Consider the following 455,875-nt stretch of genomic DNA (forward strand, 5'->3'; position numbering starts at 1 on the left):
GCCGCACAATAAGGCGACGGCCAGCCAGTAACGGGTGGCCCGGCACCATCGCTGAACCAGGTGCCGGGTCCGCCCATGTCGGAGGAGCAGACGATGACAACGCAGCGCACCCGGTCGCTCGGGCGCCCGACCCTCGACGCGGTCGCCGCCCGCGCCGGAGTCGGCCGCGGCACGGTCTCCCGCGTGGTCAACGGCTCCCCGCAGGTGAGTCCCGAAGCCCGCGCCGCCGTGCAGCAGGCAATCGCCGAGCTGGGGTACGTGCCGAACCGCGCGGCCCGGGCCCTGGTGACCCAACGCACCGACTCGGTGGCCCTGGTGGTCAGCGAGTCCGGTGAGCGCATCTTCGCCGAGCCGTTCTTCGCCGGCATCGTGCGCGGGATCAGCTCGGTCCTGCTGGAGACGCCGTTGCAGCTCTGGCTGGCGATGGCCCAGTCGCCGCTGGAGCGGGAACGGGTCGAGCACCACCTCACCAACCAGCACGTCGACGGGGTCCTGCTGCTGTCGCTGCACGACTCCGACCCGCTGCCCACCCTGCTGGAGGAGCGGGGGCTGCCCACCGTGCTGGGCGGACGCCCGGCCCGGATGCTGCACCCCGAGGCCCAACCCGCCTCCTTCGTCGACGTGGACAACGCCGGCGGCGCGCGGCAGGCCGTGGAGTACCTCGCCGCCCGGGGGCGACGCCGGATCGCCACCATCGCCGGCCCCCAGGACATGGGCGCCGGCCTGGCCCGGCTCGCCGGCTACCGGGACGCGGTCCGCACCGCCGGCTTCGGCGTCAACCCCGACCTGATCGGGTACGGCGACTTCAGCGAGGAGAGCGGGGCGACCGCGATGCGGCAGCTGCTGGACCGCTGCCCCGACCTGGACGCCGTCTTCGTCGCCGCCGACCTGATGGCCTTCGGCGCGATGCGGACGCTGCGCGAGACCGGCCGCCGCGTACCGGAGGACGTGGCCGTGATCGGCTTCGACGACGCGCCCATCGCCCGTCAGGCCAACCCGCCGCTCACCTCGGTGTTCCAGCCGGTCGACGAGATGGGCCGGCAGATGGCCCGCCTGCTGGTGGCCCGGATCCGCGGCGACCAGATCCCCGATCCGCACATCGTCCTGGACACCCAACTCGTCGAGCGCGCCACCGCCTGACCCTGACTATCGCTATTGCAGATCAGTCGGCCGCTGCGGCCGGTCGACAGCCTCTCCTACTCTGACAGGCCCGGACAGAGTGTGCGCTGGAGGCTTCCAACGTGGCGACGCTTCATTCGATGCCGACCGACACCCCGTCTCCTGCAGCGGTAGCCGATGCCTTGACGGAGGCATTCACACACCAAAACGTACGCCCTATCCAGGACTTGCTGTCGCGGACGGGGCACGCGCATGCCCTGGCTGATCTCGATGCTCTGTTCACTGGCCGGGCCCCCGATTCGGAGATCGTGCGGGCCGTCCTCCGCGCTCAGGTCGGACACGTTGCCGGTCGACCTGATCTCCTTTTGTTGCTCGTCTCGTACCTCTACGCCCGAATCAACGAGATGTGGGATCTCTATGCCGATCAGGGTGGAGTGCTGCGGACGATCACCGAGGTGTTGCGCACGGGTTTTCCGGAATCTCCGGAACAGGTTCGAGGTGCCGGGTCCGGTCCACCTTCCACAGCGATCACCGAACATACCTCGATCATGCTGGAGAACATCTGGCTCGTGTCGCAGGGGATGGCAGTCAGCAGGGCTGTCAATTCCTCCTGCATGGACGAGGTGGAGAAGCAGGCGGGTCGCATTGTGGCAGCGATGGACGATCAGATCTGCCGGATCCGGTCGATTCTGGACGGCGGTGAATTGACCGACTGGTTGTCCGAGCACGCCAACGAGACGCGGGACTACTATCAAGCCCTCGTCTTTTGTGCCCAGGCAACGCGTCAATTCCTTCTGGCCGGGAGGAGAGCCGGCGATCAGGGCGTCCACGAGCGCCGGGAGGTTCTGGCCGAGGAGTTGGCCGGCTTCCTCGAAAAGGTAGAGCAGACCAGGCGTCGGCACCCGGCGAAGGCCTGGCTCTCCGGCGACCTTGCCGCACTCGCGGCCAACCTGCGGATCATGCGCGAGTGGGTGAACCGTGACTTCCTCTTCGTCGAGGATGCCACGGTCGTCTACATCTATCCGTTTGCGATTCCCAGCGCTGTGCTGGACCGGATGCGGCTGACGCCTGGTCGGGACGGATCGAGCGCGTCGACCGGGTACGGTGCCGATCCGATCAGCGCGATCAGGAGTCGTTGTGAAGAGCGAGCGGTGCGTGTGCACGGGCGACCGATCAGTGCGGTCGTGGATCACACGGTCGGCGACGACTGGGGGGCGGAGTCCGACTATCGGGTGCTGGACGTGTCGCTGCCTCCGGTGTTGATCACGATGACGGACGCCGCGAAGACACAGACGACCCTCACCGCCACGCTGAGGATCAGCAGCCTCGGGAATCACAGCCTCCGCCTTGAGGGCGCTCTGGTCGATGCGGACGTGCACCTCGTCAACCAGGCGCTTCGTCGTCCATCGGTCGTGATGGGAGCCAGCGAGAAGGTGCGCTTGGCGACCTCGGACCACACGGAGGCGTGGAGCAGACTCTCCGAGTATGCCCAAGAGGTGATCACGGAATTCCTCAACGGGCTGAATGACGACCCATCGGTGGAGCAGTCCTTCGACGATGTCGTCCAGCGCACTGTAGGCACGGCGGTGGCACTGAGTCACTCGTTGTTGGTGGTTCATTCTCTCCAGGTCATTCAGGCCGACGGAACAGCCCGACATGCCTGCGGATCCGAGATCAGTGATGCCGCTGTCGTGGGCAGCAGCCTATTCGTCAGCCCCGTTGGCCGGGATGCCGTGACACTGGAGGAGTGGGTGCGTTATCGCCCATCGCCGGATGCCACCGACATCCTCGGCGACTACGGATACGACGGTGACATCGTCCTGCGTACGGCGAACACCACAGTGGTTTCCGCGCCAGAGACGCCGGACTGGATGGCTCTGAGCTACAGCGCTCAGGCCGAGTTCATCGCCACGCTTCCTGGCGTATTGCTCGGCTGGACTGCGGAGATCACCGAATACATCCGGCAGGCGCGGGACCAGCTCGACACGGCCCGACGGCTTCTTCAGGAGGCGCCGATGTCGACGGTCCAGGAGAGAAACGCACTGCAGCACACCATCTTGTCACTCGAACAACGGTATGCCGACCTCAGACTGGTCACGAGTGACGTCCGGGCCAAGCTTAACGGAATCAATTCCCCCACCCTCTTGCGTGACCTGATCAGGCGTTCCTATTTCGACCGCCTGTACGGGGCGGCTGGTCTTGCCGCGTACGAACGTTCCTTGTTGAGTCGGATTCAGGAGGCTGAGGATCTGTACCAGGCCGCCTCGGGGCTGTTCCGCGCCTTCGACGACCGGCTGGCCGCTGCCGAATTTCACCGGCGTCGGCGCCTGAACACCATCCTGACCACGTCAGCGACTCTTCTCGCCATCGCCTCCACCGCCGAACTCTATGGACTGCTCAACGACCTCATCGAACCTCGGCCATGGGTGCTGGCGGTCGAGGTCACCTCGATCGGCGTATTTACCCTGGTCATGGTGGGAGTTCTCGTTCTGGTCGGACGGCAGCCCCGAGGCAGGGACGCACGCCGTTCGTGGCGGGTGCCGTCAGGCGGGGCGGGTCCAGCGGCGTAGTTCGCGTTTGGCGAGGCTGGCGCGGTGCACCTCGTCGGGGCCGTCGGCGAGGCGGAGCGTACGGGCGTGGGTCCAGAGTGCGGCCAGGGGAGTGTCCTGGCTGACGCCGGCTGCGCCGTACGTCTGGATCGCCTTGTCGATCACCCACTCGGCCATCGCCGGCGTGGCGATCTTGATCGCCTGGATCTCGGTGTGTGCGCCCTTGTTGCCGACGGTGTCCATCAGCCAGGCGGTCTTGAGTACCAGCAGGCGGGCCTGCTCGATGCGGACCCGGGACTCGGCGATCCACTCCCGCACCACGCCCTGCTCGGCGAGGGGGCGGCCGAACGCGACCCGGTCGGCGGCTCGGCGGCAGAGCAGTTCCAGGGCCCGTTCGGCCATGCCGATCAGGCGCATGCAGTGGTGGATGCGGCCGGGGCCGAGCCGCGCCTGGGCGATGGCGAACCCGGTGCCCTCGGCGCCGACGAGGTTCTCCGCCGGCACCCGTACGCCGTCGAAGTGGATCTCGGCGTGACCACCGTGCGGGGCGTCGCTGAAGCCGAAGACGGTCATCCCCCGGCGGACCGTGACCCCGGGAGTGTCCCGGGGGACCAGGATCATGCTCTGCTGTCGGTGCCGGTCGGCGCCCGGGTCGGTCTTGCCCATCACGATGAAGATCTCGCAGGCCGGGTCCATCGCCCCGGACGACCACCATTTTCGGCCGTCGATCACGTACTGGTCGCCGTCGCGGCGGATAGCGGTGGCGATGTTCGTCGCGTCGGAGGAGGCGACGTCCGGTTCGGTCATGCAGAACGCCGAGCGGATCTCACCGGCCAGCAGCGGGCCGAGCCACCGCTCCTGCTGGGCGGGGGAGCCGAACTCGGCGAGCAGTTCCATGTTGCCGGTGTCCGGCGCGGCGCAGTTGAGCGACTCCGGGGCCAGGTGCGGGCTGCGGCCGGTCAGCTCGGCCAACGGCGCGTACTGGAGGTTGGTCAGCCCGGCGCCGTGGCGCGGATCGGGGAGGAAGAGGTTCCACAGGCCACGTCGGCGCGCCTCGTCCTTCAGCCCCGCCAGCACCGGCGGTCGGGCCCAGGGGTCACCGGCAGCGGCCACCTCGGCGGCGTACACGGCCTCGGCCGGGTAGACGTGGTCGGTCAGGAACTCGGTCAGCTCCCCGCGCAACTGCTCGGTGCGGTCGTCGTACCCGAAGTGCATCATGCCTCCCTCAGCGTGGCCAGCCCGTGGGCGACCAGCGGGGCGACCATGCCGCCGATGGTGTCGAAACCCTCGCCGAGGGTCTGCCCGAGGGTGTGCCGGTAGTGGATGCCCTCGCAGATCACCGCGAGTTTGAAGCAGCCCAGTGCCACGTGCCAGTCGAGCGGGCCGACGTCGACGTCACTGCGGGCGGCGTACCGGTCGATCAGCTCCGCGCCGGTCGGGAACCCGGTACGCGGGCCGGGTCCGTCGGCGACCGGGTTGTCGACGGAGACGACGCCGCCGCCCAGGACGTCCCAGTACGTCAGCAGCAGCCCGAGATCGGCAAGCGGGTCGCCGAGCGTAGCCATCTCCCAGTCCAGCACCCCGGTCACGGTCATCGACCCCGTCGCCGGGTCGACGGCGGCGAGCAGGTTGTCCAGCCGGTAGTCGCCGTGCACGAGACGGCCCGTACCGGTGCTGTCGGGAACCGTGGCGGCGAGCCGGTCGCGCAGCTCGTCGATGCCGGGAAGCGGTCGGCTGCGGGACCGGTCGAGCTGCCCGGCCCAGCGGCGTACCTGCCGGGCCAGGTAGCCGTCGGGGCGGCCGAAGTCGCCCAGGCCGACCGCCGCCGGGTCGACGGTGTGCAGCGTGGCGAGGGTGTCCATCATCGCCATGGCCAGGTCGTGCCGCTGCCCGGCACTGAGCCGGTCGGTCTGCCGGCGCGCCCGGTACACCTCGCCGGGCACGCGTTCCATCAGATAGAACGGCGCGCCCAGCACCTCCGGGTCGGCGCAGAGCAGCAGCGCGCGGGGGACCGGCACGTCGGTGGCGGCCAGCGCCGAGATCACCCGGAACTCTCGGGCCATGTCGTGCGCGGTGGCCAGCACGTGCCCGAGCGGTGGTCGCCGCAGCACCAGGTCACGGTCGCCGGCGTGGACCAGGTAGGTGAGGTTCGACCGCCCACCGGCGATCAGGTCGGCCCGCAGCGGCTCCCCGGCCGACTCCGGTCGATGCGTCGCGAGGTACGCGCCGAGACGGCCGAGGTCCAGACCGGCGGGGAAACGGGCAGCCGGATCGGTCATTCGGACAGTTGATGGCAGCCCCGTCGGGTTGTCAAGGTCAGGTTTTGCCCAGGGGACATGCCGCAGCAACAGGGACGAAATGGTCAACTGCCACGCTCGGGTTCAGCCTGCCGGGATTGTGCCGGCCCGCCGAGCGGAGGGTTCAGATGTTGCTGCGTGTACGGGTCACCCTGCCGGACCGTCCAGGCACGCTCGGCCAGGTGGCGCGCACCCTCGGGGTATCGGGCGCGGACATCGTCCAGGTGGTCGTCCTGGAACGGCTCGGCGGCCGGGCGGTCGACGACTTCACCGTGGTCTGGCCGGGCGCCGCCCGGGTGGAACGGTTGCTGGCCGGTCTGGCCGCGATCCCGGGCGTACGCGTCGACGGGGTGTGGCGGGCGATCGGCGCGCCCACCACCACCGGGCAGGACGCGGAACTGCTGGCCCAGGTCGCCGCCAACCCGGCCGACGGGCTGGCCACCCTCGTCGACGCGGTACCCGGACTGCTCGCCGCCGAGTGGTCCGTGGCCGCGGTCGTACCGGTCGACTGGGCCTCCCGCACCGGCGGCGGCGGAGCGACGGTCGGGCACGCGAGCTGGCGTACGCCGATGCCGCCACGGCTGCCGGAGGTGACCCCGCTGCGCGCCCGGTCGATGACCATGCCCGACGGCAGCCACTTCGCCATCGCGCCGTTCGGTCGCGCCGGACTGGTCCTCGTGGTCTCCCGCGAGCACAACGAGACGTTGACCCCGGCCGCCTTCCACAGCACCGAGGTCGACCGGCTCGCCCAGCTGGTCCGGGCCAGCGCGGTGATCCTCGGCGACCGGCTCGACCTGGTCGGCTCCCCGACCGTCGCCACCCCCTGACCGGCCGCGACCTGGTGTGACGCAGACCGCAGGGCCCGTGGCCGCTGGACACGACGGGGCAACCGGCCGGCAACAGCGGCAGGCCAGGGTGACAGGTGAAAGGAGGCGACCATGACGCTGTGGCGGATCCGGGCCACCGTGGACGACCGACCGGGCTACCTGTCGGTGCTCACGGCGAGCCTCGCGCTACGTGGGGTCAACATCCTCACCGTGCAGGTGCACACCACCGAACGTGGCGCCGTCGACGACTTCCTCGTGGACGCGCCGGACACCCTCGACGAAGCGGGTCTGATCGCCGCCGTGGAACGGGGCCGGGGCCGGGACTGCTGGGTGGCGCGCAGCGAGGCGCGCGGCCTGGCGGACCAGCCGACCCGCGTACTCGGGCTGGCCACCCGGCTGGTCCACGACCCGGACGCCACCGGCGAGGTGCTGCGTGCCCTCCTCGGCGCGGACGAGGTGACCTGGCGTCCGGCACTCGCCGAGATGCGTATCGGAGTCGACGAGGCGACGATGCTGCTGGCCGACCCCAACGGCGGCTCCTACCTGCTGCGCCGGGTCGCGCCGAGCTTCACGCCCGCCGAGTACGCCCGCGCGCAGGCCCTGCTGGAGCTGGGCGCCACCGCCGCCCGCCGCACCACCGAGCAGGTCACCGTGGTCCTGCCCGACGGCGCCGAGCTGACCGTACGCCCCGCCGTCGCCGACGACCTGGCGGCCGTGACCGAACTGCACGAGGCGTGCTCGGCGGACACCCGCCAACGCCGCTACCTTGGCGGTGCCTGCCTGCCCACCCCGGCCCGGATGCGTCAGCTCCTGGAACCGGCGCGGGGGCAGACCCTGATCGCCGCGACGACCGGCTCCGACGGGGCGGCGGAGTCGGTCGTCGCGATGGCGAACCTGCTCGCCGAGGGCGACGAGGCCGAGGTGGCCCTGCTGGTCCGCGACGACTGGCAGCGGCGCGGCCTCGGCTCGACCCTGCTGCGCCGGTTGACCCGGCAGGCCGAGTCAGCCGGGTACGCGGCCATGGTGCTGCACATCCAGGCGGACAACACGGCCATGCTGCGTACCCTGCGTCGGCTGACCCGACCCACCACCGCCGACCGCGACGGCTCCCTGCTCACCATGACGGTCCCCCTCGGGGCCGAGGTGTCGGCGGCGACGGAACGCGCCGGCTGACAGCACAGACGACCGACCTCCGGTGCGGAGGACGGTGAGGTGGGCGGGACACCCGATGCGGGAGCCCCGCCCACCGCCCTTTCCCGTCCCGCACGCGCGTGGTGCGGCGTCGTGTGCCGTGTCGCGCGTGGTGCCGCGTCGCGCGCTCTGCCGTGTCGCGCGCTCTGCTGCGTCGATCATGGAGTTGTGGTGCCCGTTGTCTGATGAAACGCCCCTGTTTGTCGATGCCACAACTCCATGATCGGCGGGGGTGGTGGCTGGCGGGGAGGTGTTGGGGCGGCTGGGGACGGGGAGAGCGCCCGGCCTCGGCGGGGCGAGCGCTCTCGGATGTCCGCAGTGGTCAGGCTCGTTTGGCGAGTTGGGCGACGAACGCCTGCCATGCGGTGGGATCGAAGGCCAGGGCGGGACCACTCGGGTCCTTGGAGTCCCGGACGCCGACGATGTCCGGCAGATTGTCGGTGACTTCCACGCAGTTCCCGCCGTTGGAGCTGCTCCGAGTGCTTGTGCGCCAGTGGGCGCCGGTCAGGTCAGCCATTCCCGCGCTCTCAGAAACTCGATGGACTGGTCACGCGGAAGCGCCACCGACCTCACGGTATCCCAGACGGCCCAGAGTGGAGCCACCTCATTGGTGATCCGTCCCTGGGCCTGATCGTCCAGGTAGCCGACGTCGTCCCCGTCCGCAGTCGTGGCGATAACGAACGGCCCGGCCTGGCCCGGGTGTAGACCGGCCGTCAGTGGAACGATATGCACCATGACGTTCGGCCGCTGCGCCATGGTGATCAGGCGGTCGAGTTGAGGTCCCACGACCTTCTGTGTGCCCCGGCGTAACGCGGCTTCGTCGATCACGAAGACCGCGAGCGGTGGTCGAGGCCGCTCGAACACCGCTGACTGCCGCTCCATCCTGAGTGCGACGAGGCTTTCGGTGTCGGCCATCAGGGGCCCGGAGGCGAGCACGGCCTGCGCGTATTCCTCGGTTTGTAGAAGCCCCGGAATCACCGACGACTCGTAACAGCGGAGTCCGGTCGCTTCCCGTTCGAGCTGCGTCCACGGCAGGAACCACGCGGGCTCCTTACGTCGCAGTGCGTCCGGCCAAAGGTCCTCTATGTCCCGCCGCAGGATTTCTGCCACGAGGGCACGATGACGCATCTGCGGAACGCGTCCCTGGCTGACCCACCGCGCAGCGGTTTTCGGATCTACTCCGATCTGGGCTGCGAGGCTGTCGGCGGTCTCCCCGGCCGCTGCCATTGCGAGCTGAACAGCCCGATTCATCCCCTGCTCCAAACACATCGTCCGGAATGTCTTCGGTACACACTCCTACGCGGTGTAACTGCCCCGCAACCCTTGGCAAGGTCTTGTTCAGATGGCGCGTTCGGTGGAGGTCAATCCCCCTGGCCCGGCGGGCGCGTTCGTCCCGGGGGTCGCCGCCGGGCGAGCATCCGCGGCGGCCCCCGGTCCACCGAGGCGGCGAGGGAGGCTCCCGTGTCCACACCGAGACCGACGAACGATGTCCCGCCGTCGCGCTGGTCGGCGCACGCCGATGGATGTTCATCCGTGCCGTCGCTCGCCGTAGTGCTCGGTGGGGAGGCACTCGGCACCGTGGCGGTGGGGGACGTGATCCGGGTGCCGGAGGGGGCGTACCTGCCCGGGGCGGGAGAGCTGCTGCTCTATGTGGCCGAGGTGATCGGCCGGGCGCAGCAGCAGGACGGCCATGTGTGGGCCGAGGTGAGCGGGCATGCGGTGCAGGGGGACGGGACGCTCCAGGTTCGTCGCCGGTACGCCCGGGTGCGGGTGGACCAGGCTGTGGTCGTACCGCGTCGTGCCTGGTGAGAGGCGGAGGCCGGACGGGACGCCGGTGGTCGAGCCCGGTGTGTACCTGTTGACCCGCGAGGCGAGCCCGCAGTTTCGCACGCCGATCGCGGTGCGGGTCGTCCGCGAGCAGGCCGACTGGCATTCGCCGTACGGCTGGACCTGGATCCGGTGTTACCAGCTCGACCGGTACGGGGATGCGGTCGAGACGCGGCATCTGTTCGTGATGCCCGCCGGATTGCGGCGACTCGTGCTCGCCCCATCCCCACACACCCGACCACACGGCCACGATCGCGTGGTGCAGATGTCTATCTTGGACAGTTTCCGTTAGCTCCTAACGGAAACTGTCCAAGATTGCCGTCGCCGCAGTACGGCCGTCGCCGGCTGCCGACGACGACGGACCCGCCGCACTCGCCGCCGCAGATGGAACCAGCCGCGAGGTCAGCGGGGTACGTCGGCGGTGGCGCGGGTGGCGGCGAAGCGGGTGGCCTGGGGGTGGAATCCCTGGTAGTTGACGTGTGCGGCGAAGCTGAATCCGCCCTGGCAGAAGCGGTCGTTGGCGTTGCAGTACGACTGGATGCGGTCGGCGAAGCCGTTCAGTCGCCCTGCGCCCCGGGGGAAGATGCCGGAGCGTCGGCCGTCGGTGACGTTGAAGGGTTCACCGGCGGTGAAGGAGGGGTCGCCGAAGAGGAGTACGGAGGAGACTCGCGCGGCGAGGTCGGCGGAGAGACCGGCACGACTACCGGTGCCGGCCAGCGCGTCGCCCATCACGTCGGCGCCCTGGGAGTAGCCCATCAGGACGAAGCGGGTGCCGGGGCACTGCGCGGCGGTCGCGGTCATCACCCGCTGCACCTCGGTGACGCCCTGGCGGACGCTGGCAATGTAGTTGCCGGAGGCGGGGTAGTCGAGCGGGGTGGTGCGGACGGTCTGCGGCAGGTCCCGGGTGATCTGCCGGGCCAGCGGCGTCAGCACGATGCCGAGGCCGGGGCGTTCGGTGGTGCCGCGTGCGCCGATGACCTCCAGGTCGGGGCAGGTGTTGCGGGGCGCCTCGGCGGCGAAGGTCATCGGGGCGATCGCGAGCCCGGCGAGGGCCACCACCCCGACCGCCACCAGGGCCAGCAGGCGTGTCCGACGTGTCCGACGGTGTCGTCCGCGCATTGTTCAGCTCCTTTTCCCAGGTCGACAGGGGTGCCGTGGGGTACGGGAGCGGTCGGCGTACGGGTGGATCTTATGGATGTTCACACAATCTGCACTGATGGTGAACCGATTGGTATGTCGGCGCGTGCTGGAGGGGCGGTGTGGCCGAGCACGTCGGCCGGCCACACCGCCCCCGGGATCAGGCGACGGTGCAGGTCGCCCCGTTGACCGTGAAGCCTGTCGGTCGGGGGTTGCTGCCGGTGTGCGTACCGTTGAAACCGATGCTTGTCGATGTGCCCGGCGCGAGAGTGCCGTTGTAGGACAGGCTGGTCGCGGTCACCGACGCGCCGGTCTGCTGGAAGGTCGCCCCCCAGCCCTGGCCGACCCGCTGGCCGCTGTTCGGGAAGGTGAACGCCAGCGTCCAGCCGTTGATGGTCGAGGTGCCGGTGTTCGCGATGGTGATGTTCGCGGTGAACCCGGTGCCCCAGTCGTTGGTGCCGTAGGTGACCCGGCAGGGCGTCGTCGGCAGCGGCGCCGAGGTGGTCACCGAGACCTTCGCGGTGGGCGGCGAGACGTTGCCGCCCGCGTCGACGGCCACCACGTGGAAGCGGTACGTGGTCTGCGCGGTCAACCCGGTCGCCGCGTACGTGGTGCCGGTGACGGTCGCGACCAGCACGTCGTCCCGGTAGACCCGGTACCCGGTGACGCCCACGTTGTCGGTGGCGGCACCCCACGTCAGGGTGGCTCCGGTCGCGGTGATCCCGGAGACGGTCACCGCGCCGGGAGCGGTCGGCGCGACCGTGTCGTCCGGGTCCGGCGGCGGCGGGTCGGTGTCACCGGTGGGCTCCACGCCCCACACCCGGACCCCGCCCGCGTACAACGGCACGGTGCGGTTCGGCCCGGCGGTGGCCTGGAACGACGGGTCGTTGCCGGTGTTCCAGGTGCCGCCCTCGGGTACACCGACCTTGAACTGCACCTCCATCCGGTGCTGCGACTGACCGGCCGGCGCGATGGTCTGGCCGGTGCAGTCGACCTCCACGTACCAGAGGTCACCACTGGCCTGCTTGGCGGTGCTCGGCGCCGGGCAGCCCTGGGTGTAGCCGGGGGTGACCTGCACCGGACCGGTGCCGTCCGGGCGGAAGTAGTAGCGGAACTTCGCGTCGGTCAACGCCCGCGCCGGGAACGCCGACTTGTTGTAGATCATCACCTTGAGGCCGGTGGCCCGGGTCTCGTTCTGCATCACCGTGGTCTCCACGGTCAACTCGTCGATGTCGGGCCGCTCGACACCCGGGAAACCGGCGAGCGGCGTACCCCCGTACTCCTGGGAGAGCCGGGCCAGCGCGGACGTGAAACCGGCGTTGTAGTCGGTGGCGACCTCGTTCATCACGTAGTCCGACCGGTTGTCGGTGTACGCGTCGTTCGGCGACGACGGCCCGCCGACCAGGGCGCCGAAGAGGGTGTGCCGGGTCTCCGTGGGTACGGTCATGCTGTCCCACCAGGAGCCGTGCGCGGTGCGGTGGTGCGGGTTCTTCGGCGGGTTGGTGCCGAAGCCGACCACGTAGCTGGAGTTGCGCGGGTTGTCACCGAGTGCGTAGTTGATCTGCCGGACGGCGAAGTCGTGGTAGCGGGTCTTGCGGGTCGCGTCGGTGGTCTTGTCGCTGTAGACCAGCGCGGCGAACGCGGTGTTGGCCGCGTACCGCAACGCGCCCCAGGAGTCGAGCACCGCCATCCCGCCGGGGGAGTAGCGGATCCGTTCCCCGTTCACGCCCACGGTCCAGAAGTCCAGCCACCGGTTGGCGTCGTCGACGTACTTCTGCTTCCCGGTCAGGTTGGCCAGCAGCACGTACGCGCCGAACTGCTTGTTGTCCCAGGCCACCGTCCACTTGTAGGAGCGGGTGGTGGTCTGCGGCTCGGTGCCGAGCTTGTCGTACTCGCTCTCCGCCTTGGCCAGGTACGTGGCGTCGCCGGTCGCCCGGTACAGCCAGATGGCACCCCACACCAGCTCGTCCTGGTAGCCGCTCCACGACCGGTAGAAGCTGGTCGCGTCCGTGATGCACTCGTGGTAGCTCTTACGCACCGTGTCGGCGAACGTGTAGAGCTGCCGCGCGTGGGTGAGCAGCTTGTCGGCGTACGCGGCGTCGGTCGGCCGGAACACCATGGACGACGCGGCCATCGCCGCCGCCGTCTCACCCGCCAGGTCCGCGCCGCCACAGCTCGCATCGATCTTGTACGCGGGCCGCGCCATCGGCATCACCTCGGCCGGCCCCCACCACTTGTGGTCGTCGTCGCCCTTGCCGACCTGCCCGTACAGCACGTTCGGCGAGGGGTGCGCCTTGACGAAGTAGTCGTTGACGAACCGCAGATTGTTCAACAAATGGGTGAGCTGGCCCGACGCCACGTACCCGGCCCGGTACTCGACCGCGCCCCACGCCAGCATCGTCGTGCTGAACGCCATCGGGAAGCCGAACTTCACGTGGTCACCGGCGTCGTACCAGCCGCCGGTGAGGTCGAGCCCCACGTCCGCGCCGTCCCGCAGTGCCGAGTCGTCGCGCCAGGAGACCCGGTTCCAGTCCGGCAGCTTGCCGGACTGCTGCGCCTCGTAGAACAGCAGCGACTTCTGCAACGCCTCGGCGTAGTTGAACGCCGGAGCGGCGGCGTTGCTCGACGCGGCGTTGCTGGCGGCGGCGTTGCTGGTGGTGGTGTTCGGTGCGGTGGAGTTGGTGGTGTTCGGTGCGGTGGTGTTCGGCGCGGCGACGCCTGCCGCCGGTACGCCGACCGCCAGCGCCAGGCCGGCGGCGATGACCGTGCCGGTGCTGCGGAGACGACGCGACCAGTGGCCGCGTCGGCCGGGATCGTCACCGCGCGCGCGGCCCGGCCGTCTGATGTGGTGCATGCGGCTGCTCCTGTCGTACGGGGCAGGCAGCGTCGACGCGCACGCGTCGGGGTGGACGGCTGCCGGCGGTGGTGGCAGAGTGGCTCCAGCAGGACCGGGAGCGCTCCCATGGATGAGTAGCAATGTAATCTGGCGTTCACCGGTTTGGGAAGGCCGAGCGGCACCATAGGAGCGAGCGTTCCGGGAAGGCCGATCCGGAACGGCGCGAGCGTCTCGTCGGGATGCAAGCCGGGGCGCGGGCGATTCTGGGCCGGCGGGGGTAGCGTCGGCGGGCCGAATCGCGTTACACCGACACGCCGCTGGCGGCCCCTGATTCCACCCCGACGTCCCGACACGGGACCCGCCCGTCTGCCCAGGTCGGACCGTTCGCCTGAGATCGGTGGGCCCCATCCGCAGGCAAGCTTGTGCCATCTCCTCCGGCTGATCGGCGGGAGACCCGATGACCAACCACCCGAGAACGGCCGCCGGTGTCCCTCCGGCGGCCGTTCTCGCCGTCACCACCCGATCCACCCGGCCCGTACCCGCCAACCGGGTCTGCTCCGTCCGGGTCTGCTCCGTCCGGGTCCGCTCCGGCCCGTCCCTGCTTACCGCGTCCGCTCCGTCCGTTCGCAGGACGCGGTACCTCGCGCTTACGGTGCAGCGTGTCCGGCGATCGTGGACAATTTCCGTTCGACAGTGACGGCAACCGTCCAAGATTCACGAGTCCGGACGCCAACCGGCGGCGACGAGGGCGCGGCGGACCGTGTCGGCGACCTGGTCGGGGTGGGCGCGTACCAGCCAGGCGGGAAAGCGCAGGATGCGGTCACCCGTCGTCCAGACGTCGTTCTGCCGCTGCATGTCCGCCGCCCACTGGCGTACGTCCATGTGGTGCGCCCCGTCGATCTCCACATGGATCCGCCACTCGCGCCAGTACGCGTCGAGCCAGCGCGTACGACCGGTGGTGTCGGTTCGTCGCTCCTGTAGGTCCGGTGCCGGCAGCCCGGCGCGGCGGCAGAGCCGGACGAAGTCGATCTCGCTGAGCGCCTGCGCGCCACCGGCGATGTCGTCGACGGTCTGCCGGATCAGTCGTCGCCGTGGTGCCCGGGGCAGGACGTCGAGCACGGCGGTGATCTCCTCGGGCAGTACCCGCCTCTGCTGGCACCCGGCAGCCAGCACCTCCTGCGCCGCGCGGGTCGAAGGTGCCCAACTCGCCGCGTCCACCAGGGCACGTGCCGTGCTGGTCCGGGGCGGCCGGCCGACCTGAAGGTGGTCGGCGGGCAGCAGCGACGTCCGGTGCACCACCACGGCGGCCATGTCGAGCGGCAGCCGGCGCAGGGTGGTACGCCCGGACCGGCGGGTCGACGGCACGAGGACGTGCAGCGGCTCAGGCCGCAGGCCGCGTACTCCGGCCTCGGTAGCTGCGGTGGGACCGGCGAGGACCGCGCCGCGTCCGCAGGCCAGGACGGCCACCCAGAGTTGTTGGGTCCGGGTGAGTCGGCCGTTGCCGGAGAGCAGCAGGCCACGGCCGACGGAGCGCCATCGGCGGGAACGGACGAGACCCCGTAGCGTGCCCTCGGTCAGCACGGTCAGCGCCTGGGCGGTGGTGAGGACTCCGGCCTGCGCGAAGGCCAGCCACTCCAGCGGGTCGGCACGATCATCGGGTACGAGGGGCGGCATCGTCCGACTCTGGACATTCCAGCGGCGGGGCGCCAGCGGATTTCCGGCGCTGCGACGGCGGGGATGTTAGGAAGGGTCCCCTGCTATACACGAGGCGTTAGCAGGGGGCCCTTCCTTACATCACACCCAGCGCACCCATCAGAAGCGCGCGAGGGTCGCGGCTCGGGTGGGGTCAGCGGAGGTCGTCGGCGAGCAGGTCCATCAGGAGGCCGTCGTGCCAGCGGCCGTCGGCGCCGCGCTCGTAGCGACGGAGGACGCCGACGGTGCGGAAGCCGGCCTTCGCGTACGCGCGGATCGCGGCGGTGTTGGCCGCCGCCGGGTCGATGGTGAAGCGGTGGTGGCCGTGGGCGTCGACCAGGTGCCGGACCAGGGTGCGGATGGCGTCTCCGGCGAGGCCCCGGCCGCGTACCGACGGGTCGAGGAAGATGTCCAGTCCGGCGTGGCGGTAGTCGGGGTCGTTCTCGGCGTACCACTGGATCGCCCCGACCACCCGGTCGTCGTGCTCGACGACGTACACCTCGAGGTCGTCGTCGGCGAGGTCGGCCTCGACGGCGGCGGTCAGGTCGTCGTCGCCGCGCCACCAGCGACGGACCTCGGGCTCGGCACGGATGGCGGCGAGCGTGGGCACGTCGTCGGCCGTCGCCCGCCGCAGGGTCACCGTCTCTCCGCGCAACGTCACGCCTCAGCCTCGCTGTTCGCCGTGTTCGACGCAGGTGGCGGACCAGCCGACCGGCAGCACCTGCACCTTCATCCGGCGTCGGCATCCGGCGCAGTACCGGGGCGGTTCCAGGGTGCGGGCCGCCGCGCAGCCTTCGTGGTCGCCGACCGCCACGGCCTCACCGCAGCGGTCGCACCACGTCCCGACCAGCTCGCCCATCGGCATCAGAGCGTCGCCGACAGCGCCTTGACCGGCATCTTGAGGTCGTCGAGCAGCTTGAGGTCGTCGGTGGCCGGTCGACCGAGGGTGGTCAGGTAGTTGCCGACGATCACCGCGTTGATGCCGCCGAGCAGGCCGTCGCGGGTGCCCAGGTCGCCGAGGGTGATCTCCCGGCCGCCCGCGTACCGCAGGATGGTGCGCGGCATGGCGAGCCGGAACGCGGCGATGGCGCGCAGCGCGTCCTTGCCCTCGACCACCGGACGGTCGCCGAGCGGGGTGCCCGGCCGGGGGTTGAGGAAGTTCAGCGGCACCTCGTGCGGGTCCAGTTCGGCGAGCTGGGCGGCGAACTCGGCCCGCTGCTCGACCGTCTCGCCGAGCCCGAGGATGCCGCCGCAGCAGACCTCCATGCCGGATTCGCGGACCATCCGCAGCGTCTCCCAGCGCTCCTCCCACGAGTGCGTGGTGACCACGTTCGGGAAGTACGACCGGCAGGTCTCCAGGTTGTGGTTGTACCGGTGCACACCCATGGCGACCAGCTCGTCGACCTGCTCCTGGCTGAGCATGCCGAGCGAGGCGGCGACCTGGATGTCGACCTCGGCCTTGATCGCGGCGACGCCCTCGCGCATCTGCGTCATCAGTCGCGCGTCCGGGCCGCGGACGGCGGCCACGATGCAGAACTCGGTCGCCCCGGTCGCGGCGGTCTGCTTGGCGGCCTCGACCAGCGACGGGATGTCCAGCCAGACCGACCGCACCGGCGAGGTGAACAGCCCGGACTGCGAGCAGAAGTGGCAGTCCTCCGGGCAGCCGCCGGTCTTCAGCGAGACGATGCCCTCGACCTCGACCTCCGGGCCGCACCAGCGCATCCGCACGTCGTGGGCGAGCTGGAGCGTGGCGGTCAGGTGCTCGTCGGGCAGGTTGAGCACCGCGAGGACACCGGCCTGGTCCAGGCCGACGCCACCCTCCAGCACCTGGGCACGGGCCTGGTCGAGGATCTCTGGCATGGCACGTACCCTACAAGGCCGTCCGACGGGCGGAAACGTGCGCGGCCCCGCCCCGGTGCCCTCCGGCGAGCCGTACGGCGCCACGCCGGGGCGGCCCGGACGGGTGGTAACTTCGCCCGGCGGAAGCGCCCGGGGCGACGACGTGCGACCGGGCGACGACGCCTGACGGTGGAAACCGGCGGGGAAGGGGCGTGGTGGTGGCGGACTGGCTGGCGGCCCTGGCACGCCGCGCGGACCTGCGGGCCAAGGCGGGACTGACCCGTCGGCTGCGTCCGCGTACCGCCGACGACGCCGTGGTGGACCTGGCCGGCAACGACTACCTGGGCCTCTCCGCGCATCCCGAGGTGGTCGCGGCGGCGGCCAAGGCGCTCTCCGAGTACGGGCTGGGCGCGACCGGCTCACGACTGGTGCGCGGCTCCACCGACGCCCACCACGCGTTGGAGGACGCGCTCGCCGACTGGCTCGGCACCGACCGGTCGCTGGTCTTCTCCTCCGGCTACCTCGCCAACCTCGGCGCGGTCCGGGCGCTGGTGCGGCCCCGCACGCTGCTGGTCTCCGACGCGCACAACCATGCCAGCCTGATCGACGGGTGTCGCATCTCCGGCGCGGAGACCGTGGTGACCCCGCACGCCGACGTCGACGCGGTGGCGGCGGCCCTGGCCGGGGCACCCGGCCGTCCGGCGGTGGTGGTCACCGAGTCGGTCTTCTCCGTCGACGGTGACCTGGCGCCCCTGGCCGAGCTGCACGCGACCGCCCGCGCGCACGGGGCGCTGCTGCTGGTCGACGACGCGCACGCGCTCGGTGTCGTCGGTCCGGCCGGGGCCGGTGCGGTGGCCGCCGCCGGGCTGACCGGCGCGCCGGACGTGGTGGTCACCGCCACCCTCTCCAAGGCGCTCGGTGGTGCCGGCGGGGTGGTGGCCGGTCCGGCCGAGTTCGTCCGGCACCTGGTGGAGACCGCCCGGACCTTCATCTACGACACCGCGCTGCCGCCGGCCGTGGCCGCCGGGGTGCACGCCGCCGTCGGGCTGGCCCGTGACGGCGACGCCCTCCGCGCCGAACTGGCCGCCCGCGCCACGCTCGCGGTGGCCCGCCTGCGCGCCGCCGGCCTGGAGGTCTCCGTCCCGGACGCCGCCGTCGTCTCGGTCACCGCCGCCGGCCCGGAGGCGGCGACCGCCTGGGCCGCCGCCTGCCGGGACCGGGGCGTGGCGGTCGGCTGTTTCCGGCCGCCCTCGACCCCGGACAGCCGGTCCCGGCTGCGGCTCACCATCGGTGCCGGGCCGTCCCGGGCGGACTTCGAGCGGGCCCTGGAGGTCATCGTGGAATGTGCGCCGTGACGGATCAGTGGCGCGGACCGGTGCTGGTCACCGGGACCGACACCGAGGTCGGCAAGACGGTGGTGACCGCCGCGATCACGGCCGCCGCGCAGGCGGCCGGGCTGCGGGTGGCGGTGGTCAAACCCGGCCAGACGGGTACGGCCACCGGTGAGCCCGGCGACGTCGAGGCGGTCACCCGGCTCTCCGCCCCGATGACCGCCCGCACGCTGGCCGCCTACCCCGATCCGCTCGCCCCGTTGGCCGCAGCCCGGGTGGCGGACCTGCCGCCGCTGGAGTTGTACAACGCCGTCGACGCGATCCGCGAGGAGGCGGAGAAGCACGACCTGGTGCTGATCGAGGGCGCCGGTGGGCTGCTCGTCCCGATGGGGCTGCGACCCTCGGGCGAGGCGTGGACGGTGGCCGACCTGGCGGTGTCGTTGGGTGCCCCGGCGGTGGTGGTGGCCCGCGCGGGTCTCGGCACCCTCAACCACACCGCGCTCACCCTGGAGGCGCTGGACCGGCGAGCGGTGCCGGCGGGTGTGGTGATCGGCGCCTGGCCGGCCGACCCGGAGCTGGTGCACTGGGCCAACGTCAGCGACCTGCTGCCGAACCTGCTCGGTGCGTTGCCGTCCGGGGCCGGGGCGATGGACCCGGGGGTGTTCCGGCGGTCCGCGCCGGGCTGGCTGACCCCGGCGTTGTACGGCGTGCTCGACGACTGGCGGGCCTGGGCCGACGAGATCAACTGAGGCCGACGAGATCAACCGAGCGGGGCGCGCGTCACGACCAGGGCGTCCGGCATCCGGAAGGTGAGGTTGTCCGGGTAGCGGGGTGCGCGGAGCACACGGACCCGGGCCAGCAGCGGCGCCACCTCGGTCACCACGGTCGCCGCCTCCATCCGGGCGAGTTGGTCGCCCACGCAGCGGTGTACGCCCGCGCCGAAGGCCAGGTGCCGGCGTGACCCGCGTTGCCCCGGCCGGAACCCGTCCGGTGACTCGACGACCGCCGGGTCGCGTCCGGCACCAGCCAGCCAGAGCACGATGCTGGTGCCCGCCGCCACCGCCGTCCCGCCCAGCGTGGTGTCCACGGCGGCGACCCGCCGCCAGGTGACGATCGGCGGTTCCCGTCGCAGCCCCTCCTCGACGACGTCGGTGACCGCCACCGTGCCGTCGCGCAGCCCGGCGAGCACGGTCGGTTCCCCGATCAGCCGGTGCATCAGCAGAGTGAGGAACTGCGAGGTGGTCTCCTGGCCGGCGACCAGCAGGAAGAACAGTGCGCCGACCACCACGTCGGGCGGGTGCCCGGCGTCCCGCAACGACGCGGCGAGCCCGCCGCCGGTGACCGCGAACTCGCGCAGCACCCGGTGGAAGCGACCCACCTCGGTGGCGAGGGCCTGCTGCCGGTCGGCGTCCAGGGGTGCCCAGAACAGTTCCAGCGCGGCGCGGGCGAACTCCTTCACCGCCGCCACCGGCGCGTCGGGCAACTCGACCAGCCGGGCCAGGACCAGCAGCGGCAGGTCGGCGGCGAGCGCGGCGTGCAGGTCGACGGGCACGCCCTCGTCGAGCGTCGCGTCCAGACCGGCCACCCGTCGGCGGACCAGCGCGGCGAGCCAGTCCCGCTGCTCGGCCACCCGCCTCGGGTGCAGCGCGTCGGCGACCAGCGCGCGGATCCCCGGGTGGTCGGCCCCGCCGTTGTTGGCCAGCGTGGGCGGCAACCGGAACCGGTGCGCGGCGAGGACGCGCAGCGCGGCCACCGGGATCGGGGTCACCGCGTCCAGGGCGTTGTCCGGGCGGTACGTCACCGGGTCGGTCAGCACCTGCCGCACCAGCGCGTGCCGGGTCACCAGCAGATGGGCGACACCCACGTGGTCGACGACCCGGACCGGGTCGACACCCGCCCCCGCACCGGCTCCGGCGGACCCGGCTCCCCGGGCATCGGCCATGGCGGCACCGGCCCCGGCGCTCGCGGTCGCCTCCGGGGCCTGCTCCCAGGCGCGGAACAGCACCGCGTCACGCTAGCGGGCCGCCGACGGCCGTCCCGCGCGTAGCCGCCACACCGTGGTGCGCTTCACCCGTACGCTCTCCAGCGCCTCGCTGACCGGCACGTCGTAGGCGGCCAGCTCGTCGAAGCGGTCCCGGGGCAGGAAGGCGCGTCCGGGATCGCCGACCAGCACGGTGGCCCCGGACCGGGCGGCGCGCAGCAGGAACCGCAGGACCCGGTTGGCCATCGCCTCGCTGTAGAACACGTCGCCGGCGAGCACCACCTCGGCGTCCCCGGCGTCCCGATCGAGGACGTCGCCGAGTTCGGCGTCGACGCGTACCCCGTTGGCCTCGGCGTTGAGCGCGACCGCCGCGACGGCCAGCTCGTCGACCTCCACCGCGCGCACGGCGGCGGCACCGGCCCTGGCGGCGGCGATCGCCACCAGGCCGGAGCCGGAGGCGAAGTCGAGGATCCGCCGGCCGGCGACGAGGTCCGGGTGGTCGGTGACGTACCGGGCGAGGCCCTGGCCGCCCGCCCAGGCGAAGGCCCAGAACGGCGGCGGCCGGTCGCTGCGGAACTCACCCTCGGTCAGCTCCCAGAGGCCGATCGGCTCGTCCGCCTGGTGCAGCCGTACCTCGGGGACGAAGGCGACGGGACCGAGCCGGGCGTGCAACTGGACGAAGGCGGCGGAGAGAGCGGACACCCGGTGATTGTCCATCGTGACCCTGTTCGGCGTGTCGCGGGTGTCGCGTGACCGGTTCAATACCGTACGTGAAAAGGGGCATCTTGCTTCACACCACGTGCGAACACGCCCGTCTACCGGCTGGCGCCCGGCCCTCATAGCGTGGCCGATGGAGGCGACCAACAGGAGGACAGATCGTGAGAAGGCTGTGGCGGAACACGCTACGGATCGGGGTGGTACTGGCCTGCGTCACCGGTGTGCACCTGGCCATGTCCGCGCCGGCACAGGCGGCGTTCGCCACCGAACTCAGCGGCCTGCCGGACCGGTTCACCGCCGGAGGGCGGGTGGAGACGGTCTCCGCCGTGGTGTCCCGCTCCGACCAGGGCGGCTGCATCAAGGTGCGTTGGTCGATGGTGGTCGGTGTGCAGGGCGTACGGCTGGACCAGGTGCGGATCGACCGGATCGAGGAGAACGGTTCGTTCCCGGTGCAGGTGCGGACCGAGGGCAACGCGGCCCGGTTGACCGACCGGCAACTCGACCCGGGCACGCTCTGCCCGGGGCGTACGGTGACCGCCCAGTACCGGATCGCGTTCGCCCGGAACGCCGACCAGGGGCAGGTCCAGCTCGCCGTCGAGGCGTACGACCAGAACCTGCAGTTGCTGTCCCGTCAGACCGCGACCCGCGACGTGGTCGGTGGCCAGGGGGCGGCCCGGCCGACGGCGGCGCCGAACCCGACCGGGGCGACGCCGTCGGAGTCGCCTCGGGAACTGGAGCCGCAGCCGACGGAGGACCCGCCGGAGGAGGGACCGGGGGAGAGGGTCGATGCCGGTGCCGCCGGTGGCGGAGCCGCCGCGCCGGACGCCGGAGCCGCCGGCAACGTCTCGCAGACCGGGGCGGGGCTCGGCCTGACCGAGGTCGCCTTCCTGCTCGGTGGGCTGCTGCTGTTCCTCGGCGTCGGCCTGCTGATGCGGCTGCGGCAGTTGACCAAGGATCCGGAACCGGTACCCGCCGACGGCGTCTCGGTGAGCGCCGCGGACCGCTGGGAGCGGCAACCCGGGCCGCGCCAGCGCTGGCGGACGGTACCCCGTGACGGTGGTCGGCTGGGCTGACCGCTCGCGTACTTCACACACCGGGGGTGCGGCCGGCGCGGGATCTCCCGCGCCGGCCGCCGTACTCGTCACGCCGTGCGGCGGGCGGTTACGGTGCCCAGCCGGGATCGCGGCCGAACGCGCCGATCAGCCGGTCCTGCTCGTCGGCCTGCGGTGAGACGTCGACCTGGTCGTGCACCAGCCCGTTGCTCCGGTAGTCACCGACGGCGCGGCGGAACCACCGGGCGCACTCGGCGACCGCGTCGGCGTCCATCCTCGGGTCGACGCCGATCGCCACGGCCAGGTCCCACCCGTGGACGAGATGCTCGGCGAGCAGTTGGTGCAGGTACTCCTCGGCGGGCGTGTCGCCGGCCGAGAGGTGTACGGTGCGGTGCAGCGCGCCGGGGGAGGCGGCGGCCAACTCGGCCTGTGCCGCCGCGTCACGCGCCGCCACGACCGGATCGTCACCGAGCTGGTCGCCGTCGTACCGGTCGCCGACCTGCGCGATGGTCCGGCCGGCGAGCAGCGCGACACTCCAGCGCTGTTCACCGACGACGTGGTTGACCAGGGTGCGGACGTCCCACCCCGGGCACGGGGTCACCGCCGACCACTGCCCACCGCCGACCTGTTCCACCCGGTCGGTGAACTCCACCAGACTGCGTCGGTACACCTCGAGCAGATCCATGGCGTCATTGTCGTCGTCGCCGACCGCCTCCGACGGCGGTTCGCCAGGGTGCCGGAGACGGCCTGGTGGTCGGTGCGGTGCGGGCTCAGTCGAGCTGCGCCGGATCGAGGCCCAGTTCCCGGGCGGTCACCAGGCGTACCCACTCGGCGAACTGCCGTCGGGAGATCACCCGGTCGTGCACCGCGAGCTGGACCGCCAGGCCGTCCATGACCGCGCTGATCCGCCAGGCCGCGCCCGCCGGGTCGGTGCACTCGAAGACACCCTCGCGGACCCCGTCGGAGATCACCGTCGCGAGGTCCTGCCGCCACCGCAGGTCCAACTTGCGGGAGACCTTCTCCAACTCCGGGGTACGCAGCGACTCCGACCAGCCGTCGATCCACATGGACCAGGAGGTGGGTCGACCGGCAGGAGTGTAGAGCCGGAGGATGCGGCGGAGCTTGGTCAGCGGCGGGGCACTGGACCGGGTCACCGTGTCCAGCCGGGCCAGATCCTGTTCGACCGCGTACGCGAAGGCCTGCGCGAGCAGGCGTTCCTTGGTGGCGAAATGGTAGAAGACCAGGGCCTGGCTCACCCCGGCGGCCTGCGCCACGTCCGCCGTGCGGGTGTTCGCCAGCCCCCGCTGCACGATCACGTCACAAGCGGTGCGCAGCAGGGCATCCAGGCGGATCTCGGCCGCACGTCTCGTCACGTCCGTCACCGTAGCCCATCAAGACGGACACGGCGTGTCACCAAACCCCTGGTGATCCGGCTTGCGACAGTCGGAACCCGGACACTCGCGACGTCCGTCCCGGGCCGTCTACCGAGCTGCGGTCCTGCTCTTGCGCGGCCCTCCACCGTTGGCCGCGATCAGGAGCAACCGGTGCAGGCTCCTAGGAAGCTCGCGGGGCGCGGTCTGTCGCACGGCGGAACCGGGCGCGCCGGGTGGGGCCCGATTTGGCAACCGTTCCACCGCTCGGCTAAAGTTCTCATCCGTCACCGGAAAACCGGAGACGTGCGGACGTAGCGCAGCTGGTAGCGCATCACCTTGCCAAGGTGAGGGTCGCGGGTTCGAATCCCGTCGTCCGCTCGGAGCTGCCGCCACGCGTGACGGGGGCAACCTCGGTGGGGTGGCCGAGAGGCGAGGCAACGGCCTGCAAAGCCGTGTACGCGGGTTCAAATCCCGTCCCCACCTCGGTGTAACAACAGCACGGGCGATTGGCGCAGTGGGAGCGCGCTTCCTTGACACGGAAGAGGTCACTGGTTCAAACCCAGTATCGCCCACCATCGATCGCAGTTCGAGCGGCCCGCTATCAGATCCTGATAGCGGGCCGATTCGTCTTCGGGTGACCGGCTGGCCCCGTCATCCCCCCGTGGTCGTGTCGCGTCCCCGCCCGCCGGGAGGCATCCGGGCGCGGGGGCGGTGCGGCGCGGGGGACGGTGCGGTGGGGGCGTGCCCGCCGGGGGTGGTACGCAGCACGGATGCGGTCGCGGTGGGAAAAGCGAGCCCAGGAAATGCGAGCCACATTCTCGGTGTTCAATTCGTGGTCAGGTTCGGGCGTGACGGTCGGCTAATATGCACCGATGCGCGTCGCTTCGCGGTCCATTCCGTTCGGGTGCATTCGCCATGTTTCCAGTTGATCTGCCAACTGTCTGGGCCGGACGGGAAAAGGAACTGGCCGTGTTGCACGCCGCCGCCGAGGCCGCCGGCCAGGGCCGTGGGTCGGTGCTGTGGGTGGAGGGCGAGGCGGGCATCGGTAAGTCTGCCCTGGTCGCAGCCGGTCTGACTGCCCGGGAGGGCGGCAGCCGTGAGGTGCTGTGGGGGACTGCCGACCAGTTGTCCCACCGCTTTCCGTTGCGGGTGATGCTGGACTGTCTCCAGGTCCGGCCGCGTTCGCCGGATCCGCGCCGGGCACGCATCGCCGTGTTCCTGCGGGACCGTCGGCCAGGGCTTTTCGCTGCCGACGACATCGCCGGTACGGCGACGGAAATGCTCGTGTCGCTGGTCGACGAGTTGTGTGCGGACGGCCCGACGGTGCTCGTCCTCGACGACCTGCAATGGGCCGACGAGGCGTCGTTGATGCTGTGGCACCGGCTCGCCCTCGCGGTCGAGGAGCTTCCGCTGCTGTTGGTCAGCGCCACCCGTCCGGTGCCGACCCGGCAGGACGTCCAGACGTTGCGGGCCGCCACCCTGCGCCGGGGCGGCACGCTGCTGGCGCTCGGCGCGCTCAGCCCGGACGACGTCCGCACGATGACCACCGGGGTCCTCGGCGCGCCACCCGGACCGGGCCTGGACCGTCTGCTCGGGCGGGCCATGGGCAATCCGCTCTATCTGCGTGAACTGCTCGACGCCCTGGCGCGGGAGCAGACCGCCGGTGCGGTGCCGAGCGGCGGTGAACTCTCCGACGACGCCCTCGACCGGGTGCCCGCCTCCTTCGCGGCAGCGCTGACCGACCGGCTCAGCGTGGTGTCGGCGGCCACCGCCCAGATGTTGCGGACCGCATCGCTGCTCGGTGGCGAGTTCGCCGTCACCGACCTTGCCGCAGTGCTGCGCCGGACCGCGTCGGACCTGGCCGAAGGGCTGCAGAACGCGGTCACCGCCGGGATCGTCGTCGGCGTCGGCGACCAACTCGCCTTCCGGCATCCGCTGATCCGGCAGGCGCTCTACGACAGCATGCCGGCGGCGCTGCGTGCGGCGCTGCACTGCGAGGCGGCGCGGACGTTGGCGGGTGCCGGCGCCGAGCCGCTGCGGGTGGCCCAGCAACTGTTGGCGGCCGGGCACACCGGTGACGAGTGGACCCGTACGTGGGTGGTCGAGGCGGCACCGGCGTTGGCGGCCCGTGCCCCGGACATCGCGGTGGAGTTGCTGCACCGCGAGTTGTCGGTGAGCCCGCTCGACCGGGCCGACCAGGCGGTGCTCTCGGTGGAACTGGCCCGGGTGCTGCTCGACGCCGGGCGTCACTCCGAGGCCGCCGCCCGGGCGCGGGCGGCGTTGACGCTGCCGACCGCGCCGGGACAACAGGCCGAGATGTCCTCGATCCTGGCCCGCACGCTGTTCGGCCAGGGGCGCAACGAGGAGGCGCTGGACGTGCTGGGTGCGGCGCTGCGGCGGCCGGCCGTACCGGCGGTGTGGCAGGCCCGCCTGCTGGCCTCGCTGTCGATGGTCAACCGGGCGAGCAACGGCGACCTGGGTACGGCGGACAGCACCGCCCGGGAGGCGTTGCGGGTGGGGGAGGAGGCCGGGGACGCCTTCGCCGTCGCGTACGCGTTGACCGACCTGTGGCTGACCCACTCGGTCCGCCGCGACCACGTCGCCGCCCTCGACTACGCGGACCGGGCGCTGGCCGTGCTGGGCGACGCACCCGAGTACGCCGACCTGCGGACGTTCGCCTTCGACGGCCGGATCTTCAGTCTGCAGAACCTCGACCGGTGGCCGGCGGCGCAGGAGACCCTGTGCCGGGCACGCGACCTGGGTCAGCGCGACGGCGGGCCCGGTCGGGGCGTCTCGACGCTCACTGCCGCCGTGCTGCTGTACTGGCTCGGTCGCTGGGACGACGCGCTCGCCGAACTCGACGGCCTCGAACGGGACAGCACGGCGATCACGTACTCCGGGCTGCGGGAGCGCGGGCCGGCGTTGCTCTGGCACGGCGTCGCCGCGGTGATCGCCGGGCGTCGCGGGAACACCGCCGTCGCGACCGCGCACCTACGCGCCGGTCTGGAGCTTCCCGTGCGTACCGTCGCCGACCGGGAGAATCGCGACTTCCTGCTGGCCGCGCGGTCGCTCGCCGCCGAGCAGGCCGGGGATCCGGCGCGGGCGCTGGCGGAGCTGTCGGTGGTCCTGGACCGTGGGCCCGGTGAGATGACCCTGCTCCACCAGTGGACGCCCGAGCTGGTGCGGCTCGCGGTGGCGGCCGACGACGCGGCGGCGGCCCGGGCGGCGGTGGAGGCGTGCCGGGCCGAGACCGCGGCGGAGTCCCGGCCGGGTCGGGCCGCGGCGGCGTTGCGCCGGTGTCAGGGGCTGCACGAGGACGATCCGGCACCGCTGCGCGAGGCGGTCGCGTACTACCGGTCGGTCGGGTCCCCGGTCGAGTTGACCGGCACGCTGGAGGACCTGGCGGCGGTACTCGCCCGGCGCGGCTCGGCGGCCGAGGCGAGGACGCTGCTGGGCGAGGCGGTCGACGGGTACGACGGCCTCGGCGCGGTCTGGGACGTGCGCCGGGCCGAGCGGCGGCTGCGGCGTCTCGGTGTCCGTCGGGGTGTCCGGGGTCCCCGGCCGGCCCGCGCGCAGGTCGGCTGGGAGGCGCTCACCCCGACCGAGGCGCGGGTGACCGCGCTGGTGGCGGAGGGGCGGTCCACACCGGACATCGCCCGGGAGATGTACCTGTCACGGCGTACCGTGCAGACCCACATCTCGCATGTCCTCGGCAAACTCGGCGTGCGGAGCCGGGTCGAGATCGCCCGCGAGGCGCTGCGCCGGGAGGCGGTCTCCGGCGCCGAGTCCTGACCCTGTGACGCCGCCGAGATCGGTATGCGTCAACTGACTGATGTCTACGCGCGGTGATCGGCGCAGCATCTGTGGTGGGCACGGCGACCGATGGGGGACGGAGGAGTTCCGGAAGATGAGGTATTCGAGCCATCAGCCGCTCCGGGGACGGGCGGTCGAGGAACCGGGGTCGACCGCTGCGCAGCCGTCGGACGCCGCACCGCTCGTGGTCCGCTGTTTCGGCGGGTTCCATCTGGAGATCCCGGGGCGGCGGCTGGAGTGGACGACGGTACGGCCGAGGGTCCGCGCACTGCTGCGTTTCCTGGCCGCCCACGGTGGTCGGCCGGTACACCGGGAGACCATCCTGACGGCGCTCTGGCCGGAGCTGCCGGTCGGGTCCGGCATCCGCAACCTGCACGTCGGCGTCTCCACGTTGCGGGCGTTCCTCGAACCGGGCGTACGGCGCGGCGAGTCCCGGTTCGTGCGTCGGGACGGCGAGTCGTACCTGTTGGACCTGCCGCGCACCGCCCGCTGCGACGTGCGGTCGTTCGAGCACGCGGTGGCGGTGTGGCGTCGCGACGTGGGCGCGGGGCAGCGGGGCGTCGCGACGGCGGCCCTGCGGGAGGCCCTCGCCCAGTACACCGGTGACCTGCTGCCGGAGGACGGGCCGGCGGAGTGGGTGGTGGCCGACCGGGACCGCTACCGCACGTTGGCGGCGGAGGCGGCGGCGACACTCGCCGCGCGCGAACTGGAGGCGGGCGACCTCGCCGGGGCGGCTGCGGCGGCCCGACGCGGGCTGGAGATCGACGGGTTCCGGGACGACGCGTGGCGGGTGCTGGCCGAGGCGCACCAGCGCTCCGGGGACACGGCTGCGGCGGCGCGGACGCGCTGCGCGTACGACCGGGTGCTGCGCACGCTCGGGGTGCCCGAGTCGGCCCGCGCGGCCTGAGCCCCCGCGCGGCCTGAGCGCCGCACGGGCATCGGGTGCCGTGCGGGGCGACGCGGCACGCTCAGGGGCGGCGGAAGAACTCCACCTCGGCGATGGCGGTCCGACGGCCGGCGGCGCTGCCGTAGCTCTCCCGGACGGTGAGGCGTACCCGCACCACGTCGTCGACGACCTGGTGGAAGGTCTGCGGGCCGGCCTGGTCGCCGAGCTGGAGCGTCCGGGTCTCCGAGGTGCCGCCGCCGGTCCAGAGCGTCAGTTCCAGCACCGCCGGGCGGGCCTGCCGCAGGAACACGTCCCGTTGCGCCGAGACGCCGGAGTGCACGATCAGGTCGAGCAGCCGGAACGGGGAGGCGAAGGTGAGTTCCACGTACTCTCCGGCACCGGTGCCCTCGGCGGTGGGGGACCAGTAGCTGTTGCTGAGTCCGTCGACGACCGCCTCCGCCGGGTGACCGCCCGCCTGACTCGACGCCTGGACCGACACCGGGCTCACCGGCTGCGGGTCGGCGAGCCGGTCCCGTACGGCGTCGCCGGCCTGGGGACCGAAGCGTGTCACGCCGTACGCGAGCCCGGCGAGCAGGGCGACGACGAGCAGCAGGGCGGCGAGGCGGCGTACCAGACCCGCGACGCCGGAGCGGGGCCGGAACATCCAGTTCGCGGCCCGGATCACGGCTCGGCGCAGGCGGCGCCACCACGACTCCCGTCCGGACGGGCCGGTCCGGGCGTCGAGGGCGCTCCCGCACCGTCGGCAGAACCTGCGGCCCGGCGGGTTGCCGGTCCCGCAGACCGGGCAGACGACGTCGCCGGCATCGTCCTCGGTCGACGGTGGGCGTTCCCGGACGACGGGCCGGCGGGTCGACGGGCGGGCCGGCTGGACCGCCTCCACCACCTCCGCCGGGGCCTGCTCGGCCGCCGGGGCGGTCGCTGCCCACGCGTCCACCGTGGTCGCCGGGGCCGGCGCGCCGGCCGGGGTCCCCGGGGTCGTTCCGGCCGCCGGGGCGTCGTCGGCGCCGCTTCTGGGGGAACGGGTGTCGTCGGCGGTGGTCCCGGGGGAACGGGTGTGCGCGGTGGCGGTGTCGGCGGCCGGGGACTGCGCAGTGTCGGGGTCCGGTGCGTCGAACCACGGCGTCGGGTCGCCGGGGCCGTCACCGGTGCCCGGGTCGGGCGCGGTCGGGCCGGAACGGGGCGTGCTCGACGGCCGGACGGGCGGGGGCGCGTCCGCGGACTGTTCCCAGTCGAGGAACGATCCGCAGACCCCGCAGAAGGCGCTGCCGGGTTCGGCCGGTACGCACCGCTCACAGCGCTCCATCGTCGTCGCCTTCCGCCGGCTGCCCGTCGGCGACGACCCGGACCGTGCAGGGTACGTGCGCCGGCCGGTTCGCCTCCACCAGGGCGCGTAGCGCGTCCAGCGGCACCCGGTCCGGCTCGGCGACCCGCACCGTCACGGCCAGGGCGGGCGTCGCCGTACCCGGCAGCGGCCCACCGGATGTCGACGACCAGGCCGTGCCACCGTTCTCGGTGATCTCCGGCCGGACTCCGAAGACCATCTGCACCTGCTCCGCCAGGCCCTGCGCGGTGCCGCGTACCCGGTGTCGCGCCACCGCACCGGCGACCGCCTCACGGCGCTGCGTCAGCGTCCAGCCCGGTGCCGTCTCGGCCGCCACCCAACCGGCGAGCCAGTCGACGAAGTCGGCCGGAGCCAGCCGGGGGTCCAGATATGCGGCGAGGTTGTCCAGCGTCGCGTGCACCGGCGCCAGCACCTCGTCGAAGGCGGCGAGCAACCGACCGGCCACCTCGTCGGTGGCGTAGATCGCCGGCAGCCGTCGGCCGAACGGATGCGGTGTGCCGAGACCCGCCACCGTGCCGCGCATGGGACACCCCTCTCCGGTCCGGGCGGACCTAGCGTTCCTCGATCCGGACCTGGTGTTCGTAGGAGAAGGCCAACGCGTGCGGGTCGAGGTCGACCCGGGACGTGGCCGTGCCCCGTCGGCCGGTGAGCGGGTCGGCGGGGAAGAGCAGGACCTCCTCCAGCAACGCGACGCCGGGCAGCGGCTGGAGCACCCCGAAGAGTTCGCCGGCCTGCACCGGCCGCCCGAACGGCCAGCCCGTCCCGTCCGGCCCGCCGCGCAGCGGGTTGAGGTAGCCGTAGAGCGCGTCGAGCACCGCCGTCCGGATGCGCCCGGCCGTCGCACCGGGCCGGGCGGTCAACCGGACCGCCACGGTGACGCCCTGGTAGAAGGGCGGTTCCACGCTGAGCCGTACGCCGATGGGCCGCCGCGCGTCCAGGTGTGCGGCGATGGTGGCGAGCATGTCGTCGGGCGGGATCAGCTGCTCGAAGCGAAGCTGCTCACCGGCGTCCGCGACCGCCTCCGGCACCACCAGCAGGCGTACGCCGCCGGAGTCGGCGCCGTCCCCGGCGGGCAGGCAGCGGATCCGGGCGGCGGCCGGCACGGCCTGCCCGGCGATCAGCTCGTAGTCCCGGGCGGTGACGGCCCGGTCCTGTGCCCGCAACTGCACCGGGCCCCGCTGCCGGGCACTCTGCACCGACTCGCCGTCCACCCCGCCGAGAGCGGCCTCCCGGTTCTCCACCCGGCTGACGTACGGCACCGAGCTGCGCAGCATCGAGATCGCGCCCCGGGCCACGTTCCCGCGCCGCCCACCGCCGGTGCGGTAGCGCCGGACCCGCAGCCGGGCGCCGTTGGGCGGCACCGCGCCGTAGCGGCGCAGCGTTCCGTCGGGTTCCCGGACCGCCGGCCCGAACGCCACCTCGCCGGTGGTCCGGTCCACGGTCACGCAGCGGTCGTCCGGACCGGTGGCGCCGAACGCGTCCACCTCGGTCCACTCCTGCCAGCCGGTGCCGTCGGAGACCTCGACCACGAACGGCTCGTCGTCGGGGAGCACCGGCGGGCGGGCCACCCGCAGGTGCAGCCCCGGCACCCCCTCGGACTCGCCGAGGAACTCACCCACCACCGTCTCGGCGTGCACCGCCTCGACGGTGCCGCCGATGGTGAAGGCCGTCGCGGCCCGGATCGTCGGGGACGCCGAGTAGAACGGCTGGCCGGGTTCGGCGGCGACCAGCCGGCACCGCAGCCAGCCGGCCCGCTGGCCGCCGACGGTGGAGGCGGTGTGTCCGGCGGGTACGTGCAGCACCACGTCTCCGGGCCGGTTGAGTCCACCGGTGGAGTCGCTGTCCACCTCGCACTCCGTCCAGCGCGCGCCGTCCCAGGCCTCCCAGCGCACGGGCGGCTGCCGGGGGTCGACGCCGATCCCCTCGACCCGGCTCTCCAGCCGCAGCACCACCGTGCAGGACGGGACCGCCGCGTCCAGGCCGAACAGCACCGCGTCGCCGGCCGTGGGCGGGGTGCCGAAGCAGGCCACGTCCCGGCCGTCGCGTACCTGCTCGGTGCGGTCGGCGGCCTTGCCGTCGGCGGGGTGGACGCGCAGGTGGGCCAGCTCGCACGGCACGATCGCCAGGTCGGTGACGGTGGCGAAGACGATGGCCTCCTCCGTCTCGGTGCGGATCGTGCCGGCCTCGGTCCCGGCCCGCAGCAGCACCGTCTCGGCCTGCGGGGCGGCGAGCCAGAAGGAGAGCGCGGCCCGGGCCGCGGTCGGCGGGAAGAGGCGTACGCCGATCAGGTCGAGGAAGGCCAGGTAGTTCTTCTCCGGCACCCGGTTCAACCGGTACAGCAGCTCGTCGGTCATCTGCGCGAACGCCTCGACCAGCGTGACCCCCGGATCGGAGACGTTGTGGTCGGTCCACTCCGGGCAGCGCTGCTGGATGAAGCGTTTGGCGTCGTCCACGAGGTGCTGGAAACGCCGGTCGTCGAGGTGGGGTGCGGGCAGGACCATCAGTACGTCGCCTCCACCTCGGCCCCGTCGTGCGACGGGATCACGTAGAACGGGAAGACCAGGTTGCGGGGATCGTTGGTCCCGCGCAGCACGTACCGCAGGTCGATGTAGAGGGTGCCGGCGGTCACCTCGTCGAAGCCCACGAGGACGTCGGTGACCTCGATCCGGGGCTCCCAGCGGTCGAGTGCGGCGCGTACCTCGAAGGCGACCTGCCCGGCGGTGTTCTCGTCGGCCGGCGCGAAGACGTAGTCGTGGATGGCGCAGCCGAACTCGGGGCGCATGGGTCGCTCGCCGGGGGCGGTGCCGAGGATGAGCCGGATCGCCTCGACGATCTCCCGCTCCCGGTTGACCAGTGCGATCCCGCCACCGGCGTCGAACCGGAGCGGGAACGCCCACCCGGCGCCGATGAACTGCTCCGCCACCTCGCTCAGCCCCCGATCGTGACGTTCGGGGCACCGGTCAGGATCGTCGCCGAGCAGGTGGTGCGGTCGCCGACCCGGGCGGCGGGGAAGCCACCGATCAGCACCAGCCCGCCCGCCCGTGGCGGGCTGGGCATCACCACGTTGCCCGGGCCGAGGACCAGGTGCGGTGGCGGGACCGGGCAGGTGCACACGGTGCCGACCACCGCCGCCGGTCGGCCACCGATGAGCACGCTGGCCACGCCGAGCAGGGGACCGGGCGTCGGCGGTGGCACCCCGGGCAGACCTGCGGCGGGCGGGCCGACGCTTCCGGTGGGTACGCCGTGGCCGATCCTGTCCCCGACGCGGGCTGCTGCTGGCATCGCGTTTCCCTCCTCAGTTGATCCGGACGATCTGGCCGGAGATCGACACGCTGCCACCGGTGAGTTTCAGCTCGCCGCCGCCGGCGTCCACCGACACGCCCCGACCGGTGACCGAGACCGGCCCGCTCGACTCGACCGAGACACCCCCGGTGCCCCGGACGGTGAGGTCGGTCTTGGCCTCGATCACCACGCTGCCGTCGCTGCGGACGATCACCGAGGTGCCGGCCCGGTCCAGGTGCACCAGCAGGTTGTCGGTGCCGCTCTGGGTCCGTAGCCGGACCCCCTGGGCCGCTGCGGCGACGGTCGGCCCGTCGAGCAGTTCCACCCAGTTGCCGGTGGTCCGCCCGCCGGCCGCCCGGCCCTGACGGGAGGCGAACGAGAGCCGGTTCACCGCCCCGCTCGTCGGGTCGACGAGTGGCCCGTCGTGCGGCGACGGCTGGTCGACGCCGTTGTAGAGCCCACCGATGACGTACGGCCGGTCGAGTAGTCCCTGCTCGAACCCGACGAGCACCTCGTCGCCGACCTCGGGGCAGCAGACCCCGCCGCCGCCGGTCCCGCCCAGTTGCACCGTGCGGACCCAGTCGGTCTCGTACTCGTCGTCGAGCCAGGGGAAGCGCAGCTTGACCCAGCCCCGGTCCCGGCGTTCCGGGTGGTTGCGGTCACGGGTGGCGTTGGCGTCGGTGACCACGCCGATGGCCAGCCCCGGCATCCGTGACCGCAGCGCCGCCGGGGTGCCCCCGGTCAGGCCGCCGAGCGACCGGTCCTGGGCGCCGCTGACCGTCAGCCAGGTCTCGTAGAACCGCGCCGGTCCGAAGACGTGCCGGCTGGCGGTCACGGTGTACTTGCCGACGAAGGGCTTCCCGACGCCGCTGAGCGTGAACGGCACGCCGGTGCGCAGCAGCGGGTTGCCCCGGACCGCCACCTCGAGTTCGGCGAAGCCGGTCGCCACCTGGGCGGCCAGTGAGCGGGACACGGTGTCGACCTCGGCCGCCGTCTCGTACGGCACGTCGGCGACCAGCATCTCGGCGGTGCCGAACCCCTCCGCCACCTCGCCTGCGGTCACCGGCAGCCGCACCTCGTCGCTGTCGCGTACCCGGGTGCGGCCGATCACCGGCTGGCGGGTACGGCGGTCCCAGCCGCGTACCTCCACGTCGGTGAACTGGCCGACCGAGGTGACGGTGGCGTGCATGGTGAGCACGTTGCCGTTCACCTCCGCCACGAAGTCGCTGCGTTCGGCGGGTGTCTGCGGGCCGGGGGCGGAGGCGGCGCGGACCGGCCGGCGGAACTCGAACTCGCCGTCGACCATCGCCACCTCGGCGTCGTTGTCGGCGGCCAGCATCCGGAGGAACTCCCAGTCGCTGACGTTGGGCTGCGCCACCACCTCGTAGACCACGGTGGTGGGATCGATCCGGCCGATCGGCAGGCCGGCGAACCGGGCCAGCTCCCGGGCGATGTCGGACGCCTTCCGGTTGAGGTAGCGGGCCACCCGCCGGCCGCGCCGCAGCCGGTGTGACAGGTCCAGGGCCCGGATCGTGGTGTACGTGCCGGTGCCGTCGAACTCCGTCTCGACGGTGACCACCTCGCCGGTGAACAGCGCGGTCTCGCCGTTGCGGTCACCGGGCCGGACCGCCACGGTCACCTGCTGGCCGATCGTGATGCCGACCTTCTGCACCAGCAGCGAACCGGGGTCGCGGTAGCGCAGGGTGGCCACCGCCGGCATGTTGACGCCGTCCTCGACGCAGCCGTACGCCAACTCGTCCGGCCAGGGGTCGGGGAGTTCCGCCGAGGGCAGGCCGATTTTGAGGATGTTGGTGAGGGTTCCGGTGGGCACGGGCTACCTGCCTTCCGTCGCGGCGCCGGACCCGACGGGTGCCCGGGACAGCGCGGCGGGGACCTCGTCGGGGGCGGGCAACAGCAGCTCGGTGCCGGGCGGCAGCCGGCTCGGGTCGTCGATCTCGTTCGCCTCGGCGATCACCCGCCACACCGTCGGGTCCCCGTACTCGCGATGGGCCAGCAGCGGCAACGAGTCGCCGTCCACCACCCGGTGCACCCGGCGCGCCGACCGGGTGCCGGAGGTCGGGTTCTGGGCCGGCTTGCTGCCGCTGATCTCGGTCAGGTTCACCGCGCAGGTCGCCCGCAACGGGGTCCCGGAGCTGTCGAACAGCGTGTACGTGGCGGTGACCTGGCTGACGTACGAGTAGAACGAGACGGTCTGGAACTGACCCCAGGTGAACTTCACCCACGGTGGCGAGGGCGCCTTCGCCGCGATGCTGGCGGTCGTCGGCGTACAGCAGGAGAGCAGGCTCTCGACCCGCTGCTGCACCGTACGGCTGTGCGTGTCGGTCACGTCGAGGAAGACGGTCAGTGCGAGGCTGCGCGGCTCCGAGCCGGTGAACTCCGGGATGCCGACCTGCTCGGCGCCCCGGACCACGTGTGGGATCCAGGAGGCCGACTTGGTCAACGTCAGCTCGTTCGGGTTGAACATGAAGGTGATCGGGCCGCCGAGCGACCCGCCGGGGCGGTTACCGCCGCCCAGCGGTGGGTGGTAGCGCTGGAGGAACGCGGAGACCTTGCCGGTCGGCACGTCAGCCCACCTCCAGGAAGCCGTGGTAGGCGAGTTCGATGCTCTCCGTCGCCGTCTCCGACCGGGACGGGTCGAAGGACGGGCCGGTCCAGCGCACCAGGACGACATCGGCCAGTCCCCACTGGACCAGCAGGGCCCGGTCCGGCCGCAGCGCCGCGATCTGGGCGGTGCCCCGGGTGACGCCCTGCGGCTGTTTGGCGAGCATCCGGGCCACCTTGGCGGTGTCCGGGATCAGCGGTCGGGTGAGGGTGACGTTGGTGTAGCGCACCCGCGACGGCAGTTGCCAGACGAAGCCGTTGTTGCCGCCCTCCTGGTGCTGCTCCACCTCGACCTCGCAGCCGAGCCCGTCGCACGAGTTCCAGTCGCCGAGGTCGATGCCGTCGATGCGGAGCCGGAAGTGGACGCTGGTGCCGGGATCGATGTCGCTCACCGCCCACCGTCCAGCCACCGGCCGGAGCGTTCGCGTCCCCGTCGGAGTTCGGTCCGCAGCAGCCGGGAGATCGGTTCGACGAGGCGGTGGGCGAGTTCGTCCAGGGCCCGCCGGTCGAGGTGGTGGAACCGTTCGGCGCTGTCGCGGTCCTCGCGTCCCCCGTCGCGCCCCGTCTGGGTGCTGGCGTCCCGGGTCGTACCGGTCGAGCCGGCGGCGGCCGTCGCGGTACGGGTGGCGGTCGAGGAGCCGGCCGTCACCGGTCCGGTCCGTTGGACCGTCCGGGCGGGATGCGGCGCCGTCGACGTGCTGCCGCGCGGGGTGCGCTGGACCGGTGCCGCGGTGCCGGTGGACGTGCCGGTACTCGCCGCGCGGGTCACGACCGGGCGCGGAACCGGGCCGGCGGGCACCGACGCGGCGACCGTGAAGGGTGCCGGGCTCGGTCCGGCGACCTGTCGGGCCGGTGGCCGGGCCGGGTGCGGCGCGGTGGCCGCAGTGGTCCGGGTGCCGTGGCCGGCGACTGGTGCGACTGGTGCCGCCATCGTGGGCGCCTCCCTGGTGCTCGCCGGAGTCCGGCTGGTCGTGGTCGCCGGTCCGCCGCCGGGTGACCGCGTCCAGCGGACCGGCACCGCCGGTCCGGCCGAGGTGCGGGCTCCGGTCGGCGTTCGGTCCGGGCCGCGTCGGGGTGCCGCGCCGAGCCCGGACCGTTGCAGGACCGGTGTCAGGGGCCGCTCGCCGAGAAGCGGGACGTGACGCGCCCGCCGGTGCGCCACGCCGGGTGCTCCAGCCGTCGCACCAGCCCGCGTCGGCTCCGGACCGGCACCCGGAGCCGTCGGACCCCCCGCCGTCGTCGAGGCGGCGACCGGGGCGTGCGGTCGGACGACCGGCGTCCCCGGCACGACGGTCGGCGATCCGGGGCGCGGTCGCCCGGCCGCCGCCGGAGCGGACGGCTCGGCGGGGTACGACACCGCGCGCGTGGCCTGCTGTGCGCCGCCGGGACGGTCCGGGTGTGCCGGGGACATGTCCGTGGACGTACGGGCCGCCGGTGACGTGCCGTGTGGGCGGACCTGGGCCGTGCCCGCCGACGGCGTGATCGCGGCCGACGCGGAGACCGCCGGCGGTGCCGGACGGTGGGCGGTGCCGCCGGAGCGGGGCGAGGGATCGGCGGTGGCCTGCCGGGGCGGGGCCGACGTGGCGGCTACCGGCCGGGCCACGATCCGTGGTGGCGGCGCGTCCGGGGCGAGCGGCGTCCCGAGGCCCACCGGCGGGTGGGGGGGAGGTACCGGCGGACCGCTCCGACCCGCCGGTACCTCCCGGAGCGGTGACCGACCCGGGCCGGACGGCCCCGCTCCGGCTTCCGACCTCGACGCTCCGGCACCGGGTGGCCGTGCCGCCGGATCGGTTTCCGGTCGGCCGGTCACGGTCCGGTCGGCCGGTGCGGCGGTCGGGGACTGCGGACCGGCCCCGGCGCGTACGGCGGGGCCGCCGTGCCGGTGCGCCGGTGGTGTCGCGCCGCCTCGGGGCGCGGCCGGAACGGTGCCGGCCGCCGAACCTCCATGGTGGCCGGACGTGGACCGCTGTACGGCGGGTGCCGGGGTGCCGCCGGTCGTGCCGGACGGCGCGGCACCGGAGCCTCGACCGACTGCCCGGGGCCGTGGCTGGTCCGGGGCGGGACGACGCGCGGACAGCACCGCCGGTGGCGCGTCCGGATCGGGCGCCGGCATCACGACGGGCTCGCCGAGGCCGATTCGCGGGGGAGCACCACCGACCCGGGGTGCCCGCGACACCGGTACCGACCCGATCGACGGGGCAGACCCGGCCGACGGGGCAGACGGCGGGCCGTGGCGGGTCGGTGTGGCCGGCGGCGGGTCGCGGCGGACCGGTGCGGCGGGTGCCGGCGCGTTACCGGACGGCGCGGTGGGTGCCGAGGCGGCACCGGCCGGCGCGGGGTACGTCGAGGCGCTGCCCGTCGACGCGGGCGGGTTCGAGGCGCTGCCGGTCGACGCGGGCGAGACGAAGACGCTGCCGGTGGGCGTGAGCGAGCCGCTGCCGGTCGGTGCGGGCACGGTCGAGGCGCTGCCGGTGGGCGCGCCGCTGGCGGTCGACGTGGCAGTCGGCAGGTCCCGACGGGCCGGAGCGGTCTGCACCGGGACGCCGCCGGTCCGCGCGGCGGCGGGCAGCGGGTCGTGGCGGCTCGGCGCGGTCTCTGCCGGGGCGCGGTCGCTCGACGCGCGGGGCACCGGAGCGAGACGGGCCGACGCGGCACTGCTCGACGCGGCACTGGTCGACGCGGCACTGCTCGACGCGGCGGCGGTCGGCGCGACGCTGGTCGTTGCGGTGCTGGTCGTTGCGGTGCCGGTCGGCGCGGCAGTCCTCGGCGCGGCGGAGGCCGGTGTGGCGGAGGCCGGTGTGGCCGAGCGGGGCACGGCGGGGGCGGGGCGCGCGGCGGTGCCGGGAGCCGGTGCGGCGGAGCCGGTGGAGTCCGGGCCGGACCGGGAGGCGGTGACGGGCGTTCGGGCGAGGTCGGTGGGGCCGGACTGCCGGGCGGGCACTCGACGCGGTGGCGTGGTGGCCGGGGCGAGCGTCAACGGCGTACCGGCGCGGCGGGCCGGGGCGGGGCGGACCGGCCGGGGCGCCACGGCGGTGGCCGGCGTCCGGGCCGGGCCGTCGGGCGACGGACCGTCCGCTCCGGGCGGCGAACCGGTGGCGGAGGCCGACGGTGTGCGCAGGTCCGCCGGGAGCGCCGGACCCGGAGCGGCCGGGGAACCGGCGGCGGCGCGGCGTTGCACCGGCAGGGCGGGACCGGCGGTGGCCGGGTGCTGCCCGGACCGGGGGGAGGCGGTGGCACGGACCGGCGTCGCCGCCGTCGCGGGCACCGGGCGGAGCAGGTCGTGTGCCAGCCCACTGGGCGCGTCGGGACTGACCAGGTGGAGCAGCGGACGTCGGGCGGTGGGGTCCTGCCAGGTGGCCAGCCGGTGCCGGAACCCGACCGGGTCGCTGATCGGCATCTCGACGCCGGTGAGCAGGCCGTCCATCGGCGGTACGCTCCGCCAGCCCCGGCCGTCGACGACCGGGGCGGGGGTCGGGTCAGCGACCGGGGTCGGGTCGACCGCGAGGGTGTCGGGCCGGTCCGCTCCGCGCCACCGCCGGAGCAGGTCGCGTACGCCCATCGTCGATCACCGCCCCTCGTTGACACGCGTGTTGATGGCGGCGATCTCCGCGACGTAGCGCCGCCGTTCGTCGTGGCGCAGGTCGAGGATCTCGTCGCGGGACCAGTGGAAGTGGTAGGCGACGTACGCGACCTCCTCGTAGAGCCGGTCGGTCGCGTACGTCACGATTCCCCCGGGCGACCACCGGCCAGGTCCACCTCGAAGTCCGAGGTGCAGTGCGGGCAGGTGACCGCGGCGCGGGTGTGCCCCTCGGCGTTGATGCGGCGGTAGAAGTCCTGGAGGAAGGTCAGGTCCGAGGCGAACAGCCGTTCCACGTGTTCGGCCCGTACGTCGGTGATCGTGCCCAGCCGGGTGACGACCATGCTGAGCAGCACCACCGACAGGTATGCGGGGTTGTCCTTGACCCGCAGGTCGACCAGCGGACCGAGTTCGTCGCGGGCGGTCGCCAGCCGCATGGTGCCGTGCCGGTGCAGGGTGCCCGCCTCGTCGACGTAACCCCGGGGGAGTTCGAAGGAGAACTCGGTCTGGAGCCTCGGCGGCTCGGGCGGTGGTGCGGCCCGGCCGACCGGGGCGGCCCCGGGGTCGGAGTCCGAGCCGTCGAGCGGCTCCTCCGGGGCGGTGTACGAAACGGTTCGTCGTCTCATCCGACCTCACGGCGTGCGGACCCGGCCCGAGTCGGGCCGGGAGTGGCCGCCGCTGCCTCCCTTCACGCGGTCCGTGGCGGAGCACCTCAGGAACTGGTGATTTCCTCGAAGACGATGGTGATCTTCTCGGTGGCCGGGGACGTGTCGCCGGCCCGCAGGCTGGGGCCTTCCCACCGGCTCACCCAGGCGTTGCTCAGGTCCCAGCGGCGCTGCTCGGAGTTCTCCGCGTCCACCACGATCACGCTGATGTTCTGTCGGGCCGTGTTGATCGCGCCCTTCTCGTACGTGTCCTTGATCCACTCGGTGAAGGCGCTGCTCTTGTCCAGGCCACGGGTGATGGTCACCTCGCCGCCCTTCCGGGCCCCCGGGATCTTGCGGATGATGTACTCCCCGGTCGGGGTGACCTGGGTGACCTCGATCGCGTCGAGTTCCACGGTGAGGCCGCTGACCTCCTGGACCGATTCGACCCGTGCCTTGCCCAGTTCCACCTGGAACCGGTGGGTTACGAAGGTGTCGCCCGTCTCCGCCATCGCTGGCTACCGTCCTTTCCTTGCCGTCACTTGGGTGGGTACGCGTCGGGTCATTCGGAGACGAGGCTGGTGCTGTCGGAGTACTGCGACATCCGGAAGACGACGAACTCGGCGGGCCGCACCGGGGAGACGCCGACCTCGCAGACCACCCGGCCGAGATTGACCGACTCCGGCGGGTTCGTCTCCCGGTCGCACTTGACGTAGAAGGCCTCGGAGGCCGTGCTGCCGAAGAGCGCGCCGCCGCGCCACTCCTCGGTGAGGAAGGCGGCGATGTTGCGCCGGATCGTGCCCCAGAGCCGCTCGTCGTTCGGCTCGAAGACGGCCCACTGGGTGCCGAGCAGGATGGACTCCTCGATGTAGTTGAACAGCCGGCGCACGTTGATGTAGCGCCAGGCGGGGTCCGAGGAGAGGGTGCGGGCGCCCCACACCCGGATGCCGCGACCGGGGAAGGTCCGGATGCAGTTCACGCCGACCGGGTTGAGCAGGTCCTGCTCGCCCTTCGTCACCGAGTTCTGCACCTCGATCACGCCCCGGAGCACGTCGTTCGCCGGTGCCTTGTGGACGCCGCGCTCCGCGTCCGTACGCGACCACAGGCCGGCGACGTGCCCGCTCGGCGGCAGGAACCGGTGCTGCCCGCTGGCCGGGTCGAACACCTTGACCCAGGGGTAGTAGAGCGCGGCGAACCGGGAGTCGTACCCGGCCTCCTCCTGCCGCCAGGTGAGCACCTGCCGGGCGGTCAGCTCCGGCGGCGGGTCGAGCAGCGCCATCCGGTCGCCCATCTGCTCGCAGTGCGAGATGACCGCCAGTTGGACCGCCTTGACGTCCTCCAGGCTGATCCGGCCCTGCTGGTACGCGCTCATCAGGTCGGGTACCGCGATCATGGTGATCTCGTCGACCGCCTCCAGCCCGCCGAAGCCGGTCCGGGCGTCGGCGTCACCGACGTAGTCGTCGGCGGAGATCCGGGCGGGCAGGCCGGCGTCCTCGGCCGGCACCGGCGGTACGCTCACCGACTGTTTCGAGGGCCGGGCCAGCGAACTCGCCGGTGCCGCCTCCTCGACCGCGATCAGCTTCGACCGTTCCCGCACCTGGTTGACCACGTACGCCTTGGTGTTGCGCTTCGCGGAGACGTCGAACGCCTCCCGTTCCGTGCCGCCCTGCCGGACGACCAACCGGAACCGGTCCTCCGGCACGGACTCGCCCTCGACGTCGGCCACCTCCACGGTCAGCTCACCGGCGTCACCGGAACCGGGCAGCGCGGTGACGGTGAAGGTGCCGAGTGCCACCGACGGCCCGGTGACCGTGCGGCCCGCCCTGGTCGACCCGGTCGCCTCGGTCGCCGCCTCCGGGGCACCGACCCGCACCACGTAGCAGATGCCGCCGCCGTTGGCGAAGTAGCCGTACACCGCGTGCGCGAGGTAGGCGTCGTCGAGCGCCTCCCCGAACGTCTGGACGAACTGGCTCCAGTTGGTCACCAGGGTCGCGGTGTGGAACGGCCCCCTGGCGGCGAAGCCCACGAAGGCGGCGACGGCGGTGCCCACACCCTCGATCGGGCGCGAACCGCTCGGCACCTCCTCCACGTACACCCCGGGTGACAGGTACGACGGCATGACACGCTCCCTCGGGCACGACGGCGATCCGTGAGGAGAAGTCTGGTCACGCCCGGTGGCGGCAACCATGACTCGACGGGCGGGCGGCGGGGAAGCGGCCACTACCCGAAGGGGCAGTCCACCGGGAGTGCCGTCAGATGGCGGATGTCTTTCCGGACGGGGGCCGGAGAGGCTCCGCGTACCCGGGGGACACCCCGGAGTCTCCGCCGCGTTCGCGGCCCGGATCCCGGGAGTGGTCGGATGCCCATCCTCAGGCGAGACGTCCCCGCCGGGATCGTGCTGGAACCCGCCGCCCGACGGTTCGCCGAGGCGACCGCGCGACCGCCGTACCTGCACGAGCTCGGGCCGGAGCGGGGCCGGCGGGTCCTGGACGACCTCCAGTCCGGGAACCTCGCCAGGCCCGACGCCGACCTGGACGAGCGGGTGGTGCCCGGCGGGCCGGGCGGCGAGATCGCGGTCCGGGTGGTCCGACCGGCCGGTGCCATCGGCCGGCTGCCGGTGATCCTCTATCTGCACGGCACCGGCTGGGTCCTCGGCAACTGCGGCACCCACGACCGGTTGGTCCGGGAGTTGGCCGTCGGCACCGGTGCCGCCGTGGTCTTCCCGTACTACAGCCTCGCGCCCGAGGCGTGCTACCCGGTGGCGGTCGAGGAGTGCCACGCGGTGCTGCGCTGGCTCGCCGGACCGGGTGCGGCCGACCTGGACGGTGAGCGGATCGCCGTGGCCGGTGACTCGGTGGGCGGCACCCTGGCGACGGCGGTGACGCTGCTGGCCAAGCGGCGCGGTACGCCACGACCGGTCGGGCAGGTGCTGTTCTATCCGGTCACCGACGCCCGCTTCGACACCGCGTCGTACCGGATGTTCGCCGAGGGCTTCCATTTGCGCCGGGACACGATGCGCTGGTTCTGGGACCAGTACGCGCCGGACGAGGCGGTGCGGGCCGAGGTGGCCGCCTCGCCGCTGCGGGCAGCCCCGGAACACCTCGCCGGACTGCCGCCCGCGCTGGTCGTCACCGCCGAGGCCGACGTGCTGCGGGACGAGGGCGAGGCGTACGCCCACCTGCTGCGGTCGGCCGGTGTGCAGGTCTCGGCGACCCGCTACCAGGGGGTCATCCACGACTTCGTGATGCTCGACGCGTTGCGCGGCACCGAGGCGGCCGAGGCGGCCATCCACCAGGCGGTCACCTTCCTCAAGCGGGTGCTGCGGCTGGCCTGAGCGGTGCGCCGCCGATGCCCGCCCGCGTCGCCGGCACTTCCCGATCCGACCCGGGTGCCTTTCCCGGAGATGTGCCCTCGCGGTCACCGTCACCTGCCCGTCCGGCCGCGAGACTTGTGGACGGCAGGACGTCCGGCGGGCCGGAAGGAGCACGATGCGGGCCGGAGAGTGGCGCCAGGACCAGGGCGAGCGCGGTACGGGAGGGTCGGTCCGTCGCGGTGGCACCGCGTCCGGTGCCCGGCCGGAACATCCGATCATGGCGCTTCAGCACGCCGCCGGGAACGCGGCCGTCGCTGCGGCACTCTCCGGTGAGCACGGCGGCGCACCCGCCCTGCCGGTGCAGCGGGCGCCTGGCGGTGCCCAGTCGGCCGCGACCGAGCAGGCGGCACCGGACTACACCCCGCGCCTGTCCCGGGGACCGCTGCTCAGCCCCGCTGAGCGGGATGCGATCGAGACGGCCGGTCCCGGCAGTGCGGTGCAGGCCGAGACCGGGTCGCTCGAGGAAGCGAACAGGTACCTGGACACCGGCAAGTACTACGACTGGTTGCAACGGCCGCCGGGAAAGCGGCTGTACGTCGCGACCCTGGCCTGGGAGCGGCGGGCGGAACCCGGGAACCGTCGCGACACCCCCGCCTACGTGCTGGCCCGGGGAATCATGATGCGGTCCGCGCCCGAGGGCGACCCGCTGCGCGCGGAACTGGAGGCGGAACTGACCACTGACGTGCGCGACACGTTCGCGGCCACCCTCGCCGCCCAGGATCTCCAGGCCGGCCAGGAGAACACCGAGGGACTCAGCGCGCAGCAGATCGATGAGTTCAACCGAAAGAACCAGCAGGCCAACACGCTGCTCCGGCGGCTGTTCGTGATCATCCAGCAGGGTCTGGAGGTGGCCGGAGCCGAGGGCAAGAACTCGGCGGACCGGCAGTGGCGCCGCCACACCGGCGCCGTGGCGCGGGCCCTCGCGCACGGCGGACGGGTCAACGTCCGGGTGGAGATCCCCCGGGAGGAGACGGCGGAACCGATCGGTGGCAGGTCGCTGCCGGAGTGGTTGGGGATGCGGAACCTGCCGAAGCGGGCGTTCAGCACGCACGACATGACCGGCGGCAGCGAGGAGACGCTGCGCGAGGTCGGCGCTGTGAAGGCGACGGCCGGCAAACTCTTCAAGTACCCCCGTCGCGACGAGCGTGGCGCGGACATCGCGGCCGGCGGGATCGGCAGCCGTGACTTCAACGGTGACGTGGTGCTCCCCAACGGCGTGCACGGCCACATCCTGCTCGTCTACAAACCGCCCACCAGCAGCGACATCGGCTGGCTCCAGATCGGCCTGGAGACCACCGCCCCCGAATCGGTGGCGGATACGTTGCTGCACGCGGTCGGGCTGTCCAAGCCGGATCCGAACGCCCCGAGGAATCCGGTCGGATACCGCCACACCGCCAAGTCCACCGAGGCGACCGCCAACCCGGCGTCCAGCGTCGGCGGGCTCAAGCAGGACAAGATCGGGGTGGGCAAGCTGGACACCATGCGGGTCACGCTCGGCGGCGACTGGCTGCGCAAGCTCAAGGCGGAGGACGCCAAGCTGACCGAGCAGATCAACCGGGCGGGCCGGGACGAGCGCCGGCTGCGGGAGATCTTCACCGCGCTGGTCGGCACCGGCGACGACTACGCACAGCTCGTCGCCGACGAGCCGGCGGTCGCCGCGCCCGAGCCCGACGACCCGGACGAGATCAGACCCGCCCCCAGATGAGGCCGGACCGGCCGGACACCTTCGTCGAGGGGCCCAGGCCCCTCGACGAGGGTGCGCGGATCAGATGGCGCGGAATCCCTTCCTACCGTCCATGTTGTCCTCCAGTCGCACGGCGGGCACGTCGAGCAGTTCGTTGATGCCGGGGAACTCGTTGGGCAGTGCCGTGCCGCCCGCGACCGCCGGGGTCCCCGGGGAATTGGTGTGGGCTTTGGCGTGTGACTCGCCGGCCTGCATCAGGTACTTGCCCGGGTCGCCGCCCGAGGCGACGGTCTTCGCCCGGTCTCGCCGGACCACCTGTTCACCGTAGGTGTTCAGCAGGACGGCGCGATTGTGGATGTTCATGCCGACCTGGCGCGCGGGCCGACCGCCGGTGCCCTTGACCCGCATGCCCGTGCTCCGTGCCTCGGCCAGGAATCCGGCGAGGTCGACGGCGTGTGACCGCTGGTAGGTGTTGCAGAAGTTGGTCAGCTCCCGGCTCATCACGCCGCTGCCGAGATAAGCGTCGACCAGGTTCTGGTGCACGTCCTCCCGGAGCGACTCCAGATAGAGCGTCCGTACCCCGTTCTGGCGTAGCCGGGCCATATGGTCGACGGCCCAGGCGAAGAACGGCTCCGCACGGTGCGCTCCGCCGATGACCAGACCGTCGTTGAAGGTCAGCAGCATGTCCGTCGCGTCGGCCGCCGGCATCTGGATCCCGCGTAGCAGGGCCGTCGTGACATCCCGTCGGGCCTGCGCGTTCTCGGGCCCGGATTCGTTCTGGTACTGCGCCTCCCTGTTCACCGCGTCGGTGGCGAGCTGTTGGTCCCTGCCGTCCTGGGCCTGCCAGTACGGCAGGGAGGCCGGATCAAGACGACCAAGCTCCTCCATCATCTCCGCGTTGCTACGGGCACCTGTGACCCCGCCCGCCAACGTGATGCCCACCTGTTGCGCCACGTTGGTAAGCGCGGTGCCGAGCTGGTATCCCGTTCCCGGTGGACTCATCTCGCTCAGCGAGGTGAGGTCGGTGTCGAGGCGGATCCGCTCCTTGTACGGGATCTGCCCGGTGGCTGCCCGGTAGGCGGCGTCCAGTGGGGTCCAGGCGGCCGCCTGGTCCACCTGGGTGGCGGGGCGCCGGTTCGAGCGTGACCGGCGCGGCCCGCGCACCTGCACCGACGGGCCGGGCGGCTCCCGGTGCAGCTCGTCGGCGCTGACCCGCTGCACCGAGGGGGAACCCGCCGACGACTCGGTGGGCGCGGACATGCCCGCCTGCGGTGCCTGCTGGACGTCGTGCGCTGGCGGCGGCGCGCTCAGGGCCCGGTGGGCGTTCGCCTCGGCTGCCCGTTCGAAGGCGTCACCCGGGTCGGAGACCCGCTGGCCGTGACCGTTGTCGGTGCCGGCGACCGGTCCGGAGCGCTGCTGGATGACGTGGGTGAGTTCGTGGGCCAGGGTGTGCCGGTCGCTCCCGCCCCGGCCGATCACCACGTGCGATCCCGACGTGAAGGCGCGGGCATCCACCTCCGCCGTCGAACGCTCGGCGAGCGCGCCGGTGTGCAGGCGTACGTCGGAGAAGTCCGCGCCCAGCCGGGCCTCCATGTCCTGCCGTACCGGCCCGGCCAGCGGGCTGCCGGCCGAACGCAGCACCTCGTTCACCGCCGACCGCTGGATCGGCTCCGACTCGTGGCCGTGGTCCGGGTCGGCGCACCGCATCCGCTGCACCGCCCGGGTGGCCGCCGCGTTGCCGGCCCGCTGTTGCAGGTCCAGGATGGTGGCCGCCGCACCACTCGGCCCGACGCCGACCGGCCCGACGGACACCGCACCCGTCTCCGTTCGGGCCTGCTCGGCACCGGTGGTCTCCGGTTTGGTGGGCGTGACGGGGCGGGCCGAGACGTCGCGGCCGGCCGGGTCGTGTGCTCGCATCGCTGCCCCCTCGTCAGTGGACCCGCGCGGGTTCCCCGCGTGGTTGGTGCGCGCCGAACTCGCTCTCCAACAGCAGTCGGCCGAGCTTGCGGTACTCCCGCTGCACCGCACCGACCAGGTCCGCCATGCGTACCGGCCGGCCGGCCTGCGCCGCCAGGTAGGCGGCGGTCACCACGCAGGCCCGGATGCTGCCACCGGCCAGCTCGAAGCTGCCGGCGCAGAAGTCCAGGTCCAGGTCGGGGTCGCGGGGCAGCTCGGTGCCGAGGCAGCGGTCCCAGAGCGCCCGCCGCTGCGCCACGTCCGGCATGGCGAAGTCGACGATCAGGTCGAGCCGCCGGGTGAACGCCTCGTCCAGGTTGGCGCGCAGGTTCGTGGTGAGCACCGCGACGCCGTCGAAGGACTCCATCCGTTGCAGCAGGTAGGCGCTCTCCAGGTTGGCGTACCGGTCCCGGGCGTCCTTGACCTCCGACCGCTTGCCGAAGATGGCGTCCGCCTCGTCGAAGAGCAGCAGGCCGTTGACACCGGCCGCCTCGGTGAAGATCCGCTCCAGGTTCTTCTCCGTCTGGCCGACGTACTTGTCCACCACCGTGGACAGGTCCACGACGTACAGGTCCAGGCCGAGATCGGCGGCGACCACCTCCGCCGACATGGTCTTGCCGGTGCCCGAGTCACCGGCGAACAGCGCCAGCACCCCACGCCCCCGCCCGCCGCCGGGACGCATCCGCCACCGGCCCAGCACCCGGTCCCGGTACCGCACCCGCAGGGCCAGCTCCCGCAACTGGTCGTGCACCCGGTCGGGCAGCACCAGATCGGGCCAGCCCACGCCGGGCTCGATCCGCCGGGACAGCCGGGCCAGGCCACCGGCGTTCTGTCCGCGTACCCCCGCGCGCAGGTGACCGGCGTCCACCCGGTCCGCGCCCTCGAAGAGCGCGAGTTGGTCGGCGGCCTGCGCGGCCCGCCGGATCTGGTCCGGACCGAGCAGGTACGCGGCCAGCTCGCGCGCCGGGTCCACGCCGTCGGTCCAGCCCTCGGGCCGGTCGGCGGCCCGCGCGGCACCCGCCGTGTGCCACAGTCGGGCCCGGCCCTGCTCGTCCAGGGGTGCGGCGGTGACCAGCAGCGGCGCCTGCCGACTCCAGTGCGGATCCCACTCGACCGTCCCGGTGAGCAGCACCGGCACCGGCTGCTCGGCGACCCGACGCAGCAGCCGGGCGTGTGCCGGCTGCCCGATCGGGTCGAGTGCCTGGACCGGCCCGGCGACCAGACCGCCACCACGCAGTCGGGCCTCCCGCGCCGCCGCCGTCAGCACGTCGGCCGGGGCCGGATCCGCCACCAGCGCGTCCAGGTCCAGCCGGAGCACCGCCCAGCCGGCCGAGAGCAGCGCCGCGACCCCCAGGTCGTCGGCGACGGCGCCGGGCTGTTCCCGCAGGTAGGCCAGGCGCACCCCGGCGCGTACCGCCGTGCCGAGGCGGTGCGCGGTGTCGGACGGCGGGGTCGTGTCGTCCCCGACGGGCCACGCCGACCCGGTGAGCCGGGCGTCGACGGTGTCGTCGCCGAGCAGGTACCCGGCCACCCGGTCGGGCACCCGCAACGGCCGGGACAGGTACGGCTGGTCCGGCTGCTCGACCAGCACCAACCCGCCACCGACCAGGGGCGCGGAGCCGGCGAACCGGGACCTTCCGGTGACCGCCGAGGCGGGCAACCCGCAGAGTTCCAGGGCCAGCCCGATGGTGGCCCGACGCCGGCTGACGTCGTCGTGGAGATAGCCGTAGAGCTTCTCGTACCGGGCTTCGACGTCGGGCAGCAACGCGACCAGCAGGAAGTCCACGTCCAACGGGGTGAGTCCGAAACGGCGGGCCAGCCGGAGCAGTCGCGGCTCGTCGCCGTCGGTATGTAAGGAGGGGTCCCCTGCTAACGCCTCGTGTATAGCAGGGGACCCCTCCTTACATCCCACCCCCGTGCTCGCGACGGCGGCGAGGCGTTCGGCGTGGTCCGCTGACACGTACAGCCCCCGGAAGGCGTCGTCCGGATCGGGATCGGTGCGGCGGCGCTCGGTCACGGCCTGCCGGACCCGCGCGGCGACCAGCCCGAGCCGCTCCGACAGGTACGCCGTGTCGCTCACCGCAGACCGTCCGGTCCGGCAGGCCGACCGTCGCCGTTCCGGCGGGGATCGGTCACCGTGTGCGTGCGCCGACTCACCCGTGCCCCGGTGAGGTCGCCGACCTGGACGGTCCGTTCCCGCACCGGCGGCGCGGCCGGCGACCGGCGGGTCGACACCGGGGCGGTGACCACCAGGTCCAGCGACGGTTTGAGTTCGCCGCCGAGCGCGGTCCACACGTCGGCCAGCGCCCGCCCCTCGCCGGGTGGTGCGGCGACCGACATCGGCACCGAGAGGCCCAGCGCGGCCAGCGAGCCGGTCATCCGCTCGGCCGGCAGCTCGTCGTACCGGATCAGACCGGCGAGCAGGGTGGCGAGCAGGCGGTGTTCGTCGGTGGGCCGGTTGGTCCACGCGGTGATTAGGTAGGACAGCGCGAAGAAGTGCGGCGAGTCGTGCCAGGCCACCGTCTGGCCGGTGGCGTCCCGCTCGGCGACCCGGCCCTGGAAGTACCGGGACCGGTCCTCCCGGATGTCGTAGAGGAACAGGTTCACCGTCGGTGCGTTGCGGCGGGTCGCCCAGTCCCGGGTGGGTGCGTCGAAGGACACCTCCACGCCGGTGCCGGTCAGCTCCTCGGTGGCGACCAGCCCGCGTAGGGCCTCGTCGATCTCGTGTATCACGCGCCCGCTCCCATCGTCGTCACCAACTGCGGCGCAGCAGTCCGGGCGGTTGCTGGGCCGGCAGCACCACCAGGAACGGTGTGCTCACCGGGCGGAACCCGGTGCCGGTGGCCACCGCCCGGCGTTGGCCCAGCCGGTCCTTCGGCAGCACCAGCACCTGGGCGGTGAAGGTGCCGTCGGCGGCCGGCCGGACCGGTGCGGCGGTGGCGGTGATGCCGACGTCCCAGGCCAGGCGGACCGGTTGCCGGGGTGGGAAGTCGACTCCCCGGATCGCGGCGACGAAGCCGGGCGGCCCGATCTCCGGCACCGCCACGATCCGGGGCTGGAGCACGCGCAGCCGCGCGGTGGCGGTGTCGTTGTCGAGGTCGGCGTTGCCGCCGGTGGTGGAGACGGTGCCCCGGACGGTCGTGTCGAGGGCCGCGCCGGGGGCGAGTGTGCCCCCCACGGTGGCGGCGGCGCCGGGGGCGAGGTCCGGCACCGGGCAGCCGTCGTCGCGGCAGTCGGGCAGGAGCCCGCCGGCCGGTACCCCGTCGGGCAGGTCGGCGCGGACCCGCAGGCCGGTCGCGGTGGTCCCGCCCGCGTTGCGCACCGTGTAGCGGACGGTGACGACACCGCCGACGTATCCCGGCTGCGGGTCGACCGAGACGGTGATCGTCGGGTCGGCCGGGCTGCCCGCCGGCGCGGGCACGATCCGGACGGTGGTCACCGTGGCGTTGTCCGAGGGGTCCGCGTCGGTCGGGCTGGTCTCGACCGACCAGCCCACCTCGAAGCTGCCGGGAGCAGTACCCACCAGGTCGACCCGGACCTCGACGGTACGTCCCACCTCGACGCGACCCAGCGCGCAGCGCAGGGTGGCGAGGTCGCACTCGCCGGCCGGTGTGTCGAGGCCGGTCACCGACAACCCGGCCGGTACGTGGAGGGTGCCCCGCACGTCGTCGGCGGCGGTCGGCCCCTGGTCGGTGACGGCGAGCCGCAGCGCGGTCCGGCCGCCGACCGTGGTGGTCGGCGCCGGTGCCGACACGGTGGTGGCGACGTCCACGCGACGCTGCCAGCTCGGCTCCTTCTGCCGTCCGGGCAGGTGCGCGGTGAGCGGGCCGACCGTGCCGTCGGCCAGGTCGTAGCTCCACAGTGCCTCGGGTGCGTTGTTGCCCTCGGCGCGGCGGGCCGAGAAGGCGAGCCGCTCGCCGTCCGGCGACCAGGCCACGTCGCGGGGCTGGTGCGGGGCGTCCTCGGAGTCGGGCACCGGCAGGGCGCAGGATCCGCCACCGGCGGGCAGCAGCAGGCGGCAGTCGCCGTCGTCCAGGTCGAGCAGGACCAGACCGTCGGCCTCCCGGTTGAAGACCAGTCGGGTGCCGTCCGGGGAGTACGCGGCGCTGTCGTCCACCACCGGGCATGCGACGCCGCAGATCGTCTCGGTCAGGTCGGTCTGGTCGAGGCCGTTGCCGGCGTTGGCGGTCCAGATGTGGGTGGACACCTCACCCCGGTAGGTGCCCCGGGTGAAGGCGATCTGGGTGCCGTCGGGCGACCAGGCCGGCTGGGTGTCGTCGAGTCCGGCCAGCGGGGCCGGGACCGGCAGGTCCAGCAGGAGTTCCCCGTCGACGGCGTCGACCACCTCGATCCGGGACGGGGTTCGTCCCCCCGGGCCGTCGCCCGGCGAGTTGCGGACCAGGGCCAGCCGGGTGCCGTCCGGCGACCACGCCGGGTCGGTCTCCCGGTCGCCGCTGCCCCGCCCGGCGATCGGCAGCAGGCGGGGTCGACCCCCGTCGGCGTCGACGATCCAGAGCCGTTCGGTCCGTACGCCGTCGACCGTCTCGAACCGCGTGACGGCGATCTGTCGCCCGTCCGGGGAGTACGCCTGCCGCTCGAACCACGGGTCACCGTCCTCCGGCTCCCAGAGCAGTAAGGAGTTGTCGAGCGCCCCCGGGTCCTCGCGGAGCACCGGTACGCCCAGGTCACGCGGGTCCACCCCGTCCGGCCGGATGTCCTGGAGGGTGGCGGTGGTCCGGTCGAGGGCGCTGGTCCGGCCGACCAGCAGGGACTCGGTGTCGCTGCCGGGGACGGTGTACCAGGTGGGATGAGTGACGTCCCGGTTCTCGTCGAGTCGTTGCACCACCACGCACTGGCACACGTCCTCCTGCACCAGCACCGAGTAGAGCCGGTCGACGTCTCCGGCCGATCCGCCGTCCGGCAGCGTCCGGCTGACGAACGCCACGGTCGCCCCGTCGGCGGTCCACGCGGGCTGTCGGGCCTGCCAGCCGCCGGGCAGCATCTGGGCCCGACCGGTGCCGTCCGGCGCGATCAGCCACACCTCGGGGGCCGGTTCGGCCGGTCCGACGGTGTAGGCGAGGCGCCCGTGCGCCGGGATCGGGTCCCAGGCCGGCTCGGCGGCCCCGGTGGGCTCGGTGGTCACCTGTACGGCGGGGCCGCCGTCGGCGGAGATCCGGTAGACCTGCGGGACGGTGGCGTCGCCGCGCAGCCCGGCGAAGGCCAGCGTCGTACCCGCCGGCGACCAGGTCGGCCACCTGTTGTCGCCGGTGCCGTCGGTCACCCGTCGGCTGTCACCGCCCGCGACGTCGACCACGAAGACGTCGTGCGCGCCGTCGGCCCGCCCGGCGGCGGAGCTGTACGCGATCCGGGTGCCGTCGGGGGAGAGGACCGGCCGGGACTCGTCGGTCGAGTTCCGGGTGACCCGCTGCACCGGACCCGTGCCCCGGCGCAGGTAGACCTCGGTGGTGCGGGCGTCCCGCCGACCCACCCAGGTCACCGTCGACCCCCGGGCCGAGACCTCGTCGTCGAAGTGGCCCGGGCCGGGGCCGAAGAACGGTGCCGCCGTCGCCGCTGCGCCCTCGCCCGTGACGACACCGAGGCTGCGGTGCCCGGTGCCGGCGTACGCGATCCGCTGGCTCAGGGCGTCGTTCGGGGCCGGAGCGGGTGGCGTGGTCGGGGCCGGCGCGGGCGCGGCGACGGCGACCCCTGTGCCGGGTGGCGGCGCGGCGACGAGCAGCACGGCCAGGACGACAGGGATTCCGATCATGCGTCGCACGTGGACCTCGCGAGGCGGACGTCGTACGGGATGGCCACCGCCATCCTGCGGTGCCCCGGCGGCCGGCCGCCTCGGCCGGTGGGGCACCCGAGGGGGCAGCGGGGCCCGCCCGTTGAGGCAACCACGTCCTAGATCAGGCCGTTGCGCAGCGCGTACGCCACGGCGTGCGCCCGGTTGCGCAGTTGCAGCCGACTGGTGACGTCGTGCAGGACGTTCTTCACGGTCCGCTCCGAGTACGACAGCTTGCCGGCGATCTCCCGGGTGTCGAGCCCGTCCGCGACGAGCCGCAGCACGTCCACCTCGCGGGTGCTCAGCCCGAGCAGGGTGAGCCCGCGCGGTTCGAGGACCTGGCGCTGCAACCGCCCCATCTGGGCCATCAGCCGACCCAGCAGGTCCGCCGGGAGCGCACCCTCACCACGGGCCACGGCCAGCACGATGTGGCTGAGCCGTTCGGCGCTCGCCTCGGTGCGGCGGACCAGCCCCACCACGCCGTGCTCCACCGCCTGGGACAGGCCGGCGTCGTCGATCCGGGCCGGCACCAGCACCAGTTTGGCCGGGCCGGTGCGGTGCAGGCGGCGCAGCAGCCGGATGGCCGACTCGTCGAGCACGTCGACGACCACCAGCGAGACGCTCTCGGGCGTCTCCCGGCCCGGCTCGATCACCCACAGGTCCGGTCGGGCACGCAGTTGGCTCTCCACCCCCGACCGCGAGATCGGGTCCTCCGCGTGGACGCTCACCGTGACACGCTGCATCTCCAGCCTCCCCCACACCTCGACACCCGGTCCCGGTGGTCCGGCCCGGACGGCGCGGCGCAGCGGGTGCCACGCCGGTACGCAGAGCATGGTCGGTGTGACTTCGCGTGCACCTAACGTGGACCTAACGGGCAACCGTTCTGCCCGTGCCGGTTCCCCGCCGGACGGTAGGCAGGCGTCGACGCCCGCCTACCGTGGGCGGACATGAGCGTCTCGTTGGGCCTGGTGGACACCCCGACGGTGGTCGTACCGGGAGAAAGCGTCGACATCCCGGTGACGATCCGCAACTCGGGTGACGTCGTCGAAGCGTACGACCTCACCATCGTCGGCGTGCCCGACGCGTGGGCGACGTTCGATCCGCCCCGGGTCTCCCTCTATCCCGGCGCCAGCGAGACCGTCGTGCTCACCGTGCGCCCGCCCCGGTCCTCCGAGGTCCGCGCCGGGGACCTGCCCTACGGCGTACGGGTGGTCCCGTCCGAGGCGCCGGAGACCGCGACGGTCGAGGAAGGTCTGCTGACCATCGCGCCCTTCTCCGAGGTGGCCGCCGAACTCCGGCCGCAGGTGCGTCGGGCCCGGCTCGGTGCCCGCTACCGCCTCGCCGTGCTCAACGGCGGCAACATCGGGGAGGAGTTGACCGTCGCCGCGACCGACGGGGCGGAGCAACTGCACTTCGCGGCCCGCCCGACGGCGATGGTCCTGGCGGCGGGCGAGCAGTTCGAGGCCGGACTCCGGGTACGGGCGAAGCGGTTGCTCTGGCGCGGCACGCCCCGTCACCTGCCGTTCCGGGCCCTGCTGACCGACCGGGACGGTCGGGCGATCACCCTGGACGGCACCCTGGTGCAGCAGCCCGTCCTCTCCGGGTGGCTGCTCAAACTGTTGGCGCTGCTGTTGGCGTTGCTGCTGCTCCTGCTCGCGCTCTGGTTCGGCCTGCTGCGTCCGGCGGTGCAGTCGGCCGCCCAGGAGGCCGCCGACGAGCGGGTGGCGCAGGCCGCGACCCAGATGGAGGCGTCCGCGAACGAAGCCGCCGGCGAGGCGGCCCGGGAGGCCGTCGCGCAGGAACGCGCCGAGAACCCCGCCGCCCCGCCGTCGAGTCCGTCGCCGACCCCGGCGACCGCGACCGGCGGTGGACAGTTCGCCACCGCGCTGACGTTGCGGACCAGCCCCGGCAGCACGGCGTCCCGCAGCTACACCGTGCCCCGCAACCGGGTCCTCCTGCTCACGGACTTCCTGGTCGACAACCCGCAGGGGGACACCGGCACGTTGACCATCACCGCCGACGACGTGCGGGTGGTCACCTACGGCCTGGAGAACTTCCGTAACCAGGACTACCACTCGGTCACCCCGATCCGGGTACCGGCCGGATCGCGGGTGACCCTCACGGTCGAGTGCCGGCAACCCGGCACCCCGGTCGGTGCCGCCACGCCCGGGACCTGCCAGGAGGGGCTCTATCTGAACGGCGTCCTGAACCGGACCAGGCCCTAGTGCGGACAGCGACGGCGGCCACCGTTCCCGGTGGCCGCCATCGTCATGTGTGCCGGGCGACCGATCAGCTCCCTCGGCCGCCGCGCCGATCGTCGGGCGCCGCTCACAGCGGCGGCGCGACGTCCCGGCGCTCCTCGACCCGGCGGTACTCGGCCGGCTGCTCGGTGGCGACCACCTGGCGGCGGCGTCCCCAGACCAGGGTGGTCATGATCAGACCGAGTACGCCGGCGGCCATCAGGATCCAGCCGACCACGTCCAGGTCGAGACCACCGATGCTGGCGTTGACCGCGAAGGTGAGGATCGCGCCGAGCGCGAGCAGGAAAACACTGGTTCCGATACCCATGACAGCCTCCTTCTTCCAGGGGCGCGGGTGTGCTGTCGGGAAGGTCTGTACCCCGACGGTGACCGGCACAATCACTCCGGGAAGTGGGGTGGCCGATCGAGCGATCTTGTCATCGGGTAGAGTTGGCGCGTCCCCGGCACTTCGCGGGGGCACGCGGACGTAGCGCAGCTGGTAGCGCATCACCTTGCCAAGGTGAGGGTCGCGGGTTCGAATCCCGTCGTCCGCTCGCAGTCCGCCCGCACCTCTGGTGCCGGCGGTCTCCACGGGCGATTGGCGCAGTGGGAGCGCGCTTCCTTGACACGGAAGAGGTCACTGGTTCAAACCCAGTATCGCCCACCAGCCCGATCGGGCGTCAGCCGGTGACGGCCAACGCGAGCAGTCCCTGATCCAGCCCCACCAGCAGCGTGTCCTCCACGGTGCAGCAGGCGAGCGCCGGGTGATAGACGGGGATGGTGCGGACCAGTCGACCCGTGGCCGGGTCCCAGATCCGCACCGTGCGATCCCTGCTGGTCGAGGCGAGCAGGTCACGACCGCCGATCCGGACGAGGCTCAGGCCGGTGACGGCTGCGGTGTGCCCGGTGAACCACCGCACCGGCTCGCCCCACTCGGCGTCCCACATCCGGATCGAGTGGTCCGCGCTGGCGGAGACGAGCATCGGGCGGCCGGCCACCGGGACGGCGCAGAGCGCGGTCACCGCGTCCTGATGACCCTGTCGGGTCCAGATCGGGGTGTCCCCGCCGGCCCAGAGCATCACGGTGCCGCTCTTGTCCGCCGAGGCGAGTGCCTCGATACCGGGCCAGGTCACCGTGGTCAGGGCCGTCACCCACGCCCGCGTGACATGTCCGAGCAGGACCCCGCGCACCGAGCCGGTGTGCGGATGCCACAGCCGGATGGCCTGGTCGTCGCCGGCCGAGGCGATCACCGTCTCGCCGTTGACCACGAGCGGGCAGACCGCCGCGACGGGGGCGTGGTGTTCGCTCATCTCGTGCACCGGCTGATCGTCCCGGGAGCCCCACGACCCGACGGTGGCGTCGTCCTGAGCCGTGAAGATGAGCGGCTCCTCGTCGTCCGCGATCGCGCACATGGCGTTGACCGGCCCGCCCGACGTGGTGAACTCCCGCACCCGCTCGCCGGTGCCGGCGTTCCAGACACGTACCCGGCCGTCGACACCACCCGAGGCGACCAGGACCCCCTGCGTGCCGGGCACCGGGCAGAGGGCGGCGACCGGACCGAACCGGTCCTGGTCGGCGACCGTGTCCGGCTGGCCGCCCGCCGGATCCCACAGCCGTACGGTGCCGTCGTCTCCGGCGGTGGCGAGCATCCGGTCCTTCGCCGTGCGCAGCTCGCACACCGCGCGGACCCAGTTCGCGTGTCCCCGCAGGCTGGGGCGGCTGGCCCAGGTCGGCACCTCCCACAGCCGGATGAGTCCGTCCTCGCCGGTGGACACCAGCAGGAGCCCCCCGTCGACCTCGACCGTGCAGAGGTCGGTGAGCGGCCCGCCGGTTTCGAGGACCTGCACCTGCCGGCCGGTCAGCGGATCCCAGAGGCGGACCGTGCCGTCGTATCCGGCCGAGGCGAGCAGCGTGCCGTCGGGTGTCCGGACCGCATAGAGAGTCGTGACCCAGCCGACGTGACCGGTGAGGGTCAGAGTCGGCCGGTCGTCGACGGTCGGCTCCCAGATCCGGATCACGCCGTCGTAGCCGGTCGAGGCGAGCAGGTGGCGGCCGGCGGCCGGCACGTACGTCACCGCCGTCACCCAGCCGGCGTGGCCGGTCAACTCGTACCGCTGGGTGCCGCTCACCGGGTCCCACACGCGGACGGTCCGGTCGTCGCCGGCCGAGGCGAGCAGGTCACCCGTCGGCAGCGGAATGGCGCAGATGTTGCGTACCCAGTCGTCGTGCCCGCGCAGCTCGTGCCGACGGTGGCCGGACCGTGGTTCCCAGAGCCCCACTGTGCCGTCGTGGCCGGCGGTGGCGATCAGCACCTCGCCGGCACCGGTGCGGACGGCGCACACCCCACGGACCGTGTCGTCGTGGCAGGTGAAGACCGACTCGACCTGGTTGGTCAGGGGGTCCCAGAGCCGGAGGGTGCCGTCGTCACCGACGGAGGCGAGGAGCCGTCGGTTGTCGATCTCGATGGCGGCGACGTCGTAGACGGCCTGCGAGTGGCCGTCCAACACGCTGCGTTCCTGGCGGGGCGGTGTGTGCGCCCACCGCGCCTGGTAAGGGGCCTGTGCCGCCGTGATCCCGCTGCGCAGACCGTCGAGGCGATCGACGACCGAGAAGAGCGCGGCCCGTTCGGCCGGTTCCGCCGCGACCGCCAGCGGGGTGCGTTGCAGCAGGCGGGCTCGGGCCTGCGGCAGTGGGGCCGTCGGGAGCTGTTCCGTGTCGACCACGGTGAGCAGGCGATCCAGGTGTGCGTGGAGCAGGTAGCCCTCGTCGGCGAGCAACCGGTCCACGAGCCCGGCCCGCGCGGCGTGTGGTGGCAGCGACCGGAGGAGGTAGTCGGGGGCACGGTCCCAGCCGTCGGCGGCGGCCCGGTCGACCCACGCGGAGACCAGTCGGCGTTGGTCCTCGCGTCGTGCGTCGCGGGCGTCGCGCTCGGCCAGCAACGCGTCGTTGAGGGCCTGGTGGAACAGCCGGTACGCGGGCTGCGCCCCGCCACCCGTCTCGACCAGGAAGTTCGCCGCCGAGGTGCGGGCGAACGCGAGCAGTTGCGCCTCCGTGACCCCACCGCCCAACGCCGTCACCGCCGTCTGCCACAGGGCGAGCGGCAGCCCCGGGGTCTCGGCGTACGCCAGTGCGGTGAGAGCCAGCCGGGCCGAGGTCGAACCCGCCGCCGGCAGACCCGCGAGGTACGCGTCCAACGCGTACGCCACGGTCGCCGTGAACGACACGGTGGCGGGATCGACCGCGTCGATGTCGCGCAACGCGTGCGCCCGTGCGACGAGACCGGCGACGAGGAAGTTCCCCTTGGCCAGGGCCGCGATGCGACGGGCGAGTGGCGCGGCGGCACCGGGTGCGGCGTACGGGTTGGCGGGCCTCTCGGCACCGAGGAGTTGCAACGTCGCCTCGGCGTAGTTGACGAGATCGGACTCGGCGAAGTACTCGGAGGTGTCCAGGTCGATCAACTCGGCCTGGTCGCCGAAGCAGGCGATGAGGTCACCACGGTCGTCGGAGCGGCGGGTGCCGACCACGACCCGGGCACCGTACCGGCCGCACTCCTGTGCCATCGGCAGCAGGATCTCGTCGATGATCTGGCGGGCGTGGCCGGGGTCCACGGCCTCGTCGAGCGCGTCGACGACCAGAGCGAAGGGGACGGGCCGACGCTCCAGTCGTCGGCGTACCGCCGGGACCAGGTCGGCGGGCGCGGCCGGCAGGTCGACGGCGACCGCGCGGGCGATCTCGGTCGCCACCTCGTCGGCGGTCTTGCCCTTGACGTGCACGGCGCACGAGACGGAGCCGACCGTGGCGGTGACGGCGACGTCGTCGGCGGGAAGCGTGGCGCGGATCTGTCGGTCGGCGGTGGTGACGACCCGTCCCAGGACCGCGGACTTGCCGACGCCGGGTGACCCGGTGACGATCAGTGGACCGGTGACCGCCGTCGCACCGTCGATCCAGTCGACGATGCGACGGAGGGCGGTCTTCCGTCCCCGGAAGCGGGTGCCGCCCTCGGTGTCGACCGCCACTCCCCGGGCGCGGGGGAGCCAGTGCCGGCCGGCTTCGCCGTCGCCGCTGAGCGCCCAGCCCCAGGCGGATAGCGCGGTGTCGTCGGTGTCCTCGATCCGCCAGGCCGACAGCGTCCCGAGCTTCATCTCGGGTATCTGCTCGTCGGCGTAGTGGAGCGTCACCGCCTGTCCCCGGCCGTTGCCGTCGGCGGAGACGACGACGCCGATCACCGCCTGGTACTCCGGAGACCAGACGGCAGCGCCGCTGAACCCCTTCTTCAACGCTCCACCGGCACCGCTGTCGATCATGACGTGGCCGTATCCGCCGGTGTCGGTCACGGAGCCGGTGGCCGAGGTGCCGCCGATGATCTGTGCCGGGAATCCGAACGCCCAGAAGGGGCGATCCACCAGGGGTTTGGGTTCCAGGCAGCGCAGCCGTGCGGGGACGACGGTGGGCGGCACCGGCTCGACGAGTTCGAGCAGGACCAGGTCGACGTGGGCGGTCTGCCTGCCGTCGTGCAGGCACTGTCCGACCTTGCGCCGGTCGAAGTACGTGACCTTCGGGGCGAGCGGAAAGGCGACGTACAGGTCGTCGTGAAGGGTGCCGTCGGCGGCGAACGCCACGTGGTGACAGGTGAGGACGAGGTTCGTGTCGATGACGATGCCGGTGCCGACCGGGTGCTGCTGGTTCGCGCCGCGATGGAGGGCAGCGACCCAGGGGCTGTCGTCAGGGGCTGTGGTCACGGGTCGCCCGTTCGTCAGGGCCGCAGACCGGCGCCGAGATCCGGATTGTCGTGCGCGTGCCAGGCGAGGGTGACTTCGAAGTTCGCCTCTCCGGTCGCCTTCGCCACCACCCAGTTCGCCGTTCCGGTCGCCTTGATCCCGAACCGGACTTCGACCGAGTCGGGCGCGACGGATTTCACCTGTTCCAGCAGTTCCTTCGCAGCGGCGACCGCAGGGGCGGCCGATTCCCGCACCCAACCGGCGACATCGCCGAACCCGGCGGGCTGGAAACCTGCCGGCGGTTCGACCTCGATCAGTGCGACGGTCTGGTCATCGACCTGGTAGCGGACCACTTCAGACTGCACAGGTCACCTCCGTTGCCCTCTCCCCGGAACGGCAGGAGAGGTCGCGGCGTCACCCAATTGCCGGCGGGCCTCTCGCCGAACAGCCATGCTGCCTGTTGTCGTGGACATTTGGCAACGGCCGCTTAGTCGATCACGACTGGCAGCTCCGAACTGGTGTTCCAGTCAGGCCGTCCACGCTGGACCGCTGAAGATCGACTCAGCCGGGTTGTCGGCTATCGGCAGCCCGATTGCTGACCTTGCGCTCGCTGGCCGCCGTCGGCAGAATCGGCCCGTGCGCGGGGCGAACCCGTTGCGGAACCTGGACCACGGCCACCCCTTCCGAGTCTTCGATCATCACCGTCAACGTGGTGAAAGCTCGTGCCACAGAGGAGCATCCGCATGCCGGAAAAGGAACTGACCCTCGTTGACCGGTGCATTCTCGTCACACTTATGATCAAGGCGGCGCCGCTGCCGCAGACCTACTTCACCAATGTCGCCGGGATCGGCCTGAAAGCGGATCATCGGCGTCGACTCCTCGCTCTCGACCTGATCGAGGTCTCCGAGAAGCCGATCACCCTGGCCCTGACCGACAAGGGATGGAGCCGGGCCGCCGAGGAATTGGGAGCCGAGGCACCGAAGGGCGCGGGTACGGCGGGCGGCACGCTCTATGTCGTACTGGACTTCCTGCGGCGGCTGATCGATCACTCGGGTACCCGTGCCGACGATCTGTTCCGCCTGCAGATCAAGGAGGACGACGTCGTCTCGGCCGTGGCCGTGTCACCGACCGGCACCGATCCGGCGAACTCCACGGTCGACGTGGTCTCCCTGATCCGGCAGGCGTACCAGGGACTGGCAGCCCGTCCCGGCGACTACGTCATGCTGGCCGACCTGCGCGCTGCGGTCGCGGATCTGCCCCGTACGGAGGTCGACGCCGCGTTGGTGCAGCTCAACCGGGAGCGCGACGTCCACCTGGTGCCGGAATCCAACCAGAAGGTGCTCCGGCCGGAGGAGCGCGCCGCCGCGGTGAGTATCGGCAACCAGGACAAGCACCTCATCGCCATCTCGTCATGATGGCCGCCGAGCAGCGGCGGGCCCTGGCTGCGCTGAGGTTCAACTGGGCGCCGACACCGGACGACGTCTGGAAGCCGACCCCGTTCCACGTCGAGGGTCTGCACCACGACGTCGTGCAGACGGTGCTGGACAGCTTCGCCGAGGCGGAGCAGAGCCCCGACTCCAGCCCGGTGGGCGTCGCCATCCTCGGTCAGCGTGGCACCGGCAAGACCCACCTGCTCGGTACGGTGCGTCAGGAGGTGCAACAGCGCGGCGGCTTCTTCTTCCTGGTGGAGTTGCTGGAGGCGCGGGCGTTCTGGCACAGCACCGCGATGTCGATGCTGACGGGCTTCGCCAGGGCGATGCCGGACGGGACGACGCAACTGCGGGCGTTCCTGCGCCGGCTGGCGGACCGCGTCGACGCGCCGCGAACGGTCCGCCGGGCGGTCACCGGTGAGACCGAACTCAGCCGATCGGCGCTCGACGCCTTCGTCGACCTGATCCGCAAGACCGACCGCCAGATCGGGACCGAGTGTCAGGACACCGCGCGGGCGTTGGTCCTGTACGCCGCCGAGCAGTCGGCCCCGCAGGACATCGGCTTCGACTTCCTCTGCTCCAGCGACGAGGAGGAACCGGGTCTGCGCGCCGGCTGGGGGCTGCGACGCACGCGGCGAGCGCCTCAGGAGGTGGTCCAGGACACCAGCCGCCTGCTGGCCATGGTCGGCCCCACGGTGATCGCGGTCGACCAGATCGACCTGATGGTCGCGCAGTCGGTGAAGGCGACCAACCACGAGGTGCGAGGCGAGACCGACTGGCAGACCTCGTTGTTGCTGGAACAGGTGGCCAGCGGGCTGATGGCCCTGCGGGAGACCACCCGTCGCTCGTTGTCGGTGGTGTCCTGTCTGCCGCAGACCTGGCAGAACATCAAGGAGCAGGCCACCGACACGGTGCAGGACCGGTTCCGGGAGGCCGCCTGGCTCAAGCACATCCCCTCCGCCGAGGTCGGGCGGGAACTCGTCGAGAAGCGATTCTCGATGTTGTTCGACGGGCTCGGCTTCACCCCGCCGTATCCGTCCTGGCCGGTCCACCCGTCCACCTTCGAGGAGGTGGAGGGCTTCACGCCGCGCGAGTTGCTACGGAGCATCGACGCGCACGTCCGGGCCTGCCTGGCCGCCGGTGAGGTGCGGGAACTCCGGCATCTGCTGCACGCGGCGGCGGACCGACCCGGCGTCCCGAGCGGATCACCGGCGGGTGGTGCGTCGGCGACGGGTCGCGCGGACGAGTTCGGCAAGATCGACCTGAGGTACGCGGAACTCGTCGCCGGGGCCGATCCCGAGCCCGCCGTCCGCCAGAAGTCCGAGGACGCGCGGGTCCCGGAACTCCTCAGGGCCGGGCTGACCGCGTGGATCGCCGAGCAGGGCTCCGCGGTGGAGGCGTTCAGCCTCGACCCGATCCCGGCCGGGGGCAAGCCGGCCCTGCACGCCCGGCTGCGACACAGCCTCGACGAGGAGAGCGAGGACGAGGAGCACTGGTCCTTCCGGGCGATCTGCGCCCCGCACCACATCGCCGCGCTCAACCGGATCCGCAACGCGGTGACCACGGCCGGGCTCACCGAGGGCATCGCCAAGCGTCGGCTCTTCCTGCTGCGGAGCGCGGCGTGGTCGACGGGGGCCCGTACCCGGGAGGTGCTGGAGGCGTTCGAGCGGGCGGGCGGGCGGACGCTCGACTTTCCCGCCGCGGACATCCGCCGCCTGGCCGCCCTGGAGCAGCTCATCCAGACGTACGGCCTGGAGACCCTACGGCCGTGGTTCGCCGACCGCCGACCGGTGGCGGACATCGGTTGCCTGCGAGAGGCACTCGGTGTCCGGCCGGCCGATGCGCCGGTCACCGGTCCGCCCGCCGGTGCCGTTCCTGCCGGCGCCGTGCCCGCCGCTGTCGTGCCCGCCCTCGACGTGGCGCCGGGACCGGCGTCCCGGCCGGAGGCACCGCCGGACCGGGTGGTCGGGCGGGCTCCTGTTCCTGCGTCCCCCACCGGCGCACCGTCGGCGGCGGCGTACGCGGCGGTGCCGCAGACACCTGTCGCCGGTCCACCGCCCGTCGCCGGAGTCGACCCGCACCAGGTGGTTCTCGGTGTCGTGCCCGGTCGGCCGGACCCGGTGCGGATCGGCCTCGAATCGCTGCGCCGGCACACCGTCGTCTTCGCCGGTTCCGGCTCGGGCAAGACCGTGCTGATCCGCCGGCTCGTCGAGGAGTGTGCCCTGCGCGGCGTCTCCGCCATCGTCCTGGACCCGAACAACGACCTGGCCAGACTCGGCGACGCCTGGCCGGCACCGCCGAACGGGTGGGGTCCGGGGGACCCGGACCTGGCTGCGGCGTACCTCTCCGGGACGGACGTGGTGATCTGGACGCCGGGCCGGCAGTCCGGGCGGCCGTTGACGTTCCAACCGTTGCCCAGGTTCGCCGACGTGCTCGACGATCCGGACGGCTTCACGGCCGCGGTGAACGCCGCCGTCGCCACGTTGGCCACGCATGCCCGGGTGGACGGCGGAACGGACAAGGCGCGCCTCGGACGGGCGGTGCTTCGTGAGGCGCTGATCAGTTACGCCCGGACCGGCGCCAACGACCTGCACGAGTTCACCGAGGTGCTCAACGAGCTACCCGACGGGGTCAGCCAACTCGACAGCGCGCCCAAGTTGGCGGCGAGCATGGCGCAGTTGCTCAAGGCGGCGCTGATCAACGACCCCTTGTTCGGTGGGGCCGGAACCCCGGTCGACCCCGGTGAGCTGCTCACGCCTCCGCCGGGTCGACGGGCCCGGATCTCGGTGATCAGCTTCGTCGGGCTTCCCGAGGACCAGCAGCGGCAGAGCTTCGTCAACCAGCTCCAGTTGGCACTCTTCACCTGGATCAAGCGCCATCCGGCCGGTGACCGGCCCCTGGGCGGGCTGCTGGTGATGGACGAGGCGCAGACGTTCGCCCCGTCCGGTGCCGTCACCGCCTGCACCCAGAGCACCCTGGCGTTGACCTCGCAGGCCCGCAAGTACGGCCTGGGCCTGGTCTTCGCCACGCAGTCGCCGAAGGGGCTGCACAACCAGATCCCGGGCAACGCGGCCACCCAACTCTTCGGACTGCTGACCGCTCCGGTCCAGATCGAGGCGGCACGCGAGGTGGCCAGGGCGAAGGGCGCCGACGTGCCGGATGTGGGGAAGATGCGGACGGGGCAGTTCTACGCCGCCGTCGAAGGTGCCCGGTTCGTCAAGATGCAGGGCCCGATGTGCCTGAGCCACCATCCGCCCAGCCCGTTGACGACGGAGGAGGTCGTGCACCGTGCGGCCGTTGCCGACTCCGGCGTCTAGGTCGCCGGGTCGTCACCCCGCTGGTCCGTCAGCGACTCACGGTGCTGCCGGGTAGGGCGAAGGTCCACCCTGCGGTACGCGCCAACGGCACGAAACGGTCGACAGCGTCGACGGTCTGGCTCCGGTCTCCGCCCCCGTCGTGCAGCAGCACCACCGCGCCGGGTGCGGCACCGTCGGTGAGTCGCCGCAGCAGCTCGTCGGTGCCGGGCGGCTCCCAGTCGGTGACGGCGAGCCGCCAGCCCATCGGCCGCATGCCGAGCGCGGCGGCGACGGTGGGCGTCTGGCCCCAGGCGCCGTACGGGGCACGGAAGTAGCCGACGCGGGCGTACGGGACGGCCTGCCGGATCACCGCGTTGGTCTCCAGCAGGTCCGACGCGATGCGACCGGCGGCCCAGTCACTCATGTCGTCGTGCCGCATCCCGTGGTTGCCGAGCACGTGGCCCTCGGCGGTGATCCGGCGGACCACCTCGGGATACCTCACGACCTGGTCGCCCCGGAGGAAGAAGACCGCCCGGACGTCGTGGTGGGCCAGCACGTCGAGCAGGCGTGGGGTGTGCACCGGATGCGGCCCGTCGTCGAAGGTGAGGCAGAGGACCTGCCCGGTGTCGATCACCTCGACCGGTCGAGCCGGTGGGGGCCCGATGCCCGACCGGAACGTGACGGCGGGGTAGGGGGCGTGGCGGGGCTGGGTGGACGGTGGCATCACCGGTGGCCTTCCGACAAGGTGGTGCGGCGAGTAGGTCGCGTGGGGCGCGAACCCGCCCCACCTGGCACGGCGACGATGCTGCGGTGGCGATGCGGTCGTTCCGGGAGCGTCCGGTAACTTGGTCGAAACGTTACGGCCGTCGATGCCGAGGCGTCAATGGTCGATACGTCCGACTCTCGGCATCTTGCCTGTTCAGGGCGCTGGAAAGCGATATCGAGAACTTTCCGGACGCCGCGCAGGTCAGTGGTCGAGGTAGGTGGCGTGGTCGAAGTCCGCGTACCGTCCGTCGCCACCGATGTCCTGCACCCAGAGTCCGAGCAGTGACCCGGTGAAACCCCAGGCGGTGAACTCTCCGTCGACCATCTCGGTGGCGTGCTCGTCGGAGAGGATGGTGGCGTCCAACTCGACCGGCACCTGCTGCCAGCCGGCACCCAGGTCGTACTCGAAGCGCAACACCGGGCCGTCGAAGGTCACCCGCAGGCCGACCTGGCGGGCGCCGCCGGTGTCGACGGTGAGCTGCGGGTACGCGGTACGTCGTCCCCGGTCGCAGCTGAGCACCTCCAGCACCACGCGCCCGTCGTCGGCCCGGGTCAGATAGAGGTGGTGCCAGTTCCGGGTGTTGTAGTACCCGGTCACGCCGGCCAGGTGCCGGTGATCGCGCGGGTCGAACTCGACGACCGTCTCCAGCGAGCAGTGCGACGTGCGGACCCGGCGGGCGACCAGGCTCGGGGTCTGCTTGCCGGTCGGCGACTGTCCACCGTGCACGCGCAGGTACGAGGGGCGCGAGCGCAGGTCGATCCAGTCGTCGTCGGCCGGTCGGCGCAGCGTCGACCAGCACACCGCCAGTTCGGGCGCGTCGAAGTGGTCGACGGCCGGCTCCGGCGGCCACGGCTGTGTCGGCAGGTCCGGGGCGGGGATCTCGTCGGCCGGGATGCCGCCGTCGACGCGGGGCCACCCGCCGGACGGCCAGTCGACCTTCTGCAGCGCGGTCTCCCGCCCCAGCACGCACGCGCCGAGCGGGGTGTACGGGCGGCCGACGAGGTGTGCCATGTACCACTCGCCGTGCGGGGTCTGGACCAGGCTGCCGTGTCCGGCCTTCTGCAACCTGAGGTCGGGGCGGCCGACGGAGGTGAGCATCGGTCCGGCCGGGTCGACCTCGTACGGCCCGAACAGCTCGCGCGAGCGGGCCACCGTGACCTGGTGTTCCCAGCTCGTGCCGCCCTCGGCGGTGACCAGCCAGTACCAGCCGTCACGGCGGTACAGGTGCGGTCCCTCGGTGAGGCCGACCTCGGTGCCGGTGAAGATGATCCGCGGCTCACCGAGCATGCGCCTGCCGACCGGGTCGTACTGCTGGATCTCGATGCCGCCGAAGCGGTCGCGGCCCGGACGCCACTCGGCGCTGAGCGCGAGCACCCAGGTGGTGCCGTCGTCGTCGTGGAAGAGGGCCGCGTCGAAGCCGTGCGAGTGCAGCCGGACCGGCTCCGACCAGGGGCCGGTGATGCTCGGTGCGGTGGTGAGGAAGTTCTGTGCGTCCCAGTAGCCGCCCGCGAAGCTGGCCACGTCGCTGTAGACGAGGTGGAACAACCCGTCGTGATGGGTCAGGTCGGGTGCCCAGATACCGGCGGCGTCGTCGCAGCCGCGCAGGTCGAGCAGGCGGCGGTCGGTGACGATCCCGCCCGTGTCACGCCAGTGCACCAGGTCCGTGGAATGGTGCACGCGCACGCCCGGATACCACTCGAAGGTCGAGGTCGCCAGGTAGTAGTCGTCGTCGACGCGCAGGATCGACGGATCGGGATGGAATCCGGCGAGGATCGGGTTCCGGATCGACCGGGTGGTGGCCACGTCCGCGGTCTCGGCCGACATGCGCTGCTCCTTCAGGCTTCGAACCCGGTGGATTTCCGGAAGTGGGCTGCGGGAACCTCCCAAGATTCGGCTCACCGTAGCGGGTAGTGTCTGCATACGACAGCCCTCTTGACCGCGTACGTCGACGCGTCGTAACGTGCCGGCCATCACGACGAAAATACCGGCAACGGGTTGAAACTTTCGAACTGCCATTCGCGGCCTGTCGCCGATCGCAGTGCCTCTATGCGTACGTCACCGGTTGTCGAAGGGATACAGATGACAGCGCCCGTCTCCCGCAGGTCACTACTCGGCCTGGCCGGTCTCGGCACCAGCGCCTTCCTGCTCGGAGGATGCGGAGGGGACGATTCCGACAGCCCCGGCACCCCGCAGACGGTCAAGTGGTGGCACATCCAGAACACCGAGCCGATGCTGCCGGTCTGGGCCGACCTGGCGCGGGTGTACTCGGGCCGGCACCCGAACGTGACGTTCGAGATCGAGCCGCTGGAGAACGAGGTCTTCAAGACCGAGCTGGCCGAGATCACCAAGAAGGGCACGCCACCGGACCTGTTCCAGTCGTGGGGCGGTGGCCTGTTGCAGCAGCAGGTGGAAGCGGGCCTGGTCAAGGACATCACCGCCGAGGTGGAGCCGTGGATCGGGCAGTTGCTGCCCGCCGCGTTGCAGCCGTACACGATCGACGGACGGATCTACGGCATCCCGTTCGACGTCGGCATGACCGGCTTCTGGTACAACCGGGACCACTTCTCCGACGCCGGCATCACCTCGCCGCCCACCACCTGGGCCGGGCTGCTGGAGGCGGTCGGCAAGCTCAAGGCGCGGGGCATCACCCCCATCGCGCTCGCCGGCAAGGACAAGTGGCCGGGGCACTTCTACTGGGCGTACCTCGCGATGCGCGTCGGTGGCCTGGAGGCCCTGCGCGTCGCGGGTGAGACCGGCAACTTCGACACCCCGGAGTTCGTCGCCGCGGGGGAGCGCCTGAAGGAGCTGGTCGATCTCAAGCCGTTCCAGCGGAACTGGCGCTCCGCGGAGTACGGCACGGCGGACGGGCAGGGCGCGGCGATGGGCAACGGCGAGGCCGCCATGGAGCTGATGGGCCAGTGGGCGCCCTCGATCCAGGCATCGTCGTCGAACAGCAAGCTCGGCATCGGCAACCAGCTCGGCTTCTTCACCTTCCCGACGGTGGAGGGCGGTAAGGGTGCCGCCACCGACGCGTTCGGCGGCGGCAACGGCTTCGCGGTCGGCCGCGACGCTCCGCCCGCGACGGTGGACTTCCTGCGCATGCTGCTGCGGTCGGAGAACCAGCGCCGGGCCGCCGAGACCGGTGCCGTGCTCCCCACCAACCTGGCCGCCGTCGGCCGGATCAAGGACCCGAACAACCAGGTGGTGGCGGCGCACCTGGCGGTCGCGACCGGGTTCCAGCTCTACCTCGACCAGGCGTACCCGCCGGCGGTCGGTCAGCAGGTCAACAACAGCGTCGCCGAGCTGATGATCGGCCGTAAGCGGCCGGATCAGATCCTCAAGGACATCACCGCGGTGGCGAAGAGCCAGCAGTGACGCCTCCGTCGGCGGCGTCCATCGAGCGAGCAGATGGAGGCGCCGCGTGGCTGCCAGTGACAACCGCACAGTGACCATCGCGGCGATCGCCCGTCTGGCCGGCGTGTCGGTGCCGACCGTGTCGCGGGTGATCAACGGGCGTTCGGACGTGGCTCCGCAGACGCGTCAGCGGGTGGAGGAGTTACTCACGCGGCACGGGTACCGGCGGCGTCCGCCGAGTATGCGGGCGAGTTCGGGGTTGGTGGACCTGGTCTTCAACGATCTGGACAGTCCGTGGGCGGTGGAGATCATTCGGGGTGTGGAGGATGTCGCGCACGCCGCCGGGGTGGGCACGGTGGTCTCCGCCATCCACCGCCGTACCTCCTCGGCCAAGCAGTGGCTGGACAACATCCGGACCCGCTCCACCGAGGGGGTCATCTTCGTCACCTCCACCCTGGAGGCGCCGCAGCAGGCCGAGTTGCGGCGACTCAACATCCCGGTGGTGATCGTCGACCCGGCCGGTGTCCCCGCCCAGGACGCGCCGACGATCGGTGCCACGAACTGGGCCGGCAGTCTGCGGGCCACCGAGTACCTGATCGGGCTGGGACACCGCCGGATCGGGTTCGTCGCCGGCCTGCCGCAGTTGATGTGCAGCCGGGCCCGGATGGACGGCTACCGCGCGGCACTGGAGACGGCCGGTATCCCCGTCGACGACCGGTTGATCCAGGTCGGTAACTTCTATCACGAGGCCGGGTTCTCCGGCGGGGTGCGGTTGCTCGGGCTGGCCGATCCACCGACGGCGATCTTCGCGTCCAGCGACCAGATGGCGTTGGGGGTGTACGAGGCGGTCCGGCAGCGGGGTCTGCGGGTGCCGGACGACGTGAGCGTGGTGGGTTTCGACGACCTTCCCGAGGTGCGCTGGTCATCGCCCCCGCTGACGACGGTGCGTCAGCCGTTGGCCGAGATGGGGATGCTGGCGGCGCGTACGGTGCTGCGGTTGGCCAAGGGCGAGAAGGTGGAGAGCCCCCGGATCGAGCTGGCCACCGAATTGGTCGTCCGGGACAGCGCGGCGGCACCGAGGAGCTGACCGCCGACGGCCCGACGGATCTGCCCCACCTCCCGGTATGCGGGTGAAAATTCCGGCACTAGGGTGGGGGTTGTCGGCTGCCTCGCCGGGTGGGTCGCCGTACCGGGTTGGGTGGGTGGAGCTGTGGTTGCCAGAGAGACCCCCAGGGTCACGATTTCGGCGATCGCCGATCTGGCCGGCGTGTCGGTGCCGACCGTGTCGCGGGTGATCAACGGGCGTTCGGACGTGGCTCCGCAGACGCGTCAGCGGGTGGAGGAGTTACTCACGCGGCACGGGTACCGGCGGCGTCCGCCGAGTATGCGGGCGAGTTCGGGGTTGGTGGACCTGGTCTTCAACGATCTGGACAGTCCGTGGGCGGTGGAGATCATTCGGGGTGTGGAGGATGTCGCGCACGCCGCCGGGGTGGGCACCGTGGTCTCCGCCATCCACCGGCAGGCCGCCTCCGCCGAGCAGTGGTTGACCAGCCTGCGCGGGCGGGGCACCGAGGGCGTCATCTTCGTGACCTCGATGGTCGAAGCGCCGATGCGGGCCGAGTTGCGCCGGATGGACGTCCCGGTGGTGATCGTCGACGCCGACGGCCTGCCGCCGCAGGACGCGCCGACGGTCGGCGCCACGAACTGGGCCGGAGGGCTGCGGGCCACCGAGTATCTGATCGGGCTGGGACACCGGCGGATCGGGTTCATCGCCGGGCCGCCGCAGTTGATGTGCAGCCGGGCCCGGATGGACGGCTACCGGGCGGCGCTGGAGGCCGCCGGGTTGGGCTTCGACGACGCGTTGGTCTGCCCGGGCGACTTCTATCACGAGTCCGGTTTCGTGGGCGGCACCCGGCTGCTGGGGTTGGCCGATCCACCGACGGCGATCTTCGCGTCCAGCGACCAGATGGCGTTGGGGGTGTACGAGGCGGTCCGGCAGCGGGGTCTGCGGGTGCCGGACGACGTGAGCGTGGTGGGTTTCGACGACCTTCCCGAGGTGCGCTGGTCATCGCCGCCGATGACGACGGTGCGTCAGCCGTTGGCCGAGATGGGGATGCTGGCGGCGCGTACGGTGCTGCGGTTGGCCAAGGGGGAGAGGGTGGAGAGCCCCCGGATCGAGCTGGCGACCGAGTTGGTGGTCCGGGACAGCGCCGCCGCCCGACCGGCGATCGGTTGATCTACCGATATTTTTCCGGAAGTTGTTGACGGGCGTCTCGGTGGCGACGACGATTTAGCGTGCCAACCTTCGATGAAGGAGCCGGCCAGGGGTGCCCGCCGTGCCCGCGGCACCGCCCTGCCGAAGCCCGTGCCCGGCGCACGCCACTGGCGGACGCCGGGCACGGCACTGTCACGTCGGGCACGGTGCGGTCCGGCTTCTGCCCAGGGCAGATCCGCTGAGGGTGAACGATCTGTCCCACCACGCCCGACACCCGGCAGGGTGGACCACATGAGAATGCTCATGCTGGGCGGCAGCGGGTTCGTGGGCCGGGCGACGGTCGCCGAGGGCGTCCGTCGTGGATGGACGGTGGCCGTGTTCAACCGGGGGCGGCACGGGGCTCCTCCGGCGGGCGTACGGCACCTGACCGGCGACCGCACCACAGCGGACGGGCTGGCCGCGCTGGCCGACGGCGAGTGGGACGTGGTGGTCGACACCTGGGACGGTGCGCCCCGGGACGCCCTCGCCGGCGCACGGATGCTCGCCGGGCGGGTCGGGCACTACGTCTACGTCTCCTCCGGATCGGTCTATGCGCCGCCGGTGCCCGCCGGGGTGACCGAGCACGACGCGGTGGTCGACGCCGACCCGGCCGCCGCCGACGGCGACTACCCGACACTCAAGCGCGGCAGCGAGCGGGCGGTCCAGGAGGTCTTCGGCGACCGGTCGTTGTTGGCCCGGGCTGGGCTGATCCTCGGCCCGGGCGAGGACATCGGTCGGCTGCCGTGGTGGTTGACCCGTGTCGCCCGGGGCGGTGACGTGCTCGCGCCCGGTCCCGCCGACCTGCCGGTGCAGTACGTCGACGTGCGCGACCTGGCCGTCTTCCTGCTCGACGCCGGGGCCGCCCGCCTCGCCGGCCCGGTCAACGTGGTGGACCGTCCCGGGCACACCACCATGGGTGGACTGCTCGCCGCCGCCGTCACGGCGACCGGTGCCGACGCCTCGCTGCGGTGGGTCGCGCCGGAGCGTCTGCGCGACGCGGGCGTGTCCCCGTGGAGCGAGTTGCCGGTGTGGCTGCCGCCCGGCCACGAATACCGGTGGATGCAGCAGATCGACGTCAGGCGGGCGTACGCCGCCGGGTTCACCGGTCGGCCGGTGTCCGACACCGTCACCGACACCTGGGAGTGGTTGCGCCGAGTGGGCGAGGTGCCCGCGCGGGCGGGGCGCCCGGCCCGAGAGCCGGTGGGTCTCGACCCGACCCGGGAGGCCGCCCTGCTCGCCGAGTTCGGCACGGGCGACCCGGCCCGCTGAGTGTCGGCCCGCTGAGCGTCGGCCCGGCACTCCCCGCGACGTCGCCCGGTCCACCCCTCGTCGGCGGTCAACCGAGGTGCACCGGCAGGTCCAGCGTCTCGTCGACCGGGCGGCGTGGGGTGGGCCGGCCGGGCCGACCGAACCCGATCCGCATCACCATCTGCGGGGTGCCGAACCGGCCCAACGACATCCGGAGCTGCTCACGGGCCGAGGGCACCTCGATCGGCTGGGACAGCATCGACACCGACAGCCCGGAGTCGGTGGCGGTGAGCAGGACCCGCTGCAACGCCTGTCCGGCGACGACCTGGTCGACGGCGGTGTTGCCGGCCGAACCGAGCACCGCCACCAGGGGCTCCGGCTCGAAGTCGCGGCCGGGTGCGCGCGGGGCGCCGCCGAAGCCACGTGACGGCAGCAGGTCCTGCGGTTCGGCCTGCGGCCCGCCGGCTAGTGCCGGCACCCCGTCGGGCGCGGGCTCGGCGCGTACCCAGGTGAGGCGTTCGGCCCGGTAGGCGGGATCACGTTCGAGGACGCGGTGCGCGCCACGGGCGATCTCGGCGAAGGCGGTGACCGCGCTCACCCCGATCAGCAGTTCCAGCCAGCAGTGCTCGGCGCGGGCCGCCTCACCGAGGCGCCAGCGGGTGTCGGCGGGCACCGGGTCGGGCCAGAACGGGGCGCGGTTGCTGAGCCGGCGGTGGATCGCCGCGTGCAGGTTCTGCTCGGTCGGGGTCGGTCGGCGCGGCAGGTCCGGCACCAACCGGGCCAGCACGGTCGGTTCCGCCGGGTACGGCCGCAGCCGGACGGTGGCCGGGTTTCCCGCCACCGCCAGCGCCAGACGCAGGTTGAACAGTGCCGCGCCACCGGCGACCCGGGCACCCCAGCCGCTCGGGTCGGTGGCGGGTAGTCCGCGTCGTGGGTCGAGAAGCACCTCGATGCCGCCGTCGCGCAGCCGGAACCGCCAGGGCTGGACGTTGTGCAGGGACGGCGCCCGCACCGCGTCGGCTGCGGCGACCCGAAGCTGCTCGACGGTGTAGCCGGTCTCCATGGTCCTGCCCCCTCACGCTCGCCGGTACCACCCCACGGTGCGCCTCGGCGACCCCCGCCCAGCAGGGCCACACGTCCCGAACCCCCGGGACACCCCGCCCCTCACCCGGGACCGTGCACCGGCGTCGACTCCATCTCCGACCAGGGGACGGTGGCGGGTCGGGACCTTCGGCCCGTGCGTGCGGTGGGGGAGAACGGGTAGAAACGAAGGATGATCCGGGTGTTCCTGCTCGACGACCACGAGGTCGTCCGTCGTGGCCTTGCCGACCTGCTCCAGGCCAGCGGCGACATAGAGGTGGTCGGCGAGTCCGGCTCCGCGCCGGAGGCCGCCCGCCGGATCCCGGCGCTCCGCCCCGACGTGGCGATCCTCGACGCCCGGCTACCCGACGGCAACGGCATCGACGTGTGCCGGGACGTGCGGGCCGTGGACTCCTCGATCAAGGGCCTGATCCTCACCTCGTACGAGGACGACGAGGCGCTGTTCGCGGCGATCATGGCCGGTGCCTCCGGGTACGTGCTCAAGCAGATCCGCGGCACCGACCTGGTCGACGCGGTGCGCCGGGTGGCGGGCGGGCAGTCGCTGCTCGACCCGGCGATCACCACCCGCGTCCTGGACCGCATCCGCAGCGGGGTGGAGCAGCCACGCGAGTTGCAGTCCCTCACCGAGCAGGAACGGCGGATCCTGGAGTACGTCGCCGAGGGCCTGACCAACCGGGAGATCGCCGGCAAGATGTTCCTGGCCGAGAAGACGGTCAAGAACTACGTCTCCAGCGTGCTGGCCAAGCTCGGCCTGGAACGGCGTACCCAGGCCGCCGTGCTCGCCACCCGGCTGCTCGGCAAGTCCCGCTGACCGTACGCCGGTCAGTCCCGCAGCGGGATCGACCAGCGCAGTTCGGTGCCGTGCGGACGGGCCGGGCGTACCTCGAAGGTGCCGTCGTGGCGTTCCGCGCGCTCGCGCAGGTTCACCAGCCCGCCCCGGGCGGCGGCCGGGTCGCATCCCACCCCGTCGTCGGTGACGAGCACGGTCACCCGACCGCCGTCGACCCGTACCGACACCGTCACGGCCGACGCCTCGGCGTGGCGTACCGCGTTGGACAGGGCCTCGCGGAGCACGGCGGTGAGATCGGGGCGGACCGCGTCCGGGACGGCGCTGTCGACCGGGCCGTTCAGCTCCAGCCGGGGACGGAAGCCCAACGACTCGGCCGCCACCTCCACCGCCTCGCGGATCTCGGTGCGCAGCGCCGCGCTCACCGGACTGCGCAGCTCGAAGATGGTGCGGCGGATGTCGGAGATGGTGGCGTCCAGGTCGTCGACCGCCGCGTTGATGCGTTTGGTCAACTCGGGCCGCGTGGCCAGCGGCACCGCACTCTGCAGGTGCAGGCCGGTGGCGAACAACCGCTGGATGACCACGTCGTGCAGGTCACGGGCGATGCGTTCGCGGTCCTCCAGGACCACCAACTGCTCGCGTTCCTCCTGGCCGCGTGCGCGTTCCATGGCCAGCGCGGCCTGCCCGGCGAAGCTGCCGAGCAGCGCCACGTCCTCGTCGGTGGCGCCACCGTGCTCGACCGCGTGCGCGATCACCAGGACACCGTGCAGGGTGTCGGCGGTGGCCAGCGGCGAGATCACCGCCGGCCCGGTGTGCAGCACCGCCGGCCAGGGAGCGGCGTGGGCGAGGTCGTCCACCGAGTCGTGCCGGCCCTCGGCGATCGGCCCGGCGAAACTGGTGTCCGCCGCCGGCAGCACGGTGCCGACCAGCGCGCGGGCCTGGCTGCCGGCACCGTCGACCACCTCGACCGTGAAGTGGTCGGCCTCGTCGTCGTAGAGCAGCACCAGGGCCAGCTCGGCCTCGGCGACCTCGCGGGCCCGTCGCGCCACCAGCGTCAGCGCGTCGGTGCGGCGGACCTCGCCGAGCAGCAGTGAGGTGATCTCGGCGGTGGCGGCGAGCCAGCGTTCCCGCCGGTGCGCCAGCGCGTACAACCGGGCGTTCTCGATCGCCACCCCGGCCGCCGCGGCGAGGGCCACGACGATCTCCTCGTCGTCGTCGGTGAACTGCGCGCCGCCCTGCTTCTCGGCCAGATAGAGGTTGCCGAAGACCTGGTCGCGGATGCGGACCGGCACGCCGAGGAAGGTGTGCATCGGCGGGTGGTGCGGCGGGAACCCGTAGGAGCGCGGATGCTGGGTGATGTCCGGCATCCGCAGCGGCTTCGGATCGTCGATCAGCAGGCCGAGAACGCCCCGGCCGTGCGGCAGATCACCGATGGTGGCGTGCAGCTCGGGGGAGATGCCGTGGGTGATGAAGTCGTGCAGCGTCCGGTCGGTGCCGATCACGCCGAGCGCGCCGTACCGGGCGCCGGCCAGGTCGCAGGCGGACTGCACGATCCGTTGCAGCGTGCTGCGCAGGTCCAGGTCGGTGCCGATGCCGACCACCGCGTCGAGCAGGGCCCGCAGCCGTTCCCGGCTGGTCATCACCTCCCCGACCCGGTCGAGCATCTCCTGGAGCAGCTCGTCCAGGTGGACGCGGGAGAGCGGGCTGAGGCCGAGGGAGGGCGGCTCGTGCCGGGGGTGGGGTTCGCCGACGGTCACCCGGCGATGCTAACCGGCGGGCGGCCGTCGGCTCATCCCGCTGTTCCCTCCACCGCCGAGGTGTCCACCACCTGCGCGCGATCCAGTCGCTGCGTGTGCGGCGGACCCGCGTGCGCCGGGTCCGCGACGCCGAGTCGCAGGACGAGGTACGGGTGGCCGAGCCCGGCCAGCACCCCCCGCAGGACCTGCCGGGTCGCCGGCACCTCGACCACCCCGCTCAGCGGCACCACCGAGACACCCAGCCGGGTGGCGGTCAGCCAGGCGGCGGAGAGCGCCTCACCGGCGCGCAGCCAGTCCACCGGCTCGTCCTCGTCGCCGTAGAGCACCGCGTACGACGCGGCCCGGTCGTGGCCCGGCCCCACCGGCAGCGTCCCCGGGCGTCCGAAGTCCCGGCCCGGCACGGTGGTCTGCGGGGCCTGCTCGGGCAGCACCTCGGAGGTCAACCCGGTCCCGGCGGCCCGGCTGGTCCAGTAGTCCAGTTCCTCGCGCAGCCGGGAGTCGTCGGCCTCGACGGTGGCGGCGCGCGAGGCGGCGGCGGCCAACTCCAGCACCTGGTCGCGATCGAGGATCTCCAACCGGGCGCCCTCCTGGCGGGCGGCCGTGCTGACCGCGTCCAGTCGTTCGTCGCCGACCGGCTCGTCGCTGACCGGTCGACGGTCGGTGTGCCTGACCTGCATGCACTGGACGGTCCGCATGGCGTCCGGGTCGGCCCCGCTGGGCCGCAGGTCGGTCAGCCGGGCGAGCAGCTCCGGCTCGGCCGGGTCGGGCATCCGCCGTACGGTCGCCGTCCACCCCTCGGCGGCCAGCGCCAACCGGGCGTGGTGCAGTGCCGCCCCGCAGCTCAACCGGACCAACTCGCCGTCCGGGTCGGTCGCCGCCAACTGCGGGTCGTGGACCATCCGCAGCTCCAGCGCGTCGGGCAGGACCCGCCAGCGCCACGGCTGCGCGTTGTGCACCGAGGGCGCCCGACCGGCCATCGTGGCGGCCTCCGCGAGCGCGGTGGGCAGCGGGCGATGCGTGGCCGGCGTCTGGTGGCTCATTGTCACGACCTTTCGTCTCTGCTCATCGTGCCGCACCTCGGTGCGGCCGTGGGCCGGGTCTGGCCCATCATGCGACATCCGCCGGGGGGCACGCACGGTCTCAACGTCCCGGCACCGAGGGGTAGTTCGGCCCGGGATCTGGCCGGAGTGCCCGACGGTGGGGCGCGGTGCCTGCGACGATCCGCGCATGGCGGAACCGACGTCGAACGCGCCGGACCACGGTCCCCGCGAGTGCCTGGCGCCGCGCCCCGTGCCGTCGGGTGGACCACGGTGGTGGTGGCTGTGGGCGCCGCTGACCGCACTGACCGCGTTGGTCCTGGCCGGAGCGGCGGCACGACTGGCGGGACGGGTCGGGGTCGCTGACGCGCTGTGGGCGGCGGCCACTCTCGTCGCGTTGCTGCCGGCGGCCGCCTCGATGCTGCGCGAGCTGTGGCGGCGACGTTTCGGCGTGGACGTGATCGCCGTCCTCGCGTTGGCCGGGGCGCTCGTCGTCGGCGAGTACCTGGCCGGTGCGGTGGTCGCGCTGATGTTGGCGACCGGCCGGACGCTGGAGGCGTACGCGCACCGGCGGGCGACCGGTGACCTGCGCTCCCTGCTCGCCCGTGCCCCGCGTACCGCCCGTCGGCGTACCGCCGACGGCGGCGTCGAGGTGGTGCCGGTGGACCGGCTGGCGGCCGGGGACCGGTTGCTGGTCGGCCCCGGTGACGTGGTCGCCGTCGATGGTGTCGTGGAGTCCGCGGCGACCCTCGACGAGTCGGTGGTGACCGGGGAGTCCCGGCTGGTCGAGCGGGCGTCGGGGGAGCGGGTGGCCAGTGGGGTGGTCAACGCCGGGGCGGGCTTCGGACTGCGGGCCACCGAGAGCGCCACCCGCAGCACGTACGCGGGGATCGTCCGGTTGGCCGAGGAGGCGACCGCCCGCAAGGCGCCGACGGTGCGTCTGGCGGACCGCTACGCCGCCGCCTTCGTGCCGTTCACCCTCGTCGTGGCCGGTCTGGGCTGGTTGCTGTCCGGTGAGTTCCTGCGGGCGGTGGCGGTGCTGGTGGTGGCGACCCCGTGCCCGCTGCTGCTGGCCACCCCGATCGCCATCGTCAGCGGGCTGTCCCGGGTCGCCCGGCGGGGGATGCTGGTGCGCGACGGCGGTTCGCTGGAGGTGCTCGGTCGCGCCCGTACCCTGCTGGTCGACAAGACCGGCACGCTCACCCTGGGCCGACCGAGGGTGGCCGACCTGGTGGTGGCCCCCGGCGGCGACGCCGACGAGATGCTGCGATCGGCCGCCTCGGTGGAACAACTCTCCCCGCACGTGTTGGCGGCGGCGCTGGTCCGTGATGCCCGGGGACGCGGGATGCGGCTGGTGGCGCCGACGGAGGTGACCGAGGAGGCGGGCCGGGGAGTGCGCGGGCGGGTGGGTGGACGACGGATCCGCGTCGGTCAGCTCGACGCCGACCCGCCGCCGTGGGCGGTGCCGGTCCGTACCCGCGCCGAACAGGCCGGACACAGCGTGGTCTGGGTGTCCGACGAGACCGGGCCGGTCGGCGCGGTGGTGCTGGAGGATCCGGTACGCCCGGACGCCCGCCAGGTGGTGGACCGGCTGCGGAAGGCCGGGATGACCCGGATCGTGATGGTCACCGGCGACCGCCCGGAGACGGCGCGTCGGGTCGCGCGGGACGTCGGCGTGGACGACGTGCTGGCCCGGTGCACCCCGCCGGAGAAGGCGGCCCGGGTCCGGGCCGAGGCGGGGCGGGCGGTCACCGTGATGGTCGGCGACGGTGTCAACGACGCGCCCGCCCTGGCGGAGGCGCACGTCGGGGTGGCGATGGGCGCCACCGGGGCCACCGCCTCCGCCGACGTCGCCGACGCCGTGCTGAGCGTCGACCGGCTCGACCCGCTCGCCGACGCGGTGGAGGTGGCGCGTCGCGCCCGGCGGATCGCGGTGCAGAGTGCCACGGTGGGGATGGGCCTGGCGGTCGTCGCGATGGGGTTCGCGGCGGCCGGGAAGCTGCCACCGGTGGCCGGTGCGTTCCTCCAGGAGGGCATCGACGTGTTGGTGATCCTCAACGCCCTGCGGGCGCTGGGCGGCGGGCCGCGCCGACCGGCCTGACACCGGTCGGCGCGGATCGCCTCAGCGTTCCCGGACGACCGCCACCGGGCAGTGCGCGTGCTGGATGAGCTGCTGGCTGACCGAGCCGAGCAGCATGCCGCGCAGGCCGCCCCGGCCCCGGGTGCCGACCACCACCAGTTGCGACCGGCGGCTGGACTCGATCAGCAGCCCGGCCGGTGCGGAGGTGCCCGTCTCGACGCTCACCTCGACGTCGGGGAAGGTCTCCCGCCAGCGGCGCACCGCCTCGTCCAGTTCCGCGCGGTCCTCGGCCAGGGCCGCGTCCCGGGCCTGCTCTCCGGTGAGGTTCGCCTGCTCGCCCCTGGGCTGCCAGGAACGCAGCACCCGCAGCGGCACCCTGCGCAGGGCGGCCTCCTCGACGGCGTAGCCGAGGGCCACCAGCGAGGGTTCGGAGCCGTCCACCCCGACGGTGACGTGCCCGGACCGGGCGGCGTCGGCGGTGTCGCGGCGAACCACCACCACCGGGCAGTGCGCGTGCGCGGTGACGCTGACCGCCGTGGATCCGGCGAGCAGGCCGGCGAAGCCGCCGTGTCCCCGGCCGCCCAGCACCACCAGGTCGGCCTCCGCCGAACTCTCCTCCAGCACCAGGGCGGGCGGGCCGTCGCGGACCTCACCGTGCACGGTCAGCTCGGGGTTGGCCGCACCGGCGTCCGCGGCGGCCTTGCCCACCAACTCCTCGACCTGCTGACGGGCCTGCTCGTCGGGCCACATGCCGGGCGTGACTCCGGGACCGACCCAGCCGGCCACGGTGAGCCACTCGAAGACGTACACCAGCCGGACCGGTCGGCCGGACCGGCGGGCCTGGTCCAGCGCCCAGTCCAGGGCCGCGGCCGCGTCCGGCGAGCCGTCGTAGCCCACCACGATCTCCGCGCCGTTCGTACTCCCGGTCATGGTGTCTCCTTCTCAGGGGTTGGTGGGGTCGGTCTCGCGGACCCAGCGCCACTCGGCGACCCGGGGGTCGTCCTCACCGAACCGGCGGGTGTGGTCGCGGGCCGCGTCGCGGGCGTCGGCCATCTCCTGCCGCAGGTACGCCACCCGGTCGCCGAGCCCCGGCACCCGGTCGATCACGTCGATGACGAGGTGGAACCGGTCCAGGTCGTTGAGCATCACCATGTCGAAGGGCGTGGTGGTGGTGCCCTCCTCCTTGTACCCGCGTACGTGCAGGTTGCGGTGGTTGGTGCGGCGGTAGGTGAGCCGGTGGATCAGCCACGGGTAGCCGTGGTAGGCGAAGATGATCGGCTTGTCGCGGGTGAACAGCGTGTCGAACTCGTTGTCCGGCAGGCCGTGCGGGTGCTCGCTCGACGGCTGGAGCCGCATCAGGTCGACCACGTTGATCACCCGGACCTTCAGGTCGGGCAGGTGCCGGCGCAGCAGGTCCGCCGCCGCCAGGGTCTCCAGGGTGGGCACGTCACCGGCGCAGGCGAGGACCACGTCCGGCTCGCTGCCGCCGTCGGTGCCGGCCCAGTCCCAGATGCCCACCCCGCGCCGGCAGTGCTGCACGGCCTCGTCCATGGTCAGCCAGTTCGGCGCGGGCTGCTTGCCGGCCACCACCACGTTGACGTAGTGCCGGCTGCGCAGGCAGTGGTCCATGGTGGAGAGCAGGGTGTTCGCGTCCGGCGGCAGGTACACCCGGACGACCTCGGCCTTCTTGTTCATCACGTGGTCGATGAAGCCCGGGTCCTGGTGCGAGAAGCCGTTGTGGTCCTGCCGCCAGACGTGGCTGGAGAGCAGATAGTTCAGCGATGCCACCGGCATCCGCCAGGGGATGTCCCGGGTCACCTTGAGCCACTTCGCGTGCTGGTTCACCATCGAGTCGACGATGTGGATGAACGCCTCGTAGCTGGTGAAGACGCCGTGCCGCCCGGTCAGCAGATAGCCCTCCAGCCAGCCCTGGCACAGATGCTCGGAGAGCACCTCCATCACCCGGCCGTCGGGGGAGAGGTGGTCGTCGCCGGGGACCGTGGCGCCCATCCAGGCCCGGTCGGTGACCTCGAAGGCCGCCTGGAGCCGGTTGGAGGCCACCTCGTCCGGCCCGAACAGCCGGAAGGTCTGCGGGTTCGCGGCGATCACGTCCCGGATCCACCGGCCCAGTACGCCGGTGGCGCCGGTGGCCGTCGCACCGGGACGTGGCACGTCCACCGCGTAGTCGCGGAAGTCCGGCAGGACCAGGTCACGCAGCACCGACCCGCCGTTGGCGACCGGGTTGGCGCTCATCCGCCGATCCCCGGTGGGCGGCTGGGCGGTCAGCTCCGGGACCGGGGCGCCGGTGGCGTCGAACAGCTCCTCCGGGCGGTAGCTGCGCAGCCAGCGCTCCAACTCGGCCAGGTGCTCCGGGTTGCTGCGGACGTTCGACAGGGGCACCTGGTGGGCGTGGTACGTGCCCTCGACCTGCTTGCCGTCGACCTCGCGCGGACCGGTCCAGCCCTTCGGCGTACGCAGCACGATCATCGGCCAGCGCGGACGCTCGGTGGTGGCTCCGGACCGGGCCCGACGCTGGATCTCGGCGATCTCGTCCAGCGCCCGGTCCAGAGTGGCGGCGAGTGCCTCGTGCACGGCGGCGGGTTCGTCACCGGCCACCACGTACGGCTGGTAGCCGAAGCCGCGCATCATGGCGAGCAGGTCGGACTCGGGGATCCGGTCCAGCACCGTCGGGTTGGCGATCTTGTAGCCGTTGAGGTGCAGGACGGGCAGCACCGCACCGTCCCGGGCGGGGTTGAGGAACACGGTCGACAGCCAGCTCCCGGCCAACGGGCCGGTCTCCGCCTCGCCGTCCCCGATGACACAGGCCACCAGCAGGTCGGGGTTGTCGAACGCGGCACCGTAGGCGTGGCTGAGCGCGTACCCCAGCTCGCCGCCCTCGTGGATCGAGCCCGGCACCTCCGCCGCCACATGGCTGGGGATGCCGCCGGGGAAGGAGAACTGGCGGAACAGCCGGGCCATGCCGGCCTCGTCGCGGCCGACGCCCGGGTACCGCTCGCTCCAGGTGCCCTCCAGCCAGGTGTTCGCGACGATCGCCGGACCGCCGTGACCGGGGCCGGTGACGAAGAGGGCCGACAGGTCCCGGTCGACGATCACCCGGTTCAGGTGGGCGTAGATCAGGTTCAGGCCGGGCGAGGTGCCCCAGTGCCCCAACAGCCGGGGCTTGACGTGCTCCGCCGTCAGCGGTTCGCGGAGCAGGGGATTGTCGAGCAGGTAGATCTGCCCGACGCTGAGATAGTTCGCGGCCCGCCAGTAGGCGTCGAGGCGGCGCAGTTCCTCGTCGGTCAGGGTGCTCGGGATGTCCACGGCCGTGTCCATACTGCTTGAGCCTCTCGCGGGTCGGTGGATTCTGCATCCGCAGCGCGGGTTTCCTGCCTCCAGCTTTCCGGGATCGGCGGGCGTGGATCAGGGCCGTTGGTCCCGCCCGGTCGGGTGTCCTGGCCCGTCGTCGGCGGGCGGCCCGGAGACGCCCCGGACCACCAGCACCGGGGCCGGGGCGTGGTAGAGCAGCGACTGGCTGACCGCGCCGAGCATGCCGCGCCACGGTTCGTCACCGCGCGCGGCGACCACCACCAACTGCGCGGCGCGCGACTGTTCGACCAGGACGTCACCCGGTTCGCCCCGGACGACCCGGCACTCCACCATGACGCCGCGCTGCCCGGCACCGTGTCGGGCCACGAGCGCGGCGAGCCGGTCGGCGGCCGCACCCACCGCCGCGTCGGACTCGACCACCCAGACCACCAGCAGGTGCGAACGGTGCCGGCTGGCGCAGGCGTACGCCCAGGCCAGGGCGATCTCGGCGGACGCCGAGCCGTCCACACCGACCAGGACCGGCCCGGTCGGCGGGGGTTCCTGGCGGGCGACCAGCACCGGGCAGTCGGCGCGGGCGGCCACCTGGACGGCGGGACTGTCGGCCGGGATGCAGCGGTCGCAGTGGGCCATGCCGCCGTCCCCGACGGCCACCAGGAACGCCGTCTCGGACTTGCGGACCAGCGTCGCCACCGCCGAACCCTCGATGATCTCGGCGGTGACCGGCACGTCCGGCTCGCTCTGGTTGGCCGCCACGGTGGCCTCGGCGAGTAGTTCCTCGGCGTGCGAGCGGGACGCGGTGACCGCGGGCGCCTCCATCGCGGCCCAGTTGAACGCGTGCATCAGGTGCAGCCCACGGCCGTGGGCGGCGGCCACCCGCGCGGCGGTACGGGCCACCGGCAGCGCGCCGTCCGGACCGACGCCGACCAGCACCGGCGTCGTCCCGCTGCCTAGGGCCATCCGCCATCACCCCCGCAGCTGCGTTCGGCCTGCTGTTGAGGCTAGTCGCGCCGGTGCGGCCCCGGGGCGTGATCGCCCGACGGCCGCCCTGCTCAGGACGCCGATCCCACCCGGAGCACGACCGCGCTGGCGGGTGGCGCGGACCGACGCCGAGTGTCAACCGGGATTGACAGGCTCGGGCCTGTCAATGTAAGTTGACGCCATGAGTCAGGCGACGGAACTCGCGGCCGCAGCGGGCAGCACCGACCCCAGGGTCGGGCTACGCGCGGTCCGCGCCCTGCGCCGGCTGCTCGAACGGCTTGAGGTGGTCCAGGTCGACAACGCCCGCCGACAGGGCTGGTCCTGGCAGGAGATCGCCGACGCGCTCGAGGTCAGCCGGCAGGCGGTCCACAAGAAGCACGCCGGGCGACCGGCGGTCGGATCCTCCCGGGAGGCATGATGTTCGAACGGTTCACCGACCGCGCCCGCACCGTGGTGCGGCACGCACGCGACGAGGCGCGGGCCGAGGGGCGAGGACCCGTCGGCACCGAGCACCTGCTGCTCGGCATCCTCGCCGACGGCGACGCGCTGGCCGTCCGGGTGCTCCGCGACGTCGGGGTCACCGGTGACGACCTGCGGGAGCGGGTACGCCGCCACACCGTCCGGGGCGACGACGGGCTCGCCGAGGCCGACGCCGCCGCGCTGCGGGAGATCGGCATCGACCTGGCCGCGATCGTGGCCCGGATCGAGGAGTCCTTCGGCCCGGACGCGTTGCGTGAGGCCGTGCCGGCACCGCGTCGCCGCTGGGGTCGGCTCCGGCGGCACCCGGGCGGGCCGTTCTCCGCCCGCGCCAGGAAGGTGCTGGAGCTCTCCCTGCGCGAGGCGATGCGGCTGCGGCACCGGCACATCGGCACCGAGCACCTCCTGCTGGGGCTGCTCCGCGAGGGCAACGGGCTGGCCGCGCTGGTGCTCACCGAGGCCGGGGTGGACCTGGCCGACGTACGCCGCCGGGTGGAGACCGCGCTGCGGGCCGCCGCCTGAGCCGCCACGCCACGGGTCGGCGTCACACCTGTCGGGTGGGTGAACCTGGTCACCCGGCGTCGGGTCGCCGAACCGCCTACCGTGCCGCACACTGACGCCGTGGAAGCTGGACGAGACGGACAGGCCCTGCGCAGTGCGGTCGTGGTCAACCCGGTCAAGGTGGAGGATCTCGACACGTTCCGCCGCACGGTCGTCGACGCGCTCGCCGCCGCCGGCTGGCCCGAGCCGCTGTGGCTGGAGACCACCGTCGACGACCCCGGGCGCGGCCAGACCGAGCAGGCCCTGGCCGAGGGCGTCGGCGTGGTCTTCGCCTGCGGCGGCGACGGCACCGTGATGGCCTGCGTCAGCGCGCTGGTCGGCACCGAGGTGGCCCTCGCCGTCCTTCCCCAGGGCACCGGGAACCTGCTCGCCGCCAACCTGGGACTCTCCACCGACCTGGCCGCCGGGATCGAGGTGGCCGTCGAGCGTGGACGGCGTCTGCTCGACGTCGGCGAGGTCGACGGGCAGCACTTCGCGGTGATGGCCGGCATGGGCTTCGACGCCCAGATGCTCGCCGCCACCAACGAGACGACGAAACGGCGGATCGGCTGGCCGGCGTACGTCGTGGGCGCCGCCCGGCACCTGCGCGACCGCCCGATGCGGGTGTCGATCTCGCTGGACGACCAGCCGCCGCTGCGCCGCCGCGCCCGCTCGGTGCTGGTCGCCAACGTCGGTCGGCTCCAGGGCGGCGTACGCCTGCTCACCGAGGCCGAACCCGACGACGGCTACCTCGACGTCGCCGTGCTCACCCCGCACCGGTTGCGACACTGGATCAGGCTCGGCTGGGCGGTGGTGCGCCGCCGCGACCGGGTGCCCCGGATGGAGGTCTTCCGGGCCCGCCGGGTGACGATCACCAGCAACCGCCCCCAGCCGCGCGAACTGGACGGCGACCTGATCGAGCCCGGCCACGAGCTGAGCGTGCAGATCCGTCGACGGGCCCTGTGGCTGTGCGTACCGCAGCCGGAGAGCACACCCGACCTGGCCGAGGACGCGTCCGGCGCCGCCGAGCGGGGTGAGCGGCTCATCGAGGAGGGCCGGGGTGAGTAGCACCAAGATGGTGCCGGAGACCCGGCTGATGGCCGACGAGCAGCTCTGCGCCGACCACGCCTGGCAGACGCTGCGCCGCGAGGGCGGCTGGCACCTGCTGCACGACGCCTTCGTCCGGTTCCGCTACGGCGACGGGTTCAGCCACGCCCGCGCCTTCGCCTTCCAGCTCTGCCTGGCCGTGGTGCCGTTCCTGATCGCGCTGACCGGGCTCATCTCGGAGCTGGGGGCGGCCGAGGGCGGCGAGGTGGTGGCCGACACCGTCCTCGCGCTCACCCCCGGCGCCAGCGAGGCGGTCGTCGCCGATCTGCTCGGCGAGGGCGCGGGCGGCGAACGCGTCGAGGACATCGGCGAGGTGGCGCTGGCCCTCGGCCTCGGCACCGGGCTGGTCGCGCTGACCAGCACGATGGCGCAGATCGAGCGGGGCGCCAACCGGATCTACGGCGTCGAGCGAGACCGCCCCGCCCTGCGGAAGTACCTGCGCGCCGCGGTGCTCGCCGTCGTCGCCGGCATACCGGCGCTGACCGGGTTCCTCATCCTCGTCGGCGGCGGCCCGATGGGCGACTCGGTGGAGCGCCGCTACGCCTGGGGCGAGTGGGCCGCCATCCTCTGGGACGTGGTGCGCTGGCCGCTCAGCCTCGGGCTGACCGTGCTGGCCGTCGCGGTGCTGTTCCGGTACGCCCCACGTCGCCGTCAACCCGGCCTGTCCTGGCTGCTCTTCGGCGCCGGCATCGCCACCGCGCTCTGGTGGCTGGCCAGCCTGCTGCTCGCCGGCTACGTGCGGTTCAGTGAGGACTTCGGCCAGACGTACGGCGCGCTGACCGGCATGATGGCGTTGTTGCTCTGGGCCAACCTCACCGGCATGGCGCTCTTCGGCGGGCTGGCCTTCGCCGCCCAACTGGAGGCGGTCCGCATCGGTGTGTCCGAGCCCGCCAAGCCGGACCTGTGGAAGCCGAACGCCCCACGTGCGGGTCTGCACGACACCGGCGAGATGACCGCGCTCTAGACGCCCGCCGTCCGGGCCGGAACGTCCTTCTCCACCCGGGCGGGTGTACGCACCCATCGACGCGGGTACAGCGCCACGCCAGAAGGCGTCGCCGTCGGTCGACGCCCCTGGCGAAGGAGGCTGCCGTGGGCGCGGTCCGGGACGTACTGCGACGACCACTCGGTCACTTCACCGAACGTACCCTCGCCGGGCTGCTGCTCGTCCTCGGCGCCGGGGTCGGTTTCGGGCTGCTCCTGGTGCTGGTCCGGGTGCAGTGGACCCCGCTGTACGACGTGGACCACGGCGTGGCGGTCTGGCTCAACGAGCGGATCTCACCCATCGGTCCGCTGGTGACGGTGCTCACCGCCATCACCGACCTCGGCGGTCGACCGGTGATCGTCTGGCTGGTCACCGTGGCCGTGGTCGGGCTGCTGATCCGCAAGCAGGGCCGGCTCGCGGTCTTCCTGATCGTCACCGGGGCGGGCGCGCTGATCCTCGACCCGTCGCTCAAGACGCTCGTCGACCGGCTGCGCCCCGAGGTGGACGTGCCCATCGGCACGTACGCCGGGCAGAGCTTCCCCAGCGGACACGCCCTCGGGTCGATGGTCGCCTACGGCGCGCTGCTGCTGGTCTTCCTGCCGGCCATGGCGCCCCGCTGGCGCAAGCCGGCGATCGCCCTGGCCGCCACCGTCGTGGTCCTGATCGGATTCACCCGGGTCGCGCTCGGCGTGCACTTCCTCTCCGACGTGCTCGGCGCCTGGCTCCTCGGCGCGGCCTGGCTCGGCGTCACCGCGTACGCCTTCCGGCTGTGGCGGTTGGAACGCGGCCGACCGGTAGCCCCGCTCACCGACGGCCTGGAGCCCGAGGCGGCACACGAGGTGGCCCTGGCACCGGAGGAGGAGAAGCTGCTGCCGCACGCCCGTGCCGGCGTCGCCGAGATCGTGGTCGGCTGGGTGCTGGTCTTCGGCGCCCTCTACGGCTTCGGCATGCTCGTCAGCTACCACGCCGACGGCACCTTCCTGGCCCGGCTCGACGAGACCGTGCCGCAGTGGTTCGCCGACCGGGGCACCCCGTTCCTGGACGACCTGAGCTGGGTGTGGAGCAAGGTCGGCGACACCCACGCCATCCTGCTCATCTCGATGGTCTTCTGCCCGCTGGTGCTGGCGATCTGGCGACGCTGGCGGCCGGTGCTCTTCGTGGCGCTGACCATGTTCGGCGAGCTGACGCTCTTCCTCGCCTCCGCCGCCGCCGTGGACCGGCCGCGCCCGCCGGTGGAGAACCTGGACGGCCCGATGCCGACGTCCTCCTTCCCGTCCGGCCACATCGCGGCCACACTCTGCCTCTGGGTGGCGATCGCCGTGGTGGTCTTCCCGCGTACCGACCGGTGGTGGCGTTGGCTCTTCGTGGCGGCGGCGGTGATCATGCCGGTCGGTGTGGCAGTGTCCCGGATGTACCGGGGCATGCACCACCCGACCGACTTCATGGGCGCGATCATGCTGACCGGGCTCTGGATCGGGCTGCTCTACTGGGTGATTCGCCCCAACGAGGACGTACGGTCCGGCAACCAGCCGGAGATCGAGTCCGAGGACGTGGACACCCTCGACGACGAGCTGGCCAAGGCCGGCCAGCCGGGCTGAGGCGACCGTGTTGCGGATGATGACCTGGAACATCCGCAACGGCGGACAGGACCGGCACGGCCCGGACCGGCGCACCCTGCTGGCCCGGGTCGTCGCCGCACACCGCCCGGACGTCCTCGCCCTCCAGGAACTGCGCGGCCTCGACGTGGCCCGCTTCGCGTCGGACGCCGGCCTGACGCCCCACCTGGCCCGGTCGCCCTTCGGCCAGCCGGTCGCGATACTCGTGCACCCGCGCTGGCCGACCACGGCGACCGGGCCGGTCCGTCGACCGTTCCACCACGCGGCACAGCGCGTCACACTGTCCACCGACGCCGGGCCGCTCGCCGTCCTCAGCACCCACTTCTATCCGTACCGTGGTGGCCGCCGCCTGGTCGAGGCCGGCTGGGCGGCCGCCGCGCTACGCCGGTCCCGCGCCGACCTCGCCCTGCTCGCCGGAGACCTGAACACCCTCGCCCCGTACGCCGACCACGCCGATGGTGTTGATCGCGCCGACCGTGCCGATGCAGTCGATCGCGCTGATCACGCCAGGAGTCTGGCCCGGCTGGCACCCGCGTACCGCCGTCGGCACCTGCGCCGCGACGGACGGACCGTGGACACCCGGGCGGTGGCCCGCCTGCTCGCCAGCGGTCTGGTCGACCTGGCCGCCACCGCCGGCCCGACCGTGCCCACCGGCTACGGACACACGCCGGAGTTCGCCGAGATGCGCCTGGACTACCTGCTGGCCACCCCCGCCCTGGCCGCCCACCTGGTCGACGTCCAGGTCATCCGCACCCCCGACACCCACCGGGCCTCGGACCACCACCCCATACAGGCCACCTTCACCCTCACCCCACCCACGTAGCGCCACTTCGCCTCGTCCAGCCCCGCTCGCCTGTGCCCACCTGGCTCCTGCCCTGCCCCATCTCCGTAGTGGTCCCCACGTCCGGCACACCCCTACCTGTTCCGGTGCAGTGCGGAGGCACCCGCACACACGACGTCCCACGTCCCACGCCCCCGGCTCTCGCCCGCCTCCGCCTGCGGTGATCAAGGAGTTTTGGTCACGGAGAGGTCGTACGAAGGCACAAGCTCCTTGGTCATTGCCGGTGGACGCGGGCGGGATCCGGGAGTGCGTAGCGCTGGGCTACGGCGCCGAGATGGCCAGCGGCTACGGCGTCGGGCTGGTTGGCGGGAAGCGGATACGGTGTGGCCGTGATCGACTCGTCACCGCGCGATCGTGAGGCCGACACCAGGTCGGTGGTGTCCTCACCGGGAAGGGTTGCCGCACGGGCCGTCGCGCTGGTGGTGGTGTTGCCGTTCCGGCTGGCCTGGGAGTTGCTGGTCGCCGTCGGCGGGCTGCTGCACCGGTGGCTGGTCACGCCGACCCTGTGGTTCCTCGACCGGTGTGTATGGCGTCCGATCCACTGGCTGCTGCGCCACCTGGTCTGGATTCCGCTGCTCTGGACGCTGCGGGCCCTCGGATGGCTCTGGCACACCCTGGTGTGGACCCCGTCGAACTGGATGTGGCGTCGTCTGGTCGAGTTCTGGCACGGCGTACTGCGGCCGCCACTGCGCTGGTGCGGTCAGGGACTGGCCCGGATGCTGCGCTGGTGCGGCCGGGCGGTGGGCTGGCTGGTACGGGTCGTCGTGCTGGTGCCGTCGTACTACCTGGTGTGGGTGCCGCTGGTGTGGACCGTGCGGGCGTTCACTCCGCCCGCCCGACTGCTGGGCCGATGGCTCGCGGTGGTAGCCGGGCTGCTCGCTGCGGTGGTGGTCTGGGCCTGGCGGACGGCGGGGCGCATCCTCTGGTGGTGTGGGGTGTGGACGGTGCGCCCGGTGTTCCGGGCCGGGCTGTGGGTGTGGACGCACCTGCTGCTGCCCGTCTGCCGAGCCGTCGGTACGGTCTGGCATGCGACGGTCGACTGGCTGCGTCGTGGCGTCCTGGACCCGATCGGCCAGGCCACCCGCGAGGTCCTCGTCGGCCTCGGCCTGCGCCGCTGACCGCGCAGGCGGACCGGCAACGCCGCGCGATCGTGCCCTCGGCGGCGCGCAGGCGAGCCGGCAACGCCCGCGCGATCATGCCCTCGGCGGCGCCCGGATGTTAGGAGGGGTCCCTTCCTATACACGAGGCGTTAGCAGGGGACCCCTCCTTACACACACAGCAGCAGCAGCGGGTGGTCAGAGCACCAGGTTCAGCAGGACGGTCAGCACGATCGAGGCGACGATCGAGAAGAGGATCATCAGAAGGCAGCCGAGGCCGCCGCCGGCCGGTCGGATCTCCGTGTTGCCGATACGCATCGCTGAATCACCTCCTGCCGGTCACAGTTCGCGCAGCCGGGGCAGCAACTGCTCCTGCGCCCAGTCGAGGAACATCGGTTGGTGGTCGCCGCCGACCTGCACCAGCGCCACGTGCGTGAACCCGGCGTCGACGAACTTCTTGAACGCGGCCACGTGCGTGTCCACGTCCGGACCGCAGGAGATGCCGGCGGCCACGTCCTCTTCGCGTACGGACTGCGAGGCGGCCTCGAAGGCGTCGGCGTCGGGCAGTTCGGCGTTGACCTTCCAGCCGAGCCCGAACCAGCGAAACTGGTCGTGCGCGATCTTGCGGCACTCGGCCTCGTCCGGGCCGTAGCAGATGGCCACCTGGCCGTAGCGGGGTTGTCCGGCGCCACCGGCCTCCTCGTACATCTCCACCAGGTGCGCTTCCGGCTCCGTGGCGATCATGCCATCGGCGTACTCGGCGGCCAGGGTGGCGGACTGCCGTCCGGACGCGGCCACCGCCATCGGCACCGGCGTGTCGGGCCGGTCCCACAGGTACGCGTCGGGCACGTCGTAGTGGTTGCCGGAGAAGGTCAGCGTCTCGCCGTTGAGTAGCGGCCGGATGATCTGCAACGCCTCCTCGAACATCTCGTGCCGCTGCTGCACGTGCGGCCAGGCGCCCACCACGTGCTCGTTGAGGTTCTCCCCGGCGCCGAGGCCGAGGGTGAACCGCCCGTCGGAGAGGAGTCCGACGGTGGCGGCCTTCTGTGCCACCACGGCCGGGTGGTACCGCCGGATCGGGCAGGTCACGAACGACATCAGCTCCGCGCGGGAGGTGGCGTGGGCGACCGCGCCCAGCACCGACCAGGCGTACGGCGAGTGGCCCTGCGACTCCAGCCAGGGGTAGTAGTGGTCGGACATGACGAGCTGGTCGAAGCCGGCTGCCTCGGCCCGTACCGCGTGGTCGACGAGTTGCTTCGGGCCTGCCTGTTCGCACATCAACGTGTATCCGATGCTGACCATGCTGTCTCCTTCGCTACCCGGCGGTCCGTTTGCGGATACCCGGGCCCGGTTGGGTCAATCCTCATCGACGCTTGACGCGCTCTTCGGCGGCTGCCTACGGTTATCTGAACCGGTTCAGATGCAGGCCGGGAGCCCATCCTGTGGTGGGGATGGTCCGCCCGTGGTGGCCCGGCTTCTCACGGGTCACCACGGGTCGCCGCCCGTCGGCCGAGTTACTGAACCGGTTGCTTCCGACGCTTCATCGGCCTACGCTGATGCCTGCCTCGCCGGGCCTCTCGCCGCGCGGCTGCCGGGCTACAGCCGCCGCATCTGCCACTCACCGCACTCCCTCCTGGGCACGGGGGAGAGAACTCCTGCGAGGAATCGATGAGAAGACTTTTCGGGGCCGTCGGCGCCGTGCTGCTGGCGACCGTCGCCGCAGTGTTCGCCTTCGGCCCGTCGGCGCACGCCGCCACCGGCTTCACCGTCAGCGGCGGCAAGCTGTACGACGCCAACGGCAACGAGTTCGTCATGCGCGGCGTCAACCACGCGCACACCTGGTACGCGAACCAGACCAGTTCGTTCGCGAACATCAAGGCGCTCGGCGCGAACACCGTCCGGGTGGTGCTCTCCAGCGGTGACCGGTGGACCCGCAACAGTGCCGACGACGTGTCGAACGTGATCCAGCTCTGCAAGACCAACCGGCTGCTCTGTGTGCTGGAGGTGCACGACACCACCGGCTACGGCGAGCAGAGCGGTGCGATCACCCTGGACCGGGCGGTCGACTACTGGCTGAGCATCGCCGGGGCGCTCAACGGCCAGGAACGGTACGTGATCGTCAACATCGGCAACGAGCCGTACGGCAACCAGAACTACTCGTCCTGGGCCACCGACACGTCGAACGCGATCCGGCGGCTGCGTACCGGGGGCATCGCGCACACGATCATGGTGGATGCCCCGAACTGGGGCCAGGACTGGTCCTTCACCATGCGGGACAACGCGCCGACGGTGTTCAACGCCGACCCGGCCCGCAACACCGTCTTCTCGGTCCACATGTACGGCGTCTTCGACACCGCCGCCGAGATCAGCGACTACCTGGGCCGATTCCGCAGCCGGGGCCTGCCGATCGTGGTCGGCGAGTTCGGCCACTACCACTCCGACGGCGACCCCGACGAGGACGCCATCCTCTCCTACACGCAGGCCAACGGCATCGGCTGGCTGGGCTGGTCGTGGAGCGGCAACAGCGGTGGCGTGGAGTACCTCGACATGGCCACCTCGTTCAACCCCAACCAGTTGACCAGTTGGGGCCAGCGCCTGTTCAACGGCACCAACGGCATCCGGCAGACCGCCCGGGAGGCCAGTGTCTTCGGCGGTACCCCGCCGCCGACCACGACGCCTCCGCCCACGACCGCGCCGCCGACCACCCCGCCGCCGACCACGCCTCCGCCGACGACCCCGCCGCCGGGTGGCGGCTGCACGGCGACGTACTCGATCACCGGGCAGTGGCAGGGCGGCTTCCAGGGCGACGTGCGAGTGACCGCCGGCAGCAGCGCCATCACGGGCTGGACGGTGCGCTGGACCCTCGCCGGTGGCCAGTCGGTGAGCCAGTCCTGGAATGCCACGGTCACCAGCAGCGGTACCACCGTGACCGCTCGCAACGTCTCCTACAACGGCCAGCTCGGCGCCGGTGCCAGCACCAGCTTCGGCTTCCTCGGCAGTTGGAGCGGAAGCAACCCGGCCCCTGCGGTGACCTGCACCGCGAGCTGACGACCGCACCCCTGACGGTGGCCGGGCCCGACGCGGGCCCGGCCACCCGGGTCGCGCCGCCGGTGGTCCACCACGCCGCCTTTGCTCTGCTTCACCCCACGCAGCGATGTGGCGTCCGAACCGTTGCGTCGGTTGAAGCAGAGCAAAGGGTGCCGCCGGGACACCTACCAGGGGCGAGAGACCGGCGAGGCGGACAGGACCCAGCGGCCGATCGCGCGGTCCGGGCTCAGGCGAGGCGGGCGGCGCGCATCAGCAGGTAACGCTGCTCCGGCAGGCTGGCGGTCAGACCGGCGGCGCACCGGTACTGGTCCACCGCGCGTTCGAGGTCGCCGGCCATCTCGTACAGGTGGGCGCGGGCGGCGGGGAGACGGTGGTGACCGGCCAGACGGGCCTCGCCGTCCAGCGCGTCCAGCGCGGCCAGGCCGGCCCCCGTGCCGTGCACCATCGCGGTGGCCACGGCCCGGTTGAGTGCCACCACGGGACTGGCCGACACCTGTTCCAGCACCTGATAGAGCGCGAGGATCTGCGGCCAGTCCGTCTGCGCGGCGGTCGGCGCCTCGTCGTGGAGCGCGGCGATGGCGGCCTGCACCTGGTACGGGCCGACCGGCCCTCGGGGCAGTGCCCGGGTCACCAGCGCGACGCCCTCGGCGATGGCCGCCGCGTCCCAGCGGCTGCGGTCCTGCTCGGCCAGGGTGATCAGCTCGCCGGACGGTCCGGTCCGGGCCGCCGACCGTGCCTCGGTGAGCAGCATCAGCGCCAGCAGCCCGGTGACCTCGCTGTCGTCCGGCAACCGGGCGTGCAGCATCCGGGTCAGCCGGATCGCCTCGTGCGCCAGGTCGACCCGGTGCAGGGTGTCTCCGGCGCTGGCCACGTGCCCCTCGGTGAAGACCAGGTAGAGCACGTGCCGTACCGAGGTCAGCCGGGCCGGCAGTTCCGCCGGCTCGGGCATCCGCAACGGCGTACCGGACTCGCGGATGCGCTGCTTGGCCCGACTGATGCGCTGCGCCATCGTGGACTCGGGCACCAGGAACGCGCGGGCCGTCTCGGCGGTGGTCAGGCCGCCGACCGCGCGCAGCGTCAGCGCGATCGCCGAGGCGGACGTGAGCGCCGGATGGCAGCAGAGCAGGAACAGCTCCAGGGTGTCGTCACGATCCGCGTCCAGGTGCGCGTCCACCGGCGGTACGTGGTGCGCGTCCCTCGGCTCGCGCCGGGCGACCAGGTCCTCCCGCGCCCGCCGGGCCTGCTCGGCGCGGACCAGCTCGACCATCCGCCGGTACGCGACCTGGATCAACCAGCCGCGCGGGTTGTCCGGTACGCCCGCACCCGGCCAGCCGGTCGCGGCGGCCAGCAGTGCCTCCTGCACGGCGTCCTCGGCGGTGGCGAAGTCCCCGAACCTGCGGGCCAGTACGCCGAGGACCTGCGGCGCCAGTTCGCGCAGCAGGTCCTCGGTCCGTCGGTCGTCCGTCACAGGTCCTGTGGTGGCGTGGACAGCACCGGGTGCACCTCGATCGGCATGTTCAGCGGCGCACCGCCCGGGCCGGGAGCGGTCGAGATCCAGGCGGCGATCTCCACCGCCCGCTCCGGGGTGTCGGTGTCGACGATCCAGTACCCGGCGAGGAACTCCTTCGTCTCGGCGAACGGGCCCTCGGTCACCACCGGTGCGGAAGCCGTACCGGCCTGGACGATCTTCGCCTGCGCCGGCCCGGCGAGCCCCTGCCCGTCGACCAGTTCGCCGTCGGCGGCCAGTTTCGCGCCCACCTCGCCCATGAACGCGATGTGCGCCCGGATCTCCTCCGGCGTCCAGGTGTGGATCGGCGGGAAGTCCGTCCCGGCGACGCTGAACTGCATGAGCAGCATGTACTTCACGACTGTCTCCTCACGGCCACGGCACCATTGTCGGTGCCCACGTCCTCTGGTCGAAGCCGCCCAGCCGGTTCTCGACATCCCTGCGACAGGAATTCTGCGCAGATCCTCCCAGCGACCTTTCAGGGCCGCCCGATACGGTGCCGCCGTCAGCGTCCGTTCCTAAAGGGAGCCCGGGCACCAGACCCCGCAGGAGAACTGAATGGTCTTCAAGAAGATGTTGAGCGCGTTGGGCGTGGGCGGTCCGAGTGTGGACACCGTCCTGGCCAACCCGAACACCAGGCCCGGGTTGGCCCTCGACGGTCAGGTCAACCTGCTCGGCGGGGAGGCGGCGGCGAACATCGAGCAGATCGTCATCGGCCTGGTCACCCGGGTCGAGGTCGGCGAGCAGGCCGGGGTGATGGAGTTCCACCGGCAGGTGGTCAGCGGTCCGCTCCAACTCGCCGCGAAGCAGGCGCTGTCCATCCCGTTCCAGCTTCCGGTGCCGTGGGAGACCCCCATCACCGGGCTGTACGGCCAGCGGCTGCACGGCATGACGATGGGTCTGCGTACCGAGCTGGCGATCGCCCGTGCGGTCGACAAGGGCGACCTGGACGAGATCAACGTGCACCCGCTGCCGGTGCAGGAGCGGATCCTGGAGGCGTTCCTCCAGCTCGGCTTCCGTTTCAAGAAGGCCGACCTGGAGCGCGGCAGGATCCAGGGCGTACGCCAGACGCTGCCGTTCTACCAGGAGATCGAGTTCTTCGCCGCGCCGCAGTACGCGCAGACCGTCAACGAGCTCGAAGTGACGTTCGTGGCCAACCCGCACGGCGTGGACGTGGTGCTCGAATGCGACAAGCGGGGCGGATTCCTCGCGCCCGGCCAGGACGTGTTCGGCCGGTACCAGGTGGCCCACTCCGACGCCGAGCGGTCCGACTGGGTGGAGACGGTCGACGGCTGGATCCAGGAGACGATCGGGCGTTTCGGTGCACTGCGCGCCCAGGGGTTCGGCCCGCAGGGCTACGGTGCCCCCGGCTACGGTGCCCCCGGCTACGGCCCGCAGGGTTACGGCCAGCCGGGGTACGGGCCGCAGGGCTACGGCGCCCCGAACAAGTACGGCCAGCCGCAGCGGCGGGGCGGGGTCGGCATGGGCGGTGTGGTCGCCGGTGCGGCCCTCGGCGCGGCGGGCGGCATGCTCGCCGGTCACATGATCGGCAACGCCTTCGACGGTGCCGAGGAAGAGGTCACCGAGGCGGCCGGCGACTTCGGCGGCGACTTCGACGGCGGCGGTGACTTCGGGGGCTTCGAGGAGTTCTGAGCACGACGCCGCACCCCGCTCGGCGGGGCGCGGCGAGACAGGACGGTGGCCCTCCGGGAAGACTCCCGGAGGGCCACCGCACGCAAGGGGTCAGCGCCGCCCGCGCTGCTTGCGCTCCGCGGCCGAACGCCGCTGGCTACCGGCCTTGGCCAGGCCACGGCTACCCAGGTAACCGATGGTCAGCAGCGTGATGAAGAACCACGCCTGGCCGGGGTTGTTCAGGTTCAGGCCGTTCGCGGTGGTCCCGCGCCAGAAGGCAGAGATCACCACGAGGGTGACGGCTGCCGCGTAGATCCAGAACTCGGTCGTCAGGAACGACTGCTTGGTCTCCGTACCCGGAGACGGCATCTCCTCCCGGTGCCCGTCGTGCATCATCGGCATCGGGCGGGTGGCGGCCTCTTGCATGGCCTGCCGGTTCTGGGCGTCCTGCGCCGGACGGTTCATCGGCCTGGTCGATGCAGCCTGCGTGCTCATCTGTCCTCCTCAGGATGTGATGAGTCGTCACCTGCGGCCCTCGCCCCGCTACCGCGTGTCGGCCACGGCACGGTTCGCGCACCTGGCGGGGGCACCCGCCGTCTACCCCGCCGCCGGGAGGCAGTAACCCCCGGCGACCCGGCCGAATCCGTCCGGCGTGGGGATACCTGCCCGGCCCGGCGAATGCCCACCCGAACGGGCCCGATGTCCCGTTCCGACCGTGCCCGGACCACCATCGCTCTCCGCACCACGCGCGGCCGGTGGTTGCGCGACCGGATGCCGGCGCGCGGGCCCGGTGGACCGGTGGTGCGGGTTTGTCGGGCCGGTCACCGGGCACGCCATCAGGACCGACGCTTCTGCGAGGTGATGGATCGTGCGTGAGGACGACATGCGACAGGACGCCGCCCGCCGGGCCGAGGAGCGGATCGCCGGCGGCGTGTACGGCGAGGGCGCCGTGGACGAGGTGACCGTGCCGCCCACCGATGTGGAGAGTGAGATCCAGCGCGACGACCGGGACGATCCGGCGCACGTGCCGATCGACCCCACCGTGCTGCGCGACGGCGGCCCCACCCGGGGCCAGGGCGCGCTCACCACGACGGGCGGTACGGCCGGACCGGCCAGCGCCCGACGGGTGGCCCGCCAGCCGGAGCGGCACCGGGGCAAGGTGGCACCGACCACCACCGGCGACGCCACCACCGGCGGGATGAGTACCCCGTCCGGCGGCAGCACCAGCGACCAGTCCACTCCCGCCACCCACGTGGGCAGCTTCGACTGACCGACCACCCACCGCCCGGCCCGGCCCTCACGAGGGCCGGGCCGGGCGGTGGTCAGGGGGTGGGGGTGAGGGTGGTGAGGCGTTGGGTGGCGCGGGTGAGGGCCACGTAGAGGTCACTGCGCCCACGGGGGGACTCGGCGACGATGCGGTCCGGGTCGACCACGATCACCGAGTCGAACTCCAGGCCCTTGGCCTCGGCGACGGTCAGCACCACCACCCGGCTCTCCAGGTCGGGCTGCTCGCCGACGGCCGCCTCCGGTAGCGCGGTGGTGAGCGCGGTGCCGAGGTCGTCGACGCGACCGGCCGGCACGATCACGCCGAGCCGTCCGTCGGTGAGCCCGGCGGCCTCGTCGGTGGCGACCTCGACCAGCTCCGTGGCCAGCCGGTCCGCCGGTACGTCCCGCGTGCCGGGCGGGAAGCCGCTGGCGCGTACGGCGCGGGGTGGGCGCAGGGTCGGGTCGATCTCGGCCAGTACGCGACCAGCCACCTCCATGATCTCGGCGGGGGTGCGGTAGCTGACGGTCAACTCGGTGAGCCGCCACCGGTCGGCCACGTACGGTGCCAACGCCTCCGACCAGGACGGGGTGCCGGCCAGGGCCCCGGTCTGGGCCACGTCGCCGACGATCGTCATGGAACGGCTCGGGCACCGGCGCATCAGCAGTCGCCAGGCCATCGGGGAGAGTTCCTGCGCCTCGTCGATGATGATGTGGCCGAACGCCCAGGAGCGGTCGGCGGCGGCGCGTTGGGCGGTGGTGAGCCGGTCGGCCTCCTCCTGCCGTTCCAGCAGCCGGTCGGCGTCGAGCAGGTCGGTCACGCCGAGGATCTCGCCGCCGTCGGCCTCGTCCTCGACGTCGATGGACCGGGAGCCCCGGGCGATCTCCAGTACGCCCTCGGCGTACTCGCGTTCCATGGCGCGGATGCGTTCCCGGCGGGCGGCGGCGGCCCGGTCGTCCTCGCCGAGCAGTTCCGCCGCCTCGTCCAGCAGCGGTACGTCGGCCGGAGTCCAGCCGCCGGGCTCGCGGTGCAGGGCGGCCCGCTCGTCGGCGGTGAGCATCGGCGCGGCGGTGGCGATGCGGTCGGTCGAGGCGTACAGGTCGGCGAGCAGGCGTTGCGGGGTGAGGACCGGCCACAGCTCGTCCAGCGCGGCGGTGATCTCGGGTTCCTCGCGCAGTTCCCGGCGGATCTCGGCGCGGTCGGCCTCTTCGAGCAGGTTGTCGCCGCCCAGCGGGTCGGCGCCGATCCGTTCGGCGATCTGGTCGGCCAGCGCGTGGATGACCTCGACGTCGAAGAGGGCGCGGGCCAGGTTGTGTGGGCGGTCGCTGTGGCGCACGCGGTCCCGGGCGGCCCGGACGGTCGCCGGGTCGAGCACGAGGACCTCCTGCTGCGGCAGCGTGATCTCCAGCGGCTCGTCGGGCACCCGCTGCCGGTCGCGGACCGCGTTGGCCAGCACCTCGGTCATCACCGGCCGTCCCTTGAGGGCTGCGGTGGTGGCCGGCTCCGCGCGCCGGGCGCTGACGCCGGGGAAGAGGTCCCCCTGGGTACGCAGCAGCACGCCGGTCTCGGCCAGCGCGGGCAGCACCTGCGAGATGTACCGCAGGAAGGTGACGTTCGGGCCGACCATCAGGACGCCCCGGGTGGAGAGTTCCCGACGGTGCGTGTAGAGCAGGTACGCGGCGCGGTGCAGTGCCACCGCGGTCTTGCCGGTGCCGGGGCCGCCCTGCACCACGAGTACGCCGGACAGGTCGGACCGGATGATCCGGTCCTGTTCGGCCTGGATGGTCTCGACGATGTCGCGCATCCGGCCGGTACGCCCGGCGTTGAGCGCGGCCAGCAGCGACGCCTCGCCGGTCAGCTCCTCGTGGGCGGTGGGGGAGGCGGTGGTCAGGTCCAGCACCTCGTCGTTGAGGGCGACCACCTTGCGCTGCCGGGTCCGCAGGTGACGCCGCCGCCGGATGCCCTGCGGGTTGGCGGCGGTGGCGAGGTAGAAGGCGCGGGCGGCGGGGGCCCGCCAGTCCATCAGCAGCGGGTCGTAGTCGCCGTCGGTGTCGAAGATGCCGATCCGGCCGATGTAGTGGCGCTCGTCGTCGTCGGTGTCGAGTCGACCGAAGCAGAGACCGTTCTCCACCGCCGCGAACTGCTCGACCTGTTCGGCGTACATGCGGACCGCGCTGTCGCGCTCGGAGCGTGCCTGGAGGGTGCCGCCCGCCGCCCGCAGTTCCTCGGTCAACCGCTGTGCCGCCTGGTCCCGCAGGTCGTCGAGGCGGTGGTAGAGCATCGAGACGTACTCCTGCTCGCGGCCGATCTCGTCGTCGGACGGCGAACCGCCGGAGTGCCTTGACAATCCGTCTCCCGGTGGGTTAGAGTTCGTTTAGGAACGGCTTTTGTAGCCGTTCTTTTTTGTTGCCTGAACTGCCGAAGATACCGCGCGACGACCGCCGGAGCCAAGGCGGTCGGGCCCCGTCACACCACGGTGTGCGACGCCCGTGCCCCGACTCCGGGCGGTGTGGTCACCGGCGTTCGGTGCAGACCTCGTCGGATCGCGCGACCGTGTCGGTGGACCAGGCGACCGCGACCGTGAAGCAGTAGTCGAGGCTGCGGTTGAGGCCGTAGACCACGAAACTGTCGGTCCCGGCGGGCAGGTCGGCGAAGGGGCTCTTCGGCTGTCCGCTCCGGCCACCCGAGATGATCACCGGTCCCTCCGCCCCCGCCGGGTACGCCCAGCGCAGCGTCACGCTGTCCCGGTTGTCGCGCAGCGAGAGCTCGGTGGGCGGCGCGCCGGGCGAGGCCGGTGGTGCCTCCGGTGCCGACGCGGACGGAGTCGCCGCCCCGCTCGGGGCGTCCCCGGCGGTGGGGGAGCCCGGTTCGCCCGGCCCGTCGACCCGGGACACCCCGGCGATCACCGCGGCGGCACCGAGCAGCACCACGACCACACCCGCCGCGATGATCGGCACCAGCCGGTTCGGGCGGGGGGAGGGCGCGGCCGGCGGCCGGCGTACCGGCACCGGCAGCAGGCGGGACGACGGACCGGTGCGTTCCGGTTCCAACCGGCGCAGCCGGTAGACCCCCGGCGCCTGCGGCGCCGGACCGGTCAGACCCATCACGCTCGGCGGTACGGCTGCCCCGCTCGACTCGGCCGACGGCGTCGGGGTGGGCCGGGCCGGGTGGGCGGGGTCGGGCGAGGCCGGCTCGGTCGGTTGCCCGGTCCACCAGTCCTGCGGCGGCCCGGCCGGACCGTCCGCCGGCTGCCGTGGGGTCGGCACCGGCGACGCCGCCCCGGCGGGCTGCTGACCGACCGGGTGGCCCTGACCGGGGTGGTAGCCCTCGGGCGGGTGCTGCTCCCCGGCGTAGCGGGCATCCGCCGGGTCGCCCGTCGCCGGCCAGCCCGCCGGACCGGTGCTCCCCGTGGGCCAGTCCGCCTGGTATCCCGCCGGCCAGGTCCGTCCGTCGGTGGCCTCGGCGGGCCAGCCCTGCGGACCGCCGGTCCCGTCCCACGCCGCGTCGTCGGCGGTCCAGTTCGGGGTGGCTCCCGTCGACGTCGTCCAGTCCCGATCGACGTCGTCCGGGTCGGGCCAACCGCCCGGGTCCGCTCCGGACCCCGCAGGCCCGGACGCCGTCCAATTCGGGGTGGTCCCGGCGTCGGGGGGTGAGGACGCCGTCCACGTCGGGTCGGGTGCCGGCGCGGACGGTGCCGCCGTCCAGGTCGACGCCGGGCCGGAGGCCGGTGGGGTGGCGGTCGGCGGCCGGGTCGGATCGGTCCCGGACCAGTCCGCGCGGGGATCGTCCGGCCGGTCGTCGGTGTCGGGGTCGGGGTCGGACCAGTCGGGCGGGGCGGCGGCGGTGGCCGCCCAGTCGCCGCTGGGCGGGGCGTCGCCCTGCGACGGGGTCCGCGCGGCCGGTACGACGGAGCCCTCCGCGCCCACCGGCGGGGTGTCGGCGCAGACGTGGTCGGGGTTGGCCGGGGCTCGGGACAGCGACGCCACCTGGGCGGTCAACGGGTCGTCCGGGGCGAGGTGCCGACGGGCGAGTTCCCGGGCCAGCGCGAGGTGGTCCTGCGCCTCGGTGAACTGCCCGCAGTCGCGTTGCATCGAGCCGAGCCGGGCGAGCATCTTGATGCCGCTGGGCTGCCCGTCGCCGTAGACCTCGCGGTGCAGCTCCCACGCGTCCTGGAGGCGGTCGCGGGCCACCTGGCACTGGCCACGGGCGTACTCCACGGTGGCCAGGTCGGCGTGTGCGGCGAGGACCCGCAGGGACTCCGGCCCGTCCGAGGCGGTCAGCTCGATGATGACTTCCTGGTACAGCCGGGCGGCGCGGGACCAACTGCCGACCCGGTGCAGCACCGCCGCGAGGGTGGCCGCGGCGGCGACCGTACGCGGGTCGGAGCGGCCGTGCAGACGGGTGGTGGCGGCGTACGCGTACGCCGCCCAGCCTCGTGCGGAGTGCGGCTCGCCGAGGGCGACCAGCACCCGCGCGTGCAGGCCGGCCGCCTCGGCCATCTCGGGTGTCGCGTTGGCCGGGCGCGGGTCGGCGCCGGTCAGCGCGTCGGCGAGGAGCCGTTGAGCGCCGGCGAGATCGCCGGAGGAGACCAGGTCGTGCGCCTGATCAGTCAGTTCACCGAAGCCGGAGGGCACGCCCCATCGTGCTCATCCGACGACGTTATGTACAAGACCCGCGCCGGAGTGGTTCGGTCAGGATCCGGTCAGGGGCGGGTCAGGCGATCGGCCAATGCCTCGCTGATCCGGCGTAACTGGTCGACCTGGGCGGGGCTGAGCGCGTCGAAGAGGTGGCGGCGTACCCCCTCGACGTGGCCGGGTGCGGCGGCGGCCAGTGCGGCGAAGCCGTCGTCGGTGAGCAGGGCGATCTGCCCTCGCCGGTCGGTCGGGCAGTCCTCCCGACGGACCCAGCCGGCGGCCTCCAGGCGGGCCACGGCGTGCGAGAGCCGGCTGCGGGAGGAGCCGCTCGCCTCGGCGAGGTCGCTCATCCGCAGTCGCCGCTCCGGGGCCTCGGAGAGTCGGACCAGGATCTCGTAGTAGGCGTGCGGCATCCCGGCGTCGCGTTGCAGCTCGCGGTCGAGCGCCTCCATCAACGCGCGGGACGCGGTCAGGAACGCTCGCCAGGTGCGCTGTTCGTCCGGGTCCAGCCAGCGGGTCATGACGCCCATCATAGCGGAGATAGTTGAACGTTCAACTAAATCGCGCTAGCCTCGGTGGCATGGGAATCCATCGCCTCAACCACGCCGTCCTCTACGTCAGTGACCTGGAGCGCAGCGTCGCCTTCTATCGCGATGTGCTGGGCTTCCGCCGGGTGCCGATGACCCCGGAGGGGTTCCGGGGCGCTGCCTTCCTCCAGGCGCCCGACTCCACCAACGACCACGACCTCGGCCTCTTCGAGATCGGCGCGGGTGCCGGTCGGTCGACCGCCGGCCGGGCCACCGTCGGCCTCTACCACCTGGCCTGGGAGGTGGACACGCTCGACGAGCTGGCCGCCACCGCCCGCCGACTGGCCGGGGCCGGTGCCCTGGTCGGCACCTCCGACCACGGCACCACCAAGAGCCTCTACGGGCAGGACCCGGACGGGCTGGAGTTCGAGGTGGTCTGGCTGGTGCCGGCCGACCGGCTGGACGACGCCGCGCTCGACGCCCGTACCCGGATCGGCCGTCTCGACCTGGCCGCCGAGATCAGCAGGTACGGCGGCGACACCCGGGGCGGCATCGGCATCTCCGTCCCGGCCGCCGCGTCGCACTGACCCGTCCCGGCCGCGTCGCGGCCGGGCGGTGCGGTAGAACGGCAGGGTGGCAGATGAGGTGGGGCGGCAGGTGGTGGTCCGGCACCTGAGGGTCTGGGTGCCGGGCGCGTTGCGACGCGCGCGCCGGGCGACGGTGGTCCTCGGGTACGACGGGCGTGACCCCGCCCTGGCCGAGGAGGTCGTCCGGGTGGCCGGCGAGTGCGCCGGTGACGTCCGTGGTGCCCGGTTGACCGTGCTGGTGCTGGCCGGCGGCACCGAGGAGCTGCCGGCGCGGCTGGGTGCCGCCGAGGCGGGGCTGCCGACCGAGGTCACGGTGCACCTGATGCCCGGCCCGACGGCCCTGCTGCCGGTGGCGCTGCGCGCGTGCGGGGCGTCCGGCGCGCCGGTGCTGTCCTACCTGGAGGTGGCGGACGCGGTCGATCCGGTGGCGCTCTGCGCCGCCGCCTCCGGTCGACCCGGCGAGGTGCTGGTGCCGGCCGGTCCGGGTACGCCGCTGCGGCCGGCGCTGGCCGACGCCGGCTTCCCGTTGGTCGCCGAGGTCGAGTTGCCCTCCGGTCGGCGGATCGGCTTCGGCACCGCCTCGGACCGCAGCCTGGAGTCGTTCAAGGAGAGTCTCTGGGAGGCGGGTGGCGGCCGGGTCGACCCGGCGCCGCTGGGCCGGGCGCTGCTCGCCGAGTTGTCCCGCACCGGCCCGCGTACGGTGACCGAGCTGCGCCGGTACGCGGTGACCGACACGGCGTACCGGGCCGTGGACGCGGTGCGGGCCCTGGACGCGCTGCTCGACGCGGGCGAGGTGCGGCGTGACCCGGAGCAGGGGAGGCTCGGCGGGGACGTGGTGATCACGGCCGCCGCTCGGTGAGCCGTTTGACCGCCAGCGACGCGCCGGTGGCGATCACCCCGATGCTGAAGACGAGCTGCGCGCAGACCAGCACCCGGGCGAACTGTCCCTGGGCGTGCACGTCGCCGTAGCCGACGGTGGTCAGCGTGGCGAGCGCGAAGTAGAGCGCGTCCACCCGGGTGTGCAGCGCGACGAACTGCTCCGGAGCGACCCGGGCGACGACGTAGTCGGCCAGGGCGAAGGCGAGCAGCCCGGCGACCAGGGCCACCACCAGGTGCAGCACCGAGGGTGGCTGCCGACCTCGCGCGACGGCGACGAGCTGTCGGCGTACCTGGCCGGTGACCAGGGCGGCGACCCCGCCCAGCAGCAGCAGGGTCAGGGCGACGCGCAGGCCGAGGCGGGCACCGTTCGGATCGGCCTCGACCGGGACGACGAAGTACACGACCAGGAGCAGCAGGCCGGCCAGCCATGCCCGCCGACGTTCGCGCCGATGGTCCGGTGTCGATTGCATGTCGCGATTGTCCGGTCCGGCGCGCCGCCGACCGGGCGGATCCGTCGATTCCGGGGGTGGCGGGCCGGGGTCGGGGTGGGCCGCCGGCACGTGCGAACGGGGCGTCGGAGTGCTCCGACGCCCCGCGCGACCCCCGGGCTCACGCCCGGGACTTGTCCTGCTTCCAGGAGAGCGGGCCGGGCAGGTCGACGCGGTGCGCCTTGGCCCGCGAGTTCCACGACCAGCGACCGATCTTGATGCTCCAGGACGAGAAACCGTTCTCGGTGAAGTTCAGGATCAGCGGCCCGTACTTCTTGCGTTTGCGGAACATCAGACCCATCGTGGGCCTCCCTTCGTCATCCCCGCGCGGCATCGAAGATTCCCGTATCGACGATTCGCCAAACCATGTCGTGCACAGTGGATGTGAGACGTCCCCGGTGGCCCGAATATCCTATTCATCAGATGGGTGTTGTCGGGCTCAAGATCCTGGTTGAATCATCAGTGTGTGGAGTGAAAGAGCGTTCATCCCAACTCATGGGAGACGCGGAGTTGCCGACTCCACCTGGCGTTTCGGAGAGGACCCCGCATGCACCGCACCCCTCACCCCGTCGCACCGGCCACGCCGACCCGCCGCACGGCACCGGTGACGGCGTGACCACCGCGCAGCGCAGCCGCACCGACGAGCTGCGGCCGGTGGACCCGGAGCTGTTCCGCACGCTGCTGCGCCGCCAGGCCAGCACGGTCACCGTGGTCACCGCCGTGGCCCGGGGCACCCGACCCGCCTGCCTCGGTGACGTGGGCGCCCCGCTGCGGGCCGGGTTCACCGCGACCTCGTTCACCTCCGTGTCGCTGGACCCGCCGCTGGTGTCGTTCTGCCTCGGCGCGACCTCGTCCAGCTCACCGGTGCTCGACCGGGCCGAGCACGTCGCCGTGCACCTGCTCGCCGCGAACCAGACCGAGGCCGCCCGGATCTTCGCCGCCAAGGGCGTGGACCGCTTCGCCGCGTACCCCTACTGGGAGGCCGGTCCGTTCGGGCTGCCGCTGCTGACCGGGGTGCTGGCGCGGCTGCTCTGCCGGGTGGTGCACCGGGTGCCGGCGGGCGACCACTCGCTGGTGATCGCCGAGCCGCTGGCGCTCGCCGAAGGCGTCGACGGCGCGCCGCTGCTGCACCACCGGGGCGGCTACACCACGGCAGCCGCCGCGTGACCGACCGCGCCCGGCGCGGACCGCTGCGTCAGCGGGGTTCCCAGGCGTCGGGCGCGGTGGTCAGCCGCCGGACGTGGGCGGGCAAACGGCCGCCCACCACGTCGGCCAGGCTCACCTCGTCGACCACCCGGCGCAACGAGGCCCGCACCGCCACCCACAACCCGGGCAGGTGCTGCGCCACCCCGTCGTAGCTGGTCTCCTCCGGGCGCAGCCCGCGTACGCCGGCCAACGGTCCCTCCACCGCGCGCAGCACCGCCCCGATGGTCACCTCCCGGGGCGGCCGGGCCAGGGCGTACCCGCCCTCGGCGCCGCGCTGGGCGCGGACCAGGCCGGACCGACGCAGGTCGGCCAGGACCGCCTCAAGGAATTTGCGCGGCATGTCCTGCTCCGCGGAGATGGTCTGGGTGGACAGCAATGACGGGTACGCGGCGGCCAGGCTCAGCGCCGCTCGTACCGCGTAGTCGCCACGCGCGGAGATCTGCACCCTGCCATCATGCCCAACCGGCCCGTGCCTGGGCGTCGCCGGGCTGACGGAGTGACCGACCGGACGGGCGCTCTCACGCCTGACGGGCCTCGACCGGCGGGTGGGGCCGCAGCATCGGGGTCGGCTCGGCGGGTGACCGGGGACGGACGACCGGGCTCGGTCCGGGGTGTTCGCGGGCGGCCCGGAACGCCCCCGGGCTGACCCCGACCTCGCGGGTGAAGAACCGGCCGAAGTTGGTCGGTTCGGTGAAGCCGAGCTGCCGACCGATCCGGGCGATGGGCTCGTCGGTGGCGGCCAGCAACCGGCTGGCCTGGAGCGCGACCCGCTCGTCCACCACCTGCTTGGCGCTGCGCCCGGTCACCGCCAGGCAGGCCCGGGTGAGGGTACGCACCGAGCAGTTCAGCCGCTCGGCGTAGTCCTCGACCCGACGGGTGCGCTGGTAACCGCGCTCCACCTCGCGACAGAACCGGCGGAAGGTCTCCTCCTCGGGGCGACCCGCGCGGTGCGCCTCGGACGGCAGCATGCTCAGGCGCAGCAGCAGCACGGTGAGCTGGTGGCGCAGCAGACTGCGGCCGGCCGGCACGTCCTGGTGCCGACGGACGTCCACGGTCAACTGGGTCACCTCGTTGATGACCGCGTCCTCGTCCTCACCGGCGAGCTGCACGCGGGTGGGTACGTCGTCCACGTCGACGTCGAGCCCGCGCACCGCGTCCGGGTGCCAGCGGACCACGGTGGCGTCGAGACGGGGTGGCGGGCAGCGCAGCACCTGCCCGGCGCGTACGCGCAGTAGCGTGCCGGGCCGGCAGGGCTGGGCGCGGAAGTCCACCTCGGCGATGCCGTGACCGCCCGTGCTGAGCACGATCAGCTCGCGGTCGAGCAGGACCGGACGTCGCCACCGAGTGTCGGGCGCCAGATCACGCAGCGTGATCGTGTCGATCTCGGCCGGACCGGAGGCGGCGTCGGGCAGAACCCTGTCGAGGTGACCGGAAGGGACCATCACCTGCGACGTTAGCCCGCGACCGGCCGGTACGCACCTCTGGTGACGGGCGCGTCGCCGAGCCCGTGCCGTCGGCGTCCACCCCTCGACCGACCCGGATGGGTGGCGCGCTCTTGTCGGCGTACCGGCCGGCGGTTACGTTACCGATCGGTAGTCATCTGGTCGCCGTGGCGGGCGAACCGTCCGCGTCGACGGGCCGGCCGCCGGGAGGTCGCGGCCGGCTCGCGAGGGGATGCGCATGCAGGATCTGTTCTCGGTCGACGGCAAGACTGTCCTGGTGACCGGCGGTTCGCGGGGAATCGGGCTGATGATCGCCCGAGGTTTCGTGGCGGCCGGCGCGCACGTCATCATCTCGTCCCGCAAGGCCGCCGCCTGCGAGGCGGTCGCGGCGGAGCTGTCCGCGCTCGGCCACTGCACCGCGATCCCCGCCGACCTCGGCAGCGACGACGGCGCACGGCGGTTGGCCGCCGCCGTCCGGGACCGCGTGGACCGGCTCGACGTGCTGGTCAACAACGCCGGGGCCACCTGGGGGGCGCCGCTTGAGGAGTATCCGGAGAGCGCGTTCGACAAGCTCTGGGCGGTCAACGTCAAGGCCGTCTTCCGGCTCACCACCGAGCTGCTGCCGGTGCTGCGCACCGCCGCCAGCGCCGACGACCCGGCCCGCGTGATCAACATCGGCTCGGTCGACGGCATCCGGGTCCCGGCCATGGAGGTGTACGCCTACTCGGCGACGAAGGCGGCCCTGCACATGCTGACCCGCACCCTGGCGCACCAACTCGTCGGCGAACGGATCACCGTCAACGCGGTCGCCCCGGGACCGTTCGAGAGCAAGATGATGGCGTTCGTCCTGGACGACCCGGATGCCCGGGCCGCCGTCGAGGCGCAGGTGCCCCTCGGTCGGATCGGCCGCCCGGAGGACATGGCCGGCGTCGCGATCTTCCTGGCGTCGCGGGCCGGCGCGTACCTGACCGGCGCGGTGATCCCGGTCGACGGGGGCATCACCACGCACGGCTGACCGTCCGTGGTGCGGCCCTGGCCGTGGACCGGGTCGCGTGGCGCGGGCGGTGCGGGTGGTGTGCGTACCGCCGGACGAGCGGGGGCCGCGCGGACTCGGCAGATCCGCGCGGCCCCCGCCTACGTCGGTGGTCAGCGACCGGCGAGCAGCCGGTTCACCGCCGTGTCGACGTCCAGGTGCTCGGCCTCCCGGCCGCGCGGGACGACGACGTAGGTCCGCCGCAGGAAGCGCACCAACACGCTGCGCGGCACCTCGAACAGGGCGTTGCCGTCGGGCGACGACAGCGCCAGCGCGACGAAGTCGCCGCGCGGGGTGGCCCACGGCCAGACCCGCACATCACCGATGCCGGCCGGTTCGTCGAGGCCGGTGACCAGCAGTTCGCGAGCGAACGACCAGCTCACCGCCTCGCCACCCGCCGATTCGGCGTGGAACAGGACATGGACCGCATACGGGTCAGCAGGGTCGTAGCGCAGACTGGCGCGCACCGGCAATGCGGTGGCGTCAGGCGCGACTAGCCTTAGCGACGTCTCGACCTCAACGGTCGTCGGTCGGATGACACTCATGGACGTTCTCCCCCCGGCACCGCGTGCGGAACGCGCGTGTCCCGCTTTTCCCATACTCAGGCGCTACCTCTGGCTACGCTCCGCCATACGCTGACTTCACCCAGTGGTGGGAGAGGGTTCGGAAAGGCCGCGAGAATGTGAAAATTCATCTAGGATTTCCGGTTCTGCCCAGTGCCTTGATCCCGCCCGATCATCGGGTAGCTCAGTCGTCGACTTACTCCGGTAACGTCCAGTCGGCCGTTGCAGTGACGGTCCCGCGCCACACTGGGCGTGAAATGATCGGTGAGCGATCCTCAGTGGATCAGCTGGCGAGGCGGGACCCGTCGAACGGCGCGGCCCGCAGAGCCGAACAGCGGGGGTACGGGTGCCGAACGAACAGCACGACTGGCACGGTCGGTCAGTAGTCGACCACGAACCGGTCGACAATCGCCGAACCGGCCGCAACGAACGAGGCTTCACCGATGGGAATAGCCCCGCCGGACGGGGAAACCCTCACCGCATGCGGAACGAGCGAACCGAGACGGACCGGACCGACGCCGGGCCGGACGCCACCGGCGTACCCGGGCGGCCCCGCTGGCGGCAACGCGTCTCCACCACCCTCGCGCTGATCCGCGCCAACCCCACCGGCCGCCTCGCCCTCCGGGTCGTCATCGGCATCCTCGGCGCACTCGTGGTCACCATCGGCATCGTGCTCATCCCGCTACCCGGCCCCGGCTGGCTCCTGGTGATCGCCGGCCTCGGCATCTGGGCCGTCGAGTTCCACTGGGCCAAACGCCTGCTCGCCTTCACCCGCCGCCACGTCCACGGCTGGACGGCCTGGGTGAAGCGACAGTCCCTGGTCCTCCGCCTGGTCATCGGCTCGGTCGGCCTCGTCTTCGTCGCCACCGTCGCGCTGCTCTCGATCAAATACAGCCTCGGCATCGACGTGATCGCCCAGGTCCTGCGCTACCTCGCCACGAACTGACCCCGGATTCGCGGGTCGGCCGCACGATCGGGTAGAGTCAGCCGCGCTGAGGGCGATTAGCTCAGCGGGAGAGCGCTTCGTTCACACCGAAGAGGTCACTGGTTCGATCCCAGTATCGCCCACAAGTCCCCAGGTGCCCCCTGTCCGCAGAATGCGCGGACCAGGGGGCCTTGTCATTTCTGCTCCGGGGGCCGAGCCCCCGGATGCCCCCACGGTGCGGTGGTTGCGGTGCGTCGGTCCGCGCGGGTGTTGTCGCGGATGTGGTCGTCGACCCGTTCGGGCGGGATGCGGCGGTACCTGCCGTCCTTGGTGGAGTGCAGTTCGCCGGTGAGCGATCTTCATTCTGACGTTGGAGATGCCGAAGCCGAGCAGGGCGGTTATCTCAGCAGGTGAGTACCAGCGGGGGTGAGAGGTCGGGTCATGCCGCCACCCCGACGACGTCTTGTGGGCGAGTTCCTCCCGGCCGATGCGGTTGCGCTCCCGAGGTGGGGTGGCCGGACCGTGCCGGCCGAGCAGACCATTACCGGGAGCCGCCAGCGTCAACGTGTGTGAAGGCCGTCTTGACGTGGCTGCCCGACCCCGCAAGGGCGGGTCGACGGCGACGAGTTGGCAGGGCCCTGCTGGCTGTGTCAGCGCCTCACCAGTCGCGCCACTCGTCGGTAAGTTCCGCCCGGTCGATGCCTCGCCGATGGGTGAGGCCATCGACATCGACGCCTACCTCGCTCAGTGCATCGTCGATGTACTCGCACAGGCTTTCGCGCTCGCCGGTCTCGATCCTGCTTCCGTGTCCCTCGTCGATTGCATTGAGCGCCATGACGACCCGCTTGACCGGTGCGAAGATCTCGGCGTCGGAGGGCGCTGAGAGCGCACGCACGTCCGCTTCGTAGGCGTCAAGAGCAGCATCGATAGCAGCGATGAAGGGTTCTGGCCATAGGTGCAGAGCCCAGGCATCGTGCTCAGCAAGGGTGCCTACGGCGATGCGACCCTTCTGGTCCTCCACTTCGCGGCCCCAGTCTTCCGTGGGTCGTCTAGTCATGGCGCGCAGCGTAACGATGGCGTCTGCCGGGTGGGGAGGGCTATCCACGGTGCGGATCACCGCGATTCCCAAGATGACAGTCGTCCTGCATGATGACCGCGTGCACCCTTGGCAGCCGATCGACGGCCTCACCGTGCAAGGGCGGCACCTCCTAGCGAAAATGGCGATCCGCCAGGCCGAGGAATGCAGTCTCCAACGAGCGGTTGACGCCTTCGTCGAGCGCTACGAGCTTCTACGGCGGCTGAGGCCCGATGACTTCGGGGCTTCCGTGAGGAGTGCCGACGTCGATGAGTGACTAGCTGGGTGACGACCGGCACACATGGGTGGACGAGGATGGGCTTCCGGACCAGCAGCGACCTACCCCGCCGACGTGTTGTAGCGATCAAGTGTCGCTTTAGACGTCGAGGCGTCGCGGAAGACAAGTTCCCACGGGCCGGTGTTCACGTCCATGTCCTTGCCGAAGCCGATCCACTTTCCGGCCATCCGTCGACCGGTCGGCTCGGCGATGAGCTGGATTGCCCCGTGGTACCGGGCGCCCCGGTAGTAGCCGGTCGGGTCGGTCTGCTCTACCCAGGTGCCGGTGACGACGGCACCGTCCAGAGTCAGGTCCAGCGAGAGAGACGAGGACGCCGAGCCAGGCAGGCTGCGTGCCGTCAATCGATCGCCGTGCTGGAGCAGCACCACGAAGTGTTGTCCAGCGAAGGAGTCCCCCCGCCCGCTGGAGTAGAACTGGTAGCGGCTGAGCCACACGCCTTCGTACGAACGGCCGGTTGTCGTGGGCTTGGACGTCGGTGTCGGCGTAGCCAGGCTGGACACGGGAGAAGTCAGGTCGTGGCCGCCGTGGTCGTCGTCAGCGACATGCCCGTTGGGTACCGCTGCGAAGCCCAAGAGTGAGATGGGTAGCCCGGTGACGACTTCCAGCGCGCGGGCGTAGACGGGGCGCGGCGCGGCGATCGTGCCGGACTCCCATCGCTGGACGAGTCGCTTGTTGGCGTCATTGGGCTCGCCGACGCGGTGGCCCGCGGCCTGGAGCGCGCGAGCGAAGTCGTCCTGGCTCATCCGCATGCCGGTGCGGACAGCGCGCAACGCGGTGTTGGGGGCGGTCATGACCGTCACCCTAGCGTCATGTCGCCCAAATGTCGCCGGCTATGTGGTTGATTTGTCGGGTCTTGTGCCGTCGCAACAGGTGACATCCCGACGTCACTGTGGATCTGCGACGGTCAGCGTGCCGCCGCTTCCTACAGGCGGAGGTCAAGGATGCCGGGTAAAGGCGACGAGCCGGCGGTCAGTCGGGGTGAGCAGATCCAGGCGGCCGAGCGGGAGGCGGCGAAGCGTCGGCTGTTGGCCGAGGCGGAGGCGGATCGAATCCCGGTGGAGGAGACCACGCGGGCGGTGCCGGATCGGCGGTGGCGTCGTGGGCGTCGTTGAGCTGTTGCCGGTGGGGCGGCGGGTGGCGTACTGGCGGGGGCGGCGGAAGCTGTCGCAGCAGGTGTTCGCCGATCGGTTGGGGAAGTCGAAGAGTTGGGTGGACAAGGTTGAGCGGGGAGTGCGCTCGCTGGACAAGGTGTCCACGCTTCAGGAGGTCGCGACGGTCCTGCGTATCGACGCGGCGGTGCTGCTGGGCCGGGACGTCCAGCCCACGGATGTGTCCGACCGGACCGCAGACGTCGAACGGGTCCGCGCGGCCCTGTCGCGGTACGCGATTCCCCTCGGCCGACCGGCGGGCAGTCGACCGCTGCCGTCCGGCGCGCAGGTGGACCGGCAGGTCGCCTACGTCTGGACGACTTTCCAGCACGCCCGCTACGAGCGGGTGGCCGACCGGCTGCCGGAGTTGCTGGCCGACGTCGAGCACGCTCACGCGGCGGACCCGGTGGCGGGTCGGGGGCCGCTGGTGGAGGCGTACCGGATCACCGCGTCGCTGTTGGTGAAGATGGGTGAGCCGGATCTGGCGTGGCTGGCGGTCGATCGGGCGATGACCGCTGCCACCGGGGACCGCATCCTGGTGGCTGCGGCAGCGGTGCAGCTCGGTCAGGTGCTGCGGGGGTGTGGGCAGGTGCGGGCGGCCAGGTCGGCGATGTTGGCCGCCGCCTACCGGATCGTGCCTCCGGCCATCGAGGACGGCCCGCCTGAGGAACTGTCGCTGGGCGGGACCCTGTTGGTGCAGGCGGCGTTGGCTGCCGCCCGATCAGGCGACGAGACGGCGGTGGCTGATCTGCTCGACGAGGCGGCAGCGTTGGCCGCTCAGGTCGGTGACGGGCACGATCACCACCGCACCGGGTTCGGGCCCACGGCGGTGCAGGCGGCCAGGGTGAGCGCAGCGGTGGAGTTGGGCGACGGCGGCGACGCGGTGGCGTGGCATGAGAAGGCGACCGACCGGGACGGTTGGCGGTGGTTGCCCGTCGAGTACCGCGCCGGGCACCTGATCGACGCCGCTCGCGCGTACCTGCACACCGATGATCCGATCAACGCCGGCCGGGCACTGGTGGAGGCCGATCGGATGGCGCCGGCCGAGGTCCGGCACCGTCCGGCGGGCCGGGACGTACTCGCGCAGATCGTCCGCGACCCCACCGCGCCGACCACGCTTGTGCACCTCGCCGCCACCATCGGGGTGGGCTGAGGATGACCGCGCCGTTCCTGTCCCTGGCCCAGATCCGCAACCGACTGATCCTGACCGCCCGCTGGGTACTGCGCGACCACCAACCCGGCCCCGACGGCTACTGCCCGAACTGCCGCACGGCGGACTGTCCAGTGGCTGCCGCCGCGCGGGACGTCCTCCGATCGGCGAAGGAAACACGGCTGTGGAGTACCGCAGGACAGCCGGAAGAGGGTGACTCCGGCTGACTGCGGTCGTCGACCTGCATCGGTTGACCTCAACCTGACGTCAGGTTGCATGCTCTCGATGTTCGCGTCGGCGAACGGACGGGAGCGGGTGGAATGCGAGTGGTCCAGGTAGTTCGTTTCGGGGGACCCGAGGTGCTGGTGCCGGCTCAGGTGCCAGATCCGGTGGCCGGACCGGACCAGGTCGTGGTCAGCGTCGCGGTGGCGGGGATGACGTTCGTCGAGACGCAGATCCGGCGTGGCACCGACAGGTGGCATGAACGGCCGGAGGTGCCGTACGTGCCGGGAACTCTGGTCGCCGGGCTGGTGAGCGCGGTCGGTGCGCAGGTGGATCCGGCGTGGCGGGGACGGCGCGTTCTGGCCCGCACGCGCGAGACCGGCGGTTTCGCCGAGCAGGTGGTGGCGCTGGTCGGGGATCTGTTTCCGGTGCCGGACGGCCTGGGTCTCCCGGAGGCCACCGCCCTGTACAGCGACGGCAGCACGGCGCAGGGGTTGGTCGAGCACGCCACGATCGGCGCCGGTGAGTGGGTTCTCGTCGAAGCGGCGGCAGGTGGGGTGGGCAGCCTGTTGGTGCAGCTCGCCCGTGCGGCGGGCGCGAGGGTGGTCGGAGCTGCGCGCGGGTCCCGGAAGCTCGATGTGGTCAGGGGCCTGGGCGCCGACGCGGTGGTCGACTACTCCGAACCGGGCTGGGCCGGGCGGGTCCTCGAAGCGACCGGCGGCAGGGGAGCGGATGTGGTGTTCGACGGTGTCGGCGGCCCGATCGGGCGGGCCGCGTTCGAGGTGACGGCCCGTGGCGGTCGGTTCTCGGTGCACGGTGCGTCCAGCGGCGAGGCCACGGTCATCGAGCCCGCCGAGGCGCGTCGCAGGGGTGTGGAGGTGATCGGCATCGAGCAGTTGTTCGGGTTCGGGCCGGAAGTGGCGCGGTGGGCGGAGCAGATGTTCGCCCGGGCGGCGGCGGGAGTGGTGCGGCCGGTCATCGGGCAGACCTTTCCGTTGGAACGTGCCGCCGATGCCCACGCGGCGATCGAGAACCGCACCGCAGTGGGGAAGACCCTGCTACTGATCTGAGCGCCTCGGAAACCGACCGGGCTGCGTCGGGGCATCACGGACCCGACGCAGCCCCTGCTCCGTGCGGTCAGAGCCAGTTCTTGTGCCACCTCTGGTAATTGCCGTTGTTGCACGGTTCGGCGTAGGCCCATCCGCTGTAATTGTTGTCGGCACACCGGCCGGTCAATTCGTTCGCCACTCGCGACGGCTGCGTGAGGAAGTACCAGAATTGGAGCGGCTGGCTGTTCTCGCACGCTGCGGTGTAGAGGTCGCCGTTGTAGTTGGTGGAGAGGCATCGACCCGTGGCGACGTTCACCATGATGTATCGGTGGACGATGGGGGCGGCGGGCAGGTCGTACCACTTCTGGTTGTTTCCGCCGTTGCAGGCCAGGGTGTAGACGGTGCCCGACGAGTTGCTGTCCAGGCAGAGCCCGGTCTGCACGTTGCGCAGGTGGTACACGGGCGCCGCTGCGGCGGACGCCGCCTGTGGCGCGGCGATCACCGTCATGAGGCTGGCGAGGAGGGTGATCACCATGGTGAACAGCGCCCCGGCGGACTTGCTACGGATCATTCTGCGGTCTCCCGGATGAGGTGATGACATTCGCCGTGGTTGCTCACGCTGAATAGTGAGCTTTGTGGACGGCGGCGGCAGTCATTACATCGACACGGTTGTTGTCGGCGCAAGTTTCGATCCGGTGACCCTCTACACAAGATCTGTAGTGAACTTTGGGCGAGTGGTGTCGTAGCGGCGAATAAGTGTTGTCGGTCACGTGAACCATCGACCGCCCGGATCGTCGTCATCGGTATGCGGGAAATTCGATCCACCGCGCGTGGGAAATCCATAGCGCGCTTCGTCCGAGCACTATCGACGCTGCTGCTGATACCGGTGGCGGTGCTGGCCCCCTCCCCGGCCCAGGCGACAGCACCGGCGGCGGCGGTCCAGACAGCCGCCGTCGACCCGACCGCCGCGAACCTGACCGCTGCCAACCGGATCGAGCCCGTCGCCGGGATGCCCGACTGGTCCCGCGCGGGCTATCTGGGTGGCGCGCCGTTGCCGTCCGACGGCGACCTGGCCGGTGGCGCCTGCACGATCAGCACGGCTCGGCTCGCCAGCGAGTTCGGCGTCCGCGCGAACGACAGCATCGACGACAGCAGCGGCCTTCAGGCCGCGATCGACCAGATCAAGGACTCCTGCTCGCCCTCGGGCAACCACCGCCGGCTCTCCCTGATCACCCTGCCCGCCGGGCGGATCGACATCACCCGGCAGATCTACGTCGACGCCAGCTTCCTGATCCTGCGGGGTCAGGGTGCGGGCGACGGCGGCACCCGCGTCGTCTTCCGGCCGGGCGCCGACACCCGGTACGACACGCTGACCGCCGACGGCAGCCGGTGGCACCAGGACTCGATGATCTGGGGCACCGCCCCCGACGAGGGCAGGGGCGGCTGGATCTGGCCCGGTCGTGCGCTGTTCAAGGTGCAGACCCGCGAGGTCGCCGAGCGGTACCTGGACGAGTGGACCACCGCACCGCGCAACCGCAAGGACCTGTTCGAGGGGTCGATCAACCAGCACTGGGCCTCGGGCGTGAAACTGGCTGCGGCCTCCGGCGACCCGGGCTTCTCGGCCCGTACCGGGCGCTCTGTGATCCACATCGACGCGGCGGCGAAGATGGACCGGTTCGTCGTCGGTGGCTACGTCTGGGTCGGCGCCGCGAACAGCCGGAACTTCTACGAGCAGCAGGGCCTGTCGCCGGACGACCCGGGCGTCCGCGAGAACCTGCACATGCGCCAGCAGATGTTCCGGGCGGTCCAGGTGGACCGCACCCGCAAGACCGTGACCCTCGACCGGCCGCTGGAGTACGACGTGCCGGTCGACTCGACGTCGGACGGCTCGGCGCCGATCGGCAGCACCGCCTACACCAGCAAGATCACGCCGTTGCGCGTGGTCGAAGGGGTCGGCTTCGAGAACTTCGCCTTCAGCCAGGAACTGCTGGACATGCCGAAGCACGGCGGTGGTCGCTACACCACGCCGCCGAGCGACGCGGTGCACAACTACGGCAACCTCGCGCCCGAGTACGCCATGCACGGCCTCGCCTTCAAGTGGGCCGCGAACAGTTGGGTGCGCGGACTGACCGGCACGATGACCGGCTCGCACCCGGTCGTCACGGAGGTCGCCCGCAACCTGCAGATCGAGCACAACACCTTCGACGGCGCGTGGAACAAGGGCAAGGGCGGCAACGGCTACCTGCGCGGCAGCCGGGTGTGGGACTCGCTCTGGGCCTACAACACCAGCCGGAACCTGCGGCACTTCACGTTCCAGTGGTCGGCCAGCGGCAACGTGGCGTTCCGCAACGACCTCGACTCCGACCTCAACCTGCACGGCGGCTGGGAACGGTACAACCTGTTCGAGGGCAACACCGTACGCGTGCCGTACGAGCACCGGTCCGGCAACTGCACCGCGAACTGCGGCGGTGAGGGCGGCGAGCTGGAGGACGGCACCTGGTTCCCGATCTGGTGGGCGGCGGCGGCCAAGGCGATCAAGTGGTCCGGTGCCTCCGGCCCGCAGAACGTCTTCCACCAGAACACCCTGATCAAGCAGTCCACGCCCGGCGGCCCGTTCCTGCCGTACGCGCCCTACTCGGTGGGTAGCGGCAACAGCAGCGCGATCTACCAGTTCGGCTCCGACGCGAACAACCCGCGCGCGTTCGCCCCGTTGAGCCAGGGCGGCGCACCGATCAAGGACTGGGCCGGGCGGGAGACCGCGACCTTCGACGGCCAGGGCGTCGTCGTCCGCAACGAGCGGTGGCCCTCCCTGTTCCTCCGCGACGTCGGCCAGCTCGATCCCCGGGACGAGAACCGCCAGGAGGTCATCACCTGGAACATGCAGGGAGCGGGGTCCGCGGCGGATGGCAGCTACCAGAACAAGTACCAAGAGGTGAGGAGCTTCCTCACGCAGAGCCAGGCATTCGTCGTAGCTCTGCAGGAAGCCGGAGTGCCCTCGCCGGGCATGACCCGTCTAGCCCAGCACCAGCAGAATGTCTACGATCGAGGCAATGTCCCGAATGGCCCGGGATTCCCGACCGTCGATGAGTACCGCTGGGGCAGCGAAGGGCGCCCCGGTAGCGCGAGGTTGTACTGGTTGCACACCGACACCTCACCGGCGGGCTTCGGGCGGGTCAACCTGGCGGTGGCCACCCGAGAGCCGGCGGACGAGGTCATCGTGGTCGCCGCCGGACTCAACGGCTCCCGTCCCGCTCTCGGCGTGCGGCGCGGCGAGACGGTGTTCTTCACCGTGCACGGCTGGTCGCCCGGCGGCCCCGACACGCCAGCTCTGCTGCAGAACATTCGTACGCACATGCAGAACAACCCGGGCCCGAACGGTCCTTACGAATGGATCGTGCTCGGCGACTTCAACCGGGAACCGAACAATCTCCGTAACGCGCTGCCTGCGCAACAGTTCGGAGTGATGGATCCGCCTCAGCACACGCATCCCACCCAGAATCCGACGCACAGTTATGACTACGGGGTGACGGATTTCGGGGGCGGGGCGCCGACCCTGCTCAACGCCAGGACACTGACGACGACCGTCTCCTCGGATCACTTTCCCGTCCGGTACAGCCTGACGCTGCGCGCGGCTGCGGAGAACCCACCGCTTGCCACTCCGACGCTGCCGGGCCTGGCGTTGCTGCGCAACGCCGCCACCACGAACGTGGCCGACGTCGAGCCGGGCGGTGGCCCGCTGGTTCCGGACACCGCCTATGACGCGGGACGGGACCAGCGGTGGCGGCTGGACTGGGACTACGAGTTCGACGGTCACCTGCGGCTACAGAACGTGGCGGACGGCCGGTACATCGGGCTGGAGAGCAGCGCGCCGAACTCCCGCGCCACGCTCAGCTCGGCACGGAGGCTCGACCAGTTGTGGCGGCCGATCATCGCCGACAACGGCGCGTGGACGCTGCGGAACCACGTGAACGGACAACTGCTCACCGCCATCACGCCCGGTGACTTCCAGCTGGGTGTCCGGGACGCGGACGGTTCGGCGGAGCAGCTCTGGTTCTTCGCCTCCCAGACCGAGGTCGGGGAACGGCGGGAGATCCGGCACGTGGCGACGTCGCCGCAAGGGGAGACCGAGATCGATGTCGCCGATCCGGACGGCGTCGAGAATCGACCGGTGCGGCTGCTGCCGAACGACACGGCGACCGAAGGCTGGGAGCCGATCTTCGTCGGCCAGCGGGGTGCCGACCGCTGCTTCCATCTGCTCTTCGGTGACGAGTACCTGACGTCGTCGCCCGGCGGGACGGAGCCGCTGCCGGGTGGGCAGGTGGTACTGGAGCCGTACGCGCCGAACAGCGACGGCCAGGTGTGGTGCATGCACCAGGACACCGACTCGATGAGCATCTACAACATGACCGGGTTCCACGGTGCACCGGTTCCGTTGTACCTGACCGACCACGGGGTCCACGCCCAGCTCACGGTGGAGTTCGCCGGCTCCGACGGCGTCGAGAACTGGCGCTGGGCGGACTGACTCACGTCGAGGCGGCCCCAGGCCGGGCAGGGCGCCTGGGGCTGCCTCAGCCGGCGCACCGATATCGACGACATGAGATTCCCGCGCCGTTGGTGCGGGAGGAAGGAAATCGCCATGGAACGGCTCCAGGGTAAGACCGCTCTGGTCACGGGCGGAGCGATGGGGATGGGAGCGGCAACCGTCCGACGGTTCGTGACGGAAGGCGCCCACGTGGTCATCGCCGACGTCAACCGCACCGTGGCGGAGGCGCTCGCCGCGGAACTCGGGCCGCAGGCCGTCGCCGAGAGACTCGACGTCCGGTCGGCAGAGGAGTGGGCAGCCCTCGTCGGGCGGACGGAGGAGCGCTTCGGCTCCGTCGACATCCTGGTCAACAACGCCGGCATCGCCGACCCCGCTCCACTGGAGCAGTGGGACGCCGCGCGGTTGCAGCGCACGTTGGACGTCAACCTGATCGGTGTCTTCAACGGCATCCAGGCCGTCGTCCCGGCGATGAAGCGGGCCGGCGGCGGATCGATCGTCAACATCGGCTCCGTCGGCGCTCTCCAGGGCGTGCCGAGGATGTCCGGCTACGTGGTGTCGAAGTGGGGCGTACGGGGCCTGACCAAGACCGCCGCGCTGGAGTTGGGCGTCCACGGGATCCGTGTGAACGCGGTGCACCCCGGCCAGATCCAGACGCCGATGACCGAAGGCGTCACGTTCGACACGAGCAACGTCGCGCTCGGCCGGGTCGGGCAGCCGGACGACATCGCCCGGATCGTCCTCTTCTTCGCCAGCGACGACTCGACGTTCGTCACCGGCAGCGAGGTGGCGGGCGACGGTGGGCAGATCGCCGGCCCGGCCGACTACCAGGGTCTGCCGCAATGACGGGCACGCCACACCCGAGGGTGGGAGAGGGGTGCGGCCTCAGGTGAACCGGCGGACCTGATCGCGGCGGTGGCCCCAGACGGTGAGTCCGGCGAGGACCGTGATCCAGACCGCGAGCATCACCAGTGACAGTGGCCCGACGGACTCCCCGGTGAGCGCGACCAGCACCAGGTCGGTCGCGCCCCGGGTGGGTACGAAGGGTGCGATCTGCTCGATGATCTTCGGCGTGTCCGCGTCGTCGAAGAACATCCCGCCGGCCACCGCCAGCGGCAGGAAGCCGACGCTGTTGGCGAGGGCGGCGACCCGCATCGACATCAGGTAGCCCATCGCCAGCCCCAGCAGGGTGAAGGTCACCACCGCGACCATCAGCGCCCCCGCCGCCAGCAGTACCCGTGACGGCGGCGCCGAGGCGGCGGTGAACACGCCGGCCACCAGCAGGATCGGGATGACCGCCGCGGCGACGACCGCCAGCCCGACCAGCAGATAGCCGGACATCTGCGGCCCGATTCCACCGGGCAGGGTGCGCAGGTAGTTTCCCCAGGCCGACTCCCGCTGCGCCGCGATCGCCACGCTGAAGTGACCGACGCAGGCCATGAGCACCCCGAACACCACCAGGGTCGCGGTGGCCGAGGTGATCGCCACCGGGTCCTGGCCGATGAAGGGTACGACGAAGAACACCATGACTCCGACCGGAACCAGTGCCACGGTCAGGAACATGGTGGGCGTCCGGATGGTGTCGGCGAGGTTCCGCCGCGTGTAGGTCATGGTCAAGGAGGACATCGAACGGCCTTTCCGGTCAGGTGGTCCGCCGATCGCCGGTGATCGCCAGGAAGGCGTCCTCCAGCGAGGCGGATTCGATCTCGATGTCGGTGAAGGACGCGCCGGCGGTCACCAGTTCCCGGACCAGCGCGGCGGCATCGTTGGTGAGCAGATGGGCGCGGTCGTCGTCCGGCTCGATCGAGGCGACTCCGCTGAGTGCGGGCAGCACCGGGTCGGTCAGTGTGACCCGCTTGAGCCGTACCCGGCCACGGATCTCGGCGATACCGCCGTCGGCGATGACCCGGCCCTGGTCCATCACCACCACCCGGTCGGCCAGTGCCTCCACCTCCTCGATGTAGTGGCTGGTCAGCAGCACGGCTCCGCCGTCGGCGTGGAAGGACCGGATGCCGTCCCACAGCGCCCGCCGGGCGTCCACGTCGAGACCGGTGGTGGGTTCGTCCAGGAACACCAGCCGGGGCCGCCCGGCGAAGGCCAGCGCGACCGCGACCCGCCGCTGCTGTCCGCCGGAAAGACCGCCGGCCTGCCGGTCGGCCAACGAGGTGAGGTCGAAGCGGTCGAGTAGTTCGGCCCGGTCCACCGGATCGGGGAAGTGCGCCGAGACGAAGTCCACCAGTTCGGCGACCCGCCAGGTCTCCGGGAGCCCGGTCTCCTGCGGCGTCACGCCGATCATGCGTCGGGTCGACTCGCTGCGCGGGTCACCGCCGCACAGCTCGACACTGCCGGAACTGGGCCGGAGCAGGCCGGTCATGACGTTGATCAGGGTGGACTTTCCGGCACCGTTGGGGCCCAGCAGTCCGAGTACCTGCCCGGCCGGGATGTCCAGGGACACACCGTCCAGCGCGGCCTTGTCGTGGTAGCGGCGGGTGAGGTCGCGTACGTGGGCGAGGACGGTCATGCGGCGGCCTCCGGGACCTGTCGGTGCGGGTCGGACATGATCGACGGAAGGTCGGGGAAGGCGAACGGGCTCGGCTCACCGTGCGGTACGACCGGCCACGCCTGCCCGGTCCCGCCGCGTGTCAGCACCAGCTCGGCGACCTCGGCGACCCGACCGGGAGACAGGACGGCCACTCCCAGGTCGCTGATGAAGGGGACCGCCTCCCCCAGGATCGGGGTGTCGACGAAGGTGGGGCACAGCGCGTTGACGGTGACGCCCCGGGCGGCCACGATCGGCGCGACGGAGCGGACCAGCCCGATCACCGCGTGTTTGGTGGCGGCGTAGAGCGGGTTCATCGGGCTCTCGCTCAGGCCGGCCAGGCTGGAGGTGGCCAGGATCGCGCCGGATCCCTGCGCGGTGAACACCCCCAGAGCGGCGTGCAGCCCGTAGACCACCCCGTCGAGGTTGACCGAGACCAGGTCGCGGTAGTGCTCGGGCCGGAAATCGTCGGTGAAGCTGCCCTGTTCACCGATTCCGGCGTTCAGCACGGCGACGTCGAGGCGGCCGAAGTGCGTGGTCGCGGCCTGGACGGCGGCGATGTTGTCGGCCAGCCGGGCGACGTCGGTACGCACGAAGGCGCCGGCAACCTCCCGGGCGACCGCTTCACCGGCCGGATCGACGTCGGCGATGACGACGCGGGCGCCGCCGGCCGCGAAGCGACGGGCGATGGCCGCACCGATTCCGCTGGCGCCACCGGTGACGAGTGCGACTGTGCCGTCGAGGGGGTTCATGTCTTCTCCGTGCGGGACGGGACCGGCCGGGTGGCGTGGTCGATGGCGGTGGTGATCTCCCGCACGTAACGGTCGATGTCGAGGGCGGGATCGCGGGAGAGCGCGGTGGGCACGGCGTCGATCACGCCGCGCACGATCCGGGCCATGACGGTGACGTCGAAGTCCCGGAAGTCGCCGCATTCCTGCCCCGCCGTCAACAGGTGCTCCAGCGGCAACAGCAGTTGCCGGTCGAATTCGGCGGGGTCGGCGTCGGACACATCGGCCAGGCCGCCGCTGGTGAGGATCTCGACGAGGGCGATCATCCGGGCCGGGTGGACGCGCATGTATCCCAGGTTCGAGCTGATGTAGGCCCGTAGTTGGCCTGCCGGTGTGGTCTCGGCATCGATCACCGGTGCCATGGACGCTGCGGCGTCGGCGTAGACGGTGGTGACGACCTGCGTGATCAGTTCGGACTTCCCCGCGAAGTGGTACGAGATCAGCCCACGGCTGATACCCGCCCGGGCACCGATCTTGCCCATCGACGCGCGGTGATAGCCGACCTCAGCGATGGTCTCCACGGCGGCGTTCACGATCTGCGCCCGCCGCGCCTCCTCGATGAAGGAGCGTGGCTGGCCGTCGTGATCAGGTTTTGGCACCATGGCCAAAATTTAGCACGCACTGCCAACGGCCCGTCAGTGCAGCCAGTTCCGCCGGGATCTGTGGGTCGCTCCGAGGACCGCGCACCCGCCGCGCGGGCGAGTTGTGCGTAGGTCGGGTGCCGGGATGCCGCTCAGGGTGCGGTGTGACGGAGGCCGTCGACGACGAGCGTCAGGACCTGGTCCGCATTGGTGCGGAAGCTCGGGTGGTCGTAGGCCGCGCAGATGCCGTTGATGGCGATCATGACGGCGTCGGCGCTCACGTCGTCGCGGATGGATCCGGCCTCGGCGGCGTCGGTCAGGAGGTCGGCGATGACCTGGTGCAGGGCCTGGGCGCCCTCGGCCAGGGTCTCCGAGCGGGTCGTCATGAGCGTCGCGAGGGTGCGGGCGAGACCCTCGTGGGCGTCCAGGTGGGCTACGAAGCCGCGCAGGAAGGACTCCAGCGCCTCGTCGGCGGGGAGGGCGGCGTGCAGCTCGCGGGCGCGGTCGCACAGCGCGGCGAGTTCTTCGCGGTAGACCGCCTCGGCCAGGGCCTCCCGGGTGGGGAAGTGGCGGTAGAGCGTGCCGGTGCCCACGCCGGCCAGCTTGGCGAAGTCGTCGAAGCGCAGGTTGAAGCAGTTCTTGGCGAAGAGTTCGCGGGCCTTGGCGATCAGGGCTTCGCGGTTGCGGCGGGCGTCGGCGCGGAGCGGCTTGGCGTCGGTCACGTGAGGTCCCAGGTTGACAAGTGGAGACTGTCTCCATATTTTTGGAAGTGGAGGCAATCTCCAATTATAGGGTACGAGGTGGCGCGTGAAGATCTTGATGTTCGGCCGGGGCGTTGTCGGTGCAGCCTATGGGTGGGCCCTGGAACGGGCCGGGCACCATGTCGAGTTCTACGTCCGGCCGGGGCGTGCGGCGACGTACGGGGACACGATCGACGTTGATCTGCTGGACGCGCGACGGCGGCCGTGGGGGAAGCGGGTCGTGGAGAAGTGGCCGGTGCGCCTCCGCGAGTCGCTGGAGCCGGACCATGACTTCGACCTGATCGTGCTGAGTGTGCAGCACTACGGCTTCGCCGAGGCGGCGGCGTTCCTGGGGCCACGCGTGGGCGGGGCCACCGTGCTCGTCTTCAACAACCTGTGGGTCGAGCCGCTCACCGCGATCGAGCATCTCCCCACCGAGCAGGTGGCCTGGGGCTTTCCCGGGGCCGGCGGAGGGTTCGGCGACGACGGGGTGCTGCGGGCGTCCCTGCTGCCGATGGTCTTCCTCGGTACGCTCGACCGGCCGCCGACCGAGCGGGAGCGGGCCGTCCGCGAGGTGTTTCGCGGGGCCGGGTTCCGGACCCAGGAGAACTCCGACTTCCGGGGCTGGCTGGCGGTCCATTTCGTCCAGAACGCGGGTCTGCACACGCAGAGCCTGCGGCGGGGTTCCCTGTCCACGCTGACGCGGGGCGACATGCGCGAGGCGATCCTCGCCGTCCGCGAGCTGCTACCGCTGGTCGAGGCGCGGGGCGTCGACCTGCGGCGGCATCGGTCCTCGCTGCTGCCGTTCACCGGACCCGTCTGGCTGGCCGCGCCGGCACTCGCCTGGATGATGGGCCGATTCCCGCCGGCGCGCAGGGTGACGACGGCGCACGCCAACCCCGAGGAGTTGCGCGCGGTCTGCCGCGACACGCTGGCGGAGGCGCGCCGGCTCGGCATACGGGTGCCCCGGCTGGAGGCGGCCGAGCCCTACTTCACCGACGCGACGACGGCGGGAACGGCGGCGGCTGCGTAGTCGGTGCATGTAAGGAGGGGTCCCCTGCTAACGCCTGGTGTATAGCAGGGGACCCCTCCTTACATGCGACGCCGCGCGTCACCGAGTCTGGAGCCGCCTACGCCGCCTACGCCGGCTGCGTTCCTTGCGTCGGCTGCGCCGGCTGCGGATCCGGCTGGAACGCCACGTCGGTGACGTCGGCGACCAACTCGGTGAAGTCGGTGCCGTAGGCGGCCGGCTCGATGATGCGCAGCACCAGCGCGAACGGCCGGTCGGCGCCGTAGGTGCGGGCCAGTTCCGGGTGGTGCGTGCTCAGGTAGCGGGCGGCGGCGAGGTTGCTGCCGGCGGTCAGGCCGCCGATGAAGAACACCGGGCGACCACCCACCGGACCCCAGAACCGGGCGAGCAGGACGTAACTGGTCTCCGGGCGGTAGACGTACTCGGTGCCGCCGACCGTGAACGACACCCGACGCTTCTCCTCGTCGAAGATCTCGTACGTCACGCCACGGAGGATCGCGCGTACGTGCGTGACGCTGCGCGGGCTGGCACCGCCGGGGCCGCCGACGCAGAACTCGGTCAGCCGGCCGATCTCCCCGGTCGGCTGGTCCTCGCCGACCCGGTCCGCGTGCGCGCCGCATTCCCGGGCGATGGTGGCCAGCTCCACCAGTGCGGCGACGTCGCGGCGGTGGACGCTGAACTCGCGCGGCGACGACGCGTGCCGGGAGACCACCAGGAGGCAGCTCGCTCCGGCGGTCAGGCCGAAGAACGCCCGTGCCCGGTTCAGCTTGCGCCGACGTAACAGAAACCCCGAGAGCCAGACCGCCGTACCGGCGATGACGCTCGCCAGCAGATTGATCACAAGGTCACCCACGCCTCGATCATGTCCGATGCCGTCATGCCGGGCGTCAGCGGCGGGGTAGCACGCCGAGGAGGGTCGCGGTCAGTGCCAGCCTCAGGGAGTCCCGTAGCTCCATGTGGAAGCGGGCCAGGTCGGGTTCGGCCTGGTAGGCCGCCTCCAGGCTGGGCGGCGGTGTGCTGTACGCCGACAGCGCGCCGGCCATGACCATGGTCTGCAGGCTGAACAGCGTGGCGGTCTCGCCCAACTCCGGCAGACGCTTCTCGATCAGGGCGGTCATGGTGGCCAGGTGCGCCTTCGAGGCGCGCTTGTGGCGCAGGGCGACCTCGACGGAGACGTTGTGTTCCAGGACGGCGACCTGTGCGCCGAAGAGGTCGCAGAGCACCACTCGGGCGGCCAGTGAGCGGCTGAGGACCTCGGCCACCGCCGTCGCACGCTCGGCCATGGGCAGGTCGTCGTCGACCGAGTCGGCCAACTCGCCGGCCAGGTCGGCAAGCCACTCCTGGAGGTGGCGGTCCAGCAGTTCGAGCAGCACCGCCTCGCGGGACTCGAAGTAGCGCAGCACGTTCGGCTTCGCCAGACCCACCCGGCGACTCAGCTCGTTCAGGGTGACCGAGGCCACGGGCATCTCGTCGAGCATCGCCGACGCCGCGTCGAGGATCGCCCGTCGGCGGATCTCGCGCTGCTCCTCGGTCCGCGCCCGCTGGAAGGTCACGATCGCCAGCCTAGCTTAGGTACCTCCGGTACGTTGACAACGTACCGGAAGTACTTTAGCGTCGTCGCTACAAAGTACCTCCGGTACCTAAATCGATGGGGAGCCTCGCATGAGCGAGAAGTGGACGACGGCGAACATCCCGGACCAGCGCGGGCGGGTCGCCGTGGTGACCGGCGCCAACACCGGACTGGGGTACGAGACCGCGAAGGCGCTCGCCGAGCGTGGCGCGTCCGTGGTGCTCGCCGTACGCGACGTGACGAAGGGCCAGCAGGCCGCAGCACGGATCGCCGGGGACGTGACCGTGCAGGCACTGGACCTGACCTCGCTCGACTCCGTCCGGAGCGCAGCGGGGGAGCTACGGTCCCGACTCGACCGGATCGACCTGCTGATCAACAACGCTGGCGTGATGTACACCCCGAAGCAGACCACCCGCGACGGCTTCGAGCTGCAGTTCGGCACCAACCACCTCGGGCACTTCGCGCTCACCGGGCTGCTGCTGGACCTGATGCGGCCGGTGCCCGGCTCACGGGTGGTGACGGTCAGCAGTGTCGGCCACCGCATCCGGGCCGACATCCACTTCGACGACCTGCACTGGGAGCGGTCGTACGGCCGGGTCGCCGCCTACGGCCAGTCCAAGCTCGCCAACCTCCTGTTCACCTACGAGTTGCAGCGCCGGCTCGCCCCGCACGGCACCACCGTCGCGGTCGCCGCGCACCCCGGCATGTCCAGCACCGAACTCGCCCGCAACAGCCCGGCGGCACTCCGGCTCCCACTCACCTGGCTCGCCCCGCTGATCACCCAGTCACCGGCGATGGGCGCGCTGCCGACCCTGCGCGCCGCCACCGACCCCGCCGTGCTCGGCGGCCAGTACTACGGCCCCGGCGGACGCAACGAGGTCATGGGCCACCCCCGACTGGTCACCTCCAGCCCGAAGTCATACGAGGTGGCCGTCCAGAAGCGGCTCTGGGCCGTCTCCGAAGACCTCACCGGCGTCACGTTCCCGGCCGTCGAACCTCCGCAGAAGTCGCCCATCGTCGGCCTGCGCGCTGCCTGAGAACGGTCAGGAGTCGCGGGTGGCGTCCAGCGTCGGGGTGTGGATCTGGTCGCAGGCGGCGAGCAGCGTACCGAGACGGCGACGCGCGTCGGTCACCAGCGGATCGCCCTCGCGGCGCAGCACGCGTACCGCCGTCGCGGTGGCCTCGGCCGCCCAGACGGTGAGCTGCGCCGCGGCGAAGGCGTCGGCGATCGCCAGCAATCCGGCGCCGTCCTCGGCGGCGCAGGCCCGCGCGTGCCGGGCCAACAGCGGCGACAGGGTCCCGTCGGTACGCTCGGCCAGCTCGGAGAGGCGTTGGGCCACCGAACGCCGTGCGCCGTCGGCACAGGTCGGGCCGATCAGGGTGGCCGCCTGGCCCAGTCGGGTCAGGTCGTGCAGGGCCAGCACCTCGTACCCGGTCATCCCGTCGGAACGCAGCCGGTCGGCCAACGCGACCAGGTGCCTGACGGCGGCGGGTAGGTCGCCCGTGGCGGCGATCGTCCCGCCACGGGCCAACTCCAGCCAGGGATAGAACACCGCGATGCACGGGGAGTACGAACGGTCTGCCGCCGTCATCGCCGCGAGAGCCGTGGCGGCGTCCCCGCGCCAGGCCGCCACCTGCGCCCGCTCGCCGTGCGCGAGACTGCCGTAGAGCCGGCTGGTGGCCAGCATCGCGCCGGCCGTGTCGCTGAAGGTGACGGCCTGGTCGGTCCGCCCCCGGAGCCGTGCGGCGTAGGACTGGAGGACGGTCAGGAAGCCGCTGCCGAGCCGCAGGCCGCCGGAGCTGACCAGGTCGGCGAACTCGTCGGCGGCGATCGCGTCGATGCCGGCCAGGTCGCAGGTGAGCGCCAGCCGGGCGGCCCGGGTCGACTCCACCATCGCCTGGAGGTAGGGCACGTCTGCTCGCCAACCGGCGACGTCCGCCTCCACCTGGGCGACCGCGTCGGCGTTGCGGCGGAACAGACCGCGTGTCGCGTCGACGTAGGCGACCACGCACCGGGCCAGGCCACGGGCACCCGGACCGGACGCCGGGCGGGCCAGGACCGACTGGCTCAACCGCAGTGCTGCGGCGATCTCCATCCGGTGCATCCGCATGAGCGCCTCGAAGGCCCAGACCCGCGCCTGGTGGCCGGGATCCGTCAGCGTGACGGCCGCCTCGGCCAGGCTGTCGACGGTGGACTCCGCACCGAGGCTCCAGTACGTCACCATGCCCCGCACCGTCAGCCAACGGCTCCGACGCCGCTCGTCGACCAGATCGTCCCGGACCCGGTCGAGCACCTGGAGTGCCTCGTGGGGGCGCTCGCAGAGCATCAGGACGGTGGCGAGCAACTCGGCGGCGTCGTAACCACCACCGGCGTGCAGCGCCGCCTGCGCCAGTTGGACCGTCAGCGGTACGTCGTAGCGGGCGAACGCCTGCGCGGCACCGCCGAGCAGGAGGCGGGGATCCTGTGCGGAGCCCGCGCCGAGCCGCCACAGGGCGGCCCGCAGCAGGTCACCCGGGCGGCGGGCACCGGTGGCCTGCACCAACTCGGCCAGCTCGGTCTGCAACTGCCGCGTCCGGGCCGGCGGGCAGCGGCGGCGCAGCAGATCCCCGTACAGCGGATGCGTCAGCTGGACGTCGACCCGCCGGTCCCGCCGGACGATCGCGATCAGGCCGTGTTCCTCGGCCTGCCTGATGTCGTCGGCATGTGTCGCCGTGGTGAGCAGCCGCAGGCCGAGTTGCTCGCTCAGGGCGACCAACTCCACCACCTTGCGGACGCCGGGAGTGAGGTGGTCGATCCGGGTGCCGATCACGTCCGTCACGTCGAGCGGTCGCGTCGAGTCGCCGTTCCACTGCCACAGCCCGCCGGAACACGCCCACTCGCCACTGCCCGTCGTGCTGCGGAGCAACTCGTGGAGGAGCAGCGGGTTGCCGACCGACAGGCGGAGCATCCGGTCGATCGACCCCGTGTCAGCCGGCCCGCCGAGGACGTCCGCGAGCAACTCGGTGGTCTCGTCCCGGCCGAACGGGGTCAACTCGACGCGCTCGACCAGATCGTCGACGCAGAGGGGCCGCAGCGGCAACGGCACCTGCTCCCCGTCGTGCACCGTCCCGAGCAGGACGACGTCCTCCTGCCGGGCGAGCACGTGCACCAGTGCCGCCGACGGCGGGTCGAGCAGATGGGCGTCGTCGATGGTGAGCACGATCGCCCGGCCCATGGCCTGCTCGTGCACCGAGTCCACCACCCACCGCAGCACCCCGGCGGGGGTGAGCCCGGCCGGCTGCGCGACGGGCAGCACCTGGGCCAGACCGCCGAAGGGCAGGGCCGTACTCGGATGGCCGGCGGCGATGGGCAGGACGACGTACCGGCTCGCGGGAAGCTTCCCCACGGCCTCGCGCACCAGCCGACTCTTGCCGACACCGGCGTCGCCGCTGAAGAGGACGCCACGCCGGCCGATCCCTTCCACCACCGCTCGCAGGTGCGTGAGCTCACCGGTTCGGCCGACGAAACTTCCCCGATCCACCGAGGCATCGTATCGACGCGGACCCCGACCCGATGTCGCACACCGTGTGCGTCGAGATCGGATGACGTCGGCTACCCGCGAGTCGCGGCAGCCACTCTCGTTTGCATCCACCGTGCTCCGCGTGACGGTGAGCGGGCGTACGGATCAGCCGAACTGGTTAGGCTGACCGCCTTTAGGCTGGCCGGCGGAGGCATCGAGATGTGGCGGGTTCTGCTCGGGCTGGTGTTCGGCGTCCTGCTGATCGTGATCGGGACGGCCCTCGCCAGCGATTACCGCGGCGTTACGACGAAGCACGTGGACCTCTCGACGCGGTTTATCCGTCCGCTCAATCCTTTCCGGTCGTCTGACGACCGAATCGTCCGTCGCCGCGCTCGCTTCGTCCTGCTCGACAGGTTCATCGGTGCACTGATCGTGCTGGCCGGTGTGGGTGGGCTGGTGGCTGCCGTACACCTGCTGCTCGGTGAGTACCGCTAGCTCGGCGAAACGTCGCCCACGAGCCGGCCTCAGCTCTCGGGTCGGCCCGCGCTGATGATTTGGTGCGTACCTGTAGACCGGGCTCTACACTGGATGCAGCTAGAAGGGGAGTACCCCTCCGCTCGGTACCCGCCTAAGGCGCCAGCACAGGCAGCGCGCCCGGGGCCGAGAGCCCGGCAACGGGCTGGGGGAGACCTTCGGCCGACCTACCCTGGTCGAGCCGAGGTCGCTGAGACCCCATCGCTCGACCCGAGCGATGGGAGTGTCTTCGATGGGGATCACCATCGGGATCGTGGCCTGGGTCCTTGTGCCCGTACTAGCTCTTGTTGCCCGCGTCGTCATCGTGTTGATAGCTCTTCGCGGCACGAAGCCGAGCGAGCGCCCGGCAATCCTGCGGGCCCTGGCAGTTCTCCTGCCCTTGACTGGGCATACCGTTCCGAGGGACAACCACCGTGTCGAAGGGGGCGTCCGCACCCCTCGAAGCGGGGGGTGTCCCGGTCCCGACCAGGTCTCGTAGGGTGCGCTCACACGTACCTGGAGGAGTTGGGCTCGATGGGATCGAAGCGCAGGCGGGCCCGGGTGGGGCTGACGGCGGCGGCGGTGGCTGTCGTCGTACTCGGTGTCGGCATCGGCGCCGCCGGCGCGAGCGGCCGACAGCCCTGGTGGGGCCTCGGGCAGCAGGCCACGCCCACGCCCACGCCGAGCGTGACCCCGAGCGACGCCCCGACCTCCGATGCGTCGTCGGCCCTGGGCGCGCCGGTGAGCGCCGGGCCGACCACGGCGGCGCCGTCGGCGAGTACGTCCCCGAGCGTGCCCGCGACCACGCCGCCGCCCTCGCGGACCCCGTCGGCCTCCGGCAGCCCGGCCGCGTCCGCCCCGGCGACGACGACGCCGGCAAGTACGGGCAGCACTGCCGCGACGTGGGCGCCGCCGCCCGCCGATGCCGGGTTCGACTACCAGATCGGCGGGGTGTACGCGCCGCCGTCCGGCGTCACCGTGGTCAGCCGCGACCTGGAGGCGTCGCCGGCCGCCGGGCTGTACAACATCTGTTACGTCAACGCCTTCCAGGCGCAGCCGGGCGCGGAGTCGTGGTGGAAGACCAACCACCCGGACCTGCTGCTGCGGGACGCGCAGGGCAACCTCGTGGTCGACGAGGACTGGGACGAGCTGATGCTGGACTTCTCGACCGCCGCCAAGCGGACCGCGTTGACCACGATCGTGGGCGGGTGGATCGACCGGTGCGCCAGCAAGGGGTTCAAGGCGATCGAGCCGGACAACCTGGATTCGTTCACCCGGTCCAAGGGGCTGCTGACCGAGTCGCAGGCGGTCGCGTACGCGGCGTCGCTGAGCGCGTACGCGCACGGCAAGGGGTTGGCCGTGGCGCAGAAGAACCTCGCGGAGCTGAGCACCTCGAACGCCCGCAAGGCCGGGTTCGACTTCGCCGTCGCCGAGGAGTGCGGCACGTGGAACGAGTGTGACGCGTACACCCGCACCTACGGCGCCAACGTGATCGTGATCGAGTACACCGAGAGCGGCTTCACCAAGGCGTGCGGGTCGCACGGCAGTCGGCTCTCGATCGTGCTGCGCGACCTCGCCGTGTCGGCACCCGGTTCCCGCACGTACGTCCGCAAGGCGTGCTGAGCGGGGTCCTCAGCTTCCGGCCACCACCTGGATGACGCTCTCGCCACCGACCGCGTTCCCCTGGTCGGCCATGGAGCTGATCAGGTTGTAGTAGCCGGGGCCGGCGTCCGGGGCGATCGCGATGGTGCTGACCGGCCGCCGGTCGGGCGCGTCGGCGGGGCGTACCGGCTCGGCCGGGTAGGTGACCAGCCCGGGGACGGTGAGCGTGCCCATCGCGTGCGCGGTGAGCTGCTCGACCGACTCGAACGGGCCGATCAGGTGGGCGGTCAGCTCGACGCCGGGCCCGGGAGTCGGCGTGACCGGCGGGTCGTCGGGCGACTCGACGATCCAGTTCAGGGTGAAGGTCTGCCCCGGCTGGTACAGCTTCTCGACGTCTGCGGCCTCACAGCAGGAGTAGGTGACCGTCGACGCCACGACCTCCTCCACCGGGCTGGCCACGCAAGCGGCCAGGAGCGGAAGCAGGAGGGCCAGCGGCCACGCGCGGTAAGCCTTCATGCGCCGGATCGTATGCCCCGGTCGCAACCCCTGACCTCGACGTTCGTACCAGGAGCGGACGAGTCGGGGTCAATGGACGGGAAGTCGTCACTTCGGCCGTTCGCGGATGAAGCCGGTCCGCAGACCGACCGCCAGGAGGACCGCGCAGACGCCGACATGCAGGAGCGTCGGCAGCAGGGACTCCTGCCAGGAGTCACGAAAGGCCCTATTGACCAACAGCACGAGCGGTAGGGAAGCGAGCAGGGCGAGGAACATCCGCAGGGGGTACGGCCACCGTCTCATGACAGGTTCGTACCCGTGTAGCGCCCCTTCGATGTCTTGCACGGCTCGGCCGCCGCCGGGGTCGGCGGCGGCCTGCCGTCGTCGTCTGTGGTGCTGGTCGGGTCAGCCGTTGTCGATCAGGCCGGCGATCTCGTTGTAGATCAGGTGCGCTTTCGCGCCCTGGTTGGAGGGGCAGCCGCCGAGGTGGTGCAGGGCGATCACCCGGTGGCTGCTGTTCAGCACCGGCGAGCCGGAGTTGCCGCCGGAGGTGTCGCAGCTGTAGCTGATGTTCCAGGTGTTGTAGTTCGCGTTCCGGACGGTGCAGCGTGCGCCGTTCTGGGCGTCCTCGAAGATGGACAGGCGCTTCGGGCTGCCGTCACCGTGGCCGGGGATGTACATCTGGGTGCCGGTGGTGGTGGCGGTCGTCGCCAGGTAGAGCGTGCCGAAGCCCTGGATGGCCGCGAAGTTGTTCACCGAGAACAGGGCGTAGTCGAGCTGGTTGGAACCGCCGCTGCTGACCCGGTAGAGCGTGGCGCCGCTGACCTTGGTGCCGGCGCCGGGGTTGGCACCGCCGCAGGTGCCGCACTGGTAGTTGAACTGCATCTCGCTGCCGCTGACCGCCGACTGCGTCGAGAAGCAGTGCTTGTTGGTCAGCATCCGGTTGGTGTTGCCGACCCGCCAGGTGGTGCACATGCCGCCGCCGCTGATCAGCAGGCGGGCCACGGCGTTGCCCCGGGCGAACTCGGTCGGGTGGCTGTTCTGGTAGCAGACCACGTCGCGGCGGGCGTCGGTGCTGCACACGGACTGGGTGGAGAAGTTGTGCGCGGCGATCTCGGTGCGGTCGTAGCCGCGCCAGAACCGGTCGATGGTGGCGGCGCTACTCCGGGTGGCGCGGGTGCTGTGCAGCGTCACCACCGCGGTGTCGCCCTCGACGGACATGGCCCAGAAGCCCGGCCGCCCGTCGGTGGTGTAGTCCGCGCCGGTCGCCCGGTTCAGGTGCCGGTCGTACCGGTAGCTCTCCCGGCCGTCGGGGCTGGAGACGGTGACGTACTCGCCGGGGCCGAGTCGCAGCGAGGCGAAGTGCACCTTGACGTAGGTGGCGCCGGGGTGGTGGATGACCTGGGTCCGGCCGTCACGGGCGTACGACAGCGCGCTGTCGACGGTGCGCAGCTCGCCGACGGTCGTCACGCCCTCGGCCACGAACTGGTCGGACTCGGGGGCGCGCTCGGACTGCGGCGCGAGAGGTGGCGCCGAGTACGCCTCGGCGGGTGCCGACAGCAGGCTCAGCCCGAGCGTGCAGGCGCTGAGCATGACCGCCAGCGTGCGCAGACGGCGCGGGGCGTGTGTCATCGTCGCTCCTCCCAGGAGACCGGAACCTTAACGATTGCTCAGTCTTCATACACGAGCTGCGGCAACACATGCAAGGTCGTCAATATCTTCTCGATGTCGACGGGCGCGTCGTCAGACCGTCCCGGACAGGTAGTCCTTCCGTCGCTGCGGCGGGAACTTCTCGATCGCGTACCGCAGCATGACCCTCGGCATCGCCCGGTAGTGGCGGGCCAGGAACTCCTCCTCCGCCGCCGCGTCCCGGTTGCCCACCTCGCGCAGCATCCATCCGACCGCCTTGTGTACCAGGTCGTGCGGGTCGCGCAGGAGTCGCTCGGCGAGCCGGAACGTCCACGCGAAGTCGTCGGCCTTGATGAACGCGAGAGTGGCCATCACGGCGATCCGCCGGTCCCAGACCAGGGGTGATCCGGCCAGCCGGTCCAGGACGTCGCGGTCCTTGTCGAGCAGCCACGGCCCGAGGACGTACGGCGCGCAGGAGTCCACCAGGTCCCAGTTGTTCAGGTGGCCGGTGTGCGTCAGGACCAGCTCGACGATCCGACCGCGTTCCGGCTCGTCGGCCCTGCCGAACTTGCGCACCAGGATGAAGATCGCGGTCAGCCGCTCCTCGTGCACGTCGCCGCTGAGCAGCGTGGCGGTGTCGGCCAGGGCGAGTCCGCGCCAGTGCCGACCGGCGACCCGGCGCTGCTGCGGCACGGTGACCCCGATGGCGCGGTCGCCCTCGCCGTACCCACCCGGGAACATCTGGAGGTACCGGCTCACACCGGCGGCGCGGGCCGGGTCGGCGAGTTGGGCGAGGTCGTGCCGGACGTCGGCGGCGGTGGTGGCCATGACTCGGCAACCTACCGCGAGCGGTGTCCGGTGTGGTCGTGGCGCGTAGTCGTGGCGCGGCGACGTTTCGAATCCGTCACGCAGTTCTGTCGGGCGTTGCGGGAAAGTACTGGGTAGGTGAATTCCAAGAATGCGTCGCCCTGTGACGTCCACCATGTTGACAGTTTCCGGTGGCGCTCGATTCACGTCGCTTCACGAGTCGATTCACGTCCTCCGTTTCGGCAGTGACCTCGCTATTCACGTCGGTGTGCCGGAATGGGATCACACGTGGTTCTGGATCATTGTTGGCCGACGCTGTCCGAACGGTATTGTCGCTGACACTTTCCGGTAACCCCGCACCTCGGCGGATTCGCTAACTTCAGCGTCGCCCGGCAGGGGGCCGGGAAAGTAATCGGGGAGAGGGCGCATGCGCAGAAAACTGATCCGGCAATTACTCGCCGGTATCGCGGTGGGGGCGTTGCTGGTGCCGGTCGTGGTGTCGCCGGCCTCGGCGGCACCCGTGTCGCAGGTGCAGTCGTCGCAGGTGCGGTGGGAGCCCTGTGAGCAGGATGGCGCTGCCCTGTGTGGCACGCTCGACGTGCCGGTGAACTGGGCCGATCCGTCCGGACCGACGATCGAGTTGGCGCTGGCCAAACGGCCGGCGACCGACCCTGAGGCGCGGCGCGGATCGCTGCTGGTGAACCCGGGTGGTCCGGGTGGGTCGGGCGTGGACTCCGCGTTGTGGGCGACCTACGGCGACGAATTGCGTCGTCATTTCGACATCATCGGTTTCGACCCGCGTGGAGTGGCCCGCAGCGCGCCTGTCATGTGCGCGGTCGACAAGATCTCGGCGTTGCCGGCGGGCGCCATCCGGACGTCCGCCGACTTTACCCGAATGGTCACCGCGAGTCGGGCGCTGGCCGACGACTGCCGCTCCCGGAGCGGGCCGGTATTCGATCACGTGAACACGCTCCAGGTGATCCGGGACATCGACGCGATCCGGGTCGCCGTGGGTGACCCGCAGTTGAATTTCCTCGGAATGTCGTACGGCACGCTGATGGCCCAGCAGTACGCCGAACTGTTCCCCACCCGGGTACGCGCCATCGTCGCCGACAGCACCATGGACCACAGCCTGGACGCCCGGGGTTTCGCGGTCACCCAGGCGGCCACCGGGCAGGACTCGTTCAACGAGTTCGTGGCCGGCTGCTCCCGGTTGCCCCAGTGCGCGCTGCACGGGCGGGACATCCGTGCATTCTGGCGGCGGCTGCTCGACCGTGCCGGACGGGGTGAACTGCCGGACCCGGACGACCACAGCTACAAGATCACCAAGCGGGATCTGGTCAACTTCGTGCTGGGCAACGTGAACTACCAGCCGTACTGGCTCGACATCGCCGCCGAACTGGAGCGGGTCGACGCCGGCCGTCCCTGGGGCGTACCGGCGGCCCGCCAGTCGACCGAGGAGCAGCCGCCGACCGTGGTGCCCTTCGCGTACCAGGCGGTGCTCTGCGAGGACTGGAACCTCGGAGCGCAGAACATCGGGCAGTGGCGGTCGATCGTCGACGCGGCCCAGCTCGCCTCGCCGGACCTGCCGGACCTTCCCCGGGCGGCCATCGGTGCCATCTGCCTCGGCTGGCCCAGCACGGCGGACAACCCACAGCGGCCGGTCGCCCCGACCAACCAGGCCAAGCTCCTCTTCGTCAACTCGTTGCACGACCCGGCGACCGGCTACAACTGGGCGCTCGGTGCCACCGCACAGTTCGGTGACCACGCCGAGTTGCTCACCTACGAGGGCTGGGGGCACATCGTCTACGGCCGGGTGGCCTGCGCCGACGAGGCGATCGAGGCGTACCTGATCGACCTCGTGGTGCCGGCGGACGGTACGCGGTGCGCGGCAGCACCGCCGCCGGGCACCGAGTCCGACCAGGCCCGGGGCCGGTCTGCGGGTCCGTCAGCCGAGGTACCGCCCCTGGCGCCGCTGCGCGGCACACCGGCGCTGCCGACCTGGCTCTTCTGACGTAAGGAGGGGTCCCCTGCTAACGCCTCGTGCATAGCAGGGGACCCCTCCTAACATCCGTCAGCGGTGCAGGTGCCGCCGCCAGTCGCGGGGGACCCGGTCGGTGGGGCCGGGCACGCCCTGGTCGAGAGGGCGGTGAGCGGGGGCGGCAAGTTCCGGACCCTGCTCGTACATCGTCTCCGCGGTGTAGTCCCAGAACCATGCCTCGCCCGGCTCGTAACTGCGGACGACATTGTGGCCGGTTGCGGCGGCGTGGGCGCTGGCGTGCTGGCTCGGCGACGAGTCGCAGCAGCCGACCTGCCCGCACCGGGCGCAGCGCCGCAGGTGGACCCACCAGCCCGGTGGGTCCGCGGCCTCGCAGTCGGCGCATCCCGGGCCGCTGGGTGGGACCGAGGGGTCGATGCCGTCCATGGGTTTCCTCCGTGAGAAGTGTCGGGTGCGGCGGGTCAGGCCCGGCTCGTGGCCAGATGCGGGACGTCGCGCAGGCTGAGCGCGACGGGCGGCGGCAGGGGGCCGTCGCCGGCGAAGGCCGTCAGCAGGTACGCGACGAGCCGCCGGGAGGCGGCCAGCGCCGCGTCGGCGGTGTCGGCGACGATGCCGCCGTTGGCCATGAGCAGCAGGACGAGGTCGTCCTCGCTGAAGTCGGGGCGCAGCCGCCCGGCGGCCTTGGCCCGTCGGGCCAGTTCGGCGAACCCCCGCAGGCCGCGTTCGCGTTCCCGGTCGAGGTCGACGGCACGGGGCAGCGACGCGACGACGGCCGCGCTGAAGCCCCGGTCGACGGCCTGCATGGCGCACACCTTCTCGACCAGGGTGCAGAAGCCGCGCCACGGGTCGGGGTCGGCCAGGGCCTCGTCGACCACCGACACGCAGGCCGCGAACTGGTCGGCGAAGACCTCGGCGACCAGCGACTCCTTGGTGGGGAACCGACGGTAGAGCGTGGCGACGCCGACCCCGGCACGGCGGGCGATCGCGGCCATCGGCACGTCGAGCCCGCGTTCGGCGAACAGTGCGCGGGCGACCTCGACGATCCGGTCGCGGTTCTGTCGTGCGTCGGCGCGCAGCCCGACCGTGGTCGGCATCCGAGAGGCGCTCCCACTCATCCTTCTCACTTTAGCCTAAGCGGATGGTGCTCTCCGCTTGAGCTGTTAGTTTGGCGGGCACCGAGATCGCTGGAGGTATGGTGCGCTACCGAATTGCCCTGCCCGTCAGAACCGTGGCGCGGGTGAACGCCTGTGCGCTGACCCTGCGCTCCTCGCGCCGATGGGGTCGCCTGGTCGGCAGGTATCTGACCGTCATGACGTACACCGGACGTCGTTCGGGACGCACCTTCAGCACCCCGGTGGGATACCGGCGTACCGGCGACACGGTGACGATCCCGGTGGGCCTCGCCGACGCCAAGAAGTGGTGGCGCAACTTCCTCGGTGAGGGCGGCCCGATCACGCTGAACCTGGACGGCGTGGACCGCACCGGCCACGCGGTCGCCCGACGCGACGGGAAGGGCCGGGTCACCGTCACCGTCCGCCTCGACGGCTGACCCCGACCGATCGCGACCGCCGGACCTCGCCCCGCGCCGCCCGGCGGCCGGAGATGTTAGGAAGGGTCCCCTGCTATACGCGAGGCGTTAGCAGGGGGCCCTTCCTTACACCCGGTCCAGGAAGGCGGCCAGGCCGTCCAGGACCCGGGTGACGTCGCTGTCGTCGTTGTACGGGGCGAGGCCGAGCCGGAGCGCGTGCTCGTCGTCCAGGCCGAGGCGACGGAACGGCTCGTACGCGTAGAAGGAGCCCGCCGGGGCCAGGACGTCGTGGTCGAGCAGGAAGCGGTAGGCGTCGCGGGTCTTGCGGCCGGGCAGCGTGACCAGCAGCGTCGGGGTGCGGTCGGCGGCCCGGGAGTGGACCACCACGTCCGATCCCAGGTCCGCCAGTCCCTCCTCGATCCGCTGCCGCAGGCGGGTCTCGTGCGCGTCGACGGCGTGCAGCGAGGCGCGCAGCCGCTCCCGCCGGGACGTGTTCGCCGGGTCGTCACCGGGGACGATGTCGGCGAGGAACTCGACGGCGGCGGTGGCACCGTCCAGCATCTCGTACGGCAGGGTGCCGAGTTCGAAGCGCTCGGGCACCACGTCGGTGGCCGGGATCAGCTTGTCCGGTCGCAGCGTCTCCAGCAGAGCCGGGTCGGCGGCGAGCACACCGCAGTGCGGTCCGAGGAACTTGTACGGGGAGCAGACGTAGAAGTCGGCACCGAGTGCCGGTACGTCGACGAACTGGTGGGCGGCGTGGTGCACGCCGTCGACGAAGACCAGTGCGCCGACCGCGTGCGCGGCGTCGGCGATCGCCCGGACGTCGGGTCGGGTGCCGAGCAGGTTCGACGCGCCCGTGACGGCGACCAGGCGGGTCCGCTCGGTGATGGCGGCGGCCACCGAGGCGGGGTCGAGTTCGGCGGTGGTCGGGTCGAGGTCGATCCAGCGCACCTCGGCACCGGCCCGTTCGGCGGCCAGCACCCACGGTCGGACGTTGGCGTCGTGGTCGAGGCGGGTCACCACCACCTCGTCACCGGGACCCCAGTCCCGGGCGAGCGTCCGGGAGAAGTCGAAGGTCAGCTGGGTGGCGCTGCGTCCGTACACGATCCCGGCGGCGGGTACGCCCAGCAGGTCGGCGTAGGCGAGCCGGAACGCGCCGACGGCGGCGTCCGCGTTGGTCTCCGACAGTGCGCCGGTGCCCCGGTTGGAGATCGGGGCCGTCATCGTGGCGGCGACGGCGTCGGCGACCGACCGGGGCGTCTGGGTGCCGCCCGGGCCGTCGAAGTGCGCGATGCCCGAGGCCAGCGAGGGGAAGTGGGCACGGAGCGCGGCGACGTCGAATCCGGTCGGTCCGGCGGATGCGGGGGAGGTCATCTCGGTCTCCTGGCGGTCGAGCGGGTGGTCCGGCGCCGGTGCGGGGCGTGGCGCCTGCAACATAGTGCAGGCCGGTGGAGTTCGGCAGGATGGGCACGTGGACATCGAGCCGGTCGACTGCGCGCCCGAGCAGGCTTTCCGGCGTCCGCTGGACCTGGACGACGATCTGGTCACCGCAGCCGGTCTGCCCCGGCCGATCGGGCCGCCGGCCAGCGTGCTCTATTCGCCCGGTGTCGCGGTGCGGTTCGGTGCGTCGGTCACGCTGCGTCGGCCCGCCGGTCGGTGAGCGTACGCGGGGGCGGCGGGGGCGGCGACGGTCCCTCCGGCGCGGCTAGGCTGACCGACGACAGTGGTCCTAATCAGACTGAGGGTGCGAACGTGGTGGACGGTGCGACGGTGACCGGCGGCGAACAGGACAGGCCCACTCTGGACACCGGAGTGCCGCAGACCGCGCGGATCTGGAACTACCTGCTCGGCGGCAAGGACAACTTCGCCGCCGATCGCGAGGTCGGCGACCAGATCATCGCCAACCTGCCGCAGCTCGCGCAGAACGCCCGGCTGTCCCGGGCGTACCTGGCCCGGGCGGTGCGCTACCTGGCCGGCACGGCGGGTGTCCGGCAGTTCCTGGACGTGGGCACCGGCCTGCCGACCGCCGACAACACGCACGAGGTGGCGCAGTCCGTCGCCCCGGAGGCGCGCATCGTGTACGTCGACAACGATCCGCTCGTGCTGGCGCACGCCCGTGCCCTGCTGGTCGGCACCCCCGAGGGCGCCACCGACTACGTCGACGCGGACCTGCGCGACCCGGACCGGATCCTGCACGAGGCGGCCCGGACGCTGGACCTGGACCAGCCGGTCGCCGTGATGCTGATGGGCATCCTCGGTCACGTCGAGTCCGACGAGGAGGCGAAGTCGATCATTCGCGGACTCGTCGACCGTCTGCCCTCCGGCAGCTACCTCGCGATGTACGACGGCAGCGACACCAGCGAGGCGGTCACCGAGGCAGTCAGGATCTGGAACGTCTCCGCCAACCCCCGATACCACCTGCGCAGCCCGGAGCGGATCGCCGGACTGTTCGAGGGCCTGGAACTCGTCGAGCCGGGCGTGGTGTCGGTGACCCGCTGGCGTCCCGACGGCGACCCGGCCGAGCTGCCCGAGGAGATCGACCAGTACTGCGCCGTCGGCCGTAAGCGCTGACCGGGGCGGCGGCAGTAATCAGTCGTCGGGCATCTAGCTGGCGGGCCATCTCGTTGGTACTGTCGCCCGATGCCGACGGATTTCGAAGCTGAGGGCGTCGACCGTACCCGCCTGGGTCGGCTGCTCGCGCGGGAGCGGTCCACGTTCGTGGACCGCCACCCCCGCTCGGCCGCCGCGTACGCCGACGCCGGGCACCTGTTCGGCAAGGTCCCGATGACCTGGATGAACAAGAACGCGGCCGGCTTCCCGGTCTATCTGGACCGGGCTCGCGGGGCCCGGGTCACCGACGTCGACGGCAACGAGTACGTCGACTTCTGCCTCGGCGACACCGGGGCGATGGCCGGGCACTCCCCGGCGCCGGTGGTCGAGGCGGTCACCCGACGTCTGGCCGATCTCGGCGGGGCGGCCACCATGCTGCCCACCGAGGAGGCGGCGTCGGTCGGTGCCGAGCTGACCCGTCGCTTCGGGCTGCCCGCCTGGAGTTTCACGCTCACCGCCACCGACGCCAACCGGTGGGCCATCCGGCTGTTGCGCGCCGTCACCGGCCGTTCGCGCATCCTGGTCAACAGCTACTGCTACCACGGATCGGTGGACGAGTCGCTGATCGTGGTCGGGCCGGACGGGCGGCCCCGCAGCCGGGCGGGCAACGTCGGTGCCCCCTGCGACGTGACCACCACCAGCCGCGTCGCCGAGTTCAACGACCTGGACGGGCTGGCCCGCGAACTCGCCCACGGCGACGTGGCCGCCGTGCTGATGGAGCCGGCGCTGACCAACATCGGCATCGTGCTGCCGGAGCCCGGCTACCTCGACGGGGTGCGGGCGCTCACCCGGCAGCACGGGACCTACCTGGTCAACGACGAGACGCACACGTTCTCCGCCGGGCCGGGAGGCGCGACGGCCGCCTGGGACCTGACGCCGGACGTGGTCACCATCGGCAAGGCCATCGGCGGTGGGATCCCGGTCGGCGCGTACGGCCTCTCGGCCGAGCTGGCCGCCGACCTGACCGCCCGGACGGACCTCGACCTGGTCGACATGGGCGGCGTCGGCGGCACGCTGGCCGGCAACCCGGTGTCGGTCGCGGCCACCCTGGCCACCCTGCGCGAGGTGCTCACCGACGAGGCGTTCGCCGGCATGGCCGAGACGGCGGCCCGCTTCGCCGAGGGGGTGGGCGCGCTGTTCGCCGAGTACGCGTTGCCGTGGTCGGTGAGCCGGCTCGGCGCGCGGGTGGAGTACCGCTTCGTCGACCCGGCCCCGCGTACCGGCACCGAGTCGGCCCGGTGCGCCGACGCCGACCTGGAGGACTACCTGCACGTCTATCTGCTCAACCGGGGGATCCTGATGACCCCGTTCCACAACATGGCGCTGATGTGTCCGCAGACCACGGTGGAGGACGTACGCCGCCACCACGAGGTCTTCGGCGACGCGTTGGGCGAGCTGGTGGGGTGACCGATCGGGTGGGAACAGTCGAAACCTATTGACTCTCGATAGGTAGCGAGTGATAGTCGATGCATGCTGGTGACGCGTTGGGCGGTGGCCGCCCTCAGAGTCTTCCTCGTGGTGCTGTTCGGGATCCTGGTCGTGTTCCAGACCCTCTCGCTGCCGGGGCAGTTCGCCCATATGGCGCAGGAGTCACCGGAACAGGCGTACCTGCGGTGGCCGTTGACCGCCGTCACGGTGTTCTGGGTGCTCTGCGTCCAGGTGGTGGTCGTCTGCACCTGGAAGTTGCTCACCCTGGTCAAGAACGACCGCATCTTCAGCCCGGCCGCGCTGGTCTGGGTGGACGTGATCGTATGGGCCGTCGCCGCCGCCTGGGTGGTGCTGGTGGCCGTCTTCCTCTACGTAGGATTCAGGGCCGACGACCCCGGAGTCCCGTTCCTGCTGCTCCTGCTCTCGACCGGCGTCGCCGTGCTGGGGCTGCTGATGGTGGTGCTGCGCGCGCTGCTGCGCCAGGCCACCACGCTGCGGACCGACATGGAAGCGGTGATCTGATGCCCATCGTGGTGCGCATCGACGTCCAGCTCGCCAAGCGCAAGATGAGCGTCGGTGAGTTCGCCGAGCGGGTGGGGCTCACGCCGGCGAACGTGGCGGTGCTCAAGAACGGCCGGGCCAAGGCCGTCCGGTTCAGCACCCTGGAGGCGATGTGCCGGGTGCTCGACTGCCAACCCGGTGACCTGCTGGAATGGGTCGAGGAGTGAACCCTGCGGGGCCCGGCCGTCGCGCCGGGCCCCGCGAGGTGCGGCCTCAGTAGCCGTAACGGCTCTTGAGATGCCGCCACCAGTCCCGGAACATCCAGGCGTCGAACTCGGTGATCGAGCTGGCGCTGCCGGCCCGCATCAGGAACCCGCCGACTCCACTGGGCGTCCAGTCGTAGAAGTCGTCGAGGCCGAAGGTGTGGCCTATCTCGTGCAGCAGGATGTGCATGTTCTCGGCGTTCAGGTTGTTCATGTAGTACTCGCGACCCATGCGTTGGCCCCAGTCGCCGCCGGCACCGCCGCCGAACCCGTCGGTCAGCCACAGCGACTGGTCGTAGTGACGGGCCACCCCGCCGGGGCAGTTCGGGTACTGCCCACCCTGGTTGAAGAAGCGACCGCACGCGGGCGCGCACTGCGGGGCGTTCTCGCGGATGTCGTTGACGTAGACGTCGACGCTGGTGTCGGTCCACTGGAGCTGACTGCGGTTGCGGACGGCCCAGCCGACCACCTTGATCGGCACCTGCTGGTACGGCCAGGCGTTGTGCCCGACCATCACGTCCATCCACTTCTTGTACTGCCGGGCGAGGGTGGCGTGGATCTGGTCGCGCTGGGCGGCCGTGACGGTGGCGCCGGAGTCCCAGCGGACACAGAAGTTCAGTGCTCCACGGTTGGCCATGACCTGGTCCCAGCCGTAGTTGCGGAACCCGTACGGGTTGCCGTTGTTGTAGGTCTGCTCCACGTGCTGCCACACCTGGTTGAGCGGGTTCACCAGGTGCGCGGGCGGATTCCAGCCGCTGGTCGGCGGGGGCGTGGTCGGGCTCGGTGCCGGGGTCGTCGGGGCGGGCGTGGTCGGTGCCGGGGTGCCGGGCGTGCCGGTGCAGGTGACGCCGTTGAGGGCGAACGTGGTCGGTGCCGGGTTGCTGCCGCTCCACGACCCGTTGAAGCCGAACGATGTGGCGGCGCCGGTGCCGAGGGCACTGTTGTGGCCGACGCTGGTCGCGTCGACCCGGCTTCCGCTCTGCGTCACGGTGGCGTTCCACGCCTGGGTGACGCTCTGCCCGGCGCCGTACGTCCAGGTCACCGTCCAGCCGTTGAGCGGGTCGCCGAGGTTGGTGGCGGTGACCTCGGCACCGAACCCGCCGGACCACTGGTTGGTGACCCGGTAGTCGACCCGGCAGCCCGGCGCGGCGGCCTGCGCACCGGTCACTGCCAGGGTGGCTCCACCGGTGAAGGCCAGGGTGGCGACGACCGCCACACCGAGCCGTGGTCCTGTTCGGGGTGATCTCATAGGTGCTCCTCCCGGTGTCGGAGACGCCGTCGGTGGACACACCGACAGCGATAGATTGGCGTCGATGTAAACTAAATGGTGGCAGGTGGGAGGTCTGGTTGGGCTGACCGGTGTTCGCAAACCCTGCCGTATTCGGCCCCGGGCTATTGCCGAAATGGTTTTCGTGGACGAAGCTGGCCCGCTTGGTCCTCTGCGGGGTGCCGGAGCGGGCCTGATTGCCGAAATCCCGTGATCTCTGCGATCGGTTTTAGCCGGAGATCTCCTGGGAGGGATTGCCGAAATGGTTTTCGAGGTTCATTGTCGGAGATCAGACCACCGGGGTCCTCGCGCGTACGCGGGCCATCGGTCCCGGCGGCACGGGCGACGCGACGGGGACCTCTGGGCAGGGGAGAGCAGGCGATGATCGAGAAGAGCGGCGGGTCACGGATGGGCGCGGCGAACAGTGGGGCCGGCGCCGGGCGGTCCAGCGGTCGATCGATCATGCGTGACGTCGCGGCGCGGGCGGGGGTGTCGGCGCAGACGGTCTCCCGGGTCATCAACGGCCACCCGTACGTCGCCGACGACACCCGCCAGCGGGTGCTGGCGGCGATGCGGGAGCTGGACTACCAGCGCAACCCGGCGGCCCGCGCCCTGGTCACCCGGCGTTCCGGCACGCTCGGGATCATCGGCTACGAGAGCCCGCTGTACGGGCCGACCTCGATGCTCTACGCCATTGAGGGCGCGGCCCGATCCGCCGGCTACTTCGTCAGCGTCGCCAGTGTGCGACACCTGGACCGGCGGTCGGTGCTCGACGCCGCGGACTGGTTGCGTCGGCAGTCGGTCGAGGGACTCATCGCCATCGCGCCCAAACCCGCCATGGCCGGGGCGCTGGCCGAGGCGGCTGGCGGGCTGGCGGCGGTGACCGTCGGCGGTGGATGCAGCGACGAGATCGCCAGCGCGCAGATCGACAACGTGGCGGGTGCCCGACTCGCCACCCGACACCTGCTCGACCTCGGCCACGCCACCGTGCACCACGTGTCCGGCCCGGAGGACTGGCCCGAGGCGGACGAACGGATCCGTGGCTGGCGGGAGGCCCTGCGGGCCGCCGGTGCGCCGGTGCCGGCCGTCGTCCCCGGCGACTGGAGTGCCAGCACCGGCTACCAGCAGGGGGAGCGGCTGGCCGCCGACCCCGACGTCACCGCCGTCTTCTGCGCCAGCGACCAACTCGCCCTCGGCGTGCTGCGGGCGTTGCACGAGGCGGGCCGCCGGGTGCCGGAGGACGTCAGCGTGGTCGGCTTCGACGGCACGCCGGACGGGGCGCACTTCCTGCCGCCGCTGACGTCGGTGCGGCAGGACTTCGCCGAACTGGGCCGGCGCAGCCTGGGACTGCTGCTGGCGCAGCTCGACCCGGCCGGGCAGACGCCGGCGCGCCGACGCGACCTGCTGGTGCCGGAACTGGTCAGCCGGCGCAGCGCGGCGGCCCCGTGCGGCGTCGGCCGACCGCTGCGCGCGCTGCGACCGGCCAGCCTGATCGGTTAGCCCGGCCGAGGAGGGTCCTCCCGGCCCGGTGGGTCGTCGGCTCCGGCGACACCCGCCCGGCTCAGCGGTGCACCGCCGGTCCGGTCGACTCGCGGACGACGAGGCGGCCGGGTTGGCGGATGACGCCACTGCCGGGATTGCCGTCCAGGGCGGCGTAGAGGTGCTTGACCGCGGTCGCGCCGAGCCGTTCCAGGTTGAGGTCCACCGTGGTCAGCGGTGGTCGGCAGTCGGCGGCGAAGAACTCCCAGTTGTCGTAGCCGACGATCGCCACGTCGTCCGGGATGCGTCGCCCGAGGTCACGCAGTGTGTCGGCGGCTCCGGCGGCGAGCTGGTCGTTGCCGCAGAAGATCGCGTCCACGTCCGGGCGGGCCGCCAGCAGCAGTCGGGTGGCGTGCCGGCCCCACCGCTGCGACCACTCGCCGAACAGCGGGTCCCCGGCGGGATCGAGGCCCGCCTCGGTGAGCACCGTCCGCAGCCCGGCCGCCCGGTCCCGGGCCGACCGGTAACCGTCCGGGCCGGTGATGTGCCCGATCCGCCGTCGTCCGTGCAGCACCAGGTGCTCGGCGGCGAGCCGGGCGCCGCCCTCGTCGTCGGCGATCACCGACAGGTCCCGGGGGTCGGTCGACTCGGCGTAGGCGTAGACCACCGGAACCGGGATGTCCTGCGTCAGCGAGGGACCCACCTCGTTGCTGTCGCCGACCACGATGAACCCGTCGACCTGCCGCGCCAGCAGCGTACGGATGTAGTGCTGGCGCCGGATCGCGTCACCCCGTGCGTCGCAGAGCAGCACCGACATCTGCTCGTTGCCGAGGGCGTTCTCGGCACCGAGCAGGATGGACATGGCGAACCGGCCGCCGAGTTCGTCGGTGAGCAGCCCCACGGTGCGGGTGCGGCCGTTGATCAGCCCGGAGGCCAGCGCGTTGGGCTGGAAGGAGAGCTCGTCGGCCGCGCGCAGCACGCGTTCCCGGGTCGCCTGGGCCACCTCGGCGCGTCCGTTGAGCGCCTTGGACGCGGTCGCGACCGAGACGCCGGCCCGGCTGGCCACGTCACTCAGCGTCACTGACTGTGATCGTCGTCGACCCACCGAAAGCCTTTCGCAAGAGTTTCAGGATGGCCGGCAGGTGGTCGCCGCCCCCGTATGACGGGCAAGCGTAGAGCGCAGGGTGCATGTAAGGGAAGGTGAAGCCCACACCGAAACGGGTTCAGGTTTTACCCATCAGACATCTTGCCGAAACCGTTTTCGTGGGACACGCTAGCGGCGGAAAGTGATACCGACCACCTCGGCGGCGGTGCGGCTCGCCGTGCCGGTCCCGTCGGACCCGGCGGGAGGCGACACCGATGAGGACGGACGAGGCATCGCCCACGAAGACGGTGCGGACCGCGTCGTCGTCACCGGTCCACCCCACCCGCGCGACGCAGCGATGCGGCGGTGCCGCATCGGACCGTCCACACGACACCTCGGCTCGGCGGGACTCCGTCGGCGACCTGTTGTCCACACCCTGACCCTGCCCGGCCGGTCACCCGCCGGCCGTACCTGATCATCCGGCTTCGCCGATCACGTCCACGGCCGACGGCCGGTGCGGCGGCTCCGGTCCCACCCGATCGAGCGGAACCGCCCGCTACCCGGCTCACGGGAACCGCCTCGCGGCTCCCCGGCGAGCATCGATGCAGACTAGGAGAGGAATCATGAGGAAAACCCTGGGCAGGCGTACTGCCCTGCGTTCGCTGGCCGGAGCCATGGCGGCGACGATGGTCCTCGCCGTGGCGGCCTGCGGCAGCGACGAACCGAGCGGCCCGAGCGCCGCCGAGGCCGGCCCGACCGGCGTCGACGACGGCAGCGAGCTGACCCTGTGGACCCGCGCACCGCTGGAGAAGCAGGCGAAGCTGCTGGTGGACGCGTACAACGCCACACACCAGAACCAGGTCAAGCTCACCGTCGTACCGAACGACGACTACGTCGCCAAGGTCGGCGCGGCGGCCGGCTCCGGTGGCCTGCCGGACCTGTTCGCCGCCGACATCGTCTACGTGCCGAACTGGGTCAGCCAGGGCCTGTTCCAGGACATCAGCTCCAACATCGACGGCCTGGACTTCAAGGACCAGATCAACAAGGGACACCTGTCGGCGGGTACCGTCGACGACAAGGCCCACGTGCTGCCCTTCGTGCTGGACCTGTCGATGATGTTCTGGAACAAGCAGTTGTTCCGGGACGCCGGGCTCGACCCGGAGAAGGCGCCCGCGTCGCTCGCCGAGTACGCCGCCGCCGCCAAGGCGGTGCAGGCCTCGGGCAAGGAGGGCGTCTACGGTACGGCCGCCGGCCTGAACTGCGGCGGCTGCCTCGTCTTCACCTGGTTCCCGTCCATCTGGGCCGACGGCGGGCAGGTGCTCAGTGACGACGGCACCGAGTCCAAGCTGGCCGACGAGACCGCGCAGAAGGTCTTCAGCACCTGGCAGGACCTGTGGCGCTCCGGTGCCGTGCTGCCCGCCTCGGCGGGGGAGACCGGTCCGACCTGGACCGCCGCCTTCACCGAGGGCAAGGTCGGCCTGATGTTCTACCCGGCGACGCTGCTCTCCTCGACGCCGTTCGACGCCGGTGTCGCCGGCATCCCCGGCCCGAACGGCGGCGCTTCCACCTTCGTCGGTGGCGACGGTGTCGGCATCTCGAAGGACTCCAAGAAGGCCGCGCAGGCGTGGAACTTCCTGAGCTGGATGATGTCCGAGGAGGCCCAGGTCGAGGTGCTGGCCAAGAACAAGGACGTGGTCTCCCGCGCCGACCTGGCCAACAACAAGTACGCCGCCGAGGACCCGCGCCTGGTGACCATCAACGAGGTGGCCGGTCAGGGCGACACCCCGGTCGCGCTCAACTTCCAGCAGGCGTTCAACGCGCCGAACAGCCCGTGGCTGACTCTCGTCCGCAACCAGGTGCTCAACGGTAACGGCGACCTGCCGAAGGACAACGGCGAGATCACCGCCGTCCTGAAGCAGTAGGTACCCGGTGGGGGCGGGTGCCGCCCGAGGAGTCCCTACCGGTCGGCACCCGCCCCCGCCGCGCCCACGTTCGATCCGTCAGCGAAGGAAACGAGAGGTCCCATGAGCGTCACCGCACCGTCTCGCCCGCCCAGTGCGGCGACACGGCGCCGCGCCCGTCCCCGAGGTCGTCAGGCACTGCTCGGCTGGCTCTACGCGATGCCGACCGCGGTCTTCGTGGCGCTGCTGTTCGCCGTGCCGCTGCTGCTGGTCATCAAGATGTCGCTGTCGCGGTGGCCGCTGCTCACCGGTGACCAGGGGTTCAACGCGCCCGACAACTTCGTGAAGGCGGTCGAGCACCGCTTCTTCACCGACTCGGTGGTGTTCACCCTCAAGTACACGGCGCTCGCGACCGTGCTGCTGCTGACGCTCGCTCTCGGGTTGGCCCTGCTGGTGCAGGAGTCCAGCCGGTGGAACAACCTGCTGCGGGCCTCGTTCCTGATCCCCAGCGCGCTCGGCCTGGCCTCGGCGTCGCTGCTGTTCTACGTGATCTACTCGCCGTACGCGAGCCCGCTGGCCCCGCTGGTGGACCGCCTGGGCATCACGTTCCTCGGCTCCCCGAACGCGGCGCTGTTCTCGACGACCTTCCTGATCGTGTGGCGGTACGCCGGGTTCTACATGGTGCTCATGCTGGTCGGCCTGCAAGGGATCCCCGCCGACGTGTACGAGGCGGCGCGTACCGACGGGGCGAGCCGCTGGCAGACCTTCCGCAAGGTCACGCTGCCGCTGCTGCGCCCCACCCTGGCGCTGACGACCGTGCTCTGCGTGACCGGTTCCCTGCTCGCCTTCGAGCAGTTCTACATCCTGACCAAGGGCGGCCCGGACAACAGCACGATCACCGTCGTGCAGCTCATCTACATGGTGGCCTTCCAGGGGCAGAACGACCTGGGGGTGGCGGCGGCCATCTCCGTCATCGTGCTGGTCGCCCTGATCATGATCAACGCGTTGCAGATGCGCGCCTTCCGGTCCGAGGGGAACTGATCCGATGACCGTCGTTTCCCGCACCACGGAGACCGTCGCCGACGGGACACCGCCGTCCGCACCGGAGCCGTCGCGGCCGAGGAAGCCGAGCGGCACCACCATCGCCGGGATCGCGCTGCGGACGCCGTACTGGGTGTTCACCGGTTCGGTCGCCCTCATCTTCCTGGCACCGCTGGTCTGGACGGCGGTCGCCTCGGTCTCCCCGCAACCGGGCACCAACCAGGTGGACGGCTGGGGCATCGGCAACTACCAGACGTTGGCCGCCTACCAGGCCGGCGTCTGGCGCTACCTCGGCAACTCGGCATTCGTCTCGCTGCTCACGGTCGCGCTGACGCTGCTGATCTCGTTCCTCGGCGGGTACGCCTTCGCGCGGTTCCGCTTCCCCGGCAAGAACATCCTGTTCCTGCTCACCCTGGCCATCCTGATGGTCCCGTACGCGACGCTGCTGATCCCGCTCTATGTGCTGCTCAACCAGGTGGGGTTGCAGAACTCCCTGGTCGGCGTCGCGCTCGTGCTGACCATGTTCCAGTTGCCGTTCTCCACCTTCCTGATGCGCATCTCGTTCGAGGCGGTGCCCCGTGAACTCGACGAGGCCGCGATGGTCGACGGGTGCTCGTCGTTCAGCGCGCTGTGGCGGGTGCTGCTGCCCGCCGTGAAACCGGGTCTGATCACCGTCGGTCTCTTCGGTTTCCTCGCCGCGTGGAACGACTTCATGGCCCCGCTGATCCTGATCAACGACACCGAGAAGATGACGCTGCCGCTGGCCGTGTCGAACCTGCGCGGCCAGGTGCAGGGTGTCGTCGACTACGGGGCGACCGAAGCGGGCGTCGTCGTCCTCGCCCTGCCGTGCATCGTCCTCTTCCTCCTGCTGCAACGACACTACGTGCGCGGCTTCATGTCCGGCGCGCTGAAAGGATGACCATGAGCGGCAACGCACATCCGGCCGCACCCGTCCTGCCGGTCCGGGGTCGCCTGCGCCCCCTCGACCTGCGGGAGGTCCGGATCGCGGGCGGATTCTGGGCCGAGCGCCAGTCGGTCAACGGGGTGACCCTCGACCACATCGCGCACTGGCTCGAACGGGAGGGCTGGGTCCGCAACTTCGACCTGGCCGTGGCGGGAGACCTTGCCGGCGAGCGGCGCGGACGCGAGTTCTCCGACTCGGAGATCTACAAGTTCCTCGAAGCGTTGGCGTGGGAGATCGGCCGGACCGCCGACCCGGATCTCGAATCGCGGTTCCGTGCCCTGGTGCGGCGGGTCGGCGCGGCGCAGGAGCCCGACGGATACCTGAACACCAAGTTCGGCCGACCCGGGCAGGAACCGCGCTGGTCGGACCTCGAATGGGGGCACGAACTCTATTGCGTCGGGCACCTCGTCCAGGCCGCCGTGGCCCGGGCCCGGACCCGGCCGGACGCCGACGACGGCCTGCTCCAGATCGCCTGCCGGGCCGCCGACCACGTGTGTGAGACGTTCGGTGTGGACGGCATCGACAGCGTCTGCGGCCACCCGGTGATCGAGACCGCGTTCGTGGAACTGGCCCGCACCACCGGTCAGGACCGCTACCTGACCCAGGCCGCGCTCTTCGTCGACCGGCGCGGCCACGGTCGGCTCGCCGACATCGAGTTCGGTCGGGAGTACTTCCAGGACGAGACCCCGATCCGGGAGGCCACCGTGCTGCGCGGGCACGCGGTGCGTGCGAACTACCTGGCCGCCGGTGCCGTCGACGTCGCGGTCGAGCTGAAGGACGCCAGCCTGTTGGACGCGGTACGCGGTCAGTGGCACCACGCGGTCACCCGCCGCACGTACGTCACCGGTGGGCAGGGTTCCCGGCACCAGGACGAGGCGTTCGGCGAGGACTGGATGCTGCCGCCCGACCGGGCGTACTCGGAGACCTGCGCGGGTGTCGGCTCGGTGATGCTGGCCTGGCGGCTGCTGCTCGCCGACGGCGAGTCCCGCTACGCCGACCTCATCGAACGGACGCTGTTCAACGTGGTGTCGACCTCGCCGTCGACCGACGGACGCAGCTTCTTCTACACCAACACGCTGCACCGCCGGGAACTCGGCACGGTGCCCGACGCCGACCGGCCCAGCCTGCGCGCGGCGGCGTCGCTCCGGGCGCCGTGGTTCGAGGTCTCGTGCTGCCCGACCAACGTGGCCCGCACCGTGGCCAGCCTCGGCGCGTACGCCGCCACCTGCGACGACGAGGGTCTGCACCTGCACCAGTACCTGCCCGGCACCATCGCGCACCGCCTTCCCGACGGGCGGGAGCGGTGCCTCGTCATCACCACCGACTACCCGCACGACGGCGAGATCCGGGTACGCGTCGACAGCGACGACGACCGCCCGTGGTCACTGTCGCTGCGGGTGCCGGACTGGGCCGTCGACGGCGCCACGGTCACGGTGGCCGGAGCCACCCGACCGGTCGCCCCCGGCATGGTCACCGAGCAGCGCACCTGGCAACGCGGCGACGAGGTCGTCCTCGCCCTGCCGATGGCGCCCCGGTTCACCCATCCGGACAGCCGCATCGACGCGGTGCGGGGCTGTGTGGCGGTGGAGCGCGGTCCGCTGGTGTTCGCGATCGAGTCGGTGGACGTGCCGGGGGTGACGAGCGTCGACGAGCTGCGGATAGACACCAGCCAACCGCCCCGGCTGGTCGACGGTCGGGTGGTGGTGCGGTGCCGCCGGGTGCGCCCGCACGACCACGAATGGCCCTACCGGGCCGACGTCGCCGAGTCCTCGCCCGCGCCCGTCGAGGTGTTCGACGAGGTGACGCTGGTGCCGTACCACGCCTGGGCCAACCGTGGGCCCTCGACCATGCGGGTCTGGATCCCCGTCGACGGTGACCTGCCGGAGCAGGGCCGGGGGCGGAGCTGATGTTAACGCTCACATCGGATTGTCCGAACCGCGCCGACAGCACCACGAGCCGCTCGAATCACCACCGAGGTGCGACGTGGGGGACCGCCTCACCCGCCCGCCCGCACCGATATCAAGGAGGAAGAAGATGATCCGCAGACGCGTGCGGAGGGTGCCCCTCTGGGGCGCCCTTGCCGCGCTCGTGGTGTCGGGGACGGTAGCCGTATCGTCCCCGGCCCACGCGGCCGGCCCGATCCTGCCCGGTAACGAGGGCGACGTCGGGGTCCACACCAACGGTCAGAACCACGTCATGGACATCGGCGACCCGACCTACAGCAACGTCGGCGACGTCGTGAACCAGCTCCGGCCGGGCGTACCGTTCACCGCCGGCAACATGCACCAGTCCGTCTTCGACGCCGACCTCGCCGCCGGCGGCACCGACTACTACCTCGACCGCATCCTCGGAGTGAGCGGCACGCTCGGGTCAGCGGTGCTGATGACCCGAGGGCGCACCCTCTACATGCGCGGCGCCAGCAACAACAACTTCACCGTGATGGGCTTCGCCGGCAACACGTTCGTCGGCGGCCCCAACAACCTCGGCAACCTCTACACCGTCACGGTGCCCGGCCAGACCGTGTCCGAGGTCAACGCCAACCGGTTCAACGCACCGAGCCACGCCCGGAGCCGCTACACCATCGGCTCCACCGGGGTCCGCGCCGACCTGACGAAGTTCATCACCTACGACAACGTGGCGGTCACCGCCATCGAGTTCACCAACCCGGGCGGCTCGGCGGCGACCTTCACCGTCCGGGCCGCGTCGCCGCTGGCCACCCAGGCTGCGGGCGACAGCGCGCTCACCGGCACCCGCACCATCACCAGCGGCTCGAACAACGGGCTCGTCGACACCCCGTGGGACTCCGTCCGGGTGGACCTCACCGGCTCCGGCTTCACGCGTACCGGCAGCAACCTGGACCGCGAGATCACCGTCCCGGCCGGTGGCTCGCTGTCGCTGTCCGTGGTGGGCGCGGTCTCCTCGGCCACGCTGCCCGAGACGGTGGAGAGCTACCAGGAGTACGCCGGCCTGTCGCCGAGCGTGGCCGTGCGGACCGGCATCACCGCCTTCCACCGCCAGTGGGCCCAGGACGTGCCGTACATCAACGTCCCGGACGCGGCGATGGAGAAGGCCATCGTGTACCGCTGGTGGGGCGAGCGCTACAACTCGCTCGACGCCAACGCCTCCGGCCACGTCTACCAGTACCCCACGACGATCGAGGGGGTGAACCTCTATCAGAACTCGGTCGCGCTGACCCAGCCGATGCACCTTCAGGACACCAAGTGGCTGCGGACGCCCTATCTGGGGTACGGCCAGATCCTGAACATCGGTGAGCTGTCCGGCTCGTCGGCCTTCCTGGACAGCCCGGGGCACACGAGCTGGAACAACCACTACTCGCAGTACCTCGGCACGGCCGGGCTCGAGGCGTACCAGGTGCACGGCGGCGGCAAGCAGGTCGCCCGCAAGTTCGCCCAGTACTTCGAGGGTGACGGCGTCGGTCAGTTGGAGCACTACGACGGCAACGACGACAAGCTGATCGCGTACGACACCAACTACATGCCGGGCAACGACGCCGACGCGATCACGTTCGGCTTCCCGAAGGTGAACACCGGGGCACCGGGTGCGCGGACGATCGAGCGCCCGGAGTCGGCGTACGTGTGGGGCGCGTTCGACGCGGCCCGGCAGCTCTACCAGCTCTCCGACGCCGACCAGGCCAAGGTCGACGCGATGGGGGCCAGCGCCGACGAGATCCGGGACGCGATCCTGACCCGGCTCTGGAGCCCGGACATGCGGATGTTCCTGTCCGGCACGTCGCACGGCGCGAGCAGCGCGGCGACCGCGAACGGGCGGGCCAACCCGCTGCCCGCCTCGGCCCGGAACCTGATCCCGGCCAAGGAGACGAACCTCTACGACATCTACGCCGAGAACCTGATCCCGACCGACCAGTGGGAGAAGTACGTCGACGGGTTCCGGTTCCTGACCTACGGCGACAACTTCCCGATCTTCCCGTTCTACACCGCCAACCAGTACGACCGGTCGGCGTACGGGATCGGCGGTTCGAACAACTTCTCGAACATCAACTTCACCGTGCAGTACCGCGGTGTGCGGTCGGCGCTGCGCCACTACGACCCGGAGCAGAAGTACATCACCCCGGAGTACGCCAAGCGGCTGCTGGACTGGATGGCGTGGAGCATCTACCCGAACGCCGACATGCGGGTCGCGAACCAGGCGGAGTACTACTCCAACTGGAACCCGACGACGCGCTCCTACAACCGCAACAACCAGAACCACATCATGCTCGGCAACATGAACTACATCTTCATCGAGGACATGGGCGGCATCCAGCCGCGTTCCGATGACAAGATCGAGTTGTGGCCGATCCAGTTCGGCTATGAGCACTTCATGGTCAACAACCTGCGGTACCACGGTCAGGACGTCACCATCGTCTGGGACCCGGACGGCAGCAAGTACGGCCTGGGCGCCGGCTACAGCCTCTTCCTCAACGGCGAGAAGAAGGTCACCACCGACAAGCTCGGCAAGGTCACCTACGACCCGAACACCAACCAGGTGCAGGCCGAGGAGGGCGTGACCGTCACCTTCACCGCCACCACCGGGGCCGACTTCCCGAGCGCGGTGGACACCCCGATCTCCGACGACCGCGTCGTCGGCTATCTCAAGACCGCCGGTATCGACCTCACCGAGCAGGCGCCGAACCTGGCGCAGGGCGCCCAGCTCAGCTCCTCGTACACCCAGCAGGGTGTGCGGCCCACGCCGTGGCGGCAGTTCCACACGCCCGGCTGGAGCACCACCTCGATGAACTACACGCCCGGCGCCATCTCCGAGACCGAGCGTCCGGTGTCGCTGGCGGCCGTCACCGACGGGATCACCGCCAACGAACCCTACTGGGGCAACTACGGCACCACCGAGCGCAACGGCTACATCGAGCTGGACCTGGGCGCGGCCAAGAGCCTCGACAACGTCAAGGTCTTCTTCGTCAGCGACCGGCAGGCCGGTGGCTACCGCGAGCCGGCACGCTGGTGGGTGCAGGTGCCCGACGGCAACGGCGGCTGGAAGGAGGTGCCGGACCAGTTCAAGAACCCGGTCGTGCCCTCGGCCAAGTTCAACGAGGCGCTGTTCGACACCGTCACCACCGACAAGCTCCGGGTCACCTTCACCAACAACCCGACCCACTTCACCGCGATCAGCGAGATCCAGGTGTTCGAGTCGGGGCGGGACGTGCCGGACGTGACCAACCAGGCGCCACAGGTCACCGCCAACCGGGACGGCTCGGCGGACGGAAACCTCTCCACCCGGCTCGTCGCCACGGCCGCCGACGACGGCATCCCGTACGACAGCGAGCTGACCTTCGGCTGGGAGACCGTCTCCACGCCGCAGGGCGCGGGCGTCATCTTCGCCGACGCGCGGGCGCTGACCACCCGGGTCACCGGCACCGTCGCCGGTGACTACGTGTTCCGGTTCTGGGCCGACGACGGCGAGAAGCGGTCGACGGCGAACGTGTCGGTCACGCTGGCCGAGCGCGAGGTCACCGCGGAGTTCGGTGCCTCGGCCACGATCAGCACCAGTGGCACGGCATCGTGGGAGAACCACTCGCGGGTCAACGAGCCCACCACGCCGACCAACTCCAACCCGGGTGCCGGCAGCGGCTGGGGCAACTGGGGCCAACCGCAGAACGGCACCAGCACCGCACGGGAGGCGTGGATCCAGTACCGCTGGAGCGCGCCGGTGCGACTCTCCTCGACCGACATCTACTGGTACGACGACAACGGCGGCACCCGCCGTCCGAACGCCGGCACGTACGCCATCGAGACCTCGGAGAACGGCACCACCTGGACGCCGGTGACGCTGGCCGAGGGCAGCACGTACGCCGGTGGGCTGGCGACCAACCGGTTCAACAGCTTCGAGTTCACGCCGATCACCACCAGCTACCTTCGCATCCGCATCTGGGGCGTGCAGGGCAGCGGTGCCGGCACCGGCGTGCTGCGCTGGCGGGCCAACGGCGAGACGGTCGACTCGGTGCGGTCCCCGGTGCTCATCCGCACCGGTGTCGGTGACGTGCCGACACTGCCGAGCACGCTGGACGCCGTCTACGCCAGCGGCGAGCGCGGCCAGGTCGCGTTCAACTGGCAGGAGATCACGCCCGAGCAGGTCGCCGAGCCGAACGTCGACCCGTTCGTGGTCTACGGCACGAACGACGCGTACGGGCTGATCGCCGAGGCGCGGATCTACGTACGGCCGGAGATGTCCACCGGCGGTATCTCGATCCAGGGCGCCGAGACCTTCGAGCAGTCCGTCGAGGTGGGCGAGCTGCCGTTCCTGCCGGACAAGGTGGAGGTCTCCTACAACGACGGGTCGCGGGACAACCAGGCCATCGGTGTCGACTGGGACTTCGACGAGCGCATCGTCAACACCCCCGGCCGTTACACGATCATCGGTGACCTGATCCTGCCCCCGTACGTCAGCCAGGCCGGGGCGACCCGGACCACGTTGACCCTCACCGTCGGCGACCCGCCCCAGACCCCGGTCTGGGACGTGGAGGTGCAGGCCAGCACGCGCTGCACCGGCCGGAACGTCTACGTCTCCGTCAACGCCCACAACGCCGGGGACGTGCCGCTGCGCATCGAGCTGATCACGGCATACGGCTCGCGGACGGTCGCCGACGTGGCGTCCGGGAAGGCCGCCTTCCAGGCGTTCAACACCCGCGCCACCTCGGTGCAGGCCGGCACCGCGACGGTGAAGGCCACCGGCACCGTCGACGGCGAGCCGGTGACCGTCGAGTTCGAGGCGCCGTTCGGCGCGCTCACCTGCGGTTGACCCCTCGTGGTGGCGGCGCCCGGCCTGGGGCGCCGCCACCACCCCCGCGCACGAGTGAGGAGATCGACACCGTGAACACCACCGTGGGACGCGGCGCCGCCCCACCCTCCACCCGGCCGTCGCCCCGATGGCGCAGGGCGATCGCCGTGGCCGCGTCCGTCGCGCTCGTCGCCGGCGGTCTGACCGGCGTCGCCGGTCCGGCACACGCCGCCGAGCCCCCGTCGTACACCTTCACCACCACGGTCAACCCGATCCTCGGCGACGGCAGCTACTACTCCGCCGACCCGGCGCCGATGGTGGTGCGGGCCGGTGCCCCCGGCAACGACACCGACGCCGACCAGCTCTACGTCTACACCGGCCACGACCAGGCCGGACCGTCCACCAACGACTTCATCATGAACGAGTGGGGCGCCTTCCGGACCACCGACGTCGAGGCGGGGGAGTGGACCCACTACCCGTCGCTGATGCGCCCGGAGGCCGTCTTCGCCTGGGCCACCCCCGGCCGTGCGTACGCGGGCCAGGTCGTCCAGGGCGTCGACGGACGCTACTACTGGTACGTCCCCATCCACGAACGCACCAGCACCGCGTCGGACCGGTTCGCGATCGGGGTGGCCGTGTCGGAGAGCCCGACCGGCCCGTGGACCGACCACGCGGGGGGCCCGATCATCTCCCAGCGGGTGCCCACGCCGAACACCATCCACAACATCGACCCGACGATCCTGGTCGACGGCGAGGCCCCGAACCAGCGCGTCTACATCTGGTGGGGCTCCTTCAGCCAACTGCGGATGCTCGAACTCCAGCAGGACATGAAGACCCCGATCGGCACCCCGCGCACCGTCACCGGCCTGACCGGCTTCTTCGAGGGCGCCTGGATCTTCACGCGCAACGGCACCTACTACATGGCGTACGCCGGCAACAACGCCGGCCCGACCTCGCAGTGCACCCCGGCGAACTACCACGCCTGTCTCGCCTACGGCACCGCCGCGTCGCCGGAGGGACCGTGGACCTACCGGGGAACCTTCCTGCGGCCGGTCTCCTCGACCACCAGCCATCCGGGTGTCCTGGAGTTCAACGGCACCTGGTACCTGGCGTACCACACCGCCGACGCCGTGGGCGGCGGTCACTTCCGGCGCTCGGTGGCGATCGACCCGGTCGAGTGGGACGACTCGCTGACGCCGCCCCGGATGAAGCTCGTGACGCCGACCCCGGCCACGGGACGTGACCTCACGCCCCGGCCGAACATCGCCCAGGAGGCCCGGGTCACCGTCTCCAACGAGCCGGTGCCGGTGCAGTACTGGGTGAAGGCACTCAACGACGAGATCGTCCGGTCGAACCCGCTGCCGCCGGACATGTGGGGCACCTGGACCGGCAACAACCCGCCGCAGCAGTGGGTGCAGTACACCTGGGACCAGCCGATGCGGATCTCCGGTTCGCAGATCGACTTCTGGAACGACCAGCCGCAGGGCACCGGTGTCGGAGTCGCCGCGCCCGCCCGCTGGCGTATGCAGTACTGGAACCTGGAGGCCGGGCAGTGGGCCGACGTGCCCAACCCGAGCGGTTTCCCGACCGGAACGCAGGGCTTCCAGAACACCACCTTCGACCCGGTGACCACCACCCAGGTCCGCGCGCTGTTCGAGGCGTCGACCAACGGCAGCACGTACTCCGGGGTGGCGGTCGAGGAGTGGAAGGTCCTCGCCGCGCAGCCGGAGTCGGTCAGCGCACCGGCGATGACCGTGGAGGTCGGCGAGACCGACCTGCCGGACACGCTGCCGGTGTCGTTCGGCGCGCAGACGCTGCGGGTGCCGGTCTACTGGGACGAGGTGCGGCCCGCGGACGTCGCCGAGCCCCGGACGTTCACCATCGGTGGGACCGTGCTCGGCTACGCCGCCGATCGCGTCTCCGCGCAGGTCACCGTCATCTCACCGGACGACACCGAGGGAGACGTGACGCCGCCGACGGTGACGCTCACGCCCAGCGGCAGCGCCGGCAGCGACGGCTGGTTCCGCTCCACGGTGCGCGTGCGGGCCGCCGGTGTCGACGACCGGGGTGGCCGGATGACCATCTCCACGCGGGTCGGCTCGGACACGCCGGTCGAGACCACCGACGTCCGGTCGGTCGACGTCACCGTCTCCGGGGACGGCCGGCACACCGTCACCGCGACCGCCACCGACCGCGCCGGCAACGTCTCCGACCCGGCCTCCCTGGAGGTACGCGTCGACGCCACCGCACCGGTCAGCACCGCCACCGTGAACAGCACCACGCGGGCGGTCACGCTCGCCGCGACCGACGCCACCTCCGGCGTCGCCCGGATCGAGTACGCCATCGGCACGGGCGCCTGGACCACGTACGACGGTGCGGTCCCGGCACCCGACGCGAACCGCCACACGCTGGCGTACCGGGCGGTCGACGTGGCCGGGAACCTGGAGACCGCCCGGACGGTCGCCATCCCGGCCGACCTGTCCGGGCCGCTCACCGGCAACATCGGGCCGATCGGCACGCCGACCGCCTCGTTCACGGCGAGCTGGAACAGCCTCACCGCGCTCAACGACGGTGCCGACCCGACCAACCCGGGTCAGGCGCAGATCTGGGGCACCTGGTCGGGCACCCGCCCGGCCACCCAGTGGATCCAGTACGACTGGAACCGCCCGGTGCGGATCACCGGCACCGAGCTGAAGTTCTGGCGGGACTCCAACCGGGGCACCGGCGACGGTGTCGCCCAGCCCGACGGGTGGGTGCTGCAGTACTGGGACGCCACCACCTCGACCTGGCGTGACGTGACCGGCGCGTCGCCGTACGGCACCAGCACCACCGCGTTCAACACCGTCTCCTTCGACCCGGTGACCACGTCGAGGGTGCGGGCCACCATCCAGGCCAACGGCAACGGCACCACCTACTCGGCGGTCGCCGTCACCGAGTGGCGGGTGTTCGCCGACGACCCGGGCGTCCGGCCCGAGGTGCCGGTGACGGTCACCGTGCAGGCGCGGTGTGTGGCCGGGAAGGCGTACGTGGCGGTGCAGGCGCGTAACGACCACGACGCTGCGGTGGACGTGGTGTTGGAGAGTGCGTACGGGCAGCGGTCGGTGTCGGCCGTGGCGCCGGGTGCGAGCGCGTTCCAGCAGTTCACCACCCGTGCCGCGTCGGTGCCGTCCGGCAGCGCGACGGTCCGGGCCACCGGCACGGTCGACGGCACGGACGTGACGACCGTGGTCACCCAGGACCATCCCGGCGCGAACTGCGCCGCCGACCCCCGTCAAGCCCAGTAACCACGAGAGACAACGGAGAATCGCATGAACACAGGGAATCGGAAGCGGTTGCTGGCGGCGGGTGCCGCCGGGGCGTTGCTGGTCGGGTCGGTGGCGATGGCCGCGCCGGTGTCGGCCGATCCGGGTGACACCGGTGACGTGACGGTCACGGTGGAGATCGAGGAGTTGGTGGAGCCGGGCGTGTTGGCGATGTCGATCGCGGGTGACTCGGTGGCGTTGACCGAGGACGGGTCGACGTTGCTGGTGCGGCAGTTCGTGGGTGGTCTGCCGACGGTGACGGTGACCGACACCCGGACCGCCGACGAGGTGCCCTCGGGTGCGGCGTGGGCGGTGCTCGGTAGTGCCACCGACTTCACCGGGGCCGACGGTCAGGAGCCGATCGGTGCCGGGCACCTGGGCTGGAAGCCGCGCCTGGTCGACGGTGGGGACACCGGTCTGGTCAGCGAGGGCGAGGAGGTCGTCACCGTGCTGGACGAGCCGACGCAGCCGGGCAACAACGTGGGTCTGGTCGACCAGGAGTTGCTGGTCTCCACGTTCGACTCGGGTGCGGTCGCCGGTGGGGCGTACTCGGTCGACGCCGACCTGTTCCTGCGCACCCCGGCGGACGTGGCCGCGGGCGAGTACACCTCGACACTGACCCTGTCCCTGTTCGAGTGATCCACCGGGTGGAGGCCGCCCGGCGTGGTGGCCTCCACCCGTACCCCTGCGGGGTGAAGGGCTCGTCGTGAGCGTGCCCAGGATCCCGAGGCGGCGCCGGCGCGCGGCGGCCGGGCGTCACACGCGCAGGGGCAGGCCGTCGTGATGCAGCCGGAACGCGTCCAGGTCGGTGGCGTCGACCGCCAGCCGCAGGCCGGGCAGGTGCCGTGCCACCCGGTCGAACAGGATGCGGCTCTCCAACCGCGCCAGGTGCGCGCCGAGGCAGAAGTGGATGCCGTACCCGAAGGCGAGGTGCCGACGGACGTCGGTGCGCGCGATGTCGTACTCGTGCGGCCGGTCGAAGACCGCCGGGTCCCGGTTGGCCCCCCACACCGACAGCCCCACGCGGTCGAACGCGGGGATCCGCCCACCGGCCAGCTCGACGTCCGCGAAGGCGAACCGTGGCGGCACGATCTCCACCGGCCCCCGGAACCGCAGCGTCTCCTCCACCACCGCCTCGGCCAGGGTTGGATCGTCGCGCAGCGCCTCCCACTGCGCGGGGTGGGTGAGCAGCAGGCGGAGTCCGTTGACGATCAGGTCGACGGTGGTCTCCTGCCCGGCGATGAGCAGCAACTGCACCAGCGCCACCAACTCGTCGCGGTCCAGCCGGTCCGCCCGGTCCTCCGCCGCCACCAGCTCGGAGATCAGGTCGTCGGCCGGGTCGGCGCGGCGGCGCGCCGCCAGGTCGTCGAGGTACGCCGCGAACTCCAGGGTCGCCGTCGGGCCGTCGAACCCGGCCGACACGATCGCCGCCGACCAGGCCCGGAACTGCGGTCGGTCCGCCTCCGGTACGCCCACCAACTCGGCGATGACGTTGACCGGCACCGGATCGGCGAGGTCTGCCACCGCCTCCACGTGACCCCGCCGACGTGCCCGGTCGACGAGTCGGTCGGCGAGGTCACCGATCCACGGCTCCAGCCGGGCCACCGCCCGCGCGGTGAATCCGCCGCTGACCAGTCCCCGCAGGCGGGTGTGGTCGGGCGGGTCGAGGCTGATGAGCTGCCGGGACTCGATCCTCGCCACCTCGGACAACGCCTCCGGGGCCGGGGCGGGGCCGTCCGGGCGGTGCCGGTGCACCTCGTGCCCGATCATCGGGTGCCGCAGGCCGTGCAGCACGTCGGCATGACCGGCGACCACCCAAAGCCGGTTGCCGGCGGGGTCGATCTGGAGCACCGGTCCGCCGCTGTCCCGCACCCGGTCGTAGAACTCGTGCGGGTTCCGGCGTACCACCGGGTCCCACAGCTCCGAAAGGCCGAACGCGACCGCCACCTGGCCTCCTCGGATGAAAGGAAGGGTCCCCTGCTAACGCCTCGTGTATAGCAGGGGACCCCTCCTTACATTCGGGCAGCGAACGTTTCGGGGGAGTTTTCGGGAAGGGAGCACCGACGGGCCTTCCTGAGCCGAGTCGACGGGACGCATCGGTGTAGTGTTCCGCGCAGGTACGAGCGACAGTGCGGGTCGGGCAACGGTCCGAAACCACGCCGAAAACGTTTACAAGATCACGTCCACCGGGAGTGCCCTGTACGGGCTTCCGGGGCAGCCTGTCGCCGCTGCGTCGCATCCGTGCCGGTCGTTGGGAGGGAGCACCGCATGACGTCCGAGCCCGAGGTCCCCGCCAACCGCACACCCACCCTCACCGACGTCGCCAAGCTGGCCGGCGTCTCGGTCGCCACCGCCTCCAAGGCCATCAACGGACGTGGCGAGGTGCGGGCGACCACCCGGGTACGCGTGCTGGAGGCCGCCGAGCTGCTCTCCTTCGCGCCGAACGCCCTGGCCCGAGGGCTGCTCAGCGGCCGGACCGGGACGGTCGGCCTGCTCACCAGCGATCTGGAGGGACGGTTCTCGATCCCCATCCTGATGGGGGCCGAGGACGCCTTCGGGGCGGGGCAGGTGTCGGTCTTCCTGTGCGACGCCCGGGGTGACGCGATCCGGGAGAAGCACCACGTCCGCGCGCTGCTGTCGCGCCGGGTGGACGGGCTGATCGTGGTCGGCTCGCGGACCGATCCCCGGCCGCCGCTGGCCGGCAACATCCCGGTGCCGGTGGTCTACGTGTACGCCCCCTCCTCGGACCCGGCCGACATCTCCATCACCGTCGACAACGTCGGTGGTGGCCGCCTCGCCATCGAGCACCTGCTGGCCTGCGGCCGGCGCAACATCGCCCACATCACCGGCGAGCCGGGGTTCCAGGCGGCCCGTGACCGGGCCGAGGGCGCGGCGGCGGCGCTCGCGGCGGCGGGCCTGGGCATGGTCGGTGACCGGCCCTACTACGGGTCGTGGGACGAGTCCTGGGGGCGCGCCGCCGCACGCATGATCGTCGAGCAGCGGCCCGAGGTGGACGCGATCTTCTGCGGCAGCGACCAGATCGCCCGGGGCGTCCTGGACGCGTTGCGTGATCTCGGGCGGGACGTGCCGGGGGCGATCTCGGTGATTGGCTTCGACAACTGGGAGGCCATCTCCGCCGACTGCCGCCCCCGGCTGACCAGCGTCGACATGAACCTCCAACACCTCGGCGCGGTGGCCGGGCAGCGCCTCTTCGCGGCCATCGACGGTGCGGTGACGCACTCCGAGGAGTTCGCCAGCCGCCTGGTGATGCGCGAGTCGACGCTGCCCGTGCGCTGAGGCAGCCGGAGGTCCGGGGCTGAGGCGGCGGACGACCGTCCGGGCGCTGAGGTGGCCGCCGGTGGACGGTGGCCCGGGTGGCTACCGGGTGGTGAGCCCGAGGCTGATCGTCTTGGTCAGCGTGGCGTTGTCGTCGTCGCCGTCGAGCGACCAGATCATCGCCCCGCCGAGCCCGGCGGTCCGGATGTAGAGCATCTTCTGGAGCACCACCGCCGGGTCGTCGTACGTCCACAGGGTGGTGCCGTCGAACAGCCAGGCGTGCCCGGCGCGCAGGTCGCGGTGCACCGTGAATCCCTTGCCCGGCAACGTCTTGAGCTGCTTGTAGTCCTCGTAGCCGGCGGCGTGCGTGGCCGGTGCCGGGCCGGTGGCGGGGCGGAACAGGCCGGTGCCGCCGCCGGTGACGCCGGTCCAGCCCTGGCCGTAGTACGGGATGCCCAGCACCAGCTTGCCGCGTGGTGCGCCACGGGCGATCCAACCGTCGACCGCCACCTGCACCGAGAAGTCGGGGTCGTCCGGCGCGCCCCTGGGCACGCGCAACGCCGACTGCTGGTTGGTCACCGAGTCCCAGCTACCGTGGAAGTCGTACCCCTGCACGGTCGCGAAGTCCAGGTACTTGAAGATCTTGCGGCCCTCGAATCCGGCGTCCATCGCGGCCGGGTTGGCCGGCAGGAAGGCGGTCAGTGGGTAATGCGTGCGGGTGGTCCGGCCGTGCGCGTCGAGCTGCCGACGGAACTCGGCGAGCAGCTTGGTGAAGTTCTCCCGGTCCTGCGGGCGGACCACGTTGCCCGGCTCACCCGGCGAGCCAGGCCACTCCCAGTCCAGGTCGATGCCGTCGAAGACCCCGGCGGCCGAGCCCGGTCCGCCGCTGCCGCCGTCCAGGATCGGCAGGTCGCCCTTGAGGTAGAGGTCGATGCAGGAGGCGACGAACGCTTTCCGGGAGGCGTCGGTGCGGGCCGCGTTGGAGAAGTACGTCGACCAGCTCCAGCCGCCCAGCGAGATCATCACCTTGAGGTGCGGGTGCTTGGCCTTGAGCTTCGCCAACTGGCCGAAGTTGCCGTTGAGCGGCTCGCCCCAGGCGTCGGCGACCCCGTCGACGCTCTCCTGCGCCGGGACCGGGCGCTGGTAGTCGGCCCAGGCGTCGCCCTCACCCGGCCCACCGTCCACGAAGCAGCGACCGTCCTCGCTGACGTTGCCGAAGGCGTAGTTGATGTGGGTCAACCGACTCGCCGCCCCGGAGGTGTCCAGCTTCTGCACCGGGAACGCCCGGCCGTAGATGCCCCACTGGGTGAAGTAGCCGACCCGGTGGTAGCCGGTGCCGCGCTGCGGAGCCGCGTTCGCGGCGACCGGTGGTGCGGCGGTGACCAGCAGCGTGGTCAGCGCCACGAGGGCGGTGAGGCGGCGGGGACGGAACGGTCGCATCGGCACTCCCGGGAGGTCCACGGCGATCAGTAAAGACACTTGCCTGATTGACGAAGTTAAGCTGATCACCGTTTCCGGTCAAGGGTTGGTCCGGTTCCCGTCGCCGCGCTCACGCAGGTCCCGCTCGGCGGCGGCGACCACCACCGGATCGGCGCATCCGGCCGCGTAACCGGCGATCCGGCGGCGGATGTCCCGGCCGAGCAGCCAGGTGCCGATCCGGTCCGCGAGCGGCCGCAGCAGCGCCGGACGGCAGCGGAAGTGGTATCGCCAGGTGGCGACCGAGTGGCCGGGCTCGGCGGCCGGCGCGAACCGCCAGCCGCCGGCGAACATCTCGAAGAACCACGGGCCACGCACCATCTTCATGCCAACGGTGGTCGGCGGTGCGTAGGAGACGTACTCACTGACCATCGAGAAGCCGTGCCGGGACCGGGTGAACGTGCGGACGCCCTTGTCCGGCCGGACGGCGCCGTCGACGAAGTGCTGACTGCGGACGAACGGGTCCCACCGCCGCCGGACCGGCATGGTGGTCTGCGAGATCGCGAACGCGAGATTCGGGGGTACGGGGACGACGGCCACCGCCTCAACCACGGGCATCGCCCCATTCTCCCCCGGTGCGACCGGTTCGGCCCGGGTGGCCGGGTGCCCGTCCGGCCCCGGGTGGATCGACTGGTCGTCCCTTGTATCGATGGTTCTCGAATGAAAAACTCTGCGTAGTCGCGTCCGGGGCCGGCGTGCGAACCATCGTCAGGGCGTGCGGGAATGCCACCCGCGCAGGGCAGCCCGTTTCCAGGCACCGGCCGCCGTGCTGCGCCCGGTGCTCCCACCACCCCGGAGGAGACACCGCATGTCGAAGAAGTACGCCCTGGCGACGATCGCCGCCGCGACGCTGGCCCTGGTGGGCGCGGCCGGCGTGGCGAGCAGCGCGGGCGCCGCCACGTCCCCGCCCGTCCCGCTCACCACCTCGCAGTCGCCGACGCCGACGGTGACGGTGTGTCCGCCCGCGCTGCCGTTGGCCGGAATGGTGGCCGGCACCACCACCACGACCGTCACCATCCGTTACTCGCTGACGTTCCGCCCGCCGTGCGGGTACGACCTGCCCATCACGGTGCACCTCTTCGCCACCCGGGAGGACGCCGAGCAGTGGCACAACCCGGTGGCCTCGGCGGACACCGGGCTGGAGAGCTACGGCAACGTAGTGGTCGAGGGGCTCACCCCGGACACCGAGTACTGGTTCCGGTTCAGCGATGCGAAGGGCCGGCGGGACCCGTACATCCTCGGCGGGCCGGCGCGTACGCAGGAGGTGCCGGTGTGTGCCGCGACGGCGACGATCGGCAGCGGCTGGGGGAGTGGCTTCGTCGCCACGGTCACCGTGCGCAACACCGGGACCGAGGTTCTCGACGGCTGGCGGGTCTCCTGGACCTGGCCCGGTGACCAGCGGGTCCAGTCGCTCTGGAACGGGACGGTGACCGAGGCGGGTAGCGAGGTGACCGTCCGCGACGCCGGCTGGAACGGCCGACTCGCCCCGGGCGGGTCGACGACGTTCGGCCTGCTCGCGTCGACCACCTCGGTGCCGGAGGGCTTCGCGCTCGCCTGTGGTCGCTGAGGCGGACGGCGTACCCCGGCCGCATGGAGGATTGTGAGTGCGTTACCGGGTGGTAACGATGTCGTGTCATGGACTCTGCCCTGACCCTGTTCGGACTGCCCGTCGCCCTCGGCATCATCATGCTCGGTCTGGGTCTCGGCCTGACCGTCGCGGACTTCCGGCGGGTGGCCCAGCACCCGAAGGCCGCCGTCATCGCGCTGGCCTGCCAGGTGCTGCTGTTGCCGGCGCTCTGCTTCGGCCTGGTGCTCGCCTTCGACCTGCCGCCGGAACTGGCCGTCGGGATGATGCTGCTCGCAGCGTCGCCCGGCGGCACCACGGCCAACCTCTACAGCCACCTGTTCGGGGGACACGTGGCGCTGAACATCACCCTCACCGCGATCAACTCGGTGCTCGCCGTGCTCACCCTGCCGATCGTGGTCAACCTGTCGGCGGGCTACTTCCTGAGCGACGCGACGAGCATCGGCCTGCAGTTCGACAAGGTGGTGCAGGTGTTCGCCATCGTGCTCGTGCCGGTCGCGATCGGCATGCTGGTGCGGGCCCGGGTGCCGCGCGTCGCCGACCGGCTCGACCGGCCGGTCCGGATCATGTCCGTGGTGGTGCTCGTCGCGGTGATCCTCGGCGCGGTGCTCGGCGAGCGGGAGAACATCGCCGACTACTTCGTCGCGGTCGGTCTGGCGGTGCTGGCGTTCAACCTGCTCAGCCTCGCGATCGGCTACGGGGTGCCCCGTCTGGCCGGGATCGACCCGACCGCCGCGAAGGCGGCCGGTTTCGAGATCGGCATCCACAACAGCACCCTGGCCATCACGATCGCGCTCAGCCCGGCGCTGCTGAACAACACGCAGATGGCGATCCCGGCCGCCGTCTACGGCATTGTCATGTTCTTTACCGCAGCGGCTTTCGGATACCTGGTCAACCGCGTCGACGCGCGGCCCCGCAGCACCCGCGACCGTGCCACGACGACCTGAGAAAAGGGCGCTGAGCAGTCAGGACACGACGATCACCGGTCGCCGTGCGGGCACCGTCCACGCGCGATGCCGCATCGACGACTGGATCTGCCGTCGCGTTCCCTGCCTGTGCAACGATCGTTGAGCGTCATGCCGACCGCCCGGTCCCGCCGGCCTGCCTGTGCCTCGGTCACCGGCAGGGCTCGGCGGAACGGCGCCACACCTCGTACCCCTTGGAGAGCACGATGTCCTTCTCTCCGGCTCAGGTCTTCGCCGCGCTGAACGCGGTGCGGCCGCCCGACCAGCCGTCCCCGGTGCTCGGCACGGCCGTGGTGATCGGCGGCAGCGTCGCCGGTCTGCTGGCCGCCCGGGTGCTGTCCGACCACGCGGCGAGCGTGGTCGTGATCGACCGCGACGACCTGCACGTGCCCGGCGGACGGCCGGGCGTGCCACAGGGGACGCAGTTGCACGCGCTGCTGCCCGGCGGCTTCCTGCAACTGGAGCGTCTCTTCCCCGGGTTCCGGGAGCAGGCCCTGGCCCAGGGTGCGGTCGAGGCGCCCCCCGCCGCCCGGCGCAACTACCTCGACGGCCGTCTCAAGGTGACGGTGCCCGACGACGCAGACAGCCTGGCCGGGAGTCGGCCGCTGCTGGAGGGGCTGATCCGTCAGCAGGTCCTGCGGCTGCCCAACGTCAAGACGGTGACCGCCCGCGCCACCGGCCTGGTCGTCGACGGTTCGTCCGTGGTCGGGGTCCGGTGCGACGTCGACGCCGCGTCCGGTGTCGAGAACGCCGACCTGGTGGTGGACGCCATGGGCCGGTCGAGCCGGCTCTCCGACTGGTTGGTGGACGCCGGTTGGGAGCGACCCGCCCTGCGGCGGATGCCGGTGCACCTCAACTACGCCACCGCCCTGTTCCGCCGTCGCGAGGCGCACCCGGAGCACACCGTGGTGATGGCCCTGAACAGCATCAAGGCGTCCTCGGACGTGGCCGGGGCGGCGTACTTCGCCATCGAGGACGGCCGATGGATGGCGATGATGGCCGGTTACGGTGACAACCGTCCCGGCCGCACCGCCGAGGACTTCGTACGCCGGCTGCGCGAGCAGTTCCCACCCGAGTTCAGCGAGGTCGCCGACAGCGAGATGCTCGGCGAGGTGCAGACCTACCGCCACGCCGACAGTCGGCGGCGGGACTACCACGCGCTGCGGCGGATCCCGGCGGGCCTGGTCAGTGTCGGTGACGCGGTCGCCTCGTTCAACCCGGTCTACGGCCAGGGGATCACGGCTGCCGCGCTGCACGCGGCCTGCCTGTCGGCGTACCTGCGCTCCGGGCCGGACCTGCGCTTCCCGGCCCGCCGCTTCTTCGAGCTGCAACGGGTGGTGGTGGACGCCGCCTGGTCGATCTCGACCTCCGCCGACCTGGCGTTGCCGCACGTCGACGGTCCCTACCCGCGTGGGTATCGGCTCTCCAGCTGGGTGAGCGGCCAGATCGTCCGGGCGACCATGACTGACGTGACGACGGCCCGCCGCTTCAACGACGTCGTCTCGATGCGGGAGCACCCCCGTGCGCTGGCCCGCCCCGGCGTGGTGCTGGGCGCGCTGTGGGCGAACTGGCGGGCACGCTGACCGCGCCCGACATCTAGCCCGAACGTCGGACCTGTCCGGTTAGCCGGACGCGGCACCATAGTTGCATCTATTGCAATGTCAGCATATGTTGCTGGTGGTGAGCGGAAGGAGTGCCGGATGGGTGCCGGGCACGATCACGGGCAGCAGGTCCTGCGCGCGGGGGAGAAGCACCGGGGGCGGCTCTGGGCGGCCTTCGCCCTGCTGGCCGTCTTCATGGTGGTCGAGGCGATCGGTGCCTGGGTGACCGGTTCGCTGGCGCTGCTGTCGGACGCCGGGCACATGTTCACCGACGTGCTCGGCATCGGCATGGCGCTGGCCGCGATCACGGCGGCGAGCCGGGCCTCCCGGGACGGGCAACGCACCTTCGGGCTCTATCGGATGGAGGTCCTGGCGGCGCTGGCCAACGCCGTGCTGCTCTCCGGGGTGGCGCTCTTCGTGCTGGTCGAGGCGGTACGCCGGCTCGGCGAACCGCCGGAGGTGCTGGTCGGGCCGATGCTGGCGGTGGCGGTGGCCGGGCTGATCGCCAACATCGTGGCGTTCCTGCTGCTGCGCTCCGGTGCCGAGGAGAGCCTCAACGTGCGGGGCGCGTACCTGGAGGTCTTCGGTGACCTGCTCGCCTCGATCGGGGTGATCGTCGCGGCCGGGGTGATCGCGTTGACCGGCTGGTGGTACGCCGACCCGATCGTGGCCGTGGCGGTCGGCTTCTTCATCCTGCCCCGCACCTACCGGCTGGCGCGGGCCGCCCTGCGGGTCCTGGTCCAGGCCGCGCCGCCGCACCTGGACGTCGCCGAGGTCCGCGACGCGCTGCGCGAGGTGGAGGGCGTGGCCGACGTGCACGACCTGCACGTCTGGACGCTGACCTCGGGCATGGAGGTGGCCTCGGCGCACCTGACCCTGGCCGGCGGGGCGGACCTGGCCCGGGTGCTCGCCGCCGCGCGCCGGCTCCTGCACGACCGCTTCGGGATCGAGCACGCCACGTTGCAGGTGGAGCCCGGGGACGCCGAGGGCGTCTGCCACGGCGCCCATTGGTGACGGCCGGGAACCCGGAGCCCCGCCGCGCCGACTACCTGGGAAACCACCCGCACCGGGAGCCGTCGTTGAACCGCCCGCACCACCTCGTCCCGACTCTGATCCTGCGCCGTCCGGTGCTGGTGCCCGCCGCCATGGTCCTGGTCGCCGCCGGTGCCGCAGCCGTGCTGCTGTGGTGGGGCGGCGGCAGCGTACCGCCGACTCCGCCGGGGCTGCCCGACCCGGACCCGACCGCGGCCTGGCTGTTGCCGGCCGCCCGGCTCGGCATGCAGATCGGCGCGGTGGCCACCGTGGGACTGCTGGTGGCGGTCACCGTGCTGTCCCCGCGCGACGACGGCGGTCGACTCTCCGCGCTGGGCTACCGGCGGCTGCGCGCTGCGGCGTGGACCGCCGCCGCCTGGGCGGTGTCCGCCGGTGTCGCGGTCTGTTACACCCTCGTCGACCTGTTCGGGCTGCCCGCCACGCAGGTGTTGTCGGCCCGCGCGGTGCTGAACTTCGTGCGCAGCGTGTCGCTGGGCCAGTCCTTGGCGCTCAGCGGAGCGCTGGCGCTGGTCGCGGCCGTCGTCGCGGCCCGCAGTCTGCGTCCGTCCGGGGCGGTGGTGGCGCTGCTCGCCGCGCTGGCCGCAGTGGTGCCGCCGGTCTTCACCGGGCACGCCGCGTCGGCCAGCAATCACCAGGTGGCCGTCTCGGGCCTGCTGCTGCACGTGGTGCCGGTCACCGTCTGGGCCGGCGGCCTGCTCGCCCTGGCGATCACCGCCCGGGGCACCGCCGCCGACCTCGCGGTCGCGGTGCGCCGGTTCTCCCCGCTGGCGCTGGTCTGTCTGGTCGCGGTCGGTCTGTCCGGACTGCTGTCGGCGAGCGTACGACTGACCGGCCCGGCCGACCTGACCGGCACCGGGTACGGGCGGCTGGTGCTGGTCAAGACCACCGTGCTGGCCGTGATCGCGGTGCTGGGGCAGTGGCACCGGCGGTCCACGATGCCGGCCCTGGTCGCCGGCCGGCGACGCCCGTTCGTGCGGGTCGCAGTCGTGGAGACGCTGCTGTTCGGGGCCGCCGTCGGGGCCGCCGTGGCGCTGTCGCGTACCCCCGTGCCGGCCGTCGGCGCCGACGAGGACGTGGCGACCGCCCTGCTCGGCTTCCCGATGCCGCCGCCGTTGAGCGTGGCCACGGTGGCCCGCCTCTGGCTGCCGGAACCCCTGGTCATCGCCGCCACCGTGGGCGCGGCCGGGCTCTACCTCGCGGGGGTGTGGCGGCTGCGGCGGCGCGGCGACGCCTGGCCCGCCGCGCGTACCGCGTTCTGGCTGCTCGGCTGCGTGGTGATCGTCGTCGCCACCTCCAGCGGCCTGGCCCGGTACGGCCCGGTGCTGTTCGCCGTGCACATGGTGCAGCACCTGCTGCTGATGATGGTCGCGCCGATCCTGCTGGTCCTGGCCGGACCGGTCACCCTCGCACTACGGGCGCTGCGACCGGCCACCGACCCGCGTTGGCCGGGTCTCCGGGAGTGGCTCCAGGCGGGCCTGCACTCCCGGGCGTCCCGCGTGCTGACCCACCCGGTGGTGGCACTCGTCGTCTACGTGGCCAGCCTCTACGTGCTCTACTTCACCGGCCTGTACGAGCTGGCGGTCCGTTCGCACGCCGCCCACCTGGCGATGGTCGGGCACTTCCTCGCCGTCGGGTATCTCTTCTTCTGGGCGGTCATCGGCGTCGACCCGGCACCCCGCAAGGTGCCGTACCCGCTGAAGATGGTCCTGGTCCTGATCAGCATGGTGCTGCACGCCTTCCTCGGCGTCGCGCTCATGCAGTCGGCGACCGTGCTGGCCGCCGACTGGTGGATCGCGCTGGACCGGCCGTGGGGGCCGACCCCGCTGGCCGACCAGCAGGCCGCCGGGGGCATCGCCTGGTCCTTCGGTGAGCTGCCCACCGTGATCGTGATGGGGGCGCTGATGTTCCAGTGGATCCAGGCCGACCGGCGGGAGGCCCGTCGCCGCGACCGGGCCGCCGACCGTGCCGAGGCGGAGGGACGCGAGGACCCGGAGCTGGCCGCCTACAACCGGATGCTCGCCGAGCTGGCCGAACGCGACCGCCGGGTCCGCCGGTGAGGTCCCGTCCAGCCTGCTCCCAGCTATCTGCCAGCCGACCGGTGCAGCATGGGCTGCTCCCGCAGAGAAGGTTGACGCCCGCATGACGAGGAACCTGCGACTGACGTTGGCGATGATCCTGGTGGTGATCCTCGTCATGATCGGCCTGACCGCGATCAACCGGAACTCCGGCCCACGCGCCAGCGGCGAACCGGTCGATCCGGCCGTGCTGGTGCGCGACGACAGCCACCGGCTCTCCACCGCCACCGACGGCAGGGTCACCCTGGTGGAGTTCCTCGACTTCGAGTGCGAGGCGTGCGGCGCGGTCTACCCGGCGGTGAGCGAACTCCTCGACACCTACCAGGACCGGATCACGTTCGTCGTGCGGTACTTCCCGATCCCCAGCCACCCCAACGCCGAGCTGGCCGCCCGGGCCGCCCAGTCCGCCGCCAACCAGGGCCGGTTCGCCGAGATGTACACCGTGCTGTTCGAGAACCAGGAGACGTGGGGGCACCAGCGGACCCCGCAGACCGAGGCGTTCGTCGGGTACGCGCGCACCCTCGGCCTGGACGTCGAGGCGTTCCAGCGCGACCTCGACGCCCCGGCCACCGCCGAGCGGGTGGCCCGGGACCGCGCCGACGGGGAGGCCGCCGGGGTGCAGGGCACGCCGACGTTCTTCCTGAACGGTCGGCAGTTGACGAACGTGCGTACCCAGGCGGACATGGTGGCCGCCATCGACGCCGCGCTCGCCGGATGAGCGCCGACGCGGCGTGCCGGCCGACGGACACCGACGCACCGGACGCGGGATTCCTCGCCCGGGTCACCGCGTGGGTGCTCGCCGTCGGCGGTGCCGTGGGCCTGCTCGCGGCCGCCACGCTCACCGTCGAGAAGATCAACCTGCTGAGCGACCCGGACTACGTGCCGACGTGCAGCATCAACCCGATCCTCTCCTGCGGCTCGGTGATGACCACCCCGCAGGCCGCCGCCTTCGGCTTCCCGAACCCGCTGCTCGGCATCGCCGGTTTCGCGGTGGTCGCCACCGTCGGCGTGGTGCTGCTCGCCGGGGCGCGGCTGCCCGGCTGGTTCCGGGCCGGTCTCCAGGTCGGTGTCACGTTCGGCGTGATCTTCGTGCACTGGCTCATCTACCAGAGCCTGTACGTCATCGGCGCGCTCTGCCCGTACTGCATGGTGGTCTGGGTGGTGATGATCGCGATCTTCGTCTACACCACGCTGCACCACCTGCGCCGGGTGCCGCCGTCGTCGCCACCGGCCCGGCTGGCCGGGCTCGCCGGCTACCACAGCTTCGTCCTGGTCGCCTGGTACACGGTGATCCTGCTGGCGGTGCTGGTGCGCTTCTGGGACTACTGGTCCACCCTGCTCTGACCCCGGCCGCGCCACCGGGTCGACGGTGGCGCGGCACCGGCCGCGAGCGTCACGGCGCGGGGACGACCTCCTGCCCGAGCGGCCAGATCGCCGCCGGCACCAGCTTGAAGTTGGCCACCCCGAAGGGGATGCCGATGATGGTCAGGCAGAGGCTCACCCCGGCGACGATGTGCGACAGCGCGAGCCACCAGCCGGCCAGCACGACCCAGATCACGTTGGCGACGCCGGAGGCCACCCCGACACCCGGCTTGGGCACCAGGGTCCGGCCGAACGGCCACAGCGAGTACGACGCCAACCGCAGCGACGCGACGCCGAACGGGATGGTGACGACGAGCACGAAGCAGATCAGGGCCGCGATGCCGTACCCGACCGCCAGCACGATCCCGCCGCCGAAGATGAGCCACAACACGTTCAGCACGAATCGGATCATGACTCCATGATGACCGGTGGGTGCCACCGACCGCGAAGGGCGGCCGGTGGCACCGTCGCTCGGCCGGTGAGGCAGGTACTCAGCCGGTGACGCCGGTCACCGTCGTGCCGGACCTGGTGACGCGGTAGGTCGCCTGGGCACCGCTCCAGAAGTGGAAGGTGAGGGTGACCGGGGCACCGTCGCGGACCTCACCGAAGAAGGTGGAGGTCAGCGTGATCCGGTTGGCGGCGTAGTCGGGCGCGAAGGCGACGTCGAACTCCTTGTACGACGTCCAGTCGTGCGGGCCGGCGTTGCTGCCGTCGGCGTACCTCGCCTCCATGGTGGCGAGCTGGTCGCCCCGGAACTGGGTCGGGATGGCGAACGCGCCTGTCGTGCCGGTGGCGTTGGAGAGCACCGGCGGGTCGTACGTGACGATGTCGATCCGCCACGGCACGCCGGTGGAGAAACGGGCGTGCAGGGTGGCGTTGACGCCGTACGCCCGGCTGCCGACCAACCGGGTCAGCGCACTCGCGGTCAGCGTGAGCTGGTTGCCGGAGACGGTGTAGTCGGTGCCCTGCGTCAGGTTGGTGGTGCCCTGCCGCAGCCCGGAGAAGGTGGTGCCGTTCAGGTTCAGCGTCAGCGACTTGGCGGTGACCGCGCCGGTACGCGGCACGTACACCTGGTCGGCGGAGGCGGTGCCGGAGCGGGTCGTCCAGCTCGACTTGATCTGGGCGAACAGCTCCGCGTCCTTCCACCGGAAGGCGACCCGGTCGAAGTGCTGGCCGTTGTCCCAGAGCTGGGTGGTGAGCCGCTTGGTGCGGGCGTAGTGGCCGAGGAACTCGAAGAACTTGAGTTTCTCGCCCTGCTGCACCGTGCCGGTGTGCCGGTCGAAGCCGAGCAGCCCGTACTCGCCGATGACGACCGGGATGTTCCGGGCGACGAAGGAGTTGTGCACCCGGTCGAACCGGTCGACGAGGTCCTGCTGGGTGACCGCGTCGAACCGGGTGCCGCCGGCGACGTTCACGCTGAACGGCCAGTAGCCGTAGAAGTGCACGGTGGCGATCAGGTTGCGGTCGTTGAGCTGGGTGAAGGTGCTCACCAGCTCGTCGATGCGGGGCTGGTCGGAGGAGGTGTGCAGGGTCGGCAGGACCAGCATCCGGGTGGCGTTGTTGCCGCCGGAGGCGCGCACGATCCGGTGGAACGAGGTGTTCAGCTCGTGCAGGAGCTGCGCGTTCTGGGCGTCGCCGGAGCTGTTGGCGAACTGCGGCTCGTTGACGCTCTCGAAGTGCAGTTTCGGCCCGGCGTCCCGGAACGCGGCGGCGATCTGAGTCCAGAGCGCATTGTAACGGTTGAGGACCGTGGTGCGGTTGGTCGGCATCTCGTGGATCCACTGCCACGAGTCGTGGTGAATGTTGATCATCACGTAGAAGCCGTCGTCCAGGGCCCAGCCGACGACCTCCTTGATCCGGTTCAACCAGGCGGCGTCGATCGTGTACGAGGGTGCCGCGCCGTGCCGGTTGCTCCAGGTCACCGGGATGCGGATGCTGTTGAAGCCCTGGGCCCGGATGGCGTCGAGCTGTGCCGGGGTGACCCGGGGGTTGCCCCACGCGGTCTCGTCGGCGCCGACCGAGTCGAAGGTGTTGCCGAGGTTCCAGCCCGGCTGCATCGCGTCCACGTACGCCATGGCGTCACCGGCGGGCGGCGGGGTGGTCGGCGGCGGCGTGGTGGGGGGCGGGGTGGTCGGCGGCGGGGTGGTCGGGCCGACGCTCCCGGTGCAGGTGACCCCGTTGAGGGCGAACGAGGTCGGCGCGGTGTTGCTGGTGCCGGTGTAGGTGCCGTTGAAGCCGAACGAGACGCTCTGGTTGGTGCCGAGGGCGGCGTTGTAGCCGACGTTGGTGGCCGTCACGTCGTTGCCGGCGGAGGTGACGGTGGCGTTCCATGCCTGCGTCACCCGCTGGCCGGAGGGAAACGTCCAGGTCAGCCGCCAACCGTTGACCGCGTCGCCGAGGTTGGTCAGGTCGACGTTGGCGGTGAAGCCGCCGGGCCACTGGCTGGGGGCGGAGTAGACCACCCGGCAACCGGCGGCGGCGTGTGCGGCGCCCGCGTTGACCAGGCCGACGCCGGCCAGTAGGACCGCTATCCCGCTGGTGACCAGGCCGAACCGCCATCGTGTCCTGCGTAGTGTGCCTCTCAGCCCGGCCATGACGCTCCTCGGTGTGGTGATGGTGTCGACGGGTGCTGGCCGAGCGCCGCCGGGACCACCGGAAACGTCCGGCCGGCTCGCACCATAAGTTGGGATCAACAACTTTGTCAATCGACTGAGGCTGATATTGGCTGCTTCTGCGCAGGTAGGGGCGTTGTGTCGGAACGAGTGCCTCGCGGGTGTGCGTACCGGACTGTCGGACGCGTACCGGCGAATGAGCGCAGCCCGGGCGGGTAGTCGGCGGCGTGACGGCGACGGACGAACGGGACAGCGGATGGCTGCGGGGCGCCGTCGGGCGGGTGATCGGGATGGTCGCCCGCGTGGTCGGCGGGATCAGTGGACGGATCGGCTGGCGGGAACGGCGCCGGACGCTGGAGCTGTACGCCATCCTCGCCGTGCAGGCCGGAGCAGCCGCCGCCGTCGCCTGGACGGTCGCGCACCAGGTGCTCGGGCATCCGTCACCGGTCTTCGCGCCCAGCGCGGCGGTGGGCACGATCGCCGCCGCGATCGGCCGGCGGACCCGCCGCACCGTGGAACTGCTGATCGGCGTGCTGGCCGGGATCGTGGTCGGCGACGCCCTGATCTGGGTCATCGGCACCGGACCCTGGCAGATCGGCACCGTCGTGACGCTGGCCATCCTGCTCGCCCTCACGCTGAGCCGGGGCGGCCAGGTGGTGACCCAGGCCGGCGGCACGGCGGTCCTGATCGCCACGCTCGCGCCCGTGCAACGCGGGCTGGAGGTGCCCAGGATCATCGACGCCACGATCGGTGGGCTGGCCGCCGTGCTGGTGGTGGCCGTCCTGCCGGTGAACCCGGTGCGGCTCGTCCAGCGGGCGGCCCGTCCGCTGTTCACGGTGCTGATGGAGCAACTGCACGTGGGCGCGGACGGCTTGTCGGCCGGCGACGCCGAGGAGGTGGCCCGGGCCCGGGACGCCCTGACCGCCCTCGACCCGCAGGTCAAACTGATCTCCGACGCGGTCGCCGGAGCCCAGGAGGCGGTGGCGATCTCACCGGCCCGATGGCACCGCCGGACCGACTTCGAGCACTACGAACGCGGCGTCCGCTACCTCGACCTGGCCGTGCGGGGCTGCCAGGAGATGCTGCGTCGGGCCGCCACGGCGGTCCGCGACGACGAACCGGTGCCGGCCGGTCTGCCCGCGGCGGTGCACTACTTCGGCGACGCCCTCGCGCTGATGCAGATCGCGGCGGAGAGCGGGCACCACACCGGTCGCACCGAGCGGCTGATCCTCAAGGCGGTGGACCGGGCCGCCGAGGCGTACCACGAGGGGGTGGGCTTCTCCGGCAGCGTGGTGGTGGCACAGATCCGGACCGTCGCCACCGACCTGCTGCGCAGCCTCGGCCGCTCGGAGTCGCAGGCCAGCGAGTCGGTCCGGGAGCGGTTCGGGCGGCGGCAGGAGGAGGGCCGGCCACCCGGGGCGCAGCCCGATCGCGCATGACCGGGCTGCGGCCGCGTCACAACCGCCCGGCCACCGTCCGGGCCACCTCGGTGAGGCGTCCCACGTACCCGGCCGGGTCGTCCAGCCGGACCAACCGGACGGCCACCCAGGTCCCGGAGACGCTGACGAAGACCGCCCCCTCCTCCAGGTACGCCTCGTCGCCGATGCCGGAGAGCGTCTCGAACTCGTGGTCGAGTTCCCGGTCGATGTCGAGGATCTTCTTCGCCCCGTCGCCGACGAAGACCTCCACCTGGGCCAGCGGCCCCGAGACCGGCCCGGTGTACGTGCAGGTGTCCGCCACCGGCACCGGGTCCTCCAACGGCGTACCGGCCAACTCCTCGGCCTCCGCCCTGGTCACCAGCGCGCAGGCGTCCACCTCGGGCGGGTCCGGCGGCGCGGGCGTCTCGTTCGGCGGCTCCGGCGTTCCGGCCGGCTCCGGTGCCCCGGCCGGCGCGGGTGGCGGTGCTGCCGCCGGCTCGGCGGCCCCGCCACAGGCGGTGAGCACGGCCGCCAGGACCACCGTCACGATGAGCCGGGCGGTGCTGGGCAGGTGCCTCATCGTCGTCTCCCTCCGCCGCGCCGTCACCGGGGCAGTGCGTCGAGCAGCCGACGCAGCGCCTGCGCGTACCCGTCGGGACGGGCACCGAGGCGGGCGAAGCTGCTCAGCGTCACGGTGTAGGCGCCGCCGGCGCCGACCAGCACCGCCTCGGCGCCGATGTCCTTGACGGCCAGGTAACCCTTCGCGCCGTTCCCGATCTCCGTCACCGTCGAATAGATCTGCCCGGCCTGCTGGCGCTGGTAGTCGTAGGTGCCCTCGCCGGTCGACCGGGAGGCCGTGGTCACGGTGAGCTGGGCCACCCCCTTGCCGTCGCCGAAGCTGCACGTGCCCTGGTCCACCATGGACTCGCCGACGAACTCGGAGACCTGTGCCGCGGTGAACGGGCAGGGCGGGCGTACCGTGTCGGCCGCGTCGACGGGCAGGTCGACGTCGGTGTCCGCGTCCGCGCCGGCTCCCGTGTCCGGCGCCGGTGCAGCCTCGGTGCCGCCGTCGCCGCATCCGGTCAACGCGAGCACCACCACGCAGAGCGCGGGCAGGATCTGTCGCCGCACGTGTCCTGCTCCCTTCTTCGGCCGACCACTGACTGTCTCGACGCTACGGTCGGCGGACCGGGAAGGAATCCGGTGTTTCCCTAGCTTTCGACGCCCGCCGCCGACGTCCGGGTGCCGGTCGCCGTGCGGGCGAGAGCGGCACCGAGCTCGGCCCGCCGGGAGATGCCCAGCTTCCGATAGACCCGGGAGAGGTTCGTCTCGACCGTCTTCGGGCTGACGAACAACTCGTCGGCGATGGCCCGACTGGTGCGCCCCTGGGAGGCGAGCCGGGCCACGCGTTCCTCGGTCGCGGTGAGGTCCGACGGCGCGGACGGACGCCCACCGAGCCGGGCGGCCTCGGCGCGGGCCCGTGCCGCGAACGCCGCCGCCCCCAACGCGTCGAACTCCGCCGCCGCGGCCTGCAACGCCTCCCGGGCCTGCCGCTTGCGGCGCGACCGGCGGTGCACCACCCCGGCGACCAGCAGACACCGGGCGCGGTCCAGCGGCAGGACGTCGGGCGGCACCGTGGCCCGCGCGCTGTCGATCTCCGCCAGCGCGGCCGACGGGTCGACCCCACCGGCGCTGTCCACCAGGGCCCGGCTGCGCGCCAACCCGAGCAGCGTCCAGGGGCGCGGCAGCCGCCGGTGTCGCTGCGCCAGCCGCGCCAGCGTCGCCGCTGCGGTGACCAGGTCGCCGACCCCGACACACGCCTCGATCCAGTCCGGCTCGAAGCGTTGGGCCAGCGGCTCGGTCAGGCCCATCCGGTCGAACACCGCGGCGAGCCGCCGGAACCCGGCGGCGGCGTCGGCCGTCCGCCCGGCACTGAGCGCGACGAACGCACCCAGGTGCAGGTGGATCCGGCGGCACCAGTCGTCGTCGAGTTCCTCGCCGAGCCGGGCACCCGTCTCCGCCACCCGGGCCGCCGCGTCGAGCCGGCCCCGCATCGCGTCGAGGAACGCGGCCAGCCAGGTCTCGGCGGTGAGTTCGGTGCCCAGCAACTCACCGAGCTCGCGGGCCGCCGCGATGTGCCGCTCCGCCGCCGCCCAGCGTCCGGCCAGCAGCTCGGTCTCGCCGAGGTGTTTGAGCAACTCGTGCTGGGACGGCTCGTCCCCGCGTGCGGTGGCCCGGTCCAGCAGCCCGGCCAGGCGCTGTCGGGCCCGGTCCAGGTCGTCGATGCCCTTCCACCAGACCGCCGGGATCGTGCCGGCCAGCCAGGACGGCTCCGCACCCTCCATGGCCAGCGCCCGGTCGAGCAGTTCGACGCGGGGCGGCACTCCGGCGCGTACCTCGTTGAAGAAGAGGTTCATCAGGGCGGCGGCCAGCAGCGGACGGTCGCCGCCGGGCCCGGTGAGCAGCCCGACCGCCGCCTCGGCGTGCGTGCGGGCCGGATCCGGCAGGTCGACGAAGAGTGCCAGGTGGGCGTGGATCCGGCCGGACAGGGGAGAGCCGGGTCGGGTCGCGGTCAGTGCCCGCGTCGCGGCCTCGACGGCGGTGCCGCCCGGCTCGTCGGCGCTCCACGCCACCACGGCCCGCAGCAGCAGCGCCTCGGCACGGACGTCGCCGCCGAACCCGTCGGCCACCGCCTCGGCGGCGAGTCGGGCACCCGGATGGTCACCGCAGTCGAACCGGCACCGGGCCGCCGCCAGCCGTCGCCGCCCCTGGGCCTCCCGGTCGTCCGCCGGAGTGAGCCGCGCCGAGGACTCGTAGAGCGTCACCGCCGCCTCCGGCGCGCCGCGCGCGTGCTGCCGTGCCGCAGCCGCCGCCAGGGCGTCGGCCACCACCGGGTCGGGCGTGGTGGTGCAGAGCGCCAGGTGCCGGACCCGCTCGTCCGGATCGGCCACCACCTGGGCCAGCCGGCGGTGCAGGGCACGCCGGACGCCGGGCGGGATGCCCGTGCGGACCGCCGCCGCGTACACCGGGTGGGTGAACTCGACCCGCTGCGGTGTCACCACCAGCAGCCCCGCCTCCTCGGCGGCGTCGAACGCGCCGGGACCGACGCCGGCGGCGGCCAGATCCCCGAGCAGCGGTACGCCGAGCAGAGCGGTCAACCGCACCGCGTCCCGGCAGCGGGGCGGCAGCCCGGCGAGGACGTCGTCGAGGAGATGGTGCATGGAGGCGGCCACCGGCAGGTCCTGCCCCGGCTCGGGCGGCTGCGGCAGGCGCTGCACCGCACGGGCCACCTCGATGGCGACCAGCGGGTTGCCGGCGGCCTCGCGGGCGATCCGGGCGAGCAGCGGACGGCTCAGCGGGGCACCGATCCGGTCCCGCAGCACGTGGTGCAGCGCGGCCACGTCGAGCGGGGCCAGGGCCAACCGCGTCAACCGCCGGGGACCGGTGTCGAGCCCGAGCGGAGCCGGCCGGGGCGCCGGCCCACCGGGAACGCGGCAACTCACCAGCGTGGCCGGCACCGGGTCGAGTCGGCGCAGCGCGAACCGCAGCGCGCGTTCGCTCGGCCGGTCCAACCAGGGCGCGTCGTCCACGGCGACCAGCACCGGCCGACCGGCGGCGAGCGCCGCCTCCAGCAGCGTCCGGGTCGCCGCGCCGACCACGCGTTCGTCGAACGTCTCGTCGCTGTCGCCGGTGAGCAGCACCACCTCGGCGGCGACCCGCTGCGGACGCGGCAGGTCCACCACCAGGTCGGCCAGCGGGCGGAGCAGGTCGGCGAGCGCGGCGAACGGCAGGTCGGCCTCGCACTCGGTCGGCGCGCAGGTGAGCACCGACCATCCGGCCCGGGTCGCCTCGGTGACCAGGGCCCGCAGCAGGGTCGTCTTGCCGATCCCGGCCGGACCTTCCAACAGCACCGGGCCGGGCTCGCCCAGCGTGCGCCAGGCCAGGTCGAACAGGTCGTCCCGGCCGACGAGCGAACGCGGCATGTGGCGATTGTGGCACCGGCCGGCGTCGATGGGCATCAGGCGCTCGGCGCGCCGGGGCGGTCGGTCGGCCGGGGTCCGTTCAGGCGTGTGGCGTCCGGCTCGGCGGGATGCCACAGGCGGTTCGTGCGTCGCGTCGGCCGGTGCTCGATCGTTGCCGAAGACGGGAGGCGTCGTCGTCGGCCGGCGCACCACGCCTCCGGGCGTGCGGTGCACGCGGCTGGATGATCACGATGGGTGTCCGAAGGAGAGGTAGCGGCACGACGTACGCCGGAGAGGGGTGGGGTGTTGGAGGGTAGTGATCCGACTGACGTCGTCCGCCGGGCGACGGCTGAAGCGCTTCGGCGGATCGCCGGGGAGACGGTCCTGATCGGCATCGTGGGGAGCCGGCTGGGGGCACTGGGGGACGGCCTGCGGGACGTCCTGCGCGCGGCGCTGGTGACGCAGCGGGTGGCGGCGCCGCTGCGGCTGATCGGGCTGTGTCGCGAACTCGACCTCGGGCCCGACGCGTTCGACCTGCTGGGACACCATCTGCTGGGAGCGCTGGTCGGGCACCGGCCCGGACCGGACGCACTGGTACGCGCCGGCGGTGCGCTGGGGTTGGCGCGACGGGAACTCTTCGTCCCCCACGGTGCGGAGTCGGACGACACGGTCCGGGTGCTCCGTCCGCACACCGGTCGCGGCAACAGCGCGAACGCCCGCTACCGCGCGACGAAACCGCCGGAGCACCTGCCCTCGCCGCCCGCCTGGACCTGCACCGGCTGCGGCCAGGAATGGCCGTGCCCGGTCAAGCAGAGCCAGTTGCTGGCGGAGTTCGGGGGAGCGCGGGCCGCACTCGCGGTCTATCTGGGGTCGTGTCTGCTCGCCGCCGCCCGGGATCTGCCCGGGTTACCGCCGGCCCACGCCCGAGACCGGTTCCTCGGCTGGTTGCCGCGCCGACCGTGCTGAGCACGGTCACCGGTCGGGCCGGAGCGGAGACATTCCCGCACCGACCCGACCGGGTCTCTCAACGTGCGGTGGGCTCGGGCGCGGTGCCGTTGGCCGCGACGACCGGGTGCCCGGACTCGTCCTCGGCGGGCGGGCCGGCGAACCAGTCGATGCCGCCCTTTCCGCCGGCCGCGACCACTGCCGCCGCCCGCGCCACCGGGTCGGTCAACGCCGCCGGGTCGGACTGCGTCGGCCCAGGGCCGGACCGGCCGGCGTCCGGGCCGCCGCCGGAGTCGACGCCCTCGGCTCCGGTCGGGGAGGCGGTGCCCTCCGGGCCCTGGGAGGACGTGTCCGCCGGGCCATCGGCGGAGCTGCCCGCCGGGCTGCTCTCCGCGCCGGCCTCGGCACGGGCAGCGTCCGAGCCCGCGCCGGAGCGGGGAGCGTCGGTGCCGGCACGAAGATCGCCCGCGCCGGGACGGTGGGCGTCGCCGCCCGGACGGTGGGCGTCCGCGCCCGGACGCAGAGTGTGCGGACCGGCGGTGGTGCCGTCCTGGCCCGAGGCGACGGCACCGTTGGCCACCGGCCGCGCCGGACCGCCGTACTCGGCACCGGCCGCCTCGGCGCGACCGTCCCCGTTCCCGGTGGACGGCTGCGCGCCGGTCGCCGGGGCCGGCTCGCCGTTGACCCGGGCGGCCGGGCGGGCACCCACCATCGGGTACTCGGCGGTCTCGGTGCCGCCGGCCGCCGCGGCCATGACCGCCGCCGCCGCCAGGTCGGCGACCCGCTTGGCCTCCCGCTGCACCCGCGCCCGGGTCTCCTTGGCGTGCCGCTCGGCCGCCTCGACGGCCCGGCGCACCTCCTCCAGCCGCTGAGTCTCCGCCGCGAGGTCGCGTCCGGTCTCCTCCAACTGCCGGCGCAGCCGGGTCAGCTCGGCGTCGGTGGCGTCCCGGTCCCGCCGGGTCTCGTCGAGCTGCCCCCGGGCGCCGTCCAGTTCCTCCTGCAACCGGGCCAGCGCCTCCTGCTGCTCGCCGACCTGGAGCTGGACGGTGTGCAACTGCTCCTCGGCGGCGGCGGCCTGCTCGTCGCTGAACGTGCGGGTCTCGGCCGCCTGCTCGTCGGCGCGCTTACGGATCTCGGCGGAGTACTGCTGCGCGTCCGCGATCATCGAGCTGACCCGCTGCTCGGCGGCGGACCGCTGGGCGGCCAACTCGCGCTCGACCGACGCCCGCTGCTCGGCCAGGTCCTCCTCGGCGTTGGAGCGTCGCTCCGCGAGCTCCTCCTCCACGGTGGTCCGCCACTGGGTCAGTTCCTGCTGACTCTTGGACCGGGCCGCCTGGATCTCCTGGTGGATCTGGGTACGCGCGGACGTGGTGAGCGCCTCGGCCGCCGAGCGGGCCTGCTCGACCTGCTGGCGGCACTGCTCCCCGATGCGCTGCGCCTCCTGCTGGGCGCGCTCGTGCGCGGCCTCGCCCTCGGTCCGCAGCTTCTCGGCGCGTTCGCGGGTCTCGGCCAGTTCCGCCTCGGCCGTGGCGCGCTTCTCCTCGTACGTCCTGTCGTGCTCGGCCCGCCGGGAGGCCAGTTCCTCGTCGAGGTCGGCCAGCGCCTTGACGGTCCGCTCGCGCGCGTTGGCGAGCGTCTTCTCGGCCTCCGCCTGGAGCTTGGTGGCCCGCTGGGTGTGGGTGTCCACGATGGCCGTCGCCTGCTTCTCGGCGAGGTCCAGGATCTGGTCGACCATCGGGCCCAGGTCGCGGAAGGACGCCCGGTCCATCTGGGTCGGCCGCTGGCGCAGCTCGGTCACCTCGATCTGGAACGCCTGGAGCTTGCCGGTCAGGTCCCGTACGTGTGACGTGGCCCGGTCCCGGTCGGCGGCGACCGCGGCGATGCGGGCGTCGGCCTGCTCGACGTAGCGATCGACCTGCCGCTTGTCGTACCCCCGCATGGTGACCTCGAAGTTCGGCCGCGAGGCCAGGTCGTCGCGGGACGCGAACGGTTCCTCGCCGATGGACATGCCCATCCTCCGTACGATCGCGAGCGCCACACCGGCCGCCCGGCTGCGATGACGCGCAACGCTACCGCTGCTCGCGTTCGTCTGTCGTCCCACCCCGGTACCGATTACGCACCGGCTTGCGGGGTGCGCACGTCCCTCGGCCGCGCGGGCGGTCGGCGGGGTGTCCGAGTGGCCTGTCCCGGCGCTACGCCGGCCGGTTTTCATCGAGTCGCGTCGACCCGCGCCGGTGCGGTGACCGGCGTCAGGGGCCCCATCTTGACAGCGAGTTAGGTTAGGTTAGCCTAACCGCATGTCGAGCGCACTGGCGTCGGGTGACGTCGAGCAGAGCCTGCGTGGAGTCGATCTCCACCTGGGCTACCACGGCACGTCGGTGGTGCACGGTGCCGCGATCACGCTCCGCCCCGGTGCGGTGACGGCCCTGGTCGGGCCGAACGGCAGTGGTAAGTCCACCCTGTTGCGGGCGCTGGCCCGACTGCACCCGATCGACAGCGGCACGGTGCTCTTCGCCGACGGCTCCGCCGCCGCCGGTCTGCCCGCCAAGGAGTACGCCCGCCGCGTGACCCTGCTCGCGCAGAGCCGGCCGGTCCCCAACGGAGTCACGGTCCGTGACGTGGTCGGCTACGGTCGGCACCCGTACCGGGGACGCTGGCGCGCCGACGACCCGGACGGTCCCGCCGCGATCGGCCGGGCGATGGAGGTCACCGGGGTCACCGCGATGGCCGACCGGCCGGTGGACGAACTGTCCGGCGGCGAGTTGCAGCGGGTCTGGCTGGCCACCTGCCTGGCCCAGGACACCCCGGTGCTGCTGCTCGACGAGCCGACCACCTTCCTCGACCTGCGCTACCAGGTCGAGATCCTCGACCTGATGCGTGACCTCGCCGACGACCACGGTGTCGCCGTCGGTGTGGTGCTGCACGACCTCAACCAGGCCGCCGCGGTGGCCGACGAGGTGGTGCTGCTGCACAGCGGCCGGGTCCGGGCCACCGGCACCCCCGCCGAGGTCTTCACCGAGCACGACCTGACCGATACCTACGGGATCCGGATCGAGGTCGTCGTCGACCCGCTCAGTGGTCTGGTCACCACCCGCCCGGTGGGCCGCCACCTCACCCGCGTCCCGGTCTGATCCCGGACCGACCCGAACAACCCATCCCGAGAAAGAACATCATGTCCCGTACCCGTGTCACGGCCCTGGTCGCCGCCGCCACCGTTCTGGTGCTGGCCGCCTGCGGCACCACCGAGAACACCTCTGATCCCGCCTCCACCCCCTCCGCCGCCGGCGGGCCGGTCACCCTGACCGACAGCCGGGGCAAGGAGATCACGCTCGACCAGCCCGCCACCAAGGTCGTCGGCCTGGAGTGGGGCGAGGTCGAGATGCTCGTCGGCCTCGGTGTCATGCCGGTCGGTGTCGCCGACCCCAAGGGCTACGCCACCTGGGTGACCGCCGCCAAGCTCGACGCGGACGTCAAGGACGTCGGCACCCGGGGCGAGCCGAGCGTCGACTCCATCGTCGCGCTGGAGCCGGACCTCGTGGTGATGACGGACGACCGTGGCGCCGGCACGATCGCGCAGCTGGAGAAGTACGTCCCGGTCGTCGTCACCAAGGGCAGCGACGCCAAGGACAACATCGGCCGGATGCGCGCCGACCTGAACATGATCGCCGCTGCGGTCGGCAGGACCGCCGAGGCGGAGAAGCTGCTCGCCGACTTCGACACCGCGATCGCCGACGGCAAGAAGAAGATCGCCGACGCCGGTGCCGCCGGCAAGCCGTTCGCCATCGCCGACGGCTGGAAGGAAGGCAGCACGGTCAGCATCCGGATGTTCGGTCAGGGCGCGCTCGTCTCCCAGATCGGCATCCAGCTCGGCCTCACCAACGCCTGGCAGGGCGAGGTCGACGAGGCGTGGGGCCTGGGCCAGACCGACGTCGAGGGCATGACCGTGCTCAAGAGCCCGGACCTGCACTTCTTCTACAACGCCTCGGACGGCGTCGACGTCTTCGCCGACGGCCTCGCCGACAACGCCATCTGGAAGTCGCTGCCCTTCGTCCAGCAGGGCAACCTGCACCGGATGCCGGACGGCATCTGGACGTTCGGCGGGCCGCTCTCCGGCAAGCAGTACATCGACCAGTTCGTCAACACCTACGCGGTGTGACCAGCCTGTCCGCACCCCCGCGTTCGGAGCCGGCCCTCGGGCCGGCTCCGGCCGGGCGCGTCTCGGCCCCCCGCGTCGTAGGGGCCTTCGTCGCCGCCATCGCGCTGCTGCTGGTGGTCGCCGGTGTCCACCTCACCCAGGGCACCTCCGCCGTCGGCGCGCTCGACCTGCTGCGGCTGCTCACCGGCGGCGACGACGAGACGGCCCGGGTGCTCGTCGCCTCCCGGGTGCCCCGACTGCTCGCCGGGCTGGCCATCGGTGTCGCCCTCGGCTTCGCCGGTGCGGCCCTCCAGTCGATCGCCCGCAACCCGCTGGCCTCGCCGGACACGCTCGCCGTCAACGCGGGCGCCCACCTGGCCATCGTCTCGGTCTCCGCGTTCGGCATCGCGCTGCCCGCGCTGCCCGCCGGTGGCCTCGCCTTCTGCGGCGGGCTCGCCGCCGCCGGCCTGGTGATGGCGATGTCCTCCGGCGGGCAGGCCGGCACCACCCGGCTCATCCTCGCCGGTTCGGCCACCGCCATGGCGCTCAGCTCGGTGACCATGCTGCTGCTCCTGCTCTTCGAGCAGGCCACCATCGGCCTGTTCGCCTGGGGCAACGGCTCGCTGGTGCAGAGCGACCTGAACGCGCTCACCCAACTCGCCCCGGTGCTCGGCATCGCCGTCGTGGCCCTGATGCTGCTCGGACACCGCCTCGACATCCTCGCCCTCGGCGACGACACCGCCACCGTGCTCGGCCTGGACGTACGCCGTACCCGGCTGATCGTCACGGTGCTGGCCGTCCTGCTCGCCGCCTCGGCGGTGACCCTCACCGGGCCGGTCGGCTTCGTGGGCCTGTGCGCGCCGGTGATCGTCCGGCTGCTCGGCTCGGTGGTGCCCGGGGTGCACCGGCACCGGGTGCTGCTGCCGCTCTCCGGCATCGCCGGAGTGATCATCGTGCTCGGCTCCGACGTGCTGCTGCGGGCCGTCATGGGTGGCCAGGCCGGGGTGGACATCCCCACCGGCGTGGTGACCACCCTGCTCGGCGCGACCGTGCTGATCTGGCTGGCCCGGCGGCACCGCGACGCCGGACCGACCCGCCGCCCGCCGGGCGGGCACGCGGCCGTACGCTCCGCCGGCTTCCACCGCACCGTGGTCGTCGTGGCGGCCACCGTCACCGCTGCGGCGGTGCTGCTCGGCATGCTCGCCGGGGACACCTGGGTGCTCGTCGGCGACATCGTCAACTGGGTCAACGGCACCACCGGGCCGGGGTACACGTTCGTGCTGGACCAGCGCTGGCCCCGGGTCGCCGCGGCGATGCTGGCCGGTGCGGCGCTGGCCGTGGCCGGCACCACCGTGCAGGCGGTCTGCCGCAACCCGTTGGCCGAGCCCGGCATCCTCGGCATCACCGCCGGAGCCGGCCTGGGCGCGGTCTCACTGCTCACCTTCGTGCCGCTGGCCGGGGTGTGGGCCGTCTCCGGGGTGGCCGGGCTGGGCGCGATGCTCGCCTTCGCCCTGGTCTACGGCGCGGCGTGGCGCGGCGGGCTCAGCTCCGACCGGCTGGTCCTGATCGGATTCGGGGCCTGGCAGGGCGGCATGGCGCTGATCACCTTCATGATCGTGGCCTTCGACCCGTGGAACACCGGCAAGGCGCTCACCTGGCTCTCCGGCTCCACCTACGGGCGTACCGCCACGCAGGTGCTGCCGGTGGTGATCGCGCTGCTGGTGCTCACCCCGGCGGTGGTCGCCGCCCGCCGCGAGCTGGACCTGATGACGCTGGACGACGACACTCCCCGGGTGCTCGGCGTCCGGCTGGAACGCACCCGGCTGATCGCGCTCGGCGCGGCGGCGCTGCTCACCTCGACCGCCGTCTCGGCCGTCGGTGTGATCGGCTTCGTCGGCCTGGTCGCCCCGCACGCGGCCCGCGCGCTCGTCGGCGGCCGGCACAGCCGGGTGCTCCCGGTCGCCGCGCTGCTCGGCGCGGCACTGGTCAGCCTCGCCGACACCCTCGGCCGCACCGTGATCGCCCCGGCACAGATCCCCGCCGGTCTGGTCACCGCCATGATCGGTACCCCGTACTTCGTCTGGCTGCTGTGGCGTTCCCGCGCCGCCGCGCCCCGATCCCGGTGACGCGCCGCCGCGCCACCGGTCCGCACCAGAGAGGCACCATGACCAACACCCTGCCGATCACGCCCTGGCGGTTGTTCGCCGTCGAGGTCCGCGCGGTACGCCGGCTCAGCCCCTCCTTCGTCCGGGTCACCTTCACCGGCCCGGACCTGGACCGCTTCGCCGACAACGGCTACGACCAGCGGATCAAGCTGGCGTTGCCGTTGCCCGGTCAGCGTGGGGCGGACCTGCCGCAGGGGCCGGACTGGTACGCGCAGTGGCGGGCCCTGCCCGAGCCGTTGCGCAACCCGATCCGCACCTACACCGCGCGGGCGGTCCGGCCCCACCTCAACGAGGTGGACGTCGACCTGGTGCTGCACGGCGACTCCGGCCCGGCGACCCGGTGGGCGCGGCGGGTACGCCCCGGCGACGAGATCGCCATCGCCGGCCCGGACGCCGGGTACGACGGCGACCACGGCGGACGGGAGTTCCGACCCCCGTCCACCGGTCGCCTGCTGCTCGCCGGGGACGAGACGGCGGTGCCGGCGATCGGCGGGATCTGCGAGCGGCTGCCGTCCGACGCCCGGGGCCGGGTGCTGCTGGAGGTGCCGTCGACGGCGGACGTGCTGCCGCTGGTGGCGCCGCCCGGCGTCGACGTGACCTGGCTGCCGCGCGACGGCGACCCGTACGGCGCCCGGCTGGTCCCCGCCGTGGCGGAGGCCGCCGAGGAACTGCTGGGCCGGGCGCTGCCGGTCGGGGCGGGCGTGTCGGGGGCGTACGCGTCCGGCGGTCAGCTCGTCGACGACGTGGACGTGGACCGCGCGATCCTCTGGGAGGTGCCCGACGCCCTGCCGTCCACGCCGCTGTACGCGTGGCTGGCGGGGGAGGCGGGTGTCATCCGTACCCTGCGCCGGCACCTGGTCGCCGAGTGCGGCCTGGACCGGCGGGCGGTGGCCTTCATGGGCTACTGGCGGCACGGCCGCGCCGACCCCTCCAGCTGAACCCGGGCGGCGCGGCGGTCAGGCCAGCGGGTGCGAGATGCCCCGGGCGTGGTCGGTCAGGGCCGCACCGACCACCGTCGCCTCCAGCGGCAGGACCTCCAGGCAGCGGCGGACCGCGATCGCCATCAGCGTGTTCGGCACCCGCATGGAGAGCGTGCAGTGCGGCACCCAGTGGCCCGGCCGGTAGTGCTCGACCAGCTCGACCCCGGCACCGGTGAGCCGGTCGTGCACCAGCCGGTGGTGCGTCAGCAGCTCCGTGGTGGGTGTCGGACCCAGCCAGAGCACGCGGCCGACGAACTGGCCGGCGTGCTGGAACGACAGCCGCAGCGGCGCCGCCACGACGGTCCGGGCCAGCGCCGCCGCCACCTGCTCCGGGTCGAGACGGGGCGCGACCGCCAGCGAGACGTGCGGCCGGTGCCGCTGCTCCAACAGGGACCGCAGGCTCTGCACCCCCTCGGCCTCCAGGGCGTCCCAGAGCACCCGGATGCGGCGGGTGGCGACGGTGTCCAGATAGAGCTCCAGCGCGGCGACCACATGATCACTGTAGGCGGACCTTCCCTCACGGCACGATGACCGCCCGACCCTCCAGCGTGCCGTCCTGCATCCGGCGGTACGCGTCCATCGCGTCCTCCAGGCCGAACGTGGTGGTCTTCGGACGGACCAGTCCGCGTGCCCCCAGGTCGAGCACCTCGATCAGCTCCGGCCGGCTGCCCCAGTACGTGGTCTGCACACTGGCCTCGTACGGGACCGTGAAGAAGCCCACGGTCAGCGAGCCGCCGCCGATACCCACGACGGTCAGGTCGCCGACGGTCCGCACCACCGAGACGGCGAGCTTCAGGGTGGGGTCCGCCCCGACGAAGTCGAGCACCACGTCGGCGCCCCGGCCTCCGGTGATCGTCCGGATCTCGTCGGCGGTGCCCGCACCGGAGCGCAGCGTCAGGTCCGCGCCGCACTCCTGCGCGAGCCGCAGCGCCTCGTCCCGGGTGTCCACCGCGACCACCCGGGTCGCGGTGGTGGCCTTGAGGATCTGCACCCCCACGTGCCCCAGACCGCCCACGCCGATCACCACCGCCGTACTGCCCGGCACCAGCTTCGGCCAGGACCGACGGATCGCGTGGTATGGCGTCAGCCCCGCATCGGTCAACGGTGCCGCCTGCGCCGGGTCCAGCCCGTCCGGCAGCGGCACCACGAGCCGGGCGGCGGGCACCAACTCGTACTCGGCCATGCCGCCGTCCAGACCCAGACCACCGCCGCCACCGGGCACCGGCGCGGCAGCCGGGTTCTCGCAGTAGTTCTCGGCGCCGACCCGGCAGCGGGCGCAGGTCCCGCAGCCCCACGGCCCGTACACCGCGACCGGCTGACCCACCTCCAACCCGGTCACCCCGGCACCGAGGGCGTGCACCCAGCCGGCGTTCTCGTGCCCCAGCACGAACGGCGGCCCCCACGGCAGGGTGTCCGAGTCGAAGTCGTGCATCAGGTGCAGATCGGAGTGGCAGGCACCGGCACCACCGATCTTCACCACCACCTGACCGGGGCCGGGCGTCGGCTCGTCGATCTCGACCAGTTCCGGCTCGCTCTTCCAGGCGGGCAGCCTCAGCGCGCGCATCTGTCGCCTCCTTCGTCCACCGGCTGCCTCCCCGGCGCGCGCCGGAACAAACCCGAGGACGAACGCGCGCCCCACCGGCTTGCCGAGCGGTCCGTGCCGTCCTGACCGGACGCTCCGGTGCCCGCCGCGTCGGCGACGGGCACCGGGACGCGGTGCGGTACTCAGCCGTGCCAGGACCCTTCGGTGTGCATGCCGGTCGCCTCTTCCAGCGCGTTGTCCGGCAGATCCTCGCCGGCCACGTCGTCCGGGAACGGCCGCCTCGGCGGCGCCGGGTCCGGAGGTGCGCCCGGTCCGGCCTCGGGCGTACGGGTCGGCTCCACCGACCCGAACCCGTGCCGACCCTCGGGCCACTGCCCGGCCCCGTCCGCCGCCCGCCGTTCGCCCCGCCGTCCCTCGGGCACCGCGGTCTCCTCGCTGCCCTCGTCCATCGGCGAGTGCTCGCCGGCACCCCACGGCGGGTCGGCGTCGAAGCCGTCGGTGGTGCCCCAGGGCGCGACGCTCCCCGGTCCCCGGTCCTGCCTGTCCCTGTCGGTCATGGCCACCTCGCCTGTCGGTACGCCCGGCGGTCGCGGTCGGAACGCGCGTCGTGCCGGTGGGCCGTCAGCGGCCGTTCATGGCCATGTGCCGCCGGACCGCGTGCATCGCCGCCATCCCGCCGGCACCCTTGCCCATCCGGCCCGGCGCGTGCGCCAGGCCGTTCGCCCGGCCGAAGATGCCGCGCAGCACCTGGCCGGGCTTCTGCTGCTCACCCATGTACGCGGTGACCACGATCAGCGCGCCGGTCAGCGCCGGGATGGCCCACTGGAGCATCCGCAACTGGCGCTGGCTGGCGGCCACGTGCGCCGGGGTCTGCCCGTTGGGCTCGGTGACGCCCTGCACCGACGGCGCACCGGCCTTGGCCAGACGCATGCCGAGCAGCCGGCTGTAGCCGGTCACCGCCAGCGCGCCGACGGTCAGCGCGGTCTTCACCGCGCTGGCCCGGCCGACGCCCCGCTGGGCGGCCATCCGCGGGCTCTCGGTCACCAGTTCACCGACCGCGCCGGCCAGGTGCGCGCCGATCGCGGCGGCGTTGACCGGCGTCCACCGGGTCCAGCCGGTCGAGGCCGTCGGAAGTCGTTTGGTCGAGTCGTCGATGCGGGCCGCGGCGCCGTTGACGCCGAACGCTCCCATCAGGGAGCCGCCGAACCAGGCCGCCAGGCCCAGGTCGTGCATCGAACGTAGTGCGGTGTGGTTGTCAGACATCAGGTCCCCCTCCGCCGTGTCGGGCGCAGCGGCTTACCCCGGTCCGCACCGGCTAATCCACGCCGGACGGGGCCGCCCCGACGCGCGGGTGGTCGCGTCGGGACGGCCCCTGGTGGTGACTCAGGAGACGCTGATCGTGCCGTTCGAGGCGCGTACGCAGGCCACCGAGCGGGCGGCGGTGGTGGACGCCCCGGTCAGGCACTGGCCGAGCACCTGGTGCCCGGCGGCGTTCGGGTGCCACGACTCCTGGCAGGTCTGGAAGTGGGTCACGCAGGTGTTGGCGATCCGCTGGATGGCGATCTTGTCCTTGCCGGAGAGGCTGGTGACGAAGGTGCCGTTGGGCGGGTTGTCCTGCAACCGGATCGGAGTGGCGAGGGTGCCGGTCGGGCTGTTGGTCCGCTCGCAGAGCCGGGCGCCGTCGAAGGCCCGTTGCACGTTGAGATAGACCAGGTCGGCGCCGGGGAACTCGGCGGCCAGCGTGCTCCGGGTGGAGCCGACGATGGTGCCGAGGCCCTGCGAGAAGCGGTGCCCGGGAGCCAGGCTGGCGCGGTGGATCGGGCAGCCGGCCGCGTACCGCTCGGCACCCAGCGCGCGGAACTTGTCCCGCGTGTCGTCCCGGCTGTCCTCGGAGTGGTATCCGGCCTCCAGCTCCAGCGGCAGCGGGTTGGTGTAGTCCTGGAGCACCACCCGGTGCTGGCCGTCGGCGTCCACCTCGCGCAGCGTGGTCAGGATCTGCCGTACGGCGGCGGTGGTCTCGGCGGTGGCGGCGCTGAGCTGCGCCGGGGTCGCCAGGTCGGCGTCGGTGCACGGCTTCTGCTCCACCGGCCCGTTCAGGTACGCCCAGAACTCCCACCAGCCCGTCCAGGCGTCCGCGATGAACCGGTTGGCGCACTTCTCGGCGACCCCGCCGAAGGTGAAGGAGCTGTTGTTGGAGCCGAGGCCGATCAGCACCAGGTCGATGTCGTGGGTCTGGGCGACCGTGCGGAGCTGGTCGAGCTGCGCGGCGACCTGACGCCCGTTGGCGCGGGCCGACGAGGCGGCGGCGATGTCGTGCGGCTGGCCGCCGGAGCAGGCCAGGTTGAACCGGGCCTGGATGCCGGGCAGTGACGCCTGGTGCAGCGAGGCGTTGCCGGAGCGGTGGCAGAAGAAGGCGTCACTGTTCGGCGCGGTCCACCCCGGGAATCCGCGCGCGACGCCGGTCGAGTCGACCACCGGCTGGTAGGCCCCGGCCCCTTCGCCGCTGATGAAGCTGTCGCCGAGGGCGACCGCCGCGGTGGGTAGGGCCGCCGCGGCGGGGGCGGACGCGGCGACGGTGGTGGTGAGGGCCGCTGTGGCGATGGCCAGGGCCAACGCGGCGGTACGACGCAACCCGGACATGGCTTCCCCATCCGTTCATGGAAATATGAAAGATCCTCTTGAGCGGTGATGACATCACGCGGGTGTGACGCACGTCAACCATGGGAAACATGAGTGGCACCGGGACGTCAGGGACGGCGTGGGCGGACCCCCGGACCACCCGCACCGGCCCGGGCATAACACCGGAGACCCGGACGTTGACCGCGGCAAGGTCCACCAGCAGCACCGCCACGCGGCGTGCCGCGTGGGTGTCCGCTCGGCTTGTCGGGGCGTGCGGCTACGCTCGCTGCGGCGTGCCCGCGCCGGGCCGACCGCCGACGGTGCGGTGCAGCACATCGCCGAGACCGGGGAGTACGACCAGTTGACCGCAGAGCCTGAGACCCTGTACGGGGCCGACGACCTCACCCACCTTGAGGGGCTGGACGCCGTTCGCAAGCGTCCCGGCATGTACATCGGTTCCACCGACAGCCGTGGCGTGGGCCACCTCGTCAACGAGATCCTCGACAACTCCACCGACGAGGGTGTGGCCGGTCACGCCACGAAGGTCGAGGTCATCCTGCATGCAGACGGCTCGGTGCAGGTCGACGACGACGGGCGTGGCATCCCCACCGACGTGCACGCCCGCTCCGGCATCTCCGGCGTCGAACTGGTCCTCACCCGGCTGCACGCCGGCGGCAAGTTCGGCGGCTCCGGCTACAAGACCTCCGGCGGCCTGCACGGGGTCGGCGCCTCGGCGGTCAACGCGCTCTCCCGCCGCTTCGACGTCACCGTCCGCCGGGGCGGCAAGGTGCACACCATGTCGTTCCGGCACGGTGTGCCGGGCATCTTCGACGGCGACGGCCCGGACGCGTCCTTCACCCCCGGCCCGGGGCTCCAGGTCGTCGGCGGGGTCAAGCGCGGCCAGCGCACCGGCACCTCGATCCGCTACTGGCACGACCCCCGCTACTTCGAAACCGGTGCCGCCCTCGACCACGACGCGGTCCGGGCCAAGCTGCGCCACACCGCGTTCCTGGTCCCCGGCGTCAGCTACCTCCTGCGCGACCACACCGGCGAGCAGCCCACCGAGGAGCGGTTCCACTACCCGAACGGGCTCACCGACATGGTGGACTTCCTCGCCCCGACCGGTGACCGGCCGGTCTCCGGCACCCTGCTGGTCACCGGCGAGGGGACCTACCGCGAGAACGCCGCCGACGCCAACGGTGTGATGCAGTCCAACGTGCAGCGGCGCGCCGAGATCGAGGTGGCCTTCCGCTGGGGCACCGGATACGAGCGCACCGTCGAGTGCTTCACCAACACCATCCGCAATGCGCACGGCGGGACACACCGCAAGGGCTTCGAGCGGGCGCTGGCGCGTACGCTCGCCGACGCCGTCCGCAACACCCGGGGTCTGCTCAAGGCCAAGGAGGACGCGCCCACCCTGGACGACGTCCTGGAGGGCATGACCGCGGTGGTGCACGTGCGGGTGCCCGAGCCGCAGTTCACCTCGCAGACCAAGGACGAGCTCTCCACCGCCGGTGTGGTCAAGGTGGTGCAGGGGCTGGTCGAGCAGCACGTCAAGTCCTGGCTGGACGACCGCAGGACCAAGACCGAGGCGCGGACGGTCCTCCAGAAGATCGTCGACGCGGCCCGGGTGCGGCTGACCCAGAAGCAGCAGAAGGACGCCGCCCGGCGCAAGACCGCCCTGGAGGGCGCGTCCATGCCGCCCAAGCTGGTCGACTGCCGCGCCGCAGGTATTGACAGGAGTGAGCTTTTCATCGTCGAGGGCGACAGCGCATTGGGCACAGGGCGACTTGCCCGCTCTGCGGAGTATCAGGCGCTACTGCCGATCCGGGGCAAGATCCTGAACGTGCAGAAGGCCAACCTCCAGCAGGTGCTGGACAACGCCGAGTGCGCCGCGATCGTGCAGGTCCTCGGCGCGGGGTCGGGGCGTACCTTCGACCTGTCCTCGCTGCGGTACGGCCGGGTGCTCATCATGGCCGACGCGGACGTCGACGGCGCGCACATCCGGACGCTGCTGATCACTCTCTTCGCCCGCTACATGCGACCGTTGATCGAGTCGGGCCGGCTCTACGCCGCGATGCCGCCCCTGCACAAGATCACCACCAAGGGGCGCAACCCCGAGACCATCTACACCTACACCCAGGCGGAGATGGAGGCGACGGTCCGCAAGCTCGCCTCGGCCGGCAAGCAGATCGTCACCCCGGTGCCGCGCTTCAAGGGTCTCGGTGAGATGGACGCCGACGAGTTGTGGGAGACCACGATGAATCCGGCCACCCGGTCGGTACGCCGGATCACCATCGACGACGTCGACGCCGCCGAACGGATCCTCGACCTGCTGATGGGGGAGAAGGTCGAGCCGCGCCGCAACTGGCTGATCGACTCCGCCGACCGCGTCGACCGCGACGCCATCGACGCCTGACCACCGGGTTCTGGAAGGAAAGCTGAGCCATGGCACGCCGCAAGGACACCAAGGTCGACCACTCCGCGTTCGACCGGGCCGGCGCGCGGATCGTCGACAACCCGCTGGTCACCGAGGTCTCCGACTCCTACCTGGAGTACGCCTTCTCGGTCATCCACTCGCGCGCCCTGCCGGACGCGCGGGACGGCCTCAAGCCGGTGCACCGGCGCATCCTCTGGTCGATGTACGAGCAGGGCTACCGGCCGGACCGGGCGCACGTGAAGTCGGCCCGCATCGTCGGCGACACGATGGGTAAGTACCACCCGCACGGCGACAGCGCCATCTACGACGCGATGGTGCGGTTGGCGCAGGACTTCTCGCTGAACACCCCACTCATCGACGGGCATGGGAATTTTGGGAGCCCGGACGATGGACCGGCAGCGTCGCGTTACACCGAGGCTCGGATGTCGCGGGAGGCGATGCTGCTCGTCGGCGAGCTGGGTGAGGACACCGTCGACGTCGAGCCCAACTACGACGGCTCGCTGACCCAGCCCACCGTGTTGCCGGCCGCCTTCCCGAACCTGCTGGTCAACGGCGCCTCCGGCATCGCGGTCGGGATGGCGACGAACATGATCCCGCACAACCTCGGCGAGGTGGTCTCGGCGGCCCGCTGGCTGATCCGGCACCCGAACGCCACCCTCGACAAGCTGATGGAGTTCGTGCCCGGTCCCGACCTGCCCACCGGTGGTCTGCTGCTCGGCCTCGACGAGGTGCGCCGGGCGTACGAGACCGGGCGGGGTGTGGTGCGGATGCGCGGCAAGGTGGAGATCGGCCCGCTGGAGGGCAGCCGGGGACGGCAGGCGATCACCGTGGTCGAGCTGCCGTACGGCGTCGGTGCGGAGAAGGTCATCGCGGCGATCACCAACGAGGTGAACAAGACCAAGCGGCTGACCGGCATCGCCGACGTGAAGGACCTGACCGACCGGGAGAGCGGCACCCGCCTGGTGGTGGAGTGCAAGGTCGGGGTCAACCCGCAGGCGCTGCTCGCCGACCTCTACCGCCTCACCCCGCTGGAGCAGTCCTTCGGCGTGAACAACCTGGTGCTGGTCGACGGCCAGCCGCGCACCCTGGGGCTCAAGGAGCTGCTGGAGGTGTTCCTGGCGCACCGGTACGAGGTGGTGACCCGGCGCAGCGCGTACCGCAAGCGTAAGCGCGAGGAGCGGCTGCACCTGGTCGACGGCCTGCTGATCGCGCTGCTCGACATCGACAAGGTGGTCAAGCTGATCCGGGCCAGCGAGGACGCCCCGGCGGCCAAGAGCGGCCTGATGCGGCAGTTCACACTCTCCGAGATCCAGGCGACCTACATCCTGGACACTCCGCTGCGCCGGTTGACCAAGTTCGACCGGTTGGAGCTGGAGGCCGAGCAGGAGAAGCTGCGCGGGGAGATCGCCGAGCTGTCCACCATCCTGGACGACGAGAACGTGCTCAAGAAGGTCGTCTCCGACGAGCTTGCCGCGGTGGTGAAGCAGTTCGCGGCGCCGCGTCGGACGACGCTCGTCGACGGTGACCTCAAGGAGGTGCTGGCGGCGTCCGTGCCGGCCGGGCCGCTGGAGGTGGCCGACGACCCGTGTCAGGTGATCCTCTCCGCCACCGGGCTGGTGGCGCGTACCGCCGCCGAGTCGGAGGAGGCCGCCGAGGGGCGGCGTCGGCACGGCCGGGTCAAACACGACGCGGTACGCGCGCTGGTGCACTCCACCGCCCGGGGTCGGGTGTTGCTGGTGACCAGTGCGGGGCGGGCGTTCAAGGTCGACGTGCTGCCGCTGCCGGTGCTGCCGGAGCAGGCGGGCACGGTGTCGTTGCGGGGCGGGATGTCCGCCGCCGAGCTGGTGCCGTTGGCGCCGGGGGAGACGGTGGTGGGGCTGGCGCCGCTCGGTGCGACCGCCGAGGGTTCGCCCGGTCTGGCGCTGGGGACCCGGCAGGGTGTGGTCAAGGTCTGTGCTCCCGACTGGCCGGTGCGCTCGGACGAGTTCGAGGTGATCGGGCTGCGTGCGGGTGACGAGGTGGTCGGAGCGAGCTGGTTGACCGACGGTGCGGAGACGTTGGCGTTCCTGACCAGTGCGGCGTCGCTGCTGCGCTTCCCGGCGGGCACGGTGCGTCCGCAGGGGCTCAAAGGCGGCGGCATGGCGGGGATCGCGCTGCCGGGTGACGCGCAGGTGGTGTACTTCGGTGCGGTGCGCACCGACGATCCGGAGCACGGTGAGCCGATGGTGGTCACCTCCACCGGCGGCACGGTGAAGGTGACGCCGTTCGCGGCGTACCCGGTGAAGGGGCGGGCGACCGGCGGGGTGCGGGCGCAGCGGTTCCTCAAGGGGGAGACCGACGTGGTCGTCGGCTGGATCGGTCCGCGTCCGGTGGGTTCCACGGTGAACGGGGAGCCGGTGGAGTTGCCGGCCGCCGATCCGCGCCGGGACGGCTCCGGTTTCGCCGTCATGCTCGGCCCCACGGTCATCGGTCACCAGATCGACCGCGACTGATCCGCGCCGCCGGGTGCGGGTGAGCGGAATCTACGGCACCACCTCCACCGTGTGGAGGTGGTGCCGTGTCAGGTACGGCCGCTGTCGAGCTGAGAGCGCCAACGGATCGCGTTGCCCGGGCCGTCGGTGGGGCATCCGCGTCGCGTCCCTGACCTGCTGGTCGGTCGTCACCGGCCCCTGATAGCACGTACGGCTCAGCTCGACAGTGACCGAAGGAGACCATCCCCCCACACCTTGCTCCTGTCGGGATGCGGCGCTACGGGACCTGTGCGATCCATTGGTGGTCGAGGGCGTCGAGCATCGCGTCGACCACCCGACCCCGACCGCGCCCGTCCACGGCCGCGTGGGCCCGGGCCGAGAGGGCGGCCCGGCGTACGCCGCTGGTGAGCAGCTCGTCCAGGGTCCGGAGGGCGGCGGTCCGGGTGGTGTCGTCGGTGCGGAGGTCCGGCAGTTCGCCGAGTCCGGCGGCCAGCCCGGCGGCGGCCACCCGGCGGTACGACTCGCGTTGGTTGTCGACCACGCAGACCAGCGCCGACGGGGCACCGAGACAGCAGAGTTCCCAGGTCGAGGTGCCAGCCGCGCTGACCACCAGGTCGGCGGCGGCGATCATCTCCGGCAGGGCGCCGGTGGGCGGCACCGGCCGCAGCGACTGGCCCGGTCCGGTGGTCAGCGCGGTGAGTCGCCCGGAGACCTCGGGGCGCCCGACGACGACGGTGAGCGTCATCGGCCGCCCGGTGGCCAGCAGCAGCTCGGCCAGGACCGGTGCCGCTGCGGCCGCGTCGGTGCCGCCGAAGAAGGCCAGCACCGAGGGCCGGTCCACCTGCCTCGCCGGGCGGGGCGTCGCCGGCCGGGCGGCCAGCACCGAGTCGCGGAGCAGGGCGTACGCGCTGCCGGCCAGCAGCCGTCCGGAGGTCACCATGTCGGCGCCGAAGTTCTGGTCCAGGAACAGGTCGGCGTCCTGCCCCCGGGTGTCGCCGTCGACGACGGCCAGGGTCAGCACCCCGGCCCTCCGCAGCGCGTGCGCACCGGCCGGGTCGAGGTCGTACGAGTCGAGCACCAGCACGTCCAGGTCGTGCCGGCGGGCCGCGCTGACCAGTCCGTCCGGGGTGTCCGGGCCGGGACGCAGCGGGATGCCCCGGGCGGCGAGGTGACCGGCCGCCCAGCCGACGGTCACCGTGCCGAACACCTCGACGGTGGCACCCCGGGCCAGGAGTTCCTCGCCGAGGGCGAGACAGCGGACCAGGTGCCCGACGCCGCGTTGCGGGTCCGCGTCGCAGCGCAGACCGACTCGTACCGTGCTCAGCATTCCTCCAACCGCTTCTGCCGCACGTCGGCGTTGAGTGCCCGCACCTCCGGTCGCCGGTCGAGCCAGTCGGCGAGCGTGGCCAACGGCACGGCGACGTCGCCGAAGTGCGCCGCCACGGCGCTGACCAGTTGCCAGTCCGGCTCGGTGTCGAGGGTGAGCCGCAGCCGGGACCGGTCCGGTGGGAGGGTGACGCCGAGCACCCGGAAGCGCTCCGGATGAGCGTACGCGTACGAGGTGACGTGCACCCGGTCATGGCCGGTGGCGAGCGTGTCCACGGTCCGCAGCGCCTCCGTGCGGATGATCTCCACGTCCAGGCCGCGTGGCAGCGTACGGGCGATCGACGTGCTGGCGTAGTCCAGGCCGGGCACCGCCCGGTACACCGAGGCGACCAGCGTGACGATCTGCGGGTCGAGCAGCGGGCAGTCGGCGGTGAACCGCATCACCGCCTCGCCCGGGTGGGCGTCGAGCGCGCCGACGAAACGGGCCAGCACGTCGTCGACGGGTCCCCGGTGCCAGGCCACCCCGAGCCGTTCGCACTCGGCGACCACCGCGTCGTCGCCGGGGTCGGTGCTGGTGGCGACCACCAGGTCGGCGAGGACTCCGCTGTCCTGCGCGGCCCGCACCACCCGGCCCAGTACGCTGCGTCCGGCGAGGGGACGCAGCACCTTGCCGGGCAGCCGGGAGGAGCCCATCCGGGCCTGCACCACGCCCACGATCCGTTCGGTCACGACTGGTCCGTCCGCTTGGGTTGCTGGGGCGTCAGGGCGGCACGGACGCGCCGCTTCGCGGCCCCCGCGCCCCGGCGGGCCAGCCGTGCCGGGGTGACGGCGAGCCGACCCACCCGGTAGCTGAGCGAACCGCTGAGCAGGTTGATCGTCGCCTCGGTCCGGCGCAGCGCGCGTTCCCGCGAGGTGAGCAGCTCCTCGGTCCAGGCCAGCAGCGCGGCCATCCGGGTGTTCTCCTCGCGCTGGCGTCGCCACGCCTCGTGGAGCTGCTGGTAGCTGCGGGGACCGGGCGGCGGGTCGGTCGGGGAGACCGCGCGCAGGTGGGCGTCGAGGTCGGCGCGTCCGGCGGCGTCCAGCCCCCGTCGCGCGGCGCCCACCGCGGCCTCGGTCTCCACCGCCGCGTCCACCACCGTGCGGTCGAAGTCCCGTCCGGCGACCCCGCCGAGCACCACGGTCAGGCCCGCCACGTCCAGCGTGGAGGTCCACGGGTGGGCGTACCCGCCGGTGACCAGTTCGGTGGCGAAGCGCCACAGCGTCCGGGCGAGGACCACGTCGACCGGGAGCGGGTCGCCGGCCCGCCAGCTCGGATCGAGCACCGCGAAGCGGTCACCGGCGACGACCAGGTTCTCCGCCCCGGCCAGCGCCACCGCCCCGCCGAGCCGACCCTGCTCGGCCTGCCCGGAGAGCCAGTCGGCGTATCCGCGCAGGAGGCGACGCAGCAGGCCGGTGTCGCGGCGCAGACAACCGTCGAGCAGCAGGGTCCGCAGCAGCCGCCCCGCCGGGACGGGCCAGTCCGGTGCCGCCGGGTCGCGGTGGGCGGCCTGTCGGCTCGCGTACGGTGCGGTGGCGGGTGTGGTCCGTCCGGTCGGTGCCGTGCCACGCCACCGCCAGCCCTGCGGGCCGTCGACCACCTCCAGGACCGTGTCGTCCGTGCCGTCGGAGCACACCAGCGCCACCGGCAGCCCGTCGGAGCGGGGGGCGGGTGTGTCGGTGCCCCGCTGGGCGAGCACCAGCCAGCACGGGGCCAGCTCGGCCGCCTTGCCGGCGTGCAGCGCGTCCACGGCCAACCGGGCCGGATCGGCCAGCACGAACCGGCCGTCGAACCCTTCGGCGCAACTGCGCTGCAACACCGCGTCGAACAGCCCCGAGTCGGTGTGTCGGCTGAGGCGGTCGGTGGCGAGCAGCGCGGTGGTCAGGTCCGGCCGGGGATATCCGGCATAACAGCCGTCCACTCGCAGTCCGGCGTCGACCAGTCGGACGTGGAGCTGGTCCAGCCCGGCCGGGCGGTCCCCGTCGAGCGCCCCGCCGACGGTCCACGCCGCGTCGGCGCGGTCGGCGTACCAGGGGGAGTCGGCCACCAACCGGTGGACGCCGAGCGGGTTGTCCAGCCGCAGCAGCAGCGTCCCGCCGGGGCGAACGGCCGTCGCCAGGCGCCGCAGCCGGGCGTCCCACCCGAGCCGGGGCCCCTCGACCGACTCGATCGCGTCCAGCCCGGCGGCGGCGAGCACCAGGTCGTACTCCTCGTCGTCGGGCAGCCCCGACACACCGGCCACCACCACCCGGTCGACCTGACCGGCGAGCGCCGCCGCGTCGGGGTAGCCCCGCAGCAGCGCGGTGAGCCGGGTGTGCGCCAGCGCCGTGCGTACCGCCGGGTCGTGCGGCCCGGCCAGCAGCACCCGGGCGCCGTCGGGTGCCAGCCCGGCCACCAGCGTGGCGAGCGGGCCGACGTCGGCGGCCCGGTCGGACCAGGCCGGCATCTCGCCGCCGGGCAGCGTCACGGCCGTCTCGGTCGTCACGTCGTCTCCTCGTCCGGGGTCGCCCAGCCCAGCAGTTCGCGCAGGGCGGCGGGCGGGTAGCGGTGGTCGGTGCCCAGTTCCGCGCGGGTGATCTCCACGGCGGTGGCCAGGTGCACCCGTTCGCCGTGCAGCTCCGGCCACTGGCGGCGGATCCGGGCGGTGCCGCCGAAGGTCGGGTCCTCGTCGGCCAGCGTCATCGGGTCGCCGTACACGGCCGGTTCGCACCCGGCCGCGACGCCGTAGAAGATGGCGCTGGTCAGCCGGTTCGACGCGACCCGCCGGTGGCGGCGCAGCTCGTCGAGCTGCCGGTCCAGGAAGGACGGGTCGGTGTCTTTCCACCAGTGCCCCCGGTAGCCGTGGCAGACGACCCGGAACCCGGCGTTCTCGTAGAGCCGGCGGACCCGACGCATCCGGTGCTCGTGCCAGTAGAGGCAGACGGTGACCGGGCCGGGCTCGGTGTCCCGGATCCGGGCGATCAGCTCCCGGTGGTCACCCTTGACGTGCTGCCCCTCCCACCCGTGGAACGGGTACCAGATGGTGCCCTCCCGCTCGGGCGCGGGCTCGGCGGCCCGCATCGCCAGCAGGTACGCGAAGGGCGCCCCGATCACGGTGACGTTGCGTCGCCCCACCGACCAGGCCCGCCGCCGGGTCTGCTCGGACCAGAGCAGGCTGGGGGCGCGGTCGGCGTACGGGTGTCCGGGCGCCAACCCGTCGCCGATGTTCCAGCCGTGCTGCACGTACCCGTCGATCCGCGGCGGATGCCCGTCGCCCAGTCCGGCGTAGCGGGCCAGCACGTGCGCGTGCCCGTAGAAGTGGTTCGCGTGGTGCATCGGGTCCTCTCAGGCGGCCGACCGGACCCGGGTGCCGCGCAGCGCCGCAGCCAGCGCGTCCACGACCCGGTCCTGATCGGCGTCGCGCAGCCCGGGGTAGAGCGGCAGCGACAGTTGCTGGGCGTAGAACGCCTCCGCGACCGGGTGGGTGCCGCGCCGGTGGCCGAGGTCGGCGAAGACCGGGTGCCAGTGCACCGGGATGTAGTTCACCTGTACGCCGATGCCGGCGGCGCGCATCCGGTCGTACACCTGTCGACGGCGGCCGTCGCGCACCCGGATCGGGTACAGGTGCCAGGCCGGTGCGGCCCAGTCCCGCCGGCCCGGGGTGAGTACGCCGGGCAGGTCGGCCAGGGCCTCGTCGTAGCGGGCCACCAGCTCGGCCCGGCGGGCCAGGAACGCGTCGAGGCGGCGAAGCTGGCTGCGACCGAGCGCGCAGAGTACGTCGGGCAGCCGGTAGTTCAGCCCGTACGAGTGCACCTCCTGGTGCCAGCCGCCCTCGTCCGGCCACCGCTGCTCGTCGGGTTCCCGCACCAGCCCGATGTTGCGGAACCGGCGGGCCCGGGTGAGCAGCTCCGGATCGCCGGTGACGACCGCGCCGCCCTCGGCGGTGGTCATGTTCTTGGTGGGGAAGAACGAGAACGTGGTCACGTCGGCGAGCGTGCCGACCGGCCGACCCCGGTAGGCGGCCCCGATCGAGTGCGCCGCGTCGGCGAGCAGCGTGGCGCCCGTACCCTCGATCGCGGCGCGCAGCGCGTCGTAGTCGGCCGGGTGTCCGGCGTAGTCCACGGCGGCGACGACCTTGGTCCGCTCGGTGACGGCGGCGGCCACCGCGGCCGGGTCCAGTGTGTACGTCTCCTCCTCGACGTCGGCGAAGACGATCCGCGCGCCCAGCGCCAGCGCGCTGCTCGCGGTCGCCACGAACGTCGTCGGCGGCACGATCACCTCGTCGCCGGGGCCGACACCCGCCGCCGCGTACGCCACGTGCAGCGCCGCCGTGCCGTTGGAGACCGTCGCCACCCCGGTGCCGCCGGCCCACCGGGACAGCTCCGCCTCGAACGCGGCGACCTCGGGGCCGGTGGTGAGCCAGTCGCTGCGCAGGGCCGCGACCACGGCGGCGACGTCCTCCTCAGTCACCGACTGTCGGCCGTACGGCAGCATGCTCATGCGGCGAGGGCGGTGAGGCCGAGCATGGCGCGCAACTGCGGCACGGTGAGCCACTCGTCGTTGGTGTCCGACTGGTACGCGAAGCCGTCCGACACCGGCTCGCAGTCGACCGGCGGCTGGTAGCCCCAGGTGGCGATGGTCGGCTGCACGATGAAGCGGTCCTTGGCGATCAGCGTCCGGCGGCTGTCGTCCGGCGCGATCATCTCCTCGTGCAGCTTCTCGCCCGGACGAATGCCGATCTCGTGTGTGGTGGCGTCCGGCGCGACGGCCTCGACCAGGTCGAGGATGCGCATGCTGGGGATACGCGGCACGAACAGCTCGCCGCCCTGCATCTGGTCGAACGAGTCCAGGACGAACTGCACCGCCTGGTCCAACGTGATCCAGAACCGGGTCATCCGCTTGTCGGTGATCGGCAGGCTGCGGCCCTCGGCGGCGAGGCGGCGGAACAGCGGCACCACCGAGCCCCGGCTGCCGACCACGTTGCCGTAGCGCACCACCGAGAAGCGGGTGGGGTGCTGGGCGGCGTAGTGGTTGGCGGAGACGAAGAGCTTGTCGCCGACCAGCTTGGTCGCGCCGTACAGGTTGATCGGGCTGGACGCCTTGTCGGTGGAGAGGGCGATGACCTTGCGTACGCCGGCCTCGATCGCCGCGTCGACGACGTGCTGCGACCCGGTGATGTTGGTGGCGATGAACTCCGACGGGTTGTACTCGGCGGTGTCGACCTGCTTGAGCGCGGCGGCGTGCACCACGTGGTCCACCCCGTGCATGGCCCGGGTCAGCCGGTGCCGGTCCCGGATGTCCCCGATGAACCAGCGCAGTCGCGGGTCGTCGCCGAGTTGCTGGCGCAGCTCGTACTGCTTCAGCTCGTCACGGGAGAAGACCACCACCCGGGCCGGGTCGACCTCGCTGAGGAGGTGCCGGAGGAAGGTCCGGCCGAAGGAACCCGTGCCCCCGGTGACGAGGATGGACGATCCGTTCAGCTCGCTCAATGTGGTGCTCCCGTGGTCGTCGGTGAGCCGGCGACACCGCAGCCGGTCGGGTGGGAACGCTAGGGGCGGTGGGTTAACGCGCCGACGCCCGGTGGTTAACCCGGGCCACTGCGGCCGTGAATGGCGGGCACCGTCGGGCTTGATTCCGGCGGTGTCGGAAACAGTCGTCGAACATGTCGTGAACGCGACGTGGACGGCATGCAGAATCAGTGTCGACGGCGATTGTCGCGCTCCAGTGAAATGGGGATCACGGTGATTTCCCGCCCGTCGTGCACCTCCGTGCGGCCCACACCCTCCACGAACCGGAGACGACGGTTCATCTGCCGTACCACGGTGTTGTGGGCGAGCACCTCTCCGTCGAGTCGGTCCAGTGCCAGCACGTCGAAGGCGTACCCGAGCGCCGCCCGCGTCACGGCCAGCCAGACGGGCAGCGTCTCGCCCCGCTCGGCCAGCCCCTCGGCGTCCAGACAGAACCCCCACGACCCGGTACGCGGACCGTCGAACCGCAGGTCGAAGAAGGTGACCGCACCGCAGGGCACCCCGTCGTACAGGTAGGTCAACACCCGGCGGGAAGGGTCGGTGCGGACTGCCGCCCACCACCGCCGGTGCTCCTCGACACTGATCACGTGACTGGTCTTGCTGGCCTGTCGATTGACGTCCTGATTACGCCAGGACAACATCAGGTTAACGTCGTCCCCGGTGGCGTCTCGCAGCACGTAACGCTCACTTTCTGTTCGCATTTCCAGGGTCATCGGGCACCCTAATCACGATTCATCCGGCTGTACACTCCGCGGCATGACGGAATTGAGTCGCGCGCAGATTCGCGACCTCATGGGGCAGGTGCTGGCCAATCAGGGAAAGGTACTGCCGGACGACGACGCGGCGGATCTGCGGGAGATCGGTTTCCGGTCGCTGGACTTCTCCGAACTGGCCCTGCGGGTCGAGGACGCCACGGGCGAGGAGTTGAACTTCGACGCGCCCGGGTTGCGGCGCATCGCCACCGTCGGCGACGTCCTCGACTTCCTCGCCGAACTCCAGCGGCAGTGAGCGTCCGGACCGCCGCCCACCTCGGCCCGTACCCGGCCGGTGTGGACAACCGCGTCGTGGTCGGCGGCAGCGCGCTGACCTGGCGGGACCTGCCCGAACCGGTCCTGCCGGACCCGGTGGCGGTGCTCGCGCACTCCGCCCGCGACGCGCTCGCCGCCGCCCGGCACCACGCCGTGCACGGCACCGAACTGCTGCTCACCAGCGCCGGTCGGGTCGACGCCGGAATGCGGGACGACCTGCGCGCCGCCGGCTTCACCCTGACCGCCGCCGACCCGACCCCGCTGGGTCATGGGGCCGCGCTGGGGGACGGTGCCGTCGTGGGCGGGGACGGCCTCGTCGTCCTCGCTCCGACCCGGCCCCGACCGGCCGAGCGCGGCCGGCTCTGGCTGTTGACCTCCGGCACCACCGGACGTCCGAAACGCGTCGGGCACACCCTGGAGTCGGTGACCACCGTCCGGGGTGCCCAACCGGGCCGCACCTGGCTCTGCCCGTACGCCCCCGGCACGTACGCGTGGTGGCAGGTGGTGACGCTGGCGCTGACCCAGCCGGGACAGCACCTGGTGGTGGTGGAGCCCGAGCGACTCGACGACTGGCCGGCGCTGGCCGCCGCGCACGGTGTCGACGCGGCCTCCGGTACGCCCACCTTCTGGCGTCGGGCGCTGCACCGCGACCCCGAGGCGCTGGCCCGGGTGCCGCTGCGTCAGCTCACCCTCGGCGGCGAGCCGGTCGACCAGGCGATCCTGGACCGGCTGCGGGAGGTCTTCCCGGCCGCCCGGATCTCCTGGATCTACGCCTCCTCCGAGGTCGGCGCGGCGATCGTGGTGCACGACGGGCGGGCCGGGTTCCCGGTCGAGTGGCTGGACCGCAGCGCCCCGGAACGCCCCATCATCGGGCTGCGCGACGGGGAACTCGTGGTCACCTCGCCGCACCACGGGGTCGGGTTGGCCGGACCGGTCCGCACCGGGGACCGGGCGCAGGTCGTCGACGGCCGGGTCCTGATCAGCGGGCGGCTCGACACCGACGAGATCAACGTGGGCGGCAGCAAGGTCTCCGCCGGGCTGGTCCGTGACGTGCTCACCGCCCACCCCCGGGTGGCCTGGGCCCGGGTCACCGGCCGACGCGCTCCGCTACTCGGTCACATGGTCGTCGCCGAGGTCGTACCCGCCCCTCCGGTGTCCGGCGCGACCGGCCCGGACCTGGACGAGGCGGCGTTGGTGCGCTGGTGCACCGACCGGCTGCCCGAGTACGCCGTGCCCCGCCGGATCCGGCTGCACGCCGAGATCCCCGTCAAGGAGACGTTGAAGAGCGATGTCTGAATCCGCCGTCCCCGTTCCGCCCTCCACCGTGGTGCTCGTCTCCGGCGGTTCCCGGGGCCTGGGCCTCGCCATCGTCACCGACCTGCTCGACGCGGGGGTGAAGGTGGCCGCCTTCGCGCGTACCGTCACCCCGGACCTGGCGAAGCTCGCCGAGGCCCGTCCGGATCGGGTCCACGTCGACCCGGTCGACGTCACCGACCGGGCCGCCACGCAGGCGTTCCTCCGGGCGGCGGAGGAGCGGCTCGGGCCGGTCGACGGGGTGGTCAACAACGCGGCGGTCGGGCAGGACTCGCTGCACGTACACACCGCTGACGCCGACATCGCCCGGATCGTCGAGACCAACCTGACCGCCCCGTTGCAGCTGACCCGGCTCACCGTGCGGCGGATGCTGGCGCAGGGACGGCGCGGGCGGATCGTCAACGTCACCTCGATCTGCGCGCAGCGCGGCTTCCCTGGCCTGGTCGCGTACTCCGCCACCAAGGGCGGGATGGACGCCGCCACCCGCTCGCTGGCCCGGGAGTTGGGCGGCCGGATGCTGGTCAACGCCGTCGCTCCGGGCTTCTTCGCCTCGGAGATGTCAGCGGTGCTCGGCCCGACCCAACTCGACCAGATAGTGCGCCGCACCCCGACCGGCCACCTGACCGAGCCGCACGAGGTGGTACCCGTGGTGCGGATGCTGCTGCGCGACCAGACGAACATCAACGGCCAGGTCATCGTGGTCGACGGTGCCGCCTCGATCTGACCCGCGCGCCCCGTCCGCCCGCGTCGCCGTGGGCGCGGGGGGACCGTCCGTGGCCACGCTCCTCGCCGCCGCGCCGCGACACCTGCGGGTCGCGTCGGCCACCGACTCGGGCGACGCCGTCACCCGCAGCCACCTGGCCGACGGACGGTGCGTCGGCTGGTACGCGCCACCGATCCCGGGTTGGCGGGTCGCGATCGACGCCGAGTTCGCCGCTGCCGAGGTGCCGCCGATGCTGGCGCACCGGTTCGGCACCTCGAACTTCTGGGCCCGGTGGACCCGCACCGAGTGCGTGGCCAAACTCGCCGACGTACCGATGGTCGCCCTCTGGCGCCGGTACGGCCTGAGTGTGCCCGCCGGCACGGTCTGGCTGTGGCGCACCCTGGTCCTCGACCTCGACCTCGACCTCGACCTCGACCCTTCGGGCCTCGCCCGCGAGGTCGGCTCGGCGGACCGGGAGGCACTCTCCGACCTGGTCGTCACCGTCGCCTTCACCGTAATCCCGGGCCTGCCGTCTCCCGGCCCGGACCTACCGCCTCCTGACCTGGACCTACCGCCTCCTGGTCGGTCCCTTTCGAGCTGAACCGTCTGCGCCGTCGTGCCGCCGACCGGCCCGGGCCTGCCGTCTCCCGGGCCTGCCGTCTCCTGGTCGGTCCCTTTCGAGCTGAACCGTCTGCGCCGTCGACGCCCCGACCGCCTCGCCCCATCCGATCGAGTCCAGAGCGGCCTGCCGGATCGCGGCATGTCGCTGGCTGCCGCTCCGGGGTGGGTAGATTTGTTGTCGCCCCAGCGACAACAAATCTACCCACCGACCGTCGGGGCGTTGTGCGGGACACCGACCGTCGGGGCGTTGTGCGGGACACCGACCGTCGGGGCGTTGTGCGGGACACCGACCGTCGGGGCGTTGTGCGAGGGACCGCAACGGCCGACCCACGTGCCGAACTGGTGGCGGCGAGGGCCAACGCTCAGATCAGGTCCCAACTCAGCGGGGTGCCCCGGGCGACGTCGGTGGTGAAGCGGCGACCGAGGACCCGGTCGATCTCCACCGGGTGCAGCCCGCCGGCCGGCCGGATCGAGCGTACGGTGGCGGCGGTGACCTCGTCCCCGGCGCGCACGTCGGCCACCACGTAGAGCGAGCGGCGGAAACGCAGGCCCTCCCGTTCGGCGGGGGTGGGGCCGACGGCGGTGCCGCCGAGCGCCGCGTACGCCCGCTCCGATTCGACCACCAGCGCGGCCAGCTCGGACGGGTCCAGCGAGAAGTCGGAGTCCACGCCGCCGTCGGCGCGGTCCAGCGTGACGTGTTTCTCGATGAAGCATGCCCCGAGGGCCACCGACGCGACCGGCACGCCGATGCCGGGCGTGTGGTCGGAGAGACCGACGGGCACCCCGAACGCCTCGGCGAGCACCGGGATGCGGCGCAGGTTGCTGTCGGCGGGCGGGGCCGGGTACGAGGCGGTGCAGGCCAGCAGCACGATCCCACCGGCACCACCGTCGCGGGCGGTGCGGACGGCGGCGTCGATCTCGGCCAGCGTGGCCATCCCGGTGGAGATGACCATCGGCTTGCCGGTGGCCGCGACGAGCCGGATCAGCGGCAGGTCGACCAGCTCCGACGAGGCGATCTTGTACGCGGGCGCGTCCAGTTCCTCCAGCAGCTCCACGGCCGAGGCGTCGAAGGGGGAGGAGAAGACCGTCAGCCCGTGCTCACGGGCCCGTTCGAAGATCGGCCGGTGCCACTCGTACGGGGTGTGTGCCCGCTCGTAGAGCCGATAGAGGTTCTGCCCGCCCCACAGCTCGTGCCCGCCGGAGATGCGGAACGCCGGGGTGTCGACGTCGATGGTGATCGTGTCGGGCCGGTACGTCTGGAGCTTGAGCGCGTGTGCACCGGCCGCCGCGACAGCGTCCACGATGGACAGTGCCCGCCCCGGGTCGCCGTTGTGGTTGCCGGACATCTCGGCCACCACGAAGGGGCGCTCCCCGGCGCCGACCAGATGCGGGCCGATCTTCAACGTGGTCATCGTGTTCCGTTCTGACGAGTCCGCACCAGCGGGCGGGGTGACGTGGGGGCCGCTGTGCCGTCGGGCGGGGGCGGGGACGCGGCGGTCGCCGTGGCGGTCGGGGTCGATGCGTCGGGCGGGGGCGGGGCGGCGGGCGCCGCAGCGCGCAGCCGGGTGGCCATCCGGTGGGCCCGGCGCAGCGCGGCGTACGCCAGGTAGCTGTCCCGGCCGACGAGGAGGTGCTTGAACCCGGCCACTCCGCCGGGCCGGGGGTACCCGCTGCCCGGCAGGTACCGGCGGTAGTGCTCGGCGACCCGGCGGAAGAAGTCGCGCCGCAGGTGCGGGTGCAGTCGGTCGTCGTTGCCCACCACCACCAGGAAATGGTTCACCATCAGGTCGAACAGCTCGCTGTGCCAGCGCCCGTCCGGGTGCCGCTCGTGCCGCCAGGTGAAGAGCCGGTCGTACTGGTCGAAGGCGTCGAAGTGCCGGCCGCTGCGGGTGGAGGTGATGGCGCCCTGGCGGCCCTGGCGGTACAGGTAGCAGACCCGGTCCAGCACCGAGATGCGTGCCGCGCCGATCAGCAGCGGGTGGCTGAACGGGATGTCCTCGTACCAGCCGGGGTGGAAGCGCAGCCCCAGATCGGCCAGGAACTCCCGGCGGACCACCTTGTTCCAGGCGGTGTGCTGCACCCGCAGCAGCCGGGGCCGGTCGGCGAGCCGGAACACGCCGGGTGCGTCCCGCAGCAACCGGCTGCTGGGGTCCACCTCCCGGCGGCCACAGTCGTGCACCCGCAGGTGGTCGACCATCATCACGTCGGGGCGGTCCGCCCGCAGCCGGTCCAGCACCGCCGGGATCGTGCCCGGCGGCAGCCAGTCGTCGCTGTCGACGAACCAGACGTACCGGCCGGTCGCCACGTCCAGCCCGGCGTTGCGGGCCGGGCCGAGGCCGACGTTGGTCGCCAGGTGCCGCACGCGTACGCCCGGATGCTCGGCCGCGTACGCGCGCAGCAGATCGCCGCACCCGTCCGGCGACGCGTCGTCCACCGCGACCAGTTCCACCTCGGCGGCCCGGTCGGCGGGCACGTCACCACGGATCGAGTCGAGGCACTGCCGCAGGTACGCCTCGACGCGGTAGACGGGTACCACGATGCTCAACAGCGGCGCGTGCGTCGGCTGAATGACCACGCCGCAACCATCGACCGCCCGGATGGACGGCCCTGGAACCCGACGTGGCCGGCGGTGGTGGAGTTTTTGAACAGCCGGGCAGCGCCGGGTTAACGGTTGAGCATGCGGCGCACCGAGCCGGGGACGGCCTTCTTGATCCGGGTCCGGATCCGCTCCGGCCGAGGCATCGCCTGTGACGCCTGCTCGCGGAGTACGGCCTCCTGGTCACGAAGCCACTCGATGCGCTTGACCAGCACCTCGGGCGAGGTGGCCAGCGCCGGGCGGACGGCCGGCGGGAAGGCGGTCGCCTGCCGGGTGGCGTCGAACACCGCCGCGCTGTCGGCGTCGTTGAAGGAGTTGCCCAGGTTGTGCTTGGTCAGGAACTGGAGCATCGTGTCGTACCGCTGCTTGTGGCCGTTGACCATGCCCGAGTAGTCGGCCTCGTCGTAGAGCTGGGCGGCGTCCACATCGGCCGGCACGTCGCGCATCACCCGGTGCGGGATCTCGAAGTAGCGGGCCAGCTCCAGGGTGCGCGAGTCGTGCGCGAAGAGGAAGCCCGGCGTGCCGGCGAGCAGCGAGACGATGGTGCCGTGGATGCGGGTGCCGAAGTTGAAGTCGAACCCGGAGAGGTAGTCGATCCACGTCCACGGGTCGACGAACATCCGCACCTTGTCCTCGGTGAACAGCGGGTGCGTGGTGTGGATCGGGATCTCGCTGGTCTTGCCACGGTCCTCGGGGGCGTCACCGAAGAGCAGGGTGCCCAGCGTCTTGAGGTCCTGCGGGATGTAGCGCAGGTTCTCGTAGCGCTGGTGGTGCGTCTTGATGATCTTCGCCATCGACTTGACGTACGGCGAGACGGTCAACGCGATCTTGTCGTACGGGCCGATGAACGTCTTGCGCTTCTCCACCGGCAGGGTGTCGCCGTGCAGGAACATCGACGGGCAGCCGATCACGTCGACGTTGGAGAAGCCGATCGTCCGCAGGTAGTCGGCGGTGATCTCACCCCGGACGCCGATGCTGGGCGAGCGGTCGAGGACGGCCCGGCAGAAGCGACTGACCTGGTCGTCGATCGGACGGAGGTATTCCCGGTCACCGTCGACGTTCGTCTGCACACCCACCCCGAGCACCACGACCGGGATCTTGAGTCGCTCGATCAGCCGGCTCATCGCGTCGAGCCGGTGGGCGTAGCTGCGCCGGAACGCGTTCGCCAGCGGGACCACGAAGACGTCGTACTCCTCGTTGATCCGGTCGCTGTCGCGCATGTTCACCGTGAAGCCGTTGGGCGTGATGGTGGCGGCGCGGGTGGCCAGCAGCTTGTTCGCGGCGTGACTGAAGACCAGGTTGCCCGCGTTCTCACCGATCAGGTTCCGCTCGAACGTCTCCTCGGGCGAGTTGACGTCGAAGGGACCCTTTCGGGCCCGCATCAGGATCCGCTGGTGCATCGCTGACTCTGCCTCTCGTCGGTGCCGGCCCCGCCTCGGCATGCCCGGCGCACCACCGAGCCGGATGGCGGGGTGGGTGCTCATCCAAGTCCCGGGAATACTAGGCCACCGGAGGACCGGTTGACACCTGCGCCGCATCCGCCCCTCCTGCCTCGCGTCGAGTGGGTGTGCCCGCACCGGTATGGTGCCCGGAATGACCAGCGCCACCGTCGTCGATAGGCAGCCCTCCACCACCCGACGCGGTGACGCCAGCCGATTGCCCTCGTTGACCGGACTGCGCTGGATCGCCGCGCTGCTGGTCTTCGGTTTCCACGCTGGCACCATGCGCATCATCGCCGAGCCCGGTCACCAGGCGGTGGTCAGCGAGATCTTCACCCTGGGCCTGTCCGGGGTGCAGTTCTTCTTCATCCTCAGCGGCTTCGTGCTGGTCTGGTCGGCCCGGGTCGGTGACTCCCGCCGCAGGTTCTGGCGTCGTCGGCTCGCCAAGATCTATCCGAACCACCTGGTGTTGTGGGCGCTGGCCATGCTCGCGGCGCTCTGGTTCGCCGACCCGATCAACCCGGTGGCCGCGCTGGAGAACCTCTTCCTGCTCCAGGCATGGGACCCGCGACCGGGCTACTTCTACAGCGTCAACAACGTGAGCTGGTCGCTCTCCTGCGAACTGTTCTTCTATCTGTGCCTGCCGTTGGCGTTGCCGCTGATCCGACGGGCCAGGCCGTGGATGCTGTGGGCCGTCGTGATCGCCATGCCGTTGCTGATCCTGGCGCTCTGGCCCGGACAGCAGTTGGTGCCGGAGCAGAGCCGGTGGTGGTTCGCCCAGATCTTCCCGCTGGTGCGGTCGCTGGAGTTCTGGATGGGTGTGGCCGCCGCCGAGCTGATGCTGCGCGGTCGCTGGCGCGGGCCCCGGCTGCCGCTGGCCACCGTGATCTTCGTCGCGACCTGGGTGGCGGCCTCGCAGTGGATCCGGGCCGAACTCTGGGCGGCACTGCTGTCGGTGGCGTACGTCCTGGTGATCGCGGCGGCGGCCGACGCGGACGTGCACGGTCGCCGTTCGCCGCTGCGTTCCCGGCTGATGGTCTGGCTGGGCGAGGTCTCGTTCGCCTTCTACCTGGTGCACGTCTTCGCGATCATGACGATCCTGCGGCTCACCGGAGACTGGGGCACCGGCCTGCCCGGCTGGTGGGGAGTACCGGCGGTGATCGGGTTCCTGCTGCTCACCCTGGCGCTGGCCGCGTTGCTGCACCGCTACGTGGAGCAACCGATGATGCGCCGACTCGCCCCGAGCCGCGCTGCCGCCGGCCCCGCCGCCCCGCCTGGTGGCGGGTCCGCCGAGCCTGCGGGACCGTCCGCAGATCCGCCCGCCGGATCGCCCGCTGGCCCGCCCGCCGGGCCGCCGAGGCAGCGGGTGCCGGGTGACGAGCCGAGTACGGCAGGTCTCCGCGACCGGGACCGCTGAGTCCACCGTGGACCGTTGTCGTCGACGCCCCGACCTGCTGTTTCGTGTGCCGATTACGGCGCGTCGTCTACCCGACACGCCCGCCGCCGATGCGGTGCGACAGTGGTGGCGGTAGCGTGACCGGGTGCTTCCCGTCGCGCCCGCCCGTCCCCTGTGGTGGCTGGCGCGCTGGGCGACGCGACTGCTGACCGGGTTCGCGGTCGCCGCCGCGTTCACCCTCGGCACCTGGGCGATGCCCGCACAGGCCACCCCCGCACTGGCCGCGCCCGCACCGGCCGCGCCCGCACTGGCCGCGCCCGCACAGGCCGCGCTCGTCGGGCACCCCGTCGCCGGCCGGTTCGGGTCGGCTCCTCTCCTCGTGCCCTCGCCCCGTGCCGACTGGCGCCCCTCGTCGACGGGTGCGCTGGTCACGGTGTCCGCCACGGGGGCCGTCGACCGCGCCGACGCGCTCGGCGTACCCGGGCTGTCGCCCGAGGCGGGCCTGGCGCAGCGGCCCGCCGTGACGGCGGTGGTGGGCGGCCCGGCGGCGTCCCTCCCGACGGCGGTCCCGCCGGGTGCCCACGGTGCCCGCGCCCCACCCGGCGACTGACCTCACGCCCCGCTGCGGCACACCGACCGGACTCCGCCGCAGCCCGTCCCGCAACGCCCGGGACCTCTGCCCCGCGAAACATCCCGTCACCGCCCCGCCCGGTTCCGACGCACCGCAGTCGGGGGACCGGGTGCCGGCGGCCCGCTGTCAGCGCACCACGGCCCACGAGGTACCGCCATGGAGAAGACCGTCCTCTACCAGTTCCTGATCGAGGTGCCCCGGGCCGCCGCCATCTGGTCGGTGCTGCTCGTGCTCGCACTGGGTGTGCTCACCGTCCTGGTCGCCCGGCCCGAACCGTCCGGCCCCGACGAGACCGGCCCCGCCGACGACCCCGCCGAGGCCGAGACGGCCGACCTGCGCCGCTACGCCGGTGAGGTGGCGGTGGCCGCCGCCGGGGCCGCACAGAACGCCGCCCGGCGGCGGGACGCGTGGCGTACCGCCCAGACCGCCCTCGACCGTGCCTGGGCCCGCTTCGACGAGGCGGAGAGCCGGGCCCGACGGCTCGCCGGGACCACCGCGCTGCCCGCCCCCCGCACCCCCCGCACCGCCAGCGAGTACGCCGCCCGGGAACGCTGGCTGCACCACGCCGCGATGGTGGCGCACTGGCGCGGTGACCTGTCGGCGCGGCAGCTCACCGACGTGCTGGCCCGGCGGGCCGGCTGGGACCCCCGCCTGCACCCGGCCGCACAGGAGGTCGTGCTGGCCCGGGTCGTCCGGGACAACCACCGGGCCACCTACCGGGCCGCCGCCGAGCGGGAACGGGCCGCCTGGCGGGAGACGGAGCGGGCCACCGAAGCGGCCCGGGTGCTCTCCGCCGAGGCGTACGCCGCCGCGCAGCGCCTGCGACCGAACCCGGTGCCGGCACCCGCCGTGACCACCGCCGCGCGTCCGGCCGCTGCGGCCCTGCGCTGGCGTCCGGCGCGCGTGGGGTGACTCGGGCGAGACGCGCGGAGCCCCGGTAATCCGGCCTGATCGGGTGAGCCCGGTCACACCGATCGCCGGAACGGACGGTGGTGCCGCAACCGCCCGAGACGTGACGTGATGTCCGGAGGCATTGTCCGGGGGTGGTCCGGTTGTCACCGCCCGTTACGTCGATCACCGTCGGTCCTGTTGCGGGACATCGATGACCGAACGCCCGAAAATCACTGAGCTGGATCATGTTTGCGCAGGTCAGAGCGGGTTGGCAGGGCAATGACCGACCAGTAATGTCGGCCCGTCCGATGCGGTAACCGATCGCAGGAGGCGACGCCGCATCGACCCGCCTAATCGTGGTCTCACGAACCGGGGACCCACCGCACCTCTGGGGTGAATCCGCGAGCCTCGGCTCGCGGTAGGGCCAACTTCCCGCCCGAACCCGTCAGCTAACCCGGTCGGCGGTGTCGGAAGGAGCTTTCCTCTCGTGCATCCCCTTGTGATACCCCTCTTGTTCCTCCACGGCACTGCGGTGCCCGCGCTCACCGGGCCGTCGGCCGCGAGCTGACTGCGGCCCCCGCCCGGCCCCGACCGGGCGAAGCCCCTCGCACGGCCCGTCCGCCCACTCGGGCGGTCCTCGGCATGTCCTGTCGAGCTGACCGCCGGAGCGGATCGCCGTGCCTCCCTGAGCCCCCGTGGAGGACTCCGTGAAGCAGACCCTGACACGCCAGCTACGCCGGCTGGCCACCGAACGCCCCTACCAGGTCGTCGCCGCCTCGGCCGCCGCGCTGGCGCTGGCCACCGGCACCGGTGCCGTACTCGTCGGCACCGAGGACGCCCCGACGACCGCGCACACCACGACCGCCGTCGCCGAGATGCGGGGCGACACCGTCGCCTCCCGCGCCGACACCCGCGCGGAGCCGACCCCGTCGACCCCGCCGGGCAGCGCGGCCCCGAGCAGCGCCGCACCGTCACCGTCGCCCTCGCCCACGCCGAAGGCCACCTCGGCGGCCCCCTCGCCGGTGGCCGTCAGCGAGAAGACCGCACCGAAGCCACCGACGCGCAAGGTCCTGGACTACGACTTCCAGGCCCAGACCACCGGCTACTACTGCGGCCCGGCCGCGGTACGCAACGCGCTCAGCGCCGCGGGGGTCGACCGTGACCAGGACACCCTGGCCGCCCAGCTCGGCACCACGTACGCCGGCACCAACTCGGCTCTGGACACCACCCGGGTGCTCAACGCCACGCTCAAGGGCGAGCCGTACTCGACCACGATGCTGCGGGGCGGCTCGGCCACCCCGACGCAGATGGACCAGCTCCAGGCCGACGTGGTGGAGGCGATCACCGACGGGCGCGGTGTGGTGGTGAACGTGGCCGGCAGCGCCACCGACACCGACGGTGGCTGGCACTCCTTCCCCGGCGGCCACTACGTCGCCGTGGTCGGTTACGCGGACGACGGTCGACTGGTCAAGATCGCGGACTCGGCCGACGCCTCGTACTACTCGTACTGGATGAGCACCACCGACCTCGCCCACTGGGCCGCCACCCGCGGCTACTCCTCCTGAGATGTAAGGACGAGATGTAAGGACCGGATGTAAGGAAGGGTCCCCTGCTATACACCAGGCGATAGCAGGGGGCCCTTCCTTACTTCTCGGTCTACAGGTCTGACCAAGTACGCCCACCGCTCACCACGGCCGCTGCTGCGCGCTCAGGGGGCGGTCGGCAGCGCCGCGTCGTCGGTCGTGGTCCGTGGCGCCGGGGCGGTCCAGGCCGGGTCCAGTTCCCGCCGGGCGGCGGAGAGGAACGCCTCGGCGTACGAGTCGGCGGGGAAGTCGCCCAGGTAGCGCCGTCGGGTCGCCCAGCGTGCCTCGGCGAGCGGATCGGTGTCGAGCAGCCGCGTCAGCACGTCGTCCAGGTCGGCCATGTCCCGCCGCAGCACGTAGCCGGTGGCGGCGAGGGGGAACCGTTCGACGAACCGGTCACCGTCGACGCCGGTGTCGGTGACCGCGTAGGGCTTGCCCGAGTACAGCCAGTCGGAGACCACCCCGGAGACGTCGGAGACCAGCGCGTCCGCCCGGTTCACCGACTCGGCCAGGGTGAGCCGGCTGGCGGCGGCGCCGAAGACGTGCTGGCGGCCGGTGCGGGAGCGGTCGGCGGCGAGCAGTTCGTGCAGCCGGGCCAGGCGACGGGCCGAGCCCGGGTGCTGGTTGGTGTAGGGGTGGGCGCGCAGGATCACCGTGGCGCCCCGGTCGAGCAGCCGCCGCAGCAGCGTCTCGGCCATCGGCAGGGAGCAGTAGTCGGCGTCGGCGTGGTGGCCGGTCCAGGTGGGGGTGTAGAGGACCGTGGGGTTCGTCAGCCCCCGGGTCGGCTGGTGGCGTACCTCGATCGCCTCGACCTGCGGGCGGCCCACCACCACGAACTTCTCGGCCGGGATCTCCACCCCGGCGCGGGCGTACCGGTCGACGGCGGCCTCGCCGGCCACGAAGATCCGGTCGAAGATCGCCGACACCGGGTTGGCGCTGGGCGCCTTGTCGCTGTCGCCGTGGTGCAGTTGGACGTGGGTGAGCTGGGTGAATCGGATGCAGTGGCTGTTCTTCGCGCCGTGGTTGACGTAGAACGCCACCCGCAGGCTCGGCACCAGCACCTCGTCCATGGTGCGCAGGGTGGGGCAGTAGACCACCGGTGCGGTGGTGGCCGCCGCGACGGCGGGCAGGAACTCCGGTTCCCGCAGCATCACCACGAACGGCCGTCCGATCCGTTCCAGGTACGGCAGCCACATGGTGACCTGGTACTCCGAGCCGGGCGGGGCGGAGAAGTGCAGCACGAACTCCGGCTGGTGCCGGCGTAGCGCCCGGGTGACCGCCGACCCGCCGGCCGTCGGCCGGAACCGGCGGCGGGCCAGGTCGAGGGCGACCGCCCCGGCGGCGGCACCGACCGGCAGGCAGACCAGCAGGGCGACCACGGCGGGCAGCCCGGCCAGGGCGGCCACGGCCAGGGCGGCGAGCAGCCCCGCCACCGCGTCGTCGAGCCGGGCGGCGACCTGCGGCACCCAGGTGCGTACCGGCAGGTTGGCGGCGCGGATCTCCAGGTTGCCGGCGGTCCGCAGCGGCCCGGTGACCAGCACCAGCCCGAGCAGCACGAGGGCGGTGACCGCCAGGATCGGGTCGAAGCCGCCGTCGAGCTGCCGGGCGTAGCCGACCAGGATCCCGGCGGCGAGCAGGGCGGTCTCCGCGACGCTGTCGGCGCCCGGTCGGACCCGGCGCTCCCAGACCGTGGCGGCGAGCGCGGCCACCGCCAGCCCGAGCCCCCAGGCGGTCGCGCCGGTGAGCGCGAGCACCAGGAACGCCAGGACCGCACCGCCGGTGGCCAGGCCCCGGGCGGCCAACTTCGTGACCAGGTCACCACGCATCTCGGCGCTGCCTTCGTGCTCGTCGTCGGCGGGTCAGCCGACGCGGGTGCCGCTGCGGGGGGCGTCGGCCTGGGTGGGTACCGGGGCGGGGGTCGACGCCTCGCCGGGCGGCCGGCGTACGTCGATGACCTGGCCGGTGAGTTCCGAGATCAGCACGTCCAGCGAGGCCTGGGCGACGGTCTCGGCGGCGAGCAGGGTGTTCTCGGGCTCCGCGCCGAACGCCTTGGTCCGCATCGGGGTGGCGGTCCGCTCCGGGTTGATGATGTTGACGCGTACGCCGAACTCGGCCCACTCGTCGGAGAGCGCCTGGGTGAGGTTGACCAGCGCGGCCTTGGTGGCCGAGTAGAGCGCGTAGTCGGCCCGGCCCCGGGTGTACGAGCTGGAGGTGTAGAGCAGGAGCTGGCCCTTGGTCTGCTGGAGGTAGGGCAGGGACTGCCGGGCGACGGTCACCGGGCCGACGAAGTTGACCTGGAGCACCCGGTCGATGGTCTCCTGGTCCATCTCGGCCAGCGCGCCCTTCTCCAGGATCCCGGCGGTGACCACGACGTGGTCGATCCGTCCGGTGGCCTCGAAGGCGGTCCGTAGCGCGGCCTCGACGTCCTCCGGCCGTTCCACGTGCGTGCCGGTGCTGGAGCGGCTGAACGGGAAGACCTGGGCGCCGTGGCGGCGGGCCAGCTCGGTCAGGTCGTGGCCGATGCCGTAGCTGCCGCCGAAGACGACGATCGTGCGGCCGGTGACCTCTTCGCTGTACGACCGGTGGTCGGTGAGCCGGGGCACCTTGGCGGCGGCGAGCTGGAACAGCTTGTCCGCCAGGTGCACGTCGACCGGGTGGGTGACCTTGATGTTCTCGTCCGAGCCGTCGATCACCTTGATCGGCACCTCGGGCAGGTAGCGCAGGACGACACCGCAGTCGTCGGTGGCGGCGAAGTTCGGGTCACCCTCGGCCAGCCGGTACGCCTCCCGGATGGTGGTCGACCGGAACGCCTGCGGGGTCTGGCCCCGGCGCAGCGTGGCGCGGACCGGGATGTCGGTGATGCACTCGTCCTCGTCGACCTGGATGATCGTGTCGGCCGACGGGATGGCCACGTCGACCGCCGCGTACGTCCAGAGGGCGTTCACGCACTCCCGGACGATCCGGCCGCTGAGCAGGGGTCGTACCGCGTCGTGGAAGAGGATGTTGCAGTCGGCCTCGCCGACGGCGTCCAGCGCGACCCGGGTGGTGGCGTTGCGGGTGTCGCCGCCCTCGATCACCTTGGTGACCTTGCGGAAGCCGGCCTTGTCGACGATCCGCTGCGCCTCGTCGACGTGCCCGGTGGCCATCAGCACGATGATCTCGTCGATCTCCGGCGCGGCCTCGAAGACGGCCAGGGTGTGCTCGATGATCGGCTTACCGGCGATCTTGAGGAGCTGCTTGGGGATGCCGAGGCCCAGTCGCGTGCCGGTGCCGCCGGCCAGCACCACGGCCACCGTCCGCGAGGGTCGCCACGGTGCCGGGCTCTCCGGCGGGCTGCCCGGGTCGGTGGTCTGGTCCTGCGTCATTGCCGGTCCTCGCTCTCGGGGGTACATGGCTCGGTGAGGTGGTGTGGGGTGGGGGGTGTCGCCGGCGCCGGCGACGGGTTGAACCTTAACGCGCGGACCGCGCCACCCCAACGGGCCGACGCGGTCCGCGCGACGCCGTACGGGCGTCGGACGTTCGCCCGGACTCTACTTGCCGTTCGTGAACGCCTCGTAGGCCTTCAATACCTCGGCGGTCGGTCCGTCCATCCGGATCAGGCCCGATTCCAGCCAGACTGTCCGTTCGCAGGTGTCCCGGACCGAGGAGAGTTGGTGGCTGACCAGGAACACCGTGCCGGCGCTCTCCCGCAGCTCGCGGACCCGCTTCTCGCTGCGCTTGCGGAACGCCTTGTCGCCGGTGGCCAGCGCCTCGTCGATCAGCAGCACGTCGTGCTGCTTGGCCGCCGCGATGGAGAAGCGCAGCCGGGCCGACATGCCGGAGGAGTACGTCCGCATCGGCAGGGAGGCGAAGTCGCCCCGCTGGTTGATCCCGGAGAACTCGATGATCTCCGGGAGCTTGCGCTGCACCTCGTCCGGGCGCATGCCCATGGCCAGGCAGCCGAGCGTGACGTTGCGCTCCCCGGGCAGGTCGTTGAGCAGCGCCGCGTTCACCCCGAGCAGCGACGGCTGCCCCTGGGTGTAGATCGCGCCGCGCTCCACCGGCAGCAGACCGGCGATGGCCCGCAGCAGCGTCGACTTGCCGGAGCCGTTGGTGCCGATCAGCCCGATCGCCTCACCCCGGTATGCGGTGAAGGTGACCCCGCGCACCGCGTGCACCTCGCGCACGTTCGGCGCCGAGGAGCGGCTCATCATCCGCTTGAGCGCGGCCACCGGGCTGGTGTTGCCGGCGGCGCCCTTGTGGATCCGATAGACGATGTGCGCGTCGTCCACCACCACGGTCGGGATCCGGTCCTGGATCCGGGGGAGGGTGACCGTCACGTCGTTGGACATCTCGAGGTGATCAACCACGACCGTACTCCTGTTCGCCGCGCCAGAAGTAGAGGTAACCGCCGATGCCCATCACGACCGCCCAGCCGACCGCGATCAGCCAGGTCAGCGGCAGCGAGTCGTTGAGCAACGGGGTCTCCTCCAGCAGGGCGCTCCGGGCCAGCTCGATGTAGACCAGCATCGGGTTGAACTGCACGATCCCGGTGGCCCAGCCGGGAAGGTTCTCGGAGAACAGCGTCACGCTGTAGAGCACCCCGGAGCCGTACATCCAGGCCCGGAGCACGAAGGGCATGACCTGCTTGAGGTCGGTGGCCTTGGCGCCCAGCCGGGCCACCACCATGGTCAGCCCGGCGTTGAAGACCGTCTGGAGCAGCACCGCCGGCACCAGCATCAGCCACATCAGCGTGATCGGCTCGCCGGTGGCCACCACGATGCAGACCAGCACCACCAGCGAGCCCAGGAGTTGCTGGAACTGGGTGGTGGTGATGGCCAACGGCAGGCAGGCCCGGGGGAAGTGCAGGGCCCGGATCAGGCCGAGGTTGCCGCTGATCGCCTGGGTGCCCTGCTGCACCGTGGTCTGGGTGAAGTTGAAGATGAACAGACCGGTGGTGAGGTAGGCGATGAAGTTCGGGATGCCCCGGTTCTGCTCCAGCACCACGCCGAAGATCAGGTAGTAGACCGCCGCGTTGGTCAGCGGGGTGAGCACCTGCCAGAGCTGCCCGAGTCGGGCGTTGCTGAACGAGGCGGTCAGCTTGGCGTTGGCGTACGCGGCGATGAAGTGCCGGTAACGCCACAGCTCACCGCTGTAGCGGCGCAGTGAGGGCCGCTCGCCGGCCACCCGCAGGCCGTGGCGGGTCGCCAGCTGCGCGGGAGTGAGGCCGGAATCGGGGTCGGCCAGCGCGGTGTTGGCCATGGGGATGGGCGCTCCGATCTGTCGTGCGGCGGATACGTTCGCGACGATGGAATCTAGCGTGGAGCGCCGCCTCGCCGCTGCGTGGACAGTAGTCCGAAAGACGTCGGGACGCAACCGTACCGTCGTTGCGCTACATTGTTCCTCGTGACAGTCGAGAGAAGTCCCAGGTGACGACCGGGAAGAGGCGTACGCCGGCCGGTGCGGCAGTGCTCCGTGGCGAGATCACCACGGCCATTCGCCGTGCCCTCATGCAGGAACTCGCGGCGGTCGGCTACGGCCGGCTCTCCATCGAGGCGGTGGCGCGCCGGGCGGGCGTCAGCAAGACCGCCATCTACCGCCGGTGGAACTCGAAGCTCGACCTGGTGCTGGAGGTGGTGGCCGCCGCAGCCGGTGGTCGGCTGCCCGCGCTGGACACCGGCAGCCTCCGCAGCGACCTGGTGTTGCTGTTCCAGGTGGTGGCGCACGCCCTGCGACATCCGCTCGCCGTGCAGATCATCCCCGACCTGCTGGCCGAGGCGGCCCGCAACCCGACCATCGACGAGACCCTCCAGCAGGTGTTGCGCGCCCGGCAGCACGAGGTCGTCGGCCGGTTGATCGGCCGGGCGGTCGAGCGCGGCGAGGTGTCCGCCGACATCGACCGGGACGCCGCGGTCGACCTGATCGTGGGTCCGCTGTACTGGCGACTCGCCGTCGCCCGCGCCCCGCTCACCGACAGCTACCTGGAGACCCTGGTCGAGTCGGTGGCACGCGGGCTCGGCGGCCCCGACCCGCTGCCCCGGCCGAGGGCGGCCCCGACCGGGGGTTGAGCAGGCCCGACCCGGGGTACCGCTGGCGGGAGTCGGGCATCGGGTCCGCGCGTCGCTGCGCGTCGCCTCGACTCGACATCCGGGATGACTACGCTCGGTGTGGTTCGCGGGGTCTGCCAGGCGGCCGTGGAGTGTCCAGCCGCACCCGCCCGTACGACGACGACAAGGACGCAGTGTGTCGATGACCGACCAGACCGTCGCCGAGCCCGCTCCGGCAGCGGCCGACGGACCGACCGGTCCCGCCTCCCCACCACCCGGCCCGCAGCCGTCGCCCTGGCGGCACCTCCGGGCCGGGCTGCGCGGGCTCGGGGCCGGGATCGCCGCGATCCCGGCCGTGCTGACCGACGTCGCCGTGCTGGCCTTCGCGCTCTGGACGCTGCTCTATCACCTCGCCCTGCCGCTCGGCTGGGCCCCGTCGTCGACCCTGCGGATCTGGCTGGTGACCGGCCCGGCGCTGGCGCTGCTCGCGGTGCTGGTGCGGGTGGGCCAGTGGGCCTGGCGGCGTCGGGCCGTCCGGGCCGCGACGCCCACCGACGCCACCACGGATCCCGACGCCACCACGGATCCCGACGGCACCACGGATCCCGACGCCACGCCGGATCCGGAGAGCACGACCGGCGCGGACGCGCCGACGCGCGCCGGGACGACGCCGGCCGAGGGCGCGGACGGGTCTGCCGGTACGCCGACGGACCGGCCCGCCCGGATGCCGGTCGCCCAGCGCCTGGCGACGGCGGTCGTCCTGCTCTTCGGCGTGGCGGCGGCGGTCACCGCCGGCCTGGCCGGCACCCCGGCGGGCGAGAACATCTCCTGGTGGTGGCCCGCCTCCACCGGTGCGGTCGCCGCCGTCGGCATGGCGGTGCTGACCGTGTGGACCTGGCGGCGGGTGCCGCCGAGCCGGCCCTCGGCGCCCGCCCCGAACGCCTGGCAGTCGCTGTACGCGTTGCTGATCTCTGGTGTGGCGGCGGCGGCCTCGCTCTACATCGCCCGCAACACCCCCGACGACGTCTACTACGTGGGCCGGTCGGTGTGGGTGGCGGAACGCGACATCGTGCCGCTCAACGACTTCCTGTTCAGCGAGAACGTCCTCCCGGCGATGGCGTCGCTGCCGCCGACCGCCAGCATCGAGGTGCTGGCCGGCGCGCTGGGCCGGTTCCTCGACATGCACGCCTCCTCGGCGACCTGGTTCCTGCTGCTGCCGGTGATGGCGGTGCTCGCCGTCCTCGCGCTCTGGCGGGTGGTGCACCGGTGGGCGCCGCGCCGTCCGGTGCTGGCCTTCACCGTGGCCGCCGCGTTCCTCGCGCTGGTCGCCGGCTCGGACGCCGCGCTGGGCACCTTCCACCTGCCCCGGCTGTACGAGGGCAAGGGCATGTTCGTGTCGGCTGTCGTGCCGTTGATGTGGTACTACCTGACCCGCTGGTTCGACGACGGGCGCAAGCGTCACCTGGTGCTCATCTTCGCGCTGTCGGTCACCGCCATCGGGCTGACCACCACGGCGGCGATCATCCTGCCGATGCTGGTCGGCGGGGCGGCGCTGATGATGCTGTTGGTCGGGCGCTGGAAGTCGGCACTGCTGGTCGGCGTCGTCGCCCTGGCGTACCCGGTCGGCTCGGTGGTGTTGACCCAGATCGTGCTGGGGCAGGGCACCGCGGACGGGGCGGACGCGGTCGCCTACGACGCCGCGTACACCTACCGGCGCACCTTCGAGATCGGCATCGTCGGCGTGATCGGCGGACTCGCCCTGTGGTGCGGTCCGCTGCTGGCCCGTCGTCGTACGGCGGGGCTGCTGGCCGCCGGTGGTGCGCTGACGCTGAGCGTGCTGATGGTGCCCGGGGTCCTGGAGTGGCTCGGCTCGCTCACCGGCATCTCGGTGGTGCTCTGGCGGGTGCCGTGGCTGCTCGCCCTGCCCGCGCTGATCGGGCTGCTCTGCACGGTCTGGCTGCCCACCCGGTTCCGTTCGGTACGCGCCCTGGTGGGCGTGGTGCTGGCCGGCTCGATGATCGCGTCGTTCGCCGTCTACGCCACTCCGATGTGGTCCGAGCGGAGCTGGGTGGAGATGCGCGACCGGCCGAGCTGGAAGATCCCGGAGCGGCGGCAGGTCATCGCGGAGTGGATCGTGACCCTCGACCGGCCGGACGGCTTCCTGCTCGCGCCGGCCACCATCATGCGGGCCATGCCGATGGTGACCAGTCAGGTCCGCGTCGTGCTGCCGCGCGACTTCTACCTGGTCGAGTACGACCTGGAGTCGCAGTTCGCGAAGGACCGGCTGCTGTTGACCCGGTTCTCCGACGGGGGACCGGCGGAGGGTCGACCGACCCGGGACGAGGTGGCCGAGGCGCTGGAGCGGCTGGACGTCGGGACGATCTGTGTCTACAACGGCAACCGGTTCGCCCGACGGACCGCGGCCCGACTCGGGTACGCCGAGTTCGCCGAGTTGCCGCCGCCGGTGCCCGACCAGCCGGGCGGGGTCACCTGTCTGCGTCGGAACTGACGCGTCCGGCGGATTTCGGGTCGGTTACGTGGACCGTCCGTTTCGAGTGATCGACGGTTTGGGCGAAAGATGCCGGATACCCGAGCGTTGTCCCGGCGAGGTTTCGCGTTAAGGTCGCAGCTACGCTGGCGGCCGTTCGAGGCGTATCCAGCCGGTCATCGATCTCGTTAGGGAGCGTACTCGTTGTTCGGCATGTTGAGTTCACGCGTGGGCGTCGCCGCGCGTGGCGCCCTGCTGGTGGCGTCCTACCTGGTGTTACTCGCCGCTGGCGCGTTCGGGTGGGTGGCCCTCTTCGCCGTCGCCGGAATGGCGGCGGTGTTGGGCGAGTTCGCCGTGGAACGGTGGTCACCGGCCACCGCGACCCTCCTGCAGAAGGTCGGCATCAACCGGGTCTACCGGCAGTTGGGCCGGGACCTGTCGGTGGTGGTGCTGGTCGCCTCCCAGGTGTCGCTGACCGGCACCGAGCTGACACTGCTGCTCCTGCTGCCCGCCGCGGTCTGGTTGGTCGCCGTCTTCGCCGGGGCGTTCAACCGGATGATCGACCGGCGCAACCCGGTCTCGGCCCTGGTCCGCAACATCGACCTGGGCCGGATGCGGTCCGCCCCCCGCCCGCCGGAGTGGGCCTCCGAGGTGGCCGGTGACCGGTTGCCGTGGGCGAACGTCCTGCTCATCCCGGCCGCCGTGGTGGCCGTCGTCGCCGACGACGTGACACCGGTCTTCGTGGCAGGTCTGGTGGCCGTCGGGCTGGCCGGGGTGGTCGGCGGCATCGTCGCCTTCACCTGGCTGCGCGGCCGGGGCACCGGGCAGAGCCCGCAACTGCCGGCCGTGCAGAACTGGCTCAACAGCTACCGCCCGGAGGTGGCGCTCTACTTCGCCGGCCCGGCCAAGGACGTCTACCAGGCGAACATGTGGCTGGCGCCGATCGAGGCGCTGGGCCGTCGCGGGGTGGTGCTGATGCGCAGCCGGGACGCCTTCCTGGAGCTGGCCGACACCCGCCTGCCGGTGATCTTCGTGCCGGCCGCGCCGGACTTCATGAACCTGGACAAGAGCAGCATCCGGGCCACCCTGTACGCCGCCAACGTCGGGCCGAACATCCACATGCTGCGTGAGCCGGGCATGAAGCACGTCTTCGTCGGTCACGGCGACAGTGACAAGGCGGCCAGCGTCAACCCGTACAGCAAGGTGTACGACGAGGTCTGGGTCGCCGGCCTGGCCGGTCGGGAGCGGTACGCGCGGGCCGGGGTGGGCGTGCTGGACGCCGACATCGTGGAGATCGGCCGCCCGCAGTTGGCCGGCCTGCACACCTTCGGCTCGGAGGCCGTCGAGCGCCCGTTCACCGTGCTGTACGCGCCGACCTGGGAGGGGTGGCTCGACGACGACCCGTACCACACCTCGCTGATGCTGATGGGCGACCGGATCGTGGCCACGCTGCTGGCCACCCGTCCGGCGGTCCGGCTGATCTACAAGCCGCACCCGTTGACCGGCACCCGCTCCAAGCAGGCCAAGGCGGTGCACCAGCGGATCGTCGAGCGGATCCGGGCGGCCGGCGGCGACGTCGACGCGTCCAGCCTGGACGGTCCGGCGCACCGGGTGGTCACCGGTCGGGTGCCCGCGCTGTTCGACTGCTTCAACGAGACCGACCTGCTGATCAGCGACGTCTCCAGCGTCGTGTCGGACTTCGTGCAGAGCCAGCGGCCGTACGTGGTGGCCAACCCGGCCGGGCTGCCCGAGGACGAGTTCCGGCGGACGTTCCCCACCTCGCGGGCGGCGTACCTGCTCGCGGCGGACTGCGGTGAGCTGGAGAAGATCGTCGCGGTGACCCGGGCCGGTGACGACCCGATGACCGAGGCCCGTCGGGACCTGAAGACCTATCTGCTCGGCCCGGCCGAGGCGAACCCGATGGACCGGTTCGCCGAGGAGATCGGGCGGCTCTGCCGCTGACCCGCATCACGACCGCCACGCGCCCGGGACGACCTGTCGTCCCGGGCGCGTCGCCGTCCGGCATCGGCGGGCCACCGTCCCGGGCCGCCGAGCGCCGCCGTCCGGGTCGGTGGCGGCACGCCGGGACCGGTTTTGTCCGGTACGGGCCCGGCCGGGCGTGCGGACGGGCATGCTCGGAGGCAGGCCGGTGGAGAGGGGATGGGCGTGGAGAGCTACCACGAGGACTGGACCGACAGCCAGCGGGCGCTCTACGACGAGTGCTACCGGGCCGGTACGGACTGGGCCGCCGACCCCGACACCGCCGCCGAGGACGTGCAGCAGGTGATCAACCTCGGCCAGGCCGACGACGACACGCTCGCCGACGCCGAGATCGACTTCCCGCCCCTGGTCGACGCGGTCACCGAGGCCACGGGTGAGCTGGTCACCACCGTGCCGGCGAGCCACGACGACCCGGCCTTCCGGGGTTTCGTGGACGGCGTACGCGACGCCACCGCCGACGAGGTCTTCGGCCTCTGAGTCACCGTCACCCGCCCTGGGCCTGTCACCCGGGGCGGTTGTCTGCCACCATCTAAGGTCAGTTCCGCCGACCGTGACGCCACGGGGCGGTGGAGTCGACCGGGACCATGCGGGGTCAGCGGGCAGACCGAACGGGGAGGCCGGGTGCGCATCCTGCTGGTCGAGGACGACCGTCGGGTGGCCGCCGCGTTGTCGTCCGCGCTGACGCGTCGCGGCTACGAGGTGGAGCACGCGGCGACCGTCACCGCCGCCCTGTCCGCCGCGCCGTGCGACCTGGTGCTGCTCGACCTGACCCTGCCCGACGGCGACGGCACCGACCTCTGCCGTGAACTGCGGCGCCGCAGCAACCAGCTCGGCATCATCGCGGTGACCGCCCGGGGCGAGGAGCGGGACCGGGTGCTCGGTCTGCGTCTCGGTGCCGACGACTACGTGGTCAAGCCCTTCTCGATGGTGGAGTTGCAGGCCCGCATCGAGGCGGTGCTGCGGCGCGCCTCGCACGCGGCACCGGAGCGCAACCTGATCGAGGCCGGGCGGCTGCGCATCGACGTGGCGGCCCGTACGGTCACCGTGGCCGAACGCCCGGTCGCGTTGACCCGCAAGGAGTTCGACGTGCTGGTCTCACTGGCCCGGCAGCCCGGTGTCGCGGTGCCCCGCGACCGGATCCTGCTCGACGCCTGGGGGACCACCTTCGCCGACCGGCACACGGTCGAGGTGCACGTCGGGTCGTTGCGGAGCAAGCTCGGCGACGCGCGGCTGGTGGAGACCGTGCGCGGCGTCGGCTACCGACTGCGGAGCGAGTGAGTGCGCCGCCGGCTGGTGATCAGCTACCTCCTGCTGATGGTGTTGGTGCTGGCCGCGTTGGGCCTGCCGCTGGGCATGACGCTGACCACGCGGGAGACCGAGCGGGTCCGGGCGGACCGGATCGCCGACGCCACCCGGTTCGCCTCGCTGGCCGGTCCGGCGTTGCGCAGCGGTGTCTCCGGCCCGCTGGACGCCGAGTTGAGCAGCTACGACGAACTCTTCGGCATCGGCGCGGCGGTGGTCGACCGGGACCGGCGGGTGGTGGTCGCGTCGGGCGGCTTCCGTCCGGGTACGGGCACCCGCGAGGCGTTGGACGTCGCCCTCTCCGGCCAGCAGACCAGCGGACCGGAGTCGGTCTGGCCCTGGGTGCGCGGGCCGATCGTGGTGGCGGTGCCGATCAACGACGGTGGCGAGGTGCTCGGCGCGGTGGTGACCGCGACCCCGTCCGACGGGGTACGCCGGACCGTGGTCACCTGGTGGCTGCTGCTCGCCGCGCTGGGCACGCTCGCGGTGCTGGCCTGCGTGCTCACCGCGTTCGGGCTGGCCGGTTGGGTGCTGCGCCCGGTCACCGAGCTGGACGCGGTCACCCACGAGATCGCCGAGGGGGACCGGGGTGCCCGGGTGCAGCACCAGGTGGGCCCGCCGGAGCTGCGGCGCCTGGCGGCGAGCTTCAACCACATGGCCGACGCCGTCTCCGACGTGATGGACCGTCAGCGCGCGTTCGTCGCGCACGCCAGTCACCAACTCCGTAACCCGTTGACCGCGCTGCGGCTGCGGGTCGAGGAGTTGGGCCCGAGCCTGACCGACGAGGACGGCCGCGCCGAGCACCGGTTGGCCCTGGAGGAGACCGACCGGCTGGCGCTGCTGCTCGACGCGCTGCTCACCCTGGCTCGGGCCGAGCGGCGGGAGAACCAGCGGGTGACCGTCGACGCGGTGGCGACGGCCGCGTCCAGGGTCGCCGCGTGGGAGCCGTTGGCCCGGCACCGCAAGGTGGCCCTGCGCCTGGCGGCAGACCCGACGCCGACGTACGCCCGGACCGTGCCGACCGCCATCGACCAGGCGCTGGACGCGCTGATCGACAACGCGGTGAAGTTCAGTGGCGTGGGCGGCGAGGTGACGGTCTCCGTCGCGACCCGGCAGGGCGGGATCGCCCTGGAGGTACGCGACACCGGCCCGGGTATGACCTCCGACCAGCTCGGCCAGGCGACCGAACGGTTCTGGCGGGCACCGGAGGTGCAGAACGTCGACGGCGCCGGGCTGGGGCTGACCATCGCCGCCGTGCTCGTCGACGCCTCCGACGGCCGGTTGACCATGCACCCGAACTCGCCACGGGGCCTGGTGGCCGCGCTGTGGTTCCCGGCGGCCACCGAGCCGGCCGACCTCGCCGCACCGGACGCGCCGTCCGGCCCGACGCCCACCGAGCCGGTGCCGCCCGCCTCGGTGGCCGGCGAGGGTCAGGGCTTGCTGGCGCGGTAGTAGTCGGCGGCTCCGGGGTGCAGCGGCAGGGGTGAGGTGGCGATCGCCGAGCGGGGGCTCATCCGTCCGGCCGCCGGGTGGGCGCTGGCCAGCTCGGAGCGCCGTTCCATCAGCAACCGGGTCACCTCGCGGACCAGCGGTTCCGGCAGGTCGGCGCGGACCAGCAGATAGTTGGGGTTGGCCACGGTGGTGACCGCGTCGATGCCGTACACCGAGCGGGGGATGTCCCGGGGCACGTACACCTCCGGGTTGCCCACCCGCAGCGGAGCGGTCCACTCGCCGAGATCGACGATGCGGGTCGGGGTGTCCTGGGCGAACTGGGCCACGGCCCGCACCGGCAACCCGCCGGAGAAGAAGAACGCGTCGATCCGCCCCTCCCGCAGCGCGGCCACCGAGTCGTCGAGGCCGAGCCGTTCCTGGCGTACCTGACCGCCGTCGAGTTCGGCGGCGGTGAGCAGCCGCTGCACGGTGATCTCGGTGCCGGAACCGGGCGCGCCCACCGACACCCGCCGCCCCCGCAGGTCGGTGAGGGTCTGCACCGGGCTGTTCGCGGTGGTGACCAGGTGCAGCAGATCGTCGTAGACCCGGGCGACGGCCACCACCTGCGGGTGCGGGCCGGGATCGGCGGGCAGCACGTCGGCCTGGGTGAAACCGAGTTCGGCCTCGCCGGCACCGAGGAGCCGGACGTTCTCCGCCGAGGCGGCGGTGACCATCACCTCGGCCCGGACGTCGGGTAGCTCCCGGTTGAGGATGGCGGCCAGGGACTCGCCGAAGGCGTGGTACACGGCGGTCGGGCTGCCGGTGGCGATCCTGATATGAACTGTCTTATCTGGAGATTCCCGGCAGGCGCTGAGGCCGGGCAGGGCCAGCAGCACGGTCAGCGCCAGCGTCGCGCGGGCGCCGCGTCGCCGGGCTCGGGCGGTGTACCGGGTACGGCTCACGGGCAGCACTGTGCGCCGCCGGACCCCTGTCACGCAAGCCCAGAGGCGGCGGAAGCGCTCTCCGGACGGCCCCGGCAGGTCTGCCGGGGCCGTCCGGGTGGGTCCGACCGGTGGCCGGCGAGCCGTTCCAGCCGTCCGGTCGGCCACGGATCAGGCCACGGGGCGGTGCGCCGCCTCCTCTCCGGCGTGGCGCAGGATCTGCTCCCGGTCCCGGCCGTGCGCGACACTGACCAGGAAGCAGCCGGTGCCCGGACGCAGCAGCGCCGGTACGTCCAGCAGTGCGGCGCCGCGCACCAGCACGGCGGCCAACTCCCGGTCGGTGATCCGGACGCCGAGGATGTGTCGGCGGACGTGCCGGCCACCGGCCAGCAGCGCGGACCGCCAGGCGGCGGCGGCCAACCGGGTACGCCACAACCGCCGGGCCGTCGAGGCACCGGGCACCGGGCCCCCGAGCAGCTCCCGGCGGCCGCGCCGCCAGCCGTTCTCCACCATCGCCGCGTACGCCGCACGGTGCTCGCGGGCGATGTGGATCTGGTGCAGTTCGTAGCGGCGGCGCAGCCCGCCCACCGCCGTCTCGTGCCGGACCGGGATGTGCAGGCGGTCGAGGAGTTGTCGGGTACGCCGCGCCGCCTCCTCCCGGTTGAACTCGATCGTCGCCGGGATGGCGGGCTGCTGGCCCACGTACCGGTGACCGGGAGCCGCCGGAGGCGGCATACAGCGCAGCAGGCAGGCTGTCTCGAACGCGTCGGCCAGCGTGGTCCAGTCCAACGGCGGGAGCGTCGTCGCCTGGCGATGCCGGTCGAGCAGAATGGGTGCGGCAACCACCGGAGTGCCTCCTTGTGGTGTCGGGTCCTCCTTACGGTGACCTGTGACACCCGTGGGTGGTACCGATCCGGCTCAGCCTTGAGGAAATCTTGCGCCTGGTTACAGTTCGGAAACCACAACGTCGATCTGACCTGGACGGCCCGGTGCGCCGGGCTGCTCGCACACCGTGTACTTGAGGTCCCGTACCGCTGCGACCAGCGCGTCCGTGGTGCGGGGACGAGCATCGGCGAGGAGCAGGTCCCGCACCAGACGGCCCTTGGTGGCCTTGTTGAAATGACTGACCACCGACCGCACCGGCTGCCCGTCCACCTCACGTTCGTGCAGCACCCGCACCGTCACGACGCGCTCCGCCGACGCACCGCGCGGCGCCCAGGTGGCGGCGTACGCGCCGGACCTCAGGTCGAGCACCGGAGCGGTGCCGGCCGCCTCGGTCAACACCGGCCCCAGCACCCGCCGCCAGTACGCCGACAGCGCACCCGGGCCGGGCAGGCGGGCCCCGATGGCGCAGCGGTACGGCGGGATCCGGTCGGTGAGCCGGACCGCCCCCCACAGGCCGGAACTGACCAGCACCTGCCGGTCGGCCGCCCGTCGGGCGGTGGGCGGGAGCGTGGCCAGGTCGAGGGCCTCATAGAGCACGCCGGTGTAGATCCTCCCGGCGGGGGCGGTGGCCGCCACCGTCAGCCGGGTGTTGCGCCGCAGCTCGCCGTGCTGGCCGGCGCTGAGCCCGAGCGCGTCCAGTGCCGCCTCCGGTGGACCGGCGGAGAGTGCCACCAGCGCGTCCAGCACCTCCCGGCGGGCGGTGGTGAGCGCCGGCAGCGAGAGCCGGTCGAGGTCCAGCTTGCGGCCGGTGCCGGCGTCGGCCTTGCCCTCGGAGGGCGGCAGCAGGATGAGCATGGGTGACTCTAACGCCAGGGGCGCAGCGGCTCCGGCGGGTGGTAGACGCGGAAGCCACCGATCTCGGCGAGCAGGCTGCCGTCCGCGCGGTCGCCGAGCAGTTCCCGCAGCCGCCGGTCCGCCGGCGCGTCGGTCGCCAGCACGTACCCCGGCCGGGTGGCGCGGGCCAGCCGCCACCAGTACGCCGGATAGCGGTTCTGGCCTGGGTGCAGGTCGCCGTCGAGCACCCCGCAGACCACCTGCTCGCCGGTGTTGAAGATCAACCGGTTGCAGGTCCAGTACTCGCCGTACACCTCGTGCAGACCGGCCGCCTGGACCGTGGCGGCGAGTTGTCGCGCGTACCGTTCCTCCCGCCGGCCGGGGTCCGCACCGGCGGTGGCGAACAGGACCGTGACCACCAGCGACGCCGCCGCCAGGGCGGCCAGGACGGCGGTGGCGAACGCGCCGGCCAGCCGTCCCCGCGCGCCGACGGTGCCCCGCCAGGCGGCCACCGCCGTCGACCAGAGCGGCCAGAGCACCGCCGGCAACGACAGTTGCAGCACCGACAGGTAGCGCGCGTTGCCCAGCGGGTCGGTCGCCGCGAGCGAACTGCGCACGTACGCCAGCAGCGTCAACGCCGCACCGCCGAGCAGCGCGAGGTGCAGCACCGGCCCGACCCGGTCGGCCCGCCCGGCGGCCCGGCGGTACGCGAGCCCGGCGAGCACCGCCCCGACGACCAGCAGCACCGGATAGAGCAGCGCGAACCACTCCTGCCAGCGGGCGCAACCGGCGAGCGGGCAGAGTCCGCCCGCCAGCGACACCCCCTCCAGCAGCCCGCCGTCCAGCCGCTGCGGCCACGGCGGCGGCGCTCCGGTGGCACCGCTGATGGTGCGCAGCACCGAGAGGGAGTCCTGTCCCGGCGGCGCGACCAGGTTGTCGCGGATCATCGGGGCGATCCCGACGGTGAAGCCGACGAGCAGCAGCAGCCCGGCCCCGCCGAGCAACTCCCGACGCACCGCCCACACCAGCGCCAGCCCGGCCACCGCCAGGTACGGCACGATCAGCCAGTCCGACCAGACGGCCACCCCGGCGAGCAGCCCGAAGGCGCCGACGGCCAGCCGACGGTGGCGGACCGTGCCCTGGGCCAGCCCGGCGACCAGCAGCAGCATCGCCAACACCGCGACCTTGACCTCCGGACGGCCGCCGACGGTCGTCACCTGGTCCCGGATCACCCGCTCGGAGCCGAGCGCCAGCAGACCGACGACCAGGGTGGCGAACCAGGGCGACCCGATCCGCCGGGTCAGCCGGTGAATCAGCCAGAGGAACACCGCGTAGAGCGCGAGCACCGGCAGTCGCAGCAACGGCCAGCTCGGTCCGCCGACGGCGAGCAGGGGAGCGGCCAGGTACGACTGCAACATGCCCATGTACCGCTGGCCGTACAGGAAGACCGGGTGCTCCCGACCCTCGGCGATGTGCAGCGCGGCCAGGCCGAACGTCGCCTCGTCGCTGTTGGACACCGGCACGGTGTGCAGCACGAGGTACAGGCGGTAGCCGACCCCGGCCAGCCCGAGGAGCAGCGCGACGAAGGCCGGCCGGTCGAGCCGGAACCATCCCCGTCCGCGCTGTCGCCCTGATTGCGACCCTGCACGTGGCACGACCATCGCCCCCGTCGTCGTCCCGACCGGAGTCTCGCACGGTCGGACGCCGCTACGGGCCGGTTCGCCGCAGCCCGGCGGGGTGGGTCGTGCGGGGTGACCGACGGGGTGCCGGGGCGGCTCTCGCGTGGCCGTGGTCGCCGACGTGTGGCAGGGTTGCACCCGTGCCACCCACTCCCGCCGGCCAGTTGGCCATTCCGAACCTGCACCGGGCCGCACGGATCGAGGACGCGGTGCACGCCGTCGTCGAGCGTCGGCTCCGTCGGACGGGCTGGCGGATCAACATCATCGCGTACACCGGGTACGGCGCACCCGGCTGGGCGCGGGTGATGTGCCGGGTGCTGCTCGGGCGACCGGACACCCGCCAGCGGGGCCGGTTGGAGAAGGTCCGGGGCTGGCGCAGCTTCACCACGCTGCCCGCCAAGCACGTCACCGTGACGATCGAGACCGGTGGGGTGACCCACGAGGTGCGGGCCGACCGCAGCGGCTTCGTCGACACCGTCGTCGAGACGAACCTGCCACCCGGCTGGGGAACGGTACGCCTCAGCGTCCCGGACGCCGAGCCGGTCGAGGCCCCGGTCCGCATCCTCGATCCCGAGGTCCGCTTCGGCGTCCTCTCCGACATCGACGACACGGTCATGGTCACCGCACTGCCCCGTCCGCTGCTCGCCGCCTGGAACACCTTCGTGCTCGACGAGCACGCCCGGATGGCGGTACCCGGCATGGCCGTGCTCTACGAGCGCCTGGTCACCGCGCACCCCGGCGGACCGGTCTTCTACCTCTCCACCGGTGCGTGGAACGTCGCCCCGACGCTCACCCGCTTCCTCTCCCGGCACCTCTATCCGGCCGGGCCGCTGCTGCTGACCGACTGGGGCCCCACCCACGACCGCTGGTTCCGCAGCGGCCGGGAGCACAAACGCGCCACCCTGGCCCGGCTGGCCAAGGAGTTCCCCGACGTACGCTGGCTGCTCGTCGGCGACGACGGCCAGCACGACCCGGAGATCTACCGCGAGTTCGCCGCCGCCCACCCGGACAACGTGGCGGGCGTGGCGATCCGGCGGCTCTCACCCACCCAGGCGGTGCTGGCCGGTAGCCTCCCCGTCCCGCACGACAGCCCCACCGAGGGGCCGATCGGGCAGAAGTGGCTCTCCGCCCCCGACGGCGCGGGCCTCTGGACCCTGCTGCGCGGCGCCGGCCTCGTCTGAGCGGCCGTGCTGCTTCTCCCGAGCCTGCCGGATGCCAGCCGCCGGGCGTCAGCCGCCGGGCGTGAGCGTCACCTCGCCCGTGCAGCCGGCCAGGTGTCGGCGGTCTTCGAGCAGGTCGATGACGGCCTCCCGGTTGGCGATCCGGGCCTCCGACAGCGCGTCCGGGTTCTGCCGCTGACCGGCGATGAAGGTCAGGTTGTTACGGACGGCGGTGTCCAGGCCGTCGCAGTTCTCCGCCGCGCCGCCGTTGAGCGCCGCGTTCGGGTCCGCGTCCGGCACCTCGACCTCGCCGGTGCAGCCGGCCGCCGCGCGCCGCTGTTCGAGCTGGTCGAGGACGGCCTGACGGTTGGCGATCCGGGCCTCCGACAGCGGGTCGGGGAAGACCAACTGGTCGGCGATGAAGGCGAGGTTGCTGCCCACGGCCGTGTCGAGACCCTCGCAGTTCTCGCTCGCCGAACTGGTCCCGGTCGCCGTCGCGAAGGCCACGCCGAGGGTCACCCCGATCGCCACGACCCCCGCGATCTTGCGCTGTCGCGGTGAGGTCCCGCGCCGACTGCTCCGGGTGGTACGCCTACTGCTCGCCATCGATTCTCTTCCCCTCGTCGTCAGCTACCTCGGAGGTACGGGCGCGCGGGCGCCGACGGTTCACCGCTCGGTGATCTACGTGCGAGCCCGGCGGATTGTTACCGACCTGGTGAGCGAGCTGTCACGCAGACATGAGGCGGTGCGGGTCCCGCGCCGTCCGCCCGCCGCCCGCCGTCCGCCCGACGGCCTGCCCCCGCGCGTGGCATGGCTGCGCATGGCAAGGTCGGGGCCCGGCTGTGTGCAGCAGGGTCGGGTCTGACTGTATGTAGCAGGGTCAGGGCCGGTCCTGTATAAGGTCCGGGCCCTTTCGAGCTGAGAGCAGGAACGGATCGCGGAAGGTGGCCACCAGGCTGCGGCATGTCGTGCCTGGCGACGCGATAGCGCGAACGGTTCAGCTCGACAGGAGCCGAGGAGGTATCCAGGGCCGAGGCCCGCAGGCCGTGATGGCCACGCCCTCGACGACGGCCACGTGTCACGACGGCCACGTGTCACGACGGCCACGCCGTGACGGCGGCCATGCCGCACCGCGGCCATGCCGCACCGCGGCCATGCCGCACCGCGGCCATGCCGCACCGCGGCCATGCCGCACGACGGCCATGCCCCGCAACGGCCATGCCCCGCAACGGCCACGGCCGTGACGGCCACGGCCGTGACGGCCACGGCCGCGACCGTCACGGCGGCCCGAGCAGGGTCAGGCCGGGCGGAGCCAGAGAGCGCCGAGCGGGGGGACACGCAGTGCCACCGAGGCGGGCAGCCCGTGCCAGGGGATGTCCTGGGCGTAGACGGTGCCGAAGTTGCCGACGCCGGAGCCGCCGTAGTGGTGGGCGTCGGTGTTGAGCACCTCGGCCCAGGCGCCCGCCGCAGGCAGACCGACCCGGTAGTCGTCCACGGGCCGGGCGGAGAAGTTGGCGACGCAGACCAGGGTCGCGCCGTCGGGAGCGATCCGGACGAACGAGACGGTGTTGTTGGCGACGTCGTCACCGGCGAGCCAGCGGAAGCCGGCGGGCGAGGTGTCCTGCGCCCACAGGGCAGGGGTGTCCCGGTAGACCCGGTTGAGGTCGCCGACGAGGCGTTGCACGCCGGCCCGGGCCGGGTCGTGCAGGAGGTACCAGTCGAGGCCGCGCTCCTCGCTCCACTCCCGCTCGTCGGCCAACTCGCAGCCCATGAAGAGGAGCTGCTTGCCGGGGTGCGCCCACATGTACGCCAGCAGTGCGCGCACGTTGGCCAGGCGCTGCCACTGGTCGCCGGGCATCTTGGCGAGCAGCGAGCCCTTGCCGTGCACCACCTCGTCGTGGCTGATCGGCAGCACATAGTTCTCGCTCCAGGCGTACGCCAGGGAGAAGGTGAGCTGATGGTGGTGGTGCTGCCGGTAGATCGGGTCCTTCGAGGTGTAGAGCAGGGTGTCGTGCATCCAGCCCATGTTCCACTTGAAGCCGAAGCCCAGCCCGCCGTCGCTGGTCGGGCGGGTCACCCCCGGCCAGGCGGTGGACTCCTCGGCGATCATCACCACGCCGGGGTGGTGCTTGTAGACCGTCGCGTTGGTCTCCTGCATGAACGCGATGGCCTCCAGGTTCTCCCGGCCGCCGTACTGGTTGGGCACCCACTGCCCGTCGGCGCGGGAGTAGTCGAGGTAGAGCATCGAGGCGACCGCGTCCACCCGCAGCCCGTCGACGTGGAACTCCGCCAGCCAGTAGTGCGCGTTGGCGACCAGGAAGTTGCGCACCTCGCGGCGGCCGAAGTCGAAGACGTACGTGCCCCAGTCGGGGTGCTCGCCGCGACGCGGGTCGGGGTGCTCGTAGAGCGGGGTGCCGTCGAAGCGGGCCAGCGCCCACTCGTCCTTGGGGAAGTGCGCCGGCACCCAGTCCAGGATCACCCCGATGCCGGCGGCGTGCAGCCGGTCCACGAGGTAGCGGAAGTCGTCCGGGTCGCCGAACCGCGACGTCGGCGCGAAGTAGCCGGTCACCTGGTAGCCCCAGGAACCGCCGAACGGGTGCTCCATCACTGGCAGGAACTCCACGTGGGTGAAGCCCAGCTCCACCACGTACGCGGTCAACTGCTCGGCCAACTCCCGATAACCGAGGCCCGGCCGCCACGAGCCGAGGTGCACCTCGTACACGCTCATCGGCTCCTGGTGCGGCTGCTGCCTCGCCCGCCGGGCCAGCCAGTCCGCATCCGTCCACTCGTACGTCGAGCGGTGCACCACCGACGCGGTGGCCGGCGGCACCTCCGCGTACGCGGCGAGCGGGTCGGCCTTGTCCCGCCAGTACCCGTCCGCGCCGAGGACGCGGTACTTGTACCGGGCGCCGGTCGACACCCCGGGCACGAAGATCTCCCACACGCCGGTGGAGCCCAGCGACCGCATCGGCCAGCCGTCGTCCGGTGCCCAGCCGGCGAAGTCGCCGACCACCCGGACACCCCGGGCGTTCGGCGCCCACACCGCGAACGCCACGCCGTCGTCGCGTACCCGGGCGCCGAGCGCCTCCCAGAGCCGCTCGTGTCGGCCCTCGCCGATCAGGTGCAGGTCCAGTTCGCCCAGGGTCGGCGGATGGCGGTACGGGTCGTCGTGCGGCTGCCCGTCCACCTCGATGCGGTAGTCGAGGACCTCGCCGGGGACGGTCGCCTCGAAGACGCCGACGTCGTGTACCCGGGTCATCGGGTACCGCCGTTCCCCGACCAGCAGACACGGATCGGCCGCGCCCCGACGCATCGTGCGGACCACCGTGCGCCCGTTCGCCGGGTGGGCCCCGAGCACGGCGTGCGGGTCGTGGGTCTCCCCGGAGATCAGCTGGTCCATCGGGCGTCGTCCTTCGTGGCGGAGTCGGTGCCGCTGCGGGGACGGGCGGCAGTGGTGGGGACGGTGGTGGCGATCGGAGCGGCGGCCGTGGCAGTGCCGGTGGTGCCGGGCGCGGCCGTGGCGGTGCCGGCCGTGTCGGGTGCGGTGGCGTCGGGGCGGCGCAGCACCAGCACGTGCGCGGGTTGCAGGTACGGGTCGAGGCGGACCGCGTTGCGTTGTCCCCAGTCGTAGGTGGCGCCGGTCAGCGCGTCGTGCACGGTGAACCGGTCGTGCCAGTCCAGGCCCAGTGCCGGCATGTCCAGCGTGGTGTTGCCCCACTGCACGGTGTGCGAGTCGAACGAGCAGACCACCAGCACCGTGTTGCCGGTCGTCGGGTCGTGCTTGGACCAGCAGAGCAGCGCCGGGTTGTCGATGTCGTGGAAGACCAGGTTCCGCAGCCGGTGCAGGGCTGGGTTCTCCCGGCGGACCTGGTTCAGGGTGGCGATGAACGGCGCCAGCGACCGCCCCTGCGCGAGCGCGCCGGCCCAGTCGCGGGGGCGCAGCTCGTACTTCTCGTTGTCGATGTACTCCTCCGCGCCGGGGCGCGCGACGTGCTCGAAGAGCTCGAACCCGGCGTACATGCCCCAGGAGGGGGAGAGCAGCGCGGCCAGCACCGCCCGGATCTTGAACATCGGCGGTCCGCCGTGCTGCAACGAGGCGTGCAGGATGTCCGGCGTGTTCGGCCAGAAGTTCGGCCGCATGTAGTCGGCCGCCGCCACCAGTTCCTCGCAGTACTCCCGCATCTGCGCCGCCGAGGTCCGCCAGGTGAAGTACGTGTACGACTGGGTGAAGCCGACCTTTGCCAGCCCGTGCATCATCGCCGGTCGGGTGAACGCCTCGGCGAGGAACAACACGTCCGGGTCGACCTGCTTGACCTCGCCGATCAGCCAGTGCCAGAAGTCGACCGGCTTGGTGTGCGGGTTGTCCACCCGGAAGATCTTCACGCCCTCGCCGACCCAGTGCCGCACCACCCGCAGCACCTCGGCGCGGATGCCCTCCGGGTCGTTGTCGAAGTTCACCGGATAGATGTCCTGGTACTTCTTCGGCGGGTTCTCCGCGTACGCGATGCTGCCGTCGGCGCGGGTGGTGAACCACTCCGGGTGCTCGCTGACCCAGGGGTGGTCGGGGGCGCACTGCAACGCCAGGTCCATCGCCACCTCCAGGCCGTGTTCGGCGGCGGCGACGACGAAGGCCCGGAAGTCCTCCGGCGTACCCAGATCGGGGTGGATGGTGTCGTGCCCGCCCTCGGCGGCGCCGATGGCCCACGGCGAACCCACGTCGTCCGGCCCGGCGACCAGCGTGTTGTTGGGGCCCTTGCGGTTGACCCGGCCGATCGGGTGGATCGGCGGCAGATAGAGCACGTCGAAGCCCATCGCGGCGACCCCCGGCAGCCGCTGCGTGGCGGTGGCGAAGGTGCCGGAGCGGGCCGGCGCGTCGACGGTGGCCGGGATCGCGCCCTCGGAGCGGGGGAAGAATTCGTACCAGGCGGAGAAGAGGGCCCGCTCACGGTCCACCCAGATGCGGTACTCCTCGCCGGTGGTGACCAGCTCGCGCACCGGGTGCGCCCAGAGCAGGTCGGCCAGCGCCAGCGCCGGAGCCACCCGCTGCGGCAGCGGCAGCGCGGTGTCGCGCAGCGCGCGGACCGCCTCGTCCAGGCCCGCCCCCTCGGCGGCCGGGACCAGGTCGGCGGCGGCCCGCAGCACGCGTACGCCCTCGGCCAGGTCGTTTGCCAGCTCGGTCGGCCCCTGGCCCGCGGCTATCTTCTTGGTCACCGCGTTGTGCCAGGTCAGGTACGGGTCGCTGAACGCCTCGACGGTGAACATCCACTCGCCGACGGCGTCCGGGACGATCGTGGCGTGCCACCGGTCCCGGCCCGGCTCACCCGGTCTCATCCGGGTGAACGGTCGCGCCAGCCCGTCCGGGCCCAGCCAGACCACGTTGCAGCCGAGTGCGTCGTGCCCCTCGCGGTAGGCGACTGCCGACACCGGCACCACCTCGCCGACGACCGCTCGGGCCGGGTAGCGACCGCAGGAGACGACGGGGGAGACGTCTTCGATCGGGAACCGTCCGCTCACCGCCTCAACCTACTGTGCGAGATCGGCTCGCGCTCGTTCGACCGCCGTACCGTGCCCCACTTGCCCCGCCGACGGCCGCGCAGTATCCGGCATCAGATCGGCGGTTGACTCGCCACGAACGAGCCCTTGCCCTGACGGGTGACGATCCAGCCCCGTTCCTCAAGAATGCGCAAGGCGTATCGGACCGGCCAGGCGCTCGACTCGTACTGCTCACGCAGCTCGGCGATGGACGGCAGCTTGTCGCCGGGCTTGAGCGTGCCCGCGCGGACTGCGGTCGAGACATCGTTGATGATCTGCTCGTAAAGCGGTGCTTGCGGCATGGGCGCGCCACCTCTCGTCAGCGCCTCGATCTTCGCACTCCGAGTGACACGCCGTGCATGCTCTGTTGACTGTGACGGCATAGCCTTCTAAGTTGAAGTTGCCGGAGGTTCTCTCGTCAGCAACGGAGTCCCTTTGACCAGGGCGGGGCGGTCCCCCCGGTGCCGCCCCGTCCTGCCTTCACCTCCCCGTCGTGCTCGTTCTGCCCCACCTCCCGCCACTCGCAAGGAGGCACGGATGCACCAGCCCCCGCCCGACATCCCGCGTCCGGTGTTCAGTCGTCGATCATGGAGTTGTGGCAGCAGGTTTGTGGCTATACGCGGCCTTTGGACGAACCACAACTCCATGATCGGCGCGGTGGGTGGGGTGGGGGCGTGCGGCGGGGGTGTGGGGCGGTGAGTGAGGTGCCGGTGGGGCGGCGGATCGCGCAGTGGCGGGTCCGGCGGAACATGACGCAGCAGCAGTTCGCCGACCGGCTCGGCAAGTCCAAGAGCTGGGTGGACAAGATCGAGCGTGGGGCGCGCCGGGTGGAGCGGGTGTCGAACCTGCGGGAGGTGGCCGAGGCGCTGCGGATCGACCTGGCGACCCTGCTGCCGGACCGGGCCGGGCGGTCCGCCCCCGCAGTCGCCGGTGTGGAGCGGGTTCGGGCGGCCCTGGCCAGATACCACGTTCCGGCGTCGTCCCGGCCCGTCGACGTGGCACAGGTGCGGGCCCGGCTCGACCATGCCGCAGAGCTATCGGCATGCCCGGTACCCGGCCCTGCTCAGGCTGCTACCGGACCTGCTCGACGCGGTCCGGCAGGTGCGGGTCGACCGTCCGGATCCGGCCGGCGACGAGTTGCTGGTCGGCGCGTACGGGCTGATTGCTCTGGTGTTGGTGAAGCTGGACCAGCGGGAGTCGGCGTGGCTGGCGGCGGACCGGGGGATGGCCGTCGCCCTGGGGACCGGGAACGCGCTGCTGGTCGCCGTCGCGACCGTACCGCTGAGTCAGGCGCTGCGGGCGGTCGGGCGGCGACGGTCCGCGATGGATGCCACGGTGGTGGCCGCGCAACGGATCGCGCAGCAGACCGGCGACGCGGCGGCGCTGCGCACGACGTTGCTGGTCCAGGCGGGTCTTGCCGCCGGTGGGCGGGGCGACGGCCGCAGCGCACGCGAGCTGATCGACCAGGCTGCGGCGATCGTGCCCGAGTTGCCGGACGGCTACGGTACGGCGGCGGTGGAGGCGGCGCGGGTGGTGATCGCGGCCGACCTCGGGAACGTCGGGGTGGCGGCGGCCCGACACGTTCGGCTGACGGCGGGCAGCGGGTGGCGGTGGCTGCCGACCGAGCATCGGGCGGCGTACCTGCTCGACGTGGCCCGCGCGCACGCCCGCTGTGGCGACATGCTCCAGGCGGGGCGGGCGTTGTTGGACGCCGAGCGGACCGCTCCCGGTGAGGTACGCGACCGCCCGTCCGCCCGCGCCCTGGTCGCCGTGACGGCTCGCGCCGCCGCCGCTCCCGCCGCGCTCACCCGCCTCGCCACCAGCCTGCACGTCGGTGGCGACGGTGCGGGGTGAGCTGTGTCGGACGGTGCGCGGTGAGCTGGTGGGGGTGCGGGGTGAGCTGGTGGGGGTGCGGGGTGAGCTGTGTTAGCAGGGGACCCCTGCTATGCACGAGGCGTTAATAAGGTGCCCTTCCTTACATCAAAGCCTTACACCGACAGCGAGCCGTACAGGTCCAGCGTCTGGCGCGCGATCGCGTCCCACGAGAAGTGCTCCACCGCGCGCCTTCGGCCGGCCCGCCCGAGTGCGGCGGCCTGCTCCGGGGCGGCGAGCAAGGTGTTCAGCCGGTCCGCAAGGTCGGCCTCGAAGCGGGCCGGGTCCAGCGGGCGGCCCGATCCGTCGGTGGCCTGCTCGATCGGGACCAGCAGGCCGGTCTCGCCGTCGGCGACCACCTCGGGGATGCCGCCGGTGGCGGTGGCGACGACGGCGGTCTCGCAGGCCATCGCCTCCAGGTTGACGATGCCCATCGGCTCGTACACGGACGGGCAGACGAAGATGGTGGCGTGGGTGAGCACCTGGATCACCTCGGACTTGGGCAGCATCTCGGCCACCCAGACCACCCCGGAGCGGCCGGACCGCAGCTCGGCGACCAGGCCCTCCACCTCGGCGGCGATCTCCGGCGTGTCCGGCGCGCCGGCCAGCAGCACGAGCTGCGTCTCCGGCGGCAGTTCGCGGGCGGCGCGCAGCAGGTGCGGCAGGCCCTTCTGGTGGGTGATCCGCCCGACGTAGACCACGCTGGGCAGCGCGGGGTCGATGCCGAGTCGCGCCAGCACGTCGGTGCCGGGGTCGGGGGCGTACTGCGCGGTGTCGATGCCGTTGTAGATCACCTTGACCCGGTCCGGGTCCACCGACGGGTACGCGGCCAGCACGTCCCGGCGCATGCCGGCGCTGACCGCCACGACCGCGTCGGCCGCCTCGTAGGCGGTGCGCTCGCACCAGGAGGAGAGCGCGTAGCCGCCGCCGAGCTGGTCGGCCTTCCACGGTCGCAGCGGCTCCAGGCTGTGCGCGGTCACCACGTGCGGCACCCCGTACAGCAGCTTCGCGGTGTGCCCGGCCAGGTTGGCGTACCAGGTGTGGCTGTGCACCACGTCCGCGCCGGCACACCCGGCGGCCATCTCCAGGTCCACGCCCATGGTCCGCAGCGCGGCGTTCGTCCCGGCGAGGGCCGGCGGGTCCGCGTACGCCCGGACTCCCGGCTCGGTGCGCGGCGCGCCGAAGCAGTGCACCCGGACCTCGGCGATCCGGCGCAGTTCCCGGGCCAGGTACTCGACGTGGACCCCGGCGCCGCCGTACACCTCGGGCGGGTACTCGCGGGTGAGCAGGTCGACGCGAAGGTGGGCGGAGTCGGTCATGCCCGGCACCCTAGTGCAGAAGTGTGCCCGTACGAGTGGTGAAGCGGCACGGGGATGGATAGCGTCTGGTCATGGCTGCCAAGGTGCTCGCGATCGTCCTGGCCGGCGGAGAGGGCAAGCGCCTGATGCCGCTGACCACGGACCGGGCCAAGCCGGCCGTCCCGTTCGGCGGGATGTACCGCATGGTCGACTTCGTCCTCTCCAACCTGGCCAACGCCGGCTATCTGAAGATCGTCGTGCTGACCCAGTACAAGTCCCATTCCCTCGACCGGCACATCACCAAGACCTGGCGGATGTCGACGCTGCTCGGCAACTACGTGACGCCGGTGCCCGCGCAGCAGCGTCGGGGCCCCTGGTGGTTCGCCGGTTCCGCCGACGCGATCTATCAGAGCTTCAACCTGATCTACGACGAGCAGCCCGACTACGTGATCGTCTTCGGTGCCGACCACATCTACCGGATGGACCCCCGGCAGATGGTGGAGGACCACATCGCCTCCGGTGCCGGGGTGACGGTGGCCGGCATCCGGCAGCCGCTGCACACCGCCGACCAGTTCGGCGTCATCGAGGTCGGTGAGGACGGTCGGCGGATCCGGGCGTTCCGGGAGAAGCCCACCGACGCGATCGGGCTGCCCGACGCCCCCGACGAGATCTACGCCTCGATGGGCAACTACGTCTTCACCACCCGCACGCTGATCGAGGCGGTGGAGCGCGACGCCGAGGACAAGACCAGCAAGCACGACATGGGCGGCAGCATCATCCCGATGCTGGTGGAGCGCGGCGAGGCCAACGTCTACGACTTCCGCGACAACGAGGTGCCGGGCAGCACCGACCGGGACCGGGGCTACTGGCGCGACGTGGGGACGCTCGACTCCTTCTACGACGCCCACATGGACCTGATCAACGTCCACCCAGTGTTCAACCTCTACAACTTCGACTGGCCGATCTACACCGACCAGCCGCCGTACCCGCCGGCCAAGTTCGTGCACCAGTGGGGTGAGCGGGTCGGTCGCGCGGTCGCCTCGATGGTGTCGCCCGGCGCGGTGATCTCCGGCTCGCTGGTGGAGAACTCGATCGTCGCGCCGAAGGTCAAGGTGCACTCCTGGGCACACGTGGACGGCGCGGTGCTGATGGAGGGCGTCGAGGTCGGCCGGCACGCGGTGGTGCGCCGGGCCATCCTCGACAAGAACGTCTACGTGCCCGAGGGCGCGGAGATCGGCGTGGACCTGGAACGTGACCGGCAGCGGTACACCGTCTCGGACAACGGGATCGTGGTCATCGGCAAAGGACAGAAGGTGGAGCCGTGAGCAGTCACCCGCGCGCCGGTCAGCCGGCCCAGCCCGCCGACCTGGTCGACGTACCGCGGCTGGTGACGGCCTACTACGCCGAGCATCCCGACCCGGCCGACCCGGCGCAGCAGGTCTCCTTCGGCACCTCGGGGCACCGTGGGTCGAGCCTGCGCAACGCGTTCAACTCCGACCACATCCTGGCGGTCACCCAGGCGCTCTGTGACTACCGGCGGGAGCAGGGCGTCGACGGGCCGCTGTTCCTGGGCCGGGACACCCACGCGCTCTCCACCCCGGCGACCGTGGACGCCCTGGAGGTGCTCGCCGCCAACGAGGTCACCGTGCTGCTGGACAGCCGGGACGGCTACACCCCGACCCCGGCGGTCTCGCACGCCATCCTGACCCACAACCGGGGTCGCACCAGCGGGCTCGCCGACGGCATCGTGATCACCCCGTCGCACAATCCGCCGGACGACGGCGGGTTCAAGTACAACCCGACCCACGGCGGTCCGGCGGACTCCGACGTCACCCGGTGGATCCAGGACCGCGCGAACGCGATCCTCGCCGCCGGGCTCAAGGAGGTGCGGCGCATCCCGTACGCGCGGGCCCGCGCCGTCGACACCACCGGCACGTACGACTTCCTCGGCGCGTACGTGGACGACCTGCCGGCGGTGATCGACCTGGACGCGATCCGCGACGCCGGGGTGCGGATCGGTGCCGACCCGCTCGGCGGGGCGAGTGTCGACTACTGGGGCGAGATCGCCCAGCGGCACCGGTTGGAGTTGACCGTGGTCAACCCGACCGTGGACCCGACGTGGCGGTTCATGACGCTGGACGGCGACGGCAAGATCCGGATGGACTGCTCGTCGCCGAACGCGATGGCCTCGCTGATCGCGATGCGCGCCGACTACCAGGTGGCCACCGGCAACGACGCGGACGCCGACCGGCACGGCATCGTCACGCCGGACGCCGGACTGATGAACCCGAACCACTACCTGGCGGTGGCGATCGCCCACCTGTTCCGGACCCGGGAGCAGTGGGGTCCGGACGCCGCCGTCGGCAAGACGCTGGTCTCCTCCTCGATGATCGACCGGGTCGCCGCCGACCTCGGGCGTCCACTGCTGGAGGTGCCGGTCGGCTTCAAGTGGTTCGTGCCCGGGCTGCTCGACGGCGCGGTGGGCTTCGGTGGCGAGGAGAGCGCGGGCGCCTCGTTCCTGCGTCGCGACGGCGGTACGTGGACCACCGACAAGGACGGCCTCCTGCTCTGCCTGCTCGCCGCCGAGATCATCGCGACCACCGGCCGGACGCCCAGCGAGCACTGGGCCGAGTTGGCCGACCGGTTCGGTGCGCCCGCGTACGCCCGGATCGACGCGCCGGCCACCCGAGAGCAGAAAGCCGTGCTCGGCAAGCTCTCCCCGGAGCGGGTACGCGCCACCGAGCTGGCCGGTGAGCCGATCACCGCCACGCTCACCTCGGCACCCGGCAACGGTGCGCCGATCGGCGGGCTCAAGGTGACGACCGCCTCGGGTTGGTTCGCCGCCCGCCCGTCGGGCACCGAGGACGTCTACAAGATCTACGCCGAGTCGTTCCAGGGGCCCGAGCACCTGGCCCGCGTCCAGCAGGAGGCGCAGGAACTGGTCACCGAGGTGCTGTCCGGCGCCTGAGGGCCCCGCGGGTACGCCGCGTGCCGTCACCCGGTGTGGGTGACGGCACGGTGGTGGCGCGTTCAGCGGGCCAGCGGGATGCCCGGCTGGCGTTCGCGGGCCGTACCCGGCAGGACGCCGCAGAGCGCGGCGAGTTGGTCGACGATCAGGCCCGGGTCGCCGAACGGGTCGAGGGCACTGACCTCAAGTGGGTCGAGGGCCGGCACCGTCACGTGCGAGATCAGCGGGTGCAGCGGCCGGTGGTCGGTCTCGCCGTGGCCCAGCAGGTCCTCGTGCAGCTTCTCGCCGGGGCGCAGTCCGGTGTAGACGACCTGCACCGGGCTGGCCGCCTGGGCGACCATGCGGCGTGCCAGGTCGTCGATGCGGACCGGCTCGCCCATGTCGAGCACCAGCGCCTCTCCGTCGCGTCCGATGCTGGCCGCCTGGAGGACCAGGTGCACCGCCTCCTGCACGGTCATCAGGTACCGCGTCACGTCGGGGTGCGTGACGGTCAACGGCTGTCCCGCCTCGATCTGCCGCTGGAAGGCGGTCACCACGGAGCCTCGGCTGCTGAGCACGTTGCCGAACCGGACGCTGAGGAAGGTGCCCGGGTGGGTCGCCGCCGCGTGGGCGGTGAGCATCTCGGTGAGGCGCTTGGAGTAGCCGAGCACGCTGATCGGGTTGGCGGCCTTGTCGGTGGAGATGTTGACGAAGCGGGCGACGTCCCGGCAGGCGTCGAGGACGGTGAGCGTGCCCCAGACGTTGGTCTTGATCGCCTCGCCGGGGTGCCGTTCCAGCAGGGTCAGGTGCTTCAGCGCGGCGGCGTGGAAGACGATCTCGGGGCGGCGGTCCCGCATGATCCGCCGGATCCCCTCGTCGTCGCGGAGGTCGGCGAGGATGAGTTCGGGGCCGTCGAGCAACGCCCGTCCGGTGAGGGACATCTGGAGGCTGTGCAGCGCGGACTCGTCCCGGTCGAGCATCATCAGCTCGCCCGGGTTGGCACGCATGATCTGTCGGCAGAGTTCCGCGCCGATCGAGCCCCCGGCGCCGGTGACCAGCACGCGGCGGCCGGCCAGGCCGTTGTCGTCGAGCGTCAGGTCGCCGACCACCTGGCGGCGGCCGAGCAGGTCACTGATCTGCACGTCGCGGACGTCGCTGACCCTGATCCGGTGGTCCACCAGTTCCCGGACCGGCGGAATGATCTTGAAAGCGGCGCCGGTCCGGAGGGTGATCTCCCGGATCTCCCGGATCAGCGTGGCGTCGGCGTTCGCCACCGAGAAGATCAGCGTGGTCGCGCCGGTGCGGCGGACCGCGTCGGCGAGATGCTGCCGGCCGCCCAGCACCGGGACACCGGCGATGCGCAGGTCACGCCGCTCCGGGTCGTCGTCCAACGCGCCGACCGGCAGGTAGCGTCCCTTCGGGTCGCCGAGCATGGCCCGGACCAGCCCCTGACCGGCCTCGCCGAGGCCGAAGAGGAGCACCGGCGTGGCCGAGCGGGCGTCCGGTCGCATCGCCCGGTCCCGGCGATGCCGGTGCAGCAGGCGCGAGCAGAGCATGAACAGCAGTGCCAGCGCGCCGCCGACAACCGGGATGCTGGCCGGAATCGGGCGGTCGCCGACGGCGAGCAGGGCGAGCAGTACCACTGCCGACGTGGTGGCGGTCGTGCCGGCGAGCCCGCGGACCTCCTCGATGGTGCCCAGCGGCTGCCGGCCGGAGTAGATCCGCCGTAGCGCGCTGATGCCGACGTGCAGCACGGCGGTGGCGGCACCGAGCAGCATCACGTCGGCGGCATGGTCGGCGGTGAGTACCTGTCCGTACCGGGCCCAACCGGCCACCGTGAAGCCGCCGACCCAGGCGAGGGCGTCGGCGGCGAGGAAGACGGCGGTACGGCGTCGGTTCACTCTGGTCCGGTCCTGGGGCGTCGGCGTTATCTCGGGTGGCATGACGATCTCCCCTGTCCTGTCCGTGGCCGGTGGAGACCCACATCAGGTCAGGAGCCACGTACGTCCCCTAACTGCTTAGTCGAATTAAGGTCGTGCGATTCCCTGTTTCACGTTTATCTGTCCGGTCGTTCATTCCCGGAAGCGCGAAAAATTGTCGCGTGCGGGGAAACGGGAAACATTCTCCTGATGCGGAGGCGTCGAATTCACTCCGGAGGTGGTATCCGGCGGTCGAGGCGGTGACGCAGTTCCTCGGGAAGTAGCTCCCGCAGTTGCTCGGGCAGCAGCGGCAGGTCCAGCAGGCTCAGCTTGAGCTGGCTGCGCTCCTGGAAGCGACCGGGGTCGAGGCGTACCACCAGGCCCGCGTCGTGCCGGTAGCGGATGTCGACCGCGCCGGAGGTCGACCTCTCGCGGATCAGCAGCCCGTCGACCTCCACCGCCACCGGCCCGGAGCCGGGCCGCAGCTCCAGCCGCACGTTCTCGTCGGGGGAGAGCACCACGGCACGGGAGATGCCGGACATCGGCGCGCTCGGGGTCACCACGACCGCCCGGGTGGCCGGGGAGATCAACGGCCCGCCCGCGGCATAGCTGTAGGCCGTCGACCCGGCCGGCGTGCTGACCACCACCGCGTCGCAGCGGTAGTAGCCGTAGCGGCGCCCGTCGACGGCCAGGGTGGCGGTGACGAAACCCTGGCCGGGCGCGCGGATCAGCGCGATGTCGTTGAACGCGACCACGTCGTCGCCGCACACGTCGCAGGCCAGGCAACTGTGCCCCGCCACGGTGTAGTCCCGGGTCAGCAGCCGGTCCAGTGCCGCCGGCACCTCCGGCGGCTCCACCTCGACCAGGAACCCGACCTTGCCCAGGTGCACGCCGAGCACCGGCTTGGGGTCGTTCACGGCCATCCGGAGCGCGCCCAGCATGGTGCCGTCCCCGCCGATGCTGATCAGCACGTCGGAGCGGGCGACGAGGTCCGCCGCCGACATCGCCTGGACCGAGTCGGGGACCCGGTGGCGGTCCTCGACGCGTACGGCCAGGGTGGCGTCGTGCGGGACGGCCCAGGCCGCGATGGTGTCCACCACGGGCGAGGTGTCCCGGGTGGGATGGAGCACCAGCCCGAGCCGGATTCCGTCCATGTGCTCAGCTCACCACAGTCCGGTCGGTCGCACCGGGCCTACCGGCCCACGTCCGTCAATTGCGTATGCGAGTTCTGTTGCCCGCGATGTGACGACCATTCGCGAATTCGCCTCGCGGTGTCGCCTGTCTGGCATTCGTCGACCGCGATGCTATTTTGGCTATTCCGTCTCGACCCCGAACGAATATCGCGGAGGCCGACGTATGAGTGGTGAGCCGGGCCAGGTTCGCGTTCGAGAGGCGACGTTTCCACCGCCCGGTCGGCAACCGGCGGGTCATGGTGCGAACGGACGCCGTCCCGTCGTGCCGCCGCGCCGACGGGTCGCCCTGGTGACGCACGGACTGCACCGCAACGGCGGGGTGGGCTCGGTGGTCGACTGGCTGTACGAGGGGTTGACCGCCTCCGGCCGGTACACCGTGGACGTGCACGACCTGGCGACGTCCGTCCGGGACACCGCCAGCCGGCGGTTGCTGGCACCCCGGTCCTGGCGGCGCGCCAGCCTGCTGCGTCGATGCGACACGGTGCCGCACGAGCGGTACTGGGGTGCCAACGCGGTCGAGGTGGAGGCCATGCGGTACCGGCCCCGGTCGGAGCTGACCGCCGCGTTGTCCGGATACGACTGCATCCAGGTCGTCTGCGGTACGCCCGCCTGGGCTGCTCCGGTGCTCGCCGCCGGTCCGCCGGTCGTGGTGCAGATGGCGACGCTCGTCGCGTGGGAACGGGCCCACCGTCCACTGCGGCCCTGGCGTCCGGCGGACCTCTGGCGCGCGGCGATGACCCGGCTCACCTCCCGGATCGAGCGGTCGGCGCTCGGCGCGGCGGACGCGGTCCTGGTGGAGAACCAGGTGATCTTCGACTGGGTGGAGTCGCTCGGACTGCCGAACGTGCTGCTCGCGCCCCCCGGCGTGGACACCGCCCGGTTCGTCCCGTCGCCGTCCGGCTGGCGTGCCGACGGATACCTGCTCTCGGTCTGCCGGCTCGGCGATCCCCGCAAGGGGCTCGACCGGATGGTCCGGGCCTATGCCGAGGCCCTACGACGTCGGCCGGACCTGCCACCGCTCGTCCTCGCCGGCAGGGGGCGCCTCACCCCGGGCGTCGCGGCGCTCGTCGCGGGGACCGGACTGGGTGATCGGGTCCAGGTACGGGCCGACGTCCCCGCCGACGAACTCGTGGCGTTGTACCAGGGCGCGTCCGTCTTCCTCCAGACCTCCTACGAGGAGGGACTCGGCCTCTCCGCCGTGGAGGCGATGGCGTGTGGTCTGCCGACGGTGATCACGGCCACCCACGGCGCGCGCGAGTGCGTCGCCGACGGCCGGACCGGCTGGTTGGTACCCCTCGAACCCGCCGACGAGGTGAGCGACGCCGTCGCGGCCCGGCTGCTGGACATCCTGGACACCTCCGGTCCGGCGATGGCGGAGGCCGCACGTCGTCGCTGCGAGCGACTCTTCTCCCGCCGGACCGCCCTGCGCCGGTTCACCGACACCTACGATCGCCTGCTGGCCGACGGGACGGCTGACCGGTGACCTGCTCGACGTCGTACCGCGTGGCCGAGGACCGACCCGCGACTCCGGCGACGGACCCGACGAGGCCCCTGCGCGGCCGTCGCCGCAAGCTGCCCCGGCTGAACTGGCTCCTGCAACTCTTCCCGGTGAGCACGATGGTGGTGGCCCCGTACGCCGTGCTCGTCGTCCCGATGGCGGTGCTCAACGGCAATCCGGACCTCGGCTTCATCGTCATGCTGCTGGCCCTGGCATTGCCGGGGTGCCTGCTCGTCGAACTGGCCTTCCTGCGGCGGGTGGGCCGGCGCGGCGAGTGGCAACGCGGCCTGAACCGGGCCAGTGCCGGTAACCCCCGCCTGTTCGCGATCGCCCGGGCGGTGACGCTGGGCAGTGTCTCCGCCGACCTCGTCGGCGTCTGGGCCGGTCGTGGCACGATCTTCAGCCAACTCACCGGTGAGGTGGCTTCGTCCCCGGCGGCCATGCTCAGCTCCCTGTTCATGGGCTGGCGGTACCTCGCCTTCGCCCTGCTGGTCGCGAGCCTGCTCGCCGGACAGGCTGGTCGACTGGCCTGCCTGCGCTGGGCGACCTGTCTCATCGGCACCCAGGTGGTGGTGGCGGTGACCACCGCGTTGACCGCTCCCCTGATGGGCTACCTGACCTTCGTGGTGGCGCTGGCGGCGCTCTGCGGGTTGCTGCACACCCGTTTCGTGGTGATCGCCGTCGTCGCGCTGTTCCTGATCTGGCCGACGATGTACGCCGCCCGCAACGAGATCCGGACCGACGGTGGCGTGGCGGTCGACGAGGAGGTCACCTCCGCCGACCGGCTCCGGTTCGACCTGCAGGTGACCCGCGCGAGCGAGTACGACGTGCCGGTCGACATCGAGCGTCCCGGCCCGTCCGAGATCGTGCGGTACGGACTGCTGCCTCGGGCACTCGACCCGGACCGGCCGGCCCTGTCGACCGGCGCGCGGATCAACGAGTATCTCGGTGGGACGTCGACGTCCGCGTACACCTTCCTCGCGCTCGGCACGATCTACTTCCTCGACGGTCCGTGGGGTGTGGTGGTGTTCTACACCGGTTGGGCGCTCGTCGGGGTCCTGCTGCTGCGGGCCGGTGGCCCACCCGGACCGATCCGTCTCGCGCTCTTCGGTTTCGTGGTGGCCAGTCCACTGATGTGGTCGAAGGTCTATCCGGAGTCGATGATCTCGTTCGTCCAGTTCTCCGTCGCCGCGCTACCGGTGCTGCTGCTCCTGCGGCTGACCCGGGACCGGACGCCGACGTCGGCGCGAACGCCGCGTACCCGGCTCCCGACGTGACGACCCGCGCGGCGTCGCGGCCCGGCCCGCCGGCCGGGAACGAGATCACCCGGGCGGGCGGGCGGCGGGCGTTCGTCCGGCGCACGGTGGTGGCGCTGTCGGTGAACGGGCTGTCCAGCGTGGGCAACCTGATGGTGTCGGTGTCCGTCGCGCGCGGTGAGTCGCTGTCGAGACTGGGGCAGTTCGCCCTGGCCTTCTCGATCTACGTACTCGTCATCGGCCTGGTGCGGACGGCGGTCACCGAGGCGGTGCTGGCCGCGCGGACCGGGCCGGCACGGCACGAGATCACGCGGGGGGCGCGTCGGGCAGGTGCCGTCGCCGTGCTGGCCGGGTTGCTCACCGCTGGCACCGGAGTGGTGCTCGGCGCCGACTACCTCACCGTCACCGGCCTGGCTCTGCCGGGACTGGTGGTCTACGACTACGTCAAGGCGATCAGCATCGGTGTCGGCGGTACCCGGGTCGCGCTGGCCCAGGAAGGTGTCTGGCTGGGCTGCACCGCGCTGGCCGTCGGGGCGGCCGTGGTCGCCTCGGTGCCGCCGTTCATGATCTTCGTCTGCTGGGCGTTCTCCGGTGCCGTCATCGGCGTCGTGGTCGCCCTGCGGCTGCGGTACGACGTGGTGCCCGGCTGGGGGCTCGACCGTCGTGGCACCCGCGTGGCCGCCTCCTTCGCCGCGCAGTTCCTGGTCACCACCGGTTCGGCGCAACTGGCTCTGAGCGCGCTGGCCGCCACGGCGGGGGTGGCGGTGGTCGGCGCCCTCGGCGCGGCCCGGACGGTCTTCGGGCCGGTCACCCTGCTGATGACGACGCTCTCCTCGCTGATCGTGCCGTACCTGGCCCAGACACGTCCGGAGACGGGACGGGCCCGGCTGCGGGTGGCCGGTTCGGTCGTCGCGCTGACCGTCGGCGTGATGCTCCCGCTGGTGCTGATGGTGTGCCTGTTGCCGGACGACATCGGGCGGGCCGTGCTGGGCGACAACTGGCACGCGGCCCGTCCGCTGCTGCCGCTGCTCTCCGTCGAGGCGTTGCTGGCCCCCATCGCCCTCGTCGCCTTCGCCGGGCACCGGGTGGCCCACGCCGGTGGGCGCGCGTTGGCGATCGGTGTGGTCCTCGGACCGCTGCGGATCGCGACGATCGTCGCCGGTGGTGTCCTGTTCGGAGCCGGTGGCGCAGCCGGCGCCCTGGCCGTACTCGCCCTGGTCAGCGCCGTGTGCTGGTGGTCCAGCTATCTGCGGCTGGGCGGGCGGAAGGGAGTTGTGCGGTGACCCGTACAGTCGGACTGGTCTGCCTCGGTGAGGCCGGCAACTTCGGTGACGACCTGATCCTGATCGCCGCGGTGGCCGCCGCCGGCGAGGTGGACGAGGAGACCGAGGTGCGATATCTCAGCTTCGGTCGCCCCATCGACTGGACGGCGATCTCGGCCCGGCTCGGTGCCGCACTGCGCCCGCGACCGGTGCGTCCGGGACGGGACCTGCCCGGTTCCCGCCGCAGCGAACTGAGCTTCCAGGGCTGCCACGCGGTGCTGTTCGGCGGCGGTGGTCTGCTCCAGACCAGCCACCATCCGCACACCCCCTACCGGTGGCTGAGTTTCCTGCCCCGACACCTGCCGGCGGTGCCGGTGCTCGCCGTCGGACTCGGACTCGGCCCGCTCAGCGCGGACTGGGAACACCGGCTGCGGGCACTCGGTTCCCCGTTCGACGAGTGCTATCTGCGCGACGGCGACTCGGTGACCCTGGCGGAGCAGCGGCTGGGGTGGCGGGCCCGGCGCTGCCGGGACTTCGTCGACCGGACCTTCCTGGACGGGTTGGGGGTACGCCCCGCGGCCGCGCCCGACCGCCCGAAGGTGCTGGGTGTGGCGCTGCGACGGTGGCCGGGGCTGGACGTGACCGTCACCGCCCGCCACGTGGCCCGGGTCGCCGAGCGGTACGGCGTCGACGCGGTGCGCCTCTTCGTCCTGGAGGCGGGGACCGGGGGACCCGACGTGACCTTCACCGAACAGGTGCGCCGGCACCTGGCCGGCGCAGACGCGACGGTGCTGCCGTACGAGGGCGTGGACCTGCTCGACTTCGCCGCCGCGATGGCCGAGTGCACGGTCGCCGTCTCGATGAAGCTGCATTCGAGCGCGCTCTGGGCAGCCCTGGACGTGCCGATCCTGCCCATCTCGTACGCGCCGAAGACGGCGGCCTTCTTCGACCGTCCCTTCGACGGGCTGCGGATCTACGACCGGGTGCTGCCGCCCGCCGTCGACCCGGACGCGGTGCCACGGGCGGCCGAGGTGGTCGGACCGTGGTTGCGGCGGGCGTTCGCCGGGCGGGTGCCCGGCACCCGCGCGATGTTGAGCACCGGGGACAGGCTCAGGTTCCAGACCTCCGGCACGGCGGTCAACATCTACCGGCGTCTCGGTCGTACGGTCCGGAGCACGATCGGCGCCGGCTCGCGGTAGCCTGCGCCGATCGTCCCGGCCGGATCCGGGCGCTCAGTCGGCCAGGGCGGCGCGGACCCGCTCCACCACCGTCTTGACCTCCGCCTCGCCCAGTTCCGCGTGGGTGGGCAGGTTGATGCCCCGACGGCTGAGGTCGGTGGTCACCGGGCAGTCCGCCGCCGGATCGTGGTGTGCGGGCAACTCGGGGATCGGCACGAAGAAGGGTCGGGTCTCGACTCCGCGCCGGTCGAGCGCGCGGGCCAGCGCGTCCCGCGACGTGGCGTCGCCCTCGGCACCGACCAGGAACGCGGCCATCCACGCCCCCCGGCGTACCCCGGGCAGCACCGGTTGGCGGGTCAGCGCCGGCTCGTCGGCCAACTGCTCCTCGTAGCCGGTGATCACCCGGTCGCGCCGGGCGATGATCTCGTCGGCCCGGTCGAGCTGGGCGCAGAGCAACGCCGCGCTCAGGTTGGTCATCCGGTAGTTGTAGCCCAGCACCGGGAAGTAGTAGCGGCGGTGCGGGTCCATCCCCTGGTTGCGCAGCAGACGCATCCGGTCGGCCAGGGCGTCGTCGGAGGTGGTCACGCAGCCGCCCTCGCCCGAGGTGATCACCTTGTTGCCGAAGAACGAGAACGTGGTGACATCGGCCAGCGACCCGGTGGGATGCCCGTCGAGCGTGGCGCCGAACGACTCGGCCGCGTCGGCGACCAGGAGCAGCCCGTGCCGGTGGCAGAGATCGCGCAGGGCGGGGTAGTCGGCCGGGTGGCCGTACAGGTCGACGGCGATGACCGCCCGGGTACGCGGGCCGATCGCCGCGCGGACGGCGGCCGGGTCGACGCACCAGCTCTGTGGCAGCACGTCCACGCAGACCGCGCGGGCACCGCAGTACGCGACCGCGTTCGCCGTCGCCACGTAGGTCAGTGCCGGGACGATCACCTCGTCGCCCGGCCCGATGCCGGCGGCGGCGAGCGCGAGGTGCAGGGCCACCGTGCCGTTGCCGGTGGAGACGGCGGCGTCCACGCCGCAGCGGCGCGCGAAGCGTTCCTCGAACTCCCGCAGGTAGGGGCCGTGCGACGAGATCCAGCCGCTCCGGATCGCGTCGACGACGTAGCGCTCCTCCAACTCGGTGATGCTGGGCCGGGCGACCGGGAAGCGCTCCGGCGCGCTCACGACACCACCTCCGGATCGAGGGCGGTGGCGAACGCGGACCGGGGCACCGGGCCGGGCTGCCCGTCCGCCGCCCAGCGCAGCACGTCCAGGTAGTCGCGGCCGGTGGCCGCCCAGGTGCGGGTGGCGAGCCGACCGTCGGCCCGGCGGGACGCGGCGGCGTAGTGCGCGCGGTCGTCCGACAGCCGGCGGACCGCGTCGGCCAGCGAGGACGGGTCGGTGGCCCGGAACACCGCCGCCTGCGCCCCGGTGAACTCCAGTTGGGCCAGCAGCGGTTCGGCGTCGGCACAGGCCACCGGCAGCCCCCAACTGAACGCCTCCAGCATCGTCCCGCTGGCCGCCTCCCAGAGCGAGGGCACCACCACCGCGTCGGCGCGGGCGTAGAGCGCGTTGAGGTCGTCCAGGCTGACGAAGCCGGGGAAGGACACCCGGCCGCGCAGGTCCGGCTGGGCGGCCCGCGCGAGCAGCCGACTCGCCTCGGGCTCGACTAGCGGCCCCGGACAGACCAGGCGGTACTCCGGCAGCAGTGCCATCGCCTCCAGCAGCGTCGCGTGGTTCTTGTGCGTCGCGGTCGACGACGGATAGATGAGCAGGCCCGGTTCGGGTCGGGCGCTCGCGCGCTCCGGCGCGGGCTGGAAGGTGGGCGTCGGGATGAGCACGGTGCGCTGCGCCGCCTCCGGGAACAGGCGCAGCGCCTGCCGGTACGGGTGCGGCCAGGTCACCACGATGGCGCTGGCCCTCGCCACGTTCTCGCGGACCACGGCCGCGTACCCGGGGGAGTGGAAGTCGGCGTGCAGGTGCCGCAGGTCGTGCAGGACGACCACCGACCTGCCGGACCCGGTGGGCGCACAGTGGAACGGGTACAACGTCACGTCCGCGCCCGACGACGGCGGTTCGGAGCGCTGACGCAGCAGGTTGACCGTCCGCCGGACGGTCACCGAGTTGCGGACCCGGGTCGGGGTCCAGCGCCGCAGCAACTGTCCGGCCGGGTTGTCCGACCGCAGCGGCTGGGCCACCTCGGTCCAGTCGATCCGGTCGGTGGGCAGGTGCCCGCGCCACTGGTCCAGTGTGCCGCGCAGGACGGTGACCCGCAGGTCGCAGGAGTCGTCGGCGGCCATCCCGGCCAGCAGGCCGTACGCGAACGCCTCGACACCGGCCGCGTGGCCGGGCCGGATCGGGGTGGCCTCGACGGTGACCCTCATCGGTCCACCCGCACCAGACGTCCCATCCGTTCGTCCTCGAGCAGTTGACGGTCGGCGTCGACCATCACCCGCACCAAATCCCCGAAGAGGGTCTTGGGTGCCCAGCCGAGGCGGCGGCGGGCCTTGCCGTAGTCGCCGATCAGGGCGTCGACCTCGGCGGGCCGGTAGTAGGCCGGGTCGATCTCGACGTACTGCTCCCAGTCCAGGCCCACCTGGTCGAAGGCCGCCTCGACGAACTGGCGGACGGTGTGTCCCTCGCCGGTGGCGACCACGTAGTCGTCCGGGCTGTCCTGTTGCAGGGCCAGCCACATCGCCTCGACGTACTCCGGGGCGTAGCCCCAGTCCCGTACCGCGTCGAGGTTGCCCAGGTAGAGCCGGTCCTGAAGGCCCGCCTCGATGCGGGCGACCGCTCGGGTGACCTTGCGGGTGACGAAGTTCTCGCCGCGCCGGGGGCTCTCGTGGTTGAACAGGATGCCGTTGACGCAGAACATGTCCCACGACTCGCGGTAGTTCACCGCCGACCAGTACGCGTAGACCTTGGCGCACGCGTACGGACTGCGCGGGTGGAACGGTGTCTCCTCGCGCTGCGGGGGCGGCGTCGACCCGAACATCTCCGAGGAGGACGCCTGGTAGTAGCGGCAGTCGATGCCGGCGGCGCGGACGGCCTCCAGCATGTGCAGGGCGCCGAGCGCGGTGACGTCGGCCGTGTAGCCGGGGATGTCGAAGGAGACCCGGACGTGGCTCTGCGCGCCGAGGTTGTAGATCTCGTCCGGCCGGACGTCGCGGATCAGCGAGGTCAGCGTGGCCGGGTCGGTGAGGTCACCGTAGTGCAGGAACAAGCGGGCGTCCGAGTTGCGCGGGTGCACGTCGATGCGGTCGAGCCGATCGGTGTTGAACGACGACGAGCGCCGTTTGATCCCGTGCACCGTGTATCCCTTGTCGAGTAGGAACTCGGTCAGGTAACTGCCGTCCTGCCCGGTGATTCCGGATATGAGTGCCACTCGTGACATTAAGTCCCCTAGTGCTGTGTCGGCGGTGTGGTCGCCTGGCTTTTATAGCGTTTTTCGGGGTCTGGATTTCCTGTTTACGCATACTGTTCGGAAGGTGTCGCCTGCCGCCTTCGGCAGTCACCGCTAAAGCGTTCGATCGTTGGGCCAAGCAGTCCCGTGCGCCGGCGAGGAGCTGAAGATGGTCAACGACACCACCCCCGTGTCGCAATTCCGGGAAGAACTCTCGGAATACGACGAGAAACAATTCCGTGTTCTCGTCACGGCGGAGTACTTCGTTCCCGGATGGCGGGCCGGCGGCCCCGTACGCTCGATCTCGGACGTGCTCGCCAAGGCCAGCGACGACATCGAGACGACGATGTTGACCCGCGACCACGACCTCGGTTCGCCCGACCCCTATCCCGGTCTCTCCGGCCGGTGGGCGCGATTCGGCCGCACCAACATCTTCTACCTCGGAGTACGCCGTCCGGCGCACTGGCGACAGCTCTGGCGCGCGTTGCGCACGGTCCGGTTCGACCTGCTCTACGTGAACAGCGTCTGGTCGACCTTCTCCATCCTTCCCATCGTCGCGGCCCGGCTCGGCCTGCTGCGGGTGCGGCGCGTGCTGGTGGCCCCCCGGGGCGAGTTCGGGTCGGCCGCGCTGCGGCTGCACGGCCTGCGCAAGCGGATCTTCCTGGCCGGCTGGCGGTGGATGCTCGGGCAGCCGCGGGTGCTGTGGCACGCCACCACTCCGGCCGAGGCCGCCGACATCCGGCGGGTGCTGCCCCGGGCCCGGATCGGGGTGGTCGCCGTCGCCAGCGGCCCCGAACCGGAGCCGGAACCGGTCGCGCTGCCGCCGACCGCGCGGGCGCGGCTGGTCTTCATCGGACGGATCTCCCCGATGAAGAACCTCGACCTGGTGCTCCGCGCGCTCGCCCACGTGCCGGTGCCGGTCCGGCTGGACGTCTACGGCCCGGTGGAGGACCCGGGGTACTGGCGGCGCTGCCAGGAGCTGATAGCGGCCCTGCCCGAAACGGCCACCGTCTCCTATCGCGGGGAGCTGCATCCCGACCACGTCAGAGAGACCTTCTCCCGGTACGAGGCGTTCGTGCTGCCGACCCGGGGCGAGAACTTCGGCAACGCCATCGCGGAGAGCCTGTCGGCGTACTGCCCGGTGGTCTGCTCCGACCGCACCCCCTGGACCGCCGTGCTGCGTGACGGCGGCGGGCTGGTGCTGACCGAACTGACCCCGTCGGCCCTGGGTGCCCTGGTCACGCAGGTCGCCACCGCCGCGCCGGAGCAGCGGTACGCGGCCCGGGTGGCCGCCGGGGCGGCGTACCGGCGCTGGCGGGCGAGCCTTACCCGGGTCAGCGTGCTCGACCAGGCGCGGCACGTGATCCGTGACCCGGCGTACCGGGTGCCCCCGCAGGGGCGTACGTCCTGAGCCGGTGGCCCTGCCGCCCACCGCACCGTTCATCTGCAAACCGCTGTGAGGAGATGCCCGTGACCCGGGTGATGACCGTTGTCGGGACCAGGCCGGAGATCATCCGGTTGGCCCGGGTGATCGACGCGCTGGACCGGACCGTGGAGCACACGTTGGTGCACACGGGACAGAACTGGGACCCGGCCCTTTCCGACATCTTCTTCACCGAGCTGGGTGTCCGCGCGCCGGACCGGTTCCTGCGGGCGGACACCAGTTCGCTCGGCAGTCTGCTCGGTGCGGTCCTGGTCGGCACCGAGGCCGCGATCGCCGAGACGCGTCCGGACGCGCTGCTGGTGCTCGGTGACACCAACAGTGCGATCTCGGCGCTGATGGCCCGGCGGATGAAGGTGCCGGTCTACCACATGGAGGCCGGCAACCGCTGCTTCGACCTGAACGTGCCGGAGGAGACCAACCGGCGGATGGTCGACCACGTCGCCGACTTCAACCTGGTCTACTCCGAGCACGCCCGGCGCAACCTGCTCGCCGAGGGTCTGCACCCCCGGCGCATCCTGCACACCGGTTCGCCCATGCGCGAGGTGCTCGATCACTACCGGCCGCAGATCGACGCCTCCACCGTGCTGGCACGGCTCGACCTGGAGCCCGGCGGCTACGTCGTGGTCAGCGCCCACCGGGAGGAGAACGTCGACCACCCGGACCGGCTCCGACGACTGCTGGACTGCCTCTGTGCCGTCCGCGACGAGTGGGGACTACCGCTGCTGGTCTCCACCCATCCGCGCACCCGCAAGCGGCTGGAGTCCCTCGCCGTGGACGGTACGCGGCTGGAGTCGATCGCCTTTCACGAGCCGTTCGGCTTCTTCGACTACGTCACCCTGCAACGGCACGCCCGGTGCACGCTCTCGGACAGCGGCACGGTCAGCGAGGAGTCGGCGATCCTCGGCTTCCCGGCGGTGACCCTGCGCGAGTCCATCGAGCGTCCGGAGGCGCTGGACACCGGGGCGATCGTGATGACCGGTCTGGACCCGGCCGGGGTGGTGGAGGCGGTCCGCGTCGTGGTGGCGCAGGCCGCCGCCGGTGCCGCCGGGTGTCCGCTGGACTACCAGGTCCCGGACACCTCACGCCGGGTGGTCGACTTCCTCCTGTCGACCGTGCGCCGCCATCACGACTGGGCGGGCATCCGGCACTGAGGACGGCGTCGGCCGGGCCGGTACGCCGGTGACCACGACACCGGCCGGGACGTCGCGGGTCACGCAGGCCCCGGCTCCGACGACGGCGTCCCGGCCGACCGTCAGCCGGGGCAGGACGGCGGCGGTGGTGCCGACCATCACGCCCTCGGCGAGGCGACAGTGGCCGGAGACGGCGGCCAGCGGGTTGACCGAGACGTAGTCGCCCAGCACCGCGTCGTGCCCCACCGTGCAGTTCTGGTTGAGATGGACGTGTCGGCCGAGTACGACGTTGGTCGTCACGCGTGCGCCGCCGGCCGCGAACAGTCCCTCGCCGACCACGCAGTCCGTGCCGATCTCGGCATCCGGGTGGATCACCGTGGCGGCGGTCAGCCCGTGCTGGGCGATGGCCTCGGCGGTCTCCCGGCGCAGCCGTGGTCGGCCGACGCCGAGTGCCACCCGTGTCCGGGTCGGCAGTTCGCCCAACCGGCGGGTCGGGCCGAGGAAGGGCACCCCGAGACGGCGCACCAGGGCCACGTCGGGCTCGGTGGGGTAGTCGTCGACGAATCCGAGCACCCGCCATCGCGGCGAGTCGGACAGCGGCGTGTTGAGTAGACAAATTACCCGATATACCTCACGGCCCATCCCGCCGACTCCTACGATCACTACGTCGGTCGTCACCCGTGGCTCCCTCGCCCGCGGAGAACGCCGGTCGCTCTCCGCCATCTGAACCGTCCCGGCGCGTCGATGGTGACGGCCGTGCCGGCATCCGGCCCCAGGGTCCACTTCGGACCGGGCGGCGCGGCTGCGGCCTGCGGTGACGGCATCCGCTCTCTGAAGGTGAGCCACACAGTGACCAAGCTGGTGAGGACCCGTCCGCCCGACGTCGCCGGTATGCCCCGGTCGGCGTCGCGGTCCGCCGTCGAGGCGGCGGGCTACCGGGTCGTCGCGACCGCCGGTGTGTTCGAGCCCGGTTTCCGGGGCGGCGGGCCGATCCGCTCCCTGCGGTACATCCTGGACACCCTGCCGGAGGGGATCGACGTCACCCTGGTCACCCGGGACCGCGACCTGCGCTCACCGGTGTCCTACCCGGGGCTGTCCGGGCGGCTGCTGCACCGCGACGCCCGCGCCGCCGTGTTCTACCTCGACCCGTTCGCCCTCCGGCACTGGGCCCGGCTGCTGCGGCACGTCCGCTCCCGGCGGGTCGACCTGCTCTATCTCAACAGCCTCTGGTCGGCGTTCTCGGTGGTGTCGATCCTCGCGGTCGCCTCGGGCGTGCTGCGCGCCGGGGCGATCCTGCTCGCGCCGCGCGGTGAACTGGCGCCGGCCGCCCTCGACATCAGGTCGCGCAAGAAGCGACTCTTCCTGTCGGTGTGGGCGCCGCTGCTGCGTCGGCTCGACGTGCGCTGGCAGGCGTGCAGCCGGCGGGAGGAGGAGCAGATCCGGGCGGCCGTGCCGTGGGCCCAGGTGATGGTCAACGGCAACGAGTGCGCCGTGCCGGAGGATCCCGCCCCACCCGCCGAGCCGCGCGAGGGGCCGCTGCGACTCGTCTTCGTCGGCCGGATCTCGCCGATGAAGAACCTGGTCACCGCGCTGGCGGCGGTGGCCGGCACGACCCGGCCGATCGAGTTCGACATCTTCGGGCCGGTGGAGGACGAAGAGTACTGGGCACGGTGTCGCGGGATCGTCGAGTCGATGCCCGGACACGTCCGGGTCGCCTACCGGGGCGAACTCCCGGCGGCGCAGGTGCTGGACACCTTCGGCCGGTACGACGCGTTCCTCTTCCCGACGCTGGGCGAGAACTACGGTCACGTGATCGTCGAGAGTCTGGCCGCCGGCTGCCCGGTGATCTGCTCCGACGAGACGCCGTTCAGCGCGCTGATCGCCGAGGCCGGGGGAGCGGTGGTACGCCCCGCGACACCGGCCGCGTTCAGCGCCGTGCTCGATCGGCTCGCCGCCCGGCCGGTGGCCGCTCGTGCCGAGGCGAAACGGCTCGCCGCGCGGCAGTACCGGCTGTGGCGGCGGCAGAACCGGGAACTCCACGTGCTGGAGCACGCCCGTCGGTTCTGCCGCTGATTGTCGAGTCGCCGGGTCCGTCACCCGTACCCGGTCCGGCTCGTTAAGAGGGTGTCCGGCGGTGCGGGCGCGCCCGCCCGTCGCCGCGTACTTCGTCAGGTGAGGACGTCAGGTGTCTCGTCGCGTTCGTACGCTGGTCCAGCGGGTGCGGGACCATCTCGCCGCCACCCGCGACCCGGAGGCGTTCGCCCGTTCCCTCGGGGTGAACCTGACCGGCCGGGTCCGGTTCTATGGGATCAGCCGGGCGATGTTCGGCTCGGAGCCCTGGCTGATCACCATCGGCGACAACGTCTTCATCACCTCCGAGGTGCAGTTCGTCACGCACGACGGCGGCACGCTGATCCTCCGCAAGGAGCACCCGGACCTCGACTGGACCGCGCCGATCGTGATCGGCGACGACGTCTACATCGGGATGCGGTCGATGATCCTCGCGGGGGTCACCATCGGCAACCGGTGCGTGATCGGGGCGGGCTCGATCGTCACCCGGGACATCCCGGACAACACCGTGGCCGCCGGGGTGCCGGCGCGACCGCTGCGGACGACCGACGAGTACCTCGCGCGGTTGCAGGCCAAGTCGTTGGGGATCGGCCACCTGCCGGTGCCCGCCAAACACGAGGCGATGAAGCGGATCTACGGGGTGACCACGGTCTGACGGCCGTCAGGCCCGCCGGTAGGCCACGCGGGGTGGCGGGAACTGGTGTACGCCGCCGACCGTGATCGCGCCCAGGACGCCGGTCACGCCGGACACCTGGTAGCCGTACCGGTCGCCGGACATCGCTGTCCGGTCGGTGCCGATGTTGAGCGCCGTCTCGCCCGCCGCCTCGGCCAGCACCGTCGGCGCGGTGCTGCCGGTGCCCTGCCAGACCAGTGCGTACCAGTGCCAGCCGCCGGGCAGCACGACCGGCGTGCTCAGCACCGACTCCTTGATCCCGGCGGTGGTCACCGCCAGCGTGCCGAAGTCGGCGATCGGGCCGAGGAGCGCGGGCCGCCCGGTCGTCGGGTCGTGGGCGTACACGCCGTGGCGCAACACGCCGGTGCCGGCTGCGGTCACCTCGACGCAGGCCCGGTCGACCGGCGTCGGTTCGGCCAGGTACACCGGGTGCAGCAGGAGCCGCTGGAACGCGCCGGTGTACGTGCAGGTCCGGGTCGGACCGGCCAGCGGCAGGAAGTAGCTGCCGACGCCGAGCGTCACGCCGGGCACCCGCGGCGGTGCCGGCGGTGCGGGCTGGGCGCGCCACATGCCGTAACCGGGCGAGACCGGTACCGCGTACGGGATGCCGTCGACGGCGACCCGGTCCGGCACGGCGAGGTTGGTCGGACCGTCCGCGACCAGTCGCCGGTGGAACAGTTCGGGCGCCGCCATCCGGGTCTGGGCGGCCGGGTCGACCCGCTCGATCACCACCACGTCGTGGGTGCCGGTGGAGACGACGATCTCGGTGGCGGTCGAGGGCGGTGCCAGGTAGCGGCGGTACGCCGTGCCGGTCACCGAGTCATTCGGCTCCAACGTCCGTCCCCACACCAGTTGCGGATAGTTCTTCTTGAGACTGGAGCTGACGAACCAGCCCTTCGCCGTGGTGTGCCGGGCCCGCGTCGCCGGCTGCCCGTCGTCGAAGGGCAGCAGTCCGACGGCGATGCCCCACTTCTGCACCCCACCGGAGTCCACCACCCACTGGGTCATGCTGGCGGCCGGCGTCAGCGGGTCCCGCAGCGTGGCCGGCGTGATGTCGGTGAGGACGGTCAGGGTGTCGAGCTTCGCCCAGGTCGACCAGTTGAGTGAGCCGGCGACCCCCACGTTCGCCATGAACTGCCGGCGGCTGCCGCCGGACGGCACGGTCAGCGCGGAGCACTGGGTGACCCCGGCGTTCAGGGCGAAGCGGCTCAGCGCGGTGACCGTCTGCGAGATCAGCAGCCCGTCCGTGCTCCAGCGGTACAGGTTGTCGATCCGGCACAGCGACGGGATCCGCGACATGATCGTGGCGATCGGCGTGCCGATGTTCGCCTGGGCGGTGTCGATCATCCCCTGGTAGGAGGGGATCAGGTACGACTCCCGGATCCGCAGTTCCTGGCCGGTACGCCGACCGTCCGGCAGCGCCCGACCGTCCAGTTCGACACTGACCACGTGGGTGTGGGTGGCCGGACGGATCTGCACGTCCGGCGTGAGTCCGGTGATCGGCACGGTGGTGCGGTTCGTGGCGCCGGACAGGTGGGTCAGGGGTGCCGCCGGCCGGACCCGCGCGCCCTGGGCGATGCCGTCCACGATCACGTACGGGTTGCCGAAGAGCAGGCTGTTGGCGTTGGTGATGGCGAGCAGGGTGAACACCCGGGTGCCGTCGGTCCACCGGGAACCCACGTCGGCGGTGGTCTTGCCGTGGTTGGTCACGGCGATCTGGTTGCCCACGTTGTACCCGTGGTTGCCGCCCACGTACGACCAGCCGGTGTTGATCGGGCAGTTGTCGTCGGAGGTGTCGTGGATCGGGGTGCCCACGGCCGACGGGGAGGGCCACACCTGGGCGTCGGTCGCCGTCGACGGGACGAGCGTGACCTGCGGCAGGCTGGAGTGCCACATGCCGACCATGCCCAGGGGATAGGCGATGTTCGCCGGCATCAGCACGTCCCGGGTGGCGTCGAAACGCGACCGGACGGTCATCAGGGCGTTGGAACGGTAGACGATCAGTTCTCCCATGGCCGGCACCTCCGCCGTGATGCGTACCGATGATGTCACTGTGCGCCACGTATTCCCTGGTCGGCGGCGCACGGTCGGCTCCCGGACAGCAGTACGGAATTCCGCGAACGCGGGACGCTGACCCAGATGAGTGGATATACATAGCTTCGACATTCATTCGGGGGTTTTGTCCATGCGCATTCTGGTCACCGGCGGGGCCGGTTTCATCGGATCCAATCTGGCCCGCGCCGCGTTGGCGGATCCCGCCGTCAAAGAGGTGACCGTCCTCGACGACCTCTCCGTCGGGCTCCCCGGCAACCTGGACGGACTCGGCGTCGACCTGGTCGAGGGCTCCATCCTGGACCCGGTCGCCCTGGACACGGCGATGGCGGGCCGGGACGCGGTGGTCCACCTGGCCGCCCTGCCGAGCGTGCCCCGCTCCCTGCGGGACCCGGTGGCCTCCCACCACGCGAACGCGACCGGCACGCTGATGGTGCTGGAGGCGGCCCGCCGACACCACGTCGGACACGTCGTCGTCGCCTCCTCGTCGTCGGTGTACGGCACGAATCCCGCGCTGCCCAAGGCGGAGCTGACCTGGACCCGCCCGATGAGCCCCTACGCGGCGAGCAAGCTCTCCGCCGAGGCGTACGCGTTGGCGTACCAGGCGTCGTACGGCCTGTCCACGCTGGCCTTCCGGTTCTTCAACGTGTTCGGGCCCGGGCAGCGGCACGACCACGCGTACGCGGCGGTGATCCCGCGCTTCGTGTACGCCGCCCTGCACGGCGAGCCGGTCGTGGTGCACGGCGACGGCACCCAGTCCCGCGACTTCACCTACGTCGGCACGGTCTGCCAGGTCATCCTGGACGCGCTGCGCCGTCGGGTGCAGCACCCGCACCCGGTCAACCTCGCCTTCGGGGCGCGAGCCACCCTGCTGGAGGTCGTCGACGAGCTGGAGGGCCTGCTCGGGCGGCCGATCGCCCGCGAGTACGCCGCACCGCGCGCCGGCGACGTGCCGCACTCCCTGGCCGACGACGCCCGCCTGCGGGACCTGTTCCCCGACGTGATCCCGGTCGACCGCCTCGACGGCCTGCGCGCCACCGTCGAGTGGATGTCCGGGCGGCGCGACGTCGCTTCCGCCGGGACCCGGTGAACCGGGCGGCGAGCCGGACCGGACCGGGGCGGTCGACCGCCCCGAGCGTTCCGGTCGACCCCACCACGACGCCACCCGCCGTCGACACACCGCCCGCCGTCGAGACTCTGGCGGCGGCGGGTGACCGGGACCGCCGCGTCACGGTCGGCATCGCCACCGCGATGGCGGCGAAGGGGATCGGCCTGGCCGCGCCGCTCGTCGTCACCCCGGCCTGCTTCGGCTACCTCGGCGACCAGCGGTACGGCCTCTGGATGGCGGTCACCGCGCTGACCGGCATGGCCTGGTTCGCCGACCTGGGGCTGGGCAACGGTCTGCTGACCCGGCTGAGCCACCACGTCCACGACGTCCGGGCGCAGGCGCGGGAGATCTCCAGTGCCTTCGCCACCCTCGGCGCGGTCGCCGTGGTGCTGGTCGTCGCGCTGGTGGTGGTCGTACCCACGGTGGGATGGGCCGGGCTCTTCGGCGTGACCGACGCCCGGGTCGCCGCGGACGCCACCACGATGGTGCTGCTCTGCTTCGGGGCCTTCGCCGTCAACATCCCGTTCTCGCTGATCCAGCGGATCCAGTACGCCCGGGGCCAGGTGGTGCAGAGCAACGTCTGGCAGTCGGCCGGTGCGCTGGTGGCGATGGGCGCGGTGCTCGGCGCCATCGCCGCCGGATGGAGTCCGCTGGTGGTGATCGGCGGCGCGGTGCTGGCCGTCCCGCTGACCAACCTGCTCAACACGGTGGCCTACTTCTGGTTCCAGGAGCCCGCGCTGCGGCCCGGTCCGGCCCTGGTGGACCGGGCCACCGCCGTCGGCCTGCTCCGGCTCGGCCTCCAGTTCTTCGCGCTCACCACGATGTCGTCGATCGCGCTCAACATGGACAGCCCGCTCGTCGCGTACCTGCTCGGGCCCGTGGTGGCGGCCCACTACGCGGTGGTCGGGAAGCTCTTCGGCGTACTGTCGATCTTCGTCGGGCTGGTCGGTATGACGATCTGGCCGGTCAACGGCACCGCCCTGGCCCGGGGCGAGGTCGCCTGGGTACGCCGCAACACCCGGCGCATGGTGCTCCTCTACGGCGTCGTCGTCGGTGTCGTCGGCGGTGCGCTGGTCGGCGTCGGCCCCCGGCTGGTCGAGCTGTGGGTGAGCGACGTCGACCGCGCCTCGGTGTCGGTCGCGCTCCTGGCCGGGCTGGCCGCCTGGTCCTTCCTGGTCGCCGTCACCTCCCCGTTGATCATGGTGCAGAACAGCGTCGGCCTGCTCCGGCCGCAGTTCGTCGGCTGGGCGACGTTCCTGGTGCTGGCGGCCGGGCTCAAGGTCTGGGGACTGCGGCAGTTCGGGCTCGTCGGCCTGCCGGTCGCAGCCTGCCTCGCGTACGTGCTGACCATGTGGCCGGCGGTGTTCGTGGGCTACCGGCGGGCGCTCGCCGGAGACCGGCCCCGTCGACCGGCCCGACGAGCGAAGGAGCCCGCAGGTGTCCAGCTTCCCGGATGACCCGACGACGCCGGGTACGCGCCGACCCGACCGCCCGTGCCGGGTGCTGCGGATCGTCGGTGAACTGAACTTCGGCGGCACGGAGATGCGCACCGCCGAGCTGCTGCCCCGGCTGGCCGCCGCCGGTGTCGAGGTGCACCTGGTGACGCTCAGCGACCGGATCGGCCCCGGTCCGCTGGCCGAGACGGTCACCCGGCACGGCGGCACGGTCACCCCGGTCGCACTGGACGCGCACTTCGTCCCGCGCCTGGTCGGGCTGCTGCGGCGGTGGCGTCCGGACGTGGTGCACGTCGACTGCGCCAACTTCTCCGGCCTACCGCTGGCACTGGCCCGGCTCTGCGGCGTACCCGTGCGGGTGGCGCACTTCCGGGGCGACGACAACGTCCGCCGCAGTCTGCGGCGGCGCGTCTACCGGCGGCTCTGCGGTCGCCTGCTGCGGCACAGCGCCACCGACATCCTCGGCGTCTCGCCCAGTTCGCTCACCTTCGGCTACGACCCGCGGTGGCAGCACGACCGGCGTTGCCGGGTGGTGCTCAACGGCCTCGACCTCGACCGGCTGCGGGCACCCGGCCGCGACGACCTGCGGACGCTGGTCGGTGCCGAACCGGGCGCCCTCGTCTGCGTCAGCGTCGGGCGTGCCTCGCCGGAGAAGCGGCGCTGGCTGCTGCCGCCGATCCTGGCCGAGCTGCGGTCGCTGGGCGTGCCGGCGCACGCCGTCCTGGTCGGTCCCGGCGACGGCGCGGACGACGACGCACGGGTCCGCGCCGAGGCGCACGCCGCCGGCCTCGCCGACCGGGTGCACCTGCTCGGTGCCCGGGACGACGTGGGTCACCTGCTGCGTCAGGCCGACGTGGTGGTGCACCCCTCCTGCCTGGAAGGGCTGCCCGGGGGAGTGCTGGAACCCGTCGCGCTGGGCGTCGGCACCGTCGCGGCCGACCTGCCCGGGGTGCGGTTCATCGAGGCGCACCTGCCCGGCGTGACGGTCGTCGACACCGACGCGCCGCCGGGAGTCTGGGCCGAGGCGGTGCGGACCGCCGCCGCGTACACCGCGACGACGACACCGCAGACGGCCGCCGCGCGCTTCACCGACAGCGTCTTCGCCATCGACGCCGCACTCGCCGCCCACCTCGCCGTCTATCGACCTCAGGAACACCCGACAGCGCAGCGGAGCCGGCAGACCGCCGGCTCGGAACGGTGATCGAGATGAACGACAGGATCCTGGTACGCGGCCCGGAGCAACGCCGTCCGGCGACCACCCGGGTACGCCCGGTCCGGCCACTGCTCGTCGGCGCGTACGCCTTCCCGTACGGCGACGCCACCTCCAACCGCCTGCGGCAGCTCGCCCGCAGCGCCGCGCCGGAGGGAGAGCGGACCCTGGTGGTGAACGACTGGCCCTGCGAGGTCCCCTTCCCCGGCCCCTTCGGCGACGTCGCCGGCATCGACCTGATCACGCTGCGGGTCCGGGGCGGCAACCGGCTCACCCGGATGGCGGCCCGCCTCGCCCGACCGGTACGCGTGCTGCGTGCCCTGCGTCGCGAGGGTGTCGACCGCGACGACGTCGGCGTGGTGCTGCTGCCGATGGCGATGATGACGCTCGGCAACTGGGCGGTGCTGCGGCTCGTGCTGCGCGCACCGGTGGTGGTGGACGCCAGCGAACGCCACGACCGGCACCAGTTCGCGCACGGCTGGCTCACCCCGTACTTCGTGCGGCACCGCTGGTCCACCTTCCTGACCACCCGGCTGGTGCGCCGGGCCACGGCGGTGACCGGTGCACTCGCCGACCACCTCGGCGCGTACGGCCTCGACGTGCTCGTGGTGCCGCCGCAGGTGGACTGTGCCGAGTTCGCGCCACCCCGGACACCGTCGCTGGCCGACGGGCTACGGCTGCTCTACGCCGGCACCCCGGGTCGCAAGGACATGCTCGACGTGATCGTGCGCGGCATCAGCCGGCTCGCCCCGGCGGACCAGCGGCGGGTGAGTCTGACCATCGCGGGCATCACCCGCGAGCAGGCCGCCACCGGGTCGGACCTGGACCCGGCGCTGCTGGACCGGGTCGCCGCCGAGGTGACCTTCCTCGGCCGGGTGCCCCGCGACACCGTGTTGACGCTGCTCGGCGGCGCGCACTTCTCGATGCTGGTCCGGCCCACCGGCGGGTACGCCGCGCACGGCTTCCCGTCGAAGGTGCCGGAGAGCCTCGCCGCCGGGTGCCCGGTGCTGCTCAACCACACCAGCGACCTGGCCGCGTACGTGCGGGACGGCGTCGAGGGTCTGGTGCTCGACGGGAACGGTCCGGACGACGTGCGTCGCGGGATCGAGCGGGCGCTTCGCCTGCGGGACGAGGACTGGACGGCGATGAGCCGGGCCGCGCTGTCCCGGGCCCGTGAGTCGTTCGACCACCGGGCCTGGCAGTCCCGGGTCACCGCGTTCCTGACCGCCGAGGGCCGTCGCTGATCAGCCGGGAAGCCCGGCCGGTGCCCGCCGGCCGGGCCGGGTGCGTACGCCCTCGGTGACACCGGCCTTCTCGTCCGGGTCGGCGGTGGGCCGGTGCAGCAGGGCGGCGACGGCGAGCCAGAACACGTACGGGTACGGCTGCCCGGTGCCGAAGATGGCCGACTCGGTCAACTGCACCATCACCCCGCTGACCACGAGCCAGACCAGGCCCGAGTTGGCCCCGCGCACCGGTGCGCGCAGCGCGCCGCGCCCGGCGGCCAGCAGCAGCGCCACCAGCGGGACGACGGCGGTGAGTCCCAGCTCCAGCAGCAGTTGCAGGTAGCTGTTGTGCACCACGCTGACGCCCGCCCCGAAGAACTCGTCGTAACTGGCGAGTTCGAACAGGTGGTTGCGGGACGCGTACCCGAAGCCCAGCGTGGGCCGGTTCTGCCACCACAGGTCGACGGTGGCCTGCCACATCTCGGTGCGGCCGTTGGACAGGTCGGCGCCCTCGGGATCGGTGAAGCGCAGCACGATCCGCTGCATCCACGGCGCCGAGAAGATCACCGGCAGCAGGTTGAACAGGTGCGCCACCAGCAGTGTCGCGGCCAGCGCCGTGACGGTGCGGACCACCGGCCCGAGCCCGTGCCGCAGCAGGACCCAGGCGGCGCCGACGAGCACGGCGACGATCGCGGTCCGCGACTGCGACAGCAGCAGGCAGACGCCGGCCGGCAGGACGCCGAGCAGCAGGACGGGTCGGCGGTACTCCTGGTACACCGCCCAGCCCAGCGGGATGGCCAGGGCGCACACGATCCCGAGCATGTTCGGGTTGTTGTAGATGCCCTGGAACCGCTGGCTGCTGGACAGCGCGGCGGTCAGCACGCCGCCGCTGACCCCGTACCCGAGGCTGACCAGGGCGGAGACGCTGAGGACCAGGTAGACCGTCCGCAGGTCGGCCAGCATCACCCCGCGCGCGGACCACCGCCTGCGCACCAGTACGTGCACCAGGGCGGCCAGCAGCACCAGGGCCACACCACGCTGGAAGGTCTCCATCGGGACCACCGACCAGACGGTGCTGAGCGTGGCGAGCCCGGCGACCGACCAGAGCGCGACGACGAGGACGCCGGTCCACGGCGCGAGCCGGACCGGGGCCCGGACCGGCCGGCACAGCCCCCACACCACCAGGGCGGCGACCGCGGCGTAGCGCGGATAGAAGCTCAGCTCGACCAGGGCCGGGAGGTCCGACGAGGCGCAGACCAGCAGCGCCGTGGTCAGACCCAGCAACCACCGCCAGCCGTCCACCCGACGGACCAGGGCGACCAGCAGGAGAAGCAGGGTCAGTCCGATCGCGACCAGCGGGGCGTCGACCGCGACGAGGGTCGTGACCACGACGAGTGCCGCCGCCCCCGCGACGACGCCCCACTGGGCCAGACGGTTCAACACGTGGTGTCCTTCGGTTCGCGGCCGGCCCGCGCACCACGCGGCCGGCGGGTCGTCCTCGTCCGCCGTCAGACCCGGATGCCGGGCCGGTCCGTCGACGCCTCGGTCCAGCGGGTGCGGGCCGCGTGCATGGCCCGGACCATCTCCGGCCAGTCCGGCGGCCGGTAGCCGGTGGCTCCGGCGAGCGCGTCGGCCCGCATCGAGCGGTCGCAGACGAACCCGTCGTCCGGCACCAGCTCACCCGGCCATCCGTACACGTCGGCGACCAACCGCAGCAGGTCGTGCTTGGTGATCGGGTCGGCCGCGACGTGGTAGAGCCCGGTCAGGTCCTCGCGGGGCAGCACCACGGTGCGCAGCAGCCGGGCGAACTCGACGGTCGTCACGCCGGTGTAGACGGCCCGGGTGAAACCGCGTACCTGGCCCCGTTGGGCGAGGAACCAGTCCACCAGGGAACGGTGGGTGGCCAGCTCGTGCCCGACGATCGACGTGCGCAGGGTGAGCGCGGACGGCCCGGTCGCCTCGCCGAGCAGCTTGGACCGCCCGTACAGGTCGGGCGGATCAGGCAGGTCGTCCTCGGCGTAGCCACCCCGTCGACCGGAGAAGACACAGTCGGTGCTGACGTGCACCAGCCGGGCGCCGAGGTCGGCGCAGGCGTCGGCGAGCAGGTGCGGCAGGAGCGCGTTGAGCGTGACGGTCGGCACCGCCTCCTGCACGTCCAGCCGCTGCTTGATGACGCCGACGCAGTTGATCACCACGTCCGGCCGCAGCAGGTCGAGGAAGCGGCGGACCTCGGCGAACCCGGTGGCGTCGACACCCGTGGTGATCCGGTCGCGCAGGTGCGCCGGGAACCACCCCGCGTCGTCGTCGACGCGCCGGGCCAGGCCGTGCACGTCCAGGTCGGGGTCCTCGCTCAGCTCGCGCAGGAGAGCGTGGCCGAGCATGCCGGTCACCCCGACGACGAGTACCCGCCGGGTGGCCGGGCGCGACGCGGCGTCGGCCTGGTCGCGCCGCCGGGGCACCCGTTCCGTCGCGCCGCCGCCCGCGACCGGGTCGGCACCGCGCCGCTCGGTCATGCGGGTACGACGGCGGCCGCCGCGGCCTCGAGCTGCGCCCGTACCTCGGGCAGGGTCCGCAACAGCGCCTCGATCTCCGGTACGGAGAGCCGGCGGGCGTTGTGCGAGTGGAAGTCGGCCAGCGCGCCCCGCTCGACGTTGCCCTCCTCGAAATAGAGGGCGTAGTTCAGGTCGCGGCTGTCCACCGGCACCCGGAGGAATTCCCCCAGGTCCTCGGCGTGGGCGAGTTCCTCCCGGCTGGCCAGGGTCTCGTAGAGCTTCTCCCCGTGCCGGATGCCGAGCACGTCGAACTTGGCGGGCACCCCGAACAGGTTGCACAGGGCGGTGGCCAGGTCGCCGATGGTGCAGGCGTCGGCCTTGCGGATGAACACGTCGCCCGGCTGTCCGTGGCGGAAGGCGTGCTCGACCAGGTCGACCGACTGCGCCAACGACATCAGGAAGCGGGTCATCGACGGTTCGGTGACGGTCGGCAGCGCGCCCCGGCGGATCTGCTCGATGAACAGCGGGATGACCGAGCCGCGCGAGTACATCACGTTGCCGTAGCGCACACAGCAGACCCGGGTCCGGGCCTGTGCGTTGTTCCGGGCGTGCGCCTGGGCCACCTTCTCCATCAGGGCCTTGGTCATCCCCATCGCGTTCACCGGGTAGACGGCCTTGTCGGTGCTGAGCAGCACCAGCGTCTCGACGCCGACCCGTTCGCAGGCCTCGACCACGTTCGCGCTGCCGAGCACGTTCGTGCGCAGCGCCTCCAGCGGAAAGAACTCGCAGGACGGGACCTGCTTCAGGGCGGCGGCGTGGAAGACGAACTCCATGCCCCGGGCAGCCTTGAGCACACTGTCGTAGTCGCGGACGTCACCCACGTAGTAGCGGACCCGGTCGTCGCGCAGACGGTGCCGCATCGCGTCCTGCTTGGATTCGTCGCGGCTGAGGACCCGTACCTCGGTGGCGCCGGCGTCGAGCAGCCGGGAGACCATCGTCTGGCCGAATGACCCGGTGCCACCGGTAATCAGAAATCGCCTGTCCGAAAGCGAGGAAATCACATCTGGCCCTGCCTGTTCCCTGTCGAGTGTTCCGCGGTGAGTCGGGACAGCATCCACCGGCGAACATACCGATTCACGAACTGGTCCGGGTCGGCTTTACCGAATTTGAAAAGGAGTCTCGTTCGGATTTCCGGAGTGGGTGGATCAAAGCGAGCGCCATTCATTCCACCGTACGGTCCGAACCGCGCGCCACAAAATGTGAAAGCGCGATCCGGAGCAGTGGAGAATGATATGCGTATCGCATGCCAAAAGTTGCTCTCCATGCGACGCACACGCGTGCCGGGGCTCCCGGCGAGGCCAGCGACCGGCGCGGAATCGCCGAGGACCCGGCGCTCCGGCGACCCTACGACCGGTGGAAGCGGCTGCTCGACGTCGTGGGCGCCCTCCTCGTCCTGGTCCTGGGCGCACCGTTGATGGCCCTGGTGGCCCTCGTGGTGCTGATCGCCCACGGTCGGCCGGTGCTGTTCCGGCACAAGCGGCCCGGCCTGCACGGCGAGCTGTTCGAGATGGTCAAGTTCCGGACCATGCGGCACCCCGACCCGGACCGGGGGCTGGTCACCGACGCGCAACGCCTGACCCGGGTCGGCCGCTGGCTGCGGGCCAGCAGCCTGGACGAACTGCCGGAGTTCTGGAACGTGCTGCGGGGCGAGATGAGCGTCGTCGGCCCCCGCCCGCACCTGGTGCAGTACCTCGACCTCTACAGCCCGGAGCAGGCCCGCCGACACGACGTACGGCCCGGCATCACCGGGCTCGCGCAGGTCCGTGGCCGCAACGCGCTGGAGTGGCAGGCCAAGTTCGCTCACGACGTCGAGTACGTCGACCGGTGCTCCTTCCTGCTGGACCTGAAGATCGTGCTGGCCACCGTCTGGGTGGTGGCCAGCCGCCAGGGCATCTCCGCGCCGGGGGCGGCCACCTGGCACGAGTTCACCGGCAATCCACCACAGTCGTCGGTCTCCGAGGCGGATCCCGCGTACCGCCGATGAACCGGGTCCTGCTGCTCGGTGCCGGCGGGTTCCTCGGGCGGCACGTCCGGGCCCTGCTCGCCGCGCACGCCGACGTCCGGGCGCCCGACCGGATGGCCTGCGACCTGGTCCGCATCGAGCTGCCGGCGCTGATCGCGCTGCTGGCCCGGGAACGGCCCGACGTGGTGGTGTCCGCCGCCGGCCGGATCGTCGGCTCCGGGTACGACTTCGTGCGCGCACACGTGCTGGCCACTGCCAAGCTCGTCGAGGCGATGGCCGAGGCCGTACCGGCGGCCCGGCTGGTCCGGATCGGGTCGGCCGCCGAGTACGGTGCCGTGCCGTACGGCCTCGCGGTGTCCGAGGACCACCCGTGCGCGCCGGTCAGCGAGTACGGGCTCAGTCACCTGACCGCGACCCGGCTGGCGGAACTGGCCGGTGCGGCCGGCCGGGTCGACACGGTCGTGCTGCGGGTCTTCAACCCGGTCGGACCCGGCATCCCCGCAGGCAACGTGCTCGGTCGGGTCACCGGGCTGATCAGGTCGGCGCACGCCGCCGGGGACGACGGGATCGCGCTGGGCCTGCACGACACGTACCGCGACTTCGTCGACGTGCGGGACGTGGCGTCGGCGGTCCTGGCGGCGGCGCGCAGCGCGCCCACGACCGACCGCGTCGTCAACGTCGGCAGTGGCCGGGCGGTGGCCGTCCGCGACGTGGTCCGCCTGCTGGCCGAGGTGGCCGGGTTCACCGGTGACATCCGGGACGGCGGCTTCGCCGCCGACGCCGGGCGCTCCGCCACCGTGCCGTGGATGTGCGCGGACACCACACGTGCCGGGCGGGTGCTCGGCTGGGCGCCCGCGTACGACCTGCGCGAGTCGCTGACCGCGCTGTGGCGCACCGACGGTGCCGCGCCGCCGGTACGCCCGCTGGCCCAGGTGGAGACGGGATGAGGCACATGCGGATCGGCCTGCTCACGCAATGGTTCGACCCGGAGCCCGGCCCGGCCGCACTGCCCGGGATGCTCGCCACCGCCCTCGCCGGCCGGGGGCACGAGGTGCAGGTGCTCACCGGCTTCCCCAACTACCCGACCGGGCGGCTGGCCCCTGGCTACCGGATGGCCCGCCGCCGGGACGAGACCGTCGGCGCGACCAGGATCCGGCGGGTCGCGCTCTATCCGAGCCACGACCGTTCCGCGCTGCGCCGGGTGGCCAACTACGGCTCCTTCGCGGTCTCCGCGCTGGCCTCCGGCACGCCGGTGCTGCGCGGGCTGGACGCGCTCTGGGTGGGCAACTCGCCGATCAGCGTCGCGCTCCCGATGTGGTTCGCCCGGTACGCGCACCGGGTGCCCGTGCTGCTGCACGTCCTCGACCTCTGGCCGGACAGCGTGGTGGCCAGCGGCTTCCTCGGCACCGGGCGGCTGTCCCGGACCGTCGAGCGGGGCATGGCCGGCTGGTGCGACGCGATGTACCGCAGCGCCGCCCGCGTCGCCTGCGTCTCGCCCGGCGCCGTGGACCTGCTCGCCGGTCGTGGCGTACCCCGGGAGAAGCTGCGGCACATCCCGATGTGGGCCGACGAGACCCCCCGGCCCCGCGCCGGTGACCTGCGCGCGGAGCTGGGCCTGCGACCCGACCAGGTGGTCCTGGTGTACGCCGGTGCGCTCGGCGAGGCACAGGGGCTGGACTCGCTCGTCGACGCCTGCGCCCGGGTGACCGATCCCCGGCTGGTCTGCCTGATCGCCGGCTCCGGCACCACCGAGGAACGGCTGCGTCGCCGGGCCGAGGAACTGGGCGCGGCCCACGTGCGCTTCCTCGGGCAACTGCCCCGGGAGCGGATGCCCGCGCTGATGGCCACCGGCGACGTGCACTACGTGAGCCTGCGGCCGGGCGGCATGTCGGCGTACACGATGCCGAGCAAGGTGCAGGCCACCCTGGCCGCGGGACGGGCGCTGCTGGTGGCCGCCGAGGGCGACGCCGCCGACGTGGCCCGCGACAGCGGAGCCGGGATCACCGCCCGGCCTGGCGACCCCGACTCGATCGCCGCCGCGCTGCGCGAACTCTGCGACCTGGGCCGGGAGAAGCTCGACCTGCTCGGGCAGGCCGGTCGGCAGCACTACGAGCGGGTCTTCTCGGTCTCCGCCGGCGCCGAGCGGGTGGAGCGGGCGCTCTCCGAGGTGGTCGACACCCACCGACGCTGAGAGGGTCGGCGTCGGCGGCGTCAGGGCCAGTCGTCACCGGCGTCCAGGCGTCGGTCCAGCAGCTCCGTCAGGGGCAGAGACTCGCCGTCCCGGCCACCCCGGCCGACCACCAGCGGCGGTGGGACCGGCGGGCAGACCGCGCCGAACAGCAGCGCACGCAGACTGTTCGGCACGGTCAGCAGATAGAAGTTCCCCCGGGTGTCCACCGCCCGCGAGCGGCCCCGGTCGACGTACCAGCCGGTCAGCCCGGTGCGGTAGCGGTGCCGCCCGTCGTACGACGTCACCCGCAGCCGCTCCGGGCGCAGACCGCGCGCGGTCGCGTCGGCGGCGAAGCGGTGCACCAGCTCCGCCGCCGCAGCCTGCTCCACGGCCCGGGCCCGGGACTCGGCCTCGGCGTGCGCGTGCACCGCCCGCCGCCGCTGCTCCCGCCAGTCCTCGTCGCCCGCCATGGCGCTCACCGTACGCCGCCCACCGGGGAGGGCTCAGGCCAGTCCGGCCCGACGCAACGCCTCGGCCATCGCGTCGTTCGCCGGCCCGGCCGGACCCCGGCCCTGCCGCTGCTGCGGCCCGCCACGCTGTCCACCCCGGTCACCGCGACCGCCGCCGCGTCCACCCTGGCCACCACTGCCCTGGCCGCCGCCGTCCCGGCCGCCCCGGTTCTCCCGACCGGCCTGGTTCTCCGGACGGCCCGGGTTCTCCCGACCACCGCGCTCGCGCGTGCCGCCCCGGGCGGCCTCTGCGTCGTCGTCCAGCCGCAGCGTCAACGAGATGCGCTTGCGCGGTACGTCCACGTCCAGCACCTTGACCTTCACCACGTCGCCGGACTTCACCACCTCGCGCGGGTCCTTGACGAAGGTGCGCGACATCGCCGACACGTGCACCAGACCGTCCTGGTGCACCCCGACGTCGACGAAGGCGCCGAAGGCGGCCACGTTGGTGACCACGCCCTCCAGCACCATCCCCGGCGTCAGGTCACCGATCTTCTCGACGCCCTCGACGAAGGTGGCGGTCCTGAACTCCGGACGCGGGTCGCGCCCCGGCTTCTCCAACTCGGCGAGGATGTCGGTGACCGTCGGCAGACCGAACGTCTCGTCGACGAAGTCGGTGGCCCGCAGGCCGCGCAGGATCGCCGACCGGCCGATCAGCGTCCGCAGGTCCTGCCCGGTGGTGGCCAGGATCCGGCGCACCACCGGGTACGCCTCGGGGTGCACGCTGGAGGAGTCCAGCGGGTCGTCGCCGTCGGGGATGCGCAGGAAGCCGGCGCACTGCTCGAACGCCTTCGGCCCGAGCCGGGGCACCTTGCGCAGGTCGGAGCGGCTGCGGAACGGCCCGTTGGCGTCCCGGTGCAGCACGATGTTCTCGGCCAGCCCGGCACCGATCCCGGAGACCCGGGTCAGCAGCGGCGCGGAAGCGGTGTTCACGTCCACCCCGACGCCGTTGACGCAGTCCTCCACCACCGTGTCCAGCGACCGGGAGAGCTTCACCTCCGACAGGTCGTGCTGGTACTGCCCGACGCCGATGGACTTCGGGTCGATCTTCACCAGCTCGGCGAGCGGGTCCTGCAACCGGCGCGCGATGGAGACCGCGCCACGCAGCGACACGTCCATCCCGGGCAGCTCCTGCGCCGCGTACGCGGAGGCGGAGTAGACCGAGGCGCCCGCCTCGGAGACCATCACCTTGGTCAACCCGAGCTGCGGGAAACGCTTGATCAGGTCACCGGCGAGCTTGTCGGTCTCCCGGCTGGCCGTACCGTTGCCGATCGCCACCAGCTCCACCCGGTGCGCCGTGGCGAGCCGGGCCAGCGTCTCGATCGAGGCGTCCCACTGCCGGCGCGGCTCGTGCGGATAGATCGTGTCGGTGGCGACCACCTTGCCGGTGGCGTCCACCACCGCCACCTTCACCCCGGTCCGCAGACCCGGGTCCAGACCCATCGTGGGCCGGGCCCCGGCCGGCGCGGCCAGCAGCAGGTCGCGCAGGTTGGTGGCGAAGACCCGGACGGCCTCCTCCTCGGCCGCCTGCCACAACCGCATCCGCAGGTCCGCGCCGAGGTGGATGAGGATCCGGGTACGCCACGCCCAGCGCACCGTGTCGGCCAGCCACCGATCCGCCGGCCGCCCCTGGTCGGTGACCCCGAACCGGCCGGCGATCGCCGCCTCGTACCGGGTCGGTCCGGTGAGCGTGTCGGCGTCGCCGTCGGCCTCCGGGTCCATGGTCAGGTCGAGCACACCCTCCTTCTCGCCCCGGAACATGGCCAGGATGCGGTGCGAGGGCAGCTTCGGGTACGGCTCGGCGAAGTCGAAGTAGTCGGCGAACTTCGCGCCGGCCGACTCCTGCCCCTCGCGTACCCGGGCCACCAGCCGGCCGCGCGACCACATCTGCTCGCGCAGCGTGCCGATCAGGTCGGCGTCCTCGGCGAACCGCTCGATCAGGATGGCCCGCGCCCCGTCCAGCGCGGCGGCGGCGTCGGCCACCCCCTTGTCCGCGTCGACGTAACCGGCGGCGGTCTCCCGGGGGTCCCGGGCCGGGTCGCCGAGCAGCGTGTCGGCCAGCGGCTCCAGCCCCGCCTCGCGGGCGATCTGCGCCCGGGTCCGCCGCTTGGGCTTGTACGGCAGGTAGATGTCCTCCAGGCGGGACTTCGAGTCGGCCGCCATGATCTGCGCTTCCAGGGCCTCGTCCAGCTTGCCCTGGGAGCGGATCGACTCCAGCACCGCCGCCCGCCGCTCGTCCAGCTCCCGCAGGTAGCGCAGGCGCTCCTCGAGCGTCCGCAGCTGGGTGTCGTCGAGCAGCCCGGTGGCCTCCTTGCGGTACCGCGCGATGAACGGCACCGTGGCGCCGCCGTCGAGCAGCTCCACGGCCGCGCGGACCTGGCGCTCGGCGACGCCGAGCTCCTCGGCGATGCGCTGATCAACTGAGAGGGTCACGATGGGCTCCGCCTTCTGGTGTGGGTTCCGTGGTGCATTCTGCCGGGCTACCGTGGCGATCATGGAACCACCTGTGGAGCCGCGCGCCCGACGTCTCTTCGGCGGCAGCGCGCGCACCCTCGGCGACCTCGCGAGCAGCCCGTTCCGCGCGGACCGGGACCGCATCGTCGGCTCGCCGTTCTTCACCCGTCTGGGCGGCGTCACCCAGGTGGTCAGCCCCGGCGGGTCCGGGCTGCTGGTGCACAACCGGCTCACGCACAGCCTCAAGGTCGCCCAGGTGGCCCGCGCGATCGCCGAACGCCTCACCGCCGACGGATGGCAGCGTGACCTGGTGGAGAAGCTGGGCGGCTGCGACCCGGACGTGGTGGAGGCCGCCGCGCTCGCCCACGACCTCGGCCACCCGCCCTTCGGGCACCTGGGCGAACGGGTGCTGGACCGGCTGGCCCGGCACCGGCTCGGCCTCACCGACGGCTTCGAGGGCAACGCCCAGTCGTACCGGATCGTCACCTCGACCGAGATCCGGGGCGCGGCCACCACCGGTCTGGACCTGACCGCGGCGGTCCGGGCGGCGATGCTGAAGTACCCGTGGACCCGACTCGACCACCCGGACCCGCACCCGCGCCTGATGGACCCGCCGCCGCGCGGCGCCACCCCGCCCCCGGACGACCCGGACAGCGGTTCGGCCAAGTTCGGGGCGTACCGCACCGAGCTGGAGGACCTACGGCAGGCCCGCGCGCCGTTCGCCGGTCGGATCGCCGACTGGCAGCAGACCGTCGAGGCGTCGGTGATGGACACCGCCGACGACGTCGCGTACGCCATCCACGACGTGGAGGACTTCTATCGCGTCGGGGTGCTCCAGCAGGGCGCGGTCGCCGCCGAGCTGATGGCCTGGCAGCGGGAGGGCGGCAGCCTGCGGGCCATCACCGACGCGGCGTTGCAGACCTCGGCCCGCCGGCCCGGCTCGGCGATCGAGCGGCTGCGCCGCCAACTGCACCGCAAGGACGCCTGGATCGCCGACGACGACGCCTTCGCGGCGGCCGTCGAACACGTCCGGGAGGAACTGGTCGAGGGCCTGCTGGCGGTGCCCTTCGACGGCTCGATCGAGGCCGAACAGTACGTCGCCCGGTTCTCCGCCCGGTGGACCGACCGTTTCGTGGACGCGATCACCGTGGTCGAGCAGCCCGGCATGCGCTCCGGGCACGTGCTGCTGGCCCCGGCGCAGTGGCACGAGGTGCAGGTGCTCAAGTTCGTCCATCACCGGTTCGTGCTGGCCCGCCCCGACCTGGCACTGCACCAGCGGGGTCAGGCCCGGCTGCTCGGCACCCTGGTCGAGGCGCTGTTGGAGTGGCTGCTCGACCCGGAGGAGGAGTCCCGCCTGCCCCGGCGGCTGCACGACCTGGTCGAGTTGGCCGAGGCGGAGCTGCACCCGCGTACCCCGGACCGGCTCGGCAAGGCGCGGGGCCGTGCCATCGTGGACTTCGTCGCCCAGCTCACCGACGGTCAGGCGGTGGCGATGCTGGACGCCCTCTCCGGTCGCTCCGGCGCCCTCTGGACCGACGCCTTCGTCCTCTGACAGATGCAAGGAGGGGTCCCTTCCTAACGCCTACGGCATAGGAAGGGACCCCTCCTAACAACAGCGAAGAGCTCAGGCGACCGCCTGCCACCAGCCGTCGACCGACGGCGGGTCGTCGACCACGACCCGCTCGCCGGGTCGGGGCACGGCCAGCCGGACGTCGCGGGCCTTCGCCTCGGCCCAGAGCCGGTCCACCGGCTCGGACCAGTCGTGCAGCGCGAGGTTGAAGGTCGCCCAGTGCACCGGCACGAACAGCCCGCCGCGCAGGTCCAGGTGGGCGGCGACGGCCTCCTCCGGGAACATGTGGATCCCCGGCCAGGCCCGGTCGTACGCGCCGATCTGCACCAGCGTCGCGTCGAACGGCCCGTGCGCCGCCCCGATCTCGGCGTACCCGTCGAAGTAGCCGGAGTCCCCGGTGTAGTAGACCTTCCGCTGCCGACCGGCGACCACCCAGGAACTCCAGAGCGTGCCGTTGCGTCGCAGTCCCCGGCCGGAGAAGTGCTGCGCGGCGGTGCAGGTGATCTCCAGGTCGGCCACCCGGTGCGTCTGCGACCAGTCCAGTTCGATCACCCGGTGCGCCGGCACGCCCCACCGGTCGAGGTGCGCGCCGACGCCGAGCGGCACCAGGAACGGCGCTGACTGGCGGGCGGTCAGCTCCCGCACGGTGGCCATGTCGAGGTGGTCGTAGTGGTCGTGGGAGATCAGGATCGCGTCGAGCTGCGGCAGTTCGTCGAGGCGTACCGGCGGCTCGTGCAGGCGACGCGGACCGACCGCGTCCGACGGCGAGCACCTGTCGCTCCAGACCGGGTCGAGCAGCACCCGCCGGCCCTCGATCTCGATCAGCGTGGAGGCGTGGCCGTACCAGACGAGGTTCAGCTCGCGGGCCCGGTCGACGTCCGGCGCGGGCGTCGGGCGGACCAGCGGCACGGCACCCGTCGGCCGGCGCTGCTGCTTACCGAAGATCATCTCGCGGAACAGGTTGCTGTCCGGGACGGGCGCCGTCCGGGTGCTCGCCCGGTTGTGGAACGTCCCGTCGTGGAACTGCGGCGACCGGGCCGCCCGTTCCGCCCGCGCCCCGGCCAGTCGGCCACCGAGCGCGGCCGGTACGCCCCGGGCCGCCCACGCGAGTCCGGCCAGTCCGGCCAGCGCGGCCACCCCGGCCACCGATCCCGCGATCCGTCGGCCGGTGACTCGTCCCGTCTGCTCCTTCGGCGCGCGCATGGTTGCCCCCCTCTGCTGATCCCCGCCGTCCACGGTAGCCCTCGCCGTCCGGTTCAGCCGTGGATGCCGGGGCGGAGGGGGCGAGGCTCGCCGGGGCCCAGCCGGTCGGCCAGGTCCAGCAGCCGCCGACCCAACCGGGCCCGGGCCTGCACGGCGGGGTGGGTCGCCCCGAAGTCGTCCGCCCCCGGTTGGCCGGCAGCGAAGAAGGCGTACGTCAGCCGGGGCGTCCCGGCCGTGTCGAAGATCACCCCGGCCTCGTGCCGGGCGTCGCGGAACCAGCCGGCCTTGGTGGCGATCCGGGATCGCTCGGCCGAGGACATGGTGCGCCGGATGCCGTCGGTGAACGCCACCGGCGAGCGCAGCGACCGCAGCACGAACGCCGTCGAGGCGGGGGAGAGCAGGGTGCCGCCGACGAGCGCCCGCAACAGGTCGTGCGTCTCGCGGGCCGTACTGGTGCCGAGGTGGAACCGGGGCGAGTCGGCCACCGGCTGCACGGACGTGTCCGGGAAGCCCTTCGCCACCAGGATCCGGTTGACCTCGACGGCCGGGCAGACCAGCGCGCAGAGCCGCACCGCGACGTCGTCGGAGACGGTCAGCAGGTTCGCCAGGACGAGCCCCACCGTCACCCGGCTGGGGTACGCGCCGGCCAACCCGAAGATGCCGTCGCCGCCCGGCGTGACGGTCTCGGCGGTCACCTCGACCTGCTGGTCGAGGGCGAGCCGGCCCCGGTCGACCGTGTCGAGCACCGCCGTCGCCACCGCGATCTTGTTGACGCTGTACGCCTCGACCGGCAGGCTCGCCGACTCGTCCACCGCGACCACCGGGCCGCCTGGTCCGGCGAGACTGACGTACGCCTGCCAGTCGCCGCCGGCCCGGACCCGCTCCCGCCGGTACGCCGCCCGGACCCGTGCCGCGATCCGGCTCAGGTCGGCCTGCGTTTCGTCCGGATCGCGAATGACCCACTCCCGTCGGCCCGGGGCCCGTCACGGACACCCTAGACCCGGCCCGTGGCGACCGGTCACGGAGTGAGGACCGCCTTGACGCAGCCGTCCTCCTTGCGCTGGAACATCTCGTACGCCTGCGGGGCCTGGTCCAGCGGCAGCCGGTGGGTGCGCAGGTCCGAGACACCGAGCGGGTCCTCGTCGGTGAGCAGCGGGACGATCTCGTCGATCCACCGGCGTACGTGGCACTGGCCCATCCGCAACTGGATGCCCCGGTCGAACATCTCCATCAACGGCAGCGGGTCGACCTCGCCGCCGTACACCCCCGAGATGGAGACCGTGCCGCCGCGCCGGACGGCCTTCAGCGCGGCCTTGAGCACGACCAGCCGGTCCACCCCGGCCTTGTCGATCATCGGGTCGGCCAGCTTGTCCGGGAGCAGCCCGGCGGCGGCCTGGGCGAACTTGCCCAGCGGCGCGCCGTGCGCCTCCATACCCACCGCGTCGATGACCGCGTCCGGGCCGCGCCCGTCCACCAGCTCGATCAGGGCACCGGGTACGTCGTCGAGCTGGGACACGTCGAGCACCTCCACCCCGTGCCGACGGGCCATCTCCAGCCGCTCCGGCACCAGGTCCAGCCCGATCACCCGCTCGGCACCGAGCTGCCGGCCGACCCGCGTGCAGAACTGACCCACCGGGCCGAGGCCGAAGACGGCCAGCGTGCCGCCGGGCGGCGTGTCCGCGTACCGGACGGCCTGCCAGGCGGTGGGCAGGATGTCCGACAGATAGAGCCAACGCTCGTCCGGGCCGTGGTCCGGCACCGTGATCGGACCGAAGTCGGCGTGCGGCACCCGCAGGAACTCGGCCTGCCCACCGGGCACCGAACCGTAGAGGGAGGTGTAGCCGAACAGGGCCGCGCCCTTGCCCTCGGCGGTCACCTGGGTGGTCTCACACTGGGCGTACAACTGGCGCTGACACATCCAGCACGACCCGCAGGCGATGTTGAACGGCACCACCACCCGGTCGCCGGGCTTGAGCCGGGTCACCCCCGACCCGACCTCCTCGACGATTCCCATCGGCTCGTGCCCCAACACGTCACCCGGCTTCAGGTACGGCCCCAGCACCTCGTAGAGGTGCAGGTCCGAGCCGCAGATGGCGGTGGAGGTGATCCGTACGATCGCGTCGGTCGGCTCCTCGATCCTCGGGTCGGGCACGGTCTCCACCCGTACGTCCCGCTTGCCCTGCCACGTCAACGCCCGCATGTCGGTACCCCCTGAGTCGTCGCCTGAGGGGCTGCTACCCGACCCGACGCGCTTCAACCGACCCCGACCCCGCCTCCCTCCCGCCTCGTCATGATCCGCACAACTACCTGTCTCGCCCTCGTCGACCGAGGGGCGTCGATCATGGAGTGGTGGTGCCAGTAAAGCCGTCCAAATCGCCACAGAACCGCAGCCACAACTCCATGATCGGCGCATGCTGCGGGGTGTCGTGGTGCGGGTGCGGGGTGGGTGTGCGAACGGCCGCCGTGCCGGGGGTGGCAGGGCGGCCGTTCGACGTGGCCAGGTGCGGGGGCGGGCCCGACGGGTCGGGACCCGGCGGGTCAGGTGCCGGGGGTGTCGCTCCGCGTGGTGGTGGCGGCCAGGTAGTCGCGGTTCAGGCGGCCGATGGTGGTCAGCGGGATGCCCTTCGGGCAGACCACGGTGCACTCGCCCGCGTTGGTGCAGCCGCCGAAGCCGGCCTCGTCGTGCGCGTCCACCATGCCGATGACCCGGGTGTACCGCTCGGGCTGGCCCTGGGGGAGCAGCGAGAGCTGGGTGACCTTGGCGGCGGTGAAGAGCATGCCGGAGCCGTTCGGGCAGGCGGCCACGCAGGCGCCGCAGCCGATGCAGGCGGCCGACTCGAAGGCGGCGTCGGCGTCGGCCTTGGCCACCGGGACCGAGTGGGCCTCCGGCGCGCTGCCGGTGGGGGCGGTGATGTACCCGCCGGCAGCGATGATCTCGTCGAACGAGTTGCGGTTGACCACCAGGTCCTTGATGACCGGGAAGGCCCGGGCCCGCCACGGCTCGATGTCGATCGTCTCGCCGTCGGAGAACTGGCGCATGTGCAACTGGCAGGCGGTGGTGCCGCGCTGCGGCCCGTGCGCGTCACCGTTGATCATCAGGCCGCACATGCCGCAGATGCCCTCGCGGCAGTCGTGGTCGAAGGCGACCGGCTCCTCGCCGGAGAGGATGAGCCGCTCGTTGAGGACGTCGAGCATCTCCAGGAAGGACATGTCCGGTGAGACGTCCTCGACCTGGTAGGTCACCATCCGCCCCTTGTCCTGGGGGCTGGACTGACGCCAGATGCGCAGGGTCAGGTTCACTTGTAGCTCCGCTGCGTGGGGTGGACGTATTCGAAGTTCAGGTCTTCCTTGTGCAGCACCGACGGCTGCCCGGTGGCGGTGAACTCCCACGCGGCGACGTACGCGAAGTGCTCGTCGTCGCGCTGGGCCTCACCGTCGGGAGTCTGGTGCTCGGCGCGGAAGTGGCCGCCGCAGGACTCCTCCCGGTGCAGGGCGTCGATGCACATCAGCTCGGCCAGCTCGAAGAAGTCGGCGACCCGGCCGGCCTTCTCCAGCGACTGGTTCAGCCCCTCGCCGTCGCCGGGCACCCGTACCCGCTGCCAGAACTGGTCGCGCAGCGCGCGGATCTCGTCGATCGCCTTGCGCAGCCCGGCCTCGGAGCGCTCCATGCCGCAGTGCTCCCACATGATCTGGCCCAGCTCGCGGTGGAACGAGTCCACCGTGCGGTCGCCGTCGATCGCGAGCAGCCGCTGGATCCGGTCCTCGACGTCGCGACGCGCCTCGACGGCCGCCGGGTGGCTGCCGTCGACCTGCTCGAACGGGCCGGCGGCCAGGTAGTTGGCGACCGTGTTCGGCAGCACGAAGTAGCCGTCGGCCAGCCCCTGCATCAGCGCCGAGGCGCCGAGCCGGTTCGCGCCGTGGTCGGAGAAGTTCGCCTCGCCGATCACGAACAGGCCGGGGATGGTGGACTGGAGGTCGTAGTCGACCCAGAGGCCGCCCATCGTGTAGTGCACGGCGGGGTAGATGCGCATCGGGACCGCGTACGGGTCCTCGCCGGTGATCCGCTCGTACATCTCGAAGAGGTTGCCGTACTTGGCCTCGATGGCCTTGCGGCCGAGACGCCCGATGGCGTCGGCGAAGTCGAGGTAGACGCCGAGCTTGGTCGGGCCCACGCCACGGCCCTCGTCGCAGACGTACTTCGCGGCCCGGGAGGCGATGTCCCGGGGCACCAGGTTGCCGAAGGAGGGGTAGATCCGCTCCAGGTAGTAGTCCCGCTCGTCCTCCGGGATGTCCTGCGGGTTGCGGTCGTCGCCCTTGGTCTTCGGCACCCACACCCGGCCGTCGTTGCGCAGCGACTCGCTCATCAGGGTCAGCTTCGACTGGTGGTCGCCGGAGACCGGGATGCAGGTCGGGTGGATCTGGGTGTAGCACGGGTTGGCGAAGTACGCGCCCTTGCGGTGTGCCCGCCAGGTGGCGGTGACGTTGCAGCCCTTGGCGTTGGTGGAGAGGTAGAAGACGTTGCCGTAGCCGCCGGAGGCGAGCACCACCGCGTCGGCGAACTCGGTGCTGATCTCGCCGGTGACCATGTCCCGGACGACGATGCCCCGGGCCTTGCCGTCGATGATGATCAGCTCCAGCATCTCGTGCCGGGCGTTCATCTCCACGTTGCCCAGGCCGATCTGCCGCTCCAGCGCCTGGTACGCGCCGAGCAGCAACTGCTGGCCCGTCTGGCCACGGGCGTAGAAGGTGCGCTGCACCTGGGCGCCGCCGAAGGAGCGGGTGTCCAGCAGGCCGCCGTACTCGCGGGCGAACGGGACGCCCTGGGCGACGCACTGGTCGATGATGTTCACCGACATCTCGGCCAGCCGGTGCACGTTCGACTCGCGGGAGCGGAAGTCGCCGCCCTTGACGGTGTCGTAGAAGAGGCGGTGCACCGAGTCGCCGTCGTTGCGGTAGTTCTTGGCGGCGTTGATGCCACCCTGCGCGGCGATCGAGTGGGCCCGGCGCGGGCTGTCCTGGTAGCAGTACGACTTGACCCGGTAGCCCTGCTCGCCCAGTGTGGCGGCGGCGGCACCGCCGGCCAGCCCGGTGCCGACCACGATGACGGTCATCTTGCGCCGGTTGGCCGGGTTGACCAGCTTGGCCTCGAAACGGCGGCGTTCCCAGCGGGTCTCGATCGGCCCGTCGGGAGCCCGGGTGTCGGCGACCGGGTCGCCCTCGGTGAACAGATCCATGGTCAGGACACCAATCCGGTGAGTACGGCGAACGGGACCAGGAGGTAGCCGGCGCAGAGCACGACGGCGAAGGTCAACGCCACCAGGCGGGCCCGCTGCTCGCCACGGGGCGTCTGCTGCCCGAGGCTGCGCAGCGCGCTGAAGATGCCGTGCCGCAGGTGGAAGCCGAGCGCGACGATCGCCAGCGTGTAGAAGAGCGTGACGTACCAGCGCGCGGGCGCGAAGTCGGCCACCACGTTGGCGTACGGCCGGGACGGGTCACCGACCGGGTTCAGCGTGCCGGTGGTCAGGTCCAGGATGTGGTAGATCACGAAGAGCAGGATGATCACGCCGCCCCAGCGCATGGTGCGGGCGGCGTAGCTGCCCCGGACCTTCTTGCGGTGGGCGTAGCGCACCGGGCGGGCGGCGCGGGCCCGCAGCGCGAGGACGGTGGCCGCCCAGATGTGGCCGAGCACCGAGACCAGCAGGCCGATCCGCATGATCCAGAGGAACCAGGCGTGCGGCAGCACCGGGCCGCCGATTCCGCGCAGCCAGTGCGCGTAGTCGTTGAACGACGTGTCGCCCGCGAAGACCTTGAGATTGCCCAGCATGTGCGCGATGAGGAAGAGCACCAGGAAGATGCCCGTCACCGCCATGACCGCCTTCAGTCCGACATTGGATCGGATGGGCGACCGCGTTCTCGTCGTGACTACCACGAGCCCGACGCTAGGAGCACTTTGATCAGTCGTCCAATGCATCGACACCGCAGTCTTGATAGCCATAAGCTATGTAGATGCAGCTCCATCAGCTGAAGTACTTCGTAGCAGTGGCAGAAGTACGACATTTCACCCAGGCAGCCGACATCGTCGGCATAACTCAGCCCTCGTTGAGTAAGCAAATTCACGCTCTGGAGGACAGCCTCGGTGCGCCGCTGTTCGAGCGGGTAAGGGGGAACATCACGCTCACCGCCGCCGGCGAGGTGCTGCTCCCGCTGGCCAAGCGGATCCTGGCCGACGTCGACACCGCCACCCGGGAGGTGCAGGAGCTGGTCGGCCTGCGGCGCGGCCGGGTACGCCTCGGCGCCACCCCCAGCCTGGCCACCTCGCTGGCCCCGCCGGTGCTGCGCCTGTTCCGCGACGCGCACCCCACCATCGACCTGCGGGTGGAGGAGGGCGGTTCCCAGGACCTGGTCCGTGACCTGCTCCGCGGCGACCTCGACCTGGCGTTGATCATCATGCCGGCCCAGGGCACCGACCCCGGGCTGCGCGCCGACCCGATCCTGCGGGAAAGCCTGGTGGTCGCCTCCGTCGACCCGCTGCCGACCGCCTCGACCGGCGACGACCTGCGCATCACCGACCTGCGCGACCAGCCGCTGGTGATGTTCCGCGAGGGCTACGACCTGCGCGACGCCACCCTCCAGGCGTGCCGTGCCGCCGGGTTCGAGCCGACGCTCTCCGTCGACGGCGGCGAGATGGACGCCGTCCTCAGCTTCGTCGAGGCCGGGCTGGGCGTCGCCCTCGTACCCGGCATCGTGGTGGCCCGGCGACCCGGCATCCGGGTCACCCGGCTCGCGCCCCCCGGGGTCCGCCGCACCATCGCGGTGGCCCGCCGCCGCGACGTGGTGCCGACGCACGCCGGCCGCGAACTCCGCCGCATCCTGCTGGAGTACGTGCAGACCGCCACCGCCGACGCGCAGCTCCCGCCCGGCGTCGAACCTCTGGCCTAGTGCGGTGTCCAGGAACGTTGGCTGAACGTTTCTGGACACCGCACTAGCCGCTCTCCGCGTCGTCCATGGCGCGATAGATGCGCTGCTCGGAGACCGGGTACGGGGTGCCCAGCGCCTGGGCGAAGACGTTCACCCGCAACTCCTCGATCATCCAGGGGATCTGCCGCACCGCAGCCGAGGTCCGCCGGGCCACCGGCAGCGCCGCGACCATCTCGTCGTACTCCCGCTGCACCACCGCGACCCGGTCCTGCTGCTGCTTGTCCCGCTGCGGGTTCGCCGCCAGCCGGTCCATCCGCCGCTCGATCGCGGTCAGGTAGCGCAGCAGGTCGGGCAGGCGGGCGTACCCGGCCTCGGTGATGAACCCGGCGTGCACCAGGCGGGTGAGCTGGGCACGGATGTCGGCCAGGGCGGCCACCACGGCCAGGTTCCGGGTCGCGCCGAGCCGCTGCTGCACCGCGTACGCCGCGCCGAGCACCGCCCTGACCCGGTCCATCACCTCCACCACCGTGTCCACCAGCCCGGCCCGCACGGTGTCCCGCAGCGCGGCGAAACCCTCGGCGTCCCAGGCCGGTCCACCGGCGTCGCCGACCAGCTTGTCGATCGCCGCCCCGGCCGCGTCCTCGATCAACGCCTGCACCCCGCCGTGCGGGTTGCGGGACAGCGACAGCTTCGCCTCGTTGGAGAGCCGCCCCTGGAGGAACTTCGCCGGTGACGGCACGGTCAACCGCAGCAGCCGTCGGGTGCCCGCCCAGTGCGCGGCCTCCTGCTCGCCGGCCGAGTCGAAGACGCGTACGCCCACCGTGGCGCCCTCGTCCACAAGCGCCGGGTAGGCGGTCACCGCGTACCCGGCCCGGACCTGCTCGATGGTGCGCGGCAGGGTGCCGATCTCCCACCCGGTCAGCCCGGTACGCGCCACGTCCGGTGCGGCGGCGGCCACCACCTGGCGTACCTCCGCCTTGAGCCGGCGTTGCAGCTCCGGCAGGTTCTTGCCCTCGGCGACCGGCTTGTCGTCCTCGCCGAGCACCCGGAACGTGACCCGCAGGTGTGCCGGCAGCCGGCTCAGGTCCCAGGCGTCGCGGGGGACCGTCACCCCGGTCATCCGCCGCAACTGCCGGGTCAGCGCGTCCAGCAGCGGCTCCTCGCCGGGGGTGATCGCGGCCAGCGCGGCGCGGGCGTAGTCCGGCACCGGTACGAAGTTGCGGCGCACCGGCTTCGGCAGCGACCGGATCAGCGCGATCACCAACTCCTCGCGCAGCCCCGGCACCTGCCAGTCGAAGCTCTCCGCCGGCACCTGGTTGAGCAGCGGCAACGGGATGTCCACGGTCACGCCGTCGGTCGGGGTGCCCGGCTCGAAGGTGTACGTCACCGGCAGGCTGACCCCGTCGGCACTCCACGAGTCCGGGAAGTCGGCCTCGTCCACCCCGCCCCGACCGGCGTTGACCAGCAGTTCCCGGGTGAACGTCAGCAGGTCCGGCCGCTCGCGCCGCGCCGTCTTCCACCAACTGTCGAAGTGCCGCCCGGAGACCACGTCGGCGGGGATCCGCTCGTCGTAGAACTGGAAGATCGTCTCGTCGTCGACCAGGATGTCCCGCCGCCGGGCCCGGTTCTCCAACTCCTCCACCTCGGTCAGCAGCCGCTGGTTGTCCCGCCAGAACTGGTGGTGGGTGGACCAGTCGCCCTCGACCAGCGCGTGCCGGATGAACAGCTCCCGGCTCAGCGCCGGATCGATCCGACCGAAGGTGATCTTGCGGGAGGTGACCAGCGGTACGCCGTAGAGCGTCACCTTCTCGTACGCCATCACCGCCGCCTGCTTCTTCTCCCAGTGCGGCTCGCTGTAACTGCGTTTCACCAGGTGCTGGGCGAGCGGCTCGACCCACTCCGGCTCGATCCGGCCGTTCACCCGCCCCCACAGCCGGGACGTCTCCACCAGCTCGGCGGCCATCACCCAACGCGGCGGTTTGCGGAACAGCGCCGACCCCGGGAACAGCCCGAACTTCGCCCCCCGGGCCCCCAGGTACTCGTGCTTCTGAGCGTCCTTCAGGCCGATGTGGGAGAGCAGACCGGGCAACAGCGACTGGTGCACCCGGGGCGTGTCGATCTCCTCCGGCAGGTCCGCGTTCGGCGTACGCAACACCTGGCGCAACTGGCTGACGATGTCCTGCCACTCGCGTACCCGCAGGTAGTTGAGGTACTCGGCCTTGCACATCCGGCGGAACGCGCTCGACGACAGGGCCCGTTGCTGCTCGCGCAGATGACGCCAGAGATTGAGGTACGCGACGAAGTCCGACTCGGAGTCGGCGAACCGGGCGTGCGCCTGGTCCGCCTGCGCCTGCCGGTCGGCGGGCCGCTCCCGGGGATCCTGGATCGACAGCGCCGCGGCGATCACCATCACCTCGACGGCACACCCGTTGCGCTCGCCCTCCAGCACCATCCGGGCCAGCCGGGGGTCGACCGGGAGCTGGGCGAGACGCCGCCCGAGCGCGGTCAGCCGCCGGTCCGGGTCGGACTCCGTCGGGTCCAGGGCACCCAACTCGTGCAGCAGGTTCACGCCGTCGGCGATGTTGCGCCGATCCGGCGGGTCGATGAACGGGAAGGCGGCGATGTCGCCCAGCCCGATGGCGGTCATCTGGAGGATGACCGAGGCCAGGTTGGTGCGCAGGATCTCCGGGTCGGTGAACTCGGGGCGGGCCAGGAAGTCCTGCTCGTCGTAGAGCCGGATGCAGATGCCGTCCGAGGTACGCCCGCAGCGGCCCTTGCGCTGGTTGGCGCTGGCCTGCGAGACCGGCTCGATCGGCAGCCGCTGCACCTTGAGCCGCTGCGAGTAGCGGGAGATCCGCGCGGTCCCCGGATCCACCACGTACTTGATGCCCGGCACGGTCAGCGAGGTCTCCGCCACGTTGGTCGCCAGCACCACCCGCCGCCCACCGTGCGGGGCGAAGACACGGTGCTGCTCGGCGACGCTGAGCCGGGCGTACAGCGGCAGGATCTCGGTGTGCCGCAACGCCGGGCGGTTCTCGACGAGCCTGCCCAGCGCGTCGGCGGTGTCCCGGATCTCCCGCTCGCCGCTGAGGAACACCAGGACGTCGCCGGGCCCCTCGGCGGCCAGTTCCTGCACCGCGTCACCGATGGCCTGGACCTGGTCGCGGACGTTCTCCTCGTCCGTGTCGTCGGCGTCCTCGTCGACCTCGACCAGCGGCCTGTACCGCACCTCGACCGGGTACGTCCGGCCGGACACCTCGACCACCGGCGCCGGCACCCCGTCCGGGTGCTCGGCGGTGGGCGGCCCCGCGAAGTGCCGGGCGAACCGGTCGGTCTCGATGGTCGCCGAGGTGATGATCACCTTGAGGTCGGGGCGACGCGGCAGGAGCTGCCGGAGGTAGCCGAGAATGAAGTCGATGTTGAGGCTGCGCTCGTGCGCCTCGTCGATGATCAACGTGTCGTACTGGCGCAGCATCCGGTCGGTCTGCAACTCGGCCAGCAGAATGCCGTCGGTCATCAGCTTGACCAGACTGTTCTCGCCCACCTGATCGGAGAAGCGCACCTTGAAGCCGACCACGTCACCGAGCTGCGTGCCCAACTCCTCGGCGATCCGGTCCGCGACCGTACGCGCCGCCAACCGCCTCGGCTGGGTGTGCCCGATCAGCCCGTGCACCCCACGGCCCAACTCCAGGCAGATCTTCGGCAACTGGGTGGTCTTGCCCGACCCGGTCTCCCCGGCCACGATCACCACCTGGTGATCACGGATCGCCGCCGCGATGTCGGCCGCACGCTCGCTGACCGGCAACTGCGGCGGGTACGTCACCGTCGGCACCGCCGCGCGTCGGGCCGCCAGGCGCGCCTCCGCCTCGGCCACCTCGACCACGATCTCGGCGAGCGTCTCCTCCCGACGCTGCGGATCGCGCACCTTCCGCAACCCGTCCAGCCGCCGACGCAGCCGACGCTGGTCGCGGAACATCAACGGCGAGAGACGACGGTGCACCTCGCGAACCGGATCGGTCGCGGCGGTGGTGGCTTGATTCTGCATGTCGTGCCCAAGGATAGGCAGCGACCCGCCGACCCGCCTCCTGGTTACCCACCCGCCCGCGTGAAAGGAAGGGCCCCTTCCTAACGCCTCAGGTATAGGAAGGGTCCCCTCCTAACACCGAGCGCGCCTGCGTCGTGCGTGCCCTGCGTCGTGCGTGCCCTGCGCCGTGCGCGCCTGCGTGGAGCGCGCCTGCGCCGAGCGCGTACAGCGCGGTGCGCGTCCTGCGTCATGTGTGCCTGCGCCGCGTGGGCGTAAGCGGAGCGGCGGTCTATCGTTGACCGCCGAGCCGGAGCGAGTACGGGAACGCCGATGACGATGCGTGACACCGACCGGGCGCTGGTGCAGGCCGCCAGCGCCGTGGCCAAGCTGCGCTGTCGCAGCGCCGCCCACACCCTTGCGGCGGCGGCCCGCACCGTCGACGGGCGGATAGTCTCCGGCGTTAACGTCGTGCACCCCACCGGGGGTGCCTGCGCCGAGGTGGTCGTGGTGGGCACCGCAGCGACCCAGCTCGCGGGCGACCTGGAGACCATCGTCACTGTGGGCGATCGCGGTCGGAGTCTGGTTGCCCCCTGCGACCGGTGCCGGCGGCTGCTCGCCGATCACTTCCCGGCGCTCCGGGTGATCGCCGGCCCGCTGGACGCCCCGCAGGTGTACGAGATCACCGATTCACCCACCACGCCCGAGTAACTCACGCGCCCGAGTCACCCACCTGGCCGCGCGAAGCGCGCATCGTCATGATCCGCGCAACTTCGTTGATACTGCTGCCTCCGGGAGTGGATGAGGCAGCAATATCGGTGAAGTTGCGCGGATCTTCGGAGCCTCGGAAGAGTCGCCCGCGTAGTTCCGGGGGCCGTCTGGGAGATACCGGCATGGGCACACCCTGGACGGGCGCGCGGCGTCTCCGCTGTCCCTGTGGACAACCTGTCGCCCGCTGACAGCCCCCGCCTGTGGACAACGGCAGCCGACATCGGAGCAACGTGGTGCCCTCGGCGGCCAGTGGACCTGTCGGCGGCCACTGCGTCGCCGGGCCTGATCCGCCGCTGGGCTGGATCCCGGTGGGCCGTGGCAGCGGTGCACCCCGACTCGGCGGGCGGGTGGTCCGGCACCGGCTGGCACCGGACCACCACCGAGTCCGAAGAGAAGCGGAGAACAGACCGACAACAACGGGATGATCAATTGCGGACGTGCGGACGTGCGGACGTGCGGACGAGAGGGGTGGGGGAGGGGGCGTCAGGCGGCGGCGGACCAGATGGCGCGGAAGGCGGCGGCCTCACCGGCCAGCCAGCGTTCGATCTCGTCGGGCCTGGCGCTGTCGGGCATCCGGTAGGTGGTGCCGCGCCGGACGTCGACCAGGACCGGCTCGGCGTGCGGCAGGACGGCGTCCATGTGGCGGGCGGTCAGGTGCAGGGCGGCCAGGGTCGCCTCCTCGCTGGGCGGCGCCTCGTCGAAGTGCAGGCGGACCGCTTGGGCGCGGCCGTCGGCGTACCGGATGCCGAAGTGGGGGTTGATCTTGATCGGTAGGTCGCCGAGCATGGCCAGGGCGTCGCGGGTCTGGGCCAGGTTGATGGTGGCCGGCTCGCCGAGCGAGTGCAGCCAGGCGGTCGCGCCGGGGATCAGGGCCTGGTAGAGCGGTCGCCAGCGGGGCTTGACCACGTCGACCACCTGGGTCAGGTGGGTGCCGCCGGTGTGGAAGGCGATGTCGGCCTTGAGTGCCTTGACGAACTGGCCGTGCGGGTTGAACCCGGAGCGGCTGGCCCGCTGCCGACGCAGGCCGCCGACGAAGCTGGCCTTGGTGGGCCCGGTGCGGCCGACGTACCGGGTGAAGCCGAGGAGGGTGGCGTACGGCGTGAGGGGGGCGGAGGTGGGCGCTGTCACGAGCATCCTCCCAGGTCAGGAACTCGATTAGTACATACATTCTAATCGACGGGTCTGACATCGCCCAGAGGAGATAAGGGGCTGATCGGACTGCTCTGGCGGGTGCGTACCGGCCAGGTTCGGAACCCTGACCGGAGCGGCGCGAACGGAGCGGTCCGCACCGTGGGTCGACGCGGCGTGGGTGCTGTCCGGCGGGCCGGCGGCGGCGTCCGGCGCGGCCCCGCCGCCACCGGGGCCGGCATCGAGGCCGCTGGCGGTGCCGGCGTCGGTGCCGGGGTGGGCGGTCGGGTCACGAGCAGCAGCGCCACCAGCAACCAGACCACCGTCGCCACCCGGTTGACCGTGGTGGTGGGCAGTCCCAGCGACCCGACGACGACCACGACCAGTAGCCCGGCGCCGAAGCGCACCACGGCGCGGTCGGTCCGGCGGCGGGACCGCCACCAGAGTACGACCAGCATGGTCAGGATCGCGGACTGCGCCACCACGCCGAGGACGCCCGCCATCACCAGTGCCTCCACCCACACCGAGTCGTAGGCGACCCGCAGGCCGTCCATGCCGAAGCCGGTCCACGGCGAGTGGGTGAACACGATCCCGGCGGCGTCGGCGAGCGTCGAGTTCTCACCGAACCGGCGGGCCGAGTACAGCGACAGGAGGCTGCCGGACTGCTCGCCGGGGGTGAGCCACGCGTCGAGGAGCATACCGCCGATCGGCGAGTCGGGCCGCCGCGCCTGATGATCGAAGACGGCCAGGACGCCGCCGACGGCGAGGGCGGCGCCGACGCGGGTACGCCACGGCGAACCGGCCCAGGTCTGCCAGATCGCCACCGGCAGCCCGACCAGCAGGAAGATCTTGGACGCGGTGAGGAGGCCGCCGATGGTGAGGAGCACCCCGGCGGCGGCGAGCGGGACGGGTCGGCGACGCAGCAGGAACACGGCGGCGACCAGCCCGAGGCTGTACATGACCCCGGCCTCGGCGGGCTGGTTGAAGACGCCCGAGTAGCGGCCCATCGTGGCGGCCCGTTCGGCGGTGGTCACCGTGCCGGCGTCGCCGCTCCACCAGGCGGTCAGGATGTGGTCGTACGCGCCGGGGTCCATCAGCATCGCGTACGCCAGGATCGCGTTGGCGGCGAGGACGGTGACGAGCGTCCCGGCGGCGAACCGCAGCAATCGCAGCCGGTCGACGTCGCCCGAGACGATCAGATAGCCGGCGGCCAGGACGATCGCCGGCAGGAGCAGGTTGTCCAGCCCGGCCCAGAAACCGACCGTGCGCATTCCGGTGGAGAGGTGGGCGTCGCCGATCGACGCCACGGCGGCGACGACCGGATAGGCCACGAGCAGGGCGGCGAGCGCCACGACCGGCCCGGGGGCGGTCGGTAGGCGTCGGGCACGGGCCAGGAACGCGAGCACCGCGACGACGCAGACGGCGAGCTGCTCGGTGCGGACCCCGGAGACCACGTACGGGCCGAAGGACGCCGCCACGAGCACCACGACGGCGCTGTCGGCGGAGCGCTGCCCGGGTTTGATCCGTCGCCTATGTGATGGCATGTGAGCGTCGACCCCCACTGTTGAGGAACGCCCCATTTTGTGCCGACAATCCCTGGGCACGCCGACGCCCCGGAACGCTCGGCGCGTCGCGCTGCCGGTGCCCGTGGGATGGAGCGGATTCCTACAGTTGGCCGACGTCGGTGACGCGTACCACCGCTGCCCCCGCCTCGTCGGAGGCGACCAGGTCGACCTCGGCGCTGATGCCCCAGTCGTGGTCGCCGTCCGGATCGTCGAGGATCTGCCGGACGGTCCACCGCTCGCGGCCCTGTTCGATCATGAGCAACGCGGGCCCACGGGCGTTCGGGCCGGTGCCGATCTCCGGGTACGACTCGAAGTACGGCTCCAGCGCGTCCGCCCAGGCGTCGGCGTTCCAGCCGGACTCGACGTCCAGCTCGCCGAGGGCGTCCCAGTGCCGCAACGCCGCCAGTTCCACCCGCCGGAACAGGGCGTTGCGCACCAGCACCCGGAACGCCCGCGCGTTGCGGGTCACCGCGACCGGACGGTCGTCCAGGGCGGCGGCGACGTCGGGCAGGTCGCCCGGGTTGCGCAACCGCTCCCACTCGTCGATCAGGCTGGAGTCGACCTGCCGGACCAACTCGCCGAGCCACTCGATCAGGTCGACGAGTTCCTCGGTCTTGGCCTCCTCGGGCACCGTCTGCCGCAACGTCTTGTACGCGTCCGCGAGGTAGCGCAGCACCAGCCCCTCGGACCGGGACAGCCCATAGAACTGCACGAACTCGGTGAACGTCATCGCCCGCTCGTACATGTCCCGGACCACGGACTTGGGGGAGAGCTGGTGGTCGGCCACCCACGGATGCCCCTGCCGGTACATCTCGTACGCGTTCTCCAGCAACTCGGCCAACGGCTTCGGCCAGGTCACCTCGTCGAGCAGTGCGATGCGGGCCTCGTACTCGATGCCGTCGGCCTTCATCGCGGCGACCGCCTCGCCACGGGCCTTGAACTGCTGCGCGGAGAGCACCTGGCGCGGGTCGTCGAGGATCGACTCGATCACTGACAGCACGTCGAGCGCGTACGACGGGGACTCGGTGTCCAGCAGCTCGATGGTGGCCAGCGCGAGCGGCGACAGCGGCTGGTTGAGCGCGAAGTCCAGCTGGAGGTCGACGGTGAGTCGTACCCGTCGCCCGGTCTCGTCCGGCTCGGGCAGTTCCTCGACCACGCCACCGGCCCGCAGCGCCCGGTAGATGGCGATCGCCCGGCGGATGTGCCGGCGCTGCGCCGCCGCGTCCTCGTGGTTGTCGGTGAGCAGGTGCCGCATCGCGGCGAACGCGTCACCGGGGCGGCCGATGACGTTGAGCAGCATCGAGTGGCTGACCTGGAAGCTGGAGGTCAGCGGCTCCGGCTCGGCCGACACCAGGCGGTCGAAGGTGGGCTGGCCCCACCCGATCGACCCCTCCGGCGGCTTCTTCTTGACCACCTTGCGGCGCTTCTTGGGGTCGTCACCGGCCTTGGCGAGCGCCTTCTCGTTCTCGATCACGTGCTCGGGGGCCTGCACGACGACCCGGCCGAGAGTGTCGAAACCGGCCCGCCCGGCGCGGCCGGCGATCTGGTGGAACTCACGGGCCTTGAGCAGCCGGGTACGCACACCGTCGTACTTGGAGAGGCCGGTGAAGAGCACGGTGCGGATCGGCACGTTGATGCCGACGCCGAGGGTGTCCGTTCCGCAGATGACCTTGAGCAGTCCCGCCTGGGCGAGCGTCTCCACCAGCCGGCGGTACTTGGGCAGCATGCCGGCGTGGTGCACGCCGATGCCGTGGCGGACCAGCCGGGACAGCGTCTTGCCGAAGCCGGAGGTGAACCGGAAGCCGCCGATGGCCTGGGCGATCATGTCCTTCTCGGCGCGGGTGCAGACGTTGACGCTCATCAGCGCCTGTGCGCGCTCCAGCGCGGCGGCCTGGGTGAAGTGCACGACGTACACCGGGGCCTGCTTGGTCTGCAGCAACTCTTCGAGCGTCTCGTGCAGCGGCGTCATCGCGTACGAGAAGAGCAGCGGGACCGGCCGCTCGGCCGAGCGGACGACGGCGGTCGGCCGACCGGTGCGCCGGGCCATGTCGTCCACGAACCGGGTGGTGTCGCCCAGCGTGGCCGACATCAGCACGAACTGCGCCTGCGGCAGCTCGATCAGCGGCACCTGCCAGGCCCAGCCCCGGTCGGGCTCGGCGTAGAAGTGGAACTCGTCCATGACGACCTGCCCGACGTCGGCGCGGCTGCCCTCGCGCAGCGCCAGGTTGGCCAGGATCTCCGCCGTGCAGCAGATGATCGGCGCGTCGGCGTTGACGCTCGCGTCGCCGGTGAGCATGCCGACGTTCTCCGCGCCGAACACCTCGCAGAGCGCGAAGAACTTCTCCGACACCAGGGCCTTGATCGGCGCGGTGTAGAACGTCGTCCGGCTGTCGGCCAGCGCGGCGAAGTGCGCGGCGATCGCCACCAGGCTCTTGCCGGAACCGGTCGGCGTATTCATGATCACGTTCGCGCCGGAGACGATCTCGATGACCGCCTCCTCCTGGTGGGGATAGAGGTCCAGACCGCGCTCGGACGCCCAGCTGGCGAACGCGTCGTAGAGGGTGTCGGGGTCGGCGGTCTTCGGCAGCGCGGCGGTGAGTGTCATGGCCGGTCCATCGTGCCTTCCGTAACCCCACAAACGCCAACCGGCCCCGACCCCCGCACCCGCGACGGCGGCGGCTCAGCGGCGGCGGTACATCAGGTCGGCGATCGGGCGTCCCGCCCGCAGCGCCCGCCGTTCGAACCGGGTCACCGGTCGGTGCGCCGGCCGGGGCGCGAACCCGTCGTAGAGGTTGACCAGGCCCGGGTCGGCGTCGAGCGTCACCCGCATCGACGCCGCGTACTCCGCCCAGTCGGTCGCGCAGTGCAGCGTGCCGCCCGGCGCCAACCGGGACCGCAGCACCGCCACGTGCGCGGGCTGGATCAGCCGCCGCTTGTGGTGCCGCGACTTCGGCCACGGATCCGGGAAGAACACGTGCACCGCGTCCAGCGAGTCGGTCGGCAGCAGGCGGAGAAGGTCCAGCGCGTCGCCCTCGGCGATCCGGAGATTGCCCAGCTCACGCTGGTGCACGAGGTCCAGGAGGTTCGCGATTCCCGGCGTGTGCACCTCGACCGCCAGATAGTCTCGATCCGGGTCGGCGGCGGCCATGTCGGCGGTCGTGTCGCCCATGCCGGACCCGATCTCGACCACCAGCGGTGCCCGCCGGCCGAAGAGGTCGACCGGATCGAGTCGGTCGACGTCGGCCACCCGCAGGGCGTACCTCGGCCACAGATGCGTCAACGCCGCCGTCTGACGGTCGCTCATCCGGCCGCCACGCGGGTGGAAGGTGCGGATCGGTCGCGCCGGGTACGGCGGCGCGGACGCGGTGGGATGCGGGTCGGTGGAGGTCACAGCGAACCGAGCCTACGCGAGCTTCGCGCCGGATCGGATGTGAGGTACGACCGGGAGTGAGACCATCATCCCGTACGGCAGACCGGGTGTCCGCAGCGGCGCCCGGCGACTGCTCCGGCGCGCCGGGAGGGGGCATCGTGTCAGGGACGCGTATTCGTCGGGTGCCCTCGGTCGCCGCCCCGCTGCTGCTCGCCGCCGCTCTGCCTCTGCTCGCGGCCCTCCTCGTCGCACCGGTGCTGCCGGCCGGCCCCGCGCGGGCCGCCGCCCCACAGCCCGGCCCGAACGTCTTCGTCGAGGTCATGCCCAGCACCGTCGAACCGGGACACCTGGTCGGCCTGCGGGCGAGCTGTCAGGACAACTCGGTCGGCGCGATCGTCGTCTCGGATGCCTTCGGCCGGGTCGCGGTGCAGCCGCAACGCGGCCTGCTGCACGGGACGGCCATGGTCAAGGACCGGGTGCTCCCGGGCAACTACCGGGTCAAGCTGGAGTGCCGGGGCGGCGAGACCGCGTCCACGATGGTCCAGGTGGTACGCCAGATAAAGCCCAGCCGAGGCCCGGCTACCGGATTCGGCGGCGGTGCCGGTGGGGTCGCCTCCGGTCTGCTGCTGCCCGGCGGGCTCGCGCTGACCGTCACCGGCATGGTCGTCTGGGTCGCCGCCACCCGTCGGCGCGGCACGGGCGGGTGAGCCCGCCGTGCCCGCCCCTCGCGCGCCCCGACCCACCGGCTCCGGCGGTACGCCCCGAACCGGCCGTCCGTCGCCCGTCGCCGGTGCTCCGCGCAGCCGCCCGGTAGGCAGCCCGCCGCGTTTCGACCTCTTCGTGCCCGATCCGCCGCGTCCGTGGGCACGCCTTCCCGTCGACACCCCGCCGCCGGGTCCGGGCGTACCGCCGCCGGGCGTGCCACGGCCGGGTCCGGGCGTTCCACCTCCGGGGCGGGCGTACCCGACCGACCTGGACGGGCCGATCCCGCCGGATGTGGAGGGTCGGGCCCCGGTCGGCGCCGCCGCCCGCGTCCGGACCCGTCGCGTGGAACGGGTCGAGCGGTCCGGCCGTCGCCCGTGGTCGCTGCCGCTGGCCGTGGTGCTGGTGCTGGTCGGTGTCTTCGCCACCGGGGCCGGGTTGGGGCGGACCGCCGGTTCCCCGCTGGGCTGGGCCGCGACCGGCGGCGATCAGACGTCGGCCTCGGCACCCATGGCGCGGACCGCGGCCCGACCGGTGAGCCTCTCGGTGCCCTCGATCGACGTCTCCGCCCCGGTGAAGCCGGTCGGCGACGCACCGGACGGCACGATCGGGGTGCCGCCGCTGAGCCGGCACCAGGAGACCGGCTGGTACGACCGGGGGCCGGTCCCCGGCGACCCCGGCCCGGCGGTGATCGTCGGGCACGTGGACACCAAGAGCGGCCCCTCGGTCTTCTACGACCTGGGCAGGCTCCGGGTGGGCGACACGGTCGAGGTGAATCGGGAGGACGGCTCGGTGGCGGTCTTCACCGTGGACTCCGTCGAGCGCTTCCCCAAGGACCAGTTGCCGGCCGACCGCGTCTACGGTCACGACGGTCCACCGACTCTGCGGCTGATCACCTGCGGCGGCGAGTGGCTCGGTGGGCCGGACGGCTACGCCGACAACGTGATCGCCTTCGCCAGCCTCACCACCACCCGCCCCGCCTGACCACTGTGCCGGCGTCGTCGTCGGCGCGGCCCGACCCGGCCTCGCTCTCCCTCGGTGCCACGCGCCAGAAAGCGGGCGGCTGCGGTCAGGGAACCTGCTGGACGACCTCGAACTCCAGGAGGCTGGCGCCGGAGGCGACCGGGGGACGCTGCTCGGCACCGGGCGGGGCGGCGTGGGCGGCACGGGCGGGACCGTTGGCCCAGTCCTGGTACGCCTGCTCGGTCTCCCACCGCGTGTACACGAAGTAGCGGCTCTCGCCGGCCACCGGGCGCAGCAGCTCGAAGCCGAGGAAACCGGGGGAGTTCTCCACGGCGCGGGCGCGGGCGGCGAAGCGCTTCTCCAGTTCCTCGCCGGCACCGGGTGGGACGTCGATCGCGTTGATCTTCACAACTGCCATGTCTCCACCCTAGACCTGGATGAGCGCAGCAGATCTTGGTACTCGGATGCCCCACGAGGGGCCGTCGCGTACCAGGATCGGCGGGAGAGGTCGCCGGGCGGTGGGGGAGGTCAGAAGGACTCGACCGTCGGGACGAGGTCGACGTCGACCACGATCGGCGCGTGGTCGGAGGGACCCTTGCCCTTGCGGGCCTCCCGGTCCACGTACGCGGAGCGGACCGCACGGGCCACCGGCGCCGAGGCGTACACCAGGTCGATTCGCATGCCCTTGTTCTGGTGGAACATCCCGGCCCGGTAGTCCCAGTAGGTGTACGGGTGCGGCCCCTTCATCGGGGTCGGCACGACGTCGGTGAGACCGAGGTCCCGCAGCGCCGCCAGCGCGGCCCGCTCGGCGGGCGTGACGTGGGTGGAGGTCGCGAACAGGGCCGGGTCCCACACGTCCTCGTCGGTCGGGGCCACGTTGAAGTCGCCGCAGACCGCCAGCGCCGGCCCGCCGGTGAGTTCCGCGTCCAGCGCGTCCCGCAGCGCCGCCAGCCAGGCCAGCTTGTACGCGTAGTGCGGATCGTCGGTGGCGCGGCCGTTCGGCACGTACACCGACCAGACCCGCAGCCCGTCGCAGGTGGCGGCGACGGCGCGGGCCTCCGGGTCGGGGAACCCCGGTTCGCCGGGGAATCCGACCGTGACGTCGGCCAGCCCGACCCGGGACAGCACGGCCACGCCGTTCCACCGTCCGTCGCTGTGGCTGGCCACGGTGTAACCGAGTTCGCCCACCTCGGCGACGGGGAACGCGCCGTCGGGGCACTTGGTCTCCTGAAGGCAGACCACGTCCGGCCCGGTGCCGGCCAGCCAGTCCAGCAGTCGGGGCAGGCGGGCCTTCACCGAGTTGACGTTCCAGGTCGCCAGGCGCATGGTGCCAGCCTGCCGTATCCCGGCCCGGCCTGCCCGGTGTCGCCCGAGCCCGGCGGGTCGCGACGGGCGGTGTGCGGTGGCGATCTGTTAGGAGGGGACCCCTGCTATGCACGAGGCGTTAATAAGGTGCCCTTCCTTACACCTCCGGCGGGCGGGTCTGCTCGGCGAGGAAGCGTTCCAGTTCGGCGCCGAGTTCCTCCGCCGTGGGCAGCGGACCGTTCTCGGCGGCCAGCAGGTTCCGCTCACCCTTGCCCCGGGCGTACGCGTCGTACTGCTCCTCCAGGGCCTGCACCAACGCACTGGCCTCGTCGTTCTGCGCGACCTGCCGGTCGATCTCGACCCGGACCACCTCGGCGGCCGAGTGCAGCCCGTCGCGGGGCAGCAGCAGCCCGGTGCTGCGCGACACCGACGCCAGCAGCACCTCGGCGGCGGCCGGGTACTCGGCCTGTGCCACGTAGTGCGGCACGTGGGCGGCGAAGCCCAGCGCGTCGCGGCCCGCCTCACCGAGGCGGAACTCCAGCAGGTGCCCCACACTGCCGGGAACCTGCACCCGTTGCAGCCAGGGCTCGTAGCCGGCGATCAGGTCACGCCGGGTGGCGTGTGCGGTCACGCCGGTCGGACGGGTGTGCGGCACTGCCATCGGGATCGCGTTGAGACCGACGGTGAGCCGGACGTCCAGCCGCTCGCCCAGGCCCGCCACGGCGGCCACGAACCGCTCCCACTGCAGGTCCGGCTCGGGGCCGGTGAGCAGGAGGAACGGGGTCTCTTCGTCGTCGCGCAGCAGGTGCAGCTCCAACGCCGGGGCGTCGTAGCTCTCCCAGTGGTCCTCGACGAAGGTCATCACCGGTCGCCGGGAGCGGTAGTCGAACATCTGGTCGAGGTCGAACCGGGCGATCGGGCGGGCGTCCAGCGAGGTGAGCAACTGCTCGCGGGCCAGCCGGCTCGCGTTACCGGCGTCGACGAAGCCGGTGAGCGCCTGGATCAGGACCGGTTGGCCGAGGTCGGGCAGATCGTCGGTGAGTTCGTAGAGCTCGTGTGGGTCGAGCACCGGTGCGGCCTCCCTGGTGTGCGCGTCACGGGTCGCCGGGTTGGCGGCGTCCCGATCGCCAGAACGTACCCGTCATCCTGATGCATTCCTGTTGCGGCGGGCCGCTCGGCCCGGCATCGGTGTAGCAACAACCGGCGGGGGTACCGCGTTGCCGTCACGAGGTACACATGGATGAAAGTCACCGAAGGGAGAGCGATGAGCGATTCCGTCCCCGCCGACGGTCAGCCCGTCACCCCGGCGCCAGCCGGGCCGGCGTCCGCGGGCGAGGCCGTCGAGGCCCCGCCGGCCACGCTCTGGGACCGCATGCGCCAGGATCCGCAGTACGCGCCGGAGCACCTCGCCATCGAGGCGGTGCGCCGGCTCGGGCCGGAGGCGGCGCGGTGGGCCCGGCAGGCCCGCGCCGACCATCCGCGCCTCACCGAGGAGGCCCTGGCAGAGAAGGCGGTACGCCGATTCGTCAACCGGGCGCGGCTCTCCGGTGCGGTCTCCGGCGCTGCCGGGCTGCCCGGCGCGGTGATCGACGTGGGGGTGCTGGCCTGGACCCAGGCGCGGATGGTGCTGCACATCGCCGCCGCGTACGGGGTGGACCCGACACATCCCGACCGTGCCGCCGACCTGCTGGTGCTGCAGAAGGTGCACAAGGTGGCGGCGAGTGCCCGGCTGGCACTGGGAGTGGCGGCCGGACGGGAACGGGCCGGTGCGTTGTTCGGCGGTGGTGGCGGGCAGCAGGCCCTGAGCCGGGTGATGCTGCGGCTGGGCGTACGGCTGGCCCAGATGGCCGGCGTACGTGCCGCGAAACGGCTCTTCGCCAAGGTGGTGCCCGGCGCTGCGGTCGTCCTCGGCACCTGGGCCAACTCCTCGGCCACCAAGGGGCTCGCCGAACGCTCGCGGGCCCTCTACCGCCGACCCGACGGCCCGCCCATCCCGGCACCCCGTATCTCTCCTGAGTAGTCCGGCGGGCGAGCCGCCGACGGTCAGTCCGCGTAGCCGGAGGAACGCCACGTCACCTCGGCGAGGCGGGACTGGCCGTCGGTGTCGGGGTGGAAGTAGTCCAACCGGTTGACCAGATCCAGGTCGAAGCGGACCCGGTGCACCGCCCCACCGTCGTGGCGGCACCGGGAGCCGTACGCCCGGCAGGCCGCGCGGAGTTGGCTGTTGTAGGCGTCGATCCGCTCCCGGAACTCCGCCCGGCGGGCCCGGTCGGCGGGGGCGTCCGAGGTCGCGTCGGCCAGCAGCGCCGGGCAGACACCCCGCCGCCAGGCGCGGGCCGCCCGCGAGTCGTCGTGGCCGACCTCCCAGAGGCGGTACAGGTCCGGGATGCTGACGACCAGCACCCGCGCCTTCGGGCGGCCCTCGCGCAGCACCCGCAGCCCCCGGTCCACCTCGGCCCGGAACTCGGTCACCGGGGTCATCGCGTCGATCGTGCCCCGGCAGGCGTCGTTGGCGCCGATCAGCACCGTCACGTAGTCGGCGCGGTCGCGTACCGCCCGCTCGGCCTGCCCGGCCAGTGCGGCGGCCCGGGCGCCCGGACGGGCGTGGTTGTGGCCGCGCAGCCCGGGGTTGCGGTCCACCAGCCTGCGGAAGTGGCTCTCCACCCGCAGGCCGTCCCCGGTCGACCAGGAGTTGCGCTCGCATGAGGTCAGGACCAGGCAGGAGCCGAACCCGGTGGTGATCGAGTCGCCGAGCGCCGCGACGACCTTGGGTGAACCGGCCCGGGGTGTGCCGTCGCTCGGGCGTGGTGTCGGTTCCGCGCCGCCCTCGCAGGCGAGCGCGACCAGTGCGAGCAGGCTGACCACGGCGGTGGTCCAGCGTTTAGGCATGAGTTCCCCAGCCTCACAGCACAGAGCGACAGCAGGGTGACTCTACGCGTGGGGCCGGTGGTGCTCCCGTGTCGGTGTCGGAGATGCGGCAGAGAACTGTCGTGGACGAGGGTCGCGTGCTATGCCCGCCACGGGGCGCGGTGGCCGTGCAGCCACCAGTGCAGCGCCCGGGTGATCCGGGGCAGCACCAGATAGGTCATCAGCGGGGTCAGGGTGAGCGTCATGACCAGCACCCGGGCCGCGACAGGAAGGTCCGGCAGGAGATGTCCGGTGAGCAGCGTCGCCGACAGGCTGAGCGGGAAGAACGCCAGCCAGATGGTGATCGCCTGCTTCCAGCGGGGCGGCGAGGCGGGCACCGTCGGCGCCGCGTCGAGCACCTCCACGGTCTCCTCGCGGGGCGGGTCGAACCAGCCCTCGATGCCGGTCCGCCGCTCGACCCGGGTGTGCTCGACGATGCCCTGCGCCGAGGTCAACCACCAGTGCCGCTGCGGCGACTCCTCCCAGCGGCTCAGCGTGTCCGGATCGGCGAAGCGATAGAGCATGTGCCACTCGCCCGAGCCGGGTGCGCTGCGCACCCAACCGGCGCCGAGGAAACCCGGGAACACCTCGGCCAGCGCCGTCCCGGCCCGCATCCACGCCACCATCTCGTCGGTGCGGGCGGGGTCGGCACGTCGGGCCACGGCGACGGTCACCGGCGCGGCAGGGATCACGGTCATGTCCTCCATGTTCCTCGCGCCGACCCGGACCGGCCCCTCGACGGGCGGTCGATGTAACGCAACGCACCACCGGGCCCCGGCGACGACGGTTAGCCCCGGCACCGCCGGGTAGGTGGGGGCGATGACCAGATCACAGCCCCGACGCGCCCGAGGCACGGTCGGCCACGCGAACAGCGCGCTGAACCTGAGGCTCGTACTGGCGGGCTTCGGGCTCGTCTCCATGGTCGTCTTCGCGGTGCTGGCGTTCCGTGCCGATGTGGCCTGGTTGGGTGTCGTCTGCGTCGTTCTCGCGGTGATCGCCGTCGTCGACCTGGCCGTCATCCAACGTCGTCGTGCCGCCCGCCGTCGCGAGGAGCCCGGCGTACGGCACTCGCTCTTCGAGTGACGGGAGAAGCCCTGATGTCCATCGCCACCACCGACCCCCGGACCGGACAGGTGCTCAAGACGTACGAGGCGATGTCCGACGCGCAGGTCGACGCGGCGATCGAGCGGACCGACCTGGCGTACCGGGACCTGCGGTCCACCACGATCGCGCAGCGCGGGCGGTGGCTGGAGGCCGCGGCCGACCTGCTGGAGGCGGAGCGCGACGAGATCGCCCGGCTGATGACCACCGAGATGGGCAAGACCTTCGCCTCGTCGAAGGCCGAGGTCACCAAGTGCGCCAGCGCCTGCCGGTTCTACGCCCGGCACGCCGCCGAGTTCCTGGCCGACCGCCCGGCCGAAGCGTCGGCGGTCTCCGCGACCCGGGCGTTCGTCCGTTACCAGCCGATCGGGCCGGTGCTGGCGGTCATGCCGTGGAACTTCCCGCTCTGGCAGGTCGTCCGGTTCGCCGCACCGGCGTTGATGGCGGGCAACACCGGACTGCTCAAACACGCCTCCAACGTGCCGCAGACCGCGCTGCTGCTGGAGAGCGTGTTCCGGCGGGCCGGTTTCCCCGAAGGAGCCTTCACCACACTGCTGGTCGGCTCCGACGCCGTCGACCGGATCCTGAGCGACCCCCGGGTCCGGGCCGCCACGCTCACCGGCAGCGAGCCCGCCGGCCGCTCGATCGCCCAGATCGCCGGCCGGGAACTCAAGAAGACCGTGCTCGAACTGGGTGGCAGTGACCCGTTCGTGGTGATGCCCTCGGCCGACGTGGAACTCGCCGCCGAGGTGGCCACCACCGCCCGCTGCCAGAACAACGGCCAGTCCTGCATCGCGGCCAAGCGGTTCATCGTGCACGCCGACGTGTACGACGCGTTCGCCGAGGCGTTCGCCCACCGGATGTCGGCCCTGCGGGTCGGCGACCCGATGGACGACGACACCGACGTCGGACCACTCGCCTCGGCACGGGGGCGCGACGAGGTCGACGCCCAGGTACGCGACGCCGTCGACAAGGGAGCCACCGTGCTCTGCGGCGGCGAGAAGCCGGCCGGTGACGGCTGGTTCTATCCGCCGACCGTGGTCACCGACCTGCGGCCGGACATGCGGATGTGGAGCGAGGAGGTGTTCGGGCCGGTCGCCGGGCTGTACCGGGTCGCGTCGTACGACGAGGCGATCGAGGTGGCCAACGGCACCGCGTACGGGCTCGGGTCGAACGCCTGGACCCGTGACCCGCAGGAGCAGGAGCGCTTCGCCACCGACCTGGAGGCGGGAGCCGTCTTCGTCAACGGCATGACCACGTCGTACCCGGAACTGCCCTTCGGTGGGGTGAAGAACTCCGGCTACGGACGGGAGTTGTCGGCGCAGGGCATGCACGAGTTCTGCAACGTCAAGACCGTCTGGGTGGGCGAGGGCGCGGCCACCGCCGGTGCGGGCGCCCACGCCGAGTAGTCGCCGGGCTCGCCGGGATGTAAGCAGGGGTCCCCTGCTATGCACCAGGCGTTAGCAGGGGACCCCTGCTTACATCCCGGCGAGCGTGGGTAGGGAAGGCCGGCATGACGGCGATCGGCTTCCACGCCTCCCACGAGCAGATCCACCCGCGCGCGCTGCTGGAAGCGGTGATCCATGCCGAGCAGGTCGGCTTCGACGCGGCCATGTGCTCCGACCACTTCGCGCCGTGGAGCGAGCGGCAGGGCCACTCCGGGTTCGCCTGGTCCTGGCTCGGCTCCGCGCTCCAGGCCACCGACCTCTCCTTCGGGGTCGTCAACGCGCCCGGGCAGCGCTACCACCCGGCGATCATCGCCCAGGCGATCGGCACCCTCGGCGCGATGTACCCGGGGCGGTTCTGGGCCGCCCTCGGTTCCGGCGAGGCCGCCAACGAACACATCACCGGCGAGGTCTGGCCGCGCAAGGACGTGCGTAACGCCCGGCTGCGCGAGTGCGTCGACGTCATCCGCGCACTGCTCGCCGGTGAGGAGGTCAGCCACGACGGCCTGGTACGCGTCGACCGCGCCCGACTGTGGAGCCGTCCCGAGCAGCCGCCGGCCCTGGTCGGCGCGGCGGTCAGCGTGGAGACCGCCCGCTGGTGCGCCGAGTGGGCGGACGGGCTGATCACCGTCAACGCCGCGCCCGAGCACCTGCGTCGCATGGTCGACGCGTACCGGGAGGCCGGCGGGCGCGGGCCGGTGCATCTCCAGGTGCACCTGAGCTGGGCGCCGGACCAGGCCGACGCCGAGGCGATCGCGTACGACCAGTGGCGCAGCAACGTCTTCGCGCCACCGGTCTGCTGGGACCTGGCCACCCCGGAACACTTCGACGTGGTCTCCGCCGAGGTGCCGATGAGCCGCCTCGCCGAGGTGGTCAACATCTCCGCCGACCTGGGTCGGCACGTGGGCTGGCTGGAGGAGTACATCGAGCTCGGGTTCGACCAGATCGCGCTGCACCACGTCGGGCAGGAGCAGCGTCCGTTCCTCGATGCGTTCGGTGAGCAGGTGCTGCCGAAGCTGCGCGGCCGGAGCGGCTGACCAGCACTGTCCGCAGCCGGTCGGCCGTGGGGCCCGACCGGGACCTGACCTGACCCGGTCCGGACCCCGGGGACCCCGGGGACCCCGGGCCCGGCGGCGGCTCAGTCGAGGCGGCGGGCCAGCACCTGTCCCGGCCACCGCGCGCCGTCCGGTCGGGGCACCGTGAACGGGTCGGTGGCGGTGAAACCCTGCCGCTCGTACCAGCGGACCAACGCGCCGTCGTCGCCCGCGTAGCAGTCCACCCGCAGCAGGTCCACGCCGCGTTCCCGGGCCAGCTCAGCGGCGTGCGCCAGCAGCCGGCCACCGATCCCGGCCCCGGCGTACGCCCGGTCGGTGACGAGCAGGTTCACGTACAGCTCCGGCTCTGTGGCGGGTGGTACGTACTCGGTGGCGGCGCCCACCACCAGCGCGCCGACCGGTTGTCCGGTGATCTCGGCCAGCCACAGTCCGCCGCCGCCGGCCCATCCGTCGGCCTGGGCGATCCGGCGCGGGTCGGACGAGGCCGGCGCGGTGCCCCACTGCCCGGTACGCCCCCGTTCCGCCAACCACGCGATGGCCACGTCGAGCAGCCGCAACACGCTGTCCCGATCCGCCACCCCGCCCCGCCGCACCACGATCTCCGTCATACCGGCCATGCTGCCACGCGACGATCAAGAAGTTCGGGTCCCGATCCAGCGTGGATCGGGACCCGAACTTCTTGATCAACGAGGCGAGGCGGGCGAGGCGGGCGAGGCGGGCGAGACGAGAGGGGGCCGGATGGGGGGCCGGTCGCCGACGGCCCCCCACCCGGGGTTCAGGAGACGGTGCAGGGAGAGCCGTTGACGGTGACCAGGCCGGGGTTGGGGTTGGCCCCCGGCCCGGTGGTGGCGTTGAAGCCGAAGGTCACCGTGCCACCCGGGTTGATCCGGGCGTTGTACGACTCGTTCTTGGCGGTCACCGTGGCGCCGGCCTGGGTCACCTTCGCCGTCCAAGCCTCCCGGACCTTGGCGTCGCCGGTGAAGGCGAAGCGGGCGGTCCAGCCGTTCACCGCGCTGGTGCCGGTGTTGCGGATGGCCACCTGGGCGGTGAAGCCGGTGCCGCCCTGCCAGGAGCCGTAGTTGGTGTACGACACCGAGCACGTCGGCGCCGGTACGGCCGAGGCGTCACCCTGGTCGGCCAGGAACGAGGAGATCCAGGTCAGCGCCGAGTTCCAGTTGATGGCGACCTCGTTGGTGGAGTACGAGGCGATGTCGTCGACGAAGCAGAACATCGGCGCGCACCCGGCCAGCAGTTGCTCCACGAACGGGTCCTGGAGGGCTGCGTTCGGGCCGCCGGCCAGCGAACCGACCGGGGGCTTGGGCATGGACGGGTCCAGTTGGTGGCCGAAGATGCGGCTGTGCTGGTTCTCCGCCGCGTGCTCGCCCCACCCGGTCACGTACGAGATGTTCAGCGCGTTGCGGCCGAAGATGTAGTCCATCGCCTGCACCGCACCGTCGCGGTACTTCGCCTCGCGGGTCAGGTCGAACGCGGTGGCCAGCACGACCGCGTTGTTGATCACGTTGCCGTTGCCGCCCCAGAAGTAGCTGCCGGCGTCACCGGGCATGGGCAGCCCGTACGCCTGCCGCTGGATCTCGGCGAGGTAGCCGTCGGCGGCGGTGGTGACCGAGGCGCGAACCCGGGCCAGGTCGGCGGCGGGCAGCCCGTTCGGCACGGTGGCCAGGTCGAGGCGACCCAGCGCGGCGACGCTCTGCCAGCCGAAGCCCCGGACGTCGAAGACGTCACCGGTGTGGTGCGCAGACGCGGTCAGGTCGGTCAGGTACGCCCGCTCGCCGGTGGTCAGGTACAGCTCGGCGGCGGCCCAGTAGAACTCGTCGGTGACGTTGCTGTCGTCGTACGCGCCGCCGCCGTTGCCGTCGGTCGGGCTGGCGTACCGGGTCGGGTTGGCCTTGGCCGCCGCGTACGCGGTCTTGGCGGCGGTGCCGCAGCGCTGGGCGAACGTCGCGTCGTACGGGGCGAACAGTCGGGCGCACTGCGCGGCCACGGCGGCCAGGTTGAGCGTGGCGGCGGTGGACGGCGGGTGCAGTTCACGCGGCTCCGGGTCGTCCTCGGGCTGCAACGGCAGGCCGGTCCAGTTCCGGTCGTGGATCTTGTGGTGGACCATCCCGGCCAGCGGCTTACCGGCCGGCACCTGCATCCGCAGCAGGAACTCCAGCTCCCAGCGGGCCTCGTCGAGGATGTCGGGCACCCCGTTGTCGCGCTCCGGCACCCGCAGCGTGCTGTCGCCGAGGGCGGCACCGAAACCGGCGGTGGCGGCGTTCTTGGTCCGCTCGAAGGTGCTGAGCAACTGGTAGGTGGCGATGCCGCCGTTCACGACGTACTTGCCGTGGTCGCCGGCGTCGTACCAGCCGCCGCGCACGTCGAGCCGGTAGTCGCAGACACCGGCCTGACACGGCACGTCGGTGTCGCCCTGGTTCGGGGCGACGCCCAGGTGGCCGGCCGGTCGGGCGTACTCCTCGCCGACCAGATCGCCGTCGATGGCGATGCCGCTGCGCTGGATGTAGAAGAACTGCAACGCGTCGGAGCGCAGTCGCTCGTAGAGCGCGCCGGAGATGTCGAACGGGTGGCTCACCTCGCCGTCCACGGCGAGCGTCAGGCCCTGCCCGGGGGTGCGGTAGCCGGAGAAGTCGACGGAGTGCACGTTCTGGTCCGACGCCGCGTCGACACCGCGCGGGGTGGTGGTGCCGCTGGCGACCACACTGCCGGAGGCGGCACGCAACTGCCAGGGCAGGGCCTCGGTGGCGTCGGTGACGACCGTGGCGTTCTTGGGGCCGCCGGGCAGGTAGCCGACCTGGTTGACGCGGACCCGGGGGCCGGTGTCCGGCACGTACGGCTCGGGCGGGTTGCCGCCGCGCAGCGAGACGTTGTCCAGGCAGACGGTCTGGCCCTCGGCGGCGCCGCCGACCTGGAAGATGAGCTGGGCGCGCTCGTCGTCCTCGGGCGCCACGAAGGTCCGCTCGACCCGCTGCTGGGTGGGGGTGGCGGCGGCGGTGACCGAGTAGTAGCCGGTGTAGGGGGCGTTGCCCAGTTGCAGCACGGCGGTCACGGCGCTGCCGGGGGTGGCGGTGACGTCGAAGCCGAGGGTGTACTCGGCGCCGGCGACCAGCGCCACCGCGTCCTGGCCGATGCCGGCGTCCCAGGGGTTGGCCAGCCCACCGGCGACGGTGGTGCAGAGTTGGCCGTCGGTCACGCCGAGCGGACCGGTGCCGAAGGAGAACCACGGCGACACGCCGGTGCTGAAATCGCCGTTCGTGATCTGTTCGGGGGCCTCGGCCGGGGGATCGGCGTGGGCGGTGCCGGCGCTCACAGCGGCCAGCGCCACGGTGGTCGCCGCGGCGAGCGCCGCGAGGCGACGTCGGGATGGCGTCACGGATATTCCTTCCGACGAACGGGACGGAATGGTGGTGTGCGTATGCGGGAAACCTGGGAGCGCTCCCAGGTATCGGGCATGTTTCCAGGGTGGACGGGGCGATGTCAATCGATCCTGTCCGATGGGCTCGGAGGTCGTCGGCCAGTGAGATTCGCCGCGCCACGCCCGGCCGTCCTGATCTCCTAGAGACAACGGAGGCCTTCTCCTGGCAGGCTGCGTCCCATGACCCTGAAGCTGCGTTCCGCGGGGGCGAGCGACCGTGGGCTGATCCGCAGCGGCAACCAGGACGCGTTGCACGCCGGGACCTGGCTGGTGGCCGTCGCCGACGGCATGGGCGGGATGGCTGCGGGCGACCTGGCCAGCGCCATCGCCATCGAGGCGGTGGCGCCGCTGGACGTGGAGATACCCGAGCACGCGCTCGTCGCCGCGTTGCAGGACGGCATCCAGTCGGCCACCACCCGGATCCGGCAGGCGGTGGCCGAGGACCCGCAACGGCAGGGGATGGGTACGACGCTGACCGCGCTGCTCTTCGCGCGTACCGGGAGCTGCCTGGCGCTGGCCCACGTGGGCGACTCCCGGGCGTACCTGTTCCGCGACGGCGTGCTCAAGCAGATCACCCGGGACGACACGTTCGTGCAGATGCTCGTCGACCAGGGGGTGATCACACCGGACCAGGCCGGCAGCCATCCCCGTCGGGCCGTGGTCACCCAGGCCCTGCAGGGCGACGAGGTCTCCCCGACCTACGCCACGATGCTGCCCCGACACGGCGACCGCTGGCTGCTGTGCAGCGACGGACTGTCCAACGTCGTCCGTGCCGAGACCCTGGCCGAGGTGCTCCCGGCCCACCCGGACCGGGAGGTGTGCGCCCGCAAGCTCATCGACCTGGCGTTGCGCGCCGGCGGCCCGGACAACATCACCGTGGTCATCGCGGACATCGTCGACGAGCCCTGACGCGCAGCCGCACCCCGACCCGTCGCCGCGTCCAGCCGACGGGTGGGCGCGGCGTTTGCCGGGTGGGCGCGGCGTTTGCCGGGTGTTAGGAAGGGTCCCCTGCTATGCACCAGGCGTTAGCAGGGGACCCTTCCTTTCACGTCAGCCGCGTCCGACGCGGCGGGTGGGTGCGGCCGTGGTCGGGTCCTCCGGCCAGGGATGCCGGGGATACCGCCCGCGCAGTTCGGCGCGCACCTGCCGGTAGCCGGTGCGCCAGAACGAGGCCAGGTCGGCGGTGACCGCCACCGGCCGGCCCGCCGGTGAGAGCAGGTGCAGCAGCACCGGCACCCGACCGCCGCCGACGCGAGGTGCCTGCGCCCAGCCGAAGGTCTCCTGGAGCCGGACCGCCAGCACCGGCGCGGCCGGGTCGGTGTAGTCCACCCGGATCCGGGAGCCGCTCGGCACGGCGATCCGCTCGGGTGCCAGCTCGTCCAACCGTCCCGCGAGTGACCAGGGCAGCAGCCGGCGCAGCGCACCGGCCACCTCGATCCGGGCCAGGTCGGCCCGGCGCCGGGCACCGGCCAGCTCGGGCCCCAGCCAGTTCGGCGCGCCGGCCAGCAGCGCCTCGTCGGTGACGTCCGGCCACTCGTCGCCGAGCGCGTGTCGGCAGAACGCCATCCGGTCGCGCAGCGTCCGCGCCGCCGGCGTCCAGGTCAGCAGGTCGAGGCCGACGTCCCGCAACCCGGCCAGCAGGGCGGCGGCGACCTCCGCCGGTCCGGGCCGGGACAGCGGCCGGTCGACCAGCTCGATGGCGCCCAGGCGGACCACCTCCCGGGCCACCACGTCCCCGCCCGACCAGCCGACCTCCCGGTCGGTCCGCAGCAGCACCGCACCGACCTCGCGGGCGGTCGCCTCGTCCAGCACCGCCGCCCGCCGGATTCGCGCGGCCGGAGCACCGGGCGCCCGGTCCGCCACCGCGACGGCCAGCCAGCCGGCGCCGGCCAGCGACGACCCCGGTGCCAGCTCCGCCGCGGTCCCGCCACTCATCAGGTACGCCGAGCCGCCCGCCCGGCGTACCCGGCCCAACCGTTCCGGGTACGCCAACCCGACCAGCAACCCGGCGGCCAGATCGTCGGGCAGGGCCTTCCCGGCGGGGTCCTCGGCGGTGCCGGTCGGCAGGGCGGTACGCAGTCGGCGTACCTCGGTCCGCCAGCGGGCGGTGGCACCCGGCTCGACGCCGTCGCGCAGTCGACGCCAGGCGGCGGCGAGGTCGTCCCCGGCACCGGCGACGGACTCCTCGGCGAGCAGTGCGACCACCTCGGCGGCGCGCCGGGCGCCCACCCGGGCGGCACCGTCGAGCAGGGCCCGGGCCAGCCGGGGATGCGCCCCGGTGGCGGCGATCGCGCGTCCCCGCGCGGTGATCCGGCCGTCCGGGTCGAGGGCCCCGAGCGTGCCCAGCGTCTCCCGGGCCACCGTCATCGCCGCCACCGGGGGCGGATCCGGCAGCGCGAGTCCGGTGCCGTCCGGTGTGCCCCAGGCGGCCAGGTCGAGGGCGAAGCCGGTGAGGTCGGCGGTGGCGATCTCCGGTTCCGGTTGGGCCGCCAGCCGCTCGTGGGTCGCCGGTGACCAGCAGCGGTAGACGTGCCCCGGTGCCTCGCGACCGGCCCGTCCGGCCCGCTGGGTGGCCCCGGCCCGGGACACCGCCACGGTGACCAGCGCGCCCAGTCCCCGGGCCAGATCCAGCCGGGCGACCCGGGACAGGCCGGCGTCCACCACGGTCCGCACCCCCGGCACGGTCAGACTGCTCTCGGCCACGGCGGTGGCCAGCACCACCCGTCGTCGCGGTCCCGGACGCAGCGCCGCGTCCTGTTCGGCGCCGTCCTGGCGGCCGTGCAACCGGAGCACGTCGACCTGGTCGCGCAGGGCGGCCAAGCGGCCCGCGACGGCCGCTATCTCGCCCACACCGGGCAGGAAGACGAGCAGGTCGCCGTCCTGTTCGTCGAGTGCCCGCCGGACGGTGGCGGCGACGTGGTCGAGCAGCGCCCGGTCGACCGGCCCGGCGCCGGGCGGCGGTACCGGCCGGACCGGCGGCGCCCAGACCCGGGTCACCGGGTGCAGCGCCGAGGCGGCCCGCACCACCGGCGCGGGCGTGGCACCGCCGAGCAGGGCGGCGAAGCGGTCCGCCTCCGGCGTGGCCGACATCGCCAGCAGCCACAGGTCCGGTCGCAGCGCGGCCCGGGACTCCACGCTGAAGGCGAGCGCGAGATCGGCGTCGAGCTGTCGTTCGTGGACCTCGTCGAGCAGCACCGCACCGACGCCGGCCAGCTCCGGGTCGTGCTGCAACCGGCGGACCAGCAGCCCGGTGGTGACCACCTCGACCCGGGTCCGTGGACCGACGCGGCGGTCGCCGCGCACGGCGTAGCCGACCCGGTCGCCGACCCGCTCGCCGAGCAGCGTCGCCATCCGCCGGGCGGCAGCGCGGGCGGCCACCCGCCGGGGCTGGGCGACGATCACGCGGCCGGCGACCGCCTCGGCCACCGCGAGCGGGGCGAGCGTGGTCTTGCCGGTGCCCGGCGGGGCGACCAGGATCGCGGTCCCCGCCGCGCGCAGCGCCGACACCAGCGCCGGCAACGCCGGACGGGCCGGCAGGTCGAGGGGTACGTCGGAGAGCACGGCCCAGTCTCGCACCGGCTCTCGGCCCATGGCCGACGTGTCTGTTCCGTGCTCGGCCGAAGGGGCGGTGGACTCAGCCGGTGCGGACCGCGTCGACGCCGGTGACGAAGGCGTGCCAGGCCGCCGACGGGAAGGTCAGCACGGGGCCGGGGCGGTCCTTGCTGTCCCGTACCGCCACCCGACCGTCGACGACGGCGACCTCGACGCAGTTGCCGTTTCCCACGCTGCGCGTACTGGTGCGCCAGTTAGCCCGGGACAGGTCGAGCGCGGTCATCGCGATCCCTTCGTCGATACCGACTGTGACCGCGCCGAACGGTCACGTAAAGTAACGAGAAGCTTCCTTCAGGCGCACCAAAGACGCCGCTGGATCAAGCGCCAGACGTCGCAGCCTCTCGTGCACAAGGCTATACGAGCGCACCTGCGCGACCTCTTCCAGTGCCAGGCCTGTCGAGAGGTTTTCCAGGTAAACCACGGCTGCGTCGGCCGCGTCGGCAAACGTGAGGATCACGTACGGCGAGTTCATCGCCGGGTGGCCGCCGGCCGCGAATGGAAGTACCTGGATGGTGACGTTCGGTAGCTGTGCGGTGGTTTCCAGGTGGGCGAGTTGCGCCGCCATCACGGCCCGTTCGCTCACGGGGCGTAGTAGTGCCGCCTCGTTCAGCACCACCGACAACTCGGCCGGCTCGTCGCTGCGCAGTACGTCCTGTCGGCGCAGTCGGGCGGCCACCTTGCGGTCGATGTCGTCCTCGCCCGCGGTGAGCCGATAGACCTCCCGGGCGTACGCCTCGGTCTGCAGCAGCCCCGGCACCGCCTCCGCCTCGTACGTGCGCAGGGTGGCCGCCTCGGCCTCCAGTCCGACGTAGAACTCGAACCACTCCGGCAGCACGTCGCTGTAGTGCTGCCACCAGCCCCGTTGCTGGGCGCCCCGGGCGATCTCGATGAGCGCCTCGGCGTCGTTCCCGGTCACCTGGTACAGCGCCAGTGCGGCCCGGACGTCTCGCGGCTTGATGCCGATCTGGGCGTTCTCGATGCGGGACAGGTTGCTCTTGGACATGTCCAGTTGCCGGGCGGCGACGTCCAGGGTCATGCCGGCGCGTTCGCGCAACTGGCGGAGTTCCCGGGCGATGCGGCGGCGGCGAACGGTGGGGCTCGCGGTCACCCTCCGAGTCTGTCACGGGAAAATTCGCAGGTCGCGCCAGCACGGAGTGCAACTGCCGAAAACGGGAGTTGCGTTGCAGTTGCGCTCGGTGCATTCTTGCCTGCGGTTAGCGATCACTATGGACGGCCGGCCAGGGGGGACGAGTGCTCATCGCCGACGAGTTCTTCCTGATCGCCCACAACGACACCCGGGGCAAGGCCAAGCTGCATCCGGCCGCCACCAGCCTCGGCCTGGCCGCCGGCCTGCTCGGCGAGTTGGTCCTCTATGGACACGTGACGGTCGCGGCCGGACAGGTCACCGTGGTCGACCGGCGTCCACCGGCCGACGCGCTGGCGCACACCGTGCTCGACCAGTTGATCGGCGAGCAACAGCACCAGGCGGTGCGGACCTGGCTCAGTTTCCTCGCCCAGACGGCGGTGACCTCGGTGGGGGAGCGGCTGGCGCGGGCCGGGGTGCTGCGCCGCCAGGAGACGCGTCGACTGCTGCGGACCAGCGTCACGTACGTGCCGACGGACCTCAACGTCGCGGCCTGGCCCGCCACCCGGCTGCGCGCCGCGCTGGAACGCGCGGACCCGCCCCACGTGCCCGACGCGCTGCTGCTCGGGCTGGTCGCGGCCGCCGGGCTGACCCGTGAGGTGTTGTGGAGCGCCGGTCCGCGCGCCCACCACCGGCTCAACCTGATCATTCCGGCCCTGCCGGCTCCGCTGAAGGAACTCGTCGGACAGACCGAGGCCGCCGTGGGCGCGGCCGTGCTGCGCGGTCTCCCCTGAGGCGGTAACACCCCTTCCCCTCCCTGACATCCGGAGCAGTCATGTCCTCGACAGTGACACCCCCACGATCGAGCAACGTCTCCGAGGCACTGGCCCGTGGCCGCCTCGGAGTGCCCTCGGTGATCTTCTTCGTGCTCTCCGCCGCGGCGCCGCTGACCGTGGTGGCTGGTGTGGTCACCACCGGCTACGGCGTCGTCGGGGTGCTCGGCATCCCGCTGGCCTTCCTGGCGGTCGCCGCCGTGCTGGCGCTCTTCTCCGCCGGCTACGTGGCGATGGCCCGCCGGACGGCCAACGCCGGCGCCTTCTACGCGTACGTGGCCCGGGGGCTGGGCCGACCGGCCGGGGTGGGCGCGGCCTGGGTGGCGCTGATCGCGTACAACGCCCTCCAGGTCGGGCTCTACGGCACCATCGGCGCGGCGGCGGCACCGGTGCTGGACCGGCTGTTCGGCGTGACGCCACAGTGGTGGATCGTTGCGCTGCTGGCCTGGGCGCTGGTCGGCCTGCTCGGGCTGCTGCGGGTGGACATCAACGGCATGGTGCTGGCCGCGCTGCTCTGCGCCGAGATCGCCGTCATCGTGCTGTTCGACCTCGGCCAGTTGGGCAACCCGGCGGGCGGCAGCGTCAGCTTCGCGGCGTTCTCGCCGGACAACTTCTTCGTACCCGGCCTGGGCGCGGTGCTGGTGCTGGCCATCCTCGGCTTCGTCGGCTTCGAGGCGGCGGTGGTGTTCAGCGAGGAGAGCAAGGACCCGCAGCGGACCGTACCGATGGCCACCTACCTGTCGGTGGCGATCATCGCGGTCATCTACGCCCTCTCGTCGTGGAGCATGACGGTGGCCGTCGGCCCGGACCGGATCGTCGAGGAGGCCAACGCCCAGAGCGTCGAGCTGATCTTCAACCTGGCCGGCGCGCACCTGGGGGACACCGTCCTCACCATCGGCCAGGCACTCTTCCTGACCTCGGTGCTGGCCGCGATGATCTCGTTCCACAACACCACCGCGCGGTACGCCTTCGCGCTGGGCCGTGAGCGGGTGCTGCCGGCGGTGTTCGGGCGTACCTCGCCGACGACCGGCGCGCCGCAGGCCGCCTCGCTGGCGCAGAGCGCGCTCGGACTGGTGGTGATCCTGCTGTACGCGTTCAACGGCTGGGACCCGGTCCTGCAACTGTTCTTCTGGCTGGGCACCAGCGGCGGCTTCGGTGTGCTGCTGCTGATCGCGACCACCGCCCTCGCCATCATCGTCTACTTCGCCCGCAACGCCGAGCAGGAGACGCTCTGGCGGCGGCTGGTCGCACCCGGGATCGCGGCGATCGCGCTGACCGTCATCATCGTGCTGGCGGTGCAGAACTTCGCGAACCTGCTCGGCGTCGAGCCCGACTCCCCGCTGCGCTGGGCCTTCCCGGCGGTGTACCCGGTGGCCGCGCTGCTCGGCGCGCTGTGGGGGATGACGTTGCGCAGCAGCCGACCCGACACGTACGCCCGGATCGGCCTGGGCGCGGAGAGCGCCGCCGCGGTGGCGGTCCCGCCGTCGCGGGTCGAGGCGGAGGTGCGGCGATGAGCGTGACGACCGTCTCGCGCCTCGGGGAGGCCGACACCCGCTGGGTGGCCGAGCGCATCGCCGAGTCCTTCCTGGTCCTGGACGCCACCCGGTGGCTGGTCCCGGACGAGGCCAAGCGGGAGGCGGTGCTGGCCGGGAATTTCGAGATCATCGTGGCGCACGCCATGCGGCACGGGCTGGTGTTCGGCACGGCGGACCGCGCCGGTGTGGCGGTCTGGCTGCCGTCGGTCGGTGAGCCGCTGCCGCCGCCGGAGGACTACGACGCCCGGCTGGTCGCCGCCTGCGGGGAGTGGACGCCGCGCTTCGTGCACCTGGACGAGTTGTTCGCCACCCACCACCCGCATCGGGACCACCATCACCTGGCGCTGCTGGCCGTCCGGCCGGATCGCCAGGGACAGGGGGTGGGGTCGACGCTGCTGCGGCACCATCACGCGTGGCTGGACGCCAACGGTGTGCCGGCCTATCTGGAGGCGAGCAGCGAGATCGGCCGTGACCTCTATGCGCGGCACGGTTACCGGGTGTCGGAGCCGTTCCGGCTGCCCGACGAGACGCCGTTCTGGCCGATGTGGCGGGAGCCGTCCGTCACCTGAGTCGTCCGCCGCCACCGGATCGACGACGCGGGCGCCGGCCCGCGAGGGCCGACGGGCCGAGACGGTGGCGGCGGACACGACGGTGGCCGGGTCCTCGCAGGCCCGGCCACCGTCGCCACCCCCTCTTAGTACGTGCCGTCGAGCTGCCCCCGCAGCTTCGTCAGCGCCCGGGCCAGCAGCCGGGACACGTGCATCTGCGAGACGCCGATCTGCTCGGCGATCTGCGACTGGGTGAGGTTGCCGTAGAAGCGCAGCGTGAGGATCTTCTGCTCGCGCTCGTCCAGAGTGGCCAGCGCCGGCCCGAGGGCCACCCGCAGCTCGGCCAGCTCGAACTCGCTGTCCTCGCCGCCGAGCATGTCGCCCAGCTCGGTCGCCCGGTCGCCGTCACCGGTCGGGGTGGACAGCGACACCGCGTTGTAGGCGCGGGCACCCTCCAGGCCCTCCAGGACCTCTTCCTCGGTGAGCTTGAGGTGGCTGGCGATGTCGGCCACCGTCGGCGAGCGACCCAGGGTCTGCAGCAGCGAGCTGTTGGCGTCGGAGATGGCCAGCCGCAGTTCCTGGAGCCGCCGGGGGACGCGGATGTCCCAGGTGCGGTCGCGGAAGTGCCGCTTGAGCTCGCCGATGATCGTGGGGATCGCGTAGCCGGCGAAGTCGACGCCCCGGGTCGGGTCGAACTTGTCGATGGCCTTGATGAGGCCGACGGCGGCGGTCTGGGCCAGGTCGTCGGTGGGCTCCCCGCGTCCGCTGTAGCGGTGCGCGAGGTGGTTCGCCAGCGGCAGCCAGGCCTCGATCGCCCGGTCGCGCAGCGCGGCCCGGGACGGGTGCCCGGCCGGCAGCGCGGCCATCGCGTTGAGTAGGTCGGTGGCGCTGTCGGAGAGCGAACGCGGGTCGAGCTTCGGTGCGGTGGGCGCCGGGGCAGTCGCCGTTTCGGTGAGCGCGGTCATGGTGGTCCTCCCTGCACCTCGTCCGCGGATAAAGACGTGACGCTTTGGTTTAGAGCTTGCTAGTCCGTTCGGGAGTCACCTTAGCCTGATGGTGCCGCAGAAATCTAGCCGAACGGACGATGTACTTAAGTTACTTCTAGGCATGAAACGGTCTCAACCGGCCATTCGTCTATGAAGTGCCACCGGATCCGAAGGCGATCCGTGATCTCGACCGGCCGGTTCGGCTGATCCCTGATCGGTCGTCCCCCGTCCCGGCATGAACGGGCGGAGGTCCGACGTCGCCGATCGGGGGAGACGCCGACGGGTCGGGCCGACGACTGTCGCCTATCCGTCCTTGTCCCGTCCGTGGGACCCGGCATAGCGTCGCGGGGGACTGTCGACCGGAGGTGTTGTGCTCGACCCCGCGGTGCCCCAACTCGTCGTGAACTGCCGGACGCTGTACTTCAGCTGGCTGCCGGCGGATCCGGGCGCGGTGGCGGCACTCGTCCCGACCGGGCTGCGACCGCATCCCGGTGGCCAGGTCTTCATGAACCAGTACGTGGTGGACGACGCGAGCCAGACCTCCGGCTTCGGCTCGTACTCGCTGACCTATCTCGGGGTGACCCTGGCCGGCGTGGATGCCCCCGACGGGGTGACCCCGGGTGGCTGGTGGACCCACTACGTGACCTCCAGCGAACTGGTCCGCCGGTACGCCCTCGGTCGGGGTGCTCCCGCGTCGGCCGGTGACACCTCCATCGCCGCGAACGGCCACGAACTGGTGACCGAGACCACCATCGACGGCGCGCCGGTGATCCGGGCCCGGGTGCGTGCCGGTGAGACCGGACACGCCGTGCACAACGGTCACCACCGGTACGTCACGTCACTGCACGGCCGGCTGGTCAGCAGCATCTATCCGGTCGTCGCCGAGCCCACCACCTCCTTCGAGATCGAGTCGGTGGAATTCCTGGACCCCGACCACCCGGTCTACGCGCTGCGGCCGGAGAACCCGCTCACCATCGGCTGGGGCTACTACTCCCCACGGGCGTCGTTCGCGTACCCGGGCGGTCTGACCGTGCTCGATGCTCCGGGGTCCGGGGTGACGGACGTGCCCCACGCGGAACGCCCCCTGCCCGCGCTCGGCTGAGCGTCCGTCGTGCCGTCCATCGGCTGAGAATCCGGGTCTTCTTCGGGTTTCCTCTGGTCCAGGTGGGTAAGCCAGTCGCGGGTCGGTACGCCCCGGTGCGCCGGGGAACCGTCGTGCGCGTCAGACGTGCCGCCCGGAGGCCGTCCCGGCCTCACCATCCCGGATCGGGTTCGCTCCGCCGGCCGTCGGTGCCGCAGGCGTGCGCCCGGTCCCGGTCCGAGCAGCGAGGAGGCCGCACCATGTCCGGCGAGACGACGAACTCCGTGACCGAGCACCGTGAGCAGGCGGTGGAGAGCGAGCGGGGGGCGCTGGTGGCCGTGCTGGTGATGGTCCTGCTGGGCGTGGCCGGCATCTTCGCCGTCTCCTGACCCGGTCGGCGCGTCGCCCGCCGGAGCGGGATCAGTCGGTGGCGAGGCGGGCGTGCAGGTGCTCGTCGTGGCGGCGGCCGTCGCCGTAGCGGTGTGACTGGCGCAGCGTGCCCTCGAACGGATACCCGGCGCGTTCGGCGACCCGGCAGGAGGCCGGGTTGGCCACCGCGTGACACAGCTCGATGCGGTGCAGGCCCAGATCGCGGAAGGCCCACTCGGTGAGCCGGCTGACCGCCGCCGAGGCGAGGCCCCGCCGGCGGGCGGCGGCGACCGTCCAGTAGCCGATCGAGGCGTCACCGCCGTGGATGCGGTGCAGCGACACCGAACCCAGCATGATCTCCGGCCGGGTCGGGTCGGCCACCGCCAACGAGACGTGGGTGCCCTGCGACCAGTCCGCCCGCCATCGCACCCACTGGCGGGCGGCGTCGAGGTCGAACGCGTCGCCCTGCGGGTTCCACAGGGCGATCGCCGGGTCGTGCCACGCGGCCAGCACGGCGGGCGCGTCCGTGGTGTTCCAGGGGCGCAGCAGCAGGCCGGAGGCGGTCAGTTCCACGACGCGAAAGTCTCGCACAACCGCACGGGTCTGCCCCCACGATCTTGGACTTGTGGTAGCGATACAAGGCACACAAGCGCCCAAAAACCTCGCCACTACTTCATGGTCGGCGAGGTCCTCCGCGGTGTCGATTCAAAATTTGACCACCTCTTCCGCCAGTGCGGCGTGATGCGGGCGGCGCTGCTCGGGCGTGATTGTTCAAATTTTGAGTACGTGCTACCGTGGCGTCATGACCGAGAGCCTGAGCGAGGTGCGACTCGTCGCCTGGCGGGCGTACATCGAGGCCAGTCAGCGGTTGTTCACCCGGCTGGAGGACGACCTGCGGGCCGCCAGCGAGCTGAGCTTCGCCGACTACCACGTGCTGGTGCTGCTCGCCGAGGCCCCGGGGCAGCGGCTGCGGATGGGCGAGCTCGCCGGTCGACTGGTCTTCTCGCCCAGCCGACTGACCTACCAGGTCTCGTCCATGCAGCGACGCGGCCTGGTCACCCGGCAACCCTGTCCGGACGACGGGCGCGGCAGCGAGGCGGTGCTCACCGCCGCCGGGCTGTTGGCGCTGCGCGAGGCCGCCCCGCACCACCTGCGCTCGGTCCGTACCCACCTGATGGACGACCTCGACGACGCCGAGATCGCCTGCCTGACCACGGTCTTCACCCGACTCGGCCAGCGGCTGCAGGGCACCGCCGGCGCCGCCCCCCGCGAGAGCTGAAGGAGCTTCCGATGCCCGCCATCACCGTCGACAACGTCCTCGTCCTGCCCCGCCTGCCGAAGCTCGACGAGTCCACCACCGTCATCCGACCGGTCCGCCGGCTGACCACCGCGCCCAGCGGCTTCGAGGGCGAGGGCTTCCCGGTGCGGCGGGCCTTCGCCGGGGTACCCACCACCGAGCTGGACCCGTTCCTCCACCTCGACCAGATGGGCGAGGTGGAGTACGCGCCGGGCGAGCCGAAGGGGACCAGTTGGCACCCGCACCGCGGCTTCGAGACCGTCACGTACATCATCGACGGGATCTTCGACCACCAGGACAGCCACGGTGGCGGCGGCACCATCACCAACGGCGACACCCAGTGGATGACGGCGGGCAGTGGCCTGCTGCACATCGAGGCGCCGCCGGAGCACCTGGTGGTCAGCGGTGGGCTGTTCCACGGCACGCAGCTCTGGGTCAACCTGCCCAAGGTGGCCAAGATGAGCCCACCGAAATACCAGGACATCCGGGGCAACCAGGCGGCACTGGTCACCACGCCGGACGGCGGCGCGCTGGTCCGGGTGATCGCCGGTGAGATCGCCGGGCACCAGGGGCCCGGGTCGACGTACACGCCGATCACCGTCGCCCACGTGACGGTGGAGCCCGGCGCGCAGGTCGACCTGCCCTGGCGGCCGGACTTCAACGCCCTGGTGTACGTCCTGGGCGGCCGGGGCACGGTCGGCGCGAACGGACGTGGCGTCCGCACCGGGCAACTCGCGGTGCACGGGCCGGGCGACGCGTTGCGGTTCAAGGCCAACGCCCGGCAGGACAGCCGCACCCCGACGCTGGACCTCTACATCATGGGCGGGCAGCCGATCCGGGAGCCGGTGGCCCAGTACGGCCCGTTCGTGATGAACAGCCGGGACGAGCTGATCCAGGCGTTCGAGGACTACCAGGCCGGTCGGCTCGGGGTCGTCCCGGCGGAGCGGGTGCCGCACACCGGCGGCCAGGGCGACCGGCCCTGACCAATCTGTTCGGGCAGCGCCCGTCCCGGTCCGCGGCCGGGGAACGGCCGCGGACTCCGGGCGGCGGTCCTGTTCGGACCGCCGCCCGGACCTCGCCGCGGCACCGCCAACGTTCCCGGACACCGCACCAGGTGCGCGGTGGGCCTGCTCCCGCAGCGTGGTCGGTTGGGCTTGCCACCACCGGAGACTCGGTCCGCCGCTTTCCCGCGTTCGAATCGCGGCCCGCTTTGCGCGGTATTGCTTGGCAGCGAGCAGGTGGGGAGATTTGTTGTCGCTCCAGCGACAACAAATCTCCCCACCTGCCGCCGTTGCGTGCGGTCTTCGAGGCGTCCGCTCACTCGCTCGGCTGGTCCGCCGCTGTAGCGCGCCAGCAGGCGGATACAGAGTCTCGCGGATCAGGTGCTGGCCCACGGGCGGGAGAGTTCCCGCCCGTGGGCCACGTGCAGGTCAGGTCGCCGGCTGTGCCGCGCGACCGCCCAGGTGCAGCCGGCCCACGAGCTGTCGGGCCGGTTCGGCCATGTCCGCCTCGACGGTGACCGCGTACTGGTTGGCCCGCAGCGAGCTGGCCGAGGTGAAGTCTCGCTTGCCGCCGGTCATGGCATGCGCGACCCCACCGAACACGGCACCCCAGACGGCACCGATGACCAGGCCGACGAGGAGCACGGCCAGCCAGTTGCCGACCGTGAAGATGCCGAACAGCAGGCCGATGAAGAGCCCGAGCCAGGCGCCGGTGCCGGCGCCGATGAGCGCAGCCCGGGCCGTGGTCAGCCGGCCGAGCACCGTCTCCACCAGGGTGAGGTCGGTGCCGACGATGGCGGTCCGTTCGACCGGGAAGCGGTTGTCGGCCAGATAGTCCACGACGCGCTGTGCGGACGGATAGTCCGGATACGCGCCGAGCGTCACGGTCGGCGGGCCGGCCTGCGGGCCGTGCCCGTCGCCAGCGGGTGCCGCGGTGCGGCCTCCGGGACCGGAAGGGAGGGTGCCGCCGCCGGTCACGCCGGGTTGCCACGCCGAGGGGTTCGATCGTGTGGTCATGGGTCTCCTCCTTCGTCTCCGGTCGCGTTCCCGCCGGAGGCGAGCGGTAACGCCCGAGGCGGATCCGGTACCGACCGAGCCCGGGCAGGCGACCGGGCCCCCGGCCACCGCTGCTGCGGTGCTGGCCGGAGGCCCGGTGCTGGTGGTGGAGCCCGAAGGCCCGGTGCGGGTACGGGGGGCGCCCGATCAGGCGCAGGTGCCGCCGTTCAGGGTGAAGGGGCCGGGCGTCGGCAGGCTGCTGCCGCTGAAGGTGCCCTGGAAGCCCACGCTGATCGTGCCGCCGACGGGCACGTTGCCGTTGTACGCGACGTTGCGGACCTCGATGCGGTCACCGGACTGGCTCCAGGTGCCGTTCCAGCCGTTGCTCAGCCGTACGCCGGAGCCGGCGTTGAAGGCGAGCGTCCAGCCGGTGAGCGCCACGCTGCGGTTGGTGACCCGGATCTCGGCGGTGAAGCCGCCGGCCCACGTGTTCGGGGTGAACGTCACCGCGCAGCTGCCGGCGGGCGGGTTGGACGGGGGCGGCGTGGTCGGCGGCGTGGTGGTGGGGGGAGTGGTGGTCGGCGGGGTCGTCGTCGGCGGGGTGGTGGTCGGCGGGGGGCCGGCCGCGACCGCCAGGTCGTACGCCCGCTGGGGCACGAACTGTCCGGCGGCGGCGATACAGCCGTCGGCCTCGCCGGGCAGCTTCACCCAGAGGAACGCGTCGATCGCCGAGTCGCCGGTGGCGGTGGTGCTCGGCGTGCCGATCGCCCGCCCCGGCGGGTCGCACCACTCCGAGCCGGCCGGGCCGTTGCCGTTGCGGCTGGTGTCGATGACCGCCTTGAGGCGGGAGTTGCCGGTGGCCTGGATGATCTGCTTGGCGTACGAGACCTCGTCGGCGGTGCGGCGGTAGTTCGACACGTTGACCGAGATGCCGTCGGCGCTGTTGGCGACGTCCGCCGCGTTCAGTCGAGCGGCTGCCTCGCTGGGCGCGAGCCATCCGCCGTGGCCGATGTCGAAGTAGACCTTCGCCGCTGACGAGCCGGCCTTGAGCGCCTTGCCGGCGTACGCCATGGAGGCCCGGACCTCGGCCTGCTGACTGGCGTTCATGCAGCTCGTCATGATCGGGAGCACGTCGGGCTCCAGGATGATCGTGGCGGGCCGACCGCCGAGCCCGGCGGCGACCTGGTCCACCCACTGCCGGTAGGCGGAGTGGTTGGGCGCGCCGCCGCCGCTGTGGTTGCTGCAGTCGCGGTTGGGGATGTTGTAGACCACCAGGATCGGGATCTTGCCGGCGTTGGCGGCGGCGTTGACGAAGGAGCTGACCTCCGCGCGTACGGTCGAGGTGTTGGTGGTGGTGTACCAGCGCGGCTGCGGGACGCTGGCGATCCGGTCCCGGATCACGGCGGCCTTGGAGTCGTTCGGGTTGGCGGCCACCCAGCGGGCGGCGCTGGTGTCCGGATCGACGTAGAACACGGAGTCGGCGGCGGCTGCGGGCGCGGGACGCAATGCGCCCACGCCGACGGTGGCGACCACGGTCAGTGCCGTCGCGACGGCGCCGACCACGGCATACGTGCCTCTGGTTCTCATGTACTGCTCCTCGGATGCATCGAAGACAGTGCTTGGAAGCGCTCCCACATGTCCGCCAAGGTACGGGCCGGTTGCGAACTTGTGAAGACCTTCCGGAAGTATCGGGAGGATCGACGGGCACCGCTCGGTAGCCGCCAGGAGGGCCGGCTCGCGAATACGATCACCGGATGGGTCTGGATCGTGCGGGTGTCGTGGTGGTCGGAGCGGGGATCGCGGGCGTCGCCTGCGCCGGGGAACTGGCGCGTGCCGGGGTGCCGGTGGAGATCCGCGAACGCGGTCGGGTGGCCGGCGGACGGATGGCCAGCAAACGCTTCGACGGCCGCCCCGCCGACCTGGGCGCCGCCTACCTGACGGTGAGTGATCCCGACTTCGCCGAGGTGGTCCGCGAGTGGGAGGACGCCGGCCTGGCCCGCGAGTGGACCGACACCTTCGTCTCCTACGACCGCACGGGTCGACGGCAGGTCACCGGGCCGCCGCGCTGGGCCGCCCCCCGGGGACTGCGGTCACTCGTCGAGCACCTGGCCCGCGACCTGCCCGTGGTGGTGAACCGGCTGGTGCTCGGCGTCGAGGCCGGCCCGTCCGTCGACGGCACCGAGTGCGCGGCGGTGGTCCTGGCGATGCCGGGCCCGCAGGCGGCGCTGCTGCTCGACCCGGCCCTGGCCGACGCCACCGAGGCCGCCGGACGACAGCGTTGGGCACCGACACTCTCCGCCGTGCTGCGCTTCCCGACCCGACGCTGGGCGGACTTCCGGGGCGCCTTCGTCAACGACCATCCGCTGCTCAGTCTGGTGTGCGACGACGGCGACCGGCGCGGTGACGGCGCGCCGGTGCTGGTGGCGCACACCACGCCGGAGTTCGCCGCCGGTCATCTCGCCCAACCCACCGGCGCCGCGTCGGCCGTCGAGGCGGCCGTCCGCGACCTGCTCGCGCTCTCCGACCGGGCCGAGCACGTGCACGTGCACCGCTGGACGTACGCCAAGCCCATCTCCGGGGCCGACACCGGGTTCCACCTCGACGGCGACGGGATCGGGCTGGCCGGGGACGCCTTCGGCGAGTCCCGGGTGCAGACCGCCTGGCGTTCCGGCCGCGACCTCGGTCGCGCCCTGGTCCAGCGTCTGACCTGACGGGCAGGCCGGTGGGTCTGCCCCGGAGGGCGGGGCGGTCAGTCGGGCGGGAGGAGGATCTCGAACCAGACGGTCGAGCCGCGCACGGTGGGGTCGGTGCCCCAGGCGTCGGTCAGCTCCTCGATCAGGCCCAACCCCCGGCCACGGCTGCTCAGCGTGTCGGTGCGGGCCCGGGTCACCGTGCCCCGGGATCCGGAGTCGGCCACCGAGACGAGCAGGCGCTCCGGGCTGAGGTCGATCTCGACCAGGGCCTCGGTGCCGGCGTGCAGCAGGGCGTTGGTGGTCAGCTCGCTGGTGCAGAGCACCGCCGCGCCGATCACCGACTCGGCCACCCGCCACTCGGTGAGCAGTGCGGTCATCCAGTGCCGGACCCGGCTCGGCGCGGTCGGCTCGGCCGGCACCTCCATCCGCGCCGACCGGCTCGGCCGCAGCGCGTACTCGACGGCCAGGACGGCGACGTCGTCCTCGGTGGCACCGGGGACCGAGGCGGTGGCGGCGGCGCACAACGCCCTCGGGTCACCGCTGGGTGCGGCGGCCACCGACTCCGCCAGGCGGGCGAGACCGTGCGACAACCCCTGCCGTCGCCGTTCCACCACGCCATCGCTGAACAGCAGCAGGGTGTCGCCGGGGGAGAACGCGACGGTGCCGGTGGCCGGGCGGTAGCCGATGCCCAGCGGCGCGCCGGTCGGCACGTCCACGTAGACGGCCCGTGCCTTGCCCCCCGGCGCGCAGCGGCGCACCAGCGGTGCCGGGTGGCCGGCGCTGGCCAGAGTGAGCTGCTCCCGTGCCACGTCGATCACACCGAACGCCACGGTCACGAACAGCTCGTACGTGCCGGTCTCGGACCCGAGGCTGCTGACCAGGCGGTCGAGCCCGGCGAGCACCTGGTCCGGACGCGGGTCGTTGAGCGCCAGCGCCCGCAGCGCGGCGCGGACCTGCCCCATCCGGGCGGCGGCCTGCACGTCGTGCCCGGCCACGTCGCCGAGCACCACCCCCAGGTCGCCGGTGGGCAACACGAACGCGTCGTAGAAGTCGCCACCGGCGGCGTTGCCGTCGACGCCCGGGTCGTAGCGGGCGGCGATCCGCAGCAGCGGCAGGCTGGGCAGGTTCTCCGGCAACATGCTGCGCTGGAGTAGCTGGGCGGTGCCGTGCTGGGTCTCGAAGCGGCGGGCACGCTCGGTCGCCTGCCCGACCAGCTCGGCCGACGCGGCCAGCAACGCCTGTTCCGGCGCGGTCCAGGCGTGCGGGGTGCGGTAGCCGACGGTGAGCGCGCCGCGTACCCCGGACGCCCGCAGCGGTATCGCCGCCAGGGCACGGACCCGCTGGTCGTGCCGGTCGGCGGCGGTGTCGCGCAGCGGCTCGCCGTCGTCGACGAAGTGGGATTGGCCGGTACGCGCGCTGAGTGCCGCCGGTGCCGGCCAGTCCGCCGGTCCGCGCCGCCACAGCGGGGGCAGCCGTTCGTCCGCCTCGTCCACCAGCTCGCCCCGGACCCGGCGGACCAGCCGCCAGCCGCCTCCACCGCCCCCGTCGTCGACGGCGAACGAGACCCGGTCGGCGTCGAACGAGGCGAGCGCGTACCGCAGCGCGACCCGGGCCACGTCGTCGAGGGTCAGCGTGCCGGAGAGCGCCGCCGCGAACTCGCTGAGCCCCTGCAACTGGCGGGTCGCCGGGCTGGTCTCGGCAACCACCGACAGCACCCCGGCGATGCGGCCCCGGCTGTCGCGGACGGTCGAGCAGGCCCAGATGTAGACGGACGGGTCGAGTCCGTCGGAGCGCAGCGGGAGGGGTGCCTCCTTCTCCAGGAAGGGCTCACCGGTGCGGTAGGTGTGCTCGACGACGTCTCCGACACCGGGCAGCCGCCACACCTCGTCGAAGACCTCGGCCGCCGGCCGCCCCACGGCCTGCGGGTGCCGGTCGCCGATCAGCTCGGCGTACGCGTCGTTGTAGAGCAGCAGCAACTCGTCGCCGAGGTAGAGCGCCATCGGTGCGGGTGAGCCGAGCATCACCTCCACGGCGGCGCGGACCGCCGGGTCCCAGGACTCGCGGGTGCCCAGCACCGTGGCACCCCACTCGTGGTGGCCGACGACGGTCGCGGCGCGCGGCACCGGCGCGCGGGGCGCCTGGCCTGCTGGCGTGGGGACTCGCCCGACCGTTCCTGGCATGCCCGCAGCCTAGCCCGCCCCCTCGACCCGTGTTTCCGATCATGCGCCCGGTGCTTCGGGCCGGTACATCAGGGCAGGTCAGGGCCGTTCTGTCGGGATGTGTCGGGAAAAAGCAGGTGACCTGCCCGGCGTGCAGTCCCGACGTTGGGGTAAGCGCGCGGGGCAGTCCATGCGACAGGAGGGACATCATGCCGGAAACCCTGGCGGCCAGGCAGGTCAACATCGGTGACGCTGTGGCCGACATGTGGAGGTCGGTGCTGCTGTTCGTACCGAGGGCCATCGCGTTCATCGCGATCCTGGTGGTCGGATGGCTCATCGCCAGAGCCGTGCTCAAGATCGTTGATACGGTCCTGGAACGGGTGGGGTTCGATCGCGCGGTCGAACGGGGCGGCATCAAGCGCGCGCTCGAACGGACCAGGTACGACGCCAGTGACATCCTGGCCCGCCTGGCGTACTACGCCGTACTGCTGTTCACGCTTCAGTTCGCCTTCGGCGTCTGGGGTCCGAACGCGATCAGCAACCTGATCGGCGGTGTGGTGGCCTGGCTGCCCCGAGCCTTCGTGGCGATCGTGATCGTGGTGATCGCCGCGGCGATCGCGAACGCGGTACGGGACCTCGTCAGCGGGGCGCTGGGCGGTCTGTCGTACGGGCGGGTGCTGGCCGACCTGACGGCGGTCTTCATCATCGCGCTCGGCGTCATCGCGGCCCTGAACCAGGTGGGTATCGCCACCACCGTCACCACTCCGGTCCTGATCGCGGTGCTCGCCACGGTGGCCGGCATCCTGATCGTCGGCGTGGGCGGTGGTCTGGTCAAGCCCATGCAGAACCGCTGGGACGGCTGGCTCCACCGGATCGCGGAGGAGTCGCGGGCCGTCCGCGAACAGCGGCAGGGCGCCCAGGCCGGACGCAGCGACATGCAGCGGCAGATGGCCGACCGGTCGGGCCAGCGTACCCAGCCGACGTCGATGGGGCAGGAGTCGTCGATGTCCGGGGGACGGGGTACGTACCAGTCCGGGAACTCGGGTGACGAGACCCAGCAGTTCGGTCGGTGACCGTACGCGAAGGGTGACGGGTGTCCGCCGCACGGCGGGCACCCGTTCGCGTCACAGCGGGGGCGGCTGCGGTGCCGGGGTGTCCAGCGTGACGATCAGCGCGCAGACGGCGAGCAGTCGCACCAGCACCCAGTCCGCCTCGGCCCACTCCACCGGGGTGGCCGGCGGCTGCCAGCCGTGCTCGTCGGCGGCGGCGCGCAGCCCCTCCGCGTAGCCGGCCAGCGCGGCGGCGGTCAGCGGGGTGTCGTCGCCGTGCAGACTGTCCCGCACCGCGGCGGCGTGCTGGTCGACCACGGCGAGCAGACCGGGCAGGGCAGCGGCGGCGGCCAGCCCGTCGAGCCCCAGCGTGGTGGCGAGCGCCATCAGCGCCGACCGGTTTTCCTCGACGGTGGTATGGGTCCGAACCCGGTTCGACGGCACGCGCATGGGGAACGAATCTAGCCAACTCGGACCGGCGGTGACCTCGGCCGCTCGGCTGGTGCGGGGGTCGGCCGGTCGTCGTGCCGGACACCCGGACCCGACCGGTCGCCCGGTCAGACGGGCAGTGGCGGCAGCAGGGAGGCACGAATGGACACCACCGACAGGCCCGACGAGGGGCACCGGCGACCGGCCGGTGTGAGTGACGACACGGTGGCGGCGCTCGGCAAGCTCAGCGAGGCGCTGGAGTGCGTGGAGCGCGCCCGTGGCCAGCTCTACTCGATGCACCAGCTCATCGGTCACGCCGACCTGATGCTGGACGAGGCGGTGCGGATGTTCCGCTCGGCCGGGCACGGCACCATCGCCGACCGGATCGCCGACGAGTTGGTGGGTCGGAACGTGATCGCGGGTCGCTGGACGTTCCAGATCGTCGAGGACTTCGACGACGGGTACTACGCGCTCTTCCAGGACCTGGACCGGACGGCTCGCGACGAACTGGTCGGGGGCCGGCGGCACCTGTACGAGGCGGAGATGAAGGAGCGACGTCGTACCCGTGGTCGCGCGGGTCACGAGGCCCGCCCGCAGGAGGCCGGGTGAGGGCGGTCAGTCCACCGAGCCCGGGTGCGGGTGGTTACTCCGAGGAGCGGGCGTCCGCTGGACGGCGACGCGCGGTGTCGTCAGCGATGATCACCGTTGCCACCATCAGCGCGACGCAGAGGCTGAACAGCCAGGAGCTGTCCTCGGTGAAGCGTGCGGAGACGGGTGCCTGAGCGGCGGCGAGCAGAAAGCCGAGCCATGCCAGGCGGCGCTGACGCGGGTTGAGGAAGCCGGAGCCCTGATGCATTCCGAAAGTCTTGCGCGCTGTCGCGGCGTTGCCGTCAGCCGAACGGCCGAATCTGTCCGACCCGTCCGAATCCCGACCCGTCCGGCTGACCCAATCGCCGCCGATCATGGGCGTGTCGCCTGGGCGTGAGGCGCTGCACGCGTCTGTCCCCCGATGTGACGCCCCGATCGGCGGCGGCCGAGGGCTGGTGTCAGAGCGTGTCCGGGCCGGTGCGTCCGGTGGTGGAGGGGCGGTGCGCGCGGTCGGGGTCGGTCGGCTCGCGCCCGGTGCCGGGCACCTGGGAACCTCGGTCGGCGGCTTCCGGCCCATGGCCGAACGCGGCCTCCTCACCGGCGTCGTTGCCGGTCACGTCGTCGGACTGCCCGTCGAGCGTGGATCGGGCGACCGCCCGGTCCAACTCCTCCAACGGCAGCCGTTCCTCGTCACGCCACACCCTGTCGTCGCTCATACCCTCGCCCTACCCCCACCCGCACCCGCCAAACGGCACCCCCGGCGGCGCCCAGACCTGCGGCGCGGCCCGCCGACGCACGACGACCCGCGCCGACAACGGCGACGGCCGCCGGGGTGAGCGGCGGCCGTGGCGGGAGGTACGCGAGGGATCAGGGCTGGGGTCGGTCGACGCTGCCCCGCCAGGCGCCGGTCTCCTGCCCGCGTCGCTCGATGAACTGCTTGAAGCGTTGCAGGTCACCCTTTGCCCGGCGGTCCACGACGCCCAGCTTGTCGCCGGCCTGCTCGACGACACCCTGCGGGTCGAACTCCAGTTGGAGGGTGACCCGGCTGTTCTGCTCGTCGAGCCGGTGGAAGGTGACCACCCCGGCGTGCTTGGTGCCGCCGGTCGAGCGCCAGGCGACCCGCTCGTCGGGAAGCTGTTCGGTGATCTCGGCGTCGAACTCGCGCGTGACGCCGGCGATCTCCACGGTCCAGTGGGTGAGCGTGTCGGAGAGCTGTCGGACCTCCTCGACGCCCTCCATGAACTGGGGGAACTCCTCGAACTGTGTCCACTGGTCGTACGCCGTCCGGATCGGGACGGAGACGTCGACGTGCTCGGTTACACCACTCATCAGGATCCTCTCCTGCGCCGGTGCGGGGGGTGGCCGCAGAAGGCCATCCTCACCAGCGCGTCGTCTCGTTCTTGTGGCCGAGCGCGGCCCAGACCTCGGACACCGTCTGGTACCGGGTGCCCTCCGGCAGTCGCTCCAACTCGGCGAGCAGGTCGTCCGGCGCCTCGTTCTCCCGGGCGTTGGCGAGCAGGGCCGCCCGGTCCCCGGGCAGGGCGGTCATCGTGATGAACCGTCCCAACCGGCTGCGAGCCTCCACGTCCCCGGACGTCATGCCCTGCGGCGTGCCGCTGCGGGTCTCGCCGCCGACGACCGTGGTCGTCTCCGGCTGGTCCTCGCCCGCAGGCTCCGGCACCCGGGACTCGTCGACCCGTGAGCCACCGGTCCCCGGCCCCTGGACCAGGCCGCTGACCTCCTGCTCCATCTGTTCGTCGACTCTCGGTGCGTGCTTGCTGCTGCCGCGTTCCATGCCTTCTGCGCTACCCGGCCCGGTGGGCGGTAAACCGGCGCCGGGTCACGAGGGGGCCGGTGACCGGGGCGGCAATACCGGCTCCTCGGCGTCGCGCACGCCGGACTGGATCACCCGTCCCCGCTGCAACTCCGCGTTGATCTGCACGCCGAGCAGCAGGGCGGAGTTGGACAGGTAGAGCCAGACCAGGAACGCGATCACCGCGCCGAGGCTGCCGTACGTGGTGTCGTACGAGCCGAAGTTGGCCACGTAGAGGCCGAAGCCGAAGGAGCCCAACGCCCATGTGGCCAGCGCCACCGCCCCACCCGGGGTGAGCCACCGGAACCGGGGCTGGCGCACGTTCGGCGCCACCCAGAACAGCAGGGACATCAGCAGCATCGCGATCATCGCCAGCGCCGGCCACTTCACCACCGACCAGGCCGTACGGGCCGCACCTCCGGCGCCCACCAGGTTGCCGACCGCGTCCGCGACCGGCCCGCTGACGATCAGACCGGTGGCCACCACGGCGAGCAGCACCAGCGACACCGCCGCCAACCCGATCTGGATCGGCCGCAGCTTCCACACCGGCCGCCCCTCGGTCACCCCGTAGATGGTGTTCGAGGCGCGGGTGAACGAGGCGATGAAGTTCGACGCGGACCAGAGCGCGCCGAGCAGACCGAAGCTGAGCAGTACCCCGGCCGAACTGTTCTGCTCCACCACGCCCCGGACCACGCCGACGAAGCTCTCGTTGGCCACCACGGACCCCGCGCCGACGTCCCGGGCCAGGTCGAGCATGGTGTCGACGGTGCGTTCCCCGTCGGAGACCAGCCCCACCAGGGCGACCACCACGACGGTGGAGGGGAAGAGCGCGAGCACGCCGTAGTAGGTGAGCGCGGCGGCCCAGTCGGTGCAGTTGTCCTGGACGTAGTTGCGGCCGCTGCGGACCAGCACACCGCGCCACGTCGACCAGTGCAGCTGCCGGATCCGGCCGGGTAGCGCGGACACCGGCGGGTCGGCGGCCGGGGCGTCCGGGTTCGTCGTGGTCATCACCGCTCCCTGGTGGCGGCCGGCACCGGTTACGCCGGGTGGCCCGGCCGGTACCCCCGCACGCGCGACGGCAAACCGGTGCCGAGGTTTAGCGCCGCGTGGACCGGGAACGCCAGTCGGAATGACCCGACCACGGAGGAGGATCGAGATGCCCGGGCGCGAGGTACTGCCCAGCACGCTGCGGCGCTCCCCGGAGAAGGCCCAGCGCACCTGGGAGAAGACGCACGATTCGGCCGTCGAGACGTACGGCGAGGGTGAGCGGGCGCACCGGACCGCCTTCGCCGCCGTGAAGCACCAGTTCGAGAAGGTGGGTGACCACTGGGAGCCCAAGGGTCGCAAGGGCCCGAGCGACCGGCAGGCCGCCGGGGGTGGTCCGGAGCGGCGGGCACCCACGGCCGGCGGGGTGGACGCGAACGCCCCCAAGGAGCACCTGATGGCGCGGGCCCGTGAACTGGACGTGCGGGGCCGGTCGAGCATGACCAAGCCGGAACTGGTCACGGCCATCCAGAAGGCCAACAACCGGCAGACCGCCAAGGCACGCGGCGACTGACCGTCGCACCGAGGGCCCCGACCCGCCGTCACGCGCCGGGTCGGGGCCCTCGACGTGCGGGTACGCGGTCCTCACCAGTGCCCGCCGCCGGGAGCCTCGATGTGCACCGCCTTGGTGGCGGTGAACTCGTCGAGCAGTTCCGGCCCGTAGCCGAAACCCTGACCGCTGCCCCGACGTGGGTGGGCCGCCCCGGCCGGGGCGCCGCCGAAGACCGCGTTCACCTTCACCGTGCCCACCGGCAGCTCCCGCCACGCCCGCTGGGCGTGGCTCATCGACCCGGTCAGTACGGTCGCGGCCAACCCGTACGGCGAGTCGGCGGCACACCGCAGCGCCTCGCTGAACGAGTCGACCACGACGACCGGTGCGACCGGCCCGAACGTCTCCTCCCGGACCAGCGCCATGTCGTGCCGACAGTTGTCCAGCACGGTGGCCGGGTAGAAGGCGCCCGGTCCCTCCGGCAGCGTCCCGCCGACACGGATCCGTGCCCCGTCGGCGACCGCCGCCGTCACCTGCCCGTGCACCTGGTCGCGGTGTCGCCGGTCGACGAGCGGACCCAGGTCGGTGGCGGGATCGCGGCCCGGCCCGACGCGCAGCGCCGCCGCCCGCTCCACCAGCGCGGCGACGAAGTCCTCGGCCACGTCGCGGTGCGCGTAGACGCGCTCCACCGCCACGCAGATCTGGCCCGCGTTGGCGAACGCGCCGGTCGCGGCCTGCCCGGCGGCCCAGACCGGGTCGACGTCCGCGTCCACGATCAGCGGATCGCTGCCGCCGTTCTCCAGCAGCACCTTGGCGCCGCTGCGGGCGGCTGCCGCGGCGACGGCCCGGCCGGTGGCGGTCGACCCGACGTGCGCCACCACGTCCACCTCGGCCCCGGCGAGCGCCGCCCCGGTCTCCGCGCCGCCGGTCAGCAGCGAGAGCACGCCGGCCGGGAGCGCCGAGTCGACGGCGCGGGCCAGCAGCCATCCGGTCGCCGCAGTGCGTTCGCTCGGCTTGTGCAGCACCACGTTGCCGGTGACGAGGGCGGCACCGAGCAGCCCGCACGACACCGCCACCGGGTCGTTCCACGGGGTGATCACGGCGACGACGCCGCGCGGCTGCGGTGTCATGAAGTCCAGGGCGTCGGGCGTGCCGTGCAGGGTCCGCCCACCCCGGGTCGGGGCGAGTTCGGCGTACTGCCGCAGGGTGGCGATGCCGGCCTCGACGCCGCCCCGCGCGTCGGCGAGCGGCTTGCCCATCTCGGTCGTGGTCGCCTCGGCCAGCTCGTCGGCGACGGCGGCCACCGCGTCGGCGGCCCGGTGCAGCGCGGCGGCCCGCTCGGCCGGGGGCGTCGCCGCCCACTCGGCCGCCACGCCGCGCGCCGCCGCGACGGCCTTGTCGACCTCGTCCGAGGTGGCGACCGGCGCGCCGGTCACCGGGGCACCGGTGGCCGGGTCGTGCACCACCAGGTCACCGGCCTCCCCGCCGGCCCCCCACACCCCACCGATGAGCTGCGCAACCGTGTACATGGCGCGCTGCATGCCCCGATGGTCGGCGGGCAAACGTTTCGCCCGGTTGAGCCCGGGTAGCGTCGGTGGATGACGTCGTCCGGTTCTCTCGGCGCCGAAACAGCCGACGCGGTGGTCGTCGGCGCCGGCCACAACGGTCTGGTCGCCGCGAACCTGCTCGCCGACGCGGGCTGGGACGTGCTGGTGCTGGAGGCGACCGGCGCGCCGGGTGGCGCGGTGCGCTCGGCCGAGGTGACCTCGCCCGGCTACCTCAGCGACCTCTACAGCTCCTTCTACCCGCTGGGCTACGCCTCGCCGGTGCTGCGCGGGCTCGACCTGACCCGGTACGGGCTGGCCTGGCGGCACGCCCCGGACGTGCTGGCCCACCTCTTCCCGGACGACCGCGCCGCGCTGCTCAACCGCGACCCCGACGTCACGGCGGCGTCGTTGGAGGAGTTCGCGCCCGGCGACGGTGAGCGCTGGCTGTCCGCGTACGCCGAGTGGCAGCGCATCGCCGACCCGATGCTGGACCTGATCACCACCCCTTTCCCGCCGGTACGTCCCGGGTGGGACATGCTGCGTCGGCTGCACACCGGCGGTGCGTTGCGGCTGGCCCGGCGGATGGTCCTGCCGGTGCGTCGCCTCGGCGAGGAGATGTTCCGCGGTGCCGGTGGACCGGCGCTGCTGGCGGGCTCGGCGCTGCACACCGACCTGTCCACCGAGGACGCCGGCTCCGGCGTGTACGGCTGGCTGCTGGTCATGCTCGGCCAGCAGGTCGGCTGGCCGGTGCCGACCGGCGGGGCGCAGAAGATCACCGACGCGCTGGTGGCCCGGCTGGCCGAGCGGGGCGGCCGGATCCACTACGACGCCCGGGTGGACCGGGTCCTGGTGGCCCGGGGGCGGGCGATGGGCGTCCGCACCGCCGACGGCGGGCGGTACCGGGCGCGTCGCGCGGTCCTGGCCGACGTGCCCGCGCCCGCGCTCTATCTGGACCTGGTCGGCGCGGCGGCGCTGCCGCCGAGGCTGGTGGCGGACCTGGAGCACTTCCGGTGGGACGGTTCGACGCTGAAGGTGGACTGGGCGCTGTCCGGGCCGGTGCCGTGGACCAACCGGCGGCTGGCCACCGTCGGCACCGTGCACCTCGGAGCGGATCTCGGCGGGTTGACCGGGTACGCCGCCACGCTCGCCCGAGGTGAGCTGCCCCTCGACCCGTTCCTGCTGGTCGGGCAGATGTCGGTGGCCGACCCCAGCCACTCCCCGCCGGGCACCGAGTCGCTCTGGTCGTACACGCACCTGCCGTTCCGCCGGCACTGGCGCGGCGAGGACGTGCTGGGTCACGTGGAGCGGATGGAGGCGGTGCTGGAGGCGGCCGCGCCCGGTTTCCGGAGCCTGGTGGTGGGGCGGCACGTGTTCGGGCCGGCCGATCTCGAGGAGGCCAACCCGAGCCTGGTCGGCGGTGCCATCGGTGGTGGCACCGCCGCGCCCTACCAGCAACTGTTCCTGCGCCCGGTGCCCGGACTGGGCCGCGCGGACACCCCGGTCGACCGGCTCTTCCTGGCGAGCGCGTCGGCGCATCCCGGTGGCGGGGTGCACGGCGCGCCGGGGGCGAACGCGGCCCGCGCCGCGCTGGCCCGGGACCGGACGCTCACCGGTGGTGTCTACCGCCGGGCCGTGGACACCGCCCACCGGGCCGTGTACCGCTGACGCGTCGCGGCGACCGGCCACCTCGACGCGGCCGGTCGCGTGTCGCGCGGTGGCTCAGCGCTCGATGCCGCGATGCCGGGTACGCAGCTTGAACGGCATCAACGCGCTCTCGATCTTGGTAGCGGTGGTCATCTTCGAGTCGCCGTCGCGCCGCTCCTCGAAGCGGATCGGCACCTCCAGGATGGTGTGCCCGAGCTTCGTGGCGAGGTAGTGCATCTCCACCTGGAAGCTGTAGCCGTTGGACTGCACCCGCTCCAGCCCGATGTCGCGCAGTGCGTCGGCCCGCCAGATCTTGAACCCGGCGGTCAGGTCCCGGATGCGGACCCGCAGCAGCGTGTGCACGTACAGGTTGGCCCAGCCGCTGAGCGCCCGGCGGTACAGCGGCCAGTTCTCGTCCAGCTCGCCACCGGGCACGTACCGGGAACCGATCACCACACCGGCCTGGGTGGAGAGCAGCGCGCCGAGCATTCCCGGCAGCGCCTCCGGCGGGTGTGACAGGTCGGCGTCCATCTGGGCCACGTACTCGGCCCCGCCGTCGAGGGCCCGGCTGATCCCGTCCACGTACGCCCGGCCGAGGCCCTCCTTGCCCGGCCGGTGCACGACCTCGATCCGATCGGGGTGCTCGATGGCCAGTTTGTCCGCCACCTCGCCGGTGCCGTCCGGGGAGTTGTCGTCCGCGACCAGCACCTTGAGGCCCGGCAACGGCAGGGCGAGCAGGCGCTCGACCAGCAGTGGCAGGTTGCCCGCCTCGTTGTAGGTAGGTACCACGACGGTCAGGCGCGCGTCCCCCCACGGCGTGGGTAACTGGACGGGTTCGATCATGGAGGACATCCTCGGTCTGCGGACAGGCTTCCCCGAGAGCGTAGCCACTTGTCCGTTCCAGGGGGAATCGGCTCCCCCTGGCCAGGTCAGTCCGGCGTCTTCTGCCGGCGGGCGATGTCCGCGAGCCGACTCAGCGTCTCCTTGTTGCGCTGGTGCAGCACCACGTCATTGACCTTGGTGCGCAGCCAGCGCAGCGGGCCGGCGGCGAAGTCCTCGCCGAGCAGCACCCGGGTGGTGTGCGGCCCGACCGGTTCCAGGGTGAAGACCACCACCCCCTCGCCGGCCGGCCAGAGCTTCACCCGCAGCACCAGCTTCCGTTCCGGCTCGCACTCCAGCACCTGGGAGGAGTCCTCCAGGGAGAAGGGCCAGGGGCCGGCCCGGTGGTGCAGCCGGGTCCCCACCCGGGGCCAGTCGTCGTCGACGTCCCGCATGTGCGCGGTGCCGACCACCCAGTCGCTGTAGGTCCACCCGTCCGCCAGCACCGCCCAGACCTGCCGTACCGGTGCCTCGATGTTCCGTTCCACGATCGCCACGAACAGGCCGTACCCAGGTGGGCGGCCCGGCTAACGGCACCACGGGTTAGCTTCTCGGGGGCCGTGGGTAAGGCCACCCGCGAGCGGCGGTGCGCTGGTCGGCGTGGAGTACCCGTCGACCACGTCCCGGGCGACGTTTACTCCTCGGGGCGCCGGGAACCCGCCGCCCGTGCGACAGGACCGTGGGGAGCCGGATCAGCGCAGGTCAGCCGGGGTGCTGACCGGCGTCGACCGGTCCGGTCCGGTCTTGTTCGACGCGGTGCTGCTGGACCGCGACGGCACCCTGGTCGAGGACGTGCCGTACAACGGCGACCCGGACAAGGTGCGTCCGATGCCCGGCGCGCGGGCCGCGCTGGACCGGTTGCGCGCCGCCGGCCTGCGGCTCGCCGTGGTCACCAACCAGTCCGGGCTGGCCCGGGGCCTGTTCACCGAGGCGGACCTGCACCGGGTGCACCGTCGCGTCGAGGACCTGCTCGGCCCCTTCGACTCGTGGCAGGTGTGCCCGCACGACGACGGGGACGGCTGTGCCTGCCGCAAGCCCGCCCCCGGGCTGGTGCACGCCGCCGCCCGGGCACTCGGCACCGTACCCGCGCGCTGCGTCATGATCGGCGACATCGGCCGGGACGTCACCGCGGCGCTGGCCGCCGGTGCGGCGGGCATCCTGGTGCCCACACCGGTCACCCGCGCCGAGGAGATCGCCGCCGCCGGGTGGCTCGCCGCCGACCTGCCGTCGGCCGTGGACGAGATCCTGCGCCGTCAGCAGGCGCTACGCCCGGCCACGCCACGGCCGACCGGTGCGGGACGGGGGCGGACGGTGCTGGTGGTGCGCGCCGACTCGGTCGGGGACGTGCTGGTCACCGGCCCCGGAATCCGGGCCGTGGCCGCCGGTGCGGACCGGGTGGTGCTGCTCTGCGGCCCGCGCGGCCGGGCCGCCGCCGAGATGCTGCCCGGCGTCGACGAGATCGTGGAGCACCGGCTGCCGTGGATCGACCCCGCGCCCGGTCCCGTCGACCCGGCCGAGATGGCCGCGCTGACCGCCCGGTTGGCGGCCGTCGCCGCCGACGAGGCGGTCGTCTTCACCTCGTTCCACCAGTCGCCGTTGCCGCTGGCCCTGCTGCTGCGGATGGCCGGTGTCCGGCGGATCGCCGCGATCAGCGACGACTATCCGGGAAGCCTGCTGGACGTCCGGCACCGGGTGCCGGCCGGTGTGCCGGAGGCCGAACGCGCCCTGTCGCTGGCGGCCGCCGCCGGGTACGCGCTGCCCGCCCACGACGAGCCGCGCCTGCGACTGCGTCCGGCGCTCGCCCCGCCGCCGGAGACCGGCGCACCGGGCTACGTGGTGCTGCATCCGGGTTCGGACGCGCCGGCCCGGGGCTGCCCGCCGGAACTGGCCGAGCGGATCGCCCGGGACCTCTCCGCCGCAGGCCACCGGGTGGTGGTCACCGGCGGTCCGCAGGAACGGGACCTGACCGCCCGGGTCGCCGGCCGGTACGCCCACGACCTCGGCGGCCGGACCGGGCTCGCCGAGCTGGCCGCCGTGGTGGCCGGTGCCGGCGCGCTCGTGGTCGGCAACACCGGCCCGGCGCACCTGGCCGCCGCCTCCGGGGTGCCGGTGGTCAGCCTCTTCGCCCCCACCGTCCCGTTCGGGCAGTGGGGTCCCTGGCGGGTGCCGACGGTACGCCTCGGCGACGCCGCCGCCGGATGCCGCGACACCCGCGCCGCACGCTGCCCGGTGCCCGGTCACCCCTGCCTCAGCGGGATCTCCCCGGGCGCGGTCGTCGAGGCGCTCCGGCTGCTGGGCGTACCGCCGGACCGGGTGCCCTCCCGCCCGGCGGTGTCCCGTGCGGCGGTATCCACCGGAGGCGGCCGATGAACATCCTGCTCTGGCACGTGCACGGTTCGTGGACCACGTCGTTCGTGCACGGCAAACACCGCTACCTGGTCCCGGCCACCCCGGACCGGGGGCCGTACGGGCTGGGCCGGGCGCGGACGTACACCTGGCCGGAGAGCGCCGCCGAGGTGAGCCCGGAGCAGTTGCGCGACACCGAGGTCGACGTGGTCGTCCTGCAACGTCCCGAGGAACTGGAGCTGGCGCAGCGGTGGCTGGGTCGTCGGCCCGGCCGGGACGTGCCGGCGGTCTACGTCGAGCACAACACCCCGAAGGACGGGGACGTGCCGCACAGCCGCCACCCGATGGCCGACCGCGACGACCTGCTCGTCGCCCACGTGACCGCCTTCAACGAGCTGTTCTGGGACACCGGAACGACCCGGACCACCGTCGTCGACCACGGCATCGTGCCGCCGACGGTGGAGTACACCGGGGAACTGGACCGGCTGGCCGTGGTGATCAACGAACCGGTGCGCCGATGGCGGGTCACCGGCACCGACCTGCTGCCCCGGTTCGCCGAGATCGCCCCGCTGGACGTCTTCGGCATGAAGGTGGCCGGGCTCGCCGACCACCTGGGCCTGCCCGCCGACCGCCTCACCAGCCACGACGACGTCCCGCAGCACCGGATGCACGCCGAGTTGGCGCGCCGCCGGGCGTACCTGCACCTGTGCCGGTGGACCTCGCTCGGGCTGAGCCTGATCGAGGCGATGAGCATCGGCATGCCGGTGGTGGCACTGGCCAGCACCGAGGCGGTGATGGCCGTGCCGCCGGACGCCGGTGCCCTGGACACCCGCGTCGAGGAGCTGCTGGAGGCCGCCGGCCGGTTCGTCGCCGAGCCGCAGGTGGCCCGGCTCGCGGGACAGGCGGCCCGGACCGCCGCCCGGGAACGCTACGGCCTCGACCGTTTCCTCGCCGACTGGGACCGGCTGCTGGAGGAGGAAGTATGCGGATAGCGATGATCTCGGAGCACGCCAGCCCGCTCGCCATCCTGGGCGGGGAGGACGCCGGCGGCCAGAACACGCACGTCGCGGAACTCTCCGCCGCGCTCGCCGCGGCCGGGCACGACGTCCGCGTCTACACCCGGCGCGACGCGGTGGACCTGCCGGTGACCGTGCGCAGTCCGGACGGCTACGACGTGGTGCACGTACCCGCCGGCCCGGCCGAGCCGGTGGCCAAGGACGCGCTGCTGCCGCACATGCGCGCGTTCGGCGCCTGGCTGGTGGAGCGCTGGCGCGGCGACTGGACGCCCGAGGTGATCCACGCGCACTTCTGGATGAGCGGGCTGGCGGCGGTGCAGGCCGGTCGGCAGGTCGGGGTGCCGGTGGTGCAGACGTACCACGCACTCGGCACGGTCAAGCGCCGTCACCAGGGCGTCCAGGACACCAGCCCGGCCCGGCGGATCGGCTACGAACTCCAGCTCGGCCGCTCGGTGGACCGGGTGGTCGCGCAGTGCCGCGACGAGGTCGGCGAACTGGTCCGGATGGGGGTGCCCCGCTCGGCGATGACGGTCGTGCCGTCCGGGGTGAACCTGGGCACGTTCGCCCCGCTCGGCCCGGCCGCCGAGCGGGAGCCGGGACGGCCCCGGATCCTCACCGTCGGGCGGCTGGTGGAACGCAAGGGCTTCCAGACCGTGGTCCGCGCGATGGCGCACGTGCCGGACGCCGAGTGCGTGGTGGTGGGCGGCCCGCCCGCCGGGCTGCTGGAGACCGACCCGTACGCCCGGCGGCTGCGCGCGTTGGCCCGTAGCTGCGGGGTGGCCGACCGGGTCCGGCTGGTCGGCGCGGTGCCGAGGGAGGAGATGGGCCGCTGGTACCGGTCGGCGGACATCCTGGTCGCCGCCCCCTGGTACGAACCGTTCGGCCTGACCCCGCTGGAGGCGATGGCCTGCGGGGTGCCGGTGGTGGCGACCGCCGTGGGCGGGTTGCGGGACACCGTGGTCGACGGGGTGACCGGGGACCTGGTGCCGGCGCGGGACCCGAGGGCCCTGGGCGAGGCGCTGGCCGGGCTGCTGGACGACCGGATCCGCCGGTTCGCGTACGCGGGCGCGGCGCGGGCACGGGCCCGGCAGCACTACTCGTGGACGGTCACCGCGGAACGTCTCGCCGAGGTGTACGCCGAGGTGGCCGCCGTGCACCGGCCGACCCGGGTGGTGGCCTGATGCCGGGGCGCAACCCGCTGGAGACGCACCTGGCGCACCTGGCCGCCGCGCTGCCGCCGTACCGGCGGTGCGAGCCGCTGCTGGTCCGGTGGGGAGCCGCCCTGGCGCAGCACCTGACCGCCGGGGGCCGGTTGCTGGTGGCCGGTAACGGGGGCAGTGCCGCCGAGGCGCAGCACCTCACCGCCGAGCTGGTCGGCAAACTGCGCGAGGACCGGCAGCCGCTGTCCGCCATCGCCCTGCACGCCGAGACCTCGGCGTTGACCGCGATCGGCAACGACTACGGCTACGACGAGGTCTTCGCCCGGCAGGTCCGCGCGCACGGCCGCCCCGACGACGTCCTGCTGCTGCTCTCCACCAGCGGCGGCAGCACGAACCTGCTGGCCGCCGCGCGGGCGGGCCGCCAGGCCGGGCTGCGGTGCTGGGCGTTCACCGGACCGGCGCCCAACCCCCTCGCGGACGCGTGTCACGAGGCGCTCGCGGTGGACTGCCCGGACTCCCAGGTCGTGCAGGAACTGCACCTGGTCTCCAGCCACCTGCTCTGCGAGTACGTGGAGTTGGCGATGGCCGAGCGGCCGACGGTGGCGTACGTGGAGCCGGTGGTGCCGGCGGCGTCGGACGCACCGGCGGCCGGTCCGGTCCGCGCCGGGGTCGAGGTGGTGCTGGACGGTGGGGCCGGCCGACCGGTCGAAGCATGAGGAGGCAAGTGTGAGGGGACCCGTGGTGGTGGTCGGCGACACCCTGCTCGACCGGGACGTGGAGGGCGTGGTGAACCGCCTCTGTCCGGACTCGCCGGTCCCGGTGCTCGACGAGACCGCGCACGTCGACCGGCCCGGCGGGGCCGGGCTCGCCGCCGTCTTCGCCGCCGCGCAGGGCGCCGAGGTGGTGCTGGTCACCGCGCTGGCCGACGACGCCGGTGGAGCCCGGCTGGGAGTGCTGCTGGCCGCTGCCGGGGTGCAGGTGTACCCGTTGCGGCTGGCCGGTTCCACTCCGGAGAAGATCCGGTTGCGGGCCGGCGGACGGGTGCTGCTGCGCCATGACCGGGGCGGCGGCGCCCAGACGCCGGGCGAACCCGCCGAGGCGGTGCTGCGCGTCATCGAGCGGGCGTCGGTGGTGCTGGTCAGCGACTACGGCCGGGGGGTGGCACGGCAGCCCGCACTGCGGGCGGCCCTGGCGGCGACCCGGGCCCCGGTGGTCTGGGATCCGCACCCCCGTGGCCCGGCGGCGGTGCCCGGGGTGCACCTGGTGACACCGAACGAGACGGAGGTGCAGGAGCTGGTGGAGGCGCCGGCCGCCGCCACCCGGCTGGCCACCGCCGCCGACGGTGCCGAGCGTCTGCGGCAACGCTGGCGGGCCGGTGCGGTGGCGGTGACGTTGGGCGCCGACGGCGCGTTGCTCAGCCACGCCGGGTCGACGCCGCTGGTGGTGCCGACGCCGATGGCCGCCGAGGGTGACACCTGCGGCGCGGGCGACCGGTTCGCGGTCGCCGCCGGCCTGGCCCTGGGCCGGGGTGCGCTGCTCTCCGAGGCGGTGCAGGAGGCGGTGACCGAGGCGTCGGCGTACGTGGCGGACGGGGGAGTGGCGACCGCGTTGCCGCCGCCGGTGCGGCGGGCGCCGCAGGCGGTGCACACGGCGGTGGGCGGTGACCGGGTCGGGGTGGCGGCAGCCGCCGCCGCGGTCGCCCGGGTCCGCGCCGCCGGGGGGACGGTCGTGGCGACCGGAGGCTGCTTCGACCTGCTGCACGCCGGTCACGTGGCGACCCTCCAGGCCGCCCGGCAACTCGGTGACTGCCTGGTGGTGTGCCTCAACTCCGACACCAGCGTCAGCGGCCTGAAGGGACCGGACCGGCCGGTCGTGCGGCAGGACGACCGGAGCCGCCTGTTGGCGGCGCTGAGCTGCGTGGATGCGGTGATGATCTTCGACGAGTCGACCCCGGCGGCGGCCCTGTCCTGGCTGCGGCCGGACATCTGGGTCAAGGGCGGGGACTACGCCACCGGCGGCGGGGACGGTGACTGTCTGCCCGAGGCCGAGATCCTGCGCCGCTGGGGCGGCCACACCGTGGTGGTGCCGTACCTGGACGGCCGGTCCACCACCGAGATGATCGCCGCGACGGCCGCCCGTACCGGCGTGGGGGTGTCCCGATGAGCGCGCCCGGCACCGGCCGCACCGTGCTGGTCACCGGCGGATCCAGCGGGTTGGGCGCGGCCGTGGTGGCCGCGGTGGCCCGCTCCGGCGGGCGGCCCCTGGTGCTGGACCGGCAGGCGCCCGGCGACGGGGTCGCCTGGGTCGAGTGCGACCTGGCCGACACCCGGGCGGCGGAGGCCGCCACCCGGCAGCTCGCCGAGCGGGAGGGCGGTCTCGACGCGGTGGTCACCGCCGCCGGGGTGGACGTGCCCGGCCGGTTGGCCGACGTGCCCGGCGAGACCTGGGACCGGATCGTCGCGGTGGACCTGCTGGCCACGGCGGCGGTGATCCGGGCCGCGCTGCCGTTCCTGGAGGCCGCCCGGGGCAGCGTCGTCACGGTGGCGTCCACGCTCGGGGTGAAGGCGGTCAGCGACGCCACGGCGTACTGCGCGGCGAAGTTCGGCGTGGTCGGGTTCACCCGCGCGCTCGCCGCCGAGCTGGCCGGGTCGGTGAACGTGACGCTGCTGGTGCCGGGCGGCATGCGGACCGCCTTCTTCGACGACCGCGACGCGCAGTACCGGCCGGGGCCGGACGCGATCCTCAACGACCCGGCGCACACCGCCGCCGCCGTGATGTTCGCGCTCTCCCAGCCGGCCGGCTGCGCGGTCCGCGAGATGGTGGTCTGCGCCGAGCAGGAGACCTCGTACCCGTGATCCTGGCGCTGCGTGCCCTCGGCGTCGGTGACCTCGCCACGGCGGTCCCGGCGGTGCGGGCGTTGCGGGCGGCGTACCCGGACCGGGAACTGGTGCTCGCCGCGCCGGCCTGGCTCGGCCCGCTGGTCGAGCTGGTCGGCGGCGTGGACCGGCTGCTGCCCGCCGACGGTCTGGACCGGCTGGGGACTCCCGGCGGGCCGGTGGAGGTGGCGGTGAACCTGCACGGCCGGGGGCCGCGTTCGCACCGGCTGCTCGCCACCACCGGCCCGGACCGGTTGTTCGCCTTCGCCGACGCGCGGGCGGACCACGCCGACGGGCCCGGGTGGGACGAGGAGGAGCACGAGGTGGCGCGCTGGTGCCGGCTGCTGCGCTGGTACGGGATCCCGACCGACCCGACCGACCTGGACCTGCGACGGCCGGCGTCGGGGACGATGCCGACCGGCGTGACGGTGCTGCATCCGGGCTCCAAGGTGCCGGCCAAGCGCTGGCCTCCCGGGCGGTACGCGGCGGTGGCCCGGGAGCTGACCGGCCGGGGACACCGGGTGGTGCTGACCGGCGGTACCGGGGAGCGGGCCACCGCCGTACGGGTCGCGGACGAGGTCGGGTTGCCCGCCGACGCGGTGCTGGCCGGGCGGACCGACCTCGGGCAGCTCGCCGCCCTGGTCGCCGGTGCGCGGCTGGTGGTCAGCGGGGACACCGGAGTGGCGCACCTGGCCACCGGCTACCGCACCCCGTCGGTGGTGATCTTCGGTCCGGTCCCGCCCGCCCGATGGGGGCCGCCGCCGGAGCGACGACGACACCGGGTGCTCTGGGCCGGACCGGCGGCATCCCCGGGCGGGGACGGGGTAGACGGTCATCCGGCGGTCACCGCCGTCGGGGTCGACGCGGTGCTGGCCGCCGTCGAGGAGGTGGAACGGGTGGTGCGGGCGGATCGTGCGGTTGCGGCGTAGTGATCCGGGTCGGCCGGGATACGGCCGCCGGCGACGCGGTCCGGGCTGGTCGTTCGTCGACCCGCGCGGCGAGCCGGTGCGCGACCCGGACGACCTGGCCCGGCTGCGTGCCCTGGTCATCCCGCCGGCCTGGCGCCAGGTGTGGATCTCGCCGCACCCGAACGGGCACATCCAGGCCATCGGGACCGACGCCGCCGGCCGCAAGCAGTACCTCTACCACCCGATGTGGCGGCAGCGGCAGGACGAGGCCAAGTTCGAGCACGTGCTGGAGGTGGCCCGCCGGCTGCCGGTGCTGCGCGAACGGGTCGGCCACGACCTGACCGGGCGCGGGCTGCGCCGCGAGCGGGTGCTGGCCACCGTGACCCGGCTGCTCGACATGGGCACCTTCCGGGTCGGCAGCGACCAGTACGCGGCCGGGGACGACCCGACGTTCGGCGTCGCCACCCTCCGCCCCGAACACGCCCGGTCCCGCCAGGGCTGCGTGGTCTTCGAGTTCCCGGCGAAGGGCGGCATCGAGCAGGTGCGTCGGGTCTCCGACCCGGAGCTGTGCCGGGTGCTCACCCATCTGCGTCGCAGTCGCCGGGCGGCGGACCGGTTGTTCGGCTACTGGGACGGCCGGCAGTGGCGCGACGTGCGGGCCGACGAGGTCAACGACTACCTGCGCGACGCCAGCGGCGGCGAGATGACCGCCAAGGACTTCCGCACCTGGCACGCCACCGTCCGGGCGGCCACCGAACTGGCCGTCCTCGGGCAGCCGAGGTCGGTCACCGCCCGTCGGCGCGCGGTGGCCGGCGTGATGCGCGAGGTGGCGGAGCTGCTCGGCAACACCCCGACGGTGGCCCGGACGTCCTACGTGGACCCGAGGGTGGTCGACCTGTTCCACGACGGTGTGGTGGTGCCGGTCACCCGGGACACCGACCGCGAGCAGGCCGAGCGCGCCGTGCTCGACCTGCTGGACCGGTCCTGACCGGTCACCGGCCGCCCGCCGTACGCGTCCGGATCATCGCCTCGACTCCGTCGAGCACGCGGCCGAGCCCGAACCGCCACTCGGCGTCGACGTAGTCCTCGTCGTCGTCGCCCTCGGCGATCAGTTCGTGGATCGCCGGGTACGGCCCGTCGGCGGTGAGCCGGGCCAGGTGCCGCCAGTAGTGCAGGCCCACCTGTTCGGGGGTCTGCCCGCTGCGCACCGCCGCCTCCACCAGGTCGGCGGTGGTGGTGGCCCAGCTCCGGGCGTACCCGCTGACCAGCATGATGGTGGAGATCCGCTCGGTGCCGCGCAGGCCGGTGCCGGCCAGGGCGACGAGCCCGTACTCCAGCCAGCGGACCTGGTTGGGGTTGATCGGCGGGCCGCTGATCGGCACGTGCCGCATCCACGGCTGTCGGCGTAACGCCTCCAGGTTCCCCTCGGCCCACCGGGTCAGCGCGGGACGCCACCCCTCGTCCGGGGCACGTGGGCGCGGGGGCGGTCCGTACGCCGTGTCGACCATGAGGTCGAGCAGGTCGTGCTTGGTCGGCACGTACCGGTAGAGCGACATCGTCGACGCGCCCAGCTCGCGGGCGACGCGACCCATCGACACCGCGCCGAGCCCCTCCGACTGGGCGACCTGGATCCCGGCGGCGACCACCTGCTCCAGGCTGAGGCCACGCTTCGGGCCACGGCTCGGACGCTCGCGCAGCCCCCAGGCGAGCGCGACGTTCTCGGGCAGTTCGACCTCGGGGCCGTCGCTCACTTCCACCTCCACCGGACCGGCTTGACCCTCATCCTAACTTCTGCGTATGTTCTACGCAGATAAGCGTACGGCATACGCAGAAAGTGGAGGGTGACCCATGACGAACGGACCACCGGCGGTCGAGCTGGTCGAGTTGAGGAAGTCCTTCGGCGACCTCGTCGTCCTCGACGGGCTGACCATGCGGGTGCCGGCCGGCGGCGTACACGCGCTGCTCGGCCAGAACGGGGCCGGCAAGACCACCACCGTGCGGATCCTGGCCACGCTGACCCGGCCCGACCGGGGCAGCGCCCGGGTCGCCGGCCACGACGTGGTGCGCGACCGGCGGCGGGTCCGGCGGACGATCAGCCTCGCCGGCCAGCACGCCGCCCTGGACGACACCCAGACCGGCCTGGAGAACCTGACCATGCTGGCCCGGCTCACCGGGCGGTCCGGGTCGGCGGCCCGCAAGCGCGCCACCGACCTGCTGGAACGCTTCGCGCTGACCGACGCGGGCGGGCGGCAGGCGATCACCTACTCCGGGGGCATGCGCCGCCGCCTGGACCTCGCCGCCAGCCTGGTCGGGCAGCCGTCCGTGGTCTTCCTCGACGAGCCCACCACCGGCCTGGACGTGCGCAGCCGGCAGGGGCTCTGGGAGGTCGTCGGCGAACTCGCCCGCACCGGCGTGACCGTGCTGCTCACCACGCAGTACCTGGAGGAGGCCGACCGACTGGCCGACCGGATCACCGTGCTGCACCAGGGCGCGATCGCCGCCGAGGGCACCGCCGACGACCTCAAGCGCCGCTTCGGCGCGCACCGGCTGGAGCTGACCTGGCACGAGGAGGCCGGCCTCCGCGCGGCGGCCGCGCTGTTGGGCGACCGGGTCACCGGCCGGGACCCCGAGCGGCTCGCCCTCTCGGTGGCCACCGACGGCAGTGCGGCACAGGTGCGCGCGCTGCTCGACGAGATCGATCCGGACCGTCACGGGGTGGCCCGGTTCGCCGTCCGGGAGGCGACCCTCGACGACGTCTTCCTCACCCTCACCGGCACTCCGGTGCCCGCGAAACGGCAGGTGGCCCATGTCTGAGCTGGCGGTACGCGGATCGCAGACGGCGGTGATGGTCGGCCGTTGCGTCCGGCTGTCCCGCCGCAACGTCGACGCGATGCTCACCTCGCTGCTGCTGCCGGTGATGCTGATGCTGGTCTTCGTCTACCTCTTCGGCGGGGCGATCGACACCGGCTCGGCGTACGTCACCTACGTGGTGCCCGGCGTGCTGCTGCTCTGCGCCGGGTTCGGTGCGGCGGGCACGGCGGTGAGTGTCACCACGGACATGACAAACGGCATGATCGAGCGGCTGCGCACCATGGACGTCGGCGCGACCTCGATCATCGGCGGTCACGTGGTGGCCAGCATCGCCCGCAACACGGTCTCCACCGTGCTGGTGCTGGCCGTCGCCGTCGCCATCGGGTTCCGGCCCGCCGTGGCACCGCTGCGGTGGCTGGCCGCCGCCGGGGTGCTGCTGCTGTTCCTGCTGGCGGTCTCCTGGCTGTCGGCGGCGTTCGGGCTGTTGGCCCGTACCCCCGAGGCGGCCGGCGGCTACACCTTCCTGGTGATGTTCCTGCCCTACCCGAGCAGTGCCTTCGTGCCGGTCGAGACGCTGCCCGGTTGGCTGCGCGGCTTCGCCGAACACCAACCCGTCACGCCGGTCATCGAGTCCCTGCGCGGGTTGCTGCTCGACCTGCCGGTCGGCACGGCGCCGGCCCGTGCGGCGGCCTGGTGCCTGGGTCTGCTGGCGGTCGCGGTGCTGCTCTCGGCGGTGCTGTTCCGTCGTCGGATCGCCTGATCCGCACGACGCGGGGGGCGACACCCGACGGGTGTCGCCCCCCGACCGTCACCGTCGCTCAGTCGTTGAGGACCTGGGCCAGCCGGTCCCGGAAGCGCCGCTCCGAGGGGCTGACCTGACTGCCGCCGAGCCCGAGGATGCCGCCGCTGGAGGCCGCCCCCACCACCTGGTCGGTGATCTCCACCAGCCAGTGCCGGTACGCGCCGGCCTCGCCCTCGTCGACCTTCTCCGCCAGCAGCGCCGCAGCGGCCTTGGCCCGGCCCAACACGTCCTCGGCGTACGCGCGCGGGTCGTCCGGCGCGATCACCGGCAACTCCTCACCGGCCTCCGGGTCGCCCACCCGGGTCACGATCTCCCCGGCCACGGCGGCCACCAACGGGCTGGCCGACTCCCGACCGGTGGAGATGGTCTCCAGCCCGGCCGCGCTCTCGGCCATCGTCGCCCGGGTGCTGTCGGACTCCGCGGCGCTCGCCGCGGTGAGCACCGCCTGCGGCAGGCCGACAAGCAACCCCCACTCCTCGTCGGAGAAACCGAAAGCGGTGTACGCCGGCTCTTCGATCACGACCGTGCCTCTCCCGTTCGTCGTCCGGATCCCGGTCACGCGCCATCCGTGCTGGCCGCGCCGGGCCCGGTATGTCCCCGCCGCCATCGCGGCGGGCTCAGGTTAGTCCAGCGTCAGCAGTCCCTGTTCGGACACCACGCTGACCGACAGCGTCTTGTACCCGACCTCCTCGAAGAGGACCGTCATCCGGTCGTCCTCGTAGCTGAGCACCAGACCGCCGCCCCACTCCGGGTGCCGCACCTGGCTGTGCACCGGGAACGGACCCACCGCGCCGTCGTCGGCGGTGCTGGTGCCGGCGTGGCAGTTGTCGCAGTGCCCGCAGATCTGGGTCATCTGCTCGCCGAAGTAGGCCAGCAGGGTCTGCCCCCGGCAGCCCGTGGTCTCGGCGAAGGCCCGCATCATGTCGGTCCGTGAGCGGGTCAGGTTCTGCTGCCGCTCGGCCTCGGCCACGGCCGCCTCGGCGGCCTCCACCGGGGTCGGCGAGTAGCGCGGCGCGCCGATCCGCTGCCGGGCGCGCGGCTGCGCCGCACCGACCTGCTCCAGCAGGGCCAGGTACTGCCCGAGCTTGCGCGGCCCCAGACCGGTCACCTCGCGCAGCTCCTTCTTGGTGGCCGGTCCCTGCCGCAGCAGGGCGGCCAGGTCCCGCAACTCGGTGGCGTCCGGCAGGCCACCGCTGAAGAAGCGTTGCAGGCCGACGTCCTCGGCCTGCCAGAGCAGCAGGACGCGGGCGGGCTGACCGTCGCGCCCGGCCCGGCCGATCTCCTGGAAGTAGCTGTCCGGCGAGTCGGGCAGCGCCATGTGCACCACCCAGGCGATGTTCGGCTTGTCGATGCCCATGCCGAACGCCGACGTGGCGACCATGATCGGCACCTGGTCGGCGAGGAACGCCTCGTGCAGCCGGGCGCGGGCACTGGCGGACATTCCACCGTGGTAGAACTGCGCCGGGTAGCCGGCGTCGGTGATCCGGGCCGCGAGCTCCTCGGCGGCCCGCCGGGTGGGTACGTAGATGATGCCCGGCCGCTCCTCGTCGCGCAGCAGGGCGATCAGCCGCCGCCACCGGTAGTCCTCGGTCGGGCAGTGCGCCACCTCGAAGAAGAGGTTCGGTCGGTCCAGTCCGGACACCACGATCTCGGGATCACGCAGCCGCAGCCGGGCCACGATGTCGTCGCGTACCGGCGGCGAGGCGGTGGCGGTCAGTGCCACCACCGGCGGCCGCCCGATGCCCTCGATGAGCTGACCGAGTGCCAGGTAGTCCGGGCGGAAGTCGTGCCCCCAGGCCGAGATGCAGTGCGCCTCGTCGATCGCGACCAGCGCCGGCTTCAACGCGCGCACCTCGGCCAGCCGGTCCGGGTTGGCCAACTGCTCCGGGGTGATGAAGAGGAACTCGGCCCGGCCGTCGCGGATCTCGGCGATCGCCTCGGCCTGCTGGGCCGGCGACTCGTCCGAGCTGATCCGGACCGCCCGCAACTCGGCCCGTTGCCGCTCGTTGAGCGCGGCGATCTGGTCCTGTTGCAGGGCGAGCAGGGGGGAGATGACCACGGTCGGGCCGGGGATCAGGCTCGCCGGGATCTGATAGATCGCCGACTTGCCGGCGCCGGTGGGCAGCACCACCAACGCGTCGCGCCGCCGCATCACCGCGCGCATCGCGGCCAGTTGGTTGGGGCGCAGGGTGGACCAGCCGAACAGGCTGCGCGCCGCGCGGCGCAACGACATCGAGTGCGTGGTGAGCTTCATCGAGGGCCGCAGGTACCCGGCCGGACCAGCGCCGAAACACCGGTCCGGCCACGGGGGACCGCCACGTGTGGCAACGGTCTCGCTACGTCACCGCTCAGGGCAGTCGGAGTAGCACGTCGCGCTGGTACAGGTCCATCAGCCCCTGCCAGTCCGGCCCGGTGTTGGCGACGTAGACCTCGTCGAAACCGGCCTTCGCGTACGCGTCGATCTTCGCCAGGTGTGCGTCGGCGTCGTTGCCGCAGACGAACGCCTCGCGCATCGCCTCCGGGTCGACCAGTTGTGCGGCCTGCTCGAAGTGCCGGGGCGAGGGCAGCACCTGCAACAGTTCACCCGGGATCGCCTCGGTCGGCCAGCGCTCGTACGCCAGCCGCATACCCTCCTCCACGGTCGGCGCGTACGCCGCCTTGAAACCCGCCTGGCACGGCTTGTCTCCGCCGCCGTTGTCCCGGAACCGGTTCACCAGCTCGGCGTCGGGCATGGTGTTGACGAAGCCGTCGCCGATCCGGGCGGCCAGGTCCACCGCCTTGGGGCCGAAAGCGGAGACGTAGATCGGCGGAGGCGTCTCGGGCAGCGTGTAGATCCGCGCGTGCTCCACCCGGTAGTGCTTGCCGTAGTGGTTGACGAAGCCCCCGTCCCACAGTTTCCGCATCACCTCGACCGCCTCCTCCAGCATCTCTAGCCGGACGCCGGCCTGCGGCCAGTGGTCGCCGAGGATGTGCTCGTTGAGTGCCTCGCCGGAGCCCACCCCGAGCACGAACCGCCCGGAGTGCAGCACCGCGCTGGTCGCCGCCGCCTGGGCCAGCACCGCCGGGTGGATGCGGACGGTGGGACACGTCACCGCCGTGGTGACCGGCAGGCGGCAGGTCTGGCTCAACGCGCCGATCATCGACCAGACGAACGGGGCCTGGCCCTGTGCGTCCGTCCAGGGGTGATAGTGGTCGGAGATCCAGAGCGCCTGGAAGCCGGCGCGTTCGGCGGCCTGCGCCTGCGCCAGCAACTGCTCCGGCGGATACTCCTCAGTGGACAGGAAGTAGCCGATCTTCATGGGTGCCCCCTCGCCGTGATGGTGTCCAGAGCCAGGCGGTACCCCGGCGGGGGCGGGTCACACCAGGCGGCGAGGTCAGCGCCGGAACATCGCCCGGATGGCCAGGAGCAGCAGCAGGCCGCCCACCACCAGGCCGAGCAGGCGTACGCCGGGGATGTCGGCCGGGCTCGTCGCGTCGGCGAGCAACAGCAGCGGGTCCATCTCCGCACTCTGCTGGCAGAGCGCTCCCAAGGCAACTGTAAGGTTTATTGACTATTCGGTGGCACGGTGTGACCATTGCTGCACCGCCGGGTGGCGGGGGGAGTCCGCGGCGGAGGATGACGGGGGTACGCGACCGCATGAGCGAGCGTCAGCGAGCGAATCTTCAGCGAGCGAACGGGAATCTGGCGGCGTTGGCCGCCGCGGTCCTGCAACCCGGGTTCGTCGGCACCGTACCGCCCGCGTGGGTCTGCCGCTGGCTCGGCGACGGCCTCGGCGCGGTGGTGTTGTTCAGCCGCAACGTCGTCGACCCGGAGCAGGTGGCGGCGCTCACCGCCGGGCTGCGGGCGGAGCGGCCGGACGTGATCGTGGCGATCGACGAGGAGGCGGGCGACGTCACCCGCATCGAGTCGGGTCGGGGCAGCACCCGGCCGGGCAACTTCGCTCTCGGCGTGGTGGACGACCCGGCCCTGACCGAGGAGGTCGCCCGCGACCTGGGTGTCGAACTCGCCGCGCTGGGCGTGACCCTGGACTACGCGCCGGACGCCGACGTCAACTCCAATCCGGACAATCCGGTGATCGGCGTCCGCTCGTTCGGTGCCGATCCGTCCGTGGTGGCCCGGCACACCACCGCCTGGGTGCACGGACTCCAGTCGGGCGGCGTGGCGGCCTGCGCCAAGCACTTCCCGGGGCACGGCGACACCCGGGTGGACTCCCATCACGACCTGCCCCGGATCAGCGGGGACCGGGATCGGCTGGACGCCGTCGAGCTGGCCCCGTTCCGGGCCGCCGTCGAAGCGGGCGTGCAGGCGGTGATGACCGGGCACCTGCTGGTGCCGGCGCTGGATCCGGAGCTGCCGGCGACGCTGAGCACCCGGATCCTGGGCGGCGTGCTCCGCGAGGAGATGGGCTTCAACGGCGTGGTGGTGACCGACGCGGTGGAGATGCAGGCGGTCGCCGGCCGGTACGGCCTCGCCGGTGCGGCGGTGCGGGCGTTGGCCGCCGGGGTGGACGCGATCTGTGTCGGCGGTGAGCACGCCGACGAGGAGACGGCCCGGCACCTGCGCGACGCCATCGTGGACGCGGTCGTGGCCGGGGACCTGCCGGAGGAGCGGCTGGCCGAGGCGGCGAAGCGGGTCGGTCAGCTCGCAGCCTGGACGGTGGCCGCCCGGACGGCCGGTGGACGTGTCCCGGTGCCGGCCGGCGGGTCGGGCGTCGGGCTGGTCGCCGCGCGGCGGGCGCTCCGGGTCACCCGTGCCGACGGGGGTGTCGCGCTGCCGTTGGCCGCCCCCGCGCACGTGGTCGAGTTCCAGCCGCCGCACAACATCGCGATCGGGGCCGAGACCCCGTGGGGAGTGGCCGCGCCGTTGACCGCGCTGGTGCCGGGCACCACCAGTGCCCGTTACGCGCGGGGCGAGGTGCCGGCCGACCCGGCCTTGGGCGCCGCCGGCCGACCGCTCGTCCTGGTGGTGCGCGACCTGCACCGGCACGACTGGATGCGGGCTGCCGTCGACCGGGTACTGGCGGACCGGCCCGACGCCGTGGTGGTGGAGTTGGGGGTGCCCGCACTGGTCACCGGCGCGGTGCACGTCGCCACGCACGGGGCCACCCGGGCCGCCGGTCGGGCCGTGGCCGAGCTGCTGGGTGGGACCGCCGTCACGCGGGGCTGGTGACCAGGTCCGCGTACTCGGGATGGCGCTCGATGTAGGCGTGCATGAACGGGCACTGCGGCACCACCCGCTGCCCCTGGGCGCGGACCTGGTCCAGGGTGCCGCGCATCAGTGCCGTGCCGACGCCCCTGTTCTGGAAGGCCGGGTCCACCTCGGTGTGCGTGAAGACCAGCGCCTCCCCCCGGGGAAGATATGTGGTGAACCCGGCCAGCGCGTCGTCGACCAGGATCTCGTAACGGTGCTTGGCGGCGTTCTCCTCGACCAGCATGCTCACCGACCCATTGTCCACCGCCGGTTCGGCACGCCGGGCCCGTTCGCCTACGTCTCGTACGCTGAGGCGGTGACGAACCGATCGCTCGCCGGCCACCGCCGGCGCACCCTCGCCTGGAGGGTCCCCACCCGCAAGTCGGCCGGTCTGCTGGCCGGACTCGCACTCGGTGCCGCCCTGCTCATGGGGTGCAGCTCCGAGGGTGCCCGCACCGACTGCGGGCTGGACGCCTGCACGGTGACCTTCGACCGGGGGGTGGACGCGCGCGCCAACATTCTCGGTGTCGAGGCCCGGCTCGTCGAGGCCCAGGACGACGTGGTGACCATCGAGGTCGCCGGTGAGCAACTGTCGCTGACCGTCGGCCAGCAGGCCGCCGATGTCGGCGGCCTGGCGGTCACCCTGGACAGCGTCACCGATGCCGAGGTCAAGGTACGCATCTCGCGCAATTCCGGCTGACGCCGACAGCCGTCCGATCCGTCCGTCCCGCCGTCGCTTCCCCGCGGCGGCGGGACACGTTTGGAAATCTTCGCGTCCGGAGATTGAGGCCCCATGTCTCTCACCCGGAACGCCGAAGCCACCGCCGCCCGTACGGCCGACAGCCGGTGGCTGGAACTCCTCGCCCGGGCCGGTTTCATCGGCTACGGGATCGTGCACCTGTTGTTCGGTTGGTTGGCGTTGCAGATCGCATTCGGCAACTCCTCCGACGACGGTGACCAGTCCGGCGCGCTGCGGACACTCGCCGCGCAGCCGATGGGCACATTCGTGGTCATCGCCATCGCCGTCGGCATGGTCGCCATGGCGATCTGGCAGGCACTCGAAGCCGCCGTCGGGCACCAGACCGAGAGCGGCAACGACCGGATCAAGGAGCGGGTCTTCTCCGCCGCCCGCGCGGTCATCTACCTCTGGCTGGCCTGGACGGCCTGGAAGGTCTTCTCCAACGCCAACTCCGACAGCGCCTCCCAGCAGGAGGAGATGACCGCCCGTCTGATGGAGTCGACCGGCGGTCGGTGGCTGGTCGGTCTCGCCGGCCTGGTCCTCATCGGTGTCGGCGTCGGCATGTTCATCTACGGCGTCAAGAAGAAGTTCATGAAGCGGCTGAAGACCGGCGAGATGAACGCCAAGACCACCCAGCTCGCCCGGCGGCTCGGCATGGCCGGCTACACCGCCCGGGGCAGCGCGTTCGCGGTGACCGGAGTGCTGGTCGTGCTGGCCGCGGTCAACTACGACCCGGAGAAGGCCCGGGGCCTGGACGCGGCCCTGCGGACGCTGCGGGACCAGGCGTTCGGCACCATCCTGCTGTCGCTCGTCGGCCTGGGCATCGCCGCCTTCGGCCTGTACTGCTTCCTCCAGGCCCGCTACCGCAAGGTCTGAGGTACTCCGTCCCGACGCCGGCCATCGCAGCACCGCTGCGGTGGCCGGTTTCGACGGTCCGGGGCAGACTTGCCCCTTTGCGTGGATCTTGTTGTCGGTCCGGAAGGAGAACCACACGTGCACAGCTACCTCGTGACGGTCGTCGCCGCGCTCGCCGCGGCGGCGATCGCCATCGCCGTGGTCGAGGTGGTGCATCGCTCGATCCGGCGGTGGGGCCACCGGTCACGACTCCTGATGGAGTTGACCGAGCACGCCCACCGCTCGTTCCAGATCGCGGCCACCGTGCTGGCCGTGCAGTTCGCCGTCCGGTTCAGCACCGGCTACGCGGTCGGCACCGGGTGGCGGCAGGCGCTGCTGCACATGCTGGTGCTCGCGGTCATCGCGGCCACCGCCTGGCTGGTCACCTCGCTGCTGGTGGTGGTGGAGGACACCGCGCTGGCCCGGTTCCGGGTGGACGTGCCGGACAACCGGCACGCCCGCCGGGTCCGCACCCAGGTCGTCATGCTGCGCCGGGTGACCATCGTGGTGATCGTGGTGCTCACCGTCGGCGTGATGCTGATGACGTTCCCGGCCGTCCGCGGCATCGGTGCCGGTGTGCTGACCAGCGCCGGTGTGGTCGGTATCGTCGCCGCGCTGGCCGCGCAGAGCCTGCTCGGCAACGTCTTCGCGGGCCTGCAACTCGCCTTCAGCGACGCGGTCCGTCTGGACGACGTGGTCGTGGTCGAGGGGGAGTGGGGCCGGATCGAGGAGCTGACCCTCAGCTACGTGGTGGTGCAGATCTGGGACGACCGACGGTTGATCCTGCCCACCTCCTACTTCACCAGCACCCCGTTCCAGAACTGGACGCGGACCGAGGCGGCGGTGCTCGGCACTGCGGAGTTCGACGTCGACTGGTCGCTCCCGGTGCAGGCGATGCGGGAGGAGTTGCGTCGCCTGGTCGAGGGCACCGAGCTCTGGGACGGTCGGGTCTGCGTACTCCAGGTGACGGACGCGACCGGCGGCATGGTCAAGCTGCGGGCGTTGGTGAGCGCCGCCAGCGCCGGCGCGTTGTGGGACCTGCGCTGCCTGGTCCGCGAGCACATGGTGGCCTGGGTACGCGACCAGCGGCCCACCGCGTTGCCACGGCTGCGGACCGAGGTCGGTGACGGTGCCGGCTCGCTGCCCTGGCAGTGGGTGAACCCCAAGCGGCGGGTCCGCCGCTTCGAGGACGGGGAGGTCCCCGACGACGCCCGTCTCTTCGGCGGCAGCGACGACGGCGACGCCCGCAGCGAAGCCTTCGTCGGTCCCGACGAGCCCGTCGAGGCGCGTCGCTGACGCCGATCGGGTGCGGACGCCCGAACGGGACGGGCCGGGAAGGTTTGACGGAACGTGTACCGGGGACCTCGTGCGGGACGCCCTGCTCCTTCTTCGCAGACAGGATTGGCGGGCGGCTACTTCGGGCATACAGCGCGGTGACGACGAGAGGGGGACAGCATGGCTGACGTGGCTGACGTCCGTACATCCCACAACGGAAGCGAGCCCTCCACCGCCGAGCTGGTCCAGCGGGCGACGGAGCAGGTGTCCCGCCTGGTCCGGGACGAGCTCGCGCTGGCCCGTGCGGAGCTGACAGAGAAGGGCAAGCACGCGGGTATCGGCGTCGGCCTGCTGGCCGGCGGCGGCGCACTGGCCTTCCTGGGTCTCGGCGCGCTGATCACCGCCGCGATCCTGCTGCTGGCCCTGGTCCTACCGGCGTGGGCGGCCGCGCTCATCGTGGCGGCGGTCGTCTTCCTGATCGCCGGCGTCCTCGCGCTGCTCGGCAAGAAGCAGGTCAGCCAGGCGGTGCCGCCGGTGCCGCAGGCGACCGTGCAGAGCCTGCGGGCCGACGTGGACGTGGTCAGCGCGGCGGTGAAGGACAGGGGACGGGCATGACACACAACGGGACGCGCAACGGGCACGGCAACGGGACCGGTGACCCTGACGCGCTGCGGGCGGAGATCCGGCGGACCCGGGTCGAGCTGGGCGAGACGGTGGAGGCGCTGGCCGCCAAGGCCGACGTCAAGAAGCGGTTGAAGTCCTCGGCGGACCAGGCCCGCGAGCGGGTCCGGGAGCAGGCGGCGTTGACCGTCGCCCGGGTCCGTGGCCAGGCGGCGCTGACCCATCCGCCGGTGCGGGGACGGCACGGTCCGGCGCCGTTCGTCGCCCTCGCGGCGGGTGCGATCGTGACCGCCGTGGTGCTGATGATCATTCGAGGGAGGCGTGGGTGAGCAAGGGGTTGAGCAAGGTCGCCTACCGGCCGGTGGGCATCGTGGCCGGCATCGCCGCGGGTGCGCTCGCGGGTGCCATCTTCCGGCAGGTGTGGAAGATGACCGCCGGCGACGGTGACGCCCCGGATCCCGTCGACGAGGACCGCCACTGGGGCGAGATCCTCGCGGCGGCGGCGTTGCAGGGCGCCATCTTCTCCGTCGTCCGGGCGGCCGTGGACCGTGGCGGCGCGGTGGGCGTACGCCGGTTGACCGGCCGCTGGCCCGACTAGCTTCGCCGTGCCCGAGACCGACCCGGCCCCCTCGTCCGTAACCCGGTCGAGGGGGCCTTTTGCCCTACCTCGCGCATGCCGCACAGCGGATCTTTCGCATCCGTCAGGTCACATGTCGGAGAATTTCGTCGGGTAGGCTGTGCAGAGTTTTTGCGTACGTGGTTTGCTGTTCCACGCTGTTGAGAGATGGCGTGGGTTGAGAGAAGTCTCCTTCATTGGGGGCCGCCTCAGGCGCCGCTGCTCGAAAACGGCCAACCGGCCGCACGGCGTGCTCGGCCGCCAGTTTTAGAAGGAGATACACATGGCGCAGGGAACCGTGAAGTGGTTCAACGCTGACAAGGGCTTCGGCTTCATCACCGTCGACGGCGGGGGTGCTGACGTGTTCGTCCACTTCTCGGCCATCCAGTCCAGCGGCTACCGGTCGCTGGAGGAGAACCAGCGGGTGGAGTTCGAGATCGCCCAGGGCCAGAAGGGTCCGCAGGCCGAGCAGGTCCGCCCCCTCTGACGCACCGGTCGGCGACCGCCGGCCGCCAGATGGCGAGGCTGTCCCCGCCCAGGTGCAAAAGCCCCGCGTTCCGTACGGACGCGGGGCTTTCCGCATCCGTCGGTCAGCGCCGCGTCCGGGCCCGCATGCCCCACCAGAGCAGCGCCACACCAGCAAGGGCCAGCAGCGGACCGAGTACGGCCCAGATCCGCTGATCGGTCATCAGGCCGTCCTCGACGTACCCGAGGCCCTGCACCGTCCAGACCGCCCCGACCACCACGGCCAGCAGGCCGAGCGTGAGTCGGAACCAGCCGCTCATCCGCTCCGGCGGGGCCGGGCTGCCCGTGCCGCCGGCCGGATCGCCGGTCACCTCCCCGGTCACCATCGCTGGTGCACCTGCGGACGGATCAGCTCGTCGTAGACGGCGGCGACGGCGGCCTGCTCGTCCGTCGACAGTGGCCGCTGACCGGCCACCACGGCGTTGCCCCGGGCCTGGTCCGCGTCGCGGGCGCCCGGGATGACCACGGTGACCCCGTGCTGGTCGAGCACCCACCGCAGGGCGAACTGGGCCATCGTCCGGTCGTCGCCGACCAGCGGGGCGAGTCGGCGTACCGCCTCCAGCCCGAGCGTGTAGTCGACGCCGGAGAACGTCTCGCCGACGTCGAACGCCTCCCCGTGCCGGTTGAAGGAGCGGTGGTCGTCGGCGGCGAAGGTGGTCCGCTCGTCGTACCGGCCGGAGAGCAGCCCGCTGGCCAGCGGTACGCGGGCGATGACGCCCACCCCGGCGGCCGAGGCGGCCGGCAGCACCTGCTCCAGCGGCTTGTGGCGCAACGCGTTCAGGATGATCTGGACGCTGGACACCCCCGGGCGGGCGATCGCGGTGAGCGCCTCGTCGCAGGTCTCCACGCTGACGCCGTACGCGGCGATGCGCTTCTCTGCGACGAGGGTGTCCAGGGCGTCGAAGACCGCGTCGGTGGCGAACACGGGCGTCGGTGGGCAGTGCAACTGCACCAGGTCCAGCGTGTCGACGCCGAGGTTGGCCCGCGAACGATCGGTCCAGTCACGGAAATTGTCCAGAATGTACGCATCGGGGGTCTGTGCCACCCGACGCCCCATCTTGGTGGCCACCGTCAGCCCGGCGTCCGGGTGGGCCGCCAGGTACCGCCCGATGAGCTGCTCGCTGCGGCCGTCGCCGTAGACGTCGGCGGTGTCCAGGAAGGTGATGCCGGCGTCGACCGCGGCGTCCAGCACCGCCATGGCGTCGTCCTCGGTGACCGTGCCCCAGTCGGCGCCGAGCTGCCAGGCGCCGAGCCCGACCACGCCGACCTGTCGGCCCATCCGGGGGAAGGTGCGTTGCTCCATGCGACCGAGCCTAGTGACCTCTGGCGTCCGTGCCGAGGCCGGGCCGCGCGCCCGACCCGGCTGGACGTGCCGCCCCCTGATCGCGCCGACGGCCTGTAAGACTGCGCACGGACCGTCGTCGTCGCCGGTGTACCGGTGTCATCGCCCAGGAGAAAACGTGACCGATCTGCGTACCTTCATCGCCGGACTGCCCAAGGTCGAACTGCACGTGCACCACGTCGGTTCCGCCTCGCCCCGGATCGTCGCCGAGCTGGCCGCCCGCCACGAGGGGCGTACGCCGGTCCCCACCGACCCGCAACTGCTCGCCGACTACTTCGTCTTCCGCGACTTCGCGCACTTCGTCGAGCTGTATTTGAGCGTCGTCGACCTGGTTCGCGACCAGGAGGACGTCTGGATCCTCACCCACGAGGTGGCCCGGGAACTGGCCCGCCAGCAGGTGCGCTACGCCGAGTTGACGGTGACGCCGTACTCGCACGTGAGCCGGGGCATCCCGGCACCGGCGTTCTGCGAGGCGATCGAGGACGCCCGCAAGCGGGCCGCCGCCGACTTCGGCATCGAGCTGCGCTGGTGCTTCGACATCCCCGGCGAGGCGGGCCTGCCGGCCGCCGAGGAGACGCTGCGGATCGCCCTCGACGAGCGCCCGGACGGGCTGGTCAGCTTCGGCCTGGGCGGCCCCGAGATCGGGGTGCCCCGGCCGCAGTTCAAGCCTTACTTCGACCAGGCCCGGGCGGCGGGGCTGCACTCGGTGCCGCACGCGGGGGAGACCACCGGCCCGCAGACCGTCTGGGACGCCCTGCGCGAGCTGGGCGCCGAGCGGATCGGTCACGGCATCTCCGCCGCACAGGACCCGGAACTGCTGGCGTACCTCGCGGAGCGGCAGATCGCCATGGAGGTCTGCCCGACCTCCAACGTCCGGACCCGGGCGGTGGCCGTCATCGAGGAGCACCCGTTGCCGACGCTGGTCGAGGCCGGGCTGCTGGTGACGATCAACTCCGACGACCCGCCGATGTTCGGCACCACCCTGGACGACGAGTACGCGGTGGCCGCCCGACTGCTCGACGCCGGCCCGGAGCAGGTGGCGGCGTTGGCCCGCAACGCGGTGGCCGCCTCGTTCCTCGACCCGGCGGGCAAGCAGCGGATCATCGCGGAGATCGACGCCTACCTGGCCGCCGCGCGCGACTGACCGCGCGGTCCGTGGGGACGTCCCCGGTCCCGGCCGACCCCGGTCGGGACCGGCGGAGGCATTGAGGTGCGCGCGACGGGAGGAGGTGTGGGGGGACCGTGTCTCCCGCCGCGCGCACGGCTCCGCCGGCCGTTGTGCGCTGGGAGCGGTAGGCCGGCGGAACTGCTGGTTTCGGACCTGATCCTGACACCCGTACCGGGCCAATGGGACGTCGTTAATTCGGATCTAAGGAAGACTTGTGCCGCCGCACAACCCGGCGGCTCGTGCCGTCGTCAGCCGTCGGTGGGCCGTTGCCTCGGCCAGCGCCGGCCGCTGCCCTTCTGCTCCCGCGCCTCCCGGGCCATCCGACCCACCAGGCCGAACCGGCTGACCTGCCGGGGCGTCGCCTCCGGGTCGGCGAGCAGCATCACCACGCTGGCGCCGCCGAGTCGGGCCCGGTCGATGCTCACCGAACCGTTGGCCTGCAACGCCACCCGCTTGGCGATGTCCAGCCCGAGGCCGGTGGAGCCCTGGTCGCTGGTGCCCCGGCGCAGCGCGCGATCCGGGTTGGCGATGCCCGGCCCGGCGTCGTCGATCCGGATGGCCACGTACCCGTCGCGGCGGGACACCGCCACCTCGAACGCGGTGCCCTGCGGGGTGTAGCGGAACACGTTGCCGATCACCGCGTCGAGCGCGGCGGCCAACTCGGCCCGGGGCACCGGCGCCGGGATCCGCAACTGGGCGCCGACCACCCGGTGCGGGCGGTTCTGGTCGCCGGCGAGGGCCGCCCAGAACACCATCCGGTCCCGGACCACCTCGCTCACGTCGCACATCGCCGGTGCCGCCTCGGTGGCCACCGCCTTGCGGGTGGTCTTGATCAGCACGTCGATCTCACCCTCCAGGGTGACGATCGCCTGCCGGATCCGCCGGATGCCGCGTCGGTGGTCCAGCTCCGCCTGGCTGAACGCGTCCACGCTGGTGTCGTCGGACTCCAGCGCCTCCGCGTCGAGCCGGAGCACGGTCAGCGGGGTCCGCAGCCGGTGGGACAGGTCCGCCACCAGCTCCCGCTCCTCGGTGCGGGCCGCGACGAACCGCTCCGCCATCCGGTTGAACGCGTGCCCGGCCTCGGCCAGCTCGCGCGGGCCGCTCGGCTCCACGCGTACGCCCAGGTCGCCGTCGCTGACCGCGCGGGCCGCCTTGACCAGCCCCCGGGTGGCGTCGACCGTACGGGCGGCGAGCCGGTCCACCACCAGCACGGCGGCACCCACCAGGGCGACGGCCACTCCGACCAGCAGCCACCAGCGGCCCGAACCGCCGAGCGCCTCGTCCGAGACGAAGACCTCCACCACGGCCGTCCGGTCGCCCAGCACCACCGGGTCCAGCCGCAGCACCCCGCCGTCGACGTCGACCACCAGTGAACGTCCCTCGGCGCGGGCCCGGTCGAGCTGGCCTGCGTCGGCGCGTCCGGCCCCGGCGTCCACGTCGTCGAGACCGTGCACCACCGGGCGGGTCACCGGGTCGACGCCGCTCGCCTCGATCGCGCGCTCCACCAGCACCGGCTGGGTACTCACCGCGAGCGCGCCGGTGACCAGCGCGCTGCGCCGGGCCGCGTCGGCGATCGCCTCGTCGCGGGCCTGGCCGCCCAGGGTCAGGCCGAGCGGGATCAGGAAGGCCAGTGCCAGCAGGATGCCGGTGCCGCCGGTCAGCAGCGCCAGCGAGCGCCTCAGTCCGGCGCCACCAGCCGGAAGCCCACCCCCCGCACGGTGCGAAGGTAGCGGGGTTTCGCCGCGGACTCGCCCATTTTGCGGCGTAGCCAGTACAGGTGCACGTCGATTGTCTGGTCCTCGCCGACCGATGGCTGCCGCCATACCTCCTCCAAGAGTTCCCGCCGGGACACTACCCGGCCAGGTCGGGCGGCGAGATAGGCCAGCAGGTCGAATTCCTTACGTGTCAGCGCCAGCGCCTCACCGTCCAGGAGGGCGCTGCGTTCACCGACGTCGACCCGGAGCCCGCCGACGCTGTGCACGGCCGGTGCCACGCCGCGACTGGCGCGGCCGACCCGGCGCAGCACGGTGGTGATCCGCGCGTCCAGGTGCGCGCCGGTGAACGGCTTGACCATGTAGTCGTCGGCGCCGGCCCGCAGCAGCTTCACCACGGACTGCTCGTCGTCGCGGGCGGTGGCGATGATGATCGGTACGTCGGTGATGCCGCGCAGCATCCGCAGCGCGTCCGACCCGTCCAGGTCCGGCAGGCCCAGGTCGAGCACGACCAGATCGGGGGTCTCGGCGGCCACCCGGCGCAGCGCGTCCAGCGCGGTGCCGACCGCGTGCACAGCGTGGCCCCGGTCGGTGAGGGAACGAAGCATCGCGCCGCGTACGACGTGATCGTCTTCGACCAGCAGGACGGTGGCCACGCCAGAACGGTACTCGGAGTGGTGCGATACGTCGTTGCGGCCCACCCGACAACGCGCCAAGCTGGTACGACGACGAGGCCGACCCTCAGCGGTTCGCGCCGGCCTCGACCACCTCGTCGTCGCGGCGCTGCGCCGGGTCCGCGTCGGCCGTCGGCTCGGCGGTGGGCTGCTCGTCGAGGACCGACCGGTCGATCTCCTCCGCGGTGCTGCGGCGGCGTCGACTGATCAGCCAGCCGATCACCGCGCCGCCGCCGAGACCGGCGACCAGGCCGGCGGCGAGCAGGCTGTTGGCGTTCGGGCCCTCGTCGGGCGTGGCGGCGGCCGGCGCGGGATCGCCCGGCGCGGCCCCGCCGGGGGCCGCGCCGTGAGCGCCGTGGGCGGCACCCGGGTACGCCGGGTCGCCCGGGGTGAGGGTCAGCGCGGGCAGCGGACGCTGGCCGGGACCGTTGCCCCAGTGCACCTGGAGGCCGTCGGCGTAGGTCTGGGTCAGCGCGAACTGCACCTGCTCGGTCTGCGGCAGCGGCGCCATCGAGAACACCAGCCGGGCCGGTCCCTGCGCCGCCGGCCCCGAGGCCCGGGTCCAGGTCAACGCGGCGGTCACCACGTCGGTCGCCGGGCCGTGCATGCCCGCGATCGGGACGTCCAGTTTGCGGGGAGTGATCGCGGGTGCCCAGCCCTCCACCGAGAGCGGATACACCTCGGCCACCGGCGTCTCCACCGGCATCCGGATCTCGATCCGTTCGGTCCGGACCCCGGGCCGCTCGTCGGGCACCACGAACTCGAGCTTGACCGAGTTGCCCTGCTGGGCCTCGGCCGGAGTGAACGTCACACCGTCGGCCCACGCCGTGCTCGCGGGCCAGAGCAGTACCCCGGCCGTGGCCAGGGCGGCCACCAGCGCGCCCCGGCGTCGACGGCTGCCGCCGCGCGTCATCGCCATGCTGGGTTCCCCTCCACATCGACGTGGCCGGAACCGGCTCCGGCCACACCTGGTAGTTCGGATCCCGGGCCGAAAAGGTTCAACGGTGGCGGGATTCGTCCCCTACGGTGTCGGGGACGGTGGCCACCACGCCGACCGATACCATCGCGGTGAGCCGTCACCGGCACCTTTCCGTCACATCTGCTGCGAGGAGTTCACCCGTGTCCGCACCCCGTACCCCCGCCGTGGCCGACCCCGTCGTCGTCGCCGCCGGGACCACGGCGGCCGACGCGGTGGCGGCGGCCGGGTTGCCCACCACCGGCCCGAAGGCGATCGTGGTGGTCCGCGACCCGCAGGGCACCCTGCGCGACCTGGACTGGCGTCCGGCCGAGGAGACCGCCGTCGAGCCGGTCGCGCTGGACTCGCCGGACGGGCTCGACGTGCTGCGGCACTCGACCGCCCACGTGCTGGCCCAGGCGGTGCAGGACGTCTTCCCCGAGGCCCGCCTCGGCATCGGTCCGCCGATCGAGAACGGCTTCTACTACGACTTCGCGGTGGAGAAGCCCTTCCAGCCGGACGACCTCGCCAAGGTCGAGAAGCGGATGCAGGAGATCGTCAAGTCCGGGCAGCGGTTCCGGCGGCGGCGCTTCGACAGCCTCGACGAGGCCAAGGTCGAGCTGGCCGCCGAGCCGTTCAAGCTGGAGCTCATCGACGTCAAGGGCGAGGGGCTGGACTCCTCCGAGGTGATGGAGGTGGGCGGCGGCGAGCTGACCATCTACGACAACCTCGCCGCCGACTCCGACAAGGTCTGCTGGTCCGACCTGTGCCGGGGCCCGCACCTGCCCAACACCCGGCTGATCGGCGCGTTCAAGCTGATGCGCTCGGCCGCCGCGTACTGGCGGGGTAGCGAGAAGAACCCCCAGCTCCAGCGGGTGTACGGCACCGCGTGGCCGACCCGGGACGCGCTCAAGGCGTACCTGAAGCTGCTGGAGGAGGCGGCCCGGCGCGACCACCGCAAGCTCGGCGCGGACCTCGACCTGTTCAGCTTCCCCGACGAGCTCGGCTCCGGCCTGGCGGTCTTCCACCCCAAGGGCGGCATCATCCGCCGCGAGATGGAGAACTACTCGCGGATCAAGCACGAGCAGGCCGGCTACGACTTCGTCAACACCCCGCACATCACCAAGGGCCACCTCTACGAGGTCTCCGGGCACCTCGACTGGTACGCCGACGGCATGTTCCCGCCCATGGAGGTGGACGGCGCCAGCTACTACCTCAAGCCGATGAACTGCCCGATGCACGACCTGATCTTCCGGTCCCGTGGTCGCTCCTACCGCGAGTTGCCGCTGCGGATGTTCGAGTTCGGCACGGTCTACCGGTACGAGAAGTCCGGTGTGGTGCACGGCCTGACCCGGGTGCGCGGCATGACCCAGGACGACGCGCACATCTTCTGCTCCGAGGAGCAGATGGCGGGGGAGTTGAAGTCCCTGCTCGCCTTCGTGCTCGAACTCCTGCGCGACTACGGGCTGGACGACTTCTATCTGGAGCTGTCCACCCGCAACCCGGAGAAGTCGGTCGGCACCGACGAGAACTGGGAGCGGGCCACCGAGGCGCTGCGGTCGGCGGCCGAGGAGTCCGGCCTGGACCTGGTGCCCGACCCGGGTGGCGCGGCCTTCTACGGCCCCAAGATCTCCGTGCAGGCCAAGGACGCCATCGGCCGTACCTGGCAGATGTCCACCATCCAGGTCGACTTCAACCTGCCGGAGCGCTTCGGTCTGGAGTACCAGGCCGCCGACGGCACCCGGCAGCGGCCGGTCATGATCCACCGGGCGTTGTTCGGCTCGATCGAGCGGTTCTTCGGCGTGCTCACCGAGCACTACGCCGGGGCGTTCCCGGCCTGGCTGGCCCCGGTGCAGGTGGTCGGCATCCCGATCCGTGAGGACCACGCCGACTATCTGCACGGCTTCGTCGCCGCGCTGCGCGCCGAGGGCGTCCGCGCCCAGGTGGACGCCGGTGACGACCGGATGCAGAAGAAGATCCGCACCGCCCAGCAGCAGAAGATCCCGTTCATGGTGATCGCGGGGGACGACGACGTGGCCGCCGGCACCGTCTCGTTCCGCTACCGTGACGGCTCGCAGCGCAACGGGGTGCCGCTGGACGAGGCGGTCTCCCACGTACTCGACGTCGTCCGCACCCGCACCAACGTCGGCCCCTCCGCCCAGATGTAAGGAAGGGCACCTTATTAACGCCTGCGGTAGAGCAGGGGACCCTTCCTCACATCACAGCGCGTGCCGCTCCACTGATCACGACGCGTGCCGCTTCTGCGCTCACGACGGGTGCCGGGCCGAGGCTCGGCACCCGCCCGTCGGGGCCGTAGGATCGCCGGTGTGACTGGGGGAGCGGACGAGCACAGCGACAGGGACATGGCCGACGGGCTGGACCGGCTCTGGACGCCCCACCGGATGACCTACATCTCCGGCGAGGACCGACCCGAGGGCGGGTACGAGCAGCCCTCCGGTTGCCCGTTCTGCCTGGCGCCGGCCCGGTCGGCGGAGGAGAGCCTGGTCGTGGCGCGGGGCGAGCACGTCTTCGTGGTGCTCAACCTCTATCCGTACAACCCGGGGCATCTGCTGGTCTGCCCGTACCGCCACGTGGCCGACTACACCGACCTGGACGAGCCGGAGACGGTCGAGCTGGCGTCGTTCACCCAGGCCGCCATGCGGGTGATCCGCAAGGTCAGCAATGCGCACGGCTTCAACCTGGGGATGAACCAGGGCGGGGTGGCGGGCGCCGGTATCGCCGCCCACCTGCACCAGCACGTGGTGCCTCGTTGGGGCGGCGACGCCAACTTCATGCCGGTGATCGGGCAGACCAAGGTGTTGCCGCAACTGCTCGGCGACACCCGGGACCTGCTCGTACGCGCCTGGCCGACCTGACCTCACCCGCGCCTCTCGCGCCGCCTCCGGCACTCCTGGGCTCCGCGCCTCGCCTCCGCCCTGGTTCCGGCGAGGTGTGCGCCGACCGCTACCGCTGCGCCGCCTTTGCTCTGCTCCACCCCACGCAACGGTTACGCGCTGAAGTCGATGCGTATCGGTGAGCAGAGCAAAGGGGGCGGGGAGGGAAACCGGATCCGGGCCGATCCGCAGGTCGTCCGGGTGGGGCACGAAACGGGGCGGATCCGGGTCGATCAGGGGTGATCCGTGGGAGACGGTCCCCCGTACGGATGATCGTGCTGGATGTCTGTCAAACCCTGTCCGGAAGATGGCACGATGCGCCGGTGGCGGAGTCGACGCGGACGCTCGGGCGCAGCGGGATCGAGGTCAGCGCCCTCGGCATGGGCTGCTGGGCGATCGCTGGCCCCTGGTCCGAGGGACACACCCCGCTCGGCTGGGGGGCGGTCGACGACGAGGAGTCCGTCCGGGCGGTCCGCCGCGCCCTCGACCTCGGCGTGACCCTCTTCGACACCGCCGACTCGTACGGTGCCGGGCACGGTGAACGGCTCCTCGGCCGGGCCCTGGGCCGCCGGCGCGACGAGGCGGTGATCGCCACCAAGTGGGGGTACACGTTCGACGAGCGGTCCCGGCAGGCCACCGGCAGGGACGCGTCCCCGGCATACCTGCACCGGGCGGTACGGGACTCGCTGCGCCGTATCGGCACCGATCGGATCGACCTGTACCAACTGCACCTGGCCGACCTGCCGGTGGCCCCGGCGCAGGCGTTGATCGGCGTCCTGGAGGACCTGGTCACCGACGGGCTGGTGCGGGCGTACGGCTGGAGCACCGACCGGGTCGACCGGGCCGTCGCGCTCGGTCAGGACGCCCGGCACGGCGCGGTCGTCCAGCACAGCCTGTCGGTCCTCCGGGACGCCCCCGACCTGCTCGCGGTCTGCGACAAGTACGACCTGGCCAGCGTCAACCGGGGGCCGCTGGGGATGGGGCTGCTCACCGGCAAGTACCACCACTGTTCGACGCTGCCGCACGACGACATCCGGGGGATGACCTCGGGATGGCTGGAGTGGTTCCGGGGTGGGCGGCCCGCGCCGGAGTGGCTGCGTCGGGTGCACGCCGTGCGGGCGGCGCTGACCGCCGACGGGCGCACCCTGGCGCAGGGCGCGCTGGGCTGGATCTGGGCCCGCAGCGACCGCACCATCCCGATTCCGGGGTGCCGTACGGTCGCCCAGGTCGAGGAGAACGCCGCCGCCCTGGCCCTCGGTCCGCTGCGCCCGGATCACTTCGCCGAGGTCGAACGCCGACTCGCCGCCCTGCGCTCGGCCGCCCTGCGTGAGGTGGACCGCCCCTACTGGCCCAGCCCCATGCTCCCCACCGCCCGTCCCTGACCACACCTTCGCGCCGATCATGGAGTTGTGGCGCTCCCAAAAGGCCAAATTCGGACCAATGGACAGCCACAAGTCCATGATCGCGACGACGGCGGGCGTGCGGCGGCGGGCGGGCGGCGGCGGTGGTGGTGGTGTCAGGGGGTGGGGTGGGAGTCGAAGCGGAGGAAGCGGCGGTGGAAGGTGCCGGTGCCGGCGGTCATCGCGCGCAGCTCCACCGCGTACCGGAGCAGACCCGTCGCGGGCACCTCGGCGCGTACCAGGGTGCGGCCCTCGGCGTCCGGGTCCGGTTCGGTGCCGAGCACCCGGCCGCGTCGACCGGAGAGGTCGCCCATCACCGCGCCCACGTTGCCGTCGGGGACCCGGACCGTCACCTCGTCGATCGGCTCCAGCACGACCGGTGCGCCCTGCTCGGCGGCGTCGCGCAGGGCCAGCGCCCCGGCGGTCTGGAACGCCGCGTCGGAGGAGTCGACGCTGTGTGCCCTGCCGTCGACCAGGGTCACCCGCAGGTCCACCACCGGGTGACCGGCGACCAGCCCGCGTTCCATCTGGGCGCGTACGCCCTTCTCGACCGAGGGGACGTAGTGGTGCGGTACGGCGCCGCCGACGACCCGGTCGACGAAATCGAAGCCGGCTCCGCGCGGCAGCGGTTCCACCTCGATGTCGCAGACCGCGTACTGGCCGTGCCCGCCGGACTGTTTGACGTGCCGGCCGTGTCCACGGGCCGGTGCGGTCAGGGTCTCCCGCATCGGCACCCGCACCGGTTCGGTGTCCACCTCGACCCCGCCGGCGCGCAACCGGTCCAGGACCACGTCGGCGTGTGCCTCGCCCATGCACCAGAGCACCACCTGGTGGGTCTCCGGGTTGCGTTCCAGCCGCATCGTCGGGTCACCCGCCACCAACCGGGCCAGGTTGCGGGCCAACGCGTCCTCGTCCGAGCGGGTCTTCGCGACCACGGCCACCGGCAGCAGCGGCTCGGGCATCTCCCACGGGGCGATCAGCAGCGGGTCGTCCTTGGCCGAGATGGTGTCGCCGGTCTCCGCGCTGCCGGACTTGGTGATCGCGCAGATGTCACCGGCCACCGCGACACCGACCTCGCGCAGTGTGGCGCCCAGCGGGCTGTAGAGGTGGGCGACGCGCTCGTCGGCGTCGTGGTCCGGGTGACCGCGTTCGGCCAGGCCGTGTCCGGCGATGTGCACGGTACGGTCCAGAGTCAGCGTGCCGGAGAAGACGCGTACCACGCAGACCCGCCCGACGTGCCGGTCCACGGTCGTCTTGACCACCTCGGCGACCAGGGGACCGTCCGGGTCGCAGGTCAGCGGCGGGCGGGGCGAGCCGTCGACGCCGGTGACCGGCGGCAGGTCGTGCTCGGGCGGGGACGGGAATCCGGCGGTGAGCACCTCCAGCAGGACGTCCAGCCCGACGCCGGTGGCCGCGCAGACCGGCACGACCGGATAGAAGTGACCTCGGGCGACGGCCTTCTCCAGGTCCTCGACCAGCAGGGCGGGATCGATCTCCTCGCCGCCGAGGTACCGGTCCATCAGGGTCTCGTCCTCGCTCTCCGCGATGATCCCCTCGATCAGCTCGTCGCGGGACTCCGCGATCGCCGGCAGGTGCTCCGGGTCGGGTTCGCGGACCTGCGCGGGCAGGCCGGCGGTGTAGTCGAAGACCCGTCGGGTGATCAGCCCGAGCAGGCCGGCGGTGGACTCGCCGTCGTCACCCAGCATCGGCAGGTAGAGCGGGACCACGTTGTCGCCGAAGACGCGCTGGCACAGCGCCACCGCCTCGTCGAAGTCGGCGCGCGGGTGGTCCAGGCGGGCGACGGCCACCGCCCGGGGCATGTCGACGGCGGCGCACTCCTCCCAGAGCGCGGCGGTGGCGGCGTCCATGCCGTCGACGGCGGAGACCACGAACAGGGCGGCGTCGGCGGCCCGCAGTCCGGCCCGCAACTCGCCGACGAAGTCGGCGTAGCCGGGCGTGTCCAGCAGGTTGACCTTGATCCCGTCGTGGTGCAGCGGCGCGCAGGAGAGCGCCACCGAGCGCTGCTGGCGTACGGCGGCGGGGTCGTGGTCGCAGACGGTCGTCCCGTCGGCGATCGAACCCGGCCGGTCGATCGTGCCGCTGGCGGCGAGCAACGCCTCGACAAGCGTCGTCTTGCCCGCCCCGGAGTGCCCGACGAGCACCACGTTGCGGATCCTGGCGGGGTCGGTCACCGCCGGCACACCGCCGGCGGCCCCCTTGTCGTGACTCTTCTGCGCCATCGGGGCGCACCTCCCTCAACCGGTGGTGGTAGGTGGCGACCGCCGCGCGCGACGGAGACGCGGCCCGGGCGGGTACTGCGGCGATATCTTCCGGGGGACCGCTCCGCAGCGTGCAGTCAACGGGTGGTCGGGTGAGCCGCGTCACCTTACTGCTCGATCTCACACCCGCAGGCGGACCGACACAAGCCTTGCCACGCGGACCGGCGGTGTCGTCGGCCAGGGAGCCGACCGTTATCGTGGGACCGCCATGGCGAAGATCTTCCAAGTGTCGGCCCGCGCGGGGATGACCCGCGTCGTCGAGCCGATCGCCCGCAGCCTGCTGCGCGCGGGCGTGTCCCCCAACGCGGTCACCGTCGCGGGCACCGTCGGAGTGCTCATCGGCGCACTCGGCTTCGGTGCACGCGGCCATCTGGTCGCCGGTGCGCTGATCGTGACGGTCTTCGCGCTCACCGACCTGCTCGACGGAACGATGGCCCGGATGAGCGGCGGGTCCACCAAGTTCGGCGCGTTCCTCGACTCCAGCATGGACCGGGTCGCCGACAGTGCCGTCTTCGGCGCGGTCGCCTTCTATCTGGCCGGGGAGGGGGACCGCGGGGGCATGGCCGCCGCGTTGATCTGCCTGGCCGCGGGGGGTCTCGTCTCGTACGTCAAGGCCCGCGCCGAGGGGCTCGGGATGAGCGGCGACGTGGGCATCGCGGAGCGTACGGAGCGGCTGCTGATCGTCGGCGTCGGCGGCGTGCTCGCCGCGCTGGTCCACCCGGCGGCGCTGCCGATCGCGCTCTGGCTGCTGGCGGCGGTGTCGCTGTTCACCGTCGGCCAGCGGATGCGGTACGTCTACCGGCAGGCCCAGCTCAGGTGAACCTCACCGAACTCGGGTTCGTCGCCGGCTGGCGGCTGGTCCGGGTGCTGCCCCGGCCGGTGGCGGCGGCGGCGTTCGACGCGGTGGCGGACCGGGCCCACCGCCGTCGGGGCAGGGGTGCCAGCCGGCTGCGCGCCAACCTGCGCCGGGTGGTCGGTCCGGAGCTGCCCGACCAGGAGCTGGACGAGCTGGTCCGGGCGGGCCTGCGGTCGTACTCCCGCTACTGGATGGAGGTGTTCCGGCTGCCGTCGCTGAGCCGGGAGCAGGTGCTCGCCGGTTTCCGGCTGGACGGCACCGAGATGCTCGCCGCCGACGTGGCGGCCGGGCGGGGCGCGGTGGTCGCGCTGCCGCACGCCGGTAACTGGGACCTGGCCGGTGCCTGGGTGGCGGCCAACGGGTGGCCGCTCTCCACCGTCGCCGAGCGGCTCAAGCCGGAGGGGGTCTTCGAGCGGTTCGTGGCCTTCCGGGAGGGCTTGGGCATGGAGATCCTGCCCACCACCGGGGGAGACCGTCAGCCCATCGACGTGCTGACCGACCGGCTCCAGGCCGGTGCGGTGGTGCCGCTGCTGGCCGACCGCGACCTCTCCGCCCGGGGCGTGGAGGTGGACTTCTTCGGCGGCCGGAGTCGGATGCCGGCCGGTCCGGCGCTGCTGGCGCTGCGCACCGGTGCCCCGCTGTACGTGGCGTCGCTGTGGTACGAAGCGGATACGGCGTGCGCCTCGATCGAGGGGCCGCTGCCGCTGCCGGGGCCGGCGGAGGGCTCGCTGGACGAGCGGGTCCGTACGCTGACCCAGCGGATCGCCGACGGTCTCGCGTCGGGCATCGCCCGGCATCCGCAAGACTGGCACATGTTGCAGCGGATGTGGCTGGACTGAGGGGACGGGACGCAATGCGGATCGGCATCGTCTCCCCGTACTCCTTCGACGTGCCGGGCGGGGTGCAGAACCACGTCATGGATCTCGCCGAGGCGCTGATCGGGCTCGGCCACGAGGTGAGCGTGCTGGCTCCGGCGGACGAGGACTCGCCGCTGCCGCCGTACGTGGTGCCGGCCGGCCGGTCGGTGCCGCTGCCGTACAACGGCTCGGTGGCCCGGATCGCGTTCGGCCCGGTCTCCACCGCCCGGGTGCGCCGGTGGATCACCCGGGGCGACTTCGACGTGCTGCACGTGCACGAGCCGCTGACGTTGAGCCTCTCCATGCTCGCCGTGCTCTCCGCGCGGGGGCCGGTGGTGGCCACCTTCCACACCGCGATGACCCGCTCCCGGGTGCTCTCGGTCGCCCAGGGCGTCCTGCAGATCGTGCTGGAACGCATCACCGCGCGGATCGCGGTCAGCGCGCTGGCCCGCAAGGTGCAGGTCGAGCACCTGGACGGCGGTGCGGTGGAGATCCCCAACGGGGTGGCGGTGGCCAAGTTCGCCGGGGTGGCGCCGCTGCCGGGCTGGCCGGGCGAGTACGCGCCGGGCGACGGCGGGACGCTGGGCTTCCTGGGCCGGTTCACCGAGCCCCGCAAGGGGTTCCCGATCCTGCGCGACGCGTTCGTGGAGTTGGCCCGGCAACGCCCCGGGTTGCGCCTGTTGGTCGCCGGACCGGGGGACCGGGACGACCTGTTCGACCAGTTTCCGCCCGATCTTCGGGATCGGGTGACCTTCCTCGGGCTGGTCTCCGAGGAGGAGAAGGCCCGGATGCTGCGTAGTGTGCACCTGTACGTGGCGCCGAACACCGGCGGCGAGTCCTTCGGCATGATCCTCACCGAGGCGCTGGCCGCCGGCACCACGGTCGTCGCCAGCGATCTGGACGCCTTCCGCCGGGTGCTCGACGGCGGGCGGGCCGGGCGGCTGTTCCCCACCGGTGACGCGGTGACGTTGCGCGGGCGCCTGGCCGAGCTGCTGGACGATCCCGCCCAGCGGGCCGAGCTGACCGCCTGCGGGCACCAGGTGGTGGCGAATTTCGACTGGCCCGTGGTTGCCCGGCGCGTTCTGGAGGTATACGCAGCGGCGATCGAGGCGACCGACGGGCGGGTGATCGACCAGGAGTGGGTGGGGCCGGACTGACCGGGAGGAACGGGAGCAGCACTACGATGCCGGGCATGTGGTGGGTGGTGGGCGCGACGGTGGTCGTCGCCCTGGTGGCGGCGTACCTGATCTGGACCGCCGGCCGGGTCGAGCGGCTCCAGTCCCGTGCGCAGCTCGCCGCGCGGGCCCTGGACGCCCATCTGCTGCGCCGGGCCGCTGCGGCGGCCGTGCTGGCGGAGCGGCGGTACGGCGTCGAGCTGTACGCGGCGGCGCGGATCGCGCTCGACGCCGGCCCGGACGAGCGGGAGGCGGCCGAGAACGACCTGACCCGGCAGTTGCGTGCGGTCGAACTCGATCCCGCCGACCCGGACTGCGACGCGGTGATCGCGGCCAGCCGGCGACTCGCGTTGGCCCGGCAGGTGCACACCGACCTGGTCCGGGACGCCCGTTCGGCGCGCGGACGGCCGCTGGTGCGGCTGTTACGGATGGGGCGGCGTCACACCTGGCCGCGCTACTTCGACATCGACGACCCGACGCTGACCGTGCCCGCCGTCGACGTGCGTACCCGCTGATCTGCTCGCTGCGCCGGTCTCCCGGCAGGCGGGTGACCGGGGCCACAGAGCAGGCCACCACGCCTGGAATTGGCTGTCGGAGGGGCGTCGCGCCGCGCGTAGCATCTGCGCTGCCCCCGCCCCGAGCCGCCTGAGGAGCCTGTCCCAGATGACTTCCCCGACCAGCAGTGCCACCCCGGTCGTCGGCACCGGCCGCGTCAAGCGCGGCATGGCCGAGATGCTCAAGGGTGGCGTGATCATGGACGTGGTCACCCCCGAGCAGGCCAAGATCGCCGAGGACGCCGGAGCGGTCGCGGTGATGGCGCTGGAGCGGGTCCCCGCCGACATCCGCGCCCAGGGCGGGGTCTCCCGGATGAGCGACCCCGACATGATCGACGGCATCATCCAGGCGGTCTCCATCCCGGTGATGGCCAAGGCCCGGATCGGGCACTTCGTGGAGGCGCAGATCCTCCAGGCGCTCGGCGTGGACTACGTCGACGAGTCCGAGGTGCTGACCCCGGCCGACTACGCCAACCACATCGACAAGTGGGCGTTCACCGTCCCGTTCGTCTGCGGGGCGACCAACCTGGGCGAGGCGCTGCGCCGGATCACCGAGGGCGCGGCCATGATCCGCTCCAAGGGCGAGGCCGGCACCGGTGACGTCTCCAACGCCACCACCCACATGCGCAAGATCCGTCAGGAGATCCGGCGGCTCTCCACCCTGCCGACCGACGAGCTGTTCGTCGCGGCGAAGGAGTTGCAGGCGCCGTACGAGCTGGTCAAGGAGGTCGCCGAGAGCGGCAAGCTGCCGGTGGTGCTGTTCACCGCCGGTGGCATCGCCACCCCCGCCGACGCGGCGATGATGATGCAGCTCGGTGCCGAGGGCGTCTTCGTCGGCTCCGGCATCTTCAAGGCCGGCAACCCGGCGCAGCGGGCCGCCGCCATCGTCAAGGCGACGACGTTCCACGACGACCCGGACGTGCTGGCCAAGGTCTCCCGGGGGCTCGGTGAGGCGATGGTCGGCATCAACGTCGACGACATCCCGGTCCCGCACCGCCTCGCCGACCGCGGCTGGTGACGTGAAAGGAAGGGCCCCCTGCTAACGCCTCGTGCATAGCAGGGGACCCCTGCTAACACCTCGGAAGGAACGCCTGTGACGGCACCCGTGATCGGTGTGCTCGCCCTGCAGGGCGACGTCCGCGAGCACGTCGCCGCCCTGACCGGGGCGGGCGCGCAGGCCCGACCGGTACGCCGGCCGGCGGAGCTGGACGCGGTCGACGGCCTGGTCATCCCCGGCGGGGAGTCCACCACGATCAGCAAGCTGGTGGACATCTTCGAGTTGCGCGAGCCGATCGCCAAGCGCATCGCCGCCGGCCTGCCGGTCTACGGCTCCTGCGCCGGCATGATCATGCTGGCCACCGAGGTCCTCGACGGCCGCCCGGACCAGCGGGGCTTCGACGGCATCTCGATGACCGTCCGGCGCAACGCGTTCGGCCGCCAGGTCGACTCGTTCGAGGCACCGGTGGAGATCGCCGGGGTCGAGGGCGGCTCGCTGCACGCCGTCTTCATCCGCGCCCCGTGGGTCGAGCGGGTCGGCGACGACGTCGAGGTGCTCGGCACGGTCACCGCCGGCCCGGCCGCCGGGCGGATCGTGGCCGTACGCCAGGGCAACCTGCTCGCCACCTCGTTCCACCCGGAACTCACCGGCGACGCGCGGCTGCACGCCTACTTCGTGGACCTGGTCCGCGCGGCGGGCTGACCGCACTACGGGGACGCGCTCGCGCCGTCGGATCGAGCAGGCCACCGGCGTGGCCGCGCGCGCGGGCGGGTCGACCACGCACCCGGGGGGGCCGCCTTCGCGCGGAGTGCGCGACCTCCACCACGGGTGTGGCCACGCTCGCGCGGACGGCTCGACCGCGCCGCGCGGACGGCTCGACCACCTCCCGGGCGTACGCCTCACCCGGGCGGTGGTGGGGTGCCGTGTCGGGGGTTGGCGCGGGCCCAGCCGCGTAGCACCGGGTCGGTGAGGTGGTTGAAGCGTTCCATCTTCGTGGGCCATTCGTTCTTGAACGCGATGACCTGCTCGTCCGGGGCGAGTTGCAGCAGTTCACCGACGCTGCACCCGATCCGCAGCGACAGGGCGGTGGCGGCACCGAAGTTCGCCGGGCTGAACACCTGGAGCACGCCCGAGTTGTTGATCATGGTCTCGGCGGCGACGCCGTAGAGGTTGGACAACTGCGCGAGGTCCTGCCAGAAGGTCCAGGTGCGCAGCCCGTACCCGCGCAGCAGCGTGATCGCCTCCTGGAGCAGCGAGAACCGGCCGAGCTGAGCCGCCTCGTCGATGAGGAACAGCAGCCGGGACTGGTTGATCGACCGGCTGTTCATCACGTAGTACAGCAGGCATCCCACCCAGGCCCGCAGCAGGCGTTGGTGGGTCCGCAGCTTGTGCGGCGGGATGACCACGTAGATGGAGATCCGGCGCTCGGGGTCGGTCAGGTCGCTCAGGGCGAAGCTCGTCCGGGCGGTGGCGTCCACGGTGCGTCGGGAGCTGAAGGCGGCCAGCTGCTGGGCGGCGGTCACCACGATCCCGCTGAAGGTCTTCTCCGCGTCCGCGATGCTGAGCAGCATCTCGAACTCCTGTCGGGTGCCCGGCGGCATCGACGTCGACCGCGTGTCGAGCGCCACCGCGAGCCGGTAGCGCAGCTCCGACTCGAAGAGCTGGGTACGCAGCTCCTGCAGGGTGTCGGGCCGGTCCGGCTGGCCGGTCATCAGGTCGGTGGCGAGCGCGGCGATCAGCAGCTGCGCCATCTCGTCCCAGAACGGGTCGGACAGCGACGGGATGCCGCCCATCAGGATGTCGGAGAGCAACCGGCCGAAGTCCTCGGGCTCCTCGGCGGCGGCGTCGTCGCGTCGCAGCGCGCCGAACACGTCGAACGGGTTCAGCGAACCCCGCTCGTCGCTGCCGCCGTGGCTGGCACCGAACGGGTCGAGCAGCACGATCTCGTTGCCGAGTACGGTCCGGCGGTGCTCGTGCGTGACGTCGTAGTTCTCGCCCTTCGGGTCGATCACCACCACCGAACCCTCGTAGGTGAGCAGGTTCGGGATGATCACGTCCCGGCCCTTGCCGGCTCCGGTGGGCGCGATCGTCATCAGGTGGCTGTCGTCGTCCGAGGCGACCACCGGACCCAGTTGGGCGTCGTCGATGATGTGTTCCTCGCCGAGGCCGAGGCGGGCGCGTACGCCGGTGTCGCTGGGTCGCCGTTGGGCGAACTGGCTCTTGGACAGCGGCTCGGGTTCCAGGTGACGCACGACTGCCCGGCCGAGAATGAGCTTGGACATCCGCGACTGCCTCTCTAGGGGTTCCGGCTGATGCGGGCCGGACGGACTCCGGCCATGGCGCCGCTGCCGGTGCCGGAGACGACCGTCAACGGCAGCGGCTGCTGGTAGTGGTTGCCCAGCACGTCGAAGTACTCGATCTCGACGAGCACCAGACTCGGCTGCGCGATCTGCGGTGGGTCGACGAACCTGAGCCGCTGCTCGACGTCCGTGGTGGGCATGACGACGTCCGCCTTCGGGGCGCTCAGGGCCTCGAACGCCAGGCTGGTGCGGTCGATCCGGATGCCGGCGATCTGGATGCCGAGGATCGGCCCGGCACCGACGTTGCGGAGCCGGACGGAGAGCACCACCAGGGTCTGCCCGCGCCAGGTCAGCCGGGAGTCCTGGATCATCGGGACGGGGATGATCGAGGCACGTAGCTGTTCGGCGGCGACCCGCACCTCCCGGTCCGAGGAGCGGTTGTTCTGCCAGGACAGGAAGAGTGCGGCGATGCTGCAGACGAAGGTGGCCACCAGCCCCGCGAACTGGATGACGTTGAGCGTCTCCTGCGTCACGGCATGGTCCCGACGGCGCAGGAGAACTCGCAGTCCTTGAAGAAGTCGGCGAGGAAGCCCTTGACGACGCGGTCCCGGAAGAAGTCGCGGTACGGGACCGTGTACTGCTCCAGCAGGAACTCGGGCCGTGGGGCGATGCGCGACTCCAGAGCCGGGTCACCGTCGCCGACGGTCTCGGAGATGCAGTAGAAGTCCAGCCAGATGCCGCGGTAGCCCTGGTTCGAGGGGGCCTGGATGTCGTAGATCTCGCGGACGTGCACGTCGGGGGCGACCTCCCGGAAGTTGGAGATCTCCACGTCGAGCCGGCCGGTGCGCAGCGGCCCGGCCGCACCACCGCTGGGTACGGAGAGGAATCGGCCGTCCTCGCCGGGGCGGTGCGACAGCAGGTTGCCGATCAGTTGGTGGCTGCTGACCGGACGGGGTGCGCGTACCGGAATGAAATCGTAGGTGAGCAGGGAGAAGAGGTAACTGGTCCGGATCGGTTGCAGGTCGAAATCGGAATGGAGGATGTCGGACAGGTCGATGGCGATTCGCGACACCAGCCCCTGGATGTAGGGCATGAACACCCGGTACCAATTGTGGAAGAGGCGCAGCGACGATCCGGGCCGTTCGAGGATGATGCGCAGGTCGCGCCGGATCGCCATCCGGAAGCCGAATGACGAGTCGTCGTAGACGATCCCGATGTTGCCGTCGGACCAGTCCAGCCGCAGGTGCTGCACCGAGTACAGTTCGGCGGCCTCCAGCACCTCGGCGACACTGCGGTACAGCCGGGCCCCCACGGCGCGTTTGTGCTCGGGCGGAAGGTCGAGATCCTGCGCGTACGGCAGTTCCACCATGAGCGAGAACTTGTTGAGCGCGCTGACGCCGCCCTTGCCGATCATCGGCAGATCGCGGCCGAATTCCTCGAATTCCTCCAGCACGTATCGCCTCCCGGGGTCGGTGTGCTGCTCACGACAGCGACAGTGTGTGGCACCCGGGCCAGTCGGAAGAAGCGTGCCCGGGGGCCGGAAGAATGCCCGTTTGGCGGATCCTCGGCAATTGCCGGATGTGCCGGGGAGGATCGTCGGGCGGTTTTAGGGGAATTGCGATGCGCGCCGTCGGCGACCTCTGCGTCATCTGTCGGGAAGCCGCCAAGAAGGCGACTCCGTCGACCCGACGGCACCGGGACGGATCGCGCCCGCCGCCGCGCGCGCCGAGGCGCTCACCGCGCTGCTCACCGAGATCGAGGCGGCGGTCGTCGAGCGCCGCACCGACCCGGACCGGGCCGAGCAGGCGGTGCTCGGCGACGCGGCGGGTGTGCGATCCAGTGGCTTTTGTCTGATCTGTGAAGCTCGGGAGAGATCGGGCCGGCGGCCGACGTGCGGCGGGTGACGACCACCTGCCGCACGTCGGTAGGATTGTCGAGATTCGGCAGGGCCATCTGGCCGCCAGGCTTCCACCAGAGCTGACCGGCACCACCGCGTGCGCGGGTGCGGAGCAGGGCGTGCGCGGTGCGGTCGATGCAGACGGCGGGTAGCAACGGAGGTAACAGATGTCCGGCCACTCAAAGTGGGCGACGACCAAGCACAAGAAAGCGGTCATCGACGCCAAGCGCGGCAAGATGTTCGCCAAGCTGATCAAGAACGTCGAGGTCGCGGCGCGGACCGGCGGCGGTGACCCGGCCGGCAACCCGACCCTCTTCGACGCGATCCAGAAGGCCAAGAAGAGCTCGGTCCCGAACGACAACATCGACCGGGCGGTCAAGCGCGGCTCCGGCCTGGAGGCCGGCGGCGCCGACTACCAGACGATCATGTATGAGGGGTACGGCCCGAACGGCGTCGCGCTGCTCATCGAGTGCCTGACCGACAACCGCAACCGCGCCGCCACCGAGGTGCGCACCGCGCTGACCCGCAACGGCGGCTCGTTCGCCGACGCCGGCTCGGTGTCGTACATGTTCTCCCGCAAGGGCGTGGTGATCGTGCCGAAGGCGGGCACCACCGAGGACGACGTGATGCTGGCCGTCCTCGACGCGGGCGCCGAGGAGGTCAACGACCTGGGTGAGGCGTTCGAGGTGGTCTCCGAGCCGGGTGACCTGATCGCCGTACGCACCGCACTCCAGGACGCCGGCATCGAGTACGAGTCGGCCGAGTCCTCGCTCATCCCCAGCGTCACCGTGCCGCTGGACGAGGAGGGCGCCCGCAAGATCTTCAAGCTGATCGACGTCCTGGAGGACAGCGACGACGTGCAGAACGTCTTCGCGAACTTCGACGTCTCGGACGAGGTGATGGAGGCGGTCGGCTGATCCGCCGCACCGCCGACGCATCCGTGGACGGCCCGGCACCCGGTCATCGGGTGCCGGGCCGTCCGCTGTCCGTCAGGCCACCGGCCGCAGCGGGAACAGGGTCGGCAGCGGCTCCTGGGCGATCCAACGGCTCACGTATCCGGGAGTGGGTGGGCACTTGCTAGAGATATCTTTATAAAGCATCCTCTAGTAATGACCGAAGAGGTGCCCCGACGATCGATCACAGTCACTGACCCCCGTGCTCTGCGGGCGTACGCGCACCCGTTGCGGATGCGTCTGATCGGGCTGCTGCGCGGCGAAGGGCCGATGACCGCGACGCAGGCGGCGGCCCGGCTGGACGACAACGTGCCGAACTGCTCGTTCCACCTGCGGCAGCTCGCCAAGTACGGGTTCGCCGAACGGGTTCCCGGGGCGGACGGCCGGGAACGGCCCTGGCGGGCCACCACCCAGTACACGTCCTGGGACGACGACTCCGACGACCCGGCGATGCGAGCCGCCACGGACGAGATCAACAGTGCGATGGTCGACATCTATCTGCAACGTGCCCGGGACTACCTCGCGATCCGTGCCGACGAGCCCACCGAGTGGCGGGCCGCCGCCGGTTTCGGTGACGCGTTGCTGCACGTCACCACCGCCGAGCTCCGCGAGATCACGGATACGGTCGACGCGCTGCTGGCCCGGTACGACGAACGGATCGGCGACCCGGCGAAACGCCCGCCCGGATCCCGCCCGGTGACGTTCGTCCAGATGGCGCTGCCCCGTGGGGCCGCCCCGGCGCAGGAACCGGCGGGCGGAGAAGGGCCGTGACGGAGACTCCCGTCCTGGCCGACGCCGCACCGCCGCCTCGGTCGCGTCGGCCGCGCCTCCCAGGGCTGCTCCGGCGGACGGCGTTTCGCCGTTACTGGTCCGCGCAGACCGTCTCGCTCTTCGGCGACCAGATCACCATGCTCGCCGTACCGTTGCTGGCCCTGCTCGCGGTCGGCGCCGGACCTGCCGAGATGGGCTACCTGACCGCCGCCTCGCTGCTGCCGAATCTCTTTTTCTCCCTGCCGGCCGGCGCCTGGGTGGACCGGTACCCGTACCGACGCCAGGTCATGATCGTCACCGACCTCGGCCGGGCGGTCCTGCTGCTGGCCGTGCCGGTGCTGTGGTGGGCGGACGTGCTGAGCCTGCTGCTGCTCTGCGCCATGGTCTTCCTGGTCGGGACGCTCTCGGTCTTCTTCGAGGTGGCGCACCAGAGCCTGTTCGCCGCACTGGTCCGGCGAGCGGACTACGTGGACGCCAACAGTCTGGTCAACGGCAGCCGGGCCATGGCGCACGTGGCCGGTCCGAGCCTCGGTGGGGTGCTGGTGCAGGTGCTCACCGCCCCGTTCGCGCTCCTCTCCGGCGTCGTCACGTACCTGGTGTCGGCAGTCTTTCTGAGCCGGACGGAGGTCACCGAGCACTCCGTCCGCAGCGACTCCGCCCGGGGGATGGCCGCCGGTGTCCGGTACGTGGCCCGCTCCGAGGTGCTCCGGGCGACTCTGCTCGGCACCACCACGCTCAACCTGTTCAACTTCATGTTCGCCGCGCTGTTCGTGTTGTACGTGACCACCGAGCTGGGTGTCTCACCGGGCATGCTGGGCCTGGTCATCGGGGCCGGCGCGGTCGGCGGACTGCTCGGCGCGACGGTCACCGGACCGGTCAGCCGCCGGATCGGGATCGGCCCCGCAGTGCTCCTCGGTTTCGTCGTGTTCCCGGCCCCGCTGCTGCTCGTGCCGTTGGCCACGGGACCGCAGCCGCTGGTGCTCGCCTTGCTGTTCGCCGCCGAGTTCGTGTCCGCGCTGGGCGTCATGATTCTCGACATCGCGGTCGGTTCGGTGCAGATCGCGGCCACTCCGGTGGCGATGCTCGCCGTGGTCTCCGGCTTCCGGCGCACCGTCAACCACGGCATCCGGCCGATCGGCGCCCTGGTCGGCGGGGCACTCGGCGCGACGCTGGGGGTACGTCCCGCCCTCTGGATCGCCGCCCTCGGCGCCCTGCTCGGGGTGCTCTGGGTCGTCTTCTCCCCGCTGCGCACCATGCAGACACTGCCCGAGACCTGAGCTTCCGCTGCTCTTGCCGATCCGCGCGTCCGGCGTCGCCATCTCGGAGATCTTGGACAGTTGCCGTCTCGCGAGGACGGTAACTGTCCAAGATCTATGGTTGGCGGTCCGCGAACAGGCCGGTGGGTGGGGGGATGCGACCCTCCTTGGCGTGCGAGTAGTCGCGGGACTCGGTGACCAGGCCGTCGGCGTCGAAACGGACCACCGTGCAGCCGGAGAGGGTGACCGGCTGGTCGTACGGGTAGGTGATCGCCCAGTATTCGACGGTCGCGGTGTCGCCGTCGACGCGGGGAACGCCGAACCAGACCTCGGCCGGTCGGGCCTCCTCGCCGAAGCACTCCTCGACGTAGGCGCGCAGCCCGGCGCGGCCCCGGCACGGGCGGAACATCGACGCCCAGTGGTCGCCCTGCTCGGCCTGCAACTCGACGATGCGTTCCCCGTCCTGGGCGGGCCAGCCCGTGGCCCAGGCGTCGGCCCATCGTTGGGCCGCGTCGCGTACGTCCATGATCGTGCTCCTCGGGTCGGCGGGTGCTGGACTTCTACCAGCCACGGGTGACATTCCGGCCGGGTCAGGTGGCTGTCGCCGGGGCGGTGGCTGCCGCCCGAGCTCCGGCGTTTGCCCGGCCTGTGGCTGCCGCCAGGACTGTGGTGCTCGCCGGGACTGTGGTGCTCGCCAGGACTGTGGGGTCGCCCAGGCCAGGAAGCGGTTGTACAACTCGCCGGGTGTCGGCAGCGGGCCCTCGGTGAGCCGCAGCAGGTCGCCGGTGGCGTCGAACAACTGGCCGGCGAGATAGACGGAGAGACCGACCCGATCGAGGTCGTACTCGACCCGCAGCAGCATCCGGGCCGCCGGACACGGCCAGTCCCGTGAGCAGGCTCGACACGTCCAGCGGGGCCGGTCGGGCAGGTGCTGGTACACGGGATGCAGCCGACCCAGCGGCTCACGATCGGGCGAACTGCTCAGCGCGGCCATCTCATTATCCTGCATCTGCTAGCTGCGATCGTCAACGCCGATCAGTGTTAACGATCGCGCTTCGATCGGGGATGCCTACCGTCAACATGTGGGCGAGTTCGTGGGTATCGCGGAGATCCGAGGGATGCTCGGCGGCGTCAGCCGCGCCCGTGCGTCGGTGATTGCGTCTCGACGAGACTTCCCAGCGCCCTACCAAGTGCTGATCATGGGCCAGATCTGGCGGAAGTCGGATGTGCAGGCGTGGATCAGGGAGCATCGGCCGGAGCTGGCGGGGGACTGACCAGCACACACGCTGGAGGAGCGGTGACGGAGACGGGACGCTTCCATCCCGGTGACGTGGTCGTCCGCCGGGAGATCCTGCGCTTCGAGGTGCCGCGAACGGCGTCACGGCCTGCTCGATCCGGGATCGAGTGGTCTCGGGGTGCCGGGGAAGGCACTCGATCCCCGATCGAGCGTGATCAAGGCCGTGAGCAAGAGCGTGATCAAGGCCGTGAGCAAGAGCGTGAGCAAGAGCGTGAGCAAGGCCGTGACCAAGAGCGTGATCAAGAGCAGGGCCGTGAGGTCTGGTTCGCCGTGCCGACGATCTGCGTCGAGGACTCCGCCGACCTGCTGGCGCTCTATCTGCCGACGGGAGCCGAGTTCGGTTTCCCCGACTACGGCACCTTCCCGTGCGGACGGCACCCGTGGCAGGCGGCCGGGCACACCGCCTGGACCGGACACGGCAAGTTGATGCTCCAGCGCCCCGGTGAGGTGCACTCGGTCGACGTGTTCTGGTCCGGCCCGCAGCGCGACTTCGCCGGGTGGTACTTCAACCTCCAGGACCCGTTCCGGCGTACCCCCATCGGGGTCGACACCCTCGACCACGAGCTGGACCTGTGGTGGGCGGCGGACGCCGACCGGTACGTCTTCAAGGATGTGGAGATCTTCGCCCAGCGGCTGGTGGAGGGGCGCTACCCGGGGATGGGGGAGGCGATCCGCGCCGAAGGCGACCGGATCGCGGCCCTACTCGATGCCGGTCAGCGTTGGTGGGACGAGTCCTGGGCGGCCTGGCGGCCCGACCCGGGCTGGCCGACGCCGCGCCTGCCCGCCGGTTGGTCCACCGTCCCCTGCTGACCTCGACGGCGGTCCCGGCGGCACCGAATTGCCTCGACAGCCCGGCCGGGGTCCTGCGAGGGTGCCCGGATGACGGATCTCGGTCTGCACGAGCTGCGGTTGATGCAGGGGTTGGCCCAGCAGGTGATGGAGCTGCGGCCGGAGCTGGTCAACGGCGAGGCGACCGTCGGTGAGCTGGCCTGGGGCTGGGCCAAGGACCACGACGCCCTGCACCGGTACTGGCGGCACCGGCTGTGGTTCGTCGACGACCGGCTGGCCGCGTGGGGGTGGGCGTACCTGCCGCACCGGGTGGCGCGCAGCGACGGGACGTTCCGCGAGGTCACCCGGGCCAACCTGATCTGGCAGGCGCATCCGGACCGGCCGGAGCTGCTGGCCGAGGTCCTCGACTGGTACGACGAGGTGGCCGGCGACGTCGACCGCGCACTGACCGTGCAGGTCGGGGACGCGGCGTCGCGGGCCGCCGTGGCCGCCCACGGGTACGTGTTCGACGCCGAGACCGGCTCCGACACCGGCTCCTGGGTGCAGTTCAACGCGCGGGAGCTGGTCGACGTGCCGGAGCCGGTGCTGCCCGAGGGTTTCCGGCTGCGTACCGCCGAGCACCTGTCGGCGGTGGCCCTGGCCCGGGCGCACCGGGACGCCTGGCCCCGGTCCAGTTTCACCGACACCGCCTGCGCGCGGGTGCAGCGGACCTGGCCCTACCGTGCCGACCTGCACGTGCTGGTCGAGGCGCCGGAGGGCACGCTCGCCGCGACCGCGATCGTCTGGCTCGACGAGGCCACGCGGACCGCCGAGTTCGAACCCGTCGGCACTCACCGGGACTTCCGGCGGCGGGGGTTGGGCACCGCCTTGCAGCTCTACGGGATGCAGCTCGCCCGCGCCGCCGGGGCACGCCGCATGCTGGTCGCCTGCCTCGGCGCTCCGGGCCATCCGGCCGCCCGGGGCCTGTACCTCGGTGTCGGCTTCCGCGAGTTCACCCGCGACCTGCCGCACCTCAAGCTCGCCCGAGGGCGTTGACGGCACGACCTGCCGTAACTCGCCCTCGCCCGAGCGCGCTGACAGCGACGCGCTGACAGCGACGCGCTGACGGCGACGCGCTGACGGCGACGCGCCGACGACCCCGTGCGGGGCCGCCGGCGCGTGGCGCGGGTCGGACGGTCAGCCGATCGTCTCGCGCTCCCGCCAGGCGGTCCGCAGCGAGGTGCGGCCGTTGGTCCGCAGCAGCGACCCCTCGTAGACGCGGGCCCCGGCCAGCAGGAACCCGGCCGCCGCCACCAGCAGCAGCGCCAGCGAGGCGAACAGCTCCCAGAGCGCCGCGTCCCCGGCGAACAGCCGCAGCGGCATCGCCGTCGGCGACGAGAACGGCAGGTAGGAGAGCACCGTCATGGCGGTGGGGTTGTCGTTGAGGAAGACCACCCCGAAGAAGGGCAGCATCACCGCGAGCTGCACCGGCGTCGACACCCCACCGATGTCCTCCAGCCGGTTGACCAGCGCACCGGCCGCCGCCCACATCGCCGCGATCAGCACGAAGCCGAGCAGGAAGAACGGGATGAACCAGCCGATCGCCGGGCCGAGCAGGGTGATCATGTCGGTACTGCCGCTGAACGCCATGCCGGCCACCGCGACCAGGGCCACCAGGGCTATCTGACCGAGCGCGAGGATCGTGCCGGCGAGCATCTTGCCGGCCAGCAACGCCTTGACCGGTACGGCCGCGACGAGGATCTCCACGATCCGGGTCTGCTTCTCCTCGATGATGCTCTGCGCGATCTGCACGCCGAAGGTCTGCGAGGTGATGAAGAAGATGAACGCGAACGCGAACGGCACCAGGAACGCCAGCAGCGGGTCGATCGCGTCCGGGTTCAGCAACTCGACCGGAGGCCGGGTGCTCAACGCGTTGACCACGTCGTTGGGGGCGTCGTTCATGGCCAGCACCCTCGGGCCGGCGACGACTGCGGCGTCCGTGTCACCGTCGCGGACGGCCTGCTCGGCGGCGGCGTCGTCGGGGACGACGCGTACCTCCAGACCGGCCGCGCGCAGCGGAGCCGCCGCCGCCTCGGTCGCCGCCACGGTGGACGGCCCGCCGGAGAACAGCGGCGGCAGGATGGTCGCCGCCGCGGCGATCAGCAGGAAGACGACCGTGCTGATCAGGAAGGTGCGGTCGCGCAGCTTGACCCGGATCTCGCGGGCGGCGACCAGTCGGGTGGCCTGCATGGTGTTCACTGGGCGACCTCTCGGAAGATCTCGGCGAGGGAGGGCGTGACCGGACGGAACGTGCGGACCGCGCCACGCTCCAGCGCGGCGCGCAGCACGACCTGCTCGTCCGCGCCGGGCGTCAGGTCGACGACGGCCCGGGCGCCGTCCAGGTCGACCAGGGTCACCCCGGGCTGGTCCCGCAGCCAACCGGCGTCGGTCTCCACCACCAGCTCGTAGCGGGGTGTGGTGTACGCGGCCCGCAGCTCGTCACGGCTGCCGGCGGCCCGGATCGACCCGTCGGCGATGATCACGAGGTCGTCGCAGAGCCGCTCGACGACATCCAACTGGTGGCTGGAGAAGAGCACCGGGGCACCGGCGGCGGCGCGCTCGCGCAGCACGGCCACGACGGTGTCCACGGCCATCGGGTCCAACCCGGAGAACGGCTCGTCGAGCACCAGCACCTCGGGGTCGTGCACCAGGGCGGCGGCGATCTGGGCACGCTGCTGGTTGCCCAGCGACAGCGTCTCCAGCAGGTCGTCGCCGCGCTCGCCGAGCCCGACCCGCTCCAGCAGGTCGTCGGTGGCGCGCCGGGCGCCCTCGGCGGTCAGCCCGTGCAGCCTGCCCAGGTAGACCACCTGCTCACGGACGCTCATCTTGGGATAGAGGCCGCGCTCCTCGGGCATGTAGCCGAACCGTCCCCGGATCTCGCGGCTCAGCGGCGCGTCCCGCCACGTCACCCGGCCCGAGTCGGCGGCGAGAACACCGAGGATGATCCGCATGGTGGTGGTCTTGCCGGCGCCGTTGCCGCCGACGAAGCCGGTCATCCGCCCGGCGACGACATCGAAGGACACATTCTTGAGCACCTGGCGGTCGCCGAAGCTGCGGTCGACGCCGTCGAGGCGGAGTACAGGGGTCACGTCCTCCACGCTAGGAGTTCGGTCCTCGACTGCCCTCCGTCCGTCGACGGAAATCCGGGCTCCTCCTCCGGGTGGAGATCACCCGCCGGGCCGGACCACCCCCTGCTCGTACGCGAAGACCACCGCCTGCACCCGGTCACGCAGACCCAACTTGGCCAGCACCCGGCTGACGTGCGACTTCACGGTCGCCTCGCCCAGGTGCAGGGCGGTGGCGATCTCGGCGTTGCTGGCTCCGCCGGCCACCAGGACCAGCACCTCCCGCTCCCGGGGGGTCAGGTCGCGCAGTGCCTCCTCCGGGGTGGGACCGCCGACGGTCCCGGTCGCGCCGCCCGGCCGGGCGAACGTGGCGATCACCCGGCGGGTGAGTTCCGGGGCGAGCAGACCGTCTCCCCGGGCCACCACCCGGATCGCGTCGACCAACGACTCCGGCGTGCCGTTCTTGAGCAGGAACCCGCTCGCCCCGGCGCGCAGCGCGGCGAACAGGTAGTCGTCCCGGTCGAACGTGGTGAGCATGAGCACGGCGGGGCCGCCCGGCTCGTCCGTCTCGGTGCTGATCCGGCGGGTGGCCTCCAACCCGTCCACGCCGGGCATCTCGACGTCCATCAGCACCACGTCCGGACGCAGCGCCCGCGCCATGGCGACCGCCCGTTCCCCGTCGGCGGCCTCGCCGACCACCTCGATGTCGTCCTCGATCTCCAGGATCACCCGGAAACCGGTCCGCACCAGGTGATGATCGTCGGCGAGCAGCACCCGGACCGGCGGCGTCGCCCCGGTCACGTCGTGCTCCCGGCCGCCAGCGGCAGCGGGAACCGGACCCGCACCCGCCACCCACCACCGGTACGCGGGCCCACCTCCAGCTCGCCGTCGTGGGTGGCGACCCGTTCCCGCATCCCGACCAGCCCCAACCCGTCGTCGTTCGCCGGGCGGGTGGCCCGTCCGTCGTCGGTCACCTCGACCTCCATCTCCTGGGCCAGATAACGGACCCGGACGTCGAGCAGGGTCGCCCCGCTCGCGTGTTTCAACACGTTGGTCACCGCCTCCTGCACCACCCGGTACGCGGCCTGGGACACCGACTCGGGCAGCGGCGTCGGGTCGCCGTACACGCCCAACGTGGCGTGCAGCCCGGCCTCCCGCGCCCGGTCGACCACGGTGGCTATCCGGTCGACGCCGGCGGGCTGCCCGGTGCCCTCCGGGCCGTTGTCCCGGGCACGCAGCACCCCGAGCATCCGTCGCAGCTCGTCCACCGCCGTCCGGGCCGACTCCTCGATCGAGGTGAGCGCGGTCCGTGCCTTGGCCGGATCCTTGTCGAAGACCCGACGGCACGCCGCCGCCTGCACACCCATCACCGACACGTGGTGGGCGACCACGTCGTGCAGCTCCCGGGCGATCCGGACCCGCTCGCCGACCACCGCGTGCTGCCGGGCCTCCGCCTGCGACCGGCGCAGCCGCTCGGCCTGCTCGGCCAGCTCGTGCTGCCGGCGGGCGGCGATCCAGGCGGTCTCGCCGAAGAAGTACGCGAACCCGAAGAACAACACGTTGATCAGCAGACCGGTGACGATCGCCGCGAGCACCGGCGGCACCGGCCCGAGCGCGTTCTCGAAGGAGTCCGGGGTGATCTCGTCGAGGCTGATCGAGTACGCGATGGCGAGCCAGGCGAACATGGCGGCGATGATGCCGATCCGCAGCCGCCGGGACATCCGGTGGTTCGGCCCCCAGGCGCCGAGCGTGAAGATGGCGGCGAACAACGCCCACTGGGAGAGCTGCCACTCGGGGACGGCCCGGACCTGCGCACCGATGAACGCGGCGGACACGGCCAGCGTGGTCACGACCGGGTACCGGCGTCGCCAGATCAGCGGCAGCGGCACCGCGACGGTCCAGAGGATCTGTTCGAGCCAGGACGGCGGAGGCCCGAGCAGGAACGTGCCGGTGCTGCGGGCCAGCGTGAGGCTGAACAGGGCGATGACCGTCGCGGCCAGCCCGGCGTAGAGGTCCAGGCGCCGTTGCTCAGGCGTGGGGCCCGGCCGCCGCCAGTCGTCGCTGCTCTCGGTGGTCACCTGCTGAGAATGCCATCCCGCCGCATGGTGGGGCGGCGGGCACCTCCGGCGGCCGGATGAGGGATGTGCCACGCCGGTTACGCTGCCCCAGTGTTGACGCCTGACCTGCCGATCGAGACCGAGCGACTGCACCTGCGGCCCTTCCAGCCGTCCGATCTGACCGGCCTGCACGCCTACTTCGCCGACCCGGCCGCCCACCGCTACCTCTACAGCGAGGCACCCCTCGACCTCGACGGCACCCGCGAGGTGCTGGCGCGGCGGCAGCAGCGGACCGCGCTGCGGGAACAGGGCGACGCGATCCAGTTGGCGGTGGTGCTGCGGGAGACCGGGCAACTCGTCGGCGACGTGCTGTTGTGCTGGACCAGCGCGGAACACCGGCAGGGCGAGATCGGCTACCTGCTGCACCCGGACCACTGGGGACGCGGTTACGCGACCGAGGCGGCCCAGGCCATGCTGGCGCTGGCTTTCGACCGGTGCGACCTGCACCGGGTCGTCGGTCGGTTGGACGCCCGCAACACCGCCTCCGCCCAGGTTCTGACCCGGCTCGGTATGCGGCGCGAGGCGCACCTGCGGGAGAACGAGTACGTCAAGGGGGAGTGGGCCGACGAGGTCATCTACGCGATGCTGGCCCGCGAGTGGCAGGACCGCCGTCCGGTCGCCGCGCCGGTCGTGCCCTGCCGGGCCCGACCGGCGGGTGGTGCGGCGGTCAGCCGATGCCGTCGCCGGCCATCGGCGGCAGCGGGCAGTGCAGCAGGCCGCAGATCGTCCGCAGCAGCTCGATCTCCGGCACGGTCATCATCCCGTCGTGGCTGATCACCGCCACCACGGCGGCGACCAGCCGCTCCTTGTCGCCCGGACGTAGTCCGTCCAGCACCGGCCAGGCGGTCTCCAACGCGTGTACGCCGTTCTCCGGCGGCGCGTACGGCAGGGAGGTGCCGGGCAGCAGCGTGGCGACACCGGCCTGGAACGCCTGCTCGGCGGCGGCCCGGTCACCGTGCCCGACCTGGGCCAGGAGGGCGAGCAGGTGGGCCGCCGCGGAACGGGAGTCGGTGAGCGTACGCCGGTCGGTGCGCCACCGGGAGTCCGGCTTGAGTGACTCCTGGATCTCGGCCAGCAGCAGTCGGGAGAGGCAGTACTCGGACACGTTGATCGCGCCGTCGGCGTGGATCAGCGTGAACACGGCCGCCATCAGCGACTCCAGTTCCCCGTTCGTACGGGCGCGCAGGGCCGGGAACGCCAGTTCGGCCAGGGGCAGCCGGAGCATCGGGTGCAGTCCGGCCACCTCGTCGGCCTCCCGCAGGGCGGCGTCGGCCAGCGCCTGACCGTGCTGCCGGGCGATCGCGTCGTACTGGTGTCGCCGTACGTCCGGCTCGGCCGCGAGCAGCAGCCCGAGCACCAGTGGCGCGGCCGAGTCCCGGTTGCGGGCCCGGTCCAGCAGCGGTTGCGGGATGCGGTCGAGGATCGCTGCGGCGTGCGTGTACGCCGTCTCGGTGGGTGCGGCCACCCGGCCCAGCATCTCGGCCGGCGCGACGCGTACCCGGGTGCCCTCCACCGGCAGCGCCGCTGCGGCCGGGCGGGCGGAGTCACGACGGCCCGGCGCGGTGCCGGGACCGCTCGGGGCCAGGCCGAGGGCGATGTCCTCCTGCCGTCCCGACGGCGGTGCGGCGGCCCAGCGCTGGGCGAGCTGCCGCAGCTCGTTCGGGTCGAACGAGGGCTCCAACGCCTGGATCCGCTTGGCCAGCGGCGGGTGGGTGGCGAGCCAGGACGCCCGGCCCGCCTCGCCGAAGAGCATGTGCCCCACCTCGTCGCGCTTGGGCGTGCGCAGCTCGGAGCCGTCGGAGAGGCCACCGATCTTCTTGAGTGCCCCGGCGATGCCGCTGGTCTGCCGGGTGAACTGCACGGCCGAGGCGTCGGCGAGGTACTCCCGCTGCCGGGACACCGACGCCTGGATGAGCCGGCCGGCGAGCACGCCGATGTACCCGGCCACCAGCAACGCCAGCCCGACCAGCATGAACGGCAGGGCACCACCGTTGTTGTTGCTGCGGCTCCGTCCGCCGCCGAGGGCGCCGGCCCGGGCCAGGCCCCGACCGACCACGGTCAGGAACAGGATGCCGAAGAGCAGGCCCATCAGCCGGATGTTGAGCCGCATGTCGCCGTTGACCACGTGGCTGAACTCGTGGGCGATGACGCCCTGGAGTTCGTCGCGGTTGAGCCGTTGCAACGCGCCCCGGGTGACCGCGACGGCCGCGTCGGAGGGGCTCCACCCCGCCGCGAAGGCGTTGATCGCCGTCTCCTCCGGGAGCACGTAGACCTCGGGCACGGGTACGCCGGAGGCCAGCGCCATCTCCTCGACGACGTTGCGCAGCCGCCGCAGCTCCGGGTCGGTGGTGTCCGCCGGAACCGGGACCCCGCCCAGCTCACGGGCCACCTTCCCGCCGCCGCCGCGAAGCGTGAGCGTCCGCAGCGTCGCGGCCAGCCCGATCGCGGCGAGGGTGGCCACGGTGACCATGACGATCATCCCGGCGAGCTGGGGCGGGTTGCTGGTGCCGACGTTGAAGGCGAACACCACCGCGAGGTTCACCACCACCACGATGCCGATGACGGCCAGCACGAACAGCAGGACCAGGCGGGTCGACAGCCGGCGTACCTGGCGCTGTCGTTCGAAGAAGTTCATCGGTGCCTCAGAACGACACCTGCGGGGCGTTGCGCTGCGTCGGGTCGTCCGGCTGGAACAGCGCCGCCGGACCGAACGAGAACATCCCGGCCAGCATGCTCGCGGGGAACACCTCGCGCTTGTTGTTGTAGGCCATCACCGAGTCGTTGTACGCCTGCCGGGCGAAGGCGACCCGGTTCTCCGTGGAGGTCAGCTCCTCCGACAGTTGCATCATGTTCTGGTTGGCCTTGAGGTCCGGGTACGCCTCGGAGAGCGCGAACAGTCGGCCCAGCGTGGCGCTCAGCGCGTTCTCCGCGCCGCTGAGCTGCTGCATCGCCGCCGGGTCGCCGGGCGCGGCCGACGCGGCGGTCTGCGCGTTGACGGCGTTGTTGCGCGCCGAGATGACCGCCTCCAGCGTCTCCCGCTCGTGCTTGAGGTATCCCTTGGCGGTCTCCACCAGGTTGGGGATCAGGTCGTGCCGGCGGACCAGCTGCACGTCGATCTGCGCGAAGGCGTTACGGTACGCGTTGCGGGCCCGGACCAGCCCGTTGTAGATCGACACGCCGAAGCCGAGCACCGCTACGACGATCACCACCAGACACAGCAATCCGATGATCAGTTCCATGGCCGCTCCCTCGGTTGCACGTCGGTTCCAGCGCTCATGATCGTACGGGCGACGGTCCAGAGCTGCCCGTTCTCCCCTGAGGTGTACGCCCGGTGAGGGCGGGACCGCTATGCGTCCCGCCCTCACCCGACTGTCGGATCAGCGTCCGGCCCGGTACGCCTTGACCGCGCTGTCGGCGACGTCCCAGATGGCGATCACGACGATCACCACGATGCTGATCCGGCTGACCGTGGCGAGGCCGCCGTCGCGGAGCCAGGCGAAACGGTCGACGAACTCCGGGTTGAGCAGCCGCTCGTCCTGGAGCAGCCAGATCGCCGGCACCGCGAAGCCCAGGTTGAGCAGGACGTTGACGCCGACCAGCGGCCAGGTCCACCGGCGGGCCCGGTACTTGGCGAACTCCAGACCGATGCTGGCGACCAGGATCACGAGAAACACCGGCAGCCAGAACGTCCAGAGCGCCGGGTCGAGGATCGGCAGCCGGTCGCCGTCACCGATCACCCGCTGGAACTGCTGCCACGGCAGGAAGGCGATGAACAGGACCAGGAACACGATCGAGGCCACCACGTCGGTGAGGCTGACGTCCCGCTCGACGGGCTCCTCGGGTAGTTGGTCGACGGTCCATTCCGGCAGGTGCAGCGGGGTGCCGAACCGTTCCATCGCCGCGAAGACAAGCGTCACCCAGAAGCCGATGTGCACCGCGACGTTGAACGCCGCCCCGATGCCCTCGCCGACCGCGCCGGCCGGGTTCTCGGCGGTGGTGGCCTCCAGCACGCCCATCAGCACGCCGACGACGGCGGGCACGGTGCTCAGCAGCACGATCATCAGGCGTTGCCAGGCCGGGTAGTACTCCGGGCCGATGAGCTGGAGTCGCCGGTCGCTGTAGCGGGCGGCCAACTGTGCCGGGTTGCCCAGCTCGGTGAGGACCTCGCGCTCGGCGGTGGTGGCGTCGAGCCCGGCGGCGGTCCGGCCGTCGACCATGTCGGCGATCGAGGCGCGCAGCTCGTCGGCGATCTCCGCACGCCGTCCGGTCGGCACGGAACGCAGCGTGGCGGCGAGATACCGGTCGGTCAGGGAGGTCGTCATCTGCGGGCTCCTTCGATCAGGTCGGTCAGGGAGGTCTGTACGGCGGAGAAGTCATCCAGCAGCCGGCGCAGCACCTGCTCGCCGGACTCGCTGGTGCGGTAGAACTTGCGCGGCCGGCTCTCCTCGGTGTTCCACTCGCTGCTCAGCAGCCCCTGCTCCTCCAGCCGGCGCAGCAGTGGATAGAGCGTGTTGGCGTCCACCGGGAAGCCGTGCCCGGTGAGCCGTTGCAGGAGCGCGTAGCCGTAGTCGGGTCGACGCAGCGCGACCAGGCTGGCCACCACCACCGTTCCCCGGCGTAGCTCCTGGAGGTGTGTCCGTAGGACGTCGTCGCTGACCATGCGTCACACGATAGTGTGTGCCACACAGCATTGTCCAGCGCGTAATAGTGTCCGCCACGCGACATGGTGTCAGCGCGAGGCGTTCCTCGCCACAAACGAGACCCCGCCCCCGCCCCGCCCCGCCCCGCCCCGCTCTGCCCCTGCCCCGTGGGGCTGGCCCCAGTTGATCAAGAAGTTTTGATCACGGAAGGAGGGTGTCGAGGGCGCAAACTCCTTGGTCATCTGCTGCGCCCGCCCACTCTCGGCACAACGCGCTCTGGTGCAGACGGTCCAGCGGGGAGCTGGCCGTGCCGACCTGACTTCCCGTCGCCAGGCTCTGTGGTTCCGCAGCTCATCGATCATGGAGTCGAGGTCGCGGATATGTACTGTTTTGCACGTTATGGAACTGCCACGACTCCATGATCGGCGGGGCGAGCGGCGGGGTGGTGGGCGGCGGGTGGTGGGAGGTCGGGTGGTGGTGGGCGGGCGGTTGGTCGTACACGGTGATGGGCCTGGCCGACGGGGGCGCGGCCGCTACCTCGTCGGGTCGGTGGGGTCGGCCGCGCGTATCGGGCCGGCATGATCCGCGACACCTCGGCGGACCGGGGGTGCGCGGCGCGCTGGAACGGCCTCCGGCGGCAGGGTTAGGGTTAGCCCCGACCGTCTCGATCATCCGACCCGGGGGGCTCCGTGGGCGATTCGTTCGCGCATCTGCACGTGCACACGGAGTACTCGATGCTCGACGGTGCGGCCCGCCTCAAGGACCTGTTCGCCGAGGTCAAGCGGCAGGGGATGCCGGCCGTGGCGATGACCGACCACGGCAACATGCACGGCGCGAACGACTTCTACAAGCAGGCCATGGCCGCCGGGGTCACCCCGATCCTGGGCATCGAGGCGTACGTGGCGCCGGAGTCGCGGTTCCACAAGAAGCGGGTGCGCTGGGGTCGCCCGGAGCAGAAGAGCGACGACGTCTCCGGCAGTGGCGGTTACACGCACAAGACGATCTGGGCGCGCAACAAGACCGGCCTGCACAACCTCTTCACGCTGACCAGCAAGGCGTACACCGAGGGCTACTTCGTCAAGTGGCCCCGGATGGACGCCGAGCTGCTGGCCGAGTGCGCCGACGGCCTGATGGCGACCACCGGCTGCCCCTCCGGCGAGGTGCAGACCCGGCTGCGGCTCGGCCACGACGCGCAGGCCCTGGAGGCCGCCGCGAAGTACCAGGACATCTTCGGCAAGGAGAACTACTTCCTGGAGCTGATGGACCACGGCCTGGACATCGAGAAGAGGGTCCGGGACGGGCTGGTCGAGATCGGTCGCAAGCTGGGCATCCCGCCGGTGGTCACCAACGACTCGCACTACACGCACGAGGCGCAGTCCGAGGCGCACGACGTGCTGCTCTGTGTGCAGACCGGCAGCAACGTCGCCGACCCGAACCGGTTCAAGTTCGGCGGCAGCGGCTACTACATCAAGTCCGCCGACGAGATGCGCGGTGTGGACGGCTCCGACGTCTGGCTGGAGGGCTGCCGCAACACGCTGCTGGTGGCCGAGCGGGTCGACCCGACCGGGATGTTCGAGTTCCACAACCTGATGCCGCGCTTCCCGGTGCCCGAGGGCGAGACCGAGGAGTCCTGGTTCCGCAAGGAGACCTTCGTCGGCCTGGCCCGCCGCTACCCGCAGGGCATCCCCGAGGGCCACGTCGTGCAGGCCGAGTACGAGCTGGGCGTCATCATCCAGATGGGCTTCCCGTCGTACTTCCTCGTGGTCGCCGACTTCATCCAGTGGGCCAAGAACCAGGGCATCGCGGTCGGCCCCGGCCGGGGCTCGGCGGCCGGGTCGCTGGTCGCGTACGCGCTGGGCATCACCGACCTGGACCCGATCCCGCACGGGCTGATCTTCGAGCGGTTCCTCAACCCCGAGCGCGTCTCCATGCCGGATGTCGACATCGACTTCGACGAGCGTCGGCGCGGTGAGGTGATCAAGTACGTCACCGACAAGTGGGGCGAGGACAAGGTGGCGCAGATCGCCACCTTCGGCACGATCAAGGCGAAGGCCGCGATCAAGGACTCGGCGCGGGTGCTCGGCTACCCGTACGCGGTCGGCGACCGGATCACCAAGGCCATGCCGCCGGCCGTGATGGGCAAGGACATCCCGCTCGAAGGCATCTTCGACCCGAAGCACCCCCGGTATGCCGAGGCCGGCGAGATCCGGGGCATGTACGAGTCCGAGGCCGACGTCAAGAAGGTCATCGACACCGCCCGGGGCATCGAGGGGCTGATCCGGCAGACCGGTGTGCACGCCGCCGGTGTGATCATGTCGGCCGAGCCGATCATCGAGCACATCCCGCTGATGCGTCGGGACTCCGACGGGGTCATCATCACCCAGTTCGACTACCCGACGTGTGAGTCGCTCGGGCTGTTGAAGATGGACTTCCTCGGCCTGCGCAACCTGACCATCATCGACGACGCGGTCAAGAACATCCAGCTCAACCACGGCAAGGAACTGGATCTGCTGGGCCTGCCGTTGGACGACAAGCCCGCGTACGAGCTGCTGGCCCGGGGCGACACCCTGGGCGTGTTCCAGCTCGACGGCGGGCCGATGCGGTCGCTGCTGCGCATGATGAAGCCGGACAACTTCGAGGACATCTCCGCCGTGCTGGCGCTGTACCGGCCCGGCCCGATGGGCGTCGACTCGCACACCAACTACGCGCTGCGCAAGAACGGCCTCCAGGAGATCACCCCGATCCACCCGGAGCTGGAGGAGCCGCTGCGGGAGATCCTCGCCCCCACCTACGGCCTGATCGTCTATCAGGAGCAGGTGCAGCGCGCCGCGCAGATCCTCGCCGGCTACACGCTCGGCCAGGCCGACCTGCTGCGTCGGGCGATGGGCAAGAAGAAGAAGGAGATCCTCGACAAGGAGTTCATCCCGTTCCGGGACGGCTGCCGCGAACACGGCTACTCCGACGAGGCCATCCAGAAGGTCTGGGACGTGCTGGTCCCGTTCGCCGGGTACGCCTTCAACAAGGCGCACTCGGCCGCGTACGGGCTGGTGTCGTACTGGACGGCGTACCTGAAGGCGCACTACCCGGCCGAGTACATGGCGGCGTTGCTGACCTCCGTCGGCGACGACAAGGACAAGATGGCCATGTACCTGTCGGAGTGCCGCCGGATGGGCATCCAGGTGCTGCCGCCGGACGTGAACACCTCCGCCGGGCCGTTCACCCCGGTCGGCAAGGAGATCCGCTTCGGCCTCGGCGCGATCCGCAACGTCGGCGCCAACGTGGTGGCGGCGATCATGCGGTGCCGCGACGAGAAGGGCGAGTACGCGGACTTCTACGACTTCCTGTCCAAGGTGGACGCGGTGGTCTGCAACAAGAAGACCATCGAATCGCTGATCAAGGCCGGGGCGTTCGACTCGCTCAAGCATTCGCGCAAGGCGCTGCTCACCGTGCACGCCGACGCCATCGACGCGTACGCCGACGTCAAGCGCAAGGAGGCCGTCGGCCAGTACGACCTCTTCGGTTCGGGCTTCGGCGACACCGAGACGGCGACCACCACCACGGTCATGCCCGTCATCAGCGACGGCGAGTGGGACAAGCGCGACAAGCTCGCGTTCGAACGCGAGATGCTCGGCCTGTACGTCTCCGACCACCCGCTGTTCGGTCTGGAACACGTGCTGAACGCGGCGGCCGACTGCACCATCGCCACCCTGTCCGAGGAGGGCACCGTGCCCGACGGCGCGGTGGTCACCCTCGCCGGCATCCTCTCCGGCGTGCAGCGTCGGGTCACCAAACAGGGCCGGGCGTGGGCCTCGGCGACCCTGGAGGACCTGGCCGGTGGGGTGGAGGCGCTGTTCTTCCCGAACACCTACGAGGTGATCGGGCAGTACATCGCCGAGGACGCCATCGTGGTGGTCAAGGGCCGGATCGACCGGCGCGACGACACCCCCCGCATCATGGCGATGGACATGCAGTTGCCGGACGTCAGCAGCAACCCGGCGAGCAAACCGGTCACCCTGACGATCCCGGTCAACCGGCTCACGCCACCGCTCGCCGACCGGCTCAAGGAGACCCTGCTGCTGCATCCCGGCGACACCGAGGTGCACGTGAAGCTGCACCGCAGCGGGCGCGTCGAGACCTGGCGACTCGGCCTGTTCCGGGTCGCCGCCACCACCGCCCTGATGGGTGACCTCAAGAGCGTCCTCGGCCCCGCCAACGTGAGCTGACCCTGCTCGGCCTGCACGACACGGGTGCCGGAACGGTTCTCGGAACGCAGGCCCTTAGCGCGGGTCGGGAGCCAGGGCGCGCGGATTGGCGCTGGGGCGCGGGCGTGACCAGGGCTAACGTCGGGGCGTGGAACTGGAACAGGCACAGAAGCTGTGGCAACCACAGCCCGGATGGCTGAACACCGCCAGTTACGGGCTGCCGCCGGACCCGGCGTGGGAGGCGTTGCAGGACGCGCTCGCGGCGTGGCGAGCCGGACGCGGCTCGTGGGAGGGCTGGAGCGAGACGACCGACCGGTCCCGGGCCGCGTTCGCCCAGCTGGTCGGGGTGCCGGTGGCAGACGTGTCGGTCGGCGCCGTCGTCTCCCAGATGCTGGCCCCGGTCGCCGCCGCACTGCCCGCCGGGGCGCGGGTGGTCGTTCCCGAGGTCGAGTTCACCTCCAACCTCTTCCCGTGGCTGGTGCAGGAGGAACGGGGCGTGCAGGTTCGCACCGTACCGCTGGACGGGCTGGTCGACGCGATCGACGACAGCACCGACCTGGTGGCGTTCAGCCTGGTGCAGTCCGCCGACGGGACGGTGGCCGCGTACGACGAGATCGTCGCGGCGGCCCGAGCGCACGGCGCGCTCGTCGTGGTGGACGCCACCCAGGCGTGCGGCTGGCTGCCGTTCGACGCGAGCCGGGCCGACGTGGTCGTGGCCGGCGGCTACAAGTGGCTGATGGGACCGCGGGGCACCGCGTTCGCGTACCTCGATCCGGCCCTGCGGGAGCGGCTGCGGCCCGACGCCGCCGGCTGGTACGCGGGCCGCGACCCGCACGCCTCCTACTACGGGCCGCCGCTACGGCTCGCCGACGATGCCCGCCGCTTCGACATCTCGCCGTCCTGGTTCAACTGGGTCGGCGCGGCCCCGGCGCTGGAACTGCTGCTGGAGATCGGGGTGCCGGCCGTGTACGCGCACGACGTGGCGCTGGCCAACCGGTTCCTCACCGGCTTGGGGCGACCGCCCGGCGACAGCGCGATCGTCACCGTGGAGGTGCCCGACGCGCAGCACAAGCTGGAACGGGCCGGGGTACGCGCAGCCGTCCGGGCCGGCCGGGTCCGCGCCTCCTTCCACCTCTACACCACCCCCGAGGACGTAGACCTGGCCCTCGACGCCCTGCTGTCCTGATGTAAGGAGGGGCCCCCTGTTACCGCCTGGTGTATAGCAGGGGACCCTTCCTAACGTCGTGGATCCGTCGACGGCCGGCACCCCTGTTGGGGGTGCCGGCCGTCGTGGTGGTGTGGGTCAGCTGTTCCAGTGTGCGGCGACGAGGTCGGCGGCCTGTTGTTCCCATTGGGCGTAGTGGTTGGGGAATGCGGAGACCTGGACGGTCTGGGCGGCGACGGTCAGCGGCATGTCCTGCCAGCCGTCGACCTGCTTGAGGCTCTTGAGGAAGGCGAGGGTGGAGTATTCGGGGTCGGTGATCTGTTCGACGGTGCCCCATCCGGAGGAGGGACGCTGCTGGAACAGTCCCTGGGAGTCGTGGTCGTTGCGGGCGCCGAGGTGGCCGAGGTTCTGCAGCTTCGACTCCTGGAATGCGGTGCCGATGGCGATGACGGCGGCGCGTTCGTTCATGTCGGCCTTCTTCGTCGCGGCGATGATGGCCTTGGCGTTGGCGATCTGCTCGTTGTCGAGGTCGATGTGGGACTGGGTGCCCTGCACACCGTGTGGGATGAGGGTGGTGGTGTCGGGCTTGTCGGTTTGGATGGCGGCGGTGATGGGGTTGGTCGGTGTGGTGTCGGTGGTGCTGTGGTTGAGGGGTCCGGCGGCGAGGCCGCCGGCGACGGTGAGTCCGGCGATGGCGAGGACGCTGTTGCGCAGCATGGTGTTCATGGGGGTAGCTCCGTTCGGGGGTGGGACACCGCAGGGGGTGGCGGTGCCGACGCCGTCAGGCGCTGGTGGCTTTGTTGGGGGTGGTCCTGGCTGGCGGGGTGTGGTGGCCGCTCGTGGTGCCGGGTCCGGGTGTAACGACTGGCGGAGGCGGGCCATTCCCGTGGGGATCCGGCGTAGCCGTCTCGGGCGTTGGCCCTGCGTGCCCAGTCCCCGATTACCACGTCCTCCGCCCGCCACGAATTCCGCCGCCCTGATGCCAGGAGCCGACAAAAGCCCCATAAGCGGCGCCTGGTCAGGCATGCCCACCGGAGGTGGGTTGATTTGTTGTCGCTATGGCAGCAACAAATCAACCCACCTCCTCGCTTCTCCCGTGCCCACGCGCCGAGGCGTTAAGAGGGGGCCCTTCCTTGCGTCGGGGGTCCAGCGGGGTGGGGGTGGGTGCAAGGAGGGGTCCCCTGCTAACGCCTGGTGTATAGGAAGGGTCCCTTCCTTGCATCCGGCCCGGCGGGGGTGGCGGAATGTGGGGGGAGGGGGGTGACCGGGGTCACAGTGAATACGGATCGGTTCCGTATCGAAATTGGGGGGCCTAGGCTCGGGGGGATTACGGTACTTGGCCGTATCGAAATGTGAAGGGTGTCGGGGGATGCAGCCGAACGAGAACACCGGGCACCCGAGGCGGTGGGCGATCCTGGCAGTGTTGGTGATCAGCCTGCTCGTCGTCGTCCTGGACAACACGATCCTCAACGTCGCCCTGCGTACGCTGGCCGACCCGGTGCATGGGCTCGGGGCCACCCAGGGTGAACTGGAGTGGTCCATCAACTCGTACACGCTGGTCTTCGCCGGGTTGCTGTTCACCTTCGGCGTGTGGGGTGACCGGGCCGGGCGGCGGCGGATGCTGCTGGTCGGGCTGGTCCTCTTCGGACTGGCCTCGCTGCTCTCCGCGTACGCGCAGAGCCCGACCCAGCTGATCGCGGCCCGCGCACTGATGGGGGTCGGCGGCGCGGCGATCATGCCGGCGACCCTGTCGATCATCTCGAACGTCTTCGACCCGAGGGAGCGGGGACGGGCCATCGGTATCTGGGCCGGCGCGGTGGGGCTGGCGGTGGCGATCGGCCCGGTGCTCGGCGGACTGCTGCTGGAGCACTTCTGGTGGGGCTCGGTCTTCCTGATCAACGTGCCGGTGACGGCGCTCGGCGTGGTCCTGGTAGCGCTGTTGGTGCCCGAGTCGCGGGACCCCGCGCCGGGGCGCGTCGACGTGGTCGGTGTGCTGCTCTCGGTCGTCGGTCTGGTGACCCTGACGTTCGGCATCATCGACGGCGGCGAGCACGGCTTCGGTCGCCCGCTGGTCTGGGCCACGATTCTCGGCGGCCTGGCGGTGCTGGCCTGGTTCGTCGCGTACGAGCGGCGCAGCAGCCACCCGTCGCTGGACGTACGACTGTTCCGGGTGCCGCGTTTCGCCGCGCCGGTGGCGATGATCGGGCTGGTCTTCTTCGCCGCCATGGGCGTGATGTTCTTCAGCTCGTTCTATCTGCAACTGGTACGCGGCTACAGCCCGTTGCAGACCGGCCTGCTCTTCCTGCCGTTCGCGGTGGCCCAGCTGGTCTTCGCGCCCCGTAGCGCCACCATGGTCCGCCGGTACGGTGCACGGGCGGTCTCGGCGGTGGGACTGCTGTTGACCACGGTGTCGTTGGGCGCGTTCGCCTTCGTCGACGCCACCACGCCGATCTGGGTGGTGCTGGTCGTCTTCTTCCTGCAGGGGACCGGGATGGCGAACATCATGCCGCCCGCCACGGAGTCGATCATGTCGGCGCTGCCCCGGGAGAAGGCGGGCGTCGGTTCCGCCGTCAGCAACACCATCCGCCAGGTGGCCGCCGCGCTCGGTGTCGCGGTGATCGGCTCGGTGCTGGCCGCCGGGTACCGCACCGGCATCGCCCCGACCGTGGCGGACCTGCCGGCCGAGGCACGGGCGGTGGCCGGGGAGTCGATCTCCGGCGCGTACGGCGTGGCCGGTCAGCTCGGGCCGGCGGCGCCGCAGGTGATCGCGGCGGCCGACGACGCCTTCGTCTCGGCCATGCACCTGTCTGCGGTACTCGCCGCGCTGGTCGCGGCGGCCGGTGTCGCGGTGGCGCTGCGCTGGATGCCGGGGCGGGCCGCCGCCGCAGCGCCGACGCCGGTCGGCGAGCCCGAGTTGGCCGGTACGCCCTGATGTCAGGAACAATGCCGGCATGACGAGCAGCGCGGACGCCCCGCGACCGCCCGGTCGGCCGCGGAGCGTCCGCGCGGACGAGGCCATCGTCGAGGCGACCCTGGATCTGCTGGCGGAGGGCAGCACGATCGAGGCGATCTCGGTGGAGGCGATCGCCGCCCGGGCCGGAGTCGGCAAGGCCACCATCTACCGACGATGGCCGGGCAAGAACGCGCTGCTGAGTGACGCGTTGCGGACGCTCAAGGGCGACCCGCCGCAGCCGGCCGGCGGGTCCGTCCGGGAGGACCTGATCACCCTGGTCAGCGCCATCGGGCATCACATCGACCCACGTGCGGCGAAGATCATGCCGTGTCTGGTGCCGGTGGTGAAACGAGACCCCGAGCAGTACGCGCTCTACCAGAACATCATCGAGCCGCGCCGCGCGGTGATGCGGGAGGTGCTGCGACGCGGCGTACGCGACGGTGAACTCCGCGCCGACCTCGACGTCGAGGTCACCATGGCCATGCTCACCGGCCCGATGCTCATCCAGCGGGTGATGAACTGGAACCCGGACCTCGACACGACGACCCTCCCGGAGAAGGTCGTCGACCAGGTGCTGGACGGCATCACCGCCCGCTGACCACAAGCCGGAACCTCGCCCGGACCACGGCCCGGTCCGGAAGTACGGCACGGTCCGCAGTGCGGCGCGGGGGGACGCGTTGGTACGAGAGGGCGGCTCACGACCCGCCGCAACGCCCGTGACCTGCGCGGATCGGTGTGAGCTGATGTCGGGCACCGGGGCGATCGAAGGCGGCCTAGACTACGGGCGTCCCGCGGCGGTCGGGACGAATGCCGCGGTCTTCGGAGGTCTCCGTGTCGACGCCCATCACCACCACCCTGGCTCTCGGCCCGGACTGGCTCGATCCGGAGTGGTTGATCTCGACCTTCGGGTTGATCGGCATCCTGGTGATCGTCTTCGCCGAGTCGGGCCTGCTGATCGGGTTCTTCCTGCCGGGTGACTCGTTGCTGTTCACCACCGGCCTGCTGGTCGCCGACGGGCAGTACATCAAGTATCCGCTGTGGCTGGTGTGCCTGCTCATCACCATCGCCGCCATCGCCGGGGACCAGGTGGGATACCTGTTCGGCCGCAAGGTCGGGCCGGCGCTGTTCCGGCGCCCGAACTCGCGACTGTTCAAGCAGGAGAACCTGCTCAAGGCCCATGACTTCTTCGAGAAGTACGGTGCCCGGTCGATCGTGCTGGCGCGCTTCGTGCCGATCGTCCGGACGTTCACCCCGATCGTGGCCGGGGTGAGCCGGATGAACTACCGCACCTTCGTCATCTACAACGTGGTGGGCGGCATCCTCTGGGGCACCGGCGTGACGGTGCTCGGCTACTTCCTGGGCCAGATCCCGTTCGTCAAGACGAACATCGAGTTCATCCTCATCGCCATCGTGGGGCTGTCCGTGCTGCCGATCGTGTTCGAGCTGCTGCGGGCGCGGATGGCCGCCAAGCGGGGTGCCACGCCGCAGGAGCGCGCGGCGGCCGAGGAGGCGATCCGCGAGACCCGGGAGCACTACGGCAAGCACTGAGCGTCGCCACGGTGACCCGGGCGCCGTCGTCCGGGTCACACCGGCCACCGGAGATGGTGGTCCCGGTGGTGCCGCCCCATAAGGTGCGATCATGCAGACGCCGGCGGCCGAGATCGATCAACCCCGCCGGGACGTCGGGCGCCTGGTGGACCTGTTCCTGTGGGGTGCGACCGCACTCGGTGCGACGCTCGCGGCCCTGGCCCATCTCAGCGGCGCGGCGCCGGTGCTGCGGTTCTTCGTCGTGTTGGCCGCGATCACCCTCGCCTCGGCGGTGCTCGGGCGGTCGCTGGACCAGCTCGGTGGCCGGATGCGTCCGGCCGCCATCGGCACGTTCCAGGCCGTGGTCGGCAACCTGCCCGAGCTGATCATCTGCATCTTCGCGCTCCGCGCCGGCCTGGTGGCCGTGGTGCAGGCCGCGCTGATCGGGTCGGTGCTCAACCTGCTGCTGCTGGGCAACGGAATGTCCTACCTGGCCGGCGGGCTGCGCAACGGCACGATGAGCATCGACGGTCGGCACGCCAAGGTCACCCGGGTCATGCTCGTGCTCCTGATGGCCACCCTGATCACCCCGGCGATCGCGGTGAACCTCGGCACCCCCGCCGCCGAACACACCACCGCGGTCTCCTACGTGGTGGCGATCGCCCTGCTCACCGTCTTCGTGGTGTCGCTGCCGTTCCGGCTCGGCAAGGACGCCGACGCGCCGCCGCCGGTGCACAACGGGGCCGGTGAGGCCAAGGTGGGCACGTGGCCGCTGCCGCGCGTACTGGTGCTGGTGACCGTGGCCGGTCTGCTCATCGCGTTCGAGGCGGACTGGCTGATGGACGCCCTGCTGCCGGCGACCGAGGCGATGAACCTCAACGCCGCCTTCGTCGGTCTCTTCCTGGTGGCCACCGTCGGCAACCTGTCGCAGCTCGCCCCGGCGGTGCAGCTCAGCCTGCGGGGCGACGCCGACACCGCCACCGCGATCACCATGGAGGGCGCGCTCCAGGTCGCGTTGATGCTGGCCCCGGTGCTCATGCTGATCGCCCCGCTGCTCGGCGCCGGCGAGTTCACGCTGATCTTCCCGCCGTTGCAGATCGTCGCGGTCATCGTGGCCGCCCTGCTCGTCGTCTTCGTGACCATCGACGGCACGGTCAATCACCTCGAAGGTCTGGCGCTGGTGGCGCTCTACACCGTGCTCGGTTCGCTGTTCTGGTGGGGATGAGACCGGGTCGGGCCACACGGCGACTCCGGTGGCGTGGTGCGACGGTGCCGGGCGTGTCCCGGAGCGTGGCTCGCGGACGGCATCGGTAGGGTGTCGAACACACGTACTGGCCGGTGGCCGGGGGAGGAGGCGGCGTGCGGGTGCTCGGCGTCGACCCGGGGCTGACCCGGTGTGGGGTCGGCGTGGTCGAGGGGGTCCCCGGGAAGCCCTGCACGTTGATCGCCTACTACGTCGTCTACACCGATCCCGGTGACGAGCTGCCGGCCCGCCTGCTGCACCTGGACCGTTCACTGACCGAGCTGGTCGCCGAGCACCGGCCGGACAGTGTGGCCGTGGAGCGGGTGTTCAGCCAGCACAACGTGCGTACGGTGATGGGCACCGCGCAGGCCAGCGGGATCGCCGTACTCGCCGGGGCGCGCGCCGGGCTGCCGGTGCAGACGTACACGCCGAGCGAGGTGAAGGCGGCGGTGACCGGCTCCGGGAAGGCGGACAAGGCGCAGATCACGGCGATGGTCACCCGGCTGCTGCGGCTGCCCGAGCCGCCGCGCCCGGCCGACGCCGCGGACGCCCTCGCGCTGGCCATCTGCCACGTGTGGCGCGGCGGCACCCGGTCCAAGCTGGCCGTCGCGGCGGACCGGGCGAGACGAGGAGGAGCGAGATGATCGCCAGTGTGCGCGGCGTGGTGACCGCGACCGGCCCGGCCCATGCGGTGATCGAGGTGGGTGGCGTCGGCCTGGCCGTGCAGTGCGCCCCCGGCACCATCGCCGACCTACGGGTGGGTCAGTCGGCACGGCTGGCCACCAGCCTGGTGGTGCGGGAGGACTCGCTCACCCTCTACGGCTTCGCCGACGACGACGCGAGGGCGCTGTTCGAGCTGCTCCAGACCGCGAGCGGGGTGGGGCCGCGCCTGGCCCAGGCGGTGCTCGCGGTGCACACCCCGGATGCGGTACGCAAGGCGATCGCCAACGCCGACACGGGCGCGCTGACCCGCGTACCCGGGATCGGCAAGAAGGGCGCCGAGCGTCTGGTGCTGGAGCTGCGCGACCGGATCGGCCCGGTGGCCGTCGGTGCCGACGGCGCGGCCGGGGTGACCGGTGGGGCCTGGCCGGAGCAGGTCCGTCAGGCGCTGATCGGGCTCGGCTGGACGGCCGGTCAGGCCGACCAGGCGGTCACCGCCGTCGCGGAGACCGTGGACGGTCCCACGCCGCCGGTGCCGGTGCTGCTCAAGCAGGCCATCCGGCTGCTGGGCCGGTCCCGGTGACCGCGCCCGACGGCGGGCTGGTCTCGGCGTACGTCAGCGAGGCGGAGCGCGACGCGGAGGTCAGCGTCCGGCCGAAGCGGCTGGACGAGTTCATCGCCCAGCACCGCGTCCGCGACCAGCTCGACCTGCTGTTGCAGGGCGCGATGCGGCGCGGCTCGCCACCGGACCACATCCTGCTCTCCGGGCCGCCCGGCCTCGGCAAGACCACCCTGGCCAACATCGTCGCCGCGGAGTTGGGCACCGGTATCCGGGTGACCAGCGGCCCGGCGATCGAGCGTTCCGGCGACCTGGCCGCGATCCTGACCAGTCTCGCCGAGGGTGACGTGCTCTTCATCGACGAGGTGCACCGGATCGCGCGGCCGGCCGAGGAACTGCTCTACAGCGCGATGGAGGACTTCCGGGTCGACGTGGTGGTCGGCAAGGGGCCGGGCGCCACCGCCATCCCGCTCGACGTCGAGCCGTTCACGCTGGTCGGGGCGACCACCCGGGCCGGTCTGCTGACCAGCCCGATGCGGGACCGCTTCGGGTTCGTCGCCCACCTCGACTTCTACGCCCCCGCCGAGTTGGAGCTGCTGCTGCACCGCTCGGCCCGGATCCTCGGTGTGCCGATCACCGACGACGGGGCGGTGGAGATCGCCGGCCGGTCGCGGGGCACCCCCCGGATCGCCAACCGCCTGCTGCGCCGCGTCCGCGACTTCGCCGAGGTACGCGCCGACGGGGTGGTCACCGTCGAGACGGCCCGCGCGGCGTTGACCGTGTACGACGTGGACGCGCTCGGCCTGGACCGGCTCGACCGGGCGGTGCTGACCGCCCTGGTGGACTCGTTCCGGGGTGGCCCGGTCGGCCTGTCGACCCTGGCCGTGGCCGTGGGGGAGCAGCCGGACACGGTGGAGGAGGTCTGCGAGCCGTTCCTGGTGCGGGCCGGGCTGCTGGCCCGTACGCCGCGCGGCCGGGTGGCGACCGATGCCGCCTGGCACCACCTGGGGCGTACACCCCCGAATGGTACATTTGGGGCCGAGGCTGCCGCTGTGCCCGATCTGTTCTCCGTGGACAGCGACCAGCCGTGATCTGTTCGTGATCTGTGCCGCATTCGGCGTTCCCAGATAGAGCGACTAGACTCGCCGCGGTCCGCACAGGATGTGAAAATCCGCCTCCGCTCGGTGTCAGCACCGTGACGGAGGCCAATGGGAAGGTCTACAACCGTGCACTACGCAGCAGAAGGCGGAGGAGCGGCGGGCTTCACGCCGATCCTCATGATCGCGCTGCTCTTCGGCGTCATGTACTTCATGATGATCCGCCCGCAGCAGAAGCGCCGCCGCGAGGCCGAGGCGATGCAGACCGGCCTCTCCGTCGGCGACGAGGTGGTCACCATCGGCGGGCTCTACGGCACGGTCACCGGCGTGGAGGACGACAGCGTCCTGCTCGAGATCGCTCCCGGAGTGCAGACCCGCTACGCCCGTCCGGCGATCGCCCGGGTGGTCACCAAGGCGGAGCGACCGGTCGAGTCGCCCGTCGAGGAGAGCGACACCGTCAAGGACTGAGCACCGACCACCCGGTCGACCGTCGCGCGGCGGTCATGCCCGGATGGAGCCGCCCGCACGCGTCCCCGAGCGGGTGGTCGCCGCACGCGGCGCGCGTGTGACAACTGGATAGATGGCCGACGCCGGGCGTCGGTGCTCCGGCTCGACCGGTCCACGCGCCCGCGTCGACCACCCGAGGCGGCGGCGCCGGCCCGGGCGCCGTCGGAAGGCAGACCGTGGGCCGGGCAGCCGGCCGACCCGCCGCCGCGCCCGCGGCGGCGCGACCGTACAGGGAGACAGGACAGCCGTGGCACCACCTCAGGGACAGATGCGCCCGGGACGGCAGTTGGCCGTACTCGGGGCCATCTTCGTCGTCCTCTACCTTTTGGTGTTCTTCTCGGCCGGCGCCAGCGGGGGCTGGAAGGACCGGCTCGAGCCTCGTCTCGGTCTTGACCTGGTCGGTGGTACCCGGCTGACGCTGGAGGCCACCAACACCCTCGACGGACGGGCCCCGACGGCGGAGAACCTCGAACAGGCCCGACAGATCATCGAGAGCCGGGTCAACGCGTACGGCGTGGCCGAGGCCGAGGTGATCACCGAGGGCGACCGCAACATCGTCATCTCCCTGCCCGGTGAGAACCGCGACCTCACCGAGGTCGGCAGCGCCGCCGAGCTGCGCTTCCGCAAGGTGCTGAAGATCGCCGACGGCAGCGGCACGGTCCAGGCCCCGGCGCCGACCCCGAGCGGGGCCGTCGAGCCGACGCCGTCCGGCGACGCCGCCGCGAGCCCGTCGCCCACCCCCGAGGCCGAGGTCACCTCCTCGCCGTCGGCCGGCGGCCAGGGCGGTGGCGCGCCGACCCCGACGCCCACCGAGTCGCCCGCCGCGACGCCCTCGCCGTCCCCGAGCGCGGAGGAGGACGTGCCGCAGAGCGTCGAGGAGCAGCGGCAGGCCGTCGAGCAGAAGGTCGGCGCCGAGGCGTGGGCCGCCGCCACCGGCCTCCAGGCCCCGGCGGACCTGGCGGCTGACCCGTCGCTGGCCGAGAAGCTCGCGCCCTTCGCCGAGCTGTCCGGCCGCGAGGTCGCGGTGCTGCCGACGCAGATGCAGTTCAACGTGCCGACCATCAGCTGCCTCCAGCTCGACGACCGGCCGCCGGCCTCGATCTCCGACCCGGAGCAGCAGGCGGTCTCCTGTGAGGCCGGTTCCATCAAGAACCTGCTGGACGTGGCGAAGGTGCTCGGCACCGACGTCAGCAGCGCCACCGCGGTGCGCGACCAGACCAGCCAGTGGGTGGTCAGCCTGGACTTCACCCGCAGCGGCGGGGAGAAGTGGACCGCGCTGACCCGCGAGGCGTTCAACAACGAGGGCCAGGCCTGCGACGCCTCCGCGCTCGGTGACGAGGGGCGCTGCCGGGTCGCGGTGGTGCTGGACAACCAGATCATCTCGTCGCCGCAGATCCAGGGCGTGCTCGTCGGCAGCTCGCAGATCACCGGTAACTTCACCAACGCCGAGGCCAGCGAACTGGCCGGCTACCTCAGCTACGGCGCGCTGCCGGTCACCTTCGAGGCGCAGGAGCAGCAGAACGTCACCGCCACGCTGGGCGCCAGCCACCTGCGGGCCGGTCTGCTCGCGGCCGGCATCGGCATGCTGCTGGTCATCATCTACTCGTTCTTCTACTACCGCCTGCTCGGCTCGGTCATCTTCCTGAGCCTGGTCGCGTCGGCGCTGCTCCTCTTCGGCGCCATGGTGTTCCTCGGCCGGCAGATCGGCTTCACGCTCACCCTCGCCGGCATCGCCGGCATCATCGTCTCGCTCGGTGTGGCGGCGGACTCCTTCGTCATCTACTTCGAGCGACTCAAGGACGAGATCCGCGAGGGCCGCAGCCCGCGCAGCGCGGTGCCGCGAGCCTGGATCCGGGCCCGCCGGACGATCATCTCGGCGAACGCCATCACCATCCTGTCGGCGGTGGTGCTCTACATCGTCTCGGTCGGCACGGTGAAGGGCTTCGCCTTCGCCCTCGGTCTGGCCACGGTGCTCGACCTGCTCGTGGTCTTCCTGTTCCGACACCCGATCATGACGATGCTCGCCAGCACCAAGGCGTTCCTGTCCCCGCGGGTCAGCGGGCTCGGCCGGGTGCTGCCCGCCCGCTCGGCGCCGACCCAGCCCCGCAACCAGCGCGCCAAGGAGGCGTGACATGTCCGCTGAGAACGGTCTGGCAGCTCGCCTCTACCGGGGCGAGGCCGGCCTCAACATCGTCGGCCGGCGCAAGATGTGGTTCACCATCGCCGCGGTGCTGGCGACGATCGCGCTGGCCAGCGTCATCTTCACCGGGTTCAAGCTCGGCATCGAGTTCGCCGGCGGCAACTCGTTCCAGATCCCGACCAGCGTCGGCACCCTCCAGGACGCCGAGGCGGCCACGAAGGACGTTGTCGCTGCCCAGGGCGGCCAGGTGGTCACCGCGCAGCAGGTCGGCGGCGGTGGCGGCAACTTCTACGAGCTGCGGACCACCGAGCTGAACGGCGAGCAGGTCCAGGCGGTCAAGACCGCCCTCGGCCAGCAGTTCACCATCGACCCGGAGTCGATCAGCAGCAACCGGGTCAGCGAGGCGTGGGGCAGCCAGGTGACCAACCGGGCCCTGCTCGGTCTGGTCATCTTCCTCGCGCTGGTCACCGTCTACCTGGTCCTGCGCTTCGAGCTGAACATGGCCATCGCGGCGCTCTTCTCGCTGCTGATGAACCTGGTCCTCACCGCCGGCATCTACTCGATCGTCGGCTTCGAGGTCACTCCGTCGACGATCGTCGGATTCCTCACCATCCTCGGCTTCGCCCTGTACGACGTGGTGGTGGTCTTCGACAAGGTGCAGGAGAACACCAGAGGGATCACCGCGAACAACAACCAGACGTACGGCGAGGCGGCCAACCTGGCCGTCAACCAGAGCCTGATGCGGTCGATCAACACCTCGGTGGTCGCCCTGCTCCCGGTCGGTGCCATCCTGTTCATCGGGGCCGGCCTGCTCGGCGCGGGCACCCTGAAGGACCTCGGTCTGGTGCTGTTCGTCGGTATGGCGATGGCCTTCATCACCTCGATCACGCTGGCCACGCCGCTGCTGGTGGTGCTCAAGAACCGCGACCCGCGGATCGACGCGCACAACAAGCGGGTGCAGGCCCGGCGGGCCGGGATCACCAAGGGCGAGACGCCCGCCAAGGGCTCCCGCAAGGCGGCGTCGACCGAGGCGATCGAGGCGGACGAGGAGCCGGTGACCGCCGAGACGGGTGCCGCCCTGGCCGGTGCCGCCGCGCCGAAGGTGGGCGCGCGTCCGGCCGGCAAGCGTTCCGGCGGGGCCCGTGGTGGCCGCCCCGGCGGTGGGGGCGGTAACCGCCCGGGTGGTGCCAAACGGCGCTGACCAGGCCGGGACCGACCCGGTAGGGACGAACACGACGGCGTCCTGCATGCTGTGCGAGCAGCGTGCAGGGCGCCGTTGTCTGGTGGAAGGGACCAAGCGTCGTGACGGAGACCCACAGCAGCGCGGTACGCGGCGACAGCGGCCCGGAGACCGCCCGGCTGGTGGCCAGCCGGGTGCTCGACGTGCCCGACTTCCCGAAGCCGGGCGTCATGTTCAAGGACCTGATGCCCCTCTTCGCCGACGGTGAGACCTTCCGGACGGTGATCGACGGGATCGTCGCGCACCACGGGCGGGACTCCTTCGACACGGTGGTCGGCATCGAGGCGCGCGGGTTCGTGGTCGCCGCCGCGATCGCGTACGCGACCGGGGTCGGTGTGGTGCCGGTGCGTAAGGCCGGCAAGCTGCCCCGCCCGGCGTACGCCGCCTCGTACGAGCTGGAGTACGGCGAGGCGACGCTGGAGGTGCACCAGGACGCCTTCACGGCGGGACACCGGGTGCTGGTCGTGGACGACGTCCTCGCCACCGGCGGCACCGCCGCGGCCACGCTGGACCTGGTGGAACGGGCCGGTGGCACGGTCGCCGGTTTCACCGTGCTGCTGGAGCTCTCCTTCCTGGGCGGGCGGGCGAAACTGGCGCCCCGTCCCGTCCATGCCCTGCTGACCGTTTGAACCGACCCGCCCCCGGCGACGGAGGCGGCACGGTACGTCCGGCGGAGCGGCAGGGCACCGTCGGTGCGGGTAGCATTGCCCATTGCTGACCGGACGGTGAGCCGTCCGAGAGGCGCGAGACCAGACCGGCCGACGCACGGTCGGTGTTTCCCCGGCGAGCGGTGAGGAGGCCGGTGTCCCACGATGTCGTCCCTCCGGTGGAGGGCACGGTGCACCCGACAGGTGACGCGAACGGCTCGCTGACCGACCCCGACGGCGCCACACCGGCCGTCGCCGGGGCACCCGGCCGGGTGCCGCCCAGCGGCGACGTGGCGGTCCCCACCGCGTCCGACGGCGCGTCCGTCGCGACCACCGGTGACCCCTTGCCGAGCAGCGGATTCGGGCTCTCCAACGCGCCCACCGGCCGACGGGTCCGGGCGCGGCTGGCGCGGTTCAACGCGCCGTGGCAGTCCTCGCAGGTCAGCGAGGTGTTGGAGCCGCTGATCTCGTCGCACCGGGAGAACCATCCCAAGGCGGACGCCCGGCTGCTGCAACGGGCCTTCGACACCGCCGCGCGGTGGCACTCGGGTCAGTACCGCAAGTCCGGCGACCCGTACATCACGCACCCGCTCGCGGTGGCCACCATCCTGGCCAACCTGGGCATGGACACCACCACGCTGGTCGCCGCGCTGCTGCACGACACCATCGAGGACACCGAATACTCACTGGACCAGATGCGGACGGACTTCGGTGGCGAGGTCGCGCTGCTGGTCGACGGCGTCACCAAGCTCGACAAGGTCAAGCTCGGCGACGCGGCGAAGGCCGAGACGATCCGCAAGATGGTCGTCGCCATGGCCAAGGACCCGCGTGTCCTGGTGATCAAGCTGGCCGACCGGCTGCACAACATGCGGACGCTCTCCTTCCTGCCCGCGCCCAAGCGGGAGCAGAAGGCCAAGGAGACGCTGGAGATCCTCGCCCCGCTGGCCCACCGCCTGGGTATGAACACCATCAAGTGGGAGCTGGAGGACCTCGCGTTCGGGACGCTGTTCCCGAAGCGGTTCGAGGAGATCAACCGGCTGATCGGGGAGCACCAGCCGCAGCGTGAGGCGTTGCTGCGGCAGGTGACGCAGAAGGTGCAGGTGGATCTGAAGGCCGCCAAGATCAAGGCGGAGACGACGGGTCGGCCGAAGCACCTCTACTCGATCTACCAGAAGATGATCGTGCGGGGTCGGGACTTCAACGACATCTACGACCTGGTGGGTGTGCGGATCCTGGTCGACACGGTGCGGGACTGCTACGCGGCGTTGGGTGTGATCCACGCGAACTGGCAGCCGGTGCCGGGCCGGTTCAAGGACTACATCGCGATGCCCAAGTTCAACATGTACCAGTCGCTGCACACGACGGTGATCGGGCCGACCGGTAAGCCGGTGGAGATGCAGATCCGGACGTACGCGATGCACCGTACGGCGGAGTTCGGCATCGCGGCGCACTGGAAGTACAAGGAGAAGGGCACCCAGATCGTCGGTCCGCCGGCGCACATCGACGAGATGACCTGGCTGCGGCAGTTGCTGGACTGGCAGCGGGAGGCGGCGGACCCGAGCGAGTTCCTGGACGCGTTGCGGTTCGACCTGTCCAGCCAGGAGGTGTACGTCTTCACCCCGAAGGGCGACGTGATCCCGTTGCCGACGGGGTCGACGCCGGTGGACTTCGCGTACGCGGTGCACACCGAGGTGGGGCACAAGTGCATCGGGGCGCGGGTCAACGGCAAGTTGGTGCCGTTGGAGTCGACGCTGTCCAACGGCGACGTGATCGAGATCTTCACCTCGAAGTCGGAGACGGCCGGGCCGACGCAGGACTGGTTGGGCTTCGTCAAGAGCCCCCGGGCGCGGACGAAGATCCGGCAGTACTTCAACAAGGAGCGGCGCGAGGAGGCGATCGAGGAGGGCAAGGACGCGATCGTCAAGGCCATGCGCAAGCAGGGCATGCCCCTGCAGCGGATGCTCACCTCCGACAACCTGATGGCGATCGCCCGGGACCTGCACCTGGCCGACGTGGCGTCGTTGTACGCGGCGGTGGGGGACAGCCAGGTCTCCGCGCAGTCCGTGGTGCAGAAGCTGATGGCCACCTACGGCGGCGAGGAGGGTGCGGCCGAGGACATCGCGGAGACGGCGGTGGCCACCCGGCCGCCGCGCAGCCGGGCCTCCAGCCACGACCCGGGTGTGGTCGTACGCGGTGTCAGCGACGTCTGGATCAAGCTGGCCCGCTGCTGCACCCCGGTGCCGCCGGACACGGTGTTCGGCTTCGTCACCCGGTCCGGCGGGGTGAGCGTGCACCGCGACGACTGCGCCAACTCCGAGGACCTGCGCGCCCAGGGCGAACGGGTGGTCGAGGTGAGTTGGAAGCTCACCTCCGCCTCGACGTTCCTGGTCGCCATCCAGGTGGAGGCGCTGGACCGGCACAAGCTGCTCGCCGACGTCACCCGGGTGCTCTCCGAGGAGCGGGTCAACATCCTCTCCGCCACCGTCACCACCACCCGGGACCGGGTGGCGGTGAGCCGGTTCAGCTTCGAGATGGCCGACCCGAAGCACCTGGGGCATCTGCTGGCCGCCGTCCGCAAGGTCGACGGGGTCTTCGACGCCTACCGGGTCACCTCCGGCGCCTGACGCGTACGACCGGACGACGAAAAGCGCCCGCCGGCTCAGCCGGCGGGCGCTCTCGCGTGGAACCGAGGCGTCAGGCGTCGCTCATGGTGAGGTCGGTGATGACGATCTCCTTCTTCGGGTGACCGCCGCCGGCCTGCTGGGCGAACGCGCCGTCGTCACCGGCGGCGGCGACGTCGTTGACGATGTCCATCCCGCCGGTGATCGTGCCGAGCACGGTGTAGTTCGGGTCCAGCGGCGAGTCGCCGTAGACGATGAAGAACTGGCTGCCGGTGCTGGACGGCTGGCCCGAGTTGGCCATCGCGATGACGCCGGCCTCGTACGGCGGACGCTTGTCGGTGGGCAGGTTCTCCTCCGGCATGCGGTACGCCGGGCCGCCGGTGCCGTCGGTCTCGCGCCAGCCGTCGCCGGTGGAGCTCGGGTCGCCGCACTGGAGCACCTTGATGCCCTCGGTCACCAGCCGGTGGCACTTGGTGTTGTCGAAGAAGTTCTGCTCGGCCAGGTGGGTGAAGCTGCCTGCGGTGCAGGGCACCGCCGACCGGTCGATCCGCGCGGTGATCGGGCCGAGGTTCGTGGTGATCGTCATGGTCTGGGTGCCGACCCGGCTCTGCTCGGCGTTCGGCAACCCGACGTCCTTGGTCGTCGGGGTCCGCTCACCCGCCGGGATCTCCACCCAGCCGCACTCCGCGGTGCTGCCGCCCTGGGCGGCGGTGTCGCCGCCGCTGTCGTCGCCGATCAGGTTGGTGGCGAGCCAGGCCGTGCCGGCGACCACCAGCAGCAGGACCACTCCGGCCCCGACCACCGCCTGGGTCTGGCGGCGCTTGCGCGCCCGCGTGGCCCGCTCGGCCATCTCCTTCTCGAGCCGGGCGCGGGCCGCCGCGCGCTGCCGCTCTCTGGTGGACGTCACGCCTCGATCCTCCTGGACTGTATGTGGATGCCGCTGGGGCGGGTGGAACCGCCGATTACCGATCAGCCGGCGCTTGCGCTGGCCTCGGGCGCGCCGGAGGCCGCCGGGCTCGCCGTGCCCGCCGGCGTGGGCTCGGCCGGCGACGCCGGGTCCAGCCCCGGCTCGCCGACGGTCAGGCTCTGGATGACCACGTCGTCGTCCTTCGGCTTGACCTTCTCCCCAGCCTCATTCTCCACGGTCGGCAGTGCGCCGATCTTCTCCACCACGTCCAGGCCGCCGGTGACCCGGCCGATGACCGGGAAGCTCGGCTCGGCGGTGGTGAAGTCCTCGAAGAAGATCAGGAACTGGCTGCCGTTGGCACCCGGCGGGTTGCTGATCATCGCCACCGTGCCCTTGGGGTACGTGGGCGGCTGGTCCGGCGACGGGCTGGGCGACGCCTCCGGGGCGGTCGGCACGTTCTCGTTGTGGAACGAGTACGACGGGCCGCCGAGACCGGTGCCGCTCGGGTCGCCGCAGCGCACCGCCCCGTCGGCCGTGATCTCGTGGCACTTGGTGTCGTTGTAGAAGCCCTGCCCGGCCAGGTGGGCGATGCTCGCGGCGGCGCACGGGGCGTTCGCGAGGTCCAGCTCGACCGAGATCGGGTCGCCCTGGTTGGTGGTGATCGTCATCGGTTGGGTGCCGGTCACCGGCAGGCCCGTGGCGGCCGGCTCGCCGACCTGGCGGAGGTTCGGGTTGCCCTCGGTGTTCTGCGGGGTCCAGAGGCAGACCTCGTCGTTCGCGGTGTCCTGTGTCGGCTCGCTGTCGAAGGCGCCCAGCGCCCACGCCGAACCGGCGACGACGAGCACGAGGATCAGGGCGGTGCCGACACCGGCTCGGATCCGTCGGCGGCGCCTGACGGTGGCGGCCCGGCGGGCCTGTTGCCGGTCGAGCTTGGCCCGCGCCAGTTTGCGCTGCCGGTCCCTGCTGGAAGCCACCCGTGCTCCCCTTTCCTCTACCCTGGTCGTCACCTGGTGGTCGCGTACCCGTCGGGCGGCAGGTGCGCCACGCCACACGCCCGCCAGAGTGTACGGGTACCGGCTGGGAAAGTCGTGTACGAGGTCGGTGCACATCCGCATCGGAGTCCGTCACTGCCCCCGCGCGCCGGTGGGACGACCGGGCCGAGCCCGCCGGAGGACGCCGGTAGGCTGCTGGCGAGGACGACTCGACGGAAGGGGAGCGGACGTGCTCGTGGCCGGCTTTCCCGCGGACGCCTTCGGCACCAACTGCTATGTGGTCGCCGCCGCGCCGGGGGAGCAGTGCGTGGTGGTCGACCCCGGCATCGGGGTGATCGACCGGCTCGACGCGCTGCTCGCCGAGCATCGTCTGCACCCGGCGGCCGTGCTGCTCACCCACGGGCACCTCGACCACACCTTCTCCGTCGCGCCGGTCTGCGGCGCGCGCGGCATCACCGCGTACGTGCACCCGGCGGACCGGGAGTTGCTGGCCGACCCGACCAAGGCCCTGTCGATGGACCTCACCCAGCTCTTCGGTGGCCGGCTGCCGTACGCCGAGCCGGAGGACGTCGCCGAGCTGTCCGACGGGACGACGCTCAGCCTCGCCGGTCTGGAGATCACCGTCGACCACGCACCGGGCCATACCGGCGGGTCGGTGCTGTTCCGGCTGCCCGGCGCCGGCTCGCCGTGGGAGGCGGAGCAGATCTGCCTCTCCGGTGACGTGCTGTTCGCCGGCTCGATCGGCCGCACCGACCTGGCCGGTGGCGACATGCCGACGATGGTCGCCAGCCTGCGGGACAAGATCCTCCCGCTCGCCGACGACACCGTCGTGCTGCCCGGCCACGGCCCCACGACCACCATCGGCCGCGAGCGCGCCACCAACCCGTACCTCGTCGAGGTGGCCGGGATGGGCGGCGGACGACCGGCGGCCCCCACCCGCGGCCTGTAGTCGCCGCGGACCAGGACCTCCCCGCGCCGCTCGCGCGGGTGCCGAAGGAGCATCATGAGCAAGCCCACGCCCATCTCCGGCTTCCCGGAGTGGACGCCCGCCCAGCGGATGATCGAGCAGTACGTCCTGGACCGGATCCGGTCCACCTTCGAGCTGTACGGCTTCGCGCCGCTGGAGACCCGGGCCGTCGAGCCGCTGGACCAGTTGCTGCGCAAGGGGGAGACCTCGAAGGAGGTCTACGTGATCCGGCGCCTCCAGGGCGATCCGGAGGGTCCGGCCGGTGACGACGCCCTCGGCCTGCACTTCGACCTCACCGTGCCGTTCGCCCGGTATGTGCTGGAGAACGCCGGCAAGCTCCAGTTCCCGTTCCGCCGCTACCAGATCCAGAAGGTGTGGCGGGGCGAACGCCCTCAGGAGGGCCGGTACCGCGAGTTCCTCCAGGCGGACATCGACATCGTCGACCGGGACACCCTCGCCGGGCACCACGAGGCGGAGATGCCGCTGGTCATCGGCGACGCGTTGCGGGCGTTGCCGATCCCGCCGGTACGCATCCAGGTCAACAACCGCAAGATCTGCGAGGGGTTCTACCGGGGCATCGGGCTGACCGACCCGGAGGCGACGCTGCGCGCGGTCGACAAGCTCGACAAGATCGGCCCGGCCGGCGTGACGGAGCTGCTGGCGACCACGGCCGGGGCGAGCGAGGCGCAGGCCAAGGCATGTCTGGCGCTGGCCGAGATCTCCGCGCCGGACGCCTCGTTCGCCGACGCGGTCCGCGCGCTCGGGGTCAGCGACCCGTTGCTGGACGAGGGGGTCGCGGAGCTGACCGCCGTGGTGGAGACCGCCGCCGCGCACTCGCCCGGTCTCTGCGTGGCCGACCTGCGGATCGCCCGTGGCCTGGACTACTACACCGGCACGGTCTACGAGACGCAGATGATCGGGTACGAGAAGTTCGGCTCGATCTGCTCCGGCGGCCGGTACGACAACCTGGCCAGCGCCGGGACCACCCGCTTCCCCGGGGTGGGCATCTCGATCGGGGTGACCCGGCTGCTCGGTCTGCTCTTCGGCGCCGAGGCGCTGACCGTCTCCCGTTCCGTGCCGACCTGTGTGCTGGTGGCGGTGACCAACGAGGAGCTGCGGGCCGACAGCAACCGGGTCGCCGAGGCGCTGCGGTCGCGGGGAGTACCCACCGAGGTGTCGCCGAGCGCGGCGAAGTTCGGCAAGCAGATCCGGTACGCGGAGCGACGCGGCATCCCGTACGTCTGGTTCCCGGGCGCGGAGGGTGCCCCCGACGAGGTGAAGGACATCCGCTCCGGTGAGCAGGTCGTCGCGGCGGCGGGGGAGTGGTCGCCGCCTCGGGCGGACCTGACACCGCTGGTCCGCTGAACCCGGATGTTAGGAAGGGCCCCCTGCTAACGCCTCGTGTATAGCAGGGGGCCCTTCCTAACGTCGGGCCGAGCAGCCGGCAGCGGTGGAGCCCTCACTCCAGGGGGAGCAGCAGGCAGCTCGACGTGGCGTGCGCGACGAGGCGGGACCGCCCGTCGGTCAGTCGGGCCTCGGCCAGGGCGGTCCGTCGACCGCGTTGCAGCACGGTGCCTTCGCAGCGAAGCGTCCCGGAGCGGACGGTCACCGGGCGGAGAAACTTCACGTTGAGGTCCAGCGAGGTGTAGCCCATGCCGACCGGCAGCGTGGTGTGTACGGCGCACGCGGCGGCGGTGTCCAGCAGCGTGGAGAGCACGCCGCCGTGCACGGTGCCGAGCGGGTTGTAGTGGAACTCCTGCGGCTCCAGTTCGACGACGACCCGGCCCTCCTCGGCCTCCATCCGGGACATGTCGATCAGGTGCATCACCGGTGGGGCGGCCAGCTCCCCGGCGATCATCGCGCGGAGCAGTTCCAGTCCGCTGCGCCGGCCGACCTGGTCGGCGTTGAGGCCCGGGTCGGACCAGGAGAAGGTGCGGCTGCGCGTCGCCCCCTGCGTCTGCGTCATGGACGCAGCCTGTCAGGGCTTGCTGGGTCTGTCAATCAGACCTAGCCTGGCGGGCATGAGACCCGTGGCCCTGGACTGGTCGATCGACAACTGCACGGTCGCCCGCGCCATGGAGGTCCTCGGCGAGAAGTGGACCCTGGTGGTGCTCCGCGAGGTGTTCAGCGGCGTCCGCCGCTTCGACGACATGCGGGTACGCACCGGCGTCCCCCGGCAGGTGCTGGCCAACCGGCTGGCCACACTGGTCGCGCAGGGGGTGCTCCGGCGGGAGCCGTACCGCGAGCCGGGCAGCCGGCTGCGACACGAGTACCGGCTCACCCCCAAGGGAATGGATCTGTGGCCGGTGCTGGTCGCCGTGCTGGCCTGGGGGGACCGGTACCTCGCCGACCCGGAGGGGCCGCCGCTGAGCGTCGGACACCGCGACTGCGGCGCCGAGGTCGGGGTGGAACTGCACTGCGCGGACGGGCACCACGTCACCGACGCGCGTGACGTGGTGCCGCGTCCGGGCCCGGGCGCCCGTCGACGATGACGCCCGGCCGGTCTCCGACGATGACGCCCGGCCGGTCTCCGGCGGTGGTGCCCGGCCGGTCTCCGGCGGTGGTGCCCGGCCGGCTTCCGGCGGTGGTGCCCGGCGGCTACCAGGCGAAGCCGACGGGGTAGGAGACGTTCGCCAGGACCTGCTGGCCGCTGGCGTTCGGGTGGAAGTAGTCCCAGGCGGAGAGTGGGGAGAGGCTGAACGGGTAGCCGAAGACCGCGTTGTCGTCGTACCGGCAGTTCGGCCCGTACGCGGCGCAGGCGGCGGCGAGCTGGCCGTTGAAGTCGATCACCCGCTGCCGTACCCGGTGGCGTCGGTCCACCTCGGTCTGGGCGGTGGAGGTCGGGTTGGCCAGCAGCGACTGGCCGGTGTAGGCGTCGTTCGCGCCGATCAGGATGGTGACGTACCCGGCTCCCCGGCCGGCCGCGGTGCCGGGCCGGGTGCGGCCAGGGCGGGGGCGGTGGCGAGCAGGACGAGGGCGATGGCGGCGGCGAGGGTGGCCAGCGCGCGTCGGATGAGGGTCATGGGTGGCCTCCGGTTCACGGTTGCCGGGTGGCGGCGGTGACCAGAGCGTATAGATGACCGTCTGTGTCCACAATGTTGCAGAGAGATGACGTGGGGGCGGTTGGTCGATTCGGCCGGAGGCGGGGCTTGTTGACGATCTTAAATGTGTGAATACTTTCCCTCGCTCGGCCATTTCCCCAGGTGGCCGAGTTGCCCCCGCTCCTGTCGACGTGACAGGGCACGAAACCCCCTACCGGGAGGCTGTTACATGCGACCCACAAGGTCAATGCTCCGCCGCGTCTTCTCCGTCGCCGCCGCCGGAACTCTGGTCGCCGGCGTACTGGCCGGTGCCCCGGCCCAGGCGGCGCCCGCGTCCGCCACACCCGACGCGGCCTCCGCCCTCGCCGACCGCCTCGGCGACCGCGCGGCGGGTGCCTACGCCGACGCCAGCGGCGCCATGGTCGTCGCGGTGACCGACGCCGTCGCGGCCCGCCAGGTGGCCGCCGCCGGCGCCACCCCGAAGCTGGTCACGCGTGGTGCCACCGAGCTGAACCGGGCCACCGCGGTGCTGGAGCGCTCCGCCGCGATCCCGGGCACCGCCTGGTGGACCGACCCCGCCACCAACCAGGTCGTCGTCTCCGTCGACAGCACCGTCACCGGCGCCAAGCTGGAGCGGGTCAAGGCCGCCGCCGCCCGCACCAACGGCGCCGTCCGCATCGAGGCCCAGGCCGGTGTGCTGAGCACCCGCATCTCCGGTGGCGAGGCGATCTACGCGCAGGGTGGCGGGCGCTGCTCGCTCGGCTTCAACGTGCGCGCCGGCAGCACCTACTACTTCGTGACCGCCGGCCACTGCACCAACATCGCCGCGAACTGGTACAGCAACTCGGCGCAGACCGCGCTGCTCGGTTCGCGTACCGGCAGCGTCTTCCCGGGCAGCGACTACGGCATCGTCCGCTACGCCAACCAGAGCGTCGTGCAGCCGGGCAACGTCTACCTCCACAACGGCACCTACCGGGAGATCACCGCTTCCGGCAACGCGTACGTCGGCCAGTCGGCGCAGCGTTCCGGCAGCACCACCGGTGTGCGCAGCGGCTCGGTGACCGCCCTCAACGCCACCGTCAACTACGCCGAGGGCCAGGTGCGCGGCCTGATCCGGACCAACATCTGCGCCCAGCCGGGCGACAGCGGCGGCTCGCTCTTCAGCGGCACCATCGCGCTCGGCCTGACCTCCGGCGGCAGCGGCAACTGCAGCATCGGCGGCACCACCTTCTTCCAGCCCATCGGACCGGTGCTGAGCCGGTACGGCGTCAGCGTCTACTGACCCGTACTCACGTATCTGACCTTCTCCTCCGCCAGCGGGCCGCCGGATTCCTCCTCCGGCGGCCCGCCCGGCTTGTAAGCAGGGGTCCCCTGCTAACGCCTGCGGTATAGGAAGGGTCCCCTGCTAACGCCAACCGGCGCGCTGGTGTTAGTAGGGGACCCCTGCTATGCACGAGGCGTTAACAGGGGGCCCTTCCTTGCACCCGGGGAACGGGGACGGGGGAGGGCTGACAGAATGCCGGGAGCAACGGACGTAGAGCCAGACGAGGGAGACGCACGTCGTGATCCGTACACATGACGCCGGCAGCCTGCGCGCGACGGACGCCGGCACCACGGTGACGCTCGCCGGGTGGGTGGCCCGCCGGCGCGACCACGGCGGTGTCATCTTCGTCGACCTGCGCGACGCATCCGGCGTGGTCCAGGTGGTCTTCCGCGAGGAGGACGCGCACGCGCTGCGCAACGAGTACTGCGTCAAGGTCGTCGGTGAGGTCACCCGTCGCCCGGTGGGCAACGAGAACCCGGAGCTGCCGACCGGCGAGATCGAGGTGACCGCCGCCGAGTTGGACGTGCTCTCCGAGGCCGCTCCGCTGCCGCTGCCGATCGACGACCAGGTGGTGGCCGGCGACGACGTCCGCCTCAAGTACCGCTATCTCGACCTGCGCCGGGGCGGCCCGGCCCGGGCGATGCGCCTGCGCTCGCGGGCCAACCAGCTCGCCCGTGGCGTGTTGCACGAGCGGGACTTCCTGGAGATCGAGACGCCGACGCTGACCCGGTCCACCCCGGAGGGCGCCCGCGACTTCCTGGTCCCGGTCCGCCTGCAACCCGGCAGCTGGTACGCGCTGCCGCAGTCCCCGCAGCTGTTCAAGCAGCTGCTCATGGTCGGCGGCATGGAGCGGTATTACCAGATCGCCCGCTGCTACCGCGACGAGGACTTCCGGGCCGACCGGCAGCCGGAGTTCACCCAGCTCGACATCGAGATGTCCTTCGTCACCGAGGAGGACGTGATCGACCTCGGTGAGGAGATCGCCGCCGCCCTCTGGTCGGACCTGGCCGGGTACGAGATCCCGCGCCCGATCCCTCGCATCACCTGGCACGACGCCATGGCCCGGTACGGCTCGGACAAGCCGGACCTGCGCTACGGCGTGGAGCTGACCGAGCTGACCGACTACCTGCGCGGCACCCAGTTCCGGGTCTTCGCCGGGGCGATCGACGCGGGCGGGTACGTCGGTGCGGTGGTGATGCCCGGCGGCGCCGGTCAGACCCGCAAGGAACTGGACGGCTGGCAGGACTGGGCCAAGGCGCGCGGTGCCAAGGGACTGGCGTACGTGGTGTTGGACGCCGAGACCGGCGAGCCGCGCGGGCCGGTGGCGAAGAACCTCTCCGCCGAGCACCTGGCCGGGCTGGCCGACGCCGTCGGCGCCAAGCCGGGCGACGCCGTCTTCTTCGCGGCCGGTCCGGAGGCCCGTGAGGCCCAGGAGCTGCTCGGCGCGGCCCGGATCGAGATCGCCAAGCGGGCCGGGCTGGTCGACGAGAGCGCCTGGGCGTTCTGCTGGGTGGTGGACGCGCCCATGTTCGAGAAGACGGACGACGGTGGCTGGACGGCCGTGCACCACCCGTTCACCTCGCCGAACGCCGAGTGGATGGACCGCTTCGAGGAGGCGCCGGACCGGGCGCTGGCCTACGCGTACGACATCGTCTGCAACGGCAACGAGATCGGCGGCGGCTCGATCCGTATCCACCGTCGTGAGGTGCAGCAGCGGGTCTTCGAGCTGCTCGGCATCACGCCGGAGGAGGCGCAGGACAAGTTCGGCTTCCTGCTGGAGGCGTTCAGCTACGGCCCGCCCCCGCACGGCGGCATCGCGTTCGGCTGGGACCGGGTCTGCATGCTGCTCGCCGGTGTCGACTCGATCCGCGAGGTCATCGCCTTCCCGAAGACGCGCGGCGGCTTCGACCCGCTGACCGGCGCACCCACCCCGATCACCGGGCAGCAGCGCGCCGAGGCCGGTATCGACGCCAAGCCGAAGCCGGCCCAGGTCCCGCACACCGGCACCGCCGGCCCGGCCGTCCCGGTCGCCGACCCCACCTGACCGACGCCGCGTGAGGTCGGCGAGCGACGCGCCCGCCGACCTCATGTCGCGTGGCGGGCCGTGGCCCGGCGGGAGGGCCTGGACCCGACCGGCCTGCACCACCACCGGGGTCACTGCCGGGGTGCTCCGTCCCGGCGAGGTGCGTCTGGACTCCCCGCGCGCCGCCACGCTCCTGCGGACGCGGTTGCGTGGCGTCACCGAGCTTCTCGCCGTCTGAGTCGAACCACGAACACCGCTCCGCCCGGGTGCACAGTTCTTATGCACAATACTTGTGCATAAGAACTGTGCACCGCTACGGTGTGGTCATGGGAGACGTGCAGAAGCCGGCACCGCGACGGGTGCGGATCGATCATCGGCAGGTCCGGGCGTTGGCGCACCCGCTGCGTAACCGGCTGCTCGGTGCGCTGCGGGTGAAGGGGGCGGCGACCGCCACCACCCTCGCCGAGCTGCTGGACACCAACACCGGCGCGACCAGTTACCACCTGCGCCAGTTGGCCGAGGTCGGGCTGGTCGTCGAGGAGACCGACCGCGGCGCCGGGCGGCAACGCTGGTGGCGGGCCGCGCACGACGTCACGAGCTTCGAGAGCACCGACTTCGACGACGATCCGGACGCGCGGGCCGCGATCGAGTGGATCCAGGCCGACCAGGTGCGCCTCTTCGTCGAGCACGCCGAGCGATGGTTCGCCGTACGCGACCAGTGGTCGCCGCAGTGGCGCGAAGCCTTCGGCATGAGCGACGTCTTCATGACCATCCCGGCGGCCCGGCTCAAGGAACTCCAGGCGGAGCTGTTGCAGATCCTCCAGCGCTACCACGCCGAGGCGGATCCCGATGCGCCCGGCGCCGAGCAGGTGCAGGTCGTCCTGGCCAGCCACCCGCTGCTGATGGGGGAGAAGCGGTGACGAGCGACCTGTCCGTGCTCCAGATCCGCCGTCGTTTCCTGGTCCTGCACGGGCTCCGGTGGTTACCGGTCGGTCTGATGATCCCGGTGACCATCCTGCTGATGCAGGAGCGGGGCCTGACCCTGACCCAGATCGGCCTGGCCGTCGGCGCGCAGGGGGTGGTGGTGCTCGCCCTGGAGCTGCCGACCGGCGGGTTCGCCGATGCGCTGGGCAGCCGGCCGGTGCTGGTGGTGGCGAACGTGGTCGGCCTGGTGTCGCTGGCCCTGCTGGTGGTCGCCGACTCCTTCGCCCTGCTGGCCGCCGTCTGGGCGTTGCAGGGCGTGTTCCGAGCCCTGGACAGCGGGCCGTTGGAGTCCTGGTACGTCAACAGCACGCTCGCCGCCGACCCGGACGCCGCGTACGAGAAGGGGCTCGGTCAGGGTGGCGCGGTCCTCGGCCTGTCGATGGCGGCCGGTGCGCTGCTCAGCGGCGGGCTGGTGGCGCTGGGGCCGGTGGGTCCGGTCAGCGCGCTCACCACGCCGATCGTGATCGCGGTCCTGTTGCAGGCCGTCGCGCTGGTGGCGTTGCTGGCGCTGCTGGTGGAGCAGCGCCCGGCGGCGGGCGCGGGTGCGCTGCGGTCCTCGGTCCGCGCGGCGCCGCGGATGGTGGGCGAGGCGTTCGGCCTGCTGCGTCGGTCCCGGGTGCTGCTCGCGTTGGTCGCGGTCGAGCTGTTCTGGGGCTTCGGCATGATGACCTTCGAGGGCCTGCTGCCGGTGCGGCTGGCCGAGGTGGTGGGCGACCCGGACCGGGCCGCCGCCCTGCTCGGTCCGGCCAACACCGTGGCCTGGCTGGCGTCGGCCGGCGGTGCGGCGCTCACCCCGCTGCTGATCCGTCGGCTGGGGGCCGCACCCGGTGCCGCCCTGCTGCGGATCGTGCAGGGCGTCACGGTCGTCGGCATGGCCCTGCTGGCCGGTCCGGTCGGCGTGCTGATCGCGTTCATCGCCTGCTACGCCGTGCACGGCGCGTCCAATCCGCTGCACATGGGACTGCTGCACCGGCAGGTGGACGGTCCCTACCGCAACAGCGTGATCTCGGTGAACTCGATGGTGGCCATGCCGGCGGGAGCGTTGGGCGGGGTGGTGCTCGGCTTCGTCGGCGACCGGGCCGGGGTGGGCACGGCGATGCTGGTCGGCGCGGTGGTGCTGGCCGTGGCCGCGCCGCTCTACCTGCCGGCCTGGCGGGCTGCCCGCGCGTCCGGCGGGGCGTCCGCCGGTGCGGGGAGACGGACCGAGGTGAGCGGGAAGGCGCCGGTGTAGCCGAGCCGCCGGTACAACCGGATCGCGCCGGTGTTGTCCGGGTAGACGCCGAGCGCCACCATGTCGTATCGCCGGGACAACGCCCGGGTCATGCCGGCGGTCAGCGCCGCGCCCAGCCCCTGGTTGCGGTGTGTCGGGCAGACGACCAGCCCGGCGAGGAAACCGACCTCGTCCCGGGTCCGGTCGGCCCCGGCGGCGATCAACCGGTCGCCGTCGCGGATGCCGTACCAGTCGACGATCCGGGGATCGCCCGGCCGCGCCGTACTGGTGGGGAACGCCGCGTCGATCAGCGCGGTCAGCGCCGGATGGTCCGCCGCGTCCAGGCGGACCACGTGTTCCTCACCGGGCTGCGGCGGCGGCGCGCCGGTCGTCCAGAGAAAGTCCCAGTCCCGGTACGCCGCCACGACCGCACCGGCGCGGTCGGTGGCCGGATCCCGCCGGGGCAGGTGCACCCACTGGCCCGGGTCGAGCGTCCGCTCCTCGGCCAGCGCGGCGACCAGCGTGACAGCCGCGTCCGGCGGCCCCACGGCGGCGCAGACCGTCGACTGTGGCGACGACAGCAGCCAGCACACCGCCCCCTCGTGTCGCCAGCCGCGCACCGGGGCGTGGCGCGGCACCGTGTGCCGGAAGAAGGGGTGGTGGTCCACGGCGGCCAGGATCGCCTCCCGGCCCACCAGCGCCTCCGCAGGGATGATCACCGCAACAGCCTAGGTGGGGCCGCTGCGGGGCGGCTCGCATCCAGGGTGGAGATTGGCGAGCCGACCGATCGGGTACATCCCGCGCCGAACCTACTGGAACCCCCACCGGAGGAACGACATGCTCGCCATCGCCGCCGCTGCGGTCTTCGGCTTCGCCCTGTTGCTCGACCTGCTCGACACCGACCTCGGCGCACCGGACCTGTTCAACTGGAACACGCTGGTGCTGATCGGCCTGCTGCTGCTGGCCCTCTTCCTGGCCGGCGTCGGCCGGGGCGGCGGTGGCGGTGGCGGCCGCTGGTACCGTGGCCGCCGGCCGGGGCGCGGCTGACCGAGAACGATCACCCCGGGCTCGACCGGCAGCGCGATTCCGGCGTTGTCGGTCGAGCCCGGTACTGTTCTCGTGATGGAGTCCGACGCCCTGTTCACCCTCAGTGAACCCACGGCAGCACCCGGTGCGCCGACGGGTTCCGGCGGCGTCGGCGGCTTCACTCCGGCCGGTCCGGACGCGCCGCTTCCGGTCCGGATGCGCCCGGCCACCCTGGACGAACTCGTCGGTCAGGACCACCTGCTCGCCCCGGGAGCGCCCCTGCGGCAACTCGTCGCCGGCAACGCGCCGATGTCGGTCATCCTCTGGGGCCCGCCGGGCAGCGGCAAGACGACCATCGCTCACCTGGTGGCCGCCGCCACCGACCGGCGGTTCGTGGCCATGTCGGCGCTCTCGGCCGGAGTCAAGGACGTCCGGGCCGTGATCGACACCGCCCGGCGGCAGCGGCGCACCGGTGGCCCGCCGACCGTCCTCTTCATCGACGAGGTGCACCGGTTCAGCAAGACCCAGCAGGACTCCCTGCTCGCCGCCGTCGAGGACCGTACGATCACGCTGCTCGCCGCCACCACGGAGAACCCGTACTTCTCGGTCATCTCGCCACTGTTGTCGCGGTGCGTGCTGCTCACCCTTCAGCCTCTCGACGACGCGGCGGTCCGCGCGCTGCTGCGCCGGGCCCTGACCGACGAGCGTGGTCTGGGCGGCGCGCTCGTCTGCGAGCCCGAGGCGGAGGACCACCTGGTCCGGTTGGCCGGTGGGGACGTCCGCAAGGCGCTGACCGCGCTGGAGGCGGCAGCCGGGTCGGCGACCGCGCTGGGCACCGGCCGGATCGACCTGGCCACCGCCGAGCGGGCGGTGGACACCGCAGCCGTGCGGTACGACCGGGCCGGTGACGCCCACTACGACGTGACCAGCGCGTTCATCAAGAGCATGCGCGGGTCGGACGTGGACGCCGCGCTGCACTGGCTGGCCCGGATGCTGGTCGCCGGTGAGGACGCCCGGTTCATCGCCCGACGGCTGGTCATCTTCGCCAGCGAGGACGTCGGCATGGCCGATCCCGGTGCGCTGGGCGTCGCCACCGCGGCCGCGCACGCCGTCGAGTACGTCGGCCTGCCAGAGGTCCAGCTCAACCTCGCCCAGGCGGTGATCCACCTGGCCACCGCCCCCAAGTCGAACTCGGCCACCGCCGCGATCGGCGCGGCGATCGCCGACGTCCGGGCCGGTCGGGGTGGCCCGGTCCCGCGCGGACTGCGTGACGGCCACTACGCCGGCGCCCGAGGGCTCGGCCACGGCATCGGGTACCGCTACCCGCACGACGACCAGCGGGGCGTGCTCACCCAGCAGTACGTGCCGGACGACCTGGTCGGCACCGACTACTACCAGCCGAGCCACCACGGTGCGGAACGATCGGTGGCCACGCGGCTGCCGCTGCTGCGCCGGATCGTCCGCGGGCTGCCCGCGCCCGCCCGCGTACCGGCGGAGAGCACGGGTGACCGGGCGGCGCCGACGGACCGGGCCGAGACGCCGCCGTCCGGAGTCGACGGCGGCCCGTCCACGGGCACGGACGCCCACGCGGCGGATGAGGTCGGCCGCAGCGCCGACGGGAAGGGTCAACAGTGAAATCGTCGGAGCGACCGGAGGACGGCCAGGAGGAGCGGCGTCCCAAGGGCCGCCGCTGGGGCCGGAGCAAACCCGAGGCCGCCCCGGAGGACCCGGGCCCCGGTGAGGACTTCGGCTGGATCGACGACCTGCGCTCGGCGAAGCAGCAGCGCGGCGAACTCGGCCCGGACGGGGCCGCCCCGCCTCCGGACGGCCCCGGCGCCCGCCCCGGCCCGCCGGCACCGCCGGTCACCGACCGTCCCGGCCAGGTACCTCCGGTCCGTCCGGGGCAGCCGCCCGCCGGACGCCCGGCGTCACCGGCCGGGTCCGTTGCGCCGCCGCCTCCCGGATCCGTCCCGCCACCTCCCGGAGCAGTCCCGCCGCCGCCCGGCGGCCGGGCCCCGATGCCGCCCGGACCCGGCGCACCGGATCCGTCCGCCGGTCCACCGGCTGCTCCGCCCCGCCGGCTCCCGACCGAGACACCACGCTCCCGTCCGGTCGACGGGCCGTGGCCTGGCGCACCGGCCCCCCGGCCGCCCGCCGGTCCGCCGCCTCACGCCGGTCCGCCCCCGGCTGGTCCGCCTCACGCCGGTCCGCCTCACGCCGGTCCGCCTCACGCCGGTCCGTCTCCGGCAGGTCCGCCTCACCCTGCTTCGCCCGCTAGCGGGCCCCGGCCGCCCGCCGCCGCGCCTCCGGCCTCCGGCCCCCGGCCACCCGCCGGACCTGGCGACCGGGCTCCAGGTCGGCCGCCGTTCGCTGGCGGTCCGTCGCCGACGGAACACGGCGACCGGGCCCCGGGCGGACCGCCGTTCGCGGCTGTCCCGCCGCCCGGCGGGCGGCGGGAAGCCGGCCCGACGGGCGAGCCGACCGGTGGCTGGTCGCCCGTCGAGGCGGGCGGTCCGCCCGGTTGGCGTGGGCGTCCCGGACCCGCCGAGCCGCCCTCGGGTGCGCCGGGCGGTCCCACCTCCGCGATGCCGTCCGGCCCGGTCCCTGGCACGCCGACCGGCCCGGTCCCGGGTGCGCCGACCGGGCCCGAGTCCGGTGGCCCGGCCGGCCCCGCCCCGCATCAGCCCGCTCCACGGCGGAACCCCTCCGGGCGGCCCAGCGGGATTCCGGCCAGCGCGCGCCGGACCGTCCCGCGCGGTCCGGCCCGGGGCACGCCGCCGGATCCGGGCGCTGGTCCGCGTACCGCTGACCGCACCGACCCCGACGTGACCGCCGGCGGCCGGAGCGGAGGCCTCGGTGGCCCCGCCGTCGGTGGTGGGCCCTCCGCCGAGCCGGCGGGAGGCCGCCGGGGTGGACGGCGCCGCGCCGCCGAGCCCGAGGAAGAGCAACCGATCGTCCCGCTGTCCGGCAACGCGCCGGAGATCCCCGGCGTGCCGTCCGGCGACCCGTCGGCGATTCCTGTCGCCCCGCCGGAGGCCCGCACCGCTACTCCGGCAGGCACCGACAGTTCGTTCCGGGGCCGCCGCGCCGCGCCGGAGGAACCGGCGACGCCACCGGCCGCGCACCGGACCGACGAGCAGACCGAGACACCGGTACGGGGCCGCCGCGCGGCCGACGTCCAGGAGACGCCGCCCCAGAGGCGGCGAGCCGCCGACGATTCCGGGCGCGCTCCCGCCCCGGGCGACACCGGCGAACGACCGTTCGCGGCCCGGCCGGGTGACACGGGTGGGCGTCCCTTCGCGTCGCGGTCCGGCGACACCGGTGAGCGGCCCTTCGCCTCGCGGCCCGCTGACACCGGTGAGCGTCCCTTCGTGTCCCGGCCGGGTGACACGGGTGAGCGTCCCTCGGCGTCGCGGCCGGGTGACACGGGTGAGCGTCCGTACGTGTCACGGCCCGGTGACACCGGTGAGCGGCCGTTCGCGGCCCGGCCGGGTGACGGTCGGGCCGGGCGTCCGGAACGGCCGGCCGACTGGCTGCGGCAGGCCGGGCGGGGACACCACACCGATCCGGCACTGCCGACGGTCAAGAGACGGCCCGGTACCCCGCCCGGCGGTCCGGCCGGGCACTCGGGCGGTACCCCGTCCGGCGGTACGGCGATGCTCGGTGGTCGTCGTGACCCGGACGGCCCCTCGCGCGCGATGCCGGACGACCAGACGGAACCGGGCGGGATCCCGGGCTGGCCCGCCGCGGCCATTCCCGGAGCCGGCAACGCCGCGCCGGTACGCCCCGGTGGTGCGCGCCCCGACGGACCGCCGACGGACGGGCCACCGACCGACCGTGGTCGGCCCGACGGGTCGCCGGCCGAGCACGGCCGCCCCGACGCACCGCGCGCCGGTCGTGGTCGCCCCGACGGCACGTCGGTGGATCGTGGTCGCCCTGACCGAGCGCCGGTGGATCGTGGTCGGCCCGACGGGCCACCGGTCGGGCGGGGCCGGGCCGAACCGCCCGGTGGAGCCGGACCGGCCGGGCCCGGGGCAGTCCCCGGCCGATCCGGACCCGAGGCGTCCACGGGCCGCGCCCGACCGATCGGTCACCCGGACGGCGGTCCGGGTGGGTCCCCGCGTGGCACCGCTCCGACGGACGGCATGCCCCCCGGGCCGCCGAGGGGCAGCGCACGCCCCGACGCCGGTCCTGCGGCGCGTGGACCGCTGTCCCCGGACGCCACCGCGGCGCGTGGACCGGTGTCGCCGGACGGCGGGCCGCCGCGTGGTGCCGTACCCCCCGACGCCGGCTCTGCGCCGCGCGGACCGGTGCCTCCGGACGCTGGGCCGCCGCGTGGCGCGACGGGCCCCGAGACGATGGCGGCAGGTCCCGGCGCGGGACCGGGCCGTCCCGGCGGCATGCCACCGGGACCCGCGCGCGGTGCCGCCCGGCCCGCCGGCCCGCCCCACCCGGAGGGGGGACCGCGCCGCCCCGACGGCGGTCCGGCGCGCCCCGAGGGCGGTCCAGGTGGTGGGCCTGACGGTGGTCCCGGACGACCCGAGGGTGGCCACGGGCGTCCGGACGCCGGTCCGGTGTCCGGTGCTGCGCCCGGCCGTCCGTCGCCGCCCGCCGCAGGCCCCGGCGAACCGCCGGCCGCAGTGGCCCGCGCCACCGCGTCGGCCCCCCGCCCCGACGACCGGCCGGCCGGTCGGGCCACGCCGCCACAACGGGACCCGGCCCGCGAGCCGTCCGGTGCCGCACCGGTGCCCCCGCCGCCGCGTTCCGGGGAGGCGCCTGCGGTGGCCCGGGCCGCCGCCGTGGTGCCCTCCGCCGACCCGACCGGGCCCCGGCCCGCACCGGATCCGGCGCTACGGCGACCCGCCGACCCGGACGACGGGAACGGCGACCGGCCCGACGAGGAGGCACTGGAGGCCGACCCGGAGACGCGCCGTCAGGCCGGTGCCGGCCAGCGTCGCCGTACGCTGCTGCTGGCCCTGGTCGCCGTGCTCCTGCTCGGTGGTGTACCGGCCTTCTTCGGCGTGCAGGCGATGAACCGGGACCCGGTCTTCGTCTCGCTCGACGAGCTGGAGGTGCCGGAGTGGGCCGCGGCGCAGCCGGAGGACTTCACCAGCGGCAGTCGCTGGTGCCTGCTCGACTGTCGGCTGCGTGAGCGGACCGCCACCTCCGAGCGGTCGCCGGAGGAGACGGCCCAGGTGTACGAGGACGCGCTGAGCCGCGACGGCTGGCAGCCCTGGCAGCCCGCGTACTGCCCGGGGCAGGAGGAGAAGGGCAGCTACACCTGCTGGCGGCGCGACGAGTTGACGCTGGACCTGTGGGTCCGGGAGCCGACCTGCGTACCGCCGCCGGTGGACGGTGAGCCGGCGGTCGTGCCGTCGCCCGACCCGTCGACCGCAGCCGAGGAGTGCTCCGGTTCGTTGGTCTCGGTGAAGGTCCGCAATGCGATCGACGACGAGCGGACCAGGCCACAGCCGGACACCGATCCGTCACTGACCGGTGAGGATCCCTACCCGACGCTGACCGACGATCCGCTGGGCGAGTTGACGCCGTCACCACCGTCCTGAGCCGATTGTCATCACGGACGGTAGGGTCTGCATCTGGCGGCCCGCCCGCTGCCAGCAGGCGCGAGGCGGGCCACCGATGACGGCGTGGGCGAGAAGGTCGTACGTCTCGTGGGCCGTGGCGTCCCGGGACCGTGTTGAGGAGGACAGGCGTGGGCTTTTTGGAGGTCGCGGCGTTGATCGCGGCTATCGCGTTCGCGATGCTGGTGCTGATCCTGACGCTGCCCATCCTGCGGCTGCGGCACACCGTGGACGCGACCACCCAGATGATCAACGACCTCAACGACCGGACCGGGCCGTTGCTCGGTGACGTGAACACCACCGTGCGGAACGTCAACGTCACCCTCGAACAGGTGCAGACGTCGCTCGACGGGGTGAACCTCCAGCTCGCCAAGGTCGACACCATGACCAGTCACGCGCAGAACATCAGCGCCAACGTCGCCAACCTGGTCACCGTCGTCTCGGCCGCCGCCGCCAACCCGCTGGTCAAGGTGGCCGCCTTCGGCTACGGCGTGCGCAAGGCCGCCTCGGCCCGGCGCAGCGCCGAGACCGAGCGCGAGGTCCGCGACACCATCAAGTCCCAGCGGCGCGCCGCCCGGCGCGGCAACCGCTGACCGACGGCGGAGGTACGAGCATGAAGCGGCTGTTCTGGCTGGGCATCGGTCTGGCCGTCGGCGTGGTGGTGGTGCGCCAGGCGACCCGTGCCGCGCACGCCTACACTCCGGCGGGGATCGCCGACAACCTGTCACAATCCGCTGGCGGTCTCGTCGAGGAACTGCGTAGCTTCGTGGCGGACGTACGTGCCGGGATGGCCGAGCGGGAGCACGAGATCCACGAGGCGTTCGCCCAGGGCGAGGCGTTCGACGACCAGTTCGCCGACGTGCGCGACGAGCCGCGCATCGGTGACAGAGACATCTTTCCGGAGGAACCCCAGCGATGAAGACGGCGGAGATCAAGCGGCGGTATCTCGCCCACTTCGAGGCGAACGGCCACGCCGTGGTGCCGTCCGCTCCGCTGCCCGCCATCAACGATCCGAACCTGCTGTTCGTCAACGCCGGCATGGTGCAGTTCGTCCCGTACTTCCTCGGGCAGCAGACGCCGTCGTTCTCCCGGGCGGTGAGCGTGCAGAAGTGCATCCGCACGCCGGACATCGACGAGGTCGGCAAGACCAGCCGGCACGGCACGTTCTTCCAGATGAACGGCAACTTCTCCTTCGGCGACTACTTCAAGGACGGCGCGATCCCGTTCGCCTGGGACCTGGCCACGAAGCCGGTCGAGGCGGGCGGCTTCGGGCTGGACCCGGAGCGGGTCTGGGCGACGGTCTACCTGGACGACGACGAGGCGTACGACATCTGGCGGCGCGTCGGGGTACCGGTCGAGCGGATCGTGCGCCGGGGCAAGAAGGACAACTTCTGGTCGATGGGCATTCCCGGCCCGGCCGGCCCCTGCTCCGAGCTGTACTACGACCGTGGGCCGGAGTACGGCGCCGAGGGCGGCCCCGAGGTCGACGAGGACCGGTACCTGGAGTTCTGGAACCTCGTCTTCATGCAGTACGAGATCGCGGACGTGCTCGACAAGGAGCGGTTCCGGATCGTCGGTGAGCTGCCGAAGAAGAACATCGACACCGGCATGGGCCTGGAGCGGATGGCCTCCATCCTGCAGGGCGTCGACAACCTGTACGAGATCGACGAGGTCCGGCCGATCCTGGACCGGGCCGCCGAGCTGACCGGCAAGCGGTACGGGACGCACTCCGGGCACGCGGCGAACCAGTCGCACCCCGACGACGTCCGGCTGCGGGTGGTCGCCGACCACGTGCGTACCGCGTTGATGCTGATCGGTGACGGGGTGACCCCGTCCAACGAGGGCCGTGGCTACGTGCTGCGGCGGATCATGCGCCGGGCGATCCGCGCGGTGCGACTGCTGGGCTGGCAGGAGCGGGCGCTGCCCGAGCTGCTGCCGGTGGCCCGGGACTGCATGGCCCCGTCGTACCCGGAGCTGGCCGCCGACTTCGACCGGATCTCCGCGTACGCGTACGCGGAGGAGGACGCGTTCCTGGCGACCCTGCGGGCGGGCACCACGATCCTGGACACCGCGATCAGCGAGACGAAGTCGGCGGGCAGGCCGGCGCTCTCCGGGGACAAGGCGTTCCAGCTGCACGACACGTACGGCTTCCCGATCGACCTGACCCTGGAGATCGCGGCCGAGCAGGGCCTCCACGTCGACCAGGAGGGCTTCCGGCGGCTGATGGCCGACCAGCGGTCCCGCGCCAAGGCCGACGCGCAGGCCCGCAAGACCGGGCACACCGACCTGTCGGCGTACCGTTCGGTGCTCGACGCCGGTGGTCCGGTGACCTTCACCGGTTACACCGAGGTCTCCCGCGAGTCGACGGTGCGGGCGGTGCTCGGCACCGACGGGCCGCGCGCGGCGGCGGTCGAGGGTGACCTGGTCGAGCTGGTCCTGGACACCACGCCGTTCTACGCCGAGGGCGGCGGGCAGCAGCCCGACGTCGGCATGATCACCGTGGGCGGTGGGCAGGTCGAGGTCCTCGACGTGCAGCAGCCGGTGCCGGGGCTGATCGTGCACCGGGCCCGGGTGCTCCGGGGCGAGGTGCGGGCCGGCGAGACCGGGTACGCCGAGATCGACTCCAGCCGTCGGCGGGCCATCTCCCGGTCGCACACCGCGACCCACCTGGTGCACCAGACCATGCGTAACTTCCTCGGCGAGTCCGCCACCCAGGCGGGTTCGCTGAACGCCCCGGGTCGGCTGCGGTTCGACTTCAACACCGCGACCGGGGTGGCGCCGAGCGTGCTGCGGGACGTGGAGCAGCAGGTCAACGAGGTGCTCCTGGCGGACCTGGAGGTGCACGCCTTCGTCACCTCGCTGGAGGAGGCGCGGCGCATCGGCGCGATGGCGCTGTTCGGCGAGAAGTACGGCGACCAGGTCCGGGTGGTCGAGGTCGGTGACTACGCCCGCGAGCTGTGCGGCGGCACCCACGTGGCCCGCTCCGGCCAGCTCGGTCTGGTCAAGATCCTCTCGGAGTCGTCCATCGGTTCCGGCGTCCGCCGGGTCGAGGCGCTGGTCGGCATGGACGCGTTCAACTTCCTGGCCCGCGAGCACCTGCTGGTGGCCCGGCTCGCCGAGCTGTACAGGGTCCCCTCCGACCAGGTGGCGGACCGGGTCGAGCAGACCGTGACCCAGTTGCGCGACGCGGAGAAGGAGTTGGAGAAGCTGCGCGCCCAGCTCGTACTCGGCGGTGCGGCGGCCTTCGCCGCGCAGGCCCGGGACGTGCGCGGGGTGGCCTACGTCGGCATCGAGGCGCCCGAGGGGGCGGCCGGCAACGACGTCCGCACGCTGGCCCAGGAGATCCGGGGCCGGATCGACGCGGCCCGGCCGGGCGTGGTCGCGGTGGCGGCCCGCGCGAACGGCAAGGCGTCCCTGGTGGTGGCGGTGAACTCGGCCGCCCGCAGCCGTGGTGTCGCCGCGAACGATCTGGTCAAGGCGGCGTTCTCCGGGCGCGGCGGTGGTAGCCCGGATCTGGCCCAGGGGGGCGGCCTGCCCGAGTCGGAGGTCCCCAACCTCCTGCTCGCGGTGGAGAAGACGGTCGCCGAGGCGTGATTCCTCAGTACCTGACGGCAGGGCGGACCGGACCGGTCCGCCCTGCCGCCTATTCCGGGCGAGGTGACGAAGCGTGACCGGGTTGTCCCGCGGTGTGCGGTTGGGCGTGGACGTCGGACAGGTCCGGATCGGGGTCTCCCGGTCGGATCCGCACGGGGTTCTCGCCACCCCTCTGGTCACCCTCTCGCGGGATCAGAACCCCAGGTCAGACGCGGTGCCGACGGACCTCGTCCAGGTGGCCGCACTGGTCGCCGAACATGAGGCGGTCGAGGTGGTGGTGGGCCTACCGGTCAACCTGGCGGGTAAACACGGCCCCGCAGCGGAGCACGTGAAGGCGTACTCTCGACAACTGGCCGATGTGATAGCGCCTGTTCCGGTGACGCTGACTGACGAGAGGATGTCCACGGTCGTGGCCAGTCGTAGGCTTGCCGAGCGCGGTGTCCGGGGGAAGAAACAACGGGCGGTGGTCGACCAGGCCGCCGCGGTGGAGATTCTGCAGAGCTGGCTGGACGCGCAGCGGAGGCGGACCGAATGATGGACGATCTGGACCTCGGGTTCGACGAGCAGGACCGGGGGGACAAGGGCAAGCACCGGCGTGGCCGCAAGCGCGGCGGCCGGTCCGGTGGCGGCAAGGGCAAGACAGTGCTCGCCCTGCTGCTGGCGCTGGTGCTGCTCGGCGGCATCGGCGGCGGCGCCTTCTACGGCTTCGACCGGATCCAGAGCTACTTCGTCACACCGGACTTCGACGGCGACGGCACCGAGGACGTGACGATCCAGATCCCGCAGGGCGCGTTCCTCGCCGACATGGCCGTGGTGCTCCGCGACGCCGGCGTGATCAAGAGCACCAAGGCGTTCACCGAGGCGGCGCAGGAGAACTCCCGCAGCCGCAACATCCAGCCCGGCACGTACAAGCTGCGCAAGGAGATGAGCGGCGCGAACGCCCTGGCCGCGATGCTCGACCCGCAGAACCGGATCGTCAACGGGCTCACCATCCCCGAGGGGCGCACCGCAAAGAGCATCTTCAAGCTGCTCAGCGAGCAGACCGACATCCCGGTCAAGGAGTTCGAGGCCGCCGCGAAGGACCCGGAGAAGCTGGGCGTACCGGACTGGTGGTTCAAGCGGGAGGACGGCAAGAAGTCCGCCAAGTCCATCGAGGGCTTCCTCTTCCCGGACACCTACGAGATCCCGCCGAACGCCACCGCCGAGGCGATCCTGGGACAGATGGTCGACCACTTCCTCTCCGTCACCGGGCAGATGAACTTCGCCGACCGGGTGCAGAAGGAACGCGGCGGGATCAGCCCGTACGAGGCGTTGATCGTGGCGTCGCTGGCCCAGGCCGAGGCCGGCACCAAGAAGGACCTCGGTCGGGTCGCCCGGGTCGCCTACAACCGGGTCTACTCGGGCACGTTCGACTGCAGCTGCCTGGAGATGGACGTCACGGTCAACTACTACTTCGAGTCGATCGGGCAGGAGGGCAAGACCTCCGGCCAGATGACGCGGAGCGACCTCGACAACCCGAAGAACCCGTACAACCGCAAGCTTCCGGGCATGGTCCCGACGCCGATCAACAACCCGGGCAAGGAAGCGCTGGAAGGCGCGATGGACCCGCCGGCCGGCGACTGGCTCTTCTTCGTGGCGATCGACAAGGAAGGCAACTCCGCCTTCACCAAGGACTACAGCCAGCACGAGCGCAACATCGAGAAGGCCAAGGAGAACGGCGTCCTGTGACGGTGCTGCCACGGCGGGCGGCAGTGCTGGGCAAGCCCATCGCCCACTCGCTCTCCCCGGTGATCCACAACGCCGGCTACGCCGCCGCCGGGCTCACCGGCTGGTCGTACACCCGGATCGAGTGCGCGGCGGCGGAGCTGCCGGACCTGGTCGCCGGGCTGGGTTCGGAGTGGGCCGGGCTGTCGGTGACGATGCCCGGCAAGGAGGCGGCACTGACCGTCGCCGCCGAGGTCTCGCCGGTCGCCGCCGCCGTCGGCGCGGCCAACACGCTGGTACGCCGCCCCGACGGCACCTGGCACGCGGACAACACCGATGTCACCGGCATGGTCGACGTGCTGATGTCCGCAGGCGTGGGCGCGAGTGCCTCTGGCGTGGTGCCGTCCGTCATGGTGCTGGGTGCGGGTGGCACGGCGCGGGCGGCGCTGGCGGCGGCGGCCCGACTCGGCGCGACCGGCGTGACCGTGGTGGCCCGCCGCCCGGCGGCCGTCGACGAGTTGGCGCCCGTGGCGACCGCGCTGGGCCTGACGCTGACCGCCGCTTCATGGGCGGACGCGGCGGCGTTGGCCGATGTCGACCTGTTGATCTCCACGGTGCCGAAGGGCGCCGCCGACGAGCTTGCCGGTGTGGTGCGGTGGCGTTCCGCCACGGTGCTCTTCGACGCCATCTACGATCCGTGGCCGACGCCGCTGGCCGCGTCGGCCGCTGCCGCCGGCTGCCCGGTCGTCTCCGGCCTGGACCTGTTGTTGGCCCAGGCCGTCGGCCAGTTCGAACAGTTCACCGGCGTTCCCGCCCCCCGGGCCGCGATGACCGCCGCGCTGACCGCCGCTCGGGTCGCTGCTCAGGTCGACTGACCGCCGTGTGGTCGGCTTGGCCGTCGCGCGCTTACCGCATCTCGGGTCGACTGACCGCCGCCCGGGTCGCCGCCCGGGTCGCTGCTCGGGTCGACTGACCGCTCGATCCAGGATCGAGTGGCCTTCTTCCCCGCGCGAAGCCACTAAATCCTGGATCGAGTGCCTTCGCCGCCCGGGGTCGGGGCGTCCGGGGTGGGGACGTCGGGGGTGGGGGGATCGGGGTGGCGGCGTGGGGCTGCCCAGGCGAGGAACCGGGTGAAGAGGGTGGCCGGGTCGGGGCCGTCGTGCGGGTGCGACCGCCGGCGACGGCTCGGTGGTGGGACATCTCGATCATCAGGTGCGTGCGCAGGTGGTCAGCCAGACCGAGGATCTTGTCACGCTCCAGCGGACGTGGGAGGCGGTCCGGGGTGAGGCGCTCCCGCGCAGGCAGTCACTCGAATTGATCAAGGAAGCGGCGCAGACATGGACATGACCGGTGCCAGGTGGCGTACGTCGACCTATTCGGGCAGCAACGGCGGGTCGTGCGTGGAGGTCGCCGACAACCTCTCCGGCGTCGTGCTGGTCCGCGACACCATGGACCGGGACGGCGGCACCCTGCGGTTCGCGCCGGCCGCCTGGCAGTCGTTCGTCACGCTGGCGAAGCAGGCCGCCCCGAACTGAGCCGCACGTGCGGCACCGAAGGCCCCCGACCACGACGGGGGCCTTCGTCGTGCCCGTGCCGCTGAGTGTGTCCGTGCCGCTGAGTGTGTCCGTGCCGCTGGGTCGCGGCATCGCCCGGCGCGGACTTGCGCATCGGTCGTCACTGGGGTAGATCATCGATCCCGGCCCGGGTGTGGCACCGGTCCGGCGCTGAGATGTGTCCCCCGCTGCGGCGCTGACCTGCGGATCGGCCGGTGCTGAGTCGCCAGACTGCCGGTACGCTGCCGCAGCTCCGACCGGGCGCGGTGTCGCAGCGTCGGCTTAGGCGAACTTTAAGACGCGCTTAGGTTCCCCGGTCATTCACACGCTCTGTTGTGTACGCCGATACGCTCCACAGCGTTATCGCCGAATTCACAAGGAGTCTGAGTGACCAGGCGCGGACTGCACCGCCTCATCCGGCATCAGGGCCCCCGGCGCAAGGCCGTGGTGCTCGGTGTCCTCGGCACCACGGTCGTACTCGGCATCGGCGCGACCATGGTGCCCCTGATCGCCGACGACGACCTCTCCATTCCGGTGGTGTTCGACACCACCGCCACGAGCGTTCCGCAGGACGGCGACAACAGCGTCAAGACGACGTTGGCCACCTGCGCCGCCCCGTGTGACGGCAACCCCCGTGGGGACCGGCAGGCGGTCCTCGCCTTCTCGGTGACCTCACTTCCCGCGAACGCGACGAACATCCGGGCGACGTTGCGGGTGCACTCCTGGCAGGCGTTCGACGCGGCGGTGACCGCGCACGACTCCGGGCTCGACGCCCGGGCCGCCCGGCCGGCTCCCGGTCAGGTCGGTGCCGCCCTGGACGCGGTGTCCGGCGTCGGCAAGGGCTTCAACGAGTGGGACGTCTCCAAACTGGTGACCGGCAACGGCACCTGGACGGTGTCGCTGGCACAGGCCGGGCTGGGCAGCCGGATCTACTGGGCGTCGGGAGAGAACCGCAACCCGGACGTCCGTCCCCGCCTGGTGTTGCGCTACGACGCGGGTACGCGTCCGGCACCCGCACCGTCCAGCGTCTCGCCGACGCCCTCGGCCGCGTTGCCGACCCGTCCACCCGCCTCGCCGACCGTGTCGCCGAGCGTGAGCCCGAGCCCGGCCCGGCCCAGCCCGACGCCGACCAAGCCACCGGCGGACCCCGGTGCGTGCGGTCAGGTGTCGGCGAAGCTGGTGCCGTCCTGCGGTGCCTGGTGGGGGATGTACTCACCCTCCGGGGCGGGCAGCGGATGGGACCACGGTAAGGCGATCACCGACGTGGAGAAGCAGGTCGGGCGGACGTTCGACATCGTGCACCGCTACCACGACTTCTCCAACAGCGGCAGCAACGGTGCCTTCCCCGACGCGTACCAGCAGCAGCAGATGCGCGAGGGTCGGCTGATGTTCTTCGCCTGGGAGAGTCGCGTCTTCTCGTCCGGCACGGTGCTCACCTGGCGGGACGTCTACAGCGGCCGGTACGACCAGACGATCGACGACGTGGCCGGCCGGATCAAGGCGGCCGGGGTGCCGGTGTTCATGGGCTTCGACCACGAGCCGGAGGACGAGCCGGAGAAGGGCAGCGACGCCGAGTTCGTCCGTGCCTGGCGGTACGTGCACGACCGGTTCGCCGCGGCGCAGGTCCGTAACGCGGTGTGGGTTTGGACGATGATGGGCTGGTCCGGCCACTACAGCCGGTACGCCGGCCTGTACCCGGGTGACGCCTACGTCGACTGGGTGGCCTGGGACCCGTACAACTTCCACGTCTGCAACGGCAGTACGACCTGGAAGAGCCCGAGCACCACGATCGGTTCGTTCTACCGCTGGTTGGACGACACCGGGATCGGCAAGGGCAAGCCCCGGATGCTGGCCGAGTTCGGCACGAACTTCGACAGCGCCGACCCGAACGCCAAGCGGCGGTGGTTCGAGGAATTCCCGGCGGCGCTGAAGGCGCATCCGAAAATCAAGGCGGCGATCTACTTCAACTCTCCGGGGATGACGAAGACGACGAACGTCTGCAACATGACAATGAACCAGGACGCCAGCGCGGTGGCCGGATTCGCCGCCGCCGGACGCGACAGTTACCTTCGGCAACCCACCGGAGGCAACCGCTGACCTGAGGTAACCCGCGGGCGGTCCGGTGCCGAAGAGGTGCTGTCCGACATGCGACCGCCCGCGGTGTTGTCTGCAACTGGATGAACTGACCGCCCAATCGGCGGATGTCGCCTCCGGGGCGAACGGGAGAAGCTACGCAACGCACATTCCCGTCCACCCTGGAGGCGCAGCGTGCCCATAATCTCCTTCCCGTGGCGGAACACCCGCCGACAGCGCGTACGGGCAGGGGCTGTCGCACTAGCAACCGTCGCGGCCGTCCTGGCCGTGCCCAGCGCGACATCCGCCGCCGTGGTGCCGGTTCCCGAACCGGCGACTCTGGTGTCCGCGAACCCCGCCGACGAGACCCCGCACGCGCGGGACGGTGAGGCCCGTGCCTTCGCACAGGTCGGCAACACGGTGTTCGTGGGAGGAAGCTTCACCCAGATCCGGCAGACCGTCAGTACGCCGTGGATCACCCAGCGTTATCTCTTCGCCTACAACCGGACCACCGGGACGATCTCCACCGCCTTCCTGCCGGTGCTCGACGGGGCGGTCAACTCGCTCATCGCCGGTCCCGGCGGGACGCTGATCGTCGGCGGCGTCTTCAAGAACGTCAACGGGGTGGCCCGCCGCAACCTGGTGGCGCTCGACCCCTCCACCGGCATGATCATCGACAGCTGGGTGGGCCGGTCCGACGGTGGCACCGTGCGCGACCTGGTGCTGCACGGCAACTGGCTCTACGTGGCCGGGGCGTTCAACTGGCTCAACGGCACGGCGCACGCCGGGCTCGGGCGGCTGAACGCGACCACCGGTGCGATCGACCCGACCTTCAACATCAACACCTCGGTCGGTCGACACGACACGAGCATGTACGCGTGGGCCATCGACGTGTCGCCGGACGGCAACACGCTCGTGGTCGGCGGCAACTTCATGTTCGTCAACGACCTGCCGCGCAACCAGATCGCGCTGATCGACCTGACCGGTACGCCGAGCGTGATCGACTGGAGCAGCGAACGGTTCGTGGCGCCGTGCGCGGCACCCACCACCTTCGTGCACTACGTCCAGGATGTGCGTTTCGGTGGTGACGGCAGCTGGTTCGTCGTCGGCACCAACGGCGGCGCGGGCTGGCCGTCGGCGTACTGCGACGTGCTGGTGCGCTTCGAGACCGCCGCCCGGGGCAGCGGTCAGAACGCCACCTGGGCCAACTTCACGGGCAACGACACCATCACCTCGGTCGAGGTGGCCGACAACATCATCTACCTCGGCGGGCACTTCCGCTGGTTGAACAACCCGAACGCCAGCGACAAGGCGGGCAACGGCGCGATCGACCGGCTCGGCATCGGCGCGGTCAACTCGGCCACCGGCATGCCGGTGAACTGGAACCCGCGTCGCAGCGGCGGCTCGGCCCTGCCCTCGGGCGCCAGCTCGTGGGGCTCGACCGTGCCGGTCCTCTGGCGGGGTCCGGACGGCCTGTACTTCGGGCACAACTCCGACGGCATGGGCAACGAGTACCACGGCCGGCTGGGCATGTTCCCGGTCAGCGGTGGACGCACCATCACTCCGCGCAACCCTCCGACGGCCGCCAGCGGTCACCTCTACCTGAACGTCGGTAGCGGTTCGGTGGCGAAGGTGCCGTTCGACGGCAGCACCCTCGGCACCGTCACCACGGTGAGCCAGGCCAACTACACCGGTGCCGGGGCGACCTGGCGGGTGGACGACCGGATCTACTGGTCGCGGCTGGTCTCCGGTTCGCCGACCGGCAGTCGGATCGACATCTCGATGTTCAACGGCACCACCATCGGTGTGCCGTGGGAGGCGTCCGGCTACAACGACTGGTTCAACCCGGCGCAGCTGAACGGGGCGTTCTTCCTCGACGGGCGGCTCTACTACACCCGGACCGGGACGAACAACCTGTATTACCGGTTCTTCGAGATCGACGGCAACTACCTGGGTGCCACCGAGTTCACGGTGCCGACCACGGGCATCACCTGGTCGTCCGTACGCGGCATGGCCTGGGTGAACGGGAAGATCGTCTACGGGGCGACCGACGGGTCGCTGCGCAGCGTGCCCTTCGACCCGACCCTGGCCCCCGCTGCGGCGGCCACCGGTGCCGAGGCTACGGTGATCGCCACCGCTACCACGGAGCTCACCTGGTCGACGTCGTCGATGTTCTTCTCCGTGCAGTAGCGTTCACTGTTCGTAATGTAACCTCGGTAAATTGTTCACGTTGGGCCGGCGGCGGATCCACCGTCGCCGGCCCACGGAACGTGGGGAGGACCGTTGACCGGCATCCGGCGTGGATTCGTGGTGCGCATGGTCTTCGCGATCAAGCGTCGCTGGTACGCCCTGCGCTATCCGCGCCTGACCCTCGGGCGGGACGTCGAGATCCGGGGACGGATTCGGCTGCGGCGCGGGGTCCGCGTGACCATCGGTGACCGGACCAGGGTGAACAAGCTGGTCCGCTTCGCCGGTCCGGGCGAGGTGCGCGTCGGGGCCGACTGCCTGCTCAACGCGACATGGGTGGGCACGTGGACGTCGGTGACGATCGGAAATCGGTGCCTGTTGTCCGACTGCGAGTTGCTGGACAATGACTTCCACAACCTGCCACCGGCTCAGCGGCACGATCCGCCCACCCCGGCCACGCGTGCGCCCATCACGGTCGAGGACAACGTCTGGATCGGCGCGCACGCGCTGGTCATGAAGGGTGTACGGATCGGCCGGGACAGCGTGGTGGGGGCTGCGACCGTGGTGCGGACAGACGTGCCGCCCGGAGTCGTGGTCATCGGCAACCCACAACAAACGGTGAAGAAGTTCAATGACTGATGCCGCTCCGAGCCCCTGGGCCAACGACGGTGCGAACGCCGAGTCGTCGCCCCGCTCCGTCACCATCAGCGACGTGCTGCGCGTGCCGCTGCACCGGATCCGGCAGGTCGGCGCGGTCGCCGCGCTCGGGCTGCTGGCCGCCGCGGGCTACGCGTTCCTGGCCCCGTCGGCGGTGAGCGCCAACGCGGTGGTGGCGGTCCGTCCGGTGGTCACCGACGCGTTCACGCCCAGCGGCGCCAACGCCGACCGCGCGGTGAACATGAACGTGGAGAGCCGCATCGCCACCGGCACCGAGGTGGTCGGCAAGCTGGCCGACGAGTTCGGCTCGGACCAGCGTTCGGTCCGCGACGCCCTCGAGGTCGAGGTGCCCACCGGTGGGCAGATCCTGCGCTTCGTCTACCAGGCCCGCAGCGCCGACGACGCGGTGCTCGGTGCCAACCTCGCCGCGGAGAGCTACCTGAACGTCCGGCGGGCCATGTACGAGCGGCAGCGCGAGGAGATGCTCCGCTCGTACGACGAGAGCATCGAGAAGGTCGCCACCCAGCAGGCGGCGGCGCAGCGACGGGTGAACAACTCCCGGGACACCGCCGCCAGCAACGTGGCCGTCGCCGAGCTGAGCGCGATCAACAACCAGCTCACCCAGCTCAACTCCGCCCGCACCGAGATCGCCGCCGTCGACGTGAACCCGGGGTGGGTCACCCAGTCCGCCGAGCGGGCGCTGACCTCGGCGGCCGGCAACGCACCCATGCTGATGGCCGCCGGGCTGCTCGGTGGTGCCCTGATCGGTCTGGTGCTCGCGTTCGCCTGGGAGTCCTTCGACCGGCGGGTGCGGACCGTCGTCGACGCCAAGGACAACACCGGTCTGCCGCTGCTGGGCACCATCCGGTACACCGGCCTGCGCGGGCGGGCCGTCGACGCGGACGTGCGCTACGTCGCGATGGCCATCGCCGAGCGGGTACGCCATCCGGCCCGGGTCGCCGTGGTCACCGCCCGCGAGGACGCCAGCGCGATCACCGCCGGGCTGGCCGTGGCACTGGCGGTGGCCGGTCGCGAGGTGTTCGTCGCCGACGACAGCGGCCGGATCGACCGGCTGCGCGCCGCCGTGCAGGCCGACCGGGACCGGCTGCCGCCCAGCATCGACCCGAGCCGGCCCACCGTGCCCAAGCCACGGACCGCACCGGCCCGGCCGGTCAGCATGGAGGGGCCGGACGACTCGCCCACCGAGATCATCCGCCGTCCCTCGCCGCACCCGCCGGGTGCGCGCCCCTCGACCGACCCGGAGGCGACGATCACGATTCCCCGGGTCACCTCCGCCAAGGCCAGCGTCACCCCGGTCGTCAACGGCCAGGTGAACGGTGGCGACAAGGTGACCGTGGGCGCCGGCAGCGTCCGCTTCGGCACCTGGCGGCAGGGCGCCGACCAGCGTCTGGTGCTCTACAACGCCCCACCGGCCGAGGCCGACGAGCGGGGTGTGGCCGTGGCCCGGCAGGGCACCGCGGTGGTGGTGGTCGAGCGGGACCGGACCCGGCAGACCGATTTGCGTCGGCTCGCCGAACGACTGCGGGCGGCCGGGGTGAATCCGCTCGGCTTCGTGCTCTCGCGCAGCGGCCGGGGCTGAGGCGGTGCCGGTGATCCAGGCACCGCCGGCCACCGAGCCGGCGCCGCCGGCAGCCGCCGACACCCCGTCGGTCCTCGCCCCGCCACCACGGCTGCCGCTGTGGCCGCTGATCGCCATGTTCGGGCTGGTGCCGATCTGGTGGCTGGCCGGTTTCTTCTATCTCGGCTGGCCGCTGCTGGGCGCGTTGCTGTTCGTGCTGCTGGTCACCCGAGGGCGGGTGCCGTTGCCGCCGGCCACCGGGATCTGGCTGCTGTTCCTGGCCATCGTGCTGGTCAGCGTCACCCAGTTGCAGTCGCCGGTGTCGTTGCTGACCTTCGCCCTGCGGCTGGGCTTCTACCTCACCGCGGTGGTGGTCGGCGTCTACGTCTACGTGGTCGCCCGGGAACGCCCCGACCAGACGGCCGTCCTGGTGCCGCTCTGCGCGTTCTGGTTCGGGCTGGTCGTGCTGGGCTGGCTGGGTGTGATGGTGCCGAGGTTCGAGATGACCACGCCGGTCGAGGTGCTGCTGCCGGGCGGTGTGTCCGGCACCCCGTTCATCAACGACATGGTGCACCTGGCCACCGCCGAGTACAGCGCCCGGTCGTTGAACCCGATCTTCCGGCCGGCGGCACCCTTCGCGTACACCAACAACTACGGCAGCGCGTACGCGATCACGCTGCCCTGCGTGGTCGCCTTCACGATGCTGCGCCGACGGGGGCTGCTGCGCTGGGCGCTGCTCGCCTCGCTGCCGCTGTCGCTGGTGCCGGCCTTCCTCACGCTCAACCGCGCGATGTTCCTCAGCCTCGGCGCCGGCCTGGCCGTGCTCGGCCTGCGCGCCGCGTTGCGCGGCAACGTCCGGGTGGCGGCCTCGATCGTCGGCGTGGTGCTGGTCGGTGGCCTGGTCACGCTCTTCATCCCGGTGACCGAGTTGATCGGGAACCGGGTCGAGTCCAGCGACACCAACACCGACCGGTTCTCGCTCTACTCGGAGGTGTTGCGCCGGGTGGGCGACTCACCGTGGCTGGGCTACGGCGCCCCGGTGAACGTCGACACCGTCTCCGCCGACGCGCCGATCGGCACCCAGGGCCAGCTCTGGATGGTGCTGTTCAGTCACGGCGTACCCGCGCTGCTCTGCTTCCTCGCCTGGTTCGTCGTCGCCGCGTTCGTCTGTGCCCGCGCCACCTCGGCAGCCGGGCAGTGGCTCTCCATCGTCCCGGTGGTCTGCCTGGTGCAGGTGCCGTTCTACGGGATGGCCAACCAGAACCTCGCCGTCGCCTTCTTCGCGGTCGGCTTCGCGATGGCGCTCACCGAACGGGAGGTGCACCGCGCGGACAGGCGGTCCCGACCACGACCACGACCGGCGGTGCGACCGACATGACCGTCACCACCAGTTCCCCGGCCGGGGACCGGCCCGCCGGAACGGATCCGGGCCGGGACGACGGCGCGACCGAGACCCGGCGCAGCGTCCGCAGCGGTGTCGCCGGGTTGGTCGGCGCCGCCACCAGTGGCCTGTTCGGCTTCGTGCTGGCGGTCGTCATCACCCGGGGGTACGGCACGACCGGGTCCGGCGCGTTCTTCGCCGCGATCGGCGTGGTGACCGTCGCCGCCGCGGTCTGCACCCTGGGCGCGGAGACCGGGCTGATGTGGGCACTGCCCCGGCGCCGGGCCGGGGCGAGTGGCGACGCCGCCCGGGTGCTGCCGGTGGCCCTGGTGCCGCCGCTGCTGTTCGCGGTGCTGATCGCGATCGGTGGTGCGTCGCTCGCCGGTCCGCTGGCCGGGCGGCTGCTCGGGCCGGAGGGGGAGTCGCTGCTGGTGGTCACGTTCGTCGCGGTGCCGGTGGTGGTCGCGATGAACCTGCTGCTGGCCGTGGTGCGGTGCGTGCGCCCGATCCGCTCGTACGTGGCGGTGCAGTTCCTGCTGCTGCCGGTGGCCCGACCGGCGCTGGTCGGCATGGCGTTGCTGGTCGGCGGCGGGCTGGTCGCCGGCATGACGGGCTGGCTGGTGCCGGCCGCCGTCGGGTTGCTGGTCTGTCTGATGATGGTCGCCCGGCCGCTGGGCGTGGGTCGCGGCGTCCGGCTGCGTCCGGAGCCCACGGACTGGTCCACGTTCTGGCGGTTCGCGCTGCCTCGGGCCGCCTCCGCCGCGATCGACGCCGGCAGCATGTGGGTCGGCGTCCTGCTCACCTCGGCCCTGGCCACCCAGGCCGACGCCGGTGTCTTCGGCGCGGTCGGCCGGTACG

399 protein-coding genes, 6 tRNA genes, 3 pseudogenes and 1 riboswitch (2 of these 409 running past the window's edge) are annotated in these 455,875 nt (G+C 72.2%); of the genes and pseudogenes, 216 read left to right on the forward strand and 192 right to left on the reverse strand.

Annotated elements, in window-relative coordinates; all coding sequences use genetic code 11:
• The 3 genes from ACFYTT_RS13465 to ACFYTT_RS13475 all read left to right on the forward strand — a co-directional run.
• Positions 1–12, forward strand: the final stretch of a protein-coding gene (locus tag ACFYTT_RS13465; RefSeq protein ID WP_131051773.1) for a GH1 family beta-glucosidase. It extends 1,422 nt beyond the left edge of the window; the window shows 12 of its 1,434 coding nt (coding positions 1,423–1,434); its start codon lies beyond the left edge, outside the window; the stop codon is at positions 10–12.
• Positions 13–93: 81 nt separating this feature from the next.
• Positions 94–1,140, forward strand: a complete 1,047-nt coding sequence (locus ACFYTT_RS13470) for a LacI family DNA-binding transcriptional regulator (protein ID WP_176093100.1) — start codon at positions 94–96, stop codon at positions 1,138–1,140.
• Positions 1,141–1,259: 119 nt separating this feature from the next.
• A complete protein-coding gene (locus ACFYTT_RS13475; RefSeq protein WP_387259180.1) occupies positions 1,260–3,689 on the forward strand; it encodes a hypothetical protein in 2,430 nt (809 codons plus the stop codon).
• Here ACFYTT_RS13475 and ACFYTT_RS13480 read toward each other — a convergent pair.
• Entirely contained in the window at positions 3,663–4,883 is a 1,221-nt protein-coding gene (locus tag ACFYTT_RS13480; RefSeq protein WP_357212722.1) for an acyl-CoA dehydrogenase family protein, read from the reverse strand. The two genes, ACFYTT_RS13475 and ACFYTT_RS13480, sit on opposite strands and share 27 nt — an antisense overlap.
• Positions 4,883–5,947 (reverse strand): phosphotransferase family protein, encoded by a 1,065-nt coding sequence (locus ACFYTT_RS13485; protein WP_387259183.1) that lies wholly within the window; start codon positions 5,945–5,947, stop codon positions 4,883–4,885. The genes ACFYTT_RS13480 and ACFYTT_RS13485 overlap by 1 nt, the downstream gene beginning before the upstream one ends.
• 146 nt (positions 5,948–6,093) lie before the next feature.
• On the opposite strand from ACFYTT_RS13485, the gene ACFYTT_RS13490 reads away from it, so the two are divergent.
• Positions 6,094–6,792: an amino acid-binding protein gene (locus ACFYTT_RS13490; protein WP_131051769.1), complete on the forward strand. Its 699-nt coding sequence runs from the start codon at positions 6,094–6,096 to the stop codon at positions 6,790–6,792.
• A 111-nt stretch (positions 6,793–6,903) separates the two neighbouring features.
• A complete protein-coding gene (locus tag ACFYTT_RS13495) occupies positions 6,904–7,965 on the forward strand; it encodes a GNAT family N-acetyltransferase (protein WP_357212378.1) in 1,062 nt (353 codons plus the stop codon).
• A 340-nt stretch (positions 7,966–8,305) separates the two neighbouring features.
• On the opposite strand, the gene ACFYTT_RS13500 is transcribed toward ACFYTT_RS13495, so the two are convergent.
• Complete coding sequence (locus ACFYTT_RS13500; protein WP_176093104.1) at positions 8,306–8,500, reverse strand: DUF397 domain-containing protein; 195 nt, start codon at positions 8,498–8,500, stop codon at positions 8,306–8,308.
• A complete protein-coding gene (locus tag ACFYTT_RS13505) occupies positions 8,488–9,234 on the reverse strand; it encodes a DUF5753 domain-containing protein (protein WP_176093105.1) in 747 nt (248 codons plus the stop codon). Before ACFYTT_RS13505 ends, ACFYTT_RS13500 begins: the two co-directional genes overlap by 13 nt.
• Positions 9,235–9,516: 282 nt before the next feature.
• Between ACFYTT_RS13505 and ACFYTT_RS13510 the strand changes: the two genes are divergently transcribed.
• Together ACFYTT_RS13510 and ACFYTT_RS13515 are read left to right on the forward strand one after the other, a co-directional pair.
• Positions 9,517–9,792, forward strand: coding sequence for a hypothetical protein (locus ACFYTT_RS13510; protein WP_387259188.1), 276 nt, complete (start codon positions 9,517–9,519; stop codon positions 9,790–9,792).
• 40 nt (positions 9,793–9,832) lie between these two features.
• Positions 9,833–10,102, forward strand: coding sequence for a hypothetical protein (locus ACFYTT_RS13515; RefSeq protein WP_387259190.1), 270 nt, complete (start codon positions 9,833–9,835; stop codon positions 10,100–10,102).
• A gap of 110 nt (positions 10,103–10,212) precedes the next feature.
• Here the strand turns inward: ACFYTT_RS13515 and ACFYTT_RS13520 are convergent, their stop codons facing one another.
• From ACFYTT_RS13520 to bioB, 6 genes are all read right to left on the reverse strand, one after another.
• On the reverse strand, positions 10,213–10,929 hold the full coding sequence (locus ACFYTT_RS13520) for a cutinase family protein (protein WP_387259193.1): 717 nt from the start codon (positions 10,927–10,929) through the stop codon (positions 10,213–10,215).
• 178 nt (positions 10,930–11,107) lie between these two features.
• Positions 11,108–13,801 carry a glycoside hydrolase family 9 protein gene (locus ACFYTT_RS13525; protein ID WP_387259196.1) on the reverse strand — a complete coding sequence of 898 codons (2,694 nt, stop codon included), beginning with the start codon at positions 13,799–13,801 and terminating at the stop codon, positions 11,108–11,110.
• A gap of 696 nt (positions 13,802–14,497) precedes the next feature.
• Complete coding sequence (locus tag ACFYTT_RS13530) at positions 14,498–15,457, reverse strand: hypothetical protein (protein ID WP_131051761.1); 960 nt, start codon at positions 15,455–15,457, stop codon at positions 14,498–14,500.
• A gap of 172 nt (positions 15,458–15,629) precedes the next feature.
• Positions 15,630–16,136 carry a GNAT family N-acetyltransferase gene (locus tag ACFYTT_RS13535; protein WP_131051760.1) on the reverse strand — a complete coding sequence of 169 codons (507 nt, stop codon included), beginning with the start codon at positions 16,134–16,136 and terminating at the stop codon, positions 15,630–15,632.
• A gap of 3 nt (positions 16,137–16,139) precedes the next feature.
• Positions 16,140–16,340, reverse strand: a complete 201-nt coding sequence (locus ACFYTT_RS13540) for a hypothetical protein (RefSeq protein ID WP_131051759.1) — start codon at positions 16,338–16,340, stop codon at positions 16,140–16,142.
• Complete coding sequence (gene bioB, locus ACFYTT_RS13545; protein ID WP_387259201.1) at positions 16,340–17,335, reverse strand: biotin synthase BioB; 996 nt, start codon at positions 17,333–17,335, stop codon at positions 16,340–16,342. The genes ACFYTT_RS13540 and bioB overlap by 1 nt, the downstream gene beginning before the upstream one ends.
• A 197-nt stretch (positions 17,336–17,532) precedes the next feature.
• Between bioB and ACFYTT_RS13550 the strand changes: the two genes are divergently transcribed.
• Positions 17,533–18,669: an 8-amino-7-oxononanoate synthase gene (locus ACFYTT_RS13550; RefSeq protein ID WP_387259761.1), complete on the forward strand. Its 1,137-nt coding sequence runs from the start codon at positions 17,533–17,535 to the stop codon at positions 18,667–18,669.
• On the forward strand, positions 18,657–19,394 hold the full coding sequence (gene bioD, locus ACFYTT_RS13555) for a dethiobiotin synthase (protein WP_131057143.1): 738 nt from the start codon (positions 18,657–18,659) through the stop codon (positions 19,392–19,394). Before ACFYTT_RS13550 ends, bioD begins: the two co-directional genes overlap by 13 nt.
• Before the next feature lie 11 nt (positions 19,395–19,405).
• On the opposite strand, the gene ACFYTT_RS13560 is transcribed toward bioD, so the two are convergent.
• Both ACFYTT_RS13560 and ACFYTT_RS13565 read right to left on the reverse strand, forming a co-directional pair.
• Entirely contained in the window at positions 19,406–20,587 is a 1,182-nt protein-coding gene (locus ACFYTT_RS13560) for a cytochrome P450 (RefSeq protein ID WP_387259763.1), read from the reverse strand.
• A gap of 72 nt (positions 20,588–20,659) precedes the next feature.
• Complete coding sequence (locus ACFYTT_RS13565; RefSeq protein ID WP_131057145.1) at positions 20,660–21,328, reverse strand: methyltransferase; 669 nt, start codon at positions 21,326–21,328, stop codon at positions 20,660–20,662.
• A gap of 176 nt (positions 21,329–21,504) precedes the next feature.
• Here ACFYTT_RS13565 and ACFYTT_RS13570 point away from each other — a divergent pair, with 176 nt between their 5' ends.
• Positions 21,505–22,416, forward strand: coding sequence for a hypothetical protein (locus tag ACFYTT_RS13570; RefSeq protein ID WP_176093111.1), 912 nt, complete (start codon positions 21,505–21,507; stop codon positions 22,414–22,416).
• 88 nt (positions 22,417–22,504) lie between these two features.
• On the opposite strand, the gene ACFYTT_RS13575 is transcribed toward ACFYTT_RS13570, so the two are convergent.
• Complete coding sequence (locus tag ACFYTT_RS13575; RefSeq protein ID WP_131056439.1) at positions 22,505–23,080, reverse strand: TIGR03086 family metal-binding protein; 576 nt, start codon at positions 23,078–23,080, stop codon at positions 22,505–22,507.
• 85 nt (positions 23,081–23,165) lie between these two features.
• Positions 23,166–23,768, reverse strand: coding sequence for a TetR/AcrR family transcriptional regulator (locus ACFYTT_RS13580; protein WP_131056437.1), 603 nt, complete (start codon positions 23,766–23,768; stop codon positions 23,166–23,168).
• A gap of 305 nt (positions 23,769–24,073) precedes the next feature.
• Here ACFYTT_RS13580 and ACFYTT_RS13585 point away from each other — a divergent pair.
• From ACFYTT_RS13585 to ACFYTT_RS13605, 5 genes are all read left to right on the forward strand, one after another.
• Positions 24,074–24,146, forward strand: a tRNA-Gly gene (locus ACFYTT_RS13585).
• Between the two features lie 34 nt (positions 24,147–24,180).
• Positions 24,181–24,251 (forward strand) — tRNA-Cys (locus ACFYTT_RS13590).
• A gap of 17 nt (positions 24,252–24,268) precedes the next feature.
• Positions 24,269–24,343: transfer RNA gene (locus ACFYTT_RS13595), tRNA-Val, on the forward strand.
• A 340-nt stretch (positions 24,344–24,683) separates the two neighbouring features.
• Positions 24,684–27,560, forward strand: a complete 2,877-nt coding sequence (locus ACFYTT_RS13600; RefSeq protein ID WP_387259206.1) for an ATP-binding protein — start codon at positions 24,684–24,686, stop codon at positions 27,558–27,560.
• 115 nt (positions 27,561–27,675) lie between these two features.
• Positions 27,676–28,488 carry a BTAD domain-containing putative transcriptional regulator gene (locus ACFYTT_RS13605; protein ID WP_161595076.1) on the forward strand — a complete coding sequence of 271 codons (813 nt, stop codon included), beginning with the start codon at positions 27,676–27,678 and terminating at the stop codon, positions 28,486–28,488.
• Between the two features lie 61 nt (positions 28,489–28,549).
• Here the strand turns inward: ACFYTT_RS13605 and ACFYTT_RS13610 are convergent, their stop codons facing one another.
• From ACFYTT_RS13610 to ACFYTT_RS13670, 13 genes are all read right to left on the reverse strand, one after another.
• Positions 28,550–29,791, reverse strand: a complete 1,242-nt coding sequence (locus tag ACFYTT_RS13610; RefSeq protein WP_387259208.1) for an NADase-type glycan-binding domain-containing protein — start codon at positions 29,789–29,791, stop codon at positions 28,550–28,552.
• Entirely contained in the window at positions 29,778–30,353 is a 576-nt protein-coding gene (locus ACFYTT_RS13615; RefSeq protein ID WP_387259211.1) for a phage tail protein, read from the reverse strand. Before ACFYTT_RS13615 ends, ACFYTT_RS13610 begins: the two co-directional genes overlap by 14 nt.
• 28 nt (positions 30,354–30,381) lie before the next feature.
• A complete protein-coding gene (locus tag ACFYTT_RS13620) occupies positions 30,382–32,331 on the reverse strand; it encodes a putative baseplate assembly protein (RefSeq protein WP_387259214.1) in 1,950 nt (649 codons plus the stop codon).
• Entirely contained in the window at positions 32,331–32,753 is a 423-nt protein-coding gene (locus ACFYTT_RS13625; protein ID WP_176093116.1) for a GPW/gp25 family protein, read from the reverse strand. Before ACFYTT_RS13625 ends, ACFYTT_RS13620 begins: the two co-directional genes overlap by 1 nt.
• Before the next feature lie 5 nt (positions 32,754–32,758).
• Entirely contained in the window at positions 32,759–33,112 is a 354-nt protein-coding gene (locus ACFYTT_RS13630) for a PAAR domain-containing protein (RefSeq protein WP_387259217.1), read from the reverse strand.
• Positions 33,113–33,125: 13 nt separating this feature from the next.
• The gene (locus ACFYTT_RS13635; RefSeq protein ID WP_176093118.1) at positions 33,126–34,943 is read right to left on the reverse strand and encodes a VgrG-related protein; all 1,818 of its coding nucleotides are present in this window, start codon (positions 34,941–34,943) and stop codon (positions 33,126–33,128) included.
• A 3-nt stretch (positions 34,944–34,946) separates the two neighbouring features.
• Entirely contained in the window at positions 34,947–35,696 is a 750-nt protein-coding gene (locus ACFYTT_RS13640) for a peptidase M23 (RefSeq protein ID WP_357212412.1), read from the reverse strand.
• A 1-nt stretch (position 35,697) separates the two neighbouring features.
• Positions 35,698–36,126: a phage tail protein gene (locus tag ACFYTT_RS13645; protein ID WP_387259220.1), complete on the reverse strand. Its 429-nt coding sequence runs from the start codon at positions 36,124–36,126 to the stop codon at positions 35,698–35,700.
• Positions 36,123–39,293 (reverse strand): hypothetical protein, encoded by a 3,171-nt coding sequence (locus tag ACFYTT_RS13650; protein WP_387259222.1) that lies wholly within the window; start codon positions 39,291–39,293, stop codon positions 36,123–36,125. The genes ACFYTT_RS13645 and ACFYTT_RS13650 overlap by 4 nt, the downstream gene beginning before the upstream one ends.
• Positions 39,294–39,299: 6 nt before the next feature.
• On the reverse strand, positions 39,300–39,458 hold the full coding sequence (locus ACFYTT_RS13655) for a DUF6760 family protein (RefSeq protein WP_162854369.1): 159 nt from the start codon (positions 39,456–39,458) through the stop codon (positions 39,300–39,302).
• Positions 39,455–39,937, reverse strand: coding sequence for a hypothetical protein (locus ACFYTT_RS13660; RefSeq protein ID WP_131054090.1), 483 nt, complete (start codon positions 39,935–39,937; stop codon positions 39,455–39,457). The genes ACFYTT_RS13655 and ACFYTT_RS13660 overlap by 4 nt, the downstream gene beginning before the upstream one ends.
• 86 nt (positions 39,938–40,023) lie before the next feature.
• The gene (locus tag ACFYTT_RS13665; RefSeq protein ID WP_131054089.1) at positions 40,024–40,467 is read right to left on the reverse strand and encodes a phage tail protein; all 444 of its coding nucleotides are present in this window, start codon (positions 40,465–40,467) and stop codon (positions 40,024–40,026) included.
• Positions 40,468–40,517: 50 nt separating this feature from the next.
• A complete protein-coding gene (locus ACFYTT_RS13670; protein WP_176093121.1) occupies positions 40,518–42,074 on the reverse strand; it encodes a phage tail sheath subtilisin-like domain-containing protein in 1,557 nt (518 codons plus the stop codon).
• A 240-nt stretch (positions 42,075–42,314) separates the two neighbouring features.
• On the opposite strand from ACFYTT_RS13670, the gene ACFYTT_RS13675 reads away from it, so the two are divergent.
• Together ACFYTT_RS13675 and ACFYTT_RS13680 are read left to right on the forward strand one after the other, a co-directional pair.
• A complete protein-coding gene (locus tag ACFYTT_RS13675) occupies positions 42,315–43,289 on the forward strand; it encodes an alpha/beta hydrolase (protein ID WP_131054087.1) in 975 nt (324 codons plus the stop codon).
• Positions 43,290–43,545: 256 nt separating this feature from the next.
• On the forward strand, positions 43,546–45,033 hold the full coding sequence (locus ACFYTT_RS13680; protein WP_387259228.1) for a hypothetical protein: 1,488 nt from the start codon (positions 43,546–43,548) through the stop codon (positions 45,031–45,033).
• Between the two features lie 60 nt (positions 45,034–45,093).
• Here ACFYTT_RS13680 and ACFYTT_RS13685 read toward each other — a convergent pair whose 3' ends face one another.
• From ACFYTT_RS13685 to ACFYTT_RS13705, 5 genes are all read right to left on the reverse strand, one after another.
• Positions 45,094–46,929 (reverse strand): DUF4157 domain-containing protein, encoded by a 1,836-nt coding sequence (locus tag ACFYTT_RS13685; RefSeq protein ID WP_387259230.1) that lies wholly within the window; start codon positions 46,927–46,929, stop codon positions 45,094–45,096.
• A 13-nt stretch (positions 46,930–46,942) separates the two neighbouring features.
• Positions 46,943–49,048 (reverse strand): ATP-binding protein, encoded by a 2,106-nt coding sequence (locus ACFYTT_RS13690; RefSeq protein ID WP_387259233.1) that lies wholly within the window; start codon positions 49,046–49,048, stop codon positions 46,943–46,945.
• Positions 49,045–49,701, reverse strand: a complete 657-nt coding sequence (locus tag ACFYTT_RS13695) for a DUF4255 domain-containing protein (protein WP_387259236.1) — start codon at positions 49,699–49,701, stop codon at positions 49,045–49,047. The genes ACFYTT_RS13690 and ACFYTT_RS13695 overlap by 4 nt, the downstream gene beginning before the upstream one ends.
• 19 nt (positions 49,702–49,720) lie before the next feature.
• Positions 49,721–52,735: a hypothetical protein gene (locus tag ACFYTT_RS13700; protein ID WP_387259237.1), complete on the reverse strand. Its 3,015-nt coding sequence runs from the start codon at positions 52,733–52,735 to the stop codon at positions 49,721–49,723.
• A gap of 137 nt (positions 52,736–52,872) precedes the next feature.
• On the reverse strand, positions 52,873–53,481 hold the full coding sequence (locus ACFYTT_RS13705) for a response regulator transcription factor (protein ID WP_217705967.1): 609 nt from the start codon (positions 53,479–53,481) through the stop codon (positions 52,873–52,875).
• 219 nt (positions 53,482–53,700) lie between these two features.
• Between ACFYTT_RS13705 and ACFYTT_RS13710 the strand changes: the two genes are divergently transcribed.
• Entirely contained in the window at positions 53,701–54,978 is a 1,278-nt protein-coding gene (locus ACFYTT_RS13710) for a hypothetical protein (RefSeq protein ID WP_387259239.1), read from the forward strand.
• 103 nt (positions 54,979–55,081) lie between these two features.
• Here ACFYTT_RS13710 and ACFYTT_RS13715 read toward each other — a convergent pair whose 3' ends face one another.
• A complete protein-coding gene (locus tag ACFYTT_RS13715; RefSeq protein WP_131051342.1) occupies positions 55,082–55,321 on the reverse strand; it encodes a DUF6458 family protein in 240 nt (79 codons plus the stop codon).
• A gap of 153 nt (positions 55,322–55,474) precedes the next feature.
• On the opposite strand from ACFYTT_RS13715, the gene ACFYTT_RS13720 reads away from it, so the two are divergent.
• Positions 55,475–55,547 (forward strand) — tRNA-Gly (locus ACFYTT_RS13720).
• 38 nt (positions 55,548–55,585) lie between these two features.
• Positions 55,586–55,660 (forward strand) — tRNA-Val (locus ACFYTT_RS13725).
• Between the two features lie 13 nt (positions 55,661–55,673).
• Here ACFYTT_RS13725 and ACFYTT_RS13730 read toward each other — a convergent pair.
• Together ACFYTT_RS13730 and ACFYTT_RS13735 are read right to left on the reverse strand one after the other, a co-directional pair.
• The gene (locus ACFYTT_RS13730; RefSeq protein WP_387259242.1) at positions 55,674–59,732 is read right to left on the reverse strand and encodes a trypsin-like peptidase domain-containing protein; all 4,059 of its coding nucleotides are present in this window, start codon (positions 59,730–59,732) and stop codon (positions 55,674–55,676) included.
• A 14-nt stretch (positions 59,733–59,746) separates the two neighbouring features.
• Positions 59,747–60,064 (reverse strand): CU044_2847 family protein, encoded by a 318-nt coding sequence (locus ACFYTT_RS13735; RefSeq protein WP_254876757.1) that lies wholly within the window; start codon positions 60,062–60,064, stop codon positions 59,747–59,749.
• A gap of 441 nt (positions 60,065–60,505) precedes the next feature.
• Here ACFYTT_RS13735 and ACFYTT_RS13740 point away from each other — a divergent pair, with 441 nt between their 5' ends.
• Complete coding sequence (locus ACFYTT_RS13740) at positions 60,506–61,126, forward strand: hypothetical protein (protein WP_387259245.1); 621 nt, start codon at positions 60,506–60,508, stop codon at positions 61,124–61,126.
• Complete coding sequence (locus ACFYTT_RS13745; protein ID WP_387259248.1) at positions 61,123–64,458, forward strand: helicase HerA domain-containing protein; 3,336 nt, start codon at positions 61,123–61,125, stop codon at positions 64,456–64,458. Before ACFYTT_RS13740 ends, ACFYTT_RS13745 begins: the two co-directional genes overlap by 4 nt.
• A 28-nt stretch (positions 64,459–64,486) precedes the next feature.
• Here ACFYTT_RS13745 and ACFYTT_RS13750 read toward each other — a convergent pair whose 3' ends face one another.
• Both ACFYTT_RS13750 and ACFYTT_RS13755 read right to left on the reverse strand, forming a co-directional pair.
• Positions 64,487–65,161, reverse strand: a complete 675-nt coding sequence (locus ACFYTT_RS13750; RefSeq protein ID WP_176093131.1) for a polysaccharide deacetylase family protein — start codon at positions 65,159–65,161, stop codon at positions 64,487–64,489.
• A 243-nt stretch (positions 65,162–65,404) separates the two neighbouring features.
• Positions 65,405–67,027, reverse strand: a complete 1,623-nt coding sequence (locus ACFYTT_RS13755) for a glycoside hydrolase family 43 protein (protein WP_387259250.1) — start codon at positions 67,025–67,027, stop codon at positions 65,405–65,407.
• A 255-nt stretch (positions 67,028–67,282) separates the two neighbouring features.
• Here ACFYTT_RS13755 and ACFYTT_RS13760 point away from each other — a divergent pair, with 255 nt between their 5' ends.
• From ACFYTT_RS13760 to ACFYTT_RS13775, 4 genes are all read left to right on the forward strand, one after another.
• A complete protein-coding gene (locus tag ACFYTT_RS13760) occupies positions 67,283–68,578 on the forward strand; it encodes an extracellular solute-binding protein (protein WP_387259252.1) in 1,296 nt (431 codons plus the stop codon).
• Between the two features lie 46 nt (positions 68,579–68,624).
• Positions 68,625–69,644 carry a LacI family DNA-binding transcriptional regulator gene (locus ACFYTT_RS13765; protein WP_131051334.1) on the forward strand — a complete coding sequence of 340 codons (1,020 nt, stop codon included), beginning with the start codon at positions 68,625–68,627 and terminating at the stop codon, positions 69,642–69,644.
• A 123-nt stretch (positions 69,645–69,767) separates the two neighbouring features.
• Positions 69,768–70,793 carry a LacI family DNA-binding transcriptional regulator gene (locus ACFYTT_RS13770; RefSeq protein ID WP_387259256.1) on the forward strand — a complete coding sequence of 342 codons (1,026 nt, stop codon included), beginning with the start codon at positions 69,768–69,770 and terminating at the stop codon, positions 70,791–70,793.
• Between the two features lie 270 nt (positions 70,794–71,063).
• A complete protein-coding gene (locus tag ACFYTT_RS13775; RefSeq protein WP_387259258.1) occupies positions 71,064–72,080 on the forward strand; it encodes an NAD-dependent epimerase/dehydratase family protein in 1,017 nt (338 codons plus the stop codon).
• Positions 72,081–72,147: 67 nt separating this feature from the next.
• On the opposite strand, the gene ACFYTT_RS13780 is transcribed toward ACFYTT_RS13775, so the two are convergent.
• Entirely contained in the window at positions 72,148–73,122 is a 975-nt protein-coding gene (locus ACFYTT_RS13780) for an Acg family FMN-binding oxidoreductase (RefSeq protein ID WP_387259261.1), read from the reverse strand.
• A 210-nt stretch (positions 73,123–73,332) separates the two neighbouring features.
• Here ACFYTT_RS13780 and ACFYTT_RS13785 point away from each other — a divergent pair, with 210 nt between their 5' ends.
• Complete coding sequence (locus ACFYTT_RS13785; protein WP_131051330.1) at positions 73,333–73,971, forward strand: response regulator transcription factor; 639 nt, start codon at positions 73,333–73,335, stop codon at positions 73,969–73,971.
• An 11-nt stretch (positions 73,972–73,982) separates the two neighbouring features.
• Here ACFYTT_RS13785 and ACFYTT_RS13790 read toward each other — a convergent pair whose 3' ends face one another.
• Positions 73,983–75,611 (reverse strand): GAF domain-containing sensor histidine kinase, encoded by a 1,629-nt coding sequence (locus tag ACFYTT_RS13790; protein WP_236145563.1) that lies wholly within the window; start codon positions 75,609–75,611, stop codon positions 73,983–73,985.
• Between the two features lie 125 nt (positions 75,612–75,736).
• On the reverse strand, positions 75,737–76,744 hold the full coding sequence (locus tag ACFYTT_RS13795; RefSeq protein WP_387259265.1) for an Acg family FMN-binding oxidoreductase: 1,008 nt from the start codon (positions 76,742–76,744) through the stop codon (positions 75,737–75,739).
• A gap of 187 nt (positions 76,745–76,931) precedes the next feature.
• Between ACFYTT_RS13795 and ACFYTT_RS13800 the strand changes: the two genes are divergently transcribed.
• Positions 76,932–78,842: a heavy metal translocating P-type ATPase gene (locus ACFYTT_RS13800; RefSeq protein WP_387259268.1), complete on the forward strand. Its 1,911-nt coding sequence runs from the start codon at positions 76,932–76,934 to the stop codon at positions 78,840–78,842.
• A gap of 21 nt (positions 78,843–78,863) precedes the next feature.
• Here ACFYTT_RS13800 and ACFYTT_RS13805 read toward each other — a convergent pair whose 3' ends face one another.
• From ACFYTT_RS13805 to ACFYTT_RS13815, 3 genes are all read right to left on the reverse strand, one after another.
• Entirely contained in the window at positions 78,864–79,751 is an 888-nt protein-coding gene (locus ACFYTT_RS13805) for a universal stress protein (protein ID WP_387259270.1), read from the reverse strand.
• 12 nt (positions 79,752–79,763) lie between these two features.
• Complete coding sequence (locus ACFYTT_RS13810) at positions 79,764–82,157, reverse strand: phosphoketolase (protein ID WP_176093140.1); 2,394 nt, start codon at positions 82,155–82,157, stop codon at positions 79,764–79,766.
• A gap of 87 nt (positions 82,158–82,244) precedes the next feature.
• Positions 82,245–83,108, reverse strand: coding sequence for a universal stress protein (locus ACFYTT_RS13815; RefSeq protein WP_387259273.1), 864 nt, complete (start codon positions 83,106–83,108; stop codon positions 82,245–82,247).
• Between the two features lie 202 nt (positions 83,109–83,310).
• Between ACFYTT_RS13815 and ACFYTT_RS13820 the strand changes: the two genes are divergently transcribed.
• The 7 genes from ACFYTT_RS13820 to ACFYTT_RS13850 all read left to right on the forward strand — a co-directional run bounded on the left by ACFYTT_RS13820 (position 83,311) and on the right by ACFYTT_RS13850 (position 89,810).
• Positions 83,311–83,547: an HTH domain-containing protein gene (locus ACFYTT_RS13820; protein WP_357212447.1), complete on the forward strand. Its 237-nt coding sequence runs from the start codon at positions 83,311–83,313 to the stop codon at positions 83,545–83,547.
• The gene (locus tag ACFYTT_RS13825) at positions 83,544–84,128 is read left to right on the forward strand and encodes a Clp protease N-terminal domain-containing protein (protein ID WP_254876759.1); all 585 of its coding nucleotides are present in this window, start codon (positions 83,544–83,546) and stop codon (positions 84,126–84,128) included. The genes ACFYTT_RS13820 and ACFYTT_RS13825 overlap by 4 nt, the downstream gene beginning before the upstream one ends.
• A gap of 99 nt (positions 84,129–84,227) precedes the next feature.
• Positions 84,228–85,214, forward strand: coding sequence for a diacylglycerol/lipid kinase family protein (locus ACFYTT_RS13830; RefSeq protein ID WP_387259277.1), 987 nt, complete (start codon positions 84,228–84,230; stop codon positions 85,212–85,214).
• Positions 85,207–86,217 (forward strand): YihY/virulence factor BrkB family protein, encoded by a 1,011-nt coding sequence (locus ACFYTT_RS13835; RefSeq protein ID WP_387259280.1) that lies wholly within the window; start codon positions 85,207–85,209, stop codon positions 86,215–86,217. The genes ACFYTT_RS13830 and ACFYTT_RS13835 overlap by 8 nt, the downstream gene beginning before the upstream one ends.
• 125 nt (positions 86,218–86,342) lie before the next feature.
• A complete protein-coding gene (locus tag ACFYTT_RS13840) occupies positions 86,343–87,833 on the forward strand; it encodes a phosphatase PAP2 family protein (RefSeq protein ID WP_387259282.1) in 1,491 nt (496 codons plus the stop codon).
• A gap of 16 nt (positions 87,834–87,849) precedes the next feature.
• Positions 87,850–88,674 carry an endonuclease/exonuclease/phosphatase family protein gene (locus ACFYTT_RS13845; protein WP_387259285.1) on the forward strand — a complete coding sequence of 275 codons (825 nt, stop codon included), beginning with the start codon at positions 87,850–87,852 and terminating at the stop codon, positions 88,672–88,674.
• Between the two features lie 347 nt (positions 88,675–89,021).
• Positions 89,022–89,810, forward strand: coding sequence for a hypothetical protein (locus tag ACFYTT_RS13850; RefSeq protein ID WP_387259288.1), 789 nt, complete (start codon positions 89,022–89,024; stop codon positions 89,808–89,810).
• Positions 89,811–90,128: 318 nt separating this feature from the next.
• Here ACFYTT_RS13850 and ACFYTT_RS13855 read toward each other — a convergent pair whose 3' ends face one another.
• The gene (locus tag ACFYTT_RS13855) at positions 90,129–91,091 is read right to left on the reverse strand and encodes a TIGR03557 family F420-dependent LLM class oxidoreductase (protein WP_387259289.1); all 963 of its coding nucleotides are present in this window, start codon (positions 91,089–91,091) and stop codon (positions 90,129–90,131) included.
• A 366-nt stretch (positions 91,092–91,457) separates the two neighbouring features.
• Between ACFYTT_RS13855 and ACFYTT_RS13860 the strand changes: the two genes are divergently transcribed.
• Complete coding sequence (locus ACFYTT_RS13860; RefSeq protein WP_387259291.1) at positions 91,458–92,837, forward strand: cellulase family glycosylhydrolase; 1,380 nt, start codon at positions 91,458–91,460, stop codon at positions 92,835–92,837.
• 226 nt (positions 92,838–93,063) lie between these two features.
• On the opposite strand, the gene ACFYTT_RS13865 is transcribed toward ACFYTT_RS13860, so the two are convergent.
• Together ACFYTT_RS13865 and ACFYTT_RS13870 are read right to left on the reverse strand one after the other, a co-directional pair.
• On the reverse strand, positions 93,064–94,305 hold the full coding sequence (locus ACFYTT_RS13865; protein ID WP_387259293.1) for an RNA polymerase sigma factor: 1,242 nt from the start codon (positions 94,303–94,305) through the stop codon (positions 93,064–93,066).
• Positions 94,302–94,694 carry a YciI family protein gene (locus tag ACFYTT_RS13870; RefSeq protein WP_387259766.1) on the reverse strand — a complete coding sequence of 131 codons (393 nt, stop codon included), beginning with the start codon at positions 94,692–94,694 and terminating at the stop codon, positions 94,302–94,304. The genes ACFYTT_RS13865 and ACFYTT_RS13870 overlap by 4 nt, the downstream gene beginning before the upstream one ends.
• Positions 94,695–94,902: 208 nt before the next feature.
• Between ACFYTT_RS13870 and ACFYTT_RS13875 the strand changes: the two genes are divergently transcribed.
• Positions 94,903–95,997, forward strand: a complete 1,095-nt coding sequence (locus ACFYTT_RS13875) for a sporulation protein (RefSeq protein WP_176093149.1) — start codon at positions 94,903–94,905, stop codon at positions 95,995–95,997.
• Positions 95,998–96,087: 90 nt separating this feature from the next.
• Here ACFYTT_RS13875 and ACFYTT_RS13880 read toward each other — a convergent pair whose 3' ends face one another.
• The gene (locus ACFYTT_RS13880; protein ID WP_131051311.1) at positions 96,088–96,471 is read right to left on the reverse strand and encodes a hypothetical protein; all 384 of its coding nucleotides are present in this window, start codon (positions 96,469–96,471) and stop codon (positions 96,088–96,090) included.
• A 373-nt stretch (positions 96,472–96,844) separates the two neighbouring features.
• On the opposite strand from ACFYTT_RS13880, the gene ACFYTT_RS13885 reads away from it, so the two are divergent.
• A complete protein-coding gene (locus ACFYTT_RS13885) occupies positions 96,845–97,246 on the forward strand; it encodes a hypothetical protein (RefSeq protein WP_131051309.1) in 402 nt (133 codons plus the stop codon).
• Positions 97,247–97,298: 52 nt separating this feature from the next.
• On the opposite strand, the gene ACFYTT_RS13890 is transcribed toward ACFYTT_RS13885, so the two are convergent.
• The 3 genes from ACFYTT_RS13890 to ACFYTT_RS13900 all read right to left on the reverse strand — a co-directional run bounded on the left by ACFYTT_RS13890 (position 97,299) and on the right by ACFYTT_RS13900 (position 102,404).
• Positions 97,299–99,521, reverse strand: coding sequence for a HelD family protein (locus ACFYTT_RS13890; RefSeq protein WP_387259769.1), 2,223 nt, complete (start codon positions 99,519–99,521; stop codon positions 97,299–97,301).
• 232 nt (positions 99,522–99,753) lie between these two features.
• Complete coding sequence (locus ACFYTT_RS13895) at positions 99,754–101,874, reverse strand: tetratricopeptide repeat protein (protein WP_387259297.1); 2,121 nt, start codon at positions 101,872–101,874, stop codon at positions 99,754–99,756.
• A gap of 68 nt (positions 101,875–101,942) precedes the next feature.
• The gene (locus ACFYTT_RS13900; RefSeq protein ID WP_131057363.1) at positions 101,943–102,404 is read right to left on the reverse strand and encodes a MarR family winged helix-turn-helix transcriptional regulator; all 462 of its coding nucleotides are present in this window, start codon (positions 102,402–102,404) and stop codon (positions 101,943–101,945) included.
• 50 nt (positions 102,405–102,454) lie between these two features.
• Between ACFYTT_RS13900 and ACFYTT_RS13905 the strand changes: the two genes are divergently transcribed.
• Positions 102,455–102,988, forward strand: coding sequence for a VOC family protein (locus ACFYTT_RS13905; protein WP_131057361.1), 534 nt, complete (start codon positions 102,455–102,457; stop codon positions 102,986–102,988).
• A gap of 46 nt (positions 102,989–103,034) precedes the next feature.
• Positions 103,035–103,847 (forward strand): hypothetical protein, encoded by an 813-nt coding sequence (locus tag ACFYTT_RS13910; protein WP_387259300.1) that lies wholly within the window; start codon positions 103,035–103,037, stop codon positions 103,845–103,847.
• Here ACFYTT_RS13910 and ACFYTT_RS13915 read toward each other — a convergent pair.
• Both ACFYTT_RS13915 and ACFYTT_RS13920 read right to left on the reverse strand, forming a co-directional pair.
• On the reverse strand, positions 103,828–104,337 hold the full coding sequence (locus tag ACFYTT_RS13915; RefSeq protein ID WP_131056658.1) for a potassium channel family protein: 510 nt from the start codon (positions 104,335–104,337) through the stop codon (positions 103,828–103,830). The genes ACFYTT_RS13910 and ACFYTT_RS13915 overlap by 20 nt on opposite strands.
• Before the next feature lie 139 nt (positions 104,338–104,476).
• Positions 104,477–104,656 (reverse strand): DUF4236 domain-containing protein, encoded by a 180-nt coding sequence (locus ACFYTT_RS13920; RefSeq protein WP_131056659.1) that lies wholly within the window; start codon positions 104,654–104,656, stop codon positions 104,477–104,479.
• 311 nt (positions 104,657–104,967) lie between these two features.
• Between ACFYTT_RS13920 and ACFYTT_RS13925 the strand changes: the two genes are divergently transcribed.
• Positions 104,968–105,522, forward strand: a complete 555-nt coding sequence (locus ACFYTT_RS13925; protein WP_131056661.1) for a flavin reductase family protein — start codon at positions 104,968–104,970, stop codon at positions 105,520–105,522.
• A 28-nt stretch (positions 105,523–105,550) separates the two neighbouring features.
• On the opposite strand, the gene ACFYTT_RS13930 is transcribed toward ACFYTT_RS13925, so the two are convergent.
• Complete coding sequence (locus tag ACFYTT_RS13930) at positions 105,551–106,006, reverse strand: Rrf2 family transcriptional regulator (protein WP_131056663.1); 456 nt, start codon at positions 106,004–106,006, stop codon at positions 105,551–105,553.
• A 73-nt stretch (positions 106,007–106,079) separates the two neighbouring features.
• Positions 106,080–107,003, reverse strand: coding sequence for an AraC family transcriptional regulator (locus ACFYTT_RS13935; RefSeq protein ID WP_176093154.1), 924 nt, complete (start codon positions 107,001–107,003; stop codon positions 106,080–106,082).
• A 238-nt stretch (positions 107,004–107,241) separates the two neighbouring features.
• Between ACFYTT_RS13935 and ACFYTT_RS13940 the strand changes: the two genes are divergently transcribed.
• Positions 107,242–108,018, forward strand: coding sequence for a glucose 1-dehydrogenase (locus ACFYTT_RS13940; protein ID WP_131056667.1), 777 nt, complete (start codon positions 107,242–107,244; stop codon positions 108,016–108,018).
• A gap of 131 nt (positions 108,019–108,149) precedes the next feature.
• Here ACFYTT_RS13940 and ACFYTT_RS13945 read toward each other — a convergent pair whose 3' ends face one another.
• Complete coding sequence (locus ACFYTT_RS13945; RefSeq protein WP_007457244.1) at positions 108,150–108,581, reverse strand: SsgA family sporulation/cell division regulator; 432 nt, start codon at positions 108,579–108,581, stop codon at positions 108,150–108,152.
• A gap of 499 nt (positions 108,582–109,080) precedes the next feature.
• On the opposite strand from ACFYTT_RS13945, the gene ACFYTT_RS13950 reads away from it, so the two are divergent.
• Entirely contained in the window at positions 109,081–109,545 is a 465-nt protein-coding gene (locus ACFYTT_RS13950; protein ID WP_176093155.1) for a TIGR02611 family protein, read from the forward strand.
• Positions 109,546–109,595: 50 nt separating this feature from the next.
• Positions 109,596–109,667 (forward strand) — tRNA-Val (locus tag ACFYTT_RS13955).
• Between the two features lie 129 nt (positions 109,668–109,796).
• Here ACFYTT_RS13955 and ACFYTT_RS13960 read toward each other — a convergent pair.
• Together ACFYTT_RS13960 and ACFYTT_RS13965 are read right to left on the reverse strand one after the other, a co-directional pair.
• Positions 109,797–109,967, reverse strand: a pseudogene (locus tag ACFYTT_RS13960) (excisionase family DNA-binding protein); the annotation flags it as partial.
• 215 nt (positions 109,968–110,182) lie between these two features.
• Positions 110,183–110,581 (reverse strand): hypothetical protein, encoded by a 399-nt coding sequence (locus ACFYTT_RS13965; protein WP_176095801.1) that lies wholly within the window; start codon positions 110,579–110,581, stop codon positions 110,183–110,185.
• Between the two features lie 49 nt (positions 110,582–110,630).
• On the opposite strand from ACFYTT_RS13965, the gene ACFYTT_RS13970 reads away from it, so the two are divergent.
• Entirely contained in the window at positions 110,631–110,876 is a 246-nt protein-coding gene (locus tag ACFYTT_RS13970; RefSeq protein WP_387259305.1) for a hypothetical protein, read from the forward strand.
• Positions 110,877–110,938: 62 nt separating this feature from the next.
• Here ACFYTT_RS13970 and ACFYTT_RS13975 read toward each other — a convergent pair whose 3' ends face one another.
• A complete protein-coding gene (locus tag ACFYTT_RS13975) occupies positions 110,939–111,697 on the reverse strand; it encodes a DNA-binding transcriptional regulator (protein WP_131051210.1) in 759 nt (252 codons plus the stop codon).
• A gap of 141 nt (positions 111,698–111,838) precedes the next feature.
• On the opposite strand from ACFYTT_RS13975, the gene ACFYTT_RS13980 reads away from it, so the two are divergent.
• The 4 genes from ACFYTT_RS13980 to ACFYTT_RS13995 all read left to right on the forward strand — a co-directional run bounded on the left by ACFYTT_RS13980 (position 111,839) and on the right by ACFYTT_RS13995 (position 114,487).
• Positions 111,839–112,009 carry a hypothetical protein gene (locus ACFYTT_RS13980; RefSeq protein ID WP_236145550.1) on the forward strand — a complete coding sequence of 57 codons (171 nt, stop codon included), beginning with the start codon at positions 111,839–111,841 and terminating at the stop codon, positions 112,007–112,009.
• On the forward strand, positions 111,996–113,198 hold the full coding sequence (locus ACFYTT_RS13985) for a helix-turn-helix domain-containing protein (protein ID WP_387259307.1): 1,203 nt from the start codon (positions 111,996–111,998) through the stop codon (positions 113,196–113,198). The genes ACFYTT_RS13980 and ACFYTT_RS13985 overlap by 14 nt, the downstream gene beginning before the upstream one ends.
• Positions 113,199–113,200: 2 nt before the next feature.
• Complete coding sequence (locus ACFYTT_RS13990; RefSeq protein WP_387259309.1) at positions 113,201–113,422, forward strand: hypothetical protein; 222 nt, start codon at positions 113,201–113,203, stop codon at positions 113,420–113,422.
• Between the two features lie 93 nt (positions 113,423–113,515).
• On the forward strand, positions 113,516–114,487 hold the full coding sequence (locus tag ACFYTT_RS13995; RefSeq protein ID WP_131051213.1) for a zinc-binding dehydrogenase: 972 nt from the start codon (positions 113,516–113,518) through the stop codon (positions 114,485–114,487).
• 67 nt (positions 114,488–114,554) lie between these two features.
• On the opposite strand, the gene ACFYTT_RS14000 is transcribed toward ACFYTT_RS13995, so the two are convergent.
• Positions 114,555–115,037: an RICIN domain-containing protein gene (locus ACFYTT_RS14000; protein WP_161594883.1), complete on the reverse strand. Its 483-nt coding sequence runs from the start codon at positions 115,035–115,037 to the stop codon at positions 114,555–114,557.
• A 315-nt stretch (positions 115,038–115,352) separates the two neighbouring features.
• Between ACFYTT_RS14000 and ACFYTT_RS14005 the strand changes: the two genes are divergently transcribed.
• Positions 115,353–118,988, forward strand: a complete 3,636-nt coding sequence (locus tag ACFYTT_RS14005; protein ID WP_387259312.1) for an endonuclease/exonuclease/phosphatase family protein — start codon at positions 115,353–115,355, stop codon at positions 118,986–118,988.
• A 114-nt stretch (positions 118,989–119,102) separates the two neighbouring features.
• The gene (locus tag ACFYTT_RS14010) at positions 119,103–119,852 is read left to right on the forward strand and encodes an SDR family NAD(P)-dependent oxidoreductase (RefSeq protein WP_176093845.1); all 750 of its coding nucleotides are present in this window, start codon (positions 119,103–119,105) and stop codon (positions 119,850–119,852) included.
• 39 nt (positions 119,853–119,891) lie between these two features.
• Here ACFYTT_RS14010 and ACFYTT_RS14015 read toward each other — a convergent pair whose 3' ends face one another.
• The 5 genes from ACFYTT_RS14015 to ACFYTT_RS14035 form a co-directional block, all read right to left on the reverse strand.
• A complete protein-coding gene (locus tag ACFYTT_RS14015) occupies positions 119,892–120,632 on the reverse strand; it encodes an ABC transporter permease (protein ID WP_387259315.1) in 741 nt (246 codons plus the stop codon).
• Between the two features lie 16 nt (positions 120,633–120,648).
• Positions 120,649–121,527: an ABC transporter ATP-binding protein gene (locus ACFYTT_RS14020; RefSeq protein WP_357212477.1), complete on the reverse strand. Its 879-nt coding sequence runs from the start codon at positions 121,525–121,527 to the stop codon at positions 120,649–120,651.
• Complete coding sequence (locus tag ACFYTT_RS14025) at positions 121,524–122,297, reverse strand: SDR family oxidoreductase (RefSeq protein ID WP_357212479.1); 774 nt, start codon at positions 122,295–122,297, stop codon at positions 121,524–121,526. Before ACFYTT_RS14025 ends, ACFYTT_RS14020 begins: the two co-directional genes overlap by 4 nt.
• Positions 122,294–122,935: a TetR/AcrR family transcriptional regulator gene (locus ACFYTT_RS14030; protein WP_387259319.1), complete on the reverse strand. Its 642-nt coding sequence runs from the start codon at positions 122,933–122,935 to the stop codon at positions 122,294–122,296. Before ACFYTT_RS14030 ends, ACFYTT_RS14025 begins: the two co-directional genes overlap by 4 nt.
• A gap of 131 nt (positions 122,936–123,066) precedes the next feature.
• Entirely contained in the window at positions 123,067–123,636 is a 570-nt protein-coding gene (locus ACFYTT_RS14035) for a TetR/AcrR family transcriptional regulator (protein ID WP_176093850.1), read from the reverse strand.
• A gap of 85 nt (positions 123,637–123,721) precedes the next feature.
• Between ACFYTT_RS14035 and ACFYTT_RS14040 the strand changes: the two genes are divergently transcribed.
• Entirely contained in the window at positions 123,722–124,687 is a 966-nt protein-coding gene (locus ACFYTT_RS14040) for a ketopantoate reductase family protein (protein WP_131051222.1), read from the forward strand.
• Positions 124,688–124,793: 106 nt separating this feature from the next.
• Here ACFYTT_RS14040 and ACFYTT_RS14045 read toward each other — a convergent pair whose 3' ends face one another.
• Together ACFYTT_RS14045 and ACFYTT_RS14050 are read right to left on the reverse strand one after the other, a co-directional pair.
• Entirely contained in the window at positions 124,794–125,537 is a 744-nt protein-coding gene (locus ACFYTT_RS14045; protein ID WP_387259322.1) for a hypothetical protein, read from the reverse strand.
• Positions 125,538–125,571: 34 nt separating this feature from the next.
• Positions 125,572–126,237 (reverse strand): TetR/AcrR family transcriptional regulator, encoded by a 666-nt coding sequence (locus ACFYTT_RS14050; RefSeq protein ID WP_176093853.1) that lies wholly within the window; start codon positions 126,235–126,237, stop codon positions 125,572–125,574.
• A gap of 109 nt (positions 126,238–126,346) precedes the next feature.
• Between ACFYTT_RS14050 and ACFYTT_RS14055 the strand changes: the two genes are divergently transcribed.
• Entirely contained in the window at positions 126,347–127,291 is a 945-nt protein-coding gene (locus tag ACFYTT_RS14055) for an SDR family NAD(P)-dependent oxidoreductase (protein WP_387259326.1), read from the forward strand.
• A 6-nt stretch (positions 127,292–127,297) separates the two neighbouring features.
• Here ACFYTT_RS14055 and ACFYTT_RS14060 read toward each other — a convergent pair whose 3' ends face one another.
• The gene (locus ACFYTT_RS14060) at positions 127,298–129,775 is read right to left on the reverse strand and encodes an AAA family ATPase (RefSeq protein WP_387259328.1); all 2,478 of its coding nucleotides are present in this window, start codon (positions 129,773–129,775) and stop codon (positions 127,298–127,300) included.
• A gap of 198 nt (positions 129,776–129,973) precedes the next feature.
• Between ACFYTT_RS14060 and ACFYTT_RS14065 the strand changes: the two genes are divergently transcribed.
• Together ACFYTT_RS14065 and ACFYTT_RS14070 are read left to right on the forward strand one after the other, a co-directional pair.
• Complete coding sequence (locus tag ACFYTT_RS14065; protein WP_131051227.1) at positions 129,974–130,249, forward strand: hypothetical protein; 276 nt, start codon at positions 129,974–129,976, stop codon at positions 130,247–130,249.
• A 747-nt stretch (positions 130,250–130,996) separates the two neighbouring features.
• The gene (locus tag ACFYTT_RS14070; protein WP_387259772.1) at positions 130,997–131,890 is read left to right on the forward strand and encodes an endo alpha-1,4 polygalactosaminidase; all 894 of its coding nucleotides are present in this window, start codon (positions 130,997–130,999) and stop codon (positions 131,888–131,890) included.
• A gap of 9 nt (positions 131,891–131,899) precedes the next feature.
• Here the strand turns inward: ACFYTT_RS14070 and ACFYTT_RS14075 are convergent, their stop codons facing one another.
• The 4 genes from ACFYTT_RS14075 to ACFYTT_RS14090 form a co-directional block, all read right to left on the reverse strand.
• Positions 131,900–132,385 carry a hypothetical protein gene (locus ACFYTT_RS14075; protein ID WP_236145554.1) on the reverse strand — a complete coding sequence of 162 codons (486 nt, stop codon included), beginning with the start codon at positions 132,383–132,385 and terminating at the stop codon, positions 131,900–131,902.
• Between the two features lie 87 nt (positions 132,386–132,472).
• On the reverse strand, positions 132,473–132,667 hold the full coding sequence (locus ACFYTT_RS14080) for a hypothetical protein (RefSeq protein ID WP_131051229.1): 195 nt from the start codon (positions 132,665–132,667) through the stop codon (positions 132,473–132,475).
• A 102-nt stretch (positions 132,668–132,769) separates the two neighbouring features.
• Positions 132,770–133,996, reverse strand: a complete 1,227-nt coding sequence (locus ACFYTT_RS14085) for a serine protease (protein WP_131051230.1) — start codon at positions 133,994–133,996, stop codon at positions 132,770–132,772.
• 111 nt (positions 133,997–134,107) lie between these two features.
• Entirely contained in the window at positions 134,108–134,821 is a 714-nt protein-coding gene (locus ACFYTT_RS14090; protein ID WP_387259332.1) for a DNA alkylation repair protein, read from the reverse strand.
• A 406-nt stretch (positions 134,822–135,227) separates the two neighbouring features.
• Here ACFYTT_RS14090 and ACFYTT_RS14095 point away from each other — a divergent pair, with 406 nt between their 5' ends.
• The gene (locus tag ACFYTT_RS14095; protein ID WP_387259333.1) at positions 135,228–136,814 is read left to right on the forward strand and encodes an alpha/beta fold hydrolase; all 1,587 of its coding nucleotides are present in this window, start codon (positions 135,228–135,230) and stop codon (positions 136,812–136,814) included.
• 60 nt (positions 136,815–136,874) lie between these two features.
• On the opposite strand, the gene ACFYTT_RS14100 is transcribed toward ACFYTT_RS14095, so the two are convergent.
• Together ACFYTT_RS14100 and ACFYTT_RS14105 are read right to left on the reverse strand one after the other, a co-directional pair.
• A complete protein-coding gene (locus tag ACFYTT_RS14100; protein WP_387259336.1) occupies positions 136,875–137,225 on the reverse strand; it encodes a UBP-type zinc finger domain-containing protein in 351 nt (116 codons plus the stop codon).
• Positions 137,226–137,260: 35 nt separating this feature from the next.
• Positions 137,261–137,914 carry a TetR/AcrR family transcriptional regulator gene (locus tag ACFYTT_RS14105; protein ID WP_387259338.1) on the reverse strand — a complete coding sequence of 218 codons (654 nt, stop codon included), beginning with the start codon at positions 137,912–137,914 and terminating at the stop codon, positions 137,261–137,263.
• 122 nt (positions 137,915–138,036) lie between these two features.
• On the opposite strand from ACFYTT_RS14105, the gene ACFYTT_RS14110 reads away from it, so the two are divergent.
• Positions 138,037–138,348 (forward strand): nitroreductase/quinone reductase family protein, encoded by a 312-nt coding sequence (locus tag ACFYTT_RS14110; protein ID WP_254876838.1) that lies wholly within the window; start codon positions 138,037–138,039, stop codon positions 138,346–138,348.
• Between the two features lie 105 nt (positions 138,349–138,453).
• On the opposite strand, the gene ACFYTT_RS14115 is transcribed toward ACFYTT_RS14110, so the two are convergent.
• Complete coding sequence (locus tag ACFYTT_RS14115) at positions 138,454–139,701, reverse strand: cysteine desulfurase-like protein (protein ID WP_176093862.1); 1,248 nt, start codon at positions 139,699–139,701, stop codon at positions 138,454–138,456.
• A 97-nt stretch (positions 139,702–139,798) separates the two neighbouring features.
• Between ACFYTT_RS14115 and ACFYTT_RS14120 the strand changes: the two genes are divergently transcribed.
• From ACFYTT_RS14120 to ACFYTT_RS14140, 5 genes are all read left to right on the forward strand, one after another.
• Positions 139,799–139,987 (forward strand): hypothetical protein, encoded by a 189-nt coding sequence (locus tag ACFYTT_RS14120; protein ID WP_387259343.1) that lies wholly within the window; start codon positions 139,799–139,801, stop codon positions 139,985–139,987.
• Positions 139,988–140,082: 95 nt separating this feature from the next.
• Positions 140,083–140,898 (forward strand): SAM-dependent methyltransferase, encoded by an 816-nt coding sequence (locus ACFYTT_RS14125; RefSeq protein WP_254877058.1) that lies wholly within the window; start codon positions 140,083–140,085, stop codon positions 140,896–140,898.
• Positions 140,899–140,967: 69 nt separating this feature from the next.
• Positions 140,968–142,344: a transaminase gene (locus ACFYTT_RS14130; protein WP_387259345.1), complete on the forward strand. Its 1,377-nt coding sequence runs from the start codon at positions 140,968–140,970 to the stop codon at positions 142,342–142,344.
• Positions 142,345–142,407: 63 nt separating this feature from the next.
• Positions 142,408–142,887, forward strand: coding sequence for a DUF2975 domain-containing protein (locus ACFYTT_RS14135; protein WP_131051237.1), 480 nt, complete (start codon positions 142,408–142,410; stop codon positions 142,885–142,887).
• On the forward strand, positions 142,887–143,093 hold the full coding sequence (locus ACFYTT_RS14140; RefSeq protein ID WP_076472788.1) for a helix-turn-helix transcriptional regulator: 207 nt from the start codon (positions 142,887–142,889) through the stop codon (positions 143,091–143,093). The genes ACFYTT_RS14135 and ACFYTT_RS14140 overlap by 1 nt, the downstream gene beginning before the upstream one ends.
• 46 nt (positions 143,094–143,139) lie before the next feature.
• Here ACFYTT_RS14140 and ACFYTT_RS14145 read toward each other — a convergent pair whose 3' ends face one another.
• On the reverse strand, positions 143,140–144,378 hold the full coding sequence (locus ACFYTT_RS14145) for a cellulose-binding domain-containing protein (protein WP_176093864.1): 1,239 nt from the start codon (positions 144,376–144,378) through the stop codon (positions 143,140–143,142).
• Between the two features lie 399 nt (positions 144,379–144,777).
• On the opposite strand from ACFYTT_RS14145, the gene ACFYTT_RS14150 reads away from it, so the two are divergent.
• Positions 144,778–145,896 (forward strand): LacI family DNA-binding transcriptional regulator, encoded by a 1,119-nt coding sequence (locus tag ACFYTT_RS14150; RefSeq protein ID WP_368660262.1) that lies wholly within the window; start codon positions 144,778–144,780, stop codon positions 145,894–145,896.
• A 61-nt stretch (positions 145,897–145,957) separates the two neighbouring features.
• On the opposite strand, the gene ACFYTT_RS14155 is transcribed toward ACFYTT_RS14150, so the two are convergent.
• A complete protein-coding gene (locus ACFYTT_RS14155; RefSeq protein WP_131052002.1) occupies positions 145,958–146,980 on the reverse strand; it encodes a LacI family DNA-binding transcriptional regulator in 1,023 nt (340 codons plus the stop codon).
• A gap of 602 nt (positions 146,981–147,582) precedes the next feature.
• Here ACFYTT_RS14155 and ACFYTT_RS14160 point away from each other — a divergent pair.
• The 7 genes from ACFYTT_RS14160 to ACFYTT_RS14190 all read left to right on the forward strand — a co-directional run bounded on the left by ACFYTT_RS14160 (position 147,583) and on the right by ACFYTT_RS14190 (position 161,556).
• Positions 147,583–148,881 carry a sugar ABC transporter substrate-binding protein gene (locus ACFYTT_RS14160; protein WP_176093865.1) on the forward strand — a complete coding sequence of 433 codons (1,299 nt, stop codon included), beginning with the start codon at positions 147,583–147,585 and terminating at the stop codon, positions 148,879–148,881.
• A gap of 102 nt (positions 148,882–148,983) precedes the next feature.
• Positions 148,984–149,901 (forward strand): carbohydrate ABC transporter permease, encoded by a 918-nt coding sequence (locus ACFYTT_RS14165; protein WP_387259350.1) that lies wholly within the window; start codon positions 148,984–148,986, stop codon positions 149,899–149,901.
• Between the two features lie 4 nt (positions 149,902–149,905).
• Complete coding sequence (locus ACFYTT_RS14170; protein ID WP_131051999.1) at positions 149,906–150,820, forward strand: carbohydrate ABC transporter permease; 915 nt, start codon at positions 149,906–149,908, stop codon at positions 150,818–150,820.
• A 2-nt stretch (positions 150,821–150,822) separates the two neighbouring features.
• Entirely contained in the window at positions 150,823–152,772 is a 1,950-nt protein-coding gene (locus tag ACFYTT_RS14175; protein WP_387259352.1) for a glycoside hydrolase family 127 protein, read from the forward strand.
• A 127-nt stretch (positions 152,773–152,899) separates the two neighbouring features.
• Positions 152,900–157,636, forward strand: a complete 4,737-nt coding sequence (locus ACFYTT_RS14180; RefSeq protein WP_343232755.1) for an Ig-like domain-containing protein — start codon at positions 152,900–152,902, stop codon at positions 157,634–157,636.
• Between the two features lie 62 nt (positions 157,637–157,698).
• Positions 157,699–160,899: a family 43 glycosylhydrolase gene (locus tag ACFYTT_RS14185; protein WP_387259776.1), complete on the forward strand. Its 3,201-nt coding sequence runs from the start codon at positions 157,699–157,701 to the stop codon at positions 160,897–160,899.
• A gap of 24 nt (positions 160,900–160,923) precedes the next feature.
• Positions 160,924–161,556, forward strand: coding sequence for a hypothetical protein (locus ACFYTT_RS14190; RefSeq protein WP_387259355.1), 633 nt, complete (start codon positions 160,924–160,926; stop codon positions 161,554–161,556).
• A gap of 117 nt (positions 161,557–161,673) precedes the next feature.
• On the opposite strand, the gene ACFYTT_RS14195 is transcribed toward ACFYTT_RS14190, so the two are convergent.
• Positions 161,674–162,864: a cytochrome P450 gene (locus ACFYTT_RS14195; protein WP_387259358.1), complete on the reverse strand. Its 1,191-nt coding sequence runs from the start codon at positions 162,862–162,864 to the stop codon at positions 161,674–161,676.
• Between the two features lie 321 nt (positions 162,865–163,185).
• Here ACFYTT_RS14195 and ACFYTT_RS14200 point away from each other — a divergent pair, with 321 nt between their 5' ends.
• The gene (locus ACFYTT_RS14200; RefSeq protein ID WP_176093163.1) at positions 163,186–164,214 is read left to right on the forward strand and encodes a LacI family DNA-binding transcriptional regulator; all 1,029 of its coding nucleotides are present in this window, start codon (positions 163,186–163,188) and stop codon (positions 164,212–164,214) included.
• An 81-nt stretch (positions 164,215–164,295) separates the two neighbouring features.
• On the opposite strand, the gene ACFYTT_RS14205 is transcribed toward ACFYTT_RS14200, so the two are convergent.
• Together ACFYTT_RS14205 and ACFYTT_RS14210 are read right to left on the reverse strand one after the other, a co-directional pair.
• Entirely contained in the window at positions 164,296–165,633 is a 1,338-nt protein-coding gene (locus ACFYTT_RS14205; RefSeq protein WP_176093164.1) for a glycoside hydrolase family 18 protein, read from the reverse strand.
• Between the two features lie 78 nt (positions 165,634–165,711).
• Positions 165,712–166,227, reverse strand: coding sequence for an SRPBCC family protein (locus ACFYTT_RS14210; protein WP_176093165.1), 516 nt, complete (start codon positions 166,225–166,227; stop codon positions 165,712–165,714).
• Between the two features lie 250 nt (positions 166,228–166,477).
• Between ACFYTT_RS14210 and ACFYTT_RS14215 the strand changes: the two genes are divergently transcribed.
• From ACFYTT_RS14215 to ACFYTT_RS14245, 7 genes are all read left to right on the forward strand, one after another.
• A complete protein-coding gene (locus ACFYTT_RS14215) occupies positions 166,478–167,236 on the forward strand; it encodes a cellulose-binding domain-containing protein (protein WP_387259361.1) in 759 nt (252 codons plus the stop codon).
• Positions 167,237–167,304: 68 nt separating this feature from the next.
• Positions 167,305–168,201, forward strand: a complete 897-nt coding sequence (locus tag ACFYTT_RS14220) for a bile acid:sodium symporter family protein (protein WP_387259364.1) — start codon at positions 167,305–167,307, stop codon at positions 168,199–168,201.
• Positions 168,202–168,425: 224 nt separating this feature from the next.
• Positions 168,426–169,802 (forward strand): FAD-dependent oxidoreductase, encoded by a 1,377-nt coding sequence (locus tag ACFYTT_RS14225; protein WP_357212523.1) that lies wholly within the window; start codon positions 168,426–168,428, stop codon positions 169,800–169,802.
• 117 nt (positions 169,803–169,919) lie between these two features.
• The gene (locus ACFYTT_RS14230) at positions 169,920–170,834 is read left to right on the forward strand and encodes a cation diffusion facilitator family transporter (RefSeq protein WP_131051850.1); all 915 of its coding nucleotides are present in this window, start codon (positions 169,920–169,922) and stop codon (positions 170,832–170,834) included.
• Positions 170,835–170,965: 131 nt separating this feature from the next.
• A complete protein-coding gene (locus ACFYTT_RS14235; protein WP_387259779.1) occupies positions 170,966–172,930 on the forward strand; it encodes a cytochrome c oxidase assembly protein in 1,965 nt (654 codons plus the stop codon).
• A gap of 82 nt (positions 172,931–173,012) precedes the next feature.
• A complete protein-coding gene (locus tag ACFYTT_RS14240; RefSeq protein ID WP_131051851.1) occupies positions 173,013–173,666 on the forward strand; it encodes a thioredoxin domain-containing protein in 654 nt (217 codons plus the stop codon).
• Positions 173,663–174,292, forward strand: a complete 630-nt coding sequence (locus ACFYTT_RS14245) for a vitamin K epoxide reductase family protein (protein ID WP_131051852.1) — start codon at positions 173,663–173,665, stop codon at positions 174,290–174,292. The genes ACFYTT_RS14240 and ACFYTT_RS14245 overlap by 4 nt, the downstream gene beginning before the upstream one ends.
• A gap of 49 nt (positions 174,293–174,341) precedes the next feature.
• Here the strand turns inward: ACFYTT_RS14245 and ACFYTT_RS14250 are convergent, their stop codons facing one another.
• Positions 174,342–174,722 (reverse strand): YccF domain-containing protein, encoded by a 381-nt coding sequence (locus tag ACFYTT_RS14250; protein WP_131051853.1) that lies wholly within the window; start codon positions 174,720–174,722, stop codon positions 174,342–174,344.
• Between the two features lie 79 nt (positions 174,723–174,801).
• The gene (locus ACFYTT_RS14255) at positions 174,802–176,904 is read right to left on the reverse strand and encodes a cellulase family glycosylhydrolase (RefSeq protein ID WP_387259368.1); all 2,103 of its coding nucleotides are present in this window, start codon (positions 176,902–176,904) and stop codon (positions 174,802–174,804) included.
• 245 nt (positions 176,905–177,149) lie between these two features.
• On the opposite strand from ACFYTT_RS14255, the gene ACFYTT_RS14260 reads away from it, so the two are divergent.
• Positions 177,150–178,361, forward strand: a complete 1,212-nt coding sequence (locus ACFYTT_RS14260) for an aromatic acid exporter family protein (RefSeq protein WP_131057688.1) — start codon at positions 177,150–177,152, stop codon at positions 178,359–178,361.
• A gap of 16 nt (positions 178,362–178,377) precedes the next feature.
• Here ACFYTT_RS14260 and ACFYTT_RS14265 read toward each other — a convergent pair whose 3' ends face one another.
• From ACFYTT_RS14265 to ACFYTT_RS14275, 3 genes are all read right to left on the reverse strand, one after another.
• Entirely contained in the window at positions 178,378–178,920 is a 543-nt protein-coding gene (locus ACFYTT_RS14265; RefSeq protein WP_387259371.1) for a DUF3558 family protein, read from the reverse strand.
• Between the two features lie 23 nt (positions 178,921–178,943).
• Entirely contained in the window at positions 178,944–179,471 is a 528-nt protein-coding gene (locus ACFYTT_RS14270) for a hypothetical protein (RefSeq protein ID WP_176093172.1), read from the reverse strand.
• A gap of 80 nt (positions 179,472–179,551) precedes the next feature.
• On the reverse strand, positions 179,552–182,323 hold the full coding sequence (locus ACFYTT_RS14275) for an AAA family ATPase (RefSeq protein ID WP_387259373.1): 2,772 nt from the start codon (positions 182,321–182,323) through the stop codon (positions 179,552–179,554).
• 282 nt (positions 182,324–182,605) lie between these two features.
• On the opposite strand from ACFYTT_RS14275, the gene ACFYTT_RS14280 reads away from it, so the two are divergent.
• The gene (locus ACFYTT_RS14280) at positions 182,606–183,268 is read left to right on the forward strand and encodes a hypothetical protein (protein ID WP_254876764.1); all 663 of its coding nucleotides are present in this window, start codon (positions 182,606–182,608) and stop codon (positions 183,266–183,268) included.
• A 58-nt stretch (positions 183,269–183,326) separates the two neighbouring features.
• Here ACFYTT_RS14280 and ACFYTT_RS14285 read toward each other — a convergent pair whose 3' ends face one another.
• Complete coding sequence (locus ACFYTT_RS14285; RefSeq protein ID WP_387259376.1) at positions 183,327–185,255, reverse strand: hypothetical protein; 1,929 nt, start codon at positions 185,253–185,255, stop codon at positions 183,327–183,329.
• 289 nt (positions 185,256–185,544) lie between these two features.
• Here ACFYTT_RS14285 and ACFYTT_RS14290 point away from each other — a divergent pair, with 289 nt between their 5' ends.
• The 4 genes from ACFYTT_RS14290 to ACFYTT_RS14305 are packed head-to-tail and all read left to right on the forward strand — an operon-like array spanning position 185,545 to position 190,485.
• Positions 185,545–186,378, forward strand: a complete 834-nt coding sequence (locus ACFYTT_RS14290) for an ABC transporter ATP-binding protein (RefSeq protein ID WP_176093175.1) — start codon at positions 185,545–185,547, stop codon at positions 186,376–186,378.
• Positions 186,379–186,419: 41 nt separating this feature from the next.
• On the forward strand, positions 186,420–187,403 hold the full coding sequence (locus tag ACFYTT_RS14295; RefSeq protein ID WP_357212538.1) for an iron-siderophore ABC transporter substrate-binding protein: 984 nt from the start codon (positions 186,420–186,422) through the stop codon (positions 187,401–187,403).
• On the forward strand, positions 187,400–189,508 hold the full coding sequence (locus ACFYTT_RS14300; RefSeq protein WP_387259380.1) for an iron ABC transporter permease: 2,109 nt from the start codon (positions 187,400–187,402) through the stop codon (positions 189,506–189,508). Before ACFYTT_RS14295 ends, ACFYTT_RS14300 begins: the two co-directional genes overlap by 4 nt.
• A 38-nt stretch (positions 189,509–189,546) precedes the next feature.
• The gene (locus ACFYTT_RS14305) at positions 189,547–190,485 is read left to right on the forward strand and encodes a siderophore-interacting protein (protein WP_176093178.1); all 939 of its coding nucleotides are present in this window, start codon (positions 189,547–189,549) and stop codon (positions 190,483–190,485) included.
• Between the two features lie 18 nt (positions 190,486–190,503).
• On the opposite strand, the gene ACFYTT_RS14310 is transcribed toward ACFYTT_RS14305, so the two are convergent.
• The 5 genes from ACFYTT_RS14310 to ACFYTT_RS14330 all read right to left on the reverse strand — a co-directional run bounded on the left by ACFYTT_RS14310 (position 190,504) and on the right by ACFYTT_RS14330 (position 194,710).
• The gene (locus ACFYTT_RS14310; RefSeq protein ID WP_387259383.1) at positions 190,504–191,019 is read right to left on the reverse strand and encodes a 2'-5' RNA ligase family protein; all 516 of its coding nucleotides are present in this window, start codon (positions 191,017–191,019) and stop codon (positions 190,504–190,506) included.
• A gap of 25 nt (positions 191,020–191,044) precedes the next feature.
• On the reverse strand, positions 191,045–192,091 hold the full coding sequence (locus ACFYTT_RS14315) for an NAD(P)-dependent alcohol dehydrogenase (RefSeq protein WP_131053752.1): 1,047 nt from the start codon (positions 192,089–192,091) through the stop codon (positions 191,045–191,047).
• Between the two features lie 161 nt (positions 192,092–192,252).
• Complete coding sequence (locus ACFYTT_RS14320) at positions 192,253–192,627, reverse strand: hypothetical protein (RefSeq protein ID WP_131053750.1); 375 nt, start codon at positions 192,625–192,627, stop codon at positions 192,253–192,255.
• Positions 192,628–192,691: 64 nt separating this feature from the next.
• The gene (locus tag ACFYTT_RS14325; protein ID WP_131053749.1) at positions 192,692–193,333 is read right to left on the reverse strand and encodes a hypothetical protein; all 642 of its coding nucleotides are present in this window, start codon (positions 193,331–193,333) and stop codon (positions 192,692–192,694) included.
• 120 nt (positions 193,334–193,453) lie between these two features.
• The gene (locus ACFYTT_RS14330) at positions 193,454–194,710 is read right to left on the reverse strand and encodes a hypothetical protein (RefSeq protein ID WP_176095711.1); all 1,257 of its coding nucleotides are present in this window, start codon (positions 194,708–194,710) and stop codon (positions 193,454–193,456) included.
• Positions 194,711–195,050: 340 nt separating this feature from the next.
• Here ACFYTT_RS14330 and ACFYTT_RS14335 point away from each other — a divergent pair, with 340 nt between their 5' ends.
• Both ACFYTT_RS14335 and ACFYTT_RS14340 read left to right on the forward strand, forming a co-directional pair.
• Positions 195,051–197,108, forward strand: coding sequence for a DNA topoisomerase IV subunit B (locus ACFYTT_RS14335; protein ID WP_254877039.1), 2,058 nt, complete (start codon positions 195,051–195,053; stop codon positions 197,106–197,108).
• 29 nt (positions 197,109–197,137) lie between these two features.
• Positions 197,138–199,621, forward strand: coding sequence for a DNA topoisomerase (ATP-hydrolyzing) subunit A (locus tag ACFYTT_RS14340; protein WP_131053747.1), 2,484 nt, complete (start codon positions 197,138–197,140; stop codon positions 199,619–199,621).
• A gap of 256 nt (positions 199,622–199,877) precedes the next feature.
• Here the strand turns inward: ACFYTT_RS14340 and ACFYTT_RS14345 are convergent, their stop codons facing one another.
• The 7 genes from ACFYTT_RS14345 to ACFYTT_RS14375 all read right to left on the reverse strand — a co-directional run bounded on the left by ACFYTT_RS14345 (position 199,878) and on the right by ACFYTT_RS14375 (position 207,183).
• Positions 199,878–200,924 carry a PseG/SpsG family protein gene (locus tag ACFYTT_RS14345; protein ID WP_387259782.1) on the reverse strand — a complete coding sequence of 349 codons (1,047 nt, stop codon included), beginning with the start codon at positions 200,922–200,924 and terminating at the stop codon, positions 199,878–199,880.
• On the reverse strand, positions 200,921–201,655 hold the full coding sequence (locus tag ACFYTT_RS14350) for a glycosyltransferase family protein (RefSeq protein WP_357212547.1): 735 nt from the start codon (positions 201,653–201,655) through the stop codon (positions 200,921–200,923). Before ACFYTT_RS14350 ends, ACFYTT_RS14345 begins: the two co-directional genes overlap by 4 nt.
• On the reverse strand, positions 201,652–203,448 hold the full coding sequence (locus ACFYTT_RS14355; protein ID WP_387259386.1) for a class I SAM-dependent methyltransferase: 1,797 nt from the start codon (positions 203,446–203,448) through the stop codon (positions 201,652–201,654). The genes ACFYTT_RS14350 and ACFYTT_RS14355 overlap by 4 nt, the downstream gene beginning before the upstream one ends.
• On the reverse strand, positions 203,445–204,278 hold the full coding sequence (locus ACFYTT_RS14360) for a hypothetical protein (protein ID WP_176093180.1): 834 nt from the start codon (positions 204,276–204,278) through the stop codon (positions 203,445–203,447). The genes ACFYTT_RS14355 and ACFYTT_RS14360 overlap by 4 nt, the downstream gene beginning before the upstream one ends.
• A 9-nt stretch (positions 204,279–204,287) precedes the next feature.
• On the reverse strand, positions 204,288–205,436 hold the full coding sequence (locus tag ACFYTT_RS14365) for a DegT/DnrJ/EryC1/StrS aminotransferase family protein (protein WP_131054461.1): 1,149 nt from the start codon (positions 205,434–205,436) through the stop codon (positions 204,288–204,290).
• Between the two features lie 2 nt (positions 205,437–205,438).
• A complete protein-coding gene (pseB, locus tag ACFYTT_RS14370; RefSeq protein WP_131054456.1) occupies positions 205,439–206,431 on the reverse strand; it encodes a UDP-N-acetylglucosamine 4,6-dehydratase (inverting) in 993 nt (330 codons plus the stop codon).
• A gap of 206 nt (positions 206,432–206,637) precedes the next feature.
• Positions 206,638–207,183 (reverse strand): GNAT family N-acetyltransferase, encoded by a 546-nt coding sequence (locus ACFYTT_RS14375; RefSeq protein WP_387259389.1) that lies wholly within the window; start codon positions 207,181–207,183, stop codon positions 206,638–206,640.
• A 43-nt stretch (positions 207,184–207,226) separates the two neighbouring features.
• On the opposite strand from ACFYTT_RS14375, the gene ACFYTT_RS14380 reads away from it, so the two are divergent.
• Genes ACFYTT_RS14380 through ACFYTT_RS14395 form a run of 4 tightly spaced genes read left to right on the forward strand, consistent with a single transcriptional unit; the run spans position 207,227 to position 210,116 of the window.
• The gene (locus ACFYTT_RS14380; RefSeq protein ID WP_162854373.1) at positions 207,227–207,478 is read left to right on the forward strand and encodes an acyl carrier protein; all 252 of its coding nucleotides are present in this window, start codon (positions 207,227–207,229) and stop codon (positions 207,476–207,478) included.
• The gene (locus ACFYTT_RS14385) at positions 207,475–208,794 is read left to right on the forward strand and encodes an AMP-binding protein (RefSeq protein WP_387259393.1); all 1,320 of its coding nucleotides are present in this window, start codon (positions 207,475–207,477) and stop codon (positions 208,792–208,794) included. Before ACFYTT_RS14380 ends, ACFYTT_RS14385 begins: the two co-directional genes overlap by 4 nt.
• Positions 208,787–209,536 (forward strand): SDR family NAD(P)-dependent oxidoreductase, encoded by a 750-nt coding sequence (locus tag ACFYTT_RS14390; protein ID WP_176093182.1) that lies wholly within the window; start codon positions 208,787–208,789, stop codon positions 209,534–209,536. The genes ACFYTT_RS14385 and ACFYTT_RS14390 overlap by 8 nt, the downstream gene beginning before the upstream one ends.
• 49 nt (positions 209,537–209,585) lie before the next feature.
• Positions 209,586–210,116: a hypothetical protein gene (locus ACFYTT_RS14395; RefSeq protein WP_387259397.1), complete on the forward strand. Its 531-nt coding sequence runs from the start codon at positions 209,586–209,588 to the stop codon at positions 210,114–210,116.
• A 382-nt stretch (positions 210,117–210,498) separates the two neighbouring features.
• On the opposite strand, the gene pseI is transcribed toward ACFYTT_RS14395, so the two are convergent.
• The 3 genes from pseI to ACFYTT_RS14410 form a co-directional block, all read right to left on the reverse strand.
• Positions 210,499–211,548 (reverse strand): pseudaminic acid synthase, encoded by a 1,050-nt coding sequence (pseI, locus tag ACFYTT_RS14400; RefSeq protein WP_387259399.1) that lies wholly within the window; start codon positions 211,546–211,548, stop codon positions 210,499–210,501.
• The gene (locus tag ACFYTT_RS14405) at positions 211,545–212,711 is read right to left on the reverse strand and encodes a glycosyltransferase family 2 protein (RefSeq protein ID WP_387259402.1); all 1,167 of its coding nucleotides are present in this window, start codon (positions 212,709–212,711) and stop codon (positions 211,545–211,547) included. The genes pseI and ACFYTT_RS14405 overlap by 4 nt, the downstream gene beginning before the upstream one ends.
• A gap of 89 nt (positions 212,712–212,800) precedes the next feature.
• Complete coding sequence (locus ACFYTT_RS14410; RefSeq protein ID WP_131057022.1) at positions 212,801–214,132, reverse strand: polysaccharide pyruvyl transferase family protein; 1,332 nt, start codon at positions 214,130–214,132, stop codon at positions 212,801–212,803.
• Between the two features lie 193 nt (positions 214,133–214,325).
• Between ACFYTT_RS14410 and ACFYTT_RS14415 the strand changes: the two genes are divergently transcribed.
• From ACFYTT_RS14415 to ACFYTT_RS14430, 4 genes are all read left to right on the forward strand, one after another.
• Positions 214,326–215,588, forward strand: coding sequence for an acyltransferase (locus ACFYTT_RS14415; protein WP_176093185.1), 1,263 nt, complete (start codon positions 214,326–214,328; stop codon positions 215,586–215,588).
• 124 nt (positions 215,589–215,712) lie between these two features.
• Entirely contained in the window at positions 215,713–216,177 is a 465-nt protein-coding gene (locus ACFYTT_RS14420; protein ID WP_387259407.1) for a hypothetical protein, read from the forward strand.
• Positions 216,178–216,354: 177 nt separating this feature from the next.
• Positions 216,355–217,110: a hypothetical protein gene (locus ACFYTT_RS14425; RefSeq protein WP_176093187.1), complete on the forward strand. Its 756-nt coding sequence runs from the start codon at positions 216,355–216,357 to the stop codon at positions 217,108–217,110.
• A gap of 316 nt (positions 217,111–217,426) precedes the next feature.
• A riboswitch (cyclic di-AMP (ydaO/yuaA leader) is annotated at positions 217,427–217,568 on the forward strand.
• Between the two features lie 216 nt (positions 217,569–217,784).
• A complete protein-coding gene (locus tag ACFYTT_RS14430) occupies positions 217,785–218,654 on the forward strand; it encodes a C39 family peptidase (RefSeq protein WP_387259410.1) in 870 nt (289 codons plus the stop codon).
• A 143-nt stretch (positions 218,655–218,797) separates the two neighbouring features.
• Here ACFYTT_RS14430 and ACFYTT_RS14435 read toward each other — a convergent pair whose 3' ends face one another.
• From ACFYTT_RS14435 to ACFYTT_RS14450, 4 genes are all read right to left on the reverse strand, one after another.
• Positions 218,798–220,498: a CDP-glycerol glycerophosphotransferase family protein gene (locus ACFYTT_RS14435; protein ID WP_387259413.1), complete on the reverse strand. Its 1,701-nt coding sequence runs from the start codon at positions 220,496–220,498 to the stop codon at positions 218,798–218,800.
• 33 nt (positions 220,499–220,531) lie between these two features.
• A complete protein-coding gene (locus ACFYTT_RS14440; protein ID WP_176093190.1) occupies positions 220,532–222,037 on the reverse strand; it encodes a bifunctional cytidylyltransferase/SDR family oxidoreductase in 1,506 nt (501 codons plus the stop codon).
• 165 nt (positions 222,038–222,202) lie between these two features.
• The gene (locus ACFYTT_RS14445; RefSeq protein ID WP_176095718.1) at positions 222,203–223,003 is read right to left on the reverse strand and encodes an ABC transporter ATP-binding protein; all 801 of its coding nucleotides are present in this window, start codon (positions 223,001–223,003) and stop codon (positions 222,203–222,205) included.
• A gap of 10 nt (positions 223,004–223,013) precedes the next feature.
• The gene (locus ACFYTT_RS14450) at positions 223,014–223,913 is read right to left on the reverse strand and encodes an ABC transporter permease (protein WP_176093191.1); all 900 of its coding nucleotides are present in this window, start codon (positions 223,911–223,913) and stop codon (positions 223,014–223,016) included.
• A 167-nt stretch (positions 223,914–224,080) separates the two neighbouring features.
• Here ACFYTT_RS14450 and ACFYTT_RS14455 point away from each other — a divergent pair, with 167 nt between their 5' ends.
• The 6 genes from ACFYTT_RS14455 to ACFYTT_RS14480 all read left to right on the forward strand — a co-directional run bounded on the left by ACFYTT_RS14455 (position 224,081) and on the right by ACFYTT_RS14480 (position 231,941).
• The gene (locus tag ACFYTT_RS14455; protein ID WP_131056214.1) at positions 224,081–224,719 is read left to right on the forward strand and encodes a TetR/AcrR family transcriptional regulator; all 639 of its coding nucleotides are present in this window, start codon (positions 224,081–224,083) and stop codon (positions 224,717–224,719) included.
• 181 nt (positions 224,720–224,900) lie between these two features.
• Positions 224,901–227,207 carry a DUF6077 domain-containing protein gene (locus tag ACFYTT_RS14460; RefSeq protein ID WP_387259416.1) on the forward strand — a complete coding sequence of 769 codons (2,307 nt, stop codon included), beginning with the start codon at positions 224,901–224,903 and terminating at the stop codon, positions 227,205–227,207.
• A 183-nt stretch (positions 227,208–227,390) separates the two neighbouring features.
• A complete protein-coding gene (locus ACFYTT_RS14465; RefSeq protein ID WP_131056870.1) occupies positions 227,391–229,148 on the forward strand; it encodes a CDP-glycerol glycerophosphotransferase family protein in 1,758 nt (585 codons plus the stop codon).
• 198 nt (positions 229,149–229,346) lie between these two features.
• Complete coding sequence (locus ACFYTT_RS14470; RefSeq protein WP_236146045.1) at positions 229,347–229,664, forward strand: hypothetical protein; 318 nt, start codon at positions 229,347–229,349, stop codon at positions 229,662–229,664.
• Positions 229,665–229,808: 144 nt separating this feature from the next.
• Positions 229,809–230,465 (forward strand): response regulator transcription factor, encoded by a 657-nt coding sequence (locus ACFYTT_RS14475; RefSeq protein ID WP_131057594.1) that lies wholly within the window; start codon positions 229,809–229,811, stop codon positions 230,463–230,465.
• Entirely contained in the window at positions 230,466–231,941 is a 1,476-nt protein-coding gene (locus tag ACFYTT_RS14480) for a sensor histidine kinase (RefSeq protein WP_387259420.1), read from the forward strand.
• On the opposite strand, the gene ACFYTT_RS14485 is transcribed toward ACFYTT_RS14480, so the two are convergent.
• From ACFYTT_RS14485 to ACFYTT_RS14500, 4 genes are all read right to left on the reverse strand, one after another.
• Positions 231,920–232,882 carry a TAXI family TRAP transporter solute-binding subunit gene (locus ACFYTT_RS14485; RefSeq protein WP_387259423.1) on the reverse strand — a complete coding sequence of 321 codons (963 nt, stop codon included), beginning with the start codon at positions 232,880–232,882 and terminating at the stop codon, positions 231,920–231,922. The genes ACFYTT_RS14480 and ACFYTT_RS14485 overlap by 22 nt on opposite strands.
• A gap of 150 nt (positions 232,883–233,032) precedes the next feature.
• Positions 233,033–233,707 (reverse strand): hypothetical protein, encoded by a 675-nt coding sequence (locus tag ACFYTT_RS14490; RefSeq protein ID WP_131057706.1) that lies wholly within the window; start codon positions 233,705–233,707, stop codon positions 233,033–233,035.
• Positions 233,708–233,806: 99 nt separating this feature from the next.
• Complete coding sequence (yaaA, locus tag ACFYTT_RS14495) at positions 233,807–234,601, reverse strand: peroxide stress protein YaaA (RefSeq protein ID WP_387259425.1); 795 nt, start codon at positions 234,599–234,601, stop codon at positions 233,807–233,809.
• 8 nt (positions 234,602–234,609) lie between these two features.
• Positions 234,610–236,241, reverse strand: coding sequence for a hypothetical protein (locus ACFYTT_RS14500; protein WP_387259428.1), 1,632 nt, complete (start codon positions 236,239–236,241; stop codon positions 234,610–234,612).
• Between the two features lie 158 nt (positions 236,242–236,399).
• On the opposite strand from ACFYTT_RS14500, the gene ACFYTT_RS14505 reads away from it, so the two are divergent.
• Entirely contained in the window at positions 236,400–237,440 is a 1,041-nt protein-coding gene (locus ACFYTT_RS14505) for an App1 family protein (protein ID WP_131057444.1), read from the forward strand.
• Positions 237,441–237,488: 48 nt separating this feature from the next.
• On the opposite strand, the gene ACFYTT_RS14510 is transcribed toward ACFYTT_RS14505, so the two are convergent.
• The 4 genes from ACFYTT_RS14510 to ACFYTT_RS14525 all read right to left on the reverse strand — a co-directional run bounded on the left by ACFYTT_RS14510 (position 237,489) and on the right by ACFYTT_RS14525 (position 243,253).
• Complete coding sequence (locus tag ACFYTT_RS14510) at positions 237,489–238,025, reverse strand: hypothetical protein (protein ID WP_387259431.1); 537 nt, start codon at positions 238,023–238,025, stop codon at positions 237,489–237,491.
• A gap of 691 nt (positions 238,026–238,716) precedes the next feature.
• Positions 238,717–240,819 (reverse strand): 1,4-alpha-glucan branching protein GlgB, encoded by a 2,103-nt coding sequence (gene glgB / locus ACFYTT_RS14515; protein ID WP_387259433.1) that lies wholly within the window; start codon positions 240,817–240,819, stop codon positions 238,717–238,719.
• Complete coding sequence (locus ACFYTT_RS14520; RefSeq protein WP_387259436.1) at positions 240,807–242,933, reverse strand: maltotransferase domain-containing protein; 2,127 nt, start codon at positions 242,931–242,933, stop codon at positions 240,807–240,809. The genes glgB and ACFYTT_RS14520 overlap by 13 nt, the downstream gene beginning before the upstream one ends.
• Before the next feature lie 92 nt (positions 242,934–243,025).
• Entirely contained in the window at positions 243,026–243,253 is a 228-nt protein-coding gene (locus ACFYTT_RS14525) for a winged helix-turn-helix domain-containing protein (protein WP_176093200.1), read from the reverse strand.
• 447 nt (positions 243,254–243,700) lie between these two features.
• Here ACFYTT_RS14525 and ACFYTT_RS14530 point away from each other — a divergent pair.
• A pseudogene (locus ACFYTT_RS14530) lies at positions 243,701–243,778 on the forward strand (helix-turn-helix domain-containing protein); the annotation flags it as partial.
• 196 nt (positions 243,779–243,974) lie between these two features.
• Entirely contained in the window at positions 243,975–244,805 is an 831-nt protein-coding gene (locus tag ACFYTT_RS14535; protein ID WP_387259439.1) for a hypothetical protein, read from the forward strand.
• Positions 244,806–244,939: 134 nt separating this feature from the next.
• On the opposite strand, the gene glgA is transcribed toward ACFYTT_RS14535, so the two are convergent.
• Complete coding sequence (gene glgA / locus ACFYTT_RS14540) at positions 244,940–246,142, reverse strand: glycogen synthase (RefSeq protein ID WP_387259441.1); 1,203 nt, start codon at positions 246,140–246,142, stop codon at positions 244,940–244,942.
• Positions 246,143–246,213: 71 nt separating this feature from the next.
• Here glgA and glgC point away from each other — a divergent pair, with 71 nt between their 5' ends.
• A complete protein-coding gene (gene glgC, locus ACFYTT_RS14545) occupies positions 246,214–247,446 on the forward strand; it encodes a glucose-1-phosphate adenylyltransferase (protein WP_131054211.1) in 1,233 nt (410 codons plus the stop codon).
• The gene (pgm, locus tag ACFYTT_RS14550) at positions 247,443–249,089 is read left to right on the forward strand and encodes a phosphoglucomutase (alpha-D-glucose-1,6-bisphosphate-dependent) (RefSeq protein ID WP_387259444.1); all 1,647 of its coding nucleotides are present in this window, start codon (positions 247,443–247,445) and stop codon (positions 249,087–249,089) included. Before glgC ends, pgm begins: the two co-directional genes overlap by 4 nt.
• Positions 249,090–249,151: 62 nt before the next feature.
• On the opposite strand, the gene ACFYTT_RS14555 is transcribed toward pgm, so the two are convergent.
• Positions 249,152–251,011: a polysaccharide biosynthesis protein gene (locus tag ACFYTT_RS14555; RefSeq protein WP_131054213.1), complete on the reverse strand. Its 1,860-nt coding sequence runs from the start codon at positions 251,009–251,011 to the stop codon at positions 249,152–249,154.
• Positions 251,012–251,214: 203 nt separating this feature from the next.
• Positions 251,215–252,141: an NAD(+)/NADH kinase gene (locus ACFYTT_RS14560; RefSeq protein ID WP_387259447.1), complete on the reverse strand. Its 927-nt coding sequence runs from the start codon at positions 252,139–252,141 to the stop codon at positions 251,215–251,217.
• A 328-nt stretch (positions 252,142–252,469) separates the two neighbouring features.
• On the opposite strand from ACFYTT_RS14560, the gene ACFYTT_RS14565 reads away from it, so the two are divergent.
• The 4 genes from ACFYTT_RS14565 to ACFYTT_RS14580 are packed head-to-tail and all read left to right on the forward strand — an operon-like array spanning position 252,470 to position 257,395.
• Positions 252,470–253,663, forward strand: a complete 1,194-nt coding sequence (locus ACFYTT_RS14565) for a glycosyltransferase family 4 protein (protein ID WP_387259450.1) — start codon at positions 252,470–252,472, stop codon at positions 253,661–253,663.
• A gap of 20 nt (positions 253,664–253,683) precedes the next feature.
• Positions 253,684–254,955, forward strand: a complete 1,272-nt coding sequence (locus ACFYTT_RS14570; RefSeq protein WP_387259452.1) for a hypothetical protein — start codon at positions 253,684–253,686, stop codon at positions 254,953–254,955.
• Positions 254,952–256,217, forward strand: coding sequence for a hypothetical protein (locus ACFYTT_RS14575; protein WP_387259455.1), 1,266 nt, complete (start codon positions 254,952–254,954; stop codon positions 256,215–256,217). The genes ACFYTT_RS14570 and ACFYTT_RS14575 overlap by 4 nt, the downstream gene beginning before the upstream one ends.
• Entirely contained in the window at positions 256,214–257,395 is a 1,182-nt protein-coding gene (locus ACFYTT_RS14580; RefSeq protein WP_176093208.1) for a polysaccharide pyruvyl transferase family protein, read from the forward strand. Before ACFYTT_RS14575 ends, ACFYTT_RS14580 begins: the two co-directional genes overlap by 4 nt.
• Before the next feature lie 33 nt (positions 257,396–257,428).
• On the opposite strand, the gene ACFYTT_RS14585 is transcribed toward ACFYTT_RS14580, so the two are convergent.
• Genes ACFYTT_RS14585 through gmd form a run of 3 tightly spaced genes read right to left on the reverse strand, consistent with a single transcriptional unit; the run spans position 257,429 to position 260,753 of the window.
• Positions 257,429–258,544, reverse strand: a complete 1,116-nt coding sequence (locus tag ACFYTT_RS14585; RefSeq protein WP_131052494.1) for a DegT/DnrJ/EryC1/StrS aminotransferase family protein — start codon at positions 258,542–258,544, stop codon at positions 257,429–257,431.
• A complete protein-coding gene (locus ACFYTT_RS14590; protein ID WP_131052495.1) occupies positions 258,541–259,743 on the reverse strand; it encodes a glycosyltransferase in 1,203 nt (400 codons plus the stop codon). Before ACFYTT_RS14590 ends, ACFYTT_RS14585 begins: the two co-directional genes overlap by 4 nt.
• Positions 259,740–260,753, reverse strand: a complete 1,014-nt coding sequence (gmd, locus tag ACFYTT_RS14595; protein WP_131052496.1) for a GDP-mannose 4,6-dehydratase — start codon at positions 260,751–260,753, stop codon at positions 259,740–259,742. Before gmd ends, ACFYTT_RS14590 begins: the two co-directional genes overlap by 4 nt.
• Positions 260,754–260,931: 178 nt before the next feature.
• Here gmd and ACFYTT_RS14600 point away from each other — a divergent pair, with 178 nt between their 5' ends.
• Both ACFYTT_RS14600 and wecB read left to right on the forward strand, forming a co-directional pair.
• Positions 260,932–262,173 (forward strand): glycosyltransferase, encoded by a 1,242-nt coding sequence (locus ACFYTT_RS14600; RefSeq protein WP_131052497.1) that lies wholly within the window; start codon positions 260,932–260,934, stop codon positions 262,171–262,173.
• 53 nt (positions 262,174–262,226) lie between these two features.
• A complete protein-coding gene (gene wecB / locus ACFYTT_RS14605) occupies positions 262,227–263,357 on the forward strand; it encodes a non-hydrolyzing UDP-N-acetylglucosamine 2-epimerase (RefSeq protein WP_236145662.1) in 1,131 nt (376 codons plus the stop codon).
• Here wecB and ACFYTT_RS14610 read toward each other — a convergent pair.
• Positions 263,286–264,059: an acetyltransferase gene (locus ACFYTT_RS14610; RefSeq protein WP_387259460.1), complete on the reverse strand. Its 774-nt coding sequence runs from the start codon at positions 264,057–264,059 to the stop codon at positions 263,286–263,288. The two genes, wecB and ACFYTT_RS14610, sit on opposite strands and share 72 nt — an antisense overlap.
• Before the next feature lie 126 nt (positions 264,060–264,185).
• Here ACFYTT_RS14610 and ACFYTT_RS14615 point away from each other — a divergent pair, with 126 nt between their 5' ends.
• Positions 264,186–265,409 (forward strand): glycosyltransferase family 4 protein, encoded by a 1,224-nt coding sequence (locus tag ACFYTT_RS14615; RefSeq protein WP_387259463.1) that lies wholly within the window; start codon positions 264,186–264,188, stop codon positions 265,407–265,409.
• Positions 265,410–265,521: 112 nt separating this feature from the next.
• A complete protein-coding gene (locus ACFYTT_RS14620; RefSeq protein WP_131052501.1) occupies positions 265,522–266,061 on the forward strand; it encodes an acyltransferase in 540 nt (179 codons plus the stop codon).
• 6 nt (positions 266,062–266,067) lie between these two features.
• Here the strand turns inward: ACFYTT_RS14620 and ACFYTT_RS14625 are convergent, their stop codons facing one another.
• On the reverse strand, positions 266,068–268,092 hold the full coding sequence (locus tag ACFYTT_RS14625) for a hypothetical protein (RefSeq protein ID WP_387259467.1): 2,025 nt from the start codon (positions 268,090–268,092) through the stop codon (positions 266,068–266,070).
• 172 nt (positions 268,093–268,264) lie between these two features.
• On the opposite strand from ACFYTT_RS14625, the gene ACFYTT_RS14630 reads away from it, so the two are divergent.
• Genes ACFYTT_RS14630 through ACFYTT_RS14645 form a run of 4 tightly spaced genes read left to right on the forward strand, consistent with a single transcriptional unit; the run spans position 268,265 to position 273,147 of the window.
• Positions 268,265–269,221, forward strand: a complete 957-nt coding sequence (locus tag ACFYTT_RS14630) for an NAD-dependent epimerase/dehydratase family protein (protein WP_131052503.1) — start codon at positions 268,265–268,267, stop codon at positions 269,219–269,221.
• Positions 269,218–270,696, forward strand: coding sequence for a lipopolysaccharide biosynthesis protein (locus tag ACFYTT_RS14635; protein WP_387259470.1), 1,479 nt, complete (start codon positions 269,218–269,220; stop codon positions 270,694–270,696). The genes ACFYTT_RS14630 and ACFYTT_RS14635 overlap by 4 nt, the downstream gene beginning before the upstream one ends.
• A complete protein-coding gene (locus tag ACFYTT_RS14640; RefSeq protein ID WP_387259473.1) occupies positions 270,677–271,894 on the forward strand; it encodes a glycosyltransferase in 1,218 nt (405 codons plus the stop codon). Before ACFYTT_RS14635 ends, ACFYTT_RS14640 begins: the two co-directional genes overlap by 20 nt.
• 5 nt (positions 271,895–271,899) lie before the next feature.
• Positions 271,900–273,147 carry a glycosyltransferase gene (locus tag ACFYTT_RS14645; RefSeq protein ID WP_176093215.1) on the forward strand — a complete coding sequence of 416 codons (1,248 nt, stop codon included), beginning with the start codon at positions 271,900–271,902 and terminating at the stop codon, positions 273,145–273,147.
• Here ACFYTT_RS14645 and ACFYTT_RS14650 read toward each other — a convergent pair whose 3' ends face one another.
• The 3 genes from ACFYTT_RS14650 to ACFYTT_RS14660 all read right to left on the reverse strand — a co-directional run bounded on the left by ACFYTT_RS14650 (position 273,148) and on the right by ACFYTT_RS14660 (position 276,679).
• The gene (locus ACFYTT_RS14650; protein WP_131052507.1) at positions 273,148–274,569 is read right to left on the reverse strand and encodes an O-antigen ligase; all 1,422 of its coding nucleotides are present in this window, start codon (positions 274,567–274,569) and stop codon (positions 273,148–273,150) included.
• A gap of 65 nt (positions 274,570–274,634) precedes the next feature.
• Positions 274,635–275,639, reverse strand: coding sequence for a dTDP-4-dehydrorhamnose reductase family protein (locus ACFYTT_RS14655; protein ID WP_387259476.1), 1,005 nt, complete (start codon positions 275,637–275,639; stop codon positions 274,635–274,637).
• Complete coding sequence (locus ACFYTT_RS14660) at positions 275,636–276,679, reverse strand: polysaccharide biosynthesis protein (protein WP_131056612.1); 1,044 nt, start codon at positions 276,677–276,679, stop codon at positions 275,636–275,638. Before ACFYTT_RS14660 ends, ACFYTT_RS14655 begins: the two co-directional genes overlap by 4 nt.
• Before the next feature lie 242 nt (positions 276,680–276,921).
• Between ACFYTT_RS14660 and ACFYTT_RS14665 the strand changes: the two genes are divergently transcribed.
• From ACFYTT_RS14665 to ACFYTT_RS14675, 3 genes are read left to right on the forward strand one after another with little or no spacing between them, the layout of a single operon-like run.
• Entirely contained in the window at positions 276,922–277,662 is a 741-nt protein-coding gene (locus ACFYTT_RS14665) for a sugar transferase (RefSeq protein WP_131056611.1), read from the forward strand.
• A complete protein-coding gene (locus ACFYTT_RS14670; protein WP_176093217.1) occupies positions 277,659–278,588 on the forward strand; it encodes an NAD(P)-dependent oxidoreductase in 930 nt (309 codons plus the stop codon). Before ACFYTT_RS14665 ends, ACFYTT_RS14670 begins: the two co-directional genes overlap by 4 nt.
• Positions 278,585–279,832 (forward strand): glycosyltransferase family 4 protein, encoded by a 1,248-nt coding sequence (locus ACFYTT_RS14675; protein ID WP_387259478.1) that lies wholly within the window; start codon positions 278,585–278,587, stop codon positions 279,830–279,832. The genes ACFYTT_RS14670 and ACFYTT_RS14675 overlap by 4 nt, the downstream gene beginning before the upstream one ends.
• Positions 279,833–279,852: 20 nt before the next feature.
• Here ACFYTT_RS14675 and ACFYTT_RS14680 read toward each other — a convergent pair whose 3' ends face one another.
• Both ACFYTT_RS14680 and ACFYTT_RS14685 read right to left on the reverse strand, forming a co-directional pair.
• Positions 279,853–280,281 carry a hypothetical protein gene (locus ACFYTT_RS14680; RefSeq protein ID WP_387259481.1) on the reverse strand — a complete coding sequence of 143 codons (429 nt, stop codon included), beginning with the start codon at positions 280,279–280,281 and terminating at the stop codon, positions 279,853–279,855.
• A 33-nt stretch (positions 280,282–280,314) separates the two neighbouring features.
• The gene (locus ACFYTT_RS14685) at positions 280,315–282,816 is read right to left on the reverse strand and encodes a Tex family protein (RefSeq protein WP_387259485.1); all 2,502 of its coding nucleotides are present in this window, start codon (positions 282,814–282,816) and stop codon (positions 280,315–280,317) included.
• On the opposite strand from ACFYTT_RS14685, the gene ACFYTT_RS14690 reads away from it, so the two are divergent.
• Complete coding sequence (locus tag ACFYTT_RS14690; RefSeq protein ID WP_131052870.1) at positions 282,815–284,326, forward strand: deoxyguanosinetriphosphate triphosphohydrolase family protein; 1,512 nt, start codon at positions 282,815–282,817, stop codon at positions 284,324–284,326. The genes ACFYTT_RS14685 and ACFYTT_RS14690 overlap by 2 nt on opposite strands.
• Positions 284,327–284,398: 72 nt before the next feature.
• On the opposite strand, the gene ACFYTT_RS14695 is transcribed toward ACFYTT_RS14690, so the two are convergent.
• The 6 genes from ACFYTT_RS14695 to ACFYTT_RS14720 all read right to left on the reverse strand — a co-directional run bounded on the left by ACFYTT_RS14695 (position 284,399) and on the right by ACFYTT_RS14720 (position 291,476).
• Entirely contained in the window at positions 284,399–285,547 is a 1,149-nt protein-coding gene (locus ACFYTT_RS14695; RefSeq protein ID WP_387259486.1) for an MBL fold metallo-hydrolase, read from the reverse strand.
• A gap of 53 nt (positions 285,548–285,600) precedes the next feature.
• On the reverse strand, positions 285,601–286,368 hold the full coding sequence (locus tag ACFYTT_RS14700) for a serine hydrolase (protein ID WP_236145747.1): 768 nt from the start codon (positions 286,366–286,368) through the stop codon (positions 285,601–285,603).
• A 197-nt stretch (positions 286,369–286,565) separates the two neighbouring features.
• Entirely contained in the window at positions 286,566–287,747 is a 1,182-nt protein-coding gene (locus ACFYTT_RS14705) for a zinc-dependent alcohol dehydrogenase (protein ID WP_131053377.1), read from the reverse strand.
• A 338-nt stretch (positions 287,748–288,085) separates the two neighbouring features.
• Positions 288,086–288,847 (reverse strand): succinate dehydrogenase/fumarate reductase iron-sulfur subunit, encoded by a 762-nt coding sequence (locus ACFYTT_RS14710; protein ID WP_131053378.1) that lies wholly within the window; start codon positions 288,845–288,847, stop codon positions 288,086–288,088.
• Entirely contained in the window at positions 288,844–290,781 is a 1,938-nt protein-coding gene (locus tag ACFYTT_RS14715; RefSeq protein ID WP_131053379.1) for a fumarate reductase/succinate dehydrogenase flavoprotein subunit, read from the reverse strand. The genes ACFYTT_RS14710 and ACFYTT_RS14715 overlap by 4 nt, the downstream gene beginning before the upstream one ends.
• A 2-nt stretch (positions 290,782–290,783) precedes the next feature.
• Positions 290,784–291,476, reverse strand: coding sequence for a succinate dehydrogenase cytochrome b subunit (locus ACFYTT_RS14720; protein WP_255446612.1), 693 nt, complete (start codon positions 291,474–291,476; stop codon positions 290,784–290,786).
• A gap of 77 nt (positions 291,477–291,553) precedes the next feature.
• On the opposite strand from ACFYTT_RS14720, the gene ACFYTT_RS14725 reads away from it, so the two are divergent.
• Positions 291,554–292,486: a LysR family transcriptional regulator gene (locus ACFYTT_RS14725; protein ID WP_131053380.1), complete on the forward strand. Its 933-nt coding sequence runs from the start codon at positions 291,554–291,556 to the stop codon at positions 292,484–292,486.
• Positions 292,487–292,529: 43 nt separating this feature from the next.
• Here ACFYTT_RS14725 and hrpA read toward each other — a convergent pair whose 3' ends face one another.
• The gene (gene hrpA, locus ACFYTT_RS14730; RefSeq protein ID WP_387259492.1) at positions 292,530–296,510 is read right to left on the reverse strand and encodes an ATP-dependent RNA helicase HrpA; all 3,981 of its coding nucleotides are present in this window, start codon (positions 296,508–296,510) and stop codon (positions 292,530–292,532) included.
• Between the two features lie 309 nt (positions 296,511–296,819).
• On the opposite strand from hrpA, the gene ACFYTT_RS14735 reads away from it, so the two are divergent.
• A complete protein-coding gene (locus ACFYTT_RS14735; protein ID WP_176093224.1) occupies positions 296,820–297,197 on the forward strand; it encodes a cytidine deaminase in 378 nt (125 codons plus the stop codon).
• 543 nt (positions 297,198–297,740) lie between these two features.
• Here ACFYTT_RS14735 and ACFYTT_RS14740 read toward each other — a convergent pair.
• From ACFYTT_RS14740 to trmB, 4 genes are all read right to left on the reverse strand, one after another.
• Complete coding sequence (locus ACFYTT_RS14740; RefSeq protein WP_131053384.1) at positions 297,741–298,385, reverse strand: hypothetical protein; 645 nt, start codon at positions 298,383–298,385, stop codon at positions 297,741–297,743.
• Between the two features lie 41 nt (positions 298,386–298,426).
• Positions 298,427–299,929, reverse strand: a complete 1,503-nt coding sequence (locus ACFYTT_RS14745) for a hypothetical protein (RefSeq protein ID WP_387259496.1) — start codon at positions 299,927–299,929, stop codon at positions 298,427–298,429.
• 121 nt (positions 299,930–300,050) lie between these two features.
• Positions 300,051–302,555, reverse strand: coding sequence for an RNA helicase (locus ACFYTT_RS14750; RefSeq protein WP_131055960.1), 2,505 nt, complete (start codon positions 302,553–302,555; stop codon positions 300,051–300,053).
• Positions 302,556–302,630: 75 nt separating this feature from the next.
• On the reverse strand, positions 302,631–303,341 hold the full coding sequence (gene trmB, locus ACFYTT_RS14755; RefSeq protein WP_131055958.1) for a tRNA (guanosine(46)-N7)-methyltransferase TrmB: 711 nt from the start codon (positions 303,339–303,341) through the stop codon (positions 302,631–302,633).
• A 137-nt stretch (positions 303,342–303,478) separates the two neighbouring features.
• Between trmB and ACFYTT_RS14760 the strand changes: the two genes are divergently transcribed.
• Together ACFYTT_RS14760 and ACFYTT_RS14765 are read left to right on the forward strand one after the other, a co-directional pair.
• The gene (locus ACFYTT_RS14760) at positions 303,479–304,027 is read left to right on the forward strand and encodes a hypothetical protein (protein WP_387259499.1); all 549 of its coding nucleotides are present in this window, start codon (positions 303,479–303,481) and stop codon (positions 304,025–304,027) included.
• A 340-nt stretch (positions 304,028–304,367) separates the two neighbouring features.
• Positions 304,368–305,006 carry a class F sortase gene (locus tag ACFYTT_RS14765; RefSeq protein WP_387259785.1) on the forward strand — a complete coding sequence of 213 codons (639 nt, stop codon included), beginning with the start codon at positions 304,368–304,370 and terminating at the stop codon, positions 305,004–305,006.
• An 85-nt stretch (positions 305,007–305,091) separates the two neighbouring features.
• Here ACFYTT_RS14765 and ACFYTT_RS14770 read toward each other — a convergent pair whose 3' ends face one another.
• From ACFYTT_RS14770 to ACFYTT_RS14780, 3 genes are all read right to left on the reverse strand, one after another.
• Complete coding sequence (locus ACFYTT_RS14770) at positions 305,092–305,403, reverse strand: antibiotic biosynthesis monooxygenase (protein ID WP_131056324.1); 312 nt, start codon at positions 305,401–305,403, stop codon at positions 305,092–305,094.
• Positions 305,404–305,513: 110 nt separating this feature from the next.
• Positions 305,514–306,311 carry an exodeoxyribonuclease III gene (locus ACFYTT_RS14775; RefSeq protein WP_131056326.1) on the reverse strand — a complete coding sequence of 266 codons (798 nt, stop codon included), beginning with the start codon at positions 306,309–306,311 and terminating at the stop codon, positions 305,514–305,516.
• Between the two features lie 136 nt (positions 306,312–306,447).
• On the reverse strand, positions 306,448–307,359 hold the full coding sequence (locus tag ACFYTT_RS14780) for a proteasome assembly chaperone family protein (RefSeq protein ID WP_387259502.1): 912 nt from the start codon (positions 307,357–307,359) through the stop codon (positions 306,448–306,450).
• A 195-nt stretch (positions 307,360–307,554) separates the two neighbouring features.
• Here ACFYTT_RS14780 and ACFYTT_RS14785 point away from each other — a divergent pair, with 195 nt between their 5' ends.
• Positions 307,555–308,310 carry an EcsC family protein gene (locus tag ACFYTT_RS14785; protein WP_131056330.1) on the forward strand — a complete coding sequence of 252 codons (756 nt, stop codon included), beginning with the start codon at positions 307,555–307,557 and terminating at the stop codon, positions 308,308–308,310.
• Between the two features lie 23 nt (positions 308,311–308,333).
• Here the strand turns inward: ACFYTT_RS14785 and ACFYTT_RS14790 are convergent, their stop codons facing one another.
• Positions 308,334–309,179, reverse strand: a complete 846-nt coding sequence (locus ACFYTT_RS14790; RefSeq protein ID WP_176093230.1) for a GDSL-type esterase/lipase family protein — start codon at positions 309,177–309,179, stop codon at positions 308,334–308,336.
• A 119-nt stretch (positions 309,180–309,298) separates the two neighbouring features.
• The gene (locus ACFYTT_RS14795) at positions 309,299–309,895 is read right to left on the reverse strand and encodes an antibiotic biosynthesis monooxygenase (RefSeq protein ID WP_131054577.1); all 597 of its coding nucleotides are present in this window, start codon (positions 309,893–309,895) and stop codon (positions 309,299–309,301) included.
• A gap of 121 nt (positions 309,896–310,016) precedes the next feature.
• On the opposite strand from ACFYTT_RS14795, the gene ACFYTT_RS14800 reads away from it, so the two are divergent.
• The 3 genes from ACFYTT_RS14800 to ACFYTT_RS14810 all read left to right on the forward strand — a co-directional run bounded on the left by ACFYTT_RS14800 (position 310,017) and on the right by ACFYTT_RS14810 (position 312,780).
• Positions 310,017–310,280, forward strand: a complete 264-nt coding sequence (locus tag ACFYTT_RS14800) for a DUF6343 family protein (protein ID WP_131054576.1) — start codon at positions 310,017–310,019, stop codon at positions 310,278–310,280.
• A 14-nt stretch (positions 310,281–310,294) separates the two neighbouring features.
• A complete protein-coding gene (locus ACFYTT_RS14805; RefSeq protein ID WP_387259506.1) occupies positions 310,295–311,707 on the forward strand; it encodes an NADP-dependent succinic semialdehyde dehydrogenase in 1,413 nt (470 codons plus the stop codon).
• Between the two features lie 104 nt (positions 311,708–311,811).
• A complete protein-coding gene (locus tag ACFYTT_RS14810) occupies positions 311,812–312,780 on the forward strand; it encodes a TIGR03885 family FMN-dependent LLM class oxidoreductase (RefSeq protein WP_131054574.1) in 969 nt (322 codons plus the stop codon).
• 101 nt (positions 312,781–312,881) lie between these two features.
• Here ACFYTT_RS14810 and ACFYTT_RS14815 read toward each other — a convergent pair whose 3' ends face one another.
• Both ACFYTT_RS14815 and ACFYTT_RS14820 read right to left on the reverse strand, forming a co-directional pair.
• Positions 312,882–313,406, reverse strand: coding sequence for a GNAT family N-acetyltransferase (locus ACFYTT_RS14815; protein ID WP_387259509.1), 525 nt, complete (start codon positions 313,404–313,406; stop codon positions 312,882–312,884).
• Positions 313,407–313,573: 167 nt separating this feature from the next.
• Entirely contained in the window at positions 313,574–316,186 is a 2,613-nt protein-coding gene (locus tag ACFYTT_RS14820; RefSeq protein ID WP_387259512.1) for a glycoside hydrolase family 9 protein, read from the reverse strand.
• A gap of 222 nt (positions 316,187–316,408) precedes the next feature.
• On the opposite strand from ACFYTT_RS14820, the gene ACFYTT_RS14825 reads away from it, so the two are divergent.
• Positions 316,409–317,137, forward strand: a complete 729-nt coding sequence (locus ACFYTT_RS14825) for a PP2C family serine/threonine-protein phosphatase (RefSeq protein ID WP_131054571.1) — start codon at positions 316,409–316,411, stop codon at positions 317,135–317,137.
• A gap of 141 nt (positions 317,138–317,278) precedes the next feature.
• Here the strand turns inward: ACFYTT_RS14825 and hrpB are convergent, their stop codons facing one another.
• The 3 genes from hrpB to ACFYTT_RS14840 all read right to left on the reverse strand — a co-directional run bounded on the left by hrpB (position 317,279) and on the right by ACFYTT_RS14840 (position 320,948).
• Positions 317,279–319,789: an ATP-dependent helicase HrpB gene (gene hrpB, locus ACFYTT_RS14830; RefSeq protein WP_387259788.1), complete on the reverse strand. Its 2,511-nt coding sequence runs from the start codon at positions 319,787–319,789 to the stop codon at positions 317,279–317,281.
• A 73-nt stretch (positions 319,790–319,862) separates the two neighbouring features.
• Positions 319,863–320,063 carry a DUF397 domain-containing protein gene (locus ACFYTT_RS14835; protein ID WP_176093234.1) on the reverse strand — a complete coding sequence of 67 codons (201 nt, stop codon included), beginning with the start codon at positions 320,061–320,063 and terminating at the stop codon, positions 319,863–319,865.
• Between the two features lie 42 nt (positions 320,064–320,105).
• Positions 320,106–320,948: a helix-turn-helix transcriptional regulator gene (locus ACFYTT_RS14840; protein WP_131052410.1), complete on the reverse strand. Its 843-nt coding sequence runs from the start codon at positions 320,946–320,948 to the stop codon at positions 320,106–320,108.
• Between the two features lie 143 nt (positions 320,949–321,091).
• On the opposite strand from ACFYTT_RS14840, the gene ACFYTT_RS14845 reads away from it, so the two are divergent.
• The 3 genes from ACFYTT_RS14845 to ACFYTT_RS14855 are packed head-to-tail and all read left to right on the forward strand — an operon-like array spanning position 321,092 to position 323,861.
• Positions 321,092–321,718, forward strand: a complete 627-nt coding sequence (locus ACFYTT_RS14845; protein WP_131052409.1) for a GPP34 family phosphoprotein — start codon at positions 321,092–321,094, stop codon at positions 321,716–321,718.
• A 41-nt stretch (positions 321,719–321,759) separates the two neighbouring features.
• A complete protein-coding gene (locus ACFYTT_RS14850) occupies positions 321,760–323,271 on the forward strand; it encodes an APC family permease (protein ID WP_387259517.1) in 1,512 nt (503 codons plus the stop codon).
• Positions 323,268–323,861 (forward strand): N-acetyltransferase, encoded by a 594-nt coding sequence (locus ACFYTT_RS14855; protein ID WP_131052407.1) that lies wholly within the window; start codon positions 323,268–323,270, stop codon positions 323,859–323,861. The genes ACFYTT_RS14850 and ACFYTT_RS14855 overlap by 4 nt, the downstream gene beginning before the upstream one ends.
• Before the next feature lie 125 nt (positions 323,862–323,986).
• Here the strand turns inward: ACFYTT_RS14855 and ACFYTT_RS14860 are convergent, their stop codons facing one another.
• Positions 323,987–324,805 carry a SigB/SigF/SigG family RNA polymerase sigma factor gene (locus ACFYTT_RS14860; RefSeq protein ID WP_131052406.1) on the reverse strand — a complete coding sequence of 273 codons (819 nt, stop codon included), beginning with the start codon at positions 324,803–324,805 and terminating at the stop codon, positions 323,987–323,989.
• Between the two features lie 391 nt (positions 324,806–325,196).
• Between ACFYTT_RS14860 and ACFYTT_RS14865 the strand changes: the two genes are divergently transcribed.
• The gene (locus ACFYTT_RS14865) at positions 325,197–325,928 is read left to right on the forward strand and encodes a hypothetical protein (RefSeq protein WP_176093235.1); all 732 of its coding nucleotides are present in this window, start codon (positions 325,197–325,199) and stop codon (positions 325,926–325,928) included.
• A gap of 239 nt (positions 325,929–326,167) precedes the next feature.
• Positions 326,168–326,296, forward strand: a complete 129-nt coding sequence (locus tag ACFYTT_RS14870) for a hypothetical protein (RefSeq protein ID WP_255446600.1) — start codon at positions 326,168–326,170, stop codon at positions 326,294–326,296.
• A 31-nt stretch (positions 326,297–326,327) separates the two neighbouring features.
• Here the strand turns inward: ACFYTT_RS14870 and ACFYTT_RS14875 are convergent, their stop codons facing one another.
• Positions 326,328–326,849 (reverse strand): GNAT family N-acetyltransferase, encoded by a 522-nt coding sequence (locus ACFYTT_RS14875; RefSeq protein ID WP_254876770.1) that lies wholly within the window; start codon positions 326,847–326,849, stop codon positions 326,328–326,330.
• Between the two features lie 229 nt (positions 326,850–327,078).
• On the opposite strand from ACFYTT_RS14875, the gene ACFYTT_RS14880 reads away from it, so the two are divergent.
• Positions 327,079–327,555, forward strand: a complete 477-nt coding sequence (locus ACFYTT_RS14880) for a MarR family winged helix-turn-helix transcriptional regulator (RefSeq protein WP_176093237.1) — start codon at positions 327,079–327,081, stop codon at positions 327,553–327,555.
• An 11-nt stretch (positions 327,556–327,566) separates the two neighbouring features.
• Entirely contained in the window at positions 327,567–328,556 is a 990-nt protein-coding gene (locus ACFYTT_RS14885; RefSeq protein WP_131052402.1) for a pirin family protein, read from the forward strand.
• Between the two features lie 447 nt (positions 328,557–329,003).
• On the opposite strand, the gene ACFYTT_RS14890 is transcribed toward ACFYTT_RS14885, so the two are convergent.
• Complete coding sequence (locus ACFYTT_RS14890) at positions 329,004–329,591, reverse strand: general stress protein (protein WP_176093238.1); 588 nt, start codon at positions 329,589–329,591, stop codon at positions 329,004–329,006.
• Positions 329,592–329,777: 186 nt separating this feature from the next.
• Positions 329,778–331,157 carry a glycoside hydrolase family 6 protein gene (locus ACFYTT_RS14895; RefSeq protein WP_131052400.1) on the reverse strand — a complete coding sequence of 460 codons (1,380 nt, stop codon included), beginning with the start codon at positions 331,155–331,157 and terminating at the stop codon, positions 329,778–329,780.
• 167 nt (positions 331,158–331,324) lie between these two features.
• Here ACFYTT_RS14895 and ACFYTT_RS14900 point away from each other — a divergent pair, with 167 nt between their 5' ends.
• Positions 331,325–332,281 carry an NAD(P)/FAD-dependent oxidoreductase gene (locus ACFYTT_RS14900; protein WP_387259525.1) on the forward strand — a complete coding sequence of 319 codons (957 nt, stop codon included), beginning with the start codon at positions 331,325–331,327 and terminating at the stop codon, positions 332,279–332,281.
• A 38-nt stretch (positions 332,282–332,319) separates the two neighbouring features.
• Here the strand turns inward: ACFYTT_RS14900 and ACFYTT_RS14905 are convergent, their stop codons facing one another.
• Positions 332,320–334,443 carry a SpoIIE family protein phosphatase gene (locus ACFYTT_RS14905; protein ID WP_387259528.1) on the reverse strand — a complete coding sequence of 708 codons (2,124 nt, stop codon included), beginning with the start codon at positions 334,441–334,443 and terminating at the stop codon, positions 332,320–332,322.
• 188 nt (positions 334,444–334,631) lie between these two features.
• On the opposite strand from ACFYTT_RS14905, the gene ACFYTT_RS14910 reads away from it, so the two are divergent.
• A complete protein-coding gene (locus ACFYTT_RS14910) occupies positions 334,632–335,495 on the forward strand; it encodes a hypothetical protein (protein ID WP_176093240.1) in 864 nt (287 codons plus the stop codon).
• Positions 335,496–335,546: 51 nt separating this feature from the next.
• Here ACFYTT_RS14910 and ACFYTT_RS14915 read toward each other — a convergent pair whose 3' ends face one another.
• Complete coding sequence (locus tag ACFYTT_RS14915) at positions 335,547–335,921, reverse strand: DUF6401 family natural product biosynthesis protein (protein ID WP_131052396.1); 375 nt, start codon at positions 335,919–335,921, stop codon at positions 335,547–335,549.
• Positions 335,922–336,062: 141 nt separating this feature from the next.
• Here ACFYTT_RS14915 and ACFYTT_RS14920 point away from each other — a divergent pair, with 141 nt between their 5' ends.
• A complete protein-coding gene (locus tag ACFYTT_RS14920) occupies positions 336,063–336,509 on the forward strand; it encodes a hypothetical protein (RefSeq protein ID WP_176093241.1) in 447 nt (148 codons plus the stop codon).
• 34 nt (positions 336,510–336,543) lie between these two features.
• Here ACFYTT_RS14920 and ACFYTT_RS14925 read toward each other — a convergent pair whose 3' ends face one another.
• The 5 genes from ACFYTT_RS14925 to ACFYTT_RS14945 all read right to left on the reverse strand — a co-directional run bounded on the left by ACFYTT_RS14925 (position 336,544) and on the right by ACFYTT_RS14945 (position 339,309).
• Entirely contained in the window at positions 336,544–336,756 is a 213-nt protein-coding gene (locus ACFYTT_RS14925) for a hypothetical protein (protein ID WP_131052394.1), read from the reverse strand.
• Positions 336,757–336,946: 190 nt separating this feature from the next.
• Positions 336,947–337,204, reverse strand: a complete 258-nt coding sequence (locus ACFYTT_RS14930; RefSeq protein WP_131052393.1) for a hypothetical protein — start codon at positions 337,202–337,204, stop codon at positions 336,947–336,949.
• Positions 337,205–337,355: 151 nt separating this feature from the next.
• Entirely contained in the window at positions 337,356–337,817 is a 462-nt protein-coding gene (locus tag ACFYTT_RS14935) for an SRPBCC family protein (protein WP_176093242.1), read from the reverse strand.
• 49 nt (positions 337,818–337,866) lie between these two features.
• Positions 337,867–338,283, reverse strand: a complete 417-nt coding sequence (locus ACFYTT_RS14940; protein ID WP_176093243.1) for a DUF2795 domain-containing protein — start codon at positions 338,281–338,283, stop codon at positions 337,867–337,869.
• A 45-nt stretch (positions 338,284–338,328) separates the two neighbouring features.
• The gene (locus tag ACFYTT_RS14945; protein WP_176093244.1) at positions 338,329–339,309 is read right to left on the reverse strand and encodes a YihY/virulence factor BrkB family protein; all 981 of its coding nucleotides are present in this window, start codon (positions 339,307–339,309) and stop codon (positions 338,329–338,331) included.
• A 148-nt stretch (positions 339,310–339,457) separates the two neighbouring features.
• On the opposite strand from ACFYTT_RS14945, the gene ACFYTT_RS14950 reads away from it, so the two are divergent.
• The gene (locus tag ACFYTT_RS14950; RefSeq protein ID WP_131052389.1) at positions 339,458–339,859 is read left to right on the forward strand and encodes a ChaB family protein; all 402 of its coding nucleotides are present in this window, start codon (positions 339,458–339,460) and stop codon (positions 339,857–339,859) included.
• 71 nt (positions 339,860–339,930) lie between these two features.
• On the opposite strand, the gene ACFYTT_RS14955 is transcribed toward ACFYTT_RS14950, so the two are convergent.
• On the reverse strand, positions 339,931–341,364 hold the full coding sequence (locus ACFYTT_RS14955; protein ID WP_176095723.1) for an aldehyde dehydrogenase: 1,434 nt from the start codon (positions 341,362–341,364) through the stop codon (positions 339,931–339,933).
• Between the two features lie 69 nt (positions 341,365–341,433).
• Here ACFYTT_RS14955 and ACFYTT_RS14960 point away from each other — a divergent pair, with 69 nt between their 5' ends.
• Positions 341,434–343,047: a phytoene desaturase family protein gene (locus ACFYTT_RS14960; protein WP_387259535.1), complete on the forward strand. Its 1,614-nt coding sequence runs from the start codon at positions 341,434–341,436 to the stop codon at positions 343,045–343,047.
• A gap of 54 nt (positions 343,048–343,101) precedes the next feature.
• On the opposite strand, the gene ACFYTT_RS14965 is transcribed toward ACFYTT_RS14960, so the two are convergent.
• Positions 343,102–343,869 (reverse strand): polyprenol monophosphomannose synthase, encoded by a 768-nt coding sequence (locus tag ACFYTT_RS14965; protein WP_131056497.1) that lies wholly within the window; start codon positions 343,867–343,869, stop codon positions 343,102–343,104.
• A gap of 86 nt (positions 343,870–343,955) precedes the next feature.
• Entirely contained in the window at positions 343,956–344,402 is a 447-nt protein-coding gene (locus tag ACFYTT_RS14970) for an SRPBCC family protein (protein WP_176093247.1), read from the reverse strand.
• 214 nt (positions 344,403–344,616) lie between these two features.
• On the opposite strand from ACFYTT_RS14970, the gene ACFYTT_RS14975 reads away from it, so the two are divergent.
• The 8 genes from ACFYTT_RS14975 to ACFYTT_RS15010 are packed head-to-tail and all read left to right on the forward strand — an operon-like array spanning position 344,617 to position 353,199.
• Positions 344,617–346,275, forward strand: a complete 1,659-nt coding sequence (locus ACFYTT_RS14975; protein ID WP_387259791.1) for an HAD-IIIA family hydrolase — start codon at positions 344,617–344,619, stop codon at positions 346,273–346,275.
• Positions 346,272–347,243 (forward strand): glycosyltransferase, encoded by a 972-nt coding sequence (locus ACFYTT_RS14980; RefSeq protein WP_387259538.1) that lies wholly within the window; start codon positions 346,272–346,274, stop codon positions 347,241–347,243. The genes ACFYTT_RS14975 and ACFYTT_RS14980 overlap by 4 nt, the downstream gene beginning before the upstream one ends.
• A complete protein-coding gene (locus tag ACFYTT_RS14985) occupies positions 347,234–348,448 on the forward strand; it encodes a glycosyltransferase (RefSeq protein ID WP_131056821.1) in 1,215 nt (404 codons plus the stop codon). Before ACFYTT_RS14980 ends, ACFYTT_RS14985 begins: the two co-directional genes overlap by 10 nt.
• A complete protein-coding gene (locus tag ACFYTT_RS14990; RefSeq protein WP_176095724.1) occupies positions 348,445–349,143 on the forward strand; it encodes an SIS domain-containing protein in 699 nt (232 codons plus the stop codon). The genes ACFYTT_RS14985 and ACFYTT_RS14990 overlap by 4 nt, the downstream gene beginning before the upstream one ends.
• Before the next feature lie 10 nt (positions 349,144–349,153).
• Positions 349,154–350,590, forward strand: a complete 1,437-nt coding sequence (locus ACFYTT_RS14995; RefSeq protein ID WP_176093250.1) for a PfkB family carbohydrate kinase — start codon at positions 349,154–349,156, stop codon at positions 350,588–350,590.
• The gene (locus ACFYTT_RS15000) at positions 350,587–351,282 is read left to right on the forward strand and encodes an SDR family oxidoreductase (protein ID WP_176093251.1); all 696 of its coding nucleotides are present in this window, start codon (positions 350,587–350,589) and stop codon (positions 351,280–351,282) included. The genes ACFYTT_RS14995 and ACFYTT_RS15000 overlap by 4 nt, the downstream gene beginning before the upstream one ends.
• Positions 351,279–352,232 (forward strand): glycosyltransferase family 9 protein, encoded by a 954-nt coding sequence (locus ACFYTT_RS15005; protein WP_176093252.1) that lies wholly within the window; start codon positions 351,279–351,281, stop codon positions 352,230–352,232. The genes ACFYTT_RS15000 and ACFYTT_RS15005 overlap by 4 nt, the downstream gene beginning before the upstream one ends.
• A complete protein-coding gene (locus ACFYTT_RS15010; protein ID WP_131055891.1) occupies positions 352,216–353,199 on the forward strand; it encodes a DNA topoisomerase IB in 984 nt (327 codons plus the stop codon). Before ACFYTT_RS15005 ends, ACFYTT_RS15010 begins: the two co-directional genes overlap by 17 nt.
• A gap of 4 nt (positions 353,200–353,203) precedes the next feature.
• Here ACFYTT_RS15010 and ACFYTT_RS15015 read toward each other — a convergent pair whose 3' ends face one another.
• Entirely contained in the window at positions 353,204–353,962 is a 759-nt protein-coding gene (locus tag ACFYTT_RS15015; RefSeq protein ID WP_387259543.1) for a TetR/AcrR family transcriptional regulator, read from the reverse strand.
• A 97-nt stretch (positions 353,963–354,059) separates the two neighbouring features.
• Here ACFYTT_RS15015 and ACFYTT_RS15020 point away from each other — a divergent pair, with 97 nt between their 5' ends.
• Positions 354,060–355,025: an ATP-binding cassette domain-containing protein gene (locus tag ACFYTT_RS15020; protein ID WP_387259546.1), complete on the forward strand. Its 966-nt coding sequence runs from the start codon at positions 354,060–354,062 to the stop codon at positions 355,023–355,025.
• Complete coding sequence (locus tag ACFYTT_RS15025) at positions 355,018–355,782, forward strand: ABC transporter permease (protein WP_387259549.1); 765 nt, start codon at positions 355,018–355,020, stop codon at positions 355,780–355,782. Before ACFYTT_RS15020 ends, ACFYTT_RS15025 begins: the two co-directional genes overlap by 8 nt.
• Positions 355,783–355,840: 58 nt before the next feature.
• Here the strand turns inward: ACFYTT_RS15025 and ACFYTT_RS15030 are convergent, their stop codons facing one another.
• From ACFYTT_RS15030 to ACFYTT_RS15045, 4 genes are all read right to left on the reverse strand, one after another.
• Positions 355,841–356,344 (reverse strand): hypothetical protein, encoded by a 504-nt coding sequence (locus tag ACFYTT_RS15030; protein WP_387259552.1) that lies wholly within the window; start codon positions 356,342–356,344, stop codon positions 355,841–355,843.
• A gap of 102 nt (positions 356,345–356,446) precedes the next feature.
• Positions 356,447–358,078, reverse strand: a complete 1,632-nt coding sequence (locus ACFYTT_RS15035; RefSeq protein WP_387259554.1) for a RecQ family ATP-dependent DNA helicase — start codon at positions 358,076–358,078, stop codon at positions 356,447–356,449.
• 94 nt (positions 358,079–358,172) lie between these two features.
• On the reverse strand, positions 358,173–359,123 hold the full coding sequence (locus ACFYTT_RS15040) for a TIGR03557 family F420-dependent LLM class oxidoreductase (RefSeq protein WP_387259556.1): 951 nt from the start codon (positions 359,121–359,123) through the stop codon (positions 358,173–358,175).
• Between the two features lie 75 nt (positions 359,124–359,198).
• Positions 359,199–359,324: a hypothetical protein gene (locus ACFYTT_RS15045; protein WP_255446669.1), complete on the reverse strand. Its 126-nt coding sequence runs from the start codon at positions 359,322–359,324 to the stop codon at positions 359,199–359,201.
• 137 nt (positions 359,325–359,461) lie between these two features.
• Between ACFYTT_RS15045 and ACFYTT_RS15050 the strand changes: the two genes are divergently transcribed.
• Positions 359,462–360,994 carry a glycoside hydrolase family 3 protein gene (locus ACFYTT_RS15050; protein WP_176093258.1) on the forward strand — a complete coding sequence of 511 codons (1,533 nt, stop codon included), beginning with the start codon at positions 359,462–359,464 and terminating at the stop codon, positions 360,992–360,994.
• On the opposite strand, the gene ACFYTT_RS15055 is transcribed toward ACFYTT_RS15050, so the two are convergent.
• Positions 360,978–361,259 carry a GNAT family N-acetyltransferase gene (locus tag ACFYTT_RS15055; RefSeq protein ID WP_254877043.1) on the reverse strand — a complete coding sequence of 94 codons (282 nt, stop codon included), beginning with the start codon at positions 361,257–361,259 and terminating at the stop codon, positions 360,978–360,980. The genes ACFYTT_RS15050 and ACFYTT_RS15055 overlap by 17 nt on opposite strands.
• Positions 361,260–361,331: 72 nt before the next feature.
• Between ACFYTT_RS15055 and ACFYTT_RS15060 the strand changes: the two genes are divergently transcribed.
• The 7 genes from ACFYTT_RS15060 to ACFYTT_RS15090 all read left to right on the forward strand — a co-directional run bounded on the left by ACFYTT_RS15060 (position 361,332) and on the right by ACFYTT_RS15090 (position 365,647).
• A complete protein-coding gene (locus tag ACFYTT_RS15060; protein WP_131054354.1) occupies positions 361,332–361,715 on the forward strand; it encodes a hypothetical protein in 384 nt (127 codons plus the stop codon).
• A gap of 93 nt (positions 361,716–361,808) precedes the next feature.
• Positions 361,809–362,630 (forward strand): DUF1206 domain-containing protein, encoded by an 822-nt coding sequence (locus tag ACFYTT_RS15065; RefSeq protein ID WP_131054353.1) that lies wholly within the window; start codon positions 361,809–361,811, stop codon positions 362,628–362,630.
• 117 nt (positions 362,631–362,747) lie between these two features.
• Entirely contained in the window at positions 362,748–363,944 is a 1,197-nt protein-coding gene (locus tag ACFYTT_RS15070; RefSeq protein ID WP_176093260.1) for a mechanosensitive ion channel family protein, read from the forward strand.
• 159 nt (positions 363,945–364,103) lie between these two features.
• Positions 364,104–364,538, forward strand: coding sequence for a phage holin family protein (locus tag ACFYTT_RS15075; protein WP_131054351.1), 435 nt, complete (start codon positions 364,104–364,106; stop codon positions 364,536–364,538).
• Entirely contained in the window at positions 364,535–364,873 is a 339-nt protein-coding gene (locus ACFYTT_RS15080; RefSeq protein ID WP_131054350.1) for a DUF3618 domain-containing protein, read from the forward strand. The genes ACFYTT_RS15075 and ACFYTT_RS15080 overlap by 4 nt, the downstream gene beginning before the upstream one ends.
• Positions 364,870–365,142 carry a DUF4235 domain-containing protein gene (locus ACFYTT_RS15085; protein ID WP_176093261.1) on the forward strand — a complete coding sequence of 91 codons (273 nt, stop codon included), beginning with the start codon at positions 364,870–364,872 and terminating at the stop codon, positions 365,140–365,142. The genes ACFYTT_RS15080 and ACFYTT_RS15085 overlap by 4 nt, the downstream gene beginning before the upstream one ends.
• Positions 365,143–365,443: 301 nt before the next feature.
• On the forward strand, positions 365,444–365,647 hold the full coding sequence (locus ACFYTT_RS15090; RefSeq protein WP_067306996.1) for a cold-shock protein: 204 nt from the start codon (positions 365,444–365,446) through the stop codon (positions 365,645–365,647).
• A 103-nt stretch (positions 365,648–365,750) separates the two neighbouring features.
• Here the strand turns inward: ACFYTT_RS15090 and ACFYTT_RS15095 are convergent, their stop codons facing one another.
• Both ACFYTT_RS15095 and ACFYTT_RS15100 read right to left on the reverse strand, forming a co-directional pair.
• On the reverse strand, positions 365,751–365,945 hold the full coding sequence (locus ACFYTT_RS15095; RefSeq protein WP_176095726.1) for a hypothetical protein: 195 nt from the start codon (positions 365,943–365,945) through the stop codon (positions 365,751–365,753).
• A 59-nt stretch (positions 365,946–366,004) separates the two neighbouring features.
• Positions 366,005–366,988: an aldo/keto reductase gene (locus ACFYTT_RS15100; RefSeq protein ID WP_131054348.1), complete on the reverse strand. Its 984-nt coding sequence runs from the start codon at positions 366,986–366,988 to the stop codon at positions 366,005–366,007.
• 157 nt (positions 366,989–367,145) lie between these two features.
• Here ACFYTT_RS15100 and ACFYTT_RS15105 point away from each other — a divergent pair, with 157 nt between their 5' ends.
• Entirely contained in the window at positions 367,146–368,171 is a 1,026-nt protein-coding gene (locus ACFYTT_RS15105) for an adenosine deaminase (protein ID WP_131054347.1), read from the forward strand.
• Between the two features lie 272 nt (positions 368,172–368,443).
• On the opposite strand, the gene ACFYTT_RS15110 is transcribed toward ACFYTT_RS15105, so the two are convergent.
• The 3 genes from ACFYTT_RS15110 to ACFYTT_RS15120 form a co-directional block, all read right to left on the reverse strand.
• The gene (locus ACFYTT_RS15110) at positions 368,444–369,856 is read right to left on the reverse strand and encodes an ATP-binding protein (RefSeq protein ID WP_387259796.1); all 1,413 of its coding nucleotides are present in this window, start codon (positions 369,854–369,856) and stop codon (positions 368,444–368,446) included.
• A gap of 17 nt (positions 369,857–369,873) precedes the next feature.
• Complete coding sequence (locus ACFYTT_RS15115; RefSeq protein WP_131054346.1) at positions 369,874–370,563, reverse strand: response regulator transcription factor; 690 nt, start codon at positions 370,561–370,563, stop codon at positions 369,874–369,876.
• A gap of 85 nt (positions 370,564–370,648) precedes the next feature.
• A complete protein-coding gene (locus ACFYTT_RS15120) occupies positions 370,649–371,500 on the reverse strand; it encodes a DUF1775 domain-containing protein (RefSeq protein ID WP_387259563.1) in 852 nt (283 codons plus the stop codon).
• 200 nt (positions 371,501–371,700) lie between these two features.
• Here ACFYTT_RS15120 and thrS point away from each other — a divergent pair, with 200 nt between their 5' ends.
• From thrS to ACFYTT_RS15135, 3 genes are all read left to right on the forward strand, one after another.
• Positions 371,701–373,704, forward strand: a complete 2,004-nt coding sequence (thrS, locus tag ACFYTT_RS15125) for a threonine--tRNA ligase (RefSeq protein ID WP_131054803.1) — start codon at positions 371,701–371,703, stop codon at positions 373,702–373,704.
• A gap of 195 nt (positions 373,705–373,899) precedes the next feature.
• Positions 373,900–374,412, forward strand: a complete 513-nt coding sequence (locus tag ACFYTT_RS15130; protein ID WP_131054805.1) for an HIT domain-containing protein — start codon at positions 373,900–373,902, stop codon at positions 374,410–374,412.
• 341 nt (positions 374,413–374,753) lie between these two features.
• Positions 374,754–375,812, forward strand: a complete 1,059-nt coding sequence (locus ACFYTT_RS15135) for an aldo/keto reductase (RefSeq protein WP_387259566.1) — start codon at positions 374,754–374,756, stop codon at positions 375,810–375,812.
• A gap of 134 nt (positions 375,813–375,946) precedes the next feature.
• On the opposite strand, the gene ACFYTT_RS15140 is transcribed toward ACFYTT_RS15135, so the two are convergent.
• Positions 375,947–378,070, reverse strand: coding sequence for an elongation factor G-like protein EF-G2 (locus ACFYTT_RS15140; RefSeq protein WP_387259569.1), 2,124 nt, complete (start codon positions 378,068–378,070; stop codon positions 375,947–375,949).
• A 247-nt stretch (positions 378,071–378,317) separates the two neighbouring features.
• On the opposite strand from ACFYTT_RS15140, the gene pgsA reads away from it, so the two are divergent.
• The 6 genes from pgsA to pdxT all read left to right on the forward strand — a co-directional run bounded on the left by pgsA (position 378,318) and on the right by pdxT (position 383,250).
• Positions 378,318–378,929, forward strand: coding sequence for a phosphatidylinositol phosphate synthase (pgsA, locus tag ACFYTT_RS15145; protein WP_131054800.1), 612 nt, complete (start codon positions 378,318–378,320; stop codon positions 378,927–378,929).
• Complete coding sequence (locus ACFYTT_RS15150; protein ID WP_176093265.1) at positions 378,926–379,804, forward strand: phosphatidylinositol mannoside acyltransferase; 879 nt, start codon at positions 378,926–378,928, stop codon at positions 379,802–379,804. The genes pgsA and ACFYTT_RS15150 overlap by 4 nt, the downstream gene beginning before the upstream one ends.
• A gap of 14 nt (positions 379,805–379,818) precedes the next feature.
• The gene (locus tag ACFYTT_RS15155; protein WP_131053935.1) at positions 379,819–380,979 is read left to right on the forward strand and encodes a glycosyltransferase family 4 protein; all 1,161 of its coding nucleotides are present in this window, start codon (positions 379,819–379,821) and stop codon (positions 380,977–380,979) included.
• A gap of 26 nt (positions 380,980–381,005) precedes the next feature.
• Positions 381,006–381,512, forward strand: a complete 507-nt coding sequence (locus ACFYTT_RS15160) for a hypothetical protein (RefSeq protein WP_131053936.1) — start codon at positions 381,006–381,008, stop codon at positions 381,510–381,512.
• 148 nt (positions 381,513–381,660) lie between these two features.
• The gene (gene pdxS / locus ACFYTT_RS15165; RefSeq protein ID WP_131053937.1) at positions 381,661–382,569 is read left to right on the forward strand and encodes a pyridoxal 5'-phosphate synthase lyase subunit PdxS; all 909 of its coding nucleotides are present in this window, start codon (positions 381,661–381,663) and stop codon (positions 382,567–382,569) included.
• Positions 382,570–382,644: 75 nt separating this feature from the next.
• Positions 382,645–383,250 carry a pyridoxal 5'-phosphate synthase glutaminase subunit PdxT gene (gene pdxT, locus ACFYTT_RS15170; RefSeq protein WP_387259573.1) on the forward strand — a complete coding sequence of 202 codons (606 nt, stop codon included), beginning with the start codon at positions 382,645–382,647 and terminating at the stop codon, positions 383,248–383,250.
• Positions 383,251–383,447: 197 nt separating this feature from the next.
• On the opposite strand, the gene ACFYTT_RS15175 is transcribed toward pdxT, so the two are convergent.
• The 3 genes from ACFYTT_RS15175 to ACFYTT_RS15185 are packed head-to-tail and all read right to left on the reverse strand — an operon-like array spanning position 383,448 to position 386,301.
• Positions 383,448–384,830, reverse strand: coding sequence for a type IV secretory system conjugative DNA transfer family protein (locus ACFYTT_RS15175; protein ID WP_387259576.1), 1,383 nt, complete (start codon positions 384,828–384,830; stop codon positions 383,448–383,450).
• A 14-nt stretch (positions 384,831–384,844) separates the two neighbouring features.
• The gene (locus tag ACFYTT_RS15180) at positions 384,845–385,381 is read right to left on the reverse strand and encodes a hypothetical protein (protein WP_131053940.1); all 537 of its coding nucleotides are present in this window, start codon (positions 385,379–385,381) and stop codon (positions 384,845–384,847) included.
• Entirely contained in the window at positions 385,378–386,301 is a 924-nt protein-coding gene (locus ACFYTT_RS15185) for a hypothetical protein (RefSeq protein WP_131053941.1), read from the reverse strand. The genes ACFYTT_RS15180 and ACFYTT_RS15185 overlap by 4 nt, the downstream gene beginning before the upstream one ends.
• A 611-nt stretch (positions 386,302–386,912) precedes the next feature.
• Between ACFYTT_RS15185 and ACFYTT_RS15190 the strand changes: the two genes are divergently transcribed.
• The 3 genes from ACFYTT_RS15190 to ACFYTT_RS15200 all read left to right on the forward strand — a co-directional run bounded on the left by ACFYTT_RS15190 (position 386,913) and on the right by ACFYTT_RS15200 (position 389,746).
• A complete protein-coding gene (locus tag ACFYTT_RS15190; RefSeq protein ID WP_131053942.1) occupies positions 386,913–387,662 on the forward strand; it encodes a YebC/PmpR family DNA-binding transcriptional regulator in 750 nt (249 codons plus the stop codon).
• A gap of 192 nt (positions 387,663–387,854) precedes the next feature.
• Positions 387,855–388,469, forward strand: coding sequence for a winged helix-turn-helix domain-containing protein (locus ACFYTT_RS15195; RefSeq protein WP_387259579.1), 615 nt, complete (start codon positions 387,855–387,857; stop codon positions 388,467–388,469).
• Entirely contained in the window at positions 388,466–389,746 is a 1,281-nt protein-coding gene (locus tag ACFYTT_RS15200) for an MFS transporter (protein ID WP_176093269.1), read from the forward strand. Before ACFYTT_RS15195 ends, ACFYTT_RS15200 begins: the two co-directional genes overlap by 4 nt.
• 94 nt (positions 389,747–389,840) lie before the next feature.
• Here ACFYTT_RS15200 and ACFYTT_RS15205 read toward each other — a convergent pair whose 3' ends face one another.
• Positions 389,841–390,719 carry a nuclear transport factor 2 family protein gene (locus ACFYTT_RS15205; protein ID WP_387259583.1) on the reverse strand — a complete coding sequence of 293 codons (879 nt, stop codon included), beginning with the start codon at positions 390,717–390,719 and terminating at the stop codon, positions 389,841–389,843.
• 88 nt (positions 390,720–390,807) lie between these two features.
• Here ACFYTT_RS15205 and ACFYTT_RS15210 point away from each other — a divergent pair, with 88 nt between their 5' ends.
• The 3 genes from ACFYTT_RS15210 to ACFYTT_RS15220 all read left to right on the forward strand — a co-directional run bounded on the left by ACFYTT_RS15210 (position 390,808) and on the right by ACFYTT_RS15220 (position 392,846).
• Positions 390,808–390,999 (forward strand): hypothetical protein, encoded by a 192-nt coding sequence (locus tag ACFYTT_RS15210; protein WP_387259586.1) that lies wholly within the window; start codon positions 390,808–390,810, stop codon positions 390,997–390,999.
• Positions 391,000–391,292: 293 nt separating this feature from the next.
• Positions 391,293–391,832, forward strand: coding sequence for a DUF402 domain-containing protein (locus ACFYTT_RS15215; RefSeq protein WP_387259588.1), 540 nt, complete (start codon positions 391,293–391,295; stop codon positions 391,830–391,832).
• A gap of 69 nt (positions 391,833–391,901) precedes the next feature.
• Complete coding sequence (locus tag ACFYTT_RS15220) at positions 391,902–392,846, forward strand: GNAT family N-acetyltransferase (protein ID WP_387259590.1); 945 nt, start codon at positions 391,902–391,904, stop codon at positions 392,844–392,846.
• A gap of 141 nt (positions 392,847–392,987) precedes the next feature.
• On the opposite strand, the gene ACFYTT_RS15225 is transcribed toward ACFYTT_RS15220, so the two are convergent.
• The 4 genes from ACFYTT_RS15225 to ACFYTT_RS15240 all read right to left on the reverse strand — a co-directional run bounded on the left by ACFYTT_RS15225 (position 392,988) and on the right by ACFYTT_RS15240 (position 396,993).
• Positions 392,988–394,049 carry an ABC transporter permease gene (locus ACFYTT_RS15225; RefSeq protein ID WP_131053744.1) on the reverse strand — a complete coding sequence of 354 codons (1,062 nt, stop codon included), beginning with the start codon at positions 394,047–394,049 and terminating at the stop codon, positions 392,988–392,990.
• On the reverse strand, positions 394,046–394,939 hold the full coding sequence (locus tag ACFYTT_RS15230) for an ABC transporter ATP-binding protein (RefSeq protein ID WP_131053743.1): 894 nt from the start codon (positions 394,937–394,939) through the stop codon (positions 394,046–394,048). The genes ACFYTT_RS15225 and ACFYTT_RS15230 overlap by 4 nt, the downstream gene beginning before the upstream one ends.
• Positions 394,940–395,017: 78 nt before the next feature.
• Positions 395,018–395,716 (reverse strand): response regulator, encoded by a 699-nt coding sequence (locus tag ACFYTT_RS15235; protein WP_387259592.1) that lies wholly within the window; start codon positions 395,714–395,716, stop codon positions 395,018–395,020.
• Entirely contained in the window at positions 395,713–396,993 is a 1,281-nt protein-coding gene (locus ACFYTT_RS15240; protein ID WP_131053741.1) for a sensor histidine kinase, read from the reverse strand. The genes ACFYTT_RS15235 and ACFYTT_RS15240 overlap by 4 nt, the downstream gene beginning before the upstream one ends.
• Before the next feature lie 90 nt (positions 396,994–397,083).
• On the opposite strand from ACFYTT_RS15240, the gene ACFYTT_RS15245 reads away from it, so the two are divergent.
• Entirely contained in the window at positions 397,084–397,806 is a 723-nt protein-coding gene (locus ACFYTT_RS15245) for a GNAT family N-acetyltransferase (protein WP_387259596.1), read from the forward strand.
• Here the strand turns inward: ACFYTT_RS15245 and ACFYTT_RS15250 are convergent.
• The 4 genes from ACFYTT_RS15250 to ACFYTT_RS15265 all read right to left on the reverse strand — a co-directional run bounded on the left by ACFYTT_RS15250 (position 397,700) and on the right by ACFYTT_RS15265 (position 401,692).
• A complete protein-coding gene (locus ACFYTT_RS15250; protein ID WP_387259599.1) occupies positions 397,700–399,667 on the reverse strand; it encodes a M48 family metallopeptidase in 1,968 nt (655 codons plus the stop codon). The two genes, ACFYTT_RS15245 and ACFYTT_RS15250, sit on opposite strands and share 107 nt — an antisense overlap.
• 7 nt (positions 399,668–399,674) lie before the next feature.
• Positions 399,675–400,271, reverse strand: coding sequence for a LemA family protein (locus ACFYTT_RS15255; RefSeq protein ID WP_176093276.1), 597 nt, complete (start codon positions 400,269–400,271; stop codon positions 399,675–399,677).
• A gap of 138 nt (positions 400,272–400,409) precedes the next feature.
• A complete protein-coding gene (locus ACFYTT_RS15260; RefSeq protein WP_387259602.1) occupies positions 400,410–401,354 on the reverse strand; it encodes a permease prefix domain 1-containing protein in 945 nt (314 codons plus the stop codon).
• Positions 401,351–401,692 carry a PadR family transcriptional regulator gene (locus ACFYTT_RS15265; protein WP_387259605.1) on the reverse strand — a complete coding sequence of 114 codons (342 nt, stop codon included), beginning with the start codon at positions 401,690–401,692 and terminating at the stop codon, positions 401,351–401,353. The genes ACFYTT_RS15260 and ACFYTT_RS15265 overlap by 4 nt, the downstream gene beginning before the upstream one ends.
• Before the next feature lie 669 nt (positions 401,693–402,361).
• On the opposite strand from ACFYTT_RS15265, the gene dnaE reads away from it, so the two are divergent.
• Together dnaE and ACFYTT_RS15275 are read left to right on the forward strand one after the other, a co-directional pair.
• Positions 402,362–405,895 (forward strand): DNA polymerase III subunit alpha, encoded by a 3,534-nt coding sequence (gene dnaE / locus ACFYTT_RS15270; RefSeq protein ID WP_131055822.1) that lies wholly within the window; start codon positions 402,362–402,364, stop codon positions 405,893–405,895.
• 127 nt (positions 405,896–406,022) lie between these two features.
• Entirely contained in the window at positions 406,023–407,060 is a 1,038-nt protein-coding gene (locus ACFYTT_RS15275; protein WP_176093279.1) for an aminotransferase class V-fold PLP-dependent enzyme, read from the forward strand.
• 117 nt (positions 407,061–407,177) lie between these two features.
• Here ACFYTT_RS15275 and ACFYTT_RS15280 read toward each other — a convergent pair whose 3' ends face one another.
• The gene (locus tag ACFYTT_RS15280) at positions 407,178–407,765 is read right to left on the reverse strand and encodes a hypothetical protein (protein WP_387259609.1); all 588 of its coding nucleotides are present in this window, start codon (positions 407,763–407,765) and stop codon (positions 407,178–407,180) included.
• A 643-nt stretch (positions 407,766–408,408) separates the two neighbouring features.
• Here ACFYTT_RS15280 and ACFYTT_RS15285 point away from each other — a divergent pair.
• The 12 genes from ACFYTT_RS15285 (at position 408,409) to ACFYTT_RS15340 (ending at position 422,236) form a co-directional block, all read left to right on the forward strand.
• Positions 408,409–409,971, forward strand: a complete 1,563-nt coding sequence (locus ACFYTT_RS15285; RefSeq protein ID WP_357219106.1) for an MFS transporter — start codon at positions 408,409–408,411, stop codon at positions 409,969–409,971.
• Between the two features lie 19 nt (positions 409,972–409,990).
• A complete protein-coding gene (locus ACFYTT_RS15290) occupies positions 409,991–410,590 on the forward strand; it encodes a TetR/AcrR family transcriptional regulator (RefSeq protein ID WP_387259612.1) in 600 nt (199 codons plus the stop codon).
• A 233-nt stretch (positions 410,591–410,823) separates the two neighbouring features.
• Complete coding sequence (locus tag ACFYTT_RS15295; RefSeq protein WP_387259614.1) at positions 410,824–411,540, forward strand: DedA family protein; 717 nt, start codon at positions 410,824–410,826, stop codon at positions 411,538–411,540.
• Positions 411,541–411,631: 91 nt separating this feature from the next.
• Positions 411,632–412,744 carry a sodium:proton exchanger gene (locus tag ACFYTT_RS15300; RefSeq protein WP_387259617.1) on the forward strand — a complete coding sequence of 371 codons (1,113 nt, stop codon included), beginning with the start codon at positions 411,632–411,634 and terminating at the stop codon, positions 412,742–412,744.
• Between the two features lie 134 nt (positions 412,745–412,878).
• Entirely contained in the window at positions 412,879–413,406 is a 528-nt protein-coding gene (gene ruvC, locus ACFYTT_RS15305) for a crossover junction endodeoxyribonuclease RuvC (RefSeq protein WP_176093285.1), read from the forward strand.
• On the forward strand, positions 413,403–414,005 hold the full coding sequence (gene ruvA, locus ACFYTT_RS15310; RefSeq protein WP_131057678.1) for a Holliday junction branch migration protein RuvA: 603 nt from the start codon (positions 413,403–413,405) through the stop codon (positions 414,003–414,005). The genes ruvC and ruvA overlap by 4 nt, the downstream gene beginning before the upstream one ends.
• Positions 414,002–415,072, forward strand: a complete 1,071-nt coding sequence (gene ruvB / locus ACFYTT_RS15315; protein ID WP_176093286.1) for a Holliday junction branch migration DNA helicase RuvB — start codon at positions 414,002–414,004, stop codon at positions 415,070–415,072. Before ruvA ends, ruvB begins: the two co-directional genes overlap by 4 nt.
• A gap of 135 nt (positions 415,073–415,207) precedes the next feature.
• On the forward strand, positions 415,208–415,546 hold the full coding sequence (gene yajC / locus ACFYTT_RS15320; protein WP_131057677.1) for a preprotein translocase subunit YajC: 339 nt from the start codon (positions 415,208–415,210) through the stop codon (positions 415,544–415,546).
• 286 nt (positions 415,547–415,832) lie between these two features.
• A complete protein-coding gene (secD, locus tag ACFYTT_RS15325) occupies positions 415,833–417,716 on the forward strand; it encodes a protein translocase subunit SecD (RefSeq protein ID WP_357219119.1) in 1,884 nt (627 codons plus the stop codon).
• A gap of 1 nt (position 417,717) precedes the next feature.
• Positions 417,718–418,926 carry a protein translocase subunit SecF gene (secF, locus tag ACFYTT_RS15330; RefSeq protein WP_387259622.1) on the forward strand — a complete coding sequence of 403 codons (1,209 nt, stop codon included), beginning with the start codon at positions 417,718–417,720 and terminating at the stop codon, positions 418,924–418,926.
• 101 nt (positions 418,927–419,027) lie between these two features.
• Positions 419,028–419,594 carry an adenine phosphoribosyltransferase gene (locus ACFYTT_RS15335; protein WP_131055195.1) on the forward strand — a complete coding sequence of 189 codons (567 nt, stop codon included), beginning with the start codon at positions 419,028–419,030 and terminating at the stop codon, positions 419,592–419,594.
• 173 nt (positions 419,595–419,767) lie between these two features.
• Positions 419,768–422,236 carry a RelA/SpoT family protein gene (locus ACFYTT_RS15340; RefSeq protein ID WP_387259625.1) on the forward strand — a complete coding sequence of 823 codons (2,469 nt, stop codon included), beginning with the start codon at positions 419,768–419,770 and terminating at the stop codon, positions 422,234–422,236.
• Between the two features lie 70 nt (positions 422,237–422,306).
• Here the strand turns inward: ACFYTT_RS15340 and ACFYTT_RS15345 are convergent, their stop codons facing one another.
• Together ACFYTT_RS15345 and ACFYTT_RS15350 are read right to left on the reverse strand one after the other, a co-directional pair.
• Positions 422,307–423,140 (reverse strand): peptidylprolyl isomerase, encoded by an 834-nt coding sequence (locus tag ACFYTT_RS15345; RefSeq protein ID WP_131055198.1) that lies wholly within the window; start codon positions 423,138–423,140, stop codon positions 422,307–422,309.
• A gap of 62 nt (positions 423,141–423,202) precedes the next feature.
• Positions 423,203–424,114 (reverse strand): peptidylprolyl isomerase, encoded by a 912-nt coding sequence (locus ACFYTT_RS15350; RefSeq protein ID WP_176093289.1) that lies wholly within the window; start codon positions 424,112–424,114, stop codon positions 423,203–423,205.
• A 247-nt stretch (positions 424,115–424,361) separates the two neighbouring features.
• Between ACFYTT_RS15350 and ACFYTT_RS15355 the strand changes: the two genes are divergently transcribed.
• Positions 424,362–425,081: an MBL fold metallo-hydrolase gene (locus ACFYTT_RS15355; protein ID WP_131056184.1), complete on the forward strand. Its 720-nt coding sequence runs from the start codon at positions 424,362–424,364 to the stop codon at positions 425,079–425,081.
• Between the two features lie 54 nt (positions 425,082–425,135).
• Complete coding sequence (hisS, locus tag ACFYTT_RS15360; RefSeq protein WP_387259629.1) at positions 425,136–426,464, forward strand: histidine--tRNA ligase; 1,329 nt, start codon at positions 425,136–425,138, stop codon at positions 426,462–426,464.
• A 94-nt stretch (positions 426,465–426,558) separates the two neighbouring features.
• On the opposite strand, the gene ACFYTT_RS15365 is transcribed toward hisS, so the two are convergent.
• Positions 426,559–427,065: a PaaI family thioesterase gene (locus tag ACFYTT_RS15365; protein ID WP_131056188.1), complete on the reverse strand. Its 507-nt coding sequence runs from the start codon at positions 427,063–427,065 to the stop codon at positions 426,559–426,561.
• 55 nt (positions 427,066–427,120) lie between these two features.
• Here ACFYTT_RS15365 and ACFYTT_RS15370 point away from each other — a divergent pair, with 55 nt between their 5' ends.
• Positions 427,121–427,591, forward strand: coding sequence for a helix-turn-helix domain-containing protein (locus ACFYTT_RS15370; RefSeq protein ID WP_176093291.1), 471 nt, complete (start codon positions 427,121–427,123; stop codon positions 427,589–427,591).
• Between the two features lie 106 nt (positions 427,592–427,697).
• Here ACFYTT_RS15370 and ACFYTT_RS15375 read toward each other — a convergent pair whose 3' ends face one another.
• The gene (locus tag ACFYTT_RS15375; RefSeq protein WP_387259633.1) at positions 427,698–427,919 is read right to left on the reverse strand and encodes a hypothetical protein; all 222 of its coding nucleotides are present in this window, start codon (positions 427,917–427,919) and stop codon (positions 427,698–427,700) included.
• 68 nt (positions 427,920–427,987) lie between these two features.
• The gene (locus ACFYTT_RS15380; protein WP_387259636.1) at positions 427,988–428,122 is read right to left on the reverse strand and encodes a hypothetical protein; all 135 of its coding nucleotides are present in this window, start codon (positions 428,120–428,122) and stop codon (positions 427,988–427,990) included.
• 247 nt (positions 428,123–428,369) lie between these two features.
• Between ACFYTT_RS15380 and ACFYTT_RS15385 the strand changes: the two genes are divergently transcribed.
• The 5 genes from ACFYTT_RS15385 to ACFYTT_RS15405 all read left to right on the forward strand — a co-directional run bounded on the left by ACFYTT_RS15385 (position 428,370) and on the right by ACFYTT_RS15405 (position 433,702).
• Positions 428,370–429,422 (forward strand): S1 family peptidase, encoded by a 1,053-nt coding sequence (locus tag ACFYTT_RS15385; RefSeq protein WP_357219132.1) that lies wholly within the window; start codon positions 428,370–428,372, stop codon positions 429,420–429,422.
• 280 nt (positions 429,423–429,702) lie between these two features.
• Positions 429,703–431,508 carry an aspartate--tRNA ligase gene (gene aspS, locus ACFYTT_RS15390; protein ID WP_387259639.1) on the forward strand — a complete coding sequence of 602 codons (1,806 nt, stop codon included), beginning with the start codon at positions 429,703–429,705 and terminating at the stop codon, positions 431,506–431,508.
• A 10-nt stretch (positions 431,509–431,518) separates the two neighbouring features.
• Positions 431,519–431,725, forward strand: coding sequence for a hypothetical protein (locus ACFYTT_RS15395; protein ID WP_387259641.1), 207 nt, complete (start codon positions 431,519–431,521; stop codon positions 431,723–431,725).
• An 88-nt stretch (positions 431,726–431,813) separates the two neighbouring features.
• Positions 431,814–432,407 carry a helix-turn-helix domain-containing protein gene (locus tag ACFYTT_RS15400; RefSeq protein ID WP_176093293.1) on the forward strand — a complete coding sequence of 198 codons (594 nt, stop codon included), beginning with the start codon at positions 431,814–431,816 and terminating at the stop codon, positions 432,405–432,407.
• Positions 432,404–433,702 (forward strand): MFS transporter, encoded by a 1,299-nt coding sequence (locus ACFYTT_RS15405; protein ID WP_387259644.1) that lies wholly within the window; start codon positions 432,404–432,406, stop codon positions 433,700–433,702. Before ACFYTT_RS15400 ends, ACFYTT_RS15405 begins: the two co-directional genes overlap by 4 nt.
• Here ACFYTT_RS15405 and ACFYTT_RS15410 read toward each other — a convergent pair.
• Positions 433,609–434,400 carry a GNAT family N-acetyltransferase gene (locus ACFYTT_RS15410; RefSeq protein WP_387259646.1) on the reverse strand — a complete coding sequence of 264 codons (792 nt, stop codon included), beginning with the start codon at positions 434,398–434,400 and terminating at the stop codon, positions 433,609–433,611. The two genes, ACFYTT_RS15405 and ACFYTT_RS15410, sit on opposite strands and share 94 nt — an antisense overlap.
• A gap of 118 nt (positions 434,401–434,518) precedes the next feature.
• On the opposite strand from ACFYTT_RS15410, the gene ACFYTT_RS15415 reads away from it, so the two are divergent.
• Positions 434,519–434,728 (forward strand): hypothetical protein, encoded by a 210-nt coding sequence (locus ACFYTT_RS15415; RefSeq protein ID WP_176093296.1) that lies wholly within the window; start codon positions 434,519–434,521, stop codon positions 434,726–434,728.
• A gap of 75 nt (positions 434,729–434,803) precedes the next feature.
• On the forward strand, positions 434,804–436,342 hold the full coding sequence (locus ACFYTT_RS15420; protein WP_387259648.1) for a replication-associated recombination protein A: 1,539 nt from the start codon (positions 434,804–434,806) through the stop codon (positions 436,340–436,342).
• Between the two features lie 228 nt (positions 436,343–436,570).
• On the opposite strand, the gene ACFYTT_RS15425 is transcribed toward ACFYTT_RS15420, so the two are convergent.
• Positions 436,571–436,768, reverse strand: coding sequence for a hypothetical protein (locus ACFYTT_RS15425; protein ID WP_387259651.1), 198 nt, complete (start codon positions 436,766–436,768; stop codon positions 436,571–436,573).
• Positions 436,769–439,614: 2,846 nt separating this feature from the next.
• On the opposite strand from ACFYTT_RS15425, the gene ACFYTT_RS15430 reads away from it, so the two are divergent.
• The 15 genes and pseudogenes from ACFYTT_RS15430 to ACFYTT_RS15500 all read left to right on the forward strand — a co-directional run.
• Positions 439,615–440,271, forward strand: a complete 657-nt coding sequence (locus ACFYTT_RS15430) for a hypothetical protein (protein ID WP_131055270.1) — start codon at positions 439,615–439,617, stop codon at positions 440,269–440,271.
• A gap of 149 nt (positions 440,272–440,420) precedes the next feature.
• On the forward strand, positions 440,421–440,882 hold the full coding sequence (locus ACFYTT_RS15435) for a DUF948 domain-containing protein (protein WP_131055269.1): 462 nt from the start codon (positions 440,421–440,423) through the stop codon (positions 440,880–440,882).
• Between the two features lie 20 nt (positions 440,883–440,902).
• The gene (locus ACFYTT_RS15440) at positions 440,903–441,208 is read left to right on the forward strand and encodes a hypothetical protein (protein ID WP_131055267.1); all 306 of its coding nucleotides are present in this window, start codon (positions 440,903–440,905) and stop codon (positions 441,206–441,208) included.
• Entirely contained in the window at positions 441,205–443,883 is a 2,679-nt protein-coding gene (gene alaS / locus ACFYTT_RS15445) for an alanine--tRNA ligase (protein ID WP_131055265.1), read from the forward strand. Before ACFYTT_RS15440 ends, alaS begins: the two co-directional genes overlap by 4 nt.
• Positions 443,884–443,956: 73 nt before the next feature.
• Positions 443,957–444,418, forward strand: a complete 462-nt coding sequence (ruvX, locus tag ACFYTT_RS15450; protein ID WP_176093299.1) for a Holliday junction resolvase RuvX — start codon at positions 443,957–443,959, stop codon at positions 444,416–444,418.
• Positions 444,415–445,611 (forward strand): endolytic transglycosylase MltG, encoded by a 1,197-nt coding sequence (mltG, locus tag ACFYTT_RS15455; RefSeq protein WP_357219150.1) that lies wholly within the window; start codon positions 444,415–444,417, stop codon positions 445,609–445,611. The genes ruvX and mltG overlap by 4 nt, the downstream gene beginning before the upstream one ends.
• Positions 445,608–446,462, forward strand: coding sequence for a shikimate dehydrogenase (locus tag ACFYTT_RS15460; RefSeq protein WP_387259656.1), 855 nt, complete (start codon positions 445,608–445,610; stop codon positions 446,460–446,462). Before mltG ends, ACFYTT_RS15460 begins: the two co-directional genes overlap by 4 nt.
• 292 nt (positions 446,463–446,754) lie before the next feature.
• Positions 446,755–446,934 (forward strand): annotated as a pseudogene (locus ACFYTT_RS15465) (Scr1 family TA system antitoxin-like transcriptional regulator); the annotation flags it as partial.
• Positions 446,931–447,122, forward strand: coding sequence for a DUF397 domain-containing protein (locus ACFYTT_RS15470; protein WP_387259800.1), 192 nt, complete (start codon positions 446,931–446,933; stop codon positions 447,120–447,122). The pseudogene ACFYTT_RS15465 and the gene ACFYTT_RS15470, both read left to right, overlap by 4 nt.
• A 405-nt stretch (positions 447,123–447,527) precedes the next feature.
• On the forward strand, positions 447,528–449,237 hold the full coding sequence (locus ACFYTT_RS15475; protein WP_387259659.1) for a glycosyl hydrolase: 1,710 nt from the start codon (positions 447,528–447,530) through the stop codon (positions 449,235–449,237).
• A gap of 264 nt (positions 449,238–449,501) precedes the next feature.
• Positions 449,502–451,403, forward strand: a complete 1,902-nt coding sequence (locus tag ACFYTT_RS15480) for a hypothetical protein (RefSeq protein ID WP_387259661.1) — start codon at positions 449,502–449,504, stop codon at positions 451,401–451,403.
• A 93-nt stretch (positions 451,404–451,496) separates the two neighbouring features.
• Entirely contained in the window at positions 451,497–452,039 is a 543-nt protein-coding gene (locus ACFYTT_RS15485) for a DapH/DapD/GlmU-related protein (protein ID WP_131054028.1), read from the forward strand.
• Positions 452,032–453,657, forward strand: a complete 1,626-nt coding sequence (locus tag ACFYTT_RS15490) for a lipopolysaccharide biosynthesis protein (RefSeq protein WP_131054029.1) — start codon at positions 452,032–452,034, stop codon at positions 453,655–453,657. Before ACFYTT_RS15485 ends, ACFYTT_RS15490 begins: the two co-directional genes overlap by 8 nt.
• 115 nt (positions 453,658–453,772) lie before the next feature.
• Positions 453,773–455,014, forward strand: a complete 1,242-nt coding sequence (locus ACFYTT_RS15495) for an O-antigen ligase family protein (RefSeq protein ID WP_387259802.1) — start codon at positions 453,773–453,775, stop codon at positions 455,012–455,014.
• A protein-coding gene (locus tag ACFYTT_RS15500) for a lipopolysaccharide biosynthesis protein (protein WP_387259665.1) crosses the window boundary here: on the forward strand, positions 455,011–455,875 show its 5' portion. 719 nt of this gene lie beyond the right edge of the window; the window shows 865 of its 1,584 coding nt (coding positions 1–865); it begins with the start codon at positions 455,011–455,013; the stop codon falls past the right edge of the window. Before ACFYTT_RS15495 ends, ACFYTT_RS15500 begins: the two co-directional genes overlap by 4 nt.

This window comes from Micromonospora sp. NPDC003816 (genome assembly GCF_042874705.1).
GTDB lineage: Bacteria > Actinomycetota > Actinomycetes > Mycobacteriales > Micromonosporaceae > Micromonospora.

What these genes read in the sequence shown, in the direction of transcription:
- ACFYTT_RS15400 (WP_176093293.1), top strand. Translation starts at nt 431,814, where the DNA reads ATGGGAGACGTGCAGAAGCCGGCACCGCGACGGGTGCGGATCGATCAT.
- ACFYTT_RS15385 (WP_357219132.1), top strand. Translation starts at nt 428,370, where the DNA reads ATGCGACCCACAAGGTCAATGCTCCGCCGCGTCTTCTCCGTCGCCGCC.
- ACFYTT_RS13790 (WP_236145563.1), bottom strand. Translation starts at nt 75,611, where the DNA reads ATGCTCGACCGGGTCGGGGAGGTGATGACCAGCCGGGAACGGCTGCGG.
- ACFYTT_RS15190 (WP_131053942.1), top strand. Translation starts at nt 386,913, where the DNA reads ATGTCCGGCCACTCAAAGTGGGCGACGACCAAGCACAAGAAAGCGGTC.
- ACFYTT_RS15075 (WP_131054351.1), top strand. Translation starts at nt 364,104, where the DNA reads ATGGCTGACGTGGCTGACGTCCGTACATCCCACAACGGAAGCGAGCCC.
- ACFYTT_RS15290 (WP_387259612.1), top strand. Translation starts at nt 409,991, where the DNA reads ATGACGAGCAGCGCGGACGCCCCGCGACCGCCCGGTCGGCCGCGGAGC.
- ACFYTT_RS14090 (WP_387259332.1), bottom strand. Translation starts at nt 134,821, where the DNA reads ATGGCCACCACCGCCGCCGACGTCCGGCACGACCTCGCCCAACTCGCC.
- ACFYTT_RS14895 (WP_131052400.1), bottom strand. Translation starts at nt 331,157, where the DNA reads ATGAGAACCAGAGGCACGTATGCCGTGGTCGGCGCCGTCGCGACGGCA.
- ACFYTT_RS13740 (WP_387259245.1), top strand. Translation starts at nt 60,506, where the DNA reads ATGATCAAGGCGGCGCCGCTGCCGCAGACCTACTTCACCAATGTCGCC.
- ACFYTT_RS13605 (WP_161595076.1), top strand. Translation starts at nt 27,676, where the DNA reads ATGAGGTATTCGAGCCATCAGCCGCTCCGGGGACGGGCGGTCGAGGAA.
- ACFYTT_RS13980 (WP_236145550.1), top strand. Translation starts at nt 111,839, where the DNA reads ATGCCGGGTAAAGGCGACGAGCCGGCGGTCAGTCGGGGTGAGCAGATC.
- ACFYTT_RS13945 (WP_007457244.1), bottom strand. Translation starts at nt 108,581, where the DNA reads ATGAGTGTCATCCGACCGACGACCGTTGAGGTCGAGACGTCGCTAAGG.
- ACFYTT_RS14800 (WP_131054576.1), top strand. Translation starts at nt 310,017, where the DNA reads ATGACCAGATCACAGCCCCGACGCGCCCGAGGCACGGTCGGCCACGCG.
- ACFYTT_RS14935 (WP_176093242.1), bottom strand. Translation starts at nt 337,817, where the DNA reads ATGAGTGGTGTAACCGAGCACGTCGACGTCTCCGTCCCGATCCGGACG.
- ACFYTT_RS13500 (WP_176093104.1), bottom strand. Translation starts at nt 8,500, where the DNA reads ATGGCTGACCTGACCGGCGCCCACTGGCGCACAAGCACTCGGAGCAGC.
- ACFYTT_RS14445 (WP_176095718.1), bottom strand. Translation starts at nt 223,003, where the DNA reads ATGTCCAACGACGTGACGGTCACCCTCCCCCGGATCCAGGACCGGATC.
- ACFYTT_RS14715 (WP_131053379.1), bottom strand. Translation starts at nt 290,781, where the DNA reads ATGGATCTGTTCACCGAGGGCGACCCGGTCGCCGACACCCGGGCTCCC.
- ACFYTT_RS14940 (WP_176093243.1), bottom strand. Translation starts at nt 338,283, where the DNA reads ATGGAACGCGGCAGCAGCAAGCACGCACCGAGAGTCGACGAACAGATG.
- ACFYTT_RS15095 (WP_176095726.1), bottom strand. Translation starts at nt 365,945, where the DNA reads ATGAGCGGCTGGTTCCGACTCACGCTCGGCCTGCTGGCCGTGGTGGTC.
- ACFYTT_RS14870 (WP_255446600.1), top strand. Translation starts at nt 326,168, where the DNA reads ATGTCCGGCGAGACGACGAACTCCGTGACCGAGCACCGTGAGCAGGCG.
- ACFYTT_RS14860 (WP_131052406.1), bottom strand. Translation starts at nt 324,805, where the DNA reads ATGACCGCGCTCACCGAAACGGCGACTGCCCCGGCGCCCACCGCACCG.
- ACFYTT_RS15440 (WP_131055267.1), top strand. Translation starts at nt 440,903, where the DNA reads ATGAAGCGGCTGTTCTGGCTGGGCATCGGTCTGGCCGTCGGCGTGGTG.
- ACFYTT_RS13505 (WP_176093105.1), bottom strand. Translation starts at nt 9,234, where the DNA reads ATGAATCGGGCTGTTCAGCTCGCAATGGCAGCGGCCGGGGAGACCGCC.
- ACFYTT_RS14410 (WP_131057022.1), bottom strand. Translation starts at nt 214,132, where the DNA reads ATGCACCAGCGGATCCTGATGCGGGCCCGAAAGGGTCCCTTCGACGTC.
- ACFYTT_RS13965 (WP_176095801.1), bottom strand. Translation starts at nt 110,581, where the DNA reads ATGACTAGACGACCCACGGAAGACTGGGGCCGCGAAGTGGAGGACCAG.
- ACFYTT_RS13650 (WP_387259222.1), bottom strand. Translation starts at nt 39,293, where the DNA reads ATGGGCGTACGCGACCTGCTCCGGCGGTGGCGCGGAGCGGACCGGCCC.
- ACFYTT_RS14470 (WP_236146045.1), top strand. Translation starts at nt 229,347, where the DNA reads ATGGGCGTGGAGAGCTACCACGAGGACTGGACCGACAGCCAGCGGGCG.
- ACFYTT_RS13780 (WP_387259261.1), bottom strand. Translation starts at nt 73,122, where the DNA reads ATGGAGACCGGCTACACCGTCGAGCAGCTTCGGGTCGCCGCAGCCGAC.
- ACFYTT_RS14815 (WP_387259509.1), bottom strand. Translation starts at nt 313,406, where the DNA reads ATGACGGAGATCGTGGTGCGGCGGGGCGGGGTGGCGGATCGGGACAGC.
- ACFYTT_RS14500 (WP_387259428.1), bottom strand. Translation starts at nt 236,241, where the DNA reads ATGGTCGTGCCACGTGCAGGGTCGCAATCAGGGCGACAGCGCGGACGG.
- ACFYTT_RS15220 (WP_387259590.1), top strand. Translation starts at nt 391,902, where the DNA reads ATGACGGATCTCGGTCTGCACGAGCTGCGGTTGATGCAGGGGTTGGCC.
- ACFYTT_RS14010 (WP_176093845.1), top strand. Translation starts at nt 119,103, where the DNA reads ATGGAACGGCTCCAGGGTAAGACCGCTCTGGTCACGGGCGGAGCGATG.
- ACFYTT_RS14675 (WP_387259478.1), top strand. Translation starts at nt 278,585, where the DNA reads ATGAGGCACATGCGGATCGGCCTGCTCACGCAATGGTTCGACCCGGAG.
- pdxS (WP_131053937.1), top strand. Translation starts at nt 381,661, where the DNA reads ATGACTTCCCCGACCAGCAGTGCCACCCCGGTCGTCGGCACCGGCCGC.
- ACFYTT_RS15280 (WP_387259609.1), bottom strand. Translation starts at nt 407,765, where the DNA reads ATGAACACCATGCTGCGCAACAGCGTCCTCGCCATCGCCGGACTCACC.
- ACFYTT_RS13750 (WP_176093131.1), bottom strand. Translation starts at nt 65,161, where the DNA reads ATGCCACCGTCCACCCAGCCCCGCCACGCCCCCTACCCCGCCGTCACG.
- ACFYTT_RS14250 (WP_131051853.1), bottom strand. Translation starts at nt 174,722, where the DNA reads ATGATCCGATTCGTGCTGAACGTGTTGTGGCTCATCTTCGGCGGCGGG.
- ACFYTT_RS13475 (WP_387259180.1), top strand. Translation starts at nt 1,260, where the DNA reads ATGCCGACCGACACCCCGTCTCCTGCAGCGGTAGCCGATGCCTTGACG.
- ACFYTT_RS14435 (WP_387259413.1), bottom strand. Translation starts at nt 220,498, where the DNA reads ATGCGTGGTGACCTGGTCACGAAGTTGGCCGCCCGGGGCCTGGCCACC.
- ACFYTT_RS14245 (WP_131051852.1), top strand. Translation starts at nt 173,663, where the DNA reads ATGAGCGCCGACGCGGCGTGCCGGCCGACGGACACCGACGCACCGGAC.
- ACFYTT_RS14705 (WP_131053377.1), bottom strand. Translation starts at nt 287,747, where the DNA reads ATGCGGGCGTTGACGTGGCAGGGCAAGCGGGACGTACGGGTGGAGACC.
- ACFYTT_RS15130 (WP_131054805.1), top strand. Translation starts at nt 373,900, where the DNA reads ATGGCCGACGGGCTGGACCGGCTCTGGACGCCCCACCGGATGACCTAC.
- ACFYTT_RS15020 (WP_387259546.1), top strand. Translation starts at nt 354,060, where the DNA reads ATGACGAACGGACCACCGGCGGTCGAGCTGGTCGAGTTGAGGAAGTCC.
- ACFYTT_RS13485 (WP_387259183.1), bottom strand. Translation starts at nt 5,947, where the DNA reads ATGACCGATCCGGCTGCCCGTTTCCCCGCCGGTCTGGACCTCGGCCGT.
- ACFYTT_RS13700 (WP_387259237.1), bottom strand. Translation starts at nt 52,735, where the DNA reads ATGATCGGAATCCCTGTCGTCCTGGCCGTGCTGCTCGTCGCCGCGCCG.
- ACFYTT_RS14175 (WP_387259352.1), top strand. Translation starts at nt 150,823, where the DNA reads ATGAGCGGCAACGCACATCCGGCCGCACCCGTCCTGCCGGTCCGGGGT.
- ACFYTT_RS13820 (WP_357212447.1), top strand. Translation starts at nt 83,311, where the DNA reads ATGAGTCAGGCGACGGAACTCGCGGCCGCAGCGGGCAGCACCGACCCC.
- ACFYTT_RS13685 (WP_387259230.1), bottom strand. Translation starts at nt 46,929, where the DNA reads ATGCGAGCACACGACCCGGCCGGCCGCGACGTCTCGGCCCGCCCCGTC.
- ACFYTT_RS14825 (WP_131054571.1), top strand. Translation starts at nt 316,409, where the DNA reads ATGACCCTGAAGCTGCGTTCCGCGGGGGCGAGCGACCGTGGGCTGATC.
- ACFYTT_RS15205 (WP_387259583.1), bottom strand. Translation starts at nt 390,719, where the DNA reads ATGGCCGCGCTGAGCAGTTCGCCCGATCGTGAGCCGCTGGGTCGGCTG.
- ACFYTT_RS14905 (WP_387259528.1), bottom strand. Translation starts at nt 334,443, where the DNA reads ATGCCAGGAACGGTCGGGCGAGTCCCCACGCCAGCAGGCCAGGCGCCC.
- ACFYTT_RS14085 (WP_131051230.1), bottom strand. Translation starts at nt 133,996, where the DNA reads ATGACACACGCCCCGCGCCGTCTGCGCACGCTGGCGGTCATGCTCAGC.
- ACFYTT_RS14945 (WP_176093244.1), bottom strand. Translation starts at nt 339,309, where the DNA reads ATGACCACGACGAACCCGGACGCCCCGGCCGCCGACCCGCCGGTGTCC.
- ACFYTT_RS14850 (WP_387259517.1), top strand. Translation starts at nt 321,760, where the DNA reads ATGTCCTCGACAGTGACACCCCCACGATCGAGCAACGTCTCCGAGGCA.
- ACFYTT_RS14320 (WP_131053750.1), bottom strand. Translation starts at nt 192,627, where the DNA reads ATGACCGACAGGGACAGGCAGGACCGGGGACCGGGGAGCGTCGCGCCC.
- ACFYTT_RS14170 (WP_131051999.1), top strand. Translation starts at nt 149,906, where the DNA reads ATGACCGTCGTTTCCCGCACCACGGAGACCGTCGCCGACGGGACACCG.
- ACFYTT_RS15260 (WP_387259602.1), bottom strand. Translation starts at nt 401,354, where the DNA reads ATGACGACCTCCCTGACCGACCGGTATCTCGCCGCCACGCTGCGTTCC.
- ACFYTT_RS14030 (WP_387259319.1), bottom strand. Translation starts at nt 122,935, where the DNA reads ATGGTGCCAAAACCTGATCACGACGGCCAGCCACGCTCCTTCATCGAG.
- ACFYTT_RS15380 (WP_387259636.1), bottom strand. Translation starts at nt 428,122, where the DNA reads ATGACCCTCATCCGACGCGCGCTGGCCACCCTCGCCGCCGCCATCGCC.
- glgB (WP_387259433.1), bottom strand. Translation starts at nt 240,819, where the DNA reads ATGGACCAGCTGATCTCCGGGGAGACCCACGACCCGCACGCCGTGCTC.
- ACFYTT_RS14210 (WP_176093165.1), bottom strand. Translation starts at nt 166,227, where the DNA reads ATGCCCGTGGTTGAGGCGGTGGCCGTCGTCCCCGTACCCCCGAATCTC.
- ACFYTT_RS13995 (WP_131051213.1), top strand. Translation starts at nt 113,516, where the DNA reads ATGCGAGTGGTCCAGGTAGTTCGTTTCGGGGGACCCGAGGTGCTGGTG.
- ACFYTT_RS14265 (WP_387259371.1), bottom strand. Translation starts at nt 178,920, where the DNA reads ATGAGGCACCTGCCCAGCACCGCCCGGCTCATCGTGACGGTGGTCCTG.
- ACFYTT_RS14725 (WP_131053380.1), top strand. Translation starts at nt 291,554, where the DNA reads ATGCAGCTCCATCAGCTGAAGTACTTCGTAGCAGTGGCAGAAGTACGA.
- ACFYTT_RS13915 (WP_131056658.1), bottom strand. Translation starts at nt 104,337, where the DNA reads ATGCAATCGACACCGGACCATCGGCGCGAACGTCGGCGGGCATGGCTG.
- ACFYTT_RS15365 (WP_131056188.1), bottom strand. Translation starts at nt 427,065, where the DNA reads ATGACGCAGACGCAGGGGGCGACGCGCAGCCGCACCTTCTCCTGGTCC.
- ACFYTT_RS14130 (WP_387259345.1), top strand. Translation starts at nt 140,968, where the DNA reads ATGCCGACGGATTTCGAAGCTGAGGGCGTCGACCGTACCCGCCTGGGT.
- ACFYTT_RS14015 (WP_387259315.1), bottom strand. Translation starts at nt 120,632, where the DNA reads ATGTCCTCCTTGACCATGACCTACACGCGGCGGAACCTCGCCGACACC.
- ACFYTT_RS14770 (WP_131056324.1), bottom strand. Translation starts at nt 305,403, where the DNA reads ATGGCAGTTGTGAAGATCAACGCGATCGACGTCCCACCCGGTGCCGGC.
- ACFYTT_RS14835 (WP_176093234.1), bottom strand. Translation starts at nt 320,063, where the DNA reads ATGACCGCGCTCGACCTGTCCCGGGCTAACTGGCGCACCAGTACGCGC.
- yaaA (WP_387259425.1), bottom strand. Translation starts at nt 234,601, where the DNA reads ATGCTCATCCTGCTGCCGCCCTCCGAGGGCAAGGCCGACGCCGGCACC.
- ACFYTT_RS14910 (WP_176093240.1), top strand. Translation starts at nt 334,632, where the DNA reads ATGCCGGAAACCCTGGCGGCCAGGCAGGTCAACATCGGTGACGCTGTG.
- ACFYTT_RS14095 (WP_387259333.1), top strand. Translation starts at nt 135,228, where the DNA reads ATGCGCAGAAAACTGATCCGGCAATTACTCGCCGGTATCGCGGTGGGG.
- ACFYTT_RS14075 (WP_236145554.1), bottom strand. Translation starts at nt 132,385, where the DNA reads ATGAAGGCTTACCGCGCGTGGCCGCTGGCCCTCCTGCTTCCGCTCCTG.
- ACFYTT_RS14555 (WP_131054213.1), bottom strand. Translation starts at nt 251,011, where the DNA reads ATGCCACCCGAGATAACGCCGACGCCCCAGGACCGGACCAGAGTGAAC.
- ACFYTT_RS14980 (WP_387259538.1), top strand. Translation starts at nt 346,272, where the DNA reads ATGAACATCCTGCTCTGGCACGTGCACGGTTCGTGGACCACGTCGTTC.
- ACFYTT_RS13785 (WP_131051330.1), top strand. Translation starts at nt 73,333, where the DNA reads ATGATCCGGGTGTTCCTGCTCGACGACCACGAGGTCGTCCGTCGTGGC.
- ACFYTT_RS14795 (WP_131054577.1), bottom strand. Translation starts at nt 309,895, where the DNA reads ATGACCGTGATCCCTGCCGCGCCGGTGACCGTCGCCGTGGCCCGACGT.
- ACFYTT_RS14025 (WP_357212479.1), bottom strand. Translation starts at nt 122,297, where the DNA reads ATGAACCCCCTCGACGGCACAGTCGCACTCGTCACCGGTGGCGCCAGC.
- ACFYTT_RS15090 (WP_067306996.1), top strand. Translation starts at nt 365,444, where the DNA reads ATGGCGCAGGGAACCGTGAAGTGGTTCAACGCTGACAAGGGCTTCGGC.
- ACFYTT_RS13495 (WP_357212378.1), top strand. Translation starts at nt 6,904, where the DNA reads ATGACGCTGTGGCGGATCCGGGCCACCGTGGACGACCGACCGGGCTAC.
- ACFYTT_RS13900 (WP_131057363.1), bottom strand. Translation starts at nt 102,404, where the DNA reads ATGGGCGTCATGACCCGCTGGCTGGACCCGGACGAACAGCGCACCTGG.
- ACFYTT_RS14735 (WP_176093224.1), top strand. Translation starts at nt 296,820, where the DNA reads ATGACGATGCGTGACACCGACCGGGCGCTGGTGCAGGCCGCCAGCGCC.
- glgC (WP_131054211.1), top strand. Translation starts at nt 246,214, where the DNA reads ATGGCTGCCAAGGTGCTCGCGATCGTCCTGGCCGGCGGAGAGGGCAAG.
- ACFYTT_RS15175 (WP_387259576.1), bottom strand. Translation starts at nt 384,830, where the DNA reads ATGTCCAAGCTCATTCTCGGCCGGGCAGTCGTGCGTCACCTGGAACCC.
- ACFYTT_RS13575 (WP_131056439.1), bottom strand. Translation starts at nt 23,080, where the DNA reads ATGGATCTGCTCGAGGTGTACCGACGCAGTCTGGTGGAGTTCACCGAC.
- ACFYTT_RS13530 (WP_131051761.1), bottom strand. Translation starts at nt 15,457, where the DNA reads ATGCCGCCCCTCGTACCCGATGATCGTGCCGACCCGCTGGAGTGGCTG.
- ACFYTT_RS14190 (WP_387259355.1), top strand. Translation starts at nt 160,924, where the DNA reads ATGAACACAGGGAATCGGAAGCGGTTGCTGGCGGCGGGTGCCGCCGGG.
- ACFYTT_RS15140 (WP_387259569.1), bottom strand. Translation starts at nt 378,070, where the DNA reads ATGGCGCAGAAGAGTCACGACAAGGGGGCCGCCGGCGGTGTGCCGGCG.
- ACFYTT_RS13525 (WP_387259196.1), bottom strand. Translation starts at nt 13,801, where the DNA reads ATGCACCACATCAGACGGCCGGGCCGCGCGCGCGGTGACGATCCCGGC.
- ACFYTT_RS13860 (WP_387259291.1), top strand. Translation starts at nt 91,458, where the DNA reads ATGAGAAGACTTTTCGGGGCCGTCGGCGCCGTGCTGCTGGCGACCGTC.
- ACFYTT_RS13630 (WP_387259217.1), bottom strand. Translation starts at nt 33,112, where the DNA reads ATGCCAGCAGCAGCCCGCGTCGGGGACAGGATCGGCCACGGCGTACCC.
- ACFYTT_RS15285 (WP_357219106.1), top strand. Translation starts at nt 408,409, where the DNA reads ATGCAGCCGAACGAGAACACCGGGCACCCGAGGCGGTGGGCGATCCTG.
- ACFYTT_RS14880 (WP_176093237.1), top strand. Translation starts at nt 327,079, where the DNA reads ATGACCGAGAGCCTGAGCGAGGTGCGACTCGTCGCCTGGCGGGCGTAC.
- ACFYTT_RS14790 (WP_176093230.1), bottom strand. Translation starts at nt 309,179, where the DNA reads ATGCCTAAACGCTGGACCACCGCCGTGGTCAGCCTGCTCGCACTGGTC.
- mltG (WP_357219150.1), top strand. Translation starts at nt 444,415, where the DNA reads ATGATGGACGATCTGGACCTCGGGTTCGACGAGCAGGACCGGGGGGAC.
- ACFYTT_RS14380 (WP_162854373.1), top strand. Translation starts at nt 207,227, where the DNA reads ATGACGGAATTGAGTCGCGCGCAGATTCGCGACCTCATGGGGCAGGTG.
- ACFYTT_RS13480 (WP_357212722.1), bottom strand. Translation starts at nt 4,883, where the DNA reads ATGCACTTCGGGTACGACGACCGCACCGAGCAGTTGCGCGGGGAGCTG.
- ACFYTT_RS15370 (WP_176093291.1), top strand. Translation starts at nt 427,121, where the DNA reads ATGAGACCCGTGGCCCTGGACTGGTCGATCGACAACTGCACGGTCGCC.
- ACFYTT_RS13560 (WP_387259763.1), bottom strand. Translation starts at nt 20,587, where the DNA reads ATGGCCGATGCCCGGGGAGCCGGGTCCGCCGGAGCCGGTGCGGGGGCG.
- ACFYTT_RS14295 (WP_357212538.1), top strand. Translation starts at nt 186,420, where the DNA reads ATGTCCCGTACCCGTGTCACGGCCCTGGTCGCCGCCGCCACCGTTCTG.
- ACFYTT_RS14950 (WP_131052389.1), top strand. Translation starts at nt 339,458, where the DNA reads ATGCCCGGGCGCGAGGTACTGCCCAGCACGCTGCGGCGCTCCCCGGAG.
- ACFYTT_RS14365 (WP_131054461.1), bottom strand. Translation starts at nt 205,436, where the DNA reads ATGCTGCCGTACGGCCGACAGTCGGTGACTGAGGAGGACGTCGCCGCC.
- ACFYTT_RS14665 (WP_131056611.1), top strand. Translation starts at nt 276,922, where the DNA reads ATGCCAAAAGTTGCTCTCCATGCGACGCACACGCGTGCCGGGGCTCCC.
- ACFYTT_RS14630 (WP_131052503.1), top strand. Translation starts at nt 268,265, where the DNA reads ATGCGCATTCTGGTCACCGGCGGGGCCGGTTTCATCGGATCCAATCTG.
- ACFYTT_RS14145 (WP_176093864.1), bottom strand. Translation starts at nt 144,378, where the DNA reads ATGAGATCACCCCGAACAGGACCACGGCTCGGTGTGGCGGTCGTCGCC.
- ACFYTT_RS13870 (WP_387259766.1), bottom strand. Translation starts at nt 94,694, where the DNA reads ATGCTGCTCATGCAGTTCAGCGTCGCCGGGACGGACTTCCCGCCGATC.
- ACFYTT_RS14645 (WP_176093215.1), top strand. Translation starts at nt 271,900, where the DNA reads ATGAACGACAGGATCCTGGTACGCGGCCCGGAGCAACGCCGTCCGGCG.
- ACFYTT_RS14330 (WP_176095711.1), bottom strand. Translation starts at nt 194,710, where the DNA reads ATGTCCGGGTTGCGTCGTACCGCCGCGTTGGCCCTGGCCATCGCCACA.
- ACFYTT_RS15120 (WP_387259563.1), bottom strand. Translation starts at nt 371,500, where the DNA reads ATGGCGATGACGCGCGGCGGCAGCCGTCGACGCCGGGGCGCGCTGGTG.
- ACFYTT_RS14680 (WP_387259481.1), bottom strand. Translation starts at nt 280,281, where the DNA reads ATGGCGGGCGACGAGGACTGGCGGGAGCAGCGGCGGCGGGCGGTGCAC.
- ACFYTT_RS15470 (WP_387259800.1), top strand. Translation starts at nt 446,931, where the DNA reads ATGACCGGTGCCAGGTGGCGTACGTCGACCTATTCGGGCAGCAACGGC.
- ACFYTT_RS15265 (WP_387259605.1), bottom strand. Translation starts at nt 401,692, where the DNA reads ATGGTCAGCGACGACGTCCTACGGACACACCTCCAGGAGCTACGCCGG.
- hrpA (WP_387259492.1), bottom strand. Translation starts at nt 296,510, where the DNA reads ATGCAGAATCAAGCCACCACCGCCGCGACCGATCCGGTTCGCGAGGTG.
- ACFYTT_RS15025 (WP_387259549.1), top strand. Translation starts at nt 355,018, where the DNA reads ATGTCTGAGCTGGCGGTACGCGGATCGCAGACGGCGGTGATGGTCGGC.
- ACFYTT_RS15100 (WP_131054348.1), bottom strand. Translation starts at nt 366,988, where the DNA reads ATGGAGCAACGCACCTTCCCCCGGATGGGCCGACAGGTCGGCGTGGTC.
- ACFYTT_RS14930 (WP_131052393.1), bottom strand. Translation starts at nt 337,204, where the DNA reads ATGAGCGACGACAGGGTGTGGCGTGACGAGGAACGGCTGCCGTTGGAG.
- ACFYTT_RS13795 (WP_387259265.1), bottom strand. Translation starts at nt 76,744, where the DNA reads ATGAGCCACCAGACGCCGGCCACGCATCGCCCGCTGCCCACCGCGCTC.
- ACFYTT_RS13710 (WP_387259239.1), top strand. Translation starts at nt 53,701, where the DNA reads ATGAGCGTCTCGTTGGGCCTGGTGGACACCCCGACGGTGGTCGTACCG.
- ACFYTT_RS14610 (WP_387259460.1), bottom strand. Translation starts at nt 264,059, where the DNA reads ATGGCGGAGAGCGACCGGCGTTCTCCGCGGGCGAGGGAGCCACGGGTG.
- ACFYTT_RS15050 (WP_176093258.1), top strand. Translation starts at nt 359,462, where the DNA reads ATGAGCGAGCGTCAGCGAGCGAATCTTCAGCGAGCGAACGGGAATCTG.
- ACFYTT_RS14180 (WP_343232755.1), top strand. Translation starts at nt 152,900, where the DNA reads ATGATCCGCAGACGCGTGCGGAGGGTGCCCCTCTGGGGCGCCCTTGCC.
- ACFYTT_RS13520 (WP_387259193.1), bottom strand. Translation starts at nt 10,929, where the DNA reads ATGCGCGGACGACACCGTCGGACACGTCGGACACGCCTGCTGGCCCTG.
- ACFYTT_RS15495 (WP_387259802.1), top strand. Translation starts at nt 453,773, where the DNA reads ATGTTCGGGCTGGTGCCGATCTGGTGGCTGGCCGGTTTCTTCTATCTC.
- ACFYTT_RS13890 (WP_387259769.1), bottom strand. Translation starts at nt 99,521, where the DNA reads ATGCTCTACCACCGCCTCGACGACCTGCGGGACCAGGCGGCACAGCGG.
- ACFYTT_RS15415 (WP_176093296.1), top strand. Translation starts at nt 434,519, where the DNA reads ATGCTCGCCATCGCCGCCGCTGCGGTCTTCGGCTTCGCCCTGTTGCTC.
- ACFYTT_RS14655 (WP_387259476.1), bottom strand. Translation starts at nt 275,639, where the DNA reads ATGACCGAGCGGCGCGGTGCCGACCCGGTCGCGGGCGGCGGCGCGACG.
- ACFYTT_RS14535 (WP_387259439.1), top strand. Translation starts at nt 243,975, where the DNA reads ATGCCGCAGAGCTATCGGCATGCCCGGTACCCGGCCCTGCTCAGGCTG.
- glgA (WP_387259441.1), bottom strand. Translation starts at nt 246,142, where the DNA reads ATGACCGACTCCGCCCACCTTCGCGTCGACCTGCTCACCCGCGAGTAC.
- ACFYTT_RS14925 (WP_131052394.1), bottom strand. Translation starts at nt 336,756, where the DNA reads ATGCATCAGGGCTCCGGCTTCCTCAACCCGCGTCAGCGCCGCCTGGCA.
- alaS (WP_131055265.1), top strand. Translation starts at nt 441,205, where the DNA reads ATGAAGACGGCGGAGATCAAGCGGCGGTATCTCGCCCACTTCGAGGCG.
- ACFYTT_RS14100 (WP_387259336.1), bottom strand. Translation starts at nt 137,225, where the DNA reads ATGGACGGCATCGACCCCTCGGTCCCACCCAGCGGCCCGGGATGCGCC.
- ACFYTT_RS15250 (WP_387259599.1), bottom strand. Translation starts at nt 399,667, where the DNA reads ATGAACTTCTTCGAACGACAGCGCCAGGTACGCCGGCTGTCGACCCGC.
- ACFYTT_RS14160 (WP_176093865.1), top strand. Translation starts at nt 147,583, where the DNA reads ATGAGGAAAACCCTGGGCAGGCGTACTGCCCTGCGTTCGCTGGCCGGA.
- ACFYTT_RS14290 (WP_176093175.1), top strand. Translation starts at nt 185,545, where the DNA reads ATGTCGAGCGCACTGGCGTCGGGTGACGTCGAGCAGAGCCTGCGTGGA.
- ACFYTT_RS14065 (WP_131051227.1), top strand. Translation starts at nt 129,974, where the DNA reads ATGTGGCGGGTTCTGCTCGGGCTGGTGTTCGGCGTCCTGCTGATCGTG.
- ACFYTT_RS14855 (WP_131052407.1), top strand. Translation starts at nt 323,268, where the DNA reads ATGAGCGTGACGACCGTCTCGCGCCTCGGGGAGGCCGACACCCGCTGG.
- ACFYTT_RS15000 (WP_176093251.1), top strand. Translation starts at nt 350,587, where the DNA reads ATGAGCGCGCCCGGCACCGGCCGCACCGTGCTGGTCACCGGCGGATCC.
- ACFYTT_RS14450 (WP_176093191.1), bottom strand. Translation starts at nt 223,913, where the DNA reads ATGGCCAACACCGCGCTGGCCGACCCCGATTCCGGCCTCACTCCCGCG.
- ACFYTT_RS14775 (WP_131056326.1), bottom strand. Translation starts at nt 306,311, where the DNA reads ATGCGCCTGGCGACCTGGAACGTCAACTCGGTGAAGGCCCGCCTGCCC.
- ACFYTT_RS13665 (WP_131054089.1), bottom strand. Translation starts at nt 40,467, where the DNA reads ATGGCGGAGACGGGCGACACCTTCGTAACCCACCGGTTCCAGGTGGAA.
- ACFYTT_RS14885 (WP_131052402.1), top strand. Translation starts at nt 327,567, where the DNA reads ATGCCCGCCATCACCGTCGACAACGTCCTCGTCCTGCCCCGCCTGCCG.
- ACFYTT_RS15490 (WP_131054029.1), top strand. Translation starts at nt 452,032, where the DNA reads ATGACTGATGCCGCTCCGAGCCCCTGGGCCAACGACGGTGCGAACGCC.
- ACFYTT_RS14965 (WP_131056497.1), bottom strand. Translation starts at nt 343,869, where the DNA reads ATGATCGAACCCGTCCAGTTACCCACGCCGTGGGGGGACGCGCGCCTG.
- ACFYTT_RS15080 (WP_131054350.1), top strand. Translation starts at nt 364,535, where the DNA reads ATGACACACAACGGGACGCGCAACGGGCACGGCAACGGGACCGGTGAC.
- ACFYTT_RS15255 (WP_176093276.1), bottom strand. Translation starts at nt 400,271, where the DNA reads ATGGAACTGATCATCGGATTGCTGTGTCTGGTGGTGATCGTCGTAGCG.
- ACFYTT_RS15300 (WP_387259617.1), top strand. Translation starts at nt 411,632, where the DNA reads ATGCAGACGCCGGCGGCCGAGATCGATCAACCCCGCCGGGACGTCGGG.
- ACFYTT_RS14690 (WP_131052870.1), top strand. Translation starts at nt 282,815, where the DNA reads ATGGAACCACCTGTGGAGCCGCGCGCCCGACGTCTCTTCGGCGGCAGC.
- ACFYTT_RS14055 (WP_387259326.1), top strand. Translation starts at nt 126,347, where the DNA reads ATGAGCGAGAAGTGGACGACGGCGAACATCCCGGACCAGCGCGGGCGG.
- ACFYTT_RS14955 (WP_176095723.1), bottom strand. Translation starts at nt 341,364, where the DNA reads ATGTACACGGTTGCGCAGCTCATCGGTGGGGTGTGGGGGGCCGGCGGG.
- ACFYTT_RS13940 (WP_131056667.1), top strand. Translation starts at nt 107,242, where the DNA reads ATGCAGGATCTGTTCTCGGTCGACGGCAAGACTGTCCTGGTGACCGGC.
- ACFYTT_RS13805 (WP_387259270.1), bottom strand. Translation starts at nt 79,751, where the DNA reads ATGACCGGGAGTACGAACGGCGCGGAGATCGTGGTGGGCTACGACGGC.
- ACFYTT_RS14750 (WP_131055960.1), bottom strand. Translation starts at nt 302,555, where the DNA reads ATGACACTCACCGCCGCGCTGCCGAAGACCGCCGACCCCGACACCCTC.
- ACFYTT_RS14235 (WP_387259779.1), top strand. Translation starts at nt 170,966, where the DNA reads ATGGTCCTGGTCGCCGCCGGTGCCGCAGCCGTGCTGCTGTGGTGGGGC.
- ACFYTT_RS13745 (WP_387259248.1), top strand. Translation starts at nt 61,123, where the DNA reads ATGATGGCCGCCGAGCAGCGGCGGGCCCTGGCTGCGCTGAGGTTCAAC.
- ACFYTT_RS13615 (WP_387259211.1), bottom strand. Translation starts at nt 30,353, where the DNA reads ATGCGCGGCACGGTGGCGGGTCTCGGCACACCGCATCCGTTCGGCCGA.
- ACFYTT_RS13540 (WP_131051759.1), bottom strand. Translation starts at nt 16,340, where the DNA reads ATGCCGATGGGCGAGCTGGTCGGGACGTGGTGCGACCGCTGCGGTGAG.
- ACFYTT_RS13825 (WP_254876759.1), top strand. Translation starts at nt 83,544, where the DNA reads ATGATGTTCGAACGGTTCACCGACCGCGCCCGCACCGTGGTGCGGCAC.
- ACFYTT_RS13950 (WP_176093155.1), top strand. Translation starts at nt 109,081, where the DNA reads ATGCGGAACGAGCGAACCGAGACGGACCGGACCGACGCCGGGCCGGAC.
- ACFYTT_RS14425 (WP_176093187.1), top strand. Translation starts at nt 216,355, where the DNA reads ATGGAGAAGACCGTCCTCTACCAGTTCCTGATCGAGGTGCCCCGGGCC.
- ACFYTT_RS13920 (WP_131056659.1), bottom strand. Translation starts at nt 104,656, where the DNA reads ATGGGTCTGATGTTCCGCAAACGCAAGAAGTACGGGCCGCTGATCCTG.
- ACFYTT_RS13990 (WP_387259309.1), top strand. Translation starts at nt 113,201, where the DNA reads ATGACCGCGCCGTTCCTGTCCCTGGCCCAGATCCGCAACCGACTGATC.
- ACFYTT_RS13660 (WP_131054090.1), bottom strand. Translation starts at nt 39,937, where the DNA reads ATGAGACGACGAACCGTTTCGTACACCGCCCCGGAGGAGCCGCTCGAC.
- ACFYTT_RS14525 (WP_176093200.1), bottom strand. Translation starts at nt 243,253, where the DNA reads ATGCCGCAAGCACCGCTTTACGAGCAGATCATCAACGATGTCTCGACC.
- ACFYTT_RS14985 (WP_131056821.1), top strand. Translation starts at nt 347,234, where the DNA reads ATGCGGATAGCGATGATCTCGGAGCACGCCAGCCCGCTCGCCATCCTG.
- ACFYTT_RS13880 (WP_131051311.1), bottom strand. Translation starts at nt 96,471, where the DNA reads ATGAGCACGCAGGCTGCATCGACCAGGCCGATGAACCGTCCGGCGCAG.
- ACFYTT_RS14360 (WP_176093180.1), bottom strand. Translation starts at nt 204,278, where the DNA reads ATGCACCACGCGAACCACTTCTACGGGCACGCGCACGTGCTGGCCCGC.
- ACFYTT_RS14150 (WP_368660262.1), top strand. Translation starts at nt 144,778, where the DNA reads ATGATCGAGAAGAGCGGCGGGTCACGGATGGGCGCGGCGAACAGTGGG.
- bioB (WP_387259201.1), bottom strand. Translation starts at nt 17,335, where the DNA reads ATGCCAGAGATCCTCGACCAGGCCCGTGCCCAGGTGCTGGAGGGTGGC.
- ACFYTT_RS14810 (WP_131054574.1), top strand. Translation starts at nt 311,812, where the DNA reads ATGACGGCGATCGGCTTCCACGCCTCCCACGAGCAGATCCACCCGCGC.
- ACFYTT_RS13755 (WP_387259250.1), bottom strand. Translation starts at nt 67,027, where the DNA reads ATGTCGGCCGAGACCGCGGACGTGGCCACCACCCGGTCGATCCGGAAC.
- ACFYTT_RS14080 (WP_131051229.1), bottom strand. Translation starts at nt 132,667, where the DNA reads ATGAGACGGTGGCCGTACCCCCTGCGGATGTTCCTCGCCCTGCTCGCT.
- ACFYTT_RS13490 (WP_131051769.1), top strand. Translation starts at nt 6,094, where the DNA reads ATGTTGCTGCGTGTACGGGTCACCCTGCCGGACCGTCCAGGCACGCTC.
- ACFYTT_RS14695 (WP_387259486.1), bottom strand. Translation starts at nt 285,547, where the DNA reads ATGCGCGCGCCGAAGGAGCAGACGGGACGAGTCACCGGCCGACGGATC.
- ACFYTT_RS14165 (WP_387259350.1), top strand. Translation starts at nt 148,984, where the DNA reads ATGAGCGTCACCGCACCGTCTCGCCCGCCCAGTGCGGCGACACGGCGC.
- ACFYTT_RS14440 (WP_176093190.1), bottom strand. Translation starts at nt 222,037, where the DNA reads ATGACGCAGGACCAGACCACCGACCCGGGCAGCCCGCCGGAGAGCCCG.
- ACFYTT_RS14020 (WP_357212477.1), bottom strand. Translation starts at nt 121,527, where the DNA reads ATGACCGTCCTCGCCCACGTACGCGACCTCACCCGCCGCTACCACGAC.
- ACFYTT_RS15055 (WP_254877043.1), bottom strand. Translation starts at nt 361,259, where the DNA reads ATGCTGGTCGAGGAGAACGCCGCCAAGCACCGTTACGAGATCCTGGTC.
- ACFYTT_RS14230 (WP_131051850.1), top strand. Translation starts at nt 169,920, where the DNA reads ATGGGTGCCGGGCACGATCACGGGCAGCAGGTCCTGCGCGCGGGGGAG.
- ACFYTT_RS13875 (WP_176093149.1), top strand. Translation starts at nt 94,903, where the DNA reads ATGGTCTTCAAGAAGATGTTGAGCGCGTTGGGCGTGGGCGGTCCGAGT.
- ACFYTT_RS13800 (WP_387259268.1), top strand. Translation starts at nt 76,932, where the DNA reads ATGGCGGAACCGACGTCGAACGCGCCGGACCACGGTCCCCGCGAGTGC.
- gmd (WP_131052496.1), bottom strand. Translation starts at nt 260,753, where the DNA reads ATGTCACGAGTGGCACTCATATCCGGAATCACCGGGCAGGACGGCAGT.
- ACFYTT_RS13610 (WP_387259208.1), bottom strand. Translation starts at nt 29,791, where the DNA reads ATGGAGCGCTGTGAGCGGTGCGTACCGGCCGAACCCGGCAGCGCCTTC.
- ACFYTT_RS13670 (WP_176093121.1), bottom strand. Translation starts at nt 42,074, where the DNA reads ATGCCGTCGTACCTGTCACCCGGGGTGTACGTGGAGGAGGTGCCGAGC.
- ACFYTT_RS14115 (WP_176093862.1), bottom strand. Translation starts at nt 139,701, where the DNA reads ATGACCTCCCCCGCATCCGCCGGACCGACCGGATTCGACGTCGCCGCG.
- ACFYTT_RS13680 (WP_387259228.1), top strand. Translation starts at nt 43,546, where the DNA reads ATGGCGCTTCAGCACGCCGCCGGGAACGCGGCCGTCGCTGCGGCACTC.
- ACFYTT_RS14600 (WP_131052497.1), top strand. Translation starts at nt 260,932, where the DNA reads ATGGTCAACGACACCACCCCCGTGTCGCAATTCCGGGAAGAACTCTCG.
- ACFYTT_RS15065 (WP_131054353.1), top strand. Translation starts at nt 361,809, where the DNA reads ATGTCTCTCACCCGGAACGCCGAAGCCACCGCCGCCCGTACGGCCGAC.
- ACFYTT_RS14900 (WP_387259525.1), top strand. Translation starts at nt 331,325, where the DNA reads ATGGGTCTGGATCGTGCGGGTGTCGTGGTGGTCGGAGCGGGGATCGCG.
- ACFYTT_RS14375 (WP_387259389.1), bottom strand. Translation starts at nt 207,183, where the DNA reads ATGACCCTGGAAATGCGAACAGAAAGTGAGCGTTACGTGCTGCGAGAC.
- ACFYTT_RS13715 (WP_131051342.1), bottom strand. Translation starts at nt 55,321, where the DNA reads ATGGGTATCGGAACCAGTGTTTTCCTGCTCGCGCTCGGCGCGATCCTC.
- secF (WP_387259622.1), top strand. Translation starts at nt 417,718, where the DNA reads ATGTCCGCTGAGAACGGTCTGGCAGCTCGCCTCTACCGGGGCGAGGCC.
- wecB (WP_236145662.1), top strand. Translation starts at nt 262,227, where the DNA reads ATGCCCGTGACCCGGGTGATGACCGTTGTCGGGACCAGGCCGGAGATC.
- pgsA (WP_131054800.1), top strand. Translation starts at nt 378,318, where the DNA reads ATGGCGAAGATCTTCCAAGTGTCGGCCCGCGCGGGGATGACCCGCGTC.
- ACFYTT_RS15420 (WP_387259648.1), top strand. Translation starts at nt 434,804, where the DNA reads ATGGAGTCCGACGCCCTGTTCACCCTCAGTGAACCCACGGCAGCACCC.
- ACFYTT_RS14215 (WP_387259361.1), top strand. Translation starts at nt 166,478, where the DNA reads ATGTCGAAGAAGTACGCCCTGGCGACGATCGCCGCCGCGACGCTGGCC.
- ACFYTT_RS13815 (WP_387259273.1), bottom strand. Translation starts at nt 83,108, where the DNA reads ATGGCCCTAGGCAGCGGGACGACGCCGGTGCTGGTCGGCGTCGGTCCG.
- hisS (WP_387259629.1), top strand. Translation starts at nt 425,136, where the DNA reads ATGAGCAAGCCCACGCCCATCTCCGGCTTCCCGGAGTGGACGCCCGCC.
- ACFYTT_RS14225 (WP_357212523.1), top strand. Translation starts at nt 168,426, where the DNA reads ATGTCCTTCTCTCCGGCTCAGGTCTTCGCCGCGCTGAACGCGGTGCGG.
- ACFYTT_RS15155 (WP_131053935.1), top strand. Translation starts at nt 379,819, where the DNA reads ATGCGGATCGGCATCGTCTCCCCGTACTCCTTCGACGTGCCGGGCGGG.
- ACFYTT_RS14510 (WP_387259431.1), bottom strand. Translation starts at nt 238,025, where the DNA reads ATGGCGAGCAGTAGGCGTACCACCCGGAGCAGTCGGCGCGGGACCTCA.
- ACFYTT_RS14890 (WP_176093238.1), bottom strand. Translation starts at nt 329,591, where the DNA reads ATGACCACACGATCGAACCCCTCGGCGTGGCAACCCGGCGTGACCGGC.
- ACFYTT_RS13935 (WP_176093154.1), bottom strand. Translation starts at nt 107,003, where the DNA reads ATGGTCCCTTCCGGTCACCTCGACAGGGTTCTGCCCGACGCCGCCTCC.
- ACFYTT_RS14000 (WP_161594883.1), bottom strand. Translation starts at nt 115,037, where the DNA reads ATGATCCGTAGCAAGTCCGCCGGGGCGCTGTTCACCATGGTGATCACC.
- ACFYTT_RS15045 (WP_255446669.1), bottom strand. Translation starts at nt 359,324, where the DNA reads ATGGACCCGCTGCTGTTGCTCGCCGACGCGACGAGCCCGGCCGACATC.
- ACFYTT_RS14460 (WP_387259416.1), top strand. Translation starts at nt 224,901, where the DNA reads ATGACCGACCAGACCGTCGCCGAGCCCGCTCCGGCAGCGGCCGACGGA.
- ACFYTT_RS14135 (WP_131051237.1), top strand. Translation starts at nt 142,408, where the DNA reads ATGCTGGTGACGCGTTGGGCGGTGGCCGCCCTCAGAGTCTTCCTCGTG.
- ACFYTT_RS13905 (WP_131057361.1), top strand. Translation starts at nt 102,455, where the DNA reads ATGGGAATCCATCGCCTCAACCACGCCGTCCTCTACGTCAGTGACCTG.
- ACFYTT_RS13760 (WP_387259252.1), top strand. Translation starts at nt 67,283, where the DNA reads ATGACAGCGCCCGTCTCCCGCAGGTCACTACTCGGCCTGGCCGGTCTC.
- ACFYTT_RS14315 (WP_131053752.1), bottom strand. Translation starts at nt 192,091, where the DNA reads ATGCGCGCGCTGAGGCTGCCCGCCTGGAAGAGCGAGCCGGAACTGGTC.
- ACFYTT_RS15040 (WP_387259556.1), bottom strand. Translation starts at nt 359,123, where the DNA reads ATGAAGATCGGCTACTTCCTGTCCACTGAGGAGTATCCGCCGGAGCAG.
- ACFYTT_RS13470 (WP_176093100.1), top strand. Translation starts at nt 94, where the DNA reads ATGACAACGCAGCGCACCCGGTCGCTCGGGCGCCCGACCCTCGACGCG.
- ruvA (WP_131057678.1), top strand. Translation starts at nt 413,403, where the DNA reads ATGATCGCCAGTGTGCGCGGCGTGGTGACCGCGACCGGCCCGGCCCAT.
- ACFYTT_RS15195 (WP_387259579.1), top strand. Translation starts at nt 387,855, where the DNA reads ATGACCGAAGAGGTGCCCCGACGATCGATCACAGTCACTGACCCCCGT.
- ACFYTT_RS14670 (WP_176093217.1), top strand. Translation starts at nt 277,659, where the DNA reads ATGAACCGGGTCCTGCTGCTCGGTGCCGGCGGGTTCCTCGGGCGGCAC.
- ACFYTT_RS14960 (WP_387259535.1), top strand. Translation starts at nt 341,434, where the DNA reads ATGACGTCGTCCGGTTCTCTCGGCGCCGAAACAGCCGACGCGGTGGTC.
- ACFYTT_RS13600 (WP_387259206.1), top strand. Translation starts at nt 24,684, where the DNA reads ATGTTTCCAGTTGATCTGCCAACTGTCTGGGCCGGACGGGAAAAGGAA.
- ACFYTT_RS14275 (WP_387259373.1), bottom strand. Translation starts at nt 182,323, where the DNA reads ATGCCGCGTTCGCTCGTCGGCCGGGACGACCTGTTCGACCTGGCCTGG.
- ACFYTT_RS14625 (WP_387259467.1), bottom strand. Translation starts at nt 268,092, where the DNA reads ATGGGAGAACTGATCGTCTACCGTTCCAACGCCCTGATGACCGTCCGG.
- ACFYTT_RS14915 (WP_131052396.1), bottom strand. Translation starts at nt 335,921, where the DNA reads ATGCGCGTGCCGTCGAACCGGGTTCGGACCCATACCACCGTCGAGGAA.
- ACFYTT_RS13855 (WP_387259289.1), bottom strand. Translation starts at nt 91,091, where the DNA reads ATGGTCAGCATCGGATACACGTTGATGTGCGAACAGGCAGGCCCGAAG.
- ACFYTT_RS14205 (WP_176093164.1), bottom strand. Translation starts at nt 165,633, where the DNA reads ATGCGACCGTTCCGTCCCCGCCGCCTCACCGCCCTCGTGGCGCTGACC.
- ACFYTT_RS14560 (WP_387259447.1), bottom strand. Translation starts at nt 252,141, where the DNA reads ATGGACGGAATCCGGCTCGGGCTGGTGCTCCATCCCACCCGGGACACC.
- ACFYTT_RS14785 (WP_131056330.1), top strand. Translation starts at nt 307,555, where the DNA reads ATGAGCGATTCCGTCCCCGCCGACGGTCAGCCCGTCACCCCGGCGCCA.
- ACFYTT_RS14685 (WP_387259485.1), bottom strand. Translation starts at nt 282,816, where the DNA reads ATGATCGCCACGGTAGCCCGGCAGAATGCACCACGGAACCCACACCAG.
- ACFYTT_RS13620 (WP_387259214.1), bottom strand. Translation starts at nt 32,331, where the DNA reads ATGGTCCTGCCCGCACCCCACCTCGACGACCGGCGTTTCCAGCACCTC.
- ACFYTT_RS14200 (WP_176093163.1), top strand. Translation starts at nt 163,186, where the DNA reads ATGACGTCCGAGCCCGAGGTCCCCGCCAACCGCACACCCACCCTCACC.
- ACFYTT_RS14285 (WP_387259376.1), bottom strand. Translation starts at nt 185,255, where the DNA reads ATGTCCATCGGCGAGGAACCGTTCGCGTCCCGCGACGACCTGGCCTCG.
- ACFYTT_RS13775 (WP_387259258.1), top strand. Translation starts at nt 71,064, where the DNA reads ATGAGAATGCTCATGCTGGGCGGCAGCGGGTTCGTGGGCCGGGCGACG.
- ACFYTT_RS15035 (WP_387259554.1), bottom strand. Translation starts at nt 358,078, where the DNA reads ATGAAGCTCACCACGCACTCGATGTCGTTGCGCCGCGCGGCGCGCAGC.
- ACFYTT_RS13675 (WP_131054087.1), top strand. Translation starts at nt 42,315, where the DNA reads ATGCCCATCCTCAGGCGAGACGTCCCCGCCGGGATCGTGCTGGAACCC.
- pseI (WP_387259399.1), bottom strand. Translation starts at nt 211,548, where the DNA reads ATGACCACGTTGAAGATCGGCCCGCATCTGGTCGGCGCCGGGGAGCGC.
- ACFYTT_RS14590 (WP_131052495.1), bottom strand. Translation starts at nt 259,743, where the DNA reads ATGAGGGTCACCGTCGAGGCCACCCCGATCCGGCCCGGCCACGCGGCC.
- ACFYTT_RS13845 (WP_387259285.1), top strand. Translation starts at nt 87,850, where the DNA reads ATGATGACCTGGAACATCCGCAACGGCGGACAGGACCGGCACGGCCCG.
- ACFYTT_RS14920 (WP_176093241.1), top strand. Translation starts at nt 336,063, where the DNA reads ATGGACACCACCGACAGGCCCGACGAGGGGCACCGGCGACCGGCCGGT.
- ACFYTT_RS13810 (WP_176093140.1), bottom strand. Translation starts at nt 82,157, where the DNA reads ATGGACACGGCCGTGGACATCCCGAGCACCCTGACCGACGAGGAACTG.
- bioD (WP_131057143.1), top strand. Translation starts at nt 18,657, where the DNA reads ATGTGCGCCGTGACGGATCAGTGGCGCGGACCGGTGCTGGTCACCGGG.
- ACFYTT_RS14805 (WP_387259506.1), top strand. Translation starts at nt 310,295, where the DNA reads ATGTCCATCGCCACCACCGACCCCCGGACCGGACAGGTGCTCAAGACG.
- ACFYTT_RS14745 (WP_387259496.1), bottom strand. Translation starts at nt 299,929, where the DNA reads ATGCCATCACATAGGCGACGGATCAAACCCGGGCAGCGCTCCGCCGAC.
- ACFYTT_RS14390 (WP_176093182.1), top strand. Translation starts at nt 208,787, where the DNA reads ATGTCTGAATCCGCCGTCCCCGTTCCGCCCTCCACCGTGGTGCTCGTC.
- ACFYTT_RS14325 (WP_131053749.1), bottom strand. Translation starts at nt 193,333, where the DNA reads ATGTCTGACAACCACACCGCACTACGTTCGATGCACGACCTGGGCCTG.
- ACFYTT_RS14140 (WP_076472788.1), top strand. Translation starts at nt 142,887, where the DNA reads ATGCCCATCGTGGTGCGCATCGACGTCCAGCTCGCCAAGCGCAAGATG.
- ACFYTT_RS14415 (WP_176093185.1), top strand. Translation starts at nt 214,326, where the DNA reads ATGACCAGCGCCACCGTCGTCGATAGGCAGCCCTCCACCACCCGACGC.
- ACFYTT_RS14340 (WP_131053747.1), top strand. Translation starts at nt 197,138, where the DNA reads ATGGCACGCCGCAAGGACACCAAGGTCGACCACTCCGCGTTCGACCGG.
- ACFYTT_RS14220 (WP_387259364.1), top strand. Translation starts at nt 167,305, where the DNA reads ATGGACTCTGCCCTGACCCTGTTCGGACTGCCCGTCGCCCTCGGCATC.
- ACFYTT_RS14255 (WP_387259368.1), bottom strand. Translation starts at nt 176,904, where the DNA reads ATGGCCGGGCTGAGAGGCACACTACGCAGGACACGATGGCGGTTCGGC.
- ACFYTT_RS14240 (WP_131051851.1), top strand. Translation starts at nt 173,013, where the DNA reads ATGACGAGGAACCTGCGACTGACGTTGGCGATGATCCTGGTGGTGATC.
- ACFYTT_RS14105 (WP_387259338.1), bottom strand. Translation starts at nt 137,914, where the DNA reads ATGAGTGGGAGCGCCTCTCGGATGCCGACCACGGTCGGGCTGCGCGCC.
- ACFYTT_RS15160 (WP_131053936.1), top strand. Translation starts at nt 381,006, where the DNA reads ATGCCGGGCATGTGGTGGGTGGTGGGCGCGACGGTGGTCGTCGCCCTG.
- ACFYTT_RS14305 (WP_176093178.1), top strand. Translation starts at nt 189,547, where the DNA reads ATGACCAACACCCTGCCGATCACGCCCTGGCGGTTGTTCGCCGTCGAG.